Source organism: Sphingomonas panacisoli, assembly GCF_007859635.1.
Lineage (GTDB): Bacteria > Pseudomonadota > Alphaproteobacteria > Sphingomonadales > Sphingomonadaceae > Sphingomonas > Sphingomonas panacisoli.
In genome coordinates this window covers 724,410-1,171,440 of record NZ_CP042306.1, presented here as the reverse complement: position 1 = coordinate 1,171,440, position 447,031 = coordinate 724,410, and the positions used below count along the sequence as shown (strand labels likewise).

455 protein-coding genes, 3 tRNA genes and 10 pseudogenes (2 of these 468 only partly in view) are annotated in these 447,031 nt (G+C 63.6%); 207 read left to right on the top strand and 261 right to left on the bottom strand.

The genetic code is table 11. The features are described from left to right. Positions 1-1,078, top strand: partial view of a malate synthase G gene (locus FPZ24_RS05940; RefSeq protein ID WP_240047687.1) — the 3' portion only. The gene continues 947 nt to the left of window position 1, outside the view; 1,078 of the gene's 2,025 nt are visible here — the last part of the coding sequence; the start codon falls outside the window, past its left edge; it ends in the stop codon at positions 1,076-1,078. Between the two features lie 209 nt (positions 1,079-1,287). Then, positions 1,288-1,620 (top strand): hypothetical protein, encoded by a 333-nt coding sequence (locus FPZ24_RS05935; RefSeq protein WP_146570162.1) that lies wholly within the window; start codon positions 1,288-1,290, stop codon positions 1,618-1,620. 69 nt (positions 1,621-1,689) lie between these two features. Here the strand turns inward: FPZ24_RS05935 and FPZ24_RS05930 are convergent, their stop codons facing one another. From FPZ24_RS05930 to FPZ24_RS05910, 5 genes are read right to left on the bottom strand one after another with little or no spacing between them, the layout of a single operon-like run. Continuing rightward, positions 1,690-5,304, bottom strand: a complete 3,615-nt coding sequence (locus FPZ24_RS05930; protein WP_146570161.1) for an error-prone DNA polymerase — start codon at positions 5,302-5,304, stop codon at positions 1,690-1,692. After that, on the bottom strand, positions 5,301-6,857 hold the full coding sequence (locus tag FPZ24_RS05925; RefSeq protein ID WP_240047636.1) for a Y-family DNA polymerase: 1,557 nt from the start codon (positions 6,855-6,857) through the stop codon (positions 5,301-5,303). Before FPZ24_RS05925 ends, FPZ24_RS05930 begins: the two co-directional genes overlap by 4 nt. Next, positions 6,784-7,551, bottom strand: coding sequence for an ImuA family protein (locus tag FPZ24_RS05920; protein ID WP_146570160.1), 768 nt, complete (start codon positions 7,549-7,551; stop codon positions 6,784-6,786). Before FPZ24_RS05920 ends, FPZ24_RS05925 begins: the two co-directional genes overlap by 74 nt. Before the next feature lie 52 nt (positions 7,552-7,603). Beyond that, positions 7,604-9,160 (bottom strand): alpha-amylase family glycosyl hydrolase, encoded by a 1,557-nt coding sequence (locus FPZ24_RS05915; RefSeq protein WP_146570159.1) that lies wholly within the window; start codon positions 9,158-9,160, stop codon positions 7,604-7,606. Further along, the gene (locus FPZ24_RS05910) at positions 9,157-9,963 is read right to left on the bottom strand and encodes a phytanoyl-CoA dioxygenase family protein (protein ID WP_146570158.1); all 807 of its coding nucleotides are present in this window, start codon (positions 9,961-9,963) and stop codon (positions 9,157-9,159) included. The genes FPZ24_RS05915 and FPZ24_RS05910 overlap by 4 nt, the downstream gene beginning before the upstream one ends. A 73-nt stretch (positions 9,964-10,036) precedes the next feature. Here FPZ24_RS05910 and FPZ24_RS05905 point away from each other — a divergent pair, with 73 nt between their 5' ends. Next, positions 10,037-10,330 carry a plasmid stabilization protein gene (locus FPZ24_RS05905; protein ID WP_146570157.1) on the top strand — a complete coding sequence of 98 codons (294 nt, stop codon included), beginning with the start codon at positions 10,037-10,039 and terminating at the stop codon, positions 10,328-10,330. Positions 10,331-10,368: 38 nt separating this feature from the next. Further along, positions 10,369-12,420: an NAD(+) synthase gene (locus tag FPZ24_RS05900; protein WP_146570156.1), complete on the top strand. Its 2,052-nt coding sequence runs from the start codon at positions 10,369-10,371 to the stop codon at positions 12,418-12,420. Here the strand turns inward: FPZ24_RS05900 and FPZ24_RS05895 are convergent. Next, positions 12,417-12,674, bottom strand: a complete 258-nt coding sequence (locus FPZ24_RS05895; protein WP_146570155.1) for a hypothetical protein — start codon at positions 12,672-12,674, stop codon at positions 12,417-12,419. The genes FPZ24_RS05900 and FPZ24_RS05895 overlap by 4 nt on opposite strands. Before the next feature lie 75 nt (positions 12,675-12,749). On the opposite strand from FPZ24_RS05895, the gene FPZ24_RS05890 reads away from it, so the two are divergent. Beyond that, positions 12,750-13,640: an alpha/beta fold hydrolase gene (locus tag FPZ24_RS05890; RefSeq protein ID WP_146570154.1), complete on the top strand. Its 891-nt coding sequence runs from the start codon at positions 12,750-12,752 to the stop codon at positions 13,638-13,640. A 253-nt stretch (positions 13,641-13,893) separates the two neighbouring features. On the opposite strand, the gene FPZ24_RS05885 is transcribed toward FPZ24_RS05890, so the two are convergent. Next, positions 13,894-15,054, bottom strand: coding sequence for an alpha-hydroxy-acid oxidizing protein (locus FPZ24_RS05885; protein WP_146570153.1), 1,161 nt, complete (start codon positions 15,052-15,054; stop codon positions 13,894-13,896). Positions 15,055-15,310: 256 nt separating this feature from the next. Here FPZ24_RS05885 and FPZ24_RS05880 point away from each other — a divergent pair, with 256 nt between their 5' ends. Then, on the top strand, positions 15,311-17,233 hold the full coding sequence (locus tag FPZ24_RS05880; protein WP_186729093.1) for a TonB-dependent siderophore receptor: 1,923 nt from the start codon (positions 15,311-15,313) through the stop codon (positions 17,231-17,233). A gap of 75 nt (positions 17,234-17,308) precedes the next feature. On the opposite strand, the gene guaA is transcribed toward FPZ24_RS05880, so the two are convergent. Continuing rightward, positions 17,309-18,877, bottom strand: coding sequence for a glutamine-hydrolyzing GMP synthase (gene guaA, locus FPZ24_RS05875; protein ID WP_146570151.1), 1,569 nt, complete (start codon positions 18,875-18,877; stop codon positions 17,309-17,311). Positions 18,878-19,030: 153 nt separating this feature from the next. Between guaA and FPZ24_RS05870 the strand changes: the two genes are divergently transcribed. Together FPZ24_RS05870 and FPZ24_RS05865 are read left to right on the top strand one after the other, a co-directional pair. Next, positions 19,031-19,348 carry a hypothetical protein gene (locus FPZ24_RS05870; RefSeq protein ID WP_146570150.1) on the top strand — a complete coding sequence of 106 codons (318 nt, stop codon included), beginning with the start codon at positions 19,031-19,033 and terminating at the stop codon, positions 19,346-19,348. 66 nt (positions 19,349-19,414) lie between these two features. Continuing rightward, entirely contained in the window at positions 19,415-20,290 is an 876-nt protein-coding gene (locus FPZ24_RS05865; RefSeq protein ID WP_146570149.1) for an alpha/beta hydrolase family protein, read from the top strand. Here FPZ24_RS05865 and FPZ24_RS05860 read toward each other — a convergent pair. After that, entirely contained in the window at positions 20,287-22,113 is a 1,827-nt protein-coding gene (locus tag FPZ24_RS05860; RefSeq protein ID WP_146570148.1) for a flavin-containing monooxygenase, read from the bottom strand. The genes FPZ24_RS05865 and FPZ24_RS05860 overlap by 4 nt on opposite strands. A gap of 44 nt (positions 22,114-22,157) precedes the next feature. Further along, positions 22,158-24,296, bottom strand: coding sequence for a prolyl oligopeptidase family serine peptidase (locus tag FPZ24_RS05855; protein WP_186729092.1), 2,139 nt, complete (start codon positions 24,294-24,296; stop codon positions 22,158-22,160). A gap of 124 nt (positions 24,297-24,420) precedes the next feature. On the opposite strand from FPZ24_RS05855, the gene FPZ24_RS05850 reads away from it, so the two are divergent. Further along, on the top strand, positions 24,421-24,966 hold the full coding sequence (locus tag FPZ24_RS05850) for a glycine zipper 2TM domain-containing protein (RefSeq protein WP_146570147.1): 546 nt from the start codon (positions 24,421-24,423) through the stop codon (positions 24,964-24,966). Positions 24,967-25,058: 92 nt separating this feature from the next. On the opposite strand, the gene FPZ24_RS05845 is transcribed toward FPZ24_RS05850, so the two are convergent. The 33 genes from FPZ24_RS05845 to rpsL form a co-directional block, all read right to left on the bottom strand. After that, positions 25,059-25,265: a hypothetical protein gene (locus FPZ24_RS05845; protein ID WP_146570146.1), complete on the bottom strand. Its 207-nt coding sequence runs from the start codon at positions 25,263-25,265 to the stop codon at positions 25,059-25,061. 111 nt (positions 25,266-25,376) lie between these two features. Then, positions 25,377-25,799: a 50S ribosomal protein L17 gene (gene rplQ, locus FPZ24_RS05840; protein WP_146570145.1), complete on the bottom strand. Its 423-nt coding sequence runs from the start codon at positions 25,797-25,799 to the stop codon at positions 25,377-25,379. A gap of 213 nt (positions 25,800-26,012) precedes the next feature. Further along, positions 26,013-27,077, bottom strand: a complete 1,065-nt coding sequence (locus tag FPZ24_RS05835; protein ID WP_146570144.1) for a DNA-directed RNA polymerase subunit alpha — start codon at positions 27,075-27,077, stop codon at positions 26,013-26,015. 91 nt (positions 27,078-27,168) lie between these two features. Beyond that, on the bottom strand, positions 27,169-27,558 hold the full coding sequence (gene rpsK / locus FPZ24_RS05830; RefSeq protein ID WP_146570143.1) for a 30S ribosomal protein S11: 390 nt from the start codon (positions 27,556-27,558) through the stop codon (positions 27,169-27,171). A 57-nt stretch (positions 27,559-27,615) separates the two neighbouring features. After that, positions 27,616-27,984 (bottom strand): 30S ribosomal protein S13, encoded by a 369-nt coding sequence (rpsM, locus tag FPZ24_RS05825; protein ID WP_146570142.1) that lies wholly within the window; start codon positions 27,982-27,984, stop codon positions 27,616-27,618. A 177-nt stretch (positions 27,985-28,161) separates the two neighbouring features. Next, positions 28,162-28,695, bottom strand: coding sequence for an SRPBCC family protein (locus FPZ24_RS05820; protein WP_146570141.1), 534 nt, complete (start codon positions 28,693-28,695; stop codon positions 28,162-28,164). A gap of 142 nt (positions 28,696-28,837) precedes the next feature. Further along, a complete protein-coding gene (locus FPZ24_RS05815) occupies positions 28,838-29,488 on the bottom strand; it encodes an adenylate kinase (RefSeq protein ID WP_146570140.1) in 651 nt (216 codons plus the stop codon). Between the two features lie 34 nt (positions 29,489-29,522). Further along, positions 29,523-30,887, bottom strand: a complete 1,365-nt coding sequence (gene secY / locus FPZ24_RS05810) for a preprotein translocase subunit SecY (protein ID WP_146570139.1) — start codon at positions 30,885-30,887, stop codon at positions 29,523-29,525. Between the two features lie 99 nt (positions 30,888-30,986). After that, on the bottom strand, positions 30,987-31,544 hold the full coding sequence (gene rplO, locus FPZ24_RS05805; RefSeq protein ID WP_146570138.1) for a 50S ribosomal protein L15: 558 nt from the start codon (positions 31,542-31,544) through the stop codon (positions 30,987-30,989). A 142-nt stretch (positions 31,545-31,686) separates the two neighbouring features. Further along, positions 31,687-31,863 (bottom strand): 50S ribosomal protein L30, encoded by a 177-nt coding sequence (rpmD, locus tag FPZ24_RS05800; protein WP_146570137.1) that lies wholly within the window; start codon positions 31,861-31,863, stop codon positions 31,687-31,689. A 5-nt stretch (positions 31,864-31,868) separates the two neighbouring features. After that, positions 31,869-32,606, bottom strand: a complete 738-nt coding sequence (rpsE, locus tag FPZ24_RS05795; protein ID WP_146570136.1) for a 30S ribosomal protein S5 — start codon at positions 32,604-32,606, stop codon at positions 31,869-31,871. Between the two features lie 2 nt (positions 32,607-32,608). After that, positions 32,609-32,959, bottom strand: coding sequence for a 50S ribosomal protein L18 (gene rplR, locus FPZ24_RS05790; RefSeq protein ID WP_146570135.1), 351 nt, complete (start codon positions 32,957-32,959; stop codon positions 32,609-32,611). Further along, entirely contained in the window at positions 32,959-33,492 is a 534-nt protein-coding gene (rplF, locus tag FPZ24_RS05785; RefSeq protein ID WP_146570134.1) for a 50S ribosomal protein L6, read from the bottom strand. The genes rplR and rplF overlap by 1 nt, the downstream gene beginning before the upstream one ends. Continuing rightward, on the bottom strand, positions 33,492-33,887 hold the full coding sequence (rpsH, locus tag FPZ24_RS05780; RefSeq protein WP_146570133.1) for a 30S ribosomal protein S8: 396 nt from the start codon (positions 33,885-33,887) through the stop codon (positions 33,492-33,494). Before rpsH ends, rplF begins: the two co-directional genes overlap by 1 nt. A 10-nt stretch (positions 33,888-33,897) precedes the next feature. Continuing rightward, a complete protein-coding gene (rpsN, locus tag FPZ24_RS05775; RefSeq protein WP_146570132.1) occupies positions 33,898-34,203 on the bottom strand; it encodes a 30S ribosomal protein S14 in 306 nt (101 codons plus the stop codon). 19 nt (positions 34,204-34,222) lie between these two features. Beyond that, positions 34,223-34,816, bottom strand: a complete 594-nt coding sequence (rplE, locus tag FPZ24_RS05770; RefSeq protein WP_146570131.1) for a 50S ribosomal protein L5 — start codon at positions 34,814-34,816, stop codon at positions 34,223-34,225. Further along, positions 34,809-35,126, bottom strand: a complete 318-nt coding sequence (gene rplX / locus FPZ24_RS05765) for a 50S ribosomal protein L24 (RefSeq protein ID WP_146570130.1) — start codon at positions 35,124-35,126, stop codon at positions 34,809-34,811. Before rplX ends, rplE begins: the two co-directional genes overlap by 8 nt. Continuing rightward, positions 35,126-35,494 carry a 50S ribosomal protein L14 gene (gene rplN, locus FPZ24_RS05760; protein WP_146570129.1) on the bottom strand — a complete coding sequence of 123 codons (369 nt, stop codon included), beginning with the start codon at positions 35,492-35,494 and terminating at the stop codon, positions 35,126-35,128. The genes rplX and rplN overlap by 1 nt, the downstream gene beginning before the upstream one ends. Before the next feature lie 81 nt (positions 35,495-35,575). Further along, entirely contained in the window at positions 35,576-35,869 is a 294-nt protein-coding gene (rpsQ, locus tag FPZ24_RS05755) for a 30S ribosomal protein S17 (RefSeq protein ID WP_146570128.1), read from the bottom strand. A 10-nt stretch (positions 35,870-35,879) separates the two neighbouring features. Then, on the bottom strand, positions 35,880-36,107 hold the full coding sequence (gene rpmC, locus FPZ24_RS05750; RefSeq protein ID WP_146570127.1) for a 50S ribosomal protein L29: 228 nt from the start codon (positions 36,105-36,107) through the stop codon (positions 35,880-35,882). A gap of 1 nt (position 36,108) precedes the next feature. Next, complete coding sequence (gene rplP, locus FPZ24_RS05745; protein WP_146570126.1) at positions 36,109-36,543, bottom strand: 50S ribosomal protein L16; 435 nt, start codon at positions 36,541-36,543, stop codon at positions 36,109-36,111. 11 nt (positions 36,544-36,554) lie between these two features. After that, positions 36,555-37,262, bottom strand: coding sequence for a 30S ribosomal protein S3 (rpsC, locus tag FPZ24_RS05740; protein ID WP_146570125.1), 708 nt, complete (start codon positions 37,260-37,262; stop codon positions 36,555-36,557). Beyond that, on the bottom strand, positions 37,262-37,639 hold the full coding sequence (gene rplV, locus FPZ24_RS05735) for a 50S ribosomal protein L22 (RefSeq protein WP_146570124.1): 378 nt from the start codon (positions 37,637-37,639) through the stop codon (positions 37,262-37,264). The genes rpsC and rplV overlap by 1 nt, the downstream gene beginning before the upstream one ends. Before the next feature lies 1 nt (position 37,640). After that, positions 37,641-37,916 carry a 30S ribosomal protein S19 gene (rpsS, locus tag FPZ24_RS05730; RefSeq protein WP_146570123.1) on the bottom strand — a complete coding sequence of 92 codons (276 nt, stop codon included), beginning with the start codon at positions 37,914-37,916 and terminating at the stop codon, positions 37,641-37,643. 2 nt (positions 37,917-37,918) lie between these two features. Then, a complete protein-coding gene (gene rplB, locus FPZ24_RS05725) occupies positions 37,919-38,773 on the bottom strand; it encodes a 50S ribosomal protein L2 (protein ID WP_146570122.1) in 855 nt (284 codons plus the stop codon). Further along, entirely contained in the window at positions 38,773-39,096 is a 324-nt protein-coding gene (locus FPZ24_RS05720) for a 50S ribosomal protein L23 (protein ID WP_146570121.1), read from the bottom strand. The genes rplB and FPZ24_RS05720 overlap by 1 nt, the downstream gene beginning before the upstream one ends. Further along, on the bottom strand, positions 39,089-39,718 hold the full coding sequence (gene rplD, locus FPZ24_RS05715) for a 50S ribosomal protein L4 (protein WP_146570120.1): 630 nt from the start codon (positions 39,716-39,718) through the stop codon (positions 39,089-39,091). The genes FPZ24_RS05720 and rplD overlap by 8 nt, the downstream gene beginning before the upstream one ends. Positions 39,719-39,720: 2 nt before the next feature. Then, a complete protein-coding gene (gene rplC, locus FPZ24_RS05710; RefSeq protein ID WP_146570119.1) occupies positions 39,721-40,479 on the bottom strand; it encodes a 50S ribosomal protein L3 in 759 nt (252 codons plus the stop codon). A 229-nt stretch (positions 40,480-40,708) separates the two neighbouring features. Continuing rightward, positions 40,709-41,017, bottom strand: coding sequence for a 30S ribosomal protein S10 (rpsJ, locus tag FPZ24_RS05705; RefSeq protein WP_146570118.1), 309 nt, complete (start codon positions 41,015-41,017; stop codon positions 40,709-40,711). A gap of 770 nt (positions 41,018-41,787) precedes the next feature. Continuing rightward, positions 41,788-42,984, bottom strand: a complete 1,197-nt coding sequence (gene tuf / locus FPZ24_RS05700) for an elongation factor Tu (protein WP_146570117.1) — start codon at positions 42,982-42,984, stop codon at positions 41,788-41,790. A 96-nt stretch (positions 42,985-43,080) separates the two neighbouring features. Next, entirely contained in the window at positions 43,081-45,174 is a 2,094-nt protein-coding gene (gene fusA, locus FPZ24_RS05695) for an elongation factor G (protein WP_146570116.1), read from the bottom strand. A gap of 102 nt (positions 45,175-45,276) precedes the next feature. Next, entirely contained in the window at positions 45,277-45,747 is a 471-nt protein-coding gene (gene rpsG / locus FPZ24_RS05690; RefSeq protein WP_146570115.1) for a 30S ribosomal protein S7, read from the bottom strand. 110 nt (positions 45,748-45,857) lie between these two features. Beyond that, the gene (gene rpsL, locus FPZ24_RS05685; RefSeq protein ID WP_022691828.1) at positions 45,858-46,229 is read right to left on the bottom strand and encodes a 30S ribosomal protein S12; all 372 of its coding nucleotides are present in this window, start codon (positions 46,227-46,229) and stop codon (positions 45,858-45,860) included. A gap of 249 nt (positions 46,230-46,478) precedes the next feature. On the opposite strand from rpsL, the gene FPZ24_RS05680 reads away from it, so the two are divergent. The 3 genes from FPZ24_RS05680 to FPZ24_RS05670 are packed head-to-tail and all read left to right on the top strand — an operon-like array spanning position 46,479 to position 48,114. Continuing rightward, entirely contained in the window at positions 46,479-47,084 is a 606-nt protein-coding gene (locus FPZ24_RS05680; protein ID WP_146570114.1) for a hypothetical protein, read from the top strand. Between the two features lie 57 nt (positions 47,085-47,141). After that, positions 47,142-47,606, top strand: a complete 465-nt coding sequence (locus FPZ24_RS05675) for a bactofilin family protein (RefSeq protein WP_146570113.1) — start codon at positions 47,142-47,144, stop codon at positions 47,604-47,606. A gap of 55 nt (positions 47,607-47,661) precedes the next feature. Next, positions 47,662-48,114, top strand: a complete 453-nt coding sequence (locus FPZ24_RS05670) for a GFA family protein (RefSeq protein ID WP_146570112.1) — start codon at positions 47,662-47,664, stop codon at positions 48,112-48,114. Here the strand turns inward: FPZ24_RS05670 and FPZ24_RS05665 are convergent. From FPZ24_RS05665 to FPZ24_RS05635, 7 genes are all read right to left on the bottom strand, one after another. Then, entirely contained in the window at positions 48,108-49,508 is a 1,401-nt protein-coding gene (locus tag FPZ24_RS05665; RefSeq protein ID WP_240047635.1) for a hypothetical protein, read from the bottom strand. The two genes, FPZ24_RS05670 and FPZ24_RS05665, sit on opposite strands and share 7 nt — an antisense overlap. 37 nt (positions 49,509-49,545) lie before the next feature. After that, positions 49,546-50,706, bottom strand: coding sequence for a S41 family peptidase (locus tag FPZ24_RS05660; protein ID WP_186729091.1), 1,161 nt, complete (start codon positions 50,704-50,706; stop codon positions 49,546-49,548). Between the two features lie 102 nt (positions 50,707-50,808). After that, positions 50,809-52,203 carry a dihydrolipoyl dehydrogenase gene (lpdA, locus tag FPZ24_RS05655; protein ID WP_146570109.1) on the bottom strand — a complete coding sequence of 465 codons (1,395 nt, stop codon included), beginning with the start codon at positions 52,201-52,203 and terminating at the stop codon, positions 50,809-50,811. A 45-nt stretch (positions 52,204-52,248) separates the two neighbouring features. Then, the gene (locus FPZ24_RS05650) at positions 52,249-52,602 is read right to left on the bottom strand and encodes an acyl-CoA thioesterase (RefSeq protein WP_146570108.1); all 354 of its coding nucleotides are present in this window, start codon (positions 52,600-52,602) and stop codon (positions 52,249-52,251) included. Next, on the bottom strand, positions 52,599-52,982 hold the full coding sequence (locus FPZ24_RS05645) for an acyl-CoA thioesterase (protein WP_146570107.1): 384 nt from the start codon (positions 52,980-52,982) through the stop codon (positions 52,599-52,601). The genes FPZ24_RS05650 and FPZ24_RS05645 overlap by 4 nt, the downstream gene beginning before the upstream one ends. After that, positions 52,975-53,196 (bottom strand): hypothetical protein, encoded by a 222-nt coding sequence (locus tag FPZ24_RS05640; protein ID WP_146570106.1) that lies wholly within the window; start codon positions 53,194-53,196, stop codon positions 52,975-52,977. The genes FPZ24_RS05645 and FPZ24_RS05640 overlap by 8 nt, the downstream gene beginning before the upstream one ends. Before the next feature lie 3 nt (positions 53,197-53,199). After that, positions 53,200-54,492: a pyruvate dehydrogenase complex dihydrolipoamide acetyltransferase gene (locus tag FPZ24_RS05635; RefSeq protein WP_146570105.1), complete on the bottom strand. Its 1,293-nt coding sequence runs from the start codon at positions 54,490-54,492 to the stop codon at positions 53,200-53,202. Between the two features lie 143 nt (positions 54,493-54,635). On the opposite strand from FPZ24_RS05635, the gene FPZ24_RS05630 reads away from it, so the two are divergent. Both FPZ24_RS05630 and FPZ24_RS05625 read left to right on the top strand, forming a co-directional pair. Further along, positions 54,636-55,091: a universal stress protein gene (locus FPZ24_RS05630; protein ID WP_146570104.1), complete on the top strand. Its 456-nt coding sequence runs from the start codon at positions 54,636-54,638 to the stop codon at positions 55,089-55,091. 334 nt (positions 55,092-55,425) lie between these two features. Then, positions 55,426-57,195, top strand: coding sequence for a TIR domain-containing protein (locus tag FPZ24_RS05625; RefSeq protein WP_146570103.1), 1,770 nt, complete (start codon positions 55,426-55,428; stop codon positions 57,193-57,195). Between the two features lie 63 nt (positions 57,196-57,258). Here the strand turns inward: FPZ24_RS05625 and FPZ24_RS05620 are convergent, their stop codons facing one another. The 4 genes from FPZ24_RS05620 to FPZ24_RS05605 all read right to left on the bottom strand — a co-directional run bounded on the left by FPZ24_RS05620 (position 57,259) and on the right by FPZ24_RS05605 (position 60,013). Further along, a complete protein-coding gene (locus FPZ24_RS05620) occupies positions 57,259-58,209 on the bottom strand; it encodes an RcnB family protein (RefSeq protein ID WP_146570102.1) in 951 nt (316 codons plus the stop codon). A gap of 133 nt (positions 58,210-58,342) precedes the next feature. Then, positions 58,343-58,828: a GAF domain-containing protein gene (locus FPZ24_RS05615; RefSeq protein WP_146570101.1), complete on the bottom strand. Its 486-nt coding sequence runs from the start codon at positions 58,826-58,828 to the stop codon at positions 58,343-58,345. Positions 58,829-58,928: 100 nt separating this feature from the next. Then, on the bottom strand, positions 58,929-59,354 hold the full coding sequence (arfB, locus tag FPZ24_RS05610; RefSeq protein WP_146570100.1) for an alternative ribosome rescue aminoacyl-tRNA hydrolase ArfB: 426 nt from the start codon (positions 59,352-59,354) through the stop codon (positions 58,929-58,931). Positions 59,355-59,362: 8 nt separating this feature from the next. Continuing rightward, positions 59,363-60,013, bottom strand: a complete 651-nt coding sequence (locus tag FPZ24_RS05605) for an RluA family pseudouridine synthase (protein WP_146570099.1) — start codon at positions 60,011-60,013, stop codon at positions 59,363-59,365. 95 nt (positions 60,014-60,108) lie between these two features. Here FPZ24_RS05605 and FPZ24_RS05600 point away from each other — a divergent pair, with 95 nt between their 5' ends. Continuing rightward, complete coding sequence (locus FPZ24_RS05600) at positions 60,109-60,858, top strand: M15 family metallopeptidase (RefSeq protein ID WP_240047634.1); 750 nt, start codon at positions 60,109-60,111, stop codon at positions 60,856-60,858. Between the two features lie 56 nt (positions 60,859-60,914). On the opposite strand, the gene FPZ24_RS05595 is transcribed toward FPZ24_RS05600, so the two are convergent. Then, positions 60,915-61,859 carry a DUF2171 domain-containing protein gene (locus tag FPZ24_RS05595; protein ID WP_146570098.1) on the bottom strand — a complete coding sequence of 315 codons (945 nt, stop codon included), beginning with the start codon at positions 61,857-61,859 and terminating at the stop codon, positions 60,915-60,917. Between the two features lie 255 nt (positions 61,860-62,114). Between FPZ24_RS05595 and FPZ24_RS05590 the strand changes: the two genes are divergently transcribed. Beyond that, positions 62,115-62,190 (top strand) — tRNA-Ala (locus FPZ24_RS05590). A gap of 17 nt (positions 62,191-62,207) precedes the next feature. Here FPZ24_RS05590 and yghU read toward each other — a convergent pair. Continuing rightward, positions 62,208-63,078: pseudogene (gene yghU, locus FPZ24_RS05585) on the bottom strand (glutathione-dependent disulfide-bond oxidoreductase). Between the two features lie 91 nt (positions 63,079-63,169). Here yghU and FPZ24_RS05580 point away from each other — a divergent pair. Continuing rightward, complete coding sequence (locus FPZ24_RS05580) at positions 63,170-64,399, top strand: NAD(P)/FAD-dependent oxidoreductase (RefSeq protein ID WP_146570097.1); 1,230 nt, start codon at positions 63,170-63,172, stop codon at positions 64,397-64,399. Positions 64,400-64,534: 135 nt separating this feature from the next. Here the strand turns inward: FPZ24_RS05580 and dinB are convergent, their stop codons facing one another. Beyond that, positions 64,535-65,611, bottom strand: a complete 1,077-nt coding sequence (gene dinB / locus FPZ24_RS05575) for a DNA polymerase IV (RefSeq protein ID WP_146570096.1) — start codon at positions 65,609-65,611, stop codon at positions 64,535-64,537. A gap of 140 nt (positions 65,612-65,751) precedes the next feature. Here dinB and FPZ24_RS05570 point away from each other — a divergent pair, with 140 nt between their 5' ends. Continuing rightward, a complete protein-coding gene (locus FPZ24_RS05570; RefSeq protein WP_420853390.1) occupies positions 65,752-67,233 on the top strand; it encodes a S41 family peptidase in 1,482 nt (493 codons plus the stop codon). 112 nt (positions 67,234-67,345) lie between these two features. Further along, on the top strand, positions 67,346-68,095 hold the full coding sequence (locus FPZ24_RS05565; RefSeq protein ID WP_146574209.1) for an NUDIX hydrolase: 750 nt from the start codon (positions 67,346-67,348) through the stop codon (positions 68,093-68,095). Between the two features lies 1 nt (position 68,096). Here the strand turns inward: FPZ24_RS05565 and FPZ24_RS05560 are convergent, their stop codons facing one another. The 3 genes from FPZ24_RS05560 to FPZ24_RS05550 form a co-directional block, all read right to left on the bottom strand. After that, the gene (locus FPZ24_RS05560) at positions 68,097-68,651 is read right to left on the bottom strand and encodes a hypothetical protein (protein ID WP_146570095.1); all 555 of its coding nucleotides are present in this window, start codon (positions 68,649-68,651) and stop codon (positions 68,097-68,099) included. Between the two features lie 199 nt (positions 68,652-68,850). After that, a complete protein-coding gene (locus tag FPZ24_RS05555) occupies positions 68,851-69,117 on the bottom strand; it encodes a hypothetical protein (protein ID WP_146570094.1) in 267 nt (88 codons plus the stop codon). 143 nt (positions 69,118-69,260) lie between these two features. Then, the gene (locus FPZ24_RS05550; protein WP_146570093.1) at positions 69,261-70,004 is read right to left on the bottom strand and encodes a Bax inhibitor-1/YccA family protein; all 744 of its coding nucleotides are present in this window, start codon (positions 70,002-70,004) and stop codon (positions 69,261-69,263) included. Positions 70,005-70,196: 192 nt separating this feature from the next. Between FPZ24_RS05550 and thpR the strand changes: the two genes are divergently transcribed. Next, positions 70,197-70,745: an RNA 2',3'-cyclic phosphodiesterase gene (gene thpR, locus FPZ24_RS05545; RefSeq protein WP_146574207.1), complete on the top strand. Its 549-nt coding sequence runs from the start codon at positions 70,197-70,199 to the stop codon at positions 70,743-70,745. Here the strand turns inward: thpR and FPZ24_RS05540 are convergent. Both FPZ24_RS05540 and FPZ24_RS05535 read right to left on the bottom strand, forming a co-directional pair. Further along, complete coding sequence (locus FPZ24_RS05540) at positions 70,739-71,302, bottom strand: DUF2939 domain-containing protein (RefSeq protein WP_146570092.1); 564 nt, start codon at positions 71,300-71,302, stop codon at positions 70,739-70,741. The genes thpR and FPZ24_RS05540 overlap by 7 nt on opposite strands. A gap of 66 nt (positions 71,303-71,368) precedes the next feature. After that, positions 71,369-71,899: a superoxide dismutase family protein gene (locus FPZ24_RS05535; protein WP_146574204.1), complete on the bottom strand. Its 531-nt coding sequence runs from the start codon at positions 71,897-71,899 to the stop codon at positions 71,369-71,371. 87 nt (positions 71,900-71,986) lie between these two features. On the opposite strand from FPZ24_RS05535, the gene FPZ24_RS05530 reads away from it, so the two are divergent. From FPZ24_RS05530 to FPZ24_RS17310, 6 genes are all read left to right on the top strand, one after another. Beyond that, positions 71,987-73,483: a DUF4403 family protein gene (locus FPZ24_RS05530; protein ID WP_186729090.1), complete on the top strand. Its 1,497-nt coding sequence runs from the start codon at positions 71,987-71,989 to the stop codon at positions 73,481-73,483. 80 nt (positions 73,484-73,563) lie between these two features. After that, entirely contained in the window at positions 73,564-75,531 is a 1,968-nt protein-coding gene (locus FPZ24_RS05525; protein ID WP_146570090.1) for a toll/interleukin-1 receptor domain-containing protein, read from the top strand. Positions 75,532-75,588: 57 nt separating this feature from the next. Continuing rightward, complete coding sequence (locus FPZ24_RS05520; RefSeq protein WP_146570089.1) at positions 75,589-75,918, top strand: ArsR/SmtB family transcription factor; 330 nt, start codon at positions 75,589-75,591, stop codon at positions 75,916-75,918. Next, the gene (locus FPZ24_RS05515; protein ID WP_146570088.1) at positions 75,915-76,334 is read left to right on the top strand and encodes an SRPBCC family protein; all 420 of its coding nucleotides are present in this window, start codon (positions 75,915-75,917) and stop codon (positions 76,332-76,334) included. Before FPZ24_RS05520 ends, FPZ24_RS05515 begins: the two co-directional genes overlap by 4 nt. Then, positions 76,331-76,537 carry a hypothetical protein gene (locus tag FPZ24_RS17315; protein WP_205012869.1) on the top strand — a complete coding sequence of 69 codons (207 nt, stop codon included), beginning with the start codon at positions 76,331-76,333 and terminating at the stop codon, positions 76,535-76,537. The genes FPZ24_RS05515 and FPZ24_RS17315 overlap by 4 nt, the downstream gene beginning before the upstream one ends. Further along, positions 76,534-76,905: a DUF1801 domain-containing protein gene (locus FPZ24_RS17310; protein WP_205012868.1), complete on the top strand. Its 372-nt coding sequence runs from the start codon at positions 76,534-76,536 to the stop codon at positions 76,903-76,905. Before FPZ24_RS17315 ends, FPZ24_RS17310 begins: the two co-directional genes overlap by 4 nt. Positions 76,906-77,044: 139 nt before the next feature. Here FPZ24_RS17310 and FPZ24_RS05505 read toward each other — a convergent pair whose 3' ends face one another. Genes FPZ24_RS05505 through FPZ24_RS05485 form a run of 5 tightly spaced genes read right to left on the bottom strand, consistent with a single transcriptional unit; the run spans position 77,045 to position 81,040 of the window. Continuing rightward, the gene (locus FPZ24_RS05505; protein ID WP_146570087.1) at positions 77,045-77,425 is read right to left on the bottom strand and encodes a response regulator transcription factor; all 381 of its coding nucleotides are present in this window, start codon (positions 77,423-77,425) and stop codon (positions 77,045-77,047) included. A 14-nt stretch (positions 77,426-77,439) separates the two neighbouring features. Continuing rightward, positions 77,440-78,855: an ATP-binding protein gene (locus FPZ24_RS05500; protein WP_186729088.1), complete on the bottom strand. Its 1,416-nt coding sequence runs from the start codon at positions 78,853-78,855 to the stop codon at positions 77,440-77,442. After that, positions 78,758-79,171: a PAS domain S-box protein gene (locus FPZ24_RS05495; protein WP_186729086.1), complete on the bottom strand. Its 414-nt coding sequence runs from the start codon at positions 79,169-79,171 to the stop codon at positions 78,758-78,760. The genes FPZ24_RS05500 and FPZ24_RS05495 overlap by 98 nt, the downstream gene beginning before the upstream one ends. Then, entirely contained in the window at positions 79,134-79,985 is an 852-nt protein-coding gene (locus tag FPZ24_RS05490) for a CHASE3 domain-containing protein (protein ID WP_146570084.1), read from the bottom strand. The genes FPZ24_RS05495 and FPZ24_RS05490 overlap by 38 nt, the downstream gene beginning before the upstream one ends. A 35-nt stretch (positions 79,986-80,020) precedes the next feature. After that, complete coding sequence (locus FPZ24_RS05485; protein WP_186729248.1) at positions 80,021-81,040, bottom strand: hypothetical protein; 1,020 nt, start codon at positions 81,038-81,040, stop codon at positions 80,021-80,023. Positions 81,041-81,185: 145 nt separating this feature from the next. Between FPZ24_RS05485 and FPZ24_RS05480 the strand changes: the two genes are divergently transcribed. Together FPZ24_RS05480 and FPZ24_RS05475 are read left to right on the top strand one after the other, a co-directional pair. Beyond that, entirely contained in the window at positions 81,186-82,259 is a 1,074-nt protein-coding gene (locus FPZ24_RS05480; RefSeq protein ID WP_240047632.1) for a DUF47 family protein, read from the top strand. Between the two features lie 19 nt (positions 82,260-82,278). Beyond that, a complete protein-coding gene (locus tag FPZ24_RS05475) occupies positions 82,279-83,292 on the top strand; it encodes an inorganic phosphate transporter (RefSeq protein ID WP_146570081.1) in 1,014 nt (337 codons plus the stop codon). Position 83,293: 1 nt separating this feature from the next. Here the strand turns inward: FPZ24_RS05475 and FPZ24_RS05470 are convergent, their stop codons facing one another. Beyond that, positions 83,294-83,530 carry a PilZ domain-containing protein gene (locus tag FPZ24_RS05470; RefSeq protein WP_240047686.1) on the bottom strand — a complete coding sequence of 79 codons (237 nt, stop codon included), beginning with the start codon at positions 83,528-83,530 and terminating at the stop codon, positions 83,294-83,296. Between the two features lie 255 nt (positions 83,531-83,785). On the opposite strand from FPZ24_RS05470, the gene FPZ24_RS05465 reads away from it, so the two are divergent. Then, a complete protein-coding gene (locus tag FPZ24_RS05465; protein WP_146570079.1) occupies positions 83,786-83,992 on the top strand; it encodes a hypervirulence associated TUDOR domain-containing protein in 207 nt (68 codons plus the stop codon). A 29-nt stretch (positions 83,993-84,021) separates the two neighbouring features. Here the strand turns inward: FPZ24_RS05465 and FPZ24_RS05460 are convergent, their stop codons facing one another. Then, positions 84,022-84,804, bottom strand: coding sequence for a hypothetical protein (locus FPZ24_RS05460; RefSeq protein ID WP_146570078.1), 783 nt, complete (start codon positions 84,802-84,804; stop codon positions 84,022-84,024). A 227-nt stretch (positions 84,805-85,031) separates the two neighbouring features. Between FPZ24_RS05460 and FPZ24_RS05455 the strand changes: the two genes are divergently transcribed. From FPZ24_RS05455 to acnA, 4 genes are all read left to right on the top strand, one after another. Next, complete coding sequence (locus FPZ24_RS05455) at positions 85,032-85,268, top strand: hypervirulence associated TUDOR domain-containing protein (protein WP_186729084.1); 237 nt, start codon at positions 85,032-85,034, stop codon at positions 85,266-85,268. Between the two features lie 33 nt (positions 85,269-85,301). After that, positions 85,302-86,129 carry a hypothetical protein gene (locus FPZ24_RS05450; protein ID WP_146570076.1) on the top strand — a complete coding sequence of 276 codons (828 nt, stop codon included), beginning with the start codon at positions 85,302-85,304 and terminating at the stop codon, positions 86,127-86,129. Further along, complete coding sequence (locus FPZ24_RS05445; RefSeq protein ID WP_146570075.1) at positions 86,126-86,707, top strand: hypothetical protein; 582 nt, start codon at positions 86,126-86,128, stop codon at positions 86,705-86,707. Before FPZ24_RS05450 ends, FPZ24_RS05445 begins: the two co-directional genes overlap by 4 nt. 185 nt (positions 86,708-86,892) lie before the next feature. Further along, entirely contained in the window at positions 86,893-89,598 is a 2,706-nt protein-coding gene (acnA, locus tag FPZ24_RS05440; RefSeq protein WP_146570074.1) for an aconitate hydratase AcnA, read from the top strand. A 3-nt stretch (positions 89,599-89,601) separates the two neighbouring features. Here the strand turns inward: acnA and FPZ24_RS05435 are convergent, their stop codons facing one another. The 4 genes from FPZ24_RS05435 to FPZ24_RS05420 form a co-directional block, all read right to left on the bottom strand. Next, complete coding sequence (locus FPZ24_RS05435) at positions 89,602-91,281, bottom strand: putative bifunctional diguanylate cyclase/phosphodiesterase (RefSeq protein WP_146570073.1); 1,680 nt, start codon at positions 91,279-91,281, stop codon at positions 89,602-89,604. 66 nt (positions 91,282-91,347) lie between these two features. Next, positions 91,348-91,917, bottom strand: a complete 570-nt coding sequence (locus tag FPZ24_RS05430) for a Smr/MutS family protein (RefSeq protein ID WP_240047631.1) — start codon at positions 91,915-91,917, stop codon at positions 91,348-91,350. Continuing rightward, the gene (mltA, locus tag FPZ24_RS05425; protein WP_146570072.1) at positions 91,892-93,133 is read right to left on the bottom strand and encodes a murein transglycosylase A; all 1,242 of its coding nucleotides are present in this window, start codon (positions 93,131-93,133) and stop codon (positions 91,892-91,894) included. The genes FPZ24_RS05430 and mltA overlap by 26 nt, the downstream gene beginning before the upstream one ends. Positions 93,134-93,197: 64 nt before the next feature. After that, the gene (locus FPZ24_RS05420) at positions 93,198-93,878 is read right to left on the bottom strand and encodes a Tim44/TimA family putative adaptor protein (RefSeq protein WP_146570071.1); all 681 of its coding nucleotides are present in this window, start codon (positions 93,876-93,878) and stop codon (positions 93,198-93,200) included. Between the two features lie 148 nt (positions 93,879-94,026). Between FPZ24_RS05420 and secB the strand changes: the two genes are divergently transcribed. From secB to trpS, 3 genes and pseudogenes are all read left to right on the top strand, one after another. Beyond that, entirely contained in the window at positions 94,027-94,527 is a 501-nt protein-coding gene (secB, locus tag FPZ24_RS05415) for a protein-export chaperone SecB (protein ID WP_146570070.1), read from the top strand. 28 nt (positions 94,528-94,555) lie between these two features. Beyond that, a pseudogene (murJ, locus tag FPZ24_RS05410) lies at positions 94,556-96,161 on the top strand (murein biosynthesis integral membrane protein MurJ). 8 nt (positions 96,162-96,169) lie between these two features. Then, complete coding sequence (trpS, locus tag FPZ24_RS05405) at positions 96,170-97,174, top strand: tryptophan--tRNA ligase (protein ID WP_146570069.1); 1,005 nt, start codon at positions 96,170-96,172, stop codon at positions 97,172-97,174. A gap of 234 nt (positions 97,175-97,408) precedes the next feature. Here the strand turns inward: trpS and dnaA are convergent, their stop codons facing one another. The 3 genes from dnaA to mutM form a co-directional block, all read right to left on the bottom strand. After that, on the bottom strand, positions 97,409-98,788 hold the full coding sequence (dnaA, locus tag FPZ24_RS05400; protein ID WP_240047630.1) for a chromosomal replication initiator protein DnaA: 1,380 nt from the start codon (positions 98,786-98,788) through the stop codon (positions 97,409-97,411). A 461-nt stretch (positions 98,789-99,249) separates the two neighbouring features. Further along, a complete protein-coding gene (rpsT, locus tag FPZ24_RS05395) occupies positions 99,250-99,510 on the bottom strand; it encodes a 30S ribosomal protein S20 (RefSeq protein WP_146570067.1) in 261 nt (86 codons plus the stop codon). A gap of 207 nt (positions 99,511-99,717) precedes the next feature. Beyond that, positions 99,718-100,530 (bottom strand): bifunctional DNA-formamidopyrimidine glycosylase/DNA-(apurinic or apyrimidinic site) lyase, encoded by an 813-nt coding sequence (gene mutM / locus FPZ24_RS05390; protein ID WP_146570066.1) that lies wholly within the window; start codon positions 100,528-100,530, stop codon positions 99,718-99,720. A 156-nt stretch (positions 100,531-100,686) separates the two neighbouring features. Here mutM and FPZ24_RS05385 point away from each other — a divergent pair, with 156 nt between their 5' ends. The 7 genes and pseudogenes from FPZ24_RS05385 (at position 100,687) to FPZ24_RS05355 (ending at position 106,992) form a co-directional block, all read left to right on the top strand. Beyond that, a complete protein-coding gene (locus FPZ24_RS05385) occupies positions 100,687-101,418 on the top strand; it encodes a class I SAM-dependent methyltransferase (protein ID WP_146570065.1) in 732 nt (243 codons plus the stop codon). After that, a pseudogene (ubiB, locus tag FPZ24_RS05380) lies at positions 101,415-102,966 on the top strand (2-polyprenylphenol 6-hydroxylase). Before FPZ24_RS05385 ends, ubiB begins: the two are co-directional and overlap by 4 nt. Next, positions 102,966-104,072 (top strand): hypothetical protein, encoded by a 1,107-nt coding sequence (locus FPZ24_RS05375; protein ID WP_146570064.1) that lies wholly within the window; start codon positions 102,966-102,968, stop codon positions 104,070-104,072. Before ubiB ends, FPZ24_RS05375 begins: the two are co-directional and overlap by 1 nt. After that, positions 104,069-105,367, top strand: a pseudogene (locus FPZ24_RS05370) (bifunctional phosphopantothenoylcysteine decarboxylase/phosphopantothenate synthase). Before FPZ24_RS05375 ends, FPZ24_RS05370 begins: the two are co-directional and overlap by 4 nt. Positions 105,368-105,416: 49 nt before the next feature. Beyond that, entirely contained in the window at positions 105,417-105,863 is a 447-nt protein-coding gene (gene dut, locus FPZ24_RS05365; protein ID WP_146570063.1) for a dUTP diphosphatase, read from the top strand. Next, positions 105,860-106,240 carry a hypothetical protein gene (locus FPZ24_RS05360; RefSeq protein ID WP_146570062.1) on the top strand — a complete coding sequence of 127 codons (381 nt, stop codon included), beginning with the start codon at positions 105,860-105,862 and terminating at the stop codon, positions 106,238-106,240. Before dut ends, FPZ24_RS05360 begins: the two co-directional genes overlap by 4 nt. Before the next feature lie 2 nt (positions 106,241-106,242). Continuing rightward, the gene (locus tag FPZ24_RS05355; protein ID WP_146574199.1) at positions 106,243-106,992 is read left to right on the top strand and encodes a HesA/MoeB/ThiF family protein; all 750 of its coding nucleotides are present in this window, start codon (positions 106,243-106,245) and stop codon (positions 106,990-106,992) included. On the opposite strand, the gene galU is transcribed toward FPZ24_RS05355, so the two are convergent. Then, complete coding sequence (gene galU, locus FPZ24_RS05350) at positions 106,989-107,858, bottom strand: UTP--glucose-1-phosphate uridylyltransferase GalU (protein ID WP_146570061.1); 870 nt, start codon at positions 107,856-107,858, stop codon at positions 106,989-106,991. The two genes, FPZ24_RS05355 and galU, sit on opposite strands and share 4 nt — an antisense overlap. Before the next feature lie 105 nt (positions 107,859-107,963). On the opposite strand from galU, the gene wecB reads away from it, so the two are divergent. Further along, positions 107,964-109,091, top strand: a complete 1,128-nt coding sequence (gene wecB, locus FPZ24_RS05345) for a non-hydrolyzing UDP-N-acetylglucosamine 2-epimerase (RefSeq protein ID WP_146570060.1) — start codon at positions 107,964-107,966, stop codon at positions 109,089-109,091. Then, positions 109,088-110,089, top strand: coding sequence for an NAD-dependent epimerase/dehydratase family protein (locus tag FPZ24_RS05340; protein WP_146570059.1), 1,002 nt, complete (start codon positions 109,088-109,090; stop codon positions 110,087-110,089). Before wecB ends, FPZ24_RS05340 begins: the two co-directional genes overlap by 4 nt. A 319-nt stretch (positions 110,090-110,408) precedes the next feature. Here the strand turns inward: FPZ24_RS05340 and FPZ24_RS05335 are convergent, their stop codons facing one another. The 5 genes from FPZ24_RS05335 to FPZ24_RS05315 form a co-directional block, all read right to left on the bottom strand. Continuing rightward, positions 110,409-111,620: a hypothetical protein gene (locus FPZ24_RS05335; protein WP_146570058.1), complete on the bottom strand. Its 1,212-nt coding sequence runs from the start codon at positions 111,618-111,620 to the stop codon at positions 110,409-110,411. A 6-nt stretch (positions 111,621-111,626) separates the two neighbouring features. Further along, positions 111,627-113,846: a GumC family protein gene (locus tag FPZ24_RS05330; RefSeq protein ID WP_146570057.1), complete on the bottom strand. Its 2,220-nt coding sequence runs from the start codon at positions 113,844-113,846 to the stop codon at positions 111,627-111,629. A gap of 62 nt (positions 113,847-113,908) precedes the next feature. Continuing rightward, the gene (locus FPZ24_RS05325) at positions 113,909-114,628 is read right to left on the bottom strand and encodes a polysaccharide biosynthesis/export family protein (RefSeq protein ID WP_146570056.1); all 720 of its coding nucleotides are present in this window, start codon (positions 114,626-114,628) and stop codon (positions 113,909-113,911) included. Positions 114,629-114,663: 35 nt separating this feature from the next. Continuing rightward, positions 114,664-116,058 carry an O-antigen ligase family protein gene (locus FPZ24_RS05320; RefSeq protein WP_146570055.1) on the bottom strand — a complete coding sequence of 465 codons (1,395 nt, stop codon included), beginning with the start codon at positions 116,056-116,058 and terminating at the stop codon, positions 114,664-114,666. Positions 116,059-116,108: 50 nt separating this feature from the next. Further along, positions 116,109-117,092: a M48 family metallopeptidase gene (locus tag FPZ24_RS05315; RefSeq protein WP_146570054.1), complete on the bottom strand. Its 984-nt coding sequence runs from the start codon at positions 117,090-117,092 to the stop codon at positions 116,109-116,111. Between the two features lie 245 nt (positions 117,093-117,337). Between FPZ24_RS05315 and FPZ24_RS05310 the strand changes: the two genes are divergently transcribed. Together FPZ24_RS05310 and FPZ24_RS05305 are read left to right on the top strand one after the other, a co-directional pair. Continuing rightward, positions 117,338-117,943 (top strand): metallophosphoesterase, encoded by a 606-nt coding sequence (locus tag FPZ24_RS05310; protein WP_338061673.1) that lies wholly within the window; start codon positions 117,338-117,340, stop codon positions 117,941-117,943. A 134-nt stretch (positions 117,944-118,077) separates the two neighbouring features. After that, positions 118,078-118,344: a hypothetical protein gene (locus FPZ24_RS05305; RefSeq protein ID WP_338061672.1), complete on the top strand. Its 267-nt coding sequence runs from the start codon at positions 118,078-118,080 to the stop codon at positions 118,342-118,344. Positions 118,345-118,660: 316 nt separating this feature from the next. Here the strand turns inward: FPZ24_RS05305 and FPZ24_RS05300 are convergent, their stop codons facing one another. The 3 genes from FPZ24_RS05300 to FPZ24_RS17740 all read right to left on the bottom strand — a co-directional run bounded on the left by FPZ24_RS05300 (position 118,661) and on the right by FPZ24_RS17740 (position 119,826). Next, a complete protein-coding gene (locus tag FPZ24_RS05300) occupies positions 118,661-119,278 on the bottom strand; it encodes an FKBP-type peptidyl-prolyl cis-trans isomerase (protein WP_146570053.1) in 618 nt (205 codons plus the stop codon). Positions 119,279-119,377: 99 nt separating this feature from the next. Next, entirely contained in the window at positions 119,378-119,584 is a 207-nt protein-coding gene (gene rpsU, locus FPZ24_RS05295; RefSeq protein WP_146570052.1) for a 30S ribosomal protein S21, read from the bottom strand. Positions 119,585-119,694: 110 nt separating this feature from the next. Next, on the bottom strand, positions 119,695-119,826 hold the full coding sequence (locus FPZ24_RS17740) for a hypothetical protein (RefSeq protein ID WP_275669359.1): 132 nt from the start codon (positions 119,824-119,826) through the stop codon (positions 119,695-119,697). 213 nt (positions 119,827-120,039) lie between these two features. Here FPZ24_RS17740 and FPZ24_RS05290 point away from each other — a divergent pair, with 213 nt between their 5' ends. The 7 genes and pseudogenes from FPZ24_RS05290 (at position 120,040) to FPZ24_RS05260 (ending at position 125,917) form a co-directional block, all read left to right on the top strand. Further along, a complete protein-coding gene (locus FPZ24_RS05290; RefSeq protein ID WP_146570051.1) occupies positions 120,040-120,780 on the top strand; it encodes a response regulator in 741 nt (246 codons plus the stop codon). A gap of 446 nt (positions 120,781-121,226) precedes the next feature. Next, positions 121,227-121,358 (top strand): annotated as a pseudogene (locus tag FPZ24_RS17935) (hypothetical protein); the annotation flags it as partial. A 196-nt stretch (positions 121,359-121,554) separates the two neighbouring features. Next, on the top strand, positions 121,555-122,049 hold the full coding sequence (locus FPZ24_RS17535) for a sensor histidine kinase (protein WP_240047628.1): 495 nt from the start codon (positions 121,555-121,557) through the stop codon (positions 122,047-122,049). Positions 122,050-122,134: 85 nt separating this feature from the next. Next, positions 122,135-123,061: an intradiol ring-cleavage dioxygenase gene (locus FPZ24_RS05275; protein WP_146570048.1), complete on the top strand. Its 927-nt coding sequence runs from the start codon at positions 122,135-122,137 to the stop codon at positions 123,059-123,061. A 40-nt stretch (positions 123,062-123,101) separates the two neighbouring features. Continuing rightward, on the top strand, positions 123,102-124,532 hold the full coding sequence (gene cysS, locus FPZ24_RS05270) for a cysteine--tRNA ligase (protein WP_146574195.1): 1,431 nt from the start codon (positions 123,102-123,104) through the stop codon (positions 124,530-124,532). A gap of 18 nt (positions 124,533-124,550) precedes the next feature. Then, on the top strand, positions 124,551-124,985 hold the full coding sequence (locus tag FPZ24_RS05265; RefSeq protein ID WP_146570047.1) for a TM2 domain-containing protein: 435 nt from the start codon (positions 124,551-124,553) through the stop codon (positions 124,983-124,985). Next, on the top strand, positions 124,982-125,917 hold the full coding sequence (locus FPZ24_RS05260; protein WP_146570046.1) for a D-2-hydroxyacid dehydrogenase: 936 nt from the start codon (positions 124,982-124,984) through the stop codon (positions 125,915-125,917). Before FPZ24_RS05265 ends, FPZ24_RS05260 begins: the two co-directional genes overlap by 4 nt. Here FPZ24_RS05260 and FPZ24_RS05255 read toward each other — a convergent pair. Next, positions 125,914-126,432, bottom strand: coding sequence for a TetR/AcrR family transcriptional regulator (locus FPZ24_RS05255; RefSeq protein ID WP_146570045.1), 519 nt, complete (start codon positions 126,430-126,432; stop codon positions 125,914-125,916). The two genes, FPZ24_RS05260 and FPZ24_RS05255, sit on opposite strands and share 4 nt — an antisense overlap. 136 nt (positions 126,433-126,568) lie before the next feature. Between FPZ24_RS05255 and FPZ24_RS05250 the strand changes: the two genes are divergently transcribed. From FPZ24_RS05250 to FPZ24_RS05235, 4 genes are all read left to right on the top strand, one after another. Then, positions 126,569-127,996: an 8'-apo-carotenoid 13,14-cleaving dioxygenase gene (locus tag FPZ24_RS05250; RefSeq protein ID WP_146570044.1), complete on the top strand. Its 1,428-nt coding sequence runs from the start codon at positions 126,569-126,571 to the stop codon at positions 127,994-127,996. 80 nt (positions 127,997-128,076) lie between these two features. Beyond that, positions 128,077-129,666 carry a class II 3-deoxy-7-phosphoheptulonate synthase gene (locus FPZ24_RS05245; RefSeq protein ID WP_146570043.1) on the top strand — a complete coding sequence of 530 codons (1,590 nt, stop codon included), beginning with the start codon at positions 128,077-128,079 and terminating at the stop codon, positions 129,664-129,666. Between the two features lie 317 nt (positions 129,667-129,983). Next, positions 129,984-131,288 (top strand): spinster family MFS transporter, encoded by a 1,305-nt coding sequence (locus FPZ24_RS05240; protein WP_146570042.1) that lies wholly within the window; start codon positions 129,984-129,986, stop codon positions 131,286-131,288. After that, positions 131,285-132,919: a carboxylesterase/lipase family protein gene (locus tag FPZ24_RS05235; protein ID WP_146570041.1), complete on the top strand. Its 1,635-nt coding sequence runs from the start codon at positions 131,285-131,287 to the stop codon at positions 132,917-132,919. Before FPZ24_RS05240 ends, FPZ24_RS05235 begins: the two co-directional genes overlap by 4 nt. A 10-nt stretch (positions 132,920-132,929) precedes the next feature. On the opposite strand, the gene FPZ24_RS05230 is transcribed toward FPZ24_RS05235, so the two are convergent. The 16 genes from FPZ24_RS05230 to FPZ24_RS05155 form a co-directional block, all read right to left on the bottom strand. Beyond that, the gene (locus FPZ24_RS05230) at positions 132,930-133,640 is read right to left on the bottom strand and encodes a TetR/AcrR family transcriptional regulator (protein WP_146570040.1); all 711 of its coding nucleotides are present in this window, start codon (positions 133,638-133,640) and stop codon (positions 132,930-132,932) included. Positions 133,641-133,647: 7 nt separating this feature from the next. After that, on the bottom strand, positions 133,648-135,255 hold the full coding sequence (locus FPZ24_RS05225; RefSeq protein WP_146570039.1) for an AMP-binding protein: 1,608 nt from the start codon (positions 135,253-135,255) through the stop codon (positions 133,648-133,650). A gap of 63 nt (positions 135,256-135,318) precedes the next feature. Next, a complete protein-coding gene (locus FPZ24_RS05220; protein WP_146570038.1) occupies positions 135,319-137,595 on the bottom strand; it encodes a TonB-dependent receptor in 2,277 nt (758 codons plus the stop codon). 277 nt (positions 137,596-137,872) lie between these two features. Then, entirely contained in the window at positions 137,873-138,019 is a 147-nt protein-coding gene (locus tag FPZ24_RS05215) for a lmo0937 family membrane protein (RefSeq protein WP_146570037.1), read from the bottom strand. 108 nt (positions 138,020-138,127) lie between these two features. Then, entirely contained in the window at positions 138,128-140,470 is a 2,343-nt protein-coding gene (locus FPZ24_RS05210) for a putative bifunctional diguanylate cyclase/phosphodiesterase (protein WP_146570036.1), read from the bottom strand. Then, positions 140,470-141,093: a methylamine utilization protein gene (locus FPZ24_RS05205; RefSeq protein WP_186729080.1), complete on the bottom strand. Its 624-nt coding sequence runs from the start codon at positions 141,091-141,093 to the stop codon at positions 140,470-140,472. The genes FPZ24_RS05210 and FPZ24_RS05205 overlap by 1 nt, the downstream gene beginning before the upstream one ends. Before the next feature lie 38 nt (positions 141,094-141,131). Then, positions 141,132-142,391, bottom strand: a complete 1,260-nt coding sequence (locus tag FPZ24_RS05200; RefSeq protein ID WP_146570035.1) for a hypothetical protein — start codon at positions 142,389-142,391, stop codon at positions 141,132-141,134. A gap of 132 nt (positions 142,392-142,523) precedes the next feature. Continuing rightward, positions 142,524-143,855 carry an O-antigen polymerase gene (locus tag FPZ24_RS05195; RefSeq protein WP_146570034.1) on the bottom strand — a complete coding sequence of 444 codons (1,332 nt, stop codon included), beginning with the start codon at positions 143,853-143,855 and terminating at the stop codon, positions 142,524-142,526. A 101-nt stretch (positions 143,856-143,956) separates the two neighbouring features. Continuing rightward, positions 143,957-145,531 (bottom strand): hypothetical protein, encoded by a 1,575-nt coding sequence (locus FPZ24_RS05190; RefSeq protein WP_146570033.1) that lies wholly within the window; start codon positions 145,529-145,531, stop codon positions 143,957-143,959. A 41-nt stretch (positions 145,532-145,572) separates the two neighbouring features. Continuing rightward, entirely contained in the window at positions 145,573-146,826 is a 1,254-nt protein-coding gene (locus FPZ24_RS05185; RefSeq protein WP_146570032.1) for a glycosyltransferase family 4 protein, read from the bottom strand. Next, positions 146,823-148,622, bottom strand: coding sequence for a heparinase II/III family protein (locus tag FPZ24_RS05180; protein ID WP_205012867.1), 1,800 nt, complete (start codon positions 148,620-148,622; stop codon positions 146,823-146,825). Before FPZ24_RS05180 ends, FPZ24_RS05185 begins: the two co-directional genes overlap by 4 nt. A 26-nt stretch (positions 148,623-148,648) precedes the next feature. Continuing rightward, positions 148,649-150,781, bottom strand: a complete 2,133-nt coding sequence (locus FPZ24_RS05175) for a bi-domain-containing oxidoreductase (RefSeq protein ID WP_146570030.1) — start codon at positions 150,779-150,781, stop codon at positions 148,649-148,651. A gap of 53 nt (positions 150,782-150,834) precedes the next feature. After that, the gene (locus FPZ24_RS05170) at positions 150,835-151,581 is read right to left on the bottom strand and encodes an AglZ/HisF2 family acetamidino modification protein (RefSeq protein WP_240047627.1); all 747 of its coding nucleotides are present in this window, start codon (positions 151,579-151,581) and stop codon (positions 150,835-150,837) included. Positions 151,582-151,611: 30 nt separating this feature from the next. Next, on the bottom strand, positions 151,612-152,226 hold the full coding sequence (gene hisH / locus FPZ24_RS05165; protein ID WP_146570028.1) for an imidazole glycerol phosphate synthase subunit HisH: 615 nt from the start codon (positions 152,224-152,226) through the stop codon (positions 151,612-151,614). Continuing rightward, a complete protein-coding gene (locus FPZ24_RS05160; protein ID WP_240047626.1) occupies positions 152,223-153,401 on the bottom strand; it encodes an N-acetyl sugar amidotransferase in 1,179 nt (392 codons plus the stop codon). Before FPZ24_RS05160 ends, hisH begins: the two co-directional genes overlap by 4 nt. Continuing rightward, positions 153,353-154,216 carry a glycosyltransferase gene (locus FPZ24_RS05155; RefSeq protein ID WP_146570027.1) on the bottom strand — a complete coding sequence of 288 codons (864 nt, stop codon included), beginning with the start codon at positions 154,214-154,216 and terminating at the stop codon, positions 153,353-153,355. The genes FPZ24_RS05160 and FPZ24_RS05155 overlap by 49 nt, the downstream gene beginning before the upstream one ends. A gap of 372 nt (positions 154,217-154,588) precedes the next feature. Here FPZ24_RS05155 and FPZ24_RS05150 point away from each other — a divergent pair, with 372 nt between their 5' ends. Next, positions 154,589-155,860 (top strand): oligosaccharide flippase family protein, encoded by a 1,272-nt coding sequence (locus FPZ24_RS05150; protein WP_186729078.1) that lies wholly within the window; start codon positions 154,589-154,591, stop codon positions 155,858-155,860. On the opposite strand, the gene FPZ24_RS05145 is transcribed toward FPZ24_RS05150, so the two are convergent. Together FPZ24_RS05145 and wecC are read right to left on the bottom strand one after the other, a co-directional pair. Beyond that, a complete protein-coding gene (locus FPZ24_RS05145; RefSeq protein WP_146570025.1) occupies positions 155,855-156,580 on the bottom strand; it encodes a class I SAM-dependent methyltransferase in 726 nt (241 codons plus the stop codon). The genes FPZ24_RS05150 and FPZ24_RS05145 overlap by 6 nt on opposite strands. Positions 156,581-156,727: 147 nt before the next feature. After that, positions 156,728-158,092, bottom strand: coding sequence for a UDP-N-acetyl-D-mannosamine dehydrogenase (gene wecC / locus FPZ24_RS05140; RefSeq protein WP_146570024.1), 1,365 nt, complete (start codon positions 158,090-158,092; stop codon positions 156,728-156,730). Positions 158,093-158,584: 492 nt separating this feature from the next. Between wecC and FPZ24_RS05135 the strand changes: the two genes are divergently transcribed. After that, on the top strand, positions 158,585-159,190 hold the full coding sequence (locus tag FPZ24_RS05135; RefSeq protein WP_240047625.1) for a sugar transferase: 606 nt from the start codon (positions 158,585-158,587) through the stop codon (positions 159,188-159,190). Continuing rightward, positions 159,187-159,822, top strand: coding sequence for an acetyltransferase (locus FPZ24_RS05130; RefSeq protein WP_146570023.1), 636 nt, complete (start codon positions 159,187-159,189; stop codon positions 159,820-159,822). The genes FPZ24_RS05135 and FPZ24_RS05130 overlap by 4 nt, the downstream gene beginning before the upstream one ends. 9 nt (positions 159,823-159,831) lie before the next feature. On the opposite strand, the gene FPZ24_RS05125 is transcribed toward FPZ24_RS05130, so the two are convergent. Genes FPZ24_RS05125 through rfbC form a run of 5 tightly spaced genes read right to left on the bottom strand, consistent with a single transcriptional unit; the run spans position 159,832 to position 164,438 of the window. Beyond that, positions 159,832-161,010 (bottom strand): DegT/DnrJ/EryC1/StrS family aminotransferase, encoded by a 1,179-nt coding sequence (locus FPZ24_RS05125; protein WP_146570022.1) that lies wholly within the window; start codon positions 161,008-161,010, stop codon positions 159,832-159,834. 45 nt (positions 161,011-161,055) lie between these two features. Further along, on the bottom strand, positions 161,056-161,925 hold the full coding sequence (gene rfbA, locus FPZ24_RS05120) for a glucose-1-phosphate thymidylyltransferase RfbA (RefSeq protein WP_146570021.1): 870 nt from the start codon (positions 161,923-161,925) through the stop codon (positions 161,056-161,058). Further along, positions 161,922-162,809, bottom strand: coding sequence for a dTDP-4-dehydrorhamnose reductase (gene rfbD / locus FPZ24_RS05115; RefSeq protein WP_146570020.1), 888 nt, complete (start codon positions 162,807-162,809; stop codon positions 161,922-161,924). The genes rfbA and rfbD overlap by 4 nt, the downstream gene beginning before the upstream one ends. Beyond that, positions 162,806-163,861 (bottom strand): dTDP-glucose 4,6-dehydratase, encoded by a 1,056-nt coding sequence (gene rfbB / locus FPZ24_RS05110; protein ID WP_146570019.1) that lies wholly within the window; start codon positions 163,859-163,861, stop codon positions 162,806-162,808. The genes rfbD and rfbB overlap by 4 nt, the downstream gene beginning before the upstream one ends. 10 nt (positions 163,862-163,871) lie before the next feature. Beyond that, a complete protein-coding gene (rfbC, locus tag FPZ24_RS05105) occupies positions 163,872-164,438 on the bottom strand; it encodes a dTDP-4-dehydrorhamnose 3,5-epimerase (RefSeq protein WP_146570018.1) in 567 nt (188 codons plus the stop codon). A gap of 243 nt (positions 164,439-164,681) precedes the next feature. Here rfbC and FPZ24_RS05100 point away from each other — a divergent pair, with 243 nt between their 5' ends. From FPZ24_RS05100 to FPZ24_RS05065, 8 genes are all read left to right on the top strand, one after another. Next, on the top strand, positions 164,682-166,616 hold the full coding sequence (locus FPZ24_RS05100; protein ID WP_146574189.1) for a polysaccharide biosynthesis protein: 1,935 nt from the start codon (positions 164,682-164,684) through the stop codon (positions 166,614-166,616). 132 nt (positions 166,617-166,748) lie between these two features. Beyond that, positions 166,749-166,823: transfer RNA gene (locus FPZ24_RS05095), tRNA-Glu, on the top strand. An 85-nt stretch (positions 166,824-166,908) separates the two neighbouring features. Beyond that, positions 166,909-168,732, top strand: a complete 1,824-nt coding sequence (locus FPZ24_RS05090; protein WP_146570017.1) for a site-specific integrase — start codon at positions 166,909-166,911, stop codon at positions 168,730-168,732. Positions 168,733-169,122: 390 nt separating this feature from the next. Continuing rightward, entirely contained in the window at positions 169,123-169,731 is a 609-nt protein-coding gene (locus FPZ24_RS05085) for a vWA domain-containing protein (protein WP_240047624.1), read from the top strand. A gap of 4 nt (positions 169,732-169,735) precedes the next feature. Beyond that, positions 169,736-170,503, top strand: a complete 768-nt coding sequence (locus tag FPZ24_RS05080; protein ID WP_186729076.1) for a PP2C family serine/threonine-protein phosphatase — start codon at positions 169,736-169,738, stop codon at positions 170,501-170,503. After that, on the top strand, positions 170,500-171,252 hold the full coding sequence (locus FPZ24_RS05075) for a hypothetical protein (protein ID WP_146570015.1): 753 nt from the start codon (positions 170,500-170,502) through the stop codon (positions 171,250-171,252). Before FPZ24_RS05080 ends, FPZ24_RS05075 begins: the two co-directional genes overlap by 4 nt. A 227-nt stretch (positions 171,253-171,479) precedes the next feature. Continuing rightward, positions 171,480-172,544 (top strand): hypothetical protein, encoded by a 1,065-nt coding sequence (locus FPZ24_RS05070; protein WP_146570014.1) that lies wholly within the window; start codon positions 171,480-171,482, stop codon positions 172,542-172,544. Then, positions 172,541-173,215: a hypothetical protein gene (locus tag FPZ24_RS05065; RefSeq protein ID WP_146570013.1), complete on the top strand. Its 675-nt coding sequence runs from the start codon at positions 172,541-172,543 to the stop codon at positions 173,213-173,215. The genes FPZ24_RS05070 and FPZ24_RS05065 overlap by 4 nt, the downstream gene beginning before the upstream one ends. 24 nt (positions 173,216-173,239) lie before the next feature. On the opposite strand, the gene FPZ24_RS05060 is transcribed toward FPZ24_RS05065, so the two are convergent. From FPZ24_RS05060 to FPZ24_RS05040, 5 genes are all read right to left on the bottom strand, one after another. Beyond that, on the bottom strand, positions 173,240-173,539 hold the full coding sequence (locus FPZ24_RS05060; protein WP_146570012.1) for a hypothetical protein: 300 nt from the start codon (positions 173,537-173,539) through the stop codon (positions 173,240-173,242). Between the two features lie 70 nt (positions 173,540-173,609). Next, positions 173,610-174,977, bottom strand: a complete 1,368-nt coding sequence (locus FPZ24_RS05055; protein ID WP_146570011.1) for a hypothetical protein — start codon at positions 174,975-174,977, stop codon at positions 173,610-173,612. 146 nt (positions 174,978-175,123) lie between these two features. Further along, the gene (locus FPZ24_RS05050; protein WP_146570010.1) at positions 175,124-175,750 is read right to left on the bottom strand and encodes a MobA/MobL family protein; all 627 of its coding nucleotides are present in this window, start codon (positions 175,748-175,750) and stop codon (positions 175,124-175,126) included. Positions 175,751-175,845: 95 nt separating this feature from the next. Next, positions 175,846-176,724, bottom strand: a complete 879-nt coding sequence (locus tag FPZ24_RS05045; RefSeq protein WP_186729075.1) for a 3'-5' exonuclease — start codon at positions 176,722-176,724, stop codon at positions 175,846-175,848. A 75-nt stretch (positions 176,725-176,799) separates the two neighbouring features. Next, positions 176,800-177,561 (bottom strand): hypothetical protein, encoded by a 762-nt coding sequence (locus tag FPZ24_RS05040; RefSeq protein ID WP_146570008.1) that lies wholly within the window; start codon positions 177,559-177,561, stop codon positions 176,800-176,802. 575 nt (positions 177,562-178,136) lie between these two features. On the opposite strand from FPZ24_RS05040, the gene FPZ24_RS05035 reads away from it, so the two are divergent. Both FPZ24_RS05035 and FPZ24_RS05030 read left to right on the top strand, forming a co-directional pair. Further along, on the top strand, positions 178,137-179,432 hold the full coding sequence (locus FPZ24_RS05035) for an SAM-dependent methyltransferase (RefSeq protein WP_240047623.1): 1,296 nt from the start codon (positions 178,137-178,139) through the stop codon (positions 179,430-179,432). A gap of 61 nt (positions 179,433-179,493) precedes the next feature. Continuing rightward, entirely contained in the window at positions 179,494-179,817 is a 324-nt protein-coding gene (locus FPZ24_RS05030) for a hypothetical protein (protein WP_146570007.1), read from the top strand. 130 nt (positions 179,818-179,947) lie between these two features. On the opposite strand, the gene FPZ24_RS05025 is transcribed toward FPZ24_RS05030, so the two are convergent. Further along, the gene (locus tag FPZ24_RS05025; RefSeq protein WP_146570006.1) at positions 179,948-180,421 is read right to left on the bottom strand and encodes a hypothetical protein; all 474 of its coding nucleotides are present in this window, start codon (positions 180,419-180,421) and stop codon (positions 179,948-179,950) included. A 467-nt stretch (positions 180,422-180,888) separates the two neighbouring features. On the opposite strand from FPZ24_RS05025, the gene FPZ24_RS05020 reads away from it, so the two are divergent. After that, positions 180,889-181,446 (top strand): PEPxxWA-CTERM sorting domain-containing protein, encoded by a 558-nt coding sequence (locus FPZ24_RS05020; protein WP_146570005.1) that lies wholly within the window; start codon positions 180,889-180,891, stop codon positions 181,444-181,446. 91 nt (positions 181,447-181,537) lie between these two features. Here the strand turns inward: FPZ24_RS05020 and FPZ24_RS17060 are convergent, their stop codons facing one another. Both FPZ24_RS17060 and FPZ24_RS05010 read right to left on the bottom strand, forming a co-directional pair. Further along, the gene (locus FPZ24_RS17060) at positions 181,538-182,365 is read right to left on the bottom strand and encodes a response regulator (protein WP_186729073.1); all 828 of its coding nucleotides are present in this window, start codon (positions 182,363-182,365) and stop codon (positions 181,538-181,540) included. Then, positions 182,362-186,831: a GAF domain-containing protein gene (locus FPZ24_RS05010; protein ID WP_146570004.1), complete on the bottom strand. Its 4,470-nt coding sequence runs from the start codon at positions 186,829-186,831 to the stop codon at positions 182,362-182,364. Before FPZ24_RS05010 ends, FPZ24_RS17060 begins: the two co-directional genes overlap by 4 nt. Positions 186,832-186,989: 158 nt before the next feature. Between FPZ24_RS05010 and FPZ24_RS05005 the strand changes: the two genes are divergently transcribed. From FPZ24_RS05005 to FPZ24_RS04995, 3 genes are all read left to right on the top strand, one after another. After that, positions 186,990-187,658 carry a LysR family substrate-binding domain-containing protein gene (locus tag FPZ24_RS05005; RefSeq protein ID WP_186729071.1) on the top strand — a complete coding sequence of 223 codons (669 nt, stop codon included), beginning with the start codon at positions 186,990-186,992 and terminating at the stop codon, positions 187,656-187,658. Between the two features lie 654 nt (positions 187,659-188,312). Next, positions 188,313-188,765, top strand: coding sequence for a cupin domain-containing protein (locus FPZ24_RS05000; protein WP_186729069.1), 453 nt, complete (start codon positions 188,313-188,315; stop codon positions 188,763-188,765). Positions 188,766-189,025: 260 nt separating this feature from the next. After that, positions 189,026-189,745, top strand: coding sequence for a hypothetical protein (locus FPZ24_RS04995; protein ID WP_146570001.1), 720 nt, complete (start codon positions 189,026-189,028; stop codon positions 189,743-189,745). A 122-nt stretch (positions 189,746-189,867) separates the two neighbouring features. On the opposite strand, the gene FPZ24_RS04990 is transcribed toward FPZ24_RS04995, so the two are convergent. Next, the gene (locus tag FPZ24_RS04990) at positions 189,868-190,467 is read right to left on the bottom strand and encodes an anthrone oxygenase family protein (RefSeq protein WP_146570000.1); all 600 of its coding nucleotides are present in this window, start codon (positions 190,465-190,467) and stop codon (positions 189,868-189,870) included. Positions 190,468-190,768: 301 nt separating this feature from the next. On the opposite strand from FPZ24_RS04990, the gene FPZ24_RS04985 reads away from it, so the two are divergent. The 3 genes from FPZ24_RS04985 (at position 190,769) to FPZ24_RS04980 (ending at position 191,552) form a co-directional block, all read left to right on the top strand. Continuing rightward, complete coding sequence (locus FPZ24_RS04985; protein ID WP_146569999.1) at positions 190,769-191,038, top strand: hypothetical protein; 270 nt, start codon at positions 190,769-190,771, stop codon at positions 191,036-191,038. Positions 191,039-191,142: 104 nt separating this feature from the next. After that, positions 191,143-191,304, top strand: a complete 162-nt coding sequence (locus FPZ24_RS17055) for a hypothetical protein (RefSeq protein ID WP_186729246.1) — start codon at positions 191,143-191,145, stop codon at positions 191,302-191,304. A gap of 44 nt (positions 191,305-191,348) precedes the next feature. Beyond that, positions 191,349-191,552 carry a hypothetical protein gene (locus FPZ24_RS04980; protein WP_146569998.1) on the top strand — a complete coding sequence of 68 codons (204 nt, stop codon included), beginning with the start codon at positions 191,349-191,351 and terminating at the stop codon, positions 191,550-191,552. Positions 191,553-191,595: 43 nt separating this feature from the next. On the opposite strand, the gene FPZ24_RS04975 is transcribed toward FPZ24_RS04980, so the two are convergent. Beyond that, the gene (locus FPZ24_RS04975) at positions 191,596-191,811 is read right to left on the bottom strand and encodes a hypothetical protein (RefSeq protein ID WP_146569997.1); all 216 of its coding nucleotides are present in this window, start codon (positions 191,809-191,811) and stop codon (positions 191,596-191,598) included. After that, on the bottom strand, positions 191,789-192,070 hold the full coding sequence (locus tag FPZ24_RS04970; protein WP_146569996.1) for a hypothetical protein: 282 nt from the start codon (positions 192,068-192,070) through the stop codon (positions 191,789-191,791). The genes FPZ24_RS04975 and FPZ24_RS04970 overlap by 23 nt, the downstream gene beginning before the upstream one ends. 276 nt (positions 192,071-192,346) lie before the next feature. Between FPZ24_RS04970 and FPZ24_RS04965 the strand changes: the two genes are divergently transcribed. The 3 genes from FPZ24_RS04965 (at position 192,347) to FPZ24_RS04955 (ending at position 194,534) form a co-directional block, all read left to right on the top strand. Then, positions 192,347-192,685, top strand: a complete 339-nt coding sequence (locus FPZ24_RS04965; protein WP_146569995.1) for a low affinity iron permease family protein — start codon at positions 192,347-192,349, stop codon at positions 192,683-192,685. 279 nt (positions 192,686-192,964) lie between these two features. After that, positions 192,965-193,579 (top strand): class I SAM-dependent methyltransferase, encoded by a 615-nt coding sequence (locus FPZ24_RS04960; protein ID WP_146569994.1) that lies wholly within the window; start codon positions 192,965-192,967, stop codon positions 193,577-193,579. A gap of 265 nt (positions 193,580-193,844) precedes the next feature. Next, positions 193,845-194,534: a hypothetical protein gene (locus tag FPZ24_RS04955; protein ID WP_146569993.1), complete on the top strand. Its 690-nt coding sequence runs from the start codon at positions 193,845-193,847 to the stop codon at positions 194,532-194,534. A gap of 217 nt (positions 194,535-194,751) precedes the next feature. Here FPZ24_RS04955 and FPZ24_RS04950 read toward each other — a convergent pair whose 3' ends face one another. From FPZ24_RS04950 to FPZ24_RS04940, 3 genes are all read right to left on the bottom strand, one after another. Then, on the bottom strand, positions 194,752-196,599 hold the full coding sequence (locus FPZ24_RS04950) for a serine hydrolase domain-containing protein (protein WP_186729066.1): 1,848 nt from the start codon (positions 196,597-196,599) through the stop codon (positions 194,752-194,754). 278 nt (positions 196,600-196,877) lie between these two features. Then, positions 196,878-198,257, bottom strand: a complete 1,380-nt coding sequence (locus FPZ24_RS04945; protein WP_146569991.1) for a hypothetical protein — start codon at positions 198,255-198,257, stop codon at positions 196,878-196,880. Between the two features lie 266 nt (positions 198,258-198,523). Then, positions 198,524-200,557, bottom strand: coding sequence for a M13 family metallopeptidase (locus tag FPZ24_RS04940; protein WP_146569990.1), 2,034 nt, complete (start codon positions 200,555-200,557; stop codon positions 198,524-198,526). A gap of 194 nt (positions 200,558-200,751) precedes the next feature. Here FPZ24_RS04940 and FPZ24_RS04935 point away from each other — a divergent pair, with 194 nt between their 5' ends. Next, positions 200,752-201,594, top strand: coding sequence for a helix-turn-helix domain-containing protein (locus tag FPZ24_RS04935; protein WP_240047685.1), 843 nt, complete (start codon positions 200,752-200,754; stop codon positions 201,592-201,594). Positions 201,595-201,603: 9 nt separating this feature from the next. Here FPZ24_RS04935 and FPZ24_RS04930 read toward each other — a convergent pair whose 3' ends face one another. Then, positions 201,604-203,070 carry an alpha/beta fold hydrolase gene (locus FPZ24_RS04930; RefSeq protein WP_146569988.1) on the bottom strand — a complete coding sequence of 489 codons (1,467 nt, stop codon included), beginning with the start codon at positions 203,068-203,070 and terminating at the stop codon, positions 201,604-201,606. A 210-nt stretch (positions 203,071-203,280) separates the two neighbouring features. On the opposite strand from FPZ24_RS04930, the gene FPZ24_RS04925 reads away from it, so the two are divergent. Beyond that, positions 203,281-203,592 (top strand): hypothetical protein, encoded by a 312-nt coding sequence (locus FPZ24_RS04925; RefSeq protein WP_146569987.1) that lies wholly within the window; start codon positions 203,281-203,283, stop codon positions 203,590-203,592. Positions 203,593-203,775: 183 nt separating this feature from the next. Continuing rightward, positions 203,776-204,405 carry a M23 family metallopeptidase gene (locus FPZ24_RS04920; RefSeq protein WP_146569986.1) on the top strand — a complete coding sequence of 210 codons (630 nt, stop codon included), beginning with the start codon at positions 203,776-203,778 and terminating at the stop codon, positions 204,403-204,405. A gap of 257 nt (positions 204,406-204,662) precedes the next feature. On the opposite strand, the gene FPZ24_RS04915 is transcribed toward FPZ24_RS04920, so the two are convergent. Next, positions 204,663-205,613 carry a hypothetical protein gene (locus tag FPZ24_RS04915; RefSeq protein ID WP_146569985.1) on the bottom strand — a complete coding sequence of 317 codons (951 nt, stop codon included), beginning with the start codon at positions 205,611-205,613 and terminating at the stop codon, positions 204,663-204,665. Between the two features lie 108 nt (positions 205,614-205,721). Here FPZ24_RS04915 and FPZ24_RS04910 point away from each other — a divergent pair, with 108 nt between their 5' ends. Further along, positions 205,722-206,576 (top strand): helix-turn-helix domain-containing protein, encoded by an 855-nt coding sequence (locus tag FPZ24_RS04910; protein ID WP_146569984.1) that lies wholly within the window; start codon positions 205,722-205,724, stop codon positions 206,574-206,576. 220 nt (positions 206,577-206,796) lie between these two features. Here the strand turns inward: FPZ24_RS04910 and FPZ24_RS04905 are convergent, their stop codons facing one another. From FPZ24_RS04905 to FPZ24_RS04890, 4 genes are all read right to left on the bottom strand, one after another. Further along, the gene (locus FPZ24_RS04905) at positions 206,797-207,603 is read right to left on the bottom strand and encodes an alpha/beta hydrolase (RefSeq protein WP_146569983.1); all 807 of its coding nucleotides are present in this window, start codon (positions 207,601-207,603) and stop codon (positions 206,797-206,799) included. 109 nt (positions 207,604-207,712) lie between these two features. Next, a complete protein-coding gene (locus FPZ24_RS04900) occupies positions 207,713-209,689 on the bottom strand; it encodes a M13 family metallopeptidase (protein WP_240047684.1) in 1,977 nt (658 codons plus the stop codon). A gap of 115 nt (positions 209,690-209,804) precedes the next feature. Next, positions 209,805-210,332: a hypothetical protein gene (locus FPZ24_RS04895; RefSeq protein WP_146569981.1), complete on the bottom strand. Its 528-nt coding sequence runs from the start codon at positions 210,330-210,332 to the stop codon at positions 209,805-209,807. Between the two features lie 229 nt (positions 210,333-210,561). Beyond that, positions 210,562-213,987: a coiled-coil domain-containing protein gene (locus FPZ24_RS04890; RefSeq protein WP_146569980.1), complete on the bottom strand. Its 3,426-nt coding sequence runs from the start codon at positions 213,985-213,987 to the stop codon at positions 210,562-210,564. 429 nt (positions 213,988-214,416) lie between these two features. Here FPZ24_RS04890 and FPZ24_RS04885 point away from each other — a divergent pair, with 429 nt between their 5' ends. From FPZ24_RS04885 to FPZ24_RS04855, 7 genes are all read left to right on the top strand, one after another. Further along, positions 214,417-215,337 carry a hypothetical protein gene (locus tag FPZ24_RS04885; protein WP_146569979.1) on the top strand — a complete coding sequence of 307 codons (921 nt, stop codon included), beginning with the start codon at positions 214,417-214,419 and terminating at the stop codon, positions 215,335-215,337. Positions 215,338-215,419: 82 nt separating this feature from the next. Next, positions 215,420-216,124, top strand: coding sequence for a hypothetical protein (locus FPZ24_RS04880; protein ID WP_146569978.1), 705 nt, complete (start codon positions 215,420-215,422; stop codon positions 216,122-216,124). Continuing rightward, positions 216,124-216,660, top strand: a complete 537-nt coding sequence (locus tag FPZ24_RS04875; protein ID WP_146569977.1) for a PAS domain-containing protein — start codon at positions 216,124-216,126, stop codon at positions 216,658-216,660. The genes FPZ24_RS04880 and FPZ24_RS04875 overlap by 1 nt, the downstream gene beginning before the upstream one ends. Positions 216,661-217,032: 372 nt before the next feature. Next, positions 217,033-217,251 carry a hypothetical protein gene (locus FPZ24_RS04870; RefSeq protein ID WP_146569976.1) on the top strand — a complete coding sequence of 73 codons (219 nt, stop codon included), beginning with the start codon at positions 217,033-217,035 and terminating at the stop codon, positions 217,249-217,251. 58 nt (positions 217,252-217,309) lie between these two features. Then, positions 217,310-217,612 (top strand): hypothetical protein, encoded by a 303-nt coding sequence (locus FPZ24_RS04865; RefSeq protein ID WP_146569975.1) that lies wholly within the window; start codon positions 217,310-217,312, stop codon positions 217,610-217,612. Next, positions 217,609-217,905 (top strand): hypothetical protein, encoded by a 297-nt coding sequence (locus FPZ24_RS04860; RefSeq protein WP_146569974.1) that lies wholly within the window; start codon positions 217,609-217,611, stop codon positions 217,903-217,905. The genes FPZ24_RS04865 and FPZ24_RS04860 overlap by 4 nt, the downstream gene beginning before the upstream one ends. Further along, a complete protein-coding gene (locus FPZ24_RS04855) occupies positions 217,896-218,240 on the top strand; it encodes a hypothetical protein (protein WP_146569973.1) in 345 nt (114 codons plus the stop codon). Before FPZ24_RS04860 ends, FPZ24_RS04855 begins: the two co-directional genes overlap by 10 nt. Positions 218,241-218,480: 240 nt before the next feature. On the opposite strand, the gene FPZ24_RS04850 is transcribed toward FPZ24_RS04855, so the two are convergent. Continuing rightward, on the bottom strand, positions 218,481-218,987 hold the full coding sequence (locus FPZ24_RS04850; protein ID WP_338061671.1) for an alpha/beta fold hydrolase: 507 nt from the start codon (positions 218,985-218,987) through the stop codon (positions 218,481-218,483). Between the two features lie 136 nt (positions 218,988-219,123). On the opposite strand from FPZ24_RS04850, the gene FPZ24_RS17530 reads away from it, so the two are divergent. Next, positions 219,124-219,360: a hypothetical protein gene (locus tag FPZ24_RS17530; RefSeq protein WP_240047726.1), complete on the top strand. Its 237-nt coding sequence runs from the start codon at positions 219,124-219,126 to the stop codon at positions 219,358-219,360. A 124-nt stretch (positions 219,361-219,484) separates the two neighbouring features. Here FPZ24_RS17530 and FPZ24_RS04845 read toward each other — a convergent pair whose 3' ends face one another. Then, entirely contained in the window at positions 219,485-219,793 is a 309-nt protein-coding gene (locus FPZ24_RS04845) for a hypothetical protein (RefSeq protein WP_146569971.1), read from the bottom strand. Between the two features lie 310 nt (positions 219,794-220,103). On the opposite strand from FPZ24_RS04845, the gene FPZ24_RS04840 reads away from it, so the two are divergent. Continuing rightward, a complete protein-coding gene (locus tag FPZ24_RS04840) occupies positions 220,104-220,616 on the top strand; it encodes a hemerythrin domain-containing protein (RefSeq protein ID WP_146569970.1) in 513 nt (170 codons plus the stop codon). A gap of 112 nt (positions 220,617-220,728) precedes the next feature. Here FPZ24_RS04840 and FPZ24_RS17930 read toward each other — a convergent pair whose 3' ends face one another. After that, on the bottom strand, positions 220,729-220,887 hold the full coding sequence (locus FPZ24_RS17930; protein WP_205012866.1) for a DUF72 domain-containing protein: 159 nt from the start codon (positions 220,885-220,887) through the stop codon (positions 220,729-220,731). Then, positions 220,865-221,449 carry a DUF72 domain-containing protein gene (locus FPZ24_RS04835; protein WP_205012865.1) on the bottom strand — a complete coding sequence of 195 codons (585 nt, stop codon included), beginning with the start codon at positions 221,447-221,449 and terminating at the stop codon, positions 220,865-220,867. The genes FPZ24_RS17930 and FPZ24_RS04835 overlap by 23 nt, the downstream gene beginning before the upstream one ends. 293 nt (positions 221,450-221,742) lie before the next feature. Here FPZ24_RS04835 and FPZ24_RS04830 point away from each other — a divergent pair, with 293 nt between their 5' ends. Together FPZ24_RS04830 and FPZ24_RS04825 are read left to right on the top strand one after the other, a co-directional pair. After that, entirely contained in the window at positions 221,743-222,225 is a 483-nt protein-coding gene (locus FPZ24_RS04830) for an Hsp20 family protein (RefSeq protein ID WP_146569969.1), read from the top strand. A 76-nt stretch (positions 222,226-222,301) separates the two neighbouring features. Continuing rightward, positions 222,302-222,526 carry a hypothetical protein gene (locus tag FPZ24_RS04825; RefSeq protein WP_146569968.1) on the top strand — a complete coding sequence of 75 codons (225 nt, stop codon included), beginning with the start codon at positions 222,302-222,304 and terminating at the stop codon, positions 222,524-222,526. Between the two features lie 277 nt (positions 222,527-222,803). Here the strand turns inward: FPZ24_RS04825 and FPZ24_RS04820 are convergent, their stop codons facing one another. Continuing rightward, complete coding sequence (locus FPZ24_RS04820; RefSeq protein WP_240047622.1) at positions 222,804-224,144, bottom strand: NAD(P)/FAD-dependent oxidoreductase; 1,341 nt, start codon at positions 224,142-224,144, stop codon at positions 222,804-222,806. A 178-nt stretch (positions 224,145-224,322) separates the two neighbouring features. Here FPZ24_RS04820 and FPZ24_RS04815 point away from each other — a divergent pair, with 178 nt between their 5' ends. Then, a complete protein-coding gene (locus tag FPZ24_RS04815; protein ID WP_146569967.1) occupies positions 224,323-225,213 on the top strand; it encodes an SDR family oxidoreductase in 891 nt (296 codons plus the stop codon). A 592-nt stretch (positions 225,214-225,805) separates the two neighbouring features. Further along, positions 225,806-225,991 (top strand): helix-hairpin-helix domain-containing protein, encoded by a 186-nt coding sequence (locus FPZ24_RS04805; RefSeq protein ID WP_146569965.1) that lies wholly within the window; start codon positions 225,806-225,808, stop codon positions 225,989-225,991. A 44-nt stretch (positions 225,992-226,035) separates the two neighbouring features. Here FPZ24_RS04805 and FPZ24_RS04800 read toward each other — a convergent pair whose 3' ends face one another. Both FPZ24_RS04800 and FPZ24_RS04795 read right to left on the bottom strand, forming a co-directional pair. Then, positions 226,036-227,175 carry a DUF2252 family protein gene (locus tag FPZ24_RS04800; RefSeq protein ID WP_240047621.1) on the bottom strand — a complete coding sequence of 380 codons (1,140 nt, stop codon included), beginning with the start codon at positions 227,173-227,175 and terminating at the stop codon, positions 226,036-226,038. A 156-nt stretch (positions 227,176-227,331) separates the two neighbouring features. Then, positions 227,332-227,934: a hypothetical protein gene (locus FPZ24_RS04795; RefSeq protein WP_205012864.1), complete on the bottom strand. Its 603-nt coding sequence runs from the start codon at positions 227,932-227,934 to the stop codon at positions 227,332-227,334. Positions 227,935-228,369: 435 nt separating this feature from the next. On the opposite strand from FPZ24_RS04795, the gene FPZ24_RS04790 reads away from it, so the two are divergent. The 4 genes from FPZ24_RS04790 to FPZ24_RS04775 are packed head-to-tail and all read left to right on the top strand — an operon-like array spanning position 228,370 to position 231,067. After that, positions 228,370-228,798 carry a DUF2231 domain-containing protein gene (locus tag FPZ24_RS04790; protein ID WP_240047620.1) on the top strand — a complete coding sequence of 143 codons (429 nt, stop codon included), beginning with the start codon at positions 228,370-228,372 and terminating at the stop codon, positions 228,796-228,798. After that, positions 228,795-230,093 carry a PQQ-dependent sugar dehydrogenase gene (locus FPZ24_RS04785; RefSeq protein ID WP_146569963.1) on the top strand — a complete coding sequence of 433 codons (1,299 nt, stop codon included), beginning with the start codon at positions 228,795-228,797 and terminating at the stop codon, positions 230,091-230,093. The genes FPZ24_RS04790 and FPZ24_RS04785 overlap by 4 nt, the downstream gene beginning before the upstream one ends. Positions 230,094-230,108: 15 nt before the next feature. Next, entirely contained in the window at positions 230,109-230,504 is a 396-nt protein-coding gene (locus FPZ24_RS04780) for a c-type cytochrome (protein ID WP_186729060.1), read from the top strand. After that, positions 230,501-231,067 carry a c-type cytochrome gene (locus tag FPZ24_RS04775; RefSeq protein ID WP_146569961.1) on the top strand — a complete coding sequence of 189 codons (567 nt, stop codon included), beginning with the start codon at positions 230,501-230,503 and terminating at the stop codon, positions 231,065-231,067. The genes FPZ24_RS04780 and FPZ24_RS04775 overlap by 4 nt, the downstream gene beginning before the upstream one ends. Here FPZ24_RS04775 and FPZ24_RS04770 read toward each other — a convergent pair. From FPZ24_RS04770 to FPZ24_RS04740, 7 genes are all read right to left on the bottom strand, one after another. Beyond that, positions 231,040-231,348: a c-type cytochrome gene (locus FPZ24_RS04770; RefSeq protein ID WP_240047682.1), complete on the bottom strand. Its 309-nt coding sequence runs from the start codon at positions 231,346-231,348 to the stop codon at positions 231,040-231,042. The genes FPZ24_RS04775 and FPZ24_RS04770 overlap by 28 nt on opposite strands. Positions 231,349-231,359: 11 nt before the next feature. After that, the gene (locus FPZ24_RS04765) at positions 231,360-231,674 is read right to left on the bottom strand and encodes a hypothetical protein (RefSeq protein ID WP_146569959.1); all 315 of its coding nucleotides are present in this window, start codon (positions 231,672-231,674) and stop codon (positions 231,360-231,362) included. 113 nt (positions 231,675-231,787) lie between these two features. Beyond that, entirely contained in the window at positions 231,788-232,399 is a 612-nt protein-coding gene (locus tag FPZ24_RS04760; RefSeq protein ID WP_146569958.1) for a cytochrome c oxidase subunit 3, read from the bottom strand. Then, a complete protein-coding gene (ctaD, locus tag FPZ24_RS04755) occupies positions 232,392-234,332 on the bottom strand; it encodes a cytochrome c oxidase subunit I (RefSeq protein ID WP_146569957.1) in 1,941 nt (646 codons plus the stop codon). Before ctaD ends, FPZ24_RS04760 begins: the two co-directional genes overlap by 8 nt. Continuing rightward, complete coding sequence (gene coxB, locus FPZ24_RS04750) at positions 234,329-235,258, bottom strand: cytochrome c oxidase subunit II (RefSeq protein ID WP_146569956.1); 930 nt, start codon at positions 235,256-235,258, stop codon at positions 234,329-234,331. The genes ctaD and coxB overlap by 4 nt, the downstream gene beginning before the upstream one ends. Then, complete coding sequence (locus tag FPZ24_RS04745) at positions 235,255-235,977, bottom strand: cytochrome c oxidase assembly protein (RefSeq protein WP_146569955.1); 723 nt, start codon at positions 235,975-235,977, stop codon at positions 235,255-235,257. Before FPZ24_RS04745 ends, coxB begins: the two co-directional genes overlap by 4 nt. Beyond that, positions 235,977-238,343: a membrane-bound PQQ-dependent dehydrogenase, glucose/quinate/shikimate family gene (locus tag FPZ24_RS04740; RefSeq protein ID WP_146569954.1), complete on the bottom strand. Its 2,367-nt coding sequence runs from the start codon at positions 238,341-238,343 to the stop codon at positions 235,977-235,979. The genes FPZ24_RS04745 and FPZ24_RS04740 overlap by 1 nt, the downstream gene beginning before the upstream one ends. A 531-nt stretch (positions 238,344-238,874) precedes the next feature. On the opposite strand from FPZ24_RS04740, the gene FPZ24_RS04735 reads away from it, so the two are divergent. Further along, positions 238,875-239,282, top strand: a complete 408-nt coding sequence (locus FPZ24_RS04735; RefSeq protein WP_146569953.1) for a BLUF domain-containing protein — start codon at positions 238,875-238,877, stop codon at positions 239,280-239,282. A gap of 187 nt (positions 239,283-239,469) precedes the next feature. Continuing rightward, positions 239,470-239,766, top strand: coding sequence for a plasmid stabilization protein (locus FPZ24_RS04730; RefSeq protein WP_146569952.1), 297 nt, complete (start codon positions 239,470-239,472; stop codon positions 239,764-239,766). 143 nt (positions 239,767-239,909) lie between these two features. Here FPZ24_RS04730 and FPZ24_RS04725 read toward each other — a convergent pair whose 3' ends face one another. Next, complete coding sequence (locus tag FPZ24_RS04725; RefSeq protein WP_146569951.1) at positions 239,910-241,649, bottom strand: histidine kinase famiy protein; 1,740 nt, start codon at positions 241,647-241,649, stop codon at positions 239,910-239,912. A 352-nt stretch (positions 241,650-242,001) separates the two neighbouring features. Here FPZ24_RS04725 and FPZ24_RS04720 point away from each other — a divergent pair, with 352 nt between their 5' ends. Continuing rightward, positions 242,002-243,573, top strand: coding sequence for an alpha-amylase family glycosyl hydrolase (locus tag FPZ24_RS04720; protein WP_146569950.1), 1,572 nt, complete (start codon positions 242,002-242,004; stop codon positions 243,571-243,573). Continuing rightward, complete coding sequence (locus FPZ24_RS04715; protein ID WP_146569949.1) at positions 243,570-244,616, top strand: glycosyltransferase family 4 protein; 1,047 nt, start codon at positions 243,570-243,572, stop codon at positions 244,614-244,616. The genes FPZ24_RS04720 and FPZ24_RS04715 overlap by 4 nt, the downstream gene beginning before the upstream one ends. Positions 244,617-244,662: 46 nt before the next feature. Here FPZ24_RS04715 and FPZ24_RS04710 read toward each other — a convergent pair whose 3' ends face one another. Continuing rightward, the gene (locus FPZ24_RS04710; RefSeq protein ID WP_146569948.1) at positions 244,663-244,953 is read right to left on the bottom strand and encodes a hypothetical protein; all 291 of its coding nucleotides are present in this window, start codon (positions 244,951-244,953) and stop codon (positions 244,663-244,665) included. 690 nt (positions 244,954-245,643) lie between these two features. Next, a complete protein-coding gene (locus tag FPZ24_RS04705) occupies positions 245,644-247,164 on the bottom strand; it encodes a ShlB/FhaC/HecB family hemolysin secretion/activation protein (RefSeq protein ID WP_186729055.1) in 1,521 nt (506 codons plus the stop codon). A 270-nt stretch (positions 247,165-247,434) separates the two neighbouring features. Here FPZ24_RS04705 and FPZ24_RS04700 point away from each other — a divergent pair, with 270 nt between their 5' ends. From FPZ24_RS04700 to FPZ24_RS04675, 6 genes are all read left to right on the top strand, one after another. Continuing rightward, a complete protein-coding gene (locus FPZ24_RS04700; protein WP_146569946.1) occupies positions 247,435-248,952 on the top strand; it encodes a FecR domain-containing protein in 1,518 nt (505 codons plus the stop codon). Positions 248,953-249,082: 130 nt separating this feature from the next. Then, positions 249,083-251,329 (top strand): putative bifunctional diguanylate cyclase/phosphodiesterase, encoded by a 2,247-nt coding sequence (locus tag FPZ24_RS04695; protein ID WP_146569945.1) that lies wholly within the window; start codon positions 249,083-249,085, stop codon positions 251,327-251,329. Positions 251,330-251,473: 144 nt separating this feature from the next. After that, positions 251,474-251,827: a PilZ domain-containing protein gene (locus tag FPZ24_RS04690; RefSeq protein WP_146569944.1), complete on the top strand. Its 354-nt coding sequence runs from the start codon at positions 251,474-251,476 to the stop codon at positions 251,825-251,827. A 268-nt stretch (positions 251,828-252,095) separates the two neighbouring features. Continuing rightward, positions 252,096-253,262 carry a retropepsin-like aspartic protease family protein gene (locus FPZ24_RS04685; RefSeq protein ID WP_146569943.1) on the top strand — a complete coding sequence of 389 codons (1,167 nt, stop codon included), beginning with the start codon at positions 252,096-252,098 and terminating at the stop codon, positions 253,260-253,262. Between the two features lie 294 nt (positions 253,263-253,556). Further along, positions 253,557-254,036, top strand: a complete 480-nt coding sequence (locus FPZ24_RS04680) for an Hsp20 family protein (protein WP_146569942.1) — start codon at positions 253,557-253,559, stop codon at positions 254,034-254,036. A gap of 168 nt (positions 254,037-254,204) precedes the next feature. After that, entirely contained in the window at positions 254,205-254,837 is a 633-nt protein-coding gene (locus FPZ24_RS04675) for a MarC family protein (protein ID WP_146569941.1), read from the top strand. Here FPZ24_RS04675 and FPZ24_RS04670 read toward each other — a convergent pair. From FPZ24_RS04670 to FPZ24_RS17525, 3 genes are read right to left on the bottom strand one after another with little or no spacing between them, the layout of a single operon-like run. Continuing rightward, positions 254,808-255,260 (bottom strand): hypothetical protein, encoded by a 453-nt coding sequence (locus FPZ24_RS04670; protein WP_240047619.1) that lies wholly within the window; start codon positions 255,258-255,260, stop codon positions 254,808-254,810. The two genes, FPZ24_RS04675 and FPZ24_RS04670, sit on opposite strands and share 30 nt — an antisense overlap. After that, positions 255,224-255,493, bottom strand: coding sequence for an usg protein (locus FPZ24_RS04665; RefSeq protein ID WP_146569940.1), 270 nt, complete (start codon positions 255,491-255,493; stop codon positions 255,224-255,226). Before FPZ24_RS04665 ends, FPZ24_RS04670 begins: the two co-directional genes overlap by 37 nt. A 2-nt stretch (positions 255,494-255,495) precedes the next feature. Next, positions 255,496-255,729 carry a hypothetical protein gene (locus tag FPZ24_RS17525; RefSeq protein ID WP_146569939.1) on the bottom strand — a complete coding sequence of 78 codons (234 nt, stop codon included), beginning with the start codon at positions 255,727-255,729 and terminating at the stop codon, positions 255,496-255,498. A gap of 270 nt (positions 255,730-255,999) precedes the next feature. Between FPZ24_RS17525 and groES the strand changes: the two genes are divergently transcribed. Continuing rightward, positions 256,000-256,314, top strand: a complete 315-nt coding sequence (groES, locus tag FPZ24_RS04655; RefSeq protein ID WP_146569938.1) for a co-chaperone GroES — start codon at positions 256,000-256,002, stop codon at positions 256,312-256,314. 49 nt (positions 256,315-256,363) lie between these two features. After that, complete coding sequence (gene groL / locus FPZ24_RS04650; RefSeq protein WP_146569937.1) at positions 256,364-257,983, top strand: chaperonin GroEL; 1,620 nt, start codon at positions 256,364-256,366, stop codon at positions 257,981-257,983. 249 nt (positions 257,984-258,232) lie between these two features. Here the strand turns inward: groL and FPZ24_RS04645 are convergent, their stop codons facing one another. From FPZ24_RS04645 to FPZ24_RS04635, 3 genes and pseudogenes are all read right to left on the bottom strand, one after another. After that, positions 258,233-258,664, bottom strand: a complete 432-nt coding sequence (locus FPZ24_RS04645) for a hypothetical protein (RefSeq protein ID WP_146569936.1) — start codon at positions 258,662-258,664, stop codon at positions 258,233-258,235. A gap of 50 nt (positions 258,665-258,714) precedes the next feature. Continuing rightward, positions 258,715-259,347, bottom strand: a complete 633-nt coding sequence (locus FPZ24_RS04640) for a YbhB/YbcL family Raf kinase inhibitor-like protein (protein ID WP_146569935.1) — start codon at positions 259,345-259,347, stop codon at positions 258,715-258,717. Positions 259,348-259,432: 85 nt separating this feature from the next. Beyond that, positions 259,433-259,805 (bottom strand): annotated as a pseudogene (locus tag FPZ24_RS04635) (secondary thiamine-phosphate synthase enzyme YjbQ). A gap of 340 nt (positions 259,806-260,145) precedes the next feature. Here FPZ24_RS04635 and FPZ24_RS04630 point away from each other — a divergent pair. After that, positions 260,146-260,841 carry an alpha/beta fold hydrolase gene (locus FPZ24_RS04630; RefSeq protein ID WP_240047618.1) on the top strand — a complete coding sequence of 232 codons (696 nt, stop codon included), beginning with the start codon at positions 260,146-260,148 and terminating at the stop codon, positions 260,839-260,841. 293 nt (positions 260,842-261,134) lie between these two features. Here the strand turns inward: FPZ24_RS04630 and FPZ24_RS04625 are convergent, their stop codons facing one another. The 7 genes from FPZ24_RS04625 to FPZ24_RS04595 all read right to left on the bottom strand — a co-directional run bounded on the left by FPZ24_RS04625 (position 261,135) and on the right by FPZ24_RS04595 (position 268,964). Beyond that, positions 261,135-261,584: a nuclear transport factor 2 family protein gene (locus tag FPZ24_RS04625; RefSeq protein ID WP_146569934.1), complete on the bottom strand. Its 450-nt coding sequence runs from the start codon at positions 261,582-261,584 to the stop codon at positions 261,135-261,137. A gap of 263 nt (positions 261,585-261,847) precedes the next feature. Beyond that, a complete protein-coding gene (locus tag FPZ24_RS04620) occupies positions 261,848-263,179 on the bottom strand; it encodes an alginate export family protein (RefSeq protein WP_146569933.1) in 1,332 nt (443 codons plus the stop codon). 442 nt (positions 263,180-263,621) lie between these two features. Next, a complete protein-coding gene (locus FPZ24_RS04615; protein ID WP_146569932.1) occupies positions 263,622-264,332 on the bottom strand; it encodes a TMEM175 family protein in 711 nt (236 codons plus the stop codon). Between the two features lie 128 nt (positions 264,333-264,460). Beyond that, the gene (locus FPZ24_RS04610) at positions 264,461-267,007 is read right to left on the bottom strand and encodes an excinuclease ABC subunit UvrA (protein ID WP_146569931.1); all 2,547 of its coding nucleotides are present in this window, start codon (positions 267,005-267,007) and stop codon (positions 264,461-264,463) included. 55 nt (positions 267,008-267,062) lie between these two features. Next, positions 267,063-267,953 (bottom strand): aldo/keto reductase, encoded by an 891-nt coding sequence (locus FPZ24_RS04605; protein ID WP_186729053.1) that lies wholly within the window; start codon positions 267,951-267,953, stop codon positions 267,063-267,065. Positions 267,954-268,202: 249 nt separating this feature from the next. Then, positions 268,203-268,511, bottom strand: coding sequence for a putative quinol monooxygenase (locus FPZ24_RS04600; RefSeq protein ID WP_146569930.1), 309 nt, complete (start codon positions 268,509-268,511; stop codon positions 268,203-268,205). A 39-nt stretch (positions 268,512-268,550) separates the two neighbouring features. Continuing rightward, entirely contained in the window at positions 268,551-268,964 is a 414-nt protein-coding gene (locus tag FPZ24_RS04595; RefSeq protein ID WP_146569929.1) for a GlcG/HbpS family heme-binding protein, read from the bottom strand. 194 nt (positions 268,965-269,158) lie between these two features. On the opposite strand from FPZ24_RS04595, the gene FPZ24_RS04590 reads away from it, so the two are divergent. Then, positions 269,159-270,982 carry a PAS domain-containing protein gene (locus tag FPZ24_RS04590; RefSeq protein WP_146569928.1) on the top strand — a complete coding sequence of 608 codons (1,824 nt, stop codon included), beginning with the start codon at positions 269,159-269,161 and terminating at the stop codon, positions 270,980-270,982. 489 nt (positions 270,983-271,471) lie between these two features. Here the strand turns inward: FPZ24_RS04590 and FPZ24_RS04585 are convergent, their stop codons facing one another. Beyond that, entirely contained in the window at positions 271,472-271,879 is a 408-nt protein-coding gene (locus FPZ24_RS04585; RefSeq protein WP_146569927.1) for a response regulator, read from the bottom strand. Positions 271,880-272,276: 397 nt separating this feature from the next. Between FPZ24_RS04585 and FPZ24_RS04580 the strand changes: the two genes are divergently transcribed. Next, positions 272,277-273,233: a PAS domain-containing protein gene (locus FPZ24_RS04580; RefSeq protein ID WP_146569926.1), complete on the top strand. Its 957-nt coding sequence runs from the start codon at positions 272,277-272,279 to the stop codon at positions 273,231-273,233. 271 nt (positions 273,234-273,504) lie between these two features. Next, positions 273,505-274,206, top strand: a complete 702-nt coding sequence (gene ctrA / locus FPZ24_RS04575) for a response regulator transcription factor CtrA (protein WP_146569925.1) — start codon at positions 273,505-273,507, stop codon at positions 274,204-274,206. 27 nt (positions 274,207-274,233) lie between these two features. Here the strand turns inward: ctrA (FPZ24_RS04575) and FPZ24_RS17925 are convergent, their stop codons facing one another. The 4 genes and pseudogenes from FPZ24_RS17925 to FPZ24_RS04555 form a co-directional block, all read right to left on the bottom strand. Then, the gene (locus tag FPZ24_RS17925; protein ID WP_420853397.1) at positions 274,234-274,512 is read right to left on the bottom strand and encodes a PilZ domain-containing protein; all 279 of its coding nucleotides are present in this window, start codon (positions 274,510-274,512) and stop codon (positions 274,234-274,236) included. A 358-nt stretch (positions 274,513-274,870) separates the two neighbouring features. Beyond that, complete coding sequence (locus tag FPZ24_RS04565; RefSeq protein ID WP_146569923.1) at positions 274,871-275,575, bottom strand: PEPxxWA-CTERM sorting domain-containing protein; 705 nt, start codon at positions 275,573-275,575, stop codon at positions 274,871-274,873. Between the two features lie 238 nt (positions 275,576-275,813). After that, a pseudogene (locus tag FPZ24_RS04560) lies at positions 275,814-276,572 on the bottom strand (IS5 family transposase). Positions 276,573-276,638: 66 nt separating this feature from the next. Next, positions 276,639-278,075, bottom strand: coding sequence for a helix-turn-helix transcriptional regulator (locus FPZ24_RS04555; protein ID WP_240047617.1), 1,437 nt, complete (start codon positions 278,073-278,075; stop codon positions 276,639-276,641). Between the two features lie 232 nt (positions 278,076-278,307). On the opposite strand from FPZ24_RS04555, the gene FPZ24_RS04550 reads away from it, so the two are divergent. The 3 genes from FPZ24_RS04550 to FPZ24_RS04540 all read left to right on the top strand — a co-directional run bounded on the left by FPZ24_RS04550 (position 278,308) and on the right by FPZ24_RS04540 (position 279,597). After that, positions 278,308-278,577 carry a GlsB/YeaQ/YmgE family stress response membrane protein gene (locus tag FPZ24_RS04550; RefSeq protein ID WP_146569921.1) on the top strand — a complete coding sequence of 90 codons (270 nt, stop codon included), beginning with the start codon at positions 278,308-278,310 and terminating at the stop codon, positions 278,575-278,577. A 64-nt stretch (positions 278,578-278,641) separates the two neighbouring features. Then, positions 278,642-278,950 (top strand): hypothetical protein, encoded by a 309-nt coding sequence (locus FPZ24_RS04545; protein WP_146569920.1) that lies wholly within the window; start codon positions 278,642-278,644, stop codon positions 278,948-278,950. Positions 278,951-278,973: 23 nt separating this feature from the next. Continuing rightward, positions 278,974-279,597 (top strand): hypothetical protein, encoded by a 624-nt coding sequence (locus FPZ24_RS04540; RefSeq protein WP_146569919.1) that lies wholly within the window; start codon positions 278,974-278,976, stop codon positions 279,595-279,597. Between the two features lie 199 nt (positions 279,598-279,796). Here FPZ24_RS04540 and FPZ24_RS17520 read toward each other — a convergent pair whose 3' ends face one another. Then, a complete protein-coding gene (locus FPZ24_RS17520) occupies positions 279,797-281,215 on the bottom strand; it encodes a LuxR C-terminal-related transcriptional regulator (protein WP_240047616.1) in 1,419 nt (472 codons plus the stop codon). Between FPZ24_RS17520 and FPZ24_RS17515 the strand changes: the two genes are divergently transcribed. Then, positions 281,195-281,947, top strand: a complete 753-nt coding sequence (locus tag FPZ24_RS17515) for a hypothetical protein (RefSeq protein ID WP_240047615.1) — start codon at positions 281,195-281,197, stop codon at positions 281,945-281,947. The genes FPZ24_RS17520 and FPZ24_RS17515 overlap by 21 nt on opposite strands. A 48-nt stretch (positions 281,948-281,995) precedes the next feature. Here FPZ24_RS17515 and FPZ24_RS17920 read toward each other — a convergent pair. Beyond that, positions 281,996-282,355, bottom strand: a pseudogene (locus tag FPZ24_RS17920) (ATP-binding protein); the annotation flags it as partial. A gap of 151 nt (positions 282,356-282,506) precedes the next feature. On the opposite strand from FPZ24_RS17920, the gene FPZ24_RS04530 reads away from it, so the two are divergent. From FPZ24_RS04530 to FPZ24_RS04520, 4 genes are all read left to right on the top strand, one after another. After that, the gene (locus tag FPZ24_RS04530; RefSeq protein WP_146569917.1) at positions 282,507-282,779 is read left to right on the top strand and encodes a DUF4242 domain-containing protein; all 273 of its coding nucleotides are present in this window, start codon (positions 282,507-282,509) and stop codon (positions 282,777-282,779) included. A gap of 15 nt (positions 282,780-282,794) precedes the next feature. Continuing rightward, positions 282,795-282,923 (top strand): hypothetical protein, encoded by a 129-nt coding sequence (locus FPZ24_RS17735; protein WP_275669358.1) that lies wholly within the window; start codon positions 282,795-282,797, stop codon positions 282,921-282,923. A gap of 88 nt (positions 282,924-283,011) precedes the next feature. Next, entirely contained in the window at positions 283,012-283,749 is a 738-nt protein-coding gene (gene mddA / locus FPZ24_RS04525; protein ID WP_146569916.1) for a methanethiol S-methyltransferase, read from the top strand. Between the two features lie 198 nt (positions 283,750-283,947). Then, entirely contained in the window at positions 283,948-285,312 is a 1,365-nt protein-coding gene (locus FPZ24_RS04520) for an erythromycin esterase family protein (protein WP_186729049.1), read from the top strand. A 103-nt stretch (positions 285,313-285,415) separates the two neighbouring features. Here FPZ24_RS04520 and FPZ24_RS04515 read toward each other — a convergent pair whose 3' ends face one another. Further along, complete coding sequence (locus tag FPZ24_RS04515; protein ID WP_146569914.1) at positions 285,416-286,165, bottom strand: hypothetical protein; 750 nt, start codon at positions 286,163-286,165, stop codon at positions 285,416-285,418. 354 nt (positions 286,166-286,519) lie between these two features. Here FPZ24_RS04515 and FPZ24_RS04510 point away from each other — a divergent pair, with 354 nt between their 5' ends. Beyond that, on the top strand, positions 286,520-287,293 hold the full coding sequence (locus FPZ24_RS04510; protein ID WP_146569913.1) for an alpha/beta fold hydrolase: 774 nt from the start codon (positions 286,520-286,522) through the stop codon (positions 287,291-287,293). A 185-nt stretch (positions 287,294-287,478) separates the two neighbouring features. On the opposite strand, the gene FPZ24_RS04505 is transcribed toward FPZ24_RS04510, so the two are convergent. Together FPZ24_RS04505 and FPZ24_RS04500 are read right to left on the bottom strand one after the other, a co-directional pair. Then, positions 287,479-289,521: a hybrid sensor histidine kinase/response regulator gene (locus tag FPZ24_RS04505; RefSeq protein WP_146569912.1), complete on the bottom strand. Its 2,043-nt coding sequence runs from the start codon at positions 289,519-289,521 to the stop codon at positions 287,479-287,481. Between the two features lie 92 nt (positions 289,522-289,613). Further along, positions 289,614-290,399 carry a Crp/Fnr family transcriptional regulator gene (locus FPZ24_RS04500; protein WP_146569911.1) on the bottom strand — a complete coding sequence of 262 codons (786 nt, stop codon included), beginning with the start codon at positions 290,397-290,399 and terminating at the stop codon, positions 289,614-289,616. A 170-nt stretch (positions 290,400-290,569) separates the two neighbouring features. Here FPZ24_RS04500 and FPZ24_RS04495 point away from each other — a divergent pair, with 170 nt between their 5' ends. Continuing rightward, positions 290,570-291,202 carry a sigma-70 family RNA polymerase sigma factor gene (locus tag FPZ24_RS04495; RefSeq protein WP_146569910.1) on the top strand — a complete coding sequence of 211 codons (633 nt, stop codon included), beginning with the start codon at positions 290,570-290,572 and terminating at the stop codon, positions 291,200-291,202. A 184-nt stretch (positions 291,203-291,386) separates the two neighbouring features. Continuing rightward, the gene (locus FPZ24_RS04490; protein WP_186729047.1) at positions 291,387-291,629 is read left to right on the top strand and encodes a hypothetical protein; all 243 of its coding nucleotides are present in this window, start codon (positions 291,387-291,389) and stop codon (positions 291,627-291,629) included. 610 nt (positions 291,630-292,239) lie between these two features. Here FPZ24_RS04490 and FPZ24_RS17730 read toward each other — a convergent pair. From FPZ24_RS17730 to FPZ24_RS04480, 3 genes are all read right to left on the bottom strand, one after another. Beyond that, complete coding sequence (locus FPZ24_RS17730; RefSeq protein ID WP_275669357.1) at positions 292,240-292,764, bottom strand: EAL domain-containing protein; 525 nt, start codon at positions 292,762-292,764, stop codon at positions 292,240-292,242. Further along, positions 292,647-294,533, bottom strand: a complete 1,887-nt coding sequence (locus FPZ24_RS04485; protein ID WP_275669356.1) for a putative bifunctional diguanylate cyclase/phosphodiesterase — start codon at positions 294,531-294,533, stop codon at positions 292,647-292,649. The genes FPZ24_RS17730 and FPZ24_RS04485 overlap by 118 nt, the downstream gene beginning before the upstream one ends. Before the next feature lie 77 nt (positions 294,534-294,610). Next, positions 294,611-295,090 (bottom strand): methylamine utilization protein, encoded by a 480-nt coding sequence (locus FPZ24_RS04480; RefSeq protein ID WP_240047613.1) that lies wholly within the window; start codon positions 295,088-295,090, stop codon positions 294,611-294,613. A 239-nt stretch (positions 295,091-295,329) separates the two neighbouring features. Here FPZ24_RS04480 and FPZ24_RS04475 point away from each other — a divergent pair, with 239 nt between their 5' ends. Both FPZ24_RS04475 and FPZ24_RS04470 read left to right on the top strand, forming a co-directional pair. Then, positions 295,330-296,211 (top strand): DUF3034 family protein, encoded by an 882-nt coding sequence (locus FPZ24_RS04475; RefSeq protein ID WP_146569907.1) that lies wholly within the window; start codon positions 295,330-295,332, stop codon positions 296,209-296,211. Positions 296,212-296,224: 13 nt separating this feature from the next. After that, complete coding sequence (locus FPZ24_RS04470) at positions 296,225-296,695, top strand: group I truncated hemoglobin (RefSeq protein ID WP_146569906.1); 471 nt, start codon at positions 296,225-296,227, stop codon at positions 296,693-296,695. Positions 296,696-296,768: 73 nt separating this feature from the next. Here the strand turns inward: FPZ24_RS04470 and FPZ24_RS17505 are convergent, their stop codons facing one another. The 10 genes from FPZ24_RS17505 to FPZ24_RS04430 form a co-directional block, all read right to left on the bottom strand. Further along, positions 296,769-297,299: a HEPN domain-containing protein gene (locus tag FPZ24_RS17505; RefSeq protein WP_240047612.1), complete on the bottom strand. Its 531-nt coding sequence runs from the start codon at positions 297,297-297,299 to the stop codon at positions 296,769-296,771. 10 nt (positions 297,300-297,309) lie between these two features. Beyond that, positions 297,310-297,753 (bottom strand): nucleotidyltransferase domain-containing protein, encoded by a 444-nt coding sequence (locus FPZ24_RS17500; RefSeq protein WP_240047611.1) that lies wholly within the window; start codon positions 297,751-297,753, stop codon positions 297,310-297,312. 74 nt (positions 297,754-297,827) lie between these two features. Beyond that, the gene (locus FPZ24_RS04460; RefSeq protein ID WP_146569905.1) at positions 297,828-298,121 is read right to left on the bottom strand and encodes a hypothetical protein; all 294 of its coding nucleotides are present in this window, start codon (positions 298,119-298,121) and stop codon (positions 297,828-297,830) included. Between the two features lies 1 nt (position 298,122). After that, the gene (locus tag FPZ24_RS04455) at positions 298,123-301,383 is read right to left on the bottom strand and encodes an error-prone DNA polymerase (RefSeq protein WP_146569904.1); all 3,261 of its coding nucleotides are present in this window, start codon (positions 301,381-301,383) and stop codon (positions 298,123-298,125) included. Between the two features lie 3 nt (positions 301,384-301,386). Beyond that, positions 301,387-301,857, bottom strand: coding sequence for a DUF3429 family protein (locus FPZ24_RS04450; protein ID WP_146569903.1), 471 nt, complete (start codon positions 301,855-301,857; stop codon positions 301,387-301,389). Beyond that, positions 301,854-303,608 (bottom strand): Y-family DNA polymerase, encoded by a 1,755-nt coding sequence (locus FPZ24_RS04445; protein WP_146569902.1) that lies wholly within the window; start codon positions 303,606-303,608, stop codon positions 301,854-301,856. Before FPZ24_RS04445 ends, FPZ24_RS04450 begins: the two co-directional genes overlap by 4 nt. Beyond that, positions 303,529-304,281, bottom strand: coding sequence for an ImuA family protein (locus tag FPZ24_RS04440; protein WP_240047610.1), 753 nt, complete (start codon positions 304,279-304,281; stop codon positions 303,529-303,531). The genes FPZ24_RS04445 and FPZ24_RS04440 overlap by 80 nt, the downstream gene beginning before the upstream one ends. 54 nt (positions 304,282-304,335) lie before the next feature. Then, entirely contained in the window at positions 304,336-304,914 is a 579-nt protein-coding gene (locus FPZ24_RS04435; protein WP_240047609.1) for an alpha-ketoglutarate-dependent dioxygenase AlkB, read from the bottom strand. Then, complete coding sequence (locus FPZ24_RS17495) at positions 304,911-305,312, bottom strand: hypothetical protein (RefSeq protein ID WP_240047608.1); 402 nt, start codon at positions 305,310-305,312, stop codon at positions 304,911-304,913. Before FPZ24_RS17495 ends, FPZ24_RS04435 begins: the two co-directional genes overlap by 4 nt. A gap of 14 nt (positions 305,313-305,326) precedes the next feature. Next, positions 305,327-305,881 carry an SOS response-associated peptidase family protein gene (locus FPZ24_RS04430; RefSeq protein ID WP_240047607.1) on the bottom strand — a complete coding sequence of 185 codons (555 nt, stop codon included), beginning with the start codon at positions 305,879-305,881 and terminating at the stop codon, positions 305,327-305,329. Positions 305,882-305,957: 76 nt separating this feature from the next. On the opposite strand from FPZ24_RS04430, the gene FPZ24_RS04425 reads away from it, so the two are divergent. Continuing rightward, positions 305,958-306,563 carry an SOS response-associated peptidase gene (locus FPZ24_RS04425; protein ID WP_146569900.1) on the top strand — a complete coding sequence of 202 codons (606 nt, stop codon included), beginning with the start codon at positions 305,958-305,960 and terminating at the stop codon, positions 306,561-306,563. Positions 306,564-306,588: 25 nt separating this feature from the next. On the opposite strand, the gene FPZ24_RS04420 is transcribed toward FPZ24_RS04425, so the two are convergent. Further along, the gene (locus FPZ24_RS04420; RefSeq protein WP_240047606.1) at positions 306,589-307,602 is read right to left on the bottom strand and encodes an ATP-dependent DNA ligase; all 1,014 of its coding nucleotides are present in this window, start codon (positions 307,600-307,602) and stop codon (positions 306,589-306,591) included. Between the two features lie 214 nt (positions 307,603-307,816). On the opposite strand from FPZ24_RS04420, the gene FPZ24_RS04415 reads away from it, so the two are divergent. Further along, a complete protein-coding gene (locus FPZ24_RS04415) occupies positions 307,817-308,080 on the top strand; it encodes a DksA/TraR family C4-type zinc finger protein (protein WP_146569898.1) in 264 nt (87 codons plus the stop codon). 4 nt (positions 308,081-308,084) lie between these two features. Next, positions 308,085-308,408: a hypothetical protein gene (locus tag FPZ24_RS04410; RefSeq protein ID WP_146569897.1), complete on the top strand. Its 324-nt coding sequence runs from the start codon at positions 308,085-308,087 to the stop codon at positions 308,406-308,408. Here the strand turns inward: FPZ24_RS04410 and xth are convergent. Both xth and ligD read right to left on the bottom strand, forming a co-directional pair. After that, on the bottom strand, positions 308,405-309,208 hold the full coding sequence (gene xth / locus FPZ24_RS04405; protein ID WP_146569896.1) for an exodeoxyribonuclease III: 804 nt from the start codon (positions 309,206-309,208) through the stop codon (positions 308,405-308,407). The genes FPZ24_RS04410 and xth overlap by 4 nt on opposite strands. Further along, positions 309,205-311,070: a DNA ligase D gene (gene ligD, locus FPZ24_RS04400; protein WP_146569895.1), complete on the bottom strand. Its 1,866-nt coding sequence runs from the start codon at positions 311,068-311,070 to the stop codon at positions 309,205-309,207. The genes xth and ligD overlap by 4 nt, the downstream gene beginning before the upstream one ends. A gap of 113 nt (positions 311,071-311,183) precedes the next feature. Here ligD and FPZ24_RS04395 point away from each other — a divergent pair, with 113 nt between their 5' ends. Further along, positions 311,184-311,360: a DUF3606 domain-containing protein gene (locus FPZ24_RS04395; RefSeq protein ID WP_146569894.1), complete on the top strand. Its 177-nt coding sequence runs from the start codon at positions 311,184-311,186 to the stop codon at positions 311,358-311,360. Between the two features lie 21 nt (positions 311,361-311,381). Here the strand turns inward: FPZ24_RS04395 and FPZ24_RS17915 are convergent, their stop codons facing one another. Together FPZ24_RS17915 and FPZ24_RS17725 are read right to left on the bottom strand one after the other, a co-directional pair. After that, on the bottom strand, positions 311,382-311,732 hold the full coding sequence (locus tag FPZ24_RS17915; RefSeq protein WP_420853396.1) for a DUF3363 domain-containing protein: 351 nt from the start codon (positions 311,730-311,732) through the stop codon (positions 311,382-311,384). Positions 311,733-311,758: 26 nt separating this feature from the next. Further along, entirely contained in the window at positions 311,759-312,223 is a 465-nt protein-coding gene (locus FPZ24_RS17725; RefSeq protein ID WP_275669355.1) for a DUF3363 domain-containing protein, read from the bottom strand. 276 nt (positions 312,224-312,499) lie between these two features. Here FPZ24_RS17725 and FPZ24_RS04380 point away from each other — a divergent pair, with 276 nt between their 5' ends. The 6 genes from FPZ24_RS04380 (at position 312,500) to FPZ24_RS04355 (ending at position 314,970) form a co-directional block, all read left to right on the top strand. Then, entirely contained in the window at positions 312,500-313,225 is a 726-nt protein-coding gene (locus FPZ24_RS04380) for a Crp/Fnr family transcriptional regulator (RefSeq protein WP_146569892.1), read from the top strand. Positions 313,226-313,313: 88 nt separating this feature from the next. Beyond that, complete coding sequence (locus FPZ24_RS04375; RefSeq protein WP_146569891.1) at positions 313,314-313,553, top strand: DUF6894 family protein; 240 nt, start codon at positions 313,314-313,316, stop codon at positions 313,551-313,553. A gap of 86 nt (positions 313,554-313,639) precedes the next feature. Further along, on the top strand, positions 313,640-313,906 hold the full coding sequence (locus FPZ24_RS04370; RefSeq protein ID WP_146569890.1) for a hypothetical protein: 267 nt from the start codon (positions 313,640-313,642) through the stop codon (positions 313,904-313,906). Further along, positions 313,903-314,121: a hypothetical protein gene (locus FPZ24_RS04365; RefSeq protein ID WP_146569889.1), complete on the top strand. Its 219-nt coding sequence runs from the start codon at positions 313,903-313,905 to the stop codon at positions 314,119-314,121. The genes FPZ24_RS04370 and FPZ24_RS04365 overlap by 4 nt, the downstream gene beginning before the upstream one ends. Before the next feature lie 101 nt (positions 314,122-314,222). Continuing rightward, a complete protein-coding gene (locus FPZ24_RS04360; RefSeq protein WP_146569888.1) occupies positions 314,223-314,543 on the top strand; it encodes a UvrB/UvrC motif-containing protein in 321 nt (106 codons plus the stop codon). Next, positions 314,536-314,970, top strand: coding sequence for a GFA family protein (locus FPZ24_RS04355; RefSeq protein ID WP_146569887.1), 435 nt, complete (start codon positions 314,536-314,538; stop codon positions 314,968-314,970). The genes FPZ24_RS04360 and FPZ24_RS04355 overlap by 8 nt, the downstream gene beginning before the upstream one ends. Positions 314,971-315,007: 37 nt before the next feature. Here the strand turns inward: FPZ24_RS04355 and FPZ24_RS04350 are convergent, their stop codons facing one another. The 4 genes from FPZ24_RS04350 to FPZ24_RS04335 form a co-directional block, all read right to left on the bottom strand. Further along, positions 315,008-315,790, bottom strand: a complete 783-nt coding sequence (locus FPZ24_RS04350; RefSeq protein ID WP_146569886.1) for an SDR family oxidoreductase — start codon at positions 315,788-315,790, stop codon at positions 315,008-315,010. Between the two features lie 61 nt (positions 315,791-315,851). After that, positions 315,852-316,634 carry an SDR family NAD(P)-dependent oxidoreductase gene (locus FPZ24_RS04345; protein ID WP_146569885.1) on the bottom strand — a complete coding sequence of 261 codons (783 nt, stop codon included), beginning with the start codon at positions 316,632-316,634 and terminating at the stop codon, positions 315,852-315,854. 11 nt (positions 316,635-316,645) lie between these two features. After that, a complete protein-coding gene (locus tag FPZ24_RS04340; RefSeq protein WP_146569884.1) occupies positions 316,646-317,833 on the bottom strand; it encodes a zinc-dependent alcohol dehydrogenase in 1,188 nt (395 codons plus the stop codon). Next, on the bottom strand, positions 317,830-318,369 hold the full coding sequence (locus FPZ24_RS04335; RefSeq protein WP_146569883.1) for an SRPBCC family protein: 540 nt from the start codon (positions 318,367-318,369) through the stop codon (positions 317,830-317,832). Before FPZ24_RS04335 ends, FPZ24_RS04340 begins: the two co-directional genes overlap by 4 nt. Positions 318,370-318,585: 216 nt before the next feature. Here FPZ24_RS04335 and FPZ24_RS04330 point away from each other — a divergent pair, with 216 nt between their 5' ends. Next, the gene (locus tag FPZ24_RS04330; RefSeq protein ID WP_146569882.1) at positions 318,586-319,068 is read left to right on the top strand and encodes a DUF4142 domain-containing protein; all 483 of its coding nucleotides are present in this window, start codon (positions 318,586-318,588) and stop codon (positions 319,066-319,068) included. A 30-nt stretch (positions 319,069-319,098) separates the two neighbouring features. Here FPZ24_RS04330 and FPZ24_RS04325 read toward each other — a convergent pair whose 3' ends face one another. Next, the gene (locus FPZ24_RS04325) at positions 319,099-319,953 is read right to left on the bottom strand and encodes an NAD(P)H-hydrate dehydratase (RefSeq protein ID WP_146569881.1); all 855 of its coding nucleotides are present in this window, start codon (positions 319,951-319,953) and stop codon (positions 319,099-319,101) included. After that, entirely contained in the window at positions 319,950-320,699 is a 750-nt protein-coding gene (locus tag FPZ24_RS04320) for a histidine phosphatase family protein (RefSeq protein WP_146569880.1), read from the bottom strand. The genes FPZ24_RS04325 and FPZ24_RS04320 overlap by 4 nt, the downstream gene beginning before the upstream one ends. A 293-nt stretch (positions 320,700-320,992) precedes the next feature. On the opposite strand from FPZ24_RS04320, the gene FPZ24_RS04315 reads away from it, so the two are divergent. Continuing rightward, a complete protein-coding gene (locus FPZ24_RS04315; RefSeq protein WP_240047603.1) occupies positions 320,993-321,901 on the top strand; it encodes a manganese catalase family protein in 909 nt (302 codons plus the stop codon). A 48-nt stretch (positions 321,902-321,949) separates the two neighbouring features. On the opposite strand, the gene FPZ24_RS04310 is transcribed toward FPZ24_RS04315, so the two are convergent. Then, complete coding sequence (locus FPZ24_RS04310; protein WP_146569878.1) at positions 321,950-322,135, bottom strand: hypothetical protein; 186 nt, start codon at positions 322,133-322,135, stop codon at positions 321,950-321,952. Positions 322,136-322,206: 71 nt separating this feature from the next. Further along, on the bottom strand, positions 322,207-324,408 hold the full coding sequence (locus FPZ24_RS04305; RefSeq protein WP_146569877.1) for a hypothetical protein: 2,202 nt from the start codon (positions 324,406-324,408) through the stop codon (positions 322,207-322,209). Between the two features lie 31 nt (positions 324,409-324,439). Between FPZ24_RS04305 and cphA the strand changes: the two genes are divergently transcribed. From cphA to FPZ24_RS04290, 3 genes are read left to right on the top strand one after another with little or no spacing between them, the layout of a single operon-like run. After that, positions 324,440-327,445 (top strand): cyanophycin synthetase, encoded by a 3,006-nt coding sequence (cphA, locus tag FPZ24_RS04300; protein ID WP_146569876.1) that lies wholly within the window; start codon positions 324,440-324,442, stop codon positions 327,443-327,445. Next, complete coding sequence (locus tag FPZ24_RS04295) at positions 327,438-328,319, top strand: isoaspartyl peptidase/L-asparaginase family protein (protein ID WP_146569875.1); 882 nt, start codon at positions 327,438-327,440, stop codon at positions 328,317-328,319. The genes cphA and FPZ24_RS04295 overlap by 8 nt, the downstream gene beginning before the upstream one ends. Beyond that, positions 328,312-329,118 carry a cyanophycinase gene (locus FPZ24_RS04290; protein ID WP_146569874.1) on the top strand — a complete coding sequence of 269 codons (807 nt, stop codon included), beginning with the start codon at positions 328,312-328,314 and terminating at the stop codon, positions 329,116-329,118. The genes FPZ24_RS04295 and FPZ24_RS04290 overlap by 8 nt, the downstream gene beginning before the upstream one ends. Here the strand turns inward: FPZ24_RS04290 and FPZ24_RS04285 are convergent. Continuing rightward, positions 329,072-329,890, bottom strand: a complete 819-nt coding sequence (locus FPZ24_RS04285) for a hypothetical protein (protein ID WP_146569873.1) — start codon at positions 329,888-329,890, stop codon at positions 329,072-329,074. The two genes, FPZ24_RS04290 and FPZ24_RS04285, sit on opposite strands and share 47 nt — an antisense overlap. Before the next feature lie 70 nt (positions 329,891-329,960). Next, a complete protein-coding gene (locus tag FPZ24_RS04280) occupies positions 329,961-330,503 on the bottom strand; it encodes a hemerythrin domain-containing protein (RefSeq protein ID WP_146569872.1) in 543 nt (180 codons plus the stop codon). Positions 330,504-330,781: 278 nt separating this feature from the next. Between FPZ24_RS04280 and gntA the strand changes: the two genes are divergently transcribed. The 5 genes from gntA to FPZ24_RS04255 all read left to right on the top strand — a co-directional run bounded on the left by gntA (position 330,782) and on the right by FPZ24_RS04255 (position 334,618). Further along, the gene (gene gntA / locus FPZ24_RS04275; RefSeq protein WP_146574168.1) at positions 330,782-331,471 is read left to right on the top strand and encodes a guanitoxin biosynthesis heme-dependent pre-guanitoxin N-hydroxylase GntA; all 690 of its coding nucleotides are present in this window, start codon (positions 330,782-330,784) and stop codon (positions 331,469-331,471) included. Then, positions 331,468-332,055 carry a DUF1989 domain-containing protein gene (locus FPZ24_RS04270; protein WP_146569871.1) on the top strand — a complete coding sequence of 196 codons (588 nt, stop codon included), beginning with the start codon at positions 331,468-331,470 and terminating at the stop codon, positions 332,053-332,055. Before gntA ends, FPZ24_RS04270 begins: the two co-directional genes overlap by 4 nt. A gap of 79 nt (positions 332,056-332,134) precedes the next feature. Further along, on the top strand, positions 332,135-333,385 hold the full coding sequence (locus tag FPZ24_RS04265; protein ID WP_240047602.1) for an NRAMP family divalent metal transporter: 1,251 nt from the start codon (positions 332,135-332,137) through the stop codon (positions 333,383-333,385). 18 nt (positions 333,386-333,403) lie between these two features. Beyond that, entirely contained in the window at positions 333,404-333,898 is a 495-nt protein-coding gene (locus FPZ24_RS04260) for a DUF421 domain-containing protein (protein ID WP_205012863.1), read from the top strand. Between the two features lie 147 nt (positions 333,899-334,045). After that, complete coding sequence (locus FPZ24_RS04255; RefSeq protein WP_146569869.1) at positions 334,046-334,618, top strand: PRC-barrel domain-containing protein; 573 nt, start codon at positions 334,046-334,048, stop codon at positions 334,616-334,618. A 310-nt stretch (positions 334,619-334,928) separates the two neighbouring features. Here the strand turns inward: FPZ24_RS04255 and FPZ24_RS04250 are convergent, their stop codons facing one another. Continuing rightward, the gene (locus FPZ24_RS04250) at positions 334,929-337,916 is read right to left on the bottom strand and encodes a response regulator (protein WP_146569868.1); all 2,988 of its coding nucleotides are present in this window, start codon (positions 337,914-337,916) and stop codon (positions 334,929-334,931) included. A 124-nt stretch (positions 337,917-338,040) separates the two neighbouring features. Here FPZ24_RS04250 and FPZ24_RS04245 point away from each other — a divergent pair, with 124 nt between their 5' ends. The 12 genes from FPZ24_RS04245 (at position 338,041) to FPZ24_RS04190 (ending at position 352,239) form a co-directional block, all read left to right on the top strand. Further along, a complete protein-coding gene (locus FPZ24_RS04245; RefSeq protein ID WP_146569867.1) occupies positions 338,041-338,790 on the top strand; it encodes a Crp/Fnr family transcriptional regulator in 750 nt (249 codons plus the stop codon). A 520-nt stretch (positions 338,791-339,310) separates the two neighbouring features. Beyond that, positions 339,311-339,658: a VanZ family protein gene (locus tag FPZ24_RS04240; RefSeq protein ID WP_146569866.1), complete on the top strand. Its 348-nt coding sequence runs from the start codon at positions 339,311-339,313 to the stop codon at positions 339,656-339,658. An 89-nt stretch (positions 339,659-339,747) separates the two neighbouring features. Beyond that, positions 339,748-341,232 carry a carboxylesterase/lipase family protein gene (locus FPZ24_RS04235; protein ID WP_146569865.1) on the top strand — a complete coding sequence of 495 codons (1,485 nt, stop codon included), beginning with the start codon at positions 339,748-339,750 and terminating at the stop codon, positions 341,230-341,232. Beyond that, the gene (locus FPZ24_RS04230; protein WP_146569864.1) at positions 341,229-342,005 is read left to right on the top strand and encodes an SDR family NAD(P)-dependent oxidoreductase; all 777 of its coding nucleotides are present in this window, start codon (positions 341,229-341,231) and stop codon (positions 342,003-342,005) included. Before FPZ24_RS04235 ends, FPZ24_RS04230 begins: the two co-directional genes overlap by 4 nt. Before the next feature lie 11 nt (positions 342,006-342,016). Next, positions 342,017-342,955 carry an alpha/beta hydrolase gene (locus tag FPZ24_RS04225; protein ID WP_146569863.1) on the top strand — a complete coding sequence of 313 codons (939 nt, stop codon included), beginning with the start codon at positions 342,017-342,019 and terminating at the stop codon, positions 342,953-342,955. Further along, complete coding sequence (locus FPZ24_RS04220) at positions 342,952-344,247, top strand: MFS transporter (RefSeq protein ID WP_240047601.1); 1,296 nt, start codon at positions 342,952-342,954, stop codon at positions 344,245-344,247. The genes FPZ24_RS04225 and FPZ24_RS04220 overlap by 4 nt, the downstream gene beginning before the upstream one ends. A 618-nt stretch (positions 344,248-344,865) precedes the next feature. Then, positions 344,866-345,066 (top strand): helix-turn-helix domain-containing protein, encoded by a 201-nt coding sequence (locus FPZ24_RS17490; RefSeq protein WP_240047600.1) that lies wholly within the window; start codon positions 344,866-344,868, stop codon positions 345,064-345,066. Positions 345,067-345,088: 22 nt separating this feature from the next. Beyond that, positions 345,089-345,796, top strand: coding sequence for a FadR/GntR family transcriptional regulator (locus tag FPZ24_RS04210; protein WP_240047599.1), 708 nt, complete (start codon positions 345,089-345,091; stop codon positions 345,794-345,796). 27 nt (positions 345,797-345,823) lie between these two features. After that, positions 345,824-346,288 (top strand): hypothetical protein, encoded by a 465-nt coding sequence (locus FPZ24_RS04205; RefSeq protein WP_146569861.1) that lies wholly within the window; start codon positions 345,824-345,826, stop codon positions 346,286-346,288. A gap of 81 nt (positions 346,289-346,369) precedes the next feature. Further along, entirely contained in the window at positions 346,370-347,596 is a 1,227-nt protein-coding gene (locus tag FPZ24_RS04200) for an efflux RND transporter periplasmic adaptor subunit (protein ID WP_146569860.1), read from the top strand. Between the two features lie 6 nt (positions 347,597-347,602). Beyond that, positions 347,603-350,776, top strand: coding sequence for an efflux RND transporter permease subunit (locus FPZ24_RS04195; protein ID WP_146569859.1), 3,174 nt, complete (start codon positions 347,603-347,605; stop codon positions 350,774-350,776). After that, positions 350,773-352,239, top strand: coding sequence for an efflux transporter outer membrane subunit (locus tag FPZ24_RS04190; RefSeq protein WP_146569858.1), 1,467 nt, complete (start codon positions 350,773-350,775; stop codon positions 352,237-352,239). The genes FPZ24_RS04195 and FPZ24_RS04190 overlap by 4 nt, the downstream gene beginning before the upstream one ends. On the opposite strand, the gene wrbA is transcribed toward FPZ24_RS04190, so the two are convergent. Then, positions 352,236-352,838 carry an NAD(P)H:quinone oxidoreductase gene (gene wrbA / locus FPZ24_RS04185; RefSeq protein ID WP_146569857.1) on the bottom strand — a complete coding sequence of 201 codons (603 nt, stop codon included), beginning with the start codon at positions 352,836-352,838 and terminating at the stop codon, positions 352,236-352,238. The genes FPZ24_RS04190 and wrbA overlap by 4 nt on opposite strands. 105 nt (positions 352,839-352,943) lie before the next feature. Then, complete coding sequence (locus FPZ24_RS04180; RefSeq protein ID WP_146569856.1) at positions 352,944-353,660, bottom strand: pirin family protein; 717 nt, start codon at positions 353,658-353,660, stop codon at positions 352,944-352,946. Positions 353,661-353,861: 201 nt separating this feature from the next. Here FPZ24_RS04180 and FPZ24_RS04175 point away from each other — a divergent pair, with 201 nt between their 5' ends. The 3 genes from FPZ24_RS04175 to ctrA (FPZ24_RS04165) all read left to right on the top strand — a co-directional run bounded on the left by FPZ24_RS04175 (position 353,862) and on the right by ctrA (FPZ24_RS04165) (position 356,673). Then, positions 353,862-354,770, top strand: a complete 909-nt coding sequence (locus FPZ24_RS04175) for a LysR family transcriptional regulator (protein ID WP_146569855.1) — start codon at positions 353,862-353,864, stop codon at positions 354,768-354,770. Continuing rightward, complete coding sequence (locus tag FPZ24_RS04170) at positions 354,767-355,804, top strand: AI-2E family transporter (RefSeq protein WP_146569854.1); 1,038 nt, start codon at positions 354,767-354,769, stop codon at positions 355,802-355,804. Before FPZ24_RS04175 ends, FPZ24_RS04170 begins: the two co-directional genes overlap by 4 nt. A 167-nt stretch (positions 355,805-355,971) precedes the next feature. Continuing rightward, positions 355,972-356,673: a response regulator transcription factor CtrA gene (gene ctrA / locus FPZ24_RS04165; RefSeq protein ID WP_146569853.1), complete on the top strand. Its 702-nt coding sequence runs from the start codon at positions 355,972-355,974 to the stop codon at positions 356,671-356,673. A gap of 66 nt (positions 356,674-356,739) precedes the next feature. Here the strand turns inward: ctrA (FPZ24_RS04165) and FPZ24_RS04160 are convergent, their stop codons facing one another. Further along, on the bottom strand, positions 356,740-358,401 hold the full coding sequence (locus tag FPZ24_RS04160) for an amidohydrolase (RefSeq protein ID WP_146574162.1): 1,662 nt from the start codon (positions 358,399-358,401) through the stop codon (positions 356,740-356,742). A gap of 8 nt (positions 358,402-358,409) precedes the next feature. Next, positions 358,410-359,277: pseudogene (locus FPZ24_RS04155) on the bottom strand (NAD(P)-dependent oxidoreductase). A gap of 54 nt (positions 359,278-359,331) precedes the next feature. On the opposite strand from FPZ24_RS04155, the gene FPZ24_RS04150 reads away from it, so the two are divergent. After that, positions 359,332-360,555 (top strand): threonine ammonia-lyase, encoded by a 1,224-nt coding sequence (locus tag FPZ24_RS04150; protein ID WP_146569852.1) that lies wholly within the window; start codon positions 359,332-359,334, stop codon positions 360,553-360,555. Between the two features lie 56 nt (positions 360,556-360,611). Here FPZ24_RS04150 and FPZ24_RS04145 read toward each other — a convergent pair whose 3' ends face one another. Next, positions 360,612-360,833: a hypothetical protein gene (locus tag FPZ24_RS04145; RefSeq protein ID WP_240047598.1), complete on the bottom strand. Its 222-nt coding sequence runs from the start codon at positions 360,831-360,833 to the stop codon at positions 360,612-360,614. Between the two features lie 176 nt (positions 360,834-361,009). After that, positions 361,010-361,411, bottom strand: coding sequence for a hypothetical protein (locus FPZ24_RS04140; protein ID WP_146569851.1), 402 nt, complete (start codon positions 361,409-361,411; stop codon positions 361,010-361,012). A gap of 353 nt (positions 361,412-361,764) precedes the next feature. On the opposite strand from FPZ24_RS04140, the gene FPZ24_RS04135 reads away from it, so the two are divergent. Further along, complete coding sequence (locus FPZ24_RS04135; RefSeq protein WP_146569850.1) at positions 361,765-362,568, top strand: arginyltransferase; 804 nt, start codon at positions 361,765-361,767, stop codon at positions 362,566-362,568. Here FPZ24_RS04135 and FPZ24_RS04130 read toward each other — a convergent pair. The 5 genes from FPZ24_RS04130 to FPZ24_RS04110 all read right to left on the bottom strand — a co-directional run bounded on the left by FPZ24_RS04130 (position 362,565) and on the right by FPZ24_RS04110 (position 368,536). Next, entirely contained in the window at positions 362,565-363,242 is a 678-nt protein-coding gene (locus tag FPZ24_RS04130) for a transglutaminase domain-containing protein (RefSeq protein WP_146569849.1), read from the bottom strand. The two genes, FPZ24_RS04135 and FPZ24_RS04130, sit on opposite strands and share 4 nt — an antisense overlap. Continuing rightward, complete coding sequence (locus FPZ24_RS04125; protein ID WP_146569848.1) at positions 363,242-364,177, bottom strand: alpha-E domain-containing protein; 936 nt, start codon at positions 364,175-364,177, stop codon at positions 363,242-363,244. The genes FPZ24_RS04130 and FPZ24_RS04125 overlap by 1 nt, the downstream gene beginning before the upstream one ends. Further along, positions 364,177-365,637 carry a circularly permuted type 2 ATP-grasp protein gene (locus FPZ24_RS04120; protein WP_146569847.1) on the bottom strand — a complete coding sequence of 487 codons (1,461 nt, stop codon included), beginning with the start codon at positions 365,635-365,637 and terminating at the stop codon, positions 364,177-364,179. The genes FPZ24_RS04125 and FPZ24_RS04120 overlap by 1 nt, the downstream gene beginning before the upstream one ends. Positions 365,638-365,723: 86 nt before the next feature. Continuing rightward, complete coding sequence (gene bla / locus FPZ24_RS04115; RefSeq protein ID WP_205012862.1) at positions 365,724-366,545, bottom strand: subclass B3 metallo-beta-lactamase; 822 nt, start codon at positions 366,543-366,545, stop codon at positions 365,724-365,726. Then, positions 366,542-368,536 (bottom strand): protein-disulfide reductase DsbD family protein, encoded by a 1,995-nt coding sequence (locus FPZ24_RS04110; RefSeq protein ID WP_146569846.1) that lies wholly within the window; start codon positions 368,534-368,536, stop codon positions 366,542-366,544. The genes bla and FPZ24_RS04110 overlap by 4 nt, the downstream gene beginning before the upstream one ends. An 82-nt stretch (positions 368,537-368,618) precedes the next feature. On the opposite strand from FPZ24_RS04110, the gene FPZ24_RS04105 reads away from it, so the two are divergent. Next, positions 368,619-370,265, top strand: coding sequence for an alkaline phosphatase family protein (locus tag FPZ24_RS04105; RefSeq protein ID WP_146569845.1), 1,647 nt, complete (start codon positions 368,619-368,621; stop codon positions 370,263-370,265). Here the strand turns inward: FPZ24_RS04105 and FPZ24_RS04100 are convergent. Next, on the bottom strand, positions 370,262-371,194 hold the full coding sequence (locus FPZ24_RS04100; RefSeq protein WP_146569844.1) for a right-handed parallel beta-helix repeat-containing protein: 933 nt from the start codon (positions 371,192-371,194) through the stop codon (positions 370,262-370,264). The genes FPZ24_RS04105 and FPZ24_RS04100 overlap by 4 nt on opposite strands. 276 nt (positions 371,195-371,470) lie before the next feature. Here FPZ24_RS04100 and FPZ24_RS17485 point away from each other — a divergent pair, with 276 nt between their 5' ends. Next, complete coding sequence (locus tag FPZ24_RS17485; RefSeq protein WP_146569843.1) at positions 371,471-372,391, top strand: PEPxxWA-CTERM sorting domain-containing protein; 921 nt, start codon at positions 371,471-371,473, stop codon at positions 372,389-372,391. Positions 372,392-372,449: 58 nt separating this feature from the next. Here the strand turns inward: FPZ24_RS17485 and metH are convergent, their stop codons facing one another. From metH to FPZ24_RS04070, 5 genes are read right to left on the bottom strand one after another with little or no spacing between them, the layout of a single operon-like run. Further along, positions 372,450-375,104 carry a methionine synthase gene (gene metH, locus FPZ24_RS04090; protein ID WP_146569842.1) on the bottom strand — a complete coding sequence of 885 codons (2,655 nt, stop codon included), beginning with the start codon at positions 375,102-375,104 and terminating at the stop codon, positions 372,450-372,452. Positions 375,105-375,116: 12 nt separating this feature from the next. Further along, the gene (locus FPZ24_RS04085) at positions 375,117-375,641 is read right to left on the bottom strand and encodes a GNAT family N-acetyltransferase (protein ID WP_146569841.1); all 525 of its coding nucleotides are present in this window, start codon (positions 375,639-375,641) and stop codon (positions 375,117-375,119) included. A gap of 5 nt (positions 375,642-375,646) precedes the next feature. Beyond that, complete coding sequence (locus FPZ24_RS04080; protein WP_146569840.1) at positions 375,647-376,696, bottom strand: homocysteine S-methyltransferase family protein; 1,050 nt, start codon at positions 376,694-376,696, stop codon at positions 375,647-375,649. Further along, a complete protein-coding gene (gene metF / locus FPZ24_RS04075; RefSeq protein ID WP_240047597.1) occupies positions 376,693-377,631 on the bottom strand; it encodes a methylenetetrahydrofolate reductase in 939 nt (312 codons plus the stop codon). Before metF ends, FPZ24_RS04080 begins: the two co-directional genes overlap by 4 nt. Further along, positions 377,631-378,590 carry an ArsR/SmtB family transcription factor gene (locus FPZ24_RS04070; protein WP_146569839.1) on the bottom strand — a complete coding sequence of 320 codons (960 nt, stop codon included), beginning with the start codon at positions 378,588-378,590 and terminating at the stop codon, positions 377,631-377,633. Before FPZ24_RS04070 ends, metF begins: the two co-directional genes overlap by 1 nt. Before the next feature lie 104 nt (positions 378,591-378,694). On the opposite strand from FPZ24_RS04070, the gene FPZ24_RS04065 reads away from it, so the two are divergent. The 5 genes from FPZ24_RS04065 (at position 378,695) to FPZ24_RS04045 (ending at position 383,292) form a co-directional block, all read left to right on the top strand. After that, positions 378,695-378,967: a hypothetical protein gene (locus FPZ24_RS04065; RefSeq protein WP_146569838.1), complete on the top strand. Its 273-nt coding sequence runs from the start codon at positions 378,695-378,697 to the stop codon at positions 378,965-378,967. Positions 378,968-379,056: 89 nt separating this feature from the next. Continuing rightward, positions 379,057-379,251 carry a hypothetical protein gene (locus FPZ24_RS04060; protein WP_146569837.1) on the top strand — a complete coding sequence of 65 codons (195 nt, stop codon included), beginning with the start codon at positions 379,057-379,059 and terminating at the stop codon, positions 379,249-379,251. Then, positions 379,248-380,192 carry an aldo/keto reductase gene (locus FPZ24_RS04055; RefSeq protein ID WP_146569836.1) on the top strand — a complete coding sequence of 315 codons (945 nt, stop codon included), beginning with the start codon at positions 379,248-379,250 and terminating at the stop codon, positions 380,190-380,192. The genes FPZ24_RS04060 and FPZ24_RS04055 overlap by 4 nt, the downstream gene beginning before the upstream one ends. 4 nt (positions 380,193-380,196) lie before the next feature. Then, complete coding sequence (locus FPZ24_RS04050) at positions 380,197-381,018, top strand: PP2C family serine/threonine-protein phosphatase (RefSeq protein WP_146569835.1); 822 nt, start codon at positions 380,197-380,199, stop codon at positions 381,016-381,018. Between the two features lie 57 nt (positions 381,019-381,075). Further along, positions 381,076-383,292 (top strand): arylsulfatase, encoded by a 2,217-nt coding sequence (locus FPZ24_RS04045; RefSeq protein WP_205012861.1) that lies wholly within the window; start codon positions 381,076-381,078, stop codon positions 383,290-383,292. Between the two features lie 166 nt (positions 383,293-383,458). Here FPZ24_RS04045 and FPZ24_RS04040 read toward each other — a convergent pair whose 3' ends face one another. Continuing rightward, on the bottom strand, positions 383,459-385,054 hold the full coding sequence (locus FPZ24_RS04040) for an isocitrate lyase (RefSeq protein WP_146574154.1): 1,596 nt from the start codon (positions 385,052-385,054) through the stop codon (positions 383,459-383,461). Positions 385,055-385,351: 297 nt separating this feature from the next. Here FPZ24_RS04040 and FPZ24_RS04035 point away from each other — a divergent pair, with 297 nt between their 5' ends. Together FPZ24_RS04035 and FPZ24_RS04030 are read left to right on the top strand one after the other, a co-directional pair. Then, on the top strand, positions 385,352-385,564 hold the full coding sequence (locus FPZ24_RS04035; protein WP_186729042.1) for a cold-shock protein: 213 nt from the start codon (positions 385,352-385,354) through the stop codon (positions 385,562-385,564). A gap of 81 nt (positions 385,565-385,645) precedes the next feature. Then, positions 385,646-385,864, top strand: a complete 219-nt coding sequence (locus FPZ24_RS04030) for a hypothetical protein (RefSeq protein WP_146569832.1) — start codon at positions 385,646-385,648, stop codon at positions 385,862-385,864. A gap of 86 nt (positions 385,865-385,950) precedes the next feature. Here the strand turns inward: FPZ24_RS04030 and FPZ24_RS04025 are convergent, their stop codons facing one another. Continuing rightward, positions 385,951-386,406 carry an AAC(3)-I family aminoglycoside N-acetyltransferase gene (locus tag FPZ24_RS04025; protein ID WP_146569831.1) on the bottom strand — a complete coding sequence of 152 codons (456 nt, stop codon included), beginning with the start codon at positions 386,404-386,406 and terminating at the stop codon, positions 385,951-385,953. Positions 386,407-386,544: 138 nt separating this feature from the next. Next, a complete protein-coding gene (locus FPZ24_RS04020; RefSeq protein ID WP_146569830.1) occupies positions 386,545-387,957 on the bottom strand; it encodes a helix-turn-helix domain-containing protein in 1,413 nt (470 codons plus the stop codon). A gap of 164 nt (positions 387,958-388,121) precedes the next feature. On the opposite strand from FPZ24_RS04020, the gene FPZ24_RS17040 reads away from it, so the two are divergent. Then, positions 388,122-388,277 (top strand): hypothetical protein, encoded by a 156-nt coding sequence (locus FPZ24_RS17040; protein WP_186729041.1) that lies wholly within the window; start codon positions 388,122-388,124, stop codon positions 388,275-388,277. Positions 388,278-388,385: 108 nt separating this feature from the next. On the opposite strand, the gene FPZ24_RS04015 is transcribed toward FPZ24_RS17040, so the two are convergent. Continuing rightward, on the bottom strand, positions 388,386-389,171 hold the full coding sequence (locus FPZ24_RS04015) for a 3-hydroxybutyrate dehydrogenase (protein WP_146569829.1): 786 nt from the start codon (positions 389,169-389,171) through the stop codon (positions 388,386-388,388). 115 nt (positions 389,172-389,286) lie between these two features. On the opposite strand from FPZ24_RS04015, the gene ypfJ reads away from it, so the two are divergent. Then, positions 389,287-390,195 (top strand): KPN_02809 family neutral zinc metallopeptidase, encoded by a 909-nt coding sequence (ypfJ, locus tag FPZ24_RS04010; protein ID WP_146569828.1) that lies wholly within the window; start codon positions 389,287-389,289, stop codon positions 390,193-390,195. Between the two features lie 12 nt (positions 390,196-390,207). Here ypfJ and FPZ24_RS04005 read toward each other — a convergent pair whose 3' ends face one another. From FPZ24_RS04005 to FPZ24_RS03995, 3 genes are all read right to left on the bottom strand, one after another. Beyond that, positions 390,208-391,467: a metallophosphoesterase gene (locus FPZ24_RS04005; RefSeq protein ID WP_186729040.1), complete on the bottom strand. Its 1,260-nt coding sequence runs from the start codon at positions 391,465-391,467 to the stop codon at positions 390,208-390,210. 255 nt (positions 391,468-391,722) lie between these two features. Next, positions 391,723-391,797: transfer RNA gene (locus FPZ24_RS04000), tRNA-Gln, on the bottom strand. 52 nt (positions 391,798-391,849) lie between these two features. Then, the gene (locus tag FPZ24_RS03995) at positions 391,850-392,938 is read right to left on the bottom strand and encodes a branched-chain amino acid aminotransferase (protein WP_146569826.1); all 1,089 of its coding nucleotides are present in this window, start codon (positions 392,936-392,938) and stop codon (positions 391,850-391,852) included. Positions 392,939-393,016: 78 nt separating this feature from the next. Between FPZ24_RS03995 and FPZ24_RS03990 the strand changes: the two genes are divergently transcribed. Continuing rightward, positions 393,017-393,532, top strand: a complete 516-nt coding sequence (locus FPZ24_RS03990; protein ID WP_146569825.1) for a MarR family transcriptional regulator — start codon at positions 393,017-393,019, stop codon at positions 393,530-393,532. Here the strand turns inward: FPZ24_RS03990 and FPZ24_RS03985 are convergent. From FPZ24_RS03985 to FPZ24_RS03965, 5 genes are all read right to left on the bottom strand, one after another. Next, positions 393,529-394,341: a pyrroline-5-carboxylate reductase family protein gene (locus tag FPZ24_RS03985; protein WP_420853385.1), complete on the bottom strand. Its 813-nt coding sequence runs from the start codon at positions 394,339-394,341 to the stop codon at positions 393,529-393,531. The genes FPZ24_RS03990 and FPZ24_RS03985 overlap by 4 nt on opposite strands. Further along, positions 394,338-394,844 carry a type III secretion system chaperone family protein gene (locus FPZ24_RS03980; protein WP_146569824.1) on the bottom strand — a complete coding sequence of 169 codons (507 nt, stop codon included), beginning with the start codon at positions 394,842-394,844 and terminating at the stop codon, positions 394,338-394,340. The genes FPZ24_RS03985 and FPZ24_RS03980 overlap by 4 nt, the downstream gene beginning before the upstream one ends. 215 nt (positions 394,845-395,059) lie before the next feature. Then, positions 395,060-395,323: an accessory factor UbiK family protein gene (locus FPZ24_RS03975; protein ID WP_146569823.1), complete on the bottom strand. Its 264-nt coding sequence runs from the start codon at positions 395,321-395,323 to the stop codon at positions 395,060-395,062. A gap of 21 nt (positions 395,324-395,344) precedes the next feature. After that, positions 395,345-395,899, bottom strand: a complete 555-nt coding sequence (locus tag FPZ24_RS03970; RefSeq protein WP_146569822.1) for a TspO/MBR family protein — start codon at positions 395,897-395,899, stop codon at positions 395,345-395,347. A gap of 40 nt (positions 395,900-395,939) precedes the next feature. Then, positions 395,940-396,677: a TlyA family RNA methyltransferase gene (locus FPZ24_RS03965; protein ID WP_146574150.1), complete on the bottom strand. Its 738-nt coding sequence runs from the start codon at positions 396,675-396,677 to the stop codon at positions 395,940-395,942. Between the two features lie 179 nt (positions 396,678-396,856). Here FPZ24_RS03965 and FPZ24_RS03960 point away from each other — a divergent pair, with 179 nt between their 5' ends. Further along, complete coding sequence (locus FPZ24_RS03960) at positions 396,857-397,528, top strand: RBBP9/YdeN family alpha/beta hydrolase (protein ID WP_146569821.1); 672 nt, start codon at positions 396,857-396,859, stop codon at positions 397,526-397,528. Positions 397,529-397,551: 23 nt separating this feature from the next. Here FPZ24_RS03960 and FPZ24_RS03955 read toward each other — a convergent pair whose 3' ends face one another. Then, entirely contained in the window at positions 397,552-398,295 is a 744-nt protein-coding gene (locus tag FPZ24_RS03955) for a helix-turn-helix domain-containing protein (protein WP_240047596.1), read from the bottom strand. Next, positions 398,288-400,213 (bottom strand): 1-deoxy-D-xylulose-5-phosphate synthase, encoded by a 1,926-nt coding sequence (gene dxs, locus FPZ24_RS03950; RefSeq protein ID WP_146569820.1) that lies wholly within the window; start codon positions 400,211-400,213, stop codon positions 398,288-398,290. The genes FPZ24_RS03955 and dxs overlap by 8 nt, the downstream gene beginning before the upstream one ends. A gap of 430 nt (positions 400,214-400,643) precedes the next feature. Between dxs and FPZ24_RS03945 the strand changes: the two genes are divergently transcribed. Next, positions 400,644-401,453, top strand: a complete 810-nt coding sequence (locus FPZ24_RS03945; RefSeq protein ID WP_146569819.1) for a ParB N-terminal domain-containing protein — start codon at positions 400,644-400,646, stop codon at positions 401,451-401,453. On the opposite strand, the gene FPZ24_RS03940 is transcribed toward FPZ24_RS03945, so the two are convergent. Beyond that, positions 401,422-402,513, bottom strand: a complete 1,092-nt coding sequence (locus FPZ24_RS03940) for a GNAT family N-acetyltransferase (RefSeq protein ID WP_146569818.1) — start codon at positions 402,511-402,513, stop codon at positions 401,422-401,424. The genes FPZ24_RS03945 and FPZ24_RS03940 overlap by 32 nt on opposite strands. A 42-nt stretch (positions 402,514-402,555) precedes the next feature. Further along, positions 402,556-402,915 (bottom strand): SpoIIAA family protein, encoded by a 360-nt coding sequence (locus FPZ24_RS03935; RefSeq protein WP_186729039.1) that lies wholly within the window; start codon positions 402,913-402,915, stop codon positions 402,556-402,558. A gap of 43 nt (positions 402,916-402,958) precedes the next feature. On the opposite strand from FPZ24_RS03935, the gene FPZ24_RS03930 reads away from it, so the two are divergent. Continuing rightward, positions 402,959-403,420: a DUF2721 domain-containing protein gene (locus FPZ24_RS03930; RefSeq protein ID WP_420853384.1), complete on the top strand. Its 462-nt coding sequence runs from the start codon at positions 402,959-402,961 to the stop codon at positions 403,418-403,420. Further along, the gene (locus FPZ24_RS03925) at positions 403,417-403,845 is read left to right on the top strand and encodes a DUF4345 domain-containing protein (RefSeq protein WP_146569815.1); all 429 of its coding nucleotides are present in this window, start codon (positions 403,417-403,419) and stop codon (positions 403,843-403,845) included. Before FPZ24_RS03930 ends, FPZ24_RS03925 begins: the two co-directional genes overlap by 4 nt. On the opposite strand, the gene FPZ24_RS03920 is transcribed toward FPZ24_RS03925, so the two are convergent. The 5 genes from FPZ24_RS03920 to uvrB form a co-directional block, all read right to left on the bottom strand. Beyond that, positions 403,797-405,368: an amidase gene (locus FPZ24_RS03920; RefSeq protein ID WP_146569814.1), complete on the bottom strand. Its 1,572-nt coding sequence runs from the start codon at positions 405,366-405,368 to the stop codon at positions 403,797-403,799. The two genes, FPZ24_RS03925 and FPZ24_RS03920, sit on opposite strands and share 49 nt — an antisense overlap. A gap of 69 nt (positions 405,369-405,437) precedes the next feature. Next, positions 405,438-407,150 (bottom strand): chloride channel protein, encoded by a 1,713-nt coding sequence (locus FPZ24_RS03915; RefSeq protein WP_240047680.1) that lies wholly within the window; start codon positions 407,148-407,150, stop codon positions 405,438-405,440. A gap of 433 nt (positions 407,151-407,583) precedes the next feature. After that, entirely contained in the window at positions 407,584-407,733 is a 150-nt protein-coding gene (locus FPZ24_RS03910) for a hypothetical protein (protein WP_146569812.1), read from the bottom strand. A 42-nt stretch (positions 407,734-407,775) separates the two neighbouring features. Continuing rightward, entirely contained in the window at positions 407,776-408,306 is a 531-nt protein-coding gene (locus FPZ24_RS03905) for a hypothetical protein (RefSeq protein ID WP_146569811.1), read from the bottom strand. Between the two features lie 79 nt (positions 408,307-408,385). Further along, positions 408,386-410,593, bottom strand: a complete 2,208-nt coding sequence (gene uvrB / locus FPZ24_RS03900) for an excinuclease ABC subunit UvrB (protein ID WP_146569810.1) — start codon at positions 410,591-410,593, stop codon at positions 408,386-408,388. A gap of 94 nt (positions 410,594-410,687) precedes the next feature. On the opposite strand from uvrB, the gene FPZ24_RS03895 reads away from it, so the two are divergent. Then, complete coding sequence (locus FPZ24_RS03895; RefSeq protein WP_186729038.1) at positions 410,688-411,248, top strand: DUF3617 domain-containing protein; 561 nt, start codon at positions 410,688-410,690, stop codon at positions 411,246-411,248. Positions 411,249-411,250: 2 nt separating this feature from the next. Next, positions 411,251-411,772 (top strand): DUF3617 domain-containing protein, encoded by a 522-nt coding sequence (locus FPZ24_RS03890; RefSeq protein WP_186729036.1) that lies wholly within the window; start codon positions 411,251-411,253, stop codon positions 411,770-411,772. A gap of 31 nt (positions 411,773-411,803) precedes the next feature. Here FPZ24_RS03890 and FPZ24_RS03885 read toward each other — a convergent pair whose 3' ends face one another. From FPZ24_RS03885 to FPZ24_RS03855, 7 genes and pseudogenes are all read right to left on the bottom strand, one after another. Continuing rightward, on the bottom strand, positions 411,804-412,259 hold the full coding sequence (locus tag FPZ24_RS03885) for a hypothetical protein (RefSeq protein WP_146569807.1): 456 nt from the start codon (positions 412,257-412,259) through the stop codon (positions 411,804-411,806). A 156-nt stretch (positions 412,260-412,415) separates the two neighbouring features. Then, a pseudogene (locus FPZ24_RS03880) lies at positions 412,416-413,580 on the bottom strand (MBL fold metallo-hydrolase). 147 nt (positions 413,581-413,727) lie between these two features. Then, positions 413,728-415,074: a methyl-accepting chemotaxis protein gene (locus FPZ24_RS03875; protein WP_146574146.1), complete on the bottom strand. Its 1,347-nt coding sequence runs from the start codon at positions 415,072-415,074 to the stop codon at positions 413,728-413,730. A 113-nt stretch (positions 415,075-415,187) separates the two neighbouring features. Continuing rightward, positions 415,188-415,664 carry a hypothetical protein gene (locus FPZ24_RS03870; RefSeq protein ID WP_146569806.1) on the bottom strand — a complete coding sequence of 159 codons (477 nt, stop codon included), beginning with the start codon at positions 415,662-415,664 and terminating at the stop codon, positions 415,188-415,190. Then, positions 415,664-416,014 (bottom strand): endonuclease domain-containing protein, encoded by a 351-nt coding sequence (locus FPZ24_RS03865; RefSeq protein WP_240047595.1) that lies wholly within the window; start codon positions 416,012-416,014, stop codon positions 415,664-415,666. Before FPZ24_RS03865 ends, FPZ24_RS03870 begins: the two co-directional genes overlap by 1 nt. A gap of 107 nt (positions 416,015-416,121) precedes the next feature. Next, positions 416,122-417,639: a fumarate hydratase gene (locus tag FPZ24_RS03860; RefSeq protein ID WP_146569805.1), complete on the bottom strand. Its 1,518-nt coding sequence runs from the start codon at positions 417,637-417,639 to the stop codon at positions 416,122-416,124. A gap of 9 nt (positions 417,640-417,648) precedes the next feature. Beyond that, a complete protein-coding gene (locus tag FPZ24_RS03855; RefSeq protein WP_240047594.1) occupies positions 417,649-418,242 on the bottom strand; it encodes a glutathione S-transferase family protein in 594 nt (197 codons plus the stop codon). Between the two features lie 143 nt (positions 418,243-418,385). Between FPZ24_RS03855 and FPZ24_RS03850 the strand changes: the two genes are divergently transcribed. Beyond that, the gene (locus FPZ24_RS03850) at positions 418,386-421,028 is read left to right on the top strand and encodes an EAL domain-containing protein (RefSeq protein ID WP_146569803.1); all 2,643 of its coding nucleotides are present in this window, start codon (positions 418,386-418,388) and stop codon (positions 421,026-421,028) included. 1 nt (position 421,029) lies between these two features. Here the strand turns inward: FPZ24_RS03850 and FPZ24_RS03845 are convergent, their stop codons facing one another. From FPZ24_RS03845 to FPZ24_RS03835, 3 genes are all read right to left on the bottom strand, one after another. Then, positions 421,030-421,380: a DUF3147 family protein gene (locus FPZ24_RS03845; protein WP_146569802.1), complete on the bottom strand. Its 351-nt coding sequence runs from the start codon at positions 421,378-421,380 to the stop codon at positions 421,030-421,032. Between the two features lie 95 nt (positions 421,381-421,475). Beyond that, complete coding sequence (locus tag FPZ24_RS03840; protein WP_146569801.1) at positions 421,476-422,051, bottom strand: LysE family translocator; 576 nt, start codon at positions 422,049-422,051, stop codon at positions 421,476-421,478. Positions 422,052-422,157: 106 nt separating this feature from the next. Then, positions 422,158-422,892 carry a hypothetical protein gene (locus tag FPZ24_RS03835; protein WP_146569800.1) on the bottom strand — a complete coding sequence of 245 codons (735 nt, stop codon included), beginning with the start codon at positions 422,890-422,892 and terminating at the stop codon, positions 422,158-422,160. An 89-nt stretch (positions 422,893-422,981) separates the two neighbouring features. Here FPZ24_RS03835 and FPZ24_RS03830 point away from each other — a divergent pair, with 89 nt between their 5' ends. Next, positions 422,982-423,827: a LysR family transcriptional regulator gene (locus tag FPZ24_RS03830; protein WP_146569799.1), complete on the top strand. Its 846-nt coding sequence runs from the start codon at positions 422,982-422,984 to the stop codon at positions 423,825-423,827. 186 nt (positions 423,828-424,013) lie between these two features. Here FPZ24_RS03830 and FPZ24_RS03825 read toward each other — a convergent pair whose 3' ends face one another. Then, entirely contained in the window at positions 424,014-424,556 is a 543-nt protein-coding gene (locus tag FPZ24_RS03825; RefSeq protein ID WP_146569798.1) for a hypothetical protein, read from the bottom strand. Positions 424,557-424,679: 123 nt separating this feature from the next. On the opposite strand from FPZ24_RS03825, the gene FPZ24_RS03820 reads away from it, so the two are divergent. The 4 genes from FPZ24_RS03820 to FPZ24_RS03805 all read left to right on the top strand — a co-directional run bounded on the left by FPZ24_RS03820 (position 424,680) and on the right by FPZ24_RS03805 (position 429,550). Next, complete coding sequence (locus FPZ24_RS03820) at positions 424,680-425,351, top strand: response regulator (protein ID WP_146569797.1); 672 nt, start codon at positions 424,680-424,682, stop codon at positions 425,349-425,351. Beyond that, the gene (locus tag FPZ24_RS03815; protein WP_240047593.1) at positions 425,351-426,697 is read left to right on the top strand and encodes a sensor histidine kinase; all 1,347 of its coding nucleotides are present in this window, start codon (positions 425,351-425,353) and stop codon (positions 426,695-426,697) included. The genes FPZ24_RS03820 and FPZ24_RS03815 overlap by 1 nt, the downstream gene beginning before the upstream one ends. A gap of 425 nt (positions 426,698-427,122) precedes the next feature. Then, positions 427,123-429,042, top strand: a complete 1,920-nt coding sequence (locus FPZ24_RS03810) for a ribonucleoside-diphosphate reductase subunit alpha (RefSeq protein ID WP_146574142.1) — start codon at positions 427,123-427,125, stop codon at positions 429,040-429,042. 79 nt (positions 429,043-429,121) lie between these two features. Beyond that, positions 429,122-429,550, top strand: a complete 429-nt coding sequence (locus FPZ24_RS03805) for an endonuclease domain-containing protein (RefSeq protein WP_146569795.1) — start codon at positions 429,122-429,124, stop codon at positions 429,548-429,550. Positions 429,551-429,627: 77 nt separating this feature from the next. On the opposite strand, the gene FPZ24_RS03800 is transcribed toward FPZ24_RS03805, so the two are convergent. After that, the gene (locus tag FPZ24_RS03800; protein WP_146569794.1) at positions 429,628-429,876 is read right to left on the bottom strand and encodes a DUF2171 domain-containing protein; all 249 of its coding nucleotides are present in this window, start codon (positions 429,874-429,876) and stop codon (positions 429,628-429,630) included. 62 nt (positions 429,877-429,938) lie between these two features. Here FPZ24_RS03800 and FPZ24_RS03795 point away from each other — a divergent pair, with 62 nt between their 5' ends. From FPZ24_RS03795 to FPZ24_RS03780, 4 genes are read left to right on the top strand one after another with little or no spacing between them, the layout of a single operon-like run. Next, a complete protein-coding gene (locus tag FPZ24_RS03795) occupies positions 429,939-430,136 on the top strand; it encodes a hypothetical protein (RefSeq protein ID WP_146569793.1) in 198 nt (65 codons plus the stop codon). Continuing rightward, the gene (locus FPZ24_RS03790; RefSeq protein WP_146569792.1) at positions 430,133-430,393 is read left to right on the top strand and encodes a hypothetical protein; all 261 of its coding nucleotides are present in this window, start codon (positions 430,133-430,135) and stop codon (positions 430,391-430,393) included. The genes FPZ24_RS03795 and FPZ24_RS03790 overlap by 4 nt, the downstream gene beginning before the upstream one ends. Positions 430,394-430,407: 14 nt before the next feature. Next, the gene (locus FPZ24_RS03785) at positions 430,408-431,469 is read left to right on the top strand and encodes a ribonucleotide-diphosphate reductase subunit beta (protein WP_146569791.1); all 1,062 of its coding nucleotides are present in this window, start codon (positions 430,408-430,410) and stop codon (positions 431,467-431,469) included. Positions 431,470-431,518: 49 nt separating this feature from the next. Next, on the top strand, positions 431,519-432,274 hold the full coding sequence (locus FPZ24_RS03780; RefSeq protein WP_146569790.1) for a hypothetical protein: 756 nt from the start codon (positions 431,519-431,521) through the stop codon (positions 432,272-432,274). Positions 432,275-432,513: 239 nt separating this feature from the next. Here the strand turns inward: FPZ24_RS03780 and FPZ24_RS03775 are convergent, their stop codons facing one another. Together FPZ24_RS03775 and FPZ24_RS03770 are read right to left on the bottom strand one after the other, a co-directional pair. Then, on the bottom strand, positions 432,514-432,714 hold the full coding sequence (locus tag FPZ24_RS03775; protein WP_146569789.1) for a hypothetical protein: 201 nt from the start codon (positions 432,712-432,714) through the stop codon (positions 432,514-432,516). A 72-nt stretch (positions 432,715-432,786) separates the two neighbouring features. Beyond that, positions 432,787-432,990 carry a hypothetical protein gene (locus tag FPZ24_RS03770; RefSeq protein ID WP_146569788.1) on the bottom strand — a complete coding sequence of 68 codons (204 nt, stop codon included), beginning with the start codon at positions 432,988-432,990 and terminating at the stop codon, positions 432,787-432,789. Positions 432,991-433,296: 306 nt separating this feature from the next. On the opposite strand from FPZ24_RS03770, the gene FPZ24_RS03765 reads away from it, so the two are divergent. The 3 genes from FPZ24_RS03765 to FPZ24_RS03755 all read left to right on the top strand — a co-directional run bounded on the left by FPZ24_RS03765 (position 433,297) and on the right by FPZ24_RS03755 (position 434,754). Next, positions 433,297-433,557, top strand: coding sequence for a YjhX family toxin (locus FPZ24_RS03765; protein WP_146569787.1), 261 nt, complete (start codon positions 433,297-433,299; stop codon positions 433,555-433,557). A 313-nt stretch (positions 433,558-433,870) separates the two neighbouring features. Further along, positions 433,871-434,146: a hypothetical protein gene (locus FPZ24_RS03760; RefSeq protein WP_146569786.1), complete on the top strand. Its 276-nt coding sequence runs from the start codon at positions 433,871-433,873 to the stop codon at positions 434,144-434,146. A 272-nt stretch (positions 434,147-434,418) separates the two neighbouring features. Continuing rightward, complete coding sequence (locus FPZ24_RS03755) at positions 434,419-434,754, top strand: DMT family protein (RefSeq protein WP_146569785.1); 336 nt, start codon at positions 434,419-434,421, stop codon at positions 434,752-434,754. A gap of 3 nt (positions 434,755-434,757) precedes the next feature. Here the strand turns inward: FPZ24_RS03755 and FPZ24_RS03750 are convergent, their stop codons facing one another. Continuing rightward, complete coding sequence (locus FPZ24_RS03750) at positions 434,758-434,964, bottom strand: hypothetical protein (protein ID WP_146569784.1); 207 nt, start codon at positions 434,962-434,964, stop codon at positions 434,758-434,760. A gap of 115 nt (positions 434,965-435,079) precedes the next feature. Here FPZ24_RS03750 and FPZ24_RS03745 point away from each other — a divergent pair, with 115 nt between their 5' ends. Next, entirely contained in the window at positions 435,080-435,547 is a 468-nt protein-coding gene (locus tag FPZ24_RS03745; protein ID WP_146569783.1) for a c-type cytochrome, read from the top strand. Next, entirely contained in the window at positions 435,540-436,037 is a 498-nt protein-coding gene (locus tag FPZ24_RS03740; protein ID WP_146569782.1) for a DUF2059 domain-containing protein, read from the top strand. The genes FPZ24_RS03745 and FPZ24_RS03740 overlap by 8 nt, the downstream gene beginning before the upstream one ends. A 4-nt stretch (positions 436,038-436,041) precedes the next feature. On the opposite strand, the gene FPZ24_RS03735 is transcribed toward FPZ24_RS03740, so the two are convergent. From FPZ24_RS03735 to FPZ24_RS03710, 6 genes are all read right to left on the bottom strand, one after another. Beyond that, positions 436,042-436,548 (bottom strand): CHRD domain-containing protein, encoded by a 507-nt coding sequence (locus FPZ24_RS03735; protein WP_146569781.1) that lies wholly within the window; start codon positions 436,546-436,548, stop codon positions 436,042-436,044. Between the two features lie 52 nt (positions 436,549-436,600). Further along, positions 436,601-437,218: a hypothetical protein gene (locus FPZ24_RS03730; protein WP_146569780.1), complete on the bottom strand. Its 618-nt coding sequence runs from the start codon at positions 437,216-437,218 to the stop codon at positions 436,601-436,603. A gap of 52 nt (positions 437,219-437,270) precedes the next feature. Then, on the bottom strand, positions 437,271-437,678 hold the full coding sequence (locus FPZ24_RS03725) for an ExbD/TolR family protein (RefSeq protein ID WP_146569779.1): 408 nt from the start codon (positions 437,676-437,678) through the stop codon (positions 437,271-437,273). Positions 437,679-437,757: 79 nt separating this feature from the next. Further along, positions 437,758-438,351, bottom strand: coding sequence for a YdeI/OmpD-associated family protein (locus FPZ24_RS03720; RefSeq protein ID WP_146569778.1), 594 nt, complete (start codon positions 438,349-438,351; stop codon positions 437,758-437,760). Positions 438,352-438,402: 51 nt separating this feature from the next. Further along, positions 438,403-438,732, bottom strand: coding sequence for a DNA primase (locus FPZ24_RS03715; RefSeq protein ID WP_186729034.1), 330 nt, complete (start codon positions 438,730-438,732; stop codon positions 438,403-438,405). 73 nt (positions 438,733-438,805) lie between these two features. After that, positions 438,806-440,065 carry a multidrug effflux MFS transporter gene (locus FPZ24_RS03710; protein WP_146569777.1) on the bottom strand — a complete coding sequence of 420 codons (1,260 nt, stop codon included), beginning with the start codon at positions 440,063-440,065 and terminating at the stop codon, positions 438,806-438,808. A gap of 118 nt (positions 440,066-440,183) precedes the next feature. Between FPZ24_RS03710 and FPZ24_RS03705 the strand changes: the two genes are divergently transcribed. The 4 genes from FPZ24_RS03705 to FPZ24_RS03690 all read left to right on the top strand — a co-directional run bounded on the left by FPZ24_RS03705 (position 440,184) and on the right by FPZ24_RS03690 (position 443,354). Further along, positions 440,184-440,543, top strand: a complete 360-nt coding sequence (locus FPZ24_RS03705; protein ID WP_146569776.1) for a DUF3597 domain-containing protein — start codon at positions 440,184-440,186, stop codon at positions 440,541-440,543. Between the two features lie 112 nt (positions 440,544-440,655). After that, positions 440,656-441,609: an isopenicillin N synthase family dioxygenase gene (locus FPZ24_RS03700; protein WP_146569775.1), complete on the top strand. Its 954-nt coding sequence runs from the start codon at positions 440,656-440,658 to the stop codon at positions 441,607-441,609. Between the two features lie 41 nt (positions 441,610-441,650). Beyond that, positions 441,651-442,022, top strand: a complete 372-nt coding sequence (locus FPZ24_RS03695; protein WP_146569774.1) for a hypothetical protein — start codon at positions 441,651-441,653, stop codon at positions 442,020-442,022. A gap of 39 nt (positions 442,023-442,061) precedes the next feature. After that, positions 442,062-443,354 carry a homoserine dehydrogenase gene (locus FPZ24_RS03690; protein ID WP_146569773.1) on the top strand — a complete coding sequence of 431 codons (1,293 nt, stop codon included), beginning with the start codon at positions 442,062-442,064 and terminating at the stop codon, positions 443,352-443,354. Here the strand turns inward: FPZ24_RS03690 and FPZ24_RS03685 are convergent. The 4 genes from FPZ24_RS03685 to FPZ24_RS03670 all read right to left on the bottom strand — a co-directional run bounded on the left by FPZ24_RS03685 (position 443,351) and on the right by FPZ24_RS03670 (position 445,340). After that, positions 443,351-443,602, bottom strand: a complete 252-nt coding sequence (locus tag FPZ24_RS03685) for a hypothetical protein (protein WP_146569772.1) — start codon at positions 443,600-443,602, stop codon at positions 443,351-443,353. The genes FPZ24_RS03690 and FPZ24_RS03685 overlap by 4 nt on opposite strands. A gap of 66 nt (positions 443,603-443,668) precedes the next feature. After that, entirely contained in the window at positions 443,669-444,115 is a 447-nt protein-coding gene (locus FPZ24_RS03680) for a hypothetical protein (RefSeq protein WP_240047592.1), read from the bottom strand. Between the two features lie 26 nt (positions 444,116-444,141). Then, positions 444,142-444,573, bottom strand: coding sequence for a CoA-binding protein (locus FPZ24_RS03675; RefSeq protein ID WP_146569771.1), 432 nt, complete (start codon positions 444,571-444,573; stop codon positions 444,142-444,144). Continuing rightward, a complete protein-coding gene (locus FPZ24_RS03670) occupies positions 444,573-445,340 on the bottom strand; it encodes an Mrp/NBP35 family ATP-binding protein (RefSeq protein ID WP_240047679.1) in 768 nt (255 codons plus the stop codon). The genes FPZ24_RS03675 and FPZ24_RS03670 overlap by 1 nt, the downstream gene beginning before the upstream one ends. 264 nt (positions 445,341-445,604) lie before the next feature. Between FPZ24_RS03670 and hflK the strand changes: the two genes are divergently transcribed. Continuing rightward, a complete protein-coding gene (gene hflK, locus FPZ24_RS03665) occupies positions 445,605-446,723 on the top strand; it encodes a protease modulator HflK (RefSeq protein ID WP_146569769.1) in 1,119 nt (372 codons plus the stop codon). Next, positions 446,723-447,031, top strand: partial view of a protease modulator HflC gene (gene hflC / locus FPZ24_RS03660; protein WP_146569768.1) — the 5' end (the start) only. Its footprint extends 567 nt past the window's final position; 309 of the gene's 876 nt are visible here — the first part of the coding sequence; its start codon is at positions 446,723-446,725; its stop codon lies beyond the right edge, outside the window. The genes hflK and hflC overlap by 1 nt, the downstream gene beginning before the upstream one ends.

Here is a 447,031-nt window from a genome sequence, read left to right as displayed (position 1 = left end):
GGGCATCCTCGACGCGATCGTCACCAGCCTGATCGCGCTGCACGACATCAACGGCGCGCGACGCAACAGCCGCGCCGGGTCGATCTACATCGTCAAACCCAAGATGCACGGTCCCGACGAGGCCGCGCTGACCAACGCCTTGTTCGACGCGGTCGAGGACTTGCTTGGCCTCACGCGCCACACGATCAAGGTGGGCGTGATGGACGAGGAGCGCCGCACCTCGGCCAACCTCGCGGCGTGTATCAAGGCGGTCAGCGGACGTATCGCGTTCATCAACACCGGTTTCCTCGACCGCACCGGCGACGAGATCCACACGTCGATGCAGGCCGGGCCGATGTTGCCGAAAGGTGAGATCAAGTCGTCCGAATGGATCGCCGCGTACGAGAACCGCAACGTTCAGATCGGGCTAGCGTGCGGCCTGTCGGGAAAGGCGCAGATCGGCAAGGGCATGTGGGCGGCACCCGACCGGATGGCCGACATGCTCGACCAGAAGATCGGCCATCCGAAGACCGGCGCGAACACGGCCTGGGTACCGTCGCCGACCGCGGCCACGCTCCACGCGACGCACTATCACCAGGTCGACGTGTTCGCGCGGCAGAAGGAGCGCGCCGCTGAGCCCATCGCGCCGCTCGATACGCTGCTGACGGTCCCGCTAGCGCTCGGTCGAAACTGGACGCCGGCGGAGGTCCGCGCCGAACTCGACAACAACGCACAGGGCATCCTGGGGTATGTCGTACGCTGGATCGACCAGGGCGTCGGCTGCTCGAAAGTCCCCGACATTCACGATATCGGCCTGATGGAGGATCGCGCGACGCTACGCATCTCCAGCCAGGCGCTCGCCAACTGGCTGCTCCACGGCGTTTGTACGCCCGAGGAAGTCGAAGCAGCGTTCGAGCGGATGGCGGCGAAGGTGGATGCGCAGAACGCGGGCGATCCGTTCTATCGCTCGCTGGTCGATGATCCGACCGGCCCGGCCTATCGCGCCGCTCGCGCCTTGGTGTTCGAGGGGACGACACAGCCCAACGGCTATACCGAACCCCTGCTCCACCGTTTCCGTGCAGTAGCCAAGCTGCGCTAACTTTGGACAATTGGACAAAATGGACAGCGCAACTATCGAGGCTCTGCGAACAGAAAATCGTTACTTTACAATTGCCGTAAGCAAGGCGGCAAATGAACGCTCGTACCCGTAGCAACCGTAACTTTCCGCTCGCAAAAAACGGGAGGATATATTACCAACATGGGGTCGGCTTAGTCCGGCGTGTGCAATCCTGGTTTGGGGGTACAGCGATGTTTAAACTGATCAAGGTCGGCGTGGCAGCCAGCCTCCTGGTGGCAGGAATGGCGACCGCCGGTATGCCTTCTGGGCGCAATTTCACCGTCAAGAACACCAATGCCAAGGTCTCGATCCAGCGCGTGTGGTACGCGCGTGCGGGCGAGGAAGGCGATCCGTGGCATGAAGTCATGCTCGATTACGCGGTCAAGCCGGGCACGACGTCGAACTTCACCATGGGTACCGGCGACATCTGCCTGTACGACGTGAAGGTGCAGTTCAGCGACTCCTATGTGCAGCAGCGCGACAACATCAACGTCTGCCGCGGCGACACGGCGGTCTTCACCTGATCGCATCCGGCTTCGGCTGACGAACAACGGGGCGGTGGACGATGGTCCGCCGCCCCTTCTCTTTGGCGGTCAGTGGAAGTCGCGTGACTTGGGCAGGATGCGGACGTCGCGCGGATGCCGCCCGCCGGTCGATGTCGCTTTCACGTAGCGCGGGTCGCGTACGAGTCCGATATCGGCGCGGGCCATGACCGGGCGGGTCTCGCGATCCTCCGACAGCCGCGCGAGTTCATGGGTACGGTCGATCACCCGCGCGCCGATCAGATGGACGACGCTGCCCTCGCTTGGCGCGCTGCGCTGGACCTCGCCTTCGACCGTCATCAACCGCGAGCCCATCACTTGCATCCGCTGCGCCTCGAACACGCGCGCCCAGAGCAGGACGTTAGTGATCCCGGTCTCGTCCTCCAGCGTGATGAAGACCGCATTGCCGTTGCCCGGCCGCTGACGCACCAGCACTACCCCCGCGACGGTGACGCGCGAACCGTGCTTGGCGCCCGAGACCTGATCACATGTCTGCACGTGCTCGGCATCGAACACCGGGCGCAGGAACTGCATCGGATGCCCTTTGAGCGACAGCCGCGTCAGTTGGTAATCGGCGCTGACTTCCTCGCTCAGCGGCATCGCAGGCAGCTTGGCATCCTCCTCAACCCCTAGCTCGCGCGCCTTGGCCGCAGCGAACAACGGCAGCTCGCTGGACGGCGTCCGCCGCACCTCCCACAACGCGTCGCGCCGTCCCTTGCCGATCGATCCCCAGGCGTCTGCATCGGCGAGCAGGCGCAGCGCACGGGAGGGCAGATTAGCGCGGCGCGCGAGGTCCTCGATCGAGGGAAAAGGCGTTTCGGCGCGAGCTACTGCAAGGGCGTTCGCCCAATCCTCCCGAAACCCGTCGATCTGGCGAAAGCCTAGACGCAATCCTAAGCCATTATCGTGGCGATCCCGCTTGAGCCATTTCGGCAAAGGTTCTGGCGTAAGGTCGCTGATTTCCAGTGAATTATCCCAGCCACTCGCATTGACGTCGATCGGCAGGATGGCAACGCCGTGCTCGTAGGCATCACGGACGATCTGCGCCGGCGCATAAAAACCCATCGGCTGGGAATTGAGCAACGCGCAAGCGAAGACCGCCGGGTAATAGCATTTGATCCAAGCCGATACGTAGACCAGGCGCGCAAACGACAAAGCATGACTTTCAGGAAAGCCGTAGCTGCCGAACCCCTTGATCTGATCATAGCAACGCTGCGCAAAGTCGCGTTCATAACCGCGTCGAACCATGCCTTCGACCATCTTGGTCTCGAAGTTCTGGATCGTCCCGACATTGCGAAATGTCGCCATTGCGCGGCGTAAGCGGTTGGCATCGTCCGGCGAAAATTCGGCCGCGACGATCGCCAGTTTCATCGCCTGTTCCTGAAACAACGGCACGCCTTCGGTCTTGCCCAATACGCTTTCCAGTTCGTCGGGAGGACCGAATTGCGGCGACGGCTTGGGAAAGCGGACTTTCTCCTTTTTAGCGCGTCGTCGTAGATACGGATGAACCATGTTGCCCTGAATCGGACCGGGACGGACGATCGCGACCTGGACAACGATGTCGTAGAATTTTTCCGGCCTTAACCGCGGCAGCATGCTCATCTGAGCTCGGCTTTCGACCTGAAACAAGCCCAGGCTGTCGGCCTGGCAGAGCATGTCATAAATGACCGGGTCTTCTTGCGTCGCAATCGTGCCGAGCTCGGGCCGTTCAGGCTTTTGCTGCTCGATCAAATCGAACGCTTTTTTGATGCAGGTCAGCATGCCGAGCGCCAGCACATCGACTTTCATCAACTTGAGTGCGTCGATATCGTCCTTGTCCCACTCGATGAAGGTTCGATCCTCCATCGCCGCATTGTGCAGCGGGACCGTCTCCACCAACGGCTCTTGGGTCAGCAGGAAGCCGCCAACGTGCTGCGACAAATGACGCGGAAATTCGAGTAGCTGATCGACTAGTTCCTTCAACCGTCCGATCTCTGGATTGTCGAGCGTAAAGCCGGCCTGCGCGAACCGGGATTCTTCCACCGTGTTCGAATAACTGCCCCAAATCGTGCCCGACAAGCGCGAGGTGACGTCCTCGCTCATCCCAAGGGCTTTGCCGACCTCTCGTAAAGTACTGCGCGATCGGTAATGGATAACGGTCGCAATGATCGCCGCACGATGACGGCCGTAGCGCCGGTAAACGTACTGCATCACCTCTTCGCGACGCTCGTGTTCGAAATCGACGTCGATATCGGGTGGTTCGTCGCGTTCGCTCGATACGAAGCGTGAGAAAAGCAGGTCGTGCTTCACCGGATCGACCGAAGTCACGTCCAGCAACCAACAAACGATCGAATTGGCGGCCGACCCACGCCCCTGACACAGGATAGGCGGCTCGCAGCTACGCGCGAACCGCACGATGTCGTGGACAGTCAGAAAATAATACGCGTACTCCCGCTCGCGGATCAGCGCGAATTCCTCGTCGATCAAGGCTTTAGCCTTAGCGGGGATCGTTTCGCCGTATTTCTTGGCCGCGGCTTCGAGCACCAAATGCTCGAGCCAGTCCTGCGCTTCCCAGCCTTCGGGTACCGGCTCATGCGGATATTCGTAGCCGAGCTGGTCGAGCGTGAAGTCAATCCGGGCCAGCAGACATTTGGTCTCGTCGATCGCTTGAGGATGACGACAAAACAGTCGCGCCATCTCAGCGGTCGGCTTCAAATGACGCTCGGCATTGGCTTCGAGCAAGCGGCCGGCGCGCTTCACATCGGTACCTTTGCGAATGCAGGTGACGACGTCGTGGAGCTGGCGCTGGTCGGGTGATGCGTAGAGGGCATCGTTGGTCGCCAGCAACGGCACATTCGCCACCGACGCAATCTTGGCAAGCTCATGTAAGCATCTTTTGTCTTTTCCCGAATGCGTCATCGTCGTGCCGAGCCACAGTCGATCGCCGACGATGCGTTTAAGCCTGCGAAGCGTCGCTTCTAGTCCTTCGACATCCGGCACGCGTCGCGAGGGCCAAACGACTACGGACGTCGTAGGTAGGTCATTGGATGCCAATGTCGGTTCGACGAGACGCTTAGGAAAGGCAACGACATTGCTGTCGATAGCCTCTTCCTCCCCTAATTGTAGAAATCCGCGATCGTGCTCTTCGGCGATCCGACGCTTTTCGGCCAGTTCGGCAACCTCTTCGGAGTCGAAACTGTTTTCATCCATCACGATCAGCAGCAGATCCTGATGATGCGCGATCAGATCGCCGATATCGAGTAGGCACCCGCCCTTGGTCGCCCGACGATTGCCGACCGTCAGCAGCCGCGTCAGTCGTCCCCAGCCGTACCGCGTTGCGGGGTAGGCAACGATGTCCGGCGTGCCGTCGCGAAACACCAACCGCGCGCCGACGACGAGGCGAAACCAGGGCGGCGGCTCCGGTAACGGTGGAGCATCGGGGAACGTCTCCCACGGCCGATCGGCCTCATGCCTGATCCTTGCCTTGTCTCGCGCGGCGCTCCATTTCTCGCGCATCTCCTTCAACGCGACATGGGCTCGAACGACTCCCGCGACCGTGTTGCGATCGGCGATCCCGATAGCATCCAACCCGAGAACGACGGCGGTCGCGACCATGTCACGCGGCGAAGACGCCCCGCGCAGGAACGAGTAGTTCGTCGCCGCGACCAGTTCGGCGAAGCCCGTCATGCGAACACGCCGTGGACGTACCAGGATGGCGCTGGCTGGCCCTCTTCGAACAAGCCGCGGCGGAAGATCCACAGGCGCCGACCGCGACGATCCTCGACGCGGTAGTAATCGCGGGTCGGGGCTTCGCGCGGTGTCCACCACGGCGCGGCGATGCGTTCGGGGCCCTCGGCGCGCGCGACGTCGTGCAGCGTGCGACGCCAGCGGAACTTGAGCGGGGGGCCGTCGGGGACTTCGGACAGGACGTGATCGATCGGTTGCGGCGGGTCGAACAGGTGGATCGGGCGGAGCGGCGGTTCGCCGGGTTCGGACTGCGGCCAGGTTTCGGGAGAGGCCGGTTCGACGGCGGGGAGTGTGAACTCGGCCTGTTCGGGCAAGTGTCGGTCGCGGGGCGCGAACCGCCGCACGCGGCCGCGACCCAGCCGCGTCGACAGGCGATCGATCAGCGCCGTCAGTTCGGCCTCGGCGACCGCCCCGCCTTCGAGTTTGAGTTGGGACGCATCGAGCCGTTCGGCGACTGGAATATCGAGCCGGATCAGGTCGAACCCGAACCCGGGGTCGATCGGGTCGGCGAGCGCGTCGATCCGTTCGCGGAACAGGCGCAGCGCCAGCGTGACGTCCCTGCTCGGTCGCCCGGTCTCCACCGCGAGCCGCTGGACCAACCCATCGGTACGGAAGAAACGTGCGACGAAGCGGCGCCCGCCTTCATGGCTTTCCTCCAGCCGCACGAAAGCCTCGGCCATCAATTCGCCGAGCACCTCCAATGCATAGTCGGTTCGCGCCATCGGCTCGGCGAAACGGCGTTCGACATATAGCGGCGGCTTGACGATGCGCGGCGACAACGGACTGTCGGCCTCGCCGATGATCCGTCGCACGCGCGTCGCCGCGTCGCCGCCAAACCGTGCAGCGATCGCAGACAGCGGGCGCACCACGACATCGCCGACGGTTTTCAGCCCGGCACGCTTGAGCGCCAGCGTCGCTTCGCCATCGAGCCCAAGCGCCGCGACCGGCAAACGCCGCACCGCTTCGTCCTCGCTCGCCCCGCTCGTCCGATATCGCGCCAGTGCGCGAGCGGCGTCTGGATTGTCGGCGAAGGCATGGCTGACGACGACGCCGAGCCGGTCGAACCGCGCCACCGCATCCGCCGCCAACGCCGTCTCGCTGGCGAACAGATGCACGCACCCGGTCACGTCGAGCACCAGCCCGTCGGGCGCGTCGAGCATGACCCAGGGCGTGTAGCGCGCACAGCCATCCGCCAGCCGTTCGAGCCAGACATGATCGTCGTGCGGCGCATGATCGAACGCCGCCAATTCCGGCACCCGTGCGCGCGAATCCGCCAGCGTCGCGCCGGGTTCGATCCCCAGCCCCGCCGCCACCGGATCGACGGCATGGAGGCGTTGCGCGCCCTTGGCCTTCTCGATCACCGCATAAGGTGCGCCCTCGCGGCCGACGAACGCATGCGGCCGCGCGATCCGCAGCCGCTCAGAGGGCAGCCACGGGAAGTACAGCGCCAGATACCGGCGTGGCGGCGGGTTCCTGGAAGATACTTCGGTCACGATTCCACTCCACGCGCCACGTGACGCCGGCGGAACCGGCGCGGCGGCGTAACAATTCGATCTCGAACACCGGATGTCCCGGCGCTCCGGTGGGCGTGCCGTCGGCGAGCGGCACCGACGGCGACGCGCGCACCGCCCAGCGCGTGTCGGCGACGCTGGGGCTTTCGGTCGCCGCCATGCGGAGCAACAGTACCGTCACGCCCGACGTTTCGGCCGCCAGCATCAGCCGCCGCGTCGCGGTCAGGTCGAGCGGTCGGGGATCGCCCCAGCATTCGACCAGCAACGCCCCCACCCCGGCACACCGCGCCGCGTCGTTCGCCGCCTTCAACAGCGCGGCATCGTCCTCAACCAGTGCGACCAGCACAGCGTCGGCATCCAGTCCCAACTCGCCGAGCCCGCTAGCGTAGAGCGTCCCGCACTGCCGTTCCGCCGCATCGGTGCGCAGCCACAGCAACGGCCGCCCCTCCCCGGCCCGCAACCCCAGCATCGCGGCGAACCCGGCGACGCTGCCGGCATCCTCCCGCGCCAAAGCCATCACTTCGTGCAGTCGTCCGCGTGCCAGCCCCCCACCGAGCCAATCATCGACCGCCGCACATCCCGTCGCGACGCGTGCGCCATCATCGCGCGGGCGCACCCCTTCGATGCGCGCCAGGCGCCGTCGCAACTTGCTGAGCGAGGCAACCGACTCGGGCATATTTGTTCATGATATGTTCTAATGGAGAGGATGCAACCGATTCTTGCAAGACTTAACGGGAGCCAAGCACCCTCACCCCGAACGGCGGCAACGTGATCGCCCCCGGATCGACCGGGCGATTGTCGTCGAGCAGATCGACCCATCCCGCCGCCAGCCCCGTCAGTGCCGGCTTTACCGATGCCGCGCTTGTGTTCGCCAAGATCAGCACTTGCCGATCGCCCGAGGTACGCAACACGCACACCGCGCTAGTCGTATCGTCGCACAGCATTCGCTGATCGCCCTGCCGCAACTCGACCCGCACCGCGCGCAGGGCGAGCAAGCGGCGGTAGAACGTATAAAGCGAATCCGGCCGATCACGCTCTTCCGCCAGCGACACGCCATCGCCGCTGCGATTAAAGCGATTGCCCCAGGCCGTCGCATCGCTGCGATACCAGATCGCGGATCCCGCCGTGTCGAGGTCTGCCGTCCAGCGATATGCCTCACGCAATCCGATATGCGCGCCGTCGCTTTTGACCTTCGGGTCGATCCGCCCGCGCATGCCGAGTTCCTGGCCGTAATAGATGGACGGCGTCCCGCGCATCAGCAGCGTCAGCGCCGCCCCGATCCGCGCCTTGCGCTCGTCGCCGCCGACCACCGACATGAAGCGGTCCATGTCGTGATTCTCGAGGAACAAGATGCGCTCCTTGCCGTCGGGCGCCGATCCGCTCGCGGCCAGGGCGTTGACGATCGCGGACTTGTCCATCTTTTCCAGCGCGAACCGCAGCGGGAAGGCGAACACCATGTCGGTGTCGCCCTTCGTCAGCCAGGCATCGCCCGAGCCCCAATCGGCCTGCTCGGCGATGATCCGCGCGCCCGGATTGCGCGCTCGCACCGCCGCGAAGATCGGCGCCCAGAAATCGGCGAACAGGTTCGTCAGGCGATGCTTGTTGTCGAGATCGTCCATCATGTGGTCGATGCGGAACCCGTCGACGCCGTCGCGGAGCGAACCGTCGCCGTGCGGATCGATCCACCGGACCAGCAACCGCGCGAAATAGCCGCGTACCGCGGGCAACTTGAGATTGACCATCGAAATACCGGCCCAGCGCCCGTCATAACCCGGCCAGGCGGGCACGCCGAGGAATGGCTCGGGCTCTTCGTTGGTCTGCGGACGGTTGTAGAGGATATATGGGCCGAACTTCGCCCCCGGCTTCCCGCGCGAGGAGGTCAGCCACGGGTGTCCTTCGGCGACATACTGGAATTCCTCGTCGAGATAGACCTTCAGCCCACGCGCATGCGCCGCGCGGATAAAGGCGAAATATTCGTCCATCGTCCCGTAGGCCGGGTCGATCCCTTCGAAATCGGTCGCGAAATAATTGTGGTAGAATGGCGACGGCTGGAGCGGCGTCAGCAAAAGCGACGTCACGCCGAGCGCCTTGATATCGTCCAAACTGCCGGTCAGCCCGTTCAGATCGCCGATCCGGTCGCCGTTCGAGTCGCGGAAGCTGCGGAAGAAGATGTGGTAGATCACCTCGTCGCGCATCGCGGCGGCGGTAACCTTTTCGGGCGGTGTGGCACTGGCAGGGCTCGCAAGCAGCAGCGCCGCCAACGCCAGGCCGAGTGCGCGGATCACGCTTCGAACAGCACCGGGTTAAGCGGCGTATCGATGATCCGGCCGATTTCGGCGCCGGGGCACCATTTGTCCCAATCCCTCCGTTGCTGATCGTTCTCCGGCGCCTTCAGCACCATGTCGCGATCCATGTAGATCACTGTCATCACCGATCGCGGATCGTGCGAGCGGTTCGGCCCGGCACGGTGGAACGTCCATCCGAGATGAAAGCTGACCTCGCCTAGATCGAACGCGCCGTCGACGATCGGAAAGCCGTGACGCTCCATGTCAGCGGTGATCGCCGCTTCGCTTTCGTCCGATATGCCGAGGTCGCGGCCGAACTCGACGTGCTGACTGCCCTTGAAGAAAGCGAGTGGCCCCATGTCTTGCGGCACCGCCTGCAGCGGCACCCAGGCGGTGATCGTGCGGTCGCTGGAAAGCGGCCAGTAATATTGGTCGGCATGCGCGGGCGTGATGCCGCCGCCGGGTTCCTTGTAGAGCGACTGATCATGGTAGAGACGGACACCTTCGACCTGCAGCAATCGCGCCGCAATCCCCGCCAGCCGCTTGCCGAACACGAACTCGCGCGTGGTTTCGTCTTCGCGCCACAGGTTCATGACCTGCAGGAACGCCTTGTCGTAAGTCGATCTTTCCTCGAGCGGCAGCGTTTGCGTGTTGAGCGCGATCGTTTGCTCGGTGATCGCACGGCCGAAATGCGCGAGGGTTTCCGCGTCGAACACGTCCTTCAGCCGGATGAAGCCGTCGCTGGCGAACCGTGCGACCTGCCCATCGGACACGGCATAGGGGCTGTCGATATCGATGCTCATGCGCCCTTGTAACCGGGCGGCTGAACCGGCGTCCACCATGCGCGTTGTGGAACGACGAACGCTGGAGGTAACGATGCCCCAAGGTGACAAGTCGGCCTATACCGACAAGCAGAAGCGCAAGGCGCAGCATATCGAAGAGGGCTACGAAAAGCGTGGCACGCCAAAGAAGGAAGCAGAAGCGCGGGCTTGGGCAACGGTGAACAAGGAATCGGGCGGCGGCAACAAGTCCGGATCGGGTCGCGGCAAAGCCGATACGCATGTCTCGTCGGCGCGTGGCGGCCGGGCACACAAGGCCGGCTCGCCCGAAGCGCGATCGGCGGCCGCCCGCAAAGGCTGGGACACGCGGCGGCGGAACGGCAACGCCTGATCATTGCGGGGTTGCAACGGAGCGCCTAAGTGCCGCGCATGGCGAAGACGCACCGTTTCTTCTCGCACCACGCGCATGAATTCCTGCGCGTCGCGGCCTGCACGCCGGTCGCGAGCGTCGGCGATATCGCGGCCAATGCCGCCGCGACGATCGCGCTGGCGAAGCGTGGGCATGCCGAAGCGTGCGATTTGCTCGTCTTTCCGGAACTCAACGTCACGTCCTATGCGATCGACGATCTGCACCTGCAGGACGCGATCCAGCGAGCCACCGATGCCGCGCTGGCAGAGATCGCCGCGGCGACAGCCAAGCTCAAGCCCGTGCTGCTAGTCGGTGCGGCGTTGACCAAGGACGGCCGGCTCTACAATTGCGCCGTCGCGATCCATCGCGGGCGCATCCTCGGTGTCGTGCCGAAAAGCTATCTGCCCAACTATCGCGAATATTACGAGAAGCGCTGGTTCACGAGCGGGTACGACGTGGTCGAGGACGACATCGCGGTCGCCGGCCAGATCGTCTCCTTCGGCATCGACTTGATCTTCACCGCGAGCGATTTGCCGCACTTCATCTTCCACGCGGAGATTTGCGAGGATTTCTGGGCGCCGATCCCACCATCGACCTACGCCGCGATGGCGGGGGCGTTGGTTTGCTGCAACTTGTCCGCGTCCAACGTCGTGATCGGCAAGTCGCGCCAGCGCATGTTGCTCTCGGCCGCGCAGTCCGACCGCGCGATCTGCGCCTATGTCTTCTCCGCCGCGGGACCGGGCGAGAGCACCACCGATCTGGCGTGGGACGGCCAGGGCATGGTGCATGAACTAGGCGAGCTTATCGCGGAGTCGGCGCGGTTCGAGAACGATCCCGAACTGCTCGTCGCCGACGTCGATTGCGGCCGCGTGCGGCAGGAGCGGATGCGCAACGGCACCTTCCACGACACGGCCCGCGCCGAAGGCCTCGCCCCCGGCTCGTTCCGTCGCGTGACGTTCGAGGCCAAGCCCGACTTCGCCGATGTCGGCCTGCGCCGCGACATCCGCCGATTTCCGTTCGTGCCGAACACGCCGGAGAAGCTCGACGCCGATTGCTACGAGGCGTTCAACATCCAGGTTACCGCGCTCGCCCAGCGCGTCGTCGCCGCCAAAGCCGAACGACTAGTGATCGGCGTATCGGGCGGGCTCGATTCCACCCACGCGCTGATCGTCGCGGCGAAGGCGATGGACCGGCTCGGGCGCTCCCGCGACCATATCCTCGGCTATACCATGCCTGGTTTCGCGACGAGCGAGGGCACCAAGTCCAACGCCTGGGCGCTGATGCGCGCGCTGGGCGTGGCGGGGGACGAGATCGACATCCGCCCCGCCGCCGAGCAGATGCTCGCTGACATGCGGCATCCGTTCGCGGACGGGAAGCCGACCTATGACGTGACGTTCGAGAACGTCCAGGCGGGGCTGCGGACCGATTACCTGTTCCGCCTCGCCAACCAGCACAACGGTCTGGTGGTCGGCACCGGCGATCTCAGCGAACTCGCGCTAGGTTGGTGCACCTACGGCGTCGGCGACCAGATGAGCCATTACGCGGTCAATGCCGGCGTACCGAAGACGCTGATCCAGTTCCTGATCCGCTGGTGCATCCGTACCGACCAATATGACGCCGAGACCGACCGCGTGCTTGAGGCGATCCTGGCGCAGGAAATCTCGCCGGAGCTGGTGCCTGCGGGCGCGGACGGTGCGCTGCAATCGACCGAGAGCAAGATCGGTCCCTACGCGCTCAACGACTTCTTCGCGCATTATATCGTCCGCCATGGCATGGCGCCGTCCAAGGTCGCGTTCCTGGCGCTCAAGGCGTGGGAGGATGCGAGCCGGGGCCGCTGGCCGCGCGATTTCCCGGCGGCGGCCCGCACCGCCTACGACCTGCCGACGATCCGCGGCTGGCTGGAGAAGTTCCTGTTCCGCTTCTTCACGATCAGCCAGTTCAAGCGGTCGGCGATCCCTAACGGGCCGAAGGTGTCGGCGGGCGGCGCGCTTAGCCCCCGCGGCGATTGGCGCGCGCCGTCGGACGGGACCGCCAAGCCGTTCCTCGACGAGCTGGACGCGAACCTGCCCTAATCCTCGTCGGGCTCGGCCATTTCCATAAAGTCGCGCGCGGCGTCGCGATCGGCGGGATCCGCGAACGCCACGTCGAGGTCGGGCGCGACGCCGAGCATGTGCATCAGCGCCCAAAGCGCGAACCGCCGGCCGCGATCCTGCGTCATGCCGAATTCGACCCGCATCCGCTCGGCGCCTGCCGCAAGGCCATCGGGCGATAGCGTCGCGATGTCGGCGGTCCCGAAATAGCGACGGAGCTGGTCGTCGAAGTCCATGCCCCACATTCTGAGCCACACGGGGCTTGCCGACAACCCGCCACCCTGCGACCATACCCGAAATAGGAGAATGCAATGAAGGCGCAGGCTAACGGCATCGAACTCGAATACGAAGACTATGGCGCGAAGGACGCGCCGCCGGTGCTGCTCATCATGGGGCTCGGTGCCCAGCTGACCCTGTGGCCGATGCCGATGGTCGATGAGCTGGTCGCGCGCGGTTATCGCGTGATCCGCTACGACAATCGCGACATCGGGCTGTCGACCAAGCTCGACGACGAGCCCGCGCCGGCGATCACCGCGATCGTCACCGCGCTGATGATGGGCAGCAAGCCCGACGTGCCGTACTTGCTCAGCGACATGGCGGACGATGCTGTCGGGCTGCTCGACGCGCTCGACATCGACAAGGCGCACATCATGGGCGCCTCGATGGGCGGGATGATCGCGCAGATGGTCGCGGCGCTCTATCCGACCCGCGTGCTGTCGCTGACGTCGATCATGTCGACCACCGGCAACCCATCGCTGCCCGCCGCGACGGCCGAGGCGATGGCGGTACTGACCACACGACCCGACGGCAGCGACGAGGCGGCGATCGTCGCGCACGGCATCAAGATCGAGAAGGTGATCGGCAGCCCGGGCTATCCGGCCGACGAAACGGCGCTGACCGAGCGCGTGCTGCGCGATTTCCGCCGCATGTATTATCCGACCGGCTTCGCGCGCCAGATGGCAGCGATCGTCGCGAGCGGCGACCGGCGCGAGGCGTTGAAGGGTATCACCGCGCCGACGATGGTGATCCACGGCGCCGACGACCCGCTGGTGCCGCTGGCGGGCGGGCGCGACACGGCGGCGACGATCCCGGGCGCGAAGATCGTCGAGATCGCCGGCATGGGGCATAACCTGCCCGAGGTGCTGATCGGCCAAGTGCTCGACGCGTTCGAGGAAGTGGCGAAGGCGCCGGCGACGGCATGAATCCAGCAAAATCAGCGCGATAGGCGAATCGCGATCCTGCTAAGTTGACACCAAGTTGACACTAGCGCGGTCGTTTGGGCGGGACCGTATTCTGTTCGCTCATTCTTCGTCACCCCGGCCTTGAGCCGGGGTCCCGCTATCTCTCGCGTTGGATCGAGCGGGACCCCGGCTCAAGGCCGGGGTGACGAGATGGTTTTCGGCATGAGAAAGAGCGGTTCGCAGAATACCATGCGACCAGCCGTGTAGGAAAACGCTAAATCCGCGCCGCCCCTGCCGCACGGACATCGGCCAGCGTCGGCATGCCGTTGACCGCCATCATCAAATCGGCCTCGGCCAGGATGCACTTGAGCACGTGCGCCGCGCCCGCGGCACCGTCGAGCGCGAGCCCGTAAGCGAAGGGGCGCCCCACCCCCACGGCTTGCGCGCCGAGCGCCAGCGCCTTGATCACATCGCTGCCCGATCGGACACCGCTGTCGAACCACACCGGCACGTCGCCGGCAGCCGCCACTACGCCCGGCAGCATGTCGATCGCCGCGATCCCGCCATTGGCCTGGCGTCCGCCATGGTTCGAACAGAACAAGGCGTCCGCGCCCATATCGACCGCCTTTTTCGCGTCGTCGGGGTGGCAAATCCCCTTGAGCACGATCGGCATCTTGGTCGCCGATTTGTACCAGGCCATGTCGTCCCACGTCACCGGCCGTGCGAATTGCGACGCCCACAGCATCGTCGCTTCGGCGGGGGCGGACGCGGGGTCCTTGCCCAGCATCTTCTCGAACACCGGATCGGCGAAGTAATTGGCCAGCACGTGCCCGCGCAGCTGCGGGAAATTACCGGCGTTGAGGTCGCGCGGGCGCCAACCCGTTACCCAGGTGTCGAGCGTCACCACCAGCGCGCGGTACCCCGCCGCCTCCGCCCGGCGGATCAGGCTTTCCGCCAAGTCCTTGTCGCGCGGCGTGTAGAGCTGGAAGAAGCCCGGCACCTCGCCCAGCTGCCCCGCGACGTCCTCCATCGTGTCGTTGCCCAGCGTCGACACCGTCATCGGCACCCCGGTCATCGCCGACGCCTGCGCCGCGGCGACGTCGCCATGCTGGTCCGGCGTGCAGATTCCGGTGACGCCGATCGGGCTCATGAAGATCGGGCTGTGATATTTGTGGCCGAAGATCGTCGTCGACAGATCGCGGCTGGTCGTCCCGACCATCATCCGCGGCACCATGCCCCAGTGGCGGAACGCGGCGGCATTCTGGTCCTGCGTCCACTCGTCCCCGCACCCGCCCTGGACATAGTTGAGCACGTGCGGCGGCATCGCGGCGGTCGCGCGCTGGACGAGCGTCGCATAATCGACCGGCAGCTTGGTCAGCACGCCGCGCAGGCCAGCGCCGTAAATCTCGTTCTGATAATCGCCGAAATGGCCCATGCCGCGCTCTCTTTCCGTACGTGTTCTCGGTGCCGTTATGGCGAAAGAGGATGCGGCTGTCTCGCTCGCTCGCACGTAATACGAATCGGACGCTCGGCGGCCGTTGTTTGGAATATGCTTCGCCGCCATTCGTCAGTCGATACGGACCATTCGTAGCAAGATCGGCGGCTTCGTCGCACCATTCATCGACTGTTCAGCGGGTGTGGCACTGATATAGTGTCATAAGGCGTTACAACGCTGTTCGGGAGGGATGATGATGCGGTTCGGTTCGATGTCGCTGGCGTTGTTGTGTGCGGCGACCGCCCTGCCCGCCTGGGCCCAAGACCGTACCGAAGACAATGCCGTGACCGAGGCCGAGGATGCGTTCGGGTTCAGTACCGGTCGCGAGACGATCGGCATCTACAACGCCAATAACGCACGCGGCTTCTCCCCCAGCAATGCCGGCAACGTGCGGATCGAAGGACTCTATTTCGATCCGACGTTCGGCCTGCCCAGCACGATCAACACATCGACCGCGATCAAGGTCGGACTGTCCGCTCAAGGCTATCCGTTCGCGGCACCGAGCGGGATCGTCGATCAGGCACTGCGCCGTCCGGACAGTAAGCCGGGCGCGTCGATCCTGCTGAACGGTGACAGCTATGGTTCGTACGGCATTGAAATCGATGGATCATTGCCGATCAACAAGCAGATTTCTTTGGGTTATGGCCTGACCGGAAATCGCGTGTCGTTTCCCGACGGCACCAACAATTTCAATCACGGCCAGGCGCTGATCCTGCGTTGGCGCCCGGCGGCGGGGGTCGAGATCGTGCCGTTCTGGACGATGTACAACGACTATAACGACGAGGCCGGGCCGTTCTACGTTCCGGCGGGCAACTTCCTGCCCCCACAGCCGCCGCTCCACCAATTCAACGGGCCGCAATGGGCCGATTTTCGCTACACCGGCACCAACAAGGGTGTGCTGGCATCCTACGCTCCGGCCAAGAACTGGCTCGTCCGCCTCGGCGCGTTCCAGTCGATCTACGACATGAAGGCGGGGTGGACGAACCTGCTGCTCGGCGTCGAGCCCGATGGTACCGCGACCAGTCGGTTGATCGTGGCCGACCCGCGCAACATCAAGAATTCGCTGAGCGGCGAGTTCCGCGTCACGCACAGCATCGTCGACGGGCCGCGGCTGCACGTCATCCATCTGAGCGTCCGCGAGCGCAGCGCGAAGCGCGAATATGGCGGATCGGACGAAGTCGATCTGGGCCCGACGCGGATCGGCGAAACAGAGGATTCACCCAAGCCGGCGTTCGTGTTTGGTCCGCTGTCGCGCAACCGCGTCGATCAGACCACGATCGGCGTCGCCTATGACGGGCGCTGGCGCAATGTCGGCGAAGTAAGCTTCGGCGTGTCGCGCGCAAACTACCGCAAGGTCACCGAACTGCCGGGCGTCGCGCCGATCGTCTCGCGATCGAATCCGTGGCTCTACAACGGCACCGCAGCGGTCAACGTGTCGAAGGCGATCACCATTTATGCCGGCTATGCGCGGGGCCTGGAGGAAAGCGGCGTCGCGCCGCCCAACGCCGCCAATCGCAATCAGCCGCTCGACGCCGTGCTGACCGAACAAAAGGATGCCGGCGTGCGCTGGAACGTTGCCGGCAACGTCACGGTGATTGCGGGCGTGTTCGACCTGAAAAAGCCCTATTTCGGGTTCGACGCCGCCGCGAACTACACGCAGATCGGGACGACGCGCAGCCGTGGCGCCGAATTCTCGGTATCGGGCAACGTCACCGGCCGGCTGAACGTCGTCGCCGGCGGCTATTTCCTCGACGCGCGCGTGGTGCGCGATGCGACGGCGCTCGGCAATATCGGCCCGCGGCCGGTCGGTCTGGCCGGGCACTCGCTCAACATGAACCTCAATTGGCGCACGCCGATCATCGAGGGCCTGTCGCTCGACGCCGCAATGACGCAGCGGGCCAGCATACCCTCGACGACCGACAATCTGGTCTCGATACCGTCGCGCGTATCGGTCGCGATGGGTGGCCGCTATCGCTTCAAGCTCGCCACAAAGAACGCCACGCTACGGATCCAGGTCGCCAACCTGTTCGACGCCAAGGGCTTCAACTCGGCAGGGCCGGGCGTTTACGGGGCGAATAACGGGCGGTTCATCACCGGTTATCTGGCGATCGATATCTAGCCGACGGCAAGGGCGGCGCCTTGCAGCGCCGAGCGACCAAGCCGCGATCATGCCCCGCATGATCGCGAGTCTTGGTCACTCCCACTCGATCGTGCCGGGCGGCTTCGACGTATAGTCGTAGGTCACGCGGTTGATGCCCTTGACCTCGTTGATGATCCGCGTCGCGCAGCGCGACAGGAATTCGCCGGAGAAGTGATAGGCATCCGCCGTCATGCCGTCGACCGAGGTCACCGCGCGGAGCGCCAGGACGTTGTCGTAAGTTCGCCCGTCGCCCATCACCCCGACGCTGCGCACCGGGAGCAGCACCGCGAACGCCTGCCAGATGGCGTCGTACAGCCCGGCATTGCGGATTTCCTCGAGGTAAATCGCGTCGGCCTTTCGCAGGATGTCGCAACGGTCCTTGCTGACCTCGCCGGGGATGCGGATCGCGAGGCCCGGGCCGGGGAACGGATGTCGGCCGACGAAGATGTCGGGTAGCCCGAGCTCGCGGCCCAGTGCCCGCACCTCGTCCTTGAACAGCTCGCGCAGCGGTTCGACGAGCTTCATGTTCATGCGCTCGGGCAGACCGCCGACATTGTGGTGGCTCTTGATCGTCACCGACGGCCCGCCGGTGAACGACACGCTCTCGATCACGTCGGGATAGAGCGTGCCCTGCGCCAGGAACTCCGCCCCGCCGATCTTCCGCGCCTCGTCCTCGAACACGTCGATGAACGTCTTGCCGATGAACTTGCGCTTGGCCTCGGGGTCGGTGACGCCGGCGAGGCCGCTGAGGAACAGGGTCTCGGCGTTCACGTGGACCAGCGGGATATTGTAATGGCCGCGGAACAGCGACACGACCTGGTCCGCCTCGCCGCTGCGCATCAGGCCGTGGTCGACGAACACGCAGGTCAGTTGATGCCCGATCGCCTCGTGGATCAGCACCGCGGCGACCGCGCTGTCGACGCCGCCCGACAGCCCGCAAATCACCCGCTTGTCGCCGACCTGCTCGCGGATCTCGGCGATCTTGGCGGCGCGGAACTCGGCCATCGACCAGTCGCCCTTCAACCCGCAGACATGCCGCGCGAAATTGGCGATCAGCTTCGCGCCGTCCGGCGTGTGGACCACCTCGGGGTGGAACTGCATCGCGTAATAGCGGCGCGCATCGTCGGCGATCACCGCGAACGGCGCGCCGGCACTGGCGGCGACGGGACGGAAGCCGGGCGCGAGCGCGGTCACCTTGTCGCCGTGACTCATCCACACCTGGTGCGTCTCGCCCTCGCTCCACAGGCCGTTGAACAGTTCGCAGCGATCGTCGATCTCTATGAAGGCGCGGCCGAATTCGCCGCTGTCGCCCAGCTCTACCGTGCCGCCCAACTGGTGCATCATGACTTGCTGGCCGTAGCAGATGCCGAGAACCGGCAGCCCGCTATCGAAGATCGCCTGCGGGACGCGCGGGCTGTCTTCGTCGAGCACGCTCGCCGGACTGCCCGACAGGATCACGCCCCGTGGCTTCATCCGCGCAAAGGCGTCGTCCGCTGCATTGAAAGGGACGATTTCCGAATAGACCCCCGCCTCGCGCACGCGGCGGGCGATGAGTTGGGTCACCTGGCTGCCGAAATCGACGATCAGGATCGAATCGCCAAATGCTGTGGGGGCTTGGGTCATGGCGTCCGATAGCGACTGCCGCGCCCCTGCGCCAGATTGGGTCACATCGAGTTTTGTTACATCAAGATGACATTTTTACTTCACAATTACGTATTTTATGTCATGATTCTGTCATCGTAGAGTCATTTGCGGGAGGATGAGAGGATACAACCGATGGTAAAGGCAGCACTTTTCGTAGCTTTGGTCGCAACCGCGATGCCGGCATTCGCCGATACGCCGTCGGCCAAGCTCGCATCGGACATTCGCATCACCGAAAGCCGGACGGCCGTCGCATCGGGCGACAGCGGCGCCTATATCGAACTGGCGCAGGCCTATTTGCGCGCCGGACGCACGGGTGACGCAACGCTTGCCTATCGCGCCGCGCTGACCCGCGACAACGAGATGATGCTGACCAAGAACGGTGACTCGGTCTGGTCGCACCAGATCGCGCGCGATGCGCTGGCGCTGATCCCGCAATACGCGGCGCGCTGACGCGAGAAGCTTTCCCCTCCCCCGTTCCGGCGTTAGGCTGCGCTTGGCCAGACGGGGGAGAGTGAGATGATCAGGACGTTGGCATGTGCCGCGATGCTCGGGCTTGGCGTGGCCGGCGCGTTGCACGCCCAAACGATACCCAACGCCGTCATTGCCGACCCCGCGCCCGACGCGCAATTCCCCGCCAAACTGATTCAGCTGCGTTATACAAGCGCCGGGATCGCGCTGCCCGCCCGGCTGTTCCTCGCCTCCGGTGGCAAGCCGCACCCGACGGTGCTGATGCTCCACGGCTTTCCCGGCACCGAGATGAATTTCGACCTCGACCGCGCGATGCAGCGAGCGGGATGGCATGTGCTGGCGATCGAGTATCGCGGCGTGTGGGGCGGTGGCGGCAAGTTCAGCTTCTCGCACGTCGTGGAGGACGGCCGCGCGGGCCTTGCGTGGCTGCGCGATCCGGCGAACGACGCCAAATACTTCATCGACCCCACGCGGATCGTCGTGATGGGCCATTCGATGGGCGGCTTCGCGACCGTGATGCTCAGCGACGACAAGCAGGTCGCAGGGTCGGTCGTGATCTCCGGCGCCAATATCGGCGGGCGGCTCGCCGGCGCGGCGGGCAAGCCGATCGACGCGCTCCGCAAGGATTGGGGCGAGGATGCCAGCTACACCAACATGACGATCGAGGAGATGGTCGCCGACGGTGCCGCGAATGCCGCGCGCTGGGACTGGCGGACCAACGCCGCGCGGTTCGCGGGACGGCCGTTGCTGCTGTTGAGCTCGAACGACGGGCTCAAGCCCGACGCCGACCTCGCCGCCGCCGAGGTCAAGAAGGCCGGCGGCACGGTGACCGAAATCAAGCTGGAGACCGATCACAGCTATAACGACCACCGCATCGCGCTCGCGGCGGCGATCGTCGGCTGGCTGCAGGCGACCTTCCGCTAGGTAAAGGCCAGCCCGTCGAACGCGCCCGACTGCCGCCAGCTATCGATATATTGGAAATAAGCGTGCGCACCGAGCGGGTAGCCGACCGCGAGCGCCGCCGCCGGGCCGGGGTCCTTGCCCTCATTATTATAGTATCCCGGCGTGCAGTCTGGCGCGGTGCGCAGGCTGCGGCCCGGGCCGGATAGCAGCAACTCGCACCACGCATCCTGCGCTTCACGCGTCACCTCGACCTCGTGCGCGCCGACGTCTTCCGCATGCGCGACGACGGCGGCGATCGTCCGGCCGGACTCGGTGAGGTTGTGCGGCACGTTGGAAATCAGATTCGCGCCCTGGGTCGGCGTCACGACGAACAGGTTGGGAAAGCCGTGGACGTGGATGCCGTGCTTCGACCGCATCCCGTCCGCCCAGGCCTCGCTCAGCTTCACGCCGTTGCGCCCGACCACGTCGAACCCGACCAGCCCCGACAGATTGGTGCCGACGCGGAAACCCGAGGCGTAGATGATGCAATCGACGTCGTAATGCTTGCCCGCGACGGTGAAGCCGGTCTCGTCGATCGACTCCACGCCCTTGCCGCCAGTGTCGATCAAGTGCGTGCCGGGCGTGTTGAAGGCCTGCAAATAGGCATCGTGGAAGCACGGCCGCTTGCACAGCTGGCGGTACCACGCCTTGAGCCCCGCCGCCGTTTCCGGGTCGGCGACGAGCTGGTCCACGCGCGCGCGGATTTCCTCCATCTTCTCGAAGTCCGAATCCTCCCACACGCGCAGGATGTTCTCGAAACTGCGTTCGGCCGGCGGCAGCGTCACCACGCGCGCCTTGATTCGGCGCGAAATGTCGGTCCAGCCGTCCTCGACCAGATCCTCCTCGACCGCCATGCCCGGCGTCTGGTTGGCGGTGAAATTCTCCAGCCAGCGGCGCTGCCAACCCGGCGTCGCGATCCCGGCGAACCACTCCGGGTCGATCGGCGCGTTGGCCCGGACGTCCACCGACGAGGGCGTGCGCTGGACGACGTAAAGCTCCTTCGCCGCGCGCGCGAGGTGGGGCACCGCCTGCACCGACGTCGCGCCGGTGCCGATGATCGCGACGCGTTTGTCGGCTAGGCCGGTCATCGGCGCGCCGTTCGCGTCGCCGCCGGTATAGCCATAGTCCCAGCGGCTGGTGTGGAACGACTTACCCTCGAACCGCTTGATCCCCGGGATGCCGGGCAGTTTCGGGATGTGCAGCGGTCCGGTGCCGATCCCGACATATTTGGCGGTGAAGCGGTCGTCGCGGTCGGTGGTGATCACCCAAACCTGCCGCTTCTGGTCCCACACGATCTCGCGGATCTGGGTGTGGAAAAGCGCCTTCTCGTACAGCCCGTATTGCCGCCCGATCCGCCGACACTGCTCGAGGATTTCGGGGCCGTGCGCGTATTTCTCGGTCGGCATGTGACCGGTTTCTTCAAGTAGCGGCATGTAGATCATCGACGCGGTGTCGCATTGCGCGCCGGGATAGCGATTCCAATACCAGGTCCCGCCGAAGTCCCCGCCCTTCTCGATAATGCGGTAATCGGTGATCCCCGCTTCCGCGAGCCGTGCGCCCGTCACCAGCCCCGCAAAACCGCCGCCGACGAACGCGAAGGTGACATGATCGGTCACCGGATCGCGCGGCACCACCGGCGTGTGCGGGTCGATCGCGTAATCGGCGAACGCGCCGTTCAGGTCGATATATTGGTCGTTCCCGTCGTCGCGCAGCCGCTTGTCGCGCTCCTCGATATATTTGGCGAGCAGCGCCTTCTTGTCGATGGCGGGACGGACAGCATCGGAGACTAGGGTCGGGTCGTTCATGACCATACCCTATGTTCGAAAAAGACCGCGCGCAAGCCTGTGCGTCACTCGACCGGTTTGACGACCATCCCCGTCCACTTCGCGATGAACGCCCAGTCGCTCGCCGTCTCGTCGATGATCTTGTCGGTCGGTTTCCCCGAACCATGCCCGGCCCGCGTCTCGATCCGGACGAGGCGCGGCTTGGGGCCGAGGTCCATCGACTGCAGCATCGCGGTATATTTGAACGTATGCCCCGGCACGACGCGATCGTCGGTGTCGGCGGTCGCCGCGAGGATCGCCGGATAGGGCTTGCCGGCGCGGATGTTGTGATAGGGCGAGTATTTCAGCAGCACGCGGAAATCGGCTTCCTTCGACGGATAACCGTAATCGTCGACCCAATAGCGCCCCGCGGTGAAGCGATCGAAGCGCAGCATGTCCATCACACCGACCTGCGGCAGCGCCGCGGCGAACAGATCGGGCCGCTGATTGACCACCGCGCCGATCAACAGTCCGCCGTTCGACCCGCCCATGATCGCCAGTTGGTCCTTGCCGGTATAGCCCTTCGCTTTCAGGAACTCGCCGGCCGCGATGAAATCGTCGAACACGTTCTGTTTGTTCGCCAGCCGCCCGCCGTCGTGCCATTCCTTGCCATACTCGCCGCCGCCGCGAATGTTGGCGACGGCGTAGACGCCGCCCTGCTCCAGCCAGGCGATCCGCGTCGCGGAGAAGGCCGGCTCCATCGTGACGTTGAACCCGCCATAGGCGTAGAGCAAGGTCGGTGCCGGCCCGCTCGTCCCCTTCTTGCGGACGATGAACATCGGCACGCGGGTGCCGTCCTTCGACGCGTAGAAGACTTGGCTGACGAGGTAGTTGGCGGGATCGAACGCGACCTTGGGCTGCGCCCAGACCGACGATTTCCCCGTCGCGACGTCGTAGCGATAGATCGTCGTCGGCCGGTTGTAGCTGGTGAAGCTGTAGAACGTCTCCGGATCGTCCGCCTCGCCACCGAACCCGCCGACCGATCCGATGCCGGGCAACGCCACCGTGCCATCGGGCTTGCCGTCGAGCGAGTAGCGGCGGACCTCGCTTTTCACATCGACCAGGTACGACGTGACCAGCTTGCCGCCGATGATGGCGGCGCCGTCGAGCACCGCCTTGTCCTGCGGCACCACTTCGACCACCGGCACTTCCGCCGATCGCGCATAGAGATTGGTCGAGACGAGACGCATCCGCGGCGCGTCCTTGTCCGTCACCCAATAGAAGTTGCCGCCGACATTGCCCGCGAAGCTCCACTGATAGTCGAGCCCCTTGAATATCGTCCGCGGCGCCGGCTTCGGCGCGGCCAGGTCGATGACGGTAATCTCGTAACGGTTGTCGGTGCCCTCGGTCGTGGTGATGACCAGCCACTTGCCGTCGTCGGTGACCTGCGCGCCATGGCTGCGTTTGGGCTGATCGGGCGTCGCGTAGATCAGCGTATCGGCCGATTGCGGCGTGCCGAGCTTGTGGAAATAGACCGCTTGATTCTCGTTGGTCGACTGGAACTTCTGCCCCTCGGGCGGCGCGGGGAAGCGCGAATAATAGAAGCCCGATCCGTCCTTCGCCCAGGACAGGTTGGAGAATTTCACCCATTCGACCGTGTCGTCGAGCACCTTGCCGCTATCGACGTCGAGCACCTTGACCGTCCGCCAATCGGTGCCGCCGTCCTGGATGGCATAGACGATGCGCTTGCCGTCTTCGCTCGGCGCCCATTCGCCGAGCGCGGTCGCGCCGTCCTTCGCCCAGCCATTGGGGTCGATCAGCACGCGGCCAGCGCCGTCGATAGCGTCGCGCACGTACAGCACCGCCTGGTTCTGCAGACCCGAATTGCGCGCGTAGAAATAGCGCCCGCCCTTCTTCACCGGCGTACCGAACCGCTCGTAGTCGATCAACGCCTTCAGCCGCGTCTTGAAGATATCGCGCCCCGGCAACGTCGCGAGATAGGCATCGGTCAGCTTGTTCTCGTCCGCCACCCAGGCCGCGACCTTGGGATCGGTGCGGACGTCGTTTTCCAGCCAGCGATAGGGATCGGCGACCTTCACCCCGAATTGTTCGTCCACGGTCGTGCCGCGTTCGGTCGCAGGATAGGTGATACTGGTCATGTCACTCGTCTGGGCAAAGGCGGGAACGGTCAGGGCGATCAGGGTCAGCGGCAACAGGCGATGCATCGACAACTCCATGGGAGAGGCATATCGTCCGCCGTCATCGCAGGTTCAACTAGTAGGCGTAAACCCGAAACGGACCCGTATCGACGCTGAGGCGTTGAGCCGGGGTAATCGAAGGAGAAGAGCCATGTTGCGTACCCTGCCCCTTGCCCTGTCGGCTGCCGCGATCGCCGTGACGGCACTTGCCGTCCCCGCCACCGCGCAAACCTATTCCGAACAGCGCCGCTTCGATGCCGCGCAGCGTCGTTTCGACAACGAACAGCGTCTCTACGACCAGGAACGCGCATTGTTCGAGCAGGCTCAGCGTCGCGATCAGCGCCGGTCGAGCTACAACGATCCGCGCTACCCGAACTCGAGCTATAGCGATCCGTATAACGACCCGCGCTATCAGACCGATTACGACGCGTCGCGCTACTATAAGGACGATCCCCGTTATCAGGAACGAACGCTGACCTCGAACGACCAGGTCTATCGCGGATCGGACGGGCGCTATTACTGCAAGCGGAACGACGGCACGACCGGCCTGATCGTTGGCGCAGCGGCTGGTGGTATCCTCGGCAACGTGGTCGATGGCGGGCGCAACCGCATCGGCGGCACGCTGATCGGCGGCGCGCTGGGCGCATTGCTCGGCAAGAAGGTCGACCAGTCGAATACGGACTATCGTTGCCGCTGAACGGCGCGGGCTAGCGTGAGCTAAAGCCCGCGACGCCCGACACCTAAACGAAGAGGGCCGCATCTCCACCCGGAGATGCGGCCCTCTTCACGTCAGCGCTTGCAGTTGACGTTGTTGCCGCCGTGCCGGCAGCGGACGACCTTGACCGGATGCTTGCGCTTCAGGTTGATGCTCGGGCGGAACGCCTTGTGGCACTTGACGTAATGCCCGCGATAATAAGTGCGGCACACCTTGGCTTCGGCCGGCATTGCCGTGACCGTTACGGCGGCGGCAGCGATCATCAACGCGATCCGAGTCATATTCATCTCCCACGACGGCCTATCCGTCGATGCCGACCTACAACGCCGACAAACAAAAAGGTCGCGCTTCCCGACGAAGCGCGACCTTTTTGTTACGGATGAAGAACCCTCTCAGGCGGCCTGATCGAAGTCCTCGTCGACCAGCACCGGACCCGAATCCTGGCCCTTCGCCGAGACGTCGCGATCGACGAACTCGATGACCGCCATCGGCGATGCGTCCGAGGCGCGGATGCCGGCCTTGATCACGCGGGTGTAGCCGCCGTTGCGGGTCGCGTAGCGCGCCGCGATCACGTCGAACAGCTTCACCAGCTGCGCATCGTCGAGCAAACGAGCGTGCGCGAGGCGACGGTTGGACAGGCCACCCTTCTTCGCCAGCGTCACCAGCTTCTCGATATACGGGCGAAGCTCCTTCGCCTTGGCGACCGTGGTCGTGATCTGCTCGTGCTTGATCAGCGCCGCCGACATGTTGCGGAACAATGCGGCGCGGTGCGCCGAGGTGCGTTGAAGCTTACGACCGCCTACCTTGTGGCGCATGATACTTTCCTTCTCGTTCGTCAGGGGGCCGTGTGAGGTACCCCGGGCCAGGTAGAGACGGTGGGTCTACCGGATATCCGTCACCCCGGCCTTGAGCCGGGGTCCCTCTTCTGGCCCGACGCGGGAGTAAATCCCGCGTCGTCGAACCTCGCTTCGCGAGGCCGGCCGGGCATTACGCCGTCTCGGGATTAGCTTGCGCTAATCCCGTGCGGCTCAGCCCATGATCTCCTGCTCAAGCTTCTTGGCCATCTCTTCGATGTTCTCGGGCGGCCAACCCGGGATTTCCATCCCAAGGCGAAGCCCCATCGACGACAGCACTTCCTTGATCTCGTTGAGCGACTTGCGGCCGAAGTTCGGCGTGCGCAGCATCTCGGCTTCGGTCTTGCCGACCAGGTCGCCGATATAGATGATGTTGTCGTTCTTGAGGCAGTTGGCCGAGCGGACCGACAGTTCGAGCTCGTCGACCTTCTTGAGCAAGTAGCGGTTGATCTGCTGCGTGTCGCCCGCAACGCCACCGCTTTCGGCCGGGGCGGCAGCGATGCCGATCGGCGCCGAACGCGTGATCGCGGAATCGTCGAAGTGGACGAACAGCGCCAGCTGGTCCTGCAGGATGCGCGCAGCGTAAGCGAGCGCGTCCTCCGGGGTCACCGTGCCGTCGGTTTCGATCGACAGCGTCAGCTTGTCGTAGTCGAGCTCCTGCCCGACGCGGGTGTTCTCGACCTTGTACGACACCTGGCGAACCGGGCTGTACAGCGCGTCGACCGGGATCAGGCCGATCGGCGCGTCGGCAGGACGGTTGGCGACGGCCGCAACATAGCCCTTACCGACATCGGCGGTCAGTTCCATGTTGAGCGTCGCGCCCTCGTCGAGGTGGCAGATCAGCAGATCGGGGTTCATCACCTCGATATCGCCAGAGACGGCGATATCGCCCGCCTTGACGTCGGCCGGGCCGGTCGCCGAGAGCTGGAGACGCTTCGGCCCTTCGCCCTGCATCTTGAGCGCGATCTGCTTCACGTTGAGCACGATGTCGGTGACGTCCTCGCGGACGCCCGCCAGCGAGCTGAACTCGTGGAGCACGTTCTCGATCTTGATCGAGGTCACCGCAGCACCCTGCAGCGACGACAGCAACACGCGGCGCAGCGCGTTGCCGAGCGTCAGGCCAAAGCCACGCTCCAGCGGTTCGGCGACGAACGTCGCCTTCGACTTGCCTTCTCCACCCTTCTTTTCAAGAGCGTTGGGCTTCTTCAGTTCCTGCCAGTTTTTAGCGTTGACGGACAAGGTTCTCGTCCCCTGGGTTGGGCCGCTCCTGGGGTTAGAGCAGCCGGGTATCAAAAATCGCACCGGCGCGTCCGCCGGCACGGTAACAAAATCAGACGCGCCGGCGCTTCGACGGGCGAACGCCGTTGTGCGGGATCGAGGTCACGTCGCGGATCGACGTGATCTGGAAACCGACCGCCTGCAACGCACGAAGCGCGCTCTCGCGGCCCGAACCCGGACCCTTCACTTCGACCTCGAGCGTGCGGACGCCATGTTCGGCGGCCTTCTTGCCGGCGTCCTCGGCCGCGACCTGCGCGGCGTACGGCGTCGACTTGCGCGAGCCCTTGAAGCCCATCATGCCGGCGGACGACCACGAAATGGCGTTGCCCTGGGCATCGGTGATGGTGATCATGGTGTTGTTGAAGCTGGCGTTCACATGGGCGACGCCGGCGGTGATGTTCTTGCGTTCACGGCGCTTAATGCGCTGCGGTTCACGTGCCATTTGGTAATTCCTGACCTTATCTACAAGGAAGCGAGCCGCCTGAAGACGGCTGCGAGCTTACTTCTTCTTGCCGGCGATCGGCTTTGCCTTGCCCTTGCGGGTGCGCGCGTTGGTGTGCGTGCGCTGACCGCGGACCGGCAAGCCCTTGCGATGGCGCAGGCCGCGATAGCAGGCCAGATCCATCAGGCGCTTGATGTTCATCGCGGTCTGACGACGAAGATCGCCTTCCACCGTGTAGCCGGCGTCGATCGCTTCGCGGATCTGCAGCACTTCCTGATCGGTCAGGTCCTGCACGCGCGTCTCGGCGGCGATGTTCAGCTTCGTGGTGATTTCCTTGGCCTTGGCCGGACCGATACCGTGGATATAGGTCAGCGCGATCACCACGCGCTTGTTGGTCGGGATGTTGACACCCGCAATACGTGCCATGAAACTTTTCTCCTAGCTCCACAGAGGACGGCATGGCTGCCACGTCCCCCATCTCATCGCGTCAAATCCCGAAACGCACGAATGCGGCGGACGCAAGAGAGCGCCGCCGGACAGCCGGGGTATCGGAAGAGCGCTGATCTAGGTGTGAGTCGGCACCCTGTCAAGCGTCGGTAAACCCTATTTGGCGGGCGGCGGGGCCTCGGCGGCCGCCTTGAGCGCGGCGACTTGCTCGCCTAGAACACCATCGACCGGTGCCGCCATCTTCTCGAACCCGCCGGACATATAGCCGCTGACCGTGTAAGTCATCTTCAGCGTCGTCGCCTTGTCGCCGTCGGGGCTGAGTTCGAACGTCATGACGCCGGTCATCGCATAGGCCTGCAACGGACCGAAGGCGCCCTCCATGCGGAGTAGCTTGCCCTTATCGACGAAGATCAGCCGCGCATGCGCGACGCTCCCCCGCCCCGGCAGCTTTTCGCAGAAGCAGCCGGTCGCCTGGCTGTCGATGTACAGGTTCGTACTGTCGCCCGACCAGGTATGCTCTTTCGCCCACCAGCGTTGCGGCGCGCGCAGCGTCTCCCACACCGCGTCGGGCGTTGCGGCGATCGAGACGGTCTTTGAGACGGTGAATCCGGCGGCGCTGCTATCGACCACGTCGGCGGTGGCGGGCGACGCGATGAGCGCGAGTGGCGCGAAGGCGGTGAAACGGAGCATGTTGTCCCTCCCCTCAAGGAAACACACTTACCTCGCAAGACACGACCCGTCACCCCGGCCTTGTGCCGGGGTCTGCGCCTCAAGGTCGGAAATCAGCCGGTGTGGCGCGGCGGATGCCGGGACTAGCCCGGCATGACGTCGATTATTTGCGGTCCAAAGTCGCCGAGATCGCCGCGCTGACCGCGTCCATGTCGCCCATGCCGTCGATCCGGGTCAGGATGCCCTTGGCTTCGTAGATGGGAATAATCGGCGCGGTCTTGGCGCGATATTCGGCCATGCGCGTGCGGACGGTTTCCTCGTTGTCGTCCGGCCGGCGCTTGAACTCGTGATGGCCGCACACGTCGCACGTGCCGTCGACCTTCGGACGGTGGAACTTGTCGTGATAATTCGCGCCGCAATTCGCGCACGAGAAGCGGCCGACGATCCGCTCGACCAGCGCGTCCTCGTCGACCTCGAGCTCGATCACGCGGTCGAGCTTGCGACCGTGCTGCGCGAGGATCGCGTCGAGCGATTCCGCCTGCGCCGCCGTGCGCGGATAGCCGTCGAAGATCGCACCCTGATCGTCGCCCATCGTCGACAGCTTGTCGTCGATCAGCGCCGAGACGATTTCGTCCGAGACCAACGCCCCGGAATCCATCACGGCCGCGACCTGATGCCCCAGCGGGGTGTCGGCCTTGCGCGCGGCGCGCAGCATGTCGCCGGTCGACAGCTGGACCATGCCGCGGGCTTGCACCAGCCGTTCGGCCTGTGTCCCCTTGCCCGCGCCCGGCGGTCCCAGAAGGATGATGTTCACGGCAGTCCTCTCCCCTGTCGTGTCGGCCATCCGCTTAGCGGAGGCGTCCACCCTTCAGCTTCGCCTTCTTGATCAGGTCGCCATATTGGTGCGCCAACAGGTGCGACTGGATCTGCGTCACGGTATCCATCGTCACGTTGACCACGATCAACAAGCTGGTGCCACCAAGGTAGAACGGGATCTTGAGCGCCGAGACCAGATATTCCGGCACCAGACAGATGAAGGCCAGGTAAGCCGCGCCGATCACCGTGATACGGGTCAGCACGTAGTCGAAATAGATTTCGGTGTTCTTGCCGGGGCGGATGCCGGGAATGAACCCGCCATAGCGCTTCAAATTGTCCGCAGTCTCTTCCGGGTTGAACACGACCGCGGTGTAGAAGAACGCGAAGAAGATGATCCCCGCGCCGTACAGCGTCATGTACAGCGGGCTGCCGTGTTGGAGGTACTGGTTGAGCGTGATGATCACGTCGCCCCACCAGCTGTCGCCCGCAGTCTTGTTGCCGGCGAACTGCGTGATGGTCAGCGGCATCAGCAGCAGCGACGAAGCGAAGATCGGCGGGATCACGCCCGCGGTGTTGAGCTTCAGCGGCAAGTGGCTGCGGTCCGACTGGACGCCCCGCGCGGTCTGCCGCTTGGGATATTGGATCAGGATGCGACGCTGCGCGCGCTCCATGAAGCAGATCAGCAGGACGATGCCGACGACGGCGACGATAATGCCGATCAGCTGGAAGCTGTCCATGCTGCCGGTGCGGCTGCCGTTGACCAGGTTGTAGATGTTGGTCGGCATGTTCGCGACGATGCCGGCCATGATGATCAGCGACACGCCGTTGCCGATGCCGCGGCTGGTGATCTGCTCGCCCAGCCACATCAGGAACATCGTACCGCCGATCAGCGAGATGACCGCGCCCGCGCGGAACATCATGCCGGGCTCGACGACTGCCTGGATGCCCTGCGTCGCGCCGAAGCTCTCGAGCCCGACGGCGATGAAATAGCCCTGGATCGCGGTCAGCGCGACGGTGCCGTAGCGCGTATATTGGTTGAGCCGCTTGCGCCCGCTCTCGCCTTCCTTCTTGATCGCCGCGAGCGCCGGCGACAGCGACGTCGCGAGCTGCACCACGATCGAGGCGGTGATGTAAGGCATCACGCCGAGCGCGATCAGCGACATTCTCTTAAGGGAGCCGCCCGAGAAATTGTTGAAGAAATCCAGCACGCCGCCGGTCGTCTTGTCGCCGAGGATGCCGAGCGCGGTCGGATCGACCCCGGGCAGCGGCACATAGCTCAACAGGCGGAACACGATCAGCGCGCCGATGGTGAACCACAACCTTTTCTTGAGGTCGGTCGCCTGGGCGAACTTCGATAGATTGAGCCCGGAGGCGAGACTGTCGGCTGCGGATGCCATTGCGTGTTTACGTCCTGAAAACTGAAACGGCGGCGAGCGCTTCGCATCGCCCCCCGCCGTTCATATAGTCACGTGCTCCGGCTTGTCACCGGGTACGGTTCACTTCTTCGCCGCGGCGGCCTGCTTGGCTTCCTTGTCGGCCTTGCGCGCCTTGTACTGCACGCCCTTCTTGGCGGCGGCCTTTTCGGCGGCGGGAACGACGTGGATCACATCGACCTTGCCACCCGCCTTCTCGACCGCTTCGATCGCGCCCTTCGACGCGCCGGCGACGGTGAAGTTCAGCTTGGCCGAGAACTCGCCCTTGCCGAGCAGACGGACGCCATCCTTGCCGCCACGGGCGACACCGGCTTCCTTGAGCGCGGCGTGATCGAGCGTCGCGCCGGCCTTGATCTTCTTGGCATCGACCAGCTTCTGGATCGTGCCCAGGTTCACCTCGGCATAATCCTTGGCGAAGATGTTGTTGAAGCCACGCTTCGGCAGACGCATGTGGAGCGGCATCTGGCCGCCCTCGAAGCCGGCGATCGAGACGCCCTCACGGCTCTTTTGGCCCTTCTGGCCGCGGCCGCCGGTCTTGCCCTTGCCCGAGCCGATGCCGCGTCCGACGCGGATCTTGGACTTACGGGCGCCCGCATTGTCGCGGAGTTCGTTCAGTTTCATATTATGCACTCGCTTTCGCTTTTGTCGCGCTATGCCCCTTTATCGTCATGCCAGCGAAAGCTGGCATCTCCTTGTGGCTGGGGCATCCGAGCCACCACGAGACCCCAGCTTTCGCTGGGGTGACGGGTTATTTATTAGGAGCTTACCCCTCGACGGTCACCATATGAGCGACCTTGCGGATCATGCCGCGCACGTCGGGCGTGTCCTGCAGCTCGACGGTCTTGTGCATCTTATTGAGGCCAAGCCCGACCAGCGTCGCACGCTGGCTCTTCTCGCGGCGGATCGGCGAACCGGTCTGCGTGATCTTGATGGTAGCCATTGGTCTTACTCCGCGATCGCGGCCGCATCGGCCTCGGCGGTTGCGGAACCGCCACGGCCGAGCAGGTCGGCGATCTTCTTGCCGCGGCGCTGCGCAACGCTCTTCGGCGAGGTCTGCTCGCCGAGCGCTTCGAAGGTGGCGCGGATCATGTTGTAGGGGTTCGAGGTGCCGACCGACTTGGTCACCACGTCGGCGACGCCCAGGCTTTCGAACACGGCGCGCATCGGACCACCGGCGATGATGCCGGTACCCTGCGGCGCCGAGCGCAAAGTAACCTTGCCGGCGCCGAAGTGACCGTTGCCGTCGTGATGCAGCGTGCGGCCTTCCTTCAGCGGAACGCGGACCATCTTCTTCTTGGCCGCAGCGGTCGCCTTCGAAATGGCTTCCGGCACTTCGCGCGCCTTGCCGTGACCGAAGCCGACGCGGCCCTTGCCGTCGCCCACGACGACGAGCGCCGCAAAGCCGAAGCGCTTGCCGCCCTTCACCGTCTTCGAGACGCGGTTGATGTGGACCAGCTTCTCGATCAGCTCTTCGCCGCCGTCGTCCATGCCGGGACCGCCACGGCCACGATTGCCGTCACGACCGCCACGACCGCCGTCGCGACCACCGCGATTGCCGCCACCGCCGCCCGGGCCGCCGCGACCGCGGCCGCCGCGCGCACCGCGCTGCTGGCCGGCGTCCGCTGCCGGAGCATCGACCGGGGCGCCGATCGGCGCTTCGGTCTGGTTGGTTTCGTCAGCCATTCTTAGAACTCCAATCCGGCTTCGCGCGCGGCGTCGGCCAGTGCCTTGACGCGGCCGTGGTAGAGGAAGCCGCCACGGTCGAACACGACCTGCTTGATGCCGGCCTTCACCGCGGCTTCCGCCACGCGCTTGCCGACCGCGGTCGCGGCCGCGATGTTGGACGTCGCGCCGTCATGACCCGACAAAGTCGAGGCCGAGGCAACGGTCGTGCCCTTCTCGTCGTCGATCACCTGGGCATAGATGTGCTTGCCCGAGCGATGCACCGACAGGCGAGCGCGCGTACCGCCACGCGCACGGAGCGCGGTGCGATTGCGGCGGCGCCGCTTTTCGAACAGTGAAAGACCCTTGGTCATTACTTCTTTTTCCCTTCCTTACGGAAGATGTACTCGCCGTCGTACTTGATGCCCTTGCCCTTGTACGGCTCGGGCTTACGCCAGCGGCGGATCTCGGCGGCGAGCTGGCCGACCTTCTGCTTGTCCGCACCCGAAATCTCGACCGTGGTCTGATCCGGGGTCGCGACCGTGATGCCTTCCGGCACGTCGATATCGACGTCGTGCGAATAGCCCAGCTGCAGCTTCAGCTTCTTGCCCTGCGCGTTGGCGCGGTAGCCGACGCCGGTGATCAGCAGCTTTTTCGAGAAGCCGGTGGTCACGCCGGTCACCAGGTTCTGCACCAGCGTGCGCTGCATGCCCCAGAAGGAGCGCGCGCGCTTGGTCTCGTTGGCCGGCGTCACGCCGATCGAATCGGCCTGGACGTCCCACTTGACCTCCTGGGCCATCGGCATGCTCAGGGTGCCCTTGGGACCCTTCATGCTCAGCACGCCGCCCTCGACCGTGGCGGTGACACCGCTCGGGATCGCGACCGGCTTCTTACCGATGCGGCTCATCAGAACACCTCCGCCAGCACTTCGCCACCGACGTTCTGGTCGCGCGCTTCGGCATCCGAAAGCACGCCACGCGGCGTCGAGACGATGGTGATGCCCAGGCCGTTCATCACGCGCGGCAGTTCCTGCGAACCGCTATACACGCGGCGACCCGGCTTGGAGACGCGCGCGACGTGCTTGATGGCCGGCTGGCCTTCGAAATACTTGAGTTCGATCCGGATGCCCTTGGCGGGCCCCATTTCTTCCTCGCTGTAACCGCGGATATAGCCCTCGCGCTGGAGAACGTCGAGCACGCGGACGCGCAACTTCGACGCCGGCGAAAGGACCGAGTCCTTTCGCGCGCGCTGGCCGTTGCGGATGCGGGTGAGCATATCACCCAGGGGATCGGTCACTGCCATCTTCGTGTCCTTACCAGCTCGACTTCGTGACGCCGGGAATCAGGCCCTTGTTGGCCAGTTCGCGCAGCTGCACACGGCAGAGACGGAATTTGCGGTAATAAGCGCGGGGACGACCCGTCACTTCGCAACGATTGCGGATGCGGGTCGGGTTGCCGTTGCGGGGCAACTCGGCCATCTTCAGCCGCGCGATCAGGCGCTCGGTCTCGTCGAGCGACTTGTCGTTCGCCTGCGCCTTGAGCTTCGCCAGCTTGGGAGCGGTCTTCGCCACCAGCTTCTTGCGACGCTCGTTCTTGTTCACGGAACTCAGTTTCGCCATGACTTAAGTTCTCTTTCCCTTATGCCGCTTGCTTCTGCTCGCCGTCCGCATCCTGCGGGAACGGGAAGCCGAAGAGACGGAGAAGCTCGCGAGCCTCATCGTCGGTCTTTGCAGTGGTGGTGACGATGACGTCCATGCCGCGCACCTTGTCGATGCGGTCATAGTTGATCTCCGGGAACACCAACTGTTCCTTGAGACCCATCGCGTAATTGCCGCGACCGTCGAAGCTCTTCGGGTTCAGCCCGCGGAAGTCGCGAACGCGCGGCAGCGCGATCGTGATGAAGCGGTCAAGGAACTCGTACATGCGCTCGCGGCGAAGGGTGACCTTCACGCCGATCGGCATGCCTTCACGCAGCTTGAACTGCGCGATCGACTTCTTCGCCTTGGTGACGACCGGCTTCTGGCCCGCGATCAGCTCCATTTCGGAAGCGGCCTGCTCGACCTTCTTCTTGTCCTGGGTCGCTTCGCCCACGCCCATGTTCAGAACGATCTTTTCGATCTTCGGAACTTCGAGCGGGTTCGTGTAGCCGAACTTGTCGGTCATCGCCTTGACGATCTTCTCGTCATAGATGCCCTTCATGCGCGGCGTGTACTTGGTGTCTGCCTTAGCCATCGATCTTCTTCCCGGTCTTGACCGCGACGCGGACCTTCTTGCCGTCCTTGCCCGTTTCGAAACGGACGCGGGTCGGCTTGCCGTCGACGACGTGGGCAACCTTCGAAATGTGCATCGGCGCTTCCGACCGGTCGAGCCCGCCCTGCGGGTTCGCCTGGCTCGGCTTCACGTGACGCACGTGAACATTCACGCCCGACACGATGACCTTGCCGTCCTTCGGCATCGCCTTGGTGACTTCGCCGGTCCGGCCCTTGTCCTTGCCGGACAGGACGATGACCTGGTCACCCTTCTTGATCTTCGCGGCGGCCATTACAGCACCTCCGGCGCAAGGCTGATGATCTTCATGTGCTTCTTCGCACGCAGTTCGCGGACCACCGGGCCAAAGATACGGGTGCCGATCGGCTCCTCGTTCTTGTTGACCAGGACGGCAGCGTTGCTGTCGAACCGGATCACCGTGCCGTCGGCGCGGCGAATGTCCTTGCGGGTGCGCACGATGACGGCGCGGTGAACGTCGCCCTTCTTCACGCGGCCGCGCGGTTGCGCTTCCTTGATGCTGACGACGATGATGTCGCCAACGCCTGCCGTGCGGCGCTTCGAGCCGCCCAGCACCTTGATGCACTGCACCCGCTTCGCGCCGCTATTGTCAGCGACGTCGAGATTGGATTGCATCTGGATCATCGATCCGCTTCCTTCTCTCTTGGCCTACCGGGACACGCCCGGGGGTTCCGCTAAACTCTCGACCCGTTGGGGCCGAACGACTTACGCGCCGGCGGCTGCTTCCTCGCCACCCAGCTCGACCCGCTCCGGCGTCGCGTGGGTGTTGACCCGCTCGATCACCTTCCAGGTCTTCAGCTTGCTGATCGGCGCGGTCTCTTCGATCCGCACGGTCTCACCCTGCTTGTATTCGTTGCCCTCGTCATGGGCGTGGTACTTCTTCGAACGGCGGATGATCTTGCCGTAGAGCGCATGCTTGACCTTGCGTTCCACGTTCACGACCACCGTCTTGTCGCCCTTGTCCGAGACGATCTGTCCGGTCAGCACGCGCTTCGGCATTGCTTCTTCCTTACTTCGCGGCCGACGCGGCTTTCGCACGCGTGGACTGCTGGGTCTTGATACGGGCGATGTCACGACGGACTTCGCGCACGCGGCTCGGCTTTTCGAGCTGGCTGGTCGCCGCCTGGAAACGGAGGTTGAACGCCTCGCGCTTCAGCTCGCCCAGGGTCTCGTTCAGCTGGTCGTCGCTCTTGCCGGCGACGTCGAGCTTGCTCGACTTGGTTTCTTTCTTGGCCATCTTATTCGCCTCCGAGGTGCGACGTGTCGCCCAGACGCGCCACGACCTTGACCTTGATCGGCAGCTTCATCGCTGCGCGGCTGAACGCTTCCGCCGCGAGCGGGCCGGGAACGCCGTCCAGCTCGAACAGGATGCGGCCGGGCTTGACGCGGGCTGCCCAATATTCGGGAGCGCCCTTGCCCTTACCCATGCGGACTTCGGCCGGCTTGCCGGTCACGGGAAGATCCGGGAAAATGCGGATCCACAACCGCCCCTGGCGCTTGATGTGACGCGTGATCGCGCGGCGAGCCGCCTCGATCTGACGCGCGGTGATCCGCTCCGGCTCCAGTGCCTTCAGCCCGTACGAGCCGAAGTTCAGCGTAGCGCCGCCCTTGGCATCGCCGTGAATGCGACCCTTGAACTGCTTGCGGTGCGCGAACTTTTTCGGTTGCAGCATCTCTTATATCCTTAGCGGCGATCGTCGCGCGCCGGGCGCACGCCGGAGGTTTGAGCCTCCATCATCAACCGGTCCTGCGCCATCGGGTCGTGACCGAGGATCTCACCCTTGAACACCCACACCTTGACGCCGCAGACACCGTAAGCGGTGTGCGCCTGCGCTTCGGCGTAATCGAGGTTGGCACGCAGCGTGTGACGCGGCACGCGGCCCTCACGATAGCTCTCGGTCCGCGCGATTTCGGCGCCGCCGAGACGGCCGCCGCACATCACGTGGATGCCGTCGGCACCCAGGCGCATCGCCGACTGCACCGCGCGCTTCATGGCGCGGCGGAACGCGATGCGACGCTCGAGCTGGTCGGCAATGCCCTGCGCGACGAGCTTCGCGTCGATCTCCGGCTTGCGGATCTCGACGATGTTCAGCGACACGTCGGACGAAGTCATCGTGCCGAGCTTCTTGCGAAGCTTCTCGATGTCGGTGCCCTTCTTGCCGATGATCACGCCGGGGCGCGCGGCATAGATCGACACGCGGCACAGCTTGGCCGGACGCTCGATGACCACCTTTGAAATCGCGGCCTGGGGCAGCGTGTCGACGATGTACTTGCGGATCTTCAGATCCTCGAGCAGCAGCTTGCCGTAATCCTGGCCTTCCGCGAACCAGCGGCTGTCCCAGGTACGGTTGATCTGCAGGCGCAGGCCGATCGGATTGCTCTTGTGACCCATTATGCTTCTTCCTGCTCGCGGACGACGATGCGAAGACGCGAGAACGGCTTCAGGATGCGGGTGGACTTGCCACGGCCGCGGGTCGCGAAACGCTTCAACGTGATCGACTTGCCGACCGACGCCTCCGACACGACCAGCGCATCGACGTCGAGGTTGTGGTTGTTTTCCGCGTTGGCGATCGCCGAGGCGAGAACCTTGCGCGCATCGACCGCCATACCCTTCTTCGAGAAGGCCAGGATGTTGAGCGCGTCGCCGGCCTTGCGGCCGCGGATCAGGCCAGCCACCAGGTTCAGCTTCTGCGCCGAACCACGGATCTGGGTCGCAACGGCCAGCGCTTCCTTGTCGCCGACCTTGCGGGGGGATTTAGCCTTGGACATCTTAACGCTTGCCCTTCTTGTCGGCGGCGTGGCCCGGGAAATACCGGGTCGGTGCGAACTCGCCGAGCTTCATGCCGACCATGTCTTCGTTGACCGAGACGGGGACGAACTTGCGGCCGTTATAGACGCTGAACGTCAGGCCGACGAAGTCGGGCAGGATCGTCGAGCGGCGCGACCAGGTCTTGATCGGCGCGCGCGCGTTGGTTTCCTGCGCGGTCTGCGCCTTCTTGAGCAGGCTCAGTTCGACGAACGGGCCCTTCCAGACTGAACGAGCCATGGTTAGCCCTTCCTCTTAGTCGAATGACGCGACCGGATGATCATCTTGTCGGTCGATTTGTTGTGACGAGTGCGAGCACCCTTGGTCGGCTTGCCCCACGGGGTAACCGGATGACGGCCGCCCGAGGTCCGGCCTTCACCGCCGCCGTGCGGGTGGTCGACCGGGTTCTTCGCGACACCGCGGGTCAGCGGGCGGATGCCCTTCCAGCGGTTGCGCCCGGCCTTGCCGAGATTGGTGTTCTGGTTGTCGGGGTTCGAGACCGCACCGACCGTCGCCATGCAGTTCGCGTGGATGTAGCGCTGCTCGCCCGAATTCAGGCGAACGATCACCATCCCACGGTCGCGACCGACGACCTGGACATAGGTACCGGCCGAACGCGCGATCTGACCGCCCTTGCCCGGCTTCATCTCGACGTTGTGGACGATGGTGCCGACCGGCATCTGGCCCATTTCCATCGCGTTGCCCGGCTTCACGTCGGTCTTCTTGCCCGCGATCACCTTGTCGCCGACGCCGAGGCGCTGCGGTGCGATGATGTAGGCCAGGCGATCCTTGCCGTCCTCGCCCGCGCCGTAGTTCACGAGCGCGATGAAGGCGGTGCGGTTCGGGTCATACTCGATCCGCTCCACCGTGCCGTCGACGTCCCACAAGCGACGCTTGAAGTCGATGACGCGATACTTCTGCTTGTGGCCGCCCGCGATGCCGCGGCTGGTCACATGGCCCTTGTTGTTGCGGCCGCCGGTCTTCTGCTTGCCTTCGGTCAGCGCCTTGATGGGGCGACCCTTGAACAAGCCCGACCGGTCGATCAGGATCAAGCCGCGGCGCGCCGGGCTCGTCGGGTTATAATGCTTGAGTGCCATTACGCGCTGACCCCTTGCGTCACGTCGATGGACTGACCGTCCTTCAGCGTCACGATCGCCTTCTTCATGTCGGAGCGCGTGTAGTCGGCGCCCTTCCACTTCTTGGTCTTGCCCTTCTGGACGATCGTGTTGACGTTCGTGACGCTGACATTGAACAGCGCCTCGACGGCAGCCTTGATCTCGGGCTTGGTCGCGTCACGCGCGACCTTGAACACCACCGCATTCTGTTCCGACATCATCGTCGACTTTTCGGTGATGTGCGGGGCAACGATCACGTCGTAATGACGGATGTCGACGCCCGACTTCGCAGGCTTCTTAGCCATTGAAACGCGCCTCCAGCTTTTCGACCGCGGCGCGCGTCAGCACCAGCGTGTCATGCTTCAGGATGTCGTAGACGTTGGCGCCGGCGGCCGGGAGCACGTTGAGGTGACCCAGGTTGCCCGCCGCCAGCGCGAAGCTCGTCTCGACCGCATCGCCGTCGATGAACAGCACCGACTTGCCGAAGCCCGCCTTTGCCAGATCGCCCTTCAGCGTCTTGGTCTTGCTGTCCTTCACCGACAGGCTGTCCATGATCACCAGCGAACCCGCCTTGGCGTGGCTCGACAGCGCCATCTTCAGGCCTAGCGCGCGGATCTTCTTGTTCAGGCCCGGATTGAAGTCGCGGACGCGAGCGCCGTGCGCCTTACCACCGCCGATGAACACCGGGGCGCGGCGATCGCCGTGACGGGCGGTACCGCCGCCCTTCTGGCGACCGAACTTCTTGCCGGTGCGGGCGACGTCGGCGCGTTCACGCGTGCCGCGTGCGGTCGCACGACGCTTTTCGAGCTGCCAGGTGACGACGCGGTGCAGGATGTCGGCGCGCGGATCGAGGCCGAAGACCTCGTCGTTGAGCTCGACGTCCGCCGCTTTCGCCTTGGCGTCGAAGGAGGAAACCTTGACCTTCACGTTCAGCCCTCCTGGCCTTCGGTCGCTTCCGGCGTCTCGACAACCTCGGCGGGCGTCTCGGCGGGAGCGGCATTGTTGCTGTTGGCGGCCTGCTTCAGCCCGGCCGGGAACGGCGCGTCGGCGTGGCGGGCGACCTTGACGGCGTCCTTGACGAGCAGCCAGCCGCCCTTCGAGCCAGGGACCGAGCCCTTGACGAAGATGAGGCCGCGCTCGACGTCGGTGCCGACGATCTCGAGATTCTGCTGGGTGCGGTTCTTGTCACCCATGTGACCGGCCATCTTCTTGTTCTTGAAGACCTTGCCCGGATCCTGGCGCTGACCGGTCGAACCGAGCGAGCGGTGCGAGACCGACACGCCGTGCGTCGCGCGCAGACCGCCGAAGCCCCAGCGCTTCATGCCGCCCTGGAAGCCCTTACCCTGGGTCTTGCCCTGGATATCGACGATCTGGCCGGCGACGTAATGGTCGGCCGAAATCTCGGCGCCCACGTCCAGCAGACCGTCTTCGTCCACACGGAATTCGGCGAGGAAGGCCTTCGCCTCGACCTCGGCCTTGCCGTAGTGGCCGCGCTGCGGCTTGGCGACGTTCTTCGCCTTGGCGACGCCCGCGCCCAACTGAACGGCGGTGTAGCCGTCCTTATCCATTTCGCGACGGGAAACGACCTGCAGCCCTTCGAGGCTCAGAACGGTAACCGGCACGTGGCGGCCGTCGTCCTGAAACAGGCGGGTCATCCCCAACTTCTTCGCGATCACGCCAGTGCGCATGATCTTGGCTCCTTACAGAGGCACGGACGGGACCATCCCGAAAGTGCTTGGGACCGATGCGAACATCGATCGGTCCAGCCCGGTAATGCGAAGCGAGCCCCCGTCCCGGGCTGGTTGTTCCTGGCATACGCCTGAAACGTGACGGGAGACGCTGCCTGATCCGAAGATCAGCGGTATCTCTATTTGTCAGCGTCCCGCGAGACCGGAGTCGATCGCGGGAGCGGTGCCGTTAGGCGAGTTTGATCTCGACGTCAACGCCTGCGGCGAGATCGAGCTTCATCAGTGCGTCGACCGTCTGCGGGGTCGGCTGAACAATGTCCAGCATGCGCTTGTAGGTGCGAACCTCGAACTGCTCGCGCGACTTCTTGTCGATGTGCGGGCCGCGGTTCACGGTGAACTTCTCGATGCGCGTCGGCAGCGGGATCGGACCACGGATCATCGCGCCGGTGCGGCGCGCGGTGTCGGCGATGTCGCCGGTCGCCTGATCGAGCACGCGATGGTCGAACGCCTTCAGGCGAATGCGGATATTGCTGTCCATGGTTCCTACCGATGCGAAAGAGCGGGGCAGCTAGCCCTTGCGGGGGCCACCTCTTGCTGGTTCATACGAAAACTGAAGGCGGGCCACTACACAGAGTGGCGCTGGGGATCAACCCCCGTTCGTCGCATTGTCGCGAGAAAGTGCGATGGCATCCTTTGCGATCATTGGTCTCACGGCCCGGTGAAAGACACCGTCCCCTTAGTCCATAATATCCTGCCAGCCGCATCTTGCTCCCACGCAACCTGTGCAAAGATCGGATAGGGGCCGTAAAACCTTCCACCGGTCTGTCGGAACTCACCTAATCGAATGGCCGGGATAGCGTCGCATGGACGGAGAATGCTGAAGCCCTGTTGTTTGAGACTTCGCTCTAAGCGATTTGCAGCACTGCCCACGGGAAACTGCTTTGAAAGCCGGTCTATGAGTTCCGGAGAAAGCGCCTCTTCCGAGGGCCGGTAGAGTTCCGCTTCGGCCTTGTCCTTAGGCGGACAGCCTCCATTCCACCATCCGCCTGCCGCGGTGACGTTTTCTAGCAGTGGGGGTGTCGACGGTGTGAGTGTCTCACTGCAACCACCCGCGACCAGCGAGCCCGCGAAGACGAAAGGGAGAAACCGCTTGAGCATGAAACAATGCTGCATCAGTTTACATCCGCTCGCCACTCAATTGCCAACTCTCGGCAACGGACGAGGATCGTCTCCCACCACAACCCCAAACGCAGAAAAGCCCGACCTCTCGCGAGGCCGGGCTTTCCGGTCAGTCCTGGGACTGAAAGCTTACTTGGTGATGCCCGAGACGATGCCCGAACCGACCGTGCGGCCACCCTCGCGGATGGTGAAGCGCTGGCCGACGTCCATGGCGATCGGTGCGATGAGCTTGATGCCCAGCGCGACGTTGTCGCCCGGCATGACCATTTCGGTGCCCGAAGGCAGCTCAACGGTGCCGGTCACGTCGGTCGTGCGGAAGTAGAACTGCGGACGATAGTTGGCGAAGAACGGCGTGTGACGGCCGCCTTCTTCCTTCGACAGCACGTACACTTCCGACGAGAAGTCGGTGTGCGGCTTGATCGAGCCCGGCTTGCAGAGAACCTGGCCACGCTCGACGTCCTCACGGCCCACGCCGCGGATCAGCGCGCCGATATTGTCGCCGGCCTGGCCCTGGTCGAGCAGCTTGCGGAACATTTCGACGCCCGTGACGGTGGTCTTGCGGACTTCCGGCTGGATGCCGACGATCTCGACTTCCTCACCGACCTTGACCACGCCGGTCTCGACGCGGCCGGTGACGACGGTACCGCGACCCGAGATCGAGAACACGTCTTCGATCGGCATCATGAACGGCTTATCGAGCGGACGCTCCGGCTGCGGCAGGTATTCGTCGACCGCCTTCATCAGGCTGAGGACGGCGTCCTTGCCGAGCTTGTCGTCGCCGCCGTTCAGCGCAGCAGTGGCCGAGCCCGGGATCACGGGGATGTCGTCGCCCGGGAAGTCGTACGAGCTGAGAAGCTCGCGGATTTCCAGCTCGACCAGCTCGAGGATCTCGGCGTCGTCGACCAGGTCGACCTTGTTCATGAACACGACCATCGCCGGCACGCCGACCTGGCGCGCGAGCAGGATGTGCTCGCGGGTCTGCGGCATCGGGCCGTCGGTGGCCGACACGACCAGGATCGCGCCGTCCATCTGCGCGGCGCCGGTGATCATGTTCTTCACATAGTCGGCGTGGCCCGGGCAATCGACGTGCGCGTAGTGGCGCGCTTCGGTCTCATACTCGACGTGCGCGGTCGAGATGGTGATGCCGCGCTCGCGCTCTTCCGGCGCCTTGTCGATGTTGGCGAAGTCGACCGCTGCGTTGCCCGCAACGTTCTCGGCCAGAATCTTGGTGATCGCTGCCGTCAGCGACGTCTTGCCATGGTCGACGTGACCGATGGTGCCGATGTTCATGTGCGGCTTGTTCCGCTCAAACTTTGCCTTCGCCATTTTTTCCTACCTTCTGGGAAAATTCGTTTCGTGGGTCGCCGGGACCACCGCGAAGGCGGCCCCATAGCGGGTGTTTTTAACTAATGCCAGCCCCGCTTACGCGAGCTTGGCCTTTACCTCGTCGGCCACATTCTGCGGCACTTCGTCGTAATGCGAGAACTGCATCGAGTAGCTCGCGCGGCCCTGCGTGAACGACCGCAGCGAGTTCACGTAGCCGAACATGTTGGCCAGCGGGACCATCGCATCGACCGTCTGCGCGTTGCCGCGAGCATCGGTGCCCTGGATCTGGCCGCGGCGGCTGTTCATGTCGCCGATGACGTCGCCCAGATAGTCTTCCGGGGTGACGACTTCGACCTTCATGACCGGCTCGAGCAGCGTGATGCCCGACTTCTGAGCCGCTTCGCGCATCGCGCCGCGGGCACAGATTTCGAACGCCAGCGCCGACGAGTCGACGTCGTGATACGCGCCGTCGTACAGCAGGATCTCGAAGTCGATGATCGGGAAGCCGACCAGCGAACCGGTCGCCGCCGTCTCGCGGAAGCCCTTCTCGATCGCGGGGATATATTCCTTCGGAATGTTACCGCCCTTGATCTCGTCCTTGAAGATGATGCCCGCGCCGCGCTCGCCCGGGGTCAGCTTGACCTTCACGCGACCGAACTGGCCGGTACCGCCCGACTGCTTCTTGTGCGTGTAGTCGATGTCGACCGGCTTCTTCAGATACTCGCGATACGCCACCTGCGGCGCACCGACGTTCGCTTCGACCTTGAACTCGCGCTTCATGCGATCGACCAGGATCTCGAGGTGGAGTTCGCCCATCCCCTTGATGATGGTCTGACCCGATTCGTGATCGGTCGTCACGCGGAACGAGGGATCCTCGGCAGCCAGGCGGTTGAGCGCGACGCCCATCTTTTCCTGGTCTGCCTTGGTCTTCGGTTCCACCGAAAGCTCGATGACGGGTTCCGGGAACTCCATGCGCTCGAGGATGATCGGGTGCTGCATGTCGCACAAAGTGTCGCCGGTCGTGGTTTCCTTGAGACCCGCGATCGCGACGATGTCGCCGGCGCGTGCCTCGTCGATGTCTTCACGCGAATTCGCGTGCATCAGGAGCATACGGCCGATCTTTTCCTTCTTGTCCTTCACCGAGTTCAGGTACTGGCCCTTTTCGAGCTTGCCCGAATAGATGCGCGCGAAGGTGAGCGAGCCGACGAACGGGTCGTTCATGATCTTGAACGCCAGCAGCGACAGCGGCGCGTCGTCCGAAGCCGGACGCGAATCCGGGGTCTCGCCGTCGAGCTTCACGCCCTGCACGTCCGGAATGTCGAGCGGCGACGGCAGATAGTCGACGACGGCGTCGAGCAATGGCTGCACGCCCTTGTTCTTGAACGCCGAGCCGCACACGATGGGCACGAACGACATGGCCAGCGTCCCCTTGCGGATCAGCTTCTTCAGCGTCGCAACGTCGGGCTCGTTGCCCTCGAGATACTGCTCCATGACGTCGTCGTCTTGCTCGACGGCCATTTCGATCAGGTCGTTGCGATACTTGGCGGCCTTTTCCTTCAGGTCATCCGGGATGTCCTGATATTCGAACTTCGCGCCCAAGCTCTCTTCGAGCCAGATGATCGCGCGGTTCTCGACCAGGTCGACCAGGCCCTTGAAGCCGCCTTCGATGCCGATCGGCAGATACAGCACGGCCGGACGCGCGCCGAGGCGCTCGATGATCGAGTTGACGCAATAATAAAAATCGGCGCCGGTGCGATCGAGCTTGTTGACGAAACACATGCGCGGCACGCCGTACTTGTCGGCCTGACGCCACACGGTTTCCGACTGCGGCTCGACGCCCGCAACGCCGTCGAAACACGCGACCGCGCCGTCGAGCACGCGCAGCGAACGCTCGACTTCGATCGTGAAGTCGACGTGGCCCGGCGTGTCGATGATGTTGATCAGATGCTCGGGGCCCTTGCCGTCCTCGGCCTTCCACTTGCAGGTGGTCGCCGCCGACGTGATCGTGATCCCGCGCTCCTGCTCCTGCTCCATCCAGTCCATCGTCGCGGTGCCTTCGTGCACTTCGCCGATCTTGTAGGACTTGCCGGTGTAATACAGGATGCGCTCGGTCGTCGTCGTCTTGCCGGCATCGATGTGCGCCATGATGCCGATGTTACGATAGAGTTCGAGCGGATGGCTGCGGGCCATGACGTGCTTTCCTTAGCGATGTGGGAGGCCGGACGATCCGACCTCCCGTATGTAGGTAATTTTATTACCGTTGCCAGACCGCCGCGAACGACGGCCGAGCGATTACCAACGGTAGTGCGAGAACGCGCGGTTCGCTTCCGCCATGCGGTGCGTGTCTTCGCGCTTCTTGACCGCGTTGCCGCGATTGTTCGACGCGTCGAGCAGCTCGCCCGACAGGCGCGCCGACATGGTGTTCTCGCTGCGCGCACGCGCGGCCGAGATCAGCCAGCGGATCGCCAGCGCCTGGGCACGCTCGGGGCGCACTTCGACCGGAACCTGATACGTCGCACCGCCGACGCGGCGCGAACGGACTTCGATGCCCGGCTTGATGTTGTTCAGCGCGTCATGGAACACGCCGAGCGGGTCCTTCTTGGCGCGAGTCTCGACGGTTTCCATCGCCGAATAGACGATGCCTTCCGCGACCGACTTCTTGCCGTCCAGCATGACGCTGTTCATGAATTTCGACAGGACCTCATCACCAAACTTGGGATCAGGCAGGATTTCCCGCTTCTCGGGACGACGACGACGAGCCATTTGCTCTTTTCCTTCTAATCAACCAGCCGTCGCCCCGGCGGAGGCCGGGGCCGTTGGCGGCTATGTCACAACATCTAACTCAGCGATCCCGGCCTTCGCCGGGATGACGGTTATTTCGGACGCTTCGCGCCGTACTTCGAACGGCTCTGCTTGCGATCCTTGACACCCTGCGTGTCGAGCACGCCACGCAGCACGTGGTAACGCACACCGGGAAGGTCGCGCACACGGCCGCCACGGATCAGGACCACCGAGTGCTCCTGAAGGTTGTGGCCCTCACCGGGGATGTAGCTGATGACTTCGCGCTGGTTGGTCAGGCGGACCTTGGCCACCTTGCGCAGCGCCGAATTCGGCTTCTTCGGGGTCGTCGTATAGACGCGGGTGCAGACGCCGCGCTTCTGCGGGTTCTGCTCCATCGCAGGGACCTTCGACTTGGCCTTCTGCGGGTCGCGGCCCTTGCGGACCAGCTGGTTGATCGTTGGCATGAAGCCCTTCACCTTTTGCGTTACCAGAAATCTGGCGGTTACTTTGCCGGGAGCCTTTGGAAAAAACGAAAAGGGTCGTTGGGCGCCTCTCGGCACATCCCATGACCCGCGTCTTCCGGCAGCGTTCAGCTCTCCCCCCATGGCAAAAGCGCTATGTGGGGCGGGCGGGCCTATAGACGCGGAGTCGGAAACGGTCAACGGGGCGCGGGGCTTTACGCGACGCTAACCCGTGGCGGCTATCAGGACACGGTGTTCGCGTCCCCCTTCCCCACCCCCCGAACCGGATTCGCATCCGCGCGTCAAGCGGCGCGCCGGGCCTGGCTGACCGTCATAGCCGTCGCGCTAGCGTGCGGATCGGCGGCGGTACGGATCGTTCCCGGTTTCTTCAGCATCGATATGCCGCCACGGCTGTCCGACGGCGCACCCAATATCTGGGCGCTCGTCGAGGCGCTGCCCTGGACCGGCGGGCTGCCGCTCGCCGGGTTGGCGATGGCGGCGGCGCTGGGCGCGGCGGCCTGGCTGATCGCGCACTTCTCCGCCCGTCCGCCGCGTGGCGGGAAGCTGCTGCCCGCCACGTTGCTGGTGAGCCTCACGCTGCCCGCTCTGCTGCCGCAGATGACGGCCGGCGACTTCCTGATCGCCGTTGTCTTGAGCGGCATGCTGGCCGTCCGGCAGCGACAGACCGGCATCGCCGCCCTCGTCATTGCCGGCTGGGTATTGGCGTTTTGCGGCTTCGCGGCACTCGGCGCGGCGCCGATCATGGTTGCCACATTATTGATTGCGCGTCCGTTCCTCGCCTCGCCAGCCAATGACAACGGCCTGCCGCTTAATCCAGGTGAAGCCTATCCGGCCTGACCCCGGTCGCTGATAGGATCGCTCGCGAATCGGGGAATCGCGACGGAGGGGTTATCCATGTTCAGCAAGCGCGACGACGCACCGGCGTCTTCATCCTATCAGCCCGCACCCGCGGCGAAGCGCGCCGCGCCCGGCGGTTTTTCGGTGATCGGCCCGGACATCCAGATCACCGGCAACGTCCGCGCGACCGCCGACCTGCATATCGAGGGACGGATCGAGGGGGACCTCGATTGCGGTAACCTCGTGCTCGGCGCCGAAGCGGTGGTGAACGGCCAGGTCCGCGCCGAGACCGCCCGCATCGCCGGCACGATCGAGGGATCAGTCGCGATCCGTCAGCTCGTGGTCGAATCGGGCGCGCGGATCACCGGCGACGTTGAATATGAATCGGTCTCGCTGGAAAACGGCGCGCATATCGACGGCCGCATGAAGCACGCCGCGCTCAAGCCCGCCTCGGTCGTTCCCGCGATCGGCGGGCCGAAGGAGCTCAAGATGGTCGACGCGACGACCGAACAGGCCGCCTGACGACAGGGAACGCGTCGGCTATAGGGCGGTTCGTCACCCGGAGAGGAACGAACCGATGCCCGACTGGACGCTGCCGATGGAGGGGGGATGCCGCTGCGGCAAGGTGCGCATCCGTATCACCATGCCGCCGATGGTGACGATGCTGTGCCATTGCACCGGCTGCCAGCACATGAGCGCCAGCGCGTTTTCGACGACGATCATCGTGCCGACCGACGGCTTCGAGGTCACGCAGGGCGATACGGTGATCGGCGGGATCCACGGTGACCAGGGCCGGCACAACCATTGCGATTGGTGCAAGAGCTGGATGTTCACGCGGATCGTGCCCGAGCAGGGCTTCGTCAACGTCCGCGCGACGATGCTCGACGACCCGTCATGGTTCGTGCCGTTCGCGGAGGTCTATACCAGCGAGGCCTTGCCCTGGGCGATCGCTGGTGCTCCGCACAGCTACGAGAAATTCCCGCCGATGGAAGACTATCAGAAGCTGATCGGCGCGTTTGCCGCTCAGTAGGCGAGCATGCCGGCATAGGTGTCGGGGGCCGGCGGCAGGATGATGCGGCTGGCGACCGCGCTGACGACGACGAACGCCAGCGCCGCGCCGCCCAGTTGCACCGCGCGTTTCGATGGTGCGCCGTCGGCCAGCACCAGCACGCTCGCCAGCGCCGCCGCCATCATCGGCCAGAGATGATAGCGCAAATCGGACGCGATGCTGATCGCGGCGAAGCTTGCCTCGAGCGCGAGCCCCGACACCAGCAACGCCAGCGCGAGATCGCGCAGCGGTGACCGCGGTCGGCGCAGCGCGACGATCGCCGTCACCATCGCGAGCGCCAGCCACACGATCGGCCAGGCCAGTGGCGTCTCGCCGAGCGGCGCAGTCTCGTTGACCAGCCAAGCGGCGGGCCTGCCCGGATTGGCGAGCCCGATCGCGTTGCCCTCGGCCACGTCCGGCGGCCAGGCGTCGGGCCAGCCGGTCGGCACCAGCCAGCGTTCGGTCGAATTGAGATGCGCCAAGCGATGCGCCGAATAGGCGAACGGGTGGTGCATGATCGCCTCGGCCAGCGTGGCGTAGAGCTGTCCCGCCGTCAGATCGTTGAGCGGCGCCTCGGCATCCGCGCACGCCCCGTCGCCGAGCGGATCCCAGAAGAACGGCTTGACGCAATGCCCGCGCTTGAGCGCCGCGACTTGCGCCGCGCCCAATCGCGTCGCGGTCGGATCGGCCACGCGCACGGCGATCCCGGCGAGATCGTATCGCGGCTGGGTCGTGCGCACGCCGCTCTCCTCGGCGCCGAAGATCGATTGATTGACGATCGGCATCGCTGCCAGCGTCGCCAGCACCATCGCCCCGCCGAGCGCCGCGCGCATCCGCCAGCGTGTCGCAACGAGCATCGCGACCAACGGCGCGACCGCGAACACGGCGTTGGCGCGCACCAGCGTCGCATAGCCGAAACAGAGCGCCGCGAGCGCCCAGCCCCACCACGGCACGCGTCGCCCGTCGAACCGCCACCACGCCATCAGCCCCACGCCGGCAAGCATCGCGCCGAGCATCTGCGCGTCCTTGAGCACCGCAATCTGCCAGACCAGAAACACCGGCAGCACGCCGCACGCCAGGACGGCGAACGCCGCTTTTCGCCTATCCGCTCGCGCCAACGCTCCCGCGATTAGGCCAAGTCCGAGCCAATAGAGCATGACCTGCACCACCAGCATCGGCTGCGCGGCACCCCCGACCGCTCGATGCAGCCCCGCCCAAAGCCGCGCCATCGCCGGCGGGTGCCAGTCGTCGTACTGACCGCTCAGCACCTGGCCGAACTGCGCGACAGTGTCGTACATCGCGATGCCGGGCCAAGCCGCCGCGAGCGTCAGCGCGGCGAGCAGTATCGCGACGATCAGCGGCCAGGATCGGCGCACATTCCCCATCCGCGCCTTTCACCACATCGCGCGACGTTTAGCGACACGGCTTGAGCACGACCTTTTCGCGCGGCGCCCCGGCGACGGAGTAGATGCGTTCGGCCGGAAACTTCACCCGCAACCCTGTCTTGGGGAGGTCGAAGTCGTAGACGCCGCCCTTGAGCCCGGCCATCGGCCCGCCACAGACCCGCTTGCCGAGCGCGAGGAATCCGACCGCCATCCCCTCGCCCATGCTGCCCGTCCAGCGGCCCGCGCGTACGCTGACCGGGCCGGGATGATATTTGCCCGCGCGCGGCAGGACAAATTCGACCCATTGCCGCTTGATGCCCGTCTCGCGCTCTTCGGACGGCAGCTGGTGCATCTGGTACGGCATCGGCTTGGTCACGAACCATCCCATCACCGCCCGTGCGATCGCCGTCGTGCCGCCGGACGGTACGTCGGTGACGTCGATCACCACCGGCGCCTTGGCCGGCAGCTTGGCCATCGCCGCGTCGAACGCCTTGATCGTGTCGAGATCGCCGATCGAATTGTTGAAGCGGACCGTCGTCACGCCACTTGCGGTCGTCACGGTCAGCGCGGGGCGGTCGGGCTGGTCCTTGTAGAGACTGTCCAACGTCAGCGTGCGCTCGCCGGCCGGACCGGCGAAGGTCAGCACGCGCGGCCGGTCCCGCCGCCCCGCCGCAATCACGCGCGCCGCAAAGGGCGCGCGCTCGCCGATCGGCTGCAGGCCCATCCGCGACCAGAATGCGGCGACCGCGGCGTTAATCCGCTGCCCGTCCGCCTCGATCAACCGCTCGCCGACGCGAACCCCGGCCTTCGCTGCGACGCTGCCGTCCTTGACCGCATCGACGACGTACGCGTCGCCCTTCTTGACGATCCAGATGTCGGCATAGCTCGGCACGATCGCCCAATCGTCCTTGAACGAACTACCCGTCAACGCGTGGTGATCGGCGAGCGCGGCGATCATGTCCTCGGCATAGTGGAGCAACGCGTCGCGATCGCGCACCGCGTCGCGCTCGGCATTGAGCTGCGGCGACGACGGCACGACGCCGCCCGGCAGATCGTCCATGTACGCGTAATTGTCGCGGATCAGCCCTTCGAGCGCTTTTGCGTCGGACGCATAATCGGCGGCGCCGAGCTTGTCCGCCGGCGCTGCGCCAAGAAGCAGCACGCTTGCTGCGACCAACGCATATCTCATCACGGCCTTCCCCTTTCCGTCATGCCGGACTTGATCCGGCATCCCGCTTCTTTCTTACCCCGAAGAAGCGGGACCCCGGCTCAAGGCCGGGGTGACGAGTTCCTAGATATGCAGCGCCCGCCCGTACGCCGCCAGCACGCTTTCGTGCATCGCTTCGCTGATCGTCGGATGCGGGAACACCGTTTCCATCAACTCCGCCTCGGTCGTCTCCAGCGTCTTGCCGACCGTATAGCCCTGGATCATCTCTGTCACTTCGGCGCCGATCATGTGCGCGCCGAGCAGTTCACCGGTCTTCGCGTCGAACACCGTTTTCACGAAGCCTTCCGCCTCGCCCAGCGCAATCGCCTTGCCGTTGCCGATGAACGGGAAGGTGCCGACCTTCAGCTCGTAGCCGGCTTCCTTCGCCTTCGCCTCGGTCAGCCCGACGCTCGCGATCTGCGGGTGGCAATAGGTGCAGCCCGGGATGTTGAGCGGATCCATCGCGTGCGGATGCTTGCCCGCGATCGCCTCGGCGGCGATCACGCCTTCATGGCTCGCCTTGTGCGCCAACCAAGGCGGCGCGGTGATGTCGCCGATCGCGTAGAGGCCGGCGACGTTGGTCTTGCAATCGGGCCCGGTCTTCACGAACCCGCGATCGGTCTCGACGCCCAGCGCCTCCAGGCCGATATTCTCGGTATTCGGCACGATGCCGATCGCGACGATGACGTGGCTGAACTCGGCGGTGGTCGCCTTGCCGTCCTTGTCCTTGATCGTCGCCTTCACGCCCGACGCGCCCACCTCGAGCTTGTCGACGCCGGCCTTGGTCATGATCGTCATGCCCTGCTTCTTCAGCGCCTTTTCCAGGAAGGCCGAGACGTCGGCATCCTCGACCGGGACGAGTCGGTCGAGCATCTCGACCACCGTAACATCCGAGCCCATATCCTTGTAGAAGCTCGCAAACTCGATTCCGATCGCGCCCGACCCGATGACCAGCAGCTTGGTCGGCATCTCGCTCGGCGTCATCGCGTGGCGATAGGTCCAGATGCGCTTGCCGTCGGCGGGCGTGCCCGGCAGGTCGCGCGCCCGAGCGCCGGTCGCAACGATGATGTTCTTCGCGGTCAGGACTTCCTTGCCCTTGTCGCCGCTCACTTCCAGCTTGCCGCCGCCGAGCAGCTTGCCGGCGCCCATGTGCACGGTGATCTTGTTCTTCTTCATCAGGTGCGTGACGCCCTGATTGAGCTGCTTCGCTACCCCGCGCGAGCGCTTCACGACGGCGTCGAGATCGGCGGTGATCTTCTCCGCGGCTAGCCCGTAATCCTTGGCATGCTGCATGTAGTGGAAAATCTCTGCCGAGCGCAGCAGCGCCTTGGTCGGGATGCACCCCCAGTTGAGGCAGATCCCGCCGAGCAGTTCGCGCTCCACGATCGCGGTCTTCAGCCCGAGCTGCGCAGCGCGGATCGCCGCGACATAGCCGCCGGGCCCGGAGCCGAGGATGATGAGGTCGTAAGTGTCAGCCACTGGGGAGTTCCTCGCTAGAATCGACGGAGATATGGGGTACGGTAATCATCGCTCCATCCCCACGAACACGAAATTGCCCTCGGCGACTTTGGCCACCGCTTCACCGTGCCGGTCGCGCTTCCACGCTTCGGTCGCGATCGTCATCGAGGTGTTGCCCTTGGCCGCGACTTCGGCCCAGACCGACAGTTCGTCGCCGATCGCGGCGGGTGCGGTGAAGGTGAAGCCGTCCGCCGCCACCACCGGGGCACGCTTGCCGCTCAGCCGCGACGCTAAGCTACCGCCGGCCAATGCCATCTGGCCGAACAGCCAGCCGACGAACGCGCTGCCATAGGGATTGGCGTCGGCGGCCATCACCGTCACGCGGATGTCCGGCATGCGCTCAGGCGGCGTCGCGCTCATTCCGGCACCACCGCGCGCGGTTTCCGGTCCTGGTCGATCGCGACGAAGGTGAAGCGCGCCTCGGTCACGCGGCGGAAATCGTCGCGGTGGCGGTCGCGCGCGAACGCCTGGACATCGATCAGCATCGACGAACGCCCGACCTTGGCCAGCTCGGCGTAGACCGACACCTCGTCGCCGATATGCACCGGCGCGTGGAACTGCATCCCGTCCATCGCGATCGTCACCGCGCGGCCGTGCGAGTGGCGCGCCGCGATCAGCCCGGCGGCCGAATCCATCAGGCTCATCAGCCAGCCGCCGAAAATGTCGCCATAGGCATTGGCATCGGCCGGCATCGCGGTGACGCGGATCGACGGCTCGCGGTTCGGCGGCGTGTCAGTCATCCGCGCCCTGCTTCGCGCGCAACGTATCGATCCGCCACGAATCCCAGAACGGCTTGAACCCCAGCGCAGCGACGATCGCGATCGACACCCAGCCGATCGGCCAGATCGTGTCGGCACCCTGCGGATAGCTCCACGCGGCACCCCAGGCGATAAGGTACGTCACCCCGGCGCTGGCGAGCATGTAGCAGAATTCGGCGATCGTCCGCCCCGACATGGCTTAAGCCAGCATGCCCAGCGGGTTCTCGATCAGCGCCTTGAACGCCTGCATCAGTTCGGCGCCGTCGGCGCCGTCGATCGCGCGGTGGTCGAAACTGCCGGTCGCCGACATCACCGTCGCGACCCCCAGCGCGTCGTCGATCACGTACGGCCGCTTCTCGCCCGCGCCGATCGCCATGATCATGCCCTGCGGCGGGTTGATCACCGCCTCGAACTGCTTGATCCCGAACATGCCCATGTTGGACAGGCTCGCAGTGCCGCCCTGATATTCCTCGGGCTTGAGCTTGTTGTCGCGGGCGCGGGCCGCGAGGTCCTTCATCTCGGTCGAGATCGCGGCGACGCCCTTGGTGTTGGCGCCCGCGATGATCGGCGTGATCAGGCCCGACGGCGTCGAGACCGCGACCGAAATGTCGGCGCGGCTGAAGCTGATCAGCTGGTCAGGTGTAAACATCACGTTGCACTTCGGCACCTGGATGAGACTGGCCGCGAGCGCCTTGATGATGAGATCGTTGACCGACAGCTTCACGCCGCGACTTTCGAGGCTCTTGTTGAGGTCGCCGCGCAGCTTGAGCAATTTGTCGAGCTGGATGTCCACCGTCAGGTAGATGTGCGGGACCTGCTGCTTCGATTCGGTCAGGCGGCGCGCGATCGTCTTGCGGACGTTCGACAGCTTGGTCGCCTCGTGCGGAATGTCCGGGATTGTCGCGGGCTTGGCGGGTGCGGCGGCTTGTGCAGGCGCCTCGGCCGTCGACACGGTGCCGGCCTGCGCGGGCGCCGCGCCGGGCTTCGCGCCCTCGACGTCCGCCTTGACGATCCGGCCGTTGGGACCCGAGCCGGTCAGCGCGGAAATCTCGACGCCCTTTTCGGCGGCCAGACGGCGCGCGAGCGGCGATGCCTTCACGCGATCGCCCGACGCTGCGGGCGCGGGAGTCGGTGCAGGCGCAGGCGCAGGCGCAGGCGCAGGGGCTTGCTTGGCCTCTTCCTTCGACGCCTCCGCCTTGGGTTCTTCCTTCTTCGTCGCGGGCGCAGCCTTCGCGGCGGACGCATCCTCACCCTCGCCCGCCAGGATCGCGATCACCGCGCCGACCTTCACGTTGTCGGTGCCCTCCGGCACGACGATCTCGGCGATCACGCCTTCGTCGACCGCCTCGAATTCCATCGTCGCCTTGTCGGTCTCGATCTCCGCCATCAGGTCGCCCGACTTGACCGTATCGCCCGCCTTGACCAGCCACTTGGCCAGCGTCCCCTCCTCCATCGTCGGCGACAAAGCGGGCATCTTGATCTCGATGGGCATTCACGAGTCCTTTTGCGGATCGTCCTGGGGAGGCGGACAGTCGGGAAACGCTTTCGCGCCCGGTAAGGTTCGGGTCAAGACCGTGACGCTTGCGCAAGGGTCGGTTCCGCGCCACCTATCGTCGAAACGAAGGGTCCCGACGCATGCGCATCTACCTGGTGGTGGTGGACGACAGTCCCGAAGCCGAAGTGGCGCTCCGCTTCGCGGCGCGGCGCGCGGTCAAGACGGGCGGCGGCGTCGAGATATTGGCGTTGCTTCCGCCGCAGGAATTCATTGCGTTCGGCGGCGTCCAGGCGACGATCGAGGCGGAAGCCCGCCAGCATGCCGAGGCGCTGGTCGCCGGCGCGGCGGGGACGTTGTTCGAGGAATCGGGACTGAAACCCGCGATTACCGTGCGCGAAGGCGACGGCCCCAAGATCATCCACGAGATGATCGAGGACAACGCGGAGATCGCCGCCCTGGTGCTCGGCGCGGCGGCGAGCGGCGCGCCCGGTCCCCTGGTCGCGCACTTTGCGGGCGCCGACGCAGGCAAGCTGACCGTCCCGATCATGATCGTCCCGGGCAGCCTGGACCGCGACGGGATCGACCGGCTCAGTTAGCCGATGCTGATTGAATCCTCCGAACCCGGTTTCTGGCAGAGCGTCGTGGCTGATATGATCTTCCACCCGCATCGGGAATCGTTGGGTGGCAGGGCATCGTGATCTTCGTCGCGATCCTGGTAGTTATTGCAATATTGCATGAGCTGCCGATGGCGATCCTACGCTGGCTTTTTCGCCGCGCCGGTGATTCCTATTCAAAAGCCAACGGCCTACCGCCACTGGGCAGCGACGACACACGCCCGCCTTGTCCCTGACCGGCGCTGAAGCGACGGCAACGCCCTTGCAGCCCTCGCAACCGCTCGCCTAGAACGGCCGTGGCGTTGGGGGGCGTGTTTTGGCCGATATCTTCATTTCCTATGCGCGATCGACCGAGCGTCACGCCGCACTGGCGGCGGAGGCGTTGCGCTCGGCCGGCTATCACGTGTGGCGCGACGACGAACTCCCTGCGCACCGCGCCTATGCCGAGGTGATCGAGGAGCGGCTGCGCGCGTCGAAGGCGGTGCTGGTCATCTGGTCGGCGGACGCGATCAAGTCGCAATGGGTCCGTGCCGAGGCCGATGCCGCACGCGAGGCGGGTACGCTGGTGCAGATGAGCATCGACGGCCGCAAGCCACCCCTGCCCTTCAACCAGATCCAGTACGCCAACCTGAAGGATTGGGCCGGCGGCATCGAGGCAGCGGGGTGGCGCAAGGTGCTGGAGAGCATCGCGGCGCTGATCGGCGGCGACGCGGCGGCGGCGGAAGATGCGGAGGCCAGTCGCTCCGCGAGCATCAAGGCGGTTTCGGTCTGCGTCCTCCCGTTCCTCAACATGAGCGGCGACGCCGAGCAGGAATATTTCAGCGACGGGATCAGCGAGGACATCATCACCGACCTGTCCAAGGTCTCCGCGCTATCGGTGGTCGCGGGCAATACGGCCTTCACCTACAAGAACCGCAATATCGACGTGAAGACCGTCGCCCGCGAGCTCGACGTGACGCACGTGCTCGAAGGCAGCGTTCGCAAGGCGGGCGGGCGCGTGCGGATCAGCGCGCAATTGATCGACGGTTTCGAAGGCGACCATATCTGGGCCGATCGCTACGACCGCGAACTGACCGACATCTTCGCGATCCAGGACGAGATTTCGAAGGCGATCGTCAGCGCGCTGCGCGTGACCCTGCTGCCCGGCGAGAAGAAGAAGATCGAGACGCGCGGGACCGCCGATCCGGAGGCGTACAACCTCTATCTGATGGCGCGGCAATATTGGATCACCGGCAACAAGGGCGACCGGCGGCGCGACGAAGTGGTCGTGCGCATCTGCCAGCAGGCGACGCGGATCGACCCGAACTATGCCCGCGCTTGGGCGCTGATGTCGCTGGCCCAGGTCGAGCGGCGCTTCTGGCACGGCATCGAGACCGAGAATGCCCTGCCCGCCGCCGAAAAGGCGCTGGCGCTCGACCCCGACATCGCCGAGGCCTATTGCGTCCGGGCGCGCTACCTCCAGCTCGAGGGCAAGCTGGCCGAGGCCAATGCCGCGCTCGACACCGCGCTACGGCTCGATCCGGAGAATTGGGAGGTCAACAAAGAGGTGGCGTTCCTGACTTTCGGCCAGGGCCGTATCCGCGATTCGATCCCGTTTTTCGAGAAGGCCGCGTCGCTGATGGATGCGGACTTCCACGATTCGAGCATGCTGGTGACGTGCTACAGTTCGCTCGACGACAAGCCGAACGCGCGCCGCTGTGCGCGGTTGACGATCGAACGGGCGGAAAAGGCGATCGCGCAGGATCCGAGCAACGGCTTTGCGCTCGGCACCGGGGTGATGTCGCTGGCCGCGCTCGGCGATGCGGCGCGTGCGAAGGAGTGGACCGAACGCGCGGTGCTGATCGATCCCGACAACATCTCGATGCGCTACAATCTAGCGTGCGGACTTGCGTACCTCCGCGAGTTCGACGCGCTGATCGACATTATCGGCCCCTATTTCGCCGCGGTCAGCATGACGCAGCTCAAGCACAGCGCGGTCGATCCCGATCTCGACGAGGTGCGCGGCGATCCCCGCTTCCGCGCGATGACCGAGGCGGCGCTCACGCGCTTGGGCGCAACCTGGGCCGATTTGCCCAGCCACACATAAGCAAACCGCCCGCCGCCAAGGGAGAGGCAGCGGGCGGTGTTCTCCCCTTCCAGGAAGAAACTCTTAGCTGCCGCGGATCGGCGCCGGTGCGCGTACGCAGCTGCAACGCGGCTTGGCCCGCGGACGCCACTTGCGGACAACCTTACGATAGACCCGCTTCGGCGCAACGTAGCTGCGCTCCTCGATATATTCGGTGGTCGTCGTCGTGGTCGTCACCGCCCCCGGCATCGTCACCGTCACCACCGAACCCGGCGACACATAATAGGTCTCGCCATAGGGGATGCGCGGCATCGGCCCGGCCGGATAGCCGCCCGCATATCCGCCGCCGGTCGTGTAGGTGTAGGTCGTGGTCGAGGATGACGATCCGCCGTAACCGGGTGCCGGATAGGGCGCGCCATAGCCGGGACGGGGCTGCGGCGCCGGATAGCCGGCCTGGGGCGGATAGTCGGCATAGCCGCCCGCATCGTCCTGATCATAAGCGTAGCCGCCCTGATTGCGGTCCCAATCGACGCTGCCGATCGTGTCGTAGACGGTGCCGTACTGATCGATCAGCACCGCATCGTTGTAATAGCGGCTCCAGTAATAGCCCGACGGCGGCGTGCCGAGGCCGTACATCTGCCAGTCGCTGATGATGTAATTCGGCGAGACCCAATAGCCGGGCAGACGCTTGCCGCGCTTCATCCGGGTATAGCCGTTCCAGCCGCCCGGCGCCTGGACGCCGGCCCACCAGTAACCGCCGACCCGGCTGCCCCAGCGGCTGCGGCCGTTCCACTGCCCACGGTTGCCGCCGTTCCACTGGCCGTTCCAGCCGCCCCGGTTGGGACGCGGCATCGGCGCGGGGTTCGGACGCGGCATGTTGCCCTGCCAGCCGCCAGGCTTTGGCATCGGGGGCACCGGCTTCGGGTTTGGCATCGGCATCGGGCGCTGACCCTGCGGCCCGAGTCGCTGCGCGTCGGCTGCCGTTCCGCCGAACGCCATTGTCGCCACAACCGCAGCAATCACGAGGCTTCGCATGGTTAACACTCCCTGTTTCCCGTCGCGACCGTTAACCACGATCGCTCGATCTGTCCTGAGCAGTGCTACCAAAAGTCGCGGTTTTCCGCCAGTTTCGGGACGGATGGAATCACGTCCCGATCTGGGTCGGGATTCAGCCGTTAACCCTGTCGCTTAACATCCGCGCGATCGCCTCGATGCCGGCGGCATCCTCGGCATCGAACCGCGCGGCGTTCGGGCTGTCGAGATCGATCACCGCGATCAGGCGATCGCCGTCGAGGATCGGCACGACCAGCTCGGACCGGCTCGCGGCGTCGCAGGCGATATGCCCGGGAAAGGCGTGGACGTCCTCGACCAGTTGCGTCTCGCGCGTCGCGGCGGCGGCGCCGCACACGCCTTTGCCGATCGGAATGCGGATGCACGCCGCCTTGCCCATGAACGGGCCGAGGACGAGTTCGTCGTTCAGGTTACGGTAGAACCCGGCCCAGTTGAGGTCGGGCAGATACTGCCACAGGATCGCGGCGGCATTCGCCATGTTGGCGATGGAATCGGGCTCGCCCGCGGTAATCGCGTCGATCGCGAACAGGACATCGCGGTAAAGATCGGACTTCGAACCGGTCGAGACTTCAAAGGCGTACATGTATGCTCCGTCGCCCCGACGGAGGCCGGGGCCGCCGCGTGATATGAGCGCTTCTCACCAAAAATCCAGCGGCCCCGAGGCTCCACCGGGGCGACGGTAACTAATCCAGCCTAACCTTACCTCGTCCAGCTTTCACCGAACTCCGCCCCTTCTTCTCGTGCACGCGCCGCGCCTTGGCGGCCTTGCTCGGTTTGGTCGGGCGGCGCTTCTTCGGAACGATCGTCGCCGCGCGGATCATCTCGAGCAACCGGTCGCGCACTTCCTGACGGTTGAGCAGTTGCGACCGCGCGCCTTCGCTACGCAACACGAGCACACCCTCGTTCGTCATCCTGGAGCCAGCTAGCACCGCCAGTCGGTTCTTCACCGCGTCCGGCAGGTTCGGCGAGGCCGCGACGTCGAACCGCAGGATCACCGCGCTGTCGGTTGTGTTGACATGCTGCCCCCCGGCCCCGCCCGACCGCGTGAAGCTTTCGTCCAGTTCCTCGCTGTCGATGCTGATCGAGCGCGTGACGGGGATGCTCGGCATGTCGCGCCTTATGCGTTCCCGAACCCGGCCTTCGCGAACCGGTCGGGCAATGGCGCGATCGCGGCGATATCGTCCTTACCCTCGCGCGGCACGATCAATTCGGCCGCATGGAGCAGCATCCCAACCGGATCGGCCTTGCCGTACACCGGATCGCCGACCACCGCCGCGCCCAGTCCTTCCAGCGCATGGATACGGATCTGATGCGTCCGCCCTGTCTCGGGCTGGAACTCGACCAGGGTCCGCCCGTCCTGCACGCGCAACGCCCGCCACGCCGTCCGCGCCGACTTACCCTTGGGGTCGCCGGTCATTCGCCAGCCCTTCTCGCGCGTCGATACCTTGCCGAGCGGCAGGTCGATCACGCCCTCCCCCTCGACCACACCTTCGAGCACCGCGAGATAGCGCTTCTTCACCAAATGCTGCTCGAACGCCTGCTGGAACTTCGCGTGCGCCTTGGGATTGCGCGACAGCAGCAGGCAGCCCGACGTGTCCTGGTCGAGCCGATGCACCGCCACCGGCCAGCGCTTGAACCCGAAGGTCAGGCTGTCGAGGTGGTTTTCCAGGCTGATCGCGCCGTTGCGCGGACGATCGACCGGCAGCCCCGCAGGCTTGTCGATGACCAGCGCCTCGCCGTCGAGGAACAACACTCTATCCGCTAACATGCCCAGCCCCTTGCCACCCCGCGCGCCGCTATGCCAGTGACCCTGCGCTTTTGGTCGGGAGCGTGTCGATGCGAGTACGGTGGTTGGCATGGTTGATGATGCTGCTTCCGACAGCCGCCATGGCGTTTACGCCCGTCACGCTCTGCCCCGGCCAGAATGTGGAGCCGATGGCCGACGGCCGCATGCTCGGCCACCTACCCTATGCCGAGGCCAACCCCGCCGATCTGGTGACAATCCCCGGCGACTTCGGGGTCGGGCGGCCATGCGTAATGCATCGCGATGCCGCCGCCGCGATGTCGCAATTGCTCGCCGCCGCCGATCTCGTCCCCGCGGTCAAAGGCAAGCTGCGCGGCATCTCCTGCTTCCGCACCATCGAACGTCAGCGCTCGATCTTCTGCAGCCAGATCGGCCCCAAGAAACGCTGCGCCAACGCCGCCGAGCGCGCCAAGTCGTCGGGCCCTCCGGGCTATAGCGAGCACGCCACTGGTTACGCACTAGACTTCGCGATCCGCCCGCTGACCAAGGGATGCGGCGACGTCAGCGACTGCATCGCACGCACCGCGCCGGGCAAATGGCTGCTGCAGCACGCCCCGGAGTTCGGCTTCGAACTCTCCTTCCCGGCCGGCAACGCACAGGGCGTGACATGGGAACCCTGGCATTGGCGTTGGGTCGGCACCAGCGCGGCGGCGCCGGGTGCCGCGACCGCTCGCGCGCTGTTCACGACGGCCCGCACGCGCTTTCCCGCGTTGCCGGGCATCCGCGATGCCGTCGTGCCGCCCGAATGGCAGAAGGCGATCGCGCCGACGCCCACCGCCAGCCCGACGCCGGTCTGGCCCAAGCCATAAAAAATGGGGCGCGGACCTCCCGGTCCGAGCCCCTCCCGTCAAACGGGTGATGCTGCTCAGTACGTGCCCGAGAAGCTGCGATTGAGGATACGGCCTTGCGAATCCTCGTCGCGATTGCGGTCGTCGTCGCCGAAGAACGCGCCGCGCTCCTCGTCACGCCAATGCGCCTTCGCTTCGTCGGCGGTCTTGCGCACCGTCACCTTATCGTCGACGCTCTGGATCCATCGCGACGGAATCGAGTGGTGGCGGCCACCGGCATCGGCGTCACTCTTGGTCAGGATGATGCGGTCGCCGCGGACCTTGTCGACCGTGCCAATATGCTCGCCGTCGGAGCCGACCACATCCATATGCTCGTTAACACGGCTCAGCGATGTGCGCTGGCCTTGGCGTTCGGTGCGCCACGTGCCGAACTCGTTCGAGAACTTCTGCTGATTCTCGCGACGATATTCGTCGTAATCGCGGTCTAGCGCGTCGATCTGGCCCGATCGCCACGTGTGATAATCGCGGTCGCGGGCGTTCTGCGCGTCCATCTGGCGGCGGCGCTCGGCATCGTCGTCGCCGAACCACGAGCGGACTTCGTCGCCGGCACGGTCGAGGAAGCCGCGATTCTGTCGATCGTAGCCTTGGGCTTCGCGCATATAGCCCAGATTGCCGTGGTAACCGCCGCTACTGGCACCACCGCCTGCGCCACGACCATAATCGCGGTCGCGCTGGAATTCGCGATTGCCACCATAACCGGAGCCGTAGTCGATCGCGTTATAGTCGCTATAGCCACGATCGCTCGCGCTGGTGCGATAATCGTTGCCGTACTGGCTGCCATATTGGCCACCCCGGCTCGCGAAATCCTGCGTTCGGTTGCGGCTGTAATAACCGCGCTCGCCATAATCGTCGCGACCATAGCCGGGATTGCTGCCGGTGCCGTAATCGCGTGCGGCGGCTTCGTCGTTGTCGCGGTTCCAATCGTCCTGCGATCGTCCGCGCGGATAGCGTTCATAGCCCATCGAAATAGCTCCTATTCTGCTGGTTCGATGGTGGGCGCGGCAAAGGGGGGAAGCCACGTCCACCTGACCGTCAAAACGGCGGAGAATCCGGCGGGGTTCCGACATTTCGTCGCAAGTTGACGCAGGTTAACGACTATCCCGCGCACCCCGCCGCGAACGGTTGCGCGGGCACGGCGGGCTGCGTGTTGCAAAGGCGGAAAATGGTCGTTAGAGGCCACCGCTCCCGAGGGCCGAAGCCGCTTTCGGGGGTGGAGCGGGGCTGTAGCTCAGATGGGAGAGCGCTGCAATCGCACTGCAGAGGTCAGGGGTTCGATTCCCCTCAGCTCCACCATTCCCTGCCATTGACGATCACCCTTCCGCCGGCGCGAGCTTGTCTTGCGTCTTGGTCTCGAAATCGCGCGCGTCGTGGCGTTCCCATAGCTGGCCTGACGGATCTCCCACCACGCGATTGACCATCCGGCCGCGCTGAACCGCGGGGCGCGCGAAGATTTGGTCGGTCCAGCGAATGACGTTCTTGTATTCGTGCGCCGACAGGAATTCGGCGGCGTCGTACGCCAGCCCCTTCACGACCGCGCCGTACCAAGGCGCCGTCGCCATGTCGGCGATCGTGTAGTCCGCGCCGCCGAGATATTCGCTCTCGCCCAGCCGGCGGTCGAGCACGTCGAGCTGGCGCTTCACTTCCATCGCATAGCGGTTGATCGGATATTCCTGCTTGAACGGGGCGTAGGCGTAGAAGTGCCCGAACCCGCCGCCCAGGAACGGCGCCGATCCCATCTGCCACATCAGCCACGACATCACTTCGGCCCGCGCCGGATAGTCCTTCGGCAGGAATTCCCCGAACTTCTCGGCGAGGTAGACCAGGATCGCGCCCGATCTCGAATACGCGGACGGGCGCTGCCTCGCTATTGTCGACCAGTGCCGGGATCTTCGAATTGGGATTGGCTGCGACGAACCCGCTGCCGAACTGGTCGCCCTGGTTGATGCGGATCAGCCAGGCGTCGTACTCGGCGCCAGTGTGGCCGAGCGCGAGCAATTCCTCAAGCATCACCGTCACCTTCACGCCGTTGGGCGTCGCCAGCGAATAGAGCTGGAGCGGATGCTCGCCGACCGGCAGTTCCTTGTCGTGCGTCGCCCCCGCGATCGGGCGATTGATGTTGGCGAAGGCGCCGCCATTCTCCTTGTCCCAAGTCCAAACCTTGGGCGGAACATAGTCGGTCATGCGCGGTCTCCTCGATCGGTTGCGCCAGAGATAGGAAGGCCCGTCCCGTTCGGTAAGCGGAACGAGTTTGCCGGCCACAACTTTTACTTTTGTGACTTCATCCGCGCAAAACATCGGCCTGACCGAACATCGCGACTTGCGCGGCGGGCGGCCGTGCTGGACCGCCGACATCGACAAAATACCCGCGTCCGATCCCTTGCCCGACGGCCCCGTCGACATCACGATCGTCGGCGCCGGCGTGGTGGGAGCGATGCTCGCCGACCGGCTGACGCGCGACGGGCGCGAAGTGCTGCTGCTCGACCGCCGCCCGCCGGCGCATGGCAGCACCGCCGCATCGACCGCGCTGGTGATGTGGGCGGCCGACGTGCCGCTGACGCATTTGGCCAAAGAGATTGGCGAGGCGGAGGCCGCGCGGCGGTGGCGACGGGTCTATGCCGCGATGCGCGATCTGGCCGCGCATATCGACGCGACCGGGATCGATTGCACGCGGATCGACCGACCCGAATTGTACCTGGCCGGGTCGTTGCTCGATGACGATGCGCTGCGCGCCGAAGGCGAGATGCGGCGGGCGCATGGTCTGTCCTCGACCTTGCTCGACGCCGCGTCGGTCGCCGAGCGGTTCGGGATCGCGCCGCGTGCCGCCTTGCTGTCGGAGGGCTGCTACGAAGTCGATCCGGTGCGGCTGACGCAGGGTTTGTTGCGGCGCGCGCGGGCGCAAGGTGCGCGGGCGCATTTCCCCTGCGACGTCGTCGGGCTCGACGGCACGACGCTGATGCTCGACAACGGCCGGACCGTCGCGGCGAAACATGTGATCCTGGCCGGCGGCTACGAGCGAGCGACGTTATTCCTCCCGCCAGCCTTCACAGTGGGATCGAGCTACGCCATCGCGACCGCGCCCGGCACGGCGCCGTTATGGGGAGGCGACGCGCTGATCTGGGAGGCCGCGTCGCCCTATCTCTACACGCGCGCGACCGCAGACGGGCGGATCATCGCGGGCGGCGAGGACGAGGATTTCGCCGATGCCGACCGACGCGACGCCCTGATCGGCGCGAAGAGCGGGACGATCCCAGCAAAGCTCGCGGCGATGATCGACGTGCCGGACGTGGCGGTCGATTGCGCGTGGAGCGCTGCGTTCGGCGACTCGCCCGACGGCCTCCCCGCGATCGGCCGTGCGGCCAACCACGACAAGCTCTGGCTGGCGAGCGCGTTCGGCGGCAACGGCGTGTCGTTCGCGGCGCTGGCGGCGGAAATCATTGCAGGCGACCTGGCGGGGACGCCCGACCCGGATGCCGCGTGTTTCGACCCGTACCGGTTCGGCTAGGCATCAATCCTCCCCCGCCAGGGGGAGGTGGCGCCGAAGGCGACGGAGGGGGCGGATACGCTCAGGTTGGTTGGTCGCTGACCTCCCCCTCCGTCAGCTGCGCTGACACCTCCCCCTGGCGGGGGAGGATTTCTTTTATTCCACCGGCAAAGCCAACTGATCGGCCTCGTCGAGCGGCGCCATCGACGCCAGCGTCACCCCAACCAGCCTGATGCCCATCCGCAGCGGGAACAGCGTCGCCGCCAGCCGCTCCGCCACCGTGATCAGATCGGCGTGGCTCGCGACCGCGCCGCCGAGCGTCTTGCTCCGCGTCACGATCTGGAAGTCGGCGTAGCGCGCCTTCACCACTACCGTCTTGCCGCTCGTCCGCGTCCGCTCAACCCAATCCCACACCTGGTCCGCCATGCGCCGCACCGCCGCCAGCACCTCCTCCGGCGTTTTGAGATCGTGCTCGAACGTCGTCTCCGACCCCGACGATTTGCGCGGGCGGTCGGGCGTTACCTCGCGATCGTCCTCACCATGCGCGATCTTGTGGTACCAGGCGCCCGACTTGCCGAAATGACCGACCAGGAACGCCGGGTCTCGCGCGCGCAGGTCGGCCCCGGTCACGATTCCCAACCGATTGAGTTTCTCCGCGGTCTTCGGTCCGATGCCGTGGAATCGCCCCACCGCAAGTCCGGCCACGAAGTCCGCCCCCTGCCCCGGCGGGATGACGAACTGGCCGTTCGGCTTGTTCTGGTCCGACGCCAGCTTGGCGAGGAACTTGTTATAGGAAATCCCGGCCGACGCGGTCAGCTGGGTCGCCTCCAGGATACGCGCGCGTATCTCGCTCGCGGTGGCAGTCGCCGACGGCAACCCCTTGAGATTGGCCGTGACGTCGAGATACGCCTCGTCGAGCGACAATGGTTCGACCAGCGGCGTGTAGTCGTGAAAGATCTCACGGATCTGGCGCGACACGTGGCGGTACACCTCGAACCGGTGCGGCACGAAGATCAAGTCGGGGCATCGCCGCAGCGCGACCACCGACGGCATGGCCGAGCGCACGCCGAACGTCCGCGCCTCGTAACTCGCCGCCGCCACCACTCCGCGCCCGGTCGCCGATCCGACCGCCACCGGTCGGCCGCGCAACGCCGGGTCGTCGCGCTGTTCGACCGACGCGAAAAAGGCATCCATATCGACGTGAATGATCTTGCGCGTCACGGTGAAAACCATGGCCGTTGCCGTTCGGCAACACAATCAAAGTTAATGGAAACACTATCGAAGTTAACGCTCTTGCCCAAATTTGGGCGCTTTGCTGATGGTAAAGCGCGCAGCAAGGAATCCCCCCACCCGCCGCGTAATGTGAGGCAGAGATGCAAGTGACCCGGTTCGGACGCGCGATGAGCACTATCGCCGCGATCTCGATGCTCGCCGGCTGCGGCGGCGGCGCTGGCAGCGCGGGAACTAGCACGAGCAGCATCTCGGTCGTCGCGGCCTCAGGCTCGAGCAGCACGCCCGCGGCCGACGCGAACGGCAACGCCAATATCGAAATCGCCGGCTGTTCGCTGCGTGAGCGCCAGAACTGGGCCTACGCGCAGTTGAAGGAATGGTATCTGTTCCCGGACACGATGCCCGCCAGCCTCGACCCCACGCCCTATCCGACCGTCCAGGCCTATGTCGACGCGCTGACCGCGACCGCGCGCGACCAGCGCAAGGATCGTAACTTCACCTATGTGACGTCGATCAAGAGCGAGGATGCCTATTACAATTCGGGATCGAGCGCCGGGTTCGGCGTCCGCCTGTCGTACGAGAAGGCAGGCCGCGTGTTCGTCTCCGAGAGCTTCGAGGGCGCGCCCGCCCTCGCCGCCGGGATCGACCGTGGCACGGAAATCCTCGCGGTCGGCACCACGGCCGACAACCTGAAGAATGTCACCGATATTCTCGCCGATTCGGGCGCGCAGGGCTTCAGCGACGCGCTCGGCGCCTCGACTGCGGGCACCAGCCGCGTGCTGCGCGTCAGCACCGGCGGCGTCGTCAGCAACGTGACGCTGACCAAGACCGACTATACGATGACGCCGGTGTCGAACCGCTACGGCGCGAAGATCATCAGCGAAGGCGGCAAGCAGTACGGCTACGTCAACCTGCGTACCTTCATCTCGACCGCCGACCCTGCGCTGCGCGATGCGTTCGCCCAGTTCCGCGCCGCCGGCGTCACCGACATCGTCGTCGATCTGCGCTACAATGGCGGCGGGCTGGTCTCCATCGCCGACCTCGCGGCCGATCTGATGGGCGGCAATCGCAACGCCACCGACGCGTTCGAATTCGCCTCGTACCGGCCGGAAAAGCAGACCAACAACACATTCCACTATTTCAAGAGCCAGCCGCAATCGATCGCGCCGACTCGCATCGCCTTCATCGGCACGGGCGGCACCGCATCGGCCAGCGAATTGCTGATCAACGGCATGCGCCCGTACTTGCGCAACAACGTCGCGCTGATCGGGACCAACACCTACGGCAAGCCGGTCGGCCAGATCGCGATCGACAAGACGTCGTGCGACGACCGGATGCGCATCATCGCCTTCTCGCTGAAGAATGCGGACCGCGACGGCGACTATTACGACGGGTTGGCGAGCAAGATGGAATCGAGCTGCCAGGCCGGCGACGACCTCGCCTACCCGATGGGCGACCCGCGCGAAGCCTCGACTCGCTCGGCGCTCGACTTCCTGCAGGGCAAGACCTGCACGAAGATCGGCGCGAGCAGCGGCATCACCACGATGTCGGCGAAGCGGCCGCGCGAACTGATCGTGCCGGTCGATGCCAGCACCGCGCAGCGCGAGACGCCTGGGTTGTTCTGACGCTCCGGCGTCACCCCAGCGCAGGCTGGGGTCTCGGGCAATTTCGCTCTAGCGCTCGAGATCCCAGCGTGCGCTGGGATGACGGATTTGATACGGCGGTCGCGTGACCGATATCCAGCCCGCCATCCCCGCCGCTACGCTCGTCCTGATCCGCGATCGCGCGGACGCGGCGCCTCACCTATTGATGGTCGAGCGCGCTAAGGCGATGGCGTTCGCCGGCGGTATGTTGGTGTTCCCCGGCGGCCGGATCGACACAGGCGACTATGCGCTGGCGGCGTCCCATGGACTGGACCCCGAGGACGGCCCCGCGCGGATCGCCGCGATCCGCGAAACGATCGAGGAAACCGGTGTTGCGATCGGGCTGACCCCCGCGCCGGACGCGCAGCAGCTATCCGCGATCCGCGCGGCGCTGCACGACGGCGAGGAACTGGGGACGCTGCTCGAGCGGTTCGACCTTACGCTGGATCTCGGTGCGCTGACCTATTTCGCGCGTTGGCTACCGGCGCACGCGCACATGCGGATCTTCGACACGCGCTTCTATCTCGCGCGCTGGCCCGAAGGCGCGCCCGAGCCGAAGGTCGACGACACGGAAAACGTCCGCTTGCTCTGGGCCAGCGCGAGCGAGGTGCTGGCCGATTGCGACGCCGGTCGCGCGAAGGTGATCTTCCCCACCCGCCGCAACCTGGAACGCCTTGCGCTCTATAGGGACTACGACCACGCCGTCGCGCACGCCCTCGCGCACCCGCCCCGCACGATCACGCCGTTTTCGGAGGACCGCGACGGCGTCCCGCACCTCTGCATCCCCGACGACCTCGGCTATCCGGTCACAGCCGAAAAGCTGACGGGCGCGATGCGCGGCTAGATCAGTTCGACAGCGCCGTCCCGGTATCGACCTTCTCGACCCAGGCCGGGAAGAAGCTCGGCTGGCGGTTCGACCAGCCCGATGCGGTCGCGGCGGCTTCGCTGATCGACTGGAGCAGCTTGCGGCGCAGTTCGGGATGGAGATGCGGCAATGCCGCCGCCGCGCAGAACGCGCCGGGCAACCATGGGCGGACTTCCGCACCGATCAGCCGCTCATACAGGAAGCGATAAGCCGAGAACGACGTGAGGCGCCCCTGCCCCAGGTCGAACGCCGTGACGGTGACCAGCGGCGCCATGAACATTTCGATCGCGTCGAGCCCGCTGTCGTCCGGCACTATCTGGCGAATTTCTTCGAGCCGGTCGTAGATCCGGGCCTGCGCACGAATGCTCGCGGCTTCGACCGCGTCCCGCGACCAGCGCAGCATCGCGTCCTCCCGCTCCAAACCCACATCGAGGCTGCGCCGGACATAACGCTGCGTCGATGAGGCGAACCCCGCAAATTCCTTCATCTCGGCCAAAGTCATCGCGCCGTCGGCCGGTCTCTTACTGGCACCCATACGAACACCCCACCCGCTACCATGCGAGGAGAATGATGCGCCCATATGGTTAACGCATTGCTTAACGCGTCAGTCGCCCCGCGTTCATGATGGAATCACGGATCGTGCTGCGGCGCAACGAAGATTGCGACGAAGCGAGTCATCCGTGCGGATCGGTTAACGAGTGAGGGATTTCGGCAACGGTTTACGGCAGCGGTGCTTACGCGTCCTGCTGCCGCTCCGCTTCCGCCGCTTCGTCGAAGCCCGAGGATTTGGGCGGCTCGCCCTTGTCGCCAGGGCGCGTGGCGGAGGGCGGGTCGGAGGCGTCCATCGACTCGTCGAGCCCGCGGTCGAGCTGAGCGTCGCTGTTCTCCGGGTCCTTCTTCAGCCGCTTCTCGATCGACTTGTCCTGGCCAGCATCCTGCGCCGGATCCTGTGCGACGGCTTCCTTGCCAGCGTCGCTGCCGGTGGTGGGATGGTCGCTCATGATGCTCTCCTGATGAACGTTACGGGTGCGAAAACGTCTGCGCAGGGAGTCGTGTTCCAGCTTTTTTCGCTGATCCCGATCAACCAACAAAAAAGCCCGGCGGATCGCTCCGCCGGGCCGTTCCGTGTGCCGGTCGATCCGGCCTAATTGCGGCTGCTGCCGAACAGGCGGAGGATGAACAGGAACATGTTGATGAAGTCGAGATAGAGGTTGAGCGCCGACATGATCTTGGCGCGGCCCTCATTCTCGGTCCCGGCGACGTAGCTGTAAATGCTCTTGGTGCGCTGGGTGTCGTAGGCGGTCAGCCCGGCGAAGATCAGCACGCCGATCACGCTGATGACGAGCGCCACCGGCCCCGAATGCAGGAACGCGTTGACCAGCATCGCGACGACCAGACCGACCAGGCCGACGATCAGGAAGCTGCCGAACGCCGACAGGTTACGCTCGGTGGTGTAGCCCCACAGGCTGAGCCCCGCAAAGCCCGCCGCGGTCGCGAAGAACGCGCCGGCGATCGACGAGTTGGCATAGGCCAGGAACAGCGTCGAGAACGACGCGCCGAGCAAGGTCGCGTACGCCCAGAACAGCGCTTGCAGCGTGCCGGTCGCCATGCGATTCTGCCCGAAGCTCATCGCGAACACGATGGCGAGCGGCGCGAACGTCACGACCCAGCCGAGCGGCGACAGCCCGCCACGCGACACCAGCGCCTGGTACGCGCCCGAATAGAACACGCCCATTGCGACGATGCCGGTCAGCAGCACCGCCGAGGCCATGTAGTTGTAGACCGAAAGCATATAGGCGCGGAGCCCCGCGTCATACGCGACGCCGCGCGCGTCGGTCGCGGCACCGACGGGCGCCAGACCGGGACGGGGATCAGACCAATTGGCCATCGAAGATAACTCCTCTTGGACGGCCCTTATGGCCGTTCCCGGACAATATCGTAGTTCCGCGTGACTTGTTCAAGCGAAACACGACGAGGTAACCATAGTCGTCATGCCAGCGAAAGCTGGTATCTTTTTGTGGCGTGGGCAGCGATGGCCCGATCCGCTAGAGACCCCAGCTTTCGCTGGGGTGACGAATTGATGCACCGCCTGTTCGTCGCCCTTCGTCCGCCACCAGCGATCCGCGCCTTGCTCGGCGCGGTGCAAGGCGGCGTGCCGCACGCGCGGTGGCAGGATGACGAGCAAATGCATCTGACGCTGCGCTATATCGGCGAAATAGACCGGCCGATGGCGGAGGATGTCGCGGTCGCGCTCGGCCAGGTTCACGCCGCCGCGCCGAGCGTCGCACTGGCCGGGGTCGGCGCGTTCGACAAGCAGGGCCGCGTCGATGCTTTGTGGGCGGGCGTCGCGCCGCACGACGCGCTCGCCGCACTTCACAAGAAGGTCGATCAGGCGCTGGTGCGGATCGGCCTGGCGCCAGAACGCCGTGCCTATCTGCCGCACGTTACACTGGCTCGCTTGCCGCGTTCGGCCGGTGGCGATCCCGCGATCGAGCATTGGCGCGCGCGGCACGCCGGGCTCACCAGCGCCCCGTTCACGCTCGACGCGATGATCCTGTACGAAAGCCGTCTCGGTCGCGACGGCGCGCAATACGACGCGATCGCGCGCTTCGCACTGGACGCTCAATGACCGAACAGGCTGCGCGTCCCCCGCTCGGTCATCTCCGGTGACAAGCGGATGCCCGACAGCCGCCAGCCTAGCCCATGCGCGGTGAATACCAGCCCGATCCCCGGGCTGGCGTTCCTACCGCGTGCGACGAACCGGCCCAGCGTTTCGCGATCGACCACGACGTCGCGCGCCAGCGCCCCGGGGTCCCCGACGCTGCCGGAGAATCCCGGCGCCGATGCGCCGGTTCTACCCAGCATGGCGCGTGCTGTCTCGGGCGTGACGAGCGCGTCGATCTGGCGGTCCATCGCCTCGACTTGCGTGGCGGCGCGATCGGGTACCGACCAGCCCGGCGGCAGGCTCGATTCGCGGCGCGGCTGGCGCGCGGACGCGGCGTGGAGCTGATCTTTCAGGTCGGCGCGCAACGCATCGAAATCGACATAGCCGATCATCGCGTCGACATCGTGACGCTCGGCCGCGACCTGGATGCCGTAGAGCGTCACCCACGGCGAGGTGATGTACCAGCCGCAAAACCCCGCAAACGCCACCGCGCCCAGCGATCCGACTTGCCAGCCCTTCATCACGCGCTCCCGCCGATCCGCAGAAGGCCTTGCCGGACAAGGGGTTAAAGCAGCGTTTGCGCCAGGCTATCCGGCGACGAGCACCCCACACGCGATGCGCCCGCCCGAATTGCCCGAGGGATCGGTCATCATGTCGTCGACATCGGCGTGGAGCACCATCGCCGCACCGTCGGCATCGAGCAACGCGTCGAAGCTCGCGCCCGGCAGGTTGATCCCGACCGTCCCGCGCCCGTCGGCGCCGATCGACAGATTGGGCAAGTCGCCGCTGTGCGGTCCTTGCGGGTTCATCGTGCCGTGCTTCATGCCGGTCGGGTTCCAGTGCGGCCCGGCGCTGGCGAAATCGGGGCCGTCGCAACGCCCGACCGTGTGGAGGTGCGCGCCGTGCATCCCCGGCGGCAGGAACCGCGCGTCGATCGTCACGCGCAGCCCACCAGCGACCTCACGCACCGTCGCCCGACCGACTTCCTTGCCCGCCGGCGTCCGCAGCGTCGCCACCGCGACTCGTCCGCCCGCGACCGGCGCGCCGACCGTCGGCTTGTCGTCACACCCCGCCAGCGCCAAAACCGCAGCCGCCGCCGTCACATAGCCGATCCGCATCATGCCCTCCGGGAGTCGTTTCATTTGCAACCCTCGACTTGTTCGCGCGGTTCCGCAAGACTGGCGCCGGGCAAAATGGGGGCTGGAATGACGCGATGGATGCTGGGCCTGGCACTGGTGCTGGCCGCGTGCAGCCACGATACGGGCGACATCCCCAAGCGCGTCGATACCGCGCCCGATATCCCGCAACTCGCCTCGACCATCGTCGTGCCGGTCAACGCCAAGCTCGCCGACCTCGCCGCGGAGATCAACCGCGCGACGCCGCAGACGCTCTGGACGATCGATCGCCAGGAGGAGGCGTGCGTCCCCGCGCAGCGCATCACCGCCTGCGCGATCAAGCGCAAGGACGGGTCGTGCCGCATCGGCATCAAGAAACTGAAGGTTACGCCCAACCTGTCGTGCCGGATCGTCGGCCAGGCGGTGCGCGGGCCGATCAAGCTGTCGGGCAACGGGTCGGTGCTGACGCTGACGCTGCCCGTCCGCGCGACCGTCAGCGCGCAGGATATCGGGCATTTGATCAAGCGCGAGACGGCGACCGGGGCGGCGAACGTGCGCGCTACGGTCAAGCTGTCGCTGACCCGCGACTGGAACCCGGTCGCGACCGTCCGCATCGCCTATGACTGGACCAACCCGCCGGGGATCGACATCTTCGGCAAGCGGATCGTCTTCGTCGACAAGGCCGATGCGAAGCTGAAGGGCGTGATCGCGGGCCTCGAACGCAGCCTGCCCAAGCAACTGGCGAAACTGCATGTGCGCGAGCGACTGTCGGCGGCATGGCAACAGGGGTTCACCGTCATTCAGCTCAACCGCGAACGCCCGCCGGTATGGATGCGCACCACGCCGCAGGCGCTCGGGTTCGGCGGCTATCGCGTGAAGGGCGGCGACCTGCTGCTCGACGTCCAGGCCAAGACGTTGACCGAAACCTTCGTCGGCGACAAGCCGAGCGACCCCACCCCCACCCCGCTCCCGCCGCTCGCGTCGGGGCTCGGACAACAGGGCCTCGCGTTCAACATCCCGGTCCTCGCGCAATTCGACCAGCTCGAGCCCGTCGTGCTGCGCGCGCTGGAGAAACGTGCCGCGAAAGGGATCACCCTGCCCAAGCTCGGCCCGGTCGACGCCGAATTCGGCAAGGTCACGATCTACGCGACCGAAGGCGGTCGGCTGGCGGTCGGCGTGTGGGTCAAGGCGAAGCTCCGCAGCGGATTCATGGGCGAAACGCGCGGCGAGGTATGGCTGTCGGGGTTGCCGATCAACGAGGAGAATTCGGAGCGCATCAACATCACCGACCTCAAGATCGCGACGCGCACCAACAGCAAGGCGGTCAACATGCTGATCGCGCTGTTCGACGATCCGCAGACGATCGAAGCGATCCGTACCGCGCTGACCGAGGATTTCGCGAAGGACTATACAAAAGTTCTGACCGCCGCCCGTGCCGCCATCGCCGCGCGGCGCGCGGGCGACGTGCTGCTGTCGGCGAACATCACCAAGGTGACACACGGGAAAATCACGGTGACCGGCAAGGGGCTTTTCCTGCCCGTTCAGGCCTATGGAACGGCGACGATCGCGTATCGACCGGGGCGCTGACGCAGGCGAAACGCCGCAACGATTGCACTTCTCATCGCCGCCGATTTCGCTAGGCTTCGGCTTCGGCAAGGGGGCAGGCCGTGAAGGAACCGGTATCAGCCAGCGATCAGGATCATCGGGCGTCGCGCCCGGTGTTCGTCAGCTACGCGACCGCCGATCGCAAACAGGCGCTGGCGGTGTGCAAGGCGATCGAGGATCGCGGCGCCGCCTGCTGGATATCGTGCCGCGACGTCGCGCCGGGCGAGAATTATCAGGAAGCGATCGTCCATTCGATCCGGGATGCCCGGGCGATGATCCTCGTTTTTTCCGGCGCCGCCAACAACAGCGACGAGATCAAGAAGGAACTGTCGCTCGCCAGTCGCTACCGGACCCCGGTCATGGCGCTCCGGATCGAGGACGTCGAGCCGAGCGACGCCTTCGCCTACGAACTGTCGACGCGCCAATGGATCGACGCGTTCGACGGTTGGGACACGTCGATCGACGCGCTGGTCGGTCGCGTTGGGCAGCTATCAGGGACAGAGCCCGCTTCCCCGATCGCTGCCGGACCCGTCCGCCACCGCTCGTTATTCTCCCGGCCGATCGCGATGGCGGCCGCCGGCTGCTTGCTCATTGCGTTGATCGCCGGCGGCGCCTGGTGGTACCTCCGGCCAACGGCGGCGGCAGCGCACAGCATGACCGTCCGCCTGAGCGGGTTCAAGCTGCTGTCCACCGACTTGCCACCCACACTTCGCGATACGGTGGATGCCGAGATCACGGCGGCGTTCAACGCCGACGGCGTGGTCGGCGTATCCACGGCGTCGGCTCCGGCGACCGGCACGGCGCCTGCCTATGCCTTGGGCGGCACGATCCAGCGCGACGGTAACGCGATCCGCGTCATTACGCGTCTGACCAACGAGCGTTCGGGCGAGACGCTATGGACCGACAATTTCAACTATGACGGCAACGAGGTCGCGAGGGTCCCGCGTCACATCGCCGTCGATGCCGGAAACGTCGTCCGCTGCGGCCTGTTCGGTGCCTCAACTTACTACAAGCCACTGCCCGACGAGGTCCTGCGGGACTATATGCAGTTCTGCCAGGGGCATTGGGACCCCAATCTGCAGGAGGGGCGCAAGGCGCTCGTCCCTGCGCAGCGCGTCGTTGCCGCGGTCCCGGATTTTTCTTGGGGCTGGGCGGCGATCGCCGGCGCGATGTGGAAGGTCGCGCTGACCGCGGACACGCCGGCGCTCGCCGATCAGGCGCGCGCGACGGGCCGCCAAGCCGCCGATCGCGCGGTCGCGATCGACGCCAGGAACAGCGAGGCGCTCTACATCAAGGCCGTGCTGACCGATCGGCGCGACTGGATTGGCCGCGAAAACCTCTACAAACGCGCCATCGCCGCCCGGCGGCTCGACTGCGGGTGCGAGCATCACCAATATGGCTGGATGTTGGTGAAGGTCGGCCGGATCGCCGAAGGGCTGGAGGAATTGCATCAGGCCGACGACATGCTCGCCCTCTACGTCTACACTCCCCTGACGCTGGCCGATGCGCTGGTCGTCGCCGGCAAGCCCGATGAGGCAAAAACCTATTACGACGCGGCGATCGACCTGGCGCCGAACGCCGCATTCGCCACTCGGCTCGCGGCGGACAAAGCAACCCAATTGGACGGCGTCGCCCTACTGTCCGATGCCAAATTGCCGATATCAGCAGAATTGCGCGCTGCTTTACTGCAGGGATATCGCACGACGGCGTCGCAAGATGCTGGTGAGAAGGCGCAGGCCGTGAAAGCCCTGCTCGCGCTGCCCCCGGACCAGCAGAACGAAGGCGTCGTACGGTTGCTCGCAAAACTGGGCGCCACGCACGAAGCTTTCCTGATCGCGGCCCGATTGGCGGACGACGATTTCACCGGCCCGTCGATATTCTGGTATCCCGAGATGCGCGGAACCTTGAGCGATCCTGGATTCCCAGCGGTGGCCACGCAACTCGGCCTCATCAAATATTGGAAGACGATGCGCGTCAGGCCCGACATCTGCAGCGAGGCATCGCCGCCGCCGTTCTGCCGGATGATTTGACATCCGAGAGTGATTCATAACTTGACGGTTATAGATTTAATCGATAACCCATCGGTTATGGATTCGCTGCCAACCCAAGACACGCTCTTCCGCACCCTCGCGGATCCGACGCGGCGGGCGCTGTTCGAGCGGCTGTGCCGCGAGGGCGAGCAGACCGTCGGCGCGCTCACCGCGCAGGCCGGGGTGTCGCAGCCGGCGGTGTCCAAGCATCTCCACGTGCTCCGCGACGCCGGGCTCGTGCGCGACCGCCAGGCGGGTCGTCAGACGCATTACAGCGCGCGCGCCGCGGCACTTGCCCCGCTGATCGACTGGACCAGCCAGATGGCGGGGTTCTGGGAAAGCAAGTTCGACGATCTGGAAGATCTGCTCAAGAGGATGGATCAATGACCGAAACCCGCTCCGTCACGGTCGAGCGTGAATTTCCGCACCCGCCGGGCAAGCTCTGGCGTGCGCTGACCCAGCCGCATTTGATCGCCGACTGGCTGATGAAGAACGACTTCGCACCTGCCGTGGGCCACAAGTTCAACCTCAGCGGCGAATGGGGCGGCACGCTCGATTGCGAGGTGCTGGAGATCGAGCCCGAGGAGACGCTCGCCTATACCTGGAACTATGCGCACGACGACCCACAGTTCGATTTGCGCAGCACCGTCACCTTCACGCTGACGCCTACCCCGGGGGGCACGTTGTTGCGGATGGAACAGGCCGGCTTCCGCCCCGACCAACCGCGCGCGTCGGGCGGCGCCAAGTATGGCTGGCAGCAGAATTTCGACAAACTGGATGCATTGCTCGGGAGGATGGAATGAGCTTCAGCATGTGGATGCGACAAAGCCATCGTTGGCTGTCGATGGTCTTCACCGCGGCGGTGATCGCCAATTTCGTCGCGATGGCGCTGGGGCCGGTACCGGCCTGGATCACCTATTCGCCGCTGCCGCCTTTGTTCCTGATGCTGGCAAGCGGGCTGTACCTGTTCGCCTTGCCCTACACTCGCAAAGGAGCGCGCGCGTGACCGACAAGACGCCTTCGGAGCTGATCGACCAGCGCATCGCCGACCTTGGCGACTGGCGCGGCGACATCCTCGCGAAAGTGCGCGGCATCATCAAGGATGCGGTGCCCGACGTCGTCGAGGAGTGGAAATGGCGCGGGGTGCCGACCTGGTATCGCGACGGTATGATCTGCACCGGCGAGACCTACAAGGCGGCGGTCAAGATGACGTTCGCCAAGGGCGCGAAGCTCGACGATCCCAAGAAGCTGTTCAATTCCAGCCTCGACGGCAACGTCCGCCGGGCGATCGATTTTCACGAGGGCGACACGGTCGATGAGGCGGCGTTGAAGGCGCTGATCAAGGCTGCCGTGGCGTTGAATCGACGGGAATAGCGAGTTCCCCTCCCTTCCAGGGAGGGGTTAGGGGTGGGTGGACGTATCGCGATGCGGACACGCTGAGCGGTCGGCCAGCGTATCGCCAAGCCTCGACCCACCCCCAGCCCCTCCCTGGAAGGGAGGGGAACTTAGAGGATCAATCCCATTTCCGCTCGCCGGCGATCAGCGCCTCGGCACGTCCCACCAGCGCGACCGGATCGAACGGCTTGCGCATGTAATCGTTCGCGCCTTCGTAGCGCAGGATCTGTTCGTCGGACTCGCTCTGGCGCCCGGTCAGCATCATGATCGGCAGGTTGAACAACGTCTCCGACTGGCGGAGTTCGCGCAGCACCATGATCCCGGACATTTCGGGCATGTTGCAGTCGAGGATCGCGAGGTCGGGCGGGCGGCGCTTGATCAGGTCCAGCGCTTGCCGGCCGTCCTTCAGCCAGCCGACCGCGTGGCCCGCCGCCATGAAGGCATCGGTGACCAGTTCGGCGACGATCTCGTCGTCATCGGCCAGGATAATTCGTGCCACAGGTCCGTCCTTCCCTACGCCGCATCACGCAACGCGTCGGCGGCGGCGATGATCCGCGCCGTGCGTTCGTCGGCCGGCCAGTTCGCCAGCCCGTGTTCCATCTCCCGCGCGCGATCGCCGAGTTCGCCCTCGCCGAACATGCCCGCGGTACCCGCCAGCTTGTGCAACAGGTCGGCGACGCTCGCCAGTTCCTGCTCCCCGAATTCGCCGCGCCGGACGAACGCATCGACCGCTTCGAGCGTTTCGGTGCGGCGGCGACGGTAATTCTCGCTGACCGGCACCTTGGCCGGAGCCGCGGGCGCCGGGGGCAGTGCCGGCACCGGTCCGCTGCGCACGGCGCCCCAGCGCTGCAGCGCGTCGCTTAGCTGCGCCAGCGTCACCGGCTTGGCGATGTGCGCCTGCATCCCCGCGGCCAGCGACGCCGCGACATCGTCGGCATAGGCATTGGCGGTCAGCGCGACGATCGGCAGTTCGCTGGGCGTAACCCCGGCGGTGCGGATCCGGCGTGCCGCACCAGGCCCGTCGAGTTCGGGCATCTGAATGTCCATCAAGACCAAGTCGTACGGATCGCCCGCAGCGCGCGCCTTCTCGACCATATCCACCGCGATCGCGCCGTTGTCGGCGATCTCTACCGAGCAGCCGAGCTGCGTAAGCATGCTCGTCATCAGTTGTTGGTTGATGTCGTGATCCTCGGCGACCAACACGCGGCGCGCGGTCTGGCCGATCGGCGCGCGCGGCTGCGGCTGGCGCGCGGGTCGCGGCTCCCAATCGCAGCCGCCGACGACCAGCGGCAAGGTCAGCGTGAAGCGGCTGCCCCGGCCTGGCGCACTGTCCAGCGACAGCTTGCCGCCCATCAACTGCGCCAGCCGCGCGCTGATCGACAGGCCCAGCCCGGTGCCGCCGAATTTGCCCGCGGTCCCGACGTCCTCTTGCACGAACGCGTCGAACACCGCACCCTGGCGATCGGGCGCGATGCCGATCCCGGTGTCGATCACGTCGATCGCCAGCGTCTCGCCCGCGCCGCGCGACGCCCGCAGCGTCACCGATCCGTTGAGCGTGAACTTCGCCGCATTGCCGAGCAGGTTGAGCACGATCTGTCGCAGCCGCAGCCCGTCGCTGCACACCGTGCGCGGCACGTCGTCGGCGATCTCGACCAGGAGCGGCAAGCTCTTCTGCGCCAGCGCCGGCGAAATCAGCCGCGCGCAGCTGTGCAGCGCGTGATGCAGGTCGAACGCTTCGTTGGCGACCTGCATCTGGCCGGCATCGACCTTCGACAGGTCGAGAATGTCGTTGAGCAACCGCATCATCGCCTTGCCCGATTCGGCGATCAGCTCAGCCTGGCGGCGCTGATCGGGCGCGAGGTCGCCGGCGAGCAGCAGGTCGGCAAAGCCCAGCACGCCGTTCATCGGGGTGCGGATCTCGTGGCTCATATTGGCGAGGAATTGCGACTTCGCCTTCGCCGCCCCCTTCGGCGCGCTCGCGTGCGGCGGCGAGTTCGATCTCCAGCGCCTTGCGCTTCGAAATATCGCGGACCGCGGAGATGATCTCCGTCGGCGCGCCGTCATCGTCATGGACCAGCGCCACGCTCGCTTCGACCCAGCGCCACGCGTCGCTGTCGGGCCGCGCCGCGCGATAGGTGACGAGCGTACGCTCGAGATGCCCCTCGACCATCGCGTCGAGCGTCTGCTTGAGCATCATGCGCTCGTCGTCATGGACCCCGAACAGCAGATGATGACCGACGACCATGGCCGGATCGACGCCGAACACCTGTTGGGTCGAGGGGGGAGGCATAGGTGAAGCGCCCGTCGAGCCCCAATCGGAACACGGCATCGGTCGCGTTGGTCGCGAGCAGCCGCAACTGCTCCTCGACCTCGAGCCGTTTCACGATGTCGTTCGCAAGCTCGTCATTGGCGTCACGCAGCGCCACGAGTTGGCGGCGGCGATCGCGCCACACGACGGCACCCAATAGGAGGATGAGGATTACCCCGCCGATCAGGACCATCCGTGCCTGGAATTCCAGTTTGCCCGAATTCGCCTCGCGGATGTCGAGCAGCCGCGTTTCCTCGTCGTTGACGCGATCGAGCGCGGCGCGGATGTCGCGGTTGTAATTCTGCTCGGCCGCGCCGGCGAACCAGCGGCGCGCCTCATCGGATCGACCGGCCGCGGCCAGCGCCAGGACTTGCTCGCTTGCCGCGGTGTGCGCCGCGATCAGGCGGTTCACCGCGGCCATGTTGGCGCGCTGGCTGGGATTGTCGCGGGTCATCGCCGCCACCGCAGCGAGATCGCGGACCGCCCCGCGCCGCTCCTCGCGAAAGCGCGCCACGTTTGCCGCGTCGCCGACCATGACATAGTCGCGCAGCCACAGTTCGGCGCGCAGACGATACAGCCGTGCCGACGCCAGCCGCCCCTTCACCGCGACGGTATGCCGCACCCACATGTCGGATTCCGCACGCTGACGAACAAGGCCAGCCGCTGCCGCGACGCACATCGCCAGCAAGGCGATGCCGAGCATCATGTAGGACGGGCGGAAGCGTCGGATCGTATCGGACAAAGCCTTCATCCGCTTTGCCCTAAACCATGATGGTTAAAGCGAATCTAAGCCGCGGGGCACGCTCCGTCGCGCACACCGCTCACGCTGCCGACGCCGAGCACGATCTTGGCGCGGCGTTCGAACGCCAACGCCTGCCACCGCCCCGAATTGCCGATCGCGGTGCGACTGCGAAGGAAGGTCAAGCTCATCAGCTCGTACTGTTCGGCATCGACGCGCCCGGCGTCGATCAGGCAGTTCCATGCCGCGACGTTCCATGCGGCGTCGCGCGAAATGCCATCCTGGTCGATCGTCCGTGCGAGCGCCCCATACCAGTCGAAGATCGCGCGCAGCCGCGGCCAACGCTCCGCCTCGGGCATCGCCGCCAGCTTGGCACGGAGCCGGGCGATGTCCTCGTCGCCCGGCAAGAACCCCTGCTGCACGCGTGTGTCGATCGCCCAGCGCACCTTGCGCAATGTCATCGGGCCGGCTGGAAAGACGCGGAGCAGGTCGAGCCGCACCTTGTCGAGCAAGGCGATATAGGTGTCGGTCTGCACCTGCAGCATCGCGTCGCTTTCGAACAACGCGGTGAGTTCTGCCGCGAGCACGGGCGTCAGCCGCCCCTTCTCGTCCTCCGCCGCCAGGATCGCCGCGCGACACTTGTCCGCAACTGGCACCGCCAGACAGTCCTTCGAAAATAGCAGTTTGCCATAGCTTGGCGCCAAGGCGTCGCGCGCTCGTTTGAAGTCGCGCTTGTGCCGGAACTGCCCGCGCCACGCGGTCAGCACCGGCTGCAGGCTGCCCGTCCCGAAATTCCACTGCGCCATCCCGACCGAGATTAGCTGGCTGTCGAAATTGCCCGCCGGCATTGCCCAGCAGCCCATCGTCTCGGGGATCGACGTCTCAACCATGCGCGCGAAGATACCGGCACGGTCTAGGCCGATGTCGGCGAGGCGCAGGGCCGCATCCGGGTCGATGCGGACGGTGGCGACGTCGGCGACCCGGCGACAGACCGGCGACTCGGGGACCGCCTGGGCGAAAGCCGGGATAGCCACGAACAGGGTCAGGAAGGCGAGCAACCAGCGCATCTTCTTTGTTTCACAGGAGTGTCACAAAGGCGCAATAGAGCCGTTCGGGCGTGCCGCCCCCATCGGGGGATTCGCTCGGGGCACACGCGGGAGCAAATTCATTCGCCAGATCGCCGCCTTGCCCTATCGCACCGACGGAGCCGGCGTGGACGCGCCGGTACGCGTGCTGCTGATCACCTCGCGTGAGAACAAGCGCTGGGTGTTGCCCAAGGGCAATCCCGCCAGCGGCATCGCGGCGCATGCCGCCGCCGCGCTGGAGGCCGATGAGGAAGCCGGCGTACGCGGCCTCGTGTGCCCGACACCGCTTGGCTCGTATCGCTATCGCAAGCGCCAGCGTAACGGCGCGTCGCTGATGGTCGATGTCGATGTCTTCCCGCTCGCGGTCAATCGCGAGCTCGAGCATTGGAAGGAACAGGACCAGCGCGAGCGTCGCTGGGTGCCGTTGCACGATGCCGCCGAAATGGTCGACGAACCCGACCTGGCCGACCTCATCCGTTCGTTCGGCCCCACCGAATTCAAGGCCGCGACCAAGCGGCTCGGCGTGATCGCCGCCACCCAATCAAGGATCAGTCCCATGTTCGCCTGGTTTCAGCGCCTGTTGCCCAAGCAGGGCAATTTCTTCGAACAGTTCGAGGCGCATGCCGTCACCATCGTCAGCGCCGCCGATGCACTGTCGCGGCTGGTCGCGAACGAAGGCAGCGTCGCGGATCATATCCAGGAAGTGATCGAGCGCGAGCACGACGCCGACAACATCACGCGCCAGGTGCTCAAGACCGTCCGCGAAACCTTCCTGACTCCGTTCGACCGCAGTTCGATCACCGCGCTGATCGGGTCGATGGACGATACGATCGACGAGATGCAGGCCGCCGTCCAGGCGATGGACGTCTACGATGTGCGCGTGTTCGACCAGGAAATGAAGGACATGGCGGCGATCATCGTCGATGCCGCGCGGCTGACCGCCGAAGCGATGCCGCTGCTCCGCGACGTCGGCCGCAACGGCGCCCGCCTCCACGAACTGACCGAGCGGCTGGTCCGCATGGAAAGCCATGCCGACGAGATTCACCGCGCGGGCCTCAAGCGTGCCTTCACGCAATACGGCCCAAAGGATCCGATGCGCTTCGCCGTCGCGCGCGAGGTGTTCAAGCATCTCGAGCGGATCGTCGATGCGTTCGAGGATGTCGCGAACGAGATCGACGGCATCGTCATCGATCACGCCTGATCGATAGCGCACCCTTCCGATGCACGAGCTTGCCCTCCCCCTGCTGATCGGCCTGATCCTGGTCGCGCTGGCGTTCGATTTCCTGAACGGCCTGCACGACGCCGCCAATTCGATCGCGACGGTCGTATCGACCCGGCTCCTCAAGCCGGTCCACGCGGTGTTGTTCGCCGGCGTGTTCAACTTCGCGGCTTATTTCCTGACGCTCGCCTTTCCGTGGCTGCACAAGGTCGCCGAAACGATGGGCAAGGGGTTGATCGACAAGGATCTGATCACGCCCAGCGTCGTGTTCGGCGCGCTGGCCGGGGCGATGTTCTGGAATGTCGTCACTTGGCTGAAGGGCATCCCGTCGTCGTCGAGCCATGCGCTGGTCGGCGGGGTGATCGGCGCGGGCGTGGCGCATGCCGGGTTCGGCGCGATCCAGTGGACCGGGCTCAACAAGACATTGCTGTTCATCGTGCTGTCGCCGCTGATCGGGATGGCGGTGTCGATGGCGGTCATGCTGATCAGCAGCTGGCTGTTCAAGAGCGCCACGAGCAAAACGTCCGAACGCAGCTTCCGCGTCCTGCACCTGTTCTCCTCCGCCGCCTTCTCGCTCAGCCACGGCTTGAACGACGCGCAGAAGACGATGGGGATCATCACCGTCCTGCTGTTTTCGACCGGGCACCTGTCCGGCAAGTTCGAGATTCCGCACTGGGTCGCGTTTAGCTGCTACATCGCGATGGGCCTGGGCACGCTGTCGGGCGGGTGGAAGATCATCGAGACGATGGGCAGCCGCATCACCAAGTTGTCGCAGCATCAGGGGTTCGCCGCCTCGGCGGGCGGGTCGATCACGATCTTCGGCGCCAGCCTTCTCGGCATCCCGGTATCGACCACGCATACCATCACCGGCAGCGTGATCGGCGCGGGCGTCGCGAAGCGCGCGAGCGCGGTGCGCTGGGGCGTCGCGCAGAACGTCGTGATCGCTTGGGTCATCACCATCCCCGCCAGCGCCGCGGTGGGCGCGGCGTTCTACGGGCTGACCACGCTGTTCTGAGCTACTGCCGCGCCACCAGGTGATCGAACACCGCGGGGTGGAGCGGCTGGTTGAACCTGCAGCCGATCACCGCGCGCTTGCGCCACATCACGGTCGCCTCCAGCCCCTGCATCCCCGGGATGGTCAGCCACACGATCGCGCCGGGATCGAGCGACGGATGCGCCTCCGCCTGGAAACCGCTGGTCGACAGGTCGATCAGGAAGACGTTGAACTTGTTCGACGAACGGTCGCGGAGCAGCGCCGCGATGCGATAAGGCGCGCGGGGGCGTTCGCGGTTCCCCCCGCATCATCAGGCTCGGTCACCCGAACGGTCCTCTGATTACGCTGGTTACAATCTGGATCAAGGCAATGATCCGGAGCGGCCATATGTTCCGCCGCGCGGCCGCGCGCAATACCAATTACGGCAAAACCGACCAGCCGCCGCGAATTCACGCCGCGCCGGGAACCGCGCGCAATCCTCCCGCGCTTAGCCCGCACACCCATGGAGGCGAGGATGACGAAGACGCTCAAGGCCGGCGACAAGGTGAGCTGGAACAGCCACGGCGGCACCGCGACGGGCAAGGTCGTGAAGAAGATCACCAGCCCGACCAAGATCAAGTCTCACAAGGTCGCCGCGTCGAAGGACAATCCTGAGTACATCGTGGAGACCGACGAGGGGAAAAAAGCCGCCCACAAGCCCGAAGCACTCACAAAGAGATAGCGGCGCGGGCTCACGTCGCGCCGGGACCCTCACGGTATCTTCCCCTCCGCCAGCCAGCGAACCGCTTGCGCCACATCGTCCCCGCGCATCTTCGCCTCGAGCCGCTCGAACTTCCACGTGATGCTGTCGAACACTTCCTCGTCCGAGCGCGCGGTCCCCGACACGAACGATCCGCCCGCCGCCTTGGCCGCTTCCTGCGCCGCCGCGACCCGCTCCTTGTTGGTCTTCAGCACGCGGATCGCCGTGCCGCCGCGCTGGAGCATCGTCTTGAGCAGCGAGTCCGACCGCACCACGCGCGTGCCGACGATCTTGCCGGCATGCCACACCGGCTCCTCGACGCCGTGCACCGCGCGGTCGATCGCCGCCTGTTCGAGCGTCGACACCGACTGCCCCAGCGCCTTATCCCACGCCGCTCGGAACGAAGGATGCTCGCGCCGCAGCTTGTACGCGCCCGCCGGCGTCAGGCGGACATAGCGGCACGCCTCCTCGACATCGCCGGTCTCGGTCAGCTTGCGGAGGAAGGCGCGGCGGCGATCCTTGGTGAAGCCGTCGAAATGCTCGACGATCGGCAAGTCGCCGGCATCGGGCGCCGGCGGCGCGCTCTCGGCGGCGTGGCGCTTGCGCCATTCGTCGAGCGCCCCTTCCCACTTCGCCGCGAAATCGGGACAGCGTTTCCGCCGCTGATACGCCCCCGCCGGCGTCTTCCCGAGCTCCGCCGCCGCCAGCGTCGCGCGCCCGTGGAACCGGAGCGCCATGATGAACGCGATCTCGGTATCCGCCGTCCACTGCGTGTAGGGGCGTTTTGCGGGCATGGGGTGCTCCTTGGGGTGAAAAAGGCGCGGCCCAGTTATCTCATCCAAACCCTTGTAGGACAGCAAAAAAGGTCGCGGCGGCCTAGGATTTAGCGGCGCTAAATCGAGGCTCAAGCCGCGACCGGCCGGCGGCGCCACAGCGCCGACCGACGACGCGGATTCACTCCGCGTCGGGAACCGCGAGCGATGATCCTGCGCTTACCCCTGCACACCCCATGGAGGCGAGGATGACGAAGACGCTGAAGCCCGGCGACAAGGTAAGCTGGCAGAGCCACGGCGGCACCGCCACGGGCAAGGTCGTGAAGAAGATCACCAGCCCGATCAGGATCAAGGACCACAAGGTCGCCGCGTCGAAGGACAATCCCGAGTTTATCGTCGAGACGGACGAGGGGAAGAAGGCGGCGCACAAGGCGGGGGCCTTGCGGAAAGGGGGGATGACAAACCTCGGCCGACCGAGGCACTAGACGGTCGCTGCCAAAGGGCAGTAGTTAGGCACGATGGAATGGACCACTGTCACATCATTGCTCAGAGGCGGCAAAAAGGCCTATGATAATCGCCACTTAATCCAACGCTATTGGACCAAGTTGAAGGTCTATTTGGATCGTGGCGACACACAGATTGTGGTGACGGGGCATGCTGGTGCGGGCAAAACTGTTTTAGCAGCTCAGATGCATGGACGCGCGAGAGACTTAGCGTTTGAACTTCCACAAGAATCTCGCGCGGTGGAACCTGAAGTCTTTGATGCCGGCACTTGGGCCAAACTTGTGCGCGTCCTACCCGGGCAGGACGGATTTCGCTCTGAAGGGGCGATTGAAGCCTTTACATTTAGCGATTCGCTTGAAGGCGTAATCCATGTTGTTGATTGGGGCTTCGTAGCTCCTCGCGACCCGGCCATCGCGTTAGCGCGGATTAATGATGATGATTTGGATACGATAGAGAAACTACGCGAGGCAAACCTCGCGTTCGAATTACGTCAACTTGATATTCTATTGAATGATTTGCGCCGAAGTTTTCACAGAGCTTTTCGACCAAAATGGTTGGTAGTTGCGGTCAACAAAGTTGATCTTTTTTCTGACCGTAGAAACGAGTCCCTCGCGTACTACCATCCATCAGGATCCAGTCCATTCAGTCAGGCCTTACGCAATTTTCAAAATGAAATTGGCGCAGACAATTTATCAATATATATTATGCAAGTCTCTGCTTACGAGGTCGACTTTTCATGGAATAATGAATTAGCACAATCTGCTTTGAAAAGGCAAGAACAGAACGGATTATTACTTGATTTTATGCGAGGAATTGCTCAAATTTTGGAAAATCACCCATGAGCGATGATATCGAAAATGCACCACGGCGTCGAGAGACAGCAGAAAGAGTTCAAAAAGAATTCGAGGAACTACTGGAGCTGGCCCAGAATTCTACGGCCACAATAGACTCTTTTCAGCAAGATTTTGACCGAAATCGCTCAACCATGCTCTTCTCCGTACTAGGCACCTATGCAGCTATGGGTGTTGGAATAATGGCTTTTTTTCAGGCAGACGCATATCGACGAGCAGCCCAGTTTAAAAACCCAAATTCCTGGATCGACTTTCCAATCACTTTCCTGGTATTAGGAGCAGTCGTTTCAATTCTTCTTGGTATTTGGCTGCTATATCTTGCGTATAATCGCCAGCGCAGCGTCCGGTCGCTCAGAAGAGCCATGCGTATTGAAAAAGAAATCCATAGTCGCCTTATGCTTCTGCTAGATGAGCAGAAGCAGCGCGTTGCTCTGTACTCATCGCCGTCCCCCGTTACGCTAGCGACATATGAGATCCGCATTATGCGAATGCATAGACCCGAGCAAACATCCCAAGGCGAAAGCTCCATAGAGCTTGCAAAAGGGATTATTAGTAACATTAGGATTTAGGTGCAAACGTGCGTAACTGGCCTGCCTAACCCCACCCTTCCCCCCTCCCCCTACCCCTGCTATCGGCCCCCTCGACTCTCGCATTCGCCCGTCCGGGCGCGCCCGCGCGAGGGGCCGGCCTCGCGCCGCAGCCCTCGCCTCCCCGCCGCGCCCATGACTGGCACACATCAGGGGAAAGGACCCGCATGACCGCCATTGGCCAGGACTCGCTCGGCACGCGCGACACGCTTACGATCAATGGGGGCACCGCCGGCGCCAAATCCTACGATTATTTCAGCCTGGCCAAGGCGGCCGCCAAGCTCGGCGACATTTCCCGCTTGCCCTTCTCGATGAAGGTGCTGCTCGAGAACCTGTTGCGGTTCGAGGACGGGGTGACCGTCACGACCGAGGACGTCCAGGCGCTGATCGACTGGCAGGCAAACCCGGTCGCGCCCGACCGCGAGATCCAGTATCGCCCGGCGCGCGTGCTGATGCAGGATTTCACCGGCGTGCCCTGCGTGGTCGACCTGGCGGCGATGCGCGACGCGATCACGAAGCTGGGCGGCGATGCCGCGAAGATCAATCCGCTGGTGCCCGTCCACCTCGTCATCGATCACTCGGTGATGGTCGACGAATTCGGCACGCCCAAGGCGTTCAGCGACAACGTCGACCTGGAATATGCGCGCAATTTCGAGCGCTACGAGTTCCTGAAATGGGGGTCGAAGGCGCTCGACAATTTCCAGGTGGTGCCGCCGGGGACGGGCATCTGTCACCAGGTGAACCTCGAATATATCGGCCAAGCGGTGTGGTCGTCGGTCGAGAGCGGGGATCGGGCCAAGGGTGGCGCGACGATCGCGTATCCGGACACGTTGGTCGGGACGGACAGCCATACGACGATGGTCAATGGGCTGGGCGTGCTCGGCTGGGGCGTCGGCGGGATCGAGGCGGAGGCCGCGATGCTCGGCCAGCCGGTGTCGATGCTGATCCCCGAAGTGGTCGGGTTCAAGCTGACGGGCTCGCTGAACGAGGGCATCACCGCGACCGACCTGGTGCTGACCGTGACGCAGATGCTGCGGCAGAAGGGTGTCGTCGGGCGGTTCGTGGAATTCTACGGGCCGGGGCTGGACAGCATGACGCTGGCGGATCGCGCGACGATCGCCAACATGGCGCCTGAGTACGGCGCGACGTGCGGGTTCTTCCCGGTGGACGACAAGACGCTCGATTACATGCGGCTGACGGGGCGGCCTGAGGCGACGATCGCGCTGACCGAGGCGTATGCGAAGGCGCAGGGTTTCTGGCGCCACGCGGATGCGCCCGATCCAATCTTCACCGACACGCTCGAGCTCGACATGGGCGAAGTCGTCGCGTCGCTGGCGGGCCCGAAACGCCCGCAAGACCGCGTGAGCCTCAACAAGGTGGACGAGGTATTCAACGGCGACCTTTCAAAGCTTTACCACAAGGACCGCCCAAACCGGGTGAGCGTCGAGGGTCGTTCGCATGACATCGGCGACGGCGATGTGGTGATCGCGGCGATCACCAGCTGCACCAACACCTCCAACCCCAGCGTACTGGTCGCGGCGGGGCTGGTCGCGCGCAAGGCGCACGCGAAGGGCCTGAAGCCCAAGCCGTGGGTCAAGACCTCGCTGGCGCCGGGGTCGCAGGTGGTGACCGATTATCTGACCAAGGCCGGCCTGACCGCGGACTTGGACGCGATCGGCTTCAACTTGGTCGGCTATGGCTGCACGACCTGCATTGGCAATAGCGGCCCGCTGGCGCCCGAACTGAGCTCGGCAATCAACGAAAACGACCTCGTCGCCGCCTCGGTGCTCTCCGGAAACAGAAATTTCGAAGGCCGCGTAAGCCCTGATGTTCGGGCGAATTTCTTGGCTTCTCCTCCCCTCGTCGTAGCCTACGCTCTGAAGGGCACGGTGACCGAGGACATGGTCGAAACGCCGATCGGCCAAGGTTCGGACGGCAATGACGTATTCCTGAAGGACATCTGGCCGACCAACCAGGAAGTCGCCGACACGATGGCCGCGAACATCGACCGCGGCATGTTCGAAAGCCGCTACGGCGCCGTCTATCAGGGCGACGCGAAGTGGCGCGAGATCCAGATCGAAGGGTCGGACACCTACACCTGGCGTGCCGGATCGACCTACATCCACAACCCGCCCTATTTCGAGGGCATGACGATGACGCCCGCGCCGGTAGGCGACATCATCGAGGCGCGACCGCTGGCGATCCTCGGCGACAGCATCACGACCGACCACATCAGCCCCGCGGGCTCGATCAAGGCCGACAGTCCGGCCGGCACGTTCCTGCAGGAGCATCAGGTCAGCCGCGCCGACTTCAATTCCTACGGCGCGCGGCGTGGCAACGATGAGGTCATGGTCCGCGGCACCTTCGCCAACATCCGCATCAAGAACGAGATGGTCCCCGGCGTCGAGGGCGGCATGTCGCGCTACGACGGCCAGGTCATGCCGATCTACGACGTGGCGATGAAGTTCAAAGCGGCCGGCGTCCCGATGGTGATCGTCGCGGGCAAGGAATACGGCACCGGATCGTCACGCGACTGGGCGGCGAAGGGCACCAACCTGCTCGGCGTGCGCGCGGTGATCGTCGAGAGCTTCGAGCGCATCCACCGTTCGAACCTGGTCGGCATGGGCGTACTGCCCCTGCAGTTCGCCGATGGCGTCACGCGCCAGACGCTCGGCCTGACCGGTGACGAGACCTTCACGATCAAGAACGTCGGGGGGCTGCGTCCGCGTCAGGACGTCGAGGTCGAACTGACCCGCGCCGACGGCTTGACGGAAACGTTCCTGACGCGCTGCCGGATCGATACCGTCAACGAGCTCGAATATTTCCTGAACGGCGGCATCCTGCACTACGTGCTGCGGAAACTCGCTTCGTAGGGTTCAGCTGGCCAGCGCCTCGCTCTGGTCGCCGCCGCGCGACCAGGCGATGAGCGTTTGTTCGTCCATCGGCTCCGCCACGGCGAAGCCCTGGACGACGTCGCAGCCGATCACGCGGAGGATCTCGGCCTGATCGACCGCTTCGATGCCCTCGGCGACGGCTTCGCAGCCCAGGCCGTGAATCAGGCCGATCATCGACTGTGCGATCTGGCGCGCCTCGACCTTGGTCGCGATGTGCTCGACTAGGGTCTGATCGAGCTTGATGCGGTCGATCGGCAGCGTGCGCAGTCGCGCGACGCTCGAATTGCCGGTGCCGTAGTCGTCGATCGCGATGGTGGCGCCGTCCGCGCGCAGTGCCGCCATCGCCTCGATCACGTCGCCGCTGCAATGCATCGCGAGCGTCTCGGTAATCTCCAGCTCGAGCAGGCGCGCGGGGGCGCCGGCCGCATGCATCGCGTCGCGCAGACGGCGGAAGAACATCGCGTGGTCGAGCTGACGCTGGCTGATGTTGATCGCCAGCCGCTGCTCCATCCCCGCATCGGCCCACCGCCGGATCGTACCCGCAACCTCGGCAATGACCCAGTCGCCGATCTCGACGATCAGCCCGGTCTCCTCGGCACGTTGCAGGAAGCTGGCGGGCAGCTTGATGCCATGAGTCGGGTGGTGCCAGCGCAGCAGCGCCTCGGCCGCGACGATACGACCGTCGGTAAGCGACATTTGCGGCTGATACACCAGGGCGAACTGGCCGCGCTCGATCGCGCTGCGAAGATCGACTTCGAGTTGCGCGCGATCGGTAAGTTGCGCGGCGAGTTCGTCGGAGAAATGCTCGGTCCGGCCGCGACCGCCGGCCTTGGCATGATACATCGCGGCGTCGGCGGCGCACATCAGGTCGTGGAGCGAGGTGCCGTGCGCCGGGCGCATGGCGATGCCGATCGACGCGCCGATCTCGACGTCCGCGCCGGCCAGATCGAACTGCTCGGTCAGCGCATAGAGCACGCCGCGCGCGATCCGCGCCGCCTGGTGCGCATCGTCGAGCTTCGGGAACAGCATGGTAAATTCGTCGCCGGCCAGTCGGCCTATCAGCGGCTTGGCGATCCCGCCCGCCGCCGTCACGCTGTCGGCGACCGCGCGCAGCCTGTTGGCGACCATGCCGAGCAGCACGTCGCCCGTCGCATGACCCATCGTGTCGTTGACCGCCTTGAAACGGTCGAGGTCGATGAACAGCAATGCCGCGACGTCGCCTGCGGGCATCTCCGACAATTGCCGTTCCGCGACGCGACGGAAGTGGGTGCGGTTGGGCAGATTGGTGACGGGGTCGTACATCGCGAGCCGATGCACGCTGTCGAGATTGGCGGCGACTTGCTGGAACAGGCCGTCCATCGCTTGCGCCAGATGCGGCACGACCACGCCGACCTCAGGTGGAACGGGTCCCTCGAGATCGCCGCGCGCCGCTTCCGCAATGCGCCCGATCGCCGCGTCGAGCGCGGCCGCGGTGGTGCCGATCGCACGCTCCGCCGCTGCCCAGGAAAACACCGCGCAGACGATCGCCGGTACCAGCGCACGGCTCAGATTGTCGAAGCTGAGCGTGCCATGCGACGTCGCGAGCACGGCGAGGATGAACACCACCGCGCCGGCGCACATGGCGAAGGTAATCGCCCGGCCTTTCAGCGATGCTGATTCCATTACGCTCTCGACGATCCCCGCTTCGCGCAAAACGCGCCCAATTGCGGAGATTTAGGGCCGAAAGGGTTAAAATTTCGGTGTTGTTCGAGGCCGTCTGAGCACGATGTAGAGTGCGCCGGTGCCGCCATGACGCGGGCTTGCGCCCCGCACCGCTGCGATCGCCTCCGCATGGCGCGAGGCGTGGAGCCAATCGCCGACTGCCGCGCGGATAGCGCCACGCGCATGCGGTCGTTCGCTCTCGCGACGCGGCGGCTTGCCGGTGATGAGAAGGATGACGCGGTCGCCGCGGGCGCGCGATCGATCGAGCGCGGCGTCGAGCATGCGATAGGCGGAGCTCAACGTTTGGCCGTGCAGATCGACCGTTGCGTCAGGTTCGACCGACCCGCGTGCGAGACGGCGATCCCAGCCGCCGTCGAGCGTGGTGCCGGGCGCCGTCTTCTTGAGCGCCTCGATCTTCCGCGGAACACTTGGGCGAGGCTTTGCAGCTACCGCCGCCGGTCGCGATATTGCCGAACCGACGGCCGGCTTCTCGATCGCTACCGGCTTGGCAGGCGTCGCGCCGGGCAAGGGAGTCACCGTCGCCATCACCCGCGCCCATAGCGCCGCCTCGTCAGCGCTGAGGCGTCGTCCCGCCACTTGCGCCCCCCTGCAACCGCGCGAGCGTCCCAACCGGCACCAGCAGCAACGCCGACCCGCGCGCCGACATGCCGCCCGCGATCGCTTCCGCCTCGCGCCCGCTGCCCCAGAACGTATCGACGCGGTTGCTCCCCTTGATCGCGCCGCCGGTGTCCTGCGCGATCCACAATCCGTTCGCATCGACCCGGTCCATCGACAGGAACACCGGCGCGCCGAGCGGGATGAACTTGGCGTCGGCCGCCACGGTGACACCGCCGGTCACCGGCAAGCCCAGCGCGCCGAGCGGCGGTCCGTCGAGCAAGCGGAAGAACACATAGGACTTGTTCTCGCGCATAATGTCGCGCCCCTGGTCGGGATTAGCCCGCAGCCACGCGACGATGTCCTGCATCGACCCGCGCTGGATCAGCCCGCGATCCTTCATCAGCTTGCCAATGCCGGTGTAATCGCGGCCGTTCTGGCTGTCATACCCGATCCGAAACGTCGATCCGTCCGGCTGGCGCACGTCGCCCGAGCCCTGCACCTGGAGGAAGAACAACGCGACCGGATCGGCGGCGTAACCGATGATCGGCGCGTTGGTCATCGCGCCGCTCTCGATCTGCGTGCGGTCATAATAGGGGACGAAATTCTTGCCCTCCACCCGGCCGCGGATCGACTTGCCCTTGAGCGTGTCGGAAAATTTGCCGAGATCGACGTCGATCAGATCGGTCGGGCGGCCGTAGATCGGCACCTCATACCCGGAGCGACGCAAGCGCGAGCCCAGGATTTCGGGAATGTAATAGCCGGTCGCGAACGCCTTGCCGTCACCGACTTGAATGGTTTCGAAGTTGGTGGCGAAGAAGGTCTGCGCATCGTTCGCCGTTTGCGCGGCGGAGCAGGCCGGCTGCCAATCGACGCCGCGAGTCAGGCCGGACACATCGGTGCGGCGCATCAGTTCGCGGCAACTGAGGCGGAACGCCGTCAGCGCCTTGCTGGCGCGCGCACGGTCGATGGTGAGAGAAGACACCGCCGGTCCGGCGATCAGCCCCGCTCCCGCCGCATTGGCGCCGGCGGCGACCGCATTGTTGTTGGTGATCGGCGGCAGCGGCGTGGAGGCGACGGGCTTGCGGACCGGTGCTGGTATCGAACCGGTGGACGACGACGGCGGTACGATCCGACCGCTGCAGGCTGCCAGCAATACCGTCAGCGCGATTACCGCAACCAGTTTAGACAGATTCACTCGCCGACCCCCTGCTACGTCGGCCGTTCAATGGCGGTACGCGGAGGATGAGACAATAGTCGGCTTACGCCTCGTCGGTGTCGGCGAGCTTCCAGTTCGGATCGCCGCTCTTGAGCGTGCGCGAGAAGGTCCAGACGTCGTGCGTCACCGTGGCATCGGTCAGCGACCCCGCGATCAGCGTTCCCTCGGCATCGCGCGTCACCGCGGCGATATCGGCATCGAACGCAACCGTGATCCGCACGGTCCGGCCGCTGATCGTCGCGTCGGTGATCAGCGCGCGCTCGATCGCGACTAGGCGATTCTCCAGCACATGGCCCGCTTCGCCGCGCGCCTTGATCGCTTCGCCGAAAGCGTCGCGGACATGGTCTTCGGTCAACCAGTCGAGCGTTTCGGTGTCGCCCTTCCAGAACGCCTCCAGGATCATCCGGTACGCATTCTTGGCGCCGTCCAGGAACCCGGCGACGTCGAACGACGGATCGGCGGAAATCAGCGCGCGCAGGCCCGATTGTGCCCGTGCCTCGATCGCTTGCGGACCCTGGTCGCGGACTTCGGGCGCGGACTCGACCACGCGCGGAATCGTCAGGGGTGGCGCCGGGCGATCGTCCGCCGGGTTGCGCAACACCTGCTCATGGCCGGTCCGCTTGCCGAGGACGGCATAGAGGCGCAGCCCCAAGAAGACGGCAACCATTGCGAGAATGACGATATAGACGAGCACCGGAACTCCACCTTGACCAGCGTCCAACATAGGCACAAGAAACGCACGATTCAAATACCGGGTCCATCGACCCGGCGTTGAACTCGCCCGAAGCGGCTGCTACGCGCAGCGCACTTCGCGGCGCCGCGTACCATGCGGGCGCGATTCCACCAATTCTGACAGGGAAGTATCACGGCAAATGGACGATCAAGTTAACGCCGACGCGAACGTCGCCAACGGTGCCGACAATCTGCCGGCGATCGGCATGATTTCGCAATATGTGAAGGATCTGTCGTTCGAGAGCCCGAGCGCGCCTGCGATCTTCCAGCAACAGAACCAGCCGAATATCGAGGTCGAATTCGGCATCGGCGTGAACAAGGTCGCCGACGACGTTCACGAAACGACGCTGAAGATCGAGGTCAAGGCCAAGACCGAAGAGATGACCGCGTTCATCGTCGATCTGACCTTTGCCGCGCTGTTCGGCGTGCGCAACGTGCCCGACGATCAGCTCCAGCCGTTCCTGCTCGGCGAAGCGCCGCGGCTGATGTTCCCGTTCGCCCGCCGCGTGGTGGCCGATGCGGTCCGCGACGGCGGCTTCCCGCCGCTGACGCTCGACCCGATCGATTTCGGTTCGCTGTATCTGCAGCAGCTCCAGGCTCAGGAGCAGGCCGCGACCGAAGGCGCCGCGGGCAACGCCTGACGCTTTCCCGGTCGCAAGGGACCGTTAGATGAACCTGACCAAGGCGCTGGGATCGGTCGGCGGGCTGACGCTCGCCAGCCGTATCCTGGCGCTGGTCCGCGATACGCTGCAGGCGACCTATGTCGGCGCGAGTTTCGCGTCGGACGCGTTCTTCGTCGCGTTCCGCCTGCCGAACATGTTCCGCGCCTTGTTCGCCGAGGGGGCGTTCTCCGCGGCATTCATCCCGATGTTCAACCGCAAGGTCGGCGAAAAGGGCGAGTTGAGCGCGGGCGTTGCGTTCGCCGAGGCTGCGCTCGCGGTGCTGCTGCCGATCCTTGCCGTGTTCACCATCGCGATGCTGATCGCCGCCTGGCCGGTGACCTTCGCGCTGTCGGGCGGCTTCACGCGCCAGGCGCCGACGCCCAGCCAGTTCGCGTTCGCGGTCGAACTGTCGCGGTGGACGATCCCCTATCTGACGCTGATCAGCCTGGCGTCTTTGCTCGGCGGGATCCTCAATTCGCTCAACAAGTTCTGGGTCAACGCCGCGGCCCCCATCCTGCTCAACATCGCGATGGTCAGCGCCTTGTGGTTCTTCCACGGTCACGGCCCGCAAGCCGCGTACGAGACCGCGCGGGTGCAGGCGATTTCGGTCACCGTCGGCGGCGCGATGCAGCTGCTGTGGTTGATGTTCGCCTGCCGGCAAGCGGGGGTCAGTCTGAAGCTGCGCAAGCCGGTGATGACCGATGACATGCGCCAGTTGCTCAAGCTGATCATCCCGGCAGCGATCGGCGCCGGGGCGGTGCAGGTGAACCTGGCGATCTCGACCGCGCTGGCCGGTGGGCTGCTCGACGAAGGGTCGATTTCGTACATCTACTATGCCGACCGGCTGAACCAGCTACCGCTCGGTATGATCGGGATCGGGCTCGGCACGATCCTCCTGCCCACCGTCTCGCGGCTGCTGTCGACCGGCAAGCATGACGAGGCGATGGATACGCAGAATCGCGGCATCGAGCTCGCGCTGTTCCTCACTTTGCCAGCCACGGTCGCCTTCATCGTCGGGGCGGAGCCGATCATCCGCGGGCTGTTCCAGCACGGCGCGTTCACCGCGCAGGCGACGACGGCCTGCGCCTGGGCGCTCGCCGGGTTCTCGGTCGGCCTACCCTCGTACGTCTTGGTCAAGGTGCTGACCCCGGGCTTCTACGCGCGCGAGGATACCAAGACGCCGGTGCGCTATGCGATGATCTCGGTGGCGGTGAACCTGGTCGGCAACCTGATCCTGATCCCGCTGATCCACCATGTGGGCCCGCCGCTGGCGACCGCGATCTCGTCGAGCGTCAACGTCGCCATGCTGTACTTCACGCTGCGCAAGCGCGGGCATTTCATTACCGACCAACGCCTCCGCCGCCGCGTCCCGCGCCTGCTGATCGCGGCGATCCTGATGGGCGTGGCGCTGTGGTTCCCTCGCCCCGCTGGTCGATCCGTACCTGACCGGCAGCCTGGTTCGCCGCGGGCTCGCGCTCGGCGCGTTCGTCGCAGGCGGCGGGGCGGTCTATGCGCTGGCGTGTTTCGTCACCGGCGCGTATCGGCTCAGCGACCTGAAGGCACTGCTCGGCCGCCGCCGCCCGGGCAAGCCGACCGGCCAGGAACAACTCTAGGAACCATGATGCGCGTCGTTTCCGGCATCCAGCCCACCGGCAATCTGCACCTCGGCAATTACCTCGGCGCGATCAAGCAATGGGTCGCCATGCAGGACGCGATGGGCGCGGACGACGTGTGCCTGTTCTTCCTCGCCGACCTCCACGCCATTTCGCTCCCGGTCGTGCCGAGCGAGCTGGCCAATGCGACGGTCGAGATGACCGCGACCTTGCTCGCCTGCGGTATCGATCCCGAGCGCTCGATCCTGTTCAACCAGACGCGCGTGCCGGCGCATTCGGAACTGGCGTGGTTGCTCAACGGTACGGCGCGGATGGGCTGGCTCAACCGTATGACGCAGTGGAAGGACAAGGCCGGCAAGAACCGCGAAGGGTCGAGTGTCGCGTTGTTCGATTACCCGGTGCTGCAGGCGGCGGACGTGCTGCTCTATCAGGCGACGCATGTGCCGGTGGGCGAAGACCAGAAACAGCATCTCGAACTGGCGCGCGACATCGCCACCAAGTTCAACCTCGACTACGGCACCGAGCTGTTCACCCTGCCCGAGCCGTTCGTGTCGAAGGCCGCGCCGCGGATCATGAGTCTGCGTGACGGCGGGGCGAAGATGTCCAAGTCAGACCCGTCCGACCTGTCGCGGATTAACCTCATCGATTCGGACGACACCATCGTGTCGAAGATCAAGAAGGCCAAGTCCGACGCCGATGTCCTGCCGAGCGACGTGGCGGGCCTGGACGGCCGGCCGGAGGCGAAGAACCTGGTGACGATCTACGCCGCCCTGGCGGACATCGCCCCCGCCGACGTGGTCGCGCAGTTCGGCGGCCAGGGGTTCGGCCAGTTCAAGCCGGCACTGGCCGATCTCGCGGTCGCCAAGCTCGGCCCGATCCGCAACCGGCTCACCCGCCTGCTCGACGATCGTGCAGCGGTCGCGGGCGCGCTGGAGCGGGGCGCGGAAAAGGCTCGCAGCCTAGCCGCACCGACCTTGCGCGCGGCGCAACAGGCGATCGGACTACAAGTCTGACGGCCTAAGTTGACACCAAGTTGACACTAGCGACGACGTTTCGAAGGAAGCGATTCGTCGGGCGAGTTCGGACGGGCGCGATGCGGCGGAACATCGCGAAACGATGTCAGGCGAAATCCTACATTGGAAGAGTTTTCGCGAGACGCCACGCCGTCAGACGGACGAGCTGTGCTCGCCCGCTGGCCGCCGTGGTGAGTCCGCGATTTGCTGACGCAATTCGCCGGCCGCCCGCACCTAGCCTTCCAGCTGCCGGATCAGCGCCTTCACCGCGCCGTCGATCTCGTGATCGCTCCCGCGCAATTCCTCGATCCGGCGCACGGCGTGGATCACGGTCGAGTGATCGCGCCCGCCGAACTTGCGACCGATTTCCGGCAGCGAGCGCGTGGTCAGACGCTTGGCGAGGTACATCGCGATCTGGCGTGGCCGTGCGACGACCACGGCGCGGCGCGCCGAGACCAGATCGACCGGCTTCAGGTCGTAATGCGCCGACACCGCGCGCTGGATCTCGTCGATCGTGATCCGCTTGGTGCCGCCGCGCAGCACGTCGCCGAGCGTCGCCTGCGCGAAGTCGAGGTCGATCGCTTCGCCCGTCAGTTGGGCATAGGCGACCAGCCGGTTGAGCGCGCCTTCGACTTCGCGCAGCGAGCCGGTGATCTTGAGCGACAGCAATTCGAGCACGTCGTTCGGCACATCGACGTCGGGCAGTTCGCCCAGCCGATGGTCGAGCAACGCGCGGCGCAGGTCCGCGTTCGGCGCCTTGATGTCGGCGACCAAGCCCATCGACAGCCGCGACACGATCCGCGCCTCGACATCGTCGAGCCCGTGCGGGTGACGGTCGGCGGTGATGACCAGCCGCTTGCCCGCCGCCGTCAGTTCGTTGATCGTATGGAAGAATTCGTCCTGCGTCGGCTTCTTGCCGGAGATGAAGTGCAGATCGTCGATCATCAGCAGGTCGGACGAGCGCAGCCGGTTCTTGAAGCCGTGCGTGTCGTTCGCCCGGATCGCGGCGACGAATTCGAACATGAAGCGTTCGGCCGACATCAAGATCACGCGCGCGTCGGGAACGGCGGCCAGATAGGCGTGGCCGATCGCGTGCATCAGGTGGGTCTTGCCGAGGCCGGTACCCGAATGAAGGAACAGCGGGCTGAACCGCGGTGTGCCCGGCTCGGCCAGCGCGCGCGCGGCGTTGAACGCGACGCGGTTCGACGCATCGACCACGAAACGGTCGAACGTCAGCCGCGAATCGAGCGCCGGGCGGTCGGCGGGTGCGGCGGCTGGCTTGGCCGGCTCGGGCTTTTCCTCGGCGGCGACGGCGCGCACCGGCGCGGTGGCCGAGCGCACCTCGATCGATACCGTGCGAATCGCCGGGACCGCGTGGCGGAACTCCTGGAGCAGGCGGTCGGCGTAATGGTTGCGGACCCAGTTGGCGGTGAACGCCGACGGCAGGGTCAGGCGGACCGTGGTCGCGTCGTCGCTATCGCCCAGCTCGATCGGCTTGAGCCATTGCTCGAACAGCCGCGCGCCGGCCGATTCGCGAAGGTTCTTGCGGATGCGTGCCCACGCGTTGAGCACTTCCCCCGGCACCACGCCTTCCCTCGCAACCAAACCCGCCACCACGATCCTTTCCCGTATTCGGACCGCGCACCCCCGCGCGCGACCCGGCCCCTCTGTTTTCCGGGCAGACGATCCCCCCAGCCGGAATTGCGATCCGTCTGATGGTGGCATCTGCTATTGGTCGGCCACGGCGCGAACGGCGTGACGAGGGATGTTTAGGAACAGCTTCGCGAGTCGATCAAGGGGGTAATCGTGACAGAAATGTGAAATAAAAACGTTGACTCGGTGAACGTACGGAAAACCGCCAGTCTTGGTTTAACTATCTGTAATAGAGCGTTTTTCAATCTGTAATGGTTCTTAACCTATGCGAATCGCGCAGATTTCCGGGAGTCTCTGAAACGGTTCGAATATGCGGTATGCACGGGTATGTTTTCGCGGCAAATCGATCCGCGCGAAATGCAAAAAGCCCGCCGGCGACATGGTCGCCGACGGGCATCTACCCCGCTTCGAAAAGCGATGACTTAGAGCGACGCGAGTCGCTTGGTCAGACGCGAGAACTTGCGGCTCGCGGTGTTCTTGTGAAGCACGCCCTTGGCGACGCCCCGCTGCAGTTCGGGCTGCACGGCGGCCAGCGCTTCGGTCGCAGCCTTCTTGTCGCCCGACGCCAGCGCCGATTCGACCTTCTTGACGAAGGTGCGGATGCGGCCGACGCGGTTGCCGTTGATTTCGGCGCGGCGCTCGTTGCGACGGATACGCTTCTTCGCTTGCGGCGTGTTCGCCATGAAAAACCCTCTGAGTTCGCTAAAAAATGGAACGGGCACAGCCAAGAGCCGCGCCCGGAAGCGGTGGCCCTTAGCGAGCGATGGAGATTCGGTCAACTGGTAGGTGGGGATACGCCGCCTTTTGTACGTGTTCCTGCGAAAGCAGGAACCCAGAGCCCAGAACGACGCAGCCTGTGGCCCTGGGCTCCTGCTTTCGCAGGGAGCACGTCAAGACTGGCATTTCGGACACCAGAAGGTCGATCGACCGCCCTCGACATAGCGCTTCACCGTCCCGCCACAGCCGCACGGCTCCCCCTCGCGGCCATAGACCAGGAATTCCTTCGAGAAATAGCCGAGATTGCCGTCGGGATGCACGAAGTTGCGGAGCGACGATCCGCCCGCCGCGATCGCCGATTCGAGAACCGCGCGAATTTCGGTCACCAGGCGATCGAGCTTGGCGAGGCTGATCCTGCTCGCCTCGCGTTTGGGCGAGATGCGCGCGGCGTACAGCGCCTCGCAGACGTAGATATTGCCGAGCCCCGCGACGATCCGCTGGTCGAGCAGCATCTGCTTGATCGACGCGACGCGCCCCTTGAGCGCCTGCTTGAGATACGCGCCGGTCAAGTCGGGGCCGAGCGGCTCCGGCCCCAGCGCCTTGAATGCTGGAAACGCGGCCAGCTCGGCAGTCGGCACCAGATCGACCGACCCGAACCTCCGCGGATCGCTGAGCGCGACGCGCCGCCCGCTATCGGTCTCGATCACCAGATGGTCGTGCTTCTCCAACTCGGTCGGATCGACGCGCCACCGCCCCGACATACCAAGGTGGAAGATCATCGTGTCGCCGCGATCGGTGTCGATCAGCCCGTATTTGGCCCGCCGGCCGAGCGCGGTGATCGTGGCCCCGGTCATCCGCTGCGCGAGATCGTCGGGGAACGGCCGCCGCAGGTCGCCGCGCCGGGTGACGACGCTCTTCAGGCGCTCTCCCTGCAGGACGGGCGTGAGCCCGCGGACGGTGGTTTCGACTTCGGGTAATTCCGGCATTGCGTTTCCCTACCCCCAAACGTCATCCCCGCGAAAGCGGGGACCCATCTCCGGGTGTGGCCTTGGTCACGGCGGCGGTAGTTAGGGTTCGTGCAGGAGATGGGTCCCCGCTTTCGCGGGGATGACGGGGAGAGATTGGGCCGCTAGAGCCGCGCCATGCCTGACACAGTCTCTTTCGGTTACGAGGACGTCGCGCCCGACGAAAAGACCCGCCGCGTCGGCGGCGTCTTCGCCAGCGTCGCGTCGAGCTATGACGTGATGAACGACGCCATGTCGGGCGGGCTGCACCGCGTGTGGAAGGACGTGTTCGTCCGCCGCGTGAAGCCGCGCGCGGGCGAGGCGATCCTCGACATGGCGGGCGGCACCGGCGACATCGCGTTCCGGCTGGCGAAGGCCGGCGCGGCGGTGACGGTCGCCGACATCAATCCCGCGATGCTCGAAGTCGGAATCGAACGTGCCGCCAAGCGCGGGATCGACGGGCTGGTGTGGAGCGAGGCCAACGCCGAAACGCTGCAATGGCCCGACCGCTTCTTCGACGCCTACACGATCGCATTCGGCATCCGGAACGTGACCGACATACCCAAGGCGTTGCGTCAGGCGCATCGCGTGCTGAAACGTGGCGGGCGGTTCTTCGTGCTCGAATTCTCGACGACGCTCTGGCCGGGATTTGCCGACGTCTACGACGCATACTCGCACCATATCGTCCCCAAGGTCGGCAAGGCGATCGCCGGGGACGAGGACAGCTATCGCTACCTGATCGAATCGATCCGCCGCTTCCCCAACATGGCGCGGTTCAAGGAGATGATCGGCGAGGCCGGCTTCGTCCAGACCAAGGTCGAACCGATGCTCGGCGGGCTCGTCGCCATTCATAGCGGCTGGAAGATTTGACCGCTCCCATCGTCCATACGTGGCGCCTGCTGAAATGGGGCCGCATTCTTGCGCGCCACGGGGCTTTGCAGGGGATCGAGCGCGACCCCAATACGCCGCCCAGGCTGCGCCGGCTGGTCAAGCTCGCCAGGTTCGGTGCGCGCGTGCCGAAGGTGCCGCGCTATGCCGATGCGTTCCAGGCGATCGGCCCGGCGGCGATCAAGCTCGGCCAGACGCTGGCGACGCGGCCCGATCTGGTCGGCGAGGATGCCGCGCACGATCTGATGCGGCTGCAGGACGCGCTGCCGCCCCTTCCCTTCGATACGATCCGCCGCGCGATCGAGGCAGGGCTCGGCCGGCCCATCGAAGCGGTGTTCGCGTCGATCGACGAAACCGCGGTCGGCGCCGCTTCCATCGCGCAGGTCCACCGTGCGGTGACGCTCGAAGGCGCCGACGTCGCGGTCAAAGTGCTGCGCCCCGGCGTCGAGGAGGACTTCGCCAAGGCGATCGACACGTACCAATGGGCGGCGGCGCAGGTCGAGGCCCTAGATATTAAAGGGGGGGGCGGCGAACTCGCCCGCCTGCGCCCGCGCCTCGTGATCGAGACGTTCAAGCGCTGGACCGCGCGCGAACTCGACCTGCGACGCGAGGCGGCCTCCGCCTCCGAACTGGCCGAGGCGATGCACGCCGAGCCCGATTACATCGTCCCCGCGATCGACTGGCAGCGGACCAGCGGCCGCGTCCTGACGCTCGAATGGGTCGACGGGATCAAGCTCGCCAACCGCGAGAAACTCATCGCCGCAGGACACGACACGCACAAACTGGCGAACACGCTGGTCAACGCGTTCCTGCGTCAGGCGATCTCGGAAGGCTTCTTCCACGCCGACATGCACCAGGGGGAATCTGTTCGCGACCCCCGACGGCAGGATCGCGGCGATCGATTTCGGGATCATGGGGCGGATCGACCGGCGCGCGCGGGTGTGGCTGGCGGAAATCCTCTACGGCCTGATCACGGGCAATTATAAGCGCGTCGCCGAAATCCATTTCGAGGCTGGCTATGTGCCGCCGCACCACAATGTCGCCGAGTTCGCGACGGCGTTGCGCGCAGTCGGCGAGCCGATGCGCGGCCTGCCGGTCAAGGATATGTCGGTCGGCATGATGCTCGACGGCCTGTTCAAGATCACCCGCGATTTCGACATGCAGACCCAGCCGCATCTGCTGCTGCTGCAGAAGACGATGGTGATGGTCGAGGGCGTCGCGACCAGCCTCGATCCCGACATCAACATGTGGGACACCGCCGCACCGTTCATCCGCGAGTGGATCCGGACCGAATTGGGGCCGGAAGCGGCGGTCGCCGATCGGCTGATCACCGACTTCCGCACGCTGTCGCGCCTGCCCGACCTGATCCGGCGCATCGAGGCGCATTACCCGGCGCCCGGCGGCGCACCGCCTGCCCCACCGCTCAAGGAGATCGAGGTCGTCCGGATCGGCGGCGGCTGGCGATACGTCGCGGTCGCGGTGCTCAGCGCGGCGATTGCCGTCGCGGCGACCTGGGCGATCATCCACTGATGGCGATCTGGCTCGCCGAGCCATCGCGTTTCGCGGCCCTGTCCAAAGGCCGCGCGCGGGTCGGACTGGCCCTGTTGCTGGTCCTCCTCGCCGCCACTTTGTCGGCGCTGCTGGTCCCGCAACCCGCCCCGGTCAGCGGCGATCCCGCCAAGCGGGGCGACGACCAGACCGACGTCGTGCTCTACGAAACGATCGTCGACGGCGTGCGCCACGGCGGCAATTATTACGAAGTCGCCGCGCAGGAATTGCGCGCCGGCGATTATCCGATGAAGCCGTTCGTCACCTTCCGCCTGCCGACGCTCGCGATGGTGCAGGCACTGATGCCGGCCTGGGCGGTGATAGGCCTGCTCTACGCGCTCGCGGCGGGGGTTATATTGGCGTGGTTCGTGCGATTGCGCCCCGCGTTCGCACGGCCGCCGCCGCTGATCGTGGCGATGGTGCTGCTCGCCGGCGGGATGGGCGCGTTCGTGCAGAGCGATCTCGCGGCGTTTCACGAAGTCTGGGCCGGCCTGCTGATCGCGCTCAGCCTGGCGCTGCGTCGCCCGGGGGGTTGGGTCGCCGCCGCCGGCATCGGCGCGCTGGCGATGCTGATCCGCGAGACCGCCGCTTTGTACGTCGCGATCATGGTCCTGCTCGCCATCCTCGAAGGTGAGCGCAAGGAAGCGGCCGGTTGGACGGCGGGCGTCGCGTTGCTGGCGATCGCCGTCCTCGCGCACGCGCACGCCGTCGCGCAGGTCGTGCGCCCGTTCGACCCCGCCTCGCCCGGCTGGGCAGGAATGCTTGGGTTCGGTTTCTTCGTCGAGGCGATGACGCTTTCCACCGCGCTGCGCCTCGCGCCGCTCTGGCTGGCGGCCTTGCTGATGGGGTTCACCCTGTTCGGCTGGGCGGCATGGCGGGACGGGACGGGTATTCGCGCGTTCGCGACCTTCTGCATCTACGCCGTCCTGATCAGCCTGTTCGGGCGCGTGGACACCTTCTATTGGGGGCTGATGGTGGCGCCCGCGATCTTGATCGGCCTGGCCTTCGTGCCCGACGGGCTGAAGGACCTGATCGCCGCCGCCTTCCCGAAGCGGCGCAAGATCACCGTCACGAGGATCACCCCATGAAACGCATCCTGCTGATCGTCGGTGGCGGCATCGCGGCGTACAAGGCGTGCGAACTGATCCGCCTGGCGCGGAAAGCCGGGATCGAGGTCAAGTGCGTCCTGACCACGGGCGGCGCGCAGTTCATCACGCCGATGACGCTGGCCGCCTTGTCGGAGCAACAAGTTTACACCTCGCTCTGGGATCTCAAGGACGAGACCGAGATGGGTCATATCCAGCTCAGCCGCGAGGCCGACCTGGTTGTCGTCGCGCCCGCCACCGCGGACCTAATGGCGAAGATGGCGGCGGGGATCGCCGACGACCTCGCCACCACCCTGCTGCTCGCGACCGACAAGCCGGTGCTCGCCGCGCCCGCGATGAACGTGCGGATGTGGCAGCACCCGGCGACCGTCCGCAACGTCGCGACCTTGCGCGGCGACGGCGTGACCGTGCTCGAGCCCGACGAAGGGCCGATGGCGTGCGGGGAATTCGGCCCCGGCCGCTTGCCGGAGCCCGAGGCGATCCTGAAGGCGATTACCGAGATGCTCGGTGCTTAGCCGCTCCCCTCCCTGGAAGGGAGGGGTTGGGGGTGGGTTGGCCCGCGCGGGAACGTTTCGCCCTCCCCATACCCACCCACCCCTAGCCCCTCCCTTCCAGGGAGGGGAAACAGTACCATGCTGACCGGCAAGCACATCATCGTCACCGCCGGGCCGACGCACGAGCCGATCGACCCGGTCCGCTATCTCGCCAATCGATCGTCGGGGAAGCAGGGCTTCGCCATCGCGGGCGCGCTGGCCGCGCTGGGCGCGCGCGTTACCCTGGTCGCGGGGCCGGTCACTCTCCCGATACCGCCGGGCGTCGATCGCATAGACGTCGAGACCGCGCTGGAGATGGCGGCGGCGGTCGAGGCCGCGCTGCCCGCCGACGCCGCCGTGATGGTGGCGGCGGTCGCCGACTGGCGCGTCGAGGCAGCGGGTCAAAAGATCAAGAAGGGCGCGAACGGTCCGCCCGTGCTCCGCCTGGTCGAAAACCCCGATATCCTCGCCGGCTTGTCGCGCAACCCGCGCCGTCCCGGGCTCGTCATCGGTTTCGCGGCCGAGACCGAGCATGTCGTCGATCACGCCCAGGCCAAGCTCGCGAAGAAAGGCGCTGACTGGATCGTCGCCAACGACGTGTCCGGCGACGTGATGGGCGGCGAGCGCAACGCGATCCACATCGTCACCGCAGACGGCGTCGACAGCTGGGCCGATGCGCCGAAGGACGAGGTCGCCCGCTTGCTCGCCGCGCGAATCGACGCCGCCATGACTAATCGCGCGTAAGCCATATGCCGGAGTCGCCCGCTAACCCGAGTTACGATACGCTATCGCAATGACCGATCCGATTCGCATCGCAATCAAGCGCTTGCCCAATGGCGGCGGGCTGCCCGTCCCGGCCTATGCCAGCGCGGGCGCGGCGGGGATGGATGTCGTCGCGGCCGAAAGCCTACGGCTCGCGCCAGGTGCACGCCAAGCCGTCGCCACCGGCTTCGCGATCGCGATCCCCGAGGGGTATGAGGTGCAAGTCCGCCCGCGCTCCGGCCTGGCGCTCAAGCACGGCATCACGTGCCTCAACACGCCGGGGACGATCGACCACGACTATCGCGGCGAGGTGAAGGTGATCCTCGCCAATCTGGGCGACGAGTCGTTCGAAATCGCGCGCGGGGACCGTATCGCCCAACTCGTTCCGGCCCCGGTTCAACGCGCGACGCTGGACGAGGTCGACGAACTCGACGACACCGATCGCGGCAGCGGAGGCTTCGGCTCGACGGGCATATGATCGCATTGTTTCTGGCGTTGCAGGCCGCGGCGAGCGTCGTCGCGCCGCCGACCGACTGGTCGGCGCTGCCGCCGCTCCGACTCTCCACCACGCCCGATTATCCGGCGTTGATGACGCAGTTCGTCCATGACGAGGTTGCCGCGGGCCGCTGCGCCGCGCCGCCTGCGGTCGCGGGCAAGGTGAGCATCAAGGTCGACATGGTCGTCCTGATCTCGCCGAGCGGCGACACGCTGCGCATCGTACCCAAGGCGATCAATTGTCCGACGGTCGAGCAATTCGCCGCCGGTGTCGTCCAGAAAGCGGCGCGCGGCAACCTGGCCGGCGCCCCGCCCGCGAGCGATAGCTGGTATCGGACCGGGATGACGCTTAGCTGGTGATCGTGAGTCTCAGCGACGACGACCTGATCCGGTTCGCCCGGCATATCGTATTGAAGGAAATCGGCGGCGCCGGGCAGACGCGGTTGCGCGCCAGCCATGTCGTCGTGATCGGCGCGGGCGGGATCGGGTCACCGGCCTTGCAATATCTCGTCGCGGCGGGTGTGGGGCGGATCACGATCGTCGACGACGACGTGGTCGATCTGTCGAACCTGCAGCGGCAGACCCTGTTCGGCATGGCAGACATCGGGACGTCTAAGACAGCCGCCGCCGCCGCCGCCTTGGCCAGACTCGATCCCGCGACCACGGTAGAGCAAAGGACGACGCGCATCGATGCCGGCAACGCGAAGGAGTTGCTGGCCGGGGCAGAGGTCGTACTCGACGGCTCCGACAATTTTACGACTCGCCTTGCGGTCGCGGATGCGGCTCTGGCATCGCATATCCCGTTAGTGTCGGCGGCGGTCAGCCAGTTCGAGGGGCAGCTCGGCGTCTATCGCGGCTGGGAGGCGGACAAGCCCTGCTATCGCTGCTTCGTAGGGAGCGATCCGGACCGCCAAGGGGTCAGCTGCGCCGATGCCGGCGTGCTGGGCGCGATGGCAGGCGTCATGGGTAGCCTCGCCGCGCTCGAAGTCATCCGCGCCATCGTGCCGTTCGGCGACGACAGCGCGGGTAAATTGTTGCTCGCGGACGCGCTGTCGCTGCGCTTTCGGACGATCGCGCTATCGAAAGACCCGGGTTGCGGCTGCGCCCGTTAAGCCACCAGTCTCTTTGCAAACTCCCGGACATGCGGCCCGATGTCTGGGCGTGCCAGTGCGACGGCTAGATTCGCCTCGATATACCCCGCCTTGTCGCCGCAATCGTAGCGTTGGCCGTCGAAGGTGAAGCCGTGGAACGGCTGCTTACCGATCAACTGCGCCATCGCGTCGGTTAGCTGGATTTCGCCGCCCGCGCCGCGCACCGGATTGTCGAGGATGCGCATCACGTCGGGTTGCAGGATGTATCGGCCCGGCGTCATCAGGTTCGACTTGGCGGTGCCGATCGGCGGCTTCTCGATGACTTCGAGCACCTCTGTCAGGCGTCCGTCGATCTGACCGGGCGTGATGATCCCGTATTTGTCGGTCTGGTCGGCGGGCACTTCGAGCGCGCCGATCAGATTGCCGCCGACCTTGTAATAGGCGTCGACCATCTGTTTGAGAAAACCCGGTTTTCCGACCATCAACTCGTCGGGCAGCAGCACCGCGAACGGCTCGTCGCCGACGATTTCGCGGGCGCACCATACCGCATGGCCGAGGCCGAGCGGTTCCTGCTGGCGGATATAGACCGGCGAGCCCGGCCGCTGGCGGATGCCGTCGATCAGCGCCATCGACTTGCCCCGCGCGCGCATCGTCGCTTCGAGTTCGTAGGAGACGTCGAAATGATCTTCGAGCGCGGACTTGCCGCGGCCGGTCACGAAGATGATCTGTTCGACCCCGGCTTCCAGCGCCTCCTCGACCGCATATTGGATCAGCGGCTTGTCGACGACCGTCAGCATTTCCTTCGGCATCGCCTTCGTCGCGGGGAGGAAGCGCGTGCCGAGACCGGCGACGGGGAAAACGGCCTTGCGAAGGGGTTTGATCGTCATTCCTGCTCTCGAATTCTGGCCGGCGGGCGGTTAAAGCCGCCGATGAGGTCGCAATTCGCGGCTTGCCTAGCCGCCAATTAATGAAGAACGGATTAGTCGGACATCATGCCTGACGCACGCAAAATTCTCGTCATCTTCGGAACGCGCCCGGAGGCGATCAAGCTGTTCCCGGTGATCAACGCCTTGACCACGACGCCGGGCCTCAAGGTGCGGACCTGCGTGACGGCGCAGCATCGTGGGCTGCTCGATCAGGTCATGTCGATCGCCGGGCTGACGCCCGATATCGACCTCGACCTGATGGAGCCGGGCCAGACACTCGACCGGCTAACCGCCAAACTGCTGACTGGTTTGGGCGAGGTGATGGACGCCGAGCAGCCAGACCGTGTGCTGGTCCAGGGCGATACCGCGACCGCGATGGTCGGGGCGCTGGCTGCCTACTATCGCAAGGTGCCGGTCGGGCATGTCGAGGCGGGCTTGCGCTCGGGCGACATCTACCAGCCGTGGCCCGAGGAGGTGAATCGCCGCATCGTCGCGCCGATCGCCGATCAGCATTTCGCGCCGACCGAAACCGCCGCGGCCGCGCTGAAGGCGGAGAATATCGATCCGGCGACGATCCACGTCACTGGCAACACTGTGATCGACGCGCTGCATTGGACCAGCGAACGGATCGCGGCCGACCCGTCGCTCGCCGCGGGGCTCGACCCGATCGCCGAGCGGTTCGCGGGCAAGCGCATCGTGCTCGTCACGACGCATCGCCGCGAGAATTTCGGTGGCGGCATGGAGAATATCGCCCGCGCCATCGCCCGCGTCGCCGCGCGCGATGACGTCGCGATACTGTTCCCCATGCATCCCAACCCCAATGTCGGCAGCGTGATGGATGCGATCCTGGGCGACCGGCCCAATGTCGCGCGGATCGACCCGCTCGACTATCCGCATTTCATTCGCGCGCTCGGCCTGTGCCATCTCGCGCTGACCGATTCGGGTGGTGTGCAGGAAGAAGCACCGGCGCTCGGCAAGCCTGTGCTGGTAATGCGCGACACGACCGAGCGCCCCGAGGGCGTCACGGCCGGTACCGCCAAGCTGATCGGCACCGACGAGGATCGGATCGTTGCAGAGGTCGGTCGACTGCTCGACGACGACACGGCCTATACCGCGATGGCGCAAGCGCATAATCCGTTCGGCGACGGCCATGCGGCGGGGCGGATTGCCGCGATCGTGAAGGACAGCCTGTGAAGTTTCTCGTCACCGGGTCCGCCGGGTTCATTGGCTTCCATGTCGCGAGCCGCCTTCTACAGGCTGGCCACGACGTGCTCGGGATCGACAATTTTTCCGAATATTACGACGTCGCGTTGAAGGAGCAGCGCAACGACATCCTGTCGAATCACGCCAATTTCCGCGTCGCGCGCGTCGGCGTGGACGACATGGCGGCGTTCGGCGCCGAATGGGAATCGTTTCGCCCCGACGTGGTGATCCACCTCGCCGCGCAGGCCGGCGTTCGCTATTCGATCGATCATCCCGAAACCTATGTTCAGGCCAATCTGATCGGAACGTTCAACGTCCTCGAACTCGCGCGCCGCACGCAGCCCCGCCATCTGCTCGCGGCTTCCACCAGCTCGGTCTACGGCGCCAATACCGACATGCCGTTCGACGAAGGGCAGAAGATCGCGACCCCGCTCACCTTCTACGCTGCGACCAAGGGCGCGACAGAGCTGATGGGGCACAGCTACGCCCATCTGTTCGGCGTGCCGATCACGTTCTTTCGCTTCTTCACGGTCTATGGCCCATGGGGCCGCCCCGACATGGCATTGTTCAAGTTCGCCAAGGCGATCGACGAGGGTAAACCTCTCGACGTTTACAATCGCGGCGACATGGTTCGCGATTTTACCTATGTGGAAGATCTCGCCGAAGCTGTCGTTCGGCTGGCCGATGCCATCCCTGGCAGGGAACCGGTCGACGGCGATAGCCTATCGCCCGTCGCACCGTGGCGCGTCGTCAATATCGGCCAAGGCGAGCCGGTGAAGCTCATGAACTATATAGCCGAAATCGAGCGCGCGATGGGCAAGCCGGCGATCCTCAATCTCATGCCCATGCAGCCAGGTGACGTACCAGCGACGGAAGCGTCGGCCGAACTGTTGCAACGCCTCACGGGATATGCACCGTCAACGCCGCTATCGGTCGGCGTCCCCGCCTTCGTACGGTGGTATCGCGACAACTATTCAGGTCGATCTTAATCGCGCTACGCAAAGAAATCTCATGCTGGCGACTACTTAGTACCTTCTGCGTTCGGAAGCGTGGTAGCAGATTTATCGTCCGCCTTGGGTCGAACGAAGCGATCCAACCTGTTATTTAGTCGACTATCGATCCGCGTGTTAATCCGCTGATTTGCTCGTTGGATTAACCTGACGTCATCCGGATCTTGATCGCGGTCGCCAACGCGGCTGCCATATTCCTTGAGAGTTCGACCATCTTTATCTTGCGCGTTTGCGCTGGTGGCAGCGAGCATGACCATCAAGGGACTTGCCCACACCACGCAAAGGTGTCGAAGCGAGATCATTGCAGCCTCATAACCGATACGGAATCGACGAGGCCCGTCGCTCCTTGCACGTCGTCGCTCGCACGCACCGTCAAGGCCAACGATTGGGTTTCGCACTTTGGCGGCACGGTAAAGTCGATCGAAAACTTTTTACTGTTTTCGATCGGTCCGCCCATTTCCAGCGACGCCAGAGACCGCTCGTCGCCACATTTCAGTTCCCAATACGGACCGGATTTAAGCATTTGCGAGGCTTCGCGAAGTACACTGTCGAGACGATATCGACCAGGCGGTAGCAGAAGTGTTTGACGGGCAACCGTCGCCACTACCGTCGGCGACAGCCTGTAGTCCAAGCCTCGATCGTCTTGGCCTGCACCCAATTCCACCGAAACGCCACTCCCGGGAACCAGCTGCCAATCGAACGGCGTGCTGGCAGCACCGACACTTTTGAATGTCCCATTTCTGATTAGGACGCGCGCTGCGGCCGGATGTATCGACTTGTAATATTGCCAAGCGCTCGCCGTCTCTCCTCGCGCGACGAGATTCCCCAGCAAGGTTTCGTCGAGATCAGGCTCGATCGGCAGTCCACCCCGCCTTGCGTCTAGCAATAGCTCGGCCGCCGCGCTGTAATCCGGGCCGTTTCTCACCAAATCTACCAAAAAACCGCTCGACCAAATCGGCTTTCCCCGCAACGTCTGCGCCAATTCACGGCGAATAAGCGGATCTGAAGTCGCGTTCCGCAGGATCGGGAAGAGAAGCGACGTACCACTATCGTTGGCAGACCGCAGGGCGATATCGTAATGCCGTAACGCCTCTTTCACGTTGCCGTCATTCACGGCCTTTTCCAGTAGATACAATTGCGTGGGCAGATCGCGGCGAGACAGGCGCTCTGAATAAGCGAACCAGTTGTTCGCCACGGAATTGTTTCCCGCCAGCGCCGCCGAAAGTCCCAGCGTATCGACCGCGGAAACCGCCGTACCGTCACGCGAAAGCGCCTTGCGAGCCAGCGCGACGGCCGCCGCTTGGCTACCGTTCGCCGCCGGACGTTCCATCATCACTTGCGCCGCGCGAGCCATGACGCGCGCATCGCCGCCGAACACCGACATCGCAGATACCGGATCGGCCTTTGACCAAGCTGCAGCGACGTTGCGAATGATCGCCAGATATCCGGCGCCGACCAGTACCAACCCGATAAGGCATCTGATGACGAACGGAAAACGCCCTTTGAGCATTGCGAACTAACGCCCCTCTCGAGCCTTGGTCTCGGCACGCTTGTCGCGGCCATAACCATATCCGTACTCGTAACCGTAGCCGTAATGCGCGCGCTTCGCTTCGAACTTGGTCAACACGCCACCGACCACGTGCGCGCTCGCGCTCGAGAGACGCGCTAGAGCCGTTCGGACCAGGCTGGTACGAATTCCGTGGGATTCAACAACATACACGGTGGCTTCGACGCGGCTGCAGATCAAGGGGGCATCCGCAAGACCCATGATCGGCGGAGAGTCCACGATCACATGGTCGAACATCGCCAACAATTCTGCGATGAGCTTGCCCAATCGTTCGCCAGTGAGCAGTTCGGCCGCATTGGGCGGAATCGGCCCCGCCGGCATCGCCATCAACTCCAAATCGGCAATTGGCACGATCAGCGATCGGATATCGTCCGATCCCGACAGATAATTACTGAGGCCCTTGGCATTCGTCGCCTTGGCGAAGTGATGAACCGACGGCGAACGCATGTCGCCGTCGATCAGGATCACCCGTTTTCCAGATCGGGCAAGCATCGTGGCCAGCGCGAGGGCGGTAGTCGATTTGCCTTCCGCCGGCCGCGTGCTCGTAACGGCCAACGATCGTGGCACCCCGTGCTCTGTCGAAAACTGCAAGTTGGTTTGCACCGCAAGATACGCCTCGACCACGTCGGACTTTCGGTCCGACAGCGAGACGATCGGATCGACATCGACCGACTTCGGCACCGCGCCCAAGAGCGAAAGACCCAATTCTCCTTCGATTTCCTCGGGATCCGCGACAGCCTCGTCGATCTGCTCCAGAGCGAATGCCGCCAAGCCGCCCAGCGCGAGACCAGCGAACAAGGACAACGCCAGGTTGAGTATCATTCGCGGGCTGGACGGTTTCACAGGGACGTCGGCGGCGTCGACAACCGAAACGTTATTTACGCCGACCCCGCCGGCAACGCCGATTTCCTTATAGCGCTGAAGGAGGCCGTCATAGAGTTGTCGGTTGGTATCCACCTCGCGCTGAAATATGTTGTATTGAATACTGCGCCGACGCAGATCGAGAATATCGCCCTTCAAGCCGCCTACCTTGGTCTTGAGCTGGTTCTCCCGATCGACCGCAGCACGATATTCGTCCGTTACCGACGCGTTCGCGCGCGCCTCCTCCCGGCCGATATTCTTATCCAATTGCGCGATCTGGGCCGCAACTGCCTTCGCTGCAGGATATCCAGGTTCGAACTGAACCATCATCCGCTGATATTCGGCGGAAAGCTCCGCGCGCTTCTGCCGCAATCCGTTGACGGCGTCGTTGCGCAACTGTTCCGAACCGACGCCGCCGCGTTTCGACTGTTGGTAGTGAGCCTCGGCCTGAACTCGATCCGCGGTCGCTTGCAACAATGCGGTGTTGAGCGCGACGAGGTCGTCAACATCGATCGACCGGTCTGGCAATCTCGTACCGTCGGCAGCGGTAGTCCCGGGCAGATTGATGATCTTCTGCGCACTTGCGTATGCCACCAACTGGCGTTCGGAATCCTCAAGTTTGATGCGCAACTGCTCAAGACGGCTTTCCAGAAACTTTCGCGCGTATGACGTCGCCTGGAAACGCCGTTCCAACGTAATTTGAATGAAGCTGTCCGCCCACGTGTTCGCTACGCGCGCGGACAGGCCGGGATCAGGACTGGTAAAGTCGATCTCTACCAGACGCGATAGGCGCGTAGGCGCAACCCCAACATTTTTAAGAAGAATCTCGCCCGCCCTACGAGTTCGTTCCTCGCGACCACTCGGCGAGTATCGGCCGTTCAGTTGCTCGAAAGCTGGTCCGTTGACCTTGGCACCGAACATCTGAAAGAACTTAGGATCATCGCTCAGTTTCAACTGATTGGCCACGCGTTCAGACAAAGTTCGGGACTGAAGCAGGCCATATTGAGTCTGATAGAATTCTTGATCCGCGACACTCGCTTCACGTTCGACACCCTGAATCTCGGTGATTTTGTTCGATTCACGCGAAATTTCCAGCACTGTCGATGCCGTATATTTGGGAGTCGTCAACATCGTTACGATCAGGCCGAGCACCAGGCAGCCAGCGGTAAAGCCGGCGATAACCCAACGCCAGCGAACAGCAATCCGCATGTACTGGCGAATGAGCGGGACTGCACGATTGTCGAAATCGTGACTTGCAGCGCCTTCAAGCGCCTGCGGGGAGAGATTTACTGTCGAAATCTTGTTCATTTACAATGATCACTTTGGAATCGTGGCCAGCGAGCCATGTCAGGGGATTTCAGCGGCTGTAACTATTTTGAGTTCAAAACTGCTACGAGCGGAGCTGCGAGAAGAGGAGCCAGCGACACAAAATCTTTAAACAAGCGCCGTTGCGGAGAATCACCGACAATTATCACGTCGTTGGCGTATATTGCAGGGTCTGCATAATATCCGCGTCGGATAGCGGCGAGGTTGTAGAGGCCGGCCAAACGCTTCCCGGACACCGTACGCAATATGACCACATCATTCACCTTGGCGTATTCGGACAACCCCTTCGCGGATGCCACGGCGCGCATCAAGGTCATCTGATTTGTGACGGGGTAAAGACCTGGTTCGATCACCGCTCCATCGACCGTCACAACCTGACTGACCGAATTCTTGATATTGATCGTCACCTTCGGATCGCGAATATACTGCTGGGCAAGGGCCGTTTCGATCGAGCGCGAAAGCTCGTCAGCAGTCTTGCCTCGCGCGTCGATGGTGCCGACCAGAGGCATGGCGATGCGGCCACTAGCATCAACCTGTGCCTCGCGGCTTAAATCAGGCAAACCGAACACTTCGACGCTGATCGTGTCGAGCGGACCGATCAGACTGGGTCGATCGCCAATAACGAGGTCAGCGCGTTCGGGCGCAGGTAGTCCAGCGACGTCATCGACCACTGTCAGCGACGCCGTGCTTTTGATGGGCGGGTGGCCTGCACAGGCCGATAACGTCAAGGCCGCAAACGACGTGCAGGCGACAGCAAAGCGCATAGTCGAAACATTCCATTCAATCTGGGAGTTAGGCCCTATAGGAACTTGCCGCTGGACGGTAAAGCGCTCCCGGCGGCGTCAGGTTCGCTACGATTGGGTGAGGACCCGGTCAGCCAACAGCCCGCCACCATCATGATCACCATGAACATCGGTGTGCGCACCGGATAGTCGGACACGCTGGCAACGACGACGAGCCCCACGATCAGCGCGCCCAATCGACCCATTCTCGCATTTTCGCCGCTTTCCGAAAACATGACGATCATGCGACGGAACAACCAAATCAACGCGGTGAGGAGGATGATCGGACCGAATATCCCCGTTTCGATCACTGTTTCCAAAAGATCATTGTGTGCGTGGTTGAAATATGTCGGCTCCAACAACGCGAACGGTTCGGCGCTGCGAAATACAGGATCGAACGAACCCAGGCCTGCGCCGAACGGGAAATATGTTTTCGCGATCTCTAGAACGGTCGGCAAGGCGCGCAGTCGAAAATCTGCGTCCAAATTAAGCGTAGTTGCCCGATTCAGGGAAGCCGCACGCCCGAAGTAACTGGACAGGAGCAAGACCCCGACCGCGATGATCAGCGATATCCCGATCCATAAAGCAATACCGGTCTTGCGCGCAGCGGGTTTTCCTCGCCTGGGTCGAGCCAGGAACGGACCGGCCATGATCGCCACCCCGCCCAAAATGACACCTGTCCGCGACCCCGTGACCAGGATCGAAACCGACAATAGCAAAACGACACAGACTGCCAGCCACAACCGCCGGTCACGCCAATGCCCCCCGCGTTGAAACCCCCAGAACCATGCCACGACGATGCCTATGGCCAGAAATACTGCTTGGTGGTTTCGATTGGCGAACATACCGCCATAGTCATCCGTCGATCCGTTGATGAGCGGATTTTCGGGCGCGCTGCCAGCGGCTTGAAGAAGCGCGAGAAGCGCACTGAACAGAACCACCGCGATCAACAAATATTGAACTCGTCTGACCGTCCTGTTTTCGAGTGACGACAACAACACAAGGACGCTAAGCGGTACCAGCAGAGAAAAAAGCGAATTCCACCCCGCATCGGGTACCAGATTCATCGGCCGCCAGCCTTCCCCGCCAAGCGGCGACGACGCGATAAGGCCTCTGCCCGGCAACGCCGTCCAAATCTGAGGGGGCAATGGAACGAGTTGCAGCGCCGCCACGGCTACCATCGCGCCCAGCAACCATGAACAGGCGCGGTAGCGGCTCAATTCGGGCGCACGGCCCGCCACGACTTGTACGAACATCGCCATGACGGCAAATCCGCGGATTACCGCTTGCGCCAATACATCGTCTCGCGATGCGCCGCCTGCTGCACAAAGCGCCACAAACAAAATGACGAGCAATATAGCGGGCAGCCGCTCGCTACGCGTCAGGCCGATGTCGATTTTAGGGAGAGCCATATCGACGCGTTACACAGATCGATTTGCGGCGAAAAGAGGCCATTCGGATTTCAACGAAGTGGCTGGCTGCGTGCGGACAACATAGCGGGAATGATGGGCTGATCGGCACTAGGTTTAGCCGTCTTCGCGACCACGTCCATCGCTTTTGCGCGGCTTTTCCCCGACGCATGCGTTCGGCTGCGGAAAATCCCTTCCGTTCCGATCTTGCCACCCCACTTGCGCCAGAAGCGCCCAGGCGCCAGCGGATCGTAGCCGGCGTTCGCCAGCAGATAGACGCTGAGTTCGTCCGCCTGATCCTCGGTCTCGCGGATCAATCGCGCGTTGCGCCCGAACTCCGCCGCGATGCCCCGCGATATGCCCGCCGCATCGAGGCGCGCGCGGTGGCGCAGGATGTTGTGCGCGAACTCATGCGCAACGACGACGGCGATTTCCTCGTCGGACATACCTTCGAAGAACTTCTCGCCGAGCTGGACAATGGTGCCGTCGGCCTGGGCATCGTAGCCGTTGCCGATGACGATTTCGAACCGCGATTTGCACGCGACGCGCGGCGCGAGTTCGCGGCGCACGGTCTGGCCGTCATGGTCGAAGGTGATCGCCAGCGGCCGATCCGATGGCGTCGAGTCGATCAGCGCGAGGGCGCGATCGCGGTCCGTACTCGCAGGCTTCGATCCGTCCGCGACGGCGCTTGGCAGCGGATGGTCGCCGATCGCGAGGACCGCGTCGTTGGCGGCGACCCCCGCCCCTTGCGCCGCGCCTCCATCGATCACCCCTTCCACCGCCACCGGCGCGCGAAAACCGAACACGCGCTTCACCGTCGGCCAGTCCGATTCGCGATACTGGCGCAGGCTGTGCAGCACCATGCCGAGCGCCGGCTGCCGCTGATCGCACAGTTCGACGTTGGCGATGGTCAGCCGCTCCGCGATCGTCGCTAGCCGCGTGTCGGCGTTGCGCAATACGCCGAAGAACGCGTCGTTGGGGCTGTCGGCGGGAGTCGACGCAATTGCCGCAAGCGCGGCCAGAACAAACAGTTTCACCGGCCTCTCGTAGCGAACCGCCGCGTGCCTTGCCAGATGCGGACGCGGTTTCTATGCAGTCGCCTTTCCCCCGATAGTCGAACGATGATCGCCAAGTTTTTCAAGCGCCGGGCCGCCGAGCCGATCGCGGCTCCCGAAATGCCGTCGGGCCAGCGCGTCTATGCGATCGGCGATATCCATGGTCGACTCGACCTGCTCGACGATTTGCTGATGCAGATCGGCGCCGACAATGCCGCTCGCCCCCCTTGGCGACCACGCTCATCTTCCTGGGCGACCTGGTCGATCGCGGTCCCGATTCGGCAGGCGTCGTCGAACGCGTGCGCAAGCTGGCGGCGAGCGATGTCGATGTCCGTGTGCTGATGGGCAATCACGAGGAAGTGTTCCTGGCCGCGGTGCGCGGCGACTTGCCCGCTTTGCGTTTCTGCTGTCGGATCGGCGGGCGGGAGACGATGATCAGCTATGGCATCAGCCAGGAAGAATATGAGCGGCTGGATTATGCCGAACTGGCGGAACGGCTGACCGAGATCGTGCCGGCCGAGCATACCGATTTCATCGCAGGCTTCGAGGATGTGATCGTCGCCGGCGACTATGCCTTCGTTCATGCCGGCATCCGACCGAACGTCGCGATCGCCGAGCAGCGCCAGAAGGACATGCGGTGGATCCGCGAGCCGTTCCTCGACTACGAAGGCACGTTCGAAGCGTTCGTTGTCCATGGCCATACGATCCTGGAAGACATTGACGAGCGCTCCAACCGGATCGGGATCGATACTGGCGCCTATGTCACGGGGAAACTCACCGCGCTGGGCCTCGAGGGCGCCGATCGCTGGGTGCTGCAGACGCAGATGCCTTGATTCTTCGGGGTCGGCAGCGCCGAAAGTATTAACGCATTGAAAAGACGTTGTGGCACCGCGGCAACATCGCAAATGTTTGGTGAACGTGAAGCCGGACAAGGGGTTGCCACCGCCAAGCGGCGATGATAGGCGGCTTGGGCAATTACAAAACAAGGGAGTATTTCATGCGTCTGGGTAAATTGGCCGCTGCAGTTGCCGCCATTTCGATGACCGCTGCCCCCGCGCTGGCTGCTCCGGTTAACCCCGCAGCGTCGCTGTCGGTGAGCAAGTCGGTTCGTGCTTCGGCTCCGGCCAAGGGCACCAACAAGTTCGGCGGCGCCGGCGCGGTTGTCGCCGTCGTTGCGGTTCTCGCGATCGTCGGTGGCATCGTCGCCGCTTCGAGCGATTCGAAGAGCAAGTAATTCAAGCCACAGCTTGAAGAAAGTGGCGGCCTCGTGCCGCCATTTTTTTTGCTTTTTCAGGTGGAGTGCGGGCGCGACTCTACCGGCACAAAAGGTTTGGTCGGTAATCGCCGACCGCCAGAGCCGACGCTCAGACACAAGTCGCAGACGCGCCGTTCTTCGCTAGTCTCATGCTGACCGGCACCGCTTCCCACCACCTCACATGTCGAACCGAGGATATCGCCGACTGCGAGGACGGATAGCTAGCGCGAGTTGGCACAGGCGAAACAAGCCAAGAAAAAGGCCGGGTGTTACCCCGGCCCCTTTAAATCGCTGATTACATTCCCGGCGGAGGAGCAGCGCCGCCCGGCGCACCACCGCCCGGGGCGCCGCCCGGGGCGCCGCCCGGAGGACCACCGGCACCGCCGCCGCCCATCATCATCTGCTGCTGGTACTGATCCAGCACCGCTTGCGGCAGGAATTCGATCAGTTCGACGTCGAACGCGAGCTGCGCGTTGGGCGGGATTGGCCCGCCGCCCTTCTCGCCATAGGCAAGCTTGGCGGGGATCCAGAAGCGGTACTTTGCGCCCTTGCTCATCAGCTTCAGGCCTTCTGAGAAGCCGGGCACGACCTTGGCGATCGGCATTGGTGTCGGCTGCTGCGACTTATCGAAGGTAACGCCCGAGCGGAGCTTGCCCTCGTAGTTGATCAGCGCGACGTCCGAATCGGTCGGGTGCGGACCTGTACCGGGGGTCAGCACCTTATATTGCAGCCCCGACGCGGTGGTCTTGATCGCCGAATCGGTCCCGAACCAGCCGCGCTGCGACCTCGCCCAATAATCGTCACCCTGCCGCGCGAGCAAAAAGGCCGCAACGACCAGTATGACAATTCCGATCCACAGCCAGGTAAGGTAGCTGCGCTTGACGGGCTGGAGCGGAACGGCGGTCACGGTCATGAAAAGCAGCCTCGACGGGATGGGCCGCTGACAGGCGGCCGGGACACGCTGTCGGTAGATGGGGGGCTCGCGGTCGGCAAGCCCCTGAACGCAGCGGTCTTACTTGACCCCGTCGCGCTCCATCCGCTTGCGCTCGAGCTTGCGAGCGCGGCGGACGGCGGCAGCGCGCTCGCGGGCGCGCTTCTCGCTGGGCTTCTCGTAGTGACGGCGCAGCTTCATCTCACGATACACGCCCTCGCGCTGGAGCTTCTTCTTGAGAGCCCGAAGCGCCTGATCGACATTGTTATCGCGCACGATGATTTGCATAAAACCCGTCAACTCCGAATCGAAATGAGTATCGCGGCCGCAGACAGGGTCAGCGCCGCAAGAGCGGGGCCCCTAACAAACCACAGCTACAAAGGCAAGCGCCGGCCGGCTCAGGCGCGATCGACGATCCAGACACGCTTGGCCTGGCGGCGCAGTTTGACGCCGCAATGCGCACAGCGGCTGACATAGGTGTCGCCGTCGGGCGTGATGTGCTTCTCGCTGCGTACGTGGCGGCCCTTCATGCAGTTCGGCAGGCCAATAATTCTCTTGATCATAACGTCCGTGGAACGGTTGCGATAGTTTATGACCGAGCGCGTTAAACATGGATCAAATCCGCATCAATCCGATTTTCCACCGACTTGGTCGGTGTTGCCCGGAATCCACAATGCCCGGCAAACGAGCAATTGTTGCAGCGGTGCAATGCGGCGGATACGCTTCCCGCTCACCCAGTCGGGATGTTGCAAGCCGCCGCCACCGTGGACCTGACCACCCGCCTCCTCATCGTCGATGACGACCCCGGCATTCGCGAGCTGACCGCCGCGTTCCTGGTCGGGCATGGCTATGTCGTCGATACCGCCGCCGACGGCGCCGCGATGCGCGAGGCGATGGCGGCGAACGACTACGACCTGATCGTGCTCGACGTCATGATGCCGGGCGAGGACGGCCTCACCATCCTACGCAGCCTCGAACCCGCAACCGCGCCGCCGGTGATCATCGTGTCGGTGGTCGGAACCGAAATCGACAAGGTGGTCGGCCTGGAAATGGGTGCCGACGATTATCTCGCAAAGCCCGCCAACCCGCGCGAGCTACTCGCGCGCGTGCGGTCGGTCCTGCGTAGAAACGCCGGCAATATCGGCGAGGCGAAGCCGCGCGACGGGCGGACGCTTTATCGGTTCGCAGGGTGGAAGCTCGATCCGCTCGCGCGCGAACTGGCCGATCCGGACGGCGTCATCATCAACCTGTCGGATGGTGAGTTTCGCTTGCTCCTCGTGTTCGTCGAGCGGCCACGACGCATTCTCTCCCGAGACCAGTTGCTCGACCTGTCGCGCGGCGTGAATACCGAGCATTTCGATCGCGCGATCGACGTCCAGGTCAGCCGGCTGCGCCGCAAGCTGCAACGCGCCGGCGACGACGACTTGATCCGCACCGTCCGCAACGAAGGCTATCTGTTCGGTGCCGATGTCGACCGCCGCTAGGTCCCGCCGCTCGATCGTCTGGTCGATCCTCGCGCTCGTTATCACGTCGGTCGCGGTGGCGACGATCGCGTTGTTCGCGGTGACCTTTTCGGGCCCGCCGCCCAAACCCGCGCCGCAGCCGGTCGCGTCGATCGCCGCCTTGCTGCGGGGCGGCAAGGCGCCCACGACGATGGCGGAATGGCAGTTGCGCGTCGTGACCAGCGCGACCGCGCCCAGCCCCCACCCCCCGCGAGCAGCGCGACCCGGCCTTCTCGCATCTACTCGCATTCGAACTCGGCGTGCCGGACGGCGACGCGGTGGTCTATCGCGACCTCGGCCGCGAGGCACCGCCCGACGGCCTGGCCGCGCCGTTCGTCGCGGGAGCGCGGCTCAACGGGACGTGGCGGATCGCCTTCACCCCGCCGCCCGCCTTTCTCAGCCACTGGCATTGGGCGACGATCCTGACGATGGCGATCTTGCTGGTAGTGTTGTCGGCGATGGGCTGGGTCATCACGCGCGCAATCTCGCGACCATTGCGCGAGTTGGCCGCGACGGCGACCCGGGCGACCGCCGGCGCGCCGCTCGACGACCTGCCGGCGAACGCGCCGCGCGAGGTGGCGGAGTTGGGGGACGCGTTGAAGGCGATGCACGGTCGCCTCGCCAGCCATGCCGAAGGGCGCACCGCGATGCTGGCGGCGATCGCGCACGACCTCGGCACGCCGCTGTCACGCCTCGCCTTCTGGGTCGAGCAATTGCCCGACGACGCCCGCGCGCGCCGCCGCCGATATCGACGAGATGCGCGCGATGATCGGCGCGGCGATCGGCTTCGCGCGGGACGATATGAGCGTGCGGACCGACGCGCGCGTCGATCTGGGCAGCCTGCTCGACAGTCTGGTCGAGGACATGGCGGTAGCGGGTGGTCACGTAACGATCGTGCCCGGCCCACGCGCCGTCGTGCGCGGCGACCCGGCGGCGTTGCGGCGATTGTTCGCCAACCTGATCGAAAACGCGATCCGCTATGGCGACGGTGCCGCGCTCGGCTGGAGCATGGCAGATGGCATCGTCCGCGTGACGATCGACGATAGCGGACCGGGCATCGACCCGGCCCAGGCCGAACGCCTGTTCGAACCCTTCGTGCGCGGGGATCCGTCGCGGAATCGGGATACCGGGGGCACGGGGCTCGGGCTCGCCATCGTCAGATCGATCGCGCGGCGTCATGGCGGCGATGCGATCCTGACCAACCGGCCCGAAGGCGGCGCACGGGCGACCATTACGCTGCCGGTCGACTGACATAATCCGTAACAAACGCGCGACGTGCCGACATACGATCGTGCGAACCGCGCTGCATTCCCTCCGCATTCGAGGAGGAAATGCGATGCACGCCCACGATCACGACGATCACGGCCACAGCCTGGCCGAAGACCTGGAGCGGATGGAGGCGCTCGTCGCTCGCCGCCGCGCGCTCCAATGGTTCGCCGGTGCGGGCACCGCCGCGCTGGTGACGGCATGCGGCGGGTCGGGGGGCTCGTCTGGTGTCGCTGTCGTGACCGGCACATCGACGCCGACACCCACCCCGACGCCGACCGCCACGGCAACCGCGACGCCTACACCGACGCCAACTCCCACCGCGACCGGTGCAACCGGCTGCATCGCCGATCCGACCGAGACCGGCGGCCCTTACCCCGCCGATGGTACCAACACCTCGTCGGGCTCAACCTCGAACGTGCTGACCGCGAGCGGCATCGTCCGCAGCGACATCCGCCCGAGCTTCATTTCAAGCACCACCGTCGCGACCGGCGTGCAGCTGACGATCACGCTGACCTTGGTCAACGTCAACGCGTCGTGCGCGCCACTGTCAGGCTTTGCCGTGTATCTGTGGCATTGCGACCGCAGCGGGGCCTATTCGCTGTACAGCGGTGCGGCGAACGAGACGTATCTGCGCGGCGTCCAGGTCACCGACGCGAACGGACAGGTTACCTTCACGACGATCTTCCCCGCCGCCTATTCGGGACGCTGGCCGCACATGCATTTCGAGATCTTCTCGACGCTCGCCAACGCGACCGGTGGGCGCTTCGCCGTGCTGACGTCGCAGCTCGCGATGCCGGCGGCGACGTGCAACACGGTGTTCGCCGACACGACGCTCTATCCGTCGAGCAAGTCGAACTTCGCCGCGATCAGCCTGTCTTCGGACAACGTCTTCGGCGACAACACCGCGGCGCAACTCGCACAGCAAACGCCGACCATAACCGGAAGCGTCGCGAGCGGGCTGGTCGCGAGCGCCATCATCGGCATCGCGCGCTAGTGGTTTGCGTCGGTGGAGCGGCGTGGCTAAGCCGCGCGGCATGTCTACCGGCGCACCGCTTACGCTCTACAACAGTCTCACCCGCTCGCTCGAAGCCTTCGCGCCGATCGATCCGGCGTTGGTGCGCGTCTACACCTGCGGGCCGACCGTTTATAACTACCAGCATATCGGCAACATGCGCGCGTTCCTGTTCGCCGATACGCTGGGCCGCGTGCTGCGCTGGAATGGCTATCCCACCAAGCACATCATCAACATCACCGATGTCGGCCACCTGACCAGCGACGCCGACGCGGGCGACGACAAGATGGAAAAGGCCGCGGCGGCGCAGGCCAAGTCGATATGGGACATTGCCGCGCACTATACCGACGCGTTCAAGGCGGACGTAGCGCGGCTCAATATCGAGCCCCCCGCCGAATGGACCGTCGCCACCGACCACATCCCGCAGATGATCGACTTCGCCAAGCGCATCGAAGCCGATTGCTACGAGATCGAGGGCGGACTGTATTTCGACACGTCGAAGGTGCCGAATTACGGCGCGCTCGCGCGATCGGCGACCGACGAGGGCGAAAGCCGGATCGATCCGGTGTCCGGCAAGCGCCATCCGCAGGACTTCGCGATATGGCGCAAGTCGCCGCCGGGCGAACAGCGCCAGATGGAATGGGACTCGCCGTGGGGCAAAGGCGCGCCCGGCTGGCACCTCGAATGCTCGGTGATGAGCCTGCAGCATCTCGGCCATCCCTTCGACATCCATACCGGCGGGATCGACCATCGCGAGGTTCATCATCCCAACGAGATCGCGCAGAACCAGGCGTTCTGCGGCTGTGCGGACAGCGGCGCGCGGATCTGGATGCACAACAATTTCCTGGTCGAACGCGGCGGCAAGATGTCGAAATCGACCGGCGAATTCCTGCGGCTGCAGGTGTTGATCGACGCGGGCTTCCACCCGCTGGCGTACCGGATGATGTGCCTGCAGGCGCATTACCGCAGCGAGCTCGAATTCACCTGGGACAATCTGGCCGCCGCGTCGGTGCGGTTGAAGCGGCTGGCGATCACCGTCGCGCAGCTTCGCGACCGACCCGCCGCGCCGTCGGCCGCATCGCCCGCCGCGTATCGCGAGCGGCTCGACGAGGCCGTGACCGACGATCTCAACACGGCGAAGGCGCTGGTCGCGCTCGACGAGATGCTGGCCGACAAAAAGGTATCGCCCACCGATCGCCTGGCCGCGCTGGGCGATTTCGATGCGGTGTTGGGGTTGCGCCTTGCCAACCTGAAACGCGAGGACCTCCGCGTTCGGCCGGCAACCGCGACCTTGACCGAAGCCGATATCGCCGCCCGCCTAGCCGACCGTCGCGAGGCGCGCGCCGCCAAGGACTTCGCCCGCTCCGACGCGATCCGCGACGAACTGGCGGCCGCGGGCGTCGAAGTAATGGACGGCGACCCGCTGGGATGGGATTGGAAGCCGACGCTGTAAGCCGATTCGGGGAGTGAGATGCGCGGACAGGTGCTCGGGGTCGATGTTGCGACCGGCGATGGGCAGATTTCGGGCGAGGACGGCCAGCGCTACGTGTTCCGGCCCGACGATTGGGCCGACCGCGTCGGGCCGTCGATCGGCGCGCAGATCGATTTCGAAGCGGAGGGGCGCCAGGCGCGGCGCATCTATCGCCAGCCGGGCACCTACAGCGCCACGCCCAAGGCCCCGCGCAGCGACCGCAACAAATTGACCGCCGCGTTGCTGGCATTCTTCGTCGGCGTGTTCGGCGTACATCGTTTCTATCTCGGGCGGACCGGCACCGGCATCATGATGCTGGTGCTGACCTGCACCTTGGTCGGCGCGTTCGTCAGCGCGTTGTGGGCGTTCGTCGATTTTATCCGATTCCTGGTGATGTCCGACGCCGAGTTCGCCGCGCGGTATCAGCAGGCATGAAGGCCGTCCTGCCCGCGCTCGCCCGCCCGTTGCTCGAGCCGCAACTGCCCGCCGGCGTCGAGGCAGCCTGGTTCGCCTCCCCGGCCGAAGCCAATGCGATGATCGCCGACGCCGATATCGCCTGGGTCGATATGCAGCCGACCGAACTGACCGCCGAGGCGATCCGCCACGGCGAGCGGCTGAAATGGGTGTCGACCATCTATGCCGGACTCGACGCCTTCCCGCTCGACGTGCTGAAGCAACGCGGCACCATCCTGACCAACGGCGTCGGCATCAACGCGCTGGCGGTCGCCGAATATGCCGTGCTGGGCGTGCTCGCCGCGGCCAAGCGGTTCGACGAAGTTGTCCGCGCGCAGGACCGCCACGAATGGCCGAAGGATGCGCCGGGCAAAGTAGAACTGTTCGAGACCAAAGCGCTGATCGTCGGCATGGGCGCGATCGGGAAGCTGATCGGCGAGCGTCTGGTGGCGTTCGGCGTCGCGGTGACCGGCGTGACTCGATCGGGCCGCAACGGCACGCTGATGCCGGATCAGTGGCAAGCGAAGCTCGGCGAGTTCGACTGGGTTATCCTCGCCGCCCCCTCCACGGACGCGACGAAGGCGATGATCGGCGCCGCCGAACTCGCCGCGATGAAGCCGAGCGCGTGGCTGATCAACATCGCGCGCGGCGACATGATCGACGAAGCGGCGCTCCTCGATGCGCTCAATGGCCGCAAGATCGCCGGCGCGTTCCTCGATCCCACCAATCCCGAGCCGCTGCCACCCGATCACCCGCTCTGGTCGGCGCCCAATTGCATGGTCACCATGCATCTGTCGGGCCGCAGCCAGACCAAGATGTTTCCCCGCGCCGCCGCCTTGTTCCTGCGCAACATCGACGCGTTCGTGAACGGGCGGGCGATGGAGAATGTCGTCGATCTCGACGCAGGATACTAAGAGCGGTTCATCCCCAGCGCACGCGTATCGACCACCGCGTCGATCAGCGCTTCGTCGCGCGGGACGTAGCCCTGGAGCATCAGCACTGCGAGTCCGTGGACCAGCGCCCAGGAGCGCATGGCGATCGCCCGCACCGTGTCGATGCTCGCGCCTTCGCCCGCCAGCCTGAACGCGTAATCGCGCAGCAACTTGCTGGCGTCGTCGTCCTCCCCGTCGTCGAGCGCGAACAAATCGTCGTGCGGACCCATCGACGACATCAGGCGGAATAGCGCGGGATGATCGAGCGCGAAGCGGACATAGGTCCGCCCGGTTGCCTGGAACTGGTCGAGCACGTCCTCATAGGCCGACGCCGCGGCACGCTGCGCTTCCCCCATTCGATCGTAGGCGGCCGAGGCCAGGGCGGCGCGTAACGCCTCCTTGTCGGGGAAGTGCCGATATACCGCCGTCGCGCTGACCCCGACCGACCGCGCGATCTCACGTAGCGACAGATCGGCATCCTCTCGCTCCTCGAGCATGCGCAGCCCCTCGGCGATCAACGCCGCGCGCAAATCGCCATGATGATAGGATTTGGTCGCCTTCAGAATCTTTCATGTTGACACTGTTATCATAGATCGTATGTTTACGCCATAAACTTCGAGTCGGAGACCAGTCATGGCCAGTGTCATCGAAAATGCAATCCGCGGCACCGTTACCAAGGGGATCGGCGTCGTCGCCGAGTTCAATCGCAAGCGCATGCCGGAGACCGACCATCCGTTCCTGACCGGCATTCACAAGCCGATGGCCGCCGAGCTGACGCTGGAGGATCTGCCCGTTACCGGCACGATCCCCGACGAGCTCGACGGCCGCTATCTGCGCATCGGCCCCAATCCTGCCGCGCCCGAGGCGAAGGGCTATCATTGGTTCACCGGCGACGGCATGGTCCACGTCATCGCGCTGAAGGACGGCCAGGCGTTGTGGTACCGCAACCGCTGGATCCGGTCGAAGCGGGTCGAGGCGGAGACCGGCATGCCGCACGCCCCCGGTCCGCGTCATGGCGGGTTCGACACGGTCAACACCAATGTGCTCGGCATCGGCGGGCGGACCTGGGCTTTGGTCGAGGCGGGGTCGTACCCGGTCGAACTGTCCGACACGCTCGACGAGCAAACCTACAATCCGTTCGACGACACGCTGATGGGCAGCTTCACCGCGCATCCGCATCTCGATCCGGCGACCGGCGAGAACCACGCGATCTGCTACGAAGCGACCGTTCCCGACCAAATCCGCCATGTCGTGATCGACGCGAGCGGCAAGGTGACGCGCGAGGTCGCGATCCCGGTCAAGCACGGGCCGTCGATCCACGATTGTGCGATTACCGCGCGGTATGCGCTGATCCTCGATTTGCCCGTTACTTTTTCGATGAAGGCGCTGATCGGCGGGCACTCGTTCCCCTATCGCTGGAATCCGGAACATCAGGCGCGTATCGGCCTACTGCCTCGTAACGGCGGTGCGGACGACGTGGTCTGGGTAGATTGTCCGCAAGTCTACATCTTCCACGTCGCCAACGCGTTCGACGTGGCGGACGGCCGGGTCGTGCTCGACGCCTGCGTCTACGACACGATGTTCGCGGAACTGACCGGCGGGCCGTCGGGCAAGTCGCTCGGCCTGGAGCGCTGGATCATCGATCCGATCGCGAAGACCGTCGAGCGCAAGACGATCGATGCGACGCCGCAGGAATTCCCGCGTCCCGACGAACGCTTCTTTGGCCAGCCGTATCACTACGCCTATACGATGGGGCTGCCCGAGGGTGATTTCGCGATCGGCGACACCAAGCTCTATCGCCACGATCTGGCCGAGGGGACGAAGCAGACGCACGATTTCGGCCCCGGCCGTTATCCCGGCGAGTTCGTGTTCGTGCCGCGTAGCGACGACGCGCCCGAGGGTGACGGCTGGCTGGTCGGGCTGGTGATCGACTTGCCCAACGAGACCACCGACCTCGCGATCATCGACGCGCAGGACTTCGAAGGCGCGCCCGTCGCGAGCATCCGTATCCCCCACCGCGTGCCGCCGGGGTTCCATGGCAATTGGGTCGCGAACGGCTGATTTACCCGAAAGAGAAAACCGTCCCGCGCCGACGCAAGAAGTCGGTTGCATCATTTACCCCATCAGGGTAACGGCGCGGGATGACGACGACACTGGCAGGCACCAAAATCCGCCGTTTCCGCGAGGAACGCTCCCTTACCCGCGCTGCGTTCGGCGCGTGGTACGAAACCGCCGGCAGCACGGTGCAGGGCTGGGAGGAGGACGGCAAGCGCGCGTCCGCTAAGGTGCTCAACCAGATCGCGGCGAACGGCATCGCGCATCACGCCGATTGGTATGTGGTGGCGCCGGTGTCGGGCGCTGCAAGGTCTGAATGGGCTCCCCACAGCTGGAAGAGCCACGAAGCGCGCCAACTCCCCACCTACCCCGACGCCGCTGCACTCGACGCGGCAACGGCGCAGCTTCATTCATACCCGCCCCTCGTCTTCGCCGGCGAAGCGCGCAACCTGACCGCCGACCTCGCGCGCGTCGCGGCGGGCGAGGCGTTCCTGCTCCAGGGTGGCGACTGCGCCGAAAGCTTCGCCGAATTCCATCCCAACAACATCCGCGACACGTTCCGCGTCATCCTTCAGATGGCGGTCGTCTTGACCTATGCCTCCAAGCTGCCCGTGGTGAAGGTCGGGCGCATGGCGGGCCAGTTCGCCAAGCCGCGCAGCGCCGATACCGAGACGATCGACGGCGTCGAGCTCCCCTCGTACCGCGGCGACAACGTCAACGACATCGCCTTCACGCCGGAGGGCCGCACGCCCGACCCGCAGCGGATGGTGCAGGGGTACAGCCAGAGTGCGGCGACGCTCAACCTGCTCCGCGCCTTCGCCCAGGGCGGCTACGCCAATCTCCACCAGGTCCACCGCTGGACGCACGACTTCTTGGGCAGCAGCCCATGGGCGAAGAAGTACGAGGAAACCGCCGACCGCATCGGCGAAGCGCTCGACTTCATGGAGGCGTGCGGGATCAGCCCCGACACCGTCCCGCAACTGTCGCAGACCACCTTCTACACCAGCCACGAAGCGCTGCTGCTCCCCTACGAGCAAGCGCTGACCCGGCAGGACAGCCTGACAGGCGACTGGTACGACACGTCCGCGCACATGCTGTGGATCGGCGACCGCACACGGTTCGACGGATCGGCGCATGTCGAGTTCCTGCGCGGGATCGGCAATCCGATCGGGCTGAAATGCGGCCCGAGCCTGGAGCCCGACATGCTGCTGCGGCTGCTCGACACGCTCAACCCCGGCCGCATCCCCGGCCGCATGACGCTGATCACGCGCTACGGCCACGACAAGATCGAAGCCGGCCTGCCCAAGCTGGTCCGCGCGGTGAAACGCGAGGGTCATCCGGTGGTGTGGAGCTGCGACCCGATGCACGGCAACACCGTCGCGGCGGCTGGGTACAAGACGCGCCCGTTCGACCGCATCCTGGGCGAAGTCCGCGGTTTCTTCGCGGTGCATCGCGCGGAGGGGACGTTCGCCGGCGGCATCCATGCCGAAATGACCGGACAGAACGTCACCGAATGCACCGGCGGCGCCGTCGATGTGACCGAGCAGAATCTCGCCGACCGCTACCACACGCATTGCGACCCGCGCTTGAACGCCGGGCAGAGCCTGGAACTGGCGTTCCTGCTGGCCGAGATGCTCAACGACGAACTGCGCCAGCGGCGGGCCGAAGCGGTTTAGGAACGGCTAAGGTTACACTTGGGTTACACTAGCGAGGTGGCTGGCGCAGGCGATTCCTGGCTGACGCGCGAATTTCCGAACCTTCGCCCGGAGTTGGACAAAGCGCGCCTGAATATTCAGATAGTCAAAGAGCGGCTCGCTTATATCATGGCGGAAACCTTGTAGGAAAACGCTTCTTGTTAAGCCGCGTCGGGCTTGTATGACCTTGGACCTCAGATATTCATCCTCGTTATAGTGAGTGTTGACATTGTCCCCATTCTGACGATGGTAAGCGCCTGACGTCGGCACAGAATCCGGCGCGTGGGAGGATCGCTGGAATGACTGCGCAAGCTGGGCCTGCGGGCATCGATATCGGCGGATCGACCGCCCCGCTGCCGAAGGGTGCGCGGACCGTTTTGATCACGCTGTGCGCGGTCTACGTCCTCAACTTTCTCGACCGTTCGCTGCTCGGCACGTTGGCCAAGCCGATCCAGGAATCGCTGCAGATCGACGACGCCGCGCTCGGGCGGCTCGGCGGGCTGTATTTCGCGTTGTTCTATTGCCTGATCGCGGTGCCGGTCGGCTGGCTCGCCGACCGCACCAACCGCGTCAACGTGCTGGTGCTCGCCTGCGCGATCTGGAGCGGGGCGACGATGGCGTGCGGGTTCGCCGCCAATTATCCGCAGCTCGCCATCGCGCGCATGACCGTGGGGTTCGGCGAGGCCGGCGGTGTGCCACCGTCCTACGCGATCATAACCGACACGATCCCGCCCGGTCGACGCGGCTTCGCGTTCGGCATCTACAATCTGGGGCCGGTGATCGGCGCCGCCTTGGGCGTCGCGTTCGGCGCATCGATCGCCGCCGCGTTCAACTGGCGCTGGGCGTTCATCACGATCGGCGCAATCGGCGTAGTCGCCGCGATCATCGTCCGTCTGCTGATCAGCGAGCCGCCGCGCGGCCGCTACGACGCGAACCATGACGCCGCCGCCAAGGCACCGTTCTGGCCGACCGTGCGCATGTTCGTGACCAACCCGATCCTGATGCTGATGGCGCTGGGCAGCGGCGCCACGCAGTTCATCACCTACGGCCTCGGCAACTTCGCCGCGCTTTTTCTGGGCCGCGAGAAGGGCATGTCGCTCGGCCAAATCGCAATCTGGTACGCGCTGGTCATTCTGATCGGCATGGGCCTAGGCATGCTGGCGTCCGGACGCGTGATCGACCGGCGCGCGAGCGTGTCGAAATCGGCCTATGCGAGCGTCCCCGCGATGTCGCTCGCCGTCGCGATCCCGCTCTATCTCGGCTTCGTCTGGGCGCCATCCTGGCCGCTGGCCTTGTGCTTCCTGACGGGAGTCAATTTCTTCAACTACTTCTACCTCTCGTCGGCGGTGGCGCTGGTGCAGGAAGAAGTCCGGCCCGACCAGCGCGTGCTCGCGAGCGCACTGTTGCTGCTGTTCATGAACTTCATCGGGCTGGGTCTCGGACCGACCTGGGTAGGCTGGATCAGTAGCCATTTTGCCGCGCAGGGGGACGCACATTCGCTGCAGTCGGCGCTGTACACGCTGACGCCATTCTATCTGCTCGCTATCCTGCTGTTCGCCTGGCTCGCCAGCCTGTTGCGCCGTCGAAGGAGTATCGCCGGATGATCGCTCGCCTGATTGCCCTGCTCGGCGTCGCATCGCTGAGCATCGCCGCCGCGGACAAGCCGGTGGTCACATCCTCCGCCGGTGCCGTGGCGGGCACCACCGACGGGAATATCCGCGTATTCAAGGGCATTCCTTATGCCCAGCCGCCGATCGGGCCACTGCGCTGGCGTCCCACGCAGCCGCTACCCCGCTGGTCCGGCACGCGCGACGCGAGCGATTACGGCCCGGCGTGTATTCAGCTCCAGTCGCCCAAGCCCGTCTCGGTCTATTCGCCCGCCGCGCCGCTGCCGACCAGCGAGGATTGTCTGACGCTCAACATCTGGACGCCGGCCAATGCCGCCAAGGCGCCGGTGTTCGTGTGGATTCATGGCGGCGCGCTGTCGGGCGGGTCGAGCCGCGAGCCGCTCTATGACGGCAAGAAGCTGGCAGAGCGCGGCATCATCGTCGTGTCGATCAACTACCGGCTTGGCGTGCTGGGTTTCCTCGCGCACCCCGCGCTCAGCGCGGAATCGCCGCAACACGTGTCGGGCAATTATGGCCTGCTCGACCAGATCGCCGCGCTGACCTGGGTCAAGCGCAACATCGCCGCGTTCGGCGGCGACGCGGGCAACGTCACGATCGCCGGGGAATCGGCTGGTGGCCTCAGCGTCATGTACCTGATGGCGTCGCCTTATGCGCGCGGTCTGTTCGCCAAGGCGATCGCCGAGAGCGCGTACATGGTGTCGATGCCCGAATTGAAGACCGCGCGCGGCGATCAGATCGCGGCGGAGGCGGCCGGCACGTTGCTGGCGGGCGGACTACAGGCGCCCGACATCGCGACGTTGCGCGGGATGAAACCCGACGAATTGTCGCTGGCCGCGACCAAGCTCGGCTACGCGCCGTGGATCACGGTCGACGGCAAGCTGGTCCCCGAGCAACTCGTCGCAACCTTCGACAAGGGCAAGCAGGCGCCGGTGCCGCTGCTCGCCGGGTTCAACAGCGGCGAGATTCGCTCGCTGATGATCCTCGCGCCCAAGGTGCCGGGTAACGCCGCCAAGTACGAAGCGGCGATCCGCGAGCGCTACGGCGACCTCGCGAGCGAATTCCTGCGGCTCTACCCATCGACCGATATGAAGGAGAGCATCCTCGCCGCGACGCGCGACGCGCTCTACGGCTGGACGGCGCAGCGGCTGGTGTCGAAGCAGGCTGCGTTGGGTCAGCCGTCGTATTTGTATTTGTGGGACCACAGCTATCCGGCCGAGGATGCTGCGGGGCTGCACGGTTTCCACGCGAGCGAATTGCCGTACGTGTTCGACAATACCGATCGCACGGGGCCGCTGTGGCCGGCAATTCCGGCGACGCCCGGCGAGGCGGCGATGGCCGACGCCATGGCGGACTATTGGGCCAGCTTCGTCCGCACCGGCCGGCCGCAAGCCGCGAACGCGCCGGTCTGGCCAGCTTACGACGTCAAGGCCGGCAACTACATGTTGCTCGCCGATACGCCGAAGCCGAACGCCAACCTGTTCCCCGGCATGTACGCGCTCAACGAGCGGATCGTCTGTCGCCGGGCGGCAAACGGGAAAATCCCCTGGCACTGGAACTTCGGCTTGGCGGCACCGGCGATGGCCGCGGCGACACCGGGCTGCGGTTAGGGCCCGAACCCTAGTCCTTCAGCGCGTGGAAGCCGGCGGCCATGAACTTGGCCATCCGCGCCTTCACCGCCAGGAAATCGTCGGAGTGACACACGCCGCCCGATAATTTGTCGATCCGCCCCGTCCGCGCGAGCGTGTTCATCAGTGCGCCCGTCACGAAATGATATCCCCAAAAGATATCCTCGTCGGTGAAATCGGGCAGCGCGCGACGCAGGATGCCGACCAGCCGCAACACGACCGGGTCGTAATATTGGTCCATCAATTCGGCGCCCTCGGGCGTGTTGCTGATCCGCGCCGAGAAGGTGGCCGAATTCATCCACGCCTCTCCGCCTTCGCGATACAGATCGAGATCGGTGTCGAGAAACGCATGCAGCGCACCTTCGACGGTCGGGTTGGCCCCGGCCTCCTTCTCATATTGCTCGAGCGCGACCATGCGCCGCCCGATCGTCTCCGGCGCCCGCCGCGCGAAGACCGCTTCGAACAAAGCGCGCTTGTCCTCGAAATAATAGTGCATCAGCGTCGTATGAATCCCGACGCTCTTCGCGATGTCGCGCAACGCGACGCCGTGGAAACCGTTCTGCGAAAACAGATATTCGGCGGTGTCGAGAATCTGCTCGAGCCGCTCTGCGCGCTGCTGCGCCTTGCTGCGCTTTTCGCCTTGGACAGGCTTTTTCGCGGGCGCCGCGCCGGTGTCTTCCTTCTTCAGCGCCACTGACCGCATCGCTCCGTTACCGGCCGACTTGATCGGCGCTGTACCTGCCGCTCGCGTAATCCGCACGGAGCCGATTCTTGTCAATCTTTCCCGAGGCGGCAAGTGGCATGGCGGGCACCACGACCACCTCGTCGGGCAGCCACCAATCGGCGATCCGCCCGCGAAGACTGGTGCGCAATGCGGCGGGGTCGATGCGGCGATCCTTGCGCGGCTCGACCATCAGCACCGGGCGCTCGCCCCATTTGGGGTCGTCGCGCCCGATCACCGCGACCAGCCCGACCGCCGGATCGGTGCCGACGATCGTCTCGATCTCATTCGGATTGATCCATTCGCCGCCCGACTTGATCAAATCCTTCGACCGGCCGGCGATCGTGAGGTTGCCGGCGTCGTCGATCACCGCGAGGTCGCCGGTGTCGAAATAGCCTTCGTCGTCGAGCGCGTCGGCATCCGCGCCGTAATAACGATCGACCACGCTCGCCCCCTTGACCTTGAGGCAACCCTCGACCCCGCGCTGCTGCGGCAGCGTCCGTCCTTCGGCATCGGTCAGCTTCAGGTCGATCCCCATCGGCGGGCGGCCGGATGCCTGTTCGGCGGAGGCGGGCAGATCGGGCGGCGCGATCGTGCCCATCGGCGACAACTCGGTCATTCCCCAACTGGTCTGGACATGCGCGCCAAGCCGTTCCTCGAAGCGCTTGATCAGCGCCTCCGGGCAGCTCGAACCGCCGATCACGACACGCTTCAGGTCGGGCAGGTCGCCGCCGGTCGCGTCGAGAGTATCGACCACGCCGAGCCACAGCGTCTGCACACCGACCGCCACCGTCACGCGCTCGTCGCGCATCAGCTTGGCCAGGCTCGCGCCGTCGGTGAGGCGCCCCGGCAGGATCAGCCGCGCGCCCGCCGCCGCCGCGACGAACGGCAGGCCCCAGGCATTGGCGTGGAACATGGGGACGCCGAGCAACACGGTATCGCGGCTGGTGATCGCAATCGCGTCGGCCTGATTAGAGCGCAGCGTCTGGAGGTAGTTCGATCGGTGGGTGTAGACGACGCCCTTGGGCCGCCCCGTCGTCCCCGATGTGTAACATAGCCCCGCGGGCGCCTCCTCGTCGAAATCGCCCCACGCGGCCGGCGCCCCATGCTTCGCGACGAGCGCCGCATAGGTCCAGATGCGCGGCGCGACGTCGAGCCCGATTGCGGCGATGTCGGCGCCCTCGTCGATCAGCACGACATGCTCGATCACCGGACAGTGCGGCAGCAACTCGGCGAGCAGCGGCGCGAGGTTGGCGGCGGCGACCAGCACACGGTCGCCCGCCTCGCCGATGATCGCGGCGAGGTGGGCGACGGTCAGCCGCGGGTTGAGCGTGTGGCACACCAGCCCCACCCCCATCGTCGCGTAATAGGCTTCGAAATGCTCCTGCGTATTCCACGCGAGCGTTCCGACGCGATCGCCCTGTTTCAAACCGAGCGCCAGCAGCGCACCCGACAGGCGGTTGGCGCGCTCCCGCATCGCGGCATAGCCGTCGCGCCGGATCACGCGCCCGCCGTCTGCCTCGACGACGTCGGCATCGGCGAACCACTTGGCGGCATGATCGAGGAACTTGTCGATGGTCAGGCTGTAACGCTGCATGCCGCCTTCAATACGTGCGAGGAAAAACTGGGCCGCCGCCGGCAAAGGCGGCGGCCGATTGGATCAGAACACCTTGAGCACCTTGAGCCCGTACTGGCGTGGCGCACCGGCGAAATAGAGCCCGCTATTGAGCGCCGCGACGTAATGCTGGTCGGTCAGGTTGGTGGCGTAAGCCGTGACCGTCAGCGTTCCGTGCGTATAGGCGAGCTGCGCGTTCAGGATCTTGCGCGCGTCGAGCCGGTCGCCGCGGGCCGGATTTTCGAACAGCGTCGCCCACTGGTTGCCGACATAACCGAAATTGGCGCGCGGCGTGATGGTGTCGCCGCCCGGCAGCTTGAGAGTGTATTCGGCGCTGAAGTTGAACGTCAGGTTCGGCGCGTAGGTCTGCCGCCGCCCCTTCAGGTTGATGCAGTTCGTCGCCGCGGCCGCCCCGCCCTTCAGCGGGTCGCACGCGCCGGTCGCCGGCGCACGCGGGTCGCTCGCGTAGAACTGGCCCAGCTCGGTGTGCAGCACGTTGACGCCGGCGCCGAACTTGAAGCCGCCGACGCTGACGTCGATCTCACCTTCGCCACCGTAGATCTTCGTCGAGTTCGGCACGTTCAATTCGATGCCGAACGTCGGGAAGGTCGGGTACCCGATGATGACCTGGAAATCCTTATAGTCGTTGTAGAAGCCGGTGATCGTCGTACGGACATGGCCGCCCGCCCAATTCGCCTTCCAGCCTGCTTCGTACGACGTGATGCGTTCGGGCTTGAACGGCTGGATCGTCGCGGCGCTGACCGGCACGTTGAGGCCGCCCGGCCGGAACCCGGTCGCGACGAAGCCGTACAGATACTGGTCGTTGCTGACCTTCCAGCCGAGCGACGCCTTGTACGAGAAATTGTCCGACGACACCTTCTGCACCTGGTTGATCGCCAGACCATATTGCAGGACGTTGACATAGTTGGTCGATCGGCTGGCGGTGTAGCGACCGCCGAGTTCGATCTTCAGGTTCGGGGTGATCTGGAACCCGACCTGGCCGAACGCCGCCAGGTTACGCTCCGGATTGCGGCCCGCGAGCTGATAGAGGCACGCCGCGATCGTCGTGAACGGATAGCAGGCGTTGATCGTGAAATTGCTGAACGGTTTGGGGAAGTAATAGGTGTTCCACATCCCGAACCCGCCGATCAGCCACGTGAAGCGCTTGTTGTCCGGGGAGATGATGTTGAATTCCTGGCTGAACTGCGTCTCGTTCACGTTGTCGTAGAACGAATAGTTCTTGATCGTGCCGGTCGGATTGGTCGGCAGCACGATCGTCGTCGGGTCGCCGAAGTTCGACGCCGTGCCGTCCAGGTCGGCGCGATACATCGTGTTACCGGTCTGATACCCGGACACCGAGCGGAACTTGATGCCGCTCGACGTGTCGTATTCGAGCTTCAGAACAGAGCGGACGAATTTGTCGCGCGCGTCCTGCGGCGCGTTCAATTCGATATTGTACAGATCGCGCTTGTACGTCGGGTAGAAGCTGCTGTGCTGGTAGAAGGGCGACGCCGGATACGCGCCCGAATCGAGAAAATCGAGATCGGTCTTCCAAAGTGCGGAAAAGTTTTCGGTCGGCTTCCACAGGAAGCTGACGCGGCCCGCCAGATAGCCCATCTTGCCGTTGTCGTAGGGATACGCCGTGCCGCCGGCGCCGCGGATCTTGAAGAAGCTGTCCCGGCGCTGCGCGAAGCCGGCGACGCGCATCGCAAAGGTGTTGCTGATCGGGATGTTGACCGCACCTTGGAAACCGAAGTCGTTGTAATTGCCGTAATTCGCGTTGACGTAGCCGCGCATGCCGCCATTGATGATCGGATCGTTGGTGTTGACGAACACCGCGCCGCCGGTCGCGTTCTGGCCGACGATCGTGCCCTGCGGCCCGCGCAGCACCTGGATGTTGGCGACGTCGTAATAGGGCTCCATCTGGAAATAGCCCGGGAAGGTCGGCACACCGTCGCGATAGGTGATGACACCGGTCGTGGTCTGCGTGTTGTGCTCGGCCTTGCCGATGCCGCGGACGTTGAAATCGTTGCCTTGGCCGAAATTGTTCACGACCACGGACGGCATCGCGAATTGCAGCGCATCGACGTTGGTCACGCCCTTATTGCCGAGATCGGTGCCCGACAGCACCGATGCCGAGATCGGTGAGGTCATCAAGTTTTCGTCGCGGCGCGTCGCGGTGATGATGATGTCGCCTTCGACGTCATCGGTCGTCGCCGTGTCGCTCGCGGTGGTTTGCGGTGCGGCGTCCTGCGCCGTCGCGGGTGCAGCCCAGGCCAACGCCGCCAACGACGCGCCAAGCCACAATGCTGATCCTTTCATCGAACCTCTCCCTGCCAATTCCCGGCGCTCTTCGGCGCTGCTGCCCGGCAAGGTGCGTCAAAATCGCGGTTCGATCAATACTAATTATACATATAGTGAATGAGATTTCGGGACGCGTGCTATCTCGGATTGCGCACCGTTTTAAGTGGGCGATCTATTGTTCTGATTTTTCGAAGGTTTGTGCCGCGCCCACAAGGCAAGCGGCTAACGCTGGACAGCGCGAATACAGCGAACTTGTGATCGGGGCGGCGCTAAACGCCGCCCCGATAGACTATCCCTAGACGACGCGACGACCCTGGATCAGGCGCACGACGACCACGATCAGCGCGATCACGAGCAAAAGGTGGATAAGGCCGCCGCCGACATGAACGGCAAAGCCCAGCGCCCAGAGTACGAGCAGGATGACGACGATCGTCCAAAGCATGGCAATTCCTTCCTGTTTCTTTGGCGCGAACCCGTCGCGATCGCGAACGGTTACGCCCCAGGAACGGTTAGACGCGCGTCAACCTGTTCAGTTCCGCGTTTCATCGCGTCAGGCGGCGGCGCTGCTTGCCGCTTCGTCGGCGAGAAGGTCGCGCACCGCCACCGCGTCGATCGGCCGGCTGAACAGATAGCCCTGTACCGACGAACAGCCATGCTTGCGCAGTTCGGCGAGTTGGTCGTTTTCCTCGACCCCTTCCGCCGTCGTCTCCATCCCCAGCGCGCGCGCCAGGTCGGTGATCGCCCGCACGATCGCCACCGCGCCAGGACGCGTCAGCAAGTCTTGGATGAACGAGCGATCGATCTTGATCTTGTCGAACGGGAAGCTCTGCAGATAGCTGAGCGACGAATAGCCGGTCCCGAAATCGTCGAGCGCGATGCGTACGCCAAGCGAGCGCAGGCCGTGCAATAGCCGCGTCGTCGTATCCAACCCTTCGAGGAAGATCGATTCGGTGATCTCTAGTTCGAGCCGCGACGGTTCCAGCCCACTTGCCGCGAGAGCCTGCAGCACGGTTTCGTTAAGGCCTGGCCGGCGAAACTGCACCGACGAGACGTTGACCGCGATCCGCACATGCTCAGGCCACGCCGCTGCCTGCGCACACGCCTCGCGCAGCACCCAGGCGCCGATCTCGACGATCAGCCCGGTATCCTCCGCGGTCGGGATGAACTCGACGGGTGACACCATCCCGCGTTCGGGGTGGTGCCAGCGCAACAATGCCTCGAACGAGCCGACACGGTTGGCGTCGAGGTCGAACAAGGGCTGGAAATAGAGTTCGAACTGACCCTCGTGGAGCGCGGTGCGCAGATCACTTTCCATCCGACGCCGTTCCTGCGCGCGCGAATTGAGCGCCTCCTCGAAGAAGCAGAACATGCCGCGGCCGAGCTCCTTCGCACGATAGAGCGCCAGGTCGGCATGCTTGAGCAACGAGCGCGCATCGGCGCCGTCGGCCGGCGAGATCGCGATCCCGATACTCGCGGCCTGGGTGACATCGTGACCTTCGAGCTGAATGTGCTGGGCGGCCGCCTCGCCGGCGCGCTTGGCCAGGCGTTCGAGCGGTTCGCCGTCGGCGCCCTGCCGCGTGACGATGACGAACTCGTCGCCGCCCAGCCGCGCGACGAAACTCTGCGCGAGATCGGCATCGACGCGTTCGCCGACGCGCCGCAGCACTTCGTCGCCGACCGGGTGGCCGAGCGTGTCGTTGACCGATTTGAAGTCGTCGAGGTCGAGGATCATCACCGAGACGGCCTCGCCGTTGCGCTCGGCAAGCTTCAGTTCGTGCTCGAGATGTTCGAGGAAGTGCGCGCGATTGGGCAGCCCGGTCAGTGTGTCGTTGAACGCCAGATGCGTGATGCGCCGCTCGCGTTCGGCGATGTCGGTCGCCATGCGGTTGAAGCTGTCGGCCAGCCGCGCCAGTTCGTCGTTACCCTCTACCGGCACCGACGCTTCGAGCCCGGCCGCGAGCCGCGCCGCGGCGGCGTCGAGCAACGTGACGGGTCGCGTGATCGACCGCGCCATGCGGATCGTCGCCCAAACGATGCACAGCAGCCCGACCAAACCCGACAGCAGGATCGCGAGCTGCAGCCGATGATATCCAGCCAACGCCTTGTCGAGCGGATAGCGCAGCAACAGGACCGCTTGCGGCGCGCCCGTCATCACCGGCAGCGGCTTGACCAAGGCTAATGCGGTGCCGTTCGGTGTCGTGACGTCCGAGACCGAGCGATCGGTGACCGCGCGATCGATGAAGCCCGACAGCGCACCGGCCTCGCTGTCCGACGGATCGACCCATCGCCCGTCGGCGCGGCGCTGGAACACCGCGGCCTGGATCGGGATCGCCGACAGCCGCTGCAGCCCCTGCATCTCCTTCATGTCGAGGTCGGTCGCGAACACCACCCAGCCGGTCAGTTGCGGCGCCATGATCGGCGCGGCAATGACGTGCCGCGCGCTGCCCCCGAGATCGACGACGCCGGACATCTGCCCGCCGTCGAGCGCGTTCCACAGTCCAGCGGCCTGCTCCGCTAGTTGGGGGCGGTCGAGTCCCGTCACGCGACCGTCGACGCCGACGACGAATGCGACCGGCACACCCATCCGGCGCTTGAGGTTGTCGAGGGCAGATACGATCGTCGCCTTGTCCCCCGTCGCGACCGCCGCGCGAAATCCGAAATCGCGCGCGACCAGCCCCGCCGCGCCGCCGAGTTGGGCCGCGCGCTGGCTCCACAACCGGTCGAACACCGTGCCGCTCGCCGCGAGCTCTCGCCGCACCTGATCGGTCGAACTGCGCTCGGCGACCGCGAGCAACGTCAGCGACATACCGAGCATCGCCGCCGCGAACAGCGCGATGTACAGCGCGGCGAGACGCGTGCGCAGTTTGCGGAAATTGAGCAGCCGGACGACCATCAATAGGACGACGACGTTGCCGGGGGCATGCGCAGCGCGACCGTAAAGCTCTCCCGCGCGCCGCCGCCCAGGTTGATCTGGCGCGAAACCTGATTGCCCGGCGCGCGCAGATAGGGATGCCACACGCTGATCGAAATCGCGCCCTGCGGAACCCCGGCCAGGCTGACGTTGCCCGACGCGTCGGTCTTCGCGGTATAGGCGCTGTCCGTGACATAGATGAATGCGGTCATCTGGTCGTGGATGTTGCACCCCAGCGACACCGGCCCGGCGCGATCGAACCGCACCGTGCGGTTCTGTTCGCGGGCGTACAGCTTGAGTTCGAAACGCTTGGCTGGCGAGAAGGAATAGACCTGGTGCCGCACCTGATCGAAGTTCGGGAACGACACGTCGGCGTTGACCGGCACGACCAGCAGGAACGGGTTGAACTGGATGTTCTGCTGACGGACCGCATAGCCGCTACCGACGCGCGCGGCCGGAGTCGGGCGGCCGACGAGGCGGATCGTGACCACGGCGTTCGCGATCGGCTGGCCGTTCGGCCCACGCACGGCGACGCTCACCCCGGCCGACGGCGGCATCGGGGCTGCGCCGAGCAACAGCACGAACGACAGGGCAAAGATACGCATAACGACGCAATTCTAAGCGCCTAGCGTAAATATTCCCTTCATAGATGAACGCGCAACGCGAACTGGACGAGCGTCTGATCCTGGTCCGGCGAAAGGCCGACTGAGGCTCGCGCATCCTTGCGGCTGTCGACGTGCAGCGCCTCGATAAGCACCGACAGATTCTTGCCGATGTCGCGCCGTCCCGCCGCCGTTAGCGCCCAGCCCTTTTCGGACCAAGCCCGGCCAAGCTCCGACCCGATGCTGGTGGTGCCGAACGCTTCGCCGCGTACTGACACCGATCCCTTGGCGAAATTGCGCGTCGCCATGACGTAGCCTGAGCGGAAGCTGGTATCGACCCATAGCCGCCCGTTTTCCGGAAACCCCATCAGCGTCTTGCCGGCCATGCCCTGCGCTTTGACTCGCCAGTCGCCGAACGAGAGCACCGCGCCGAGATTGTCGAACCTGGTCCGCCAGCCCCATTGCAACGTCGGCGTTACCGCTTCGGGATTGCCGCGATTGTCGTAGTGAAACGCTTGCACATCGAGCCACGCGGTCGGCGCCCAATCGAGTTTGCCGTAGAACCCGGGCCGGTTATCGAGTTCGATCACCGGCCGCGTCTTCGTCGCCTGGACGTACGGCACGAAGAACGCGTTGAGCGGCGGCAACGGCTGCAGCCCGAATGCCACCGCCTTCTGATCGTGCAGCGCCCAGCCGCGGAATGCGAGCAAAGTCCCGGCGGTATCGTTCAGACCGAACACCGCGAGCGTCGCGCTCAGCCGTCCGCTACCGACCGGCCGCGTTACTTGCGCCTCGAGGCCGGCGACCTTCACCTCGTCGCCGATCCACGAATTAATCGCGGACGGCGTGATCGTGTCGCGCACGCGCCATTCGGGGCCGGCATGTTCGAGGCTGACCGGTGGCCAGAACAGCCCGCCGCGCACCGCCAACTTGGTCCCGCCGCCAAGCAACGGTTTGTAGGTCAGGAACGCTTCGGACAGATCGACGGCGTGGTCCTGGCCCTGCTGCGCGGTCGCGACGACCGTGCCGCCGAGCGACCAGGAGAAGCGCGGCGTCCAGATCACATCGCCCTCGACCGCCTGCGGTTCGATCCGGAAATTGCGATTGGCGGCATCGGTGTCGAACCGCGTCTTGCCGAAGCCGCGATCAAGCCAACTCGGCTCGCCATCGACCCCGATCACGCGGATGTCGCCCGCCACGGCGACGGTTTCAGGCGTGAACAGCTCGATCGCGCTTTGCGCGTGCGCCACGATCGGCGACGCAACCAACGCTGCCGCGACGACAGTCCCGAGCCCTTTCAACCACCTAACCATGCGATCTGTGGTAGCGAATAATGGTTAACGATCGGTCGCGATCATCAAGGAGAGGAGCTTCGCAGCTCGAAGACATTCCTCGACACGCCGCACGCGGCCGCAAGGCTCTCCCGTAGGAAGCTAAACAGAGTTCCCTGCGACGTTGCCAATCTGGCTCGCTCCCACAGGCACGCTGGCGCGGTTCACCGCCAAAATGAACACCATGATAAGCCCAAATACGAATATACTATTGTACTGAAATACGCTGATATACGCGGACGAATATGTTGCTGCAATGAACACTAGAAATGCGCCAGTAGCAATTGACGGATAGATTCTTCGGATCATCGAGGCATATATTTGATGAACGAGCACACCAGAAGCCGTCATGAACACCATGCCACCAACCACACCAAAGTCAGTAATCAACCCCCGATACATGGTGTAAACGTTAGATTGAACATAATATCCGTACTGAAAATACTCGTCGAATGTCCCAGGGGGGACAGGTCGGTTGTCGCCAAACAGCTTGAACACCGCCATCAGCGTGTAAAATCCGTTGGTGTTTTTTTCATAGGGGAACATCTGCGACGCAGGCAGCCCACCATAAAAGTTAGCCCAATCGCAAAATGCATAAAGGTGTGCGGAAGTATAGCTTGCGAAATACCGCAAAAGGCTATCCGTGACCTGTGATAGAGATTGCCTATCCAGCGCGCCGCGGCCTACGAAAGACAGCGCAATCAACGGAAAAAGGATCAAACTATACATGCCGATACGGCGCAGGGTGCCGGGCGCCAATATGGTGAACTGGCGTTCGTTGATCCGGCGTGCCAACACACCGCCATACAAGATCGCGATTGACAGTACGAATGCGCCCTTGGCGCTTTGCGTTAACAACACGAAAACTGATGGCGCCAATCCCAAGAACAAGATCCAAGCACGTCGCCATCCGGTGACACCACCGAACACTAATCCTGCCAACGCTGCGGACACATAAGATAATACTGTTGCCATCTGGAGGAAGATGTTGCTGATCAAGTCGCCACTATATCGGTTTTCGGTGTATTCGACCGCAGCGTCGAACGTAAACATGCGATCGAACGAGATGCCTTGTATTCGAGAATTTACCAGAAGACACACGATCGCCATTGCCATCGACAACAACAGACTCAATCGTATCGGATAATGATCGTACATTCGCGCGATAGTTGGCCGGGCCGCCAGTCGAGCCGCCGCGTGCCAATCCACACTTAGACTGCCGAACGAGAAGGCAACCGCCATCAGCAGGATCAAGAACACGCCGAACGCCGGCGTTGGCACCAAGGGCAACACCACGATCGGAACGAAGGTCATCAAAAACCAGAACAAACCATACAGGCAAGCGGGAAAAAGCCACGTCCCAACGGTGCGACGCACTTGATAGGCTTGCAGCAGAATGCACATACTCAGCATGGCGCTGAGCAGCTTTTCCAATCCATCTTCGAACGTCAAACTACATGATACCTTGTATTAACGGGGCGCCGGAGCGACCGCCCTGCGCTTATCGATTTCGCTGCACGCTATCAATGTCGTAGCTAGAACTTGACGCCAACGTTAACGGTCACCTGAGCCCCGCTTCCCCGCGCGTATATCTTGCCGGTCAGCCCCGCTGTGCGGATCGGGGAAAGATTAAGCCGTTGTACGTAGCCATTGATAAAAATCGCATTCATCGTACGAGGAACGCGTCGCCTGTCGATGACGCTGCCCCCGCCCAACGTCAAGGAACGGATCGGCTGCAATGTGCCGGTTTGCTCGACGGCGTCGCCAGCCGCGACTGCAATCGCGCCCGCGGGCGTCAAATTCTCCCAATCGTTATCGATGATGGTTAAGCGGCCAAGTCCTGAACGGGGCGACGTCCGCACGAAACTGCCAAGGGTCAAACCCTTACCGCTATTACCCGCCGCGGTGATATTGTCATGCCGAGTATCCCCCAGGCCGCCGCCGGTCACAACCAAAAAAGCCGAGGGGATGACCGTGCCGATCTTGTTTACGACGTTATTTCGGATCGCTACGCCATGCTGACTGAAGTCGGACGCGATCTGCACCGCTGCCTTGAAGTCGGGGCGCAAAATCGAGGTGCTGGCAACATCGTCGAATTCGAATCGGTTTTCCGCGATTACCGTGTCGGAGATGTCCTGAGCTTCCGCACGATCGCGAAAGAAATCGACACCATAATACAACGTGCGGAAATCGTTTCGTTCGATGCGCGTGGCCGTGACCGGCGCAGTGTAGTTGTTCGCTACCCAGATGCCCCTTAGCGCATTTACGAACGTGCAACCTGAGATGACGTGGTTCGATCCGTGTACCTCATAACCCGTATTGACGCCCGTGGTCGTGAAGGGTCGAGCATTGGCAAAGCGGCAATCGCGGACGAAAACATCGTCCGCATAACCGTATACTGATGAGTGGTCATCGGTATCCATTCCGTTTTCCGTGAAGGTGCATCGATTGAGCTGCCACCCATTCCCCAATCGAGTCGTCGGATTGTCCGTCTGCGCCATGACGACACACGAAACGCCATTGCTTCCGGTAAACGTCACGTCGTCGAGTCGTACATTGTCGATCCGCGCAGCAGGCCCGCCCGGCTTGCCCGACACGAAGATGTGCGCTTGGGGAAAGCGGTTGAATATGCCGCGTGCGCGCGCCGGGCTTATCGGATTTCCATCACCGTTCATGTCCAACGTCAATCCGTCGAATGCGACGTTGGAAAGCTGTTCATCGGTGCCGAACATCGCCATTGCGCAAGGCCGATCGTCGCTCGAATAACCGGAAACCATTCGAATGATCGTCGTGGCCTCACCCAGTATCCGCATACCATCGACCAACTTTATGGCAGCGAGGCACGCAAAGGCTCGCTCACCATCGTGCCGCAATTGGTGCGTCGGTCTTACGGTGTAAATTCCGCCAGGTAGAAACAACACCTTGCCCACCGCAGCGCAATCCTGGACAGCGCGGTTCAATGCTGGCGTGCAGTCGAATACGCTTGTCCCGTCGCGCAATCGCCCGTGCTCCGCACTAGGCAGATAGTCGAGCAATGACACACGATCGACGGGCGTCGCCGCGTGACACGCAGTCGTCGTCATCAGCGGGCCGATCGCGAGCCCGGTCAAGACCTGACGCCGGTCGAATAGATGAGGCGTCGGGGGCATAATCAACGGATCTCGATTTCGGTGCCCGGACCTCGCTTTGAATCGATCACGCCTTCGACCCAATCTGCCCAGGCATCCACCAGCGCCCGTCGCGCGAAGCGATTTTCCGCTAGAGCCCGGGCGTTGCGTCCTTGTTCCGCCGTGCGCTCGCGATCGTCGGCAAACGCGCACAGCGCGTCGGCGAATGCCTCTGCATCATCGGGGGGAACGGCTATGCCGCAGTCGGCCTCAGTGATCATTTCCGCGAGCCAACCCGGGTAGTTATTGAGCACCGGCAACCCGATGGCGATGTAATCGAAGAATTTGTTCGGGGATGTTCCATAATAAAAAGCAGGTATGTTGGCCAAGATTTGAAGCCCAACGTCGGCACGCCGAAGCAAACCGACCAACTCGGTCTTTTTCACCGCATCCAAGAAGATCACATTGCTCATCTTCTCGCGCTCTGCTCGCGCTTTCAGGGCCGGCTTGAGCATGCCGTTGCCGATCAGGACGAATTGAATGTCATTCCGTTCGCGCCGCTGAAGTATCTCGGCGGCATCAATTACGCTATCCAATCCGTTGGCGAGGCCGTGCGCACCCGCAAATATCGCTAATAGGCTTTCATCGCGAACGCCTTCTGGCTGCCAAGGAGCGCCCGGCGCGGAGAATATATCCAGATCGCACCCGTTGGGGATCAGCGCGATGCGCCGCCTCGGCACGCCGCGACGCGCTATGCCGTCAACGATACCCGGCGACAATCCGATCAGCCTATGCGCCGAACGGTAGCTCGCCCATTCCAACGCACTCATCGCCCACAAGATCAGCGGATTGCGTATCACGCCCATGGCTCGCGGCAGTTCGGGCCACAGATCGCGCACTTCAAAGACGAACGGCTTGCGACGAATCCACCGTCCGATAATTCCGGGAAGTCCAACAGTCAGCGGTGTCGTCGATGCGAACAAAACGTCGTACCGCTCGGTAAAAACTAGCCGAACAGTGCGCCACATGAACGATAAGAACGTTCCGACGCGCTTCAAGAAACCATCCGCGTTGGAATAGCTGAGATCGACCTCGATCACGTCGATGCCATCCACGACGCCACGCCGTATGCCATGTGCGAACGAACCGGAAAGGCCGCTTTGTCCGTCGATGCCTCGCCCACACACCATCGTCACCGCGTGGCCGCGCTGAATCATTCCGCGCGCCATCTGGTATGACCGGATCCCGACCGATCCTTGCGGCGTGGCAAAATGTTGATGGATGTAAAGTAGCCTCATCCTGCCCATCGATACTCGCTGATCATGCGCCCTGGTTCAGTGATGACCACCTCCAAGACCGGGAGTTCGGTCTTTTCCAAATAGTTGCGCGACTCACACCCCACTACCAGTCGGATGGAGGAAATCGGAACATCGGCGCACACCGAAAGACGGTCCCGTCCGTTCGTAACAACGCCGTCGCGCAGGGTCCAATCCCCAGGCGCCAGTCGCCAGCGCAACGTTGCGTGCTTGGTGAAGCCGCTACAGACGTCGGTAACGCGCAGACAGTTGCCTAACCGCATTTCGCGTCGATGAGTCCAACCAGACCGGTGGCGATAGGATGCACAAAAGCCAACGATCCCCGAGTCTTTCTCGTCGATCAGCCTGCAATCGTCAGTCTTCAGCCAGTCACCGAGCAGAAAGCGCGATAGTCGGGGCATTTGCGGCCGATCATCGAACTGCACCGAATTATGAGATTCAATGCCGCTGAAATAGTCGATCCACTTGTCATCGACATTGTAGGAGTATGTTCCGCCATCGCGCAGGAGATTGCAGCCCGCGACGTGCAAATCCACGTGCATTGCGTCGGCATGGCTCGGTCGAAAGCGGAAGCGCGGATAACGGAGCAGCGCCATTGCCGATCCGCGCCGTAGCACGGCGTAGCCGCCATCATCGAAGACAGCCACTTCCGGCAGTTCGGCGACGTTATCGCTCGTCGCGACATCCAACCAAATAAGAACATCATCCCACGCGCCAGGCGGGTAAGCGCACAAGCCGCGAAACAGGCACGTCGCCAACTGCACCGACGGTCGATAATCTCGGTATGGCGCGCCGGTCAAAGGCAGAAGATTGGCCCCATCATTAGCGCCGAGATTGGGCGCATCTCCGCTCGCGGGGTCCACCATCATGCGCAGCCAATCCGCCGCCGCGGCTGCGCGCGCTTGAAACGTCTCGCTAAACGGCGGCAAATCCGCTCGTCGCCTCCATAGTTCAGCAATCGCCAGCGTATCGAGCGCAACGCGGTGATAATTCACCGAATATTGGCTGAAGCTGCCATCTCCCCCGAACAGACGGGCCACGTGCCGCTCAAGGAGTTGCCGACCCTTTTGCGTTAACGCGACGGCATCTGCATCGCCCGCTAGCGTTGCCCAAGCGCCAGCGACGAAGATTGCCGCCGCTTCGCTGGTCGCATGATTATTGTCTTGTGCCTGAGCGTAAGACAGCGTCGGCATGATCCGCCGAACATGCGCCTCAATCATGGCACGCATGGGGGGCGCCATCTCGTTTTCCTGCCCTAGCACTATCGCGGCGATAGATAGGTGCAGCACGCGGATTGAGGCTTCCTGCGCGCATTTCCAGTTTGGGCCGAGGTACGGTGGATTGCTATCCGCCCAGTGCGCGATCCACGTATTCAACCGATCAAACGACGTCGCATCGCCATTGCGGGCGCGCTGCGCATAGGTCATCGCCCAGTCGAAACGCGACAACTCCCAGATTCTCTTGATGTCGCCATTGGCGAAATCCGCGATCCGCCACCATGGCTGCGCCGATCCAGGATGCTCCTCTCCCGAAAGGGGATCTGCGGTCCATGCCGGAGATTCAGCGTCGATTGCGATACGATGCGCGCCGAACAACATGGCATCCGTATCCCAATGTGCCGATATTGCCGCATCGACCGGATCGATCTTGCCCGAGCGTTCGAAGAACAGACCCTCTGGGATGCTGGCTTCGATGCGTTGCGCCGGATGCACACCAAGCCGTAGGCCTAGCCTGTAGCCCAACACGCGCAGAACGTTGATCGGGCCAAGCCCGATCAACGCCCGCAGCCTGACAGCCCAGCGCCTCATTGCCGCCGCAGGATATCTGCCACATCAAGAGTCGCCCGCGCCACCTCGAATATCTCGGCGGTAGGAATCGCCGGCTCGCCCGATTCCACCGCGGCAATGAACGCTGACGCCGCGGCCGCTTGCCCCTTGTCTTGCCTGAACTGCCGCATCGATCGAAATCCTGGCCAGCCGAACCCACTCAAGCGACGAAAATTGTCAATCTGCAGCACACGCCCGGCGGTGAAGACCTCAATACGCTCCTTGGGAAAAGTAGCAGCACCGTTGGCGAGATACATGATCGTGCCGAACGACCCGTCCTCGAATGCTAATGTGATTGACGCTTTGTCTTCAACGACTTCCACTCGTGACGTGTCGCCCATCCGTCGCGCCGACACTGCGACGATCGGCGATCCCGCAAGAAAGCGCATTAGATCGATGAAGTGGCATGCTTCGCCGATGATGCGACCGCCGCCGATCGCCAGATCTTGCGTCCAATGCTTTGCGGGGATCGCACCGGCATTCATGACCATGACAAAGCTTTTGGGCTCGGCGACCTGAGCCAGCAACGATTTCATCTTTACTACTTGGGGTGCGAAGCGACGATTGAAACCGACCATCAATTGCGGCCCTGCGCCGTCGGCATGCGCCGTGGCAAAAGCGCGCTCTACGCATGCCAATCCGTCGCGATCGATCGCCAGCGGTTTCTCGACGAAGACGTGTTTTCCATGGACGAGTGCGTCGGCGACGAGCTTGGCGTGACTGTCGTGCCGCGTTGCGATCACCACCGTATTGACCTGAGCGTTATCCATGACGCTGGTCAGATCAGTAGTCGCGGCGGCGAAGCCGTCGCGCTTGCCGGCTATCGCGCTGCTCAAACCGCCGGACGTAACCACTGTATCGAGTTGCGCCCCGGCTTTCTTGAAGGCGGGAATCAGAACGCGCGAAGCATAGTTGCCCGCCCCGATCACCGCTACGCTTGACAACCCAGGCGTGAATATCGCGCCGGGGTAGCGCGTCGTCGTCGTCATTCGCGCGTCGAGCGGCGAGCCGTAGTTCAGCACCAAGCCAAGCGCACCGTTGTCTTCAGTCAACGCGGCATAAGCACTTTCCGCTTGCTCGAACGCGAAGCGGCGCGTCACCAGTGCCGATACTTCCAGGTCTCCACTATCGATGAGATCGAGGATAGCCTCGAAGTTGCGTTTTTCGGTCCATCGAACAAACCCCAGGGGATAATCCCGGCCGCCCTCCTCATATTCAGGATCGTACCGCCCCGGCCCGTACGAGCATGACACCTGGAAGCTGAGTTCCTTTTCATAGAAATCGGCCCGGTTTAGCGTCAGTCCGGTCACGCCGACCAGAACAATACGTCCACGCTTGCGGCACATCTGTGCGGCTTGCGTTACCGGATCATTCGACTTGGTGGATGCTGTGATGATCACACCATCGACGCCACGGCCGCGGCTAAAACCCAATCCGGCCGCAATCGGATCCTGACCGTTTGCCGGGTTGCAAATCTCGGCACCGAAGCCGCGCGCCAACTCCAGCTTCGCATCATCGAAATCGATCGCCAGCACGCGACACCCCTGGGCGCGCAACAACTGTATCGTCAAAAGCCCGATCAGGCCCGCGCCGGTAACGACGAACGATTCGCCCAAGGTCGGTTCCGCTAGCCGAATGCCTTGCAAACCGATGCTAGCCACAACCACGAAGACGGCAGCTTCATCATCGACGCCGTCCGGGATTTTCGCGCAAAGGTTGCTCGGAACGCGCACGATATCGGCGTGCGGACCGTTGGAAACGACCCGATCACCGGGTTTCAGTCCCGTCACAGAACTGCCCACGGCGATCACCTCGCCAACATTGCAATAACCCAGAGGCAGCGGCTGACCTAGCTTGGATCGCACCGCATCCACCGTCGCCAACAGCCCGTCGGTGCGGATTTTGCCCAGCACGTCCTTCACCCGTTCTGGCTGCTGTCGCGCTTTGGTCAACAACGATGCCTTGCCGAATCCGACAAGCATCCGTTCGGTCCCTGCAGAGATCAGACTATGCGTCGTGCGAATGAGCACGGTGCCGCTTGTCACGTTAGGCGCCGGTGCTTCGATGATCGAGGTCACCCCGCTGTCGAGTTGCTGGACGATCTGTTTCATAAAATCTCGCAAATTTGAGGTCGGCTATCTGTGTCCACAGACCACCTACATCGCTAGGCAAGCACCGCCTGCTGCAGCGCGTTCCGTTCGCTTGTGCCGGGATAACTTATCAACACCGCGCGATACTGGCCCTTAAAGACGAAGAAGCTGCCAGCACCAAGGCCGATCGTTCCCAAGCGGCGAACCGCCTCCTGCATGTGCGCCAGCGAGCCGGCACCACCGAGCAACGTCAACGGCAACGTCGTCGCGGCACGGATTTGCGCGGCTATATTCAAGTCGTAGCCGTTCATCATGCCATCGTGATCGATTGCGTTGACGATGATCTCGCCAGCACCAAGCGACTCCGCTTTCCGGGCGAAATCGACCGGCGAAACCTTGGCGTCGATCCTGCCATTATGCGTGTAGGTCCGATATCCACCCAGCGTCCTTTTGCGCACGTCGAGCACGACAACGACGCTTTGATTGCCGATCTGGGCAGCGATCTCGCCAATCAACTCCGGTCGAGCAACTGCAGCCGCGCTGACCGCGACTTTTTCCACGCCGAGGCCCAGGATCCGCTTTGCCTGCTCGACTGTGGTTATGCCGCCTCCGTAGCACAACGGCATGCGGCATTCGGCTGCCAGGTTGTCGATCATTTGATAGTTGGGTTCGCGACGCTGCACGGTCGCGTCGATATCGGTTACGACGAGCTCGTCGGCTTCCTTTTCATTGAAGATACGCACCGCGTTGATGGGATCGCCTACGTATTTCTCGTCGGCGAATGCCCTTGTTTTGACGAGACCTCCATCGCGAACCAGCAAGCTGGGTATTATCCGGGCACGTGGCATCGCTCAGGCCTCTGCGAAATTCTTGAGGAGGCGAACGCCATTATGATGGCTCTTCTCGGGGTGGAATTGAACGCCATACACATTGCCCCGACGCACCGCACAGTGAAACGGCGTGGCATAATCGGCCATAGCAATCACGTCGGTAGGATCGTCGCAGATGAACCGGTAGCTGTGAAGGAAGTAAAAGCCGAGCGCTTCATCCAACCCCTGCAGCAGCTGCACGTCGCTGCTCACCGATATCGAACTCCAGCCCATATGGGGCAACAAGCCGCGCCCTGTCCCCGATGGAAAGCGTATCCTCGCGACGGCGCCGTCGATCCAGCCGAGACCCGATTCTCCCCCCTCTTCGCTGGATCGGGCGAGCATCTGCATCCCGACACATACTCCCAATACCGGCTTGCGCTGCCCCATCACGGCCTCGTCCAGCGCGTCGCGCATCCCGGAGCCGTTCAGCCGCTGCATCGCATGGTCAAAATGCCCAACGCCCGGCAAGATAATCCGATCAGCCGCCAACAGCGTATCGCGGTCTGTCGCGATCGTGAACGGTACGTTCAATTCCCGGTAGATATTGGCGAATGCTTTGATGTTACCCAAGCCGTAGTCAAGGATCGCGATCATCTCTTGACCGCCTTTTCAACGCCGATCGCCTGTAGAGCCTTCGCCCCGAGCTCGAACATCCAATACTGGTTTTTGTAGTCGCGGAACGATTTTAACGGCATATCGAAATAGCCCCGCAACTCGACGCTCGTGATCCCTAGCTTTCGTGCAATGTAATCGAATTCATGTTCGATAGTTTCGGGATCATAGGCCGGTCGGCTCAATGCCTCGAGCGCTTCCGCCCGCTGCATCTGCCCGGTCAGAATGAGACTGGAAAACTGCACTCGACGCGTGTCGAATCCAAACCGTTCGGGCAGCCAATACCCTTCGTAGAATCGCGTGAAGCGCGATTCAAAATGCTTCTGCGGATATGGTTTCCAACCGTAGGTTTCCACGAGCGTCTTTCGAGCAAGCTCTTTCGTGTAAGGCAACCAATCAAGTGGCTTTACGACTTGCACCCCTCGAATGTAGCGCAAGTAGAGCTTGTGCCGCAGAACACTGCTGAACGGATAGGTCTTCATTTCGACGGTACCGAATTTCCGCTTTATGTCATTCAGTTGCCGCATATCGGTGCCGTAGCATAGCCAATCTAACGGATTACGGACACATTCGGTTGATATATTTCCGCCATTTAAAATGTATTTAATTTTGTATTTGTCTGCAAAATCATAAAGCGTAGCCACAAATGCATGATCTTGTGGAACATCGATATGCGGCACCCCTGACTTGAAGAAAGCCAGCTGAAAGTCGCGCATTTCGTTCCAGTTGATCACCTCGGTGTACAACTCCAGCCCGAGCCCATCCACCATTACTTCGATATTGTTGACTGCGATGTCACTGTTCCATCCGCCATCGACGTGGAACACGAGCGGACGCAGACCAAAATCTTTGACCGCTTTGTGCAAAAGGAATGAGCTATCTAGCCCACCGCTCATGCCCAAAATGCAATCGAACTCCTGGTTCTTGCCATCCTGCTTAATTTTGCGAACGACGTCCTCGAACATGCGCTCACCGGTCGCGTCGGGATGCCAATTGGGCTCGACATGCTTCTTGAACCCGAGGCAGTGGTCGCAAACACCGTTTTCATCGAAGACGATCCGCGCGTCTGACGTGTCCATCACGCAGTTCGCGCAAATTTGATACTCTCTCATAAACTTGGGATTTTCCGATTCACGCCATGCGCCTGCCGATGCCATGGCTTTACGTAGCGGCGATAGACTCGATGGGCATCGCGAGCCAGCCCCCACATTTTCCGCGCGGGTACGTTCTCGATCGCCCCATTGCATCTATGGCGAATGCGTACACGGGGATCATAGTAAGTCATGTGGCCGCGCTCGGAGAGCTGCCTACTGAGGAAATACTCCTCGCCCATCATAAAAGTCGGCGCCCACAGGTGTTTGAAATTTGTGAAAAAGGCTGGTGTCAAAATGTAGCAGGACCCGTGCCCCTGATAGATGAAGCCCGGGTTGGCGAAACCTTGTTCGTCACTTCGATCCATAAAGCGATGGGTTAGTCGGGACACCGTTCTAATTAGCCGGGCCAAGTGATAATTCGCGTAGTACAGATCATAGACCAGTTCGCGCGGGCGACTGATGCCGGAAATTACGTGCGGGTTTTGCGGCATGCCGTCGAGCGTTTCGATATAAGGCGAAACGACAGGACGGTCGGTCGCGTCGGCGACGACCTCAGCCAATCGCTCGCCCAGATCTACCGGGAATTCCAGATCGTTGTTTCCGACGATCATACAGTCGATCGTGGGGTCGAGCGTCGTCACTCGATCGATCCCGATGTTGAGCCCGGGAAAGTACCCGACATTATCGGCGTTGAGCACGAGATCGACCTGCGGGTAAGCTTCCGCCAACGTCTGTAACTTCTGCACGTCATCGGCGGCCGATTGATTGTCAACGACCACGATCAATGCAGGTGGGAACGAAGCGGCCGAGATCGTCCGCACCGCGTCTATCGTAAAATGTGCGTTGTTGTAGTTGGTACAGACATACGCATATTTCATTTGAGACACCTTACTGGGGTACGCACTGAGCCGTGCAAATGGCCAAGTTACGCCTTTATTTCAATTCAATGCGCCTGAGCATTTTGCCAGGGGCGACGCCACACCTCGCGATTCCTGCGACTCCCATGGCGGTTCCAGCCGGCCCCATCAAGAGTGCGAGCGCGTTTCGGAGGCTTCGTTGCCTCAAGGCATCCCTTTGATCAAACATCGAAAGACGGCTGGAACGACACAAGCCGACTGCCGATCACGGGCGATAGACGCTCGCGCCTCTCTGTAGTACCGCCTGACCCCGCTGCATGTTGTCGATGACCGCGCCGAACAGCAACCTCCCGTCAGCGCCGGCGCCCGCGCCGAAGAACCCCTGGGATTTTCGTGAAAAAAGACCTTCTGAATTTAGCGTCGCTCACCTGCATCCAGGGATCGAACGCCTTGATCCCGTTGATCATGTTTCCCTTTCTGCTGCACACGCTCGGCGCTTCGATCTATGCCGATCTGGCGCTGGCCGAAGCGCTGTCGCTACTGGTTTTGGCGGTCGTTATCTTCAGCTTCGAGATAATCGGCGTTTCCGAACTCGTGAGATTCAGGGAGAGCGGGGACCGGGTTGCCATCGATAATCTGTTTAGCGGAGTTTTATATATAAGGTTGCTGCTGTTCCTCGCGGCGGCAGTCGTGGCGATCGGCTTTTATGTGCTGGCGTTAGGCAAGAGCTGGTCGATCATTACGTTGTGGACGTTCGTTCCCCTCGCTTATGTTTTTCAATCAGCCTGGGTCTACCAAGGGTTCGAACGCAACTTTCCCTTGGCCGTGTTCACGGTGCTGAGCCGGATCGCAGCGCTGAGCCTGATATTGCTTCTCGTCCACGGGACCGACGACGCCATTCTTGTTCCCGGCATCCTGGGCACGACATATCTGATCGGTGGCCTGATATCGTTCGGCTACGCCATTCGACACGAAGGTTTACGCGTCCATCGCATCTCGGGCGGAACGCTGATCGCCATGGCGATCGACGGCAAAGAGATATTCTTCGCCAACATTGCGGTATCCGTACAGCGCGACTTGAATGTGCTGATCTTGGGAATCGTGGGCATCCCCGCGCAATCTCTTGCGGCCTATTCGGTCGCCGAAAAACTGACGAAGAGCCTCCAGGCCATCGCACGCCCTCTGAACCAATTGTTCTTTCCAAAGGCGATCCGCGCGATCAGGACCGATGTTACGCCGACCTGGCACGTTGCACGCAAGATTTCCCGACACACGCTGCCGCAGGTCGGCGTCGTGGCGTCGATCCTTCTGGTGCTCACCATTTCCTACCTGGTTATCCGGCATTATGCCCTGATCGTCATCCCGTACAACAACGTCGATGAGATCCTGCGCTACTTGAGCATCATGGCACCGACAGTGGTATTCGGGATCGCTAGCTACATGTTCGGCAGCATCGGGCTAAATTATCTTGGCGGCAGAGCTTATTTTCTTGCGGTGATTTTAGTTACCGGCACGGTCAGCGGCGCGCTCTGCTTCGTATTGGCTCACTGGATCGGCGCTTACGCCGCAGCGATCTGCTACGCGAGCGCCGAGGTTGCGACGATGCTGGCAACCTTGATGCGCTACGGCCGCAAATCGACGTCTCTGGGACGCGCCCCGCTATGACGGCTGCTTGTTCGAGCGCTTGATGAGTGACATCATTCGCCAGCCGCCGCGCAGAACGCTGACCCCGGCTTCGCCGAGCGTCGACCCGGCAAGCATCACCGACATTGCCCGGAAACTGCCTGACGGGCCAAAACGCTTCGCCAAATCTTGGCGCAGCGGCTCCAGCGCGACCGACGTGTCGCCACCCTTTGCGATCCCAACGAAATAAAGATCGGAATTGTGCCAGTTCGCCATCAAGATGTAGTCGTGGAACCACGATTTCAGTGCGAACGTGTCGCGGAACTCTGCGATCGAAATATTCTTATAGTAATCCCAACCGATGCCGATCGATAACGGTGAATCGTCGGCGGACGTTCGCGTCGTTCCATGCTCGGCGCGGCCAATGGTCGCGCAGCTGATTACGACCAGCGCGCCAGGCTTGGTCATCCGAAACATGTTGGATACTGTTTCCACCCAGAACGGGTTGTGCTCCAAACATTCGCATGAGATTGCGGTGTCGAGAGACGCTGTCGGGAAGTCTACCAACTGTCCTTGGCAAACCTTATCGACGCCCGGGCCTTCGCCGACATCGACGCCGACGTAATCAGGCGTGTCAAACAGCGAACGTACGGAGCCATTGATATCCAGACTGCCGATTTCCAAGACCCTTCCACCATGGAAGAATTGCGGCAGGTGCTTCCTGACCAACGTAACGAAATCAATCTGCGCAACGTGCGACATTTACGGTCCTATCTGGCGAACTATGGAGGTCTTTCGGTTGCCAGACGCTTCATGTCTGGTCGAAAACCGTCGGATGATGTCCTTGATTGTTATGCCGATCACGTCCGGCGGCATTCGCGGCCAGCCGAGCCTTCCATTTCAGGCCTATTATGGGCGGGCCATCGATTGATCAAGGTCGCCGACCGCCATTTTCATGGTATCGACCGGTTCGTGCGCCGCGGCATTCTCTCGCCGAACGTCGCGGCGTTCCCGCCACAGACCACGTGTATCGATTACCGGTACGCGTGTATCGACCAGCCTGTACGCGTCGCCAAACTGATGGTGATCAACCAACAACAAAATGACGTCGGCGACGCCGATCGCGACATCGACATTTTCCAGAACGACTCGCCCCGCCAGCTGCTTGGGAAGAGCGTCAATGTTCGGCTCGACGGCAATAACATCACAGCCAGGCAAATCCGCGAGCCGCTCGCAGATTGCCAGTGCGGGGCTCTCGCGAAGATCATCGATGTCGCGCTTGAATGCCAGACCTAAGCAAGCGATGCGTACGTTCTCGTCCGTACCACGCGCGGCGCGGACCTCGTCAACTGCCGCGCAGACTTTGTCGATAACCCAGTCGGGCTTCGCATCGTTTACTTCACGCGCCTTGCGGATGAGGCGCGCTTGATCTCGGCTGGAATGGACGATGAACCACGGATCGACAGCAATACAATGTCCGCCAACCCCTGGGCCTGGCTGGAGGATATCGACCCGCGGATGCCTGTTAGCGAGTGCGATCAGTTCCCAAACATCAATATCGAGCCGGTCGCAGACGATTGAAAGCTCATTTGCGAATGCGATGTTGACGTCGCGGAAACTGTTCTCCGCCAGCTTACACATCTCGGCTGTCCGGGCATCGGTCAGGATGATCTCGCCCTTTACGAAAAGGGCATAAACTCGTTTGGCCGCTTCCGAACAGGCCGGGGTCAATCCACCGATTACACGATCGTTTTTGACCAACTCGATCAAAACATTGCCCGGCAAAACCCGCTCCGGACAATAAGCAATCGCTATATCCGTGAATTCATCCTGTGACCGCGCGGTCGGAATCACGAGATCGGGACGGGCGGCTGCGAGCCATTTCGCGACCTGCTCCGTCGCCCCAACCGGCGAAGTCGATTCCAAAATTACCGTGTCGCCCTTCTTGAGCACCGGCGCGATCGTGTCGCAGGCACTCTTTACATATGCCAGATCGGGCTCGTGATCGCCTTTGAAAGGCGTCGGCACAGCGATCATGAATGCATCGGCTGGTTCGGCGATCAGCGTGGCCCGTAGCGCGCCTTGCCCCACCGTGGATGCGATGAGGGCGCCCAACCCCGGCTCGACAATGTGTGCTCGCCCGTCATTGATCGTTGCTACGGCATGCTCGCTGATATCGACCCCGATCACCTGACAGCCCGACGATGCAAGAATCGCTGCGGTAGGAAGGCCAATATAGCCAAGACCGATCACCGAGACCGTTGCAATGCTCATTACCCTACACCCTCACTCAGCGCCCGGCTCCGTACCGGGCAGTCATTTTGTCGATGTGATCGATCGCCGCTTTATCGCGCCGACACCGCACCCGCTCTCAGACCTGTTGAGTCTCTGCTCAGTCGGCAATCGCGCGGCGTTTCCGCGATACTAGGCAGAAGACTCGATGCGCTTCATAGTCACTGCGCTATCAGCCGGATGGCCAGAGCCCTCGCCGGCGACCAACTCCGCCACCCGAATTCAACATCGTTTTGATTGGCATATTATATTTTGGCCCTGGAGGAATTGCGCAGCGCCGTGCCACAAAGCGCCGGCGTCGGCTACCCCGGAACGCGCCACCATCCCCCTTGCGATTTGCCCAAGATGCTGGATTCCGCGCACAGCAACGTCGGGTGGATTCTCAATTTATCCGGAGATGCCCGGCCTTCCATCCCCTTGGCGGCGCCGGAGCGTCGGCCTACAGAGCGCGCACGGAGTGAGGGTAGCGATTGCGTGAAACGGGCTTTCGATTTGTTGGTCGCCTGCACGACCCTGTTGTTTCTTAGTCCGGTACTCGCTGCGATCGCGATCCTCGTGCGGGTAAAGTTGGGTGGGCCTGTGTTGTTTCGCCAACAGCGCCCCGGTCTGCACGGGCGGCCATTTCAAATGATCAAATTCCGGACGATGTTAGACGCCAACGATCCCGACGGGACGCCACTACCCGATCACGCCCGTCTGACACGATTCGGCAAAGCGTTACGTTCGACTAGCCTTGATGAGCTTCCGGAATTGTTCAACGTAGTTCGCGGCGACATGAGTTTGGTGGGACCACGCCCGTTGCTGATGCAATATTTGCCGCTTTATTCGAAAGAGCAGGCACGGCGCCACGCGGTCCGTCCCGGACTGACTGGCTGGGCGCAAGTCAATGGTCGCAATGCGCTCGACTGGGATGCGAAGTTCGCGCTCGATATCTGGTACGTCGATCACCGCACGTTCGCGCTGGACCTCAGGATCCTTTGGCGAACAGTCCGCAAGGTCATTGCGCGCGACGGTATCGCCGCTGATGGCGAGGCGACGATGGTGGCGTTCACGGGATCAAACAATAAGGAAAGCCAATGACACGCAGTATCGCGGTTTACGGTGCTAGCGGATTCGGCCGCGAGTTGATGCCTTTGGTACGCGCGCAATATGGTGGACCCGGGGTCGAACTGTATTTTGTCGATGATGGTACGGCGGATGGAGTGTCGGTGCTATCTTTCGACCAGTTTTTGAACATGACACACGACGAAAAGCGGGTGGCAATCGCGATCGGCAATTCCACCGTTCGTGAAGCACTCGATCGAAAATGTTCTGATAACGGCATTTCGGTGCTGGACGTGCGATCAGCAACCAGCACCGTGCTCGACAATGTAGTGCTGGGCGAGGGTTCGGTGCTGTGCGGCTACACACATCTCACGAGCGACATCCGCATCGGCCGGCATTTCCACGCAAACATTTATTCTTACGTCGCGCACGATTGTGTGATCGGCGATTTTGTGACCTTCGCGCCCGGGGTAAAATGCAATGGCAACGTTCATATCGATGATCACGCATATATCGGCACGGGCGCGATCCTGAAGCAGGGCAATCCGGGATCGCCGTTGCGCATCGGCCGAGGCGCAGTGGTCGGGATGGGTGCTGTAGTCACCAAGGATGTGCCAGCGGGCGCCACGGTCGTCGGTAATCCCGCACGACCGTTAGTGCGCGAATAACGACGATGATTATCGCGGGGCCGAGCGCAGTATCCGATCGATAGCCTCTTCTGCATTTTTCAGTTCAGCATCGCTCATCGTCGGGTGCGTCAGGAACATCAAACTCGTTTCACCCAGTTCGCGCGCAATCGGCAAGCGTGTTTGAGGACGGAAGGCTGTCCCGTCGAACGCCTTCTCCAAATATACCTCCGAACAGGTCCCATGCAGAACCTGTACGCCAGCTTCGGTCAATTCGGCGACAATTCGGTCGCGTGACCAGCCTTCGGCAAGGCCCTCGGGACGAACATAGCCGTAAAAGCGATAGAAAGCGTGACGCAATTCCGCCGCGGGCAATGGTGCGCGCACGACACGAGGATAGCGGGCCAGCGCTGCGGCCAAGCGCAACGCGATTTCGGTGCGCCGCGCCGTCCATCCTTCCATCCTGCCGATCTGGATGCGCCCGATTGCCGCCTGCATTTCCAGCATCCGCCAATTCGTTCCAAACGACTCATGGACCCATCGGAAGCCGGGTGCATGCTCACGCTCGTAGATCGCTTCCCAGCTCTTTCCATGATCCTTGAATGACCACATCGCGGACCACAATGCTTCATCATGGGTGGTCACCATCCCGCCCTCGCCGCCAGTGGTCATGATTTTGTCCTGACAGAAGGACCAGGCGCCGATATGCCCGATGCTACCGACATGACGATTGCCGACCATGGCGCCGTGAGCCTGCGCGCAGTCTTCGATTACCGCCAGACCATGCGTACGCGCGAGCGCCATTATCGCGTCCATGTCGCACGGCCATCCCCCCAAATGCACCGGAATGATCGCCCGCGTACGATCGGTAACATGTTCCGCAATCGTTGCCGCACTGATGTTACCGCTATCGCGATCGACGTCGGCGAACACCGGGACTGCGCCCGCATTTATCACGCAAGAGATTGACGCTATGAACGTCCGCGGCGTGACGATCACTTCGTCCCCTGCCCCGATCTTCAGAGCTTTCAACGCAAGATCCAATGCCAATGTGCCGTTGGCCAGTGCAACGGCATATGGCGTACCGACCCAGTTGGCGAACTCGCGTTCGAACGCGCGACCAACTTCTCCCGTCCAATAATTGACGCGATTGGACCGGACCACGTCTGCGACCGCTTGGGCTTCCTCTTCAGAGAAATCCGGCCAAACGCTTTTGTCGATGTTCGCCATATTTAACTCCGTCGCCTTTCGGGCCTGCAATCGCCGACGACCTGCTCAGTTGCCGTCCACAGCTGCCAAAATCGCTTTGCCGTAAGCGGTCTTTCCAAACCGATCACCAGCAGCGCGTGCCCGGTCGGCCGATATAAACCCCTGCTGGAAGGCTATTTCTTCAAGGCATGCGATCTGGATACCCTGTCGGTGCTGCAGCGTACGCACGAACTCGCTCGCTTCGAGCAATGAATCATGCGTGCCGGTATCGAGCCAGGCATATCCGCGGCCCATTTGTTCGACGAACAAGTCGCCAGCCTCCATGTACCGGCGATTCAAATCAGTAATTTCGTATTCGCCTCGGGCCGACGGCTTCAAGTCGGCTGCATAATTCACCACGCGGTTGTCGTAGAAATACAACCCGGTCACCGCGTGATTTGACTTGGGTACAGCCGGCTTTTCCTCCAGGCTTATCGCGCGGCCGCCATTGTTGAGCTCGACCACGCCATAACGTTCAGGATCATCAACACGATAGCTAAAAACCGTCGCACCACTCGTCCGTGCGGTGGCGCGGTTCAACAGGTCGGTCAGCCCGGCGCCGAAGAAAATGTTGTCGCCGAGCACCAACGCTACGCAGTCATCCCCGATAAAATCGCGGCCGATGGTGAACGCCTGAGCCAAACCATCCGGACGCAGCTGCTCCGCATAGGAAATGGTTAGGCCATATGCCGATCCATCGCCAAACAAGTTACGATAATTTCCAATGAATTCCGGCGACGATACTATCAGGATATCTCGGATCTTAGCCATCATCAGCACCGATAACGGATAATAGATCATCGGCTTATCGTAGACCGGCAGCAATTGCTTGTTCACGGCGAGCGTTGCCGGGTGCAGTCGCGTACCCGACCCCCCGGCAAGAATGATACCTTTCATTGCGGCGTTCCAATCAGTTCGTCGAGAATCTCGGCCAATGCATCCTGCCAAGGCCGCGGCGCGATTTTGTAGTCGCGCAAGATTGCCGCGTGACTCAGCAGCGAGTTTGCAGGGCGGACGGCCGCGGTCGGAAAATCGATTGTACGGATAGCCGATACCGTTGCCGACGGGCCGCCCCGAGCGGCACTCTGCGCGAATATCTCGCGCGCAAACCGCGCCCACGTTGTGGCGCCCGAATTGCTGAAGTGATATGTCCCTACAGGGGCGTCGGCATCATCCACCAGCCTCATCGTGATCGTAGCGAGTGCCGCTGCCAGATCCACCGCCGATGTCGGGGCACCGCGTTGGTCATCAACGACGTTCAGCAGATCCCGATCCGTCGCGAGCTTGAGCATCGTCTTCACGAAATTATTCCCGTGCGCGCTCACCACCCAAGCGGTTCGTACAATGACATGACGCGTAGCGGACGTGCGCACCGCTATTTCACCGCCGAGCTTCGAGGCGCCGTAGATCGAGAGCGGTCCTGGCGTATCTTCCGGCTCCCATGCACCGTCGCGCGCTCCGTCGAACACATAATCGGTCGAAACGTGTAGGATCGGGATATCGGCAGCTTGACAAGCCGATGCCAGGGCAGCGGGCGCGAGCGCGTTGACCTCCCAGGCTGGGACGACGTTGCTCTCCGCTTGGTCCACAGCGGTATACGCGCCGGCATTTATTACAGCCGCCCAGCGATTCGACGCAACCATCGCCGCTATCGCGTCCGGGTCGCGCAGGTCGAGCTCGTCGATATCGATCAGCATCGGCTGCCAATCGTCAGGCCAAGCGAACCGCTTGAGTTCGGTACCAAGCTGCCCATTGCCGCCCGTAATCAGGACCTGTTTCACGCGGCTAGGCCACGTCGTTTGGCGGCGGCTTGTTGATCAATGATTTCTCGCCACCAATTCTCGTTGTCGAGGTACCAGCGCACCGTCTTTCTGATGCCGCTGTCGAACGATTCGGCGGGCGCCCAATCAAGCTCGTCACGAATCCGGCTAGCATCGATAGCATAGCGAGCATCGTGTCCCGGCCGATCGGTCACATAAGTGATTTGCGAGGCATAAGATTTGCCGTCCGCGCGAGGCCGTTCGACATCGAGAATAGCGCAGAGCGTCTCGACGACTTCGATATTGCGACGCTCCGAGTTGCCGCCGATATTATAAGTTCGCCCCGGAACTCCGCGCTCGAATACAGCTCGAAGAGCCCGAACATGATCTTCGACAAACAGCCAATCACGTATGTTGGCACCCTGCCCGTATACGGGCAGGGCTTCACCGCCGAGAGCCTTCACGATCATCAACGGGATGAGTTTTTCCGGGAAGTGATAAGGCCCGTAATTGTTCGAGCAATTGGTGATCAGGACCGGCAGCCCAAACGTATGTCCCCAAGCCGAAACCAAATGGTCCGATCCGGCTTTGGAGGCCGAATAAGGTGACCGCGGATCGTAGGGCGTGTCCTCGGTAAACAAATCATCGTCGCCGAGCGATCCAAACACTTCGTCTGTCGAAATATGATGAAAGCGGAATGCTTCCTTCGTGGGATCATCCAGCGCCGACCAATAAGCACGTGCCTCACTAAGCATCGTATAAGTACCTACGATGTTCGTCTGCACGAATGCGCCAGGGCCGTCGATCGAGCGATCGACATGACTCTCTGCCGCCAAGTGCGTGATCACTTCGGGACGAAAATCGGCGATCGCGGATCGCACAGCCGCTGCATCGCAAATGTCGCCGCGGACGAACGCGTACCGCTCGCTCGACGATACTCCAGCTACCGTGGAAAGCGAGCCGGCATAAGTCAGCTTGTCGAAGTTCAATACGCTATGGTCGGTGTGTTCAACCAGATGACGAATTAGGGCAGAGCCGATGAACCCCGCTCCACCGGTTACGAGGATACGCATGGTCGGTCTTTCAGCTTAGTGACGTTAGGGGATGTCCATCATAGTCGAACGAACTGACGAAATCTGCGATCAACGGCTGCGCTTCGTCCTTGGCCGAGAGCTGCGGTCGAATACCCTTGGGTAAGGGCCAAACGACACCGATGGTCGGATCGTCCCATCGAATGCCGCCATCATGCTCCGGCGCATACACCGCAGAGCACTTGTAGGCGACCTCGCAATTGGATTCCAACGTCAAATAGCCGTGCGCAAAACCCGCGGGAACGAATAGCTGGTCACCGTTGTCGGCCGACAATTCCGCTCCAACCCACTGCCCGAAGGAAGGCGAGTTGCGTCGAACGTCGACCGCAACGTCGAAGATACGTCCGCGGACGCAACGAACGAGCTTGGCTTGGGCGTGGGGCGGTGTCTGGAAATGCAGCCCACGTAGCGTGAAAGGCGATATCGAAAGAGCATGATTGTCTTGCACGAAGTGGCAGACAATGCCGAGTTTTTCGAAGGCCGGCTCGGAATATACTTCGGCGAACCAGCCGCGAGAATCGCTAAAGCGGCGGGGGTGCAGGAGACTGACATTGGGCATTTGAACGCCTCTTAACGACAGGGCACAACGCGAGCAATTATCGATTCTTCACCTCTATGCCTGCTCGCGTTGCAGTCGCGTCCCCAGGGCATTCCAGCCGCCTTCCGCCGAAGCTTTCGCTCGAAGCTTACCGAGCGTGAGCGCCGGCTCTATCTCAAGCCGCTGTTTTTCATTAATGGGCACGCACTTAATATATCCGCGAGAACGGATCGCGGCTGCTACCAGCGTTTGTGGAGTGCGTTAATGCGGTTGGTTGTACATCCTTTGCTCGGCTTACCGAGGCCGTGGAAAAGAACGATCGCAATTGGTGTCGACGCTGCCTTGTGCGCGATCACGGTCTGGCTAGCCTATTATCTGCGCCTTGGCGTGTGGATGCCGATGAACGGACGCCCGATGCTGGCAATCGCTTTGTCGATCTTGCTGGCAATTCCGGTCTTCGCTGCGTTTGGGCTGTACCGCGTCGTGTTTCGCTATGCGGGTGCCGATGCGGTGGCTTCCAGCGCGACCGCCTGTGCAGTTTACGGGCTGGGCTATTTTGCGCTCATCACCGCTTACGGGTTCGATTGGGTTCCGCGCACGGTGGGACTGATACAACCAGGCCTGATGTTCATCGCGGTCGCGGCATCGCGCGGAATCGCAAGCGTCTTGTTGACCAAGCCGATCCTGGGCGGGACACGAACCGCCGCCAAAGCCCGCGTATTGATCTATGGTGCGGGAGTTTCAGGCCGCCACCTTGCTCAAGTCATGGCGGCGAGCGACAAGATGAAGATCGTCGGCTTTATCGACGACGATGCCTCGCTACACCAACGAAGGGTGCGGCGATTTCGCGTCTATTCGCCACGCGACGTTGAAAGTCAGGTCAAAAGCCTGGGGGTCACCGACGTCTTGCTCGCCATTCCATCGGCCAGTCGCGCGCGCCGCGCCGCGATCATCGAGGAACTTACGGCCATTGGAGTGCGCGTTCGCAAGGTACCGGACATGCTTCAGCTTGCGCACGGCACCGTCCATGTAAACGACTTCCGCGAAGTGACCATCAATGACTTGCTGCAACGCAGCCCGGTTGAACAGGAGGTCGGTACCTTGTTCGATGACATTACCGACAATGTCATCTTGGTGACCGGCGCTGGCGGATCCATTGGATGTGAGCTGTGCAGACAGATTATCGCGATGAAGCCGGCCAAGCTTCTGCTCGTCGAAACCAGCGAATATTCGCTCTATTCGATCAATGAGGAACTTGCCCCGGTCGGCGGTGACCGGTTGGTGCCGTTGTTGGCTTCCGTTGTGGATGCGACGCGGATGGACACGATCATTCGCACGTGGAAACCGCGGATGATATTCCATGCCGCCGCTTTCAAGCATGTGCCGCTAGTTGAGCACAATCCGCTCGAGGGGCTGCGTAACAATGTAATCGGTACAGCGGTGATCGCCGAGCTAGCCGTTCAGCACGACGTGCGAGATTTCGTACTGATCAGCACCGACAAGGCCGTTCGGCCGACCAACGTTATGGGTGCGTCAAAGCGGCTCGCCGAGCTTGTTCTACAGGGATTGAGCACCGCCACCCCTCCGCACAGCACGTGCTTTTCGATGGTGCGCTTCGGGAACGTGCTGGGATCCAGTGGGTCGGTGGTCCCGCTGTTTAGCCGCCAGATCCAACAAGGCGGGCCGCTGACCATAACGCATCCGGGGATCACCCGTTATTTCATGACCATACCCGAAGCAGTACAACTCGTGTTGCAGGCCAGCAGTATGGCTCATGGTGGCGAAGTATTCGTTCTCGATATGGGGGACCCTATTTTGATTCGCGACCTCGCGCGAAACATGATCCACCTTTCCGGACTTACCGTGCGCGATGAAACCCGGCCTGACGGCGACATCGAGATAAGTGTAATCGGACTTCGGCCCGGTGAAAAGCTGTACGAAGAACTGCTCATCGGCGATAATCCAATGCCGACCGCGCATCCCCGTATCATGAAAGCGACGGAAGACTGCCTTCCTTGGTCGGTGTTACGCCGGGAGCTGGATCGTCTGCGCGACATGATCGAAGCGGGCGAAGTCCTCGAGGCTCGGTCGTTGGTGCGGACCTTGGTTCCCGAGTTCTCGCCGATCAGCAATGTGGTTGATTGGACGATGCTCGAATGCACCGACAACCTCGAAATGTCGTCGATGGGAATTTCCTGAATGCATCAAAAAGCTTCGTGAACATTCTGCCTCGGTCACTTGTTGGCCGTGATTCGCCGGTGGCTACTACCGCCGCGCAATCGCCTTGACGCTCCGCCCCCACCGCCCTACTGCGCCGCGTTCCCGCTTTTCGGCCCCTTCGTCTAGCGGTTAGGACGCGGCCCTCTCACGGCTGAAACACGGGTTCGATTCCCGTAGGGGTCACCAGATACGCCAAAACTGGCGGATTATGCGGTTTTCCTGTCATTAAGGTCTCGGCGAGTACACCCAACGGGTACACCGGAGATAGGGAATGACGAGGATCAAGGGACTGTGGGAAGACCCGCGTAGCGGCATCTTCTACCTCCGCCGCAAGGTGCCGGAAGCGCTGCGTCCGCTGTTCAACTGTGGCGAGCTCTACAAGGTGACGCTCAGGACGTCTGACCGCCGCGAGGCCGAAAAGCGGCTGGCGATCGAGAACGGCGAGTTCGAGAAAAAGATCGCCGCGTTTCGCGAGACGCTCAAGAAACAGGGCGGCGGCGCGCTTTCGCCCGAGGAAGCACAGGCTCTCGTGGAGCGCCACCTCACCCGCCGGTCCGGCACCGGCTTCGCTTCGGGCGGTCTCGATGTGGGATTCATTCTACGCGAGCTCGATGACGCGGTCGAGGATCTAGCCGGTGAACGGCTGCCGACGGCACAGTCGATGACCCCTGAGGATTGGATCGCGTACCGCAAGCGGGTCGCCGGCAGCGACACCGACGACGAACTATCCGACGAAACGATCGCAAGGTTAGAGGCGGAAATCGCGATCAGCCACCGCGCGCCCGGCGATTGTTGGTTCGACTATCAGCGCCGCACGCCGCGTCGGCGGTGGCGTCCACTGCTCGCCGAGCAAGTTGCAGCGCTCAAGCGACAGATCGGCCTTGCAGAAGGCAACGTGCCGGGTATCGACGAGCCGCTTGCCGACGCGATCGCCGCGGCGTTGGCGTCACCAGAAATCCGTGAGCAGACCCCACGGGAAGCATCGCTGCGACGTCGGCCGAATAAGTCGCGCGCCCGGCCCGACATGAATCTTCGCGACTTGGCCGCGGAATGGAAGGACAAGCGCAAGCCGACGCTGAAGATGCAGGCGGCCGCCGACAAGGCAGTCGCGGACTTCACGAGCTATCTCGGCGATATCGGGATTGGCGAGATCACGGCGGACGATTGCTTCGAGTATCGCGATGCGGTCGCGCAAATGCCCAAAAGCATGCCACGGACGCATCGCAAATTGGCGTTCGTTGATCAGCACGCGCTCTACTCGCGGCGCGATGATCTCGACCGGGTGATGCCGGCGTCGATCAAGAAATATCTCGGCGCGATCCAGGCGCTGCTCGGATTCGCGTTCCAGGAACGCTACATTCCGGCCAACGTGGCCGCGGGGATCAAGGTCGAGGGCTATTCGAAGAAAGGCGATCGGCGTCCGTTTACCAAGGACGAGTTAGCCAAGCTGTTCAAAGACCCGCTGTTCGCGCAGCCGTGGTCGATTCCCCAAAGCAAATCAGCAGTCTCCGACATCACGCTTCGTTGGCTATTCCTGCTCGGTCTAATGACCGGCGGTCGCATCGAAGAGCTGGGACAAGTGCTGTTGACGGACGTGAAGACCGAACAGCGCGTCCCCTATATCGACGTCACCGACTACGTTGATCCCGACGTCGAGACCGAGCAGAACCGCGTGAAGACCGAAGGGTCTCGCCGCGTCCTGCCGCTTCATCCCAAGCTCATCGAACTTGGGTTCATGGATTATGTGGAGCGGCAGCGTGCCAGTGGTGCCGTACGGCTTTTTCGTGACCTCAAGGCCGACAAGCTGGGGGTCAAGACCAAGGAAGCAAGCCGCCGCGCTGCCCGCGTGATCGATCATGCGGTGAGCAAGGATCCGCGGATCGTGTTCTACAGCTTTCGCCATACGTTCAAGGATTTGTGCCGCGACGCGGATATCCCAAAGGATGTGCATGATCAGTTGACCGGCCATGCGCCGGCCGACGTCGGTGGCGGGTACGGTTTTGGCCGGGCTGTCGCCAACCTCCACCGTCACATCAAGCGGCTCAAACTGGGGTTCATAGATTGGAATGCCATTGAGAGCGCTGCGCGCACTTGAGGAAGTACTTGTAATCAGTCTTTTAGTACGAGACACGAATGACGCGGATGTTTGTCCGCTGAGTCGAGACGCCTGTCGATCCAGCAGCGCCTGGTTGGCCGAGTCGATGATAACCGCGCCTGACGCGACGCGTTTACGTTTGCCGAGATCGACATCGGCAAACGCCCCTTCAAATAGCTGAGTGGAGATCATCGGCCGTGCGCCGTTGGCTCACGACACTCTGCGATCCGTAGTCTGCGGGGTCGTCGTTGCCGTGTCGGCAGATGGCCTCGCCATGAAGAGGTAAGCAATGATGGACGATTATGTACAGGTGCCGTTCGGCGACGATCTCGCCCCCGGGGGTTCGATCTGGTCGAGTTCGCCGACAACTGCGAGCCGCGCTGCGCTTGCGTGTTGCTGCTCGACATATCCGGCTCGATGCAGGGCGAGGCGATCGCGGCGCTGAACGCTGGCCTGCAGCAGTTCGCGAACGACGTTCGCGAAGACAGCCTCGCAGCCAAACGCCTCGAAATCGCCGTAGTCACGTTCGGTGACAGCGTTAACGTCCTCGCCGAGTTCGGATCGGCGAAGGCGTTCTATCCGCAGCCTCTCAAGGCCAAAGGTAGCACCCCAATGGGCGAGGCGATCAACGTCGCTATCGATCTCGTAAGCTCGCGTCAGCGGCAGTATCGCAGTGCGGGTATCACGCCATACCGGCCGATGATCTTCATGGTTACTGACGGGGCGCCGACTGACAGTTGGGAGCGCGCCGCGCGCCGCGTTCAGGAAGGCGAGCGGCGCAAGAGCTTCTCGTTCTTCGCGGTCGGTGTAGACAGTGCGGATACCAATACCCTCGCGAACATCTCCGTCAGCGCCCCGGTAATGCTGCGCGGGCTCGCATTCGGCGCGATGTTCCGGTGGCTGTCGAGCTCGCTGTCCGCGGTGTCGCGCTCGACCACCGGCCAGGCGGTGACCCTGACCAATCCGGCCGGCCCCGCCGGCTGGGCGTCGATCGTCTAAGCACGTGTCCAACTGGACCTGGGTAGCCGCGTCGCGACGCGGCACTGCCCACGCACAGGCGGGTGAGCGCCGTCAGGATGCATGGCGCGTCCTGACGGCGCCGCCCGGATTCCTGATCGCGGTCGCGTGCGACGGGGCCGGCAGCGCAGCGCTCGGCGGATACGGCGCCGCGATCACAGCGCGTGTCATGACTAGCAGAGCCAAAGACTGGATATCGAAGGCTGGCGTCATGCCGAGCCCGGCTATGATCGAGTTGTGGGTCGCAGAAGTTCGGCTGATGATCATCGTCGCGGCTGATCGCCTCGGTTGCTCGCCGGGCAGTTTCGCGACGACACTGGTGCTAGCGATCAGCGACGGGACAAGCTCCATTACGGCGCACATCGGCGACGGAACCATCATTGCCAGAGCTATCGACGACGCGGCACTCATCGAGCTGAGTTGGCCCGATAATGGTGAATACGCTTCCACCACCTATTTCATCACCGACACCAATCCGCGCCTGCGCATCGGCGTTACCGGCGAACTTCACATCGATCGCCTGGCGCTCCTGACCGACGGTCTCGAACGGCTGGCGCTAGATTTCGCAAGCCGCACCGCTCACCCGCCGTGTTTCGACGGGCTTTTCAGGACGATGGCCGCGGGAGTGATCATCGGTCACGACCAACCGCTGTCACGCAAGCTGGCAGCGTTCCTCGATCTCGGACGGCGTGAACGCCCGCACCGACGACGACAAGACCCTGATCCTCGCGGCATTTGGATAAAAGCCGGATGACAGCGCCGGTCTTGCTGTGCGGTAGCACTCACTTTCCCATTGCGGACCGCATCGGGCGCGGCGGCGAAGGCGAGATTTACGCGGCTGCTGATGGCACGGGACGCGCGGCCAAGGTCTACCTCACGCCCGATGCCGCACGCGAGGCCAAGGTCCGCGACATCATCGCTCGCAGTCTCGGCGCTGCTTGTTCGAACGTAACCTTCCCGCTCGAGATTGTCCGAACCGCCGACGGACGGTTCGCCGGTTTTACGATGCGGCGCGTGATGGGTCACCAGCCGATCCACGAACTGATTGCTACAGGGTCCCGCCGCGAGCATTTTCCGAAAGCCGATTATCGGTTCATTGTGCACGTCGCCCTCAACGTCGCGCGGATCGTGGCAAACGTGCACGCAGCCGGCGTCGTGATCGGCGATATCAACAGCGCGGGCTTCCTCGTTGCACAGAACGGCACCGTTACGTTGATCGACGCCGACAGTTTTCAAATCGGTATGCACCGTTGCCGCGTCGGCATGCCCGAGTTCACGCCGCCCGAGATCCAGGGCATGCCATTCGGCGCGATCGATCGCACAATCGATCACGACGCGTTCGGGCTTGCCGTCATCCTATTCCAGCTCCTGGCACTGGGTCGCCATCCCTATGCCGGTGTCGTGCGTGGCCGGCCGGTTCCACTCGAGCAAGCGATCGTCCAGGGCCGGTTCGCCTATTCGCTCCTGCGGACCGTCGGTGCGACGCCCCCCCCGGCGCGCTAAGGCTGGATGATCTGCCACGCTCGATCCGCATCCTGTTCGAGCGTGCATTTGCGGGCCGCGGGCGTTCGAGACCCAGCGCCGCCGAATGGGTCAACGCGCTTGGCGGTTTCGCGACGAGCCTGACGCCCTGCCCGCGCATCCTAAATCACTACTTCCCGCAAGAGGCTGCGTCTTGCCCGTGGTGCCGCATCGAGCGTGAGACCGGGCGGCCGATTTTCCCGGGTGGGGTGACGACGACTAACCCTGGCCAGCCGGTACAACGGTCCAAGATTGTCGACGATGTCTCCGAGGCGATCAAATATGCGAAGCGTCACGCAGGCGAAGCAATGATGCCGATGTGGTCGCGACAGGACATGCCGCCGAGCAAAGGGGCCAGAAAGGCGCTGGCCGCGGTAGCGGGCAGAACCGGTCTACTGCTGTCAGGGGTCATGCAGAAGTTCATCGAGCGCAACGACGCCGCGCAACTGGCGGCGACCCGAGCGCTGGACGAGTGGCGTTCGCGGCTCGGCATTTGGGATATCGCCAAGCTGATCGACCAGTTGCGTGGCTATGTCGATCAGATTGATCGCATCCGCACTGCCAGATTGGCGGTCGTCGCACGGACGGCCGCACGGATCACCGCCAAGATGGCGACAGGCATAATGGCGCGCGAAACAATCAACCAGGCAAAGGTCCCCGGTATCGGTTCGGCTCTTCGCACCCACCTCGCCACCCATGGGATTGTGAGCGCGGCGGATATATCCCGCCCTGCCCTAACCGCCATCGGCGGCGTCGGCGAAGCGCGGATCGTATCGCTGCTGTTCTGGCGCGAAGAAATCGCGGTGTGGGCGGAGCACGCCGCACGTTCGGCGGACCGGGACAAAGTGTTTGCCAACGCTGAAGCGGCGGTCCGGCAGCATGAGCGGCAGCTCGAACTTCGAGCGCAGTCCCTACTTCCCGACCTCGAGACGAAGGTTGCGCGTGTTCGAAAAGCGGTGTGGCTCCTCGACCGGGACGTTGAAGCAGCCTTGGCGGCGCGCGATCAGGCAACTGCGGATCTGGCGCATCTCGGAATCGCCGGCCGTGCCCGGCCAAACATTTTCCTGGGCACGCTGCCCGCGCCAACCCCCGCCAAAGTTAAAAAAGGGAAGGCCGGAAAGAAGCGGGCGGCCAGGACGTGTCCGCGTTGCGGGTCGTCGATGGTCAAGCGCTGGGGACCAGCTGTCAACGGAAAGCCTGTGCCGTTATTGGGCTGCAGCGCCTATCCCAAATGCCATGGCACGAGCACTATCCGGAAGAAGTGCACGCCATGAGCGGCGATGCAGGCCCCGACTCGCCCTCGCCCGTTGACGCCCGGCGGATGCAATTGGCCCGCAGTAAGGCGCGGCGCGAGATAGGAGCAGCCGAGAAGCGCTATGCCGACCGTGCGCGCGAAATTTTCCGGCAGGAGATCGGCGCGACGGTTCGGTCGGTATCTCAGTTTCTAATCGCATTGCTGGCGAGCGATGGCCTGGAGCTCGACGATGTGATCGAAACGATCGAGCCAGGTTATGGGTGGCCACGTCGACCCCGGCTATCATCGCGATGTAACATGTCGTCGTGGGGGAAGCATGTTCTTCGCCATATCGTCGCAGGTTTGCGACCAGCATGGCCGGACACGCAGTTGATGCACGGGACCAGTGTCGACCTGTCAAATTACGATTCCGCGAAAGTCCGCATCAATGGCCATTCGATCGAGGTCCGCGTCCGGCTGAAGACGGTGACGTTCGACACCAGCTTCGGGTTACTACGGATCGAGCTGGGCCGTCCAATTCCAGAAACGATGGCGATTGGCTTTGTCGGTCGGCTGGTGGAGGAAGTCGTAGACTACGCCTCGTTGCGCGGATCGGGCTGGCGCGTGACGGCGGTCGAGCAGGCCAATAGCGCTTCCGTGCTGATCGTTGAAACCGGATCGACCGCGTACCGGTTACCGTGGGCGCGGTGACATCCTTGGCATCATGATGGAGGATCAGCGCGCTCGACTGATCCATCGCTCCGCGCCAGCCACCGTCGTTGGAAACAAGCTTCGTAAATCGGTTTGCTTGAGCGCAACCCGCAGGCTTGCGCGCATCTGGCGTCGCTGCGCGCGGCTCGGCTTGCGATCATAGTCGAGATCGCAGGGCCGATTTGCGAGCATGGCGCGGGTCAAACGCTGTGCCTTCTTGGCAAGCATGACGGCGATGAACGTGGCGGCCACGGCGACGAGCATGCGCGGGAACCATCGTGCGAGGCCATAAATGAGACCGATCGAGAGCGCAGCGACAATCATCTTTTTTCCTATCAACACATGGTCTGCCCTTCCTGCCCACCTTCACACTTCTTCTCGCCACCGCCGCGCGTCAGAACGGTATCGCCTCCCCGATCTCTCCCGATGCAAAATCGATGTCGTGAAACACGTCGTGCAACCGCAGGACAAGGGCCCCTTCGGAACGGCGCTCGACCCAGCGAAACCTGGCGGCGCATGGCATCGGCATATCAATGATCTCGTCCAGCCGGCGACCTACGAGGCCATCTGCAATCGCATTGGGCATGGCAAGATCGCAGAGCGTCACCTCCTCGTCACGAAACTGAACGCGTTCGTGCGCTATCTGCCAAGCCTTGATCGTCCCGTTTGACCAATAGAGGCGAGACACGAGTTGGCGGCCCCGTGAGATCGGCAAGACGACATCGGTCGCCATCCGTTGCGAGAGGCGCCGCAGGACGGGGATGCTCCCGCCGGGTGCTGCCTCAAGGATGGTGGCCGCCAACCCTTCGACACATAGCGCGCCAGCTTGCTTCAGCCGCTTTGCTTTTCCGACATGCGCCCGCACCGCTTCTTGCATCGCCACTCGCGCTTGTGCCTTGCCAGGCATGAGCCAGTGTTCGACGCCCGGACGCAGCGCCGCGTCAAAGGTTTGGAGGCCGATATACAGGGTGAGCTGCTCGGGCATCGTCTCGCCCGTAAAGTCCACTACCTCGAATGGCTTCGACCAGAAATCGACGAGGTTCAGGCCGGCAGCTTCGGTCCCGGCAAGTGCCGCCTCGGTTTCGAACGTCGTTTTCGCCGACCTCGCCCGCCGCGCAAGCGACGAGCGCTGGCTCCAGAAGATTTCCATCGCATAAGCCATCAACTTGACGATCAGGTCGAAGGCGTCGTGCGGCAGCTGGTTGATCGGCCGCTCGATCGGCACATTAAGCGATGCCCCGCCAGCTGCAGCGCACGGCGCAAAGTGGAGCGAGTACGCGTCAACCGAGCCCTCTTCGGTGATGACCACGGGCATGCCCAGCCCGCGACACGCTTGCCCTTCGGTCTCATGCTTCAGTTCGGCCAGAAACATCTCGAGGTTCGGGCCGACTTGCGACGCTGGCGCCTCATGCTCGCGGTGCATGCCGCCCCAGATATCGACCATGACGTAGCGCTGGTCGCCGACCGTCACGAGGCCGTGATTGATCCAGCGCGCCTTGGTGCCGAACGGAAGCGCGACGACCTTGGTCACCCCTCCGCGCAGCAGATCCGCTATTGCCGTCATCCCCGCCATCAATTCCGCGTCCGGTATCCGAGCCGCAGCTTCCGGGGTCACCTCGGCCTGCATGGCGTCGGCGGCGATCAGACTTGCAGCGGCGTCGGCCAGCGACTGGCCGTTACCGGCATCGGTCACGGGATCGATCCGCCGCAAACAACGACGAAACTCGGCTTCCAACGAGCTGAGTGGCTTGGGATTGGCCATGGTAATTCTCCTGGACTAAGGTTTCACGTCCAGGATTGAGCCCGAACTACCAGCTTATAGGGGCGACCGGCTCCAGCTCGTACCGGTTTGTTCCGTGCATTGGCGCGCCGACTCGGCTGGCCAGGTCGCCCCCTTTGCCGTCCGATCTAGGCCGCGATAGCGTAAATGCGCGGCGTGATGCCGCTATACGCCCACCATTTCTCGGCGAGCGCCTTGCGCGCCTTATCGGTGCGCAACCAGTTCTGGCGCACGCGGCCAAGATCTGGCCGCGACGCATCAAACGCCCGCATCGTGATCAGGAGGTGGCAGTGCGGCAGGATTTCCGGCCGATCACCATCTGCAGCACGTTGATGGATCGCCCAATCAACGGTCATGCCCTGAGACGTCAGATAATCTTCGCTGAACCCTTCGATCAGGCTGCGCCAACCGGTGATGCCCGCACCGATCGGGAGCGACCCTACCGCGTGCGCGCAAACCGGTTCGTCGGGTCGGATTTGGGCGGCGTGGGTGTCGGCCTGATCCCACAATCCCAGACCGTCCAGTGAAGGATGGTTCGCGCGCGCGGGCGCGCAGCGACCGCTTGCCACCAGGTCGTCGCGGATCGACCAGTCGGGCGTGGGGCCGACCAGATCGCTGCCATGCTGACGATGGATATACAGCCACGAGGCGCGCGCGGTGCGATGTGTCCGCAGCAACTCGGGCGTGTACCGTCCGCTGTGCTGGTGCAGGGCATAGCGGACGTTGAACGGGCGGTCGTGATACAGGCTGAACATAGACTTCTCCTTGGGGGTGATGCCGCACAAGGCGGCGATCCGCGCGGGCGGTCCCACGAGATTTCGTGAAATTGGTTGGAATGGTGGAGGGGGGATCAGACGCGGTGGCGCTGATACCATGTGATGTCGCGCATGCTCGGGTTACGGCACCCGGCCTGCTCGGCGAGCCAAGCTCGCTCCTCGTCGACCGAATTGCTGGTAACCTCTTTCCCCCAGCGGCGGATATTCTGGTCCCACTTATAGGCCCGCGCCTTGAGCCGGTCTTTCACCTCGAACCGCGCGCCCTCGGCGATGATCCGGACGGTCGGGCGTTGCGCCGACAGGATCATCTCGCTGCACGCGGTGCGCCCCGACGACAGCGTCGTCGTCAGAAGCGCGACCAAAGCCGCGACATCCGAATCCGCACGATGGCGGCCGTTGAAGAACCCGGCTGCCTCGCCGAGCAGGGCGCCGAGCTGGCGGCCTTCATAACCTAGCCCTCGCCAATCCACGTCGGTGAGCGAGCAACACCAGGCCTGTCCGGCGAGGCTGGAATAGCGTTGCTCGATCCAGGTCGCGTCGAATCTCGCATTGTGCGCGACGATCAGATCGGCGGTCGACAGCATCTCGACCACCCTGGCATCGTCGATGCGCTGGCCGGACAAGTCCTGATCGCACAGTCCTGTCAGCTTGACGATTTCGGACGGCAGCGGATGGCCGGGGTCTTCCAGCCAATCATGGACCGGACCGATCCCGACGATCCGTCCGCGGCCATCGAACGTGACCGCGCAGATGGCGAGTTCGATGATGCTGCCGGTTGCGGGATCGAGCGACGTGGTCTCGGTGTCGATGATCGCGGCGGTGCGTAGCCGGCCCTCGGGCGCCGGGAGCGGCAGCAGGTCGAGCGGCGGCAGTGATCTTAGAACACGATAATCAGGATGCGCCTCCAGGAGGGCGGCAGCACTTTCTGTATCGGGCGACAGCCATTGCGGCACGATGTCGTCTCCTCGAAACGACAAGACCCCGTCGAAGCGGGGTCTTGTCGAAGTTCATGATGATAGTGGCAGCAATCAGACGTAGGACTGGCCGTCCTCGAACGTCACCCACCTCGCTTCGGTATCGCCGGCGTCGCGTTTGGCGCGATACTCGCGATAGAAACTCGCGAACGATGCGGCGCGGTGGAACGGTCGCGACGCCAGAAACGGCTTCAACCCCGGATGATCAGCTTCCAGTTCCATCAGCCGTTCGCGCAACGGCAACAGCGTCTCGAAAAACGGATCGGGCTCGGCGCTCTGGAACGACGCGAAGTGCGCCCATAATACCAACCGCGATACAGCGGCCGTCAGCGCGACATCCTCGACGGCAACGGGCGCGTTACGGTTCCACCATCGGCCCACGTCCATATCCGGCACGAGGTTGGCGGGAATACCGAGCCTTCGGCACAGCGCCGCTTCATCGTGCCGCTCGCCAAGCATGGCGGCAGGGTCGATGACCCCCTGCCCTTTCGCCAGCGCGCCGAGCTTTGGCTCAGCGAAGAAGCGTCGCGACGCTGCCTCGGTGGTCAGCACGTCGCGGTCGCTGTCCGCGATGATCGTCGGCGCTCCACCAACTAAGGCGTCATCAATCAACACCGGGAGCGGCCATTCGAGTTCACGTGCGTCCGACACGGATTTGACGACCGCGTCGCGATGGCCATCACCACGTCTAGTGATCGTGACGATCGCCGCCGCGACCGGCTTTCGCGCGAGCGATGTGTTCGGCGGCATGTCGTCGACCGGCACGCATGCCAGCCCCACCGACTGAATGATGGTCGGCACGAAAGGTGATTGCATCACAGACCTCCTTGCAAGAAGGACCAGGAAGCCAAGAGCTGAATATCAACTCTTTTCCTCTACTTCCCAGTCCTCACTGCAATTTCAATCTGTCCCCTGTTCCCAGCCCTGCCGCGATGGTTGCAACCGGCCGCGCTTTTCCGCAGTCCGCTCAAAGGGACCTTTATTTAGCGGGGCGGTGGGCCGCAGCCCTTTTCCACGCAGCGGCGACAATGATGACGTTTGGCGGCGACCGAAGCGGTCCGTTTCTGCGGTCGATTGAACGAGAAAGCGGCAAGCTAAGTCACTGTATCGAAACGGTACAGCCGTTAACCAGCCTCCGATCTTGCTGAATGCGGTAGGACAGTTGATAGAGCAGAGGCACACAGGCGTCGTTTGACGGCGCACGGCCCAATCCCGATCCACGCGGAGCGTCGCGCAGGGTGAGGCGGTCGTCGAAATTCATCGATGTGTGTCGCTAGCCGCCCGGTACGCGGTGTCGAGACGAGAGGAGCACCGTCTCGAGTTCCACCAGTGGCTGGTGGGATTGTCCTGAACGGCCGCCGGGAGCCGTTCACTGACAGGAACGTCTCCTCATGATCTCGTTAGCCAAGCTGCCCGTCGGCACGTTCGACGTCTATCGCCATGTCCCCGTCGTTCGCGCTGCATCGACGCGAGCTGATGCTCTCCCGTCGGCGGAAACACTCGTCCAGGTCCAACCCAATGTCGCCAAGAATGGCGGTAAACGCGGTCAGCGAAAGTCGAAAACCGACTATCGGCCGTCGGATGTCCGGCTCGATCAATATTACACCCGCCCGGGCGTCGCGAAACACTTCTACCGGATCTTCAAACAGCATTTTGATCCAGCTCGTTACCTGATGATTGAGCCGTCCGCCGGTATGGGGTCGTTCTATAAACTGTTGCCCCCCGGCAGCCTCGCCTATGATGTTGAACCGAAATACCCCGGCATCATCAAGGCCGACTTCCTGACGGTCCACGTTAAAAGCAGCAGACAGCGCGCCATCATCGGCAACCCGCCGTTTGGCAAAAACGCCAGCACGGCCGTCAAGTTCTTCAACCACGCGGCGCGCCAGGCCGATGTCATCGCGCTCATCGTGCCGCGATCGTTCCGAAAGGCGTCGATCGAAAATCGTCTCAATCGGTTTTTTCACCTGGTTCGAGAAGAACTGGTGCCGGACAACGCATTCCATTTCCGCGGCAAACCGTATAACGTGCCTGCACTGTTCCAGATTTGGGAACGCCGCACCGAGCCGCGGCAGCTCCGACCTGTTGAAACCAGGCACCCGGATTTCGAATTCACGACACCGGCACTCGCCGATTTCGCGATCCAGCGGGTCGGCGCCCGAGCCGGCCGAGTGCACCGCGATTTCACCCGCAGCCCGAACTCGCACTATTTCATCAAGGCGATCGCGCCCGGTGTCGAAGCGATCATGAGAAAGCTCAACTTCGCCAGCGTCGTCGGAAACGTCGCCGGCAATCCGAGCTTGTCGCGGTCGGAAATTGTGGCGCTTTACCATCAGCAGATACCGCGAAGTAGCTCACCACCCGACACCCTGGCGAACGATGCGGCCGGCATTCGAGTGGATGTCGGCCGCCTTCGCGCCCAAAGCCTCGGATTCTTCGATGAGTTTGATCGCCGGCCCAATCGGCAAGCTGTCAAAACAGCAAACATAGGTACGTTGCCGACAACCTCGAAACCTGCTCGTACCTCAATGATGTCCAGCTCCGAGCGAATTATCGCCGACGTCGTCAGGCGCGCCCCCAACTGGATGCGGCGTGACTTGTTGTCCGACGATCGTGTCGTAAAGGCCGCCGCAGAAGAAGCCCTGAGCGCGATGATTGCAAACGCCTTAGTGGAAAAGCCTTCATAGATTCGTGACGGCCTGTGGGCCGCAACCGGCAATTAAAATTAACTTAGCTATGGAGATTATGATGACCGTTCCTGTTTCCGCCGTCCATAGAGACGAGCTGATCGATCTTTCCGGTTCCACCCTTGTATACCCCGGCGGCGATGAGGCGCCGCTTGCGGGATTTCTGCATGTACAAAAGAGCTACACCGGCCGTCCGACACAGCAGGATCTATCCAGGGACTATGGCTTGCGACTTGCCACCGCATCCGAAAACAAAGACGATGCAGCCCTTGGACACACGCTACTTGTGACCCAGGTCGGAGACACGCGAGCGATCCTGATCCACTTCGCGTCTGATCAGTACGAGGTGGTGGTCGTTCAAGACGATTCGGACGATGACTGGTGAACGGAGGCTCATGGGCCGGAAGCGGAACGGCGGCTGTCGGGCCGCCAGATCGTAAAAGCGGAAGTCGTTTCAGGCGGCCGTACAAACGGCGGGATTCGGGCCGGAAGCTGTCGGTCTGACGAACAACCCATCATCCGCTTTTCATCTGGGCTTCGAACAGAGCATGAGATGCGCCAGGTATCGCACTCAAATATTCTGATTGCATGACTGGTGTAAGCACCTCGATCATTCGCCATCCTTCAATCCAGAACTCGATCACGCCGAACATGTCGCCCCGCTTACGGTACTTTGCCGGCCAGTTTTCACGAGCAGCGATGGCAAACACGGCATCCGTGTCCAGCGATGTCGCCATAGCGAAATGCGTGGCCGTGCCGCTAGCCGGCGTTCTTATCACCCCATAGGAATCAGCGTCGCCCTCAGCGACCACCAGTTCAGTGCCGCGTGGATAAACCTCAATGAGCGACCCGCGCTCGTCACCGGCCAACGCAACCCAGCTACCGGCGATTACAGGCGGGAAGGGTGCAACCTGCCCTTGCCACAATTCCGCAATCACGGTGGCGACCCGTTGGGGATCATTCGCATCAATCGAAATGTGGAATAGCATTTTGGCCTCCTAAGTCTGCCCAGCGGGCGGGATGCCAAACCAATCGCATCGCGCGACATTCACGTCTTCTGGAGTGCGACGCACGCGACAAAGTTTCGACGAGGATGGATTTTGAGGATTCTGCGTGCCGAGCATCCCGCGGTCATTTTGCGCAACCGTTAGCGAGAGTACGTTTCGCCGCCTGAGGCGAAGCTTATTCTCCAGTGGGCGGCTTTTAAGATTGGCGCATTCGGTCTGACATAGCGCTCAGGTACTTTGTCGCAACTTCGTCGATGCGAACGAGGCTTCGTCGAGCCGAAAGCGACTTCGCTCGCCGTATGACTATCGAATTAGCCACCTTCTCGTCCGACGTGAGCGACTTTCTCGCCGGCGTGATCCTGCGATCACTCCGTTTGTAATCGCTTCGCGGTGCCGCGGAGGTCTGCACTACGCGATGGGCCGGTAGGCGGTCCCTAGGAGAAACACTCATGAAAAGCCGTTATACGTTGTCTGCCGCGATCATTGCTGCTGCCGTGGCAATTCCTACCACTGAGGCAAACGCCGCGGTGGTCACCAAGACCTATTCTATCACAGCGACAAACTTTGAGGCCGGCGCACCGACCGATCCGGTGACGGGTATCTTCACGTTCACTTTCGACGATGCCGCGCTGCTAACGCCGCCATCGGCGGCGGGCCTGACGCTCAACGGCTTCAACGTCGCCTATGCCGGCCCGGCGTTGTTCTCGTTCACCAAGGGCTCCGACATGCTGATCGTCGGCAACAACATCGGATTCGGCAGCTTCACCGTCAGTCCGGCCACGCCCGGCTTCGGCTTCGCGATGCTCGGCGTCTCGTCGACGCCCACGATCAGCAACTTGACGTATTCGGCCAATGGCAAGCTGTGGCACAGCTCGAACGTTACCGTCACCGCAGTGCAGGCGGTGCCCGAACCGGCGACCTGGGCATTGATGATGCTTGGCTTCGGCGGCGTTGGTTACGCCATGCGTCGCAAGCCGAAGGTCGGCGCCCGCATTCGCTTCGTCTGACCTTGAACCATTACGCGAAGGAGTCCCGGCCGGATGGTCGGCGGCTCCTTGCGGTCCGATTGTCCGTCCGCTCGGAACTCGACGAACGTAACTAGCGCGCCGGCCTGCCCATGAGCCGGTGGCGAACTTCGCCCCAATGGCGGGGACCGACACGGACCGCCGCGCCCGAGTGCAGCTCGAGCACCATATGCCGCCCGATGGTACTAATGCGCCGAACCGAACCCGGGCGGACAAAGGCGGACCGATGCACACGGATCATCTTGGCGGGATCCAGTCCGTCTTCGAGCGCCGACATCGTGATGCGGATCATGTGGCTGCGTTCGGGTGTATGGAGCAGCGCATAGTCCTTTGCCGCTTCGATCCACTCGATCGTATCCACCGGCACGCGGATTTGACCGCGCGTGGTGGGTATCCAGAACTCGTCGTGATATCCCGCGCGAGCGCTGAGCTCGCGTTCCTCGTCCTCATCTTCGTCCTCGAAATCCGCCTCGGCGCCGTTTCGGGCCATGGCGCTCGGTGTCGCGGCAGCGAGGCGGCGCAGGACCGAGCGGATGCGGGCGAGCAACTCGCGTGGCTCGAACGGCTTCATGATATAGTCGTCGGCGCCTAGTTCGAGGCCGACGACGCGGTCGATGACGTCGCGACGCGCCGTCAACATGACGATTCCGACAGTATCGTGCTTCGCGCGCAGGCGTCGGGCGATGCTGAAACCGTCCTCGTCCGGCATCGTAACGTCGAGCACCACCAACGCGGGAGTGCGCTGCGCCAGCAATCGGTCTAGCGCGGTGCCCCCGCTGGCCTCGTCCACATCGATACCTTGTTCGCGCAGATAGGCGGCAACGGGTTCGCGCAGATCTTCTTCGTCATCCACGACGACGACATAGGGCGCGGGCTGATTGCCAGGTTCTGAAGGCGTCATGCGAGGTCCAGTTGTTGAAGGAACAGATGCACCGCTTCGGGCGTGAACGGTTTTTCCAGGACCGGCCGCTTGACCTCGTCGAGAAAGCGCGCGGCAGCGGCCCCCAGCGTGTCGCCGGTCGCGAAGGCGACGCGAGCGAGCAGATCGGGTCGTTTGTCGGCGATCCAAGCATGAAGCGCCGGGCCGTCGACTCCCGGCATGCGCAGGTCGCTGACGATCAGATCGTAATCGCCCAGCGCGAGCCGCGTCTGTGCTTCGGCGCCGCCGCTGGCGATATCGCAGCTGAACCCGTCGAACGTCAGGAAATCGGCGAGCGATTCCGCGATTTCGCGCTCGTCGTCGATCACCAGCGCGCGCCGCAGCGGCGTTTTTGTCGCCGCCGCGGTCCGGGCGGGAGCCGTCCTGGCCGCCTGATCCGAATCGATCGGCAGCGTGAGCCGGAAGCACGCGCCGCGTTGCGTCGGCATAAGGTCGAGCCGCCCGCCATGCGCTTCCGCCAGCCCCTGCGAAAAGGACAGGCCGACGCCCGTGCCCTGGCCCTGGGGCTTGGTGGTGTAAAAGGGCTCGAACACACGCCGCCGCGCCTCTTCGGGGATGCCGGGGCCATTGTCGGCGACTTCCAGAATTACGGTGTCGGGTGTCTCGCCGATCGCCGTGCGAAGCGTGAGCACACGATCGGTTGCGCCCGTTTCGGCCAGCGCCTGCTGCGCGTTCACGATCAGGTTGATGATGATCTGGTGCAGCTGATCCGAGTCCGCCGAGATATTGGGCAGTGCAGGCGCAAGGTCGCGCGTTGCGACGATGCCGTCATTCTTCAGGCCATATTCGGCGAGTTCGTATGCCGCCATCGCCACGGCGTTGAGATCGACCGCCTCGCGCTCGGGCTTCTTCTGCCGCGCCATGGCCAGGAACGTCTGGACGATGCGGGCGCAGCGATCGGCGGCCTTGCGGATTTTCTGGGCGCGCTCGGCCAGCTCGCTACCGCGCGACTGGCGTTCCATCATGACCGCCTGCGCGACGACGATCGACAGCGGATTGTTGAGCTCATGCGATACGCCCGCGAGCAGGGACCCGAGCGCCGACAGCTTCTCGGTCTGATAAAGCGCCTCGCGCGATCGTGCGAGCGCCGCCTCCGCGCGCTTGCGCTCGGTCAGGTCGAGCGTGAAACCGCCCGTCCGCGCGACGCCGGCGCCGGTGATCGGGAACACCATCGACAGCACGTGCGTGTCGGGACGCATCTCCTCGATCGAGATTTCGGCGCTCGACACCGAACCGGCTTGGGCGATCGCCTCCAACCGCTCCAGTTGCAACGCGATGCGCTCCGGGAAAATCTCGTCCGGATGCGTGCCGACCAACTCCTCCTGCCCTCGCCCCAGCGCTTTGGCGAATTCGGGATTTACCCGCAGATAGCGACCGTTTTCGTCTTTCAGGTGCATCGCGACCGGCGCGTTTTCGAGGAATGCGGAAAGCCGCGCCTCGTTCTCGGCCAACCGTTCCTCCGAATGCGCGCGCTCGATCACCGCGAGCGTGCGATCCGCGAGGTCGCGGACGAGTTCGACGTCGCTGTCGGTCCAGTGTCGGGGCTGCCCTTGCTGAACGGACAGCACCGCGACGACCTCGCCCGCGCGGATCATCGGCAGAGTCAGCACCGCGCGGATTCCGAGTTGGTCGAACAGCGGCCGGTTGCCGTCGTCGAACAGCGGGTCGTCATGCGTGTCGGCGACGCGTACCGGCTGGCCGCTGCTGTGCTGCGCCGCGAGTTTTTCACCCAGCGCCGCCAGCGGGTAGCGCTGGTTCACCGTGCTGAGCACGCCGTCGCGCCATTCCTGCTCGACGCAGAGAAACTGGCCGTCCTCGCTGGCTTCGGCGAAATTGGTGCGTTCGACCCCCAGATGCTCGCCGATCGCAGCGAGCGTCTGCGCGAGGATGCCCCGCGCGCTGGTCTCGCGGCCGACGCGGTCATTCCATTCGAGCAGGAAACTCTGATTGCGCTCGCGCACTTTTAGCGCCGCTTCGGCATAGGCGCGTTCGAGCATCACCCACGCGCGCTCGGCGAGGTCGCGCATCAGCTGAAGCTCGTCGTCGCGCCAGCGCCGCGGCTCGCGGTCATGCACCGAGAGGATCGAGCGCATCGCACCGCCCTGAAGGATCGGCACACTGATGAAGGCGCGCACCTCAGTCTCGGCGTAGACCGTAAGCGCGGGGGGCTCGACACGCGCGTCCGTGGTGACGTCGTTGTAGCAGACGAGATCGCCGCCCAGCCATTCGCTGTCGACCTTGTCGCCGAGATTGCCCAGGCGGACGGCCTTGCCGAGATTGCTCGGCACGCCGTTGCGCCACTCGCCGCGGACGGTGAAAACGTGCCCGTCCGCATCGCTTTCGGAATAGGTCGCGCGCGTGACGCCGAGATGTCGGGCGATCCGTTCGAGCGTGGTCTGCATGATCGCATGCGGGCTGGTCTCGCGGCGAACCTCGTCGTTCCAGTCCAGCAGGAATCGCTGGTTACGTTCGCGCTCCTCGAGCGTCGCCTGCACCCGTGCGCGTTCGAGGGCGACCCAGGTCCGCTCGGCGATATCGCGCATCAGCTGGATCTCGTCGTCGCGCCAATGCCGCGGCGCGTCGTGCTGTACCGACAGTGCCGATTGCAGCCGTCCGCCCTCGATCAGCCGGATGCTGACAAATGCCGCAATCTGCGCATCAGCATAACGTGACGCCGCGGCCGGTTCGAGCCGAGGATCGGTTGCGACATCGTCGTAGCGAACGACTTCGCCGGCCAGCCACTGCTGGTCCACGGCCGTTCCGACCTGTTGCAGGCGGAAGCTGTTGCCGCGGATCGAAACGACACGGTCGTCGCGCCATTCGTCGGTGACCGTAAACTGACCGTCTGCATCGCACTCGGCATAGGTGGTGCGCGCATTGCCGAGATGGCGCCCCAGCCATTCGAGCGTGGTGGCCATGATCGCATGCTCGCTGATCTCACCGCGGACATGATCGCTCCAATCGATCAAGAAGGCCTGGTGGCGCTCACGCTCTAGCAACTCCGCCTCGGCACGCGCGCGTTCGAGCATCACCCAGGTGCGTTCCGCAACGTCGCGGAGCAGCTGAATCTCGCTTTCACGCCACGGCCTGGGATGATCGTGCTGGACGGACAGCGCGGAGCGGACTTGACCGTTTTCGATCAGCGGGACGCTGACGAAGGCAAGGATTTGCGCTTGCGCGTAGGACTCCACCACACTCGGCTCGATCCGCGGATCGCCAACAACGTCGTCATATTGGACGATTGCGCCGCTGATCCACTCGCGCTCGACCGTGTCGCCCACCGTATCGAGCGAAAAGCTGGTGTCGGCGATGCTCGTCACGTGCGCGTCGCGCCATTCGCCGAGAATCGAAAAGATCCGGCCGGTATCGTCGCTTTCGGAATAGGTGGTGCGCGTCACGCCAAGATGGCGGCCCAACCATTCGAGGGTGGTCGACATGATCGCCTCGGGGCTGCTTTGGCCGCGGACCTTGTCGCTCCATTCGATCAGAAAAGCCTGGCTCCGTTCGCGTTCCTGCAATGCGGCTTCGGCGCGCGCGCGGGCGATCGCGGCCCAGGCGCGCTCGCCCAGTTCGTCGCACAGTTCCACATCGTCGCGGGTCCAGCGGCGCGGCACGACGTCGAGCACGGCGATCATCGCGACCGAACGGCCGTCCTTGATGATCGGCACGTTGATCGCCGAACGCGTCCCCATCAGATCGGCCGATCGCTGCACCGCGTTATCCGGATCGCGCGCCAGTGCCGCATTGTCCTCCACGACCAGCGTTTCAAACCAATTGTCGAGGCCGGAGACCGTCGCGAAGGCTTCGTTGAGCAAGTAACGTCGCGCGGAATCGGGTTGGCGGGCACCGGCGGCAGCATGGAACACGTCGGGGTCGCGCCCCTCGCCGTCGCCGATCTCGCCGTACAGCAGGTGCGGCACCCCGAGATGTTCCGAAAGGATGCGCGACAGAACTTCGAGGATCGCCTGCGGCTCGACCAGGTCGCGCGACTGATCGTGGAAGGCGCGCAACACCGTCTGGCGGCGGTCATGCGCATGCTGGTCGCTCAGATCGATCTGAACACCGCACCAGCGTACCACGCTGCCCTCCGCGTTGTGGACGGGTACAGCCTTGCTGGAATAGGGGCGGTAGATATTGTCGCGGCCGCGCAATCGCAGGTGAACAGCTTCGGTTTCCCCGATCGCGCGCATCCGCCGCCACAGGTCGCGCAACACCGGCAGGTCGTCGGGATGGCAGATGCCGGTTGGGTCGCCATGCTCGGCGCTGGTCCCGTCGAACATCGCGTGCCATTCGCGATTGCCCCACAGCAGGTTGCCCTCGCCGTCGCTGATCCAGCACAGCCCCGGCAGGTTTTCGGCAATCAGCCGGAACTGCTCTTCGCTTTCGCGCAGCTTCTCGATCGGGTCGAAACCGGTCCGGTCGTGCATGATCGCCCTGCCCCCTCGCCACTTTCTTAGCGATTCCCTTGTCGTTTGCAGAGAGGCGCTTGTCGGCCCCGTCGCTAGGCGTGTCGGTTTCGTCGCAGTTTCGTCGCTTTCGTCGCATGCCACGCTCGCCAGCACCCGCAATCGCGCAGGTTGTCACGATGCAGCGCGTACCCGCCGGTTCAGGCGATATTTCCGTCGGCGACGCAGATCGGCCCAGTTTGGCGATCGGCTGTTTCGCTGCGATTTGCCGCGACCGGCTGGCCGATGAATTGCTGACGTTCTCGCGCATCTGTCCGCAAGTCGATATCGGCGTCCACGAAATGCCGCGCGGCGGCCTGCTGCCCGCGCTGCGCGCCGGCCAGCTCGCTCTCGCGGTCTTGCCGGGCAAGGAAGAACCGGGCCTGTGCTCGATCGAACTGTGGCGAGGGCGCGTGATGGCGGCGATGCCCGCGCATCATCCCCTTACGCGGGGCACGTTCGTTAGCGTTGCCGCGCTGCGCGAGGAGACCATGCTGGTGTCGCGACAGCAGATCGGCAGCGATATGCACCGCTTTCTCGCCGGCCGCATCCTGCCGCTCGGCCCCGCGCTCAGTGCGACGATACTCGACCTCGGCCCGCCGCGTATCCTCCAGCGCGTGGCGCGCGGCGACGGGCTGGCGCTGGTATGCGAAGGACATGTCGGCCTGCTAGACACGGGCGTCGTAGTCCGCCCGGTCGAAGCGCCGGGCGCGGTATTCCCGGTGCGCGCCTATTGGCCCGACATCGACCCGCCATGGCCGGTGTCCGCGTTGATCGGCAGCCTGACCGCGCTCGCGACGGGCGATTAGATCGCGGACCGTCCGTTTTGGTCGCTTCGTCGCGCCGAGCGTCACTTTCGTCGCCTGTCCGCCGCAACGGTCGCGATCCTGCTGACGCGATCGAGTCCGCCGCTAATAGCTCCCGGCAACGAAAGAGCATCCGCTTTTTCGAGCACAAACAGGAGTTCAACATGATGAGAAAATTCGACTTTATCGCGGCCGCCCTAGCCGGCTTTATCACTACGGGCGTCTTGCTAGTCACGTTGCCGGCGTACGCCCAGAGCAGCACGCCGGCAGCGATCGTTGCAGCGGCCAACCGCTGAACGAACCGTCCTTGGCTGTATCCCGTGCAGCCTGCGACGGCGGCATCACTCGCTTGATGGAGGGTCAGATGAAGAACCTTATCTCGGTGTTCTGTGCCGTTGTTCCGCTGGTCATCATGATCAGCGTGAGCTTTGCCAGTTAACGCCAGCGAGGCCGAATTGCGGCGACGTCGGTCCGCTGCACCCAACCCAACGGGATCGATCTTACGGGGCGCGCCACCGGCCGTCCGACCATATCCGGCAGCGACTCGCCGGACGCGACCTCGCCGTGCTGATTTACCTTCTACCCCCCCGAAGGAGCACGGCGGGGTCCATTGCCGCCGGCAGAGCGACTGCCGGCGCCACTACGATGGAGACAGACATGAAGCAGCAACGCGATACCATCTTCGTCCCAGCTGGCAGCGCCGAGCTCCTGAGCATTCTGGGCATGACGCATCACACGATGATAACCCCCGACGAGACCGACGGCCAATTCACCGCGCTCGTCGTCGATATTCCTCCCGAATGCGGCCCGCCGATGCACAGCCATGCAACCGATTCTGAATTCTTTTACGTGCTCGACGGCACGCTCACGCTGAGCGATCCCGATGGAGACATTGAAGCAGGGCCGGGCGACTTCTGCTTCTTGCGCGCCGGCGGCAGTCACGCATTCCGCAACGCGACCGACCGGCCCGTCCGCGCGCTCGTGGTCGTGACACCGGGTGGCGACGCGCATCGCTTCTTCAAGAGCGTTGACGAGACTATCCGCCATGAGGTCGATATGCCCCTGCTGGCCGAACTGGCGGACCGCAGCGGCATCGCCCTCACAAGTTGACCGTAATTCGGTTTAGCGAGAGACTTCCGATCCGCATGCATCGAAGGGTATGGCTACAGGAACTTCACAAATCCTTAGCCCTACCGTTCGATGCCATTGCTGTCGGATTTCAAGTGATGGTCGAGCACCACGGCCGCTTTCGGTAATTGCGCCGCACTCGCTGAATGACGGATTTTAGGGCGCGTAGCCGACGCCTAGCAATCCGCTTGTTCTCTTTCCCTGCGACCGGCATTCGTAGAACGACAGCGCGGAGGGTCGATGTGGGGAAGGATGGCGACAGGGAGCGGCTGATCAAGGAGCGTAGGTTTTTCCTCTTTATCGCCGTCGCGATGTTCGCAGTCATCGTCGTTGGATTTGCGTCTCAACCGCTCACGGGTCGGGTGTGGTTCACAGACTTTCCGTGGCAGGTCCACGTCCACGTTACGGTCTTCTCGTCGTGGATCATTCTTTATGTCGTTCAAAACTGGCTGGTCGTCCGCGGCCAGGCTGCGGGTCTACATCGGCAGCTTGGCTGGGCTGGAACTGCAATCGCCGTGATTATGGTGCCGCTGGGCATCGCTGGCACGATCGCCGCGATTGCACGCGGCGCCATAACCGGCGTCTTTCCGCTCGGGCTGTTCCTCGCGCTCGACGTCCTTCACATGCTCGGCTTTGGTGTGCTGACCTTTGCCGCCATTTGGCTGCGAGGTAGGCCGGCTTGGCACAAGCGGCTAATGTTATGCGGTACGGCGCTGCTCACAGCGCCCGCGCTCAGCCGACTGCTGGGGTTTTTCCACCTTGGCGCTTTTACGCCCGTCGCAGTTATTGCCGGGCTACTGGCATTTGTCGTTGCGGGTATCGTCTTCGATCGAACGGTTTGGCACCGCGTGCACCCCTCTTACTGGTGGGGCCTCGGCGTGATTCTGCTGATCGAGTTATCGATCGTACCTCTGGGCGGAAGCGCACCAATCGTCGCATTCGCCAGAAAGCTGGCCGGCTAAAGCGCGTTAAGACGTTTGCAGCCGGGTGCCTTAGAAGGCAGGTTTTAGCGTCATAAAGACTGCTATCGAACGACCGAAATTGGGGCCCATAGCGGTAGGCCTGCCCTCGCTCCAAGAAGCGGTCAGATATTCGCGACGAACCAAACAACAAATGCTGCCACGCCCAGCAGCGCCAAAGCGAGAAGCACGCGAACGACGGGTGGATCATTTCGAAGCGTTTCGCCGGGCCAGGGTTTTGTCAGAGCAGCGAGCGGTGACACGAACGCCGCGAGGGCACCTGCCACACGGACCCAATCGAGCATCACCCATTGCTTAGCCATGGCGATAGCTTGAGCGTCGGTGATGGTATCCTTTGGCGAGTGCACGCCATGGTAATACAGCGCCGCATTCATCGGCCAAAATGCCACGACTGTAAGGATAAGCAGCAGCAGGATGCCCACGGATGGCAGACAGAGCAGCCAGCGATATCGCCATGGTGTACGCCAACCGGCCGTAAGCGCCGCGAATCCAGCTACGAGCATCGCTGCAGAGAATGGAATGAAGAATATACCTGTGTCGACCGGCCACGTTTTGCCATACGGCATCATGGCAAGCGACGCAGGAGGATTGGCGCTCCAAGCTCCGGCGAGAACCAGAAGGTCGAATAGCTTGGCGCCCAGCAGCGGGCCGCCGACCAAGACCGCCACCCACAAAAAGGCGCGTGTCGTACGCTCTCTATCCATACTGTCCCCTTGTAGCGACTGGCTACATCGCGTGCCCGGCTACCACAAGCGGCCCAGCACCTTTCCACTTAAAGGCTGACGTTGAGAAGCGTCCCGAGTGAACGGCAGCTCTGTGGTCCGCCCAACATCCGCCGAAACGTCTGAGATGGATCGCATATCTGCCAAATAGGTGTTCAGCCGATGAAGTGGCTGCGGAGCCGACCAAAAATCGCAGTAACCTGAGTTAGTTATGTCGCTTGAAGCGGATCGGCATCCGGTCGCCGTCCGTTCAAGCTCTACCTTCCGACACAGGAGCAACAGAATGACCGATCAAAACGACCACAATCAGGGTCAGGGCGGCATGACGGACGAGCCGGGCGGAACGCAATATCCCGGGAGTCAGGGCGGCAAGCCAGACGACGATCAAGCGGGCGGTAGTGGCGCCGATCAGCGCGATAACGAGCTGGACGACGACAATGACGTTTCGGACCAGCCCGACATGCCGATCTACAACTCTGACGGCCAAAATGGCCAGAATGACTTCGCCCACGAGGAGCGGGTCCCGGGGCAGAACGTAGGTCGCGACGAGTAGCTACTGGCCGCGGCGCGCGTCGAGCACTTGACGTGCGCCGGCCCGTAGATGTGCACACAATTCGGAGGCCGATAATGTCAGAGCCGCGAACAACGGGAAATTCTGTGGACGACAAGTCGGCGTTGTCGAATGACGACACCGAACGAAAGCCGGGAAACGACACGCCCGGCGGGCAGCCCGTCGAAAAAGTCGAAGATCGACCCAATGTCGGGACAGTGAAACCCGAAGACTATCCGCACGATCAGCGCGCGAAAGGCGTGACGTAGCACGCATCGATGCCGAACAAGTCGCGAGCGTGGAAGGACGCCCAATGACTGATGAAGCCGAGATCGAACAGGTTCGTCGAACGATCGATGAGGGCCGGGTTCACATCGCCAAGCAGAAGGAAATAATTGCTGAGCGCGAGGCCGCCGGCTCGGATTCGAGTGAGCCGCGGGAGTTCCTGCTACGGCTAGAGGAAGGTATGCAGGGCTACGTTGCTCAACTGGAAACGCTTGAACGGCAGGCGCGCTAGATAATTCGAAATACTACCGCCCCTCGTCGTGGGACACAGGTTCTCATTCCCCGAGCCGACGTGACTTCTGGTCCTCGTGCAAATGGCTGTCATCGCCTTCGCGCTCGGTGCTGCTTTCGTCTTCGCCACCAGACGATGGCTTTTCGCCTTTTTTGTGCGGCTCGGTTTGCGGTTTGCCAGTTTCGTTCGACATCATGTTCTCCAGAAGTTGGTCGTGAATGGCATCGGAGAGCGGCTCATTCCTCTGCTTCATCGACATCGAAGGACCGGCCGGCTTGGGTCAACTTCTGTGCCTTGTGCGGGTCGTCCGCGGCAATCTGATCGGGCTTGATGTCAGGCGTCTTCTTATCAGGTTGGTTGGCGGTCGGTCCGTCCTTAGCGGGCTGATCGCCCTCCTCGACCGCGTGGTCTGGCGGGTCGTTACTTGGGCGTTGCGCGTTCATTGAAGTTCTCCAAGATGGTGCGGCTTCAACGATCGGCTTGATCGGCAGGGCGCAGTAAATCTGCCTGATCGACATCAGTGCCGTCCAGAGGTCGGCAACCAATCAGCTACGATGGGGCCCGTGCCATGTGGCGATGGAGATCAGGGTTGCCGTCGGTCCACCAGACCAGACCGCGCTCGCCAAGCGCCCGCTTCGCCGCATCGGCCGCATCGACCGCATCAGGCACGGTGTCCTCCGCTACCTTGCGGGCAATACGGTCGCAGCCAATTTCACGTTCCCGTCAGGCTATCGATCCTGATCTCGGTCAACACGATTCTCGGAACAGGCTTAGCGACCTGCCGTTGGCATCTTATGCAAAAGGCATTCGGCAAAATACTTACTCAGCTCGGCGTGCTCAGCGCTAATCCGATAGCGTTCACGATTGTGCTGGCGTACTCGGCGGCCTGGATCGTGCTGCAGCCGCATAGCTTCGATTGGCATGCCGTAGCGACGCTCGCGACCTGGCTGATGACGCTGTTCATTCAACGCGCAGAGCATCGTGACACGCAGGCCATCCACGCGAAGCTCGACGAGATTTTGCACAGCCAACCAGGCGCTCGCGACGACATAGCGCGGATCGACCGCCATGAGCCGGAAGAAATTGAGCGAGCGCGTGACGGTAACGATCGACCTGAGCCCGATCGGGCTTAGCGGATAAGCTGCACAGCTGGGCAGCTGTGCAACTAGCGCGAAGCACGCGGCGGTTGGAGTGCTTGAAACTGGAGCGAGGTTAGAGCGTAAACACAAACCGCCATTCTGACCTAAATGGCAACTTTTGGGATTGCTGCACGGGCCGCCGAGTGACCGGAATTGGGGCGCATTCCCGAACGGCAGCCTTTCGATCCCTGAAGATGTAGGCGACCGTCCCGCTGGACAACGCGGCGGGATGCACCAACAAGGGATCTGTCTTCAGATTCAGGGGGATCTACGATGGCTGCCAGGTTCATTGCCCAACAACTGGCAAAACCCGAGGGGCTGGGAGGGAAGTTCATTCGGTTGTTCATGAACCGAGTGAATTCAAAGCTTAACGATTTCGCGGTGGAGCAGCTCAAAGTTGAAACGTCGGACAGGGTTCTGGAGATAGGCTTTGGAGGCGGAGTGACGTTGAAACCGCTGCTATCTCGAGCGCGGTTCGTGTGCGGGGTGGACCCCTCCTCAGATGTTGTGGACGTGGCTCGTCGGCGCTTCGCGACGTTCGTCGAGACAGGCCGCGCAGATTTCCTCGAAGGTACGGCGGAGGCTCTCCCTTTGCCCGACCGAGCATTCGACAAGGTGCTCACCGCGAACACCGTATATTTCTGGGCATCTCTCGAACGCGGGTTGCAAGAAATTAGACGTGTGCTGGCGCCATCAGGTCGGGTGGTGATCGGCTTTACCCCTCAGGTTCGAATGGATCGAATGAACCTGCCGGATGACATTTTCACGTCACGAACCGCAGATGCCATCGAAGAGGCTCTGCGAAACACCGGCTTTATCGACGCTGAAATACGCGCCCCTTGGGGTGAAGATCAGCCCATGGTAGCGACTGCAATCGTCACTGCTTAGGCCTCGCGTTAATCAGCTTCCACAACATTCCGGGCGTTCCGACCGCTAAGTCGAATGGCCGCTTCTAGGCTCGCGAAGGACCGCGAGTAATGACCGACATTAGGGCGCGTAGCCGACTAGCAGATCCGAATGGGCGCGAACGGCGGCTTCCGACCCATAAGTCGTCTTTCGGGCATCAACGGAAGCAGCAAGAAAGTCTTCATCGGCAACGCCTATGAGCGTCACCGGAGAGGCTCGTTGACCAAGACCTCCCGAAGATGGATCGATGGATCAAACGACGCCCCCCCAAACTGAGCTAGCGCGTCGCGCGGTGAGCCGCGCTATTCCGGCGCTAAGCATCGTTATCCTCGCCGTCATGGGCTTATCACTGGCGCTTAGGACGAGCGGCCAGGGCATCGCCCCCAACTATGATGACGGCGGCTCGGCGATCACGATCTCAGTCGCAATAGGCCTAGTCTGTTTCGGCTTGATGTTGGCAACGGCGGCGCGCGAGACGAAGCGCCCGCTCTTCGCATTGGGCTGGTCACTCTTGGTGACGTTCTTTAGTTTCCCCACAATGTTGATCGTCTTCGACGAGGCCCACCAACGTGCCGATTTTGCAGGCTCTCGCATCTCCGAGTACCAAGAATACCTGTCGATCAACTTCGCCCAGATTCACCGCGGCCGAGGTGTCCACTACGAGGTCGGACTCACTGGCCGGAGTGGTCTATTGAATATCGACGAACGAGACTATCGCGCGGCGTTCGGGTCGGCTGAACGGGTCAAGCCGGTCGGATACTGCGTGTTGGCGACAGTGCAAACCGCTCCGATCACTGTCGACAATGGGCCGAATATGCCGATCAGCGCTCGCCGACGGGCGGTGGCTGTGCGCGTGGTCAATGGCTTTGCCCTCCCGGCAGGGAGACTGGTGCGTTGTCCGTGGGTAAGACCGGCAACTCTGCCGACTAAAAAATAACCAGAAACCAATATTGGCCGACACGCGGTTCGACACCATACAAGACCCACGATGGTCGTAACAAACATTGTGTTCGCAAGCGGAATGTCTGCTTCCCACCCAATAACGGACGTTTAGCCACTGTCGATCGGACGGTAGCTTTCGGGCATATTGGTTGCGACGCTGAACGGCCGAATAAAGGGCGCATTGCCGCCGCCGCCAATCGCCGCGATGACAATCACTTCGCTGGGGAGAACACATACTCGTGGCGTGGATCGCGGATAACGAGCGCGTCGCGATCCCTTGTCGGTCGGGCAAGGAACGTCCAACCCCATGTTGCCGGATCGATCATCACGTAACTTGTCGACCCATCCTTGTTCTTCTCCGACCCGACGCGGCTTGAGCCCGAGGGCAAATTGAAGATGAGCTGGGAACCTCGGCGCTCGATCGTCAATTTTCCAAGCACAGGGTTGAAATAGCGCACCGCTAATCGTCGAGCTGCTACAGGATCGACGGGTACCCTAATATCCTTCGCCGACTCCAGCACGTCTGCACGCATGGATGCAGCATCCGCTTTCATGCTCTCCAACGCCTGCGGTCTCGCGCCATATAAGAGTTCGACGAGCATCCGACGCGTCTCGTTCTCTATCTCACGGCCGCTCTGGCTATTCATGAGCAGCACGACGCCGACACCGGCATCCGGCAGGACGAACCAATCCGAGCCCCAGCCAGGCAGCGCACCGCCATGATGAATAATCGACACGCCCCAGCGCGAGATCGTTTCCACACCCATGCCGTATCGGGTGTCCTCGCCATACTCGACGCCACCACGCCTGCGCTCCAACAGCGCATCGCGGCTGACGAAGCGCTGTCCGTTCGACAGCAGCCCCTCGCGCAATTCGTTGAGCGCATAAAGCGCGACGTCGTGCGCGCTCGACCACGCACCTCCGGCAGGCCGCGCAAAATCGATCGCACGCCCAGCGTCGGGTACACCGACCTGCACACTGCCATCGAGAACGACGTCGTGGGGGTACGCATGATCGCCTGCTAGGGCGACTGTCGTATCGAAGGTTGTGTCCTTCATCCCGAGCGGAACGAACACATTTTCTCGCATCGCCCGGTCATAGGCGGCGCCGACTTCCATGTACGGATAGGCCGCGCGTGCCGCGACATAACCGCCAGCGGCGGCCAGCAAATTTGAATATTGATAGACCTCCCCGAATTTGCCGGTCGGCTGCATCGGCGCGAGCAAGTCGAACACCCGGCTCGCCGGCGTTTTCGGTGAGCCACTGATCATCCATTCGAGATCCTGACGAGGCATGCCAGTGCACGCGCAGACCAGATGCCTGACCTTCATCGCTTTTAGGGTTTCGGGATCACCAAGACGAAAACCGGGATATGCTTTCGTCACGGGCTCGTCCCAGGCAAGTTTGCCTTGATCGACCAGCCGAGCAATCAGCAACGTCGTCATGCCCTTGGTGTTCGACGCGATCCTAAACAGCGTATGCGCAGTAATTGGCGATCGACCGCCAACGCGACCGACGCCGAGGCCACCTTCTTCGATGACCCCGTTGCGATCGAAAAATGCATAGCCTATGCCCGGCACGCCATAGGCAGCCATCGCTTGCCGCCAGAAGTCCTTCAGCCGTTCGCGCCGCGCTGCGTCAAACGGGAGCGCGCGTCTGTCGGTAAAATTTTCGGCGGTGACACCGGCCGGTCGCAAAGACTGCATAACTGCGAGGATTGTGCCGCTGCGTTTGCTCAGCGTCGCAACGCTGCCGCGCAACAAGGCGACCGTCCAACGTTGACCGTGGCGCAAGGCAATCGCTCGAATGTTTATACCTGGCGTGGACGCATACTCGATCTGCCATTCCTCATCCCAGCCTTCGCTCGCCGCCGCTTTCGATATGCTGAGCGGCGCGCGCTGCGACGCGGGGTCGATTGTGCTCCACGCCGACTTCGCGGCTCCGCTCGCGTCAGTCGCTTCAGCGTCGTCGACCAAGTCGATAGTGAAATCTTCTTCGGGCGCCAGAAACTCCACCCGGCCCGGGCCCGACGTAGCTTTCCACCCGGTCGGCTCGGTCACCGTCGTCTGCGTAGCGCCCGGGCTACTGGCCGTCGTTTGCGCCAGAAGTGGCGCAGTGCAAAGCGCCACGACCAAGGGGATAAACCTCGAGATCATCCTCGCCCTCCCGCTCTGCATTCCAAACCCCTAGAGGCTAGCATTGCGCGGTATGGACCGTGTCATGTCAAGCAACGCATCTATAACTGAGACGTATTGCCGCCGGCGCTGCGGCGGCGTCGATACCAATGGCCGCTTTTGAGGGTTTGCGCACCGAGCTGTTTCGACCGATATTAGGGCGCTTACCGGCCCACGATCGCTTCAAGCGATGGATCACGTTTCTCGATATATTGCTGCCAAGAAAGGAACGTCGGCACATCTGGTCGTAGGCTGGGCGCGCTACCTTCTTCGCAATAATTGACGGGCGGGCATGGCGCAGTCGAAAAACTGTGCGGGACGTTGGCGAAATGGGCGGCCAAGCCGGAGTTGGGCAGCAACAGATTGCCGCCTTCCGACCAGAAATCCATGCTGTCCCCGACCAGTTCGCCGACGATCTTCACATCGGGGAACTGCCGCCAATAGGCCGCGTGGCTGATCCCGGCGGAGAAGGTCGCGCGGCTGGTGATGACGAACCGCGCCATGCCTTGCGTTCGCTTCGCCAATGTCTCCATCAGGCCCTTGGCGATATCCTGATTGCCGCCGGTATTGAGGCGCAGGTCGAGCACAAAGCGCTTCACAGGGTGCGCGTCAAACATCGCCATCACGCTTTTAGTGAAGGCAGCGACGCTTTGGTCGGGGATTTCCGCGGCACGGTTGTACTGGACATAGAGCGTGGCGCTGTCGGACAGATATTCTTGCCAATAGTTTTTGTCGGGATGGCGCAGATAAAGCGGCGGTGTCGCGGTCCCCAGAACTTGTGGCCAACCGGCCACGGCCATTCCCGGCGCGAGATCCCACCACGCCTCAACCGCGCTATTGGTTTTGGCCGGCGGCATCGCGGGCAGTGTGGCGCGCGGCGGCGCTGCGCAGTCAGCGAGCCCGAACACCGCGCGGTCTGGGCTGGCGGTGATGCCGTATCCCGACAACAGTTCGGCGCTGCCCAACGTGTAGGTCGACATATAGTCCACCCACCCGGCGTTGCCGGCATAAGCGGGCGCGACGATGTCGCGCGCATGGCGCACGTCGACACCTTCGATATCGGTGACGCGGCACCCGAGCAGCGAGGCATATGCCGGGGCGGTGCGAACGATGCGCAGCCCGTCGCTGAACCACCACACTTTGATCGGTAACATCCGCACTTGGGTGCGCACCCGGACGAGATACAGACGCGTATGCGCGTTACGCGCGAGCGCCATCGCCGATGCCATACGTGCCATCACCTGCTGGTCGCTCAGCAGCGGGAGGTCGTGCTTGATCGCTGCGACCGCCTCCGTGAAAGCCAGGCGAGTCGCCGGCGTGAAACTGTGGTCCGCCTTGGGCAGCCGGGTCGCGAGCGCCTCAAGATCCTGCGCCCAAGCCTCGAGGCGATCTCCGGGCTTGGGGTAATTTGGGATACGGTCGAGCGCGAACGACAGGATATTCGATCCCTCGACCAGTTTGCCGACCAATCGCCTGCCTCGCACCGTCGCGGCGATCTTGAGCGATTCCGTCACGGCCGAAAGGCGGCCGCCCGTCGTCGCCACCTTTCCGAGATCAATCGTTTGGCCGAGCACGAACAATTTGGCGGTCGGACCGGTCGCTCCGTTATCGACGTGCAGCAGTAGAAAGACAGGGGGGCCCGTTTTCGGCAGTGCCTCTCCTTCCCATTGCCCCACAGGACCCGAGCCCCCCCGCGGTTGCGTCACAGCTGCGGCGCACAAGGAGGGCGTGGCGGGCAGCAACATTGAGCAAAGCAGCGCCGCTGCCGACCGGATCGCCACCCGCCTGTCCTTTGCCCAACTCCGCAAGATCACCAGATATGCACCCGGTCCGCTGGCGCGAGATACAATTTGTCGCCCGGCTGGATGTTGAACGCTTTATACCAAGGGTCGAAATTACGGACGACGCCGTTGACGCGATACTGGCCGGGCGAATGGACGTCGCCGAGCAGCTTTTGGCGCTGCAGATCGTCCCGCACCTTGATCTGCCACGCTTGGGCATAGGCGAGGAAGAACCGCTGATCGCCAGTTAGCCCATCAATCACCTTCGCCTTGCCATGTTTTGCTTGGTATCGCTGATATGCCCTATAGGCCGTCTCCATGCCGCTCAAGTCGCCGATATTCTCGCCGAGCGTCAGCTTGCCGTTGATCTTGGTACCGGGGACGGGCTCGTACTGGTCGTATTGCGCAGCGAGTGCAGAAGTGTGCGCGACGTACGCCGCTTTGGACGCATCGCTCCACCAGTTCTCGAACTTGCCGGTCGGGCCGAACCGACTGCCTTGGTCGTCAAACCCGTGCCCCATCTCGTGACCAATGATCGCCCCAATCCCACCGTAATTGACGGCAGCATCAGCGTTCGGGTCGAAGTAGGGCGGCTGCAGGATAGCCGCCGGAAATGTAAGCTGATTAGCAAGCGCGCTGTAATAGGCATTCACCGTTTGCGGCGTCATGCCCCAAAGCGTCCGATCGACTGGCCTTGTATAGCGCGATAAGGCTAGCCGATGTTGAAAATCGGCCGATCGCAGCGCGGTGCCGAGCAGGTCGTTGCGATCGACCCGGAGAGAACTGTAATCGATATAATTACTGGGATAGCCAATTCGCGGCTCGAACGCTGCCAGCTTGGCGAGTGCCGCTTTCTTCGTCCCGTCATCCATCCAGGCGGACGCGCCAATTTTATCTGCGTAGGCAGCACGCAAATTCTCAACCAACTCGGTCATTTTTGCTTTGCTGGACGCCGGGAAATACTTCTCAGCATAGATCCGTCCAACCGCTTCGCCGAGCGCTGCATTCACTAGCTGCACGCCTCTTTTCCACCGTTCGGGTTTTTCTTGGACACCGCCGAGCGTCCGAGAATAAAAGTCGAATTGGGCGTCGTCGAACGCCTTGGGCAGCAGGACTGCTCGATCTCCAATAAAGTGGAATGCCAAATAGTCCTTCCAAGTTTGGAGCGGGGTTGCGGTCATGATTCTGCCCATTGCGGTCAGCGCGGTATTGTTCGCCATCAGCACTGTCGGCGTCTTGTCGAACCCGGACGTCCTGAGCAGCAGCGCCCAGTCGAAATCGGGTGCCTTAGCCTTGAGACCTGCAAGCGTTTCGGGGTCATTCAATTTGGCGAGGTCGCGGCTGCGCTCAGGCGACCATTGCTCCTTGGCCATCGCGGTCTCGAGCGCAAAAATCGCAGCCGCCTTGGCGCCGGCATTGGGAATGCCCGCGAGCCCCAGGATCTTCACGATATAGGCTTTGTATGCTGCACGGAGCCCGTCATATTTTTCGCCCTCGAGCAGATACATGTCGCGTGTCATGCCCAGGCCGCCTTGGCCTACGATCGCCGTGTAATGCGTCGGGTCGGCGAGGTTGGGTATCGACCCGATCGAGACCGGCGAGGCGTAGCCGGTCGTCGCAAACAACGTCTGCAACCCGGTCAAATCATTCACGGCCGCGATCCGCGCGAGATAGGGCTGAAGCGGAGCAGTTCCCTTCGCTTCGATCGCAGCCTCATCCATCCAGCTCGCGAAAAAATCGCCGATCTGTTTGCCTGCCGCTCCGTACGCCGCAGGGTTCGCGGCCATATCGACTAGGAGGCTATGGACGTTGACCTCAGCATCGTCGGCAATTTGGTTCCCGTAGCCCACCGCACCCTTGTCAGCGGGAATTTCCGTCCGCTTCGCCCAAGCGCCGTTCGCATAGCTCCAGAAGTCGTCGCCCGGTCGGACACTTTTGTCTTCGGACGTCAGATCAACCCCGAACGCCCCGTATTTTGGTTTGGTCGACTGCCCGATTGTAGGAAGTGTGAGCGCGAGAGCGGCCGCTCCTAAGGATAGGCGGACCAGTGTGACGGATTTCATTCGAAGAACTCCCAAGCGTGTATCGGCGTCGGCCTAAGCGGCTTTGAGGATTCCGACTTGTGAGATTTTGCGCGTTTCGCCAGACAGGGAACGAAATTGACTGTGGTTTCCAACGATTGGGCTCGACCTGTGTGCGTATCTGAGGTACAAAGCGCTTTCCGGCGACGGCGAAGGATCGGCGCGCCGTGATCGAAATGGTCCAGATGCGACGCCATGGCGCCGGATCGGCTGGTCCGTCATCCGGCAAGTTCGTGGTGTCTGCACTGCCGCCGGGCGAGAGCGCGGTCCAGTCGCTATCACCCTCGATCAAGGTGGTCATCGAAGGCGAAGAAATTCACGAGATCGACGGCCGCCCTTACGTCGTGCGGCCCGGCCAGATGCTGCTTGTCGATCGCGGCCCGCCGTCACGCGCAACCGTGCGGCGAAATCAACAGACGCTGGGCTTGTGCATCTATCTGCCGTCGAGCGGCAATGATGGATTCGATCCGAATCTGGTCTTGCCGCGCGCGATTCTGCAATCGACCGACTCTAACTCGCTCGGCCGCCTGATCGCGGACTATGCCGCACGCTTGCATCGAGGGCGAGGCGATGCACAGCTACCAGCCACGATGATGGCGCAGGTAAGCGCGTCGCTAGGGGACGTACTGTCCAGTGCGGGACGTTCGATCGGCGCGTTGGACGTGAAGAAAGCTTCGACGCGTCAAGAAATCTATCATCGGCTCGAAGTCGCGCGGGCGCTTCTCCACGGGAATATCGACCGGGTGGTACCGCTTGACGAGTTGGCGCGCTCGGCCGGTCTGTCCGGATTTCACCTGACGCGTTATTTTGCCGCCGCCTATGGCGCGCCGCCGGCCCGCTACCACCGCACGCTGCGGCTCGAACGGGCAGCGCAGCGTCTGCGCGTTACCAACTTGGCGATTACCGAAATAGCCCTCGACGCGGGTTATGCCGAGTTGAGCGCATTCACCCATGCCTTTCGTCGCGAATATGGCTGTGCGCCAACCGCGATCGAACGTCCTCGCAAGCGTCCTTGCTAAAACCCGCAATCAAGGCGTCGGTCGTTCGCCCGGCGTGGTGAAGCTTCGGGTTCGTACCGGCGGACTTGCCATGCTGTCGCGGATCCAAGCGACGATCGGCTCCAACACCTTCGGATTGAACATACCGAACTTCAGCCCGCCGGCTGACATGTTGCGCCGGCGAAACGCGTCGCGATCGCCGACCAGATCCATCGCATGCATTGTATCGGGAACCGACATGAACCGCGCCGTTCCAGGTCGATACCAGTTGACGACTTCGGCGATCATCCGTTGGTCGGTGTCGAAAAGCGCAACCTCATCGCTGGCCCCATAAAGCGACAGCACGTTGCTCTTCGCGTCGCGCCATGCCTTGATCAGCGGCAGACCGGGCAGGTCCTGCGCAAAGACATAGCTTCGGCCGAACGCATGGTTGCCGCCGTCCCACCCGACCATCTCTCTCAGTGCCTGCGCCGCGGCGGGATCGGCCGCCACTATCCGCTCGGGGGACCAGCGATCGAGGTAGAAGTGACGTAGAATTACGGCTCGCTTAGCGTATTTCGCTTCCTCGTCCACCGGATCGGCGCCATTGATCAGGAAGTTCTGGAATACCGCTAGATCGTCCGAATAGGCGGCCCAGTCTTTCAGTACGGTGCCATACACGGCGACCCCGCGGGGCGGATTTTCCGCCGCGAGCATTGGCGCCTGGAGGCCACCTAGCGAATGGCCGTACAGGAAAATGCGATCGGGCGAGACGCCGAGGTCCTGGACGAGATGATGGTACGCCGTGCGATACGCGTCGAGTTCGGTTGCATAATCGATGTCTTCACAACGCACCCCACCCCGACTGTCGCCCATGCCGGGCTTCTCGACCCGGTAAAATCCGATGCCAGCGTCGGCGAACCCCTTTGCCAGTCCGCCGTACAGGCCGAACGGATCACCCGCCTCGATGCTTGCGCAGGTATAGCCCTGCAAAAAGAACACGACCGGTGCATCGGGCCGCCCGGCGGGCATGACCAGGATGTCGCGGATGGCGCCGCCTTTAAAGGCATAGGCGCCGTATTTAACCGTCGCGTTGGGGTAACTTTCAAGCGGACGAGACGCAGCCTTGCCATTCGCGGTTCGATTGGCGTCGCCGCGCCGATAGTCGATGCGGATGGGATCGCCGCCGCGCAGCGGCTCCATCGCGCGCACCACTGCGAGCGGATTGTCAGTTGGCTGGCCATCTATCGATACGATTATGTCGCCCGAAGTGATGCCGAGTTGCTGCGCGGTTGCGCCCGGCAGCACCTCGAGAATCGCGACCCCGCCTGTTGCAGGGCCGAGTTTCGCGCCGAGCGCGGCGCGGCGCGGCAACGTCTGCGCGTGGACGGGCGAGCACGGAAGCGCGAGAGCCAAAGCAGCAATGACTAGAGTCGCGTGGGAGACGGTTTTCATGCGCCCAGCATATCGTCCTGATGCGCAACATCCTTGTTGAATCTTGCGCGTTTTGTAGGACATCCGCACTGCCGCAGGATCAAATGACCGAGCGTCCCGTGCCGACAAACGCGCAAGATCGCGCAAGGCAGGATAGATTGATCATACTACTCTACCTAGCGTAAAAGTCGCTCGTTTGCAGCTCCTCCATTTACGCATCCGCTACAGCACCGAGCTGCTATCTGCGGCTGCTTAGGAGCCCTAAACAGCGTTTCAAAGGAGAGGACCTAGATCATGGCCACGGCAGCGGCCGCAGCAATTGCAAAGGCGCGGCGCGATATTCAGCACGAGTTTTTCAGTCGAGATGCCGTGCGACCGGAACGCGCAATTTCTATTCAACTCAATCGGCACATCCAACGTCGGGTTTTTGCACGATGGCAACGCGAGGGCATCATTCGCGAAGAGGCCGGTCGCTACTGGCTCGATGTGGTCGCCTATGACGTCGATCTGCGCAAACGACATAAGCGAGTGCTATTTGCGTTGTTTATCATCATTTTACTGACCCTCGTCGGTTTAGCCGCGGGTCTTCTGCGGCCAATCTTATAGAGACGATGCTGGCTTGGACCTCACCGTCGCCCAGATGTGGTGGTGGCGGGCTCTGAAAAGTCGTGTTCGACGTCTTGAGGCTCAGACACAGATAAGTTGGGGCAGGTCCGCGAGACACTCCTTCTAGTCTGCCAACCCCTCTAGCACAGCGGTAAGTTGTTCATCTGACTCCGAGGATTATTTATGTTCATGCCTCTATTGTTGCTCGCCCAAGTGGTTGCACCTTCTCCGGCCCTACCCGAAAAACCGATTATTTTACCGCCCAAAGCCGCCCCCGTCACCGGCGCGATCGACCAGGTTTCCTTAGGGCCGATCTTTCGACAGCCCTTCATGTGCATGGACCATTGGTTCGGACAACTGGAGTATGCGGGCGACGCGCTTGGGACCGACTGCATGATCGGCGGAGGCGTCGACGGGATAAATGGGTTTACCAAGCTTTATCGTACTGATGGAAGGACTAATGAAGACTGGTACGGTTGGCGAGCGGAAGTGCTCGCGCCGGTGAGTGGTAAGGTCGTAGGTTTACTTGGAAAGTCGACCAGCAACGTTCCGGGTACCATGGGAAAGCCGCCTGCAGCGATGGTTCAAATTCTGACCGCCGACGGCGTTGTGATCGTCCTAGCGCATCTCACCGATTTCCGTGTAAAAAAGGGTGATCGAGTTATCGCGGGACAAGTCATCGCCCTTGACGGCAACAATGGCATGGCGCGTAGCCCGCACGTGCACGTTGGCGCATGGCGGCTTAGGGATAATGTCCCGTTACAAATCCGCTGGGACTTGCGCGCGATGGCGGCGACGCTGTCGGGCGGTTGACGGCGCTTAGGGAAGCGGCTCGATTCGATCAGAAAAGTCAAAGACTGCAGACTAGCTGACATTTTTGATTTTGAGTTCGCTGGCTCCCGGTGAACAAATCAGCGGTCCAGCGCTAGCTGGCTCGCTGAGGTTCCAAAATGACGACCGCTTTCGGGGCGAGCTCGTACGTTTTCGAGCGTCCGTAATTGGGGCGCATTTCGGACTGGCTAATAGGTCGCTCAACAAGCTACCCATCGGCATAAACGCGAGACCTCGGCTCAAGCCGTCGCCGGCTGTGCTACTCTTCGCCCCGCGTGGACGTTCCAACCTATGAGCACTGTCGTTGCGCCCGCGATGAGCCCGAATGCCAAGAAGACGGTAAGTGGTAGCGAGCCAATCGCCACAAACAGTCTGCCCCAGGCGCTACCGGTCGCCAGCGTCTCAAAGCTGACAATCTGAACAACCACTACTCCGAGCGCGACGGCCCAAGGACGACCCGCCGATTGATTGGTGCGCCATAACCATAACGCGAAGCCGGCGGCGATAAGGTTGGCCAGCTGCACTCCTGGCCCAAACAACGGAAAGTCTTGCGGTCCACGTATGGTCAGGCCGGGCACAGTCTGATTGATCACTCTACCTAATACGGGACTTACCAGCGGCAGAGCGGTCGATAGCATGTAACCAGCGTGCAGGCGCACGTTACGACGGTGCCGAAGTGCCATGCCTGCCGCATACAATACCGCGCCAAAGGCGAGCAGATCTAGGAAGCCGAGACGAGCGCCCCACAACGCGTAGAACGGGTCGCCACCGACCGTGCTGGCGGCCATCGAATAAATGACGCCCATCGCACCAGCGCCGAACAATGGGATGGCGACAAAAGTGGCCTTCCCTACGATACGATGCGCGCCGAACTGGCGTCGATCTACAGTCCAACTTTGCGCCAGAAGGAGAAGCATCCACAGCGAAGCCGTGAGCCCATGAATATGAAAACCAGAAGGCGCGCGCGCAAATATCCCGAAATAGCTGCGCCAAAAGGCGAATAAGGTTGCTGCAATCAGCGCAACGATAAACAGCCAAGCGCGACGGTACGGCATGCTTTCCCCCAAGCCATCTATTGCGATCGCTATCATCAACAGCCTGACGGTGTCTATCGGCGAGGGAGCACTCGTCGCGAACGCCAGCAAATACGAACGATTTCCGATTGATTTCGGAGATTGCCGGATCGTCATCGAACGACCGAAAGTGGGGCAAAGGTGCTCGACCGGTAGGCTGCCAATCCTCCACTTGCTTTGCCGTGGCGAATATCTTTACCGCGCTATCGGCTGTGGGAGGTATGCGTGAGTGTAGCGATGACATGGTGGCCAGTCAGTCCACCGCTCGCCCAGTTAGTCGATTGGATTTACGTATTTCGGGCGTCCGGGCCAAACAACCAAGCGATAGCCGGAGCGCTCTTGCCGCAAGTGCAATGGCGGCTGGCCGGCGACTACGCGTGGCGCTGCCGCGACGGCGTCGACCAGCCGATTCCGAATGTCGCAGCGCTTGGCCCCTCGGCCGCCGCCATTTCGTTGTTGACGTCGGGCGAGACCGTGGTGGTCGGGACCGGTCTGTTTCCTGAAGGCTGGGCGACGCTTTTGCCTATGGCAGCCGGCGATGTTGTTGAAAAGGTATTCGATCTGGCCGCGGTCTGGGGCACTTCTTCACTTGATCCCCTAGAGTGCGATCCCGCGTCGGATGACCGGATATTGGCAGCAGCGGTCGAGGAGGTTTTGCTAAAGGTTCTGAACCGCGCTGCCGATCCGGACCCGCGCATCGCGTTGATTGGTGCTTGGGCAAACGGCGAAGTCCACGACATCGACGCGCTCGCGGCAACCCTCGGTGTATCCATGCGGCAAGCGCAGCGGATGACGACTGCGGCATGTGGCCTGCCGCCGAGGTTGCTCGCGAACAAACACCGGATGCTCAGGGTCGCGGCAGAGCTGGCGGCTGGTATCGACAACAGGCGCGAGGTCTGGACCAGCGGCTATGCGGATCAACCGCACTTCAATCGCGATTTCAAACGCTTTGTTGGCGTAAATCCGACACGGTTCCTGCAAGAACCAAATCTGTTGGTGCGGGATGTCATGCGGGTCCGGCAGGCTATCGCGTCGCGGCATCCTCTGGGTCTGTCACCAGAAATAGAGAAGGCTCAATAATCGGAGGGGAGGCCCGCTGCGCGCAAATTCACTGCCGTCGAAAAAGTGCCCCCGCAGGACTATGTGACGATGGTCTTTCAGCTGGTTGGCTGGACATGATCACCGGCAGTGTTTTGGGTCAGGCCCGCCAGCATTGAATGGCTGGATTTAGGGCGCGCACCAGCTTCGGCTCAACCCAACGGTCGTCTAGCGCGAGACCGGAACGCCTATCAGTATCAGCCTATTTCGCGAATGCGTGCGAGGCGATGAAGTCTACTACTTTGCTGCCGTTTGACGTGCTCGGGACGATGATATCGAAATGGTCGGCGCCAGCCGGGACGAGTTCTTCGGTGGGGTCACCCGATGCCTTAGCCGCCGCCACGTAACTTTTCATCAGCGGTCCAAGTTCGCCCTCTACTATCAGTTGGCGCATGCCAAGCGGAAGGTGATCGGCCGGCGATGCAATCCGATAGCGTTCCGGCTGATCAGCAGGCGTTCCGCCCATGAAAGGCGCGATCACCGGTTTGCCGCACACCATTGCGTCCATTCCCACGAAGGGGGCGAGCGATCCGGGGCCGTCGATCACGACGACCGAGCGGGGCTTGATCGTCGTGGCATTGCCCCACGGCGAACCAAGCTGGGTGCGCGAGGCGGCCCAAAGCGCAAGATGTGCGCCTGCCGAATGGCCCACGAAGGTGATCCGCTTAAGATCGAACGAATATTTCTTGGCCAGAACCGGTAGATAGTCGATCGCCTTTGCCACATCCTGAAACGTGCCCGGCCAGCCGGCCCCGGGATCGCCGATCTGACTGTATTCGATATTCCACACCGCGATCCCGCGCTTGGCCAGGGCATCGGCTAGCGGCTCGAACGACTTGCGGGTAGCGTAACCTCGCGTCCAGCAGCCGCCGTGGATAAGAACCGCGACGGGAAACGGCCCCTTGCTCGCCGGCAGCCGGACGGTGCCGCTGCGCAACGCGTCATCACCATATTGCACCGTAGCGGTAGGTAATGGCAGTGACGCGACCGCCGCCGCGAGCAGCTTCATCGACGCCTCATCGTCTGCGCTCGCCGGCCCCGCGGCAAGAAGGGCAGCAGCAATCGCTACGTAATACCGTTTCAAGCGCTTTCTCCCATCAAACTCAACGACGGACTGGTCACCAAATTTTCACGCGATCAGCGGGCGCCAACGCCATCTTTCCAGACTTAATCCCAAACGCTGCATACCAGGCATCGACATTGCGCACCGTCATGGCGCGGTAGCGGCCCGGCGGATGTGGATCGTTGGTGACCTGATCGCGCAGGTCTTCTGGACGCTGAAGTTCGCGCCAGGTCTGCGCGAAGCTCATGAAAAACCGCTGATCGCCTGTCAGGCCACCAAGAATCGGTGCGGGCTTTCCGCCCAGGCTGGCATGATAGGCGTCCAGCGCGACCAGCAGACCGCCTAGGTCGGCGGTAGTCTCGCCGAGCGTCAGCCGGCCGTTAATGTGCATACCTGGCGCGGGTACATAGGCATCGAATTCGGCCGCGAGCTTTCCTGTAGCCGCCTCGAACGCTTTCACGTCAGCGGGCGTCCACCAGTCGGACAATCGTCCGTTCTCATCGAGCTTGGCGCCCTGGTCGTCGAAGCTGTGTGTGATCTCGTGCCCGATCACCGCACCGATCGATCCATAATTGACGGCGGGATCGGCGTTTGGGTCGAAATGCGGCGGCGCAAGAAATGCTGCGGGGAAGATGAGCTTGACTTGCGCGCCGGCGTTGAAGGCATTGACCGTCTGCGGCGTCGCCGTGATGCTCCATTCGCCACGGTCTACGGGCTTGTCTAACTTGCCGATCCACCGGTCATATTCGAACTGCGCTGCGCGGACGTAGTTTCCGTAAGCGTCGCCGCGAACCACGGTGAAGCCCGAATATTCGCGCCAGTGATCGGGATATCCGACCTGGATGAGTAAGTTCGCGAGCTTCTTCTCTGCTCGTAATTTGGTCTGCGGCGCCATCCAGTCGAGGCGATCGATCCGCGCCGCCATTGCCGTGCGCAGCTGATCGACCATCGTCAGCATCGCGGCTTTGGAGCTGGCCGGGAAATACTGCGCGGCATAAACCTTGCCGACGGCGTCACCCAGCGCGACGTTCGTGAACGCGACGGCGCGCTTCCACCGCGCGCGAAGCTGCGGCGTGCCGCTGAGCGCCTTGCCGTGATAGGCAAAGTCGGCGTCCACAAACGCTTTGGACAGCATCGGGGCGGCGTTGCCGATTACCCGAAGCGCCAGATAATCCCGCCAGGTTTCGATGGGGGTATTAGGCACGAGCTTGGCGAAGCCGGCCATGGCCGATGGCTCGCTCACGACATAATTCGACCGCCCTCCCAGCTTGGCCTCTTTGAGATAGGTCGCCCAGTCAAATCCGGGCGCGGCTGCCTCGAGTTGCGGCAATGTCATCAGATTATAGGTCTTGGCGACATCGCGGGTCGCGGCACGATCCCACTGACTTGCGGCAATTCTACCTTCCAGCGTGATCACGCGATCGACCCTCGCCGGGTCGTCAGTCCATCCGGCAAGATGGAACATCGCGATCGCATAGTCGCGATACGCGGAACGCATCTTCACAATGTCGGGGTCGGTACTAGTGTAGTAGCTCTTATCCGGCAGTCCGAGGCCGCCTTGATCAAACCCGGAGATGTGCCGAGATGGGTCTTTTAGGTCGGGTCCAACACCGGGGGCGATGGGAAACGCCGATTGCGGTTGGCCGAACGTCGCCGGCGCCATGCTACGCTCCAGACGCGCCATCGTCGCGGCAAGCTCGCGCGGGTTATTGACCGCGGCGACCAGCGCCAACTCAGGCGAGAGCGGCGACTTGCCTTTCGCTTCGATCGCGGCCTCGTCCAAGTAGCTGGCATAATAATCGCCGACCTTGCGCTCGCTGTCGGACTTGGGAGACGACCCCGCCGCTTCGTCTATCGCACGCACGCGCAGCATCGTGTCATCGTTGATCCGCAGGCTCTCGCTATACCAAGAACGATCGGCGGGGATAGTTGCCGTCGCATACCATTTGCCATTTACGTAGCTTGGAAAGTCATCTCCTGGCGCGATCGTTGGATCGTTTGCCGTCGTGTCTATCCCGAACCTGCCGAACATCGGCTTGTCCGGCGTAGCGGCGGCGAACGCCGCCCCTGACAACGACAGAGTAACAGCTAACGCGAAGCGGCGTAGCATCATCAAAACTCCCCCGAATTTAACTGGTAAAAACCCCTCACCCCTCGACGGCAATCGCGATCGAGATGGCCTTGGCTTTTAGGTCGCCGTCATTTGGTGTCGCGCCGCCGAACGAGAAGGCGCCCGGCGGCGTGACGACGATCATCCGACCAGTGGCGGGCACGTACGACAAAGTATGCATCTTCGCCGCCCAAACCGCCTTGCCCTTCGGCATCGCGACATCTTCGGACGGGCCGGTCATGTCAGGCCGCGATTTCATGTCTGCGATCTGCGCGTCGACCGTCTGTCCGCCGGTTTTCTCTTGTCGCAACAAGACACCGAAGTTGGTTTTGCCGTCGGCACTCGAATAAGTGCAATTCGACACGAGCGTGTCGCTGCTGCCCGTCTGACCCGCTGTTTCTGCGTTCGCGATTGCAACCCCTGCGGCTTTGCCTGCCGCTTCCTTCGGGAACGTCTTGCAGGCATCGAGTGCCCAATCGCTTGCTTTTTGCGAGCCTCCCGTAATACCGCCGCCACTACAACCGGTCGCGCAGGCAGCGAAAAAGATAACGGCGGCGATGCGCATGTTCCCTCCTTCAACCTTTCCCGAGCTTTATCAGCGTCACGCGATGGTGCTTGGATGAAAACGTCGCGCTGAGAACTTTTAGATTGATGTTGATCAAAACGAAAACGGTCAATCAGGAGTGGACGTCACATTTCGCGGTATCGACGTGCGATCATCTGCGGATGGCAGCTTTCGGGTCGGCTCAACACCTCGTTGAGTGACTGGAATTGGGGCGCAATGCTGCCAGTGCTCAATCACTCAATCGACCAATATCACGCTGCACCCCGTCCGGCGTCCGTTGTCTGCCTTCGCGATCTCGCTGGATGAAGCGGTAGCGATTTCGCCGACCGCTCAGCAGGTCGTCGATAGTGTACCGATCGCGACTGTTCAGCTCGTCAAGCGTCGGAGCCGGCCGAATAGCGCGCAGTCGAAGAATAAGCTGATCGAGCACACCGGGTCGGGCCCGATCATCGACGGCACGCAAGGTCGCATTCAAGACCGGATCGGCGTGCCGCGGAGGGAGAATATTTCTCGGCGCCACCGATGCGAGGCGACACGCCACGTACCAGCTAGGATCCGCCCAATGGCGATCCGCGACCCGATGTTCAACGTCCGTCGCCCCCCTGACCTCGTCCCGGGCGACTGACTGATCACTTCCCGGAGCCAGCCGAGCCACGGCCTTGACCTCGCCGCGCCCGACGCGACGCAGAAGCGCCCGCTCTTCTTCGCGCTGGACGCGCCAGATCGCCTTCAACCGGCATTGGATCTGCAGGTCGAGCAAGCCGATATAGTTGTCGCCGCAATGCTCGATCATTTCACGATCGTGTATGCCAAACACGCCCTTGTGACGGGAGATGCGCGGCATTTGGTCACCCAGCCGATCAAGCGCCTGGCGCGCCAGGTCGGCGGGCGCGTGAAGCGAAGCGCCGACGATTGCTGGATTGTCGAACACAAGCTTGCCGTTGACGACGGTAACTCGGCCAAGCTTGTCGATCACCGGATGATCGCGCAGCGTTTCATCGATAAGGCGAAGCACTGCGGCATCACCATTGCGGACACTCTCTGCACGCTCGGCGAACACCGGGTTACGCAGGAGCAGCACGATCTCTTCGGCGTCGCGCTGATCAAGCGTGCGGCCAGTGATACCGATGTGGCGATCGACGCGGGTCGGGTCGAACCCGTCACGCAGCCGCGCCAAAAGGCGCGCGCCGTGCGGGGTCAGCGACCGCCCATCGCCGGCGCGCTTTTCGATCGCATGCTGGATGGCCGCGTCGATACGAGTTCTTTCGCGAGCCTGATCCTTCATCCGCTGACGCAGAACGCGACGCTCCTCTTCGGTGAATATCGAGCGGGGTTCGGCGGACCGTTGCTCGACAGGCTCTTTCTTTGCCGCTGCCGGTTGCGGCGGGGCGATGGGCTCCGGTGCGAACTCGATTGGAAGATTGGCCCGCTCTTCCCGGGTGAGATCGCCAAGCGTCCTCGGCGCACCGCGGACCGGATCGAACGGCAACCATTCGATATCGTCTTGCACCAACTGGGCATGGGGTCGTGCCATGCCGCGATCGGCGGCAACCATCTGTTTCAGAATGGCCGTGCTACGCCATCTTCGGGCGGCGGCCCGTAACCATTCGGTGCTGTCGTGCAGGGCGTCGTCGGTCAGGCTATCCAGCCCGTGCTTGCGAACCCGCGCGCGCAACTGGGTCAATTCGCGTTCCTGGCTAGCGCGAATACCTTCGAGCCGCTTGGCCTGCCCGCTCAGATCGACACCGCGCACCAAGCCGTCCGGGTCGTGTTCCGGCCGCACGCCCAACCCATCGCGCAGGCGGGAGAGATAGAGGCCGCGATCGGCGATGAGTGTGACCGCGCGAGCGGGATGAACAGCCGTCGAAGCCGGCCGAACGATAAGCTGCTCATCACGCTCGATTTGTTTGTATCTGCCATCGGCACGCGCCTGAAGACGCGTGGCCTCGGCTTCGCGGTCTTCGATTGCTCGTCGTTCAATCGCGAGGTCAGCGTCGAGCGTGGCGAGGTGGTCGAGCGCGGCCGCATCGCGGGCGCCCCAGATCTCGCTATCCCAAGTGTCACGGCCGTCACGGCGAGCCTTGTCGGCATAGCCCCGAGCAAATTTCACCGTCAGCTCAGGTCTGCTGCGCGCCATCGCGATGTGAATGCGGATCTCGGCAGCCTCCGCCTGGAGCGTCAGCGCGCGGAGGGCCTCGTCGTACGCGAGAGCTCGCTCCCGCTCCTGCTGCTCGCGCGCCGCTACGTCGCGCAATCGTGCGATCCGATCGCGGGCATCGGTATCACGCGTATCGAGCAAGCCGATCGCGGCGTCGTGCTCGGCCTGCGCCTTTGCGAATTCTCGCCGCCAGCCTTCGGCGACGTTGTCGATGCCCGGGCCGGTGGGTACGCCGGCGCGCTCCAGCACGGTTTGTTTGCCGTGCAACTTCACTTGCGTAGCCGCTTCGATCCCGAGCTCGGCGTAGGTTTTCGGGCTCAGGCGATAATCGGCGCCGAGGCGCTCGAGCTCCACGTTGATCAAGTGTGCAGCCGCCGTCCGCAACTTGTAGATCGCGCCGTTCGCCGTCAACTCGGGCACCTTATGCTCGTCGAAGATCAGCTCGCCACCCTCGCTGATCCTGAGCCCCCGCGTCGCGATCTGAAAATGAAGATGGGTATTGCGATCATCGTTGAGCTGACCCGGACGATGCTTCACCCCCAGGAACGGTATGACGACGGTGCGATCAGGATCTTCCGGGACAGGCGTCGGCAACAGGCCCTGAACATGTTCGTTGAAGCCATTGAGGACCGCCGAGCAGCCCTGTGCATCAAAACAGGACGGCAGTTCGAGTTCACCCGCGATCACCGTAACCACACCGCGTCCGGGCGATAGTTTGGCGCAAGGTGAACTTTTGTCGTTGATCTGCTGCCACGAGGGCAAATTCTTGAGCCAGTTCATCCCTCGCGGCGCATCGTCGCTGATCCATGGCACGCCGTTCTGGATCAGGCGGGCTGGAAGCTCCTCGCCTCGGGCGACGCGATCGCGCTCGGCGAGGATTACCGACCGCAGGCCGCTAGGACAGTCGGGCCGCCCTGCAGCATCGAGCAGCAGATGGGCATGACGCTCGTATCGGAGGTTGATACGCGGCGGGCCCGGCAGGACGTTGCGACGCAGGCTCCGCTCGAACTGCTCGATCTCGTCCCATTGACGCTGTCGCACGTCAGGATCGAGATCGAGCGTTGTCACCATGGATAGCGACGGTTCGAGCTGCTGGTCGGTGCCATGGCCGAGCGCATACACGTCGAACGACGCAGCAGGCCCAAGGTCGCCGAGTGATATCGCCTTGGCTTCTTCTTTGTCGGTGGAATATCGATCGAAGCCGCCGGCGCTGCGTTCGCGGGTTGGATTGATCGCGAAGTGCAAGGATTCGAGGCCGTCCGAAGAACGGAGCCGAGATGAGTGCGGCGACGCCGGGATCCCGAACCAAGGGCGCCGCGCCGCCGGCGGTTTGCCCTTCTCGCTCGCTTGCCACTTTTCCAACGGGATCTTCACCCTGCCCACCAACAGCGTCAGCGGATCGTCGAGCTCCATGTCCTGGAGATCGAGCGGCAGGTCCGCGATCATGCGTCGTGACGCGCGCCGCCGGATCATCCGCAATGTCGAGACGACGGCCATCTGACCAATCCCTTCCTACGCCGGGGCAGCGCCCCGTGCGGCAGCCCGCGGCAGGCGCCCGCCCCATCGGGGCGAAACTCTAGATCAGATAAGGCTATCAGCCCGCAGTTAGCGTCGGCAACGATGCTAACCTATTGCGCAAAACATGTAGGACGGATCGTACAATACCTCACACCATGTGAGGTGATTCGGCCTCCCCTTTTCCACGCCTGATTTAGCGTGAGCGGGTTTTACGATCGCCTCGCGATGTAGTAGAATACCAGGCGAGGCGATACGTGCTGTGGCTTACGCGCCACAGCGGTGAAATACTTCCGCTAACGCAAGTATCGATTATCGTACGCGGCTCAAACTTCCTCAAATAGATGAATGCCCGCCCGAGAGTGGCGGCGTCGATCCCCTCGCCTCCCGTCTCGGCACGGGAGACGACATGTGGACCATCTGGAAGAGCTGACCGGAGCATTGATCGACGCCGCGGTCGAGGCGGTCACCGCCGGGTTGGATGAAGCGGCCGCCGATCATCACGCCATGCGCGCCAAGGGTCAGGAGCTGCGCGACAACGCCGCGATGGTCGCCCTGCTCGGCCCCCGCCTCTACAAATTGGCGCGCACCATTCTGGGCGAGGTCGAGCGCCGCTCGGTACCGCGTTTTGCCGCAGCCTTCGCTCACGTCCGCTACTCCAAAGACCCGCCGGTCAACGAATTGGAGGACGCACGCCGCACACTCAATCGGGCGCTGCTGAAGACGCAGAGCTCGCCGGATGCCATGGCGATGTTCCTTCTCGCCGTCGCGACCGTCCGAGTTCGCGCCATAACGCTGGCGCTTGGTCCGCTGTGCGTGGCCGTGCCACCGCGCGCCGGTCGCAAGGAACTCCGCCGTCGCGAGATCGATGCCGCCGATGTCGATCCCGAGGTTGCCGACCTAATCATCGCGATGACCGACGGCGGTTGGGAGGCGGCGCTCGCGCAACTGCGCGCGCTCGAGACCGCGCCGACCAACCGGATCGGGATCGTTACCAGCCTGATCGCGCTGGCCGAAGACTCGGACGGTTATGCTCTTCTCAACAAGATCGCAGTCAGGCTCCGTCGCGCAGGGTTCAATCGAGCGGCGGCTGGTCGCCTGGAAGAGAACGCACCGCTTCCGCCGCGCACTCCCGATCCGATAGTCGATGAGCGAGTTCCGCACGCGGTGGACGTCCAGCCCGGTCGTGAGGCGCGCGACGAGACCCCAAGCGAACCGATTGTTGCCGCGTCCAGCGTCACCGCGCGGTTCCGCGCCAATCCGTCCGGAAAGCTAAGCCCCACCGAACGGCTGCGCAGGAGCCAGGAGGCGCACGCGCGAACTAGCCGATGACCAACGGTCAGATCCCGATCCGAGCACCGCCTGCTGGTCCATAGGCCACCACAATGACCCTCATTCACCAAGGAATAGATCAATGCTCAAGTTCAAATATCCCAAGCGCATGTATATGTTCGAAAAGGAAAAAGGTGGTGTCGGCTCCACCGGTTCGCTCGCGACCGCGGCGCATATCGCCGCGATGCGCGGCACGCCGGTCGAGTTCATCGAGGCCAGCATCAGTCAGCTGGACATCCTCAACGCCTATGGCGAACATTATCCGGTACATCAGGTAAACCTCGCAGCTGGCGACGCCAGCGACCGCATCATCGACATCGTCGATCAGGCTCCCGCAGACGCCGCCATCTTCGCCAATATCCCGGGCGGACGGTTCGAGGAAATCGACGAGATCCATCACATCATCCGGTTCGCGCTCGAGGAGGGCGCGCTCGAGGTTGATGTCAATATCGTTTGGACGATGGGGCGCGACAAGGCGTCACGCGTCACGCTCGATGCGATGCTCGACGGCGATCCGCCCGGGCGTGTTCTTTTGAACCTGCCCGCGTGGGCAGGAACGATCGAAGAGTTCAAGTATGTGGACGAAGCGTTGTTGACCCGCATCGAGGCCGGCGGTGGCGTGATGTATCAGACCCCTTCACTGCATGAACACCTCTACGATCTGTTTCGCGTCCGCGAGATCGCGCTCGACCGGATCGCCAAAGCACCGGGTGTTTCGATCGGTAACCGCATGGCGCTCGGCCTTTGGCAGAGCAATGCACAAGCCGCGCTCGAGGGGCTGTTTTGATGGCGCCGGCATCCTCTCTCGCCACGCTCTACACCGCTGTATACGGCAAGCCGCCGTCGTCTCATTCGACGGCGGCGCTGCTCGCCATGGAACAGATCCTCGGACTAACCGCCGAGGATCCGCTCTCGCGGATGATGATCGTGCTCATGCACACCTGTGACCGCGTGGAAGCAGTCGAAGATCGAGTGAAAGCCGCCTTGCTCCAACGGTCCCAGGACGAATCCCAAGCTGTCGAGAACACGACGCATTTGGTTCGGGAGATCAAACACCTAACGCCGCATTTGGGTGACCTGTCGTTCCTGCTCAACAAACACCGTCGGCATGCCGAACCGCCTGGTTGGTCGCCAGCAGTTGTGGTCGATGCTTACCGGAAAAGCTCTCCTTTGCTATCCTATCTCTGCAAGGCGTTTGACCGGCGAAATTCGGTCGATGACCACAATCACGCGGTGGGTGCGGCTCGATCAGACCTGTTTTTCGTCGCCGTGTTCGTTGCGATTGCTATATTGGTTGGCGTTAGCATAGGTTTGAGAATCTAGAGCGATCTTCGCATTTGGGAACGTGGACCGCATGGGCGTTCCCCGACAAGCAACTGGATTTTAAGCGCGCTGAAATCAGGCGTCAGCTTGGCCAGTGTTTCTAACTAGGCGACGATGCGGCAACGAGTTTTGGCGCGGTGGCGAGAACAGGACTCGCGTCTTCACGCGCGCAGCGACACGGCGCAGCGGAGACCGATGGGGACTTTAAGTGGCCATTGCGGCTTGCGATCGACTGAAACGTGATGCCCCCGACATCACATTCGGCGCAGCCGCAGCCGGGCGAAGAAAACGCCGAGGTTGTGAAACTCGCCGACTAGGTGCGGGTTGTGGAAATTCGAGAGCGTGACATCACGCTGGCCCTGGGAGACCATCATGAGTGAAGCAGCCAATACCGATACAACGGCCGCCGCAGCCGATACCTCAAACGGGAAGACTGGCCTCGCCGATGCCTTGCGCGAGCATTTTTCAGGCGATGCGCCGATTACCGAAAAGATTCAGAATTTTGCGAAGGCAAGGCCTTGGGCGAGTGGTATGCTCGTTGGTGTAGCCGGCTTGCTGTTAGCCGGCACATTGCGTGGCAAGCGCCGCTGATTCTGCCCTTCGCCGGCAAAGCCGCCCCGCACCCCGACCGCTGCCGGGACGCGCGGCGATGACGCTCGAAGATCGGTTACAGGGAGAGTGGCTGCTTTGCGTCGATGAGCAATGTCTCGAAGAAGCTTGGTTCATCGATATTCGAGGCCGGCAATGTAATTTCGAGGGTACCGTGGGAGCCTTGGCTATCACTGGGGATGAAGCGACACTCGATCTGCGGGATGACGACCGGCTGATCATCAATCGTCAGTGGCCGCTCCAACCCGTCATGCTCGATAGCGACATTCCGGCGGTCATCGAGAGCGAACGGGGTATTCTGCACTCGGGCTGGATGTTTCGCCCTATCGCGCGGCCAACATGACCGACAGCGCCCTGGAAAGCCTGCAACAGTCGTCCTGGCTGCTCGAATTGCCGGGCGATCTGGGAGAGAAAATCATCAGTTTCAAGCGAGGCGAGACCTTCTCGGCGGGCACCGCTATCGGCCGTTACGAGCATGTCGGCGATACGTTCATTGCGACGATCGGAACGGAGTTGCGGATCATCGTCGGTCTGAACTCTCCGTTCACAGATACATTCAGCGCGCGTGTGATAACGCGGGCCGACGGGAACTCCCTTGACGACGATGCGATGCTGTCGCGGATAGCGTGGAACTGAAAGGGTCGTCTCTGCTCTCGTGGCCCTTCCTCAGTCACCGGACGATTGCCGAGATCGACGACGACACCGCGCTGGCCGAGGAAACGATCGGACTAACGCCTCAATTGGTACCAACTGACGAACTGAGCCGCCGTGTACTGGCGCTTGCCCGCACCTACCCCGATTGGGGCGCGACGCGCATTGCCGAAGTGATCGGTCGTAACGACGCATATGTTCGAACGGTTGCCAGGCTCAATCGTCTATCGTTGCCGCGCTCGCCGTACGGCGCTCACCAGTCTGCGGGACGAGACTACATGCGCAAGAAGCGGCGCAAACGGCTCGACAGGGGTAACTAGTCCTCGGGCAGGAGCATGCTGTCCCAGATGTCGTGACACTGTAATGATGCGACTGCGATAGCGTAGACGCCTCACCCTTCAGGCAGATCCCCAGATTCGCGCCAGGTGTGACAACAGCCAATCGCGAAATCTCCAACGGCTGGCTCTCACTACCCGCGAGCCAGATCAGCCTGCACCGCGTTCAAGCGCCCGACGCCGTCTTACGTCCAACCAAACAATTGCGGCAGCGCGGCGACGATCTCAATGGACGACGTCGCACGCGGTCGACGGATAAACCCAGCTGCGCAGCCCACCTCGCTCGAACGGCTTCCAATCGTCGGCCGGTTGGGCGAGCCGGTCGGCCACCGCGTAGAGGACGGCCGGGTTGGCGCCCAGGCCGCAATGGCTGCCGCGGACTTCGATATTGTCCGTCGCTGCGCCGACCGGCTCTACACAATTCTGCCAGGCCACCACACCATCGTCGCGCGTGTAGATCGCTGTCGAGGGGACCGGCGGAGCAAGCCTGCTTTCGCGCAACTGCCGGGCCGTCGCCCGGTCGCTCAATCGCTGGCCGGATAGTGCCTGATACAGGCGCCAGACTGACGAAGCGCGGGGATTGCCGGTAAAGGGGGACCCGAGCGTGATGACCTGACGAACAATCTCGGGTGCCTGTCGTGCGAGTTGCCGCGCCATCACGCCGCCCAGGCTCCACCCGACCAGGCTGACCGGCCCCTTGGCTTCGGCGGCGATCGCCTTTAGTCGCGACAACAATTTCTCCCCCGCGCGTCCCGTTGCTCTCGGGCCCAGGTTTTGCCCGAGTTTCCAGCCGCGCGCATCGTACCCAAGCTGTCCCAGAAAGTGACGAAGCAGTGTCGTTGAGCCGTCCCCTGCCGTGAAGCCCGGTATGACCAATATGGCATGTCCATCACCGCGCGGCGAGGTCGCCAATATCGGCGCTGTCCAAGCGAGCGCGCTAAAATCGGCGAGCGCGCGCGGCAGTTCGGTAAGCGCGAGCAACGTTGAGGGCGCCTCGATTGACGAAGCAGAGGCGACGGTGGTCATCGTGAAGTCCTTTTCAGATCACGCCGTCGAACGTCGCGTGGCCGTCGAAGGTCCGGCGGTGCGAGGAATACTGATCTGAGTTGTCACGATTTTCGATAAACATCCGCCGAGAACAGACGGGCGTAGGATGGAATAAACCTTCCTGCGCGGTCCGGACAGCCGACGACCGCAACCTTCGTCGCCTAACATCCCATGCCGATTGGTCAGTTATCGCCCGGCGCGAGCTTCTTTCCATCATTGGTCCAGCGACCGTCCTCGGTCGTGGCAGCTCCGGTGACGTTGCGGGAATCGCGCGGTTCATATTCGCCGCTTCCTTGCCCCGTTTCCTCGTCGCCGCTCCAGCGACCGTCCGGCGTATCAGCCGTGCCGGTGACATTGCGAGAGTCATTCGGCTCATATTCATTGCTGGATGGCTGCGAGCCGGTCGCGCTCGACGCACCAGCAGGATTGGTCTGGGTCGTTCCCGGATAGTCGCGCTCGGATTGGCTCGGTCCTTCTGAATGATCGTTCACAGCATGTCTCCTCGTAGGTCACTAACGCCGTAAGCACAGAAATGGGGCCAGCCTATTCGCGCCGGGATGAAACGCCTGGACGAGATTCTCGACCATGCTCAGCGAGCCGCCGAGGACCATTCGGTTATTAGATAAGCCGCTTGCTGCGGCTTGAGCGACCGGTTCATCGACATTTTAACGATCGGGACAATGGCGATTGCGGCCGACCTACGTGATCGAATGTCGTCGCTAACGACTCGCAACAAGACGACGGGGGGAACGAACGCGGATCGATTCCCGTTGCAAAGCAAGCTGACCACAGGAGCAAATGATGGCCGAAACCACCAAGCAAGACGCGATCGCGCTTCTCAAGGCCGATCACCGCAGTGTCGAAGCACTATTCGAGAAATTCGAGGGCGCGAAAGGTAACGGTGCGAAGGAGAAAATCGCGCGCCAAATCTGCCTTGAATTGACCGTACACGCACAGATCGAAGAGGAAATCTTTTATCCCGCCTGCGAGGGCAGCGTCGAAGAGGACGATCTCAAGGAGGCGTATGTCGAGCACGACGGCGCCAAGGTTTTGATTGCCGAGATCGAGGCGGGCAATCCTGACGACGACTATTACGATGCCAAGGTCAAGGTGCTTTCCGAAGAGATCGAGCACCATGTCAAGGAGGAGGAAGCCCGGATGGAAGGCATCTTTGCTCAGGCGCGCAAGGCCGGCTTGGACATGGACGCGCTCGGCGAGCAGCTGGCGGCGCGCAAAGCCGAGCTAATGGCGGACTATAAGGCCAACGGTCTGCCGAAGCCGGCGCTCAAGACCTTCACGGACGCGACAGCCTAATATTCTTCAGACACGGCATGTCGTCTCTACATGTGCCGCCAACGCCGAGAACGTTGGCGGCACCTAGTCTGTCGGAATCCGGCTTGTCGCCGCTTTTCCAGACAGCCGACAGTTAGAGTTTCGCCAACAGCGAAAGTGCGTTGCTGAGTGCAGCCGACGAGGCGGTGTTGTCGAACATACACCATGTGTCGCTGCCTTGCTGCGTAACTGCACGAATATCGTTCGCATATTGCTCGAGGCGCTGATCGCTATAGCAGGATCGGTACGTCACCGGCGATCCGTGCAATCGCCAATAGGCTATTCCCGACCACCCCCCTGGAGCAGCTGCGCGGTTCGCCGAGCGCCGGATCCGCTGCCACGCGGCCTATTTTGCAGCGCGAGAGCAAATCGTCGGCTTCCCCGCCAAACCAGGACGTGTGGCGGGGTTCGCAGACGGGCTGCGCATCAATCGATTGCCTTACATTTTCGAAAAATTCGGCTGTGACGCGCGGCTCGAACACGAGCTTGGGTGGCAGCTGAACAAGAACGACCGACAGTTTGGAGCCGAGCGCCGCGACTTCGTCCGCAAACCGTTCGATCAACACATCAACATCGACCAGCTTGTTCTGATGCGTGATCGTTTTAGGCATCTTCACGGCGAAGCGAAACTCGGCCGGGACGCTAGATGCCCATCTGGCCCAGGTGGAGGGTCGGTGGGGCCGGTGAAATGAAGAATTCACCTCCACGCCGCGAAACACCTTCGCGTAGCGTTCGAGCGCCGTCCCCTCGTCAGGAAAGGCCGCAGCCTGCTCCCGTGTGATACTCCATCCTGCCGTACCGATCACTGGCTTCATATCTGCCAAACGCCATCGACGATCGTTCGGGTGCCGGAGGATGTCAACTTTGCACCGTTCAGCGGCCGTTTTGTTCGACTACGCCTTCGTAACGGATCGCACCGCGTTGCTCACGACAGGGCTTTTCGCGGCAAAAGCCCTCCAAAATTTTTTTCGAAATCCCCTCTTGAACCGCTTTGGGATCAAATTATTTAGCCGCCGCCGGACGCGAATTTCGGTCCGGTGACGACTTGAGGGCACCGGCTCTCTCCCGGTGCTCCTTGTGCTCAGATTGCTCAATGGAGGATTTGGATATGAGGACTAATTTCGACTTCACGCCGTACCGCCGTTCGACGGTGGGTTTCGATCGCCTGTTCGATCTGCTCGAAACGAGCGCGCGCGCCGACACCGAGACGTATCCGCCGTTCGATATCGAACAGCAGGGTGAGGATCAGTATCGCATCACGCTGGCAGTCGCCGGTTTCCGCCCCGATGAGATCGAAATCGTCGCGCAGAACAATCAGCTGACTGTCAAGGGAAGCCGCAGCGAGGACGCCGATGGCAGTCGTTTTCTCCATCGCGGCATCGCCACGCGGGCGTTCGAACGACGCTTCCAACTGGCAGACTTCGTGGTCGTGCAGGATGCGAGCTTCGATAGCGGACTCCTTCGCATCCAGTTGAAGCGGGAAATCCCTGAGGCGATGAAGCCTCGACGCATTGAGATCGCCGGTGCCCGCAGCGCGCCGGCGAATGACCGCCTCGAAGCCCCCGCCGACACGTCCACCGCCGCTGCCTAGGTTCAGCTCGCCTCGTCGGCAGATGGGGCGAGCACCCTTCCCGAGTAACCTCACGATCGACTCTTGAGAGGAGCCGATGTCGATCCACTATTTTCGATCGTTTCACGATCCCGAAGAACTCGTCAGCCATCCCCAGCTTGAACCGGAGGTCAAACGCGCGATCCTCGCCTCTTGGGCGTCCGATGCTTTTACGGTCCGGTCACAACCGACACTGCGGAAACCTCCAGAGCTGTCCCAACCAGTGCCGGTGCAGAATGTGCTCGACGCGCTCAAAAAACTTGACCCAATTTGTCGGCAATAAACCATGTCTAAGCAGCCGGAAATCATCCCCCGCGAGATCATCGACTGCATTGCGGACAACCGGGAGCCGAATCCGCAGGAGCTATGGCGTGTAGCCGGGCACATTTGGCGCGATGTTGCCGGTCGACGCCGCGAATTTGGCACCGAACGGCCTCACATTAACCTTCTGAGCATTCAAGCTGCGCGCGCGGCGCTCACGGGCGCCATCGATCGGCCACGATAGGCCCGTGGCATCTGGCCAATAGGATCGCAGTATCGCTGTTCGCTAGAGCATCTGTTCAGTCCAGTGCGGCTTCGCGTGCGGGCCGCGTGATAAGCCGAGCTGCACGCTGGTTGCGTGTGTAAATCCAGAGCCAATTAAGCACCACGCCCAGACGGGCGCGCACGCTCACGAGAAAATAGATGTGAGCAAGCCCCCAAAGCCACCACGCTGGCGCACCGCGCAATTTGATCCAGCCGAAATCGGCGATCGCCTTTCGCTTTCCGATCTGGGCGAGGCTACCTTGGTGGCGGTAGCGAAATGGCGTTTGACCGGCATAGCCCGCTAACCGCCGGCGGATTGCTTTTGCGACGTATGCGCCCTCCTGCTTTGCGGCCGGCGCAATCCCGGGCACCGCCGAGCCATCGGGCGCGCTGATCGCGACGGTATCGCCGAGCGCGAACACTGCTCTATGCCCCGGAACGCTGAGGTCTGGCTCGACGATCATCCGACCGTTACGGTCGGCCGCGACACCCAGCCATTCCGCCGCCGATGACGCACGTACACCCGCGGCCCAGATGATCGTCCTCGCTTCGACGCGGTGTTCGCCGAATGTGATGGCACCTTCCTCGATCTGCGTCACGGGCGCGCCCAAGCTGATTTCTACGCCCAGCTTACCCAGTGCGTGTTCAGCGTATGTCGACAGCTTAGCCGGATACCCGTTGAGAACCGTGGGACCCGCCTCTACCAAAAGAACTCTGGTCCGGCGGGTATCAATCGCGCGGAAATCGCACGGTAGCGTATCGTGAGCCAGATCGGCAATCGTCCCCGCGAGTTCGACCCCCGTGGGACCCGCCCCCACGATAGCGAAGGTGAGCAAAGCCTGCTGCCTCGCCGGATCCTGCTCACGTTCGGCTTCCTCGAACGCTGCGAGAATGTGGCCGCGGATGGCCGTCGCATCCTCAATCGTTTTGAGGCCGGGCGCGAACGCTTCCCACTCGTCATGGCCAAAATAGCCATGACGCGCTCCGGTCGCGAGTACCAATGTGTCGTAGGGCACCCGATCCCCGTCGGCCAGCAGTACGGCCTGCCCCGCCATGTCCACGCCGATCACCGTGGCGAGCACCGTTGTGATGTCGCGACGGTTGCGCAGCATCGATCGGATCGGCCAGGCTATTTCCGACGGCGCTAGCGACGCAGTTGCGACTTGATAGAGCAGTGGCTGGAAGAGGTGATGATTGCGCTGGTCGATGACGGTAACATCGACAAGGGCTCCCTTCAGTCCTTTGACCACCGAAAGACCGCCAAAACCCGCGCCGACGATCACGACGCGGTGTCGCTTCTTCATCTTTGCATCCATCGACTGATCCCGCCCCGTTGTGACGTCCGATCGCTGATGCAGCTTCTTATGCGCGTTCACCAGCGATTCCCATTGTCCACGCCGCGCTCCGAATGACGGCAGCCCAATCGACCGCGACGCCGATCATTCACAATTCGTTCTTGCCATCCTCGGGGCGGACGTCGTCGGCGCACATTCCCTTGCGCGCAGGATGAACAAAACAACGCCTAAGCGGTTGGCGAGGCGAAGGAGTTGTACAATGAGCGAAGCACTGCTGATCGACCCGCAGAACAAGTTCCATAACGACGGCTTTGCTGAGCAGCCCCAGGGATGGCCTGGTCTCCAGCGCAACATGGATCCTGTGCCCGACAGCGGCGAGGACAGCTATGTCGGCACCGGCCGGCTGACCGGTCGCAAGGCCTTGGTGACCGGCGGCGATTCAGGGATCGGGCGCGCCGCTGCAATCGCCTTTGCCCGCGAAGGGGCGCAAGTCGCGATCAACTATCACCCACGCGAACAGGCAGATGCCGACGATCTCAAGGCCGTGTTCGAAAAGGACGGCGCGACCCTGGTGCAGCTGCCGGGCGATTTGACCGACGAAGCGTTCACTCGCTCCTTGGTCCAGCGCGCAGTGGAAGAACTCGGCGGGCTCGACATCCTGGTCAACAATGCCGGCTATCAGCAGGCTCAGATGTCGATAGCCGACATCAGCGACGAGCAGTTCGACCGAACGATGAAGACCAACGTCTACGCAATGTTCTGGCTGTCGAAGGCCGCCGCAGCGGTGATGAAGCCGGGATCGACGATCATCAACACCGCCAGCGTCAACTCGTTCAACCCGGTCGAGGAATTGCTCGACTATGCGACGACCAAGGGCGCGATCGAGGTCTTCACCAAGGGGCTGGCCAAGCAACTCGCAAGCAAGGGCATCCGCGTCAACGCGGTCGCGCCGGGACCGGTATGGACGCCCCTGCAGATTTCCGGCGGCCAGCTGCCGGGGAAGGTCGCGAAGTTCGGCCAGGATACGCCGATTGGCCGCGCCGGTCAGCCGGTCGAACTGGGCGGGCTCTACGTGACGCTGGCGGAGGAAAAGAATAGCTTCACCACCGGCAGCGTCATCGGCGCGAACGGCGGGACCGGCGTGATCTAGCCGCTCGCGTGGGGCGCTCGCTCAAGGTCTTTTGCACGCCGATCGGCTTTCACGACGCCTATGTCGCGGCGCCGAGCCGGAAGGCAGCGCTAAAGGCCTGGGGGAGCAGCGCCAACCTCTTCGCGCACGGCATGGCCTCTGTCGTTACCGACCCCAAGCTGACGAAGGAGCCGTTGGCCAGCCCGGGGGTAGTAATTAAACGCGCGCGCGGTTCCACCGCGCAACACTTGGCCGCCCTGCCGCACAGGCCGAAATCTAAGGCCAGGCCGGAGCCACCCGGCGCGGCACCCGCCTCTAAGCCACCCAAGTTAGACCCGAAGCCGTCTCGGCGAAAGCTCGATGCTGCACAGCAATCCCTCGCACGCGCCGAGGGCGAATATGATAGGGCAAGCGAGGCGTTACGCGATCGCGAAGAAGCCTTACGGCGCGAGCGACATGAACTAGTGGCTAGGCGCGATAAAGAAATCGCGAGGCTGCAACGCGAGGTGGAAAAACGTCGCCAAGAGTATGACCGTGCCATGGACGAATGGCGCGGGTAAGCTCGTGAAATATACCCATCAAGCCCGTCGGTAGCAACGTGAGAGCAACTGAGATGCTGGATTTGAATAAGGCGACTGCCGAGCAGCTGGACAGCATAGATTTGCTCAAGGGACACGGCTTCGAGATCGTTCGCTATCGCGCGGAGCGCGGCAGGTTCGACGAAGTCCGGCAACTTGAGGAAGTCCCCGGCCTCGCCGGGAAATGGGAGGGCGCCGAAAGCAAAGTGACCGTCGATTAGGCCCTCCAAAGCGATCCTTGGCCGGCCTTTCTGCCTGCCCGGACTTAGCGCGCCACCATCGCAAACTGGCGGCAATGTTCGAGGTAGCCGCGCTCGTGGGCGGCCGCCAAGTCGACAATGCTCCGCCATAGCCAAGAAGGCGCGTCGAGATTTCTTTCCTTTCGCTGAGCGAGTTTCTTGCTCCACCCAAGCCGCTCATCGTCGGTCAACTGGCGGGCGTGAGCGACACCAACGACGAACGCCAGATAGCCGGCGGCAGCGACGGCCTCGCTGCGCGAAAATTGATCGACCTCGATTTTCAGGTCTTGCGGCGCGAGCTCGCGAAGCACGACAGGCTTGCCGAACAGACTCGCCGCGATCATGCGGTCGCCCAGATTGGGCGAAAGCGCCCTCGCGCCTGCTATGACGCGCTCGGCAGCGTCGCGCGGCATGTGGGCGGCCGGATCGGCTGGCGCCACCGAAGCAACCGCTTCCTTGATATCGACCAGGGCGAGATATTCTGGTGAAGACTTGTTTTTGGCGACGCCGAGCAGGACCGCGTAGCGCAATCGCCCCAACGAACTGCAACCCTTGCGCCAATAGGCTGCGTCAACCACGCGAAGACGCCCCTTAGCGCCAAGTCCCGCGAGCACCAGCGCTTGATCGCGTACCGTCGGTTCATCGAACAGTTGGTCGATGCAGCCGCGCTCCTTAGCGGTAAGCGCCCAGAAGCGCTTGCCGATTGGAATGCGGGGATCATTGTCGGTGCCGATCCGCTCGCGCGCGAGGTGCTTCCAGCGGCGGCCGACCGCCGTTCGACGAACGGATTTCACGACCTCGGGCTCGAGCGGGTCGTTGATCGTCTTCGGGGAGAGCGCGCGCTGATATCCGTCGATCATCGCCTCGACCATGCGAGCGGTTGTGACCCCTGGCAAATCTGAACTTCGGGCGGCGGTTTCCAGTGATAGCCCGAGGCGGATCAGATCCAACGCGGGATTGCCGATGACGGTCTGATCCAGGTCACGAATCTGCACGTCGACATGATGATCAGCGTCAGCCAGCGGGCCAAGATTGCCCAGATGGCAGTCTCCACAGATCCAGATCGACGGGCCGTCTGGAATGGCTTTCGCGATGATCGATTCGTCGAGCCACGCGTAGAATTGCTTAGTGTTGCCCCGCACATAGGCATGGACGGAGCGAGCCATCTTCAGGGCTCGGCGCCTGTCCAACAGCTCCCGTCGTTGCGCTCGATCGAATGCCATCAGAAAGGGCGTGGAGCGCGAAAGCGGTGAAAGATGATGCTTGGGTGGCTGGCGAACGTCATCAGCCGCACACAGCCACCCGTTACCTATTCGGCGTCCTTAGGGGTGCAAATCGCGAAGCCGTCCGCCGAGCGCACCGCCCACCGATCCGATGAACGCACCGACAACCAGTGAGATGCCAGTAAACGTGGCGAAAGCTGCGGCCGCCTTACGCGCCGCTTCAAGGTCGTCCGCAGTCACTTTAACGTCGGCCGGTGGCACGGGAGCGAGACTGGCCAGCGTCGAAGCGCCAACCGCCACCATCGCCACGAGGGCCGTTGCCAACGCCCACGTGACAAAGCCGTGTGCCGTGTCGCGGAAGAACACTTCGTCGGTGTGAAGGCCATGCCAACGCGTCCGAAGCCGTCCGGCGATATAGCCACCGACGGCCGCCGACAGCCACTGCGTAACGATCAGCCAAAGCCCGGCACCGATCGTAAACGACTTCGGACTGGCGCCCGCGCCCGGCCATATCGAGACTGAGGCCAGACCAAACCCCGTTCCGATAAGTCCGAGTGTGATCGTCAGCGCAATCGCGGCAACTGTGCCGGCGATGATTGATGATAACGACACCGCCGAAGGCGACGGTCCGTCGAGCGAGTGGCCCGGATACAAATTAGCATCGGGGCGGCTGTAGGGATCGAGCGCCACGGTCAGTGCCAAATCAGCGCTAGGAGGATGATCACGGGGATCGGAACCCCCAGCAGCCACAAGAGAATGCCTTTGCCCATGGCGTTTTTCCCTGTTGTTAACCGGGTCAGCAACGTTGCGCACCGATTGAAGTTCCGAGCGCGAGAGATGCCAGAAATCCAGCCTCAGCCATATAACTGGAGCAGATTGATCGCCAGCAATCTGAAAATTCTAAGCGGGAAGTTTTCATCCAAGCAGCGCTCCGTAATCCTGATAAAGCTCGCACCTTTCATGGGCGGTACGCCTGCTGCATCGCCACAGCGCTTGGACGCGAAACCGTCGAACTAATGGCAGGAGCTATCTGCTGTCGCGCACATTGACTCCAAATATTTTTCTGCCCGCCCCTTTTCCGGAGAACCTGAAAAAGCATTCGGAGCGTTTAGAACCCAAGTTCTTGGGAGAATAAGCTTGGCCCGTCCACGTCCTTTGGCAGCAACTATCTTTGTGCCACTCCACGGCATTCTGGCAGCGTTCCCGCTCGCTTTTTTCGTCGCCGCCTTTTTCAGCGACTGGGCCTACGCCGACAGCGCAAACATGCAGTGGGCCAACTTTTCGGTGTGGCTAATCGCCGGCGGCGTCTTCATGGCGATCGTCGCGGCCATCGCCGGCATCGTCGATACTATGCTGGTCGGCGATACCGCGCGTCGTCGTTCCTCGCTTCACTCCATCCTGACCATCTTGGTGCTGATCGTCGCGATGATTAACGGCTTCATTCACAGCCGCGATGCGTGGACATCGGTGGTTCCGACCGGGATCATTCTTTCGGCAATTACGGCGGTGCTGGTGCTGGTCACGGGATGGCTCGGCTATTCCGCGCGCCGGGAAGTGGCGGCATGAAGACGCGAGCATTCACCGTATCGTCGGCGATGTTGCTGCTCGCCGCCTGCAGCAGCGGGGGTGGTAACACCGACGACCAGGTCGGTCCCAACCCCAAATTGCCCGCCATCAACCAATATCTCGTTCCGCCGATGCACGTGGCGAGCGTAGAGCCCTGGGCAAACGGCGCGACACCGACCGTGGCGGCCGGATTGCAGATATCGGCCTTCGCGACCGGGTTCCACAATGTCCGATCGGTCTATACGCTGCCCAATGGAGACGTCCTCGCCGTCGAAGCCAAGGCGCCCGAGGAACCCGTCACCCGGCCGAAGGATATCGTCGTCGGGTTCATACAGGGGTTCGGTCATTCCAAGGTGAAGGGCGAAAGCCGCATCACGCTGCTGCGCGACGCGGACGGCGACGGCAAACCGGAGGTGCGCACTGTCCTGATCAATCATCTCAACGCGCCGTTCGGCGTCGCGCTGGTCGGCGGCGATCTCTACGTCGCGGACACCGACGCGATCTTGCGCTTCCCGTATCAGCCCGGCGAGACCCGGATTACCGCCAAACCGACCGTCCTGACGGAGTTGCCCGGTGGCCCGATCGACCATCACTGGACCAAGAGCCTGGTCGCCAGCCCCGACGGTACCAAGCTTTATGTCGGCATCGGATCGAACAGCAACATCACCGAAAACGGCATGGAGGCCGAAAAGGATCGCGCGCGCATCTGGGAGGTGGATCGTGTGACCGGCGCGCATCGCGCCTTCGCGACCGGGCTGCGCAACCCGAACGGGCTGTCGTTCGAACCGACGAGCAATCAATTATGGGCGGTCGTCAACGAACGCGATGAACTCGGGCCGAATCTCGTTCCGGACTATATGACATCGGTGCGGGACGGCGCGTTCTACGGTTGGCCGTACAGCTATTTTGGTCAGAACATAGATCCTCGTGTCGAACCACAGCGGCCCGATCTTGTCGCGCGTGCGATCCCACCCGATTACGCGCTGAGTTCGCACGTCGCCCCGCTTGGTATGACGTTCAGCGCGAACGCCGCTGCGTTGCCGCCGCAATATCGCAGTGGTGCGTTCGTCGGCGAACATGGCAGCTGGAACCGCGGTCAGCTCAATGGCTACAAGGTCGTCTACATAGCGTTTGCAAATGGTCGTCCGGCCGGCAAGCCGATCGATGTCGTCACCGGCTTCGTCAAGGACGGTAAGGCGCAGGGCCGGCCGGTCGGCGTCGCGATAGACGGTCGCGGCGCGCTGCTGATTGCGGACGATGCCGGTAATGTCGTCTGGCGCGTAAGCGGCCGGTAGCTCGCGTATTCGATCGTGATCGACCGCTATCATCAATATGTTCTCGGCGCGGGCACGACGAGGCTGCTAACGACCGCCATCGTCTCGGCTTCGCTCACTGCCTGCCATGGCGAGCCCCGAACCGCGACGCGGGATGCCGCTGCGCGGGGGGCCGTCCTGATCACGCAACAGGCGTGCGGTTCCTGTCATGTCATTCCTGGTATCGAAGAAGCCGACGGCAAGGTCGGGCCGCCGCTCAGCGGATTTGCGCGTCAGCGAATGATCGCGGGCGCGATCCCCAACACTCCCGCCAACCTCATCCTTTTCCTCCGCTCGCCCGATGCCGTGGTGAAGGGAAGCGTGATGCCCGGCCAGCATCTGAGCGACGCGCAACTTCGCGATGTCGCCGCCTATCTCGGCACGTTGCAATGATAAGGGCGACGCTGAAGCAGCTGGGACCAGGATGGCTACTCGGCGTTGCCACAGTCGCGGTGGCGGGCGCGATCTATTTCCTTCTCGTCATCACCGGCATCACGTTTAACACCAGCGCCACGCAGCCGCATTCGAAGTTGTTCGCTTGGGGTGTGCACGTCACGATGACCAATTCGGTGCGTCGCCGGTCAACCGGCCCGGTGCCGCGGCTGGCACGCGACGACGCGACGTTGCTCTCGGGCGCGCGGCTGTACGAGACCAGGTGCCTGTCGTGCCACGGCGGTCCGGGTACGCCCCGCGCGGATTGGGCACGCGCGATGCTGCCGACGCCGCCCTATCTGCTCGACGCGCCGAAGCGGTGGACGCATGCGGAGCTCTACACCTTGGTGCATGACGGCGTGAAGATGACGGGCATGCCGGCTTGGGGCGAAGTTCAGTCGGATGAGCAAGTCGCCCAGGTCGTCGCGTTCGTCGAGGCGATGGGCGTCATGACGCCCGATCAGTTCACTCGGTGGCGGCAACGCGCGCGGTCGCCTCAGGAACCTCCGGCGGTCTCCAAATAAGCCGCGATCGCGTTCGCCTGTTGCGGCGTCAGGCCAAGCTCCGGCATCGCGCCGCGCGGCTGGACCGACTGGGGATGTTCGAGAAACCGGCGCAGATTGGCAGGGGTGTTCGGCAGAGTCCCGGCGATGTACCGGCGTCGCCCGATGCCGACGAGCGAAGGGCCGACCCGGCCGCGCGCCGTGGGGACGCCGGTGACGATGTGACAGGCTGCGCATTGCGATGCGATCAAAACGCGGGTGTCGTCGCGCCCCGCCGGCGCGCATGCCGTCAGCATCAGCATCGGCACCAGGATCAGCCGAGACATTGCGGCACCAGCAGGAAACCCGCCAAGGTAACCAGCGTCGCCAATGCGAACCCCGCCCCGAGATACGCGCCCCACAACGCGACGAAGCGCGTGCGGCCATGCCCGATCTCGGCCAATGCGTCGTGCCCACCCGACGCCTCATCGCGCACGCGCCGAAAGTGGCGCCAGGCCGTTGCTCCCGCGATGGCCGCCAGCACAGCGCATACCGCGAGCAAGATCACTGCACCAGTCCGCGCCCAGTCGTATCCCGCGAGCGGTGCCGTCCGGCGGATCGCGCTGGGAAAGCACGGCCAACTCGTCATTGCCGTACCAATGCAGATCTGTGCGGGCCACGCCAATGGACCGGTATAAAGCAACAGCGATGCGACAAGCGGCGACAATTTGTCGCGATGGGGCGCGGGATGAGTTTCGCGACTCATCGACCGAACCCCAGCCACGGGGTCAGATAATAGGTCGTAAACACGAACAGCCAGACGATATCGACGAAATGCCAGTAGAGAATGCCCGCCGAGACGACGATCCGGCGGCGCGGCGAGAAATAGTCGAGTGCCACCCACAGCCCCATTATCGCAAGGATGATCAGCCCGGCAACCACGTGCGCCATGTGCAGCCCGGTCGTGGTGAAATAAAGCGAGGCATAGCTCGACGTATCGGGTCGGTACGGCTTATCGGCCCATTCCTTCATTTGTACCGTGGCGAACACCGCGCCCATGACAAAGGCGCCGCCGAGCCCCGCTAGAGCCTGCGCGCGATTGCCCTTCTCGACGCCTTTCTCGCCAAACCAGGCGACGAAACTCGAAGCGAGCAGCAGAACCGTATTGGGCAGCGCCGGCCACATCGCCGGCCGCGCCTCAAGCAGCCAGCCGGGCTGGGCGCTGGCGGCGGTGTAATAGTAAGCGAACAGCAGATAGGAGAACAAAGCCGCTTCGCTCGCGATCAACGCGCCGATGCCCCATTGTCCAAGCCCGTGCCGGCCGATCGGGCCGACCGGCAAGGCGGCAGGCTGAGCGATGACGCGGTCAGCCATGCGCCGGCTCGCGTTCGAGCAGCGCGCGTTGCGGCCAGAGCCACAGCAACAAGGCGCCAAGCACCAGCAATCCACCGATCGCGATCGCCGCCCAAAACTTGGCGAGCAAAGCGACGAACAGCACCTGCAATGCAACGGCGAGTGCCACCGGTGCCCAGCTGTCTTCGGGCATCTCCACGATGCGATCGGGCTCGGCATCCATTGGGGTAGTGGTGATCGCCTCCTTGCCGCGGTCCAGCGTCATGCCGCGTGCGAGCGACGACCGGCCGCGGCTTTCGTCAAGTTCCTCCTCCCACAGCGGGTGACGCGAGGCGATCGTTGGAATCACGGCGAAATTATATGGTGCCGGCGGGGACGCGACCGCCCATTCGAGCGTCGGCCCGCCCCACGGATCGGCCTCGGCTTTCGCGCCGCGCCGCCAGCTCTTCGCGACGTTGACGAAGAACAGCAGCACGCCGACCGCGAACGCGAAGCTGCCGATCGTCGTGATCATGTTGAGCGTCGACCAACCAATGCCCGCCGGATAGGTCCACACGCGCCGCGGCATGCCGAGCAGTCCGGTCAGATGCATCGGCAGGAACCCCAGATTGAACCCGAGGAACATCGTCCAGAAATTCCACCGCCCCAGCTGCTCGTCCATCATCCGCCCGGTCAGCTTGGGGAACCAGAAATAGGTCGCGCCGACCACCGGAAATACGTTGATCCCGACGAGCACGAAATGAAGGTGCGCGACGACGAAATAGGTGTCGGTCAATTGCCAGTCGACCGGCACGCTGGCGGTCATGAACCCCGACACGCCGCCGATCACGAACAACAGGACCATTGAGGCGAAGAACAGGAAGGCGGTCGTGACATAGGGCTTGCCGGTCCAAATCGTCGCCAACCACGCGAACACCGCGACCGCGCTGGGCACGGTGATGACGATCGACGCGCCCGAGAAGAAGGACAGGCTCAGGCCCGGCAACCCGGTCGCGAACATGTGATGGACCCACACGCCGAACCCCAGGATCATCGTCGCCACCGTCGATAGCGCGACCAGCGAATAGCCGACCAGCGGCCGCCGGCAGAACACCGGCAACCCGTCCGACACCATGCCCATCGCCGGCAGCACGATCGCATAGACCCAGGGGTGCCCGAAGATCCAGAACAGGTGCTGCCACAGCAATGGCTGGCCGCCGCCCGCCGGCCGGAAGAAGGCGGTGCCGAATTGGCGGTCCATCCATAGCAGGAAGAAGGCCAAGCTGACCGCAGGCACGACGACGAGGTTCGCGACGCTGGCGGTCAGCGTCCCCCAGATCAGGATCGGCATGCGGTTGATCGACATGCCGGGGGCGCGCATCTTGAACGCGGTTACGACGAAGTTCGCCGCGCCCACGCTCGTCGAAATGCCGAGCAGCACCATGCCGAGCGCGTAAAAATCCTGGCCCGGGCCCGGGCTGAACGCGCGATCGGCATAAGGCACATAGTTGAACCAGCCGTCGTCCGGCCCGTTGCCGCTCACGAAACCGGCGTGGAGAAACAAAGCGGCGGCGAGATACGCCCAATAGCTGAACGCATTGAGCCGCGGAAACGCCATGTCGCGCGCGCCGAGCAATAGTGGCCACAGAAAGTTCGAGAAGCCCGACAAGATGGGCGATGCGAACAGAAAGATCATCGTGATGCCGTGCATCGTGAACAGCTGGTTGTACTGCGCCGGCGTCAACAGCCGCAGCTCGGGGCCCATCAGCTGCAACCTGATCGCCAGCGCCTCCAGTCCGCCAAGCGCGAGCAGGAGGAACGCGGTGACGATATATCGCAGGCCGATTTCCTTGTGGTCGACTGTCGTAAACCATCCGCGCCAGCCAGGCGTGGCATCCCAGATCGGGTGTAGACGCGCGCGGAGTTTCGGCGTGTCGTCGCCGATCTCCGGCGTCCGCGTCGCGGCCGGCCTCATTTGAGCGTCTTCAAGAGCGCGAGCAAATCGTTCAGTTGGCGCCCGTCAAGCGGCTGCGCCGGCATCTTGCTGCCCGGCTTCGCCGATTGCGGATCGAGGATCCAGCCCGCGAGGTTGCCCGTGGTATTGTCGAGCGTGCCTGCTGCGATCTTGGCGCGGCTCATCAGATGCGTGAGGTCCGGACCGCTGCCGCCACCTACCCCGCGTAAGGCATGGCATTGCGCGCATTGGGTCTTGAACACGACGAGGCCGCGCTGCGCGTCCGGCGTTGCCGGCAAGGGAATTGGTCGCTGTTGTCCGGCACGCCAGGCGGCAAACTGGTCAGGCCGTTCGGCGACGACCTCGAACGCCATCTGGGCGTGTTCGAGGCCGCAATATTCGGAACACTGTCCGCGGTATCGCCCCGGGCGTGAGGCCTCCAGCCAAGCGACGTTGATCTGGCCAGGAATGACGTCGGTCTTGCCCGATAGCTGCGGCACCCAGAAACTGTGGATCACGTCGGGGCCATGCAGCCGGACGACGACTTTGGTATCGGTCGGAATGTGGATCTCGTTGGCGGTGACGAAGCTGCCCGCCGCGTCGGCGTAGCGCACTTCCCACCAATATTGCCGCGCGGTGACGTCGATCGTCAGCCTCGCGTCGCGCGGCGGACCGACGACCCGGCCCAACGCCGCCATGGTCCAGATCAAGGTCACGGCCATTGGAAGCGCGCTCAGCGCCAACCCCCAGCGAATCCAGCCCAGCCCATCACCGCGCCGCTCGACCGGCGCGCGCTCACCGCGCGCACGCCCGACGCCGAACCACAACAGGGCGCCGATCACAGCGCAGACGACGACCGACAGAATCGTCAGAAACCAGGTCAGCGGAACGATTGTCGCCGCGCGTGTGCCCGCGCTGATCAGATAGCCGAGCGGCGCACCGGTCATGCCGCCGCTTCATCCATCGACCGCCACATTTTGGCGAGCGACCGCACCGCGATCCCAAGGAACAGCAGGCATCCCGGCACCCACATCAGCGTGCCGCCGAGCTGCTGGTCCTGAATAGGCGTCAGGCCCCACACCTCGGTCGTGAGATAGTGCGGCGCGTACATCGGCCATGAGGCCAAGCTGATCACGGCGCCGAGTAATCCCATCTGGACCGATGCCAGCGTTCCCGCGGCGAGCGCCTGGGGTGTGTGCTGTCGCAGCAAGGCCACCCACAGCCAAACGCCACTTGCGGACAGGCTCAAATGCATCGCCCAGTAGACCGCCGGCGAAGCGAAGGTTGCCGTGTAAGGGTTGGGCATATGCCAGAACCACAGGAGCGCAAGGAACGCGGCGTTCGCGCTCCACAGCGACCGCGGCGTCGCGATCGTGCGCCAACACGGCAAAGCGCTCGCGACCAACGGCGCGGCGGCCAGCAGCAGGATCATGTGTTGCGCAATCCGCGCGGCGAACAGCGACACCGACAAAGCACATAGCGGCGAGATCAGCGCCGCCGCGGCCACTCCCCAGCCGATAAGGACTCGCCGCGCCATCGATGGGTTGGCTCGCAGATGGAGCGCCGCGACTGCCACCAACGCTGCGATCAGCACCGGATCAAGATTGAACCGCGCGATCAACGTGTCGGGCAGCGGCGGCGCGCCGCAATACACCGCCCCGCTCATCACCCGCCCTTCGGCAAGGCGAATGCCAGCGTATAGTCGCCGTAGCGTGTCCCGAGCGCGCCATGCCCGCCGGCGGTGATCACGATATATTGCCGCCCGTCCTTACCCAGATACGTCATCGGCGTCGCTTGCGCGCCGGCGGGAAGACGCGCTTTCCACAGTTCGGCGCCGGTTCTGACGTCGAACGCGCGCAGATACTGGTCGGTCGTCGCGCCAATGAACACGACGCCGCCGCGCGTGATGATCGTACCGCCGAGATTGGGCACACCCGTCTTCAGCGGCAGCCCAAGATGCGTTCCGAACAAGCCGGTATCACGCGCCGTGCCGAGCACGTCGCTCCACATGACCTTGCGCGTCTTGAGGTCGACCGCGGTCAGCTTGCCCCAGGGCGGCGCGCTGCACGGCGCGCCGAACGCGCCGATCCACGCTTGCACGACCGCGACGTACGGCGTGCCGTATTGCTGATAATAGATCGGCGCCTTGGCGTTCTCGCCCCCGCGTTCGGCCGCCTTGATCATCTTCTGCCCTTCGGGGCTGTCGGCGCGGACGAGGTGAATGCGAAACGGCATCGCCATCGTGTTGACCGTAAAGATGCCGCGTTCGGGGTCGACCGCCCCACCGCCCCAGTCGGTCACACCGTCGAACGCCGGGTGGCCGATGATCGTGTCGGTCGTGCTGAAGGGCGCGTAGATGCCCGCCGCGCCTGCCTTTCTGAACTCAATGCGACACAATAATTGATCGATCGGCGTAGCACCCCATGTCGCGCGTTCCGTTGGCGGCGGTGGCGTGAAAGACGGCATGCCGACCGAGAAAGGCTGGGTCGGCGAATAGGCCTCGTCGGGCATGCCGCCCTTGGTCGAAACGGGCCGTTCCTCGATCGCCGCGAGCGGCTCGCCGGTCAGCCGGTTGAGCAGATAGACTTGCCCCATCTTGGTCGTCTGCACGAGCGCAGGCACGGTACCGCCGCTGGGCAGCGGCAGGTCGACCAGCGATGGCCCGACCGGTACGTCCATGTCCCAGGTGTCGCGATGGACGAGCTGGCGGTGCCAGCGCATCTTGCCCGTCGCGATATCGAGCGCGACGATCGACGAGCCGTATTTGTCGTCGAACGGCCGCCGCTTGCCGATCCAGTAATCGGGCGTCGCGTTGCCGGTGCCCAGGTACACGATGCCGTTTGCGGCATCGGCGGTCATTGCGCCCCAGACGTTCGGCGTCCCGCGCGTGTAGACGTCGGTGCCGGCCAGTGGCGCTATCGCGTCGTCGCTGCGCCCCATGTCCCACGCCCACACCGGTGCGCCCGACACGGGATCATAAGCGCGGACGACCCCGGCCGGTTCGTCGACCGCGACATTGTCGATCACGCGCTCGCCGATGATCAGCCGCCCGTTGGCGACGACCGGCGGGGACGTGCTGATCTGAAACGCGGCGGGGGATGTGCCCATGTTGTCGCGCAGGTCGATATAGCCGCCCTTGCCGAACGTCGGGCAGGGTCGGCCGGTATCGGCGTCGAGCGCGTACATTTTGGCGTCGAACGTCGGCGCGAAGATACGGCGCGGACAGGGCGTTCCCGCCGGCGCCTCGAAATAGGACACGCCGCGGCAAACGAGGTAGCTGTTGCCCTTGATGTCGGCATTGGTGTGCCAGCTCCACCGCGTCTTACCGGTGGTCGCGTCAATCGCCTGGACGTAACTGTGCGGCGTGCAGGTGAACAACGTGTCGCCGATATGGATCGGCGTCGCCTCGGAATGATATTCGCGCAGATGCTTGACCGCTTCATCGGGCATCACGCCGTCGCCGGTACGCTGGGTCCAGACGAGCTTGAGGTTGGCGACGTTGGCCGGCGTGATCTGATCGAGTGGAGAAAAACGGTCGCCCGCCAGCGTGCCGCCGTACGAACTCCAATCGCCGGACGGCGGCTGCGATGACGGCGGGAGAGCGCCGGGCGCTGGTGCTGCGTGAAGGCTCGCCGGCAGGACGAAGTGCAAGCCGATAAGCCCCGCGAGTCCCGTAGCGGCAATGGCGCCGACGCGCTTCCCGGCGTGCCGCCCGGGCCGACGCGCGACGAGCGTGAGCCCGACGAGAAGGAGGAGCACCGTCGGTGCGACGACGCGCGGGATCAGCTGCAACGTGTCGAACCCGACTTCCCAGATCGCCCACAGCCAGGTTGCGACCCAGATGGCGAGATAGAGCCATTGCCCGCGCCGATCGCCGCGCCCAATCAGCGCGCCTGAAACGATCAGGGCGATGCCCGCCAGCAGATAATAGATCGAGCCGCCGAGCCAGGCGAGTTCGCCGCCCGCCACGACGAAGAAACCGCCAAGGATTGCGAGAAGCCAGCCGGTTAGGTTCGAGTAGATTCTCCACATGGCCGCCTCCTAAACCGCTCGCTTAATGACAGCTAAACGCGGGCGTCAAAGTTGCGTTGCCCGGTCAGTAACGGTCGTGCGAATTTCGCGCCAGCGGGAGCTGGAACCGTCCTGCTGCCCCGACCACAGTTCAGATTTGGGGAAGCTTGCAATTGCACGGCCAAGCAGTTTGACCACCGGGCGGAGGGCAGGACGCGAAGCGATCGAAAGAGCGCTCCCTACCATCTTAGTGCTGAGGCCAGCTTCAACCGTCACCCGACGGCGCATAATGCACGATCGCCGTTCCGAAAGGTGCGCGTGAGCGGGCCGAGCCAGCGGGGAACATGCCCCAACCTGAGATCTTCAAGTTTCCGTCACGATGAGTGCCGGTCGCTCCGCGGCCGGGGAGCGAAAGGTTCAGCCCAATCCCGGCAGGGTACCGTATCAATGTCCTTTTCTTTGAGCGGCTAACTGATTTTGATCAACCGCGAATTATCGCTTTTTTGAGCTCTCAGATGGTAATGGTTCTGGAACAGCACGGTAGGACTCCCGATGATAAGATTGCTCTACATCAGCACGGCGCGCGAGCGGCACTCACCAGCGATTTTGGAGGACATCCTGAGAATGTCGCGACGCAATAATACCGCCGCGAATGTCACAGGTCTGTTGATTGCTGGTGGCAACCGCTTTCTTCAGGTGCTCGAAGGTCCCGAGCAAAGCGTGCAGAGTACCTACGACCGCATTTGCCAAGACGTGCGTCACCGAGCGCCGGTCGTTCTCAAGCGGGAGCCGATCAAGGAACGGGCGTTCGGATCGTGGTCGATGGGATTTCAGGCGGGAGGGCCCACCCTGCCGCCAACAGCGGGCATCAGCGACCAGTTAGCAGCCCTGATGGAGCCGATCGAGGATCCCACCCTGCGAGCATATTTCGAGGGATTTGTGCGGCAGCATGCTGCTTGATCGGTAGGAGCGATTGAGAACGTATTCGCGTCGCGCCTAGAATGCCGTCGTACAGTAGGACCGTAGGCGTTCCTGCAAGCGGTCGACCCGTCAGACCTTCATCAACGCCGCTGCGTTGAATTTTGGAAGCAAAAATCCCCGTCGTTCGTTTTTCCGGCTTCGACGCCAGAGCGAAAGGAGACGAACGATGCCCCGTGGCGACAAATCCAGCTACACGGACAAGCAGAAGCGTAAGGCCGAGCATATTGAAGAAGGCTATGAGGATCGGGGCGTTGGAAAAAGAGAAGCGGAGCGCCGCGCATGGGCGACGGTGAACAAGGAGTCCGGTGGGGGCAAGAAGTCCGGTTCGGGACGCGGCAAGGCGGAAAATCACGAAAGCTCACGAAAAGGCGGGCGCAAGGGTGGGTCATCGCAGAGCGCCGAAAAACGATCTGCCGCCGCGAAAAAAGGATGGGAGACCAGACGCAAAAACGGGAACGGGTGATGTCGATTGATAAGGCGATCCAGCTTCACCCGATGTCGGCGCTGACCCTGACGAAGAGGTGGCGGCCTTCCGACACAGCAGAAAGCTGACAATCTGGAACCCCCGCGATGTGGCGGCGGTGGCCCTTAAAGTTGATCAGATTATCATTCCTCTGCCGCGCCAAATTCGGAAGCGTTGCGCCTGATTGGCGAAGCCCCACGGTTCGCCAACGCTTGAGCCACTCGGTCCAGCAAATCGACGCGGCGGTAGGGCTTACCGAGAACATCGCGTCCTGCTCGGGCCGGCTCGTCGACAACTAGCTCCTCATTGTATCCGGTCGTCATGAGGACCGCGACGGTGGGATCGCGCTTCGTCACTTCTTCCGCCAGCATGATGCCGTTCATGCTACCCGGCATTACCAGGTCAGTGAACAACAGATCGACTGGATCGTCTGGAAGCGCGCGCTCGAATGCGGCCAAGCCAAGTTCGCCGTTTTCCGCGGTCGTGACGCGATAGCCCGCGTCAGCCAGGTTCTCGCGAGCGAGCGCGAGGACGTCCGAACTATCTTCGACTAGGAGAATGTGATTTTGATTTCCGACCGCGGTAGCGATGGTCGGCGCGACGTTGTTAGAGGCAGACACTTCCGGCTTTATCCCGACGGATGCCGGAAACATCATGCGGATGACTGTACCCTTGTCGACTTCACTTTCAATTTCGAGGCGACCACGGGATTGTTGCACGAAACCGCTTGCCATGGCGAGCCCCAGGCCGGTTCCCTTACCAGTAGGCTTGGTCGTGAAGAACGGCTCGACAGACCGCGCCAGCACGTGTGGAGGCATGCCGCTACCCTCGTCACGCACTTCGACCACGACATATTCGCCTGGCAAAAGCTGACGAGCGGCTGCATCGCCATTCAGTGTAATCTTGCGTGTCGAAATGGTAAGCAAGCCGCCGTTCGGCATGGCATCACGGGCGTTCAACGCGACATTTAGGATCGCCATCTCAAGTTGCTCGACGTCGAGCGATGCGCCCGGCAGACCACGACGCAGACTGAGGTGGAGCTCAACACCGCGCCCCAACGAGCTTTCCAACATGTCCGCGAATCCGGCGATGCAGCCGCTGACATCGATGACGCGAGGATCAAGGCGCGTTTTGCGAGCGAACGCGAGCAACTGCCCCGTCAGCTTTGCGCCGCGTCCTGCGGCACTTCGCGCGCGGTCGAGGTACGTTTTTGGCCGGTCTCCATCGACATGGTTAGCCAGGAGCTCCAGGCTCCCTGTGACGACTTGAAGCAGGTTGTTGAAGTCGTGCGCGAGACCAGCGGTCAGCTGCCCGATCGCTTCCATCTTCTGCGATTGCTGGAACGCCTGCTCGCTTTCGCGGCGCCGCGTCACATCGAGTTGGCTGGCGAAAAAATATAGCAACGTGCCTTGCGTGTCATAGACGGGGCCGATGAACACCGCGTTCCAAAAGGGCGAGCCGTCGCGCTTATAGTTAAGGATTTCGAGCGCAATCGAGTCTCGGCGCGCCACAGCGTCGCGCAGCTCCGTCACTTGCTCTCGGTCCGTCTGGGCTCCCTGCAGAAAACGGCAGTTGCGGCCTATGATCTCGGCCTCCTCATAACCGGTAAGATCGAGAAACGCCTTATTTGCGAAAACGATTGGATTGTCGTCCAAGTTGGGATCTGTGAGAATCATCGGCATGCGCGTCATTTCGATCGCGGCGAAAAAAACATCGCCACGATCGTCCAGTCCTGGCTTTGTGATCACGCTTTCGCGCCAATGTCGTTTGGCGGTTCCGCCAGTCGGGTCACTGCCATCATTCGAAAGCGCGTTTCCTGCGGGAATGCCGAGTATCTGACCGTTGCCTTCGCTTTCGATCGCTTCGTGTTCGTCGTCTGCCACTCAGTTCGTCCAAGAAGTTGATTCGCCGATCCCGTAACGATCTAGCGAGAAATTTGTCGCACATATGGATCAACCAAATTGAACGCTGCACATCCTGCGCCGATCTTGGCGCTTCACAGAAAGACCATGGGCTCCAGGCAACAGAGAACGTTTACGAGCGAATTGCTGAAGCGAACTTAGAAACCGCCAAGGGCAGCCTTACACCCATGCGCGCAGCCGAGGGCTGCCCTGCGCCCTATAACCCCACATCAAATCGCGATCAGCGCTAACTAGAAGCAGCCGCCAAACTTATGAGCGACGTTGGTGCCTATTGCGCCTAGCCAATGGTGTCGTCTCCAGCCAGAGTTCTAGCATGCAGCGAACTCCAAATCGCCCTTGGTGGGAAACCGGCGTGGTCTATCAAATCTATCCGCGCTCGTTCCAAGACTCGGGCGACGACGGCATCGGTGATCTCGCGGGGATCGAGCGGCGTTTGAATTATGTGTTCGACCTAGGGGTCGATGCGATTTGGCTGTCCCCGATCTTCCCGTCACCGATGGCAGATTTCGGCTATGATGTAGCGGACTATTGCGGAATCGATCCGATGTTCGGCGATATCGTCGCGTTCGACCGGTTGGTCGCAGCGGCGCACGCGCGCGGTCTGAAGATCATCCTCGATTTCGTGCCTAATCATTCGTCGGACCAGCATCCCTGGTTTGTCGAGAGCCGGTCGTCACGCGACAATCCCAGACGCGACTGGTACATCTGGGCCGACGCGGGGCCAGACGGTGGACCGCCCAACAATTGGATAAGCGACTTCGCTGGCTCGTCCTGGGAGTGGGATGCACGGACGGAGCAATTTTACCTTCACGCCTTTCTCAAAGAGCAGCCAGACCTCAACTGGCGCAACCCTGCGCTCAAGGCAGCAATGTTCGATGCCATGCGCTTCTGGTTCGATCGCGGCGTAGATGGCTTTCGTATCGATGTGCTTTGGCACATCGTAAAAGCGAAGGGCTTTCCCGATAATCCGGTCAATCCCGGTTGGACGCCCGAAATGAATGCGCGCGACCAAGTGTTCCAAAAGTATTCAACGGACCAGCCCGAAGCGCATCAGATCGCGGCCGAAATGCGGGCGCTTGCCGACAGTTACGGCGCGCGCGTGTTGATCGGGGAGATCTTCCTGCCCAACGAGCGTCACGCAAAATGGTTCGGCACGCCTGATCGCCCAGAAGTGCACCTGCCGTTCAACTTTCAGCTGATCGAAAACGAGTGGAATGCGGAGCGTATAGGGCAACTGATCATCGATTATGAGGCATCCCTCCCAGCAGATGGCTGGCCGAACTGGGTAGTCGGCAGTCACGACGCCCCGCGGATCGCAGCCCGAATCGGCGAGGCACAGGCGCGCGTCGCCGCCATGCTGCTGCTGACGTTGCGGGGGACGCCGACGCTTTACCAGGGGGACGAATTAGGTATCGGCAAAGTTGATATTCCGCCAGACCGCGTGCGTGACCCGCAAGAGCTTCGCCAGCCGGGTCTTGGCCTTGGTCGTGATCGGTCGCGCACGCCTATGCCATGGAATGGATCTTGCCACGCCGGCTTTAGTTCGGTGGAACCGTGGCTGCCACTCAACTCCGATTGGAAAGAACGCAACGTGGCGGCAGAAGCGGATAAGGCACGTTCAATGTTGACCCTCTACCGGCGGCTGCTGTCCGTGCGGCGCTCAACACCGGCCCTCAATGAAGGCACCTTTACCTTGATCCGAGCGGACAATGACGTGTTGATGTTCGAGCGCAAGCTCGGGCGAGTTCGCCGGACGATCGCGCTCAATTTTAGCAACGAGCCGCGGCGCATCGATTCCGCAAGAGGCAAAGTGATTCTTTCGACGCTTGAGGGTGTCGGGGCGTCCGGCGAACTGCGTGGCAACGAGGGGGTCATCGTCGGATGAGGATTGCGATGCTCGCGCCCATCGCGTGGCGTACGCCACCGCGCGCCTACGGACCATGGGAACTTGTCACAAGCTTGCTGACGGAGGAGCTTGTCGCGCGAGGCGTAGACGTGACCCTTTTCGCGACCCTCGACAGCCTGACGCGGGGTAAGCTCGATGGTGTCGTTCCGGCTGGATACGAAGAAGATCCCTCGGTCGATGCGAAAGTGTGGGAGTACCGCCACTTGAGCTACGTTTTCTCCCAGGCTGGCGAATTCGACGTCATCCATAACCAGGCGGATTTCCCGGCGCACGCGTTTACGCCCCTGATCGACACACCGATGGTAACCACCATTCACGGCTTTGGCTCAGAGCGCATCCTGCCGATGTACCAACCGTTTCAGGATAGTGTGCACTACGTGGCCATCAGCAATGCTGACCGACACCCTTCGCTCAAATACGCCGCGACCATCCATCATGGCATCAAGCTGGAAGACTTCCCGTTTGAAGGAGACGGCAGTCCCACCTTGCTCTTCTTTGGTCGCATCCACCCCGATAAGGGAGCAGCAGAGGCTGTCGCTGCGGCGCAGGCGTCCGATCGCGAACTTGACCTATTCGGCGTCGTTCAAGATCGAGGCTATTACGAGCGCGCGGTCCTGCCGCATCTTTCTGATTCCATTCGTTATCACGGGTCCGTTGGGGGTACTGGGCGTGTGCGCGCACTAGGAAACGCGCGCGCGCTGCTCCACCTCATCAACTTCGACGAACCCTTTGGCCTTTCCGTGATTGAGGCGATGGCCTGCGGAACACCCGTCATCGCTAATCGGCGGGGATCGATGCCCGAGCTGATCGAGGATGGCGTTAATGGATTTCTCGTGGACAGCTTTGACGAAGCAATCGCCGCGATCGCGCGCTGTGACGAGATAGACCGAGCAGACTGCCGACGAATGGTGGTTGAGCGTTTCTCGATCGAACGTATGGCCGATCAGTATATCAAATTATATCGCGACGTCTGCGGTAAGCGACTGCGGTTGCCGGGCTCAGGGGCAGCGGCGCCTCTTTGAACCCGTGACGTACGGACGCTTCTGGCATCGAGTCCTGACGCGAGCATCAAGCGTGCCGGAACATCCACCCTGTATGGATCGTGCCGAGCGCATTCTCGATGACGACGGGGATTTCCGGGACGCGGGAATCTGCGTCCGGCGCCCATCGACGATTGATGATTAGGCGGTCACCGTTCTTCAAGTCGAGCCGCGCTTCCTCGCCGGCAAACAACAATGCCCCGATGTCGCCCTCAAAATCAATTTGATGCCCACGAACATCGACCGACCATGCCTCCTCGAGGCACTGCTCATCAACGCAGACCAGCCACTCGCCTTGTAGACTTTCTTCCAACTTCATTGGCGTAAGATGCGAACTGCGAGAGCGTGTCGCAAGGTTAGTTTCCAAAGCTTCAGCGTAGATCGACTGGGGACACGCGGGCGTGCGCAGGACCTCGCGCCCGCGTCTCAAATGCGCCCCAATAGGCCGCCCCCCGCAGAACGTTGCAAATGCCGATAGCGGACTTTGCGGGATTGAAAAACGCTTTGATTCTCTGCATTCTCCTCCTGCCAGGGCGCGGGGGCGCGTCATTGGAGGCAATATGATGCCTGTAAGAGAGGTTATCGAGGATCGAGCCTATTTCGCTCAGCGCGCTCGTGAAGAACGAAAAATAGCGGCAACCTGCGAAGACAATGCTGCGGCACTGGCTCATTTAAAGATGGCTGAGGAATACGACAAAAGAGCGCAGCGCCTTGTTCGGGGTTGATCTTTAGCGTTTCCTTGTGGGCATGCCGGCCGCGAAGGAATTTCAGATCCTCAAAAGGTGCCGCCTACGCTATCGTGCGCCGGCAACAGGCTATTTCGCGCACCAATTCCGATTATTTTCCGAACCGGAACGAAGTATAAAGAGCTGCCAGCGGTCAGGTTGGTGAGTTTACATTGATCTGATCATAGAAGCAGCCAGTGGGCATCGAAGGATGTCGTATCATTTCCTCGTGAGCGGTATTCGTTCGGTTTGTCGAGTGCGGCTGCCGCCTAATACCTGCTGTCTTAGAACGAGGTGGAGATTCCTAGGTTGACGCGCGGCTGGCGATTGCGCGTGTCATAGCGCACTCCCGACAGGGGCACTGCGATTTCCGCCGTCGCGCCGAACGATCGCGTGATATCTACCCGTAGCCCGCCACCAACGGATGCCAGCGAGCCGCCGCCGAAGCCATTGGACAGGTTTCGCGCCACACCACCGTCACCAAAGGCGTAAAGCTGCGCGCGCCTGGCGATACCAAACGGGCGTTTGATATCCCAGCGCAGCTCGGCGGAGCCCATTGCGCCCTGATCGCCGGAGCGTTCGCTCCAGTCATAGCCGCGCAAGAACGTACTCCCGCCCAGCGACACTTCCTCGCCGACGAGCAAAGGCTGCGACGCGATCTGGCTATCGCCGGCCAATCGGATGCTGAACCCCGAGCCCATCGGTCGGGTCCATTCGATCCAGACGTTTGCAGCCGTAAAAGTGCCATCGGCGTCAAACCGCGAAGCGAGGGGGTCGTTTCGTCCTGTCGCGTCGAACAGATCAACCCCTTGCGACAGGATCGCGCTCACGCGGAGCCGGCCACCCAGCATGTCGTCATAGCCGTATAGGCCCACCCGCGCGACGGACGCTCGGTCGCGCCTGACCTCCGTGCTCCCGCGACGTTGAGTGAGATTGTCTACCTCTAACGAGCCGGTCAACCAAAGGCTCGAATGGCGGCGACGATACAGTGGCTGTAGCAGGCCAAGCGACTGCGACCAGCTACGCCCGAGAATGTCGTACGATGAAAGGTACGACCCTGGCTGGATCACCGAATAGGTCGACGCGATCGACAATGCCGTGCCCGTGGTACCGATCTGCTTCTGATACCGAACCCGTCCATATTGGAGCTCACGGGGTTGGACGAGCGAGGTCGAGTAACCGAACGTTACTGAATCGTCCGCCGCGAACAGTTGCGCGATCATGAGGCTGGCGTGGAGCTCGATCGGGCCGATGGGCCGGGTACCGTCGTTGCGGAGCGAAAGGCTTGCGGAAACCCTGTCTTGCGCGACGGTCACGACCAGGGCTCCCACACTCCCATCGCGGACGAGCTTGGCGCGGCGTACGCGGATACCGTCGATGTCGCCGGCAATCAGCAACCGGCGCTCCAGTGCACCCAGGGTCACGGGCTGCCCGTTGGCAAGTGGTGCGAGCGCAGCGCGGACCGCTCGATTGTCGCTACCATCGACATCCACGCGATCGATGCGGCCTTCGTCGACAGCGACGATCAGCACACCAGCCGTTAGCCGTTGCGGCATGATGCGTGCCGTCGCGAAAACGTATCCGCGATCGCGCGCGCGCGTGGCGATGCGATCGGTCAGCGCGGCGAGATCGTTCGATCCCAGCGATCTGCCGACAAAGTCCGTCAGAATGTCGCTGAACTGATCCGCGCTCAACACTGTCAGGCCAGACAGCGAAATGGCCCCCACCGTGACTGTGCCGCCTATTTCGGGGGCGAGCGTGGCGGTCGGATTGTCTCGGATCAAAGGCGGCAGGGTCGAAGCCACTGATTCGGGTGCCGGGTCGGGGGCGCGCGAAGGAGGCGCCACACGGTCGAGCGTTGTTTGCGCCGTAGCGGGCGACGCTAAGGCCGCAGTCATCGCAGCGGATAGCACATAATCGACAAGACAACGCTTCACACGACACCCCTTCCGAATGACCGTGGGTAGTCATCAAGTTGTTACAAAATCGTCAAAACCTTCCGGGATTTTAACCCTAAAAACTAAGCTCGTTGCAGGACCTTCCAGATACGCCGGTCCGGAATCGGGGAGTCCGGGATGTACAAATCGTTCAAGATCACGCTGAGCACGTTCGCACTGTGTCTTTCCGCACCGGCATGGGCCGCGGGCGCCGATTGGACCGTAAGCGAAGCGAGCGGACGCGTGGTGACGCGCGACGCCAGCGGCGACCACCCGATCGCGCGCGGCTCCATCATTCCTGCGGGAGCGACGGTCGTGACCGGTGCCGGGGCCCGCGCCGTGCTGGTGCGCGGTGATGATTTCGTCACGGTTTCAGCAGCGAGCCGCGTTCGCGTGCCCGACGCCAAATCGCCGTCGATGGTCCAGATGTTCCTGGAATGGGGCACTGGCCTATTCAAGGTGAAGCATACCGACAAACCGCATTTCGGCGTGAAGACGCCATATCTCGCGGCCGTGGTGAAGGGCACGACATTCACGGTCACGGTCGGTCAGGACGGTAGCTCGCTGCAAGTGCTCGACGGGGCGGTCGGTGTCGCGACAAACGATGGCGGCGCCAACGAATTGATCCGCCCCGGCATGGTCGCCGTGGTCGGTGCCGGCGATCAGTATCGTTTGACTATTCAGGGTCAGAACAGTCGAGTGATCGACTCGCCGATGCGCGGGAGCCGGACTCCGGCGACAGCGGAAGACTCGCCGAAGATCGGCGAAACCGCTCCCACGCCCACGAACAATGGGTCCGGAACGACTGCGAAGAGCAATGACGACTTCGCCTGGAGCGAGGTATCTAACAGTGTTGTCGGCGCCCCCGTCGAAGCGAAGCCCGTCGATTTGGAAACCGTGACCGGTGGGCTCGTGAGCAACGGCAGCGCCAGCGCTACCGTAGCGATGTCGGCTGCGGTGCCTGTCGCCCCCGGTCCTGCCGTGGGTCCGGGCAAAGGCAACGATGCCAAGCCCGAGCCCGGCAATAGCAGTGACGACAAGCCCGACACCGGCAAGGGCAATGACGCCAAACCCGATCCCGGCAAGGGCAACGACGCCAAGCCCGACCCTGGCAAGGGCAACGACGCCAAACCCGACCCCGGCAAGGGCAACGACGCCAAGCCCGACCCTGGCAAGGGTAACGATGCCAAGCCCGACCCGGGCAAGGGCAACGACGCCAAGCCCGACCCAGGCAAGGGCAACGACGCGAAGCCCGACCCCGCCAAGGGCAACGACGCCAAGCCCGATCCCGGCAAGGGTGACGACGCCAAGCCTGATCCCGGCAAGGGTAACGACGCCAAGCCTGATCCCGGCAAGGGTAACGACGCCAAGCCCGATCCCGGCAAGGACAACGACGCCAAGCCCGATCCCGGTAAGGGTAACGATGCCAAGCCCGATCCCGGTAAGGGTAACGATGCCAAGCCCGATCCCGGTAAGGGTAACGATGCCAAGCCCGAACCGGGCAACGTTAATGGCAATGGCAACCCAAAAGGCAATGGAGGTGGGAACGGTCCCGCTGTCGATATCGACGTCGGGGGGTTGGTAGACGTGGATGTCGGCCTTGGCGGCAAAGACATCGGTGCGGGGATCAACAAAGGTAGAGGCGGCAAGAAGTAGAGGTCGTGCTTGACGGAATTTTAGGTGATTGAGGGCTAATACCGCCCATTCGAACGAGGGCGGAGCGGTGACGACAGCAATTCCACAACTCGTCAGGCGTTGGCGGTTATTCACTCTCCTCGGGGCCTTGTTGATCGGCCTCATGACGGGTTGGTCCGGGCTGGGCCAAGGGCTTGAACATGGTCTGGCCGAGGCCCGCTATGCCCTTCGCCATCATCAGTCGACTGGCGACGTTGTCATCGTAGAAGTTGATGCGCGCAGCATCGCGGCGATCGACCGCTGGCCATGGCCGCGACACAATTACGCCTCTGCTGTCGACCGTCTGCGCTTGGCTGGCGTCGCGTCGATAGCATTCGACGTTGATTTCTCGGCATCGTCGAACCCTGCCGAAGATTTAGCGTTTGGTGCTTCACTCGCGCGGGCTGATGGCTTGGTTACGTTGCCGACGTTCCGTCAGGCCGCAGACAACCGACGTGATGGCTATATCGACTCCTTGCCGATCCCCGAGCTGCGAGCGCACAGCCTGGCCGCCACTGTCAGCGTCCTGCCTGACGCCGATGGCAAGGTGCGCAATGTCCCGTTGGGAGAGATCACCAACGGCCTGCCGCGGCCCTCTCTCGCGGCGATGATTGCCGGACGCAACGGCAGTGCGGGGGCTGAATTTCCGATCGATTATTCCATCGATCCAGCGTCGATCCCACGCTTTAGCTTCATCGACATCCGTGACGGCAAGGTCGACCCTGCATTGCTCCGCGGTAAAAAAGTCCTCATCGGCGCCACCGCGATCGAAATTGGCGACCGCTACGGCGTGCCGCGTTTCGGTGTTATTCCAGGTGTCGTTATACAGGCACTTGCTGCGCTGACCCTGGAAAGCGGCATCCCAAGTCGGGCTGGTTGGTTCGGCCCGTTGTGCCTTGCGATCCTGCTAGGCTCGTTGCTGCTGCGCGTTCGATCGACCCTTCTGCTGGCAGCAGGCTCTGCTGCCGCGACCCTGGGTCTGTTTGCGGCATCCACTATCGCCGGCTCCGCCGGGCTGGAGGCCTCGCTCGTTCCCAGCCTCGTCGCACTTTACGCAACGATTACCTGGGCAGCCGTCGTGCGTGCGAATGCTTGGTTGGCCACTCGTCGCGCGATCGACGATGCGACCGGCTTACCTAATCAGCACGCTTTGGCCGCAGCTCTTGCTAACAAAGATGGCACGGCAATTGCTGCCGTTCGCATCGCCGATTACGACCGCTTGCTGGCGACCCTCGGCGCGAGAGGAATCGCGGATTTGATTTGCCGTGTGCGCGACAGAATCAGCGTGCTCGCGGGCGGTATCACCCTTTACCGTGTCGATGACCGCGTGCTTGCGTGGCAGGCGGTCGCGCCAGCCGACCAGCTGGCCGTGCGACATGAACAGTTGCGCGCGTTGATGCTCACGCCGGTGGAAGTGGCCGGCCGCAAAGTTGACGTGTCTGTGGCGACGGGCATGGCCATTGTCGCGGCGGACGGGGCCTATCCAGCGATTGCGAACGCGTCGATGGCGGCCGACCTGGCGCTCACCAGCGGCATCGGCTGGCACTTGCACGCGACATCCGATGCGGAGGCAGCAAGCACGGAATTGTCCTTGGCCAGCGATCTGGACGACGCCATCGCGACAGGCGACGTCTACCCGCTCTATCAGCCCAAGAAGAACCTTCGAACGGGCGAAATCGCCAGCGTGGAAGCGTTGGTCCGTTGGAACCATCGCACCCATGGCATGTTGCGGCCAGATCATTTCATTCCCCTGCTCGAACGCGCCGGGCGCATCGCGAGCTTGACGCTTCACGTCGTCACTTGCGCGATCCGCGATGTCGAGCGGTGGCGGTCACGCGGTCATCAGGTGACCACGGCCGTCAACCTGTCGGCAACCTTGCTGGAGTCGACGGCATTCATCGATCAACTGGAGGACCTCATACGCGGTAGCGGCGTCGATCCCCGATTGCTGATTTTCGAGGTGACGGAGTCGGCGGCGATGCACGCGCCCGATGTCGCCGCGGCGGCGCTTGGTAGATTCAAATCGTTGGGTGTGGCGATTTCGATGGATGATTACGGCACGGGCCAGTCGACGCTAACCTATCTGAAAAAGCTGCCGCTCGACGAACTCAAGATCGATCGCAGCTTCGTCGAATTCGCACACCAGAACCGCGGCGACGCTGTGCTTGTACGATCGACGATCGACCTCGCCCACGAACTTGGGTTGAAGGTCGTCGCCGAAGGCGTCGAAACCGAGGAATGTCTAAAATTCTTGACGTCGGTCGATTGCGATCTCGCGCAGGGCTATCTCATCAGCAAGCCGATCGACGCCGCTTCGATCGCCGTCTTGCTCGATATCGGTGCGCGGCAGGCCGCATGAGCGGAACGCTGGAACAGCGCGACGCTGTCTCCGCACTTCAGTCGGCAGCGATGGAGAATACCAACGTATCATTAGGGATTTTTCCGGGGAACCGACAGAGTGCCGCGCGCTTTGAACGCGCGACGTTGGCGTGAGCGGGTACTGATGATGATCGAGATCGATGGAGCGCATCATCTGCGTGCCACTCCCCGCTATAAGCTCTTTCAGCCGACCGAGATAACCGTCGAGAAGCGCGTCGCTCGGGCTCACATCCTGAACCTCTCGGCAGGGGGAGTGTTGGTTTCCGTTAGCGAGCCACCTGCGCAGGACACCGTCCTAGAGGTCCAATGTGGCGGAAAGACGCTCCGCGCGCGCGTGATCTGGACTAAGGATGATCGACTGGGCGCTGCATTTTTATGGCCATTGACCGATACTTATGTCAGCGCCCTTGTCGCGGCCCAAGATGCAGCCCTTGCCCTTAAAACCGCCAGAAGGCTTCTCCGCAGTCCAGCGGAGTAACGGTGGCGCGGCGCGGTCCCAGAGGCAGCGGTGCAAAATAGTCTCAGTGCAGCATACGGGCTCGACCTTCTTCGCCACCTAATGGTCGAGGAGAGGGATCATGGGATACGCGACTCGAGATAGTGCCTTCGAGTCTAATATTTTAGTCGGCACCGCTACGACCTATGATGGCCGTGCGCGCTATCAACCGTGAATTTTAAAAGGCCGCGATAGCGCTACAGCTTCGCGGCCATGTTGACTTCGTCCCAATGAATGGGCTGGTTGGGCCATGCCTGTCCGTACGCCCTTGCTTCTTCTTGCCGCGCTCGCTGCTGCTCCGACCCAGCCCAACGTTTATGGTCCACCTCCGGCCGCCGGCACCGCTGAGCGATTGGCCTACGACGCAGAACTTGGCGGCGAGAAGGAGGACGCGGCGATCGAGGCATGGCTGGCAACACATTTAGACGCACCTGCCCGACAGCGCGCACTTCTTTGGCACCGCCTATGCAACGACTTCGGCGTGCGGGTCGGCGGTATCCGCCGGGTGACCGCATGCGCCAACGCGGTCAAGCTCACTGGTGATAGTGAAGACAAAAGTGATTTCGATATCGCGACCGCGTTCCGCGATACGCCCGCGACCACCGCAAGGGGGCAAACAACCGTATCATTGGTGGCGAACCCACTGGGCAGCCGAAGTGCAGAAGTGACGGTCGAAGGCACGGCTCTCCAGTGGATCGTCGATACGGGCGCCGAAATCACGACGTTGCCGGCTAGCACCGCTGCCAAGATCGGTGTGCAGTTCGTGGCTGGCACGGCCGACGTCGGGACTTCCGTGGGCAGCGTTAAGGGTAAGCTCGGCGTTATCGACACGGCGACGATCGGCGGTGTTACGATCCGTCACATCCAGGTGTTGGTCTTGCCCGACGAAATGCTCCGGCTGGCCAAAGATTATGTCATTCCAGGGATCCTTGGTTTGCCGGCGATTGCCGCGACCGGGCGGATTGCATGGTTGGATGGCGGCACGAGGCTGGCGCTTGGAATGGACGCCCCGAAACCCTCAGGCAAAGTCGATCGCGTTTACTGGCACGAGTCTGGACTCGGTATTCCCCTGAAAACGGCGCTCGGCACGGCAGGCGCTCAGTTCGATAGCGGTGCAAACGCGACGTCTCTCCGCCAGCCAGGTCTTGCTCTGCTCACCAAGCAGCAGATCGACAGCGCCACCGAGCGAAATGGCACTCTGGGTGGCGCGGGTGGCTACATCAGCGTGAAGCAGCGCGTCCTGCCCAAATTTTCGTACACTCTAGCGGGCGCGGCGCTCGAATCGCAAAAGGTCACTATCGAGGAAAACGCGGACAGTGCCGGTCGTGTGGGGAGCGACATCCTGCCCCAACTTAAAGTACTTACGATCGACTTTGCGACGATGACTCTAGCTGCTGAACCGTCCTCCGCCCGCTGACATTATTTACCTGTTGCCGCGTCGATTTGAGCCAGCCAGCGGTCCAGCTCGACGATAACGCGCCCTAAAGTCGCTCGTTTCTGGGTGCTCGCGACTTGCTCGTAAGGTGGTCATTCGGCGAGACTTTCTCGTCAAAGGGGGCGCAAAAAATTTTCGAAACCCCCTCTTGAACCGCGTTGGGGTCAAATTATTTAGCCCGCCGCCGGACGCGAATTTCGGTCCGGTGACGACTTGAGGGCACCGGCTCTCTCCCGGTGCTCCTTGTGCTCAGATTGCTCAATGGAGGATTTGGATATGAGGACCAATTTCGACTTCACGCCGTACCGCCGTTCGACGGTGGGTTTCGATCGCCTGTTCGATCTGCTCGAAACGAGCGCGCGCGCCGACACCGAGACGTATCCGCCGTTCGATATCGAACAGCAGGGTGAGGATCAGTATCGCATCACGTTGGCCGTCGCCGGTTTTCGCCCCGACGAGATCGAGATCGTCGCGCAGAACAACCAGCTGACGGTAACCGGCAAGCGCAAGGAAGAGGCCGACACCGGCCGCTATCTGCACCGCGGCATTGCCACCCGCGCGTTCGAGCGTCGCTTCCAGCTCGCCGACTTCGTTGTGGTGGAAGACGCGAGCTTCGATAGCGGGCTGCTCCGTATTTCGCTCAAGCGCGAAATTCCGGAGGCGATGAAGCCGCGCAAGATCGAGATCAGCGCGACCGTGCCAGCGGCCAATGATCGGCTCGAAGCGCCGTCCGAAGCAAACCGCCAGGCGGCGTAAATACTGGCTCGCCCCGACCGGGGCGAGCCAACTTCTCTACGTTTGGACCGTGCAGGCGCTCGGCTTGGCCTGGTCGGGGGCCGAGGGTGCTCGTCGAGCGCCTGCACACTTTATTCATCGCGTAAGGCCGTTGAATTTTGGGCAGCAAATCCGTTCGCGATCAGCTCTATGCATATTGCACCTAGTATCCTGTCGAGTTTCGTCACGCTGTTCGTAACCATCGGACCGGTCGAAACAGCGGTAGTGTTCGCCAGCCTGACCGCGGGTATCCATCGCGAACAGCGGCGTAGCCTGGCGTTACGGTCGGTCGCGATCGCTGGGGTCGTGCTGTTCCTCTTCGCGGTGGGTGGCGCGTTGGCGCTAGCCTTGCTCCATATCTCGCTACCTGCCTTTCGGGTGGCCGGTGGCGTACTGTTATTCCTTCAAGCATTAACGCTGACCTTCTCAAGTCCAGGCCTCTCCACACTGTCAGAGAGTGAGAAACATGACGCGCGACAGCCAGGCGACATCGCCGTCTTTCCCCTCGCCTTCCCGCTAATAGCGGGGCCGGGCAGCCTGTCAGCCGCCGTCCTCGTCATGGGTCGTACCGACGGCTGGGTGGAAGCAAGCGGCGTCATTGCCATGCTGATCATTTGTTTGCTGCTGACCTTGGGCGCCATGCGGATGGCGGAACGCCTGATCGCGCTTCTCGGTGCGACCGGCGCCGACGTAGTGAGCCGCATTTCCGGCATTCTCCTGGCGGGACTTGCCGTCCAATTTATCTTCGACGGTCTAGCGCAGGCGGCTCTCTTGCACGCGTAACGGATTCGGCTCAGCGCGAACTTCGGGCCGATGCGATCCCGCCTCCAACGATTTTAGAACGCGATCGAGCATCGCAGCGTTGCTTGCCGCTTTGGGCAGCTCTTTTCGAGCAAACCGCAGCAATCGATCGACATCGCGCTGCGGCACGACAAGCTCGATGGGCATCGCGCGAAGCTGCTCTGGGGCAGCCAATTGCGCTTCCTTCCCCGAGGCGAGGAAGTGATCGAGCAGCCGCTTTCGGTCTGCAAACGTCCACCCAAGGTCCCGGAGCTCCGCTGGCGATACTGACAGCAACGCCAGGGCAAATTCCATGATGTCTTCGAAGGTCAGCAGCAGGCGGACGGTGCGCCCGCCGCGCTGCTGCCACCGCGCGAGCGGGCCCCGTCTCATTGGATCGAGATGACGGCGTCGCTCGCGCGCCATTCCGCCGGCCGGATCAGCTGATCGTGGGCGATGCGGACAGAATGGAGTGCGGCATCGATCTCGCGACGCCAATATTCGAGGAACGCGAACAGCGCGGGAAAATCCGGTGCGAGATCGTATTCCTGCCAGACGAACAGCTGCAACAGCGACGGAGCATCAGGGCGATAATAGTGAACTTCAGCCGTCGTCAGACTATATCCGTCGAGCTGTGCGATGAAAGCCCGGTCGGTCACGATCACCCTCTCCTGGGCGCGCGGTTTGGCCGATCCAGCGAGCGCAATGCCGCGAAGACGTCGTCGATCGGAACGGGATTCCGCGTCCCGGGAGGTCGACGAAGGGCGGGCTTGCCGTCGACCGCGTATCGGTCGGATGCCCACCGGGCCAGGATGGCGCGTTTGACCTCAGGCTCGAGGTCGGGACGTGCAGCGATATCGAAGGGGTGCAAAGTGCGGGAGACTGGCTGCGACATGACATCCTCCTTCCATTTTTGTCGCTGCTTCTCATGGGCCGGTTGGGCCCGGCTCAAGAAATTGTTCGCAGAATCCTCGTCGTCAAGACCCCCGTTGAACGATGCTCGACTGCGCCCCTGACGAGTAGCGAGACGGCCTCCAGAGCAGGCACGAAAAATTTTTGTTGCGGGTCTTGAACGAGAAAATCTGCTTTCCTAATTCGCCGCCGCCCGGCGCTTTTTGAGAGCGCGCTGGCTTTTAACATTGCAACTGCAACTGGAGGTTTTGCCATGCATTTCCGCCCCTTGCACGACCGTGTGGTCGTCCGCCGTATCGAGGCCGGCGAGAAGACCGCCGGGGGCATCATCATTCCCGACACCGCCAAGGAAAAGCCGCAGGAAGGCGAGATCGTCGCGGTCGGACCAGGCGCTCGCGACGACAGCGGCAAGCTGGTCGAGTTGTCGGTCAACGCGGGTGACCGCATCCTGTTCGGCAAATGGTCCGGCACAGAAGTGAAGGTCGACGGCGAGGATCTGCTCATCATGAAAGAGAGCGACATCCTCGGCGTGATCGAGCGCCAGGCTGAGCTCAAGCGGGCCGCCTAAGTCCGCTAATCAATCAACTTCAAAGGATTTGAAAAAGGAGTAAGCAGCAATGGCTGCCAAGGAAGTGAAGTTTGCGTCGGACGCGCGTGATCGCATGCTGCGTGGCGTGGATACGCTTGCAAACGCAGTGAAGGTCACGCTGGGTCCGAAGGGTCGTAACGTCGTGATCGAAAAGAGCTATGGCGCGCCGCGCATCACCAAGGACGGCGTTACCGTCGCGAAGGAAATCGAGCTGAAGGACAAGTTCGAGAACATGGGCGCGCAGATGCTGCGCGAGGTTGCCAACAAGCAGAACGACAAGGCCGGCGACGGCACCACGACGGCGACCGTGCTCGCGCAGGCGATCGTCCGCGAGGGTTCGAAGGCGGTCGCCGCCGGCATGAACCCGATGGACGTCAAGCGCGGTATCGATTTGGCGGTCGGCACCGTCGTGAAGGACCTCGAAGCACACGCGAAGAAGGTCGGCGCTAACAGCGAGATCGCGCAGGTCGCGACTATCTCGGCCAACGGCGATGCCGAAGTCGGCCAGTTCCTCGCCGAGGCGATGGAGAAGGTTGGCAATGAAGGCGTGATTACGGTCGAAGAGGCGAAGAGCCTCGAGACCGAGCTTGAGACGGTCGAGGGCATGCAGTTCGACCGTGGCTATCTGTCGCCCTATTTCGTCACCAATGCAGAAAAGCTGCGCGTCGAGCTCGACGATCCGTACATCCTGATCCACGAGAAAAAGCTCGGTAATCTCCAGGCGCTGGTGCCGGTGCTCGAGCAGGTCGTGCAGGGTGGCCGGCCGCTTCTCATCATCGCGGAGGATGTCGAGGGCGAAGCGCTCGCTACGCTCGTCGTCAACAAGCTGCGCGGCGGTCTGAAGGTCGCCGCGGTGAAGGCGCCGGGCTTCGGCGATCGCCGCAAGGCCATGCTTGAAGACATTGCGATCCTGACCGGCGGCAATGTGGTCAGCGAGGAGCTCGGCACGAAGCTCGAGAACGTCACGGTCGGCATGCTCGGCCGCGCCAAGAAGGTGGTCATCGACAAAGACAACACCACGATCATCGACGGCGTCGGCGCCAAGACCGATATCGACGCGCGTGTGACGCAAATCCGCCAGCAGATCGACACGACGACCAGCGACTACGACCGCGAGAAACTGCAGGAACGTCTCGCCAAGCTTGCCGGCGGCGTCGCGGTGATCCGCGTCGGCGGTGCAACCGAAGTCGAGGTGAAAGAGCGCAAGGACCGCGTCGACGACGCGCTCCACGCGACCCGCGCCGCGGTCGAGGAAGGCATCCTGCCGGGCGGCGGTATCGCGCTGCTGCGTTCGCTGAGGGCACTCGACGGCCTCAAGGCTGCCAATGACGACCAGCAGTCCGGCATCGACATTGTCCGTCGCGCCCTGCGCGCGCCTGCTCGGCAGATTGCCGAGAATGCTGGCGAGGATGGGGCCTATGTCGTGGGCAAGCTGCTCGAGAACGAGGCTTACAATTGGGGCTTCAATGCCGCGACTGGCCAGTATGAAGATTTGGTCAAGGCTGGCGTTATCGACCCCGCCAAGGTGGTGCGCACGGCGCTGCAGGACGCGGCGTCGGTCGCCTCGCTGCTCATCACAACCGAGGCGCTCGTGGCGGAGCTGCCAAAGGAGGACAAGCCGGCTGCCGTGCCGGCAATGGACTACTAAGCGGGGTGGGGCCCGGCCGCTTGGGCGGGCCCCTTTTTACTTGATTGAGGCGGGGCAACCTGATGGTCGTAAACTATACCCGTTCGGTTACCCGGCCCTGAGTTGTCTTTAAGGCAAGATTGTCACGGTCTCGTGAGCGATCGTCCTCTGACCGTCCTGACTCGAATGTTGGCCGGCCGGTGCCTCGCGATCTAACTGCAGCATTGCGGCTGTAAACTCGGTATCGCCGAACTCCCGTCGTTTTCTCGGTCAAGCCACGCATTTCTCCATGGCCGCGTATCGGCTGGCACCCAGCCAGGTCTGGAACGTGGCCTCCAGCTCGCGGTTGCCGACCAGCACCAGCGAGCCGCCGTCAATCGCGCCCGCTATAGGCCGATAGCCCATCCACACTTCGGTCATCGTGCGCAGGTCGGTCGTAATATACAGGTCCACGTCGAAACCCGGATCGACCAAACACAGGTCGACGTCCCTGCCGGGTTCTGCGATCAGCCACCAGTTGCGGCTTTGAAGAGATAAGTCGCGGTAGATGATCTGAATGATGCTGCGACGCCGCGGCATCGGGTCCGGGTTGATCTTGCGGCGCATGTTCCACATCAACAGTTTGACATCTAGATGCGCCATCGTCGCTTGCGTCGTCACCCAGCGATGGCCCCAGTCACCCATGGCATCGACGACCGCCATTACATCCACGATCGAGAGGGCAAAGGCCGGTTCGAACCTTGAGCGATGCTTCAGGCCGCTGGCGAGATTGCCGCTTCTCCATTCGCTGCTTGGCTTAGTTCAGACGCATCGCGGGAGTAGGTTCCGACGAGAAGGCCCGTCCCCAAAACATGACCCGCGATAGCTGCCACGACGTCACCACGGCCGCTGTTCGGCCCGATCTCAGGTACTACATCCAGCGCGAACAGCTGGAAAACATAGTCGTGTTCGCCGTGCCCGGTGGGCGGGTCTGGCGGCAGCCAGCTTTCAGAAAAATAGCTGTTGCGACCGATAGACTGGCTGCCGCCGCGCTCGTGCTCGTCGGCCACGATCGCACCCTCCCGTAGATTACGCTGATCCGTTGGGATGTTCAGTACCACAGCGTGCACTAAAGGATTTGGCGTCGGCGCGTCGGGGTCCTCCACGATCAGAACAAGCGAGCGTGTGCCCACTGGGACGTCACCCCACATCAATGGCGGCGAGATCCCATCGCCGTCAGCCGTAAACCTGGTCGGAAGACGCTGGCCATCTTTGAACGCGGGACTGGTCAGCTCGATCCGTTCTTCGGCAAGAGCGATCCCACGATGAGCCACCACCAGCTTATCATGTCCGGCCCGGAAATTACGCATGAGCGTGCCGAGCCAGCTGGGAACATGTTCAAGCATCGAGTTCTCCGAGTTGCCCTCGACAAACCAACATGCGCCGGTTCAGTTCACCGTCGGCGTCGGAAAGGTACTGAGAAGGGGAGTCTCACTCCCCCAGCAAATGTAAAGCAAGACTGCGCCGGTGTGGTCGGCGGCGGTGTTCGAACAGAAATATGCCCTGCCAAGTCCCCAGGGCAAGCTTGGCACTGATGATCGGGATGGTGAGCTGGGTTTGCGTGAGCGCTGAGCGAAGAATGTGCGGGCATGTCATCGGGGCCTTCATCGTCGTGAGCGTAGGCGTCGGGATTTTCAGGCGCTATCCGCGCAAAGTAGGCTTCGAGATCGGTCCTGACCTCAGGCGCGGCATTCTCATTGATCAGCAAAGAAGCGGAGGTATGCCGGCAGAACACAGTAAGTAGGCCTTCGGAAATCCCGATAGACGCAGTCCACTCGGCAATCGGGTGGGTGACTTCGATCAAACCCTACCGAGCCGTCGAAAATTCGATGAGGGTGGTTGCCTGGCGCATTTGGATAGGCGAATTCCAGATCAAGACCGCGCGGTCAACGGGCCGATGTGATAGAAACGATGGCCGCGCCATCGGCGCCATGAGCGCCGACAAACCGACTGCAATGCGCCCTAATTATGGTCGTTGCCACGGCTCAGTCGTAATCCCGAAAGTTGCCGTTCGTTTGGCCTCACTAGCGATCAGAATTTGAGGCCCGAAGAACCGAAAACAGCAACCACATCCAGAGGCGCTCTTGTCGGCCCCAAAGGCTGATCTCGATCGTTCAACGTCTTAGTCCATTGGAGCCCCCTGAATGAACGAAGTCCAAAGCGGCACCGGTCGCAAGCTGCTGCTTGTGCATGGTCTCGGCGGCAGCAGAGCATCGTGGAGCACCGTCATGGAGCCGCTCAGCGTCGATAAGACGGTGATCGCTATTGACCTTCCTGGGCATGGGGCCACGCCGGCAGAACCCGATAGCGGAACCTTTGACAGCCTGGTAGGCAGCGTTGAGCGATACATTGCTGACAAGGGGCTGGACGGCATCGACGCCGTTGGAAGCTCTATGGGTGCGCGGATCGTACTTGAGCTCGCTCGGCGCGGCCGCGTCGGCAATGTCGTGGCACTTGACCCGGGCGGCTTTTGGCGTGGTTGGGAGCGTACGTTCTTCAAGGCTACCATCGGCATTTCGGGGCGGCTGCTTCGAGCTATCCGTCCAGCCTTGCTGACCCTTAGCAAGAACGCCGCATCACGCACGGCGTTGCTGGCGCAGCTGTCCGCGCGTCCCTGGGCGCTCGATCCGAAAACCGTTGCGACTGAGTTGGAAAGTCTAAGCACGACACCGACGTTCGACGCATTGGTCCATGATCTTTCGAGCGGGTCCGAGCAAACTGGCCCAGCAGCCGATCCTTCTCACCAAATTGTGATAGGTTGGGCCATGATCGACTATGCTTGCCGAGCAGGCGGCGCGGGCAAAGGCCGCCTTTCCCTCCGCCAGTTTGCACTGGTTTGAGGCCAGCGGACATTTTCCAATGTGGGACCAGCCGGGCGAGACGATTGCCGTAATTTCTCGCCGCCACGGGGTGACGAAAATTGCTAACTATGGCTGATAAATAATTATCACGCCCCGAGCAGGCCCCGGAAAAGCTAACTTCAGCAGGGCCGCCGCTATGCGCCCTAATCCCGGTCATTGAACAGCCGGGCCGCGGATCCCAATAGCCGCCGTTCGGCTGAGCCGCAGCTAATGACCGCAGTTGGGTGGAAAGCGGTCGTCTTATCCCGCCAGTGATCGCGGATCAGTAAGCGTCAGTTTGCGACTGCGATGGTTGCCTGACGCGCTACGAGCCTCCAGCCGTCGCTCCGTTTCGCCCAGACGTCGGTAAAAGGCCGCATGACCTGTTTACCCGCTCCGGGCCCCTTCAGCGGGATCATTGTGTCGTAGCCCATGACGACCGTCATCTCAGGTTTTTCGCCGATGAACGTGATGTGCTTGCGGAAATCCTTATAGTCCAGGAAGTCGCGTTCCATCACGGCGATAACCTGGTCTCGATTGAGCACTTCGTTGTTCGGTGAATTTACCACAAAGTCGTCCGCCCAGACTGATTTCACACCAGCGGCGTCATGCGCCATAATCGCTTTGCCAAGCCGCCCGTAAGCTGCGCCAATCTCTGGCGGCATACGAACGCCGGGCGATGTCTGGCTGATCGCGACTGTAGGTATCGAAGCGAGCGCTAAGGCGACGCACATGAGTTTCATTGGCTCGATCTCCGGGTAGGTCGACCCAGGGGGTGCCGCACGCAGCCGGCAGACGCAACCCAGAGTTGAGCGGAGAGGAAGCTATGTCAGAAATTGGGTCGTTAGCCGCCAGTCAGCTTTGCGGCCCATCCCGGTCATTCAGCATTCAATCGTCGATGCCCAAAAGCCGCCATTTGCTTAGTTGTCGCGCTAATCACCTTTATAAGTGGCTAGGCGACAGTCTGCTTAAGGCATCGGCACACGGCCGTAATATCTATCACACTTCAGAACGATGCGGTGAGGTTGAAAGACACATAGGCCGTCGTGCCTCCTGCCGGCGCGTTCGGTGCGTGTTCAAGGAAACGCCCTTTTTCGAGGATAACGCCATCGACTTCAAATCGGAGTTTTGCCGGGCGTACCCACCAACGGAAGCGGCCGTCGAATTGATTGCCCGCAAACGCGCCGGATCGTCCGCTCGCGTCGCGGACGCCGGTCGTCGAAAAGCTGTCCGTGCGCTCCGCAAGCCATAATGCGCGATACGACAGAAACGCATCCCATCGTTTCGATGGCGCGACTTCGAGCCTGATGCCGGGCGAGGAAATATTCGCACGACCAACCGCATTGTAGAGACCGGCGGGAGCAAGTTCCGCTCGGCGCATACCGAACAGCGTGTCGAACCGGCCGTACTTTCCACCTGTGCGGTCGCCGCTTGCGCGATCGTATTGCAACGACAGCCGCGCTTTCATCGGCCCGGCGAACGTGTAACCGGCAGATGCATGAATGAACCAGGCCGACACCGGCAGGGCGGCAGCACCGGCCGTGCTGGAGGCGCTGATCGAGCCCGATTGATAGAATGCCTCGACTTCGCCGTCGGCCTTTCCCGCGGCGGGGTCGCGAAAGAGGCGGCCGCCATAGGTATTGAGCGAGCGGTCGCGCGTCGGCCGCCCGGGCGTGTCGCGCTCCCCCAGATGATAGAAGCTGGCTTCGGCAGTAACCGGGCCAAACGCCTTTGCCCAAGCGGCGGTGCCGCCCCAGAGCACGAGGTCAAACCCTTCGTGATCGAAGACCACCGTGTTGCGGCGGAGCGACGTGGCATCGTCGGGACGACGTTGCTGCGGGAAGACATAGATCGCCGTTGCCGTGAAGCCGTCGGTCGTCGCGAGATCTGCACGCAGGCCGGTAAACCCGTTGGTCGTGTTGCGATAATCGTCCGCGGCTATCAGCCGACGAGAGCCTATGTTGAGCGTGAACCGGCCTGCCTGCGCGGATAGCTTGGCCTTGCCGATGCTGCCTTTCACGCCGACATAGGCCTGGACAAGCTCGAACGTGTTGACCTCGCCCGTCGTGACCGGTGTGCCGCCGTTTTCGCCATAGACCCGGCTGTCCCACAATTCTCCGGCGATGGTGAACGGCCCGCTCTGATAACTGGCGAGCAACGTCGTTCGCAAATTGATCAGATTGTCGTTTCGATTGGAGCCCGTGCGTGATTGATCGGTGATCGCTTCGTAGCGCAATCGGATCGTACCTGAGAGATCAAGCCCGTCTTTATCTTGAGCGACGGCCGGCAGTGGCCAGACGGCCAGACCCAGTATCAACAACCTGTTGAACAACGGCATTCCATCCCCCGTGCAGAGACACGGTACGGGATGATGCAAAACCTTTCGCCCAAGATTACGTTGTCGAAGCGGTAGGATCGCTTCCGAGACGGAGCACGATTACTCTAACGGCGGCAATTAAGCGGGTCTTTAACGTCTTGAGCGCGGGGACTAGGGCGGCCAGCCGTTCGAGATGAACTACCGGCTGCTCGGTCGGTGGGGAAGACCATAGCTCCCAACGACGACAAAGGTGCGAGCATGGGCGAAAAATTACCGATCGCCCAGTCGGGCACGATCCGCGGACCCTACGCATAGCGGATCGGGTCTTTGGTTTCCGCCACCACGCATAATTCGTAAAGCGGTTGGCCTCGCACAACGCGTCCATTATCGGAAATTTCGAGCGAGTGCACGTCCTTCGGGGCGAACATGGTCACCTTGCGGGTCGGGAACCGGAATATCGCCATCAATTCAGAGTGGACTGACTTCGCTGAGTTTCCACTTTGTCATAGCTATGCGGCGCTTCATCGGATTTGTAGCGCGGTTTTGGTTGCGGCAGCAGAAAGAACGCGACGCATAGCAGCGCAGTCGCCACCCCGATTGTTGGGGCCACAACCGCGATCGGCACGGCGGCGACCTGGATCAGAGCCCCGATGCCGTACCGGCGCCACATCTGCCGGAGGAAATCGGGCGCCAGGCGCTCGTCCATTAATCGCCCATCGGACATGCCGTACCACCATTTGCCCATCCAAGTGCATGCGGTGAGGGCAAGCGCGGCTACCAGCACCACCGATCCGACATCCGCGAAGCGGGTGCCGAGGTGGAAGCACCAGATGCGGATAGGATAGGGAATGACCACGATGGCCAACAGAAAGAGAAGGTTGATCGCACCGAGCCAGTGGTCGCTTCGGGCATAAATCCGGCCCGAATAATGATGCTGCAGCCAATATGCGCCGATCACGACATAACAGAGGATCAGCGCCAGATGTTCGCGCCATTGCTCCGCCATGGCGAGGCCTAGATCGGTATAACCCTGCGGACCGTCGGGAGCGCCGGGAACCTTGATTTCGACTGTTAGGAGCGTCAGCGCGATCGCAAAGACAGCGTCGCTGAACCCTTCGAAGCGGCTGAGGCCGCGCTCGGCACCGTACGTTTTTGCGTGAGCGTGCTGAGCCATGTTCTATCGGACTCCTGTTGTTTGTGGAGGTTGCTGCGCGTGAGGCAAGGCAGGCATATTCATCCACCCTAAAAACCGACAATCCGCTGACAGCTTAAACCCGCTGCCAAGCTGTGACCGATCAACACTCAGCGGACCCTGGCGACCGGCCCGTTGGCGAGTGCGCGATTGAGGTAGGGTGCGGTGCGGCTTGCGCCGCAGGCAGCGACCTTCGCCGGCGGCCCGCTCGCAACGATCCGCCCGCCTTCGTCGCCGGCGCCGGGGCCTATGTCGATCACCCAGTCGCTCGCCGCGGCCAACTTCATGTCGTGATCGACCAGGACGACACTGTTGCCCGAGTCCACCAAGGCGTGAAGCTGGCCTAGCAGGCGCTCGACATCGGTTGGGTGGAGGCCAGTGGTCGGCTCGTCGAGCACATAGAGTGCGCCGCCGCGCTGCGCGCGCTGCAGCTCGGTGGCGAGCTTCACCCGTTGCGCCTCGCCGCCCGAAAACTCGGTTGCGGGCTGGCCCAAGCGGAGATAGTTGAGCCCGACCTCGCGGAGTACTTTTAGCGACCGGCAAACATTGGGAGCGTCGTCGAAGAACTCCCATGCCCCCTCGACGGTCAGCGCGAGCACCTCGGCGATGGTCTTGCCGCGATAGCGGATTTCGAGCGTCTTGGGGTTATAGCGGGTGCCGTGACAGGTCGGGCACGGGGCGTAGACGCTCGGCAGGAAGAGCAGTTCGACCATAACGAAGCCTTCGCCGTCACAGCGCGGGCAGCGGCCCTTGGCGACGTTGAACGAGAAACGGCCGGCATCATAGCGGCGTTTGCGCGCCTCGGGGGTCGCTGCGAACAGCGCGCGCACATGGTCGAACAGGCCGGTGTAGGTGGCGAGGTTTGAGCGCGGAGTGCGGCCGATCGGCTTCTGGTCGACCTCGATCAGCCGCCTGATCCCTTCGAGGCCGCCGGCGATCCGGCCTTCGGTCGCGTCGGTGGGGCGGTCCTCGAGCGCGGCTTCGGCATCCGCCTCCTCTTCGGCTGCGACCGGGGTGCCGAGCGCGGCCGCGACCAGCTCGACCAATGCTTGGCTGACTAGGCTTGATTTCCCCGAGCCGGAGATCCCCGTGACCGTGGTCATCACGCCGAGCGGGATTGTGCAATCGACCTGCTTCAAATTGTTGCGCGAGATTCCTTCCAGCTTCAGCCAGGCTGTGGGCTGGCGCTGCCGGCTCGGCATTCCGCCGCCTTCGTCAAACAGATGGCGCCTTGTCTCCGACGCCGCGACCGCGTGCAGGCCATCGACCGGGCCGCTATAGACAATCTCGCCGCCATGCTCGCCGGCGGCAGGACCGACATCAACTATCCAGTCGGCGCGGCGGACGACATCCATCTCGTGCTCAACGATGAATAGCGAATTGCCGACTGCCTTCAGACCATCGAGTGCCCGCAGCAGCGCCTCGGTATCGGCGGGATGCAGCCCGGCCGACGGCTCGTCCATCACATAGACTACCCCAAAAAGGTTAGAGACGACCTGGGTCGCGAGCCGCAACCGCTGCAGCTCGCCCGGCGACAGCGTCGGGGTGCTTCGCTCCAGAGTGAGGTAGCCGAGGCCGAGGTCGAGCAGCACCGACAGCCGGCGGCACAGATCACCAGCGATGCGCTCGACCACCAGCGCCTTCTCCGGATAGGTATTGCGCAGTGCCTTGAGCTTACCGGCCTTCGCCTCGGCATAAGGCGCGAAGATTTTAGAGAAGCGCGCGATGGGCAGGCGGCTCATCTCAGCCAGATCGAGGCCCTCGAAGCGGACCGACAGGGCTTCGCGGCGCAACCTTTTGCCGTCGCAAAGCGGGCAAAGCCGGGCGATCATGAAGCGCGCCGCGCGCTTCTTCATCATCGTGCTCTGGGTGGTCGCGTAACTATGCGTGACATGGCGCTTCGCGCTCGAGAAAGTGCCCATGTAGGCCGGCTCGATCTTGCGGCGGATCGCGCGCTGGATCTCATCGTGGCTCCAGCCAGGATAGACCGGCACCTGCGGCTGTTCCTCGGTGAAAAGGATCCAGTCGCGCACCTTTTTCGGCAGATCACGCCACGGCGTGTCGACGTTGACACCACGGCTGATCAGGATGTCGCGCAGATTCTGGCCACCCCACGCCATCGGCCAGGCGGCGATGGCGCGCTCTCGGATGGTTTTCGCAGGATCGGGCACCATCGAAGCTTCGGTGACCTCGTGGATCCGGCCGAGGCCGTGGCAGCGCGGACAGGCGCCGTCAGGCGTGTTCGGGGAGAAGCTGTCCGCGTACAGCAGGGGCTGGCCCGGCGGATAATCGCCGGCGCGGGAATAGAGCATGCGCAGCAGGTTGGAGAGCGTGGTGACGCTGCCCACCGACGAGCGAGTGGTCGGCGATCCGCGTTGCTGCTGCAGCGCCACCGCTGGCGGCAGGCCCTCGATCTCGTCGACCTCGGGCACCTCCATCTGGTGGAACAGACGGCGCGCATAAGGCGAGACCGATTCGAGATAGCGTCGCTGCGCCTCAGCATAGAGGGTGGAGAAAGCAAGCGACGACTTGCCCGATCCCGACACGCCGGTGAACACGACGAGCGCGTCGCGCGGGATGTCGACATCGACATTCTTAAGATTGTGCTCGCGCGCGCCGCGGACGCGGACGAAGCCGGAGGCCTTGGTATCTTGCATACGAACCTCCTCGCTTCTTGATACGCCCAGGCATTCGACCCGGTTGCACGGCCTGCTATAGCATCGGCAGCCGGGACGGCTTGGACCCGAGCGGGAACGCCGCATCGATTCGGGCGAGCTCGGCTTGCGTCAGCTGCAGCGAACCGGCGCTGGCGTTTTCGGCGGCGTGGTCTGGGCTCGACGACTTGGGGATCGCGAACACATTTGGGGCGCGCAGCAGGAAGCGGAGCGCGACCTGGCGTGCGGTCGCACCGTGGTTTGCGGCAATTTCCTCCAACAGCCGGCCGCCCGGCGTATGCGGGCCGGGGAAGTCGTCATGGCCGAACGGGCTGTACGCGACCACGGCCACGCCGTGTTCTTCGCACCACGGCATGACAGCGTGTTCGATCGCGCGCTCGCCCAGATGATAGAGGACCTGATTGCAGGCGATTTGGCCCCCGCCATCGGCTTTCCAGGCCGCATCTAGGTCGGGCACATCGAAATTGCTGACACCCCACGACAGGATCTTGCCCTGTTCGCGGAGCCGCGCGAAGCCCGCGAAGGTCTCCTCCAACGGGTGCGACCCTCGCCAATGGAGGAGGTAGCAGTCCAGCCGATCGGTGCGTAGGCGCGCAAGCGATTGCTCACAGGCGGCGACCGTCCCGCTGCGTGATGCGTTGCTGGGGAGCACCTTGGAAACGAGGAATACCTCGTCCCGCCGCCCCGCGATGGCCTCGCCGACCACGAGCTCGGCGTCACCGTACATCTCGGCGGTGTCGATGTGGGTCATGCCAAGATCGAGACCGCGGCGTAGAGCGGCGACCGCGGTCGGCCGGTGCGCGTCGTCGATGTACCAGGTTCCCTGACCAATCAGCGAAACCTCGCGCGCGACGGGGCCGAATGGGCGCCGCTCAATGATCTCCGGTCCCGGCGAAGACGGGCCCTGCTGCGCGGCGGCGAATGTCATGTGGTCACCGCCTGCGCAGACACCTGCTCAACCTGCAAGCCGATGAGAGTCTCGTTCGCCATCTCTCCAACTCCCACACGAAGACGTCGCTTCGAAATTCGTTTCATCTACCGCGAACGCTTCAACCAGCTAATCGTCTGTCCCGCGCAGGATGTCGTCCGGACGGCAACGCTGACCTTGCCCCTATTCAAACTTGCCCGTCGTGCAGGTTTTGGCTTGATACGCACCGCACTCGCAGCGCCATCCGTCCTATGCCGGCTGCTTCTCCGCAACGACATCAAGCTGTTCGATCGTGGGCTTCTCGAAGAGCACACCCGTGTTCTCACCCAGGGCTTTCCCGACCTCACCCGACAGGTGCGCCTGGCGCCCATCTTCGTCGGGAAAGGCGTCGAAGATCCCGAACGACGAACGTCCGAACTGGACTGCGAACCACCTGACAGTCTTGGGCTCTCCTTCGACGATCGACAGCCCCTGGTTCAAGAAGGCGCGGACGTCTTCCTCCCTACCGGGTAGTGCTTCGAGGCGTACCAGAACCGCTTTGCTGACCTGCGTTGCCATCTTGAATCTCTCCTTGCCTAATTCGTGTTGCTGCGAAGATCAGAACGCGGCTGCGGCCGCCTCGGCGACGGTCTGATCCTGCTCGCCGCTGCCCCCACTCACTCCCACCGCCCCGACGACTTGGCCGTCCTGGCGGAGTGGGATGCCGCCGGCGAAGATCATCACCCGGCCGTGGTTGGAGTTATGGATGCCGTAGAACTGCGCACCGGGCTGAGCGTTCTCGGCCAGGTCCTTGGTGGCGATGTCGAACGCGCGCGCCGTGAAAGCCTTGTTGATCGAGATGTCGACGCTGCCCACCCACGCCTGGTCCATGCGGATGTGGGAGACGAGGTTGCCGCCCGCGTCGACCACCGCCACGTTGCTCGGCGACCCGATCTCTTCGGCCTTGGCTTGACCGGCGGCGATCACGCGCTGAGCATCCTCGAGCGACACGGATTCTTGCGTGAGCGTCATGACGTACTCCTTTTTTGGGCTGCGGTGACCGCTCTGGAGTGGCGTCAGAAACCTGCACGAGTAAAACGCGCCGGGCCGACAGCGATCCCTATGTCGTCGCACACCTCTTCGGCATAAGGGCCATCCCTAGGGAACATCCCGAGGGTAGCGGACGTTGCCGTTACGCCGGCAGCCTGATTTGGAGGGCCGGCGTAATGACGGACGTCGCGCCACCATCGGTGGAGTCGAACCACAACGCAGCTGCTTTCGACGCAATCGCGTCGCTCGTGGTCTGCCAGGCCACAACCTTCGTCGGCCTGTGCGACGCGGATTTCCAACCTGTCTTTCTCAACGCCGCGGGCCGTAAGTTGGTCGGTGTATCCGCCGATGCGGACATCACCAATCATACTATTCTCGATTTCTTCACCTCCGAGCACCGCCCGATCGTCGAAGCTGTCGTCCTTTCGACGCTGCTGCGCGAAGGGCATTGGGAATGGGAATTGGCCTTCCGACATTTCACCGATCCGTCACGAGAGACCGAGGTACGTTGGTCCGCCTTCACGCTGAAGGACGCCGCCGACAAGCTGGTCGGCGTTGCCGCATACGTTTCGCGCGACACCAGCGAACGCCGGGCAATCGAGGAAGCTGTCGCGAAGAACGAGGCTCGCCTTCGAGCCGCGAGCGACCTGGTCGGTCTGGCCATCTACTCTTGGGACCCCAGATCCGGGGCGCTCAACTGGGATGACCGACTGCGCGCGATGTGGGGCCTGCCGTCCGATGCCGCTGTCGATCTCGCCGTATACGAGGCCGGAATCCATCCAGACGACCTACTCCGCGTGCAGCGGGCGATCGCGGCCTGCGTGGACCCAGCCGGGGACGGCCGGTACACTATCGAATATCGGGTGATTGGACGCGACGACGGCGTCACGCGGACCATCGCCACCTCGGGTCAGGCAACTTTCGTGGACGGTCAAGCGGTGGGCTTCATCGGTGCCGCGATCGACGTCACCGCCCAGCGCCGCACCGAAGCCGCGGTTCGGGCGAGCGAAGCGCAGTTCCGCAGCTTCGCGGCCCATAGCAGCAACCTGATCTGGATCGGCGATCCGGCAGACGGAACAATCATCTACCGCAGCGCTGCCTACGAGCGGATTTGGGGGGTGCCGTGTGGGGAGGCGCCCACCGCGCTGGCCGAGTGGATGAAGGACGTCCACCCTGACGATCGGCAGCAGGTCGAGCACGCTCTTGCGAGCGCTCAGGCCGGAGAGGTTGCGCAGGTCGAGTATCGCATCATCCGGCCGGGGGACGGCGCTGTCCGCTGGCTCCGCGACACGAGCTTCCCCATTCCAGACGATAATGGCGCGGTAGCCCGTATTGGCGGGATCACCGAAGACTTGACCCAAGCCGACGTTCGGCAAGTCTATATCTTCAGTGCCAGGGTCGCCGAAGGACGCAGGCTGGCAGGCCTCGTTCGGGGACTTGGCTATCGTGCACGAATGTTCGAAATCGGGGCTGCCTTTCTCGAAGTGGCACCCGTGCTTGCGCCAGGATGCGTGCTCGTCGACCTTCGAAAGTCGAGGAGCGAAGGTCTTGCAATCCCGCGCGAGTTGAAGGCGCGCTCGGTCACATTGCCGGTGATCGCCCTAGACGCACCAAGCGCCGACGTCACCGCGGCGGTCGCTGCGATGAAGGCCGGCGCGGTCGATTACGTGATCGTAAAAGACGAGGCATCGCTGCGCGCCAAGTTGGCGAAGACGATAGCAGAGTCTCATGGCGCCGTACGGCCAACGACGCGCGACGAGAACGCCGATGCTCGCGTGGCCAGGTTGACACCGCGAGAGCGCGATGTGCTCGTGGGTCTGATTGAGGGTGGCACCAACAAGTCGATCGCCCAAAAGCTTGGCCTCAGTCCTCGAACTGTTGAGTTGCACCGCGCCCAGGTGATGAACCGGCTGAACGCCAGCAGCCTGACCGAGATGCTTCGAGTTGCACTCGCCGCAGGTATCGCACCGTCGATCGGTACGGACCACAAGCAGCGGTAATTCCTTAAGAATCGTCCGGATGCACTGTGGAGCGGATGCGCGACACATCAACGCACCACCTTCGGGAGGATGAACGATGTGCTCAGATCATGACTACCTGACAAAGCGTTCGTTAGAGGAGCTTGAACGCGCCAGTTCCGCAAAGAACGTCTGCGCACAGTCCGTGCATCTTGAACTCGCTCGGCTCTATGCCGAGCGCCTGCCGACGACTCTGCCTGTGGCCGTCTCAAGGAAATTGCCGCTATCCGGTCCGCATCTGCCACACAAAGCGTCCTCGAGGGAGATTCAATCGGCGATCTCTCTCTTAGAATGAACGCTCAACAACCAAAACTGGCACCCGAAACGCCGTTACCGGTGTGGCTTTGTGAGTTTCAAAACGACCCGCCCGGCAATCATGGATCCTGCAGCTGTGGGCCGCTTCGCGCCCGCCGAAAGCAGCCGTCTGTCGAGACTGGGTGCCGGTCGGATATATAACGACGATGCGTCAGCTCATTCGATAGCGGGTTTGGATGGGGCCAGAGATACGTCGGCCACGTTCAATAAGGTCGAGACGGCCGTTATCATCTGCGCGGTCGCGAATGGTTTTTGCAGTAGCATGCTGTTCGGCACGCCCTCGGCGGACCAATCGGCCGCACTGTCGCCCGTCATGTAAACGACCGCAACCTGGGGATATCGATGGCGAGCATGCCGCCCAATTTCCCAACCGTCGACACCAGCGCCAATCTGGATGTCGGTAACGACGCCCGAAAACTGCTTACCGCTATCGATTGCCTCGATCGCTTCAGTACCGTTAGCAGCCTCGATGAGACGGTAGCCGCCGTCTTCGAGTGCAGATGCTAGTGAAGTGCGGATGATGGGATCATCTTCCACGAGCAGCAGGAGAGGAAGATTGTCCATTTTCTATGCCCTGATGTAAAAGGTAAGCAAACAGCCTCTCACACGGCGCCTCACCCCCGGAGAATTATGTGTGAAACGGAGGCGAACGGAAAAAGTGCCGTTGCAGCAGTTTTTGCCGCCGATGCAGCCACGGTCAGCGGCAGTGTCGCTCACCGTCGGAATAAAGGTGATAACCCTGACTGATATCAGTGCGCTGAGCCATGAAGCGATGTACGCGCGAACTCCAATGATGCTGATCGTCGGAGCCCGCGCTTGGTGGGCACCGTGATCGCCGCTGGCATCAGGTCGTGGCTTCGCACGCTGGGCTTCGACATTGCTACCGGGAAAACGACCCCCTGACATCTATCGATTGGTGTGGGACTAGCGTTCGTAATCTTTTTGAGAACAAGGGTGACGATTGAAAAGCAAAATTGAGCCGCTGGTTGATAGTGAAGGCGCGCTCCTGGCAACGGTCCTCGATCAGTCGCATGATTGTATCAAGCTGCTGAACCTGGACGGCAACATCGAGTATGTGAATCGACAGGGCGCCGCCGCGATGGAGTTAAGCTCTCCATCCGAACTCCTTGGCGCGTCTTATCTCGACCGTTGGCCGGTCGAGATGCAAGAAACAATTCAGGCAGCCTTGGCCGCGGCGCAGCAAGGGGAATTGCGCCGATTTGTCGGATCGCGCCCACAGCCGAATGGCGACCCGAGCTGGTGGGATGTTACCGTAAGCCCGGTTCGCACGGCAGAGGGCACTATCACGCATTTTGTCACGATCGCGCGCGACATGACGGCAGAGACCGTAGAGCGCGAGCGCGTCTCGGCTATCAGCCTGGAAATGCAGCACAGGTTGAAAAATGCGCTCACCGTGGCGAGCGGCATTGTGATGCTGAGCGCGCGAGGACGTCCGGACGTTAGCGCGTTTGCCCACGAAATCGTGACGAGGTTCGGACAACTCGGTCATGTCCAGGCGCAGATTCTCAACCCCGACGCCGACACACGGATCGCGGCAATCGTCCCGCTGATCGCCGAAGCTTATGGTAAATCGGCGACGCTGGAATTCGGCGAGCTACCCGACGTCAGGATCACGCATCGAGCTATGCAGGCGCTGGCCCTTTGTTTCGGCGAACTCGCGACAAATAGCCTGAAATATGGCGCTCTACGAGACGGCAGACCTGTGCGGGTTTCAGGGGCGTTACAAAAGGACGGCATAGAATTGGCGTGGGCCGAAGATACGGAATTTGGCGCGCCCCGCCCCGAAGGTCAGGGGCTGAGACTAATCGAACGATTGGTCGGTACGGCAGGCGGAACCTTTAAGCGCGATATCGAGCCGCACCTCATGCGGGCGCTTATTCTTTTGCCGACAATATGATCGAAGTCGTTTGTTGAGCGTATAGTGGACCTCCCCGAAACGCACGTCAGCGATGCGCCCTGATATCGGTCGTTCTAGAGTCGACGCTTCGATCTTAAAAGCGGCCGTCCAGGACGTCTTTGAGAACGCGATGCTTTACCGCGGCGCCTAGCGGGTACGCGTGGGTCGATCCGGGGTCGCAAATCGAAGCTGCCAATGGTGCCTCACGCTCGCAAATTTAAGAAATTAGTAACCACCCCTGTTTACCGCTCAGCAAACGGGGGATTAGCGCATGCGCGTTTTGTTGATTGAAGACGAGCCTACGACCGCCAAGGCGATCGAGCTAATGCTCACGACAGAGGGATTCACGGTCTACACGACCGACCTGGGCGAGGAGGGCTTGGACCTCGGCAAGCTCTATGATTACGACATCATCCTGCTCGATTTGAACTTGCCGGACATGCATGGCTACGACGTACTCAAGAAGCTGCGCGTCGCCCGTGTCCAGACGCCGGTGCTGATCCTGTCGGGCATCAGCGAGATGGACAGCAAGGTGCGCTCGTTCGGCTTCGGTGCCGACGATTACGTCACCAAGCCGTTCCACCGCGAAGAACTGACCGCGCGCATCCACGCCGTCGTCCGCCGTTCGAAGGGTCATTCACAGTCGGTGATCAAGACCGGCAAGTTGGCGGTGAACCTGGATGCGAAGACCGTCGAAGTCGACGGCGCGCGCGTCCACCTGACCGGCAAGGAATATGCGATGCTGGAGCTGCTCTCGCTCCGCAAGGGCACGACGCTGACCAAAGAAATGTTTCTCAACCATTTGTATGGCGGGATGGACGAGCCTGAGATCAAGATCATCGACGTCTTCATTTGCAAGCTGCGCAAGAAGCTCACGATGGCTACCAACGGCGTAAACTATGTCGAGACGGTATGGGGACGTGGTTATATCCTGCGGGAAGATGCCGACGGCCATTTGGACATCGCCGCATAACGCTGGCTCCCTCAGGATCGCGGTAGGCTAAGCCGCGACGGCCGAACGAGCGCATTGCGATCCGGGCGACACGCGAGCATCGTGCTCTGCGATTGTCTTGTTCAGATCCGCGTCGGTAAGCGGAACAACAAACGTTACGCCAAACCGCCGATGGTCCTTCCATGCCACCTGAGCAGGCAACAAGTGGGCCCCGCACCGCACGCGAATTGCCGTGCCAGGCTCGGGAGGATCGGCCGCGTAAATCAGGGCCCCGCCCACTGACAGGTTCAACAAATGAACGCGCGTCAGCGAGTCCGCAGTGATCATGTCTGAAGGTTGGAATAACTTATAGCGGGGTGCTGAACGCATATGATGCGTCGCATCGAGCCGGCTTGCCACTACTTTCCCCCTTACGCGGATACACTGTGCACTGAAGGCAAATGCCCGACATCGGTTCCGCCAAAAGAGGATTAAGCGCAGTTTACCACTCTCTTCGTGTGCAGACCTTCGCAAATGGCAGGACTGTATTCGCCCCTCGGAGCGGAGTTTGAGCGGCGCGGGATGAGGCTATCTCTGCGCAAAGTACCATCGGTTCAGCATGGCAGCCTGTATTCTTTGTCGATAATTTGACGGCAAAAAGCCGCCGGCTTGTCGGCCGACGGCTCTTCGCGGTTCCACCAATCAATTAGGCAAAGCGAATTCTCACAACAGCCGGTCTGCTACGACGCATCGCCACACCAAGGCCGCCGAAACCGATTAACATCATGGCCCAAGTCGCAGGTTCGGGAACTGCCGCGGCGGCTTGGAAATTGGGCCGCTGCGCCACAGAGCCGTCCTGGGTAGTGAAGGTTCCACCTAAGTTGTAATTGGTTGCGTTCGTGCGGAAGATATAGGTTGCGCTGGTCTGCCCTCCCGCTTCCAGTCCGTTGTCTCCGAAGTCGGCACGGATAACCGAACCGCTGCCGTTGCGTGAAGCGGTTGTTGTCGATCCAGGAGGTCCCTGAAGATTAGGATTGTTGGCAGCGGTAAAGAAACCGGCGCCGTCGAAATCCGTGGTGTCAACGAAGGCATCAACGGTGTAGCCCATGAAGCTGGACGCCGTGAGATTGTTCACTTCGTCACCATCAGCGATTGTGCTGATTGCCACCTGAAAGTAAAAGTCTAGCGTCCCGAATGTGTTTCGGTACACCGCGCTACGCAGAAATCCTGTATATGTGGTCGCGCCAAGGGTACCAGTTTCGATACTGGCAAGCTGCGTTCCACGCGTGGTGGTGTCCAACGGAGTAAAGATCACACCGCTCTGTCCCGGCAAAAGAGGTCCCGCCATTGCAGGCGTTGCCAGTCCGATAGCTACGCTCGATGCGAGCGCGAATAGTCCGATACGCTTCATACAAACCCCTTGTCATTTCGGAGAGCGCAACCGGAAATACCGGTCACCACCGCAGACGAAACGAACTCAAGGCAAATTGCTGAGAAAGTTCGATTTCGACGCCGCATGATAGATACGTTAATCTGGCGTAAAGGTTTCGCGATCTGCCACGCCAAAATCACGTCCGTGTGCCGTTTTGGGAATTTTGCCCCGCTTAGCCGCAGCCAGCGTAAGTTACGCCAGGGTCAGGACTCATAGGTCATAGCCAGAAGATGACGGTGGCAGCGAGGGCGATGGCGGAGAAGAAGACCGTCGGGCATCGATCGTAGCGTGTGGCGACGCGGCGCCAGTCCTTCAGACGTCCGAACATGATCTCGATGCGATTGCGGCGACGGTAGCGTCGCTTGTCGTATTTGATGGGCTCGTTGCGCGATTTTCGACCTGGAATGCAGGGCTTTATGCCCTTCTCCTGCAGCGCGTCCCTGAACCAGTCGGCGTCATAGCCGCGGTCGCCGAGCAGCCATTGAGCCTTCGGCAACTCGTCCAGCAGAGCGGCTGCGCCAATATAATCGCTGACTTGGCCGGCGGTCATGAAGAAGCTCAAGGGACGGCCGTTGGCATCGGTGATGGCATGCAGCTTGGTGTTCATTCCGCCTTTGGTGCGACCGATCAGGCGGCCGAGATCCCCCTTTTTACCGCCAGGCTCGATGCCGTGCGGTGCGCTTTCAGATATGTCGCGTCGATCATCACCGTCTTGCGCTCGGCGCCCGCAGAGGACAGCCCTTCCATCATCCGGGCGAAGACGCCCATCTCACCCACCGCTTCCAGCGGTTGTAGAGCGTCTTGTGCGGGCCATAGTCCTTCGGCGCATCGCGCTAGCGCAGCCCGTTGCGGTTCACGAAAATGATCCCGCTCAACACACGCCGATCATCAACCCGCGGCCTGCCGTGGCTCTTCAAAAAAAATACGGCGCGAGCCGCGCCATCTGCTCGTCCGTCAGCCAATATAGATCGCTCAAAACCCAGTCTCCTCACGGAGCCTGAATCAGATCGCAGCCATCAGATCAATGGGTCCTGACCCTAGCCTAAGTTTCAGGGGTTGGCGTTCTCAGCCCGACGCCCCGCTCACGCGCCCAGACCACGGCAGCACTGCGGCGGTTGACACCGATCTTGGCGTATAGTCGGGCGACATGATTCCGGACGGTATTACGCGAAAGCCCGAGCTTCGCCGCGATCCCGGCGTCGTCCATATCTGCGCAAATTAATTCGAGCACTTCTCGCTCACGTGGGCTGATATCAACGAGCGGCTTGGCGGCCGCTTGTTTTCCTCGCGGGTTCCTCAGCGTGGCCAGCTTGTCCATGATCGAGCTGCTAAGCCAGCTCGCGTCTTTCATGACGGCTTCGATCGCTTCGACCAGTTCAAGCTCGCTGCGCCGTCGCTCGGTGATGTCCTGATAGAGCCACAGAACACAATCGTCGCTGTGAACGCTGATCTGTTCGGCAGAGACAATGCAATCGATCTCGGTCCCGTCCTTACCGAGAATGCGGACATCGTGTCCTCGAAAACCACCGCGTTGGTCGATCTGCTCCTCCAGACCGGCGCGTTGGGCTGCGTCGTTCCAGAGCTGAAGATCGTCGGCGACCCTGCCGACGGCGTCCTGCCCGGCATAACCGGTCATGCGCCGAAAGGCGTCGTTGACGTTGATGATGCGGTGCTCGGAGCCGGTCGTCACCACCATCGCGATCGGCGCCATATCGAACACGGCCGCGAAGTGGCGTTCGCTGGTCTCGAGCGCGCGTTCCGCACTGCGCCGGGGCTCCAGGTCGGCGAACGTGAAGAGTAGGCAAGGGTCGTTCGCGACCTCGATCGGCTGCGCGGCCAGGATGACCAGCTTGCTTTGCCCATCGGCCAGCGGAAGTTCGGCCTCCAGTTGCGGCACCACCTTCCCCGCTGCAACCTGCTCCTTCACAAATTCGCGGCGTTCGACGTCTGCAAGGATGTCGACATCGAACAGTCGTTTGCCGATCAATTGGCCGCGGCTGTAGCCGCTCAGGTCGAGAAACCCCTGGTTAGCCCGGACATATCGCTGATCGGCGACCCTGATAATCAGCGCCGGCGCCGGGTTTGCCTGAAACATCGCCTCGAAGCGGTTCTCGGCATCGAACCGCTCCGACACATCGTGGATGACGAGCGCAAGGGCGTCCGGCTCTCCGCCGTCGTCGTCCATCGCAACGTCGCGCACTTGGTGCACCCAACGCGGCTCGTTGGTCCCCAGCGGCGCGACCTCGACGATCAAATCGGGGAAGCTCTCGCCGGCGAGCAGGCGGATCAACGGATATTCGCGAGCCGTTAGCCGGCGATGGTCGCGGTACCGCAGGCAAAAGCGCTGGGCGTAGTCGTCAGCCGTCGCGCCCAACTCTTCGGCCTTGCTGATCCCATGCATCTTGAGAGCCGCTGCGTTGGCGCCAAGGATCACCCCTGTCGGGTCCATCAGAATGACGCCCTCCAGCAGGCTCTCCATCAGTTGCTCTAGATGATGGAGCGTGGGCCCGGGGATCGAACGTGTTGCTGGCGTTCTCATCCGGCGTCAGCGCAATCGACCCCCGCAAGTTCCATGGTCCCATACCGCAAACTACCAAGCCCTGTAGTGCAGCAGCACCAATTGATGCGATGCTGATGCACAGCGCATCCGGAACATCATCGTTAACAGACCGGTTCAGCACCCCACTCGAAAACATGTGGAGTGCGTGTCAATGAACCTCATCATTCTTCTCGTCGTGGGCGGCATCATCGGATGGGTCGCCAGTCTCATCATGAATACCGACGGCCAGCAGGGGATCATTCTCAACGTCGTTGTCGGCATCGTCGGTGCGTTGCTGGCGGGGTTTGTCGTGACGCCGCTGATCGGTGGCGCATCGATCATGAACGGCGGCATCAACGTCCAGACGATCCTGATCTCGCTGGTCGGTTCGGTCATTCTTCTGGCGGTTCTGAACCTTATGCGTCGCGGGACCGTTCGCTGAACCACTACGCCTAAGGCCCGCCGAACCCGGCGGGTCTATCTTTTACCAACGATCGGAAATCATCGTGAAGCATTTCATCCTTGGCGTGGCCGCTGCCGCGCTGATCTCTGGCGGCGCGTTGGCCCAGGCTACCGCCCGGGACTCGAACAATCCAGCCATCAAGGACAGCTCGGTCGCCCGGGTCGACGTGTCGGCCAAGGGCCGCAATTCGTTTACGGAAGCGCAGGCCCGCGGTCGCATCGCCAAGGCCGGCTATTCCAGCGTCTCGCGTCTCAACAAGGACCAGAACGGCGTCTGGCGCGGCTGGGCGATGCACGGCCGCAAGAAGGTCGCGGTCGGACTGGATTACAAGGGCAACGTCACCACTCGCTGAACTCGGACATTAGGATTTCCAACATGACAAAAACCGTAACGCGTCTTTTTGACAACTATTCGGACGCTACCAACGCTATGCGCGAGCTCGAGCAACTGGGCGTTCCGCACGACAACCTTAGCATCGTCGCCAATGGCCGCGACCATGACGGCGCACTCGACCGCGACAACGACGGCGTCAACGATGACGGCGACGTCACGCGCGGCGCGTCGACCGGGGCGGTGCTGGGCGGCGTCGGCGGCTTGCTCGCGGGCCTTGGTCTGCTCGCGATCCCCGGCCTGGGCCCGATCGTTGCGGCCGGCTGGCTTGCATCGACTGCCGTCGGCGCCGGGATCGGCGCCGCGAGCGGCGCAGCCACCGGCGGCATCGTTGGCGCCCTCAAAGAGGCTGGGCACAGCGACGACGACGCCAACGTATATTCTGAGGGCGTTCGTCGTGGCGGAACGCTGGTCAGTGCCAAGGTTGAGGACTCGATGGCTGCGGAAGCGGAGGCAGTTCTACAGCGGAACAAGTCCGTCGACGCTGCCACTCGCGGTGCAGCATATCGCCAGTCCGGCTGGTCGTCTTTTGATGCAAGCGCGCCGACCTACTCCGAAGCAGAGGTAGCGGACGAGCGTAACCGTTACAGCTCTACGCCTGTCGGCTGATTGAGTGACGGCCTGGCTGTTCGTTGTCAGGCCGTCATCAAACTACGATCGCGTTTGCAAACTGAATTTTCACGCAAATCTCGGCGACTGGAATGCGCCTTAATTTCGGTCGTTCAGTGGCCACGACGTACCACCCGAAAGCCGACGGTTTTTTTGGCACGAAGTACCCGCACTGGCTCGAGGGTTCCTTCGTGGCCTTTTAAGATATCAAGTCTTCATCCCTCGCCCGTGCTGCCGCTTCCCCACGCGTCCGCGCGCCTAATTTACCGAGGATCGATGAGACGTGATGGTCCACCGTCTTTGCCGATACAAACAAACGCTCGCCAATCTGCTTATTCGTCCAACCCTTGTCGATGGCGCCCAGCACATCGATTTCACGACGCGTCAGACCAAAGCTGTTCGCGCGGGTCGACGCGCGTGGTCCCCGGACCCCTTTTCGCATGCCACGCGTCGCCAACTCGGCGCGCGTGCGCGAGGCCGTGGCGGCTGCACCCAGTCGATCGAGGATCGCCAGCCCCTCGAGCGCTTGTGCTTCATCGCCCTCGACCAACGTCTGTGCCTCGCCGAATGGCATCGCATAACTTGAAAATGCCGTAGCGGCCTCGCCTATCGCCCCTCGTGCCAAATGATCAAACGGTAACGGTAGATCGTCAGGCTGGATGGTTTCGCCGCCCAATTTGCGTTGCCACATCCAAAGCAATGCACGATCCCAAGGGCTGCCATTGTGGCAAGCCAAGTCGGTCGCCTCGGCGAGCAGCGCCAAGGCCTCCGGTGAAGGCAGGTCATAAGTCCAGGCTTGCTCTGCGACGATCAGCGCCAGGCTTGAAAAGCGAGGCGCTTCGCGACCTCGCGCCATGTGCTCACGTAGCTCAGCGATAAGCTCGGCCGGATCGGAATCGCCACGGCGAATGTGCAGCAATGTCATCGCGCGCACCGCCGGGTTGCGCATCAGATGGGTGTTCGTTGTCGACGACACTACTGGTTCGGCAGTCGCCTCCGCCTCGTCCCATCGGCCAAGGTCGAGCAACGTCAGCGCAAGCCCGCCAATCATATAGTCGCGCCACGTATCGAGGTCGCGTTCGCGGCAGTAAGCGACGCCCTCGTTTGCCACCGCCAGCGCGAGATCGAGACGGCGCGCCTGTCGCAGCAGCCAGCTCTTGTTCGTGTAGGCGCGGGCGACATGTTCCTGGCTGCCGGTCGCGATACCGAGCGCGATGCTTTCATCGAGCAACGCCATGGCGCGATCGAGATCGGCATATTGTATCCCGGTACCGTAATTGTTGAGTACTGTCGCAACGATGTCGTCCCGGCCCAGCGCGCGTGCGATCGGCAACGCAAGCTCGCTCCATCGCACCGTTTCGTCCGGATCGTCAGCTAGCATCGCGAGCTGCGCGCGGTTGGCGTACGCGAGGGTGAGTTCAGGCGTACCCGGATATGCCTCGAGCGATGCGACCGCCGCTTCGCCGGCTTGATCGGCAAGCGCGCGGTCGCCGTTGAGGTAATGCAGCCGCGACAGAAATCGCAACGCATCGCCTTGCAACAGCAGGTCGCCCGCAGCTTCGTACGCGGCGAATGCGCGTTTCTGCCAGGCGACCGCGTGCGCGAGTTCGCCGGTCACATGCAGTTCGTGCGCGAACTCCTGGCCGAACGCGGGGTCAAATTGTCCTTCGTCGTTGTCGAACAAGGCGCGCCAAGCCGCGACCGCTTCGTGATGCGCGCCGAGCGCCGCGGCTTGCCGGGCCGCTTCCGGGGCGAACAAGCGGATGGACGCGATATCCCCCGCACCGGCCGCGTGGTGCAGACGCCGGGCAGCGCTGGCGCCGGCGGCGGCCAGCCGAGCCAATTCGTGGGCGTGCAACTGCTTGCGACGGAGCGGCGACAGCGCATCGGCAATCGCATGTCGCGTGATCTCGTGACGAAAGGCCAGGCCGTCACCGTCGACCAGGAGCAATCCGCTATCGATGCATGCGGACACATCGGCGTCCGCCGCACCTGTCGCTTCGATCTGGGCCAGCGACACGCGACGCGGGATGATCGAGCAGAATTCGAGGAAAGACCGGCCGCCCGGATCGAGCCGTTCGGCGCGTGCCAGCACGAGGTCATCGATCGAACTCGACCGATTGCCACGATTGGCGAGGATTTCAGTGACCAGCAGGGGATTGCCGTCGGTCGCGTCGTGGATTGCCGAGCCGATCAGGCCCTGCGCGGCGGCGAGTTTCCCGACCGCGACGGAGGACAGCCGTGCGAGTTCGATGCGTTGTCGCACCGCAGGCGGCAAGTCGTTGGCCGTCCGGCTCAACCGGCCGCGCGCATCCTGATCCTCGTCACGCGACGACACGATGATGAGTAGCGGCCGATCGGCGATGCGCCGGCCGAGATACCGCAACAGGTCGATACTGCCATCGTCCGCCCAATGCAGATCCTCGATCAGCAACGCGGTCGGCGTGTCGCTCAGCCGGTCAAGCACCTCGCCGAACAAAGCGAGCCGTGCACCGCTGCTCTGCGCGTTATCCAGCGTCGCATCGTCGATAATCGGCAAGTCGCGCAGGACAGTGAGTGCTGCAGCCGAACTCCAATCCTCGCAGGCCGCCCACATCAGCCGCAGTTTGCTTTCGAGCCGGGTGGCGGCTGCGCGCAGCACGCTGGTTTTGCCGATACCCGCTTCGCCGATGATGAAGGCCACGCGACCATGGCCGGCAACCGCACCGGTCGCCAGGCGATCCAAATCCTCGAGAATGGCGTCGCGCTCGAGCAGCATGGCGAGCGCTACAATAGAAGAAAGCGCCTCCCGAAAATAGGGACTGCCAAAATAGGGAACAGCCGTCCCGCAAAATGGGGAGGTCTGCCGATGTTGCAGGTCGAATTTTCGTCGATCTGATCCTTGCTCAACCAAGCAAAGGAGAAACATCATGCCACGCTACATGGTCGAACGGACGTTCCCCACCGGTCTTCACATCCCGTGCAACGACGATGGCGCCAGCGCCTGTTTGAACGTCGTCGGTCAGAATGCCACTGACGCAGTAAATTGGGTGCAGAGCTTCGTCTCGGCCGACAAACAGAAGACCTTCTGCATTTATGACGCGCCGACCCCCGACGCCATCCGCACTGCCGGCGAGCGCAATGGCCTGCCGGTCGGGCCCATCACCGAAGTCCGGGTTCTGGACCCATTCTTTTACTACTGACGAAGGAGATACATTGTGAAACGCCATGCCGGCCGGGCCAAAGGCCCGGTCACCTACCTGGTCCTCGCCACGATGGCGACGGTCGTTCAGCTCGCCTGCGTGGCGCAGCTATTTGCCGACTACGCGACCAGTGCGTTCGCCTGAGTGCGCGCTGCGGGCGCTTGGCATCAAGTGTCCGCAGCATCACTCATACCAGTCGGGCTGAAAGGAATTTGCATTCGGGAGGTTACCAATGAAACGCTTATCCTTCTTAGTCTTCGCCGCATCCTGCTATGCGGTATTTTTCGCAACCTTCCTGTATCTGATCGGCTTCGTCGCAGACGTGCCGGTTCTGTCCCATACCGTCGATACGGGACCGTCTGCACCAGTGCCGGTCGCGCTGATCATAGATATTGTGCTAATCGCGATGTTCGGCGTCCAGCACAGCGTGATGGCGCGGCAGGGGTTCAAGCGCGCGTGGACACGGCTGGTCCCGCAACCGCTCGAACGCAGCGTCTACGTGCTGATGGCGAGTGCCATGCTGATCCTGATGTTTGTATTCTGGCTGCCGATCGCCGGCGACGTCTGGAATGTTGAGGGCAAAGTTGGCGCCGCGTTGCTGTGGGCGTTGTTTGCAATTGGCTGGTTGATCGTGCTGCTAAGCACATTCCTGATCAATCATTTTGAGCTGTTCGGACTGCAGCAAGCCTGGTTCCAAGCGCGTGGTCGGATGGCGGCCTCGCCTAAATTCCGGACGCCCTTCTTTTATAAACTGGTTCGACATCCGCTCTATAGCGGCTTTGTCATAGCATTTTGGGCGACGCCGCGCATGACGCTTGGCCATCTCCTTTTGGCGGCGGGCCTGTCGATCTACATGTTGATCGCAATTCAATATGAAGAGCGCGATTTGGTAGAGCTCTTCGGCGATGACTACCAACGCTATCGCCGGACTACCGGTATGTTGGCGCCGCGCATCGGAAAACAGGGCTGATTGATGGTGGCTGCGGCGTTTTGCCGCTGCCACCGTCTTTTAGGTCATCTAGCGGCTTTGCGCCCCATGTAAGCCGTTCGGCAAACGCGCTATCGCCGCCAAAAGCGGTCGGCGATGACAGGCGCATGTTGCGACCGCCCGTTTGTTTTTCCCGAACGTCGGTATAGGCTGCCAATTGAATTCGGTCCGGGGGGATGGATGAGTTGGATTTCGATCGCGGCGGCGGCAGCCATCGCTACAGTTCCGTACAACGCTGCGGACGAGGTGGCTGCTCGTGCATGGATCGCGAAAGCTGGGCACCGCTTTGATGCGGCTGCGACCAGCCCTGCCGATCTTGCTCCACTCGTGAAGCGATTGGCCGGTGCGCGGGTGATCGGTATCGGCGAGGCTACGCACGGGACGCACCAGGACGAAGCGTTTAAGGCGGAGCTGATCAAAGCCTTAGTCCGCGCCGGCACGATCGACACAGTCGCAATCGAGTGCAACCGAGCGGCAGGGTACGGCTTTGATCGCTACGTGCGATTTGGCGAGGGAGACCCGGCAGCGCTCATTCGGTCGCCTAACTTCTTTTCTATCTGGCGAAACGATGCGTTCGGCGGTCTCTTGCTTTGGCTGCGGGCCTGGAACCAAAAGGCGGACAAGCCAATCCGCGTGGTCGGGATCGATAATCAAAGTACTGGCGTCGACGCGTCGGTCGCGCTCGCTTTCTTATCGCGCCACGATTCCCAAACCGCTGTTCGCCTTCGCGATGCGATGCAGGCGCTGTTGCCGAATGCCAACGGTACGCCAGTATTCCTCTACGATTGGATCGCAAAAAGTGATCGCGCGACGTTCGATGCGATTTTCAAAGCAGCCGGCGAGCTCGAAACTCGCCTTGCCGACGCTCCAGCTGGATGGCGGGACGACCCTGACTACAGCGAAGCGACATATGCTGCGAAAGTCGCGCGACAGGGACTGTTCGAATTTGATCACGAGTACAAAGGCGCAGACAAGAAGTTCGACGAGGCGGAATATTACAGCCGTCGCGATGTATTCATGGCTGCAAATCTCGTCGAACGCATCGGGGATGGCCGCACCGCCCTGTGGGCGCACGACAACCATGTCGCGAGTGCGTTTTCTGCTGCTGACGAACAGGCCGGCTGGCGCAATCTGGGTTGGTCGATCAAAGCGAAGTTAAAGGGCGGCTATCAGACCGTGGGATTCACTTGGTCGCGTGCTACGCTCAATGTCGTCAACCTACCGGACGCGGCTCGCAATCCCTCGGTGGAGACCCGCGTTTACAGCGATGTGCCGCTGCGCAATGACCGCCCCGGCGAGCTTGGTCATCTATTCTCTGCACTCCCCGGCGAAGCATGGTGGATTGATATGAGGACGCGACCGCACAGCGCAGCATTAGATCGTTGGGCGGCACGTCCAGCTTGGCGGGGTTGGGCGGGCTGGAGGGTGGATCCAGCGAACTGGCAGAAGAAGAACGACGGCGGCGCCCAGGCGCCCGATCGTGGCTTCGATGTCATCGTCTGGTTTCGTACGATGTCCCCAGCGCGCGTTTGGCCGGGCAGGTAGGAGCTAGCGGACGTCAGGTTGGCTTAGCGCCCCATTAGCGGCCATTTCCAGCTAAAGTCTCACTGCCTAAAGCGGACGATCATTCGTCGCTGCGGCGCATGCCTCAAATAGCTTTGGCCTTGTTCAGCGAGACCAATTTGCAGAACGGGTATTGCTGGCGCTCACGAAGCGCTGTTTTCATCATCTCGGCCTGAAACCAGCTGTAATTCATCGGGTTGAGCGGGCCGTCTTTGCCAGCTGAAAATGCCGCATAGTTCGCGTTGAAGAATGCTTTCACGTCCTGACCCGCTGGCACTGGGGTCGGAACACCGTCAAGAAATCGCGTGATGTTGGCAACGCGTCCTTCGACGTTGCCCTCTGCACCCCGTTGAAGAACCCAGAATGCCATCCCGATCCGGTTGGCTTCAAGTTCGGCATCCCATGGTGTCAGCGTTCCGTAACGTCCGGATATTTGCTGGAGATAGTGACCGAGTTCATGAGGCGCGATAAAGCTGTTGAACATTTCTCGATACATGCCCTCGGGCGACAAACCGAGTGTGCCCTTAGCTGCCCACGCGGTAATTGCTCCCTGGCTGTCCTGATCGAGATTTTTCCATTCCGTGAAGTGGATCGCGCGATCATCGAACGAGTAATGGACATCGATCGCCGATCCTGCGTCGACAGTCACGCGTGGCTCGAACGGCAGCCTGGCACCGCAGGCGCTAGCGGCTTGTATAAACCGATCGCGGATCGACGTTCCGATTTGCTCTACCGACTTCTGCGGCGGCATTTCCCTCGCGGTTGCTATCTGGGCAGTGAGGAAGCCGCCCGTCACTGCAGCGATAAACGCTAGTTGCAATGCTTCACAACGCATCGAGTGTCTCCACCTTCTTAGCCGACTGCCGATTTCTCAAACACAGTACTCAGGCTTGCTAAGACAACGACTGGGTTGCAGCCAGCGCTAATGCATAGAGCGATAAACTGCGAGGGCCCGGACCAAGGCCGCGCCGCTAATCGCCTTCTTAAAGGCTGTCGGCTTCGCGCCCCAATTATGGTCGTTGCCACGGCTCAGTCGTGATCCCGAAAGGTGCCGTTCGTTTGGCCTCGTTAGCGATCAGAACTAGAGGCCCGAGGAGCCGAAAACAGCCGTCGCAATCAAAGACGCTCTTGTCGGCCCCAAAGACTGATCTCGATCGTTGAACGTCTTAGTCCATCGGAGCCCCCCTGAATGAACGAAGTCCAACGCGGCACCGGCCGCAAGCTGCTACTTGTGCATGGTCTCGGTGGCAGCGGAGCATCGTGGAGCACCGTCATGGAGCCACTCAGCGTCGATAAGACGGTGATCGCGATTGACCTCCCTGGACATGGGGCCACGCCGGCAGAACCCAATAGTGGAACCTTTGACGGCCTGGTCGGCAGCGTTGAGCGATACATCGCTGAAAAGGGACTAGACGGCATCGACGTTGTTGGCAGCTCGATGGGTGCGCGCATCGTACTTGAACTCGCTCGGCGCGGCCGCGTCGGCAATGTCGTGGCACTTGATCCTGGCGGCTTTTGGCGTGGTTGGGAGCGTACGTTCTTCAAGACTACCATCGGCGTTTCGGGGCGGCTGCTTCGAGCCATCCGGCCAGCCTTGCCGACGCTTAGCAAGAACGCCGCATCACGCACGGCGTTGCTGGCGCAGCTGTCCGCGCGTCCCTGGGCGCTTGATCCGAAAACCGTTGCGACCGAGCTGGAAAGTCTAAGCACGACACCGACGTTCGACGCATTGGTCCGTGATCTTTCGAGCGGGCCCGAGCAAACTGGCCCAGCAGCCGATCCTTCTCACCGAATTGTGATCGGTTGGGGCCGCCATGATCGATTGTGTTTGCCGAGGCAGGCGGCGCGGGCAAAGGCCGCCTTTCCCTCCGCGAGTTTGCACTGGTTCGAGGCCAGCGGACATTTTCCAATGTGGGACCAGCCGGACGAGACGATTGCCGTAATTCTCGCCGCCACTGAGTGAGGAAAATTACTTCACCATGGCTGATTGATAATTATCACGCCCCGACCAGGCCCCGGAAAAGCCAACTACGGCAGGGCCGCCGCTAGGCGCCCCAAGTTCAGTCGTCTGCGGGCTGCCAAACGTCAGTCAAAAGCTGCCGTAATTGGTTTGGTGTATCGCAGATGATCGAAAGGCTAAGCCGACCCCTAGTGTGCCGGTTCTCGAACATGATCGTGCCACGCAATTGCCTTGTGAAGCACCCTTGAGAGCTGATCGACAGAATAAGGCTTATGCAACAGTTCGAATCCGTGCGCGCCATTTTCAGCCAAAACGTGGCTGTAGCCGCTAGTTAGGATTACAGGTAAATGGGGGTAATCAGCGCGGACACGTTGCGCCAGTTCGATGCCGCCAATCCCGGGCATCACTACGTCGGTGAAGAGTATGTGGAAGCGCGCGCAATCTTTCTCAAGTTCCGCAAGAGCTTGCTCGCCATCGCGTGCGAGCACGCTGTCGAAGCCAAGGTCCTGCAGCGCGGCTAGCGCGAAATCACCAACGCTCGCATTGTCTTCGACGACCAGGACGCACACCCCCATGCCGTCGCCCCGAACTTCTCTGGTTTCAAATGATGCAAGGTGGCCGTCAGATTCGACGCGCGGGAGATAAAGTGTGAATGTCGTACCGCGCCCCAATTGGCTTTCGACCGTCACGTCGCCGCCCGATTGCTTTACGAAGCCGAACACCTGACTAAGTCCCAAGCCAGTGCCTTCGCCTGTAGCTTTGGTGGTGTAAAACGGCTCAAACACGCGCTCGAGGTCGTCGGCGGCAATTCCTGTTCCCTCGTCGGTAATCGCGATTGCCGCGAAATCTCCGGCGATTTCATCGTGCGAACGTCTCGCCGGAATATTCGACACGGCGCCCACCGCGATCGTCAGCCGTCCCTCTCCGTTCATCGCGTCGCGGGCATTGATCGCCAAATTGACAATGGCTGTATCGAGCTGGCTTCGATCCGCCAGCACATACAATGGCACTTTAGGCGGCTTGAGATCGAGCGCGATCCTCGAGCCGGTCAATGTGCGCACCATATTCCCAACATCGTCGATGCTGGCACCCACGTCGAACAGCTCTGGCGACAGCGCCTGACGACGTGCAAAGGCGAGCAACTGCCCAGTCAGTTTCGCGGCGCGATCAGCTGTCTCGCCAATCGCATTCACATAGCGCTCGCGACGCTCGGCGGTTATGTCTGGTCGACGAAGGAGATCGACCGAGCCTCGAATTACCGTGAGTAAGTTGTTGAAGTCGTGTGCGACGCCGCCCGTCAATTGGCCAATCGCCTCCATCTTCTGACTTTGACGAAGCTGATCGTGTGCAGCCTCCAGCTGATCCGTTCGTTCGGCAACGCGCGCCTCTAGCGTGTCATTCAGGACGCTCAGCGCTTCCTCCGCCTTCTTCTTCGCCGTGATATCGATCGCGGTGCCGACAATCCGGACGCAGCTGCCAGCGTCGTTGAATACCCCACGGCCTTTGGCCGCGACCCAGCGAATAAGCCCGTCTTCTTTGCCAATCGTGCGGTACTCGACATCGTAAAGGGCGCGCCGGTCGGGGTCGGCTGCGGCTGCGTAAGCCGAACTTGTCGCCTCCCGATCATCGACATGCAGCCCATTGTAGAAGTCGTCTATCGTCACCGGAACATCCGGCGAGATCCCGAACATTGCCTTCGTTCTCGCAGGCCAGACCAACTGATGATGGATGGGATCGACGTCCCAGAATCCCACCTCGGCATGTTCGACCACAAGATTGAGCCGATCGGCGATGTCGTGATATGTCTGCTCGGCTGATCTCGGCCCCGTAATGTCGATCGACACCCCCGACAGCTTCACAGGTCTGCCATTTGCATCATAGCTCGGCTGGGCGCGGATTTGCGCCCAGCGTAAATCGCCGCCCGGCGTGATGAGCCGGTACTCGATGTCATAGTCGTCGCCGCTTGCGATGCTGGTGGCAACTGCCGCTTGCATTCGCTCACGATCGTCGGGATGAACGGCGTCGCGAAGTTCAGCATAACTAAACGGCAAGGTCGGATCGCGACCGAAATTGAGCCGGCAGATTTCCGAGGAGGTCAGCTCCTCCGTCGTGAGGTCGAGCGACCAGATGCCAAAACGCCCGGCTTTCAAAGCGAACTCGAGTTCGTCTTCGCTCAAAATGCCGTGGTGCAGCCCGAGTTGTCTGCCGGCAACCATGTCTGTTTCGCTCACTAGCTTTCCTTATGCGCACTCACGATAAGCGAAGACGACGCCCACACAATCAACCTGGATCAAGGCCGATCCAGGACTTCTACTTACTGTGTTCACCGCGTAGCCGGCAGCCAATCGCCGCCAGTATCGACGAGCCGTCGCGGGATTCCGGCGAGCGCTCGTAGAGCGGCCGCGTCTTTCACAATGAACGCGCGCGCGCTTCGTCGAATCCAGGCTCGATCGATGAACCCTCGCATCATGCGACTGACATGGACGGAAGTGAGGCCGAGTGCGTCGCCGATATCCTGCTGAGTAAGCGGAAAGTCGAAAAGGTCTGCCTGCCCGGCATCGATCGTGCAGGCGCGATCGAAGAGATCGAGAAGCAGCGCGGCGACGCGACTTTCAGCTGACGATCGGGCAACGGCAGCCATGCGATCGGCAAATGCAACAGCCTCTCGCATCGCATCGAGGTAAAGCACAGCCGCCAGACGGGGAGACTGTACGAAGAGGTCGCCCAATCTCGCTTTGGAGAGAGGGGCGACGACTGTCGGTGACAGCGCAGTGAGCGTGTCGCTGGCCGAACAATGCGCCAAACTTGATGCGCCGACGATATCGCCGGGCAAGTAAAAGTGACTGATGAAAACGCCACCATCGTTGCGCAAAGTACTGCTCGAAACCCAACCTTCAACCAGCAAATAGGCGCCCGTCACGGGATCGTTCTCGCGCCGTATCACGGCGTGGCGATTGACCGTTTTGGGCGGACCTAGAAGCCGCGTCATCATGTCGCGGTCGCAGCTCGACAAAATCCCACAGAGTTCGAATTTTCGCACCAAAGACGCCGGCGCCATTTCAAGATCCTGTTGTTTTTCCGGGAGAAGTGCCGAGATACGATTGTGCAACCGTAGCGGATGCGAGCGACCTCGCTGCGATTCAGAAAAACTTGGATTGATAACCTAGGTTGAATCTTTTTGACGCCGGAACGAGCGGCCGCCTTTGCCGATTTATGACAAGTCCATCCGTCGGGGCTGTCTGTCGCGGGCGGTTCAGTGGCGGCAACAAAGGGTAGCGGATGCTGGTTGAAGAAACCACGGGCCAACTGGAAACGCCCGTCGTCGAACCGCCGGACGCTTCGCCTTCGATCTCTAGCAAATTAGTCGCTGATCATGCGCGACGTGAGCTAGTAGTGCTCATGCATCGCGTTGCAGCCGGCGACCGCAAGGCGTTCGATCAGCTTCATCGTCGCACAAGGGCCAAACTGTTCGGGACGGCTTTTAACGTCTGTCATGACCGGGCGGCGGCGGATGACATCCTTGCTGACGTCTACGTGTCAGTCTGGCGAAGCGCCAAAAGTTATAGTTCCCGGCAGGGCAGTCCGATAACGTGGCTCGCCACCATCACGCGCAATCGGGCAATCGACTGGCTGCGAGCGCAGAAACCGAGTGAATTTCTTTCGGCCAATCTGATCGAGGTTATCCGTGACCCTGCGCCATCGTGCGTTGACCGCATCGTCCTGCAACAGGATCGCGACGCGCTTCGCAAGTGCTTCGGAACTCTCCCTTCTACAACGCAGGCCGCAATATATGACGCCTTCTTCGAGGGGCTTACCTACGCGCAGCTAGCAGCCCGGGCCGGCGTTCCCCCTCAGCACAATGAAGAGTGTCATTCGAAGAGGGCTCATGACGTTGCGTCGCGGTCTTACTGATTGAGGTAAGCCAGTAGAAGGTGGCGCCTCCGCGTAGGCGTCGGACCGGCTTTGCTCTACCGGTCCGACGAGCCGTCACTTCATCATCATGTCGCTGTGCTTTTTGAGTGCCATGCACTTCTTGTCCTTCATCATCATCGCCTTCGACATGGCTTGGCACTTCTGCCATTTCTTCATGTCCATCTTGGACATCGACATTTTCTTGCTCGACATGTTCCCGCTGGACATCGATCCGCTGGCCATCTGCGCGGAGGCAGATCCTGAGATTGCGAGGATCGCGGCAGCAGCGATTATGTTGATGGTCTTGGTCATGGTCTTCCTTTCAAATTCCCGCTTGTTAGCTACGGACGCCGGCTCATTTGGCTTCGAGCGATCGCTTCATTTTTTCCAGCAGTCAGCAGGATCTGCGGAGGGCCAGTTTGATTGAGAAAAGCAGGCGCCCGATCATTTGTTGGTCGGCGTTGCGCACCAAATTCCGCCGATCAGGTTGAGTGGAGACTATCCGAATGCGGTCGAAGCAGATGGCTGAGTGGCCAACGTCATTCTTCATTAGCGAAGTTTATGTACATCTGTCGGCGCAGAGGATTTTTGATGGCAATCGGCACGATCACGTATCCTACTCCGGTCCGTGTACACGGCTTTTCTTGCGAAAATTGCGGTGAGGTCGACATGGCAGCGCGGAACGTAGATCCCGCCCATCCACGCTCTGGAGCGAACAATGTCGATGCGGCCAGCGATCCGACGAGGAATGCGGCTGACCCGGTTAAGATTGCCGCCGTCAAGGAAAAGGCTCTGGCTGCGAGCACCAGGACCGTCGGCTATTCCAGGTTGGGGGCTGCAACCGAGCCATTTTCGCCCGGGTCGGCCTTCTCAATCTTTGCCTAGATCTCTCTTAAAATGCAGCGACAGCCGCCTGTCACCACGGACGTGGTATTTATCGTCTGCAATGCGCCCGCGGCGGCGGGGACGTTTGCCAACTTGAGTGCGCCGAAGGCCGACTGTCAGCCCTTACGCTGGGACCGCAGGATACCATTCGGCTAAGCAGCTAGTCTTCCCTTGTGATCCAGCAGTTCGCCGACTTTGTTGCCTTCGACTGGGCGGCTGAAGAGATAACCTTGAATACTGCTGCATCCCTGACCCCGCAGGCGATCAAGCTGCGCCGTATCTTCGACGCCTTCCGCCGTCGTTTCCATATGTAGTGCTGTCGCCATATCGACGATCGCCCTGATGATCGCCGCCGAGCTGTCGTCATTCACCACCGCATCGACGAACGACTTGTCGATCTTGATCTTGTCGAACGGGAAGCTGCGAAGATAACTCAAAGACGAATAGCCTGTGCCGAAATCGTCGAGCGCAATGCGGACTCCCATTGCGCGAAGCTGGTGTAGCAGCGTCACCACCGATCCAGCGTCTTCGAGAAAGATCGACTCCGTTATCTCCACTTCTAGCCGAGCCGGCGTGAGCCACTGCGTGACAACGCTTGGAAGATGACGTTCGAGAAGCCCGTGCTGCGGAACTGAAGTGGCGAGACGTTCACTGCGACCCTGACATGCTCTGGCCATTGCGCTGCCTGGCGACAGGCCTCCTGCATTACCCATTCGCCGATCGCGACGATCAGACCGGTATCCTCCGCGACTGAGATGAATTCGATTGGCGGGATATTACCGCGGGTTGGGTGCTCCCAGCGCAGCAACGCTTCGAAACCACCGATGCGATCGGCTTTTAAGTCAAAGATGGGCTGGTAGTTGAGCCGGAACTGACCGGCTTGGAGCGCTTGCCTGAGGTCAAGTTCCAGTTGTCGGCGCTTACGGGCGGCTGCGTCAAGCGCGGGTTCGAAGAACCGAAATACACCGCGTCCGTCCTGCTTGGCGCGATAGAGTGCGAGGTCCGCGTTCTTGAGCAGCGTATCGGGGTCGTTGCCATCGCCCGGGCTGATGGCTACGCCGATGCTGACGCCCGTCGCGATCTGGTGACCGTCGACCGACAGCGGCTTTCTCATGTCATCGATGATGTCCTGCGAAAGCGCACGGGGTCGGTCGTCGTCAGTGTCACGCAGGTTGAGGATGATCGCAAACTCGTCGCCGCCAAGCCGCGACACGATGCCATCGCTCGCAATTCCCGTCAGCCGTTGACCGACGTGCCGCAGCAGAGCGTCGCCGACAGGATGGCCCAGCGTATCGTTGACGCCCTTAAACCCATCGAGATCGAAGCACAGCACGGCAACGCGCTCGCCTAGTTTGCCAGACCGGCCGAGATCGGCTTCTAGTTGCTGACGGAAAAAAGTGCGGTTCGGGAGTCCGGTCAGAGAGTCGTGGAAAGCCAGGTGGGTAATGCGATGCTCGCGTTCTATGATCCCGGCGGACATGACGTTGAAGCTCTCGGCAAGGCGGCCGATTTCGTCCGCACCGGCAACTTCCACCTCCGTGCGCGCGCCCTCTTCAAGTGACTTTGCCGCGGCATCGAGCGACGCGATTGGGCGCGCAATTGAGCGTGCGAGGCGACGCGAGCCGAGCAGCACGAGAAAGAGTCCGAACACGCCGGCGAGCGCGATGCCGATTTGCAGCGAGCGATACGATGCAAGTGCGCGCGCTTGCGGATAACTGAGCATCAGCGCTGCTTCCGGGCTCGGCCCGCGGCCGCCGAGCGGCTTGACCAGGACGAACGCGTCACCCTGCGGCAGGTCGATCGTTGCGGGCGTTTTCGCCGAGTTCCCTATGCTTCCGGCCACGAGCTGGTCGAGCGCGGGATTACCTGACACGCGGCCATCGGCCGACGCCCAGCGGCCACTCGCGTCGCGGCGCAACATGGTCGCGGTCAGCGGGATGGCCGAAAGATGTTCAAGCGCCGTCATCTCGACCTGATCGAGCGGCACTGTGAAAACGACCCAGCCGATTTCGGTGGGCGCCATGATGGGTGAAACGATAACGCGGTACGCTTGGCCGTCGGCGACGATTACCGCCGAGGTCCGGCCCGCCGGTAATTCGGTCGGCAGGCGCGCGACTGCCTTTTGCAGGGCGGGCGGGCCATCGCCGATCACGTCGCCAGCTTGATCGACGACAAAGGCATTGGCGACCTCGGCACGATCGCGAAGGGTCGCGACTGCGGAGTCTATTGTCGCGCGGTCGCCGCTTGCCACGGCCGTGCGGAAGCCGAAATCGCGCGCCAGCACGCTCGCCGAACCGGCAAGGGAGCGAGCGCGCAGTGCCCAGATACGATCGTACACAGAGCCGCTGGTAGCCAATTCCGCGCGCACAGAGCTTTGCGCATGCGCCAGGATCATGACTTGCGCGGACACAGCGACGACCATCAGCGCGACGGCGAACAGCGCCATGTAGAGAACCGACAGGCGTGTGCTCAGACGTCGGAAACGGAACGCTGGCATCGCAAATCGAGGTGGGCTGCGACGGTTCACCGCGGCCGGATTGTGTAAGTCGCGTCCAGGCCTGTGGCGGTCACCGCCGCCGGTTGCGTCAGCATGTTTTCTGGGGCGCGGGCCGAAGGATACCAGACGCGGATCGTCGCCGCACCCACCGGCACGTTGGCGATGGTCACGCGCCCGCTGGTATCGGTCTGCGCCGCGAACGGCGTATCGACGACGATGATGAAAGCACTCATCGCGTCATGGATATTGCAGCCAAGGGTTACGACACCCTCTTTGTCGAAGGTCACGGCGCGCGTTTCGTCGCGACCATAAAGCTTCATGTCGAATTTTTTGGCGCCAGAAAACGAGTAGACGTGATGACGGACCTTGTCGCGGTTGGGGAACGATACCGTGGCGCCGACCGGGACGATCAGCACATGCGGTACGAACGCGATGTTCTGCTGCGCCATGACATAGGGCCAGGGAAACTTAATCGGTCCTGCCGGTGGGCGGGCCATCTCGATCATCACCACCGCGCCGACTAGCGGCTGGCCGTCCGCTCCGCGCACCGTGATCGTTGCCGATGCGGCGGACGCCGATACTGGCGCTAGCGCCGCGACCACGGCCGCAAGGCACGGAAAAAGTATACGCATAACCGCTCCTTACCCTCGCCAGGGTTGGCAATTCATAAACCCGATATTGTTAAGAAATTAACCAGTTTTGGAGATTAACCCGCATCACACAAAGGGCGGAATCCTCGCAGATCATGCGGACAGTCAAGACTTACGCCGTGACAATTGCGATCGCCCTTCTCGCGGCGGCCTCGTCGGCGCATGCAGACGAAATGCGCTCTGGCGGCAAGCTTGTGCTAACCGGCGGCGTCACCAGCGTCGAGGGCGCGGCCGGCGGCGGCCTTGCCACCTGGGCGGTCATCACCGGCAATGAAACGGATGCCGGGATCGGTGCCAGCGTCAACATCACCGACGTTCCACTGACGGACTTCAACCTCACCGCGATCGGGGGGAAGATTGGATGGCGTGACCGCGTCGAGGTGTCCTTCCAGCATATAACTTTCGATACACGAAAGGCTGGCGCGGCGTTGGGGCTCGGCCGTAACTTCCGGTTCGACCAGAACGTTATCGGTGCGAAGGTGCGGATCATCGGCGATGCAGTTTACGATCAGGACCGCATTCTGCCCCAGATCGCGATCGGCGTTCAGTACAAGCTAGCCAATCAAGGCGCGATCATCCGCGCGGTCGGTGGCCGTCAGTCGCGCGGCACCGATTTCTACGTTGCGGCGACCAAGGTGGTTCTGTCGAAGAGCTTGGTGCTCGACGCCACGATGCGCCTTACCAAGGCCAATCAGTTTGGCCTGCTTGGCTTCGGCGGCGACAAGGTGGATCGATATCGTCCGCAATTTGAAGGATCCGCGGCTGTGCTATTGACGCCCCGGCTGGTGATCGGCGCGGAATATCGGTCCAAGCCCGACAATCTCGGCTTCGCACGCGAACAGGGAGGCTATGATCTGTTTGCGGCGTGGTCGCTCATGCGCAACATCACCTTGACTGCGGCCTATACCGACCTTGGCGATATCGCTACTTTCCGCAGCCAGCGCGGCGCATTTTTGTCCCTACAGGGCGGCTTTTGATCGAGGGATTTCTATGCTGTCCATAATTCTCGCCGCCGCCGCCGCTGTTCAGACTGTCCCTCCAGGTGAGGAGCCGGTCGAGCGCTACACCCAGTCCAACGCCAATGCCGGTGCCAAGCCGTTTTCCGGGGACGAAATGCTCAAGGCATTTCACGGACGCGACGGCATCAATCGCATCGTAGATGATCTCGTCGATCACCTCGTTGTCGATAAGCGGATCGCCGACATCTTCAAGGCACAGGACGTCGTCCGCCTTCGCCGCACGCTCAAGGAGCAGTTCTGCTTCATCCTCAACGGTGGCTGCGACTATAGCGGCCGAACGATGAAGGAAGCGCACAAGGATTTGGGCATCCAGAGCGCGGACGTTGGAGCGCTCGTCGAAAATCTGCAGGCTGCAATGCGCAAGGAAGGCGTGCCCTGGTTCGCGCAGAACCGCTTCCTTGCCAAGCTCGCACCGATGAAACGCGACACCGTCGAGCGCTAGGGTACTTCATACTAGGAGGCGGCTGCTTACAGGGCAGTCGGGCAAAAAGCCGCCAGTCGGCAGTCGGCCCAATCTACGTCATAGGCGACTGTAGACCCGCAGCGGTTCGCAATTCGGAAAGCCGTTCTCGACAAATCGCCTCTACCGCGTCCCGAAGGCGCAAGACACTGTCTGCGAGCCAAGACAGATCGCTTTCTGAAATCTCATACTGATCCGAGTACCGTGCCTCGACGTAGGCGCGTTTCAGCAGCTCAAACCGACGTCTTTCTTCGCGATTTGATCGCTGCCAAGCGCTTATGAGGCGCCCATTTTTGTCTTCAGAAATGGATCTCAAGAATTTGATATTGTGGGATCGCGGAAAGTAGAGTGTCCGCGTCAGCAAGTAGCAAGCGTATGCGGTCTCGGTTGCCTGATGTAGGTTGAAGGCTGCCAGCTTTCGAAACCCCTGGTCGTCGCTGGAAAGCTCTAGTTGAATTTCTGCGGTCTTTATCCAGCGATCCAAGTCGGCCAGCTTGCCGCTGAAATACCGCGACGCCATTTCATACGCGTCCGCCGAGGTCAGCGCCTGCGGCGTCGCCAGTGCACTTCCGGGCAACTCGTACAACGCAATTCCGTCACGCGATATCGACCCAGAAATATTCGCCCCGCGTCAGCGACTGGTTCACCTCGTCCAGTGAGTGGACGATGATATTGACCTGCCGCTCGATCGCATCGTCGTGCAGAATCCGATCGTCGGCGACGTACCAGTAGTTGGCTATGTCGGTTAGATCGGGGTGGCTGACGACGATCAGCAGATCGAAGTCAGATTGATAGCCGTTCTCAGGCTCATCGACCCAATCGTCGCGTGCGTAGCTGCCGAACAGAATGATCTTGAGGATCTTGCCGTTCTTCTTCCACGGCTGCGTCGCGGTCGCGATCGCCTTGTCGAATTCTTCGCGTAGGATCGTGACCGTTCGCCGCAGCTCGTCTTGCTGTTTCTCCGGAAGGTGATCGAGATCGGTGCGCATCGTGCGATTCTCGCGGTCGCGGGCGAACGTGGCAAGGTCAATCTGCTCCACGTCGCTATCACGCGTAACGAGCACGATGGCGAGGCGCCCCGATGTGCAGCGATACCCCCCGCCCTGCCCGCCCATCATGTGCCCGGTGTCTGCTCGCCGTGCGCGCCGGCCATCCGCAACTGGCGAACGATACCATTGAACCCGGCGGTACATCCTTGGGCCCGGCCGATGTCATTGTCTCCGCTGGCGGCATCCCAAAACATGTCGAGCGGCCAGCGCTCGCGGCAATGCGGGAGCAGACAACGCAGCGCGAGCCGAACCTCGATCGTATCGACCCTGGCGCCGGTCGAACGCGTCATCGCCGAGCGCAAGATGCGGATCGCGAGATCGATGATAATGCGCTGATGGCGCGACAGATAAGCCGCCATCTCAATGGAAATCGTGACTTCGGACCCTGATCAGGTCTTCGGGATCGGCGCCGCCCGCGAACGGCGGGTGATAGTGCGCCGCCGGTTTTGGCACCCAGCCGGCGTCGCCGCGATCCGGACTGCCGCTATGCGTCGCGCCATCCGCCCTGCCCGGCCGATGCGGAAAGTCCATTGATCCGACCTGGCGCAACAACGGCGTCAAATCGTCGATGCGGTCGACGATGACGTGGACCACCTCGCCTTCTTTCTGCAGGCGACCCGTCATGCTGACCATCGACGACGACATCAACACGCGCCGATATTTCTCGAACCGGTCGGGCCAGATGATGCCCTGCGCGACACCGGTTTCGTCCTCGATGGTGATGAACAGCACGCCCTTGGCACTGCCGGGCTTCTGGCGGACGAGAATGACCCCGGCGACCGCGACATGGCGGCCGTCCTTGATCGACAGTAGCTCGGCGCACGTGACCATCCGCCGGCTGGTCAATTCCTCACGCAGAAACGACACCGGATGCGCCCGCAACGACAATTGCGTGGTGCGATAATCCTCCACCACTTCGCGGCCATCGGTCATCGGCACGAGCGCGACGCTTTCCTCCACACCTTCGGAGCTGAATTCGGCTTCGCGCTCGTCGGCCGCCGCAAACAGCGGCAGCGGCGCCTCACCGAGCCCCCTCACCTTCCACAGCCCCTGACGCCGGTCTTCGCTGAGCGCGTGGAAGGCGTCGGCCTCGGCAAGCCGTTCGATCGCGGCGCGCGGCACGCCGGCCCGCCGCCACACTTCCTCGACGGACCCGAACGGCACCTCGCCGCGCGCCGACACGATCGCCGCGCCATGCAGGTTGGCGAGCGATCGCACCTGGCGAAAGCCCAGCCGCACCGCGAGCCGATTGCCGACAGGTTCGAGCGTGCAGTCCCAGCGGCTCTTGTTGATACAGACCGGCAGTACCTCCACACCGTGCTTCTGCGCATCCTGCACGATCTGCGCGGGCGCGTAGAATCCCATCGGCTGCGCGTTGAGCAAAGCGGCACAGAACACGTCAGGATGATGATGTTTCACCCAGCACGACGCGTAGGCGATCTTGGCGAACGACGCCGCGTGACTTTCCGGGAAGCCGTAGCTGCCGAACCCCTCGATCTGTTTGAACGTACGTTCGGCGAAATCCTGCGGATAGCCCCTTGCGACCATGCCGCCGACCAGCTTGTCGTAGAAATGGCTGACCCCGCCGGTCAGCTTGAAGGTCGACATGGCGCGCCGCAGCTGGTCGGCCTCGGCCGGCGTGAACCCGGCGCCGACGATCGCGACCTTCATCGCCTGTTCCTGAAACAGCGGCACACCGAGCGTCTTTTCGAGCACCGCGCGTAATTCGGCTTTCGGATACTCGGGCCGCTCCTTGCCTTCGCGGCGGCGAAGATAGGGATGGACCATATCGCCCTGGATCGGCCCGGGCCGCACGATCGCAACCTCGATCACGAGATCGTAGAATTGCTTGGGCTTCATGCGCGGCAGCATCGACATCTGCGCGCGGCTTTCGATCTGGAAGGTACCGAGCGTGTCGGCCTTCTGGATCATCTTGTAGACCTCAGGATCGTCGTCCTGGAGGTCGGCCATCGTGACCCGGATGCCCTTCTCCTGCTCGAGCAAGTTGAACGCGCGGTTCATGCAGCCGAGCATGCCCAAGCCCAGCACGTCGACCTTCATGAATTTCAAGGCGTCGATATCGTCCTTGTCCCATTCGATGACCTGACGGTCGGCCATCGCTGCCGGCTCGATGGGCACGAGATCGTCGAGCCGGTCGTGCGTGAGGACAAATCCGCCGGGATGCTGCGAGAGATGCCGCGGCGTGCCGATCAGCTTGCTCGCGAGATCGAGCGCGAGCCGCAACCGCCGGTCGTTAAGATTGAGGTTGAGCTCCCTCGCCTGCTTCTCGCCGACCCCCTCGACCGACCAGCCCCAGACCAGCCCCGACAACGAGGCGGTCAGGTCTTCGGGCAGGCCCAACGCCTTGCCGACCTCGCGGATCGCGCCGCGCGCGCGAAATCGCGTGACGACCGCGGTCAGCGCCGAACGGTCGCGGCCGTAGGTCTGGTGAATCCACTGAATGATTTCCTCGCGCCGCTCGTGCTCGAAGTCGACGTCGATATCGGGGGGCTCGGGCCGCTCGCCCGAGACGAAGCGCTCGAACAGCAATTCGTGCTTGATCGGATCGATCGAGGTGATGCCGAGCACGAAACACACGCAGCTATTGGCTGCCGAACCACGCCCCTGACACAGAATCCCGCGGCGGCGCGCCTCGGCGACGATCGCGTTCACGGTCAGAAAGTAAGGCGCATAGTTAAGTTTCCCGATGAGCGTGAGTTCATGGGTGATCTGATCGGCATGGGCTTGCGGTACGCCCTCAGGAAACATCCGCTCGGCGGCTTCGCGCGACAGCCGCTCGAGCGCTTCTTGCGCGGTCAGCCCCTCGAGCACGCGTTCGTGCGGGTATTGGTAACTTAGCTCGCCGAGATCGAAGGTGCAGGCCGCTACGATATCGGCGGTTGCCTGCACCGCGTCGGGGAACGCGGCGAACCGTCTCTCCATTTCCTCAGGGCTTTTCAGATGCCGATCACCATGCCGTTCGCCGCGGTACCCGAGCCGGTCGACCGTCGTGCCTTCGCGGATCGCGGTCAGCACGTCCTGCAACAGCCGCGCCTCGGGCGCGTGATAGAGCACATCGCCCGTGACCACCGCCCGGACACCCGCCCGAGCTGCTTGAGCCGCAAGCGCATGAACGCGCGCCATATCGTCGGGGCGGCGGCGCAGCGTCAGCGCAAGATAGCCCCGCCTGCCGAACACGTCGCGCAGGTCGGCAAGGTCGCGATCGAGCGTGACACCCGGTTGATCCGGCAGCAAAATGGCGACGAGCCCCTCGGCATGCGTTGCCACATCGACCCAGCGCAGATCGCATCCGCCTTTGCCGGCGCGCGCCTTGCCGACCGTCAGCAACCGCGTCATCCGCGACCAGGCCGTGCGGTTTGTCGGGAAGAGCAGGAGTTGCCGGCCATCGTCGAGCACGATGCGCGTGCCGGGAATGAGCCGTACCCCGGTCGCCTTCTGGCCTTCCCAGCCGCGGACCATCCCCGCGACCGTGCCGAGATCGGTCAGGCCGAGCGCGGTATGACCGAGCAACGCCGCGGCCGCGAACAGTTCCTCGGGACTGGACGCGCCCCGCAGGAACGAGAAATGGCTGGTCGCCTGAAGTTCGACGTAGCGCGCCATCGGTCAGCCCGCCGCCAGCAGGCGCGCGAGCAACGCCGCCAGGCAGCACGCGCCGAGCGCCATTTGCGGCGGGCGCAACCGGGCGAAATGAGCCGGCGCCTGTCCGTACCGAGCGGCCCGCGGGTCGAGCAGCCCGACCAGCACAAAACCCGTTATGGTGAACCCGAGCCCGGCCGCAATTTGCCCGAAGGCATCGAGCACCAGCGCAACCGTGCCCGGCACGAAATAGAGCAGCATGGCGATGGTCGCCACGCGCGTCGAAGCCCCGGGCATGCCAAATCCGAACCCGCGCCGGACGCCGCCGACGAAGACGAGCAGAGAGGCAGCCCAGATAATGGCCAGGTCGGTCGCGAGATCGGGCCATGGCGGCGGCAGCCACCACGCCGCGATCGCGGCCGCCACCAAAGGCAGCATCGGGCCGTAGCCGAATATCAGGCTCGTCGCGGGTATGCGTGCAGGGTCGCGTTGGGTCATCCGAATGCTCCATGCATCCACCAACTCAAGTCCCCGGTCTCGGGTTCGACACCGTCGCCGCGCCGGAACACCCAGAACCGGCGCCCTTCCTTGTCTTCGACGCGGTAATAGTCGCGCACGGCCCAGACTTCGCCGTCGCGCCGCCACCATTCGCCATGAATGCGCTCCGGCCCATCGCCGGCCACCACGTCGTGCACGGTACCGCGCCACGCAAAACGGCGCGGCGGCTGGTCGGGCAGCAACGCGATGACCGCAGCAAGCGGCTCCGGCCGGTGCAACAGGCGCGCCGGCCGCCGCCACGCCGGCCAGCCGACGGGTTGCGAAAGGGGCGGCACCTGCGCCACCGCCCGCTCGGGGACATCGCTCTCGATCAACGACGTCTTGAACAACGCGCGATGACCGATGCGTCCCGCCAGCTGGTCCATAAGGGGCGCCATATCGCTGGCCGCGTCTTCGCCGGCGAGCATCGCGCCAAGGGCTTCCGCCCCGAGCGGCTCGGCGCGCGCCGCGACGAGCCTGCCACCTTCGATACCCATGCCGGGCGCAATCTGTTCGAGCCGAAGCTGCAGCAGTCGCGCGAGATGCCGCGGATCGCGCGTCGCCCGCGCCAGCCCGACGACTACCTCCTGTTCGGTTCCGTCGATCCGCACCAGCCTGAGCACGACCTGCCGCGCCCCCAGCCCTTGCGTCCTGAGTTCCCTCGCAAGGTCGCCCGCCAGATCGCTCATCACCTGGCCGATCGCTTCGGGCGTGCCGATCGGCTCGAGGAGCCGACGTTCGGCGGCCGGCGCCTCGAACGGCACGACGCTCTCGATCGGCTCGGCGACACGACCGATCGCCTGATCGAGCCGCTCGATGGCGGCGCGGCTCAGTCGTCGTGCGAGCGGTCCGCGCGGCAACGGCAAGAGATCGACGACGTGCTCGAATCCGAACCGCTTCGCGGCGACGAGCGCGGGCTCATCGAACCTGAGCGCGGCGATCGGCAGCGGCGCGATCGCCTCGGTCGTTCCACCCGGCGGCGCGATCGTCACCGTCCGACCGGAAAATCGCGCCAGGGCATGCGCTGCCCCCGCCGTGTCCGCGATCGCGACGCAGGCAGTGAGACCGATGCGGTGCAGAAAGGCGACAAGCCGGCGAGCAAACCGTTTTTCCCCGCCGAACAGATGCGTCGTTCCGCTCACGTCGAGGACGAGACTGTCGGGAGACGCAACCGCCGCGATCGGCGTCCAGTGCCGCACCGCATGAATCGCCAGCCTGTCCAGTACAGCCCGATCGGCTTCCAGGTTCGCGGGCAGCACCTCGAGACCGGCAAACAAGGCACGCGCCTGCGTCACTGGCAGGCCCGGCGTCAGCCCGGCCGCCAGCGCCTCGCCGTTCGCGGCGTAGACGATCTCCCGCTGGCCTTGCCGGTAAGCCAGCACCAACAAGCCGACGCCACCATCGACCTCCGGCAAGGCTCCGCCGCGCCGCGCACCATCGTCGGCTTGCATCGTGCGGAACGGATGCGTGGCGGCTTCCGACCGCCGGCCCATTTCGCGATGCGGCGGCAGCCGGTGCGCGGCCCGCGGCGTCGGCTGCGCCCACCGTGCGCCGGGCCGCCAATGACCACCCCGCGGCACCGAGCAGGCGCCGGGATCGTCATCGACCGGAGGCTCGAATGAAGCGACCGTTTCAGGCGGCTTGTGCGCGGTGTCCCGCCGCAGCCGCTCGATCGGCAGCTGTGGCAGGAAGACCGAGGCGACCCTGCGCATCGCAGCCCTCCACGATGAGAGAAAAAGGATTGCCGTTGCGCTGGCGGACAAGCTCGACCGACCAGCACGCGCGACCGACCCCTGGAACCCCGAGCGGCACCGACGATGCGCAGGCGATCCGCCAGCGTGTGGTCGCCGCGGACGGCTCGTTGAGCGGCGACGTGCCGAGTTTGCGCCACCGGCGCATCAGCAAAGCGGGCGTTCGCCCGTCGCTCGCGGCGAGCTGGAGCCGCCGCGTCGCGGTCATGTCCGCGCGCCGGACCTCACCGACGACCGCCGCCAGCCCGCCGTGTCGCAGCGCATCTTCCATCACGGCCAGCAGTTCGCGATCGTCGCGCGCCTGCGCGAACATCAAGCGGTCGGGGCCGAGACCGGCCTGTTCGACCCCGGGAGCGTAGAGGTCGAACTTGGTCAACACCCATAGGACCGGCCCCGGCCCTGCCCGCGCCGCCGCGCCGGAAATGAACAGCGTCGTCGCGGCATCCTCGGCCAAGGCGGGTGCCGCGGGCGTCATTTCGTGGAGCGCGCCCACCGCCAACCCGCCATCGGCCAGTCGCGTATCGATCACATCGAGCGCGAACGGAATCGCGCCGCTCGGTCGCGCGGGTGCGTCGAGCGTCGCTATCTGACGACGCAGCGCGCTAAGCGGATCGGGGCGAGAACATTTTTCCATCGAGAATCATAGAATCACTTGTTCCCTTTATGTTCCGCGCGCGCGAAAGATTCGTCAAGCGGGTTGACGCGCCGCCAGCGAGCGGAACGTGATCGACCAGCGCGGCCGCGCCATCTCGACGATGCTGTGCTCCCACTCATGCCGCACCTCGCCCGACAGGTGATAGATCGCCCGTGGCTCGAGCGCCGCTTCGGCCCGGTCGAAACCGCCCGGCTTGCGCCGTCGCAGCCGCAATACCGCCGGTTCGCCGAGCGAGATGCCGACGACATGCTCGTACACCGGCCGGTCGCGATGCCAGCCGATCCCGGCGCCCGGGTCGTAGCGAATGAGCAACGCCTGCATGAGCTCGCCCGCCTCGAGCCCCGCAAATCCTGCTGCCCGAGCGCGAAACGGCGCCAGCCAATCGGGTAGTGGCGGCGCGTCCGCCATGCGTCCGCGCTCGAAATCGTAGCGCGACCCGAACGATGTGGTCAGCCGCTTGCCCAGCCAGCGCTGAAACTTGAAGGGCTCAAGCGCGGTCGCGTCGATGCGCGCAATGAGTTCGCGCTCCTCGGCCACCGTGAGAAAGTCCGGCGCGCTCGCAAAGCCGGCAACGACGGGCGTACCGAAAAGATCGCCGACCGGCGCCGTCACCAGGGCAGTTCCGCCACGAAATCGGCCAGTTCGCGGAACGCGGCGTCCTCGAACCCGATACCGTGATCGGTCTCGATCAACGGCGCGAGCGCTGCCGCCTCCATCAAGTGACGCTGCGACCGCAAGCGATCGGGATCGTACAGATCTTCCCATTTGCGCAAGGCCAGCAATCGAGCATCGACCACATCGATCGTGCTTGGCGTAACCTCCAGCCCGGCCGCCAAGGCCTCGTGCCGGGCGACCGTGTCCCACCGCAGATCATCGGCCAGGTCGCCCAATACCATCCGCGCGGTGGCCAGCAGATCCATCGACACCGACACGCCGTTCAATGTGGCCAGCTCGGTGGCGAACGGCGACCGGCCATCCTCCGCCGCGCGGATCGTCTCGACCTCCGTCATGTGAAATCCTTTACCTAGAGCGCGAGCTCGGCCTGGCTTGGGACGTCGCCATCATCCCATAGCTCGGCCCGGAACGTGTGCGCCGGGAGTGCTCGCAAAATATCGGTTTCCGGTACCCGGTGATCAAGCCAGTCCATCTGCATGCCGCGCGGCAACACAACCATCTGGCGATCGGCATAGGGCCGCACATCTTCGCCGGCGTCGACGGACAGCACCGCATAAGCGCTGGGCCAGCGCGGTGTCGCCGGACGCCAGATTCCGGCGAGATAGAAATGATCGTCGTCGACCCGGCTGAACCGGTACCGCCGCCGCCGTCGGTTGTGAAAGAACAGGGACGCGGGCACCACACAACGGTTGCCGGGAAAAGCGCGGCCTTCCGAGCGGACAACTTCGAACGGGCGTTCCTCGGGCCATGCCGGCTCGAGCCCCCAGATCAGATTGACCATCTCCAGCGTCCCGTCGCGGCCATAGCGCACCACCGCGCCCGGTTCGCCGATCCGGTCGGCGTGCGTTGTCCTGTTCGCCATCACCATCTTCCTTGCCGCAACCGCCACCTCTAAGATCGGCATTCGCGGCGACTCGCGACATAGAACATAGCAGGAACAGCGCACGATGCCAAAGCCCTGCCGATAAGGGCCCGCCACGATGTGCAACGATTATCGTCTGACCGTCGATCTCGACACGATTGCGGGCGATTTCAGCGATCTCAAAATCAAGATCGACTTTCCCGAGGGTGTGCCCAACCTTGAGGCGCGCGAGGATATCAGGATCACCGACACCGCGCCCATCGTTCGCGCCGCGGTCGATCCCGCATGGCCGCACGCCTTGGTGCAGCGACGCTGGAGCTGGCCCGGGAGCCGCGGCAAGCCCGTGTACAACTTTCGGTCGGATGATCGCGCGTTCGGTGGCAACCGCTGCCTGATCCTCGCCGACGGCTTTTACGAATTTACCGATCCCGAGCCTGTCGAGGGCGCACCGAAGAAGCGGCTCAAGGATAAATGGCTGTTCACGCTGAAGGACCATCGCTGGTTTTGCATCGCGGGCATCTGGCGCACCGACCCTATTGTGGGCGAAGCCTTCACGTTGCTGACCACCGAGCCGGGGCCCGATATCGCCCCGTATCACGATCGCCAGATCGTGGTGTTGCCGCGCCGGGATTGGGCCCGCTGGCTCGAGCCGACGACGCCGGCGCGCGACGTGCTGCGGCCGTTGCCTGCGGGCAGTCTCGACATTAGGCAAGTTCACCGTTGAGCCGCGATCGGACTAGGGAAACACCTCAGATGACGGCATCGAGTTCGGCGGGCCGTAGCTCGTATACAAGCTGATCCATCGTGCATTGTGCCGGTGCCTTATCCGGTCGCCAGCGCAGGAGGCGCGTGCCGTGGCGGAATCGATCGCCGGTGACCTGGTCGTAGATCACTTCGACCACCAACTCGGGCCGCAACGATTCCCACGAACTCTCTTTTCCCGAATTCCATCGGCTCGGGCCGCCCGGCGCCTTGCCCGTAAAGCCTGGCGCAGCGATCAGGGGCGTCAGTCGATCCGCCAGCCGGCCCCGCTCCGCGGCGGCGATCGCGCTGGTAAAACCGACATGGTTGAGTTTCCCGCTGTCGTCGTAAAGACCGAGCAATAACGAGGCGACACCGCTGCCGCCCGCGTGGCGACGAAATCCGCCGACGACGCAATCGGCCGTGCGCAGCTGCTTTTTCTTGAGCATGGCGCGCTCGCCTCCGCGATACGGGTCGGCGAGACGCTTGGCGACGACGCCATCGAGCGCGCCGCCGCTCGCCGCCAGCCAGGCTTGCGCGTCGGCGACAGCCTCGCTCTTCGGCGACAACAGCAGGCCGCTAACGTGATTGGCACGATAAAAGCGCTCAAGGGCAAGGCGACGCTCCGAAAGCGGCCGATCGGCGAGGACCTCGCTGTCCAGCGCGAGAATGTCGAACGCCATCAATTGCGCGGGCGTCTCCTTGGCAAGCCTCGCGATCCGGCTGGCGGCAGGATGGAGCCGCGCCTGCAGTGCATCGAACGACAAGATGTCGCCGCGCGGCAGGATGATTTCGCCATCGACGGCGAACCGCCGCGACCTGAGCGCGCCAAGCATTGCCACTAGCTCGGGAAAGTATCGGTCGAGGCGCTTTCCGGACTTGGACCAGATGGCGATGTCCGCGCCGTCGCGGACCGCGATCGCGCGAAACCCGTCCCATTTGGGCTCGAACTGCCAGCCGGCTTCCGTCGGGAGGGTATCGACGAGCTTGGCCTCCATTGGTGCGGGCGCGGTTTCGGTCACAACGTTTCAACCGGAGACGGCTCGCCATGTTCCCGGGCGGTGCCTTGCGCAGTGCCCGACCGCAGACATAAACCCTTTCAGGCGAGCGACCGACAATGGCCCCGGCGCAGCGCATCGCGCGCGGGTCGCGGATTTGGCCAGGCCCGATCCGTAGCATAATCAACATCTTGATCAGCGCCGCTGATTTCCCATCTCACCTTCAGGAGATAGGACGATGGCGAACGGCTGGGCGCCCGACGGCGCTGTTCAAGACCAGATCGACGATACGGTTGCCGACGCGGTGTTGCGCGCGCGGGAAATGATGCCGCGGGGCGACGGTTCAATCGAATGCGAGGACTGTGGCGACGATATCCCCGAGCGCCGCCGCCGGGCACTGCCGGGCACGCGAACCTGCGTTGCCTGCCAGAATATTCGCGATGCCTCGATCCGCACCGCCGGCATCAACCGCCGCGGCAGCAAGGACAGCCAGCTGCGCTGACGCTATGCGCTATCCTGTCACCCCGGATGGCCGATATTTTGTCGTGCGCGGCCGCTTGTGGCGGATGGCCAATCCAGCCCTCGACGATAGCGAACGCGAACGGTTTGTCGGCGCGCTGATGACAGCACGTCGGGCGGTCGGTCATGCCAGGCGCAACGGCGATGATGCAGCCGAGGCTGCCGCTCACGCGGCGGTCGATGCGGCCAAGCGCGCGCTTGGCGAGCGCGGTCCGGTCTGGTGGGACGATGGTGCGCCCGATTTCAACCGCCACATGGCGCGGACGACGCCCTACGCCGAGTGGTTCGCCGCCAGGACAGCGAGCGACTAGGCTTTGCGGCGGCGTGACGGTTTCGCGTCATCCGCCAACTCGATCCAGACGGGCGCATGATCGCTCGTCTTCTCCCAGCTGCGGACGTCGCGGTCGACGTCGGCGGCACGCAAGCGCTTCGCCAGCGCCGGGCTGAGCAGCAGATGATCGATGCGCAGACCAGCGTTGCGAGCGAAGGCGTTCCGAAAATAGTCCCAGAATGTGTAGATCGTTTCGTCAGGATGCAGCGCGCGCAGCGCGTCGGTCCACCCCTGCGCGATGAGCCGCGCGAACGCCGCACGCACTTCAGGTGCGAACAAGGCGTCGTCGAGCCAGCGCTCGGGCTTATAGACGTCGAGATCGGTCGGCATGACATTGAAGTCGCCGGCGAGCATGACGGGTAGCTTACTGTCGAGCAGCCCGGCTGCATGCTCTATCAGCCGCTCGAACCAGGCGAGCTTATATTCGAACTTGGGACCCGGCCGAGGATTGCCGTTGGGCAGGTACAAGCCGCCGATCAGGACGCCATTGACCGCCGCCTCGATGTAACGGCTTTGCGTTGCGTCGGGATCGCCGGGCAAACCGCGGCGCGTCTCGTGGATTGCGCCGACGCGACTGAGCATCGCGACCCCGTTCCAACTCTTCTGGCCGTGCCAGATCGCGTCGTAGCCGGCGTCGCGAATGGCGACTTCGGGAAACTTCTCCTGCGGAGCCTTCAGTTCCTGCAGCACCACCACGTCGGGCTGACGTTCCGCTAGCCAGCGCAGGAGCACCGGTAGTCGGCCGTTGACCCCGTTCACGTTATAGGTTGCGATCTTCACAGGTCGGGCAATGCCTGGCTGGCAAGCCCCCAGCCAGCCAGCGCTTTGGACATGGCGCGCTCGATCAAGGCCGGCGCGTCGCCGACATGCCAGTGCGCGGGGGTGTCGATCGTCTCCATTTCCTTCCAGCTGATCGGTGCCGCGACCGGCGCGCCTTCGCGCGAGCGCACGCTGTACGGCATCACCGCGGTCGCCCCGCGCTGATTGCGCAGATAGTCGACGAAGATACGACCCTTGCGCTGCACCTTGGGCAAGGCGGCGGTAAAATTGGCGGGATCGCTCTGTGCCACCGCCAGGGCCAGGCGGAGCGCAAAATCCTTTACCTCGGGCCATTCGGCGCGCGGCGTCAGGGGAGCGATGACGTGGACGCCCTTGCCGCCGGTAACCATCGGAAACGTCTCCAAACCGATCGACTTCAAGATATCGCGAAACGTGAAGGCGGCGCTACGCACTGCCTCGAAATCGAGCCCGACATCAGGGTCCAGGTCGAACACCAGCCGATCGGCCTTCTCGACATCCTCGATGCGCGCGCCCCAGCCGTGGAATTCGATCGTGCCCATCTGGACGCAGGTCATCAGACCCTGCGGCGTGTCGACATAGAGGTAGGGCTCCTCGTGACCGTCTTTTTCGGCGATCCCGACATGGCGCACCGCGTCACCGAAGCTGCCCGCATCGTGCTTCTGGAAGAAGCACTTCTTGGCGCGGCCCTGGGGACAGCGTACCAGGCTGATCGGGCGCGAACCGCACCACGGCAACATGATCTCGGCCACGGCCTCGTAATGATCGGCGAGTTGTCCTTTCGTAATCCCGCCCTCGGGATACAGGACGCGGTCGCGGTTGCTGATCTTTACACCCGACCCGCCGCCCGCCGCAGGCGGCGGCGCCTCGGCCTCGACCACCACGGCTTCGGGCTTCTTGTCCTCGCGCAAGCCGAGATAGCTCGGATGCCGCAACGTACCCTCGTTGGTCATCTCGGTGAACGCGATCTCGGCGACGAGACGAGGCTTGAGCCAGTGCGCTCCCCGTACCTCGGCGCGCGGCGCTTCTACCGTCGCATCCTTCTGCGCGAGCGGCCGCATCTTTTCCATCAGGCGGAACAATTCGTCGGTGGTGAAACCGGTCCCGACCTTTCCGGCGTAACGCAGCCGGCCATCCTCGTTCACACCGAGGATCAACGAGCGAAACAGGCGGGACTTGTCGCTTGGCGTCCAGCCGACAATCACGAACTCCTGTCGGCGAATGCATTTGGTCTTGATCCACCCGCCGGATCGCGAGCCGCTATAGCGTCCCGTCGCGAGCTTCGAGATGACGCCCTCGAGGTCCGCCGCGCAGAATTGATCGAGCAGCTTTTCGCCACTTCCGACGATGTGCTCGGAATACCGCAGCCGCGTCGCGTTCGCCGGCATGATCGCGCGCAGCCGCAACTTGCGTTCGAGAAGCGGCAAACCGGTCAAGTCTTCGCCATTCAGCTCGAGCAGGTCAAAGGCAAAATAGTCGATGTTGTCCTGGTCGCCCTTGAGCGCATTCTGCAGCGCCTGAAAGCTGGAGCGACCATCGGCATCGAGGACAACGGCTTCGCCATCGATCAGCGCGGATTTCACCTTGAGCTTGAGCGCAGCAGCGAGGATGCCGCCGAAGCGGTCGGACCAGTCGAGCCCGGAGCGCGTATAGGCCCGCGCCTCGCCGACGCCGATCGCCAGCAACGTGCGGTAGCCGTCATATTTCATTTCGTGAATCCAGCGGTCACCGGTCGGCACCGCGCTCGCCAATTGTGCCAGCTGCACGGGCCTGAACGGGGGCGGACCGCCAATGCGTTGCCTTGGCGGTGCCTGCTCGCGGGGGGATTTCGTTCGCGCTGCCATCTCTCCAAGACTCACCTCGCGGTCTGATCGTTCCCTCCCCGGCTCGGGCGCGCGAAACTCGATGGAATCAGGTGCGTTGGAGACGTAGGAGCGTGGACAGAAGGAGATCGATTATGTCCGACAACAAGACCCGGCGCGCGCCGCAGGATGCTTCGCGCATCGCAATGGGCGAAAACTATGAAGTCTCTTATTGGACCGACAGGTTCGGTGTCAGCCGCGACCGTCTGCAGCAAGCGGTCGACGCCGTCGGCAACGGCGCCGAGGCGGTAGAAAAATATCTCAAACGCTGATCTTCTCGCCGGGCCGGTCGGTCACGAAATCGCGGGCCCGCCGCGTCCGCGCCCGACCGACCAACTTCCGCCGTCGCCCCACAAGATTCCCGATACCGATTTGCCGACCTGGCGATCGAAGATCGTCCGCCACGGGACGAGGGTAAACTCGCGTGACTTTTCGATCGCCGCGAAACGTCCGCTCAGGAGGTCGAGGCGGGGCCGGAGAACGCCCTCCACATAATCGCCGCCCTCCGCTTCCGAGAAGTGGAATCCGAGCTCATGCGACACCTGCGCTGTAACCCTGCGCAATCCCCGCTGCCGTAGCGCCGCTACCATCCCTGCCACATAGGTCGCGCGTCCCGCTTCCCCGGCAGCGAGAGCTTGCGCGATGAGCCAACGGCGCGCCGCTCTTGCGCTTAGCGGAGGTCGGCGCCGAACCGGGCTGCGCGAACGGCCGCGCTGTCGGGCGATAGCAGCCGGTGGTCGAGCCAGGTTTCGGCATCCGCGTCGGGCAGCGTGGCGAGCAGTTGCACCGACAGGATTTCGAAGGCCACGACGGTCGCGCGCGCGCCGCGCCTCATAGGGTTGCGCGTCGGCCGAATGGTCGTTCGAAAAATCACCCACTGCCCTGAGGCTTTGCGGGTCGACGTGCCGATGAGGCGGCGCATCGCGTCCAGCTGGCGAACATGGGTCTGAGCGAAGGCTTCGTTGGCGCTCGGATCGTGATGCAAATGCGGTTCCACATTGTAGCGCCCGCCATTCGCCTCGGCGACGGAAGCGACGGTGCGATCGACGCCGCGCGCTCCGTCCTCGCTTGCATCGATCCGCACGATCGCGCCATCGGGGATCGCCTCGACATTCTCGCCTTTGCCAATCGCCAAATAATATCCGCGCCCGTCGATGCCTTCAATCGGCAGATAGTGACGGTCCCCATGTTTGTTAGGCGGAGGCCACGCTCGATCAGCGGGCCCGTCAGCGCCGGGTCGCCGGCCGTGAGCGGATTGAAGATCGCCAGCTCTGCCGGCGACCGGTCAATCGCGCGACCGGCACATCCGCGCTGCATGTAACGGACAATGTCGGCGCGTTCGGACCCTTCGCGATTGGACTGAACGACTTGCCGTTGCCGACGTTTGTTCGCCAACGGAGGCTTTGAGACTATGCTAACCGAGGATTTTCTGCGGCATCGCCGCCGCGAACAGTTGAGCGACGAAGAACTGGCAGCGCTCGACGCGATCATGTCGCCACCGGCGCGGATCCCCAAGAGAACGACGATCATTCGGGCCGGCGAGACCACCGACCGCAGCACGTTCCTCCTACAGGGGTTCATGTGCCGCTTCCTCGACGGAGCCAACGGCCATCGCCAGATTCTCAGCATCGAGACTTCGGGCGATTTCGTCGATCTCCACGGCTATCCGATGAAGCGCCTCGATCATGACATCGCGACGATCGGCGACTGTGAAGTTTCCTACGCCCAGCACGGCAAACTCACGGCCCTGATCGAGCGCTACCCAACGCTTGGCAGAATGCTCTGGTTCTCGACGTTGGTCGACGCCGCCATGCACCGCGAGTGGATCTTCCGGTTGGGGCGGCTCGATGCCGAAGGCCGCATCGCGCATTTGATCTGCGAAACCTATGCGCGGCTCGACGCAGTCGGCCTGGTCGATAATGGCGCGTTCGAGTGGCCGCTAACCCAACAGGAGATCGGCGAGGCGTGCAGCTTGACCAGCGTCCACGTCAATCGGACGCTGCGTACGTTGCGCGAGATCGGATTGGTCGAGATCGCCCGCCAGCGCGTCCGCGTTCTCGATCTCGCAAAGCTGGCGCGGCTCGCCGAATTCACGCCCGACTATCTCTACCTGGATAATCACGACCGCACGCCCTGAGCGCGACCCGAACAGAATTCGGCTTAACCTCCGTCAGCTTGTCCGCGGTGCGCGGCAACCATTTCCTACCCTGAGAATTTGCAATTTCATGGCCCGATACTTTTTCCATCTCTTCAACGACGAAGTCACCAGCGACGACGAAGGCACCGAGTGCCCGGACGACGCGGCCGCGATCGCGCTCGCCGAAGAGGAAGTCGCGATCCAGGCTGCCGAATCGGTCCGTCGGCACCGTCACCTGGTCCGCTCGCACCATATCGTCCTCGCCAACGAGGCCGGCGACACCGTCACGACGATTACGTTCGGCGACGTCGTCACGGTGCAGGAATGACGAGACGCCCGGCTCGTCCGCTCGGCCGGCACCGTCAACCGATACATCCCCCCAACCCAGCTTACTCAGGTCAAGGAAATCCAGAGATGAAAATCAGCACCGACGCGCGACCCTTGGCCTTGGCGACCGCTGCGATGGCCGGCGGCGCAATGGCGGCGGCGATCGTGCCGATGTTCCGCGCCGAGCGCCGGTGGTTGCGGCCACTGGGCGAGCGATTCAACGCTACGGTCAAGCGCAAACTGACGGCGGCGGGCCAGGCGGCGAAACGCGAGTTGACCTCGTCGATCCCCGTGACGCCGGCGGCGGCCCAATCGACCGTCGAGCGCGTCATCGACGAGGCCGTGTCGGCGTGAACGGGCCCACGGCGGTTCGCGTCAATCCCGATAGCGCAAGCGAACCGTGGAGCATCGGCGCAGTCCGTCCGGAAACGAGCGACCGCGCCGTCGAGGCCTTCGCGGTCGCTTACGGTTTGAGTCCGCGCGAAGTGCGCTGCCTCACCGCTGCCGAACCCGATGGGTCGCTCTGCGCGCTGGCGTTCGAACGGTTGCGGCTGCAACAAATCGCGTAGCTCATGACCGGGTCGGCCGCACGGAGCGAGTAGCGTTCATGCCCATCGGGCCGGCTCAGCGGTGAAGTGCAACGACGGAGAAGAAGGCTTCCCCGGCGACCATGAGCGATCTCATAGCGGCATTGATGGAAGAAATGGCCGAAGCCGCGGCGGCGAACGATTTCGAACGCGCTACCGATTGCCGCGATCGCATCGCCTTGCTGCGGGGCGGGGCGGAGGACAACGCGATCGAAGACGCCGATCTGTCTGGGGTGCGCCGCCCTGCGCCCGGCGCGATGGGCCTCGGCACCAGTCAACCGCGGATCGAACCGCCCATCGGCTGGCGCCCGCCGCCCAAGCCCGATCCGATGACGGCAGGCCAAAAGCGGCGCGGCAAAGTCGGCAGCGCGTGTCGAAAGACTAGGGATACAAGCAATGCTTGAAGGCGGATGTGCGTGTGGGGCGGTACGCTATCGCCTCGATTATCAACCGTATGACACGGGTTGGTGCCATTGCCGGCTCTGCCAGCGACTGTCAGGGTCGGGTGGAATGATATTCACGACGGTGCCGCTCTTCGCCTTTGTGATCGTCGATGACGAGGGCAAGGCCGGGCGCTTCGCCTCCACGCCGACTGGCGAGCGGTCCTTTTGCACGGCGTGCGGCACGCCGCTCACGATCCACGTTCGGCACCAGGCCGACGAGATCGACATCGCGGTGGGCTCACTCGACGACCCGAACGCCGTCACGCCCGGTTTCCACCTGTTCGCTCGCCAAGCACCAAGCTGGACGACGTTCACCGATGGCCTGCCGCGCTACGACGCCTTGCGCCCGAATACGCGTGGCCTAGCTTCCGGCCAGACCGAATTATAGCGCCGACGATGGGAGGGCCGCGGTGGTGGCGGGCGAGCTATTCGTCGCCACGAGCGCGGGGCGCTATCACGACTTGCTGGACGACCGCGCGACGCGGTTGGGTGAGCACGTAATGAACACCGACCGCGATGTCTTCGGCGCGCAGCATCGTTTCTTTACGGATTTCCTCCGCCTGTTTTTCGGCGCTGAAATCGGGATATTGAAAGTCCGCACCGGTCTTGGCCGGCTCGACGTTGCAGACCTTGATGCCCTTGGGCGCCAGCTCCTTGCGCACCGCTTCGGCGAACCCGGCCACGCCCGCCTTCATGCCCGCATAGACGCTGCCGCCCGCGCCGAGCAAATGAGCGGCGACCGAGCCGATGAAAACGATGTCTCCATGGTCTTTCATGACGTCGGCCGCCGCATAGGCGGTCGTCAGATAGGCCGTGAAATCGGTCGCGATCGCGTAACGCAGCTCGTCGGCGGTCATGGTCGTCAAGCCCTTGGCGGGGATTGCCGCGTTGATGATCGCGATGTCGAAGTCGCCGAAATAGTCCTTCGCACCGCTGACGAAGCGATCGACACCGTCGGGGTCGGCGAGATCGACCGTCATCCCGCCGCCCTTGCCAACCTCGCGGATCCGCTCGAGCCCATCATTAAGATGCTGTTCGTCGCGTCCGCAGACGAACACGTCGACGGCCTCCGAAGCGAGGAGCACGGCGATCGCGCGACCGATTCCGGTGGTGCCGCCGGTGACGATCGCTTTGCGACCGGTCAAGGCGGGTTGTGCGGTATGGGCATCGCTCAGGTTCTTCGCGGGTGGGTCTGCAAGGTCGGACATCTGAGGCCTCCGTTCGGATCGCAACGCGGGAGGGTTCACGCGCCAGACAGCGGCATGACGATCAGTCGTCCGACCGAGGCTCGGCCATCCCGCGATGCAGTTCGGCCAGCACTTTCTGCGGCACAACACCCGCGGCGGCGACCTGCAGCTTGTTCTTCCAGCCCGACACGATGTGACCCTTGCCCGCCATTATCGCGTCCCAGCCGTCCTTCGCGACGTCCGCCGGATCAGCCTTGTTGGGGTCCTGACCTACTTGCGTGTCGAGCATGTCGCCCCGCGCGAAAAATTCGGTATCGACCGGCCCCGGCATCAGCGTGGTCAGCGTGACGCCTTTCGATTCCTTGATCTCGTTGCGCAGCGCTTCGGTGAAATTGTCCACGAATGCCTTCGTCGCATTGTAGACCGCATTGAAGCTGCCGGGAATGTAACCCGCGATCGACCCGGTCACGAGTATCTTGCCGTCGTCGCGCGCCACCATGTCACGCAACACGCGTTGCACCAGATAGATGGTGCCCGTCACGTTCGTGTCGACGGCATGCCGCCAGGTGGCGACGTCCTGATCGAGGAATGCACCGCCGGTACCGGTGCCGGCATTGGCGCAGAGCAAGTCGATCTGCCGCCCGCTCGCGGCCGCCAGCAATGTGTCGACACCGGTGATCGTCGACAGGTCCGCCTCTACCGATTGAACATCAGTGCCGAATTGCTCGAAATCACGGGCCGCCGCGTCGATCAGCGCTTCGTCGGCAACGACGATCAAATCGTAGCCATCCTTGGCAGCAATGCTCGCCAGTTCGAACCCGATACCGGTCGAGGCACCGGTTACGATCGCAAGTTTGTTGGCCATGTCGATATCCTTTAAGCTGCCGTCGTCATGCCGGGTTTCAGCACGACCTTTGTCACTTCGTTCTGGTTGTCGTGGAACATCTTGTAGCCCTTGGGCGCGTCCTCGAGCGGCAGGCGGTGGCTGATCAGGAAGTCGCTATCGATCTTCCCATCGAGGATGGCCTGAAGCAGCCCCGGCATATAGTGCTGGACATGGGTCTGGCCGGTCTTGAGCGTCAAACCCTTCTCCATGAACGCGCCGAGCGGGAACTTGTCGACGAAGCCGCCATAGACCGCCGGCATCGACACCCGGCCGCCCTTGCGGCACGCGAAGATCGCCTGGCGGATCGAATGCGTCCGGTCGGTGCCCAGGAAGGTCGATGCCTTGATCTGGTCGATCACATTGTCGACGAAGAAGCCGTGCGCTTCGAGACCGACGGCGTCGATCACGGCATCGGGGCCGATCCCGCCGGTCATCAGCATCAGCGCCTCATAGGTTTCGCTTTCCTCGAAATTGATCGTCTCTGCGCCGAATTTCTTCGCCAGCTCGAGCCGGTGCGGGAAATGGTCGATCGCGATGACGCGCTCGGCACCCATCAGGAACGCGGACTGTACTGCAAACAAGCCGACCGGCCCGCAGCCCCATACCGCAACGGTATCGCCGGGTTCGATCTCGGCGTTTTCCGCCGCCATCCAGCCGGTCGGCAGGATGTCCGACAGAAACAGCACCTTGTCGTCGTCGATGCCCTCGGGAATGATGATCGGCCCGACGTCGCTGAACGGGACGCGAACATATTCGGCCTGACCGCCGGCATAGCCGCCTGTCATGTGGCTGTAGCCGAACAGGCCCGACATCGGCTGGCCGTACAGTTCCTGCGCGATGTCCTGATTGTCGGCAGGCAGGCCGTTGTCGCACGCCGAATATTGATGCTTGCCGCAGTGATAACAGGCGCCGCACGCGATCGTGAACGGCACGACGACGCGCTGGCCTTTCTTGAGCGTCGACTTCGGCCCGACCTCGACCACCTCGCCCATGAACTCGTGGCCAAGGATGTCGCCCGACTGCATCGTCGGAATATAGCCATCGTAGAGGTGCAGGTCTGACCCGCATATCGCGGTCGAGGTGACCTTGATGATCGCGTCTCGCGGATTGACGATCCCGGGATCGTCGACGGTGTCGACGCGGACGTCGTGCTTGCCGTGCCACGCGAGCGCTCTCACAATCCCATCTCCTCGAATTGCTTGGCGTTCATCGCAGGGGTCGCGACCTCGCCGGTTTCCATCAACTGCTTGAAGCGGCGCAGATCACGCCGCGCCTGGATGGCCGGCTCGCGCTGAAACATCTTGGCGATCAGCTTGCCGATCGTGCCGGCGGGCGGCTGGTAGGCGATCGTCGCCGTGACCACGGTGCCGCGCGCACCCGCATCGCGGAAGGTGACGCGACCCGAATTGGGGACCTCGGCGCCGTCCTCCGATTGCCAGGTGATTTCCTCACCCTCGACCTCGTTCGTCACACGCGCGTCCCATTCCACGGTCTTGCCACCGGGCGCCTTGACCACCCAGTGCGAACGACCGCCGTCGAGCGCGTCGATGCGAACGACGTTCTCCATGAAGCTCGGGAGATTGGTGAAGTCGCGGTAATAAGCGAACAGGTCGGCTGCCGGCCGGTTGATCGTTACAGCCGCGGCGGTCAGATCGCGATCGGGCTTGATATGCTTGCGCGTCACGGCAGGCGCGTCGTCGAGGTCGGTCGCCATGTTCATCTCTCTTCCGGTTGAGCAACGCGAACGCGCGCTTCACCGCATGCGATCCGTCCGGATGCCGCCAACCTAACGGAAGTTAATGCGATTTTTCGAACTGCGGCAAACCGTCCCCAATGCGTTCGGTTACGTTGGGAGTCGCGGAACCAATACCGAAAGCAGGACTTGTCCGATGATCCCATCCAACGCCGGATGGCCCGATAGGAGGTTCGTATGAAAATCGTTTGGGGAATGGCGCTGCTCGCGGCGACGCCGGCCGCACTGATGGCGCAGATGGCAGCGCCGCCGACCAAGGATTTCGTGAAGAAAGCCGGCGCGAGCGACCTGTTCGAGCGGCAGGAAGGCCGCCTCATGATGACGTCGACCAACCCGGCGGTGAAAAAGTTCGCCGCGGAGATGGTCCGCGATCACACCAAGAGCACCAACGATATCAAGGCCGCCGCGCGTGCGTCGCGCGTCGTGGTGCCCGCGCCGAAACTGGATGCCGAGCAGATGCGCAATCTTGCGGCGTTGCGGGCAGCAAGCGGGGCGGCGCGCGACCAACTCTATATCGACCAGCAGAAAGCGGCGCATCAGTCGGCGCTGGTGCTGATGGAAGCCTATGGCCGCGAAGGCGGCGCGAAACCGCTGCGGACGGCCGCGTCGAAAATAGCGCCGGTCGTGAAGATGCATCTCGACATGCTGTCGAAAATGTAGAGCGGGCCGGGCGGCGCGTGCGCCGCCCGCTCAGCCGCGGAGCAGCGCCGGAATCTCGCCGAGAAGGTCGCGCGCCAAAAAGCCCAGCGGCCCATGTCGCCGGGCGACCGCAGCGCCAGCCGAGCCGTGCAGCCACACCCCCATTGCGGCCGCGTCGAACGGTGAGGCACCGCGAGCGAGCAGACCGCCGATCAATCCCGCGAGCACGTCTCCGGACCCGGCGGTGCCAAGCCCGGGCGTGGTGCTGACGTAACGGGCCAGCCGGTCTTCCGGCGAGGCAACGAACGTTTCGGCGGCCTTCAGCACGACCACCGCGCCGAAACGGATTGCGGCGCGCTTCGCCCATGCTGCTGGCGATCCGGCCACGTCGTCCTTGTCGGCCGACATGAGGGTGGCCAGTTCGCCATGATGCGGCGTGAGGACGAGACGTCCGGGCAGTTCGGTATCGATCGACCGAAGCGCCGTCATCGCGCCGGCGTCGAGCAAGCAAGGGACATCGCCGCCTTTTGCCAGCAGTGCCGCGACCAACCCCGGCGTACGCTCGCTCTCGATCATTCCTGGACCGACGATCAGGGCATCGCATCGGGCGCAACCATGCTCGAGCGCGTCGATCCCCTCGGCCGTCAGTTCGCCATCGCGCGACGGAAGACCGATAACCGCAGCTTCCGGGAACGCCACGCCGAGCAAGGGCGCGATCTCGGCGAGCGTGGCGAGCTGGACCCTTCCCGCCCCCGATCGCAGCACGGCCTCGCCGGTCAGCAGGATCGCCCCCGGTACCAGCGAAGAACTTCCGACGACAAGAGCCTGGCCCCGCTCGTCCTTGCCGCCACCGTCGCTGCGCGGGCAGCGCCGTTCGAACCAGGCGCGATCGAGCAGCTCGGTCATCCGCGGGCCGCGACCGGCGGGTCGGGGGCGCGCGTCACTTCGACCGCCACCTGCTCGACGGGTACGACATAATTGTAACGCACCAAAGACAGATGGTCGCTCGTGTTATCGTCGCGCCGGTAATGGGTGACCGAGCAATTGGCGACATCGCCGGCGGCATCGATCTCGAGGATTTGCCGTTCGCTCATCGCCTCCAGAATGTAACGCAGGCACAGCACGACGACCTGATGACCCACGATCAACACGTTGCGGTCCGCGTGATGGAGCACAACGGTGTCGAGCAACGACCGCAACCGCAGGATGACGTCGCACCAGCTCTCGCCGCCGGGCGGGCGGTGGTAGAATTTGCCCATCACGTGGCGAATTTCGGCTTGCTCGGGGAAGTGGCGCCGCACCCCTGACAACGTATAGCCGTCGAGGATGCCGAACTCCTTCTCGCGCAGACGCTCGTCGGCGACGACAGGTATCTGCTCCATGCCGCCAGCGTGCTGCACGAGGCTCGCGGTTTGCAAGGCACGCTGGTAGGGCGAAGCGAACACGACGTCCGGCTGATCGCTCGATTGGGCAAACCATTGGCCCAGCGCCGCGGCCTGTTCCTTGCCGAGCGCGCTCAAGGCGACATCGACATCGCGCCCGTGGATCGCAATCCGGTCCAGCGCAGCCTCGTCCGCGGCGTCACGCGCAACATTTCCAGCGCTCTGACCGTGACGGACAATCCACAGATTCTCGGGCCAGCGACGCGCCATCAAGCCGCTCTCGCTTGCTCATGCCGAAAGCACTTCGTCGGGGTCATGCAAGGCGGAACGGCGCGGCGATCATCAAGGTTCCCGGCTGGCCGGGTCTCTCTGCCACCGAGGGCCGCTGCCGCATTTCGTCAGGAACGAGAACCCGCCCTGCCCGCCAGATAATCGTGCTAATGCACATTAGGTTTCGATAATCGCGGTCAAATTTGGGGAACAGGCGCGAACTCCGATTGTCTTCAGAGCATAGGAGACAGCCAATGTTCATGCACAACAAGCGCCTGCAATATACCGTCCGCGTGGCGGAGCCCAATCCGGTGCTGGCATCCCTGATCATCGAGCAATTCGGCGGAGCGGACGGCGAACTGGCCGCAGCGATGCGCTATTTCACGCAGGCGCTCGGCGAGGTCGATCCCGGCCGTAAGGATCTTCTACTTGATATTGCCACCGAGGAATTGAGCCATCTCGAAGTGGTCGGATCGATCGTCGCCATGCTCAACAAGGGCGTCAAGGCGCAGATATCCGAAGCCTCGATGAAAGAGGCGGATCTCATGATCGCGGTCAATGCCGGCGGCGCCAGTCAGAAAGAGAATTTGCTGTTTGGCGGCGGCCCGGCGCTGATCGATTCAACCGGTGTTCCGTGGACGGCCGCCTATGTCGACAGCAAGGGCGACCCGACCTGCGACTTACGGTCCAACATCGCTGCCGAAAGCCGGGCAAAGATCGTCTATGAACGGTTGATCAACGTCACCGACGATCCTGGGGTCAAAGACGCGCTGGGTTTCCTGATGACGCGCGAGATCGCCCATCAAAAATCGTTCGAAAAGGCGCTTTATTCGATCGAAAACAATTTTCCGCCGGGCAAGTTGCCGGGGATCGCCGCCTACGCCAACGCCTATGTCAACACCTCCCAGGGCGAAGGCGACATGGACGGTCCGTGGAACAGTGGCGAACAATGGGATCGTATCGACGATCTGGAACAGGTCATGCCATTCGACGATGGCGACGGCACGGCAAGTGTCACGCTAGCCAAGAAGGACGAGGCGGCGGTGGCGGCTCTGGCCACACGAACGCAGTCCAATCCGGGCGCCAATGTCGCAACCGGTGCCGATCTTGGCGCCGGCCCGGGTGCCGGCCGCACGAGCGACGAAGACCTGGGCGGCGCGAAGGACATTGCCGAAGCGACTGCCATGGCGAAAAAACGCTAAGACATCGGGCGGGCCGCTGGGCCTTACGAGCGACCCGCCCGGATCCGGTCACGCTTTGGCGCGCTGGTCGGGCGGATAATCTTCCGGCTTGACCGTCCCGACATTCGAACGATCTTCCACATCCTCCACCGGCTGACCGCCGGGCGTGTCGACCACAGGCTTGCGCTCGGTCTTCTCGTTGGAAAGCGCTGGTTTGCTTTCGTCCGAAAGACCCGGCGTCTGGGGTTCCGACATGATCATCTCCGCGTTACGCTGCCGGACACTCCGACATCAGTGGCATACGAGCCAGCACCGCTGCGGTTCCGTCACCAATGCAGGCTGACTGCACCGGTTGCCGGTATCCGATACTCGATGAGACGGTCGCGACGGCGACGCGGCGTCAGCGCGTCGCCGGCGCTCGTGCGCAAGACGGTTCCGGCCAACCTCCCTCGGCTTACGGGCGCGAGAATGAACACGGCCTCGCGTGCTTCGCCGCCTTGAATCCCGAACGTCAGCGATCGCGTTGATGTCCGCTCGCTCGTCACCGGAAAATGGTCGCAGAAGATTCTGAATGGTGCGCCGCTCACATTGTGAAATGCCCGGCTCGCAAAGACAAAGGCCGCGCCGGCACCATAGATTTCCTGACCTACTTGCCCGGCCGGCTGGCCGTCGACGTACAGGTCCTCGACGGGGAACGACAGAGAGCGGTCGATATGGCCGTTGCGGATTTTGTCGGTCGCAATGGCGTCAACCGGCAAGGCGTCGGGATAATAATACCAGGCCCGATCGAGCGCATATTTGCAATATTCGCTGATCAGCAGCCGCGCCGCGGGGTCGAGATCGGGGCCCGAATCCTTGAGGTACTGTTCGAAGGCGGCGAAGCTGTCGGAGCACTCGAAGATCGCCATGTAGGGTGCATCGTGCAATGCGGTCGCACCGAGGAAGACGTCGTAGTGCTTGGCATGACCGATTTGCGACTCCCAGATCGCCGTGTTGTGGAAAAAGCTGGCGAGATAAACATAGCTTTGCTGGAGATAATATTCCTCGTCGGTGATACGCCATAAGCGCAGACATGCCGCTGCGCCCCACGCTGTGAGATTGGCCTGGTAGTTGAGTTCGAAGCGCATGTTGCGCGCGGCATCGATCGCCTTCCGGGCTTCCGTCAGATAGTCCTGACGTCCCGTCAATTCGTATGCCTGAATCATGACATAGGCATAGAGGCCGCCGACATCGGTCTGACCAAGTCCGTCATCATTTCTAGCCTCGACGATAACCTCGAACGTGTCGACCTTGAACTGGATGGGCCAGCGATAATCGAAATGACGCGCGGCCTTGATGGCAAAATCGAGCGATCCCTCGAACAAGCGGCGCGCGCGGCGGTCGCCCGCCAATGCGAGGTGTCCGAGGTTGAGGAGTGGGTGATAGAGGTACCAGCTGTCCACGGCGAGCTTGTCTTTGTCACGACCGACGTTCGGCAAATAGCGCCGCATCGTCTTGAGCTTGCGATCGTGGAATTTGGCCAGCCCTTGCTCGAGTGCTCTGGCAAACGGTACTTCGGCCCCGGTCCAGGCGGCGAAGTTGCGCAACGCCGAAATGATCGACATCTGAACCATCACATCGGGATATTCGGCCGCCGTATAAGGGTGGATATAGGTGTGGCCGTAGTGCCGAATGGTGGCCTCGGGCGCCCGCTCGAGATCGCGCAGCGTCCGGCGACTGCGGTCGACCCAGTCGTGATACGTGGTCGGCGGCGCCGCCAATTTGCGATAGGCGGCCCCCAGCATTTGCAGGAAGCGCCGTGCCGAATTCTGCTCGTTGGCGGCGGCCTCGTCATGAAAGACGATGATCGCGTCCGACACGGTGACCGCCTTTCGCGCGGGAAGCGGTCTGGTCGGCGGAGTTCCGCTTTGCGGCGGTGTTGGCGGCAGGAATCCCAGTTCGGGCCATTCGCCGCCCACTGCACTGTCGGGCTTGGTCCCGGTCGCCGCAAAATAGTCGTTGAGCGCGGTCAGGTTCTGAAAATAGAGCACACTGCCAAACGCCGGGCGATCGAGATGAAAGTAGATCAGCCCGCTGTTGAGGCCACGCTGCGCCGCCTCGACCGTCCCTTCTGCCCGCAACGGATCGTCACCCCTTCCCAAGGGATAAAGGTCGCGTGGTAGATAAGGAACAAGGAGCGGCACCGAAGGCGTAAGCACGGTAGTGACGCGCATCAACGGCAGGCTCATGCCGTCGCTCTTGATGCTGACGATTTGCTTGCCAACCGCGCTCCGAACGCACAGCCGGAGACACTCATCGCCCGTCGTTCGCAACGTCGTGACGTCGCTCACACCGCCCCAGCAGTGCGCCAGGCGAACCGCCAGCCCTCCGCGCTCCGGGCGGCGAACGAGTGCCCAGATCGAGTCCTGCCCAGCGGCAATATCGATGGTGCGATCGCCTACGGAAAACTGAGCGACCTTCCGCATCCCCTCGGCCAGCTCGGCCCTCAAACTGATCGTTGCAGCGCTCGCTGCGATTGCACGCCCCATCGCGATCTCCTGTCTGCACGCAGGCGCTGCCATGCCCCGGCGCAGAGGAACTGCGCTTCAGGACCGGCGGCCACGGCGATATCCGGTGCGGTCAAACGTCCGATGTTCATGGACGGTTTCATGCGGATGGCGTCCCAGAGATGGGCCGATCGGGGCTCTCGCGAAACGCGCTCATGCCAAATCTAATCCACATCAGCACGATTTTCGGCCGCTCGATGAGACCCGCCGTCGGGCCAAACGTTCCCGAAAATTGCACAGCGAAAGGGATTATGTGGACGCTCTTCTCCTCGACCCGTCTTCCATCGAGACTAGCCGGGACGGAGCGCCCGCTTCGTCCCCGCCGGTCGTCAAGGTTGTCGAGCGGAGCGTCTATCGTGGTCCAAACATCCACAGTCTCCGGGCGATGGTCCGCGTGCGCGTCGAGATCGGCCCGTTGGAGCTTCATCCAGCGAGTGCGCAACCCGGCCTGACGGACGGCTTGCTGGCGCTATTGCCCGGTCTCGCGTTGCACCACTGCAGCAAGGGACGTCCTGGCGGGTTTGTCGAGCGGCTGCGCGAGGGCACGTGGTACGGCCACGTCGTGGAACACGTGGCGCTGGAGTTGCAGGTCCAAGCGGGCACGCCGGTATCGCGGGGAAAAACCCGCTCCGTGCGGAGTCGCCCCGGCACCTATGATATTCTAGTCGAGTATCGCGACGAGAATGTCGCGCTGCTCGCGCTTCGCCATGCCCTGGTCCTGACGTCGCGGCTGCTTCCGGCTGAATTAGGCTCGCTCGATCTTGGCCAACTGGTCGCCACATCCTCTCTCGACGATCGGGCAGCGGTCGGCGACATGATCGCCGAGATCGCCGCACTTGCCCGGCGGACGGCATTCGGCCCTAGCACCCAAGCGTTGGTCGATGCCGCGCGACGGCGCGGCATTCCCGTCACTCGGCTCGACGAACAAAGCCTGGTCCAACTCGGCTTCGGCAGCCGTCAGCACAAGATCCGCGCAAGCATCACTGGCAACACCTCGCACATCGCGGTCGAGACAGCCGGCAACAAGCAATTGACCCGACAATTGCTATTGGACGCCGCCCTGCCCGCGCCACGTGGCGTCGTCGTGCGATCCCTCGACCAAGCCCGAGCGCAGGCAAGGCGGTTTCGCGGCCCCCTCGTCGTGAAGCCGGTCAGCGCCAACCATGGCCGCGGGGTTACGTTGAACGTCGATGCGAACAGCTTGCCCTCGGCCTTCGCGACGGCGCGCGCTCATGGCACACGCATCATTATCGAAGAACAATTGCCCGGCGAGGACCATCGCTTCCTCGTCGTCGGCGGGCGGGTCGTCGCCGTGGCCCGCCGCCGCCCGGCAAGCGTCATCGGCGACGGCATTGCCGACGTTGCGACGCTCGTGGCGCGGGCCAATGACGATCCGCGTCGCGGTTCGGGTCATGAGAACGTACTTACCCGACTCGTCATTGACGACGCGGCGACCGCTGTGCTGGCAGCGCAGGGTCTAGCGCCTGGATCGGTACCGTCTCGCGGTCTGCCTGTTCGCCTCCGGGACACCGCGAACCTGTCGACCGGCGGAACGGCCGAAGATTGCACCGACGACGTTCATCCCGACAATATATTCGTCGTCGAGCAAGCTGCCGCCACGATTGGATTGGACGTCGCCGGAATCGACTTTCTTTCGCCTGACATTGCGCGACCGGTTGCGGAAACCGGTGGCGGCATCGTCGAGATCAACGCCGCGCCCGGCCTCAGAATGCATCTCGCCCCATCGTCGGGCACGCCGCGCGATGTCGCGGCACCGATCGTCGATCATTTGTTCCCGCGACCGCGGGACAGCCGGATACCGATCGTCGCGATCACCGGCACGAACGGCAAGTCGACCACGGCGCGCATGGTGGCGCGTATCTTGCGCGAGACCGTGCGAACCGTCGGCCTCACCAGCACGAGCGGGATCTACATCAATGAGCGGTTGATCCGATCCGCGGACGCCAGCGGGCCAAAGAGCGCACGGCAGATCCTCGCCAATCCGACGGTCGATGTGGCGGTTTTCGAAACCGCACGTGGCGGCATTTTGCGGGAGGGGCTGGGATTCGATCGCTGTGATGTCGGTTGCGTGTTGAACGTAACGGAAGATCATCTGGGACTGAAAGGCATCGATACCGTCGATGATCTCGCCAACGTCAAGTCGGTCGTTATCGAGGCCGTGAAGCGGCGCGGCGTCAGTGTATTGAACGCCGATGACGCCCGAACCCGACGGATGCGCCGCCATGCGCGCGGTAGGATCTGCTGGTTCTCGATGCATGGCCTGCAGCAGCTTGTCGCCGATCACGTCACAGCGGGCGGAGACGCCGTCGTGCTGGAGGCTGACGGCGAAAAGGACGCCATCGTGATCTATCGTGGTCGCGACCGCACACTGGTCACCACGGTGGACCACGTGCCGGCGACGCAAAAGGGCGCCGCGGGGTTCAATGTCGAGAACGCCTTGGCAGCAACGGCGATTGCCGCCGGTTTGGGTGTTGCGGTGGACGCGATCGCCACAGGTCTTGCTGGCTTCACAACGTCCTATGAAGACAGTCCTGGCCGGTTGAACATCATCGATCGGTACGGCGTCACGGTAATCGTCGATTATGCTCACAACCCGGCGGCCGTCACCGCGCTCGGCAAATTTCTTGCGACGTTGCGGCAGCCCGGACGCCGGTTCATCGGTACGTACAGCGTGCCCGGAGACCGGCGCGACGAGGATCTGATCGGGATGGGAACTCTTGCGGCAAGCCTGTTCGACGAGCTGGTATTTCGCGAAACGCCCGATGGCCGCGGGCGTCCGCGTGGTGAAATCAATGCTCTCATGTCGAGCGGCGCAATTGCCGGCGGCATGGCGGAATCGCGCATTCATCGCATTGTCGAAGAAGGTGCAGCCACCCTGTTCGCCTTGAACCTTGCTCGGCCCGGCGACGTCGTCGTCATCAGCCCCACGCAGATCGACCTGGTGTGGGAACTGGTGAGCGATTTTACCCCTGCCCGTCCGCGAGCCGACCATGACTGAGCGGGGATGGTCGATCATCGTTCATGGCGGTGCCCGCACCATTTCGGAGCACCGACAACAAGCCAACCGGTCAGGTTGCGGCGCGGCCGTCGCCGCGGCGGCGGACGCGCTCGCGGGAGGTGCCAGCGCCCTAAATGCCGCGGAACTGGCCGTTCGCCTGCTAGAGGATGATCCGACCTTCAACGCCGGTACCGGTGCGGTATCGACGCGGACTGGTGAGGTCGAACTCGATGCCGCGATGATGGACGGTTCTAGCCTCGCGGTCGGGGCGGTGGCAGCGATACGCGACATCCGAAATCCTGTCATGGTCGCTCGGCTGCTACTGGAGGCCGATCCCGTATTGCTAGTCGGCGACGGTGCGCGCGCCTTTGCGCTCGAGCATGGTATCGAATCAGGCACCCCCATGGGAGTTCGTCTAATGCCCGATCCGACTGACCCGTCGCACGACACGGTGGGCTGCGTGGCGATCGACGGCGAGGGTCGGGTGGCGGTAGCGACGTCCACCGGCGGGCTGACGGGGCAAATGCCCGGTCGCGTCGGCGATGCTCCGATTCCGGGTTGCGGCTTTTACGCCGACGATCATGCCGGTGGGGTTGCCATCTCCGGGGATGGGGAAAGCATCATGCGCGTGCTTCTGGCCGGCCGCGTCGTCGAGCAGCTGTACCGTCACCCGGCCCAGACCGCTGTGGTGAGCGCACTTCCCGCACTCCAGCGCGTCGGCGGGGAAGCGGGTATCATCGCTATCGATCGGTCGGGCCGTTTCGGTGTGACGCACAACAGCGATCATTTCGCCGTTGCCGCGATCAACAGCCGGATGCCCCGCCCGATTGCTGGTGTCCACCGCGACGAATTCGAGGATTTAATCAATGGCTAGCTGCGCGGGACCGCTGATCGTTATCGGCGGTCATGAAGACAAAGAGGGCGACAAGGCGATTTTGCAGGAAGTTGCGGCCCGGCTCGATGGCGGCAAGCTCGTGATTGCGACGGTCGCCAGTCATGAACCAGAAGGATATTTCGACGCCTATCAAAAGGCCTTCGCCGCGCTCGGCGTGACCGATCTTGTCGAACTCTATGTCAACGACCGCGACGAAACGCGGTCACCGAAAAATCTCGACCTGTTGCGCGACGCAGCCGGAATTTTCTTTACCGGCGGCGATCAATTGCGGATTTCGTCGCAGATCGGCGACACGCCGATCGAAGAGATGGTCCGCGCTATCCACGACAGCGGCGGCGTCGTCGCCGGAACCTCCGCAGGCGCATCGGTGATGAGCGAGACGATGCTGGTACGTGGTTCCAGCGCGGAATCGCACCGCATTGGCGATCTCCACATGGCGCCGGGTCTTGGCCTGATCCGAGATGTCATCATCGATCAGCACTTCGCTGAACGCGGTCGCATCGGCCGCCTGCTCGGAGGCGTCGCCCAAAACCCCCGGGTGCTCGGCATCGGTATCGACGAAGATACCGCCATCGTCATCGATGGAGACACCTTCAAAGTCGTTGGGGCGGGTGCGGTCTACGTCGTCGATGGTTCAACCGTCAGCCATTCCAATATTGCCGAGGCGGGCCGCCAGGAAGCGCTCTCGATGTTTGGTGTCAGCTTGCATGTATTGTCGTCGGGCGATCAATTTAAACTGTCGTCTCGCCGTCCTTGCGCCCGCGATCCATCGACGTAAGGTCCTTTCCAGACGCTTCCATCGCGAGCGCCGCGAATTCCGCGTTCGTGAGGCGAGCGCCCGATACCGCGCCGGCGGTCCAGATGACGGAGGTGCAGACACTCGTACCGACCTCATTGTCAGCCGCCAACGCACGGACGGCCGTCATGGCGGAGGCCAATTCCTTGGGTCGCGCCTGTGGCGCGGTAAATTCGCCCTTACGGTCCCACCGTGAGAATGCGACGATATCCCAGCTCCCCAGAGCGCGCAGCACATGGCGATCGGGCTTGCTCAAATCAAAGCCGAGGAGCCGCAATGCTTCTGCCGCAAGCGCGATGCCGAACCCAGGAAGTTTCCACTGCGATGAGTGTCCGAGCAGGACGGCTGCTCGATCTGGCGAACCGTCGGCGGCCGCAAAGACGTCTCGAAGGTATTCGTAACTGCCGTGCGCTTCCAGCACCGTCGCGGTACGGCGTAACCGGCGCAGACCTTGGGCCAGGCCGGCACTACCGGCCCTATGACGAGCGAACCAAGGTACGAGAGTTTGGTCGATATTTACGTCGGATAGCGCAGCGAAGCGGGCGAGATCGTAATGGTGAAATGGCTCGGACAAAGCGGGTCTGACGGCGGCGATCCGATCCCACCTGGCGTTGCCAGACAATAAAGCGACCGTGAACGCCTCGAACACGCGTCGATCGCTCAGTCGGTTGGGCGGGAAGCCCCCGACGAATTCAGGTGTCTCGGCGTCGATCTGGCTCCGCCAGTCACTCCGCCACGCGTCGAGGCGATTCAACAACGCGCGCCATAAGCCAATTGAAAATAGGTTGTTCGTGTCCGCTCGTTCCGGGGGCCACAAACTTCGATCAGAGGTCATCGCCCGACATGTATCGCTCGAACTCTTCCCGATAGCGGCGCGTAACCAGCGCTTGATCTTCAGGCGATAGGTCCTTGGCAAGCTCGACGAACCATGTCCCCTCTTCCGAATAGACATGGTGCGCCACAGCGCCTTCGATGTGACCGAGCTTGTCGAGGAAATCCTCGCTCATGGGATCGAGGCGCTCGAGCAAGCCGAGTTCCATCTTGGCAGCGGACTGCTCCTGATAGGCGAGTTCAGCATGGGCGAGCTGCTTGTCGGCGGCGAGTGCGGGATAGATCGCCGCTTCTTCCGCGATGGCATGTCCTGTCAGCATGATTGCCAGACGGCGGAGCGCCGATCGCCGGGCCTCCGGCGTGGTGGCGGCTCGGACAGCCGCGAACAGCGCCTCAATGCGTTGGTGATGCTCGAGGATCATTGACAGCCAATCGTTCGGCTTGGTCATGTCCATTGCCTTTGCTCGCGCTTCCAGGCGCGCCTCGGCACTTTCGGGCGGCGTAACGGCGGCGATCACCTTATCCAATAGCGACATATCTGGTCTCCCGTTGTTAGATCACGAACCGCCGCATCGAGCGGTAGTTCCGCGGACGCGGGCGCCTCGCTCGGTAGGACCATCACCAGCGCTAGGGTCTTCTCAGGAGGCTTTAGCAATGGTCAGAAAATCATACTGAGCGACGTTAGTTTTGCCGGCAAGCACGCAACCGTGGTCGCGTCACTTCGTTCATTCCATCTCCTCAACGACTACCGCTTACTCGTCGCTTGGCGACGTCAAGTGGTGATGATTGTTCGGTTTATTCAACGGAAAGACTTATGTTTCACTGGACTCATACTGCTCAGAAGCAGCTGGAAGAAAAGTTGTTCGCGCACGTCGACGCAAGAAGTTTTCCCTGCGTGGGCGCGAAGTCCGCCTTGGCCCGCGGAACGCTTAGCGTTCTGGCATGCGACCGCATCGACAGCGCTTGGGACGACGTGCGCATCCACGATCATTTGCTGCGCTTCGCGCAATCGTATCGCGAAGATCCTGCGCTGTTCCAGTCGTTTGCCGTGGTGTTCGACGGCCCGAGCGATCTCGACGAAATCGCGTTCGAGCGCGCGCTGTGGGATCGCGTGCAATCGCTGAGCGACAAGGACGTGTGGCGCGGCCAGGATTACGATCCGCGCGTCAGCCCCGATCCTGCCAACCCGCATTTTTCCCTGAGCTTCGGCGGCGAGGCCTTTTTCATCGTCGGCCTCCACCCCAATGCCAGCAGGCCCGCGCGGCGGTTCGGGAATCCGTGTCTCGTGTTCAATCTCCACGATCAATTCGAACGCCTGCGCGCCACCGGCAAATACGAGGGTTTACGCGAGAAGATTCTGGTGCGGGACGACCGCCTGGCGGGATCGCGCAATCCGATGCTGGCGCGTCACGGGGATGCCAGCGAGGCGCGCCAATATTCTGGCCGAGCGGTGAACGACGAATGGCACGCACCCTTTGCCTATCAGGGGGAGCCGCCGCGATGATCGACACGGTGGTGATCCCGGAGCGAAGCGGTACAGCCTTCAAGCTGGACAAGGGCGCTACGCTGACCGTCATCGATCCGCGCGGCGAGCAGGTTGCCGACTTGCTCGCGTTCAACGCGGAGGATGTGCGGGAGGTCATCTCCTCGGGCCGCACGCTCGATTACGCAGAAACGATCCGCCTCACTTTGGGCAATAAACTCTATTCAAATCGCTCGCGCGTGATGCTCACCATCGTCGGCGACACGGTCGGCTGTCACGACTTCCTGCTGACCCCGTGCTCGATCGACACCTTTCTTCATTTCTATCCCGATTTGCCGCCGCATCGCGGCTGCTTCGGAAATCTGGCCGAGGCTCTGGCGCCCTACGACATCGCGCCAGACGCGATACCCATTGCATTCAATTGCTTCATGAACGTGCCCGTCGACGGCCAGACCGGTAAGCTCAAAGTATTGCCGCCGCTCAGCAAAGCCGGTGACTCGATTGCGCTGAGGGCCGAGATGGATTTGATCATCGGTTTGACGGCCTGTTCCGCACCGGACTCGAACGGTGGCACGTTCAAGCCGATCCATTATCGGATCGATTGATGAAACAGCCATGTGCTTCCGTGGGGCTTACGGCGCAGGTGAGCAATCTCGACCGCAGCGGCGACGTCGGGTCGCGCCAGTGAAGCTGCTCGAGCGACTAAAGCAACTCGGTCCCGGCATCGTGACCGGGGCGGCAGATGACGATCCAAGCGGCATCGCGACATATTCCCAAGCCGGTGCGCAATTCGGCTCAGGCCTGTTGTGGACGATGACGCTAGCCTATCCGCTCATGGTAGCGGTCCAGCTAGCCAGCGCCAGGGTTGGACGCGTGACAGGTCACGGTCTCGCGAACAGCCTTGGCAAGGTGATGCCGCGATGGCTGGTGATGCCGTTGATCGGATTGCTGTTCGTCGCCAACACCATCAACATCGGCGCGGACCTCGCGGCGATGGGTGACGCCGTGGCGCTCGTGGTCGGGGGATGGGAGCACGCTTACACAATCGGTTTCACGATCCTGTCGCTGCTGCTCCAGCTATTCCTGCCTTATCACCGCTACGTTCGCATCCTGAAATGGCTGACACTCATCCTATTTGCGTACATCGCGTTGTTGTTCATGGTGAAGGTCGACTGGTCGACTGCGCTACGCGGCCTCGTCCTTCCGACGATTGCCGGTGCGGGCGCATTGACGACGATCGTCGCGATATTCGGCACGACGATCAGTCCCTATCTCTTTTTTTGGCAAGCAGCGCAGGAGGTGGAGGAAATCGACCAAGCGCCACAGCGCAAGCCGCTTCGCGATGATGGCGCGCAGGCGGCCGGCGCGCTGCAGCGGATCCGCTGGGATACGGTCACGGGGATGGCCGTGTCGAACGTCGTTGCGCTGGCGATCATGGTCGGCACGGCAACTACGCTACACGCCGCAGGCAAGACCGATATTCAAAGCGCAGCCGATGCTGCGGCGGCGTTGCGGCCCGTTGCTGGTGACCTCGCGTTCGCAATCTTCAGCTTGGGGATCATCGGAACGGGACTGCTGGCTGTTCCGGTCTTAGCCGGTTCATCGGCCTATGCGGTATGTGAGATCGGCGGCTGGAGTGCGAGTTTGGAGCACCGCCCCGCGCGTGCCAAGGCTTTCTATTTGATTATTGGCTTGGGCATGATCCTCGGCCTCGCCATCGACTGGTCGCCGATCAACCCGATGAAGGCCTTGTTCTGGAGTGCCGTCATCAATGGTGTCGCCGCGGTCCCGGTGCTGATCGGCCTCATGATCGTCGTATCGAAGCGTAGTATCATGGGAGAGTTCGTCGCCTCGTGGCCATTGCGCCTGTTTGGCTGGATGGCGACGGCCGTCATGGCAGCGGCCGCGCTTGCCATGTGCGTCAGTCCGTCCTGAACTTACTTGGAGGCTGTCATGGAACTCTTGGAGGCGATCGTTGGCCCGGACGTCGGCTCGCCGAGCACCGCGCAGTTCTGCGCGCGCGCCGTGCTCCTGTTCGTTTACGGGCTACTGTGCATCAGAGTTGCTGGTCGCAGGACATTCTCTAGTCTTAGCCCGCTCGATATAATCGTTGCGATCGTTGTGGGCTCCAACATTAGTCGTGCGATGACAGGCAAGGCACCGTTCGTCCCCACCTTGGTGGCAACCATGCTTTTGGTCGTCCTTCATCGCCTCGCCGCAATGGCGACGGTGCGATCGAACCTATTGTCGCGCTTGATCAAAGGGTCACCGACGACCTTGGTTCGCGACGGCTGCATCGATCGTGCCGGCATGATGCGACACGACATCAGCGACGAAGATCTGCTCGAAGGGTTGCGGATGGAACAGGTCGAGGATCCGGCGGACGTAAGGCTGGCGACGATCGAACGCGGCGGAAAGATAAGCGTCGTACCGCGCGCGAAGGCGTGAGTGTCTACAAGCGGTTGCGGCGCCGCGAGCGATGGTTCGGGCCGGACCGTACCGGAGGACGACGCGAACGCCGCTCATGCGATCCGGTATCCACGCCCACCCTGTTACCTCCGTCAAACGCCGTCCACCTTCGAAGGAGATATGAACGTGGTTGATCTCGCTGGCTGGCTGGCGCTTGCAGCAACGAGCATCGCGGCGGTAATGACCGCAGCCAATCTTGGCCCCCGCGTGACGGGGTGGGGATTCGTAATCTTCACGGTCGGCGCTGCCGCATGGATTGCGATCGGTCTCGCAACGCATCAGTCGCAATTGCTGTACTCGAACTGTTTTCTCGCCGTGGTCGATTTGATCGGAATCTGGCGTTGGTTGGGAAGCCGGGCGCGGATTTCCGATGCGGCGGCAGGCGAGGTTCGACGAAGTCACGAGCCAGCGGTGGAGACGCTGTTTTCCGCCGCGCGTCTCGATAATCTGCCGGTGTATTCGCCGGCGGGAAACGTGATCGCCCGAGCTGTTGACGCCCTGATCACCTGTCGGGGCGGGAGCATAGCTTATTTCATCGTGCGGACCGGTGGCGTCGGCGGGGTCGGCGAGGCCTTGCGACGCCTGCCATGGGACGAAGCCAATGTGGCTGATACCGGCATTCGCACACGTCTCGACGATGCCGCTATTCAACGACTGCCGGAGGCGGAGCCTGATTCGGCGACTGCCCAGACAGATTGAGATTAATGTCGGCGCCTCGAAAGTGGCGCATCGTGCAAGGCTGCAACCGGGAGGACGTCGATGCCTGCGGAAAGAGAAGCGGACTATGTCGCGCGCCGCGCCAGCGAGGAGCGATTGAAGGAGGCTGCGGCTACCGATCCGGCCGTCAAGAAAATCCATCGAGAGCTAGCCGAAGCCTATGAGGCCCGAAGCCATATTGTGCGCCTAAAGGCAGGACAGTAGCGCCTCATCTTCTCTCGTCCCCCGAGTAAGGGCGCTTCACCCGTCAAACGCGCGACATTTTCAGTAGGTTAGCGCGTGGACCCTGTGGTTAGTCGTCGTTTCGGCGGCAAGACATGCCCAAGCGATCGAGCGCATCGTTCAGCTCCCGCGCAGTATAGGGCCTGCCAATCAACGCTATGCAGCGATCATCAGCAATGTCGGCAAGCGCTTCATCGTGCGGCACCGACGTTGCGAGCAAAATGGGAAGGTCGCAGTAGAGCGCGCGAAGTTCGCGCAACAGCGCATTCCCGGCGCGATCGGCAAGAGCATCGTCGATTATCACTGCGCCATAGCAACCTTGCGCGGCGCGCACCTTGCTGAGCGCTTCAAGACCCGTGCCCGCTTCTTCTGTCCGAAACCCGGATGCTTCCAACCCCTGCGACGCCGAAAAACGCATCGCCGGATCGCTATCGACGATCAGTATCGTGCCCGAATTGCTGTCGATTACATCTCGAACCTTTTGAGCCAAGGCCTCGAACGAAAATGGCTTGCCGATCAACTCGACACCCGGATCGAGCCTGCCGCCGTGCACGATTGCGTTTCGCGTGTATCCCGACGTGTACAGGACCCTGAGACCGGGCTGGTATTTGCGCGCCTCGATCGTCAGTTCACGACCGCTCATGTTGGGCATGACGACATCGGTGAGCAGCAAAGCGATCTCGTCTTCCTGCCGTTCGAGCAGGCGCAGAGCCGACTGTCCATCGTGCGCCTCGATCACGCGATAGCCGAGCTCCCGCAGGCACTCGACCGTGTAAGCCCGGACATCATCGTCGTCCTCGACGACCATGACTGTCTCCCGCCGGGCGCTACCCTCCAGGCCGCTCGCGGTTGATGCGGGCTCAAACGTTTCGGCAGCCGCGCTCAGCAACCGGGGAAGATATATTTTGACCGTCGTTCCTTCGCCCTCCTCCGAATAGATTTTGATGTGGCCGCCCGATTGCTTGACGAAGCCGTAGATCATCGACAGCCCGAGACCCGTTCCCTTTCCGACCTCCTTGGTTGTAAAAAACGGCTCGAAAGCTCTCGCAACCACCTGGCGCGACATGCCGCTGCCGGTGTCGGTAACAGCGATCATGACATATTGTCCCGGCGGAACCTCGGCTTGCGTGGCCGCATAACTCTCGTCGAGCCGCGTGTTTGCCGTCTCGATGGTAAGCTGCCCGCCGCTCGGCATGGCGTCGCGCGCATTGAGCGCGAGATTAAGGATCGCACTCTCCAACTGATTGGGATCGGCTTCGGTGCGCCACAAACCTGGCGATGTTACCGTTTCGAGCCGCACCGTTTCCCCGAGCGAACGTTGCAGCATGTCCGACATCCCTGCGACCAGCCGATCGGCATCCACGGGTTTCGGCGCCAGCGGCTGCCGCCGCGAAAAAGCGAGCAATCGCTGAGTTAGCGCGGCGGCCCGCTCCGCCCCTTTCATCGCATTGTCGAGCGCGCGCGTCGCGCGAGGGTCGCTCGCTTCCCGGGCATCGAGCGCTCGCTGCGCCATGCCGATATTGCCGGTTACCACGGTAAGAAGATTGTTGAAGTCGTGAGCAATACCGCCCGTAAGCTGTCCGACCGCCTCCATTTTCTGGGCTTGGCGCAAGGCTTCTTCGGCTTCGCCGCGCCGCGCTACTTCCGCCGCGACCTTCTCTTCCAGCCGTTCATTCAACTCGCGCAGGCTGTCTTCGATATGTTTGCGCGCTGTAATGTCGATCACCGTTCCGATGAAGCGAACGGCTACGTCATTCTCGAAAATCGCCCTGCCCGTCGCCACGAGCCAGCGTTCGACGCCGTCTTCGATACCCACGGTTCGATATTCGATGTCGTAGACGCCCGACCCTCCCGTCGCCAGTGCGGCCTGAACCGCGGCATCGGCCCGAGCGCGGTCTTCTGGGTGCAGACCCGCAAGGAAGCTTCTCTCGTAGGTAATCTCCGCATGGGCTCCCAGTCCAAACAAAGCCTTGCACTTGTCGTCCCAGCGGAGCGCGCCCGAAATTGGGTCGAAGTCCCACGTGCCGATTTCGGCGGCGTCGTTCGCCAGTCGCAACCGGTCTTCGCTGACAGCCAAGTCGATTTCCGCGGTGCGGCGCTGGTGGAGTTCGAGCTCAAGCGCACGAAACAGTCGCGCATTGTCGATCGCAACGGCGGCTTCGGCGGCCAAGCCCTCGAGGCCGCGCTCCGATTGATCAGTGAACACCCCCACATCTTCATGCCCGAAGAACAGCCCGCCGATAACGTCGCCGGTTCGCGACGTAACCGGCACTGCGAGGTAGCTTCGAACGGGTAAGTGCCCGTCGGGCATGCCCTTTCGTGGCGCGTTCTTCCCGTACCGCGCATCCTTTGTGATATCGTCCGACCGGACGATGCCTTCTCCGTTGAATGTGGGAGCAAACACCGCGGTGTTGCGTGGCATCGGAAATTTGGCGAAGGCCTCCGCCGGAACGCCCGATAGGGTGTACAGCATGTAGCTTTCGCCGGCAGCGTCGAGGACATTGTAGAAAAATGCGCCGAACTGCGCGCCGGTCAGGTCGACCCCGGCGTCAGTGACGATTTGCACGAGCGTTTCAAGGTCCGTTTCCACCGCCAGCGCTGATCCGGCCCGATTGAGTATCTCGAGCGCACGCCGTTCCTCAATCAGCGCCGCTTCGGCTGCCCGCTGTGTCGAGCGATCGCGAAGCACCTTGGTAAACCCAACAATGTCGCCAGGCCCACCGTAAATCGGTGTCATCTCTCCAGTCGCCCAAATCTGGGTCCCGTCCTTGCGAACGCGCCAGCCTTCTGTCCCACCGCCCTTTCCCGCGGAGCGTGCTTCCGCCATCTCGCGCTCCAACGCGGCAGGACCTAAATCGTCGGGGAATAGTGGCTCCAGCGTACGACCGAGCATTTCATTTTCTTGCCACCCCAGGATGGCCGTGGCGCCGTCGCTCCAGCTCGTGACCTTACCGTCCGTGTCGGTCGTGATAATAGCAGTATCGACAGCACTGTCGATAATCTGTCGCCACTCCGCCGCGCTTAGGAAACGTTGCGCGCCCCGCTCTCGCCCGTCCATAGACCTCACCCGCTCGATTTTTCTGGTTGGCACCAGAACGTGGAGTGCTAGCGTTGGTTTCACCACCAGAATTTACCCGCGTCTGGCTCGACTGTTTCAGCACCGGAACTAATATTAAGCGCGCGTGTTCAACGCGCGTTTTTCAATAAAAGCCACGGCCGAAAAGGAAGCAATGGATCCAAAGCTGATCTCGAAGCTTGCGAAGTTTAGCGCGCTGTCACCAGAGAGCGAGCATGCGCTCAGGGATGCCCTGACATACACCCGGTTCGTCGCACCTCGTACCGGTCCCCTGCCCGACACCAGCGCATCAGACGATACGCTGGTGATCCTGGAGGGCTGGGCAGCCCGCTACAGCTTGGTCAGAGATGGCAGAAGGCAGATTACGGCATTTCTCCTTCCCGGGGATCACTGTCGCTTGAGCGATGGCGCGCAGGACACTGTCGCGATCAGCCCGCTCACGTTGAGCGTGATACGCGCCGACGAACGTAAAGAACTTGAAACAGCCCACCCAGATCTTGCTGAGGCTATGGTCGCTGCTGAGCATCATGACCGTGTGAGACTATGCGGGCTAGCCACAGCTCTCGGCCGCCTGGATGCCGAACAGCGCATCGCTTGGACACTCTGCGATCTGTGGCAACGGGCGGACGCGATCGGTATGATTGACGATGGTCACCTGCGCTTCCCACTGACGCAACCCGACATCGCCGATCATACGGGGCTCACGCCGGTTCACGTCAACCGCATGATGCGAAAGTTGCGTGAGGAAGGTTTGGCCGAGCACAAAGGTCAGTGTCTGACGATCCACGATTATGCAGCGCTTGCTGCCAAGTCGGACTATCGCAGCTGTCGCACTGGGACCTCGCAACTGGCTTAAATCAATCTGCGCCGGGCACGCCACGACGGGTTCGCATTATGGTTCGATCCAGCGATCACGCAGACCGCGTCGTTCCGTCACCTTGTCAGCTTCGCTCCCGACTGGCCGTTCGACGCGACTTGTATGCCGCCCGAGGAGACGCGTATCACCGGCATCGCGCGGCTGGTCGCGCGCGATGGCACGATCGCCAAAACGCGCTTCCGCCCCTGCTAAATCGGCACCGAGGGGTTGCAGACTTACCTCGATCGCGATGCCAACGAAATGTTGCTGTGCGCGTGACCGGGCTATTGAACTTGGGACCTCTGTAATAGCAACACAATGCTCTGAACGTTTCGGCGCGAACCACACGTGCTGCGAAATTGATCCTCTTATGATCGGCCCTGGACAAACCCGCGAGTACACTTCACGAGCACACTAGAGCAATGTTTGCACGCCGAGATTGACGGTAAACTGCCATTCCTAACAGAGGTCGGCCCCTCCCGTAGGGGTCACCAGCCAATCGAGCACCCGGGAAATCCGAATGTTGTTGCGTATCTTGTTCTGGGCGGCGGCGGTCTTCGCGGTGGTGATGGCGATCGTGCCGCATCCGCCGCAGATCGGGCACGTCTCCGACAAGCTGCAGCACATGGCGGCGTTCGGTACGCTGACATTGCTCGCGGCGTTGGCATATCCGAAAGCCGACATCCTGCGCACCGCCGAGCGGCTGACGCTGGTCGGTGCCGTCATCGAGGTGGTCCAGTCGATTCCCGTTCTGCATCGCGATCGCGATATCAAGGATTTGATCGCGGACTGCCTGGCAATCGGCGTCGCGACGGTGATCGTCATTCTCTATCGGCAACTTCGCGAGCCCGCGCCTCAGTCCGCATAGCGTTTCCGCCAAGCCTCGGCACGTAATACGAGCCTTTCGGCACAGCTCAACCGCTCGCCTGCCCGGGCGCCGCGCGGTATGCGCATGGGATGGAAATTCCCGTCATCCAGCTGCCTGCGGGCGCCGTGCGCGGCGCTACCGACGGCGTGATCGATCGCTTTGTCGGCATTCCCTACGCCGCCCCACCGGTTGGTGAGCGCCGCTTCGCCGCGCCGCAACCGGTCGAGCCGTGGAGCGGCGAGCGCGACGCCACCCTGCCCGGCTCCAACGCACCGCAGCGCGTGCGGGCGTTTCCGGGGCTCGACGTGTACCCGCTGGTCGGGACGGGCTGGGTCGAGGGCGACGACTATCTGACGCTCAACGTCTTGCGTCTAACCGGTTCGGCCGGTCCGCTGCCGGTGATGGTGTTCATCCATGGCGGCGGGTTCGTCGTTGGTTCCAAGGATGCGGCGGTGCAGGACGGCGCGAGCTTTGCGCGCGACGGCATCGTCTATGTCGCGATCAATTATCGTATGGGGATCGACGGCTTCCTGCCGATCCCCGACGTGCCGACCAATCTGGGGCTGCGCGACCAGATCGCCGCGCTGACCTGGGTGCGCGACAATATCGCGGCGTTCGGCGGCGACCCTTCCAACGTCACCGTGTTCGGCGAAAGCGCCGGCGGTATGTCGACCGCCAATTTGATTGCGTCGCCGCTGGCCAAGGGGCTGTTCCGCCGCGCGATCGTCGAGAGCGGTCATGGCGGCATGACGCGCGATATTCCGGTCGCGCGGCGGCTGGTCGACAAGCTTGCCGGGCTGCTCGGCGTCAGCGCCGACAAAGCCGGGTTCGCCAGCGTACCACCGAGTCAGGCGACGCTCGACGCGGTGGAGAAGATTTCGCAGCCGACTGCCCGGATCGATCTGCGCGATGAAGAGGGCCGCGAGCCGGTGTTCGGGATCAGCCGCTTCGTCCCCGTCCATGGCGACGACGTGCTGCCGGTAAAGCCGCTCGACGCGCTGAAGGCGGGTGCGGGCGCGGAGATCGACCTGCTGATCGGCACCAATGCGGAGGAAATGAACCTCTATCTCGTTCCCACTGGCGTGCGGGCCAAGGTCGGGCGGATCCTGGCGTGGCTGGCGCTACGCAAGTCGATCCCGAGGGCGTGGGCGATCCTGAAGGCGTACGGCATGGGCGGCGACGCCAAGCCGGGCATGGTGCTGAACGCCGCGATGAACGACCTCGTGTTTCGCTGGCCCGCGCGGCGCTTTGCCGAGGAGCATCAGGGCAAGACGCATCTTTACGAGTTCGACTGGCGTTCGCCGATGTTCGGCGGCGAGTTGGGCGCCGCGCACGGGATGGAATTGCCGTTCGTGTTCGATTGCCTGCCCGTCGCGACCGGGCCGGAAGGGCTGTGCGGCACCAATCCACCGCAGGACCTGGCGACGCGGATTCACGGCCTCTGGGTGCAGTTCGCCAAGACCGGCGCCCTGCCCTGGCCCGAATTCGATCGCGACACGCGCCAGGTGTACAGGCTCGAAGCGGGCGAAGCGTCGCACGAGCCGGTCATGCCCGCGGCGGCGTTCCTGCCATGAGCTACCTCCGACGCCTCCGCCTCGACGGCAAGGTCGCCTTCATCACGGGCGGCGCGCAGGGCATCGGGTTTTGCTGTGCCGAGGCGCTTGTAGAAGCGGGCGCGCAGGTCACGATCGGCGACCGCGATGCCGGCGCGATCGACCAGGCCATCGAACGCCTCAAGGATAAGGGCTACGCAGCCACCGGCGTCCAGCTCGACGTCACCGATTCCGCCGCGGTCACAAGTGCCGCCGACGATCTCGCCGCCAGCGCCGGCCGCATCGACATCCTCGTCAACAATGCCGGCATCGCGCGCAGCGAAACCGCGGCGGAGGATGTCGCCGACGAGCATTGGCTCAACGTGCTCGACGTCAACCTCAACGGCACCTTCTGGTGCGCCCGCGCTTTCGGCCGACACATGCTCGCCCAAGGATCGGGCAGCATCGTCAATGTCGGGTCGATGTCGGGCTTCATCGTCAACCGCCCGCAGCCGCAAAGCTATTACAACGCATCGAAGGCCGCGGTGCACCAGCTGACGAAGAGCCTCGCCGCCGAATGGGCGGCACGCGGCGTGCGGGTCAACGCGGTCGCGCCGACCTATATCGCGACGCCGCTCAACGCTTTCGCCGATAAGGAAGGCGAAATGTACAAGCGCTGGATCGACGGCACGCCGCAGGGCCGGCTCGGCGAGCCCGAGGAGGTCGCCTCCGTGGTCCACTTCCTCGCGTCCGACGCCGCCAGCCTGATGACCGGGAGCATCGTGCTCGCCGACGGCGGCTACACTTGCTGGTAAGGACGAACGAGATGCCCGACACGATGCACCTGGTCGATCCGGCGCTGCGCCCGATGCTGGAAATGTGGCCGACGATCGCGCTGAACGCCGAGACGCTGATCGACATGCGAAACCGCAGCTTGCCGACGCCGCCGATCGACGCGACGGGCACGACGCTGGAACGCCGTCACGTGCCGGGACCGATCGGCGCGCCCGACATCACGTTGCACATCTACAAGCCCGAGGATGCCGAGGGGCCGTTGCCCGCCATCTACCACATCCATGGCGGCGGCTATGTCGGCGGCGCCGCGTCGCAGCTCGAAGTGTTCCACCGTCCGCTGGTCCGCGCGCTCAACTGTGTGCTGGTTTCGGTCGATTACCGGCTCGCGCCGGAGCATGTTTTCCCAGCGGCGATCGAGGATTGCTATGCCGGGCTGCGCTGGACGATCGAGCATGCCGCGACGCTCGGCATCGACACGAGCCGGCTCGGCGTGATGGGCGAAAGCGCGGGCGGCGGGCTGGCGGCGGCGCTGGCGCTGCTGGTGCGCGACCGCGGCGACTATACGCTCGCGTTCCAGCATTTGACTTATCCGATGATCGACGACCGCACGTGCGCGGGCGATCAGCATCCGCATACCGGCGAGTTCATCTGGACGCCGCACAACAATCATTTCGGCTGGCAGGCATTGCTGGGGGCGGAACCGGGCGGCGCCGACGTATCGCCGTATGCCGCGGCGGCGCGCGCGACCGACCTGCGCAGCCTGCCGCCGACCTACATTATGACCGGCGCGCTCGATCTCTTCCTGGAAGAGGACATGGACTATGCCCGCCGCCTGATCCGCGCCGGAGTGCCGACCGAGTTGCACGTCTATCCCGGCGGATTCCACGGATTCGACATCTTCCCGGGATCGGCCGCATCGACCGCCGCCCAGGCATCGCGCATGGCGGCACTTGCCCGGGCGCTGGCGTGACCGACAAGACCCCGCCCTCGTTCGCCCGCGCGCTGGGGCCGTTGCTGCTGCTCGCATTGGTGATGGCGATCGGTTTCACGGCGATGCAATCGTTCGGTGTCGTGCAGGAAGGCGCGAAGATCGAGCTGAAGCTGAGCGATCAGGTGCTGGGGATGATCCAGGGACTTGGCGCCGCGGTGCCGCTGGTCATCTTTTCGATTCCGGTCGGGATCCTCGTCGACCGATACAATCGCGTGCGGCTGATGACGTTGTTGGGAGTCGTCTGGACCATCGGCACACTGCTGACCGCACTCGCCCCCGACATCGGGGTGCTGATCGCTGGGCGGATGCTGACGGGGATCGGGACCACCGGTGCGCTGACCTGCGCGCTGTCGCTGTGCGCCGATCTTTGCGCGCCCGAACAGCGCGGGCGCGCGCTGCTGATCGTCAATCTGGGCAAGAGCGCCGGCCTCGCTGCGGCGTTCGTCCTGGCCGGCTGGCTATTCGGACTATTCGCCAGTCACGGCGGCCCAGCCCTGCTCGACGCCTGGGCGCCGTGGCGGTCGACGCATATCGCGCTCGCGGCGTTTAGCGCCGTGCTGCTGACGCCTTTGCTGCTGATGCGCGAGCCGCAGCGGCACGAAGTCGAATCGAGTACCACCGCACCGTTTCGCGTCGTCGCGCGCGAACTGTGGTCGCGTCGCGCGTTCCTCGGCCCGCTGTTCGCCGGCCAAGTCGCGGTGGTGATGGCCGACGCCGCGGCGGGCGTGTGGGTCGCGCCAGTCCTGTCGCGCAACTACGGGCTACAACCGCAGCAATTCGGTGGCTGGGTCGGCGCGATCCTGTTCGTCAGCGGGATCGTCGGCGCGGCATTGGGCGGCGTGTCGGCCGATATCGGTCAGCGCAGCCGGATCCGGGGTGGACTATTGATCGGCGCGACGATCGCCGCCGGAGTCGGCATACCGGCCGCCCTATTCCCGATCATGCCGAGCGTCCCGACGTTCGCCATCGCGTTCTTCGTGCTGATGGCGTCGGGCGCGGTCACCGGGCTGGTCGTATCGGTCGCGCTCACCGTGCTGATCCCCAACGAACTGCGCGGCCTGTGCATCGGCGCATTCATCGCGCTTGCCGGGCTGATCGGTTTTGGCCTCGCGCCATGGCTGGTGAGCGTCGTCAGCAGCGCGCTCGGCGGCGAGCAGCATCTCGCGATGGCGCTCACGATCGTCGGCGCCGGCGTCGGCGCCCTCTCGTTCTGCGCCTTTGCACTAGCGATGCGCCGCGCGCCCCAATCTGCGATGGAAGAACCTGTCTGATAGCTATTGACTGACCTGTCCGATAGGTTATTAGCCCTCCCGACAAGAGATTCGGGAGAGGGATCGTCATGCAGGTCAAACAGCGCATCCATGTGTCGCACGAAATGCTGTCCTTCGTCGGGGTCGGCGCGGTGCCCGTCAGCGGCTGGCCGGACGGCGTCGTCGGCCTGAGCTTTCGCCTCGACGACACCAGCATCGCCTTTCACGCACAGCCGACCGCCGCCGCCACGCTGGACAGCGACGTCGCGCTGATCGTTGCGGCCGAAGCCTGCTACCGCATCTTCGGCCTGGTCCCCCAGGATGATACACGTTGGCATTTGCCGAGCGACCTGCGCGCGCTCGTGATCGCGATCCTCGATAGCAAACTGCCGGGCGAAGCACGCGACACGCTGCGGCTGGCGAAGAGCATCGAACTGTTCTGCGCGACCTTCGAACATCTGACCGCCGACACCCTTGTCCCGACCGACAGCGCCGGCGACCTGAGCGAGATGGACGCGCGTCGCATCGTCGCCGCGCGGCGGCCTGATCGACGAGCGCTGGCACGAAAAGCTCACGCTCGATTCGATCGCACGCGCGTGCGGGATCAATCGCGCCAAGCTGACTCGCGGCTTCCGCGCGATGTTCGACACCACGGTCGCCGACGCGATCGCCGAATTGCGGCTCGGCGGCGCGGGGCGGATGCTGCGGTCGACCGACCTGCCGGTGTCGTCGATCGGCTACAAATGCGGCTATCTCAACAATGCCAGCTTCACGCGGGCGTTCTCGCGCCGCTTCGGGGTTGCGCCGACGCAATATCGCGCGCATCGCCTGGCCGCATGAGTCCGGGGGAACAGACGATGGCGTGCGCGCCATCGAAGGGGGGTCGCTGGTCGATCGCGCGGTACGCCGCGTCCGCGATCATATTCGCGACAACGACTTGAAGGTCGGCGACACGTTGCCCGGTGAAGGCGCGTTCGCAGCGCAACTCGGCGTCAGCCGCGCGGTGATGCGGGAAGCGTTCTCGACGCTGGCGGCACTGCGTCAGATCGATGTCGGCAACGGCCGCAAAGCGCGCGTCGCGGCGATCGACGGCACCGTCCTGTCATCGTCGCTCGACCATGCCATTGCGACAAGTCAGGTCACCGTACCCGAAATCTGGGACGTGCGGCGTACGCTCGAATTGCGCACGTCGGAACTCGCCGCGATCCAGCGCAGCGATGCCGAGGCACGGGTCATCCTGGGCCATGCCGAAGGAATGGCGGCGGCGCGGCACGATCTGTCGCAGCTGATCCGGCACGACATCGCGTTCCACCAGGCGATCGCAAAAGCGAGCGGCAACGCCTTGTTCTACAACATCATTCGCTCGTTCGAGGCGCTGATGAAGGTCGCCGTCCCGACCGCCTGGGAAACCCGCGCGACAGAGCAGCAACGCCAATTGGTGCTCGACAATCACCGCCGCATCGCCCTCGCCATCGCCAACCGCGAAGCGGACGGCGCGCGCGAGGAAATGGACCGCCATTTCGACACCTCGATCAGCGACCTGCTTGTGAGCTATTCAGCGGCGAGTTGACATCCCGGTCGATTCGAAAGGCGCTGCATGACCCCTCTTCTTCTCGCGTTGATGATCCAGGCCGCCTCGGCGCCCGCCCCGGCATGCACCGCGACGACCGCCCCACCCGCCGGCCTGGAGGCGTGGGGAACGATCGCCGCGGTCACCAAGGGTCCGATCGCGATCGGCAAGGGTACCGGCCTGCAGCTTCAGCCGGTCGAGAAAGTGGCGTTCGCGCCCGCCCCCGATCGCGCGCCGAAGCCCGGTAGCTTTGGCGGCGTCTATCAGTTCAACGTGACGACCGCAGGCACGTATCGCATCGCGCTCGCGGCAGCCGCGTGGATCGACGTCGTACGCGACGGCAAGTCGTTGGAATCGGTCGCGCATATGGAAGGCCCGCCTTGTTCGGGCATCCGCAAGATCGTCGATTTCGACCTGACACCTGGGCGCTACGTCCTGCAATTGTCGGGTGCCAAGGAAGCGCCGATGCGCGTGCTGATCGTTCCCAAGTGACGATTTTTTTCGCGGAAGCCTGACACCTTTTGCGACAAACCCGCGTTTGACTTGGCGTAAACGGGGAACCACTAGCCTTTTATGCCTTTTATCGCAGGCCGGTCGCGACCGGCGCGCTCCCTCATCACAGCCGCGTCGCTGGCTTTGCTGGCGCTGTCGGGCTGTGGCGCGCGCGACGATGCCGCCAAAAGCGGACGCCGCGGACAACAGGGTACGCCCGAAGTCGGGTTCATCGTGGTCCAGCCGACGCCGGTGCCGCTGATCACCGAACTCGCCGGGCGCACCAACGCCTTCGCGACATCCGAAGTGCGGCCGCAAGTCTCGGGCATCATCCGCCGTCGGTTCTTCACGGAGGGTTCGTACGTCCGCAAGGGCCAGCCGCTCTACCAGATCGACCCGAGCCTCTATCGCGCCGCAGCGAACCAGGCGTCGGCCAACCTCGCCAGCGCTCAGGCGAATGCCGAGGCCGCGCGCGTGAAGGCCGGCCGCTACAAGCCGCTCGCCGACCAACAGGCCGTGGCGGCGCAGGACTATACCGATGCCGCCGCCGCCGCCCGCGCTGCGGGGGCCGCGGTCGATCAGAACCGTGCCGCGCTGGACACCGCACGGATCAACCTCAAGTTCACGACCGTCCCGGCCCCGATCAGCGGCAAGGTCGGGCGCTCGCTTTTCACCGAAGGCGCGCTGGTTACCACCAACCAGACCGATCCGCTCGCGGTGATTTCGTCGCTCGATCCGATCTATGTCGATATCCAGCAAAGCTCGTCGGATCTGCTCCGGCTACGCCGCGCGCTCGCCAATGGCGGTGCGACGCCGGCCAGCGCCGAAGTGCGGCTGAAGCTCGAGGACGGTAGCGACTACGGCTTTGCCGGCACCGTCGAATTCTCCGAAGCAATGGTCGATACCGCGACCGGCACGGTGACGCTGCGCGCGCGCTTCCCGAACCCTCAGCAACTCCTGCTTCCCGGCATGTTCGTGCGCGCGAGCTTCGCGCAGGCGACCGATCCCAACGCTTTCCTGATCCCGCAACCGGCAGTGACGCGCGACGCCAAGGGTAATGCCCAGGTCTATGTCGTCGGCGCGGACAACAAAGCGGTCGTGCGTCCGGTGACGGCTACGCGGACCGTCGGCGCGAACTGGGTTGTGACGGCGGGTCTCAAGCCCGGCGACAAGGTGATCACCGAGGGTGTCGGCAAGGTGAAAGCCGGCGAGCCGGTCAAGCCGGTGGCCGCGGGCTCGCCGCAGAATCTGAAGCCGCGCGGCAAGGACGGCAAACAGGGCGGGACCAGTAACGGCAAGGCAGGCTGACCGGCCATGTCGAAGATATTCATCGACCGGCCGATCTTCGCCTGGGTCATCGCGATCATCATCATGCTGGTCGGCGCGGGCAGCATCTTCAGCCTGCCGGTCGAACAATTCCCCGACATCGCGCCGCCGACGATCAACATCCGCGCGAGCTATCCGGGCGCGTCCGCCGAAACGCTGGAGAACAGCGTCGCGCAGGTCATCGAACAGCAGCTGACCGGCATCGATGGGCTGCTCTACTTCAGCACTAATTCGTCGTCGCGCGGCCAGGTGTCGATCAGCGTCACCTTCGCGAAGGGCGTCGATCCCGACATCGCGCAGGTCCAGGTCCAGAATAAAGTGCAGCAGGCGCTCAGCCGCTTGCCCCAGCAGGTTCAGCAACAAGGGCTGACGGTCACGAAGTCGAACCCCGATTTCCTGCTGATCGCCGCAGTCTACGACACGACCGACCAGAAGACTAATCAGGACGTCTCGGACTTCATGGTCTCCAACCTGCAGGACCCGATCGGGCGCTTGAAGGGAGTCGGCGACACACAGGTGTTCGGCGCGCAATATGCGATGCGGATCTGGCTCGACCCCGACAAATTGGCCGCAGTCGGGCTGATCCCCGGTGACGTCGTCACGGCGATTACCGCGCAGAACGCCGAAGTCGCGGCAGGCGAGATCGGCGGCGTGCCGAGCGGTGCCGATCAATACCTCAACGCCACCGTCACCGCGCAATCGCGCCTTTCAACCCCCGCGCAATTCGCCAACATTGTCTTGAAGACGCAGCCCGACGGCTCCACCGTTCACCTGTCCGACGTGGCGCGCGTCGAACTGGGCGCGGAAAGCTATGCCGTGGTCAGCCGCGTCAACGGCCATCCGGGCGCCGGTATCGCGATCAGCCTGGCGCCCGGCGCCGACGCGCTGTCGACCGCCGAGCTCGTCAAGAACGAGATCACCGCGCGGTCCAAGAATTTCCCGCCCGGCTTCACCTACGATTTCCCGAACGATTCGACGACGTTCATCAAGCTGTCGATCGAGGACGTCGTGAAGACGCTGTTCGAAGCGATCGTACTGGTCGTGATCGTGATGTTCGTGTTCCTGCAAAGCTGGCGCGCGACCCTGATCCCGACGATCGCGGTGCCGGTGGTGTTGCTCGGTACGTTCGGAGTGTTCGCTGTCGCCGGTTTTTCGATCAACACGCTAACGCTGTTCGGGCTAGTGCTCGCGATCGGCCTGCTCGTCGACGACGCGATCGTCGTGGTCGAGAATGTCGAGCGCGTGATGCACGAAAACCCGGAGATGAGCCCCCGCGACGCGACGGTCAAATCGATGGGCGAGATCCAGATTGCGCTGGTTGCGATCGCATTGGTGCTGTCGGCAGTGTTCCTGCCGATGGCGTTCTTCGGCGGTTCGACCGGCGTCATCTATCGCCAATTCTCGCTGACGATCGTGTCGGCAATGGCACTGTCGGTGATCGTCGCGCTGATCCTGACCCCGGCGCTGACCGCGACCATGCTCAAGCGCAAGGAAGACGAGAACCACGACACCTGGGTCTATCGCAAGACCGAGGGCGCGCGAAACTGGTTCAACGACCGGTTCGAGCGGCTGGTCAATTGGTATACCGGCGCTGTGGCGCGCGTGGTCGATCGCAAATGGCTGTTCCTCGCGATCTACGCCGTCGTCATCGCGATCCTGGCGATCATGTTCGTCCGCCTGCCGACCGGCTTCCTGCCAACCGAGGACCAGGGTTTCGCCCAGGTCCAGTTCAACCTGCCCGGCGGCGCCACGATCAACCGCACGCGCGAGGCGCAGAAGGCGATTGAGGATTATTTCATCAAGACCGAGGGCAAGAACGTCCAGGCGATCTTCACCGTCGCAGGCGCGTCCGGCGGCGGCGGCGGTGGGCAGAATGCCGGACGCGGCTTCATCGCATTGAAGGACTGGGCCGACCGCAAGGGCAGCGACAACGGCGCCGACGCGATCACCCGCCGCGCCAATCAGGCACTCGCTGGACTGCGCGACGTCGAAGTCTTCACGACCGTACCGGGCGCGGTGCGTGGTTTGGGCCAGTCGTCCGGCTTCACGATCGAATTGCAAAACACCGGCGGCCTGACCCGCGACCAGTTCAAGGCCGCGCGCGATCAATTGCTCGCCGACGCTCGCGCCGATCCCGATCTGGCCAATGTGCGCCTCAGCGACTTGCCCGACCAGCCGACGCTGAAGGTCGATGTCGATCCGCAGAAGCTCGCGGTGCTCGGGCTGACCCAGGCAGACGTCAATACGACGCTGTCGACCGCGTGGGGCGGGCGCTACGTGAATGACTTCAACGATCGCGGCCGCGTGAAGCGCGTTTATGTCCAGGGCGATGCGCCGTATCGCTCGACGCCTCAGGATATCGGGCGTTGGTATGTGCGCGGGTCGAGCGGGCAGATGACGCCGTTCTCGGCGTTCGCGACGACCGGCTGGTCCAACGCGCCGACCTCGCTCAGCCGCTTCAACGGCATCGCGTCGTACGAGATTTCGGGCCAATCGGCGCCGGGCAAGAGTTCGGGCGATGCGCTCAAGAAGATCGAGGAACTCGCCGCCAAGAACCAGGGCGTGTCGATCGAACTGAGCGGCGCGTCGTATCAGGAACGGCTGTCGGGCGGCCAGGCGCCGATCCTGTACGGTCTGTCGCTGCTCGTCGTCTTCCTGTGTCTCGCCGCGCTCTATGAAAGCTGGACCATCCCGGTGGCTGTGCTGCTGGTGATCCCACTTGGTCTTGTCGGCGCGATCTTCGCGGTGACGCTGCGCGGGTTGCAGAACGACGTCTATCTCCAGATCGGCCTGCTGACGACGATGGGCTTGGCGGCGAAGAACGCGATCCTGATGATCGAGTTCGCCGAGCAGGCGGAGAAGCAGGGCAAACGCGTGATCGACGCCGCACTGGAAGCCGCGCGCATCCGTCTCCGCCCGATTCTCATGACGAGCTTTGCCTTCATCTTCGGCGTGTTGCCGTTGGCGATTTCGAACGGCGCGGGTGCGAACAGCCGCATCGCGATCGGCACCGCGGTGATCGGCGGGATGCTGACCGCGACCTTGCTCGCCGTGTTCTACATCCCGCTGTTCTTCGTGCTCGTGCGTCGCGGCGTACGCGACGGCATGAAGAAGCTGCGCCACGAACATCCCGCGCCGCCGCCGGAACCGGAGGCTGCATGATCCGCCGTGCCATCTCTTTCGTCGCGATCACCGGCCTGACCGCCTGCTCGCTGGCGCCGACCTATGTCCGCCCGGAGACGCCGGTGCCGCCGAGCTGGCCGGTAGGCGACGCGTATCTGCGCTCGAGCGAAGCGACCCTGCCGACGGTGAGGTACCAGGACATCTTCCGCGATCCGCGGCTGCAATCGATCATCGCGCAGGCGCTAACCAACAACCGCGACTTGCGGATCGCCGCTGCCAATATCGCGGTCGCGCGGGGCCAGTTCCGTATTCAGCGCGCCGAATTGCTGCCGGAGATCGACGCCAGCGCCGGCGTGACCGCGCGCAACGGCAACAGTACGACGAGCACGGGCACCGGCACGACGACCGGATCGACCGGCGGCGGCACGCGGACCAGCTTTACGGCGAACGTCGGCATTACCGGGTTCGAGATCGACCTGTTCGGCCGCATCCAGTCGCTGACCACCGCCGCGCAGAATCGCTATTTCGCAACCGAGGCGGCGGCGCGCGCGACGCGACTGACGCTGATCGGCGACATCGCGGATGCGTGGCTGGCCTATGCGTCGGACAAGAGCCTGCTCAAGATCGCGCAGGACACCGCCGCCAGCGCCGGCAAGAGCGTCGATCTCACCAAGAAGCGCCTCGACGGCGGCATCGCGCCGCGCACCGATCTGCGTCAGGCGCAACTCGTGCTTGACGGCGCGAAAGCGGACCTGGCGCAGCAGACAACGGCGCTCGCGCAGGACATCAACGCGCTGCAACTGCTGGTCGGCGCGCCGGTCGATCCCGCGCTGTTGCCGAACTCGATCGACGAGGCCGCGGCGACCGTTGCCGAATTGCCGGCGGGGCTCGATTCGTCGGTCCTGCTGCGCCGCCCCGACGTGGTCGAGGCCGAATATCAGCTTCGTGCCGCCAATGCCGATATCGGCGCGGCGCGTGCGGAACTGTTCCCGCGCATCACCTTGACCGGGTTGATCGGCTTCGCGAGCAACGCGCTCGGCGCGTTGTTCAGCGGTGGTGCGTTCAACTGGCAGGCCGGTGGCGCGGCGAGCTATCCGATCTTCCGAGCCGGTGCCGGCCGCGCCAATGTCGATGTGAGCAAGGCACAACGCGACCTTGCGCTCGCGACGTACGAAAAGTCGATCCAGACCGCCTTCCGTGAAGTCGCCGACGCGCTCGCCCGGCGTGGCACGATCACCGACCAGCTAAATGCAACGCGTGATCAGCAGGCGGCGGCGCTCGACAATTACAAGCTGTCGGACGCCCGGTATCGCGGCGGGATCGACAGCTTCCTGCAAAGCCTCGACGCGCAACGGTCGCTCTATTCGGCCGAGCGGACGCTGGTGACCACGCAACTGACGCGCGCGGGCAATCTGGTGACGCTGTATCGCACGCTCGGCGGAGATTCGCTGGTCGAGGCGACGAAGAGCGGGCCGCAGCCCGCTCCCACGCCGGCCCCTTAACCGAACAGCTTGGCCGCGACTTCGGCGACACGGCGGCCCTGGTAACGGGCGCCGTCCAGATCGACCTGGCTCGGCTGGCGGCTGCCGTCGCCGTCGGCCAGCGTGCTGGCGCCGTAGGGCGAGCCGCCATGGACTTCCTTCACGCCCTGTAGCCCGGCATAGCCATAATCGAGCCCGACGATCGTCAAGCCGAAATGCAGCAAATTGGTGATGATCGAGAACTGCGTCGTTTCCTGACCGCCGTGCTGCGTCGCGGTCGAGGTGAACGCCGCACCGACCTTGCCGTTGAGCCCGCCGGTCGCCCAAACGCCACCGGCGGTATCCCAGAACGACGCCATCTGGCTGGCCATGCGGCCGAACCGAGTCGGCGATCCGACGACGATCGCGTCGTAATTCTTGAGCGCGTCGGGGCCTTCGATGACCAGGTGGGCAATGTCTGTCTTGAACCCGGCCGCCTCGATCACCGCCTGCGGTGCGGTTTCGGGGACGCGGCGGATATCCACCTCGGCGCCGGCGCCACGTGCGCCCTCGGCGATGGCGTCGGCCATCTGCTCCATGTGACCGTAGGACGAATAATAGAGGACGAGAACCTTGGGCATTGTGCTTCCTTTCAGCAAACTCCCGTCACCCCAGCGCAAGCTGGGGTCTCGAGCAGGGGAGGAAACCGCTTGAGATGCCAGCGTTCGCTGGCATGACGGATGGGGTTATTCGGCGTCGACCAAGACGATCTCGGCGTCTTCCAGTGTTGTGACGGTCACCGTCTGGCCGCCCGACAGCGCAACGCCGTCACGCGCATCGAAGCGTTGACCGTCGATCTCGATCGCGCCGGTCGCGGGGACCAGATACGCATGACGCCCTTCGCCCACCGCGTGCGTTAATGTGTCGCCCGCGGTAACGGTCGCCGCCATGACACGCGCATCGGCACGGATCGGCAGCGCGTCGGTATCCTCGGCAAAGCCGCTCGCCAGCGTGACGAACTTGCCGCTGCGGTCACCCTTGGGGAAAGGCTTCGCGCCCCAGCTCGGCGAACCGCCCAGCCGCTTCGGCTCGATCCAGATCTGGAACAGCGTCGTCGGTTCGGTCTCGAGGTTGTATTCGGCATGCCGCACGCCGGTGCCCGCGCTCATCACCTGGACGTCGCCGGCCTCGGTCTTGCCGACATTGCCCATCGAGTCCTGATGCGTGATCGCGCCCGAGCGGACATAGGTGATGATCTCCATGTCGCGGTGCGGATGCGGCGGAAAGCCGCTGTTCGGGGCGATTTTGTCGTCGTTCCACACGCGGATCGCGCCCCAGCTCATCCGGGCGGGGTCATAATAGTCGGCGAAGCTGAAATGGTGGCGCGCATCGAGCCAACCATGATCGGCATGGCCGAGGCTGTCGAAGGGGCGGCGTTCTACTTTGGTGTCGGTGTCGATCATCGTGGATCTCCTTGCTTGCCGCCAAGATAGGAGATGCCGTCCACGCGTAAATGGAAACGATTGAAACGGATTGTTTCCCATCCTAACGTCATGCTGAACTTGTTTCAGCATCCATGCGATGCACCTGCCTCAAGCGGATCGCTGATGGAGGCTGGCTCGCATAGACCCTGAAACAAGTTCAGGGTGACGGCAGGAGGAAGGATGAAGCTCCCCGATTTCGAGGCATGGGCCATTTTCGCTACCGTCGCGGAGCATCGCTCGTTCAGCGCCGCCGCCGACGCGCTCGGCGTGTCCAAGGCGACGGTGTCGAAGGCGATCACGCGGTTGGAAGCGTCGCTCGGCACGTCGCTGTTCCACCGCACGTCGCGCCGGCTGACGCTGACCGAGAGCGGCATCACGCTGTCCGATCACGCCCAGCGCATCCTCGCCGAGGGACACGCCGCGGAGGAAACCGCGCACGACGCGGCCAGCGCGCCCGCGGGCATGATCCGCGTCGCCGCGCCGATGACGTTCGGCATCGCCTATGTCGCACCCGCCATCGCCGACTTCATGACGGCGCATCCGGCGGTGCAGATCGACCTCAGACTGTCCGACGCGAAGGTGGATATCGTCGCTGACGGGATCGACCTCGCGCTGCGTATCGCCGATCTGCCCGACAGCTCACTGCGCGCGCGCCGCCTCGCCCCGGTCGAGACGCGCGTCGTCGCCGCGCCCGCCTACCTCGAACGCCATGGCCGCCCGCGCCATCCGCTCGATCTCGGCGAGCACGACATATTTGCCTATGCCAACGTGCCGAGCACGACCTGGACCTTCCGCGGCCCTGACGGTGCCGAAGTCGCCGTGCGGCCGAACGGGCGCTTTACCACCGACAGCGGCGATGCGATGCTGCCGTTGCTTCATGCGGGACTGGGGATCGCGCGCTTGCCGGATTTTATCGTCGATACGGAGATTGCGGCGGGCCGGCTCGAGGCAATCCTGACCGAATGGACGGGGCCCGCGACCGCGCTGCATCTCGTTACGCCGCCCAGCCCTTTGCGCCCGGTCCGCGTCGAATTGCTGATCGACTTCCTCGCGGAACGGTTCCGTCAGCTGTGCGCCAGCCGCGCGTGAAGCGGCTCACGCCCGACGCCGACGATGCGCGGTTCATCCGCCGGGTTTTCCTGGTCATCCTGATCGGCGCGCTGACGATCGCGCTCTACCGCGTCGGCACATTGCTGATCCTGGCCTTCGGATCGGTGCTGGGCGCGATCACCATTCACGCCATCGCCGAACGGCTGCATCGCCATCTGCGCGTACCTGCACGTCACGCAATCGGGCTCGCAATGCTGGCGGCGCTGGCTGCCACCGGGTTCCTGATCTGGCTGCTCACCGCGCAATTCGGCGCGCAGATCAACGCGCTGATCGTCGAAACGCCGCAGTTGCTTACCCGCCTCGCCGCCTGGATGTCGCAATCGGCGGTGGGCGCGAAGATCGTGGAGGCGGTCCAGACCGGTTACGCAGGCGCGCAGGCGACGCAGGATTTGGGGCAAATCGCGCGGGGCGGCACCGACGCGGTGCTCAACACGATCCTGCTGATCGTCGGCGCAATGTTCTTCGCAATCGAACCGCAACGCTATCGCGACGGGCTGTTGCTGCTGCTGCCCAGGGGCAAGCGCGGCGCGTTCGGCGACGCGTTCGACGATCTCGGCCGCAACCTGCGGCTGTGGCTGCGCGCGCAGATCATCCTGATGCTGCTGATGGGCACGTCGATCGGCATCGGTTTGTGGCTGTCGGGCGTGCCGTCCGCTGCCGCGCTGGGACTGCTCGCGGGGATGAGCGAGTTCATTCCCTATATCGGGCCGACCGTCGCGATGCTGCCCGCGTTAGGTCTCGCCGCGAACACCGGAACGGGCCCGCTGATCGGCGCGATCGTGACCTATGCGATCGTCCGGATCGTCCAGGATTTGATCGTCACACCGATCATCCAGAATCGTGTCATCGCGATTCCGCCGGCGATCACGTTGTTCGCGATGGTCGGCATCGGTTATATTTTCGGGCTCACCGGGCTAGTTTTTGCTGCGCCGTTGCTGGTCGCGATTTTCGCGCTCACGCACTCGTTGTACGTCCGTGAGACACTCGGCGAAAACACCGATAGGGTCGATTGACTCCCAACTCCAAACGAGTCCTTCGACAGGCGATTTCGCGCGACTCGTGGAGTCAGGCCGGTTAGCGAAGAATTAACCTTTTACCTTCAGAGGTGCTTAGGTTAATGGATTGCGTCGAACCGCGTCGTCATGGGGCACGGCGGGGCTCGAAAACAGGGGAATGCCGCATGCGCGTGCTGCTGATCGAAGACGAGCCGACGACCGCCAAGGCGATCGAGCTGATGCTCACGACCGAAGGCTTCAACGTCTACACGACCGACCTGGGCGAAGAGGGCTTGGACCTCGGCAAGCTCTATGATTACGACATCATCCTGCTCGACCTGAACCTGCCGGACATGCATGGTTACGACGTGCTCAAGAAATTGCGCGTTGCTCGTGTCCAGACGCCGGTGCTGATCCTGTCGGGCATCAGCGAGATGGACAGCAAGGTGCGCTCGTTCGGCTTCGGTGCCGACGATTACGTCACCAAGCCGTTCCACCGCGAAGAACTGACCGCGCGCATCCACGCCGTCGTCCGCCGTTCGAAGGGTCATTCACAGTCGGTGATCAAGACCGGCAAGCTGGCGGTGAATCTGGACGCCAAGACCGTCGAAGTCGACGGCGCCCGCGTCCACCTGACTGGCAAGGAATATGCGATGCTGGAGCTGCTCTCGCTCCGCAAGGGCACGACGCTGACCAAGGAAATGTTCCTGAACCACCTGTATGGCGGCATGGACGAGCCCGAACTCAAGATCATCGACGTCTTCATCTGCAAGCTGCGCAAGAAGCTCAGCCTGGCGACCGACGGCGAAAACTACATCGAGACCGTATGGGGCCGCGGCTACGTGCTGCGCGAAGCCGACGAGGTAGTCGAGGCGAAGGTCGCGTAAACGACCGACGCTTTCGAGGGGGACGGGCCGCGGTGTTGGGGAACGCCGCGGCCCTTTTCTTTTGGGCTATTGCTTGCGCACGTACACCTTCTGCCCGCCGATCCACGTTTCCTCTACCTTCGTCGCGCGGAGGTCGGTGGGGCTCGACAGGAACGGGTCGCGATCGACGATGATGAAATCGGCGGCCTGGCCCGGCGCGAGGCGGCCGAACTTGTCTTCGGCGAACCCGGCATAGGCGCCGCCCGCGGTGAACGCCCACCAAGCCTGTTCGCGCGTCACCTTTTCCTCGGGGCGCCAGCCGCCGAACGGTTCGCCATTGGCGTCCTGGCGCGTGAACGCCGCCGCCCAGCCCGCCCAGGGATCGGGGCTTTCGACCGGATAGTCGCTACCGAACGCCAACGGCACGCCGTTCTTGAGCATCGTCGCCCAAGCATAGCCGCCGGCCAGCCGGTCGGCGCCTAGCCGCGCTTCGGCCATCTTCATGTCCGACGTCGCGTGCGTGGGCTGCATCGACGCGATCACCTTCAGCGTCGCGAAGCGCGGCAGGTCGGCGGGGTCGATGATCTGGGCATGCTCGATCCGCCAGCGGCGGTCGCCCTTATAGGTCGGCGATAACGCCTCGATCGCGTCGAGGACCTGACGGTTTGCCTTGTCGCCGATCGCATGGACCGCGACCTGATAGCCGTCCATCGCGGCGCGGCTCATCAAATTCTGGATCAGCGTGTCGCTCATGAACCCCGCGCCCGATTGGCCCGGCGCGTCGCTATACGGCTTGAGCAGCCACGCCCCGCGCGACCCGAGCGCGCCGTCGGCGTAGAGCTTCACCCCGCCCATCCGCAGGCGGTCGCCGTACAGCCACGGGGTCGGTCCGTTGCCGCCGACGCGGATCGCGGTCTCGATACCCGCGCCGTAGCTCATGATCCGCACCATCAGCGCACCGCGATCGCCCATGCGGCGCATCGCGAGCCAATCATCCATCGACGTGCCCATGTCCGACGTCGCGGTGATGCCGAACGCGAGCAGGATCTCCTGCGCCTTCTGCAACGCGAAGTCGCGTTCCTTGGGCAGTGGCTGCGGCACGACCTTGTCGATCAAGCCTTGCGCCGAATCGACGAACACGCCGGACGGCTCGGCGCCCGTCTTTTCGATGCGGCCGCCGTCGGGGGTCGCGGTCTTGGCGGTTACGCCTGCCGCCTTGATCGCGGCGCTGTTGGCCCAAGAGGCATGGCCGTCGGCGCGGCTCAGCCAGACCGGGCGATCCCCGACGACGCTGTCGAGATCGGCGGCGGTGGGAAAGCGGCCGAGACCCCATTTCTCCTGGTTCCACCCGCCGCCGATGATCCACTTTTTTTCCGGATTGGCGGCGACATAAGCGGCGATCTTGGCCTTGGCCTCGTCGAGCGACTTGGTGGCCGACAGATCGAGTTCGAGCGCGCGGAAGCCGAGTTCGAGTACATGTCCGTGCGCGTCGATGAACCCGGGCAGCAACGTCCGACCCTTCTGATTGGACAGCCAATCCGGTCGCTCGGGCCGCTTGTCACCCGACTGGAGCAGCTTCACGACCTTGCCGTCGCGGCCGATCACGATGCCAGTGAAATGGATCACCTGTCCCTTGGCGTCCATCGTCATGCCGTTGACGTTGTCGATCACCCCATCGGCGAGCGCCGGGGTCGCGACCATCGACAGCGCGACGGCCGCGGCGAACAATTTGCGAAACGATCCGATCATGACATTCTTCACCGGGGCAATCTCCTGATCAGGGCGCTGGTATCCTGCCGCGCGCCCCCCATTTTTTGTACTTCGGCATAGGAATTGATCGACCAACGCGGTCATCGGCAACAGCGCGCCGTTGCGGCCCGCCTCGTCGAGCGCGAGGCCGAGATCCTTGCGCATCCAGTCGATCGCGAAACCGAAATCGAATTCGTCCTTCGCCATGGTCGGCCAGCGATTGACCATCTGCCAGCTTTGCGCTGCGCCGCCGGAGACCGCGTCGAGCACTTTGTCGACGTCGAGCTTGCTCGCCTGGGCAAAGCGGAGCGCCTCGCTGACGCCTTGCAGCACGCCGGCGATCGCGATCTGGTTCACCATTTTGGTTGTCTGGCCAGCACCTGGCCCACCGATATGGACGATCCGGGCGGCGTAAGCCTGCATGAGCGGTTCGGCGAGCGCCATGGCGTCGGCGGACCCGCCGCACATGATCGACAGCTTGCCGTTCTCGGCCCCCGCCTGCCCACCCGAAACCGGCGCATCGACTGCGAGCAGTCCGCGCTTCTCCGCTTCGTTGGCTAATCGGCGTGCGATATCGGCAGACACCGTCGTGTGATCGATGAACAACGCGCCCGCCCGCATCGCGCCGAACGCGCCATCATCGCCCAGCGTCACCGCCGCGAGATCGTCGTCATTGCCGACGCACGTCAGCACCGCATCCTGGTCACGCGCGGCCTCGGCCGGCGTCGCGGCGCTTTTGCCGCCATGCTTGGCGACCCACGCCGCCGCCTTCTCGCTCGTTCGGTTATAGACCGTGACGTCGTGTCCCGCCGCCGCGAGATGCCGTGCGATCGGGGCGCCCATCACGCCCAGTCCGATGAATGCCACTCTTGCCATGTGCGGCGCATAAGCATTGTTCCCCCGCCACGCCAGATGGTCTAGGCGGCGAGCATGACCTCCCCCATCCCCGTCACGATCGACGACATCCGTGCCGCGCACGATCGCATCCGCGCCAACATCGTCCGCACGCCGACCTTCATCAGCAAGACGCTGAGCGACCTGACTGGCGCGACGGTCTATCTGAAGTTCGAGAACCTGCAGTTCACCGCAGCCTATAAGGAGCGCGGGGCGCTCAACACGTTGCTGTTGCTCGACGACGAGGCGCGATCGAAGGGCGTCATCGCGGCGTCGGCCGGCAATCACGCGCAGGGGCTCGCCTATCACGCCAACCGGCTGGGTATCCCGTCGACCATCGTCATGCCGACCAACACGCCGACGGTGAAGGTCGTCCAGACCGAAGGTCACGGTGCGACGGTAATCCTGGAAGGCGATACGTTCGACGCCGCCTATGCGCATGCCCGCGAACTCGAGGCCGAACGCGGCTACACCTTCGTCCACCCGTTCGACGATCCGCGCATCGTCGCGGGCGCCGGGACGGTCGCGATCGAAATGCTGGAGGACGTGCCGACGATCGACACGTTCATCACGCCGATCGGGGGCGGCGGGCTGATCAGCGGGATGGCGGTCGTGGCGAAAGCAGCCGACCACCCGGTGCACGTCATCGGCGTCGAAGCCGAACTGTTCCCGTCGATGTACAACCGCATCAAGGGCACCCAATATCCCTGCGGCGGCGACACGCTGGCGGAAGGCATCGCGGTCAAGGAGCCAGGCGGAATCACCTCGGCAATCGTCCGCGAATTGGTCGACGACATCCTGTTGGTCAGCGAGCGCAACCTGGAGCATGCGGTCAGCCTGCTGCTACAGATCGAGAAATCGGTGGTCGAAGGTGCGGGCGCGGCCGGCTTGGCGGCGTTGCTCGATCACCCCGAGCGATTCGCCGGACACACCGTCGGCGTCGTATTGTGCGGCGGCAATATCGATACGCGATTGCTTGCCAACGTACTGCTACGCGACCTCGCGCGGTCGGGCCGGCTGGCGCGGCTGCGGATCAAGCTGCAGGATCAGCCGGGCGCGCTGTTCAATGTCGCGCGCATTTTCCACGAACAGCGCATCAACATCATCGAGGTCTATCACCAGCGCGTGTTCACCTCGTTGCCGGCCAAGGGTCTGATCACCGACATCGAGTGCGAAGCGCGCGACCGCGACCATCTCGACCGTCTGATCGCCGCGCTGAAGGCCGCCGACTACGAAGTTCACCCGGTCGAACTGGCATAAAAAAAGGGCGGCGCGCCGATCGCGCACCGCCCTTTTTCTCTAAAGCTGTGAGGCGCTTACGCGCTCTTCGCCTTATTGTCCTTGCTGGCGCCGATCGCGACGATCGCGATCACGCCGACAACGACGAGCGCAGCGAGGATCGCGCCACCAGCGAACTTGCTGTTCTTGGCGGTCGGCGTGCTCGCGCGGACGCTCTTGGCAACCGACAGCGACGCCGCCGGATTCGCCGGCGCAGCCGAGGCAGCGATCGGCATTGCAGCGATCGCAAGCGCGGTCATGGCGCCAATCATTGACTTAATCATGCGGCAGTCTCCCTTTTTGTACTCACGACGGCATGGCAACCATGACGCCGATACTGGATATTGGTTCCCGGTCCTACAAAAGTATCGCGGGAATGCAAGCTTTTCGGCCGGGTTTCGCTACGCCAGGACGGTTTAACGACAGGTTAGCTGCTTTACCGTGGCGGAGATGCAACTGTTTCGGCGGGCTGCAATCTCGGTCCGGTCGCCTTGCGGCCCAGCGCGTTGATGTCATCCAGCGCCGTTACGAGGTCGCGATATTTGGGATTTGCGCGCATCTGCTGCATCAGCGTCACGGTGTGGATACGGCCGTTCACGCGCCGCGTCAGCGAGCAATCGATGCCGTCCATGATGTATGGCTTCTGCGGGGGTACGATGCGCTGTTCGAATCGGGCGACGTCGAGCTGGCGCCAGATCTTGGCCACCTCGCCCCGCGTCGCACGCGCGCGCTGCACCTCGGGCAGGCGCCGGGTTACCTTGAATACCTGCCCGGTCGCCGTCACGCGAACAAACTCGAGCCGCCCGTCGATCCCCCCCGCTGCAGGCGGTTTCGACATAGTCCACCCCGCGCGGCGCTATCGGCAGCACCGGCTGCATCTGCTGTGCCGATGCGGGGGCTGCAACGGCGACCATCGACGCGAAGAGGGCAATACGCATGCTCGTTTCTCCTTCGCGGTCGAGCTAGCGCCGCTCGCCTGAACCGAAGCTTGCGGCGAAGCGAATCGCACGTGCGACGGGCGCCCTTGCACCGCAGAGTCCGGCGGATCATCTTGTGTCCGAAGACGGACCGAGTTCGTTATCCCCGCCATTAACCTTCTTTGATGGTAAAGCCGCTTTTCATCATGCGCGGCTCGATTCATAGTGCGTGCGTCCGCCGGATTCGCCGGCATTCGAAGGGGACCCATCGGCGGTGACCGCGCCTTTCCGTTTTCCGCGCTTTTTCGTGACCTCGCCGTCGCCGTGCCCCTATCTGCCGGGCCGGCAGGAGCGGAAGGTATTCACCGAACTCAACGGCCCGCATGCCGGCGAACTGAACGACGCGCTCGGCCGGATCGGGTTTCGCCGCAGCCAATCGGTCGCCTATCGCCCGAGCTGCGCGGGTTGCTCGGCATGCGTGTCGGTCCGCGTCGTCACCCCGGATTTCAAGCCCAACGCCAGCCAGCGCAAGATCCTGCGCCGCCACGCCGATCTGGAAGTCACGGCGTGCAACCCCTGGGCGACCGACGAGCAGTTCCAGTTGCTCCGCCGCTATCTCGGCGCGCGGCATCCCGCGGGCGGCATGACGTTGATGGATGACGGCGATTATGCCGACATGGTCGAACAGTCGCCGGTCAATTCGGTCGTGGTCGAATATCGCGAGCCCAGTCTGCATGGCGAGCGTGGCCGGCTGGTCGGCGCGTGTCTGACCGACCAGCAGGTCGACGGGCTCAGCATGATCTACAGCTTCTTCGTCGCGGATGAGGCGGAGCGGCCGGGGCTCGGCAATTTCATCATCATGGATCACATCATGCGCGCGCGCGCCGCAGGCTTGCCGTACGTGTATCTGGGCTATTGGGTGAAGGGGTCGGCGCGGATGGCGTACAAGACGCGCTATCGCCCGCTCGAGGTACTCGGGCCAAACGGCTGGTCGATCCTCGCCGACGAGAACGCGACCTATTCGCCGCCGATCCACCCGGTCGAACAGGCGCTCGCGCTGTCGAGCGAAGTCGCCTAGACCCCGCTGACCATCGCGATCCCGGTCAGGTCCAGCGCGCTCGCGACGCGGGCGTGGTCTTCGCCCGCCGACAGGCCGAGCACCGGATCGAACCCGACCCAGCCGATCCCGTCGACATAGGCTTCCGCCCAGACATGCGGGCGCGATCCGCTGCCTTGCGCCAGATAACCCGACACGCACCGCGCGGGACGAGCCAGCCGCCGCGCCGCGGCGACGAAAGATGCCGCCAGAATATCGGCTGCGACCGCATCGGCACGGCGATACAGCGCGACGTTGGCGAGGTGCAACCGCTCGACCGCGTCGTCGGCGACCCCTGCATCGACCGCCAGCGCGGTCAGTTCGGGCACGGCATCGGCGCCCGGCCTCAGAAAGAGTTCCGGCGGCAACGGCTCCGGATGCGCCGCGCTGAGGATGCCGTTCGACGGGCCGGTAAACACCTCGCCCGTCACGTGAAATTCGATGCCGTCGATCGGCCCCTCGGCATAAACCATCGTCAGGACATTGCCGTACCCATCCCGCGTCGTCCGCAACCGCGCGTCGCAATCGGGCCAGATCCGCCACCCCGACACCGTCTGATCGTGATGATCCTCCGGCGTCACGCGAAGCGACAGCGCGACGGACGGACGGGGGAACGGAAACGCGACGGTCAGCGTGTGATCGATCGCAATCCGCATCAGGAGAACTTGAACTGCCGGCCGATCGCGAAGTGGAGCTTCGCATTCTCTTCGATGAACGCTTCGAGATATTGGTGGAGCCCGTTGACGATGATGTCGGCCGAGCGCGTCTTGGCGATGCGCGTATGCCGCGCGCGGGCCATGCGGTCGGCCTCGCCGTGATGCCCGGTGCGCTTGGCGAGCTGCGATAGCAACTCCACGGTTTCGTCCGCCGACGCCGCCAAGCTGCGCGGCAGCTCGTGGCGCGCGATCAACAGGTCGATGACGTTCGCCGGCTGCAACCCGTCATTGTAGAGCCAGCGGTAAGCGGTGACGGCGGACACCGTCTGCAGGATCGTCGTCCATTGGTCGCGGTCGACCACGCCGCCGACGGTTTCTCCGGCGGGCAGCAGGATATGGTATTTGACGTCGAGCAGGCGCGCGGTGTTGTCGGCGCGCTCGACTGCCTGGCCCAACCGGATGAACCACGTGGCCTGGTTCTTGAGCATGTGATGGATCGCACCCTCGAACCCGCGCGTCTCAGCCTTGACCGCTTCGATCAGGTTCATCGTCGCGGTGGCACCGCCCGGCGACGAGCGGCCGTCGAAGATCAGCCACGCACGGTTTATCCCGGTCCAAGCGTCGCGGGTGAGCGCGGTGCGAACCGCGCGCGCATTGTTCCGCGCGCGATCTAGGCAGCTGACGATCGACCCCGGATGGCTGGTGTCGAGCGTCAGGAAGCGCGCGACCGACTGCTGGGTCAGGTTCGCGCCGCTCGCCTTGAACGCGTCGGCGGCATCGATCACCGCGAGGGCGCTGCCCCACGCGACCTCGCCCGCCGGGCGCGGCGAAAGGACATCGAGCCGCACGGTCGCCTCGACCAGCCGCGCGATGAAATCGGCGCGTTCGACGTATCGCCCGAGCCAGTAGAGCGACGAGGCTGTCCGCGACAGCATCAGCTCTGCGCCTGTGATTGCGAAGGACCGTTGTCCATCAGCACGAAACTATCCTTGGTCCCGCCGCCCTGCGACGAGTTCACGACCAGCGACCCCTCGCGCAAAGCGACGCGGGTCAGGCCGCCGGGTACGACCTGGATGCCCTTCGATCCCGTCAGGACGAACGGTCGGAAATCGACATGGCGCGGGGCGAGACCCTGCTCCACCAAAGTCGGGACCGTCGACAGCGCGAGCGTCGGCTGCGCGATGTAGCGTTGCGGCTCGGCGACCAACGCCGCGCGGAAATTGGCGATCTCGTCCTTCGACGCGGTCGGCCCGACCAGCATCCCGTACCCGCCCGATCCGTCCACCAATTTCACCACCAATTCTTCGAGATGATCGAGCGTATATTGCAACGCTTCGGGCTCGCGGCACCGGAAGGTCTGGACGTTGGGCAGCTTCGCGTCGGCGCCGGTATAATAGCGCACGATTTCGGGCATGTAGCTGTAGATCGCCTTGTCGTCGGCGATGCCGTTGCCCGGCGCATTGATGATCGCGACGTTGCCCGCGGCATAGGCCGCGATCAGCCCGCGCACGCCCAGTGCCGAATCCGGACGGAACACCAACGGATCGAGGAAATCGTCGTCGATCCGGCGATAGATGACGTCGACCTTCACTCGCCCGGCGATCGTCCGCATCCATACGATATCGTCGTCGACGATCAGGTCGGCGGCTTCGACCAGCTCGACCCCCATCGAATCGGCGAGGAAGCTGTGCTCGTAATAGGCCGAATTATAGTGCCCCGGCGTCAGCACGACGCAGACCGGATTGTTGCCGGTATGCTCGGGCGCGACCGACTTCATCGTCTGGAGCAGGCGGTCGGGATAAGAGTCTACTGCCGCCACGCGGAACTGACGGAAGAGTTCGGGGCACAGCCGCAGCATCGCCTCGCGATTTTCGAGCATGTAGCTGACGCCCGACGGGGTGCGCGCATTGTCCTCCAGCACGAAGAAATCGTCCGGCCCGGTCCGCACCAGGTCGATCCCGCAGATGTGCGCCCAGATGCCGTGCGGCGGCCGCATTCCCGCGATCTCAGGGCGGAATTGTGCATTGCCGAAGATCAAGTCGTTGGGAAGAATCCCCTCCTTCAGGATCTTCCGCTCGCCATAGATGTCGTCGAGGAACAGGTTGATCGCCTCGACGCGCTGGACCAGCCCTTCGGACAATCGATCCCATTCATCCTTCAGGAACACGCGCGGGACGATATCGAATGGGATGATCCGCTCGCTCGCATCCTCGTCGCCATAGACCGCGAAGGTGATGCCGAGCTGGCGGAACGTGGCCTCGGCGGATTGCTGGCGGCGGCGGAGTTCGGCGGAGTCGGTGGTGTCGAGCCAGTCCCCGAGCGCGGCGAGCGCGGCGCGCGGCTGGCGTGATCCGGCCGTACCCATGATCTCGTCGAACGCCGGTCCTACTGCCATTCGTCCCCCAAAGCGCCGTCAGGCGTCAGGGTTCCATGCTGCTATGGAATGTTGCGGCGCACAAGGGCGAACTGGGCTGACCCAGATCAGCGCGCTATCGCGCTTTGCTTAAGCCATTCCTTCTCGAACGCCGCTCGGGCGTCGGCAACCAGTTTGGGCAACAGCGTCGGGCGCAGGAATTGGTCGCCCTTGAGCTTCGTGACATCCGCCTGCTCGGGATGCGCGGGCAGCACGACGTCGGCTTTCAGCGCCGCCATCCGGTCGAAGGTCGCGCGATAGTCGGCCACGATGCCGGGATATTGTCGGTTGCCGACCAGCTTGTTGCCCGCGACCGTCATGCTGCACGGAAACACGATCGTCTTGATGCCGGTCTTGATCCGCACCGGCAGCACCCAGGTCGTACAGCCCGCGGTGTGGCCGGGCGTCGCGATCGCGGTCATCGTCACGCCGCCCAGCGTCACCTTCTCGCCATCTGCCAGCACGCGATCGACCTTCACCGGGGCGAAGGTGCCGACATAGTTCTGGTCGCCGAAATGCTTGCCGTTCTCGAGCGCCCAGACATCACCCTTCATCGCCATCATCGTCGCGCCGGTGTCGCGCTTGAGGTGCGCGAGGCCGTCGGCATGATCGAAGTGCGCGTGGCTGTTGAGCAGGATCTTCACGTCGCTCAGCTTGATCCCGAGCGATTTGATGTTCGCCTCGATCGCCGGGACGTTCGCTTCCATCGTCCCGTCGAGCAGGATCGCGCCCTTGGGCGTCGTGATCAGATACGCGGCGAGCCCCTCGCTCCCGACATAATAGAGGTTGCCGATAATGTGGAACGGCGCGATCGGGCGCGTCCAGGCGGGCGGGTCGCTGGCACCGATGGCCAGCAGCGCGGACAGCGCAACGATCATCCGGGCGATCATAGTTCCTCCAGCATCGACGGGGTAAGCACTTGCGGCAGGACGCGTGGCTCGCCACCGCCCGCGGGGTAATAGAGATAGAGCGGCACGCCGGCGCGGTTGTGCGATTCGATGAAGCGGCCGAGCACCGGGTCGCCGTTGGTCCAGTCGCCGACCAGAACGGCGACGTTCTTGCGCTTGAACGCCGCTTGCGCACGGTCGGTGTCGATCGCGACGCGCTCGTTGACCTTGCACGTCAGGCACCAATCGGCGGTGAAATAGGCGAAGACCGGGCGGCCCTGCTGGCGCAGATCGGCGAGCCTGGCTTCGCTGAACGTCTGCTCGCCGCCAGCGACGGCCTTGGGCACAGGCCGCACCAGCCACACGCTCGCAACCGCGATCGCGACCAGCATGAGCGCGGCCGGCAGTCCGACCGCCAGACCGCGCGCTTGCCGGCGACCCGCTGCCCACAGCACGATCCCGAATCCAAGCCCCGCCAGCAGCGCGAGCGCCATGCCGTCGACCCCCGCCTGCTTGCCGAGCACCCAGGCGAGCGCAACCGCGGTCAGCCACATCGGGATCGACAATATGCGCCGCAAATTGTCCATCCACGCGCCGGGCCTGGGCAGCTTGCGGCGAAGCGCGGGGACGAACCCGAGTAGCAGGAACGGCAGCGCGAGGCCCAGCCCCAGACCGGCGAATACCGCGAGCGCGGCCAGCCATGGCAGCACCAGCGCCGCCCCCAGCGCTGCACCCATGAACGGCCCGGTGCACGGCGTCGCGACAAACGCCGCCAGCGCGCCGGTCGCGAACGCGCCACTCGCGCCGCCCGACTGCGCGGCGAAACGCGGCACGGGCAGCTCGAACAATCCAGCCAAGTTGAGCGCGATTCCGATCGTCAACAGCAGGAGCAGCACGACGACACGCGGATCCTGCAGCTGGAACGCCCAACCCGCCGCGCTCCCCCCGGCGCGCAACGCCAGGATCGTCGCGCCGAGCGCCAGGCAAACCGCGATCGCGCCGGCGGTGTAGGCCAACGCCTCGTGCCGAGCGGCGCGCTCGTCGCCCCCGGCGCGCGCGAGGCTCAGCGCCTTCAGGCTCAGGATCGGGAATACGCACGGCATGACGTTGAGGATCAGCCCACCGAGCACCGCGCTGGCGAAGGCGATCAGGATCGCCGCGAGATCGCCGCCGCCTACCTTCCCGACCGCAACCGTCCCAGGCGACGCCGTCACCGCCAACGCGCGGCCGTCGACGCTCAGCACGCCTTCGAGCGGCCCGCCGCCTTTGCCCTTGGTCGCCAGGATCAAGCGATCGCCGTCGCGGCTCACGACCTGCGGCGACGCATATTCGATCACCCCCGTCGAGACGGGGTAGAAATACGCGCCCTCGCCCTTGGCGCTCGCCGGATACGGCACCGCGATCCGCACCTCGCCGTTCGCCGCCTGATACGTCGCCGCCGACCCGAGCGGCTGCGGCAGGGCGCGGCGCCACGAATCGAACGTCGCCCGCTGCGCCGGATCGATCGCGCCGTCGCCGACCGTCAGCGTGATCGCGAAATCGCCCTGCTCCGGCACGCACAATTGTGTCGTGCAGACCAGATACGTCATGTGCAGCTTGATCGGCAGTGTGGTGCCGGCCGGCAGGCCCGCGGGAATTTTGAGCGTCACGATCGGCGCGTACGGCCGTTCGAACACATAGTTCATCAAGTTCGCGATCAGCAGCCGTTGGGGTGCCGGATAGACCGGCGCGCTCGCCGTCACGCCTTGCGGCAACGTCCAGTCGAGCTTCGCCGGAAATCCCGCATCCCCCGGATTCTGCCAGTAACCGTGCCAGCCCGGCTGCGGCGTGGTGTCGAGCGCGATCGCGACCTCGCCGCCGGCCCTAGGCGTGTCGCTTTCCGCGACTAGCCCGATCCGGAGATGCGGACCGGCATCGTCCTGCGCACGCGCCGGCATCGCCCATGCGACGACGCCAAGCATCAGCGTCACAATCATGAAACCGAATGCCCGCATGCGACCTCTTGTCACCCGTCCCGCCGCCGCGCCATAGCTGGTCGGTAAGCCAACGCCTATCCCGATCCCTCGGAGGTCTCCGATGCGTTTTATCCCGTTCGCACCCCTCGCCCTCCTGCTCGCCTCGCCCCTCGCCGCACAAGACACACCGCCACCGGCAGCCGAGCCTGCACGACCCGCGCCGAAGCTGATCGTGGTGATCTCCGTCGACCAATTCTCCGCCGATCTGTTCGCGGAATATCGCAACCGGTTCACCGGCGGGTTCAAACGGCTGCTCGACGGCGCGGTGTTTCCGGCAGGCTATCAGAGCCATGCGGCGACCGAGACGTGCCCCGGTCACTCGACGATCATGACCGGCGATCGCCCGGCGCGGACGGGCATCATCGCCAACGACTGGGTCGATCTGAACGGCCCGCGCCCCGGCATGGTCTATTGCGCCGAGGACGAGCGCGTCCCGGGTTCGAGCTTCAGCAACTATACCGCGTCCGACATCAAGCTGCGCGTGCCGACCCTCGGCGAGCGCCTGAAGAACGCCGACCCGCGCGTCCGCACCGTGTCGGTCGCGGGCAAGGACCGCGCGGCGATCATGATGGGCGGCCACAAGGTCGATCAGCTCTGGTTCTGGCGCGACGGCAAGGGGTTCATCTCCTATAGCGACCGCGCCATTCCCGCCTCGGTCGGACGTGCAAACGTCACCGCGGAAGCGCAGATCGCCAAGCCCGGCGCGGCTCTAGTCGAGCCTGCCTGGTGCAAGTCGATCGACCGGCCGATCGTCGCCAACGGCAAGACGGTCGGCAACGGCCGCTTCGCGCGTCCTGCGAAAAACGAAGGACTGTGGAAGGCCTCACCCGCATTCGACACCGCGATCTTCGGCCTCGCGACGGCGATGGTGCAGGACATGAAGCTCGGGCGCGGCCCGTCGGTCGACGTGCTGACGGTCGGTGCGTCGGCGACCGACTATGTCGGGCATGGCTTCGGCACCGAGGGGTCGGAGATGTGCATCCAGCTCGCCAATCTCGACCAGACGCTGGGCAAATTCTTCGCGATGCTCGACAAGACCGGCGTCGATTACGTCGTCGCGCTGACCGCGGACCATGGCGGCAACGATATCCCAGAACGCGAGCGCGAGCGCGGCATGCCGATGGCGGCGCGGATGGACTTGACGGTCAACATCAAGACGGTGGGCGACGACATCGCCGGAACGCTGGGGCTGAAAGGGCCGCTGCTGTTCGGCGGGGTGAATGGCGATGTGTGGATCAGCAACAAGCTGTCCCCGGCGGACCGGGATCGCGTCCGCGATGCGGCGGTGAAACGCTACGCCGCCAACCCGCAGGTCGCTGCGGTCTTCACCAAGCCGGAAATCGCCGCGGCGACCCTGCCCGCCGGGCCGCCAGAGACGTGGAGCCTCCTCCAGCGCGCCCGCGCCTCGTTCGATACCGAGCGATCGGGCGATATCTCGATCTTCCTGAAACCGCGTATCACCCCGATCCCGCCGGCGACCACGCCCGCCGGCACGATCGCGACGCATGGCAGTATCTGGGATTACGACCGCCGCGTGCCGATCCTGTTCTGGCGCCGGGGGATGGCGGGGTTCGAACAGCCGCTGTCGGTGGAGACGGTCGACATCATGCCGAGCCTCGCCGCGTTGGTCGGCTTCGCGCTGGCGCCGGGCGAGATCGATGGCCGCTGTCTCGATCTCGACGGCGGACCGGGAAGTAGCTGCCCCTAACGCTGTTCGTAAGGCCGGATGCCCGGCGCGAGCTTGTTTGCGCCGACCGCCAGTTGATCGCGGCCGACATTCGCGACGAACGCCGGGCTCTTGCCGAAATTGGGCGGAAGCGTCGCGACGTTATCGACCACCTTCAGCCCGGCCGACGAATAGGTCCGCGCTTCGGCCGCGACGACGATGAAGCCGCTCCAATTTTCCTTGTCGGACCCGTCGGCGAAGGTGTTGCGCGCGATCAGGCCGGTGCCGCCTTCCGACAGGTCGATCATGTAGTTGGTCTTGCGGCCTTCGCTGTCGTCGAAGCTGTTGTCGGTGATCGACAGGTTCGGCACGCGCAGCTTGACGTAATGCCCGCCGCGTCCACGCTCGAACCGCGACCGCGTGATCGTGACCGACCCCTGATTGGCAAGGTAGATCGAATGCGCGCAATCGGTCGCGTCGTCGCATGTGCCGAGCCCGGCGAAGGTCGAGCGCTCGATCACGATCTTCTGCCCCGTCGGCTGGCCACCGAGAATGCCCTCCTGGCTGTCGAGGAACATCGAATTGCGCACGGTCAGATTGCCCATCTCTGTCCGGATGCCCGCGCCGTTGCCGTCGGCGACGCGGATGTTGCGGAACACGATGCCGTCCACCACTGAACTCGCCCCGCGTAGCACGAACGCGGCTTTGCCCTCGCACGCTTCGCCGTCGAAGATCGCGGTGCCGGGCTGGACCGCCTTGAACGTGATGTTGCCACCGGCTTGCACGGTGCATTGCTTGTAGACGCCCGGCGCGATCAGGATCGTCGCGGTCCCCATCCGGATCGATTGCACCGCGTCGTCGAGCGTGGCGAAGCCCTGCCCGGTTTCCTGCACCGTGAACGGCGCCGACACGGATTGCGCGACGGCCGGCGCGGCGATCAGCGGCAGCAAGGCGATGAGGATTCGGCGCATGGGTAACTCCTTTGCGCCGTCGATAACGACGACGCCTTGTCGGCAAATGGCGAATGTCGGTTAACGGCGCGGGAGAAGGTGAATCGAGGAGCGAAGACGTAAATACGTCTGGGTACCTGCCCGATTTTGGCACATCGGTTGGAAACTTGATTCAGGTCAACCATTCTGCCCATTGCGTATCGTTAACGTTTGGTTAATCAGTGCAATAGGGCCAGCGGCGCGATCTCCGTTCAGGGTAGGCGTTGCGCGTGTTGGCCGAGTCCAGAGGGGAAATTCATGAAGGCACTTTATCTCGCCGCGACCGCCATGGTCGTCCTGGCACCGGCCGCCGCATCGGCGCAGACCGTGTACAACACCAGCCTGCAGAACGTGACCGGCACGTTCGGGACCAGCACCGCGGCGACTACCACCGACGCGACGGGCACGCGCACGACCGTGACGGGCCCCGGCCCGAATGCCGACGCCAACCGCGCATACGGCACGCCGGTTATCGGCCAGTGGTACCAGGCCGCCGTCGGCGCCGGATCGACCATCGGTATTACGACCGACTATGCGCGCAGCGGCAACGGCTCTGCCTATTTCAACAGCACGCAGGGCGACACCGGCAAGGGCGATCTGGTTTATAATTTCGGCGCGGCCGGCGCATCGACCGCGATCGCGCTGTCCAGCCTGACCAGCCTGTCGTTCGACTTCTACCGGTCGAGCACATCGACCACCGATCCGAACCTGGCGCCAGTCCTTCGGCTCGGCATGCTCAAGAACGGCGTCTATGCCGGCACGCTCGTGCTGGAGAACGTCTACCAGAACCAGACGACCTCGCCCGTTGATACCTGGACGACGCTGACCGCCAATCTGAACAGCGGTATCTTCTGGGCGACCAAGGATTCGCTCGGCCCGACGTTTGCCAGTGCCAATGGCGGACAGAAGACGCTGGCGCAGTGGATCGCCGACAACGGCAATGCGAACCTGTCGGTCTACGGTCTCGAAATCGGGATCGGTTCGGGCTGGGGTGGCACGTTCTTCGGCGCAGTCGACAACGTACAGGCGAATTTCGGCACGGCCCTGTCTGTCAATTCGAACTTCGAAGTTCAAGCCGCCGCCGTGCCGGAACCGGCGACCTGGGCGATGATGATCATGGGCTTCGGTCTGATGGGCGCAAGCCTGCGTCGTCGTCAGGCGACCGTCCGCTTCGCCTGATCGAATCCAGCCGTAAAACGAAACGGGCGTCGCCAGCGATGGCGGCGCCCGTTTTGCTTCAGTCCAGATTGGGCCGCAGCCAGCGCTGGACCGTCGCCATGTCGGCGCCGCGCCGCGCGGCATAGTCCTCGGCCTGGTCCATCCCGACGCGCGCGACGCCGAAATACTCGCTTTGCGGGTGCCCGAAATAGAAGCCGCTGACTGCCGCCGTCGGCAGCATGGCGTAGCTTTCGGTCAGCGAGATGCCGGTCGCCTTGTGCGCGTCGAGCAGCTTGAACAGGATCGGCTTCAGGCTGTGGTCGGGACACGCCGGATAGCCCGGCGCCGGCCGGATGCCGCGATACTGTTCCTTGATCAGCGCCTCGTTGGTCAGCTGCTCGCCCTCGGCATAGCCCCACAAGGTCGTGCGAACGTGCTGGTGGAGCCGCTCGGCCATCGCCTCGGCCAGGCGGTCGGCCAGCGCCTTGAGCAGGATGTCCGAATAATCGTCGATCGCGGCCTTGAACCGCGCGAGGTGCGGCTCGATGCCATGGATGCTGACCGCGAACCCGCCGATCCAGTCGCCCGCCGGGTCGATAAAATCGGCCAGGCACATATTGGCGCGACCTTCGCGCTTGGCGATCTGCTGGCGCAGGAACGCGAGGCGGACATGGCTCTCGTCGTCGGGCAGGTTGAGCAGGTCGAAGCTGCGCAGCTGATCGGCGGTCCAGTCGCCCTCAGGCGCGACGACGACATCGTCTTCGTAGCGCGCACACGGCCATAGCCCGACCACGGCGCGCGCGGTGAGCCATTTTTCCGCGACGATGCGGTCGAGCATCTTGTTGGCGTCGGCGAACAGCGACGTCGCGCTTTCCCCTACTACCGCATCGTCTAGGATCGCCGGATAGACCCCGGCCAACTCCCACGCCCGGAAGAACGGCGTCCAATCGATGCATTCGCGCAAGTCGGCCAGATCCCAATCGGCGAACACGTGACGCCCCGGCTGGCTGGGCGCGGCAGGCTTGAGACTCATGTCGGCCACGAACGCATTGTCGCGCGCGGCCTGGAGCGGCAGCAACTCGCTCTGCGCGCGGCCCGCACGCTGGCGACGGACGTCCTCATATTCCTCTGCGATCTTGGTCACGTAATCGTCGCGGATCGTATCGCTGACCAGGGTCGTCGCGACGCCCACCGCGCGGCTCGCGTCGAGCACGTGGACGACGGGGCCGTCATAGGCCGGGGCGATGCGCAAAGCGGTGTGCACCTTCGACGTCGTCGCGCCGCCGATCAGCAGCGGCATCGTCATGTTCGACCGCTTCATTTCCTCGGCGACGGTCACCATTTCGTCGAGGCTCGGGGTGATCAGACCCGACAGCCCGATCATGTCGGCATCGTTCTCGTTCGCCGCCTCCAGGATCTTCGACCACGGCACCATCACGCCCAGATCGACGACTTCGAACCCGTTACACTGCAGCACGACGCCGACGATGTTCTTACCGATGTCGTGCACGTCGCCCTTGACGGTCGCCATCACGACCTTGCCCTTGCCCTTCGCGCCGGGTTCCTTCTGCGCTTCGATGAAGGGCAGCAGGTGCGCGACCGCCTTCTTCATAACGCGAGCAGATTTAACGACTTGCGGCAGGAACATCTTACCCGATCCGAAGAGATCGCCGACGACGTTCATGCCGTCCATCAGCGGGCCTTCGATCACTTCGATCGGCCGCGCCGTCAGCAGACGCGCTTCCTCGGTATCCTCGACGACATACTGATCCATACCCTTCACCAGCGCATGTTCGAGCCGTTTCGCGACGTCCCAGCCGCGCCATTCCTCGGCCGCTTTTTCGGTCGCGGCGTCGGTGCCGCGGAATTTCTCCGCCAGCTCGATCAGCCGATCGGTCGCGTCGGGGCGGTTGTCCCAGATGACGTCCTCGCACGCTTGGCGCAGCACGGGATCGATCTGGTCGTAAATGTCGAGCTGCCCGGCATTGACGATCGCCATGTCGAGGCCCGCCGGGATCGCGTAATAGAGGAACACCGAGTGCATCGCGCGGCGCACCGGCTCGTTGCCGCGGAACGAAAAGCTCAGGTTCGACAGCCCACCCGAGATATGGACGTGCGGGCACCGCGCCTTGATCTCACGGCAGGCGTCGATGAAATCGACCGCGTACTTGCGGTGCTCGTCGATCCCCGTCGCGATCGCGAAGATGTTGGGGTCGAAGATGATATCCTCGGGCGGAAAGCCGATCCCGGTCAGCAGCTTATAGGCGCGCTCGCAGATCTCGACCTTGCGCTCCTTGGTGTCGGCCTGGCCGACCTCGTCGAACGCCATCACCACGACCGCGGCGCCGTACGCCATGCACTTGCGGGCGTGCTCCAGGAATTGCTCCTCGCCCTCCTTCATGCTGATCGAGTTGACGATCGGCTTGCCCGAGACGCATTTCAACCCGGCCTCGATCACCGACCATTTCGAACTGTCGATCATGAACGGCACGCGCGCGATGTCCGGCTCGGCGGCGATCAGCTTGAGGAACGTCGTCATGGCGAATTCGGCGTCGAGCAGCCCTTCGTCCATGTTGATGTCAACCACCTGCGCGCCGTTCTCGACCTGCTGGCGCGCGACCTCGACCGCCTTGGCGTAGTCGCCGGCCATGATCATCTTCTTGAACGCCGCCGATCCGGTGACGTTGGTGCGCTCACCGATATTGACGAATTGGGCGGTGGAAATGGTGGTCATCGAAGTCCCGGATCAGGCGGTAAGCGGTTTGGCGAGCACGAGATCGTCGTAGAGCTTGCCGCCGACATCGAACCGGCGCTCGCCGATCGGTTCGAAACCCTGTTTGCGGTAGAAGGCGATCGCGCGAGTATTGCCGGCATACACGCCGAGCAGCAGCCGTTCGAACCCCGACGTAGCGGCGACGACCGCCGCCATCAAAGCGCGTCCGATGCCGGTGCCGTGAAATCGCGCCAAGGCGTAGATGCGCTTGAGCTCGATATCGCCGGCGCGCGCGCCAGGCAGATCGGGCTTGGTCAGCAGCGCGAACCCGACCGGCGCATTGCCGGGATCGAGCTCGGCGAGCCACGCGCGCCCACCGTTCGTCAGCACCGACCGATAGGCATCGGTCGTATGTTGGCGCCCGCAATGCCCGACGATCGCGTCGCCGGCGAGCACGCCCGCGAACGTTTCCAGAAATGTCGCGCCGCCGACGAGCGCGAGCGCGTCGGCGTCATCCGCCCCCGCTTCGCGCACCCGCCAGCCTTCGCCCTCCGACATTGCCGCTACGCCGCCATCGTCATCGGTTCGAGCCCGGCGAGCCGCGTCCGCACCTCAGGCGTCACCACCGCGCGCGGCGGCAGCGTACGCACGAAGTCCGCGATCGCCTTGATGTGCGCCGGGGTCGAGCCGCAGCAGCCGCCGAGCACGTTGACCTGCCCAGCCTGCGCCCATTCGCCGACCAGACTCGCGGTCGTCGCGGGCAGTTCGTCATAGGCGCCGAGTTCGTTGGGCAACCCGGCGTTCGGATAGACCATGATCAGCGTATCGGCGATTTCCGACAATGTCTTAACATGCGGACGCAACTGCTCGGCACCGAACGAACAATTCAGCCCGATCGTCAACGGTTTCGCGTGCCGCACCGCGTGCCAGAACGCCTCGACCGTGTGACCCGACAGATTGCGGCCCGAGAGGTCGGTCAAGGTCATCGACAGCATGATCGGCAGGTCGCGGCCGAGATCATTGCCCGCCTCGATCGCCGCCATCACGCCGGCCTTGGCGTTGAGCGTGTCGAACACCGTTTCGATCAGGACGAAGTCCACCCCGCCCTCGACCAGCGCTTCGATCTGCTCGCGATAGACACCCTTCAGATAATCGAAGTCGATCTCGCGAAAGCCCGGATCGTTGACGTCGGGCGACAGCGACAGCGTCTTGTTGGTCGGTCCGATCGCGCCGGCGACGAAGCGCGGGCGGCCGTCCTTGGCTTCGAATTCGTCGGCGACGCGACGCGCCATCTTTGCGGACTCGAGATTGATCTCGCGGACCAGATGCTCGGCGCCGTAATCGGCCTGGCTGATCGAATTCGCCGAGAAGGTGTTGGTCTCGGCGATGTCTGCGCCCGCTTCGAAATAGGCGCGGTGGATCGCCTCCGGCACCTCGGGCTTGGTCAGCGCGAGGATGTCGTTATTGCCCTTCTGGTCGTGGGTGAGACCCAGCGACCCGGCATAATCCGCTTCCGACAGCTTCCAGTTCTGGATCTCGGTCCCGAACGCGCCATCGGTGATCAGGATGCGCTGCTTGGCCTCCGCCAACAGCTTTTCGCGCGCCGACGTCATGCCGCCTTCTCCTGCAATGCGGGTTTCGCGCGGATGCCGAGCAGATGGCAGATCGCGTAGCTCAGCTCCGCCCGGTTGAGCGTGTAGAAATGGAAATTGCGCACGCCGCCCGCATAGAGCCGACGCGACAATTCGGCGGCGATCGTCGCCGCGACCAGCTGGCGCGCGGCGGGGTGATCGTCGAGCCCTTCGAACAGATGGCCCATCCAGGCGGGGACGGCGGTGTTGCACATCGCCGACATCCGCTTGACGCTGGCGAAGTTCATGACCGGCATGATCCCCGGCACGATCTCGGCGTCGATCCCGGCGGCGGCGGCGGCGTCGCGGAATCGGAAGAACGTATCCGCCTCGTGGAAAAATTGCGTGATCGCGCGGGTCGCGCCGGCATCCATCTTGCGCTTGAGGTTGTCGAGGTCATGCCCGCTGTCGGGCGAGTCCGGATGGCATTCGGGATAGGCCGCAACCGAAATCTCGAACGGGTGCAGCTTGCGCAGACCGGCGACGAGATCGGCAGCGTTTTCGTACCCGCCGGGATGCGTCGCGTACTTCGCGCCGGTCGTCGGTGGATCGCCGCGCAACGCGACGATGTGCCGCACACCCGCGTCCCAATAGTCGTTGGCGACCGCGTCGATCTCCGCGCGCGTCGCCTCGACACAGGTCAGGTGCGCGGCCGCCGGAATTGCGGTTTCTTTGGCGATCCGCGCGACGGTGGCGTGCGTCCGCTCGCGCGTCGTCCCGCCTGCGCCATAGGTTACCGATACGAAGCGCGGGCCGAGCGGCGCCAACGTCTGCACCGACTCCCACAACGTCTCTTCCATCTTCTCGGTCTTGGGCGGGAAGAATTCGAACGAGACTTGCGCGTCGCCGGCCAGGTCCGCGAACATCGGCGTCGCCAGCGCGCGCCGCGCCTCCGGCATCTTCTCGACCGAACTCATCACGCTGCCTCCTTCACACGCACTGGTTGACCCGACTTGCGCGCCAACCACAATTTCACCGTCAGCTCGCCGCCTTCCAGCGTCTCGGTCCGTACCGGCGCCAGCCCCGCGCCGTCGAACCAGCCGAGCATCTGTTCGTCCGAAAAACCCAATCGTGCGTGCGCGTCGCGCGTCCGCAATTCCTCGCGACCGTGCGGCGCGAAATCGACGATCAGCAGCCGCCCGCCGGGGCTGAGCACCCGCGCCGCCTCGCCGATCGCGGCGTCGGGCGTGTGCGCGAAATGGAGCACGTGGTGCAGGATGGCGAGGTCGGCCGCGCCCGCGTCGAGCGGCAGCGCGTAGAGATCGGCCTGGCGCAGTTCGGCGTGATCGAGCCCGCGCTCGGTTAGCTTGGCACGCGCCAGCCGCAGCATTTCGGAACTCCGGTCGATGCCGAGCGCATGATCCGCCTGGCCCGCGAACAACTCCAGCATCCGCCCGGTGCCGGTGCCGATATCGACCAGCCGGTCGACACGTCCGTCCCCGAGCACCGCGGCCATCGCCGCCTCGACCTGTTCTTCGGCAATATGGAGCGAGCGGATCGCGTCCCATTGTCCGGCATTGCCTTCGAACCAACCCGCCGCATGCGCCGCGCGGTCGGCACGCACCGCGGCCAGTCGTGCCGCGTCGGCCTCGGCGCGGGCATGCGCGCGGTCGCCTTCCCACGCATCGAGCGCAGCGCAGAGCGGCGTCACGACGTCCCGCGTGCCCATCGCGACGAACACCCAGCTGCCTTCCTTGCGGCGCTCGACGATTCCGGCGTCGGAGAGGATTTTCACGTGGCGCGATACGCGCGGCTGGCTTTGCCCCAGCACTTGCGCCAGCTCGCCGACCGACAGCTCCATCGACCGCACCAACGCGACGATCCGCAGCCGCGTCGAATCGGCAAGCGCACGGAAGATGTCGAGCGTATTCGGCATGTCGCATATAGATATAAAGATATCTTTATATCACGTCAACGCGTTGCGCGCGGAACGGCGGCGGCCTAGCGTCGTTTGACGCCGTTCAGCCAGGAGATTCTATCGTGACCAAGGCCCTGATCCCGCTTGCGCTCGTCGGACTCGCCCTCGCCGGGTGCAGCCAGAAAGCGCAGGACGAAGCCGCCACCGCCGCGAACACGATGTCCGCCGACGCCAATGCGACGATGGCCAAGGCCGCCAACGACGTCGATGCCGCAGCCGACAAGGCGTTCGGCGCCGCCGAGAACGGCATGGACAAGATCGACAACACCACGAAGGACGCCAAGAACAAGGCCGGCGCCGCGCTCAAGGACGCGGGTAACGAGATCGAGGACTAGGCTCTCGTCGCCCCGGCGCAGGCCGGGGCCGCTGGAGATCGCGCGAACCGCCAACGACCCGGTCCTTCGCCGGGGTGACGGAGAAATGAATGGTCCGCTCTGCCTTACTGTTGCCCCTGCTTATCCTCGCCGGCTGCAGCTCGCGCGCCGACGATACCGGTAGCGTGTCGCCCGAGGAGGACCGCATGCTCAACGACGCGGCGTCGTCGCTCGACGCGAACTATACGGCGCCGCCCGATGCAGGTCCCGACGCCAACGCCATCGTTTCGGAGAATGCGCAATGACCGACAGCCGCCGCCTCGGGTCCAGTCACCTGCACACGCCGAAGCTGTGCCTGGGCGGCAACGTGTTCGGCTGGACCGCCGATAAGGCGACCAGCTTTGCGATCCTCGACGCGTTCGCCGATGCCGGCGGGACGCTGGTCGACACCGCCGACGTTTATTCGGCGTGGGTCCCGGGCCATAAGGGCGGCGAGTCCGAAACCGTGATCGGCGAGTGGCTCAAGGCGAGCGGCAAGAAAGTCGGCATCGCGACCAAGGTCGGCATGCTGCCCGGCGAGGGCGGCGAGAAGCTGAACCCCGCGCGGATCGCGGCGGCGTGCGACGCGTCGCTCCGACGGCTCGGCGTCGAGCAGATCGCGCTCTATTACGCGCATCAGGACGACGAGGACACGCCGCAAGAGGCGTACATGGAAGCCTTCGCCAAGCTGGTCGCGGCGGGCAAGGTCGCGACGCTCGGCGCGTCGAACTTCCACGCCGCTAGACTCAAGTCGGCCAACGACATCGCGCGCAAGGCCGGCGCCCCGCATTTCGAGGCGCTCCAGCCGGAATACAACCTCGTCAGCCGCCACAAGTTCGAGGGGGAGCTTCAGGACTATTGCGTCGAGCACAATATCGGCGTGCTGCCCTATTACGGCCTCGCCTCGGGCTTCCTGACCGGCAAGTATCGGTCGGCCCAGGATTTCGGTAAGAGCGTGCGCGGCGGGCGGATGCAGGCGTATCTTGACGGCAAGGGACCCGCGGTGCTCGCGGCGTTGGATGCGGTAGTGGCGGAGACCGGTGCGACGCTGGCGCAGATCGCGCTCGCCTGGCTCGCCGCGCAACCCGGCGTCACCGCGCCGATCGCCAGCGCGACCAGCGTGAAGCAGTTGGAGGAATTGCTGCCCGCGATGGACTTGGCGCTCAGCGCCGCGCAGCTCGAAAAGCTCGACGCCGCCGGCGCCTGAGCCGGTGCATCTCGACGTCATCCAATCGCTGTCGATCGCCGGCGACAACACCAAGGCCAACGACGACCGCGCAGGCGCCGGCCACGCGCGCGCCTGGGTGATCGACGGCGCAACCGACCTCGGCGATCCGGGATTGGTCGGCGACCGCGGCGGGGCGGCCTGGATCGCCGCCGAAGCGGATCGCGCCTTCGCCGCCGCGACCGCCGGGTCGATCGAGGCGCTATGCCGCCAAGTCTTCGAGACGGTTGCTGCCCGCTTCGTCGAAGACCGCACGCGTCCCCCCGAAGCGTGGGAAGTCCCGTCCGCCGCTTTCCTGACCGTCACGGTCGCCGACAACCGGCTTGACTGCGCGTGGCTCGGCGACTGTCCGGCGTTGCTGATCCGCGACGGCGCCGCGATCCCGATCGGACCCGACGTCGACGTCCGCGACGACGAAAGCGACCTCGCGCGCAGCGTCGCACATCACGGGCTCGGATCGGTCCGCCGGGCAGCCCCGGTACTCGACGCACTGCGGGCGAACCGTTCGAACCCCGACCGTCGCATCCTGTGCATCGACCCAGCCGGTGCCGATCACATCCTCTATTCGAGCCAACCTTGCGTGGCCGGCGACGAATTGCTGCTGATGACGGACGGGTTCAGTGCCGCGATCGACCTATACCGTCTGATCGTCCGCCGCGACCTGCCGTCGCTGCTCGCGGGCGATGGTCTGTCCGGCATCGCCGCTCGGTTGCGCGCCGCCGAAGCGAGCGACGCAGACTGCACCCGCTGGCCGCGCTTCAAGCAAGGCGACGACGCGACCGCGATCTGGCTGCGCATCGCGGGCTGACTTGCCGCGCGCCGAGCCGCGCCATAGCGTGACTAGCGACAAATGGGGGAGAGAAACGTGACCGACCGCGACCCGACCGCAGCACCCTATGCGCCGTTCTGGCCGAGCGGCCCCACGCCCCCGGTGGGCGCGCCCAATATCGTCGTCATCCTGTTCGACGACGTCGGGCTGAGCGATTTCGGCTGCTACGGATCGCCGATCGCTACCCCTGCCATCGATGCCATCGCCGCGCGCGGCGTGCGTTTTTCCAGCTTCCACACCACCGCGATGTGCTCGACGACGCGCGCGGCGTTACTAACCGGGCGCAACCATCATTCCGTCGGCATGGGCTGCCTCGCGAATTTCGACAGCGGCTATCCGGGCTATCGCGGCAAGATCGCGCGCGAGGCGGGCACCTTGCCCGAAATGCTCAAGCCCCACGGCTACAACGCCTATTTCGTCGGCAAGTGGCACGTCACCCCCGCCGACGAGGTCGGCCCGACCGGGCCGCACGACGGCTGGCCGCTGGGGCGCGGGTTCGACCATTTCTACGGCTTCCTCGATGCAGAGACCGATCAGTTCGCGCCCGAGCTGGTGCGCGACAACACGCCCGTCGCGCCGCCGGGAACGTTCGACACCGGCTATCATCTGACCGAGGATTTGGCCGACGAAGCGATCCGCTTCCTGGCCGATCATGTCGCGGCCAAGCCCGACAAGCCGTTCCTGCTCTGGTTCGCCCCCGGCGCGTGCCACGCCCCGCATCAGGCGCCGCGCGATCTGATACTGCACTACGACGCGATGTTCGGCCGTGGCTGGGACAAGGAGCGCGATTTGCGCCTCGCCCGGATGATCGCGCTCGGCCTTGTGCCCGCCGACACGACGCTGCCGCCGCGCAACGATTTCGTCCAGCCCTGGGCCGATCTCGACGACGATACCCGCCGCCTCGCGGTGCGGCTGCAGGGCGCCTATGCCGCGATGCTCGACCATGCCGACCAGCATATCGCGCGGCTGACCGCGTTCCTCGACGCCGCCGGGCTGACCGACGACACGCTGATCCTTGTCCTGTCCGACAATGGCGCGAGCCAGGAGGGGATGATCCAAGGGTTCGTCAATGCGATGGGGCCGTACAATCTGCGGCCCGAACTACTGGCGGAAAAGCTCGCGCGGATCGACGATATCGGCGGTCCCGACAGCCACAGCAACTTCCCGCTCGGCTGGGCGATGGCGTCGAACACGCCCGTCCGCCGCTATAAACAGAATACGCATGGCGGCGGCATCCGCGATCCGCTGGTGGTGAGCTGGCCCAAGCGCCTTTCCGCGCGCGGCGAAGTGCGGCATCAGTTCGCGCATGCGGTCGATGTCGTGCCGACGTTGCTCGAGATGATCGGGATCGAACCGCCGGAGAGTGTCGCGGGCGTCCCGCAAATGCCGCTCGAAGGCGTGAGCTTCGCCTCGTCACTCAGCAACGCCGCCGCGCCCGAGCGCGACACGCCGCAATATTTCGAGATGTTCGGGCATCGCGGGATCATCCATCGCGGCTGGAAGGCGGTGGCGTTCCATCCGCCCGGCACGCCCTATGCCGCCGACAAATGGGAGTTGTTCGACCTCTCCACCGACTTCGCGGAGACCAACAACCTCGCCGATACGCACCCCGACAAGCTCGAGGAATTGATCGACCTTTGGTGGCACGAGGCCGAAGCGCACCAGGTCCTCCCGCTCGACGACCGCTTCGGACCGCGCTTCGCCGAGAACGCCGCGCGGCATCTCGGCGCCCGGCGTGTGTTCACCTTCCACCGCGGCATGGGCCACATCCCGAGCGACATCGCGCCCGATCTGCGCGCGCGCAGCTATCGCATCGAAGCGCATGCCCGCATCGCGCCCGGCGACCAAGGCGTGCTGATCGCGCATGGCGACATGACCTGCGGCTACAGCCTCTACGTCAAAGACGGCCGGCTTCATTACGATGTCAATGTCGGCGAGCATCAGATCGTGTCGAGCGACGCCCCCATCCTCGCTGGCGAACACGTGTTTGGCGCGCACGTCGTCCATGGCGACGTCAAGCACGTGACGCTGACCGTCGACGGCAAGCCAGTCGGCGGCGGCACGATCCGCTTCGGGTTCGTCAATTTCATCAGCTGGTCGGGGCTCGACATCGGCCACGACCGGTCGAGCCCGGTGTCACACTACGACGCGCCGTTCCGCTTCACCGGCGAATTGTCGAAGGTCGTCGTGACGATCGAGGACGAGCAGGGCGATGCGGAGGGTGCCGCGCAGGTCCGGTTGGCGCGCGAATAGAAGAACGGCCCGGGTGAAGGAGGTTCCCCCGGGCCGTCCGCATCCTCTCCCAAGGATGGTCTTTGATTTCAGCCCCGCCGCGGCAAAGCCGCGTCGTCGGACGGAGCGTTGCTCCGCCGGCCGGGCTTGAGCGCGGGCGCGGATTAGCTGCCGCTAATCCACTCGCTCAAGCCGCGAACTGATTCATCGTGTTGTGGGCGCCACCGGCCTTCAACGCGGCCTCGCCGGCGAAATACTCCTTATGATCGTCGCCGATGTCGGAGCCCGACATGTTCTGGTGCTTCACGCAGGCAATGCCCTGGCGGATTTCGGCGCGCTGGACGTTCTTGACGTAGCCCAGCATCCCCTCGTCGCCGAAATATTCCTTGGCGAGGTTGTCGGTCGACAGCGCCGCCGTGTGATAGGTCGGCAGCGTGATGAGGTGGTGGAAAATCCCCGCCCGCTTCGCCGCGTCGCGCTGGAACGTGCGGATCCGCTCGTCGGCTTCCTCCGCCAGTTCGGTATCGTCGTAATCCATGCTCATCAGCCGGTCGCGCTCGAAGCCGGAGACGTCCTTGCCCGCTTCCTTCCACGCATCGAACACTTGCTGGCGGAAGTTCAGCGTCCAGTTGAAGCTGGGTGAGTTGTTGTAGACCAGCTTGGCGGTCGGGTGGACCTCGCGGATGCGGTCGACCATCGACGCGATCTGCTCGATGTGCGGCTTCTCGGTCTCGATCCACAACAGGTCGGCGCCGTTGTCGAGGCTGGCGATGCAATCCATCACGCAGCGGTCCGCCCCGGTTCCTTCGCGGAACTGGAACAGGTTCGACGGCAAGCGTTTGGGCTTCATCAGCTTGCCGCCGCGATTGATGACGACGTCGCCGTTGATCGTTGAGAGATCGGTGACCTCGTCGCAATCGAGGTACGAATTGTACTGGTCGCCGAGGTCGCCCGGCGCATTCGACACCGCGATCTGCTTGGTCAGGCCGGCGCCCAGCGAGTCGGTGCGCGTGACGATGATCCCGTCCTCGACGCCCAGTTCGAGGAAAGCGTAGCGGCACGCCCGGACCTTCGCCAGGAAGTCTTCGTGCGGCACGGTGACCTTGCCGTCCTGATGCCCGCACTGCTTTTCGTCGCTGACCTGGTTCTCGATCTGCAGCGCGCACGCGCCCGCTTCGATCATCTTCTTTGCCAGCAGGTATGTCGCTTCGGCGTTGCCGAAGCCGGCGTCGATGTCGGCGATGATCGGCACGATGTGCGTCTGGTGGTTGTCGATCGCGTGGATCAGCCGCTGCTCGGCGACCGCATCCCCGCTCTCGCGCGCCTTGTCGAGCTCGCGGAACATCATGCCCAGTTCGCGCGCATCGGCCTGGCGCAGGAAGGTGTAGAGTTCCTCGATCAGCGCCGGAACGCTGGTCTTTTCGTGCATCGACTGGTCGGGCAGCGGCCCGAATTCGCTGCGCAACGCCGCGACCATCCAGCCCGAGAGATAGAGGTAACGCCGCTCGGTCGACCCGAAATGCTTCTTGATGCTGATCATCTTCTGCTGGCCGATGAACCCGTGCCAGCAGCCGAGCGACTGCGTGTAGTTCGCCGGATCCCTGTCGTACGCCGCCATGTCGCGGCGCATGATCGCGGCGGTATAGCGCGCGATGTCGAGCCCGGTCTGGAACCGATTCTGTGCCCGCATCCGCGCCACGGCTTCCGGGCTGATTCCGTTCCACGTACCGTTATAGCCGGCGATCAACTGCCCGGTCTGCGCGATGTTGTTCTGGTAGGTCACGATGTCGTCCTTGGTTATGATGCCGAGCAAAGTACGATAATTTACAGAACACGCATCACGATTTAGGTGTGTCGGCGGCGTCAGCATGTGGCAAGCGATACGACTTAGAGTGTCGTATTGTAACTTATTTACAGCGCCAATTTGCTATTTTGACGAGCGCGCCCCATATCCTCAACCGCTACAGTCGCACATCGACGGTCTTCGGCGCTTTGCGGCTCCTTCTCCTTCTTTCCCTGCAGCCGCGGCATTGGGCCGTCCGCCATCCGGACCGCCCTGTCACAAAGAAGGAATATCGAAATGACCACCGGCACCGTCAAATTCTTCAACGCCGACAAGGGCTATGGCTTCATCGCGCCGGACGGCGGCGGACAGGACGCGTTCGTCCACATCACCGCGCTCGAAGCAGCGGGCATCAACACGCTCAACCAGAACGACCGGGTCACCTATGACCTCGAAAACGACAAGCGTGGCAAGCAGGCCGCGGTCAACGTGAAAATGGCGGCGGAATAACTAGCTAAATACCTGATAGGCGGTGCGATTCTGTCGCGCCGCCTATTTGTGCTACAGCCCTCCGCAACACCGGAGAATCGAATGTCAGACACCCCCGAACTTTACCGCAATCGCGCCGCCATGGAGCGCGCCAACGCCGCCGCCAGTGGCCTCGACAATGTCCGCGCACGCTGCGAACGGGCCGCGATGGCGTGGGAAGAAATGGCCGAACGCCTGGAACGCACCTCCAAGCTGCGCAGCGAGCGCGAAGACGCCGCGGCGAAGGCAGCCGAACAACGGATGCTGATGGCGGCGGAGTAAGGCGGAGCTTGGCGAATAGCGACGCTGATCGCCGCTCGCCTCAGCGACGCGAACAACCGGCCGGCGGGTAACGCGCGCGACGCCAACTAAGGCACCGCGATATCGAAGTGCATCACGTCCTCGCGCACGCCCAGCTTTTCGTACAGCGCGATCGCGGGATCGTCGCCGTAGTCGGCCTGGACGAAGATGACCCACGCCCCGAGTTCGGCTGCGATCCGGCGAAGGTCGGTGATGAGCGCCGTCGCGATCCCGCGGCGGCGATGCGGCTCGGCCACGGCGAGGTCGTAGATATAAACTTCGCTCCTCGCCTGTTCGAACTTGTCGAGCACATAGGCCGCGAGACCGCCCACTACTTCTCCCTCGGCGATCGCGGCCAGCGCAACGAACGTGTCGCGCCCCAGCAGCCGGGCGAGATAGGAGTCGTCGGGTTGCGCGCGACGATAGGCCGCCGGATCCTCGAACGCGTCGCCGAACATGGCGAGCAGGCCGCGCATCGTCGCTATATCGCCGGCGCCGAGTCGCCGGATCGTCACGTCGTTCATGCCTCCACTCGCGATTGCATTTTCCTACAGAATGCCGGGCATGATAGAAGACGATCCGCTCTTTGGCAGTCCGAATATCCATGCATTTCTCGAGCCACGACGGACCCGCGAAACGTCGTCGTTAGTGTCAACTTGGTGTCAACTTAGCCAGGCACGGCGGCGCTCAATCCCCCCGAATGTGAACGCGCTGACCCCGCGCTCGCGCTCGTTGATCAGCAACGCGCGGCCGGCCGGCGGAGCGCTGCGCTGCGGACAGATGCGGCCGCACGCACGGCAGCTCAGCCCGATCGGCGTCGCCTCGCCCTTGAAGTCCACGCCGCGCGCCGCCGCCAGCCCGTCGGCCAGATCGGCGGCAAGGCCAAGCCCGACCGCGAACTCCACCGGGACCATCCCGTATCGCCGACCCTGCGGCGTCACCGTGCGCGACAAGGTCAGCCAGCGGGCGCCGTCCTCCAGCTCCACCAGTTGTACGGCGATATCGCCCGGCCGATCGAAGGCGTGGTGGACGCGCCACAACGGACACCGCGCGTCGCTCTCGGTCAGCGGCGATCCGCTCGCGCCGGAAAAGCGCTTCGACGCCTGCCCGGCGCGGTCGATCCGCACCATGAAGAACGGCAGCCCGCGCGCGCCGACGCGCTGCAGCGTCGTCAGCCGATGCGCGACTTGCTCGAACCCGGCGCCGAACCGGCGCTGCAGCAATTCGAGATCGTAGCCGGTCGCCTCGCACGCGCGCAGGAATCGGGCATAGGGCATCATGACCGCCGCCGCGAAATAGCTGGTCAGATAGCGGCGATAGAGCCGCTCGGCCGCGCGATCGGCGAAGCCCGCCCCCTTGACCAGCGCTTCGATGGCATCGCGCGCCTCGATCTGCGCGAGTTGATATGCCGCGGCAAAGGTCCGGCTCGCCGGATCGAGCGTCTCGGACAATTGCAACTGCCGCGCGTGAAGATCTGTGCGGCGGAGCAGGTCGGGCATGACATCGACCGGCAGGATTCGGATCGTCAGCTGGTGCTTGACGCGCAGCCGCTCGGCGATCGCGCCATAGAGATCGCCGGCGCCGAGCCGCAACTCGTCCGCCAACGTTTCCGCACTCGCATCGAGATCGGCGAAATGCCCTCGCCAGCGCTCGATCTCGCGACGCAGTTCGGCGATCGGGTCGGCAGCAGCGGCCGCGCCGTCCGGCCCCGCCGTGACACCCGTTCGGTCGAACGCCCGCGCGAACGCCTCCGCCCCGCCGGGCGCGCCGGCCAGCCACTCCTCGACTTCGTTGCGGTCGATCTCCAGGTCGGCGAACATCGGATCGGCCAGCCGCCGCCGGATCGCCGCCGCGCCGCCGCCCGGCTCGCCCGCCGCGAGCGCACGCGGATCGAAGTCGAACGTCTCGGCCAGTTTGACTAGCAACGCCGCCGACACCGGCCGCTGGTTCTTTTCGACGAGGTTGAGGTAGCTGGGCGAGATCGTCAGCATCTCCGCCATCGCCGCCTGGGTCAGCCCCTCGCGCCGCCGCAACCGCCGCACCGCATGCCCCGCCAATATCTTGCGCTCGGCCATCTCGCCTCTCGGTGAATAATTTACAACATTACGATAACGATCCACACTCAGCTACACAACCAAACCCTGCATGCCCGTTAAACTCGTCTTCCACCTCAGACATTGACGCGTATTGATCAGCCCATAGCCAGTCCGCTGGCGACAAGGAATGTAAAGGAATAGACATGTCGAACGAACCGCAGCGCGTCCGCGCCGTCTTCTCGACCGAGGATTTCGGGCTGATGAAGGAAGCCGTCGGCGCCTATGTCCGCCAGATCGCCGACGATCCCAAGTCCGCGAAGTTCTCCAACCTCTATCATCGCCTCGGCCGAGTCGGCTGACGGCGCCGCCGCCGTCCCGTTCCCTCCGGCGGGGACGGCGGCACGGTTTCCTGGGGAGGAAAGGATGCCCGTCGGGTTCGTCCCGGCGGGCATTTTCGTCGTCAGGCGCTAGGCCGCGGTCCAGCCGCCATCGACCGAGAGGTTGGCGCCGGTGATCGCCTTCGCGTCGTCGCGGCACAGGAACAGAGCCAGCGCGGCGACCTGCTCCGGCGTCACGAACTCCTTGGTCGGTTGCGCGGCGAGCAGGACGTCGTTCATCACTTGCTCGCGCGTCAGGCCACGCGCCTTCATGGTGTCGGGGATCTGGTTCTCGACCAAAGGCGTCCAAACGTAGCCCGGCGAGATGCAATTGGCGGTAATGCCGTGCGTCGCGACTTCCAGCGCCAGCGCCTTGGTCATGCCGGCGACGCCGTGCTTGGCGGCGACATAGGCCGTTTTGTTGGGGCTCGCGACCAGGCTGTGCGCGGAGGCGGTGTTGATGATCCGCCCCCACTTCTTCGCCTTCATGTGCGGCACGGCGGCGCGGACGGCATGGAAAGTGCTCGACAGGTTGATCGCGATGATCGCGTCCCATTTGTCGATCGGGAATTCGTCGATCGGCGCGACGTGCTGGATGCCGGCATTGTTGATGACGATGTCGGGCCCGCCGAGTTCGTCATGACACCGCGCAACCATCGCCGCGATCTGGTCCGGCTTCGTCATATCGGCCGGATCGTACAGCGCCTTGGCCCCGCTCACCGCGGCCAGTTCGGCGCGTTCCGTCTCGATCGCGTCGGTATCGCCGAATCCGTTGATCATCACCGCCGCGCCCTCGGCAGCCAGCGCCTTGGCATAGGCCAGCCCGATCCCCGACGTGGACCCGGTAACGATCGCGCTTTTGCCCTTCAAAAACATTGCTCGACTCCGTGCGTGACTTTGCCGCCGCAAGACCCGATCATACCGGCGATTGCAACCACGCCGCGCTCGGCGCATTTTGATACGTGACGATAACGATCAGGGGGATGCGGCCATGCGGCTCGACGATTTCGACCCGAACATCAATGTCGAGGACCAGCGCGGGTCGGGCGGCGGCGGCTTCAATTTCGGTGGCGGTGGCGGCGGGTTGCTGCTTGGCCTGCTGCCGATGGTGTTCAGCCGGTTCGGATGCGGCGGGGTCGCCGTGCTGGCGATCGTGTTCTTCGTTTTCGGTGGCGGATCGCAAATGCTCGGCGGCGGCAGTCCGGTCGGATCGAACGCCCCGACCGAGGCGCGCGGGGGCAGCGGCGCTGCGTCGAGCTGCACCGTCGATGCCGCCAGCAAGGTGGCATGCAATGCGTTCAGCTCGGCCGACAAGACCTGGGCGGCGTTCTTTGCCCAGAACGGCAAGCAGTTCCAGCAACCCAAGCTGGTCTTCTACAGCGGCAACGGCCAGTCGGGCTGCGGTGCGGCGCAATCGGCGATGGGGCCATTCTACTGCCCGTCCGATGCCGGCATCTATCTCGACACCAGCTTCTTCCAGGAATTGGCACAGAAATTCGGCGCATCGGGCGACTTCGCGCAGGATTACGTGATCGCGCACGAATTCGGCCACCATATCCAGAACCTGCTGGGCACGTCCGATCGCGTCGCCTCGCTGCAAAGGCGGTCGAGCGAGGTCGATGGCAACAGATATTCGGTGATGCTGGAACTGCAGGCCGACTGCTTCGCCGGCGTGTGGGCCGCGAAGAATCGCGATCGGATGGATCCCGACGATCTCGCCGAGGGCATGACCGCGGCAAAGGCGATCGGCGACGATACGCTTCAGAAGGAAATGCAGGGTCGCGTCGTCCCCGACAGCTTCACGCACGGGACGTCGGAACAGCGCATGACGTGGCTGAAGCGCGGCATCGATACCGGCGATCCGGGGCAGTGCGATACGTTTGCGGGTGCGCTGAACTAAGCCGGCGAGCGGCTATTTCGGGGTGTCGCGCTCGGCTTGCTGGCGCGACAACTCGTCCTGATTCGACTTGCGCGTGACGACACGGTCCTCCGCCAGCGCGTTTTCCAGCTCCGTGCCGTAGAGTCGTGGTGGATCGCCGCCGGGGTTTTGTGTCGACGTCGGTGTCGGCTCTGGCGAAAGCCCGCGCGGTACATGGCGGATTGCACTCTTCCGGCTCGGCCGCGCATCGACCGATGCCTCGGACGTTGCGTTTGCCACTGGCGCGGTCGGCCCGCCGAGAAATTCCGGGATCGACAGGGTGACGTCCCCGGCAGCGGGCGCGGACAGTTTCGACCGCACCGCAATGACGCCTCCGACCGTCGCCAGGACGAGTGCGAACCCCGCCGCGACGACGCCGCTATTGCCCATCTTCTTCGCGCGGCGGACCGGCTGCAGCGGATTGTCGGCCGGCTCGTGTACAGATTTCAACAGCAGGGCCGCGTCGACCGGTTCGGGGGTCGGTGCCACGATCGACGCGATCAACGGGACGAGATCCTGCATCGACGACAGGTCAGGCGACGGCGAAGCGCTCTCCGTCGACGCAACCGCGTCGTCGCGATCGTTGGTGCCCGTCGCTTGCAACAACCACTGCCGCTCGCCCTCCAGGCCGACCGCGGTCAGCACGCCATGCTCGTGCGCGCCGGTATCGATGCCGATCCGATTGCCACCCAGCGCCGGCATCCCCGGTTCGACCGTATGGCCATGCACGATTATCTTGCCGTGGTTTTTGCGGCTCGACAGGAACGGCTCGCGAATCCAGCGCAGGTCGGCGTCGGCTTGCTCGTCCAGTTTCACCCCCGGCCTGATCCCGGCATGGGTGAAATAATAATCGCCGCATTCCCACGCGCTCGGCAATGCATCCAGCCACTCGATCAGCGCCGGGTCGATGCGCGACTGCAACGCCGCGGTGAACACGATGTTGGTGGAATCGATTTCCTTCAACGTCACGCCGAAGCCCGTCAATGTCGCCATCGCGCCGAACGGCATCCACGCGTCGAGCACATCGTCGTCACCGCGATAGGCCTGGACCAGCGCCTCCTCATGGTTACCCTTGAGCGTCACGACATGGTCGATATCCATCCGCGCGAACGCATCGAGCAACGCGGCCGCATCGGGCCCGCGATCGATCAGGTCGCCGAGGAATACGAGCGTGACGGTGAGGTCGCGCCGCGCCGCATTGTCCTCCTTGATCAACCGCAACAGCCGGCGCAGCAGGCCGCCTTCGCCATGCACGTCGCCGATCGCGTAGACGCGATGACCAAAGGGAATGGCCGGACGTGATGCTGGTTTCGACCGGGAAAACATGGATCAGGAACGTTCGAATTGGATGATTGGTGCAGAACCCGGCCTGGGGTCGCTGCGGCTAAGCCGACCATAACAAACGTGAGAAGCGTTTATCTAACCATATTACGCGATAAATATCGGATATTCAAAGCGTCGATCGCCCCAAGGTCGGCAAAGAACGCAACGTTGTCCAGCCGAACCGGCTGGCTGGGGCGCCAGGATTCGAACCTGGGAATGGCGGCACCAAAAGCCGCTGCCTTACCACTTGGCGACGCCCCAACACGCAGCCGGAAGCGCGCGCTTATAGCGGCGCTCGCCCGCCTGCCAACCCTCAGAGTTTGTCGAGCCAGCCGTGCGGATCGGGCGCACTTCCGGTCTGTAGCGCGACCAGAGCGGCGCGCAGCGCGGTGCTCGTCTGCCCCGGGCCGCCCGATCCGATCGTGAAGTCGCCCGACGTCGCCTTGACCGCGCCGATCGGCGTTACGACCGCCGCAGTGCCGCACGCAAACGCCTCGGTCAGCCGTCCGCTCGCGGCATCGGCGCGCCACTGGTCGAGCGAATAGCGTTCCTCGCGCACGGCGATCCCGCGGTCGCGTGCCAAGGCGATCAGCGAATCGCGGGTGATACCGGCCAGGATCGTGTCGCTAAGCGGCGGCGTCGCGATCGATCCGTCGTCGAACACGAAGAACACGTTCATGCCGCCCAGTTCCTCGATGTAGCGGCGTTCGACCGCATCGAGGAACACGACCTGATCGCATCCCTTGGTGATCGCTTCGGCCTGCGCGGCGAGGCTGGCGGCGTAATTACCGCCGCACTTCGCCGCACCAGTGCCACCGGGGGCGGCGCGCGTGTAATTCTCCGACGCCCAGATCGTCACCGCCTTGGGGCCGCCCTTGAAATACGCGCCGACCGACGAGGCGAGGACCATGTAGATATAGTCGGACGACGGCTTGACGCCCAGGAACGCTTCGCTCGCGATCATGAATGGCCGCAGATAGAGCGCGCCGCCGTCGCAGTCCGGAATCCAGTCGATCTCGCTGCGCACCAGCGCACGGCACGATTCGACGAACAATTCCTCCGGCAGTTCGGGCATCGCCAGCCGCCGCGCCGACGCCATGAAGCGCCGCGCATTGGCCTCCGGCCGGAACAATGCCGTCCCGCCGTCGGCGGTGCGATATGCCTTGAGCCCTTCGAAAATCTCCTGCGCGTAATGCAGCACCGCGCAGGCCGGATCGACCGTCAACGGTTGGCGCGGCGCGATCGCCAGATCGTGCCAGCCGTCCGCAGCGTTGTAGTGCGCGATGGCCATGTGATCAGTGAAGACGCGGCCGAAGCCGGGATCGACCATCCGCTCGGCGCGGACATCGACGGGTGTGGGCGAAGCGGTGGGGTTGCGCGGGAAGGTCGTGGCGATGGTCATGGCCGCTGTCCCATAGCGCCAGAAAATCCGCGCGTCCAAGGCTTGCGATAGCGTCATTACGGTGGCAGATCGGTCAACATGACTGCCGCAACCCCTGCCGCTTCGGCCCAATTCCTCCGCGAACCCGAAATCCGGCGCGGTACCGAATTGCTGTTTTTCGCGTATAGCCGCGTGACGCGCTCCGTCGACGAGCGGCTCGGCGCGAACAGCATCGGGCGTGCGCACCACCGCGCACTCTATTTTATCGGGCGCCACCCCGACATCTCGGTCAGCGAGTTGCTCGCGATTCTGAGCGTCACCAAACAGTCGCTCGGCCGCGTGCTGACCGAACTCGAGGAGCGCGACCTGGTGCAGACGCGAGTCGGCGATCGCGACCGGCGCCAGCGGCTGCTGCGGTTGAGCGATAAAGGCTATGCGCTCGACAACGAATTGTTCAACGCCAGCCGTGACATCATGGCGACGGCCTATGCCCAGGCCGGGCAGCAAGCGGTCAGCGGGTTTTGGGCCGTGCTCGAAGGGCTGATCCCCGACGCCGAGCGCGCGCGCGTCCATTCGTGGCGCGAGAATTCGGTGCCGCCCGGCGAACGACGCTAGCGCTTGGCTTCGGCGGCCATTTCGCGGCCGCGGCGTTCGGCGGCTTGCAGGGTTTCGGTCAGCAACTTCACCAGCGCATCGTCGCGGTCGAGGACGTTCAGCCCTTGGCGCGTCGTGCCGCCGGGGCTTGCGACGCGATCGGCCAGCGTCGCCGGCGACGCGTCGGACGCGGCCGCCATCGCCGCCGCGCCATCGACCGTCGCCAGCGCAAGCCGTGCCGCCTGGTCGGCACCCATACCGAGCGCTTCGCCTGCCGCCGCCATGGCGTCGATAAAGCGAAACAGGAACGCCGGTCCGCAGCCGCCGAGCGTCGCCAGCGCGGCGAAGATTGCGGGGTCGCCGGTCCACTCGACCAGACCGAGCGGCGTCATCAGCGCCGTCACCGCATCCTTCGCCGACTGCGGCGCGGCTTCGGCGCGGAGCGCGACCACGCCCTTGCCCAGCGCGACCGGCAGGTTGGGCGTGGCTCGGACGATCGCCGGACCGGGAAACCGCGCGGCCAACGTCGCTTCCTCGACGCCGGCCAAGAGCGATACGAGCAACGGCGCCTTCGAGATCGCCGGGCCGTGCGTGGCCGCAACGTCGTCGAGCTGCTGCGGCTTCATGCCCAGCATCACCAGATCGGGCGGCGGTCCATCGGGCAGCGTCCGCGCCTGACGCACGTTACCCGGCAGCGTGCGGTCGTGACGATTGACGACATCCACGGCATCGGCGGCTATGGTCCCGCTCGCCAGCCAGCGTTCCAGCATCGCGCCTGCCATATTGCCGCAGCCGACCAGCCACAGGCGTTGGGGCAGTGCGGCGCTCACGCCTCGCCCTGCGTCTCCGTCATCGACGCGGCGAGCGCTTCCTTGGGGCTCTTGCCGCCCCACAGGACGAACTGGAACACCGGGTAGAAGCGTTCGCACTCGTCGATCGCCGATTCGATCAGCAATTCGGCGCCTTCGAGGCTGAGCGTGCCGCCATCGGTGCCGTCGATCATCGCGGCGTGGCGATAGAGCACGATCCCACTCGACGACCACAATTCGAAATGGCCGATCCAGAGCTGCTCGTTGATCAGCCCGATCGCTTCGTAGATCGCGGCGCGGCGCTCGTCGTCGGTGACGCGGATGTCGGGGAAAGCGAGGAACTGCAGCACGCTGTCTTCCTCGCGCCACAGCGCGCGGAGTTCGTATTGCGTCCAGCTGCCCTTGACCGTCGCGACCACCTCGTCGTCGTGGCGCTGGTGATCCCAACCATGCGCGGCATAGTAATTCTCGATCATGTCGATCGGCGCCGCGTCTTCGCGCGACAGATCGTTTTCATCGAGCATGGCGGTATCCGTCAGTCATCGCCGGCGATTTTGCGCGCGGCGCGGAACCCGCGCAACAACATGCGTGGAGAAAGCTGTGGAAAATCGGTTAGGGCTCCTGTGGAAATGCACGTCGCGCATTTCGGACGGTACCGGCCCGCTCCCCCACCCGGCCTCCCAATTCAGGATACCTTGTGGGAGGCCGGGTGGGGGCGCGGGCCGGTACCGCGACAATATCAAACTTTGGGTTTCGGCTTGGCGGCGCCGCCCTCGAGCTTGTCGAGCCGCGCCTTCAACGCTTCGTTCTCGTCGCGCGCGGCGGCCGCCATCGCCTTGACGGCCTCGAACTCCTCGCGGCTGACGAAGTCGAGCCCGCCGATCCATTCGCGCGCGCGCTCCCGCGTCGCGGCCTCGGCCTCGCGGCCCATCCCGGCCAGCGTGCCGGCGGCGCCGTTCACGAACTTCACCACATCGTCGAACAGGCGGTTTTCGGACTGCATCGCAACTTCCTTCAAAAAACGTCAGATCGTCATCTGGGCATCGGACGACGCGGGTACAAGCAGCGTCTCGGCGTTGGGATTGAGCTGCATGATCCCGAAATTGAGCGCCCCGGCGAAACACAGCCAGGCGAGGTACGGCACCATCAGCCATGCCGCGCCGGTACGGATCCGGCCGAACACGATCGTCGTGATCAGCGCGACGACGAACATCGCGATCAGGATCAACAACGCGGCGAACACCAGGTGCGCACCGAAAAAGACCGGCGTCCACACCAGATTGAGCACCATCTGCCCCACGAACAGCGCGATCGCGAGCCCGCGATACCGCGATCCGCGCGCGTTGAGAATCATCGCGAGCGCGAGCCCCATCATGATGTAGAGCGCGGTCCAGGCAATCGGGAACACCCAGCCGGGCGGGTTCAACGCCGGCTTGGCGAGTTCGCGATACCACGCGCTCTTGTCGCCCGACGGCGCGAACTGGCTGGACCCGAAGCCAAGCAGGATGATCGCCGGCACCGTCACCATCGCCCAGCGCAGGAAGGCCCAGCGCAACTGTCCCTTGGTCGCAATTTCCATGTTCACCCTTTTGCGGTGCCCGCTCGCGAACGCAAGCGGTCTAGGTCGTTAACGTTGCCCCGATCAGGAACTCGACATTCCCCTCGGGACCGGTAATCGGGCTCTGCGTCACGCCGATGACCGTCCAGCCGCTGCCGGTCAGCCAGTCGGCGACCTCGCGACAGACGCGCTCGTGCACCGCGGGATCGCGCACCACCCCGCCCTTGCCGACCTCGTCGCGGCCCGCCTCGAACTGCGGCTTGATCAATGCGAGCAACCGCGCGCCGGGCCTGGCGAAGCGCATCGGCACCTCGAGCACCTTGGCAAGCCCGATGAAGCTCGCGTCGCACACGATCAGGTCGATCGGTTCGGGAATGTGCGCGTCGGTCAGTATCCGCGCGCTGGTCTGTTCGTGGACGATGACGCGCTCGTCCTGGCGCAGCTTCCACGCAAGCTGGTTGGTGCCGCTGTCGACGGCATAGATTCGTGTGGCCCCGCGCTGGAGGAGCACGTCGGTGAAGCCGCCGGTCGAACTACCGACGTCGATCGCCACCGCGCCCGTTACGTCCCACCCAAAATGATCGAGCCCGTGTGCCAGCTTGATCCCGCCGCGCGACACCCAGGGATGATCGCGTCCTTTGACCTCGACCATCGCATCTTCGGCGATCATTTGCCCCGGTTTGTCGATCTTGCGGTCGCCAACGAACGCCAGGCCCGCCATGATCAGCGCCTGTGCTCGCGTGCGGCTCTCCGCCAGCCCGCGGTCGGCGATCAACTGGTCGGCGCGCACCTTGCCCATGGCCCGGATGTGGCCCCGAAATCCGACTGGCGCAATCGGCATTCGCTTCATCGCAGAGTCTATTCCCACTCAGGAACTGGGAATTAAATTCGACGTTGGGAAGAAGGCGAAGAAGCTGCGCGGTCGTCCCCCTAGAGCGCCCACGCCGCCTTCTTCCCACCCTTTGGTGGAGACAGGATATGGGTCAGTTCACGCATCCCGACGGCACGCTCCCGACGATCCTCACCGTTCCCGGCCTGGGCGGCTCGGGGCCGTCGCACTGGCAGACATTGTGGGAGAAGGCGCGCCCCGACACGCACCGGGTCGAGCTCGGCCTGTGGGACGCGCCGCACCGCAACGCCTGGGTGACGCAGATCGACCAGGCGGTGCGCCAGGCGCAGGCGCCGGTGATCTTCGCCGCGCACTCGCTCGGCTGCCTAGCGGTCGCGTGGTGGGCGGAAATGAGCCCGCAGCCCTATGGCTGGCCGGTCGCCGGCGCATTGCTCGTCGCACCCGCCGATGCCGATCGCGCCGATTGCGCGGCCGAGCTGAAGGGGTTCGCCCCGACCCCGCGTAAGGCGCTTCCCTTCCCCTCGATCCTCGTCGCGTCGAGCGACGATCCCTGGATCGACCTCGGCCGCGCCCGCAGCATGGCGTCGTTCTGGGGCAGCCACTTCGTCGACGCCGGTGCGCAGGGCCACCTCAACGCCGCGAGCGGGATCGGCTGGTGGGAAGAAGGCCGCGCGCTGCTCGACCGGGTGATCGCGGCGTCGGGCGACCGCTCAGGCCATGCTTTGGCGCCGAGCGAGGCGCGCTCGATCCTGGCAATCAATGCGACCGATGCCGCGCAGGAGCATTATCTGCATAAGTGATTGTGGCGCGACACGGGTCGCCGTCAGGCACGGCGATAGTGCATAACGAACTCCACGCGCGTCGGCGTCCTGTCCGCGATGGCGAAGCCGGCGCTCGTATTGGCGAGCGGCGGTCCTACGCGAACGGGGTTGAGGCCGGCATTCTGGACCTCGTTCATCATTGCGGAGATTCGCTCTTCGGTACCGGACAGCACGCCTCGGACTTCGCAGACCGTCGCCGCGCAACGGACCGAGAGCGGATGGTCGCCGGTATCGAGGTCCGGCACCGAGGTGAACCGCGCGCGTAGCGAATCCTCGGCAGCGGGGGCCCATTGCGCGTCGCGTTTCTCCGACAGAAACAGTGTGTGCCAGTATTTGGTGTCGGTCGGCAGCGTCGCGCTGAACGAGGCGTCGGGCGCGGCTTGCGGCGACAGCGAAGACCAAGCCGCAAACGCGGCGGCAAGCGGAACGGCGATAGCGAACATCAGCGACATCCTTTTCAGCGTGAACCGTCGATGCGGTCGCACGGCCTCTGCCGCCACGGGATCGACCGGCGCCACCCCGATAAGTTCGTCACGATTTTCCTGTGCCGCGAACAATCGCGCAAGTTCGCGGCTGCTGCCCACGCCTGTCTTGCGCCGCGCCTCGCGCAATCGCTCGTTGACCGACCCGACCGAGCGATCGGTGATCGTCGCGATGCTCTTCGCGGTGTGACCTCGCGCGAGCAGGCCGAGGACGTCGCGCTCGGCCGCGTTCAGACGGCCGAAGTCGACTCCGTCGTCACGCACGCGCGCCTTCGACGACGCCGGCATCATTGTGCCGCAAAGCCTTCAGTACCGTCTCGACGACCGCGTCGGCGTCCAGCCCCGCCTGGGCATATTGCACCTCGGGCTTGTCCTGATCCTGGAACACGTCCGGCAAGCGCATCGTGCGCAGTTTCAGCCCCGCGTCGATCAAGCCGTTGTCGCTGGCGAAGGTCAGGACGTGCGCGCCCAACCCACCGACCGCTGCTTCCTCGATCGTCACGACGACTTCGTGCGTCGTCATCAGCTTGCGGATCAGTTCTTCGTCGAGCGGCTTGGCGAAGCGCAGGTCGGCGACCGTCGTCGACAGCCCGCGCGCGTCGAGCGCGTCGGCCGCTTTCACCGCTTCCGCCAGGCGCGTTCCGAGCGATAGTATGGCTACCTTCTTCCCTTCGCGGACGATCCGCCCCTTGCCGATCGCCAGCCGTTCGGCGGTTTCGGGAAGCGCCACGCCCGTCCCGTTCCCGCGCGGATAGCGCACCGCGATCGGCCCGTCGTCGTGCAGCGCCGCGGTGTGCGTCATGTGCACTAGCTCGGCTTCATCGGCCGCGGCCATCACGATAAAATTGGGAAGCGTCGCGAGATAGGTCACGTCGAAGCTGCCGGCATGTGTCGCGCCGTCGGCGCCGACCAGACCCGCGCGATCGATCGCGAATCGGACGGGCAGGTTCTGAATCGCCACGTCATGCACGACCTGATCGTACGCACGCTGCAGGAAGGTCGAATAGATCGCGCAGAACGGCCGCATGCCTTGCGCCGCGAGGCCGGCAGCGAAGGTCACTGCATGCTGCTCGGCGATGCCGACGTCGAACGTGCGGTCGGGATACGCCTTGGCGAAGCGGTCGAGCCCGGTACCGCCCGGCATCGCCGCGGTGATCGCGACGATCGTCGGATCGGTTTCTGCATCCTTGATCAGCTGGTCCGCGAACACGTTCTGGTAGGCCGGCGGCCCCGGGGGCGCCTTGGCCTGCGCGCCGGTGATGACGTCGAACTTCTGGACGCCGTGATACTTGTCCGCCGCCGCCTCGGCCGGGCCATAGCCCTTGCCCTTCTTGGTCACGACATGGACCAGAATCGGACCCTGTTCGCTGTCGCGGACATTCTCCAGCACGGGGATCAGGTGATCGAGGTTATGCCCGTCGATCGGTCCGACATAATAGAATCCCAGCTCCTCGAACAACGTGCCGCCGGTCACCCAACCGCGCGTGAACTCCTCGGCCTTTTCGGCGGCGTTGTGCACGCGGCGCGACAGCTTGCGGGTGATCTTCTTCGCCAGGCTGCGGAACCCGAGATACGGGCTCGAACTCACCATCCGCGCCAGATACGCCGACAGCCCGCCCACCGGCGGCGCGATCGACATGTCGTTGTCGTTGAGGATCACGATCAACCGGTTGCCCGCGGCTTCCGCGTTGTTCATCGCCTCGTACGCCATGCCCGCCGACATCGCGCCGTCGCCGATCACCGCGATCGCCTTGCCCGGCTTGCCCGCCAGCTTGTTCGCGATCGCGAAGCCCAGCGCCGCCGAGATCGAGGTCGACGAATGCGCCGCACCGAACGGATCGTACTCGCTCTCGCTGCGCTTGGTGAAGCCCGACAGTCCCCCGCCCTGGCGCAGCGTACGGATACGGTCGCGGCGCCCGGTCAGAATCTTGTGTGGGTAGCATTGATGCCCGACGTCCCAGATCAGCCGATCGTCGGGGGTGTTGAACACGTAATGGATCGCCGCGGTCAACTCGACCACGCCAAGCCCGGAGCCGAGATGCCCACCGGTCGTGCCGACGGCGCTGATCGTCTCGGCACGCAACTCGTCGGCGAGCTGCCGGAGCTGTTTGGGGTCCAGTTTGCGGAGGTCGGCGGGCGTCGAGACGGTATCGAGCAGCGGCGTCGGGGGGAGATCGGCCATCGAACCGCCTTACTCCAGCCGGAAACGGCTGTCGAATGTTTGAACGGTGCAGAAACCGTGCAGGGCCGGTAGCGCAGTGCGCTCGGTGATCGAGGCGGCATCGAGCATCGTGATGTCGGCGCCGTTATTGAGCGTCGTAGGTCACCTAGCGATCGGCCGAGACGGCAAAGGTTACACTAGGGTGACACTAGCGCAGTGTCTGCGAGCACTGCGCGGTGGCTCAAGCTTTGCGCTGGACGCGAGCATCTTTTAACCTTTGCTCGGGTCGAGAGCGAAGGCCGCGGACGGGGTATTTGAATGTTCAAAGAGCAGAGCGATTTTTAGCATATGGGGCAGGCTGTAGGAAAAGCATTTCGCTCGCGCCCATCTGCTTCATGTGAATGCAGCTTTCCCGCTACCGTTCCGCTCGTTCCCGTCATACACTGACGTCATGACCGCGCGCCGCAGCCGAACGAGCTTTGCCAGCTTGCTGCGCCATGCCTCGCGTCGCGAGGTCGAGCCGCCCGCACCCAATCTGGAAGGTACGTTTCGCGTCGATCCTGCGCGCGTTCGGTTGTGGAGCGGGCTTGCCGCGCCGACGACGGAAGAGTGCCGCGAGAACGTCGCGGCGATCGCGCGGGAAGGGCAGACCGAGCCGGTGACGGTGCGGCCGGTGTTCGACGATGCGCTGTACGAATATGAGGTGATTGCGGGCGCGCGCGATTGGGTCGCGGTGCGCCACCTCCGCGAGGTTGCGACGCCGCGGCTCGATCTGTTGGTGCGGGTCGCGCTGGTCGATGACGAGGGGGCTGGGGAGTTCACGGATATCGCGCCGGAACCGCGCTATCCCCTTCCCGATCCCCTGATCGCGGCATTCGGTGGCGAGGCGTTGTCGGACGAGCTGATCGCCGATCTGACCGCGCGGCTCGATGGGCCGATGGCGCCGATCCTGCTGGCAACGGCCGGGCAGATCGCGCGGGCACAGGATGCGCGGCAGGGCGACGGGTTGCCGCCATATCCGGTGGGCGAAGTGCTGCGGTTGCTCGACGTGGTCGGACGGGTGGAGGAGCCGCCGTCGGTGGAGGTATCGCTGAGGATCGTCGATGCGGCGGCGGGTGACGTGACGTTCAGCCTGAGCGCGGCGGACGAACTGCCCCCCGAAATGCTCGCGCGAATCGTGAAAGCGATGATCGACGGCGCCGCGGCGGACGGTATCGCGGTGACCTGGGCTATTGGCCCGAGCGCCGCCACATCCCCTTGAGCACCTGACCCAGTAAAGCCGGCGCGCCCGGGCGAAGCAGGAGCCAGTCGCGGATCGCGGGTCCCCGGTCGGCGCCGATCACGCGCTTGTACCCGCTGTCGCCCGCCCCCCAATCGACCATCGTCATGCCGTCGTCGCGCGCACGGACGAGGTTGCGGTAATAGAGCAATTTGCCGGGCGAGTGCTTGGCGAAGGCGGGGTCGTAGCTATTGGCGATCGCGTATTTGAGGCGGCCGAGGTTCATGTCGAACGAGAACGCCGCGGGCTCGCCGTCGATCGTCAGCAGCGCCGCCCACAGCATCCTGGCGACCACCGGATCCGCCGCCGCCTGGCGCCAGAACGCGCCATGACCTTGCTTGGTGAACTTGGCGTCGCTGCCGTCGGTGCGCGCGGCGATCCAGCTCTTTTCCTCGATCGCGGCGAGCTTATCGAAGCCGCCGGCGAGCAGATCGGCGCCCGACAGGAAGCGCCATTCGAGCGCGCCGTGCGCCGCGAGATGCTTTTCGTGGAAGCGGTTCTTCTTGAACGTCGAGGTGCGCGGGAAGCCGCCCTCCTCTTCCTGCGCGGCGACCATGTCGAGCGCGTAGCTGTCCGCGACGAAGCGATCGAGCACCGCCCAGCCACGCTGCCGTGCCGCTTCGACCAACGCGGAGGTCGCCGGATCGCCGTCATAGCTCGGCCCGATGCGCAGGCCGTTGACCTCCTGCCCCAGCCGATCGAGCAAGGTGTCGAACGCGGCGGGCTCGGCATGCTCGGCGGCGGGGAAGCCGCGGAACGGCCAATAGCAACCGGGCACCATCGCCAGCTTCGCCGGTCCCGGCCCGAAGCTCGCGAACGGCAGCGCGATCACCGGATCGCCGTCATGCTCGACCACCAACGTCCGCGCGCGCAAACCGTAAGCGGCGGTGGCTGCCGCGAACCATTGGTAACGCAGGAAACGATGGCTTTCCGGCGCGGCGTCGGCGACGGTATCGATCAGCGCCGACAGCCCTTCGAACGCGGTCGCGCGCATCGCGGCCGGCAGACGGGTGAATTCGGAGAGCAGCATGGGCTTGGTCATTTCCAACCGCTCTAGCGGACAGGCGTTACCAAGCCGTAGAGATCAACCCTCGCGCACCCAGGCTTTCGCGGCAACCGCCTGGCTTTCCGAAAAAACGCGCATCTCACCCGAAAACAGCGCCGCCGACGCCCGCGTGATCGGCCCGATCCAGCCATGGTCGGTCACGACCGCGCACCGCGCCAGGCTGTTGCGATGCTGGACCGCCCATTTCAGATCCTGCCACCACAGCGACCAGTCGATCGGGCCGATCTTGCGCACCGTCTCCACCACGCGCAACGTGCCATGCTTGGCGATCTGCGCATCGAGCACCGGCACCAATTTCTCGTAATACGCGCGCGTGATCGCGCCATCGACCACCAGTTCGATCACCCCGGCCGCCTCGTCCACCGTCCAGCTCAGCATCGCCTCACTCCTTCGCTTCCCTAAACGCGCGACAGCCGCCATCATGTCCGCCATGCAAGTCGCCACCGTCTCGACGATCGCCCAGACGATCCAGCTGTCGCTGTCGCCCGTCTTCATGCTCGCGGGCATTTCGGGCTTGCTCAACGTGCTGGCGGGGCGGCTGTCGCGCGTGGTCGATCGTGCCCGAGCGCTGGAGGCGCTGCACCCGCGCTCGACCGGGCCGGAGCATGATCGCCACGTGTGGGAATTGCGGCTGCTCGACAAGCGTATCTGGGTGATCAACGCGGCATTGTTCCTCGCGGTGTCGAGCGCGATCCTGACCTGCACCGTGGTCGCGTTGCTGTTCGTCGCGGAACTCGCCGACCTCAAGTTCGGGACCTATGTCGCGCTGACCTTCATCCTGGCGATGGTGTGCCTGATTGCGTCGCTGGTCGCGTTCATCGTCGAGGTGCGGATGTCGCTCCGCGCCGTGCACATCCGCGCCGAATTGCTGGAACATTCGTGATCGAGAAGCGCCTGCTCCAGATCGTCGTCGCGATCGCGTGTCTGGTGCCGCTGTCGGTCGGGGGCGAGAGCATCCTGCGCGGGCCGTCGTTTCTCGGTCATCCGCCGGTCGTCCCGACCGACCTCGATAGCCATTTCCGCTACATATCGGGCATCTTCTTCGCGGTCGGGATCGCGTTCGCCACCTGCATCCCCGCGATCGAGACCAAGGGTCCGCGCTTCCGCCTGCTCGGCGCGCTGGTGGTGTGCGGCGGGCTGGCGCGGATCGGGTCGCTGCTGTCGGTCGGGCCGCCGAGCACGGGCCATCTGTTCGGCCTCGCGATGGAGCTCGGCGTCGTGCCGCTACTGATGCTGTGGCAGGCCGGGTTCGCGCGGCGTTACTTGGCCGCCTCGACCGCCGGGCCGGCGTCCACGGTCGGCAGATAGCGCGGCGCCGCGCGCGCCTTCGACGCTTGCTCGTACGCATAGCCCGCATTGAGCAGCGCCTGCTCACTATAGGCCGGCCCGATGAACGAGATGCCGACCGGCAACCCGCGCACCAGCCCCATCGGCACGGTCAAATTGGGATAGCCCGAAATCGCCGGGAGTTCGGACGAGCTCGGCCCGTTATACTGATCGCCATAGACCGGGTCGCTGAGCCAGGCGGGGCCGTAGGTCGGCTGCACCAGGATCGTCGCGCCGGCATCGGCCAGCATCTTGTCGATCGCACCCTTCGCGCCCGCCAAAGATTTCGCGCGCTGATCCTTGTAGGTCGGCTCGTCCACGCCCTTCGACTTCGCCGCCATGTCGAAGATTTCTTGCGCGAAATACGGCATTTCGGTCGCGGCGTTGGCGGTGTCGAACGCGACGACCTGATCGAGCGAACGCGTCTTCACCGCCGCCGGCGTCGCGGCGAGATACTTGTCGAGGTCGCTCTTCAGCTCGAACTTGAGCACGTCGAACTCCGCGTCGCCGACGCCATCGGTCTTGGGCCGCGTGACATCGACCAGCACCGCGCCCTGCGCCTTGAGCACGCCGAGCGCTTCCTCGAATCGTACCTTCTCGAGCGCCGGCATGTCGGTGCGGAGGACGGCGATCCGAACGCCCTTCAGTCCGCTCGACGACAACCCGGCGGCGTAGTCCTTGCGATACTTGCCCGCATCCGCCGTCCCCGGATCGGCCGGGTCTGCACCGATCATTGCGGAGAACAGGATCGCGGTATCCTTGACGCCGCGCGCCATCGGTCCCGGCGTGTCCTGGCTATGGCTGATCGGCACCACGAAGCTGCGGCTGACCAAGCCCACGGTGGGCTTCAGCCCGACCAGCCCGTTCATCGAGGAGGGACACACCACCGACCCGTCGGTTTCGGTCCCCAAGCCCGCCGCCGCGTAGCTCGCCGCGATTCCCGCACCGGTGCCGCTCGACGACCCGCAGGCGGAGCGGTCGAGCGCATAGGGATTGCGCACCAGCCCGCCCATCGCGCTCCAGCCGCTCATCGCCTTGGTCGACCGGATATTGGCCCATTCGCTGAGGTTGGTCTTGCCCAGGATCACCGCGCCTTGCGCGCGCAGCAACGCGACGACCGGCGCATCGCGTTTCGTAATGTTATCCTTGAGCGCGAGGCTCCCCGCGGTGGTCGCGACCGGATCCTTGGTCTCGATATTGTCCTTGATCAGTATCGGCACGCCGTCGAGCGGGCCGAGCAGCTTCTTCGCCTTGCGCCGCGCATCGCTGGCCTGCGCCTGCGCGATCGCATCGGGATTGACCGCGATCACCGCCCTCAGGCTCGGCCCCTTGCGGTCCATCGCCTCGATCCGCGACAGATACGCCCGCGTGATCGCCTCGCTCGACGTGCCAGAGGACATCGCGGCGCGCAGCTGGTCGATCGACTGCTCCTCCACCACCGGCGCGGATTGCGCGAACGCCGCGGCGGGCGCCGCCATCAGCAAAAGGGCCAGAATCGGTCGCATGCTCACCCCTCTCGTTTCTGTATCGCAACTATCGTGCGCCAGTCCGCGATGCGCGGCAAGCGCGCTGCCTCACTCGCCGAACAGTTCGCGCTGTGCCTTTTCGAGTTCCTCGGCATAACGCTTGCGCACGAACTTTTCCGACAGCGTGCCGAGCACCACGCCGTCATTGCCGACCACCGCGAGTTCGTCCGCCTGCACCACGTCGAACTTGCCCATGATCGCGACGATGTCGTCCTGGGGGCTGAGCGGCGGCAGCGGCGTGCGCGCCAGCGTCCCGATCACCGTCTCCGGCGTCACCCCCTCGGCATAGACGATCGCGGGCGGAATAATCCCGGCATAGTCGCCGTTCGCGTCGGTCAGTACCACCCGGCTGACCGCGCCGAGCGGATAACGGCGGCGGAATTCGGCGGCGGTCGCGTCCGCCGGGATCTCCTGCACCTCATGCCGCATCATCCGCCCGGCGGTCAGCAGTTTCACCCAGCCGACATCGCGCGCGCTCTTGATCGTTTCGCCGCGCAAATGCAGCCGCCAGGTCGAGAAGCTGTACCCGAACGTCTCGCGCACGATCGTCGACGCGATCAGCGACGCCGCCATCACCGCGCCGGTCAGCAGAAAGCTCTTGGTCGCTTCGAACACCAGCATCGCCATCGTCAGCGGCGCGCCGATCACCGCGACCGCCATCGCCGCCATGCCGACCAAAGCGGCGTCGCCCGACGGCAGGATCTGATAGCCGGCGGCGAGCGCGACCAGTCCCGCGAACAGATGCCCGGCAAGCGTCCCCAGGAACAACGACGCGAAGAACAGCCCGCCGCGAAAGCCGAACCCCAGCGACACGACCGACGCGAGCGACTTGGCGACCAGCACGATCGCGAGGAACTGCAGCGATGCGCCCACCGCCAGATCGGTGCCGAGCGCGCCGTGGCCGGCCGACAGCACTTGCGGCGACCAGGCCGCGATCGGAATCATCAACGCCCCGCCGATCGCGGGCCGCGCCCAACTCGGCAAGCCGACGCGCCGCGTGCCCCACTCCACCGCCGCGACCGCGCGCATTAGCGCGACCGCGATTATCGCGCAGATCGCGCCCAACAGGCTGTAGAGGATGTAGTGATCGCCGCGCACCGCCAGCGTCGAATTGACGGCCTCGACCGCGTAGGGCGGCGCGCCCATCGCGTGCGCGACGAGGCTGCCGGCGAGCGACCCCGCGACGATCGGCGCGATGGCGGCGGGTGTATAAGCACCGATCACGATCTCGAACGCGTAGAACGCGCCCGCCAGCGGCGTGCCGAACGCCGCCGCGATCGACGCCCCCGCGCCCGCGCCGACCAGGATGCGCAGGTCCGCTCGCCGCGCGCCCAGCCCGAGCCCTACCGCCGACCCCGCCGCACTGCCGAGCTGCGCGTACCCCGCCTCGAGCCCGACCGACGCGCCGAACCCGTTGGAGATCGCGGTCTGGATCGCGATGATCAGGCTATCGGTCATCGACATCCGACCGCCATGCAGCGCATTCGCCTCGACCGCGTCGACCAGGGTGCGCTTGCGCGACCGCACCGCCCAGGAAAATCCCGCGAGCACCGCCCCGCCCAGCGGCAACATCGCCAGCTGCACCGGACTCAGCGACGCGACCATGCTCAGCCGCTGTTCGTCGGGCAGGCCGAACAACAGATGCTGGATACCGCGCGCGATCGATCCCAGCGCGACGGTCGCAAGGCCGGATGCCGCCCCGACCGCGATCGCAAGCCCGATGAACCAGAATTCGCTCGAACGAAACTTGCGCCGTCCCAGGCGATCGGCGTCAGCGCGCGATAGGAAAGTTGCAGCCCTGCCATGGGCGGGCGCTATCCGCGCATCGGGCAAAAATGAAAAGAGGCTGCCGGGGATCTCTCCCCGGCAACCTCCTGACATGGTCAGCGGCCGGAAGCTCCAGCCCGGAGGACCATGCGGACCGCAAATCCTGTGGCTCCTGCGTTGATTGGAGGAAGATACCTCCCGTCAGGAACCGGCGGACTTAGCGGCGCGTCCCCCGAACGAACTGAACCGACCCCACTGCTGAACCATGAGACATCGGATCACCTCCTTTCGCTTGTTGAAACAACGCACCCGAAGCTGGGTACAAGGGCAATGTGAATCACGTGGATAAGCATTTCAAGTCTTGTAATTCACACGGAATTCGACGATTCTCTTTCGCCTTGGCCGATTGACCCTCGGCTCTCCCGCATCAATGGTGTTTGAAGTACTGGACCTCGCGTTCGTGCTTCTCCGCGCCGGCGCGCGTGTCGAACGTGCCGAGGTTGCGGCGCTTGTGCGTCTTGGGATCGACCTTGCGCGAATAGAGGCGGTATTCGCCCGATTTGAGCTTGCGGATCATGGCTGGTCTCCTCGCGCGCTACAACGCAAGAGACGCGCGACTCTATCCCCGGCAATCCTCGATCACGCGGCCGATTTCGGCGTAGGGAGGGACGACCAGGGGAACGTCGCCAGCGCGCTCGACCACGAACCGCCCGCGGCTGAACGCCATCGCATCGAGCAACAGGTCGTTGGGGCCCAGCATCGTCGCCGCATACCCCGCGTCGCCGCCGGTCGGCTGCAACGGAATGACTCGGTTGATCGTCGTCGTGCGCACCGTCACCGGCGTCGCCGGCCCGCGCACCGACAGGTACAGCGCGGCGCGCGCGCGGTCGCAGCGCAGCGTCATCGCCGCGTCGCCGCCGCCCGCTCCGAATAGCGCGATCGATCCGCGCGCATCGCGGCGATACACCCAATCCCCTTGCGTGAACGGCCAGTCGTTCCAGTCGCTCGCCAGCGGCGCAGGCGGCGGTACCGGCACCGGTCGCGGCGTCGGTCTGATCACCGGCGCGGGCGGCGCTTCGGGCGCCTGGGGCGGGCCGACGCAGCCGGCGAGTGCAAGGGTTGTGAGCGAAACGGCCAGCAATCTACGCATCGCGCGACCATGGCGACAGGAACGCCGCGCCTCAACCCGAAAGCGGCGGGAAAGCGCGGAATAGCGACGTGCGCAGCGCTTACCGCGCCCGCCGGCTGCTCCCCGGCATGCCTGCCCGCATCTTCGACTGCTTGCCGTAGCGAGTCTTGCGCGTGCCGGGCTTGCCTTCGTTCGACCGGCCCATGATCGGCGCTTTGTGCTCGCTCGAGGGCAGGCCGAGTTCTTCCTGCTCCAGGCTGCGGATCTCGTCGCGCAGGCGCCCGGCCTCTTCGAACTCCAGGTCCGACGCGGCCTTGCGCATCTTCTTTTCGAGTTCCTCGATGTACGCGCGCAGATTGTGGCCGACCATGTGCGGACGGTCTTCATCGATCTCGACCGTCACCTGGTCGCGGCTCGCGACGTCCTTGATGATGTCGCCGATGTCGCGCTTGATCGTGGTCGGCGTGATGCCGTGTTCGGTGTTATAGGCGTGCTGCTTCTCGCGGCGGCGATTGGTCTCGTTGATCGCGCGCTCCATGCTGCCGGTCATGCGGTCGGCATAGAGGATCACGCGCCCGTCGACGTTGCGCGCGGCGCGGCCGATCGTCTGGATCAGCGAGGTTTCGGAGCGCAGGAAGCCTTCCTTGTCGGCGTCGAGGATCGTGACCAGTCCGCATTCGGGAATATCGAGGCCTTCGCGCAGCAGGTTGATCCCTACCAGTACGTCGTAGACACCGAGCCTAAGATCACGGATCAGCTCGATTCTCTCCAACGTCTCGACATCGGAATGCATGTAGCGGACCTTCAGCCCCGCCTCGTGCATGAATTCGGTCAAATCTTCCGCCATGCGCTTGGTCAGCGTGGTGACGAGCGTGCGATAGCCGGCCTCCGCCGTCTTGCGGCATTCGTTGATGCAGTCCTGCACCTGATCCTCGACCGGCTTGATCTCGACCGGCGGGTCGATCAGCCCGGTCGGGCGGATGACCTGTTCGGCGAAGACGCCGCCGGTCTGCTCCATCTCCCACCCGCCCGGCGTTGCCGAGACATAGGTCGTCTGCGGGCGCATCGCGTCCCATTCGTTGAAGCGTAAGGGGCGGTTGTCGATGCACGACGGCAGGCGGAACCCATATTCGGCCAGCGTAATCTTCCGCCGATGGTCGCCCCGCGCCATGCCGTTGATCTGGCCGATCGTCTGGTGGCTCTCATCGACGAACAGCAACGCATTCTCGGGCAAATATTCGAACAGGGTCGGCGGCGGCTCGCCCGGCATACGTCCGGTCAGGAAGCGCGAGTAATTCTCGATCCCCGCACAAGATCCAGTCGCCGCAATCATTTCCAGATCGAAGTTCGTACGTTGTTCGAGCCGTTGATGCTCGAGCAACTTGCCCTCGGCCTCCATTTCCTTGAGCCGCTCGGCGAGTTCGTGGCGGATCGCCTCCATCGCCTGTTTCAGCGTCGGTCCCGGCGTGACGTAGTGCGAGTTGGCGAACACGCGGACATAGTTGAGGCTCGCGACCTTCTTGCCCGTCAGCGGATCGAACTCGACGATGTCCTCGATATCGTCGCCGAAGAACGAGATCCGCCACGCGGTGTCCTCATAGTGCGACGGGAATATCTCGAGGTTGTCGCCCTTCACGCGGAAATTGCCGCGCGCGAACGCCTGGTCGTTGCGCTTGTACTGCAGCGCGACGAGCTTGCGCACGATCTCGCGCTGATCGACGGTCTGGCCCTTCTTCAGGTCGAAGATCATCGCGGAATAGGTCTCGACCGATCCGATGCCGTACAGGCACGACACCGACGCCACGATGATCACGTCGTCGCGTTCGAGCAGCGACCGGGTGGCGGAATGCCGCATCCGGTCGATCGACTCGTTCACCGAGGATTCCTTCTCGATATACGTGTCCGACCGCGGCACATACGCCTCGGGCTGATAATAGTCGTAGTAGCTGACGAAATACTCGACCGCATTGTCGGGGAAGAAGCTCTTGAACTCGCCGTAGAGCTGGGCCGCCAGAATCTTGTTCGGCGCCAGGATCAAGGCCGGGCGCTGCAGCGTCTCGATCACCTTCGCCATCGTGAAGGTCTTGCCCGACCCCGTCACGCCCAGCAGCACCTGGTCGCGCTCGCCCGACAAGGCCGCTTCGGTCAGCTCCTTGATCGCGCCCGGCTGGTCGCCCGATGGTTCGTAGTCGCTGACCAGCTTGAACGCCTTGCCTCCTTCCACCTTGGCCGGGCGTTCGGGCCGGTGTGGAATGAACGCCTGCCCGGTCTCGGGTTCGGCCAGGTTGGTGCGAATCTGGATTGCCATAGTTGGGGAATATGGGATGTTGGACGCCAACCCGCAACAAAGCGGGAACGGTCGCCCCGTTCATTTTTCCGGGCCTTTCAGGGGGAGTCCAACCATGCGCCGTTTCCTGCTCATCACCGCTCTCGTCCCGCTCGCCGCGTGCAACGCCGGCGGCCCCACCGTCAGCGCGACCAACGCCAGCGAGGCGGAGGTCAAGGCCAAGGTCGCCGCGGCGACCGGCGGCGCCGACATGATCTCGCCGGGCCGCTGGGAGGGCACGATGACGATCAGCGACATGAAGATGCCCAAGCTGCCCGCGGATCAACAGGCCAAGCTCGCCAGCCGGATCGGCGGCAAGCAGCCCATCGTCAGCTGCGTTACCGAGGAAGAGGTCAAGGCGAAGCGCGCCTTCTTCACCGGCGACAAAAGCGGCGACAAGAGTTGCACTTACAGCCGCTTCACGATGGGCGGCGGCAAGATCGACGCGGCGATGACGTGCAAGAACGAAGGCGGCAACATGAACGCCACGATGACCGGCACGTTCTCGTCCGACGCCTATCACATGGAAATGGCATCGAACACGGACAGCAGTTCGCCTTATGCTGCCATGTCGATGAAAATGACGGTAGACGCCAAACGGACGGGCGCATGCCGCGGGACCGAAGACAAGGAGTGACGATGCACAAGACGATACTGGCCGTGAGCGTGGCCGCGCTGGCATTGACCGCGTGCGGCAAGAGCGGCCCGCCGCCCAAGCGCCAGCCTGGCAGCTGGTCGCAGACGTTCGAGGTCAAGCGCGTCGAAGGCGCGAATGCCGATCAGAACAAGGCGGCGCTGGACCAGCTATTCGGCGTGATGAACGCCACCACGGTCTGCGTCACCCCCGAATGGGCGGCAAAGGAAGACCCGACCGCCAACCTCGAAAAGATGGGCGGCGGCGGCGGCACCTGTACGTTCGACAAGAAATCGGTCGCGGGCGGCGTGCTCGACGTTGCCGGCACCTGCAAGGACGCGACCGGCAAGACCGCGAAAATCACCGCCAGCGGCACGCTGGGCGCGACCGATCAGGACATGGACATGACCGTCGAGGCGTATGACAATTTCGGCGCCAAGCAGGGTCTGATGGAAATGCGCATCCACTCGGTGCGGCGCGGCGAATGCACCGCGAAGGATAAGGTACCGGGGATGACGGGGATGTAAGTTCGGTGGCGGGGGGCTCGACCGGACGGTTTCAACCGACCTTCCGGTACGCCACTCGCCACATCGCCACCGCGACGCCGGCGGCCATTGCGGCCATGATCAGGCTGGTGAGAAACCCGCTCGCCCAGCGGTAGAGCAACGTGCGCGCATCCATCGCCGGCATCGTGAAAAGGCCATAGCCATAGGTCTGGCCGCCCAAGAACAGCACGAACCCGATCACCGCCCCCAATGCGGCGGCCGCCAGCGGTCCGCGGCGCCCGCTAGCGTGGAGCAATGCCCAGGGGATCGCCGCCAGCGCGGTGATCGACAGCGCGGTCATCACCGATCCGATCAGCAACGCGCCGAGCAGCGCCCCGACATTGTGCGTGCCGGCGAACACCATCAGCAGGACGCCGATCGCGCCGCCCATCAGCCCGCCCGCGCCGATCGCCAGCCCGACCCGGTCGATGCTCGTCTCGTAGCGCCGCGGCGCCGGTTGTGCGGGCATGCCCCTCCCCCTAAGCCCTTGTCATAGCACCTAGGCGGCTGCGCTCAAGCGGCTGCACTATTGTTCCGTTCGCACTGAGCTTGTCGAAGTGCGCTCGCGAAGGACTGCAATTGCAACACGTGCTTCGACAAGCTCAGCACGAACGGCTTGAAAGCGTCAGCGCAACGCCTTCACCGCCGGCGTATTCAGGCATTCGAGCAGCGCATCGCGTGACATTGCAGGGCGCGCAGGCGCCGCCGCATAGACCGGTACCTCGACCGTCCGGCCGATCGGTTCGGTACCAAACCCGCGCAGACCAGCACAACGCTCCGCCGCGGCAAGCATCCTGGGCGGCGTGTCCCAGGCTTCGTACGATAGCCGGAACGTCCCCCAATGCACGCCGATCGCGCGCGCCGCACCGAGCCGGCGGTACACCTCGACCGCATCGACCGGGCCGATATGACTCCCCCGCCGCCATCTGCCCGGCGCTGAAGCGGAACGCGCCGATCGGGATCAGCGCCAGCCGGATCGGTCCATAGCTGCGCGCCGTGTCCGCCCAGCCGAGATCGCCCGCCCCGGTATCGCCTGCGAAGAACAGATTGCCGCCGCTCGGCAGCGTGACGACGAAACTCGACCACAAGGCACGGTTACGGTCGGTGAACCAGCGGCTGTCCCAATGGTGGCCGCGGTTGACGATGACTTCGACACCCGGTCGCACCGGAACCCGCCCGCCCCAATCGCGCGCGGTCGCCGGCACGCTTGCTTGACCGATCACGCTGTCGTTGCCGAGCGACGTTACGATCGTCGGCTTGTCGCGATCCCACAGTCGCTTGAGCGTGGCCAGGTCCATGTGATCGTAATGGTCGTGGCTGACGAGGACGAGGTCGATCTTCGGCAAGTCCTCGAACCGGATCCCCGGATCGGCGACGCGCGTCGGGCCGAACCCCAACGGCCCCGCGCTCCTGCTCCACACCGGGTCGGTCAGGATGTTGATGCCTTGCGTCTGCACCAGTACGCTCGAATGGCCCACCCAGGTCACCAGCATCCGCTGGCCATTGACCCGCGCGGGCGGCTTTGTCGGCGTGATTGCGACGCGGGCGGGCCAAAGCGGTCGATCGTCATTGCCCAGTAGGTAGCGCGCGATCGTCGCGAAGCCGTTGGTCGGCGTGAAGACCTCATCGCTACCGTCGGGATTGCGGAAATGCTCGCCGTCGAAATGATCGCTGGCGGGACCGCGATAATATCGAGCGTCGAGAAAATGCGGAACGATCGTCAGCGTCAGGCATGAAAGGATGGCGATCCACAACAGGGCCGCGCCGATCCACCTGAAAACCTTGCCCATGCCCGCCCGTCCCACAGCGGGCGGAACGGTTCAAGATGCGTTCCGTGCTCCTGCGAAAGCAGGAGCCCAGGGCGATATCGCGAGCGAGTTGCGTGGCACCCTAGGCTCCTGCTTTCGCAGGAGCACAGTTTTCGTCGGAAAAGTGCCTTACCCCTGATCCTCGTACGCGAATTGCAGGATGCCCCAATGCCGCCCCTGCACCGCGATCGACGCGATGACTTGCTTGAGCAGCAACACCCCACCCGACGCTGTCGCGCGGCGATAGGCCTTGAGGCAGAACGGATCGGTGATCTTGCACTGTTCCTGCGTCTCGGGAAAATCGAAGATCAGGCCCTGGCGCGAATGTTCGGCGTTCCATTCGTCGTCGCCCGGCCGCTGCGGGTGCGCGCGTTCGGGCATCGCGACCGCGCCATAGCCGTTGCGGTCGGTGAAGGTCATCCCGAAGAAGCCTTTGTAGTTACGCGCGGCTTCCTGATGCGTGCGGGCGGTCGGGATGATGAAGCGCTGGACCGGGTGAGTGTATTGCGCCGGACTGCTCCCCGGGATCTGTGCGTAATCCTCGCTGAACAGATCCGCCGCGGTGATCTCGCCCGAGGCGAGCGCTGCCTCGAGCCGTTCGGCGACCGATTTCGCCGTGTCGAGGCCGAAGCGGATATAGGGCGAATCGGCGATCTCCACGCCGCTTTGCGCGAAATATTGCAGCAGCGTGTTGGTGTCGTCGCTGACGCTGGTCAGGCGGGTCGACAGGCGTTGCAAGCCATCGGCGTTGCCGGTCGAATGATGCGCCAGGCTGCCCAGTCCGGTGCGGATATTGCCGACCGATTCGACCATGTACCCGATCGAATCGGCCACCGCCTCGCTATTGTCCGACAGGCCGCGCATCAGCGTCGACAGACGGCCGACCAGTGCCTCGATATCGCGCGTGCCGTCGTGCGCCGACTGCGCCTTCTCCACGCCGTGCGCGACGCGATCGAGCATGCCCGATGCTTCACCGGTCAGCGCGCGGATCGATTGTTCGATCTTCTGCGTCGCGGTCGCGGTTTCGTTGGCGAGTTTCTTCACTTCGCTGGCGACCACGGCAAAGCCGCGGCCGGCATCCCCCGCGCGCGCCGCCTCGATCGTCGCGTTGAGCGCGAGCAGGTTGGTCTGACTGGCGATTCCGCTGATGACGCTGGTGACGTGCGCCACGGTCTCGAGCGCTTCGTTGAACCCGCCGAGCGCGGCGTGAATATGGCTGACCTGGTCGATCAGTTCGACGACGTTGGCGGTCGCGCCCGACAGCTGGCGGCTCGAATCGTCGATCACCGCGCGCGCGGCGCCGGCGCTGGAACGCGCTTCCTGCGCGGCCGTGGCGATGCTCTCGCCATTCTCGGCCAGCCGCACCGCGTCGCCGCCGATCGTCTCGATCGTCGTCGCCTGGTCGGTCACGCGCCGCGCGAGTTCGCTGATGTCCGCCTGCAGATCGAGCGTCCGAATGCCGAGATCGCCCGACATCCGCGCCGCGGTCTGGACGGTCTGCGCGATGTCCAAATCAAACCCCCTGTAAAACAAGGGGGAAAGCGTTACGCAGAAGCGGTTAAAGTCTGATTAGCGATCGTCCGTCGCCATTACAGCGCCTGCACCGTGTCCGCCAGGAATTGTCGGATCGCCGCTTCGTCGTCGGCGCTATAGCGCGTCCCGAACCACCACAAGCCGACCGGCACGATCATCATCAGCGACGAGATCGCGACGAACGGCACCCCGACTTCCCACGCCCCGCCGTTCGCGCAGATCGCGATGCCGGTGAACAGGAAGATCGACAGGAATCCGCACCACAGGATCAACCCGCATGCCATCCCGCGCGCGAGCCCGAACCGCCCCTCGATCCGCGTCCCGCCGCCGTCGTCGGGGTGCATCACCGCATCGAACCGCGTCCCCGTCGCCTCGCCATAGCCGCGATAGACGAACAGCATCATCGTCTGCTCGTCGCCTTGACCCGTGACGCCCTTCTTCGGCTTGTCCTTCCGCCCGCCGAGCGTGTCGCGAAGGCGGGTCGCGATCGCGACGGGATCGAGCGGCGAGTGGAGGACGACGCGGCGGAGCATCATTCCTCCCCAGCTAGCTGGGGAGGGGGACCAGCCGCAGGCTGGTGGAGGGGAATAGCGACGCACTCGGCCAAGATCAGCCGCGTCACGGCATCGAACTCATTGAGCACATCGGTCGCGCGTATCCGCAGAGTCCGCACACCGCGCTCCGCCAGCCAAGTATCGCGGATCGCGTCCCGCTCCGGCTGCGATCCGCGGCTATGCGCCTCACCGTCAACCTCGATGGCCAGCTTGCCCGCAGCAAAATAGAAATCGAGCGAGAAATGACCGATCGGATGCTGCCGTCGAAACCGAAACCCGGATGGCGACCCGCGCAGCCATTGCCACAGTTTCACCTCCGGCAGCGTCATCTCGCGCCGCAATTTTCTCGCGCGTTCTACCGTCTTTCTTGGCGGTGGCATTTCCCCCTCCACCACGCTGCGCGTGGTCCCCCTCCCCATCTGCGATGGGGAGGAAACTACGCCAGCAGCTTCTCCCGCGCGATCTTTTCCTTCCACACGAGCGGCGCCAATTGGTGGACGTTGTGACCCTCGCTGTCGACCGCGACCGTCACCGGGAAATCCTGCACCTCGAACTCGTAGATCGCTTCCATGCCGAGATCCTCGAACCCGACGACCCTGCTGCCCTTGATCGCCCGCGCGACGAGGTACGCCGCGCCGCCGACCGCCATCAGATAGGCCGACTTGGCGTCCTTGATCGCCTCGGTCGCCGCCGGCCCGCGCTCGGCCTTGCCGACGCACGCGAGCAAGCCCTGGTCGAGCATCATGCGCATGAACTTGTCCATCCGCGTCGCGGTGGTAGGGCCGGCCGGGCCGACGACTTCCTCGCCGACCGGATCGACCGGGCCGACATAATAGATCACGCGGCCCTTGAAGCTGACGGGCAGCTCCTCGCCCGCCGCCAGCATGTCGGCGATGCGCTTGTGCGCGGCGTCGCGGCCGGTCAGCATCTTGCCGTTGAGCAGCAGGCGGTCGCCCTGCTTCCAGCCCTGCACCATTTCCGGCGTCAGCGTGTCGAGATCGACGCGGATCGCCGCGCTGTCGGGCTGCCAATCGACCTTTGGCCACTCGTCCAGCTTGGGCCCGGGCAGATAGCTAGGCCCCGATCCATCGAGCGTGAAATGCGCGTGGCGCGTCGCGGCGCAGTTCGGGATCATCGCGACCGGCTTGCCCGCGGCATGGCACGGCGCGTCCTTGATCTTAACGTCGAGGATCGTGGAGAGCCCGCCCAGCCCCTGCGCGCCGATGCCGAGCGCATTGACCTTGTCGAAAATCTCGATGCGCAAGGCCTCGATATCGTTCTTCGGCCCGCGCGCCTTGAGCGGCCCCATGTCGATCGGCTCCATCAGCGCCTGCTTCGCCAGCAGTACGCAATGCTCCGCCGTCCCGCCGATCCCGATCCCGAGCATCCCCGGCGGACACCAGCCGGCGCCCATCTGCGGCAGCATCTCGATCACCCAATCGACGATACTGTCGGACGGGTTCATCATCTTGAACTTGGACTTGTTCTCGCTGCCGCCGCCCTTCGCCGCCACATCGACCGACACCTTGTTGCCCGGCACCATATCGACGTGCAGCACGCAGGGTGTGTTGTCCTTGGTGTTGCGCCGCGTGAAGGCGGGATCCTCGAGCACCGACGCGCGCAGCTTGTTCTCGGGGTTGAGGTACGCGCGCCGCACGCCCTCATCGACCACGTCCTGCAAGCTGCGGCTGATATCGTCGAGCCGGCAGTCCATGCCCCACTCGACGAACACGTTGACGATCCCGGTGTCCTGACAGATCGGGCGATGCCCCTCCGCGCACATGCGGCTGTTGGTCAGGATCTGCGCGATCGCGTCCTTTGCTGCCGGGCCCTGCTCCGCCTCGTACGCCTCGCCGAGCGCATGGATGTAGTCCATCGGGTGGAAGTAGCTGATGAACTGCAGCGCGTCGGCGACGCTCTCGATCAGATCGGCGGTGCGGATGGTCGTGGTCATGCGCGCCAATTAGTCGCGGTCGGTGGGCGCTCCAAGAGGGAACATGTGGCGATACGGCCGCGCCTCGTCGAGCGCCCGCGCGTAGCTCGGCCGGGCGAGCAGGCGGTCGCGGTACGCCCAGACGTTCTTGTGCCCCTTTGGAATGGCGTGGGTCCAGTCCGCGTAGAGCAATGCGGGCGCCGCGGCACAGTCGGCCAGGCTGAACGCCCCGCCCGCCGCCCATTCGCGTCCGTCCATCCAGCGATCGAGCACCTGGTACGCCGTCTCCAGCTGGCCGCGGAACTTCGCCTCGTCGCCCAGATCGCGCTCGATCGCGATCGCGACGATCCGCTGCTGCGGCGTGTTGATGTAATTGTCGAAGAAGCGGTCGAGCTGGCGCACTTCGATCGCGGCGTCGCGATCGTCGGGGATGAACCGAGTCGCGCCGGGGTAGTGCACATCGAGATACTCGATGATGATCGTCGCTTCGGTGATCAATCGATCTCCGTCGGTCAGCACCGGAAACTTGCCGATCGGCCACAATTTCGTGAATTCGCTCCACACCGGCTCGCTGCCGTCGAGCATCTTCAAATCGAACGGCGTGTCGTTTTCATACAACGCCATTTCCGCCTTGTGACAATAACTTGATAGCGGATGGGCATATAGAGCGAGCGTCACAGGCATCTCCGTTTCGCGGTGGCTTGATCGGGATAAATTAATTGTCGGCGGCAAGCACTTCCTAATATCTTGCCCGTAAAGGCGAGGCCATGCTCAGCCGCGCCCGCTCCGAAACGACCGAATTACCGCGTTCGATCTGGGGGGCGTTGGGCCTCAATGCCGATACCGCGCCCGAGATCACGGATAGCCGTCTGGCGCGCCTGGCCGAAGTATCCGCGATCTGGCCGTTCGTGCTGTTCGCGCAGATCTTGGCGCCCGCGGTCGTCGCACTGGTCCTCTATTATGTCGGCCACCAGGAGCTTCTGACCGAGGTCGCGATACGCGGCGGGTTGATCCTGCTGATGTCGATCGGCGCGTTGGTCCAGCTCAAGCTGCCGCGCGCGCGTACCTGGCCGACCCAGGCGCAGATTCGCACGCTGACCTTGAGCGCGGCGGGGATCGGCGCCGGGCTGCTGTCGCTGCTGCCCTTGCTGGCCAGCGTCCAGATCACGCAGTTCCACCTCGCCGGCTTCGTGGCCGTGTTCGCAGCGGTCACGATCACCGCGATCGCCGTCCACCCCGTTCGCGCCGCGACGCTGGCTTATGCCGCGACACTTGGCGCGATGGTGATGTTCAAGGCCGGGATCGCCCTGCCCTCCGCGGTCGCCGCGCTGGCGTTCGTCACGCTGATCGTCGCGACCGTGCGACTGGCGCGCGACGACCAGAAGGCGACCGAGCAGCGGTCGTCCAGCGGCAATGCCGGCCGCCTCGCCGGGCAACTCGTCCGCGAGGTCGAGGAGCATGGCGACGGCTGGTTCTGGCAGACCGACCGCCAGGGCTATTTCACCTATCTGTCGGCGAAGGTCGGCAACGAACTCTCGCGGCTCGGCATGGTCACGACGGGCGCAAGGCTGATCGACACGTTCCGCATCGATACCGGATCGGGCGACACCGAACGCACGCTCAATTTCCATCTGTCGACGCGCACCTCTTTCTCCGATTATTCGGTTTGCCCCGCGACGGTCGAGGATTGCGACCGCTGGTGGTCGATCTCCGGTCGCCCGATGCTCGACGATCTCGGCCGGTTCCAGGGGTTCGTCGGGTCGGGCCGCGACCTGACCGAAAAGCGCCGGTCGGATGCCGAGATTACCCGGCTCGCTCTGTTCGACGGGCTCACCGGCCTCGCCAATCGTCAGCGCATGCGCGCGACGCTCGATAAGACGCTGGCGCCGCAATCGGGCTCGCCGGGCACGACCGCGCTATTTCTGCTGGACCTCGACCGGTTCAAGGCGGTCAACGATACGCTCGGCCACCAGGTCGGCGACATCCTGCTCAAGCAGGTCGCGCAGCGGCTGCAGCGCGCGGTCGGCGAGGCGGGGCTGGTCGGCCGGCTCGGCGGCGACGAATTCAAGGTCGTCCTGCCCGGCATCGGCAATCGCGAGCGGCTGAGCGAACTCGCCACCACGATCATCAACGCGGTGTCGCAGCCTTACTTCATCGAAGGCTCGTCGATCTCGATCGGCGCGTCGATCGGCATCGCCGTCGCGCCGGAAAACGGCACCGATTCCGAAACGCTGATCCGCAACGCCGACATCGCGATGTACGCCGCGAAGGGCGACGGGCGCGGCATCCATCGCTTCTTCCGCGAGGAATTGCTGGAGGGCGCCAAGACTCGCAAGCAGCTGGAAGACGACCTTCGCCACGCGCTCGTCGCCGACCAGTTCTACGTCGCCTATCAGCCGGTCGTCTCGACCGAGGGCGCGCGGATCGTCGGGTACGAGGCGCTGATCCGCTGGGACCATCCGACGCGCGGCGCGATCAGTCCCGCCGAATTCATTCCGATCGCCGAGGAAGCCGGACTGATCGAATCGATCGGCGAATGGGTGCTGCGGACGGCGTGCAGCGAAGCCGCGACCTGGCCGCATCATGTCCGCGTCGCGGTGAACGTGTCGCCGATCCAGTTCGCCAACCCGGCCTTGCCCGCGATCGTCACCTCGGCGCTGGCGAATTCGGGACTCGCCCCGCAACGGCTCGAGCTAGAAATCACCGAAGGCGTGTTCCTCAACGAGGACTCGTCGTCGGAGCAGATGTTCAAGTCGCTGAAGGGCATCGGCGTGCGCCTCGCGCTCGATGATTTCGGCACCGGCTATTCGTCGCTCGGCTATCTGAAGAAGGCGCCGTTCGACAAGATCAAGATCGACCAGAGCTTCGTGCGCGGCGCCGCCGTCCCCGGCAACCGCAACGCCGCGATCATCAAGGCGATCGTGACGCTAGCCAACACGCTCTACATGGAAACCACGGCCGAGGGCGTCGAGCATCAGGACGAAGTCGAGCTGATCCGCGAACTAGGGTGCAGCCACATCCAGGGCTATGTCTACGGCAAGGCCGCGCGGTGCGAGGACGTCATCGCCCAGCTGGAAACCGCGGGCGGCGTGGTCACCGCGAAGGGGTACAAGGTCAGCCGCAGCCCGCGCTCGACGATGCTTCGCTCTGCCCAGCTCGATCTCGGCAGCACGCAGGGCGAGGTCCGCATCCGCAACATCTCGTCGACCGGCGCGATGATCGACGGGATCGAATTCCCGACCGAGCATGTCGGCTTCGATGTGATGATCGAACTGCTCGAAGGCCAGATGTTCCCGGCCACGGTGCGCTGGGCGAAAGAAGGCCGCGCGGGGCTGGAATTCGCCGAATATTTCAACCTGGAACGGCTGAACGCCGCCGCCCCCAACCGGGGCTTGCGCAAGGCGGGCTAGTCTAGAGGGTCAGCCCGAACCGCGGGCCGACCCACGTCATCAGCGCGTAGAGCAGGACGGTCAGCGCGCATCCCAGCGCCAGCGCGACCCAGAAATTGGCGCCGTGCCGCAAGAGTACGGGAATCAGCAGGAACATCGGCAGCGACGGCAGGACGTACCAGAACGTCGCGCCGGCATGCGCGGCCATATTCTCCGCATCGGGCTTCTCGTGCCACAGCCAGATCATCCCGAGCACCGACACCAGCGGCAGCGACGCGATCAGCGCGCCGAAGCCGGGATAGCGCTTCGCCAGCGTCGAAGCGATCGCGATCAGAATGCCGGAGATCGCCGCCTTGAGGATTAGATACAGCATTGCGTCGTCGGCCCGACCACAGCACCGCGCTCGCGTCCACTCCAATCGATCAGCCGCCTCGCGAAAAAGTAAGGTGAGGTGATTGGTGGCGGGCGCTACACGTTCAACGCTAAACTTGCGCCTATTCCCGCCAGCATTAGCGCGCCGGTCCATTTGAACGCCTTACCAAGCGCGGCATGGCCATTCAGCAATTTGCTCACTCGTGCTGCCGACAACGCCACCAGACAGTTTACGCCGGTGCCCACCAAGTTGAACCACAGCCCCAAGCACAACATTTCGACCGCTGGATGCGCGAGCCCGCGTGTGGTGAATTGCGGAAGAAACGCGACGAAAAACAGCGCGACTTTAGGGTTGGTGACATTGATCAATATCCCCGTGACGAATGGTCGCCCGCCTGCCCCGCTGATCTCAGCGGGCCCTCCGCCACGTTGCTTGGGCCGAACGAGCGAGTAGGCAATCCAGATCAAATAGAGCGCGCCGGCAATACGCAACGCGCGATAAAGTAACGGTTCCGCCGCCAACAATGCCGCTAGCCCAACCACGCTGACCACGATGTGCACCAGCGTTCCTGTGCCGATCCCAAGTGCGGCCTTCACCCCCGCCCTGGCGTTGCGGCCCGCCGCCGTGGTGATGACGAACATCATGTCGGCCCCGGGGATCAAGTTCAGCATGAGCCCCGCAACCGCGAAGGCGAAAAACGTTGGAAGGGGCGGAAGCAACTCAGAATCCACCGATATCCAGCATCGATATCTCCTCGGCAATACGACGCACAATCGCTCAGGGAGCTAGCGTAACGCCCGGCAGCAATGACAACCGCGGTTCGTAACTCCAGACCTCGCTCCTTACGCCGCGCATTTGCGAGAGCGCCGCAGCGGCACGGGTCGGGCCGTAGCCACGTCGCAACAGTTCGGTAAAAGTTGCGCCGATCGGCGACAGATCATCCCATTTGGCGCGGTTGACGAGCAGCATGAACTCCGTCGCAGAACCGCTCCGGACCGCGCGATACCAGGTCCATCCGTGCGGCCCTCGCGCACTTGGCTGCCCGAGCACTCGTTCGAACGCCGCGACACGCGCTGGCTCCACGTCGATTACGAACACGTCCATTACGGCACCGGGCTTGCGATCCTCGAGCGGGGTATCGCCGGTAGGTCCACGCCACAGTTCCCAGGTTTCGACATCGACAGGTCGCACATGCTGCGCGACGTTGCGAATGAAATCGTCTCGGTCCGCCGCGAGCTGCGGCCGACGATCGAGCTGCTCCAGCGTCACACCAAAGGTCCCGTCGACGAACATTCCCCGACGCGGCCCCGAAGCCACCGTCCAGCCGTACCAGACGAGCGTATCACCCACCGCCTCGTGCCAGCGCAGATGTGTCCGATATCCCTCGATGAAGGCCGGAGGTGAAAGCACCTGGTAAGAATAAAGTTGCGCGAACTGCGGCGCTGCTTGCCCCACTGCAGGTGATGCCCAGGTGAGCAGTGCCGCCAAGGCCAACGCGGTCGAACTATGCATTGCAATCTCCCTAAGCCAAGATCGCTATTGCTCTTACCGGACTTCGAGAATTACAAAGTTTGGGGCGTAATTTTCAGTTCAGGTGAATTATGAACCCTGCCGATTTGCGCCGCGCTGCGGCCTTTTATGCGATCGCGAAAGCGGGCGGCGTCACCGCTGCGGCCCGGACGATCGGCAAGTCACCGCCTGCGGTGCATGCCGATCTGCGCCGCTTCGAACGGTCTGTCGGTGCTGTGCTGGTCGAACGCTTCGGTCGCGGCATGCGGCTCACGCCAAGCGGCCGCATCCTCTACGAGGCCGTCGGTCGCGCATTCGCCGAACTCGACCGAGCCGCGGGTGAAGTCGCAGCCGGCAACTTCGACTCGCCGCTTCGGATCGGCGCAGTTCCGGGGTTCGGCCGCTATGTGCTCGCGGACCGTCTCCTCGCCGCGCTTCCCGTCAAGCGACGAATGGTCCTGCGCACCGGGTCGCACGATCAACTGGTCGAAATGCTCGCGGCCGGAGAAGTCGATCTGATCGTTTCATATCGACCGGTAATTGCCGCGCCCTTCGAGTGCGAGGCAGTGGCGATCGAACAACTCGGCTTGATCGCGCCATCCGGGTTGGAATCCTTCGATCCCCATGCTCTCGCAGCAGGCCGGTGGGTAACCTATGAGGAATATGAATTCGTCTTCGCAAAATGGTTCGCCGCAGTGCTCGGGCATCAGCCGGAGCATATCACTCGCGGCGATCATCATGACGAACTGGAAGAAGCTTTCGCCAGCGTCCGCGCGGGCAGAGGATACACGATTGCACCCGTCGAGGCGGTTGGGCCCGGCCTGGTTGTTCTCGGGACACTGGTTTCGAACTCCGTGTATCTATGCGGTTCGCGCCAACGCATGCGATCTGATGATTCCCGTTTGCTACGCCAGATTCTTGCCACGTGCCGTGACTAGGCTGCTGTGCATGCCTTCGGCGCATCCGTTCCAGAGACAGCAGGAGTTTGATTGCAACCGCAGCGCTACGGGAAGGACCGCGTCGCGTTGGCCAACCAAAACCCACCAATTGCGCCAACCTCAATCGATCGGCCGTTGGCCGAAAAGCCCCTCCGCAAGATTGGCGGAGGGGTTCGACAGGCATGCTTACTTGGTAGCCGGCGCAAGTTGCGGCGCTGCAGCAGCGCTCGGTGCCGGCGGCGGCGGGCAGCCGTTGGCGGGCGGCGGCGGCGGACTATCGGGGCCGGCCGGGCCGCGTGCGCCGGGGCCCTTCGGTCCGTGCGGCGGACGGCCGGCGGGACCGACCGACGCGATCCGGCCATTGCCGTCGACCAGGAACGACGCGCGCAACTGACCGTCGTCGTAGCGGCCCTGCACCAGCAACGTCGCGCCGGGCTGCACCATCGCATCGCCTTCGCGCGCATCGACCATCGTCTTGCCGCTGCCGTCGGTGACGGTGAAGCGGTCGCCATAGACCTCCGCCACCTTGCCCTTGACCGTGACCGGCCCGCTGCGGTTGGGCAGCGTGGCGATCGCCACCGGCATCACCGGCGCCATCTCTACCGCCGGACGCGTCAGCTTGGTCGCCCCCGCGCCGCCGGCCAGCCCCAACGCCAGCAACGCCGCCCCACCCAGCCCGAGCCGTGCCTTGGGCGACAGACCCATCGTGAATTTGCTCGTATCGATCATTGTCTTCATCCTTTGTGGTTGGCGATGGCGGCGTTGTAGCGAGTCGGCCCCGCACCACGCTGAACCCCCACGTTCAGATTGAGTTTAAGCAGTGGGCGTAGGCGAACGGCCGAAGGAGACGATATGCGCATCCTGCTGGTCGAGGACGACGCCGACCTGGCCGACGGTATCGCCCGCGCGTTGCGGGCGGAGCATTTCGCCGTCGATATCGCCGCGAATGGCGAAGACGGCGCACATCTGGGCGACACCGGCATTTACGACGCGGCGGTGCTCGACCTCGGCCTGCCGGTGAAGCCGGGGATCACGGTGCTGAAGGAATGGCGCGACGCGGGGCGCAGCCTGCCCGTCCTGATCCTGACCGCGCGCGACGGCTGGTCGGACAAGGTCGAGGGGTTTCGCGCCGGCGCCGACGATTACCTGACGAAGCCGTTCCGCGTCGAGGAACTGGTGATGCGGCTGCGCGCGCTCGCCCGCCGCGCCGCCGGGCATGCCGCCGCGCGGATCGTGTGCGGCCCCCTCGCCTTCGACGCGCAGACCGGGCAGTTCGAGCTCGACGGATTGCCCTTGCGCCTAACCGCGCTCGAATGGCGCGTGCTGTCGGCGCTGATGCTGCGCAAGGGGATCGTGATCGATCGGCTCGATTTGATCGAGCACGCCTATGAAAGCGATGCCGATCCCGATTCCAATTCGCTCGAAGTGATCGTCGGGCGGCTCCGCAAGAAGATTGGCGCGGCACTGATCGAGACGGTGCGCGGGCGCGGCTATCGCCTGACCGACGAGCCGCGATGCGACTGATGCCGCAATCCCTGCGCGGACGGCTGCTGCTGGTCGCGACGTTCGCCACCGGCGCGGCGCTGATCGTCGCGGCATTCGCGATCGGGCACGTGCTCGAACGCTTCGTGATCGCCGGGATCGACCAGCGCCTCGACGCCTCGCTCGGGCTGATGGCCTCGACCGTCCGCGGCGACGGCAGCATCGACGAGGAACGGCTGACGGCATTGCAACCCGGCTTCGCGCCCGACAGCGGGTGGAACTGGCGGATCGACACGCCGCGCGCGCATCGCGGATCGATCGATGCCGATCAGTTCACCGGGCCGCTCCTCCCGCCGCGCGAGCCCGAGCGCCGCCACCGCGGTCGCGATGAGGGGGAAACGGCGCGACCGACCCCGCTCGACGGCCAGTTGAGCGATCGCACGCGGTTCCACGCCCGTCGCATGACCGTGCCGACGAGCGCGGGGCCGGCGGTGTTGCTCGCGTCGGCGCCGCGCGATCTGGTCGAACGCCCGATCCGCGGTGCGTTGACGCCGTTGCTCGGGACGCTCGCGATACTGGGTGCGGTGCTGGCACTGGCGACGCTGATCCAGCTCCATATCGGGCTGAAGCCGCTCGACCGACTGCGGCGGACCTTGGCGGCGGTCCGGTCCGGCCAGGACGTGCGCGTGCCGGACGACCAGCCGCGCGAGCTCCTGCCACTCACGCGCGAACTCAACGCGCTGCTCGACCAGAATGCCGCGCAACTGGCTAATGCGCGCGGTCACGTCGCCAATCTGGCGCATGGTCTCAAGACGCCGCTCGCATCGCTGGCGCTCGAATTGCGCGAGGGCGGACGCGACCCGGACGGCACGCTCGCCGCGCACGTCGCGCGGATCGACGGTGCGATCCGCCATCATCTCGGCCGCGCGCGCGCCGACTCCGCGGGCGGTGCGCGGCCACGCGTTCCGCTGGCACCCGCGATCGAGGGGCTGGTCGCAGCGCTGTCACGGATCCATGCCGATCGACCGGTAACCGCGACGGTGTCGGTCGCGCCCGATCTCTCGGTCGGGATCGATCCGCACGACCTCGACGAGTTGCTCGGCAATCTGCTCGACAATGGCTGGCGCTTCGCGGCCACGCGGATCGCGATCGACGCGGCGGCACAAGGCGGCATCGTCCGTATCGCGATTGCCGACGACGGCCCCGGTATTCCCGCCGACCGGCGCGACGCCGCGATGCAGCCCGGCCGCCGGCTCGACGAAGTAAGCGACGGCCACGGCTTTGGCCTGTCGATCGCGCGCGAACTCGCCGAATTGCACGGCGGTAGGCTCATTCTGGCGGAAGCGGCCGGCGGCGGATTGATTGCGACAGTAGAGCTGCCGGACTAGAATCACGCTGGATCGGCCCGACCACAACCGGTTGTGGCACGTCGCACGATCGGCGAAAAAATTTGTCCAGTTCGACCTTCGTTCACTTGCTTTCCACGAAGCCCGCAGAAACCCGCGCGTCGCGGCTGATCGGCCCCCACAGGCGTCCGACGAACCGAATCAAAATAGCGACGAACGGAGTCTTTAAAACGTCATTTAGCATATTGCGTCGCGGCCCGGATCGGCACAATATTTAGCTGTTCAGTTCGGGGGGGAACCCAAGCACTGGTAGATCGCTAACCGCAATACCATATTGCGGAAGGGGATTTTTGGTGCCCGGTGCACAGGCTGTGGACACTTTTTGTTCTTGGCCGCCGCAACCCGACTGGTAGCATGGGGGTTCGTCCCCCGAGTCGATGAAACGAGCGGGTCAGCAGGGGCGGATGATGGATTTTAGAGACACCGAAGGAACGGGCGAGAACATGGCGACGGATGCGATCGAAGCAGCGACCCAAGCCTTGGCGAACGTCGCCAAGGCCCAGCCGGTCGAGCGAGATTCGAAGGCCGTCGCGCCGCAGCCCTATGCGCTCGAAGTCGACCATTCGCGCGACGCGTTGCTGACCGATTTCGGCAAGGACACGCTGCAGGACCGCTACCTGCTCCCGGGCGAATCGTACCAGGACCTGTTCGTGCGCGTGGCGTCCGCCTATGCCGACGACGCAAGCCACGCACAGCGCATCTACGACTATATCTCGCAATTGTGGTTCATGCCCGCGACGCCCGTCCTGTCGAACGGCGGCACCGGTCGCGGCCTACCCATTTCGTGCTTCCTCAACTCGGTCCCCGACAGCCTGAACGGCATCGTCGATACCTGGAACGAGAACGTCTGGCTGGCGTCGCGCGGTGGCGGCATCGGCACCTATTGGGGCAATGTCCGCGGCATCGGCGAACCGGTCGGCCTGAACGGCAAGACCAGCGGCATCATCCCGTTCGTCCGCGTGATGGACTCGCTGACGCTCGCGATCAGCCAGGGCAGCCTGCGTCGCGGCTCGGCCGCATGCTATCTCGACATCAGCCATCCGGAGATCGAGGAGTTCCTCGAAATCCGTAAGCCTTCCGGCGACTTCAACCGCAAGGCGCTGAACCTGCACCATGGCGTGCTGATCCCCGACACATTCATGGAAGCCGTGCGTAACGGCGAGGAATGGATCCTGCGCAGCCCGAAGGACCAGTCGGAGCGCGGCAAGGTCGATGCGCGCGCGCTGTTCCAGAAGCTGGTCGAGACCCGTCTCGCGACCGGCGAACCGTACATCATCTTCGCCGATCACGTGAACAAGAACATGCCGCGCCACCATCGCGAGCTGGGCCTGAAGGTGTCGACGTCGAACCTGTGCAGTGAAATCACGCTGCCGACGGGCAAGGACCATTTGGGCAACGATCGCACCGCGGTGTGCTGCCTGTCGTCGGTCAATCTCGAAACCTGGGACCAATGGAACAAGGTCGAGGGGTTCATCGAGGATATCATGCGCTTCCTCGACAACGTGCTGCAGGATTATATCGACCGCGCCGAGCCGGGGATGGAGCGCGCCGCTTATTCGGCGATGCGCGAGCGTTCGGTCGGGCTGGGCGTGATGGGCTTCCACAGCTTCCTCCAGGCGCGCGGCCTGCCGTTCGAAGGCGCCATGGCGAAGTCGTGGAACCTCAAGATGTTCAAGCACATCAAGGCGCAAGCCGACGAAGCCAGCATGGCGCTGGCGGTCGAGCGCGGGCCGTGCCCCGACGCCGCCGACATGGGCGTGATGGAGCGTTTCAGCTGCAAGATGGCGATCGCGCCGACCGCGTCGATCAGCATCATCTGCGGCGGCACCAGCGCGTGCATCGAGCCGATCCCGGCCAACATCTACACGCACAAGACGCTGTCGGGCAGCTTCGCGGTCAAGAACCCGTATCTCGAGAAGATCTTCGACGAGAAATCGAAGAACACCGACGCGATCTGGAACTCCATCCTCGAACGCGGCGGGTCGGTCCAGCACCTCGACTTCCTGACCCAGGAGGAAAAGGACTGCTACAAGACCAGCTTCGAGATCGACCAGCGCTGGCTGATCGAACTCCAGGCCGATCGCACGCCGTTCGTCGACCAGTCGACCAGCCTCAACCTGTTCATCCCGGCCGATGTCGAGAAGTGGGACCTGTTGATGCTCCACTTCCGCGCGTGGGAACTGGGCGTGAAGTCGCTCTATTACCTCCGCTCCAAGTCGGTGCAGCGCGCCGGCTTCGCGGGCGGGGTCGAGGCCGACAACACGATCGAGGCGCCGAAGTTCGAGCTCGAGAGCACGGATTACGACGAATGTTTAGCTTGTCAGTGAGGTGGCGAAACTAGCGGTCCTCGAATCTCCCTCTCCCCTTGTGGGAGAGGGAGGGAGCGACGCGCAGCGTCGCGGAAGGGTGAGGGGGAATGCAGACGGCCTGACCAAGCGCCAACTGCTGCCCACCTCGACCGTCGCGCGATCGCGCGCTCTTCGCAAGAATGCCGGCGGTCCGGAACGCGTGATGCGCCGCGCGCTGCGTGAAGCGTTTCCAGAAGCTCGATTTCGCCATCAGGTGCCACTTGGCGCCTATCATGCTGACTTCTGCTCGCACGCTGCCAAGCTGATCGTCGAGATCGACGACGCGACGCATGCAGAAAAACGAGAACGAGATGAAGCCCGCACACGCTTTCTGAACGGCGAAGGCTATCGCGTGGTGCGGTTCTGGAACAACGACGTGATGGGAAATCTGGACGGCGTCATCGCGGAAATCGCGAACGCTCTTCCTTCTCTCCTTGTTGGAGAAGGTGGCGCGCAGCGCCGGATGAGAGGGAGTGAGGAAGCATGACCCTAGCCAAGTCCCCCTCACCCTTCCGCCGCTTCGCGGCTCCCTCCCTCTCCCACAAGGGGAGAGGGAAAGTTGCCTCACCCGTTCGCTTCTTCCTCGAACGTCACCGCGACGTCGGCGTTCGCGCTCAGCCGCACCTTGTCGCCTTCCACGCCGGCGATCAGGCCGGTCGAGATGAAGTGGTGGTGTCCTTCGTGGCTGCCTTCGCCGCTGTCGGCCTTGGTCAGCTTGATGCGGTCGCCCTCGACCTTGTCGACAGTGCCGACATGGACGCCGTCGGCGCCGATGACTTCCATATGTTCCTTGATTCCGCTGGTGTCGGCCATGAGGTAGCTCCTTTGGGGTTGATGGTTCCGGATGCGAAACGCGCCGGTGCGGGAGTCGTTGCATGAGCCTCGCACCCGTCATCATGGCCGCCGTCGCGAGCCTCGCTGCGCTGGGCGCGATCGCCGCGATCCTCGGCATCCGCGGCACCGGCGACGCCGCGATCTACGCGCGCCGCCTCACCGCGACGATGCTGTTCGCGCTCGCCGGCATTCTCGGCTTCTTCGCCTGGTCGATGGCAAGCTGGGACGCGCGGCCGTGAGCGGTGCGCTGCTCTTCGGCGTGTTCTCGGCGATCGCGGTCGTCGATTTGCTGATCGCATTGCGCTTTGCCGCGCTCGCCAACCGCGCCGAAAGCGAGATGGGCGCACCGTCCCGCCCGGCCACCGCGACCAACCCCGAAGCGCTGCGCCGGGTCGCCAATTTGCTCATGTTCGCCGCGCCACTGATGTGGCTGCTCGTCGCCGCTTTGTCGTTCGGGTTGATCCCCGTCGATGGTATCATCCCGATCAAGTTCTAGTCCCGGAGTCGCCCATGTCCCTTCTCGAAGCCCGCAAGCAGTACAAGCCGTTCGAATACCCCTGGGCGTTCGAGTTCTGGAAGCGTCAGCAGCAGCTCCACTGGCTGCCCGAGGAAGTGCCGCTGGGCGAGGATTGCCGCGACTGGGCGCAGAAGCTCAGCGACCACGAACGCAACCTGCTCACCCAGATCTTCCGCTTCTTCACCCAGGCCGACGTCGAGGTGCAGGATTGCTATCACGACAAATATGGCCGCGTGTTCAAACCGACCGAGATCAAGATGATGCTGACCGCGTTCAGCAACATGGAAACGGTCCACATCGCCGCCTACAGCCACTTGCTCGACACGATCGGCATGCCCGAAAGCGAATACGGCATGTTCCTCGAATATGCCGAGATGAAGGACAAGCACGACTACCTGCAACAGTTCGGCGTCGACAGCGACGAGGACATCGCGCGCACGCTGGCGATGTTCGGCGGCTTTACCGAAGGCGTCCAGCTGTTCGCCAGCTTCGCGATGCTGATGAACTTCCCGCGCTTCAACAAGATGAAGGGCATGGGCCAGATCGTGTCTTGGTCGGTGCGCGACGAAAGCCTGCACTGCGAAGGCATCATCCGCCTGTTCCACGCCTTCGTGAAGGAACGCGACTGCCTGACCAAGGCGGTCAAGGACGACATCGCCGATCAGTGCCAGACGACCGTCCGGCTGGAGGATGCGTTCATCGACCTCGCCTTCGAACAGGGCCCGGTCAACGGCATGAGCCCGAAGGATATCAAGAAATACATCCGCTACATCGCCGATTGGCGGATGGGGCAATTGGGCATGAAGCCGATCTTCATGATCGACGAACACCCCCTGCCCTGGCTCACCCCGCTGCTCAACGGCGTCGAGCACGCCAACTTCTTCGAACAGCGCGCGACGGAGTACTCCAAGGCCGCGACCAAGGGGCAGTGGAACGACGTGTGGGACAGCTTCGACAAAAGGCAGAAGGCGAAGGCCAAGCCGGCGAACGAGGATGCGAGCGCGGGCGGCGATGAGGGGGATATGTTCGATAAGGCGGGGATTGCGGCGGAGTAGTTAAACAACCGTTCGAACATACTTCATTGGATAAGAAAACGAGACAGCCGTGGATAAAACAATTCGCCTAAATCTTATTTGGACGATTGGGGTCCTTCTGCTGGTAATAGCGGGACTGCTGGTAAAGCGCCCCGGCGGCGAATCAATTGTTAGCTACATATCGTTTGCAGCTGCAATTACGTCAATTGTCTTAGCAGTAGTGGCAATTATACAGAGCTATTTTTCAGGGCATACGCTGTCCACAGCGACAGGATCTTTGCAAAACATCGCTGATCAGATTTCAAAGAATTCGGTCGATCTAGATAGTAAAATAGCCGCGTTTAGCGAAAATGCCAGTGCTCTCTTGGAAGATTTGTCTCAAGTTCCAAACAGCTTGACGGATATGAAATCTGACTTGTCAGACCGTTTAGACAAACTTTTGTCTTCAAAATCCCAAGATGCTCCTGTTGAGCAAAATGCTGCCGAAGCAGATTTGCCTTTCTTTAAGGGAGCTACGGTTGGCATGAACGCCGCAGTGTACCTTATGGCGAGAACTTGGGAAGGACCGAAGACCGTTGACGTAAATAAAGTTTTTAAAAGCAAGATTTTGGCTTCTTACGTTGGCGCTGTGTTAGGTGTAATAGCGCGAGAGTCTATAAACGGCGTTGTTATGGAGACAAAGGCTAGCAGATTTACGATCGAGAGCTTTGGTAATAGGAATGTACAAAAGATTAGAGAACGCGCGGCGAATCCTAAGGAGTCTACAAAGAAAATATTCGATGAAATCGATAAGTATTTTGATGACCCCGATATTGATATAGAATAAATCTTTCTTTCGCTGACAACAGTCTTATACCAGCCGGCTCAGAGTAAATTCGCGCCTTCGGCCCAGTTGGGCTGCGCCCACTCGCCGGCAGTGATCGACATCGAGACGGCGAATAGCCTAGGCTATTCGCCTATGCCGAACACGAAGGAAATTGTGTCCCGCACATCGACGGACTGAGCCCAGCTCGGTGACGGTCGTCATGCGCCCCGCCGGCGGGTCCGGCGCCACCATAGCTTCGATTATTGGCGACAGCCGTTGGGATCCAAAGAGCATCCGTCGTCTTTCCAGCCGAGCAGGCTGGCAAGGTAGTCGAAGAAACCGGATCCGGCGGTCATGTGCGCCCCTCCGTTAGGATCCAATCCATAACCGTCCGCATACGCGGCGGGTGCGGCGACGCTCATCGCGATCGCGGTGAATCCCATGATCAAAACCTTGCGCATCTGATCCTCCTTCATGCTTATGCCATAGACGGCGTTAGCCCCGCCGGTCAGCCCGGCGGGACCCTGTTTCCATTATTGGCGGCATCCGCCGATGGGATCGATGAAGGACCCGGCATCGCCACAGCCATATCGGCTGGCGAGGTAATCGGAGAAGCTGGTGCCGGTGGTCGCGCCCGCGCCTCCATTGGGATCTATCGTCATGCCACGCGCATATGCAGCGGGTGCGGAGACGTTCATCGCGATCGCGATAATCCCCACGGTCAAAACCTTGCGCATCCGATTCTCCTTCTTCTTTGACGGCACCGATGGCACCCCGCGCCCCGGCGTATCACTACTATATTACGTTTCGTACTATTGTAAATCGGCGACTGTTCCGTTGCCTCGTCGAGGGTAAGGCGTGGTGCCGGCAGTGATCGACATCCCGACACCGAACAGCTAAGACCGTCCGCCTATGCCGACCACGAAGGAAATTGTGTCCCGCTAATCGACGGGCCGGGTTCGCCCCGGTGACCGTCGTCATGCGCGCCGCCGGCCAGCCCGGCGGCGGCGAAGTCGTTCCTTCGACTGACGGGCAATTTTCCAGTGAACATTTCCAAACACGAACAGCGCGTGCTGCACGCGCTGGCGCAGGGCGGGCGCATCCAGCACCGCCGCTGTCCCGCGACCGGCCGCATCGTCGCGGCGGATTGCTTCACCCGCGAGGGGCATGTGCTGAGCGACTGCACGCTCGGCCAGTTCAAGAAGCTCAAGCGCCGCGGGCTGATCGCGAGTAGCGGCGGCCAGCCCTATCGCGTCACGCGGTTGGGGCTGGTCTCCGTACGGGGGCAGTTGGATAACAGGTGATCACCCGGAATTAGCGAAGCTAATTCGGATAAAGCGATCACCGCGGCCGGCGGGCGGAGCCTCGCTCCGCCCGTTCGACGTCGCGGCTTTGCCGCGGCGCGGCTAGATTGCGAGCATCTGGCGCGGAGTAAATCCGCGCCTTCGGCCGAGTTGGGCTGCGCCCACTCGCCGGCAGGGTCGGGCGCTGATCGCGGAATAGCGTTCGCTATTCCACGGCGCACGGCCTATGGCCTCCTCCCATCGCGCCGCCCTGCCCAGCATTGGCGCGACTGAGAGTGGTTCATGCTCCCGCTATCGCCAGGAGCACATCATCATGCAGCCTTTCAGCGTTCCCCCGACCAACGGCCATGCCGACTGGAGCAATCCCGGCACGTCGCGCGCGATCAACGTCACGACCGACCGCGCCGCCGTCGAAGCGCTGTGCGCCAAGCACGAGACGACCATCAGCGCGATCGAGGCGCTGCCGCGCGGCGCCGGCACGCGCGTGGTGATGATGAACGGCGACGATGCCGCGATCATGCGCCGCGCATTCGGCAAGGCGGTGATCGAGGGCAAGGTCGAACGAGTGCACTGGGCGTCCGCCAGGTAATAGCGGGAGCTATTACCTGACCAAGCGGATGCCCCGGCCGGCGGGTGGCATAGCCCACCCGTCCGACGACGCGGCTTGGCCGCGGCGGGGAACGAAGCATTTTCCTACACGAGCCGATTTGGTTATGGTGGTGGCCATGCACGAACCTGTAGGATTTGCGGACACGATCAGGCGGACCCAGGCGTTTCCTCGACGGGTCCCGAGGACTTCGGATCGACGTCGCTAGTGTAACCCTAGTGTCAACTTAGCCTCCAATCGGCTAGGCGCAGACCATGCCCACCATCGCCCTCCTCACTCTCTCCAACGTCTTCATGACGGTCGCCTGGTACTGGCACCTGAAGGGCGGGATGACGAAGCCGTTATGGACGGTCATCGCGATCAGCTGGGGCATCGCGCTGTTCGAATATTGCCTGGCGGTGCCGGCCAACCGGATCGGCTATGCGCACGGCTGGAGCGGCGGGCAGCTGAAGGTGACGCAGGAAGCGATCGCGCTGCTGATCTTCGGCGTGTTCATGGTCACCGTGCTCGGCGAGCCGCTGGGTTGGCGCCATGCCGGGGCGTTCGTTTGCCTGGTGGGGGCCGTCGCGTTCCTCTTCGTGGGGAAGTGAGCGTTACTTGCCCGCGTCGCCCAGCGCGTTGACCAGCGCACCGACATCGGCGGCGTTGATCGCGTCGCCCGTCTGGTCGGTCGCGACCGCCGCATTGCCCGTCGCCGGATCCGACGCGTTGGCCTCGGCCACGTCGTACGCCGTCCACACGATACCCGCCGCCCAGAACAAGGCGGCATAGCGGCTGCGGAAGATCTTGGACGAGAACATGGCGGCGTCCTGCCACGCTGACGGTTAACGCCGCCGCTGCGAACGCGGTTAATGCGGGGATTGCCGCCGCCCTGCGCCCGGCATAGCATCGCCCTCGAAACAGCGGGAGAGTGGCATGACGACCAGGACGAAGTCGGCGATCGGGCTCCTGCTGGCGGCAGGGGTGCTGACCGCCGCGGTGGCCAGCCGCCGCGACGATGCGGACGCGCTGATCGCCGGGCGCCAGGCGGCGATGAAGCTGTCCGGCGCGACCTTCGGCGGCATGAAAGCGACGATCGACGCGGGCGGCGACGTCACCAAGCTCGCCTTCCCCGCCAAGGCGCTGGCCGAATGGGCGCATGCGACGCCGGGCATGTTCCCTGCCGGCAGCGACGGCGGCACGAGCAAGGCGCTGCCGACGGTATGGAGCGACCCCGCCGGGTTCGCGAAGGCCTCGGCGGCGCTGGAGGCCGCCGCGACGAAGCTTGGCGACTTGGCCAAGGCGGGCGATGCGCCCGGCGTCGCCGCGCAATGGGCCGTCGTGCGCGGCACGTGCGGCGCCTGCCACGACACCTACCGCCAACCGGACAAGCCTCGTGGGTAAGCCGCTGATCGCCCTCGCCGCGTTGCTGGTGGCCAGCCCGCTCGCCGCGCAGACCGCGCCCGCCCCCAGCGCGGAGGCCGAAGCGCTCGGCCGCCGCGTCGCCGAAAGCGGCACGCTGGCGTCGCTGTTCCCGCTGCTGATCGCGCAGGACACGGAGGAGCTGGTCAAGCAGCACGAAGAACTCGACGATTCCGGCAAGGCCAAGCTGCGCGCGGTCGCGACCGCCACCGCCAAGGCCGCGTTGGACCGTATCCTCGGCGCGATCGGCCACGAATATGCGACCCGACTGTCGGTCGCCGACTTGAAGTCGCTGGTCGCGTTCAACGACAGCCCCGCCGCCAAGGCGTGGCGCGCCGCCGAACCGCAAGTGATCGTCGCGACGAAGAAGTCGATCGACGGCTTCGACCTGAAGAAGGAGGCCTGGACCGCCTACTGCCAGAGCCCCGGCGTGAAGTGTCCGCCACCCGAGCCGGAGACCGACGCGAAGTAGCGCGCTACTTCACCATCGTCTTGCCGCTGATCTCTCCGTCGGGGAATTTGTCGGTATGGATGTTCAGCACGACGCGCTGGCTGCGCATGCCGTTGACGAACTCGTCGAACGTCGCGCCGGTGTTGAGCAGCTTGGCGCCCGCTTCGTAATCGTAACCGCGCACGGTGACGTGAAAGCCCTTCGGCGTCGCCTTGTAATTGGGACCGTAGGGCAGCGGCAGGATCAGCTCGACGTCGTCGGCGGTGCGGTAGACGTGGAAATGGATCGGCCCGATCGGCTTGGCGACCAGCCCGTCATTGAGCTGGTCGAGCGTGATGCCGGTGACGTCGAGATCGACCGACACCTTCTTCGTCGCCATATCGACCTTGATCACCGCCTTACCGCGCGCGGGCGACCCGGTCGTCGTCGGCGGCGCGATGCCGGTCAGCGTCGCATTGAAGGTCAGGGTCTTGGCGGCGGCCGGGCTGGCGATGGCAACGGCGATCAGGGCAACGGCGGGAAACAGGCGCATGGAGGGTCCTCGAACGACGATCGCCGCTCCTTATCCGCTCAACCCGGCGATGTCACTTTGCTGCGGGCGGTGCAGGCTTGAGGTCGATCGACTTGATCCGCCACGCCTTCTGATCCGCCGTCGCGCCATCGACGACGGTGCGGTGGAGCACGATGCTGCCGATCCAATAGGCGGCGGTGCCGTCCTTCAGCCGGGCATAGGGCTGGACGGGGACGGTGACGTAACGCTGGCCGGCGCCGGCATCCTCACGCCCCGGCGCGCCGATATTCGCGCGGTACTCGCTATATTTGCCGAAGCTCGCGGCGAAGGCGTCGGCCGACTGGCCGCTCGCCTTGCCCCCGTCGCCCCACAGCTTCCAGGCATCGGCATATTTCCCCTCGCCGATCAGCGCGTAATAGGCCTGGACGACGTTCGCCGCGCCTTGCGGGCTGTCGGGCGTGAACGGCGCTTCGGAGACCGGCGTCTTGTCGTCGGCCAGCCCACCCGGCTGACCCGGTGCAGCGGGGTTCAGCGGCGCCGGCGTCGCGGCGGCCGTGTTGTTGGCCGCATAGGTATCGATATCGCCCTGCGCGCGGTCAGCGGCGGTGTTGATATCCGACGTGCTGTTGTTGACGACAGCCTGTTGCGAACAGGCCGTCGCCAGGATCGGCAAGAGGTAGAGCGCGCGCATCGATTGTCCCCGCTGATTGAGCGGTTGAAACGCGCGCCCGGGACCGTCGTTCCTAGAATGTCGCGAAACGTTCGTTGCCGGCAAAGCCCAACCGCGTGATCCCCGCGCGCTTGATCGTCGCCAGCGTGTGATCGAATGTGTCGTAACGCGACGCCGCGTCGGCGTTGATCGTCAGCAGCGACTGCGCGTCCGCCACCAGCGGCGCCAGCCGCGCGGGCAACGACTTCTCGTCGACCGCCGCGCCGTCGAGCACCAGCGATCCGTTCGCGGTGATGTCGAGCCGGTGCATCTTCGCGGGCGGCGTCGGCCCCAAGGGCGGACCGGCGGGCAAGTCGATCGACACCTTCTGCGTCGCCATCGGGATCGTCATGATCAGCATCACAAGCAGAACGAGCATCACGTCGATCAGCGGCGTGATGTTCATGGCACCCATCGGTTGATAGTCGGCGCGTGCAGGCATGACCTTCCTCCTCGTTGCGATGTAATAACGTATCACATCGTGAAAGAGGTGCAAGCGCTATCCGCTTGCCGTCAGCGGCTCAGCAATTCTCGTATTTCCAGTTCATCCTCTTGCCCTCGCGGGTCTGAGCAACGGTCTGGGCGACGCGCTTGGCGCGGGTCTCGTCGCGCTTGGCGTCGGCGATCCACTCGCAATATTCGCGGCGGCATCCCGGCGGGAAGGCATCCCATTTGGCCGATGCTTCGGGATCGACGGCCAGCGCCTCGGCGAGTGCAGCCGGCACCTCGGCCTCGGGCTTTGGTCTCTTTTCCGCGCGTTTCGGCTTCGTACCCGCGTCGATCATCGCCAATGCCTTGTCGAGCGCGGCGAGCAGGACCTTGTCCGGCGGCATAGTCGCGACATCGGCGATGCGGCCGTATTGCCCCATCGCCTCGCCTTCCTTGCCCGTCGCAAGGTCGCCGCGACTCCAGAAGCCGAACGCGGCATGCGCCTTGAACGCCGCCATGTTGGCGAGCAGTTCGCCTTTATAGGTGAAGAACGGCATGCTCCACTTGATCGTCTCTTCGACCGCCGGAGCATGGCCGTGGATCAGATCGCGCAGATGCGTCAGGATCGGCCGGGCAAAATCGGCCTTCTTCTCGATATAGGCGTCGACGCGCGGGTCTTTGGACATGGCGGCTCCCCTTTGCCGCCAGTCTAGATTTGCCGCCGCGCCGCGGTCAAATCAGGGGTTCAGTGCCTCGTCGTCGGCGTCGGACAGTTCGTCGTCATCGAGCGTGTCGTCGTCGAGGCTGGCCTGGACTTCGTCTTCCTCGACGTCGTCCTCGTCCTGATCGGCATCGTCGTCCTGCTCGCCGACCTCGTCGGAGCGCATCTCGATGTCGTCGTTCTCGGGATCGTCGCCCAGATCGGGGTTGAGGTCGGTGATCAGCGTGCCGTCGCTCGGTCCGTCGCGCGTCGCTTCCAGGATTTCGGCGCGCTGGCTCTCGTCATAGCCTTCCTCGTCGTATCCATCGTCGCCCGATCCCTGACCCGGCACCTGATAACCGCCCATGCTCCGTCTCCTGATTGGTTAGGGAGCGAACGGCGACGGGGCGGAGTGGTTCCCGCGCGGCGCGGCGAACGCGTCAAGTCGGGCGAAACAACCGCCCGCGCTCGACGATCGCCGCCAGCGCCAGCGCGACGATGCCCGCGGTCAGGAACCCGATATGGAGCGGCGTGGTCGTCCCGTTGAACGACCGCCCGATCAGCCCGCCGATCACCGCGCCGCCCGTGGTGATGACGAATCCCTGCAGGCTCGACGCCGTGCCCGCGATCGCGCCCATGTTCGCCATCGCCATCGCCGAGCAGTTCGACGCTGCAAGCCCGAAGCACATCATGGTCACCGCCTGCATCGCGACGAACAGCCACAACGTCTCGAGCCCGAAATGCTCGATCAGCAGGCTGGTCGAGGCCGCCAGGATCAGCACCAGCATCGCCCCGTGCGAAATGCGCCGCATCCCCAGCCACATCACGATCCGCGAATTGAGCAGATTGCCGCACATCATCAGCCCCGCGCACAAGGCGAAGACGAGGCCGAGTTCGTCGGGCCGATGGAACACGGTCGATACGATCGGCTGGATGCTGGTGATGTACCCGAACAGCGCGCCCTGCAGCCCGATCACGGCGGCGGCATAGCCTACCGACTGGCGATCGTTGAGCGTGAAGCGCCAATTGGCGACCAGCCGGTTCCATTCGAGCGGGACGCGATTTTCGGGCGCCAGCGTTTCGGGCATGCGCAGGATGAACCAGGCCGCGATCATCGCGCTGACGATCGCCACCATGTTGAAGATCAGCCGCCACGATCCGAACTTCAGGATCATCTCCCCAATGCTCGGCGCGATGATCGGGAAGATCATGAAGGTCATGACCGCGAGACTGCTGACCCGCGCCATCGCCCGGCCCGAATAGCAATCGCGGATCAGCGCGATCGTCACCACGCGCGTCGCCGCGATGCCGAGCCCGGCGAAGACGCGCGCGACGAGCAGCAGTTCCAGGCTGCCCGCCAGCGCACACAACAGGTTCATCACCACGTACCAGGCCAGCGCGCCGATCAGCACGGGGCGCCGCCCGAAACGATCGGCGAGCGGTCCGTGGATGATCTGCGCGATCCCGAACCCGGTCGAGAAGGTCACGATGATCAGCGGCAGATCGCCCGCCGTCGCGTGCAGGTCGCGGCCGAATTGCGGAAAGGCCGGCAGCATCGTGTCAATGCCCAGCGCGCCGACCGCCATCAACGCCGCGATCAGCGCGACGAATTCGGCGAACCGGATCGGCGCGGTGTTTTCATCGCGCGGGCGGATCGCCGACGACGGATCGTCGCGAACAAGAGGCTCGGCCTGCGGCATCCGACCCCCATGCCCTAGCGGAAGGTGCAGGTCAGCCCCAAAATCCGCAAAAATGGTGTCGCGGACCCGCGTGCGGGTTTAGACGTTACGCCCCTGCCACCCATCACAGGAGAGTCGGATGAGCATTTTCGGCACCATCAAGGACGCGATTTTCGGATCGAGCACCCCGGCCCCCGCGCCCGCGCCGGCCCCCACGCCGGAAGCCGCCGCACCGCCCCCGCCTCCTCCGCCCGCGCCGACCAAGCTGAGCGAGGACGAAATCTACGCGGTGCTCGAAAAGCACGCGCAGGATCGCGGCGAGCAGCTGAACTACAAGACCTCGATCGTCGATCTGATGAAGGCGATCGGCCAGGATTCGAGCCTCGACGCGCGCAAGCAACTCGCGGGCGAGCTCGGCTACACCGGCGACACCAACGATTCGGCGACGATGAACATCTGGCTGCACCAGAAGACGATGGAGCGGCTGATGAACGGCTGACCCCGTTCACGTCACGATTGCCGGCCCGTCGCTCGCCGAGCGGCGGGCCGCTTTCGTTTGACGTCCCGAAGGTTTATCATCCCGCTTCACCCAAGAATTCCGGACACCGATCATGCTCGACACCCCTTCCGCCCTGGTTCCCGCGCTCAGCCTCGCCGACGAGGCGCGCGATCCGGATGCCTTCGCCGCCGCGTTCGGCGGGTCATTCGAGCGGTTCGGCTTTGCCGTCATCACCGACCACGGCGTGCCGCACGATCTGATCACGCGCGCCTGGACGCTGACCGAAGAGTTCTTCGCGCTGCCGGTCGACGAGAAGCAGGGCTATTACGACAAGGCGCTCGGCGGCCAGCGCGGCTACACGCCGTTCAAGACCGAGATCGCCAAGGACGCCAAGCATGTCGATCTGAAGGAATTCTGGCACGTCGGCCGCGATCTGCCGGAGGGGCACCCCGCAGCGAAGGACATGATGCCCAACGTCTGGCCGACGCGTCCCGCCGAATTCAAGGAAGCGCTGACCGATCTGTGGAATGCGTTCGACCGCGCGGGACTGCGCCTGCTGTCGGCGATCGCACGGCACCTGAAGCTCGACCCCAGCTATTTCGACACGGTGGTCGATCACAGCAATTCCATCCTGCGCCTGCTCCATTACCCGCCGATCCCCGCCGATGCCGAGGGTGTCCGCGCCGGTGCGCACGAGGATATCAACCTGATCACCCTACTGCTCGGCGCAGAGGAGGCCGGACTGCAATTGCTCGACCGCAACGGACAGTGGCTGGCGATCCATCCGCCCGAGGGCGCGCTGGTCGTGAACGTCGGCGACATGCTGCAGCGGTTGACGAACAACGTGCTGCCCTCGACCACGCACCGCGTCGTCAATCCGCCGCCCGAGCGCCGCGGTTTCTCGCGCTATTCGATGCCGTTCTTCCTGCATCCCAACCCGGAATTCCTGATCGAGACGCTGCCCGGCACGATCACCGCCGAAAATCCGAACCATTACCCGACGCCGATCACCGCGCACGATTACCTGCATGAGAGGCTGGTCGAAATCGGACTGGTGAAAGCCTGAGCGATTCGTGGTATAGGTTAACGCAACGACGGGAGGGATCGATGCGTCGCTTGATCATGACGAGTTGCGGATTCGCGGCCGGGATGCTGGCCACGTCGCTGGCGTTCGCGCAGCCGGGGATCGATATGCAGCTCGACCGCGTGATCCGGCCGGACCGCTCGAACATGGTTCAGGCCGGACTGATGCGGCGCTGGATCGCGGTCGGCAAATGCGTGGTCGGGCGCGACCGCAATACCAGCCTGGCGTTCGTCCGCGCTCCGATCGGATCGGACGATGCGAGCGAGGCGGCGCGGCGGCTGGATCCGATCTTCGCGACCTGCCTCGCCGGGTCGGGCGCGCCGGGGCCGTCGAGCGCGGTGCTGCGCCGCGCGGCACTCGCCGATGCGCTCGGGATTGCCTTGCCGCGCGCCTGACATAGACAAAGCGCGCTACGCTCCCCTAAGCGCGTGACGATGACCGCTACTCAACCCCTTCGCGTCGCCCTGGCCGGCCTCGGCACCGTCGGCGCGGGCGTCGTCAAGCTGCTCGACGCCAATCGCGACTTGATCGAACGCCGCGCGGGCCGCGGGATCGAGATCGTCGCCGTCTCCGCCCGCGACCGCGCCAAGGACCGCGGCGTCGATATCGCGCGCTTTGCCTGGGAAGACGACACCGCACGCCTGGCCGACCGCAGCGACGCGGACGTCGTGGTCGAACTGGTCGGCGGATCGGACGGCCCGGCCCTCGCCTTGGCGCGCGCGACGCTGGCCGGCGGCAAGAGCCTGGTCACCGCCAACAAGGCGATGATGGCGCATCACGGGTTGGAGCTGGCGCAAGCCGCCGAGACGGCGGGCGCAGCGCTCAAGTTCGAGGCGGCGGTCGCGGGCGGGGTGCCGGTGATCAAGGGCCTGCGCGACGGCGCGGCGGCCAACCGCATCGACCGGGTCTACGGCATCCTCAACGGCACCTGCAATTTCATCCTGACCAAGATGGAGGCGGAAGGCCGCGACTTCGCCGATGTGCTGGCGGAAGCGCAGGCGTTGGGCTTTGCCGAGGCCGACGCCAGCTTCGATATCGACGGCGTCGATGCCGCGCACAAATTGTCGATCCTCGCCAGCCTGTCGTTCGGCACCGGCCCTGCGTTTGGCGACGTCGCGACCGGCGGCATCCGCCACGTCCTAGCCGCCGATATCGCCGAGGCCGCAGCACTCGGGTTCAAGGTTCGGTTGGTCGGCGTCGCCGAAGCCGGACCGCACGGCCTGTTCCAGCGCGTCCACGCGCACCTCGTGCCCGTCGATCATCCGCTCGCGCACGTCTCCGGCGCGCTCAATGCCGTGGTGGCCGAAGGGAATTTCGTCGGCCGCTTGCTGTTCCAGGGCGCCGGCGCAGGCGACGGGCCGACCGCCAGCGCGGTTGTCGCCGACCTGATCGACATCGCGCGCGGGGAGTTCGGTCCGCCGTACGCGATGCCCGCCGCCAGCCTCTCCGCGCCAAACGCAGCGGATAGTGGCGACCGTCGCGGCCGCGCCTATCTGCGCTTCATGGTCGCAGACAAGGTCGGCGTCCTCGCCGAAATCGCCGCCGCGATGCGTGACGCGGGGGTCTCGATCGAGAGCCTGATGCAGCGCGGTGCGGAGGCCGATGGCAGCGTGCTCGTCGCGATCGTCACGCACGAAGGCCCCGAACGCTCGGTCGCGCACGCACTAGACAAGCTCCGCGGCTCACCCAGCCTCGCCGGCGAACCGCTATGGATGCATATCCTCTAATAGTCGGCACGTATCCAGGTGCGCGGCTGCGATCGGCAGATTTTCGACCGCGTCACGTTGCAGTCAGTGCCGTCTTCGTCGAGCGCGCGATATTTTGAGGTATCGGCCTCTTCGTCCGAAGAGGACAGGCGATAACGCTTGGCGCAAGCGTCCGCGCATTTGGACGGCACGGCCCGCCGCGCCGGTGGCATGGTGTAATTGGGCAACGCGGCACCCGCCGCGAGCATGACAGCAATCGAAAGCAACATCGACAAACACCCCTGTTTGTCCCCCGTCTTCGTGCAACGCGCCAATGCGGCTTCGGTTGCGCTGTCCTAGGGCTCGATCCGCCCCGTCGGCGCGTCGCTGTCGTCGAGCGGGATCGCCACGCGTCCGGTCTTGTCGGGTCTTTTGCGGAACGCCCGCTTGGCGACGTCGACCGCACCCTTGATCATCGGGACGATCGGCGGACCGAAGCCGACCACGCAGTTGCGGCTGATCGGACACGGTGTCGCCATGTTCGCCAACGCGCCGCTGCCGGTCAGGTAGGGATTCGACTTCATCGGCCCGCTGGACGGCACCGAGTCCGGATCGGACAGCCGCAGCGAAGCCTGGGGATCGGGCGTGCCGCAAATGACGATGTCGTCCTTGTCGCCCGGCTGGCGTTCCTTCACGCACGACTGGCCCGGCGCCGGCGTCAGGATCGACCAGCGCTCGGGCTGCGGGGGCGCGGTCGCTGTCGCCGCACTTTGCAGGATCAGAAGCAACGCGATCATGGCCATGGGGTGATCCCCGATTGCGGCGAATTTCAGGCTGCTATCTTGGGAATCCCAAGCCGTGGAATGTCGATCGCGGGACAGCGGTCCATCACGACCTTGAGCCCTGCCGCCTCGGCACGCGCCGCGGCATCGTGATTGATCACGCCCAATTGCATCCACACCGCTTTCGCACCGACGGCGATCGCCTCATCGACCGCCTCGCCCGCCGCCTGGGGCCGACGAAAGATGTCGACGATGTCGATCGGCACGCCGATCTGGGCGAGTTCGCGGAACACGAATTCGCCGTGGATATGTTCGCCGGTGATTTGCGGATTGATCGGGATGACGCGGTAGCCGTGCCGCTGGAGCATCGCCATCACGCCATAGCTCGGCCGGTCGGGCCGGTCCGATGCGCCGACCATGGCGATCGTGCGCGCGTCGGTCAGCAAGTCGCGAATATCAGCGTCGGACGTGAGCGGCATCAGCGTGGCTCCTTCAGCCAGGCCTCTACCTTCCCGGCAATATCCGTGAACGCCGCCGCCTCCGGCGCGTTCCCCGCGGCCGGTGGGGTCCCGGCGTCCGACGCCGCACGGATCGCCATCGCCAACGGTACGCGGCCCAGGAAGGGGACGCCCAGTTCCTTTGCCGCCGCCTCCGCGCCACCCTGCCCGAACGGGTCCGACACTTCGCCGCAATGCGGACAGGCATAGCCGGCCATATTCTCGACGATCCCGATCACCGGCACGCCGGCCTTCACGAACAGGTCGATCGCCCGGCGCGCATCGATCAGAGCGAGGTCCTGCGGCGTCGAGACGATCACCGCACCCGCCGGCTTATACTTCTGGATCATCGTCAGCTGCACATCGCCGGTGCCCGGCGGCATATCGACGACGAGCGTGTCGGCTGGCCCCCAGGCTCCTTCGACGAGCTGCCCGAGCGCGCTCGCCGCCATCGGCCCGCGCCACGCGATCGCCTGGCCCGGCGCGACCAATTGGCCCATCGACAGGATCGGCACCCCGAACGACGTCGCGACGGGGATCATCGTCTTCTCGCGCGCTTCAGGCTTCGATCCCTCGACGCCCATCAAGGTGGGCTGTGAGGGGCCATAGATGTCGGCATCGACCAACCCGACCTTCCGCCCGCCCTTCGCCAGCGCGACCGCCAGATTGGCGGCCACAGTCGATTTGCCGACGCCGCCCTTCCCGCTCGCCACCGCGATTAATCGCCGGCCGACGCGTTCGCTGGTCATCGCGACCCGCACCTCGGTCACGCCGGGCTCGGCCAGTGCAGCGGCACGAACCTCTTCCGCCAAGGCATCGCGCTCGGAAACATCAAGCCCCGTCACGTCGAGTATCACGCTCGCGCGCCCATCCTCGATCCGCACCGTCGCGCGCCCGCCGGCCAGTGCGGCCAGCCGCTTTTCGATCGTGTCATCATCCATCGCTGCGCCAGATAGAGACGCCGCGTCCGCTTGCCACTGTTTTTCCGCTGCAACGCACCTATAAGAGGATGCATGACGACCGCACGTGCCTGGTGGCGCCAACTTCCCGCATTCATGGCCAAGCCGAAAAGCCCCTGGGGCGGAAGCGGCGGCAATGACGATTCCGGCGACGACAAGTCCGAGGACAACGCCCCCGACGACAACGGCGCCGGCCCGCGTAATCCGTGGGCGCAACCGCCGGGCGGCAAGAGCCGCGCCGGTCGCGCAACGTCGCTCGACGAACTGCTGAAGCGCGCGCGGGGCGGCGGAGGCGGTGGGATCGGCGGCGGTGGGTTCCGGCTGCCGAGCGGCCCAAGTTCGCGCAACCTGTGGCTCGGCGGCGCCGGATTGGTGCTGCTCGCCTGGATCGCGCTGACCAGTTTTCACGTGATCGGCCCGCAGGAACGCGGCGTCGTCACCTATTTCGGCAAATATTCCGGCACGCTGCAGCCCGGTTGGCAGACCACCCTCCCCGCGCCGATCTCGTCGGTGCAGGTGGTGAATATCGACCAGATCCGGTCGTTCCAGTTCCCGGAGAACGAGGGCGCCAATCTAGTGCTGACCGAAGACCAGTATCTGGTCGATCTCGGCTACACCGTGCGCTGGCGCATCGCCGATCCCCAGCAGTACGTTTTCGAGCTCAAGGGCCCCGACGATACCGTCAAGGCAGCCGCCGAAAGCGCGGTCCGCGCCGCGGTCGCGACCACGTCGCTCGACAAGGTTATCGGCAACGGCAAGGCCGACATCGAAACCCAGGTCAAGATTTCGATGCAGAAGGTGCTCGACGAGTATCAGGCCGGCATCGTGATCGTCGGCGTTTCGCTCAACAATGCGTCGGCACCGTCGCAAGCGATGGATGCGTTCAAGGACGTGTCGGTCGCGCAGCAGGAAGCCGCCAACAGCGTCAACGCCGCGCGCGCCTGGGCGCAGCAGCTGTTGCAGGCGGCGGAGGGTGAGGCCGGCTCGTTCGACCGCGTCTATGCCCAGTACAAACTGGCGCCCGAGGTAACGCGTCGCCGCATGTATTACGAAACGATGGAACAGGTGCTGGGACAGACGAACAAGACGGTCATCGAAGGGCGTGGCGTCACGCCCTATATGTCGATCCCGCCCGGCAAGGCCCTGCCCAGCGCGCCGCAAGGAGGCCAGTGATGTCCAATTGGCTTCGTAACCCGATCACGCTCGGCATCGTCGCGCTGTTGCTGGTGATCCTGTTGGCCAGCACGGTCGCGATCGTGCCCGAAACACGGCAGGCCGTCATCGTCCGGCTCGAAAAGCCGCTCGTGAAGGTGAATGCCTATCATAGCGGCGAAAAACTGGGGGAGACCGGCGCCGGCGTAATTGCGCGCGTGCCGTTCATCGATCGCATCGTCTGGCTCGACAAGCGCGTGCTCGACGTCGATCTCAACAACCTCTCGGTGCTGTCGACCGACCAGCGGCCGCTGGACGTCGATGCCTAT

What these genes read in the sequence shown, in the direction of transcription:
- FPZ24_RS04550 (WP_146569921.1), top strand. Translation starts at nt 278,308, where the DNA reads ATGAACCTCATCATTCTTCTCGTCGTGGGCGGCATCATCGGATGGGTC.
- FPZ24_RS03940 (WP_146569818.1), bottom strand. Translation starts at nt 402,513, where the DNA reads ATGACCAAGCCCATGCTGCTCTCCGAATTCACCCGTCTGCCGGCCGCG.
- FPZ24_RS04380 (WP_146569892.1), top strand. Translation starts at nt 312,500, where the DNA reads ATGCTAACCGAGGATTTTCTGCGGCATCGCCGCCGCGAACAGTTGAGC.
- FPZ24_RS04565 (WP_146569923.1), bottom strand. Translation starts at nt 275,575, where the DNA reads ATGAAGCGTATCGGACTATTCGCGCTCGCATCGAGCGTAGCTATCGGA.
- FPZ24_RS04130 (WP_146569849.1), bottom strand. Translation starts at nt 363,242, where the DNA reads ATGCGGATTGCGATCGATCACACGCTGACCGTCGCGTTTCCGTTCCCC.
- FPZ24_RS04020 (WP_146569830.1), bottom strand. Translation starts at nt 387,957, where the DNA reads ATGGCCGAGCGCAAGATATTGGCGGGGCATGCGGTGCGGCGGTTGCGG.
- FPZ24_RS03700 (WP_146569775.1), top strand. Translation starts at nt 440,656, where the DNA reads ATGCTCGACACCCCTTCCGCCCTGGTTCCCGCGCTCAGCCTCGCCGAC.
- FPZ24_RS04975 (WP_146569997.1), bottom strand. Translation starts at nt 191,811, where the DNA reads ATGTCGATGAAGCAGAGGAATGAGCCGCTCTCCGATGCCATTCACGAC.
- FPZ24_RS03725 (WP_146569779.1), bottom strand. Translation starts at nt 437,678, where the DNA reads ATGCCTGCACGCGCCGACTATCAACCGATGGGTGCCATGAACATCACG.
- FPZ24_RS05260 (WP_146570046.1), top strand. Translation starts at nt 124,982, where the DNA reads ATGAAGGCCGTCCTGCCCGCGCTCGCCCGCCCGTTGCTCGAGCCGCAA.
- FPZ24_RS03800 (WP_146569794.1), bottom strand. Translation starts at nt 429,876, where the DNA reads ATGGCCGACACCAGCGGAATCAAGGAACATATGGAAGTCATCGGCGCC.
- FPZ24_RS04150 (WP_146569852.1), top strand. Translation starts at nt 359,332, where the DNA reads ATGACCTCCCCCATCCCCGTCACGATCGACGACATCCGTGCCGCGCAC.
- FPZ24_RS05385 (WP_146570065.1), top strand. Translation starts at nt 100,687, where the DNA reads ATGCCTGACACAGTCTCTTTCGGTTACGAGGACGTCGCGCCCGACGAA.
- rpsK (WP_146570143.1), bottom strand. Translation starts at nt 27,558, where the DNA reads ATGGCACGTGAACCGCAGCGCATTAAGCGCCGTGAACGCAAGAACATC.
- FPZ24_RS04925 (WP_146569987.1), top strand. Translation starts at nt 203,281, where the DNA reads ATGGCCACGGCAGCGGCCGCAGCAATTGCAAAGGCGCGGCGCGATATT.
- FPZ24_RS03875 (WP_146574146.1), bottom strand. Translation starts at nt 415,074, where the DNA reads ATGTCGGGCGATCTCGGCATTCGGACGCTCGATCTGCAGGCGGACATC.
- FPZ24_RS05300 (WP_146570053.1), bottom strand. Translation starts at nt 119,278, where the DNA reads ATGACCGTGACCGCCGTTCCGCTCCAGCCCGTCAAGCGCAGCTACCTT.
- FPZ24_RS05630 (WP_146570104.1), top strand. Translation starts at nt 54,636, where the DNA reads ATGCGCATCTACCTGGTGGTGGTGGACGACAGTCCCGAAGCCGAAGTG.
- FPZ24_RS05935 (WP_146570162.1), top strand. Translation starts at nt 1,288, where the DNA reads ATGTTTAAACTGATCAAGGTCGGCGTGGCAGCCAGCCTCCTGGTGGCA.
- FPZ24_RS04760 (WP_146569958.1), bottom strand. Translation starts at nt 232,399, where the DNA reads ATGGCTGACCGCGTCATCGCTCAGCCTGCCGCCTTGCCGGTCGGCCCG.
- FPZ24_RS05570 (WP_420853390.1), top strand. Translation starts at nt 65,752, where the DNA reads ATGCAAGTGACCCGGTTCGGACGCGCGATGAGCACTATCGCCGCGATC.
- FPZ24_RS17530 (WP_240047726.1), top strand. Translation starts at nt 219,124, where the DNA reads ATGACCAATATGGCATGTCCATCACCGCGCGGCGAGGTCGCCAATATC.
- FPZ24_RS03730 (WP_146569780.1), bottom strand. Translation starts at nt 437,218, where the DNA reads ATGCGCGCGCTCTACCTCTTGCCGATCCTGGCGACGGCCTGTTCGCAA.
- FPZ24_RS04120 (WP_146569847.1), bottom strand. Translation starts at nt 365,637, where the DNA reads ATGGCAGTAGGACCGGCGTTCGACGAGATCATGGGTACGGCCGGATCA.
- FPZ24_RS05090 (WP_146570017.1), top strand. Translation starts at nt 166,909, where the DNA reads ATGACGAGGATCAAGGGACTGTGGGAAGACCCGCGTAGCGGCATCTTC.
- FPZ24_RS04085 (WP_146569841.1), bottom strand. Translation starts at nt 375,641, where the DNA reads ATGTCGGAGGGCGAAGGCTGGCGGGTGCGCGAAGCGGGGGCGGATGAC.
- FPZ24_RS03690 (WP_146569773.1), top strand. Translation starts at nt 442,062, where the DNA reads ATGACCGCTACTCAACCCCTTCGCGTCGCCCTGGCCGGCCTCGGCACC.
- FPZ24_RS04640 (WP_146569935.1), bottom strand. Translation starts at nt 259,347, where the DNA reads ATGCTTGAACATGTTCCCAGCTGGCTCGGCACGCTCATGCGTAATTTC.
- rplN (WP_146570129.1), bottom strand. Translation starts at nt 35,494, where the DNA reads ATGATCCAGATGCAATCCAATCTCGACGTCGCTGACAATAGCGGCGCG.
- FPZ24_RS03680 (WP_240047592.1), bottom strand. Translation starts at nt 444,115, where the DNA reads ATGGCCATGATCGCGTTGCTTCTGATCCTGCAAAGTGCGGCGACAGCG.
- FPZ24_RS05660 (WP_186729091.1), bottom strand. Translation starts at nt 50,706, where the DNA reads ATGAGATATGCGTTGGTCGCAGCAAGCGTGCTGCTTCTTGGCGCAGCG.
- FPZ24_RS04205 (WP_146569861.1), top strand. Translation starts at nt 345,824, where the DNA reads ATGACCCCTCTTCTTCTCGCGTTGATGATCCAGGCCGCCTCGGCGCCC.
- FPZ24_RS04160 (WP_146574162.1), bottom strand. Translation starts at nt 358,401, where the DNA reads ATGATCGGATCGTTTCGCAAATTGTTCGCCGCGGCCGTCGCGCTGTCG.
- FPZ24_RS04070 (WP_146569839.1), bottom strand. Translation starts at nt 378,590, where the DNA reads ATGCCGAATACGCTCGACATCTTCCGTGCGCTTGCCGATTCGACGCGG.
- FPZ24_RS03820 (WP_146569797.1), top strand. Translation starts at nt 424,680, where the DNA reads ATGCGCATCCTGCTGGTCGAGGACGACGCCGACCTGGCCGACGGTATC.
- FPZ24_RS17740 (WP_275669359.1), bottom strand. Translation starts at nt 119,826, where the DNA reads ATGAAGGGCCGCCACGTACGCAGCGAGAAGCACATCACGCCCGACGGC.
- FPZ24_RS05235 (WP_146570041.1), top strand. Translation starts at nt 131,285, where the DNA reads ATGATCGCTCGCCTGATTGCCCTGCTCGGCGTCGCATCGCTGAGCATC.
- FPZ24_RS17535 (WP_240047628.1), top strand. Translation starts at nt 121,555, where the DNA reads ATGCGCGCGATGATCGGCGCGGCGATCGGCTTCGCGCGGGACGATATG.
- FPZ24_RS04080 (WP_146569840.1), bottom strand. Translation starts at nt 376,696, where the DNA reads ATGACGTCGGCGCGCGAAAAGCTGTTGGCGGAGGCCAAGCAGCGCATC.
- FPZ24_RS05445 (WP_146570075.1), top strand. Translation starts at nt 86,126, where the DNA reads ATGAGCGATGATATCGAAAATGCACCACGGCGTCGAGAGACAGCAGAA.
- FPZ24_RS05885 (WP_146570153.1), bottom strand. Translation starts at nt 15,054, where the DNA reads ATGGGCCATTTCGGCGATTATCAGAACGAGATTTACGGCGCTGGCCTG.
- FPZ24_RS04960 (WP_146569994.1), top strand. Translation starts at nt 192,965, where the DNA reads ATGGCTGCCAGGTTCATTGCCCAACAACTGGCAAAACCCGAGGGGCTG.
- FPZ24_RS04895 (WP_146569981.1), bottom strand. Translation starts at nt 210,332, where the DNA reads ATGCGCATCGCCGCCGTTATCTTTTTCGCTGCCTGCGCGACCGGTTGT.
- bla (WP_205012862.1), bottom strand. Translation starts at nt 366,545, where the DNA reads ATGATCGCCCGGATGATCGTTGCGCTGTCCGCGCTGCTGGCCATCGGT.
- rpsQ (WP_146570128.1), bottom strand. Translation starts at nt 35,869, where the DNA reads ATGCCGAAGCGCGTGCTGACCGGACAGATCGTCTCGGACAAGGGCGAC.
- FPZ24_RS04530 (WP_146569917.1), top strand. Translation starts at nt 282,507, where the DNA reads ATGCCACGCTACATGGTCGAACGGACGTTCCCCACCGGTCTTCACATC.
- FPZ24_RS05155 (WP_146570027.1), bottom strand. Translation starts at nt 154,216, where the DNA reads ATGAAATATGCGTATGTCTGTACCAACTACAACAACGCACATTTTACG.
- FPZ24_RS03695 (WP_146569774.1), top strand. Translation starts at nt 441,651, where the DNA reads ATGCGTCGCTTGATCATGACGAGTTGCGGATTCGCGGCCGGGATGCTG.
- hisH (WP_146570028.1), bottom strand. Translation starts at nt 152,226, where the DNA reads ATGATCGCGATCCTTGACTACGGCTTGGGTAACATCAAAGCATTCGCC.
- FPZ24_RS04190 (WP_146569858.1), top strand. Translation starts at nt 350,773, where the DNA reads ATGATCCGCCGTGCCATCTCTTTCGTCGCGATCACCGGCCTGACCGCC.
- tuf (WP_146570117.1), bottom strand. Translation starts at nt 42,984, where the DNA reads ATGGCGAAGGCAAAGTTTGAGCGGAACAAGCCGCACATGAACATCGGC.
- FPZ24_RS04970 (WP_146569996.1), bottom strand. Translation starts at nt 192,070, where the DNA reads ATGTCGATCAGGCAGATTTACTGCGCCCTGCCGATCAAGCCGATCGTT.
- FPZ24_RS04555 (WP_240047617.1), bottom strand. Translation starts at nt 278,075, where the DNA reads ATGGAGAGCCTGCTGGAGGGCGTCATTCTGATGGACCCGACAGGGGTG.
- FPZ24_RS05020 (WP_146570005.1), top strand. Translation starts at nt 180,889, where the DNA reads ATGAAAAGCCGTTATACGTTGTCTGCCGCGATCATTGCTGCTGCCGTG.
- FPZ24_RS04985 (WP_146569999.1), top strand. Translation starts at nt 190,769, where the DNA reads ATGACCGATCAAAACGACCACAATCAGGGTCAGGGCGGCATGACGGAC.
- FPZ24_RS04735 (WP_146569953.1), top strand. Translation starts at nt 238,875, where the DNA reads ATGATAAGATTGCTCTACATCAGCACGGCGCGCGAGCGGCACTCACCA.
- FPZ24_RS03935 (WP_186729039.1), bottom strand. Translation starts at nt 402,915, where the DNA reads ATGCTGAGCTGGACGGTGGACGAGGCGGCCGGGGTGATCGAACTGGTG.
- FPZ24_RS04485 (WP_275669356.1), bottom strand. Translation starts at nt 294,533, where the DNA reads ATGGCGCTGTTCGCCGTCGCGCTGATGGTCGTCGCTGTGTCCGCGCAA.
- FPZ24_RS04035 (WP_186729042.1), top strand. Translation starts at nt 385,352, where the DNA reads ATGACCACCGGCACCGTCAAATTCTTCAACGCCGACAAGGGCTATGGC.
- FPZ24_RS04355 (WP_146569887.1), top strand. Translation starts at nt 314,536, where the DNA reads ATGCTTGAAGGCGGATGTGCGTGTGGGGCGGTACGCTATCGCCTCGAT.
- FPZ24_RS05290 (WP_146570051.1), top strand. Translation starts at nt 120,040, where the DNA reads ATGTTGCAAGCCGCCGCCACCGTGGACCTGACCACCCGCCTCCTCATC.
- FPZ24_RS04295 (WP_146569875.1), top strand. Translation starts at nt 327,438, where the DNA reads ATGACTGAGCGGGGATGGTCGATCATCGTTCATGGCGGTGCCCGCACC.
- FPZ24_RS05265 (WP_146570047.1), top strand. Translation starts at nt 124,551, where the DNA reads ATGCGCGGACAGGTGCTCGGGGTCGATGTTGCGACCGGCGATGGGCAG.
- FPZ24_RS03750 (WP_146569784.1), bottom strand. Translation starts at nt 434,964, where the DNA reads ATGTTCTCGTCCAAGATCTTCCGCAGCCGCTATGCCGCCTTGTTCTGG.
- FPZ24_RS03835 (WP_146569800.1), bottom strand. Translation starts at nt 422,892, where the DNA reads ATGCATAGTTCGACCGCGTTGGCCTTGGCGGCACTGCTCACCTGGGCA.
- FPZ24_RS03855 (WP_240047594.1), bottom strand. Translation starts at nt 418,242, where the DNA reads ATGGCGTTGTATGAAAACGACACGCCGTTCGATTTGAAGATGCTCGAC.
- FPZ24_RS03830 (WP_146569799.1), top strand. Translation starts at nt 422,982, where the DNA reads ATGAACCCTGCCGATTTGCGCCGCGCTGCGGCCTTTTATGCGATCGCG.
- FPZ24_RS05920 (WP_146570160.1), bottom strand. Translation starts at nt 7,551, where the DNA reads ATGCCCGAGTCGGTTGCCTCGCTCAGCAAGTTGCGACGGCGCCTGGCG.
- FPZ24_RS05245 (WP_146570043.1), top strand. Translation starts at nt 128,077, where the DNA reads ATGACGACGACACTGGCAGGCACCAAAATCCGCCGTTTCCGCGAGGAA.
- rpsE (WP_146570136.1), bottom strand. Translation starts at nt 32,606, where the DNA reads ATGGCTGACGAAACCAACCAGACCGAAGCGCCGATCGGCGCCCCGGTC.
- FPZ24_RS03895 (WP_186729038.1), top strand. Translation starts at nt 410,688, where the DNA reads ATGCGCCGTTTCCTGCTCATCACCGCTCTCGTCCCGCTCGCCGCGTGC.
- mutM (WP_146570066.1), bottom strand. Translation starts at nt 100,530, where the DNA reads ATGCCGGAATTACCCGAAGTCGAAACCACCGTCCGCGGGCTCACGCCC.
- FPZ24_RS04670 (WP_240047619.1), bottom strand. Translation starts at nt 255,260, where the DNA reads ATGGCGCGCGAGCGACGCCGTCATCTCGATCCAATGAGACGGGGCCCG.
- FPZ24_RS03795 (WP_146569793.1), top strand. Translation starts at nt 429,939, where the DNA reads ATGAGCCTCGCACCCGTCATCATGGCCGCCGTCGCGAGCCTCGCTGCG.
- FPZ24_RS05520 (WP_146570089.1), top strand. Translation starts at nt 75,589, where the DNA reads ATGGATTCGCTGCCAACCCAAGACACGCTCTTCCGCACCCTCGCGGAT.
- FPZ24_RS03885 (WP_146569807.1), bottom strand. Translation starts at nt 412,259, where the DNA reads ATGCCCGCACAACCGGCGCCGCGGCGCTACGAGACGAGCATCGACCGG.
- rpsG (WP_146570115.1), bottom strand. Translation starts at nt 45,747, where the DNA reads ATGGCTCGTCGTCGTCGTCCCGAGAAGCGGGAAATCCTGCCTGATCCC.
- FPZ24_RS05530 (WP_186729090.1), top strand. Translation starts at nt 71,987, where the DNA reads ATGACGCGATGGATGCTGGGCCTGGCACTGGTGCTGGCCGCGTGCAGC.
- secY (WP_146570139.1), bottom strand. Translation starts at nt 30,887, where the DNA reads ATGGCATCCGCAGCCGACAGTCTCGCCTCCGGGCTCAATCTATCGAAG.
- FPZ24_RS05910 (WP_146570158.1), bottom strand. Translation starts at nt 9,963, where the DNA reads ATGAGCATCGATATCGACAGCCCCTATGCCGTGTCCGATGGGCAGGTC.
- FPZ24_RS03815 (WP_240047593.1), top strand. Translation starts at nt 425,351, where the DNA reads ATGCCGCAATCCCTGCGCGGACGGCTGCTGCTGGTCGCGACGTTCGCC.
- FPZ24_RS04740 (WP_146569954.1), bottom strand. Translation starts at nt 238,343, where the DNA reads ATGTGGAGAATCTACTCGAACCTAACCGGCTGGCTTCTCGCAATCCTT.
- FPZ24_RS03865 (WP_240047595.1), bottom strand. Translation starts at nt 416,014, where the DNA reads ATGACGCTGCCGGAGGTGAAACTGTGGCAATGGCTGCGCGGGTCGCCA.
- FPZ24_RS04445 (WP_146569902.1), bottom strand. Translation starts at nt 303,608, where the DNA reads ATGCGCAGGGTCGCCTCGGTCTTCCTGCCACAGCTGCCGATCGAGCGG.
- FPZ24_RS04765 (WP_146569959.1), bottom strand. Translation starts at nt 231,674, where the DNA reads ATGACGAGTTGGCCGTGCTTTCCCAGCGCGATCCGCCGGACGGCACCG.
- FPZ24_RS05850 (WP_146570147.1), top strand. Translation starts at nt 24,421, where the DNA reads ATGTTGCGTACCCTGCCCCTTGCCCTGTCGGCTGCCGCGATCGCCGTG.
- FPZ24_RS05145 (WP_146570025.1), bottom strand. Translation starts at nt 156,580, where the DNA reads ATGTCGCACGTTGCGCAGATTGATTTCGTTACGTTGGTCAGGAAGCAC.
- FPZ24_RS04890 (WP_146569980.1), bottom strand. Translation starts at nt 213,987, where the DNA reads ATGGCCGTCGTCTCGACATTGCGGATGATCCGGCGGCGCGCGTCACGA.
- FPZ24_RS05640 (WP_146570106.1), bottom strand. Translation starts at nt 53,196, where the DNA reads ATGTCGGGGCGGACGATCGCCGAATTCTGCTACATGCTCGCCAGCGCC.
- FPZ24_RS05560 (WP_146570095.1), bottom strand. Translation starts at nt 68,651, where the DNA reads ATGGGTGCCAGTAAGAGACCGGCCGACGGCGCGATGACTTTGGCCGAG.
- FPZ24_RS04590 (WP_146569928.1), top strand. Translation starts at nt 269,159, where the DNA reads ATGACGGACGTCGCGCCACCATCGGTGGAGTCGAACCACAACGCAGCT.
- FPZ24_RS05375 (WP_146570064.1), top strand. Translation starts at nt 102,966, where the DNA reads ATGGCGATCTGGCTCGCCGAGCCATCGCGTTTCGCGGCCCTGTCCAAA.
- FPZ24_RS03975 (WP_146569823.1), bottom strand. Translation starts at nt 395,323, where the DNA reads ATGCAGTCCGAAAACCGCCTGTTCGACGATGTGGTGAAGTTCGTGAAC.
- FPZ24_RS03980 (WP_146569824.1), bottom strand. Translation starts at nt 394,844, where the DNA reads ATGCTCGATGAAAACGATCTGTCGCGCGAAGACGCGGCGCCGATCGAC.
- FPZ24_RS05075 (WP_146570015.1), top strand. Translation starts at nt 170,500, where the DNA reads ATGACAGCGCCGGTCTTGCTGTGCGGTAGCACTCACTTTCCCATTGCG.
- rpsC (WP_146570125.1), bottom strand. Translation starts at nt 37,262, where the DNA reads ATGGGTCACAAGAGCAATCCGATCGGCCTGCGCCTGCAGATCAACCGT.
- FPZ24_RS05930 (WP_146570161.1), bottom strand. Translation starts at nt 5,304, where the DNA reads ATGACGGGCTTCGCCGAACTGGTCGCGGCGACGAACTACTCGTTCCTG.
- FPZ24_RS04990 (WP_146570000.1), bottom strand. Translation starts at nt 190,467, where the DNA reads ATGGATAGAGAGCGTACGACACGCGCCTTTTTGTGGGTGGCGGTCTTG.
- rplO (WP_146570138.1), bottom strand. Translation starts at nt 31,544, where the DNA reads ATGAAACTGAACGAACTCCGCGACAATGCGGGCGCCCGTAAGTCCAAG.
- dut (WP_146570063.1), top strand. Translation starts at nt 105,417, where the DNA reads ATGACCGATCCGATTCGCATCGCAATCAAGCGCTTGCCCAATGGCGGC.
- FPZ24_RS03870 (WP_146569806.1), bottom strand. Translation starts at nt 415,664, where the DNA reads ATGCTCCGCCGCGTCGTCCTCCACTCGCCGCTCGATCCCGTCGCGATC.
- FPZ24_RS05490 (WP_146570084.1), bottom strand. Translation starts at nt 79,985, where the DNA reads ATGAAGGCTTTGTCCGATACGATCCGACGCTTCCGCCCGTCCTACATG.
- FPZ24_RS05185 (WP_146570032.1), bottom strand. Translation starts at nt 146,826, where the DNA reads ATGAGGCTACTTTACATCCATCAACATTTTGCCACGCCGCAAGGATCG.
- FPZ24_RS03685 (WP_146569772.1), bottom strand. Translation starts at nt 443,602, where the DNA reads ATGTTGCTTTCGATTGCTGTCATGCTCGCGGCGGGTGCCGCGTTGCCC.
- secB (WP_146570070.1), top strand. Translation starts at nt 94,027, where the DNA reads ATGGACGATCAAGTTAACGCCGACGCGAACGTCGCCAACGGTGCCGAC.
- FPZ24_RS04615 (WP_146569932.1), bottom strand. Translation starts at nt 264,332, where the DNA reads ATGGCTCAGCACGCTCACGCAAAAACGTACGGTGCCGAGCGCGGCCTC.
- wecB (WP_146570060.1), top strand. Translation starts at nt 107,964, where the DNA reads ATGCCTGACGCACGCAAAATTCTCGTCATCTTCGGAACGCGCCCGGAG.
- FPZ24_RS05175 (WP_146570030.1), bottom strand. Translation starts at nt 150,781, where the DNA reads ATGAAACAGATCGTCCAGCAACTCGACAGCGGGGTGACCTCGATCATC.
- FPZ24_RS03910 (WP_146569812.1), bottom strand. Translation starts at nt 407,733, where the DNA reads ATGATCCGCAAGCTCAAATCGGGCGAATACCGCCTCTATTCGCGCAAG.
- FPZ24_RS03945 (WP_146569819.1), top strand. Translation starts at nt 400,644, where the DNA reads ATGACCGCGCGCCGCAGCCGAACGAGCTTTGCCAGCTTGCTGCGCCAT.
- fusA (WP_146570116.1), bottom strand. Translation starts at nt 45,174, where the DNA reads ATGGCCCGCAGCCATCCGCTCGAACTCTATCGTAACATCGGCATCATG.
- FPZ24_RS04105 (WP_146569845.1), top strand. Translation starts at nt 368,619, where the DNA reads ATGCGTTTTATCCCGTTCGCACCCCTCGCCCTCCTGCTCGCCTCGCCC.
- FPZ24_RS04935 (WP_240047685.1), top strand. Translation starts at nt 200,752, where the DNA reads ATGGTCCAGATGCGACGCCATGGCGCCGGATCGGCTGGTCCGTCATCC.
- FPZ24_RS04830 (WP_146569969.1), top strand. Translation starts at nt 221,743, where the DNA reads ATGAGGACTAATTTCGACTTCACGCCGTACCGCCGTTCGACGGTGGGT.
- FPZ24_RS04335 (WP_146569883.1), bottom strand. Translation starts at nt 318,369, where the DNA reads ATGGCGACCGACCTCGACGACGCGCCTGCCGTGACGCGCAAGCATATC.
- dinB (WP_146570096.1), bottom strand. Translation starts at nt 65,611, where the DNA reads ATGGTTTTCACCGTGACGCGCAAGATCATTCACGTCGATATGGATGCC.
- FPZ24_RS04720 (WP_146569950.1), top strand. Translation starts at nt 242,002, where the DNA reads ATGCAGCGAACTCCAAATCGCCCTTGGTGGGAAACCGGCGTGGTCTAT.
- FPZ24_RS17040 (WP_186729041.1), top strand. Translation starts at nt 388,122, where the DNA reads ATGTCGAACGAACCGCAGCGCGTCCGCGCCGTCTTCTCGACCGAGGAT.
- FPZ24_RS03890 (WP_186729036.1), top strand. Translation starts at nt 411,251, where the DNA reads ATGCACAAGACGATACTGGCCGTGAGCGTGGCCGCGCTGGCATTGACC.
- FPZ24_RS05860 (WP_146570148.1), bottom strand. Translation starts at nt 22,113, where the DNA reads ATGAACGACCCGACCCTAGTCTCCGATGCTGTCCGTCCCGCCATCGAC.
- FPZ24_RS04905 (WP_146569983.1), bottom strand. Translation starts at nt 207,603, where the DNA reads ATGAAGCTGCTCGCGGCGGCGGTCGCGTCACTGCCATTACCTACCGCT.
- FPZ24_RS03990 (WP_146569825.1), top strand. Translation starts at nt 393,017, where the DNA reads ATGACTGCCGCAACCCCTGCCGCTTCGGCCCAATTCCTCCGCGAACCC.
- FPZ24_RS05485 (WP_186729248.1), bottom strand. Translation starts at nt 81,040, where the DNA reads ATGCGCTGGTTGCTCGCCTTCCTGACCCTGTTCGTGGCTATCCCGGCT.
- FPZ24_RS04280 (WP_146569872.1), bottom strand. Translation starts at nt 330,503, where the DNA reads ATGTCGCTATTGGATAAGGTGATCGCCGCCGTTACGCCGCCCGAAAGT.
- FPZ24_RS03860 (WP_146569805.1), bottom strand. Translation starts at nt 417,639, where the DNA reads ATGACCACGACCATCCGCACCGCCGATCTGATCGAGAGCGTCGCCGAC.
- FPZ24_RS04495 (WP_146569910.1), top strand. Translation starts at nt 290,570, where the DNA reads ATGCTGGTTGAAGAAACCACGGGCCAACTGGAAACGCCCGTCGTCGAA.
- FPZ24_RS04825 (WP_146569968.1), top strand. Translation starts at nt 222,302, where the DNA reads ATGTCGATCCACTATTTTCGATCGTTTCACGATCCCGAAGAACTCGTC.
- FPZ24_RS05905 (WP_146570157.1), top strand. Translation starts at nt 10,037, where the DNA reads ATGCCCCAAGGTGACAAGTCGGCCTATACCGACAAGCAGAAGCGCAAG.
- FPZ24_RS05845 (WP_146570146.1), bottom strand. Translation starts at nt 25,265, where the DNA reads ATGACTCGGATCGCGTTGATGATCGCTGCCGCCGCCGTAACGGTCACG.
- FPZ24_RS04770 (WP_240047682.1), bottom strand. Translation starts at nt 231,348, where the DNA reads ATGCTGATGCTGACGGCATGCGCGCCGGCGGGGCGCGACGACACCCGC.
- FPZ24_RS03920 (WP_146569814.1), bottom strand. Translation starts at nt 405,368, where the DNA reads ATGCGACCGATTCTGGCCCTTTTGCTGATGGCGGCGCCCGCCGCGGCG.
- FPZ24_RS04595 (WP_146569929.1), bottom strand. Translation starts at nt 268,964, where the DNA reads ATGACGCTCACGCAAGAATCCGTGTCGCTCGAGGATGCTCAGCGCGTG.
- FPZ24_RS04440 (WP_240047610.1), bottom strand. Translation starts at nt 304,281, where the DNA reads ATGGAAAAATGTTCTCGCCCCGATCCGCTTAGCGCGCTGCGTCGTCAG.
- FPZ24_RS03930 (WP_420853384.1), top strand. Translation starts at nt 402,959, where the DNA reads ATGTCCGCCATGCAAGTCGCCACCGTCTCGACGATCGCCCAGACGATC.
- FPZ24_RS04800 (WP_240047621.1), bottom strand. Translation starts at nt 227,175, where the DNA reads ATGGCTCGCTCCGTCCATGCCTATGTGCGGGGCAACACTAAGCAATTC.
- FPZ24_RS03735 (WP_146569781.1), bottom strand. Translation starts at nt 436,548, where the DNA reads ATGCGCCTGTTTCCCGCCGTTGCCCTGATCGCCGTTGCCATCGCCAGC.
- FPZ24_RS04460 (WP_146569905.1), bottom strand. Translation starts at nt 298,121, where the DNA reads ATGGCGGCTTATCTGTCGCGCCATCAGCGCATTATCATCGATCTCGCG.
- FPZ24_RS03705 (WP_146569776.1), top strand. Translation starts at nt 440,184, where the DNA reads ATGAGCATTTTCGGCACCATCAAGGACGCGATTTTCGGATCGAGCACC.
- FPZ24_RS05275 (WP_146570048.1), top strand. Translation starts at nt 122,135, where the DNA reads ATGCACGCCCACGATCACGACGATCACGGCCACAGCCTGGCCGAAGAC.
- FPZ24_RS04425 (WP_146569900.1), top strand. Translation starts at nt 305,958, where the DNA reads ATGTGCAACGATTATCGTCTGACCGTCGATCTCGACACGATTGCGGGC.
- FPZ24_RS03745 (WP_146569783.1), top strand. Translation starts at nt 435,080, where the DNA reads ATGACGACCAGGACGAAGTCGGCGATCGGGCTCCTGCTGGCGGCAGGG.
- FPZ24_RS05880 (WP_186729093.1), top strand. Translation starts at nt 15,311, where the DNA reads ATGCGGTTCGGTTCGATGTCGCTGGCGTTGTTGTGTGCGGCGACCGCC.
- FPZ24_RS04865 (WP_146569975.1), top strand. Translation starts at nt 217,310, where the DNA reads ATGACGCTCGAAGATCGGTTACAGGGAGAGTGGCTGCTTTGCGTCGAT.
- FPZ24_RS04470 (WP_146569906.1), top strand. Translation starts at nt 296,225, where the DNA reads ATGCTGTCCATAATTCTCGCCGCCGCCGCCGCTGTTCAGACTGTCCCT.
- FPZ24_RS05900 (WP_146570156.1), top strand. Translation starts at nt 10,369, where the DNA reads ATGGCGAAGACGCACCGTTTCTTCTCGCACCACGCGCATGAATTCCTG.
- FPZ24_RS04015 (WP_146569829.1), bottom strand. Translation starts at nt 389,171, where the DNA reads ATGTTTTTGAAGGGCAAAAGCGCGATCGTTACCGGGTCCACGTCGGGG.
- FPZ24_RS04240 (WP_146569866.1), top strand. Translation starts at nt 339,311, where the DNA reads ATGTTGTTGCGTATCTTGTTCTGGGCGGCGGCGGTCTTCGCGGTGGTG.
- FPZ24_RS04060 (WP_146569837.1), top strand. Translation starts at nt 379,057, where the DNA reads ATGGTCCGCTCTGCCTTACTGTTGCCCCTGCTTATCCTCGCCGGCTGC.
- rpsT (WP_146570067.1), bottom strand. Translation starts at nt 99,510, where the DNA reads ATGGCGAACACGCCGCAAGCGAAGAAGCGTATCCGTCGCAACGAGCGC.
- FPZ24_RS05605 (WP_146570099.1), bottom strand. Translation starts at nt 60,013, where the DNA reads ATGTTAGCGGATAGAGTGTTGTTCCTCGACGGCGAGGCGCTGGTCATC.
- ctaD (WP_146569957.1), bottom strand. Translation starts at nt 234,332, where the DNA reads ATGAGGCCGGCCGCGACGCGGACGCCGGAGATCGGCGACGACACGCCG.
- FPZ24_RS04625 (WP_146569934.1), bottom strand. Translation starts at nt 261,584, where the DNA reads ATGAAACTCATGTGCGTCGCCTTAGCGCTCGCTTCGATACCTACAGTC.
- rfbA (WP_146570021.1), bottom strand. Translation starts at nt 161,925, where the DNA reads ATGAAAGGTATCATTCTTGCCGGGGGGTCGGGTACGCGACTGCACCCG.
- rplP (WP_146570126.1), bottom strand. Translation starts at nt 36,543, where the DNA reads ATGCTGCAACCGAAAAAGTTCGCGCACCGCAAGCAGTTCAAGGGTCGC.
- FPZ24_RS17925 (WP_420853397.1), bottom strand. Translation starts at nt 274,512, where the DNA reads ATGATCACTGCGGACTCGCTGACGCGCGTTCATTTGTTGAACCTGTCA.
- uvrB (WP_146569810.1), bottom strand. Translation starts at nt 410,593, where the DNA reads ATGGCAATCCAGATTCGCACCAACCTGGCCGAACCCGAGACCGGGCAG.
- FPZ24_RS05495 (WP_186729086.1), bottom strand. Translation starts at nt 79,171, where the DNA reads ATGGTCGTCGGTCATCATCTGCTGTTCGGGGTCCATGACGACGAGCGC.
- FPZ24_RS04375 (WP_146569891.1), top strand. Translation starts at nt 313,314, where the DNA reads ATGGCCCGATACTTTTTCCATCTCTTCAACGACGAAGTCACCAGCGAC.
- FPZ24_RS05720 (WP_146570121.1), bottom strand. Translation starts at nt 39,096, where the DNA reads ATGGCTAAGAAGCCTGCGAAGTCGGGCGTCGACATCCGTCATTACGAC.
- FPZ24_RS05635 (WP_146570105.1), bottom strand. Translation starts at nt 54,492, where the DNA reads ATGCCCATCGAGATCAAGATGCCCGCTTTGTCGCCGACGATGGAGGAG.
- rpsL (WP_022691828.1), bottom strand. Translation starts at nt 46,229, where the DNA reads ATGCCAACGATCAACCAGCTGGTCCGCAAGGGCCGCGACCCGCAGAAG.
- FPZ24_RS04880 (WP_146569978.1), top strand. Translation starts at nt 215,420, where the DNA reads ATGCTCAAGTTCAAATATCCCAAGCGCATGTATATGTTCGAAAAGGAA.
- FPZ24_RS04455 (WP_146569904.1), bottom strand. Translation starts at nt 301,383, where the DNA reads ATGGCGCGCTACGTCGAACTTCAGGCGACCAGCCATTTCTCGTTCCTG.
- FPZ24_RS05865 (WP_146570149.1), top strand. Translation starts at nt 19,415, where the DNA reads ATGATCAGGACGTTGGCATGTGCCGCGATGCTCGGGCTTGGCGTGGCC.
- FPZ24_RS05010 (WP_146570004.1), bottom strand. Translation starts at nt 186,831, where the DNA reads ATGCACGACCGGACCGGTTTCGACCCGATCGAGAAGCTGCGCGAAAGC.
- FPZ24_RS05620 (WP_146570102.1), bottom strand. Translation starts at nt 58,209, where the DNA reads ATGCGAAGCCTCGTGATTGCTGCGGTTGTGGCGACAATGGCGTTCGGC.
- FPZ24_RS04745 (WP_146569955.1), bottom strand. Translation starts at nt 235,977, where the DNA reads ATGAGCGGGGCGGTGTATTGCGGCGCGCCGCCGCTGCCCGACACGTTG.
- FPZ24_RS04250 (WP_146569868.1), bottom strand. Translation starts at nt 337,916, where the DNA reads ATGGACGGGCGAGAGCGGGGCGCGCAACGTTTCCTAAGCGCGGCGGAG.
- FPZ24_RS03840 (WP_146569801.1), bottom strand. Translation starts at nt 422,051, where the DNA reads ATGCTGAACTTGATCCCCGGGGCCGACATGATGTTCGTCATCACCACG.
- FPZ24_RS04540 (WP_146569919.1), top strand. Translation starts at nt 278,974, where the DNA reads ATGACAAAAACCGTAACGCGTCTTTTTGACAACTATTCGGACGCTACC.
- FPZ24_RS05600 (WP_240047634.1), top strand. Translation starts at nt 60,109, where the DNA reads ATGATGCTGCTTCCGACAGCCGCCATGGCGTTTACGCCCGTCACGCTC.
- FPZ24_RS05035 (WP_240047623.1), top strand. Translation starts at nt 178,137, where the DNA reads ATGATCTCGTTAGCCAAGCTGCCCGTCGGCACGTTCGACGTCTATCGC.
- FPZ24_RS04195 (WP_146569859.1), top strand. Translation starts at nt 347,603, where the DNA reads ATGTCGAAGATATTCATCGACCGGCCGATCTTCGCCTGGGTCATCGCG.
- rplQ (WP_146570145.1), bottom strand. Translation starts at nt 25,799, where the DNA reads ATGCGCCACAAGGTAGGCGGTCGTAAGCTTCAACGCACCTCGGCGCAC.
- FPZ24_RS04320 (WP_146569880.1), bottom strand. Translation starts at nt 320,699, where the DNA reads ATGGCGCGTCGCTGGCCCGAGAATCTGTGGATTGTCCGTCACGGTCAG.
- FPZ24_RS03785 (WP_146569791.1), top strand. Translation starts at nt 430,408, where the DNA reads ATGTCCCTTCTCGAAGCCCGCAAGCAGTACAAGCCGTTCGAATACCCC.
- FPZ24_RS05360 (WP_146570062.1), top strand. Translation starts at nt 105,860, where the DNA reads ATGATCGCATTGTTTCTGGCGTTGCAGGCCGCGGCGAGCGTCGTCGCG.
- FPZ24_RS04305 (WP_146569877.1), bottom strand. Translation starts at nt 324,408, where the DNA reads ATGGGGCGTGCAATCGCAGCGAGCGCTGCAACGATCAGTTTGAGGGCC.
- FPZ24_RS03720 (WP_146569778.1), bottom strand. Translation starts at nt 438,351, where the DNA reads ATGTCCAAAGACCCGCGCGTCGACGCCTATATCGAGAAGAAGGCCGAT.
- FPZ24_RS05870 (WP_146570150.1), top strand. Translation starts at nt 19,031, where the DNA reads ATGGTAAAGGCAGCACTTTTCGTAGCTTTGGTCGCAACCGCGATGCCG.
- FPZ24_RS04710 (WP_146569948.1), bottom strand. Translation starts at nt 244,953, where the DNA reads ATGAAGTTGGAAGAAAGTCTACAAGGCGAGTGGCTGGTCTGCGTTGAT.
- FPZ24_RS04605 (WP_186729053.1), bottom strand. Translation starts at nt 267,953, where the DNA reads ATGACATTCGCCGCCGCGCAGCAGGGCCCGTCTTCGCCGGGACCGGAG.
- FPZ24_RS05250 (WP_146570044.1), top strand. Translation starts at nt 126,569, where the DNA reads ATGGCCAGTGTCATCGAAAATGCAATCCGCGGCACCGTTACCAAGGGG.
- FPZ24_RS05230 (WP_146570040.1), bottom strand. Translation starts at nt 133,640, where the DNA reads ATGCGGTCAGTGGCGCTGAAGAAGGAAGACACCGGCGCGGCGCCCGCG.
- FPZ24_RS04125 (WP_146569848.1), bottom strand. Translation starts at nt 364,177, where the DNA reads ATGCTGTCGCGGACAGCCTCGTCGCTCTACTGGCTCGGGCGATACGTC.
- FPZ24_RS04395 (WP_146569894.1), top strand. Translation starts at nt 311,184, where the DNA reads ATGTCCGACAACAAGACCCGGCGCGCGCCGCAGGATGCTTCGCGCATC.
- FPZ24_RS04430 (WP_240047607.1), bottom strand. Translation starts at nt 305,881, where the DNA reads ATGCCGATCTTAGAGGTGGCGGTTGCGGCAAGGAAGATGGTGATGGCG.
- rpsH (WP_146570133.1), bottom strand. Translation starts at nt 33,887, where the DNA reads ATGGCAGTGACCGATCCCCTGGGTGATATGCTCACCCGCATCCGCAAC.
- FPZ24_RS05515 (WP_146570088.1), top strand. Translation starts at nt 75,915, where the DNA reads ATGACCGAAACCCGCTCCGTCACGGTCGAGCGTGAATTTCCGCACCCG.
- FPZ24_RS04145 (WP_240047598.1), bottom strand. Translation starts at nt 360,833, where the DNA reads ATGACCGCGCTTGCGATCGCTGCAATGCCGATCGCTGCCTCGGCTGCG.
- FPZ24_RS03810 (WP_146574142.1), top strand. Translation starts at nt 427,123, where the DNA reads ATGGATTTTAGAGACACCGAAGGAACGGGCGAGAACATGGCGACGGAT.
- rplV (WP_146570124.1), bottom strand. Translation starts at nt 37,639, where the DNA reads ATGTCCAAGGCTAAATCCCCCCGCAAGGTCGGCGACAAGGAAGCGCTG.
- FPZ24_RS04775 (WP_146569961.1), top strand. Translation starts at nt 230,501, where the DNA reads ATGATAAGGGCGACGCTGAAGCAGCTGGGACCAGGATGGCTACTCGGC.
- groES (WP_146569938.1), top strand. Translation starts at nt 256,000, where the DNA reads ATGCATTTCCGCCCCTTGCACGACCGTGTGGTCGTCCGCCGTATCGAG.
- FPZ24_RS04630 (WP_240047618.1), top strand. Translation starts at nt 260,146, where the DNA reads ATGAACGAAGTCCAAAGCGGCACCGGTCGCAAGCTGCTGCTTGTGCAT.
- FPZ24_RS05040 (WP_146570008.1), bottom strand. Translation starts at nt 177,561, where the DNA reads ATGCAATCACCTTTCGTGCCGACCATCATTCAGTCGGTGGGGCTGGCA.
- FPZ24_RS04965 (WP_146569995.1), top strand. Translation starts at nt 192,347, where the DNA reads ATGCAAAAGGCATTCGGCAAAATACTTACTCAGCTCGGCGTGCTCAGC.
- rpmD (WP_146570137.1), bottom strand. Translation starts at nt 31,863, where the DNA reads ATGGCTACCATCAAGATCACGCAGACCGGTTCGCCGATCCGCCGCGAG.
- FPZ24_RS04310 (WP_146569878.1), bottom strand. Translation starts at nt 322,135, where the DNA reads ATGTCGGAACCCCAGACGCCGGGTCTTTCGGACGAAAGCAAACCAGCG.
- FPZ24_RS05130 (WP_146570023.1), top strand. Translation starts at nt 159,187, where the DNA reads ATGACACGCAGTATCGCGGTTTACGGTGCTAGCGGATTCGGCCGCGAG.
- FPZ24_RS04140 (WP_146569851.1), bottom strand. Translation starts at nt 361,411, where the DNA reads ATGTCGAAACCGCCTGCAGCGGGGGGGATCGACGGGCGGCTCGAGTTT.
- rpsS (WP_146570123.1), bottom strand. Translation starts at nt 37,916, where the DNA reads ATGGCTCGTTCAGTCTGGAAGGGCCCGTTCGTCGAACTGAGCCTGCTC.
- FPZ24_RS04480 (WP_240047613.1), bottom strand. Translation starts at nt 295,090, where the DNA reads ATGATCGAGATGGCCCGCCCACCGGCAGGACCGATTAAGTTTCCCTGG.
- wrbA (WP_146569857.1), bottom strand. Translation starts at nt 352,838, where the DNA reads ATGCCCAAGGTTCTCGTCCTCTATTATTCGTCCTACGGTCACATGGAG.
- FPZ24_RS04860 (WP_146569974.1), top strand. Translation starts at nt 217,609, where the DNA reads ATGACCGACAGCGCCCTGGAAAGCCTGCAACAGTCGTCCTGGCTGCTC.
- FPZ24_RS04180 (WP_146569856.1), bottom strand. Translation starts at nt 353,660, where the DNA reads ATGATCGACACCGACACCAAAGTAGAACGCCGCCCCTTCGACAGCCTC.
- FPZ24_RS05555 (WP_146570094.1), bottom strand. Translation starts at nt 69,117, where the DNA reads ATGAGCGACCATCCCACCACCGGCAGCGACGCTGGCAAGGAAGCCGTC.
- FPZ24_RS17060 (WP_186729073.1), bottom strand. Translation starts at nt 182,365, where the DNA reads ATGACGCCTTCAGAACCTGGCAATCAGCCCGCGCCCTATGTCGTCGTC.
- FPZ24_RS05475 (WP_146570081.1), top strand. Translation starts at nt 82,279, where the DNA reads ATGCACGAGCTTGCCCTCCCCCTGCTGATCGGCCTGATCCTGGTCGCG.
- FPZ24_RS05820 (WP_146570141.1), bottom strand. Translation starts at nt 28,695, where the DNA reads ATGCTCCGTTTCACCGCCTTCGCGCCACTCGCGCTCATCGCGTCGCCC.
- FPZ24_RS17485 (WP_146569843.1), top strand. Translation starts at nt 371,471, where the DNA reads ATGAAGGCACTTTATCTCGCCGCGACCGCCATGGTCGTCCTGGCACCG.
- FPZ24_RS05025 (WP_146570006.1), bottom strand. Translation starts at nt 180,421, where the DNA reads ATGCTATTCCACATTTCGATTGATGCGAATGATCCCCAACGGGTCGCC.
- FPZ24_RS05000 (WP_186729069.1), top strand. Translation starts at nt 188,313, where the DNA reads ATGAAGCAGCAACGCGATACCATCTTCGTCCCAGCTGGCAGCGCCGAG.
- coxB (WP_146569956.1), bottom strand. Translation starts at nt 235,258, where the DNA reads ATGACCGGTGCGCCGCTCGGCTATCTGATCAGCGCGGGCACACGCGCG.
- metH (WP_146569842.1), bottom strand. Translation starts at nt 375,104, where the DNA reads ATGACCACCATTTCCACCGCCCAATTCGTCAATATCGGTGAGCGCACC.
- FPZ24_RS05450 (WP_146570076.1), top strand. Translation starts at nt 85,302, where the DNA reads ATGGAATGGACCACTGTCACATCATTGCTCAGAGGCGGCAAAAAGGCC.
- FPZ24_RS04370 (WP_146569890.1), top strand. Translation starts at nt 313,640, where the DNA reads ATGAAAATCAGCACCGACGCGCGACCCTTGGCCTTGGCGACCGCTGCG.
- FPZ24_RS05890 (WP_146570154.1), top strand. Translation starts at nt 12,750, where the DNA reads ATGAAGGCGCAGGCTAACGGCATCGAACTCGAATACGAAGACTATGGC.
- rpsU (WP_146570052.1), bottom strand. Translation starts at nt 119,584, where the DNA reads ATGCAAATCATCGTGCGCGATAACAATGTCGATCAGGCGCTTCGGGCT.
- FPZ24_RS05100 (WP_146574189.1), top strand. Translation starts at nt 164,682, where the DNA reads ATGCGGTTGGTTGTACATCCTTTGCTCGGCTTACCGAGGCCGTGGAAA.
- FPZ24_RS04620 (WP_146569933.1), bottom strand. Translation starts at nt 263,179, where the DNA reads ATGCCGTTGTTCAACAGGTTGTTGATACTGGGTCTGGCCGTCTGGCCA.
- FPZ24_RS04225 (WP_146569863.1), top strand. Translation starts at nt 342,017, where the DNA reads ATGCCCGACACGATGCACCTGGTCGATCCGGCGCTGCGCCCGATGCTG.
- FPZ24_RS05005 (WP_186729071.1), top strand. Translation starts at nt 186,990, where the DNA reads ATGCAGCGCGTACCCGCCGGTTCAGGCGATATTTCCGTCGGCGACGCA.
- FPZ24_RS04840 (WP_146569970.1), top strand. Translation starts at nt 220,104, where the DNA reads ATGGCCGAAACCACCAAGCAAGACGCGATCGCGCTTCTCAAGGCCGAT.
- FPZ24_RS03965 (WP_146574150.1), bottom strand. Translation starts at nt 396,677, where the DNA reads ATGGGCAAGGTGCGCGCCGACCAGTTGATCGCCGACCGCGGGCTGGCG.
- dxs (WP_146569820.1), bottom strand. Translation starts at nt 400,213, where the DNA reads ATGGCCGATCTCCCCCCGACGCCGCTGCTCGATACCGTCTCGACGCCC.
- FPZ24_RS04055 (WP_146569836.1), top strand. Translation starts at nt 379,248, where the DNA reads ATGACCGACAGCCGCCGCCTCGGGTCCAGTCACCTGCACACGCCGAAG.
- hflK (WP_146569769.1), top strand. Translation starts at nt 445,605, where the DNA reads ATGACGACCGCACGTGCCTGGTGGCGCCAACTTCCCGCATTCATGGCC.
- gntA (WP_146574168.1), top strand. Translation starts at nt 330,782, where the DNA reads ATGTTTCACTGGACTCATACTGCTCAGAAGCAGCTGGAAGAAAAGTTG.
- FPZ24_RS04410 (WP_146569897.1), top strand. Translation starts at nt 308,085, where the DNA reads ATGCGCTATCCTGTCACCCCGGATGGCCGATATTTTGTCGTGCGCGGC.
- FPZ24_RS04270 (WP_146569871.1), top strand. Translation starts at nt 331,468, where the DNA reads ATGATCGACACGGTGGTGATCCCGGAGCGAAGCGGTACAGCCTTCAAG.
- FPZ24_RS04290 (WP_146569874.1), top strand. Translation starts at nt 328,312, where the DNA reads ATGGCTAGCTGCGCGGGACCGCTGATCGTTATCGGCGGTCATGAAGAC.
- FPZ24_RS04610 (WP_146569931.1), bottom strand. Translation starts at nt 267,007, where the DNA reads ATGCAAGATACCAAGGCCTCCGGCTTCGTCCGCGTCCGCGGCGCGCGC.
- FPZ24_RS04730 (WP_146569952.1), top strand. Translation starts at nt 239,470, where the DNA reads ATGCCCCGTGGCGACAAATCCAGCTACACGGACAAGCAGAAGCGTAAG.
- FPZ24_RS05550 (WP_146570093.1), bottom strand. Translation starts at nt 70,004, where the DNA reads ATGGCCAATTGGTCTGATCCCCGTCCCGGTCTGGCGCCCGTCGGTGCC.
- FPZ24_RS04100 (WP_146569844.1), bottom strand. Translation starts at nt 371,194, where the DNA reads ATGCGCCGAATCCTCATCGCCTTGCTGCCGCTGATCGCCGCGCCGGCC.
- metF (WP_240047597.1), bottom strand. Translation starts at nt 377,631, where the DNA reads ATGAGTTCGGTCGAGAAGATGCCGGAGGCGCGGCGCGCGCTGGCGACG.
- FPZ24_RS04030 (WP_146569832.1), top strand. Translation starts at nt 385,646, where the DNA reads ATGTCAGACACCCCCGAACTTTACCGCAATCGCGCCGCCATGGAGCGC.
- FPZ24_RS04875 (WP_146569977.1), top strand. Translation starts at nt 216,124, where the DNA reads ATGGCGCCGGCATCCTCTCTCGCCACGCTCTACACCGCTGTATACGGC.
- FPZ24_RS04835 (WP_205012865.1), bottom strand. Translation starts at nt 221,449, where the DNA reads ATGAAGCCAGTGATCGGTACGGCAGGATGGAGTATCACACGGGAGCAG.
- FPZ24_RS05220 (WP_146570038.1), bottom strand. Translation starts at nt 137,595, where the DNA reads ATGAAAGGATCAGCATTGTGGCTTGGCGCGTCGTTGGCGGCGTTGGCC.
- ctrA (WP_146569925.1), top strand. Translation starts at nt 273,505, where the DNA reads ATGCGCGTTTTGTTGATTGAAGACGAGCCTACGACCGCCAAGGCGATC.
- FPZ24_RS05645 (WP_146570107.1), bottom strand. Translation starts at nt 52,982, where the DNA reads ATGACTGACACGCCGCCGAACCGCGAGCCGTCGATCCGCGTCACCGCG.
- rplB (WP_146570122.1), bottom strand. Translation starts at nt 38,773, where the DNA reads ATGGCACTCAAGCATTATAACCCGACGAGCCCGGCGCGCCGCGGCTTG.
- FPZ24_RS03850 (WP_146569803.1), top strand. Translation starts at nt 418,386, where the DNA reads ATGCTCAGCCGCGCCCGCTCCGAAACGACCGAATTACCGCGTTCGATC.
- FPZ24_RS04700 (WP_146569946.1), top strand. Translation starts at nt 247,435, where the DNA reads ATGTACAAATCGTTCAAGATCACGCTGAGCACGTTCGCACTGTGTCTT.
- FPZ24_RS03760 (WP_146569786.1), top strand. Translation starts at nt 433,871, where the DNA reads ATGCAGCCTTTCAGCGTTCCCCCGACCAACGGCCATGCCGACTGGAGC.
- FPZ24_RS05895 (WP_146570155.1), bottom strand. Translation starts at nt 12,674, where the DNA reads ATGGACTTCGACGACCAGCTCCGTCGCTATTTCGGGACCGCCGACATC.
- FPZ24_RS04815 (WP_146569967.1), top strand. Translation starts at nt 224,323, where the DNA reads ATGAGCGAAGCACTGCTGATCGACCCGCAGAACAAGTTCCATAACGAC.
- ligD (WP_146569895.1), bottom strand. Translation starts at nt 311,070, where the DNA reads ATGGCAGCGCGAACGAAATCCCCCCGCGAGCAGGCACCGCCAAGGCAA.
- FPZ24_RS17730 (WP_275669357.1), bottom strand. Translation starts at nt 292,764, where the DNA reads ATGGCCAGAGCATGTCAGGGTCGCAGTGAACGTCTCGCCACTTCAGTT.
- FPZ24_RS04685 (WP_146569943.1), top strand. Translation starts at nt 252,096, where the DNA reads ATGCCTGTCCGTACGCCCTTGCTTCTTCTTGCCGCGCTCGCTGCTGCT.
- FPZ24_RS04690 (WP_146569944.1), top strand. Translation starts at nt 251,474, where the DNA reads ATGATGATCGAGATCGATGGAGCGCATCATCTGCGTGCCACTCCCCGC.
- wecC (WP_146570024.1), bottom strand. Translation starts at nt 158,092, where the DNA reads ATGAGCATTGCAACGGTCTCGGTGATCGGTCTTGGCTATATTGGCCTT.
- trpS (WP_146570069.1), top strand. Translation starts at nt 96,170, where the DNA reads ATGCGCGTCGTTTCCGGCATCCAGCCCACCGGCAATCTGCACCTCGGC.
- FPZ24_RS04475 (WP_146569907.1), top strand. Translation starts at nt 295,330, where the DNA reads ATGCGGACAGTCAAGACTTACGCCGTGACAATTGCGATCGCCCTTCTC.
- FPZ24_RS04260 (WP_205012863.1), top strand. Translation starts at nt 333,404, where the DNA reads ATGGAACTCTTGGAGGCGATCGTTGGCCCGGACGTCGGCTCGCCGAGC.
- FPZ24_RS05650 (WP_146570108.1), bottom strand. Translation starts at nt 52,602, where the DNA reads ATGAGCGCGACGCCGCCTGAGCGCATGCCGGACATCCGCGTGACGGTG.
- FPZ24_RS05500 (WP_186729088.1), bottom strand. Translation starts at nt 78,855, where the DNA reads ATGAGCCACGAGATCCGCACCCCGATGAACGGCGTGCTGGGCTTTGCC.
- FPZ24_RS05030 (WP_146570007.1), top strand. Translation starts at nt 179,494, where the DNA reads ATGACCGTTCCTGTTTCCGCCGTCCATAGAGACGAGCTGATCGATCTT.
- FPZ24_RS03770 (WP_146569788.1), bottom strand. Translation starts at nt 432,990, where the DNA reads ATGCGCAAGGTTTTGACCGTGGGGATTATCGCGATCGCGATGAACGTC.
- FPZ24_RS04680 (WP_146569942.1), top strand. Translation starts at nt 253,557, where the DNA reads ATGAGGACCAATTTCGACTTCACGCCGTACCGCCGTTCGACGGTGGGT.
- rplE (WP_146570131.1), bottom strand. Translation starts at nt 34,816, where the DNA reads ATGGCTAAGGCAGACACCAAGTACACGCCGCGCATGAAGGGCATCTAT.
- FPZ24_RS05420 (WP_146570071.1), bottom strand. Translation starts at nt 93,878, where the DNA reads ATGTTGGACGCTGGTCAAGGTGGAGTTCCGGTGCTCGTCTATATCGTC.
- rplR (WP_146570135.1), bottom strand. Translation starts at nt 32,959, where the DNA reads ATGACCAAGGGTCTTTCACTGTTCGAAAAGCGGCGCCGCCGCAATCGC.
- FPZ24_RS04955 (WP_146569993.1), top strand. Translation starts at nt 193,845, where the DNA reads ATGGATCAAACGACGCCCCCCCAAACTGAGCTAGCGCGTCGCGCGGTG.
- FPZ24_RS05540 (WP_146570092.1), bottom strand. Translation starts at nt 71,302, where the DNA reads ATGAAGGGCTGGCAAGTCGGATCGCTGGGCGCGGTGGCGTTTGCGGGG.
- FPZ24_RS05225 (WP_146570039.1), bottom strand. Translation starts at nt 135,255, where the DNA reads ATGCAGCGTTACAGCCTGACCATCGACAAGTTCCTCGATCATGCCGCC.
- cphA (WP_146569876.1), top strand. Translation starts at nt 324,440, where the DNA reads ATGCCCCGGCGCAGAGGAACTGCGCTTCAGGACCGGCGGCCACGGCGA.
- FPZ24_RS03775 (WP_146569789.1), bottom strand. Translation starts at nt 432,714, where the DNA reads ATGCGCAAGGTTTTGATCATGGGATTCACCGCGATCGCGATGAGCGTC.
- FPZ24_RS04415 (WP_146569898.1), top strand. Translation starts at nt 307,817, where the DNA reads ATGGCGAACGGCTGGGCGCCCGACGGCGCTGTTCAAGACCAGATCGAC.
- FPZ24_RS05460 (WP_146570078.1), bottom strand. Translation starts at nt 84,804, where the DNA reads ATGCCCGCAAAACGCCCCTACACGCAGTGGACGGCGGATACCGAGATC.
- FPZ24_RS04200 (WP_146569860.1), top strand. Translation starts at nt 346,370, where the DNA reads ATGCCTTTTATCGCAGGCCGGTCGCGACCGGCGCGCTCCCTCATCACA.
- FPZ24_RS05215 (WP_146570037.1), bottom strand. Translation starts at nt 138,019, where the DNA reads ATGCTTTGGACGATCGTCGTCATCCTGCTCGTACTCTGGGCGCTGGGC.
- FPZ24_RS03825 (WP_146569798.1), bottom strand. Translation starts at nt 424,556, where the DNA reads ATGATCGATACGAGCAAATTCACGATGGGTCTGTCGCCCAAGGCACGG.
- FPZ24_RS04025 (WP_146569831.1), bottom strand. Translation starts at nt 386,406, where the DNA reads ATGAACGACGTGACGATCCGGCGACTCGGCGCCGGCGATATAGCGACG.
- FPZ24_RS05065 (WP_146570013.1), top strand. Translation starts at nt 172,541, where the DNA reads ATGAGCGGCGATGCAGGCCCCGACTCGCCCTCGCCCGTTGACGCCCGG.
- FPZ24_RS04870 (WP_146569976.1), top strand. Translation starts at nt 217,033, where the DNA reads ATGAGTGAAGCAGCCAATACCGATACAACGGCCGCCGCAGCCGATACC.
- FPZ24_RS04920 (WP_146569986.1), top strand. Translation starts at nt 203,776, where the DNA reads ATGTTCATGCCTCTATTGTTGCTCGCCCAAGTGGTTGCACCTTCTCCG.
- FPZ24_RS05160 (WP_240047626.1), bottom strand. Translation starts at nt 153,401, where the DNA reads ATGGCATCGGCAGGCGCATGGCGTGAATCGGAAAATCCCAAGTTTATG.
- FPZ24_RS04175 (WP_146569855.1), top strand. Translation starts at nt 353,862, where the DNA reads ATGAAGCTCCCCGATTTCGAGGCATGGGCCATTTTCGCTACCGTCGCG.
- FPZ24_RS04715 (WP_146569949.1), top strand. Translation starts at nt 243,570, where the DNA reads ATGAGGATTGCGATGCTCGCGCCCATCGCGTGGCGTACGCCACCGCGC.
- FPZ24_RS05675 (WP_146570113.1), top strand. Translation starts at nt 47,142, where the DNA reads ATGTTCAGCAAGCGCGACGACGCACCGGCGTCTTCATCCTATCAGCCC.
- FPZ24_RS05125 (WP_146570022.1), bottom strand. Translation starts at nt 161,010, where the DNA reads ATGGCGAACATCGACAAAAGCGTTTGGCCGGATTTCTCTGAAGAGGAA.
- FPZ24_RS04110 (WP_146569846.1), bottom strand. Translation starts at nt 368,536, where the DNA reads ATGCGGGCATTCGGTTTCATGATTGTGACGCTGATGCTTGGCGTCGTC.
- FPZ24_RS04345 (WP_146569885.1), bottom strand. Translation starts at nt 316,634, where the DNA reads ATGGCCAACAAACTTGCGATCGTAACCGGTGCCTCGACCGGTATCGGG.
- rfbC (WP_146570018.1), bottom strand. Translation starts at nt 164,438, where the DNA reads ATGCCCAATGTCAGTCTCCTGCACCCCCGCCGCTTTAGCGATTCTCGC.
- FPZ24_RS04330 (WP_146569882.1), top strand. Translation starts at nt 318,586, where the DNA reads ATGAAAATCGTTTGGGGAATGGCGCTGCTCGCGGCGACGCCGGCCGCA.
- FPZ24_RS05435 (WP_146570073.1), bottom strand. Translation starts at nt 91,281, where the DNA reads ATGGAATCAGCATCGCTGAAAGGCCGGGCGATTACCTTCGCCATGTGC.
- FPZ24_RS04325 (WP_146569881.1), bottom strand. Translation starts at nt 319,953, where the DNA reads ATGACCGAGCTGCTCGATCGCGCCTGGTTCGAACGGCGCTGCCCGCGC.
- rpsJ (WP_146570118.1), bottom strand. Translation starts at nt 41,017, where the DNA reads ATGGACAGCAATATCCGCATTCGCCTGAAGGCGTTCGACCATCGCGTG.
- FPZ24_RS04520 (WP_186729049.1), top strand. Translation starts at nt 283,948, where the DNA reads ATGAGTTGGATTTCGATCGCGGCGGCGGCAGCCATCGCTACAGTTCCG.
- guaA (WP_146570151.1), bottom strand. Translation starts at nt 18,877, where the DNA reads ATGACCCAAGCCCCCACAGCATTTGGCGATTCGATCCTGATCGTCGAT.
- FPZ24_RS04600 (WP_146569930.1), bottom strand. Translation starts at nt 268,511, where the DNA reads ATGGCAACGCAGGTCAGCAAAGCGGTTCTGGTACGCCTCGAAGCACTA.
- FPZ24_RS17525 (WP_146569939.1), bottom strand. Translation starts at nt 255,729, where the DNA reads ATGTCGCAGCCAGTCTCCCGCACTTTGCACCCCTTCGATATCGCTGCA.
- FPZ24_RS04915 (WP_146569985.1), bottom strand. Translation starts at nt 205,613, where the DNA reads ATGACGATCCGGCAATCTCCGAAATCAATCGGAAATCGTTCGTATTTG.
- FPZ24_RS05320 (WP_146570055.1), bottom strand. Translation starts at nt 116,058, where the DNA reads ATGGCTCTCCCTAAAATCGACATCGGCCTGACGCGTAGCGAGCGGCTG.
- FPZ24_RS05455 (WP_186729084.1), top strand. Translation starts at nt 85,032, where the DNA reads ATGACGAAGACGCTGAAGCCCGGCGACAAGGTAAGCTGGCAGAGCCAC.
- FPZ24_RS03715 (WP_186729034.1), bottom strand. Translation starts at nt 438,732, where the DNA reads ATGGGCGGTTATCAGGTGCCGGGTCAGGGATCGGGCGACGATGGATAC.
- FPZ24_RS05670 (WP_146570112.1), top strand. Translation starts at nt 47,662, where the DNA reads ATGCCCGACTGGACGCTGCCGATGGAGGGGGGATGCCGCTGCGGCAAG.
- FPZ24_RS05210 (WP_146570036.1), bottom strand. Translation starts at nt 140,470, where the DNA reads ATGGTCGTCCGGCTGCTCAATTTCCGCAAACTGCGCACGCGTCTCGCC.
- arfB (WP_146570100.1), bottom strand. Translation starts at nt 59,354, where the DNA reads ATGCCGAGCATCCCCGTCACGCGCTCGATCAGCATCGACAGCGAGGAA.
- FPZ24_RS03755 (WP_146569785.1), top strand. Translation starts at nt 434,419, where the DNA reads ATGCCCACCATCGCCCTCCTCACTCTCTCCAACGTCTTCATGACGGTC.
- FPZ24_RS04675 (WP_146569941.1), top strand. Translation starts at nt 254,205, where the DNA reads ATGCATATTGCACCTAGTATCCTGTCGAGTTTCGTCACGCTGTTCGTA.
- FPZ24_RS04785 (WP_146569963.1), top strand. Translation starts at nt 228,795, where the DNA reads ATGAAGACGCGAGCATTCACCGTATCGTCGGCGATGTTGCTGCTCGCC.
- FPZ24_RS04450 (WP_146569903.1), bottom strand. Translation starts at nt 301,857, where the DNA reads ATGACCCAACGCGACCCTGCACGCATACCCGCGACGAGCCTGATATTC.
- FPZ24_RS17315 (WP_205012869.1), top strand. Translation starts at nt 76,331, where the DNA reads ATGAGCTTCAGCATGTGGATGCGACAAAGCCATCGTTGGCTGTCGATG.
- FPZ24_RS04940 (WP_146569990.1), bottom strand. Translation starts at nt 200,557, where the DNA reads ATGAAATCCGTCACACTGGTCCGCCTATCCTTAGGAGCGGCCGCTCTC.
- FPZ24_RS17490 (WP_240047600.1), top strand. Translation starts at nt 344,866, where the DNA reads ATGTTCGACACCACGGTCGCCGACGCGATCGCCGAATTGCGGCTCGGC.
- rplF (WP_146570134.1), bottom strand. Translation starts at nt 33,492, where the DNA reads ATGAGCCGCATCGGTAAGAAGCCGGTCGCGATCCCGAGCGGTGTCACC.
- cysS (WP_146574195.1), top strand. Translation starts at nt 123,102, where the DNA reads ATGTCTACCGGCGCACCGCTTACGCTCTACAACAGTCTCACCCGCTCG.
- FPZ24_RS04510 (WP_146569913.1), top strand. Translation starts at nt 286,520, where the DNA reads ATGAACGAAGTCCAACGCGGCACCGGCCGCAAGCTGCTACTTGTGCAT.
- groL (WP_146569937.1), top strand. Translation starts at nt 256,364, where the DNA reads ATGGCTGCCAAGGAAGTGAAGTTTGCGTCGGACGCGCGTGATCGCATG.
- FPZ24_RS04360 (WP_146569888.1), top strand. Translation starts at nt 314,223, where the DNA reads ATGAGCGATCTCATAGCGGCATTGATGGAAGAAATGGCCGAAGCCGCG.
- FPZ24_RS04980 (WP_146569998.1), top strand. Translation starts at nt 191,349, where the DNA reads ATGACTGATGAAGCCGAGATCGAACAGGTTCGTCGAACGATCGATGAG.
- rplC (WP_146570119.1), bottom strand. Translation starts at nt 40,479, where the DNA reads ATGCGCACTGGCGTGATCGCGAAGAAGTTGGGGATGACCCGCCTGTTT.
- FPZ24_RS03670 (WP_240047679.1), bottom strand. Translation starts at nt 445,340, where the DNA reads ATGACCAGCGAACGCGTCGGCCGGCGATTAATCGCGGTGGCGAGCGGG.
- rpmC (WP_146570127.1), bottom strand. Translation starts at nt 36,107, where the DNA reads ATGGCCAAGAAAGAAACCAAGTCGAGCAAGCTCGACGTCGCCGGCAAG.
- FPZ24_RS05615 (WP_146570101.1), bottom strand. Translation starts at nt 58,828, where the DNA reads ATGTACGCCTTTGAAGTCTCGACCGGTTCGAAGTCCGATCTTTACCGC.
- FPZ24_RS04900 (WP_240047684.1), bottom strand. Translation starts at nt 209,689, where the DNA reads ATGTTCGGCAGGTTCGGGATAGACACGACGGCAAACGATCCAACGATC.
- rpsN (WP_146570132.1), bottom strand. Translation starts at nt 34,203, where the DNA reads ATGGCGAAACTGAGTTCCGTGAACAAGAACGAGCGTCGCAAGAAGCTG.
- FPZ24_RS05240 (WP_146570042.1), top strand. Translation starts at nt 129,984, where the DNA reads ATGACTGCGCAAGCTGGGCCTGCGGGCATCGATATCGGCGGATCGACC.
- FPZ24_RS03970 (WP_146569822.1), bottom strand. Translation starts at nt 395,899, where the DNA reads ATGGAAATTGCGACCAAGGGACAGTTGCGCTGGGCCTTCCTGCGCTGG.
- FPZ24_RS03710 (WP_146569777.1), bottom strand. Translation starts at nt 440,065, where the DNA reads ATGCCGCAGGCCGAGCCTCTTGTTCGCGACGATCCGTCGTCGGCGATC.
- FPZ24_RS05855 (WP_186729092.1), bottom strand. Translation starts at nt 24,296, where the DNA reads ATGCATCGCCTGTTGCCGCTGACCCTGATCGCCCTGACCGTTCCCGCC.
- FPZ24_RS04350 (WP_146569886.1), bottom strand. Translation starts at nt 315,790, where the DNA reads ATGTCCGACCTTGCAGACCCACCCGCGAAGAACCTGAGCGATGCCCAT.
- FPZ24_RS05060 (WP_146570012.1), bottom strand. Translation starts at nt 173,539, where the DNA reads ATGATTGTCGCTGCGCTCTCGATCGGTCTCATTTATGGCCTCGCACGA.
- FPZ24_RS05255 (WP_146570045.1), bottom strand. Translation starts at nt 126,432, where the DNA reads ATGCTCGAGGAGCGAGAGGATGCCGATCTGTCGCTACGTGAGATCGCG.
- FPZ24_RS04645 (WP_146569936.1), bottom strand. Translation starts at nt 258,664, where the DNA reads ATGGCGGTCGTCGATGCCATGGGTGACTGGGGCCATCGCTGGGTGACG.
- FPZ24_RS03845 (WP_146569802.1), bottom strand. Translation starts at nt 421,380, where the DNA reads ATGCTGTATCTAATCCTCAAGGCGGCGATCTCCGGCATTCTGATCGCG.
- FPZ24_RS05055 (WP_146570011.1), bottom strand. Translation starts at nt 174,977, where the DNA reads ATGGCCAATCCCAAGCCACTCAGCTCGTTGGAAGCCGAGTTTCGTCGT.
- FPZ24_RS03960 (WP_146569821.1), top strand. Translation starts at nt 396,857, where the DNA reads ATGGGTCAGTTCACGCATCCCGACGGCACGCTCCCGACGATCCTCACC.
- rpsM (WP_146570142.1), bottom strand. Translation starts at nt 27,984, where the DNA reads ATGGCACGTATTGCGGGTGTCAACATCCCGACCAACAAGCGCGTGGTG.
- FPZ24_RS05465 (WP_146570079.1), top strand. Translation starts at nt 83,786, where the DNA reads ATGACGAAGACGCTCAAGGCCGGCGACAAGGTGAGCTGGAACAGCCAC.
- FPZ24_RS03995 (WP_146569826.1), bottom strand. Translation starts at nt 392,938, where the DNA reads ATGACCATCGCCACGACCTTCCCGCGCAACCCCACCGCTTCGCCCACA.
- FPZ24_RS05335 (WP_146570058.1), bottom strand. Translation starts at nt 111,620, where the DNA reads ATGCTCAAAGGGCGTTTTCCGTTCGTCATCAGATGCCTTATCGGGTTG.
- FPZ24_RS05595 (WP_146570098.1), bottom strand. Translation starts at nt 61,859, where the DNA reads ATGGGCTATGAACGCTATCCGCGCGGACGATCGCAGGACGATTGGAAC.
- mddA (WP_146569916.1), top strand. Translation starts at nt 283,012, where the DNA reads ATGAAACGCTTATCCTTCTTAGTCTTCGCCGCATCCTGCTATGCGGTA.
- rplX (WP_146570130.1), bottom strand. Translation starts at nt 35,126, where the DNA reads ATGGCCGCCGCGAAGATCAAGAAGGGTGACCAGGTCATCGTCCTGTCC.
- FPZ24_RS05050 (WP_146570010.1), bottom strand. Translation starts at nt 175,750, where the DNA reads ATGTTCAGCCTGTATCACGACCGCCCGTTCAACGTCCGCTATGCCCTG.
- FPZ24_RS05330 (WP_146570057.1), bottom strand. Translation starts at nt 113,846, where the DNA reads ATGAACAAGATTTCGACAGTAAATCTCTCCCCGCAGGCGCTTGAAGGC.
- FPZ24_RS05535 (WP_146574204.1), bottom strand. Translation starts at nt 71,899, where the DNA reads ATGCGGATCGGCTATGTGACGGCGGCGGCTGCGGTTTTGGCGCTGGCG.
- FPZ24_RS03675 (WP_146569771.1), bottom strand. Translation starts at nt 444,573, where the DNA reads ATGCCGCTCACGTCCGACGCTGATATTCGCGACTTGCTGACCGACGCG.
- FPZ24_RS04585 (WP_146569927.1), bottom strand. Translation starts at nt 271,879, where the DNA reads ATGGACAATCTTCCTCTCCTGCTGCTCGTGGAAGATGATCCCATCATC.
- thpR (WP_146574207.1), top strand. Translation starts at nt 70,197, where the DNA reads ATGCACCGCCTGTTCGTCGCCCTTCGTCCGCCACCAGCGATCCGCGCC.
- FPZ24_RS04515 (WP_146569914.1), bottom strand. Translation starts at nt 286,165, where the DNA reads ATGCGTTGTGAAGCATTGCAACTAGCGTTTATCGCTGCAGTGACGGGC.
- ctrA (WP_146569853.1), top strand. Translation starts at nt 355,972, where the DNA reads ATGCGCGTGCTGCTGATCGAAGACGAGCCGACGACCGCCAAGGCGATC.
- FPZ24_RS05205 (WP_186729080.1), bottom strand. Translation starts at nt 141,093, where the DNA reads ATGCGTATCTTTGCCCTGTCGTTCGTGCTGTTGCTCGGCGCAGCCCCG.
- FPZ24_RS17495 (WP_240047608.1), bottom strand. Translation starts at nt 305,312, where the DNA reads ATGACGGAGGTCGAGACGATCCGCGCGGCGGAGGATGGCCGGTCGCCG.
- FPZ24_RS04230 (WP_146569864.1), top strand. Translation starts at nt 341,229, where the DNA reads ATGAGCTACCTCCGACGCCTCCGCCTCGACGGCAAGGTCGCCTTCATC.
- ypfJ (WP_146569828.1), top strand. Translation starts at nt 389,287, where the DNA reads ATGCGGCTCGACGATTTCGACCCGAACATCAATGTCGAGGACCAGCGC.
- FPZ24_RS05325 (WP_146570056.1), bottom strand. Translation starts at nt 114,628, where the DNA reads ATGCGCTTTGCTGTCGCCTGCACGTCGTTTGCGGCCTTGACGTTATCG.
- FPZ24_RS04235 (WP_146569865.1), top strand. Translation starts at nt 339,748, where the DNA reads ATGGAAATTCCCGTCATCCAGCTGCCTGCGGGCGCCGTGCGCGGCGCT.
- acnA (WP_146570074.1), top strand. Translation starts at nt 86,893, where the DNA reads ATGACCGCCATTGGCCAGGACTCGCTCGGCACGCGCGACACGCTTACG.
- FPZ24_RS04930 (WP_146569988.1), bottom strand. Translation starts at nt 203,070, where the DNA reads ATGTCCTACAAAACGCGCAAGATTCAACAAGGATGTTGCGCATCAGGA.
- rfbB (WP_146570019.1), bottom strand. Translation starts at nt 163,861, where the DNA reads ATGCGTATCCTCGTAACCGGTGGAGCGGGGTTCATCGGCTCTGCCCTA.
- FPZ24_RS03905 (WP_146569811.1), bottom strand. Translation starts at nt 408,306, where the DNA reads ATGCGTAGATTGCTGGCCGTTTCGCTCACAACCCTTGCACTCGCCGGC.
- galU (WP_146570061.1), bottom strand. Translation starts at nt 107,858, where the DNA reads ATGACGATCAAACCCCTTCGCAAGGCCGTTTTCCCCGTCGCCGGTCTC.
- FPZ24_RS04805 (WP_146569965.1), top strand. Translation starts at nt 225,806, where the DNA reads ATGCTGGATTTGAATAAGGCGACTGCCGAGCAGCTGGACAGCATAGAT.